Below are 461373 nucleotides of genomic sequence, written 5' to 3' on the forward strand. Positions count from 1 at the left end.
AAGGGAGATGGGTTTTTCTATTTTCTGTATTCCTGTGAAATTTTCCAGCACAAGTTCAATGGACTGAATCTTGTCTGTCGGAAGCACATCGAATTTAAGTTCAAATTCAGGACTAGTCGCCTTCATTCCCAGGCTTTTCACTTCTGTTCCATTCACATAGAGCTTTGTTTCGTCTGAGAATCTCGGAGATCCCTCTAATTCATAATGCCCTTTCACGATGGTGGAAGATGGCGAAGCTGTAATGGAGTCATAGTGAATCTTCCCCTGATCAACAGGAATGGTTTCAGAAAGGTCCTCTTTGATTATACTCTTCATCGCTTTATTCGCATCAAAGTCGAAGGAGATGGGATAGGATACTCGTTCCCCATTATCCAGCCACTCATTGAATGTCAAGGTTAATGTTCTGGAGAATGGACTAACAGGCTCGAACCGGTGTACTCCGACAAACTGAGATTTGTCTTTGCCAGGATTGCCGCCGCCTCCTTGCGAATTGGAATCAGTCAAGAACCCTTTCAAATTACTGAAGTGGTAGCGGATGAAATCTTTGTCCGTATATTCGGTTCCTTCGGGTCGATCGATAGTGTAATACAAGGTAAATACATTATCGTCGGCGATAACGCCATTAATGGTAAAGACCGTGCCGTCTTTAAACGTTGTGCTTTTGTTTACCTGCTGCCCGTATCCTTGCTCTGTTAATTCAGAAAAACTAAGAGAGTTCAAACTGGCTCCATTAAACAGCTTACTTCCGTAATAAGCGAAGGCAGGGTATTCATATAAACCAACCATCATAATGAGCGCGGCAACAGCCGATGCAACCCATGCCGCCGCTTTATTCGTATTTCTTTTTTTGGCGGGAACACGCTGAAGTGCATCCCGAAGCCTTCCTTCAAGTTCTGACGGAGCCTGGACCCTTTTATACTCCTGTAATTTCTCCTCGATCGTTTTCATAACGATTCCCTCCAATCATGACTTTTAGTTTGTGTAGTCCTTGCGAGATTCTTGATTTGACTGTTCCTAGAGGCACACCGGTCATGTCCGCAATCGTCTGATACGGAAGATCATGAACATATCTAAGTTCGATCGCTTCCCGCTGCGGAGCATTCAGATGGGATAGCAGTACCTGCATATCCAACTCCGACTCTGTATGGTGATACGGATTATCGTCAGTGAATGCAACAAGGGAATGTTCTTGCTCGTCTTCCAGCGGGGAAAATCGCCCCTTTTTGCGGAGTAATGTTTTGCACCGATTGACGAGAATGGTTTTGCTCCAGCTGTAAAATGCCTCGCTTTTTTGCAATTGTTCAATATTTTCGTACAGCGTGACAATCATGTCTTCCATGGCATCCATCGCATCATGCTCGTTTCCCATGTAGGCATAGGCAAGACGATAATAAGCGTCCCGATCGGCCATGATTAGTTGTAATAAAGCTTCTTTGTTGTCTTTTTTTGCTTGTTTGACAAGATCGCTTACTTTCATGTTCTCTCCCCTTTTCATAAATAAGAGATCCCAAAGGTGATAAAAGTTCATTTTGTACGAAAAAAACTTTATCCCCCTATTATGGGGAAGAAGATAACGTTCCGGTAACTGATTCATTTCAAGATTACATTCCCCTCCGAAATTGCCCATATACCCTTAATCGTGACACTTTTCATGTGTGAAACTAACTCACAATTTCCTCGTAAAGGGTTAAAAGAAAATTATTCCCTGGAGAGGTGTGCTTATGAAATTTCTGGTCTGGCTTCTTAAAGCGATTTTCGTCCTGCCGGCCGTCCTTGTGATGGAGCTTATTTTCGGTCATCAGGGTACGCTTTTTCTCAAAGAAATAGCCAAAAAAGAGGATACGGGCGGGGAAATGTACAGCAAAATCGAAAAACGTTGAGCACGAAAGCCCGCACCCCCCACTTAAAAAGCATAAAAAAGAAACCGTCCGACCGGCGGTCTCTTTTTTGCTGTTTGGCGTGAGTTCGTGGCGTACTCCGGAGCAAATTAGTATAGAACATGCTCTAAAAGATGAATGATATGATTCGCCGATAAGGAGAGCCCCCTAGCGGAAGCACAAAGAGACACCGCCATACTCGGCTGTGCCTCCACCTATCTTTATATGCCTTTTTAACAATCGTCTACGGCTGATAACCGTCTCCGGTTCGCTTTGCTGCAACTCCGCTTGGGAGAACCGCCTGGCTTGCCGCAGCAGAGCTGTAGCGGGATTTTACGGAAGCGCAAGCTTCCCCATCACGGTCGGACGCGCCGCCCCCGTTGCGGAGGGCAAATTGTTGGGGATACGGTGCAGGAAATCATTGCCGAGCAGCGCGAATATGACGGCTTCCTTGGCGTCGTCATTCACACCGAGCGCGCCCGAGGTCGTTACATGCTGGTCCGGCAGTAATTCCGCGAGCATCGACAGCAGCGTCCGGTTGTGGGCGCCTCCGCCGGAAACGATGACCTCGTCCACGCGGCAGCGCGGAAACACGAACCGCCGGCAGCCTTCGGCAATCGTGCGGGCCGTGAACGCCGTGGCCGTCGCCACGATGTCCGCGTCCGCCAGTCCGAGGGCTTTCGCCCGTGCGATAAAATCGGCCGCGTACGCTTTGCCGAACACTTCGCGGCCGGTTGATTTGGGCGGCTTCACCCGGAAGTACGGATGCGTCACGGCGTCTGCGACAAGCCCTTCATCCGTACGTCCCTGCGCCGCCCACGAGCCGCTTTCGTCATAGGAATGCCGGCCGCCCGACAGCTGATAGACCACCTGGTCGATCACCATGTTGCCCGGCCCCGTGTCGAAAGCGAACACATCGGACGGCCCCGCCTGAGGGGGCAGGACCGTGCAGTTGCCGATGCCGCCTATATTCTGAAGCAGGCGGCCTTTCGTTTCATGGCGGAACAGGATGAGATCGCCATAAGGCACCAGCGGCGCGCCCTGTCCGCCGACCGCCATGTCGGCCGGACGGAAGTCGCCGACGACAGGAACGCCCGTCCGCTTGGCAAGGACGGACAGGTCGCCGAGCTGGAGCGTCGAGCGGACGAGGTACGGATCGGCGGCATCCCCCTCGGGGATGTGCCAGACCGTCTGTCCGTGAGAGGCGATGAAGCCGATGCGGTCCATGGTCAGGCCCGCTTCGCGCACCGCCTCCAGCGCCGCTTCCGCCATCCGCTCGGCAAGGAAAACGTTCATTCCGCAGACGAGCGCAACGTCCGAGCGGGCGACGGAACAAAGATCTTTCAGCTTTTCCCGCAGCGCGTCGTCGTAGGGCCTGCTGTGGAAATGCAGCAGCTCCAGCCGGGTATCCGGCCCGCTTCCGTTTATCCGCACAACCGCGGCATCGATCCCGTCCAGCGAGGTCCCGGACATCAGCCCGATTGCGGTTACTTCCTCTTCCTTTACGCCGAGTATCATGTATACCCCTCCCAAGTGTCGTCTCCGTGCATCCGAACAACTATATGGAACCGGCCGCACGGGTTCCAGTTGGCTTCATTATAGAGGGGTAGAAATATTTTTTCAATGTAATTATATTTTATAAACTTTTATTTCATCATTCCGCCCAGATGGCTTGTCCAGCTTCTTAACATGACTCAGCCACTGAGGCGCTTCTTTTTACCGTTTTCTGTCTCCTCACTTCGACTTTTTCCGGAAAAACACGTCCGCCTTCTCGCGGATAGAGAGTGCAGGTGTAAACACCCACTCCTCCTCGGCGTCCGGAGCCGCTTGTTCCTGCCGCCCTGTGCTGTCCCCGGCTTTGTTCCATTTACGGTTCATCACCCAGGTAACCAATCCGATAGCGCCGATAAAACCCAGACTGACATAGAAGCCCGGGCGGCTGCCCTGGTGCGCCAGCGTCCCGCTGACGGCAAGCAAAATAAGGGCGATGCCCGCGATCCGTTTCGCTTGTCCCAGCGCCTTCAGACGAAGCAGTTTTCCCGCCGTGATCAGAATAAACAGCCAGTTATATAGGAGCAGCAGTCCTGCGGCGGTTGTAATGTATTCGTACACGCCCTCGGGCATAAGCAGCGCCAGAAGGATCGAAGCCGCCATCCCGCTGGCCGTTAGACCGAGCGCCGGGAGCGGGAGATTTTTTTTCCACCGGCGGGCGAAAAGTTTAGGGGCATCCTTATCTTCCGCTAACGTTACGAGCATGGTGGTCACCGCGAAAAGCGAGGCCGTCATCGTGGAAAACCCGGCGATAATAAGCACCCCGTTGAAAACGTGCGGGATAAACGGCAGCCGGTAATCGCTCAGCGCCAGCACAAACGGGCTTTCTTTCGTATGGAAAACGCTCCAGGGAAGGAGCGTAACCGCTAGTCCGATCGACAGGACATACACCACGGCGAGCAGCAGCAGCATGATTTTCCCCGCCTTCGGCGCTTCTTCCGGCCTCTGCAGCCTGAGGGCCATCAGCCCCATGATTTCGATGCCGCCGAATGCATAGAAAGCGAAAATAAGCGATGACCAGAGGCCTGTCGCCCCCGCGGGAAACAGCGTCGATGCTTCCGCCGGAAAGCCCGGCGCCCGGCTTCCGCGAATAATGCCGCACAGGGCCAGCGCCGCAATGACGAGAAACATCACGATGGCGGAAATTTTGATCACGGCAAATAAATTTTCCATCCGTTCGAATCCTTTTGTGCCCAGCATAATAATCCCAAGCCCGAGCACGCCGTATCCCGTCGCAAATATCCACATGGGAACGGCCGGAAACCAGAAACGGGAAAACAGGGACAAAGCCGTCAGCTGACTTCCCATGATGAGCAGCTCCGAGCTCCAGTACACCCACCCGCTGCTGAATCCGGCCCAGCGGCCGTAAGCTTTTTTGGCGTAAGAACGGAAAGAGCCTTTGACGGGGTCCGCAGCGGTCATTCTCGCCAGCACGTCGAACACCATGTAGGTTCCGAATGCGGCCAGCACGAACGAGATCAGCACGGCGGGACCGCCGATCGTAATCGCCAGACTGGACCCGAGGAAATAGCCGGTTCCGATCGTAAACGCCACTCCCAGCAGAGAGAGCTGCCACCATTTCAGCTTCTTTTCGTTTTCTCCGGCCGTTTCCTTTTTTTCCAAGGGAAGTCTCTCCTTTGTAGTTGAGCCATGAAGTTCTTTTAAAAAGAGTTCCCCCGGGGCAACATTTGTATGCCGATAGGAGACTTCCGGTTGAACGTCATGCGAAGCCACACGGCGTCGGGTGCTGCGTGCGCGGTATGAAGAAATGTAAGGTTGGCTAAGGCGAAGCGAAAGCCGGTACAAAACCGACCGAAAACGCATGCGGATGCCTCGTTTCATTTTCAATCCGTGTGAATCCCGCGTAAACGCCGAGTCCCTGGTGAACTGCCGGTTTCGTCGGCCTAATACCGATGCTGCGTCGCGATTGACCCGGTGGGGGTGCAGCAAAAAAACAACCGCCTGCATGTTAGCAGACGGCTTTTGAATATTTTTATAGGTTCCTTTTGTAGGTTCCTTTTGTAGGTTTTGTTGGAACGTTCGTAGTAGGGTTCCGTTAATTTAAGCAGATTCATTGTGTTTATCATTGGTATTCTGGCCTTATTCGCAGGCGACTCGGGTCTTAGCGGCTCGTCGTTTACCGGGTGATGGGGTTTACCGGTTTGCCTTTCGCCAAGTAAACGGTTACCCAGCAGGATACGGCAGCAGTCAGGGAAATAACGACGCCCATCAGGAGCCCGACAAACTGCATGAAAGGATCTTGTTCCGGAGAGGAAGGCGGTAGCAGGAAGATTTGGAGCAGAAGATAGACGGTGAGCACCCAGTAAAAAGCGCTTCCGATCCCGCCGATGATCCGCTTCTCTTTTTTCGTGCCCTCTCGCGAAACGCTCATCTGGATCCAGATCATAAAGCTGATAAACACGCCGGCGCCCGCAAACAAAAACAGGGAAAACGCGACGTTCATCATGATGGTGAGCACTACAAGCGCCGTCATGACGAGGAAAATAACCATGTTCACGATAAATAAAAAACCTCCGTACGCGTAAGGGGATTCCAGTCTCGCCGAAGCGGCCATTCTGGTAAACCACGGAATCGGACGGAACGTAATCCTTCTGACAAGGATGATTTGGATAAGGACAAGAACCAGACCGAACATTAAAAGAACAGTCACTTCCAAACACTCTCCCTTTCAACTCTGCATGTTTTCCTGATTATAGCAAAGGCGGGTACGATGCAACAAGACTAGGCTGCTTTTGCCGGTTTTCGGCGGCTTGATTTCCATTGACAATAATAGTTGTTTACCATATAGTTGTTAAGACAATCATTTTAGCGCGGAGGGATCAGATGACCACGGAACCCATCTTATATAAGAACGGATTGAACGATTCCTTGGGCTTTTTGCTGGGCGTGGCTTACCGGAAGATGTCCAATTTCCTGTCGCAGCGGCTGAAAGAGTACGACATCACACCCGAACAATGGTCGGTGCTTTACCGGATCTACGAGCGGGATGGTCTCATCCAGAAGGATATCGCCGCCAGGGCGGGCAAAGACAAGCCGACGACGACACGTATTTTGGATTCGCTGGAGGCGAAGCAATTTATAAGGAAGCAGGTCGGTCAGGGCGACCGGCGTTCTTTTCATATTTATATGACGGACAAAGGCCGCACCCTGATCGAGGAAACGATTTCCATTGAGCGGCAGACCATCCGGGATGCCGCCGCGGGCTTGTCTCAGGAGCAGTACGACCAGCTCATTACTTTTTTGCACGGGATTATCGACAACCTTACTTTGACATCAGAAAGCGAATAGGAGTGTCTGCATCATGTCTAAACATCCAGAACAGCTGGAACTGCTTCACCATCCGGATGCGGGGAAAAGTGAACCGCTCTGGACGAAATCGTTTATTATGCTTACGTTTTGCTATTTTCTTCTGTTTCTCTGCCTGCAAATGCTGCTGTCGCCCTTCCCCACCTACGCGAAGGACCGGTTTCATTCGGGCGATTTCACGTTGAGCCTCTTAACCAGTCTCTTCGCCATTTCGGCGATTATCACCCGGTTCGTAACGGCCGCCTTGATGCGCCGTGTACACCGTAACACGCTGCTGTTCTGCGGTGTGGCATTCGCCGCCGTATCGACGGCGGCTTATTCGTTTGCCGGCTCCATGAGCGCGCTGCTGGCGCTGCGCGTCTGCTTCGGCATCGGCTTCGGGATGGCCAGCACGGTGATGCCGACGCTGGTATCCCAGATCATCCCCCGCCGCAGAATCGGCGAAGGAGTCGGGTACTTCGGGCTGTCGAGCAGCCTGGCGATGTCCATCGGGCCGACCATCGGCCTCGCGATGATCGGCAGCTACGGCTTCGGCCCGCTGACCGCCATGGGCACGGCGGCGGCCGCCCTGATCGTGCCTCTGCTGCTCGGATCGCGGAGCATTCCGCCCCGGCCGGCGGCAGCGGCGGCTTCGCCTACCGGCAAAACGGCAGGCGGTCAGGCGGCAGGCTCCTCCGGCGGAGCCGCGAAGCGCGGGAGCTTCAACAAGAAGCTGCTGCTGCCGGCCCTGCTCAACGCGCTGCTGTCGGTGACGTACGGCGGCCTGCTCAGCTTCATCGCCTTGTACGGCAAAGAAGTGCATCTGGAGCAGATCGGGCTGTTCTTCCTGTTCAACGCGATTACCGTTCTCGTTGTCCGCCCGATCTCCGGACGCTTGTTCGACAGCAAGGGCCACGCCGCGATTCTCATTCCCGGGGCCCTGATTCTGATCGCGAGCCTGCTCGTTCTGTCCGTGGCGGCAACGATGCCCGTGCTGATCGTCTCGGCCCTGCTCTACGGTCTCGGCTTCGGCGCTCTTCAGCCGACGACCCAGGCTTGGATGCTCCGCGAAACTCCGCCGGAGCATCACGGGACGACGAACAGCCTGTTCTACAACTCCATCGATTTCGGAGTCGCTGTCGGCTCCATGCTGCTCGGTCTCGTCGCCTCCGGCAGCAGCTATGCGGTGATGTACCGTTATGCCGCCGGAGTGATGGTGCTGTTCCTAATTGTGTACGGCGTCTATCTGTTGACGCGCCGCCGGAATTCCGGCTCATCCGCCGTTCCGGCAGTGACGGAGATGGAAATTTCCTCTTGAGGCGCTTTTATCGGAACGAGGCATACGCCCGGCTTCCTTTGTAGTCCCGGCACGGAATCACCTGCTTGCATGCGGTGAATTCCGTGCCTTTTTTGGCTGCGCAGCCTGCGCTTGATTCTGTCTTGGACGCACGGTCGGCGGCGGCTAACATGCTTGCTCGCGTCTAGCCCGTAGCCCCTTCCCGCTGCTGCCCGGCCGGCCCCGGCACCCCGAGTGAGAGCATAAGCGCTAATTTATAAAAAGCTTTCCAGCGGATAGACGAATAGGTTACCGCACTGATCGGCGGATCGAAGCTATGATTGTACACGGCGTAATCTTTCACATAGTCGTCCTTCATGTACCGTTCTTCGATCAGCAGCCTTTCTTTCGGGTGAAGACGGCTTACCGCCATCTCGATTCTTTCGCAGTAGCGGCGCCGGCGTTCCGGCTCTTCCACGTTATAAATCGCTATGCTCGCGGTCTGATCGCTTGTGACGTTCGTCGGCCCGTGAAATTTTTCCGTATAGCTCGAAGTAATCGTCGCCGTTCTTTCTTCGAAGGTAATCGTTTTATACATCCGGTATTTGAGCAGCGCTCCCTCAACGGCTGTTTTCGTCTTTTTCCGGTCAAGTTCCGGCATCTCGATACTCGTTTTCATAGGCGGTAAGCCCTCCTTCATTGAATAAATCTCCTCTTGCGGCAAGCCTCAAGGATTGTCGTTGGGGCTTTCTTTTTCTTATCTTAAGTATATTACAATATAACGTTATTTCATAATATGGTAATAGTTTGATTATGTAATGCGAACATGCGTTCTCTTTAAAAAGCTCTTGTTTTCTTGACTATTCTTAGTTTTTTAACTACTATTACAGTATTCTGGAATAGATAGAGGGTGAATCTCATGACACTTGTCGATACTATAAAAGGATTAATGAAAGAGCAGGGACTTACCCAGTACAAACTCGCTCAGAGGGCCGGAATTCCGCATTCCACGATGAGCACTTTACTGAACGGCAGCATTAAAAATCCGTCTGCGGATATGGTCGCCCGGATTGCCGAAGTTTTACAGGTCACGACGGATTATTTGCTCGGTCTTTCGGATCTTCCATCCTACGAGAGTTCCCCTGACGAAACGGAAAGAAAAGAAACCCGCGGCCAATCCAAAAACTCCGACCCGCATCGTAACGAGAAGGAGTTTGTCGACAAAATCGAACTGTCGGATGAAGAATTGCTGAACCATTTCAGTCTGGAACTTGACGGTCGGGAGCTTTCAAAGTCGGAGACGAAGAACATAATCGCTTTTGTCCGCACGCTGCGCCAGAATAAGTAGCGACCTTAATCAAGGTTTTCAGCTCGATGCCAAGTATGACCGCCAATGATTTCAGGTCTACTTTCACGGGTGCGATAAGTTGTCACCTCCAAGATGATGGTAGAGATCCGTATGAGATGTACATTTATTATACCACAAAATGCTTCTAAATAGGAACGTAAGTTCGTATTTTATGTGCACAAAACCATTTTTCCCCTATCATCTAGACTCCTCTCAGCTTTCTATCCCTTCCATCCCTCGTTTTTTGATCTTTAACTAACCCGACTTATTCTCAAAATATCCTGCAAAACATCCAAAAAACAAAAAAAGCCCTCCCAACCGGATTCGGTTGAAAGGGGTATCGGTATCATCAAACGCTTCCTGCTTTATTATATGAAGCCGGCGCCGTGTCGAATTCTTTCATGTCCATTGCTTTATCCGCCTTATTTTGAGCGGGGTTGTACTCCATCCAGGCTTTCTGAATAGCCGCGAGAAGCTTGTCCGGCGTTACGTTCAGTCCTCTTGTTTGAAGTTCGTTGGCGGCATATGCGATGGCCGCGTTCATTTTCTCCTGCCCTTTTAAGAGCAGGCCCTGCGTTTCCGCAAAAGCCATCGCTTCCGATGCCACTTTCATGATGATTTCCTGCTGGGCGGCATTCGTGCGGGCTTGAATCCAGGCGATTAGGGATGTTTTAGCCGCGTGAATCAGTACGGTCAAGACACCTGCCAAGGCCGTGGCGAGCGCCAGAATGACCGGTGTCAGCAAATCCGTCAGCTGCTGTGCCATAGGTGAATTCCTCCTTTAAGAGCGTAGTTGAACCTATCAAAACCGTCACACCATGTCCGCCGAAAACTCCCCGCGGATGATAAAACCGATCGGGGGTCCACCGTCATGTGATACCGGGCACCGTGCGCCGTATTTCGGGTCCATGGGTTAGCCCCCTTATGTGAAGGCATTTCAACGTGTGGAATATGCGGAAAAGGCGGAAGGGATGCCGAAAGTTTGCTCCGGTTCACTGCTCGTGACCGATCAGCCTCGCAGTTTATCGGCCATCCGCCGGATAAGCAGGGCCGTATACTCGGTGTCCGGCGTCTTTCCTGTGATCATTACGTTGTTCCAGTATGCGGGTGAATCGATCACTCCGTGTTCGTGAAGCTTGGCGATTGCCGCTTCCAGCGTTCTGGAAGAATCGGGCTGCGCCTGTGGCCGAGATTTATCCGGAGACACGGATAAAGGTCCCAGCGAAAAAGCCTCGGCCAGACCTTCCGCCGTCGATGCGGCCAGTTGATCCAAAAACGCCTCGTTTTTCAAAAGCGAGGCATCCGCTGCCCGGTCGATAAACCCGTATTCGAGCAAAACCGCCGGCATGACGGTCTGACGAAGCACCGCAAGATCACCGGACTTCCGGCCGCGGTCCTGCAGCCCGTATTTGGCAAAAGCCGCCGCCACCTTGGCGTGAACCACGGAGCGGAGGGTTTCCGTCCGGGAACTTGCGGCTGTCCCGCTGTACACGTGGGATTCAAACCCCGTGCCTCCCCCCGCGTTGATGTGGACGGAAACGAAATAATCGGCTTGGAGCCGGTTGGCGAACGCGCATCTTGCTTTCAGATCGGCGGACTTATCCGTATCGAAAGCCGTATCATCCGTACGTGTCATGCGGACATCCGCCAACCCTTGAAGTTTGTTCGCGATCCGGGACGCGATTTTCAGCGTGAGTTCTTTTTCCATTAGTCCGCTGCCGATTGCGCCCGGGTCGTTCATCCCGTGTCCGGGATCCAGGACGATTACAGGTTTTTTCATCGGTCATGACCTCCTTATAAAATAGAAAAAGCCCTCAGCCGTTAAGCCGAGAGCGTTGTGCGGGCAATCAGAACGGGATGAAGCTGAACAAATACGCGATCACGGCCGCAATCGTTACCGCAATCACATACTTTGAGAAGCTCATCCAGGCCAGCTGTGCGCTCGTCCGTTCTTTCTGTCCTTCCAGACGTTCAGAGCTGCCGTCCCGCGTTACCTGCTGGAGCAGTTCGGCGTTGTCTCTGGTCATCTGCTGAAACACGTTGAACATTCTCGTTTCAAAACCGTCGAATCTCGTCAGCACCTGACCGACCAGGGTCTCTGTCCTGGCCTGGCCCGCATACAGCTGCCGGATATCGGCTTCGTTTTTTTGCTCGCATCTCTTCAGCTCTTCAATGTCAGCACGGAATTGCTGGCTTTCCATGTTCAGCCTTGCGAGATGCTCGCCGAAGTTTTCAGGGGCGATGGCCATCGTTATCGTCACCTCCCGTCATAGGCAGGCTGTTTACCTGCCGGTTTGGTGTTCGGGATTGGTTTGGGCGGAATCCTCTCGAGTCGGAACAACTGCCTGGATCATAGCCCGAGTTTCCTCATACTCCTGCCGATTGATCCAGCCGTTTTCCAAGGCTTCCTCCAGCAGCTCCGCACCGTATGTCGCCGCAAAATATCGCTGCACCGGTTCACGGTATTCCTCCCGAATGCCTTTAAAACCATCCCGCTTCGTAAAGCGATCGGTACCGTAGACGTAAATACTACGGCAGTAGGTGTTGCGTAAGAAATCATGAGTAATCATTGGTCTCTCCCCCTAGGTCTAAGTCGTTATAGATTCCATAAGATCTTGGAAATCCGCATTTATTTTTGCCTGTTGCTCTTTCAGCCTGGTCTGCTCGTTTATCGAATACTCGATATAGGCTTGAAAATCGGCGTTCTGCCGTGCGATTTCTTTTCGAAGTTTTTCGTTTTCAAGGGCCAATTCCTCCAGAGTCGGAGGTTTCGGTGGCTCCGGCTTGCTGCCGATCACTAGAGCAGCCCCTCGCCGGCCTTCAGCATCCGCCGTTACCTCGTAACAAGGCTCACCGGACAGCGTAACAGAAGAAACGCCCCCGGTAACCGAGAGCGTTTGCTTTTTGCCGTTTATGGTTAGCTCTACGTCTGCATTTTCCGATGCCGGCTCTCCAAGATAGTCGTATATGCCGACTGTTAGAGTTACGGTATCTCGTGCAGACTCCGGCTGCTTGTCGGTGGATAGGCGGAGGTGGGTTAGCAAGTCATAGTAGGATTCGCCGTATGGTTCGACAGTGTAGACGATGCTGCCGTCGATGCGATATTGCCTCATTGAAAAACGCCTCCTGCAAAGTCAACATCCATGTTTATGCTTGATGTTGAGGTATTTGTCAACTCAATGACTATCGAAGATTTAGCAAAAATAGGTTGAGAGATAATAGCTGTAGATCCTTGTAACGCATTGCTATTCGGAAAGTCGCTGACCCTGCCATATGAGGAATTGGAGCTGTTATAGCCAATATTCCCGGAAGACGGCCTTAATGTCGGTTGATATACGGCTAAGCTACTATCGGAGTTATAACTAACATCATTGTTTTGAAAAATACCGTTCACATAATTAATAACTAATGTTGAATCATAGTATAAAGAACCGTCTACAAATACCCTTAACCTTCCAAGTCCACCGGATAACGCTGCAATCCTTGATAAATAGCATTTTCCGGTAAGATGCATTGCATTTAAGGTCTGATTACCGGTAAGCACTATCGTTTGTCTTTTTACAATCGGTTTATACTGCTCCATTCCCCCGCTCACCGCCTTCCAAGTTGATCCATCGAGGTATTCCAATGTTCCGTTATTCATCCTTAAACGCGATTCATCCCAGATTGGAAAACCGTCTTTCGTTAGTTTACCTCCAGCTCCAGGATTGAATTGAATGTCCCCGGTAGGATACTCATTAACGAATTGAATGGTTTTGGATCCGGCCGCTGGAAAGCCCAGATACATTTTACGCCCTTTATAGATTCCCTCAGGATACATGGTTAAATACGAATGGGTACGACCAATGAGGTCCACGATAGACGCATCATCAAAGAATCGAGTCTTGCCCATATTACCACCGTTTTTTGACATGGCGTCTCGCTCCAGGATACTAACCCGCGTTTCCACATCAGACTGAGCAGTTGTTGTCCTATCAACTGCCGTCTTCAGATTAGCTGCTGTATTTGCTTTCATGCTTCCGACAGGGGCCGTAAGAGCATGTTGGTCTAACGCTAAGTAGGTGATTTCAAAAATAGAGGATGCGTCGTAGTCAGTAAACCAAACGTAAGCCCGTTGTTTTCCATACGCCGATTCATTATTATCTATTTTCCACGTACCGTCTTTAATTCTGTTTCGATAGATACTTTTAATTTTCGAAACACGTGTCGATGTTTGTGAACCTTCGGCACGCGGAATTTTTGCTGGATCAACTGCAAGGTAAACCCAACCAAAACCAACGTCACCTCGCGGATTTGCCCGCTCGCGTACAATCATTCCAGTCCCCGTTTCAATTTGGTTGAGGCCTTCATGCAATGTTATGGCACCTTCTGGAATAATTTCCGTTTCGCATGGTTGTGACAGCTGATAGGTTAGACGATAAGATGTGTGATTCTTCCATTTGGTTGTGGGTAAAACAGAAGTTTCAGCCCCTCCCTCTGTATTTAAAATCGGTTCCCAGCTTTTCGAACCTTGGTTGTTATAAAGCTCCGTTTTTTGGGTCGACGAATTCCAATAGTACATTCTCCAGCCGTGGAAATAAGCCTTAATCTCATCTGGAGATGGCGTGTAGTTGTCCCCCCAGCCGCTATCTGCATTCGAGACTGTAATATATAGCTGATCAGTTCCTTCAAATGTAAAACAGTCTGGACCCGCCACAAGATTTCCGACATTTAAAACTCTACCATCAAATTTCGTTAATCCTGCTTTCCAGTGATCAACATAATTTGGAATACTTCCTGTAGCCATAAATCTTTTTAGTCCTGGAGCAGCGATATTAAAGCTCCAGAACCGACCGCCATCTAGCACTATCTCTCTGTAACGAGAAATTTTCCAATACTTTCCTTCCCTCTGAATGATCTCGTCGCTTATACTTCCGTCCGAATTTGAAGCTAGCTTGACATCCGGAAAATACAAATAATTATCTTCTCGCGGTTTAAATTGACTAACGAAAGTCCCGATATTCACCATTACATCGAAATAGGTTACCGTTCCCGAAATCGGATTTAAATTGATATCAACAGCTTTTAACACCACTTCAATATAAGCTGTTTTTAGAGGGGAAGTGTTACTTCCTCTAAGAACGCCGGTTAAGCGATTTTTGTCCCTATCCGTAAAATAGTAGTAAGCAGTAGCATTCGAAGGAGATGTTTGTGCTGAAACAGTGTATGCTTGTCCTTCCATTACCGGAGCATAGAATCGGGCATAAATGTTCTGATTGGGATTATGAGAAATATCTGCCGTATAAGGGCCTTTAAAAATGACTTCAGCAGCCGATGCATTTCCCCGTTCCCATTCGTTAGACGAAGGTGCCAAATTCTCTCCTGTTTTAATGATATACGGGTTGGTAGTATGTTGAATGCTTTCTACATACGGATATTTCGCCGCAATCTGATCTGGAAGTATGGTGTTATTGACGACTGCATCATATTCGGTTTTAGTTGCCTCGTATATACGAACGGAATCAATTCTAAACTTCCCAGGATTATCAGCCCAGAAGTAAAGATTTTTTTGAGTACCAGCAGTGGAAGAAATCAGAGCAAACGTATAAGTAGCCCAGCTGTCACTGATTATTCTTCGGAATATATTACCTTGTGAACCAAATAATTCCGAATGGATGGATAGAGATTTCTCTCCCACCGCCTTAAGATCTGCAATAACTATATATCTTTGTCCATTTGTTAAAGGAAGATTTTCAGCTCGCAAATGGTTTCCGACACCGCCTTGACCGGTCGAGGTGACTTCAATGCTGCTTTTTCCCGTGGTACAATCCCCATTTAAAGCCATGCTGTGGTTGCCAGCCAACGTCCAGCCACTCGTGGATTCAAAGCCACCCAATTTCCCCATCAAATTCACAAGCGTACGTCCCTTCAAACTTTCCAGCTTGAAGCGGGACGTCCTCTCGGAGCTAACGACCTGTAATCCGTTCTCCAAAGTAAAGGACTTGGAAGGTACGCTCTCCAGATGAGACTCCGCATAGTCTTTCAAACGCTTCTCCGACTCGGCCAAATCATTCTGGGAGGCGAATACCAAAGATTTATCGATCTCCGCCGTCACATTCGCCGCATTGCCTACAACCACGATGGCGTCAATGGACTTTTCGATGATGTCCGCCCCGCCAACGGGCGGAATGTATTCCGCATTGGCACCGGCATTGCCGTAACAGTACAGAATTTCACCCTCGTCCGGGTCCTGGGCATAGATGCCGATTTCCCGGAAATAAAAGCCGGTTGTCACGTCCTGGTTGGACAGAACGGCTCCGATGACCGCACGACCCTGCGTCTGAATTTTCAGCTTGGAAATCGCCAAAGATTTCTTTTCGCCGATCAGTTTCGTCAAAGCCGGGATGGACTGCCCGCCGAGCTGCCCGTCCCCTACTCCCATCCGGGTATAGTTCAGCGTTACGCCCGTCTGGGCTTTTGCCTGCAAATTACGCCCTTTATTCGTCAATACAAATCCGCCAAAGGCTCCCATTATCCCACCTGCCTAATTGTCATTTTTTCGCCCATATGAAAAACGCCCCCGACATACAGAGGCATTTCTTCCGTCTGGGATAAAATCACACGCTCGAGGCGGGCGCTGAGCCGTTTAACGGACTCGACCGCCCGGTAAAATTCGCGCGCTCTTTCCTGCGTCACTTCCGGGTTGTTCGTGATGACCCGAAAACGGAAAGGCTGACCGCCGTATTCAAACCATTCCTCGACCTTCCCTTCGCCGAAAAGCGCGGCGACCAGCTCTTCCACCGCGGAAGGCGTCCCTTTGCGTTTGTGCCAGCGGAAAGCGTTCCGGACGAGCTCGCGCTTTTGCTCCAGAGGAAGCTCCGGCTCGTAGAAATCGACGTGAAATTGCCACGCCAGCTCGTCCGCTTCTTCTTCGGTCAGCTTGTCCAGACGGTCGTAGTACGTCAAACGTCCGATGTCTTCGCTAAGCTGCCGCAGCTGCCCGTCCAAGGAGAGAGCCGCCGCCCTTACGGTCTCGTCTCTCTTCAAATTCGGCGGCAAAATGTCCAGCAGGCTTGCGTTTTTGAGCTCAATCATCGGCAAGTCCTCCGTATACGATGTTCACCTTGCCGTCCTGAGCGACCTTAAGGGCGGAAAGCTCCGTGTACGCCGGGCTGGCGACATTCACGCGCAGCGCTCCCGCCGCCATCACCCGCCCGATCAGCTCGGAAGGGTTAATGTCCCGGCCGAGCCTGGATTTCTGCCAGAGCCGGTACCCCTCGACCGCTCCCGCGACTGCCGCTTGAATCGCGGCCGAATCGGCGGCCCGGCTGCGGCTGACCCAATAGGTCAGGTCGATGTCGTAAGTCACCGTTTCCGGAGCCCGTACGGTGACATGATCGGTCAAAGGCCTGACCCGCCGGTCGTTGACGGCCTCTTTTACCGCATCCAGAATATCGGCCGTCGGCAGTTCGCCTCCACGCAGAAGCGGCAGCACGACAATCTCGCCTTCGGACGGAGACTCAACCCCCACATCCACGATGGCGGAGTTCGCCGATTTCGCCCAGTATTCGTACGCGCCTTCCGGCCCCGCCGTCGAAAACGATTCCGGAGCCGTACGGATCCGTTCGCGGTACGCGTCGTCCGACTCGGTCTCGGAACCTCCCGAAGATTCCGTCGTATTCCGCACGCTGCCGACAAACGGAATCGGGTCTACGAGGACGTTCAAAATCCCCGGCTCAAACCCGTTGCCCGCCGTTCCCGGCACCGCGCATTGGGCGGATGCGGATGCCTTCAGCTGTCCCGGAGCAATTTCGACGACTTCTGTCGTCACGAAATAAAGGGCTCCGCCGCCGCCCTGGGGCCCGATCCGTGTCCCTTTCGGAATCAGCGTAGCCGAATTGAGCGGCATGGACAGCCTAAACTCCACAGTCGTAACGGCAGGCGCCGCTTGAAGCCGCTTCGTTTCGGTCATTTCACCCATATGATCGAGCAGAGTTCCCCTCGCATAACGCAGCAGATTTTGCCTCGCCGTCTGGTTGATCAGCACGCGCTGATGCACGATCATATTCGCCAGCGACATCAAAAAAAGGCGTTCGGGGTCCGCCGGAAACAGCTTACGGCCCGTAATCGCCTCATGTACGGCCAAAATTTCCTGAATCGTTTCCGCCGCATCTTCCTGTATAAACTGAAAAGCGCCTTCGTTCAAAACCCATCACCCCTCTCTCAACCTAAAGCGGACGACAGGGATAAGCCTGCCTGCGCTCCCGCTCGTTTCATCTTCGTAAAAACGGATCTCTTCCACCAGAGCCCTCGGCTCCTGTTCCAGAATCGCGGTCATCAGGCTGCCGCCCATTCGGGCTTTCGCAACGGGCATCGGTTCGTCAAGTTCTCCGAACGGAATCCCCATATTCCTGGAAAAAGGAGCCGAGCCGGCAGGCAGGCTCAGAATCGTCCTCAAGTTCTGGATGACCTCTTCCGCTTCGCTCATGGGGCCGAAATAAAACCCGCCGGGTTCTCGCATATCAACGGTATAGTCTTTTTTCATACATATTCCTCCAAAGAAACGGAAGCCGACGCGAGCAAAATATTGCCCCGGTTATCGACTTTATCCCAAGACTGCTCCAGAGACGTAATGACCCAGAGTGCAACGCCCAGCCCCTTGCCGCCTATAGTGAGAGACATCGCTTTGCCGGAACGCTCGGTTTCTACCAGCTTGTCCAGCTCCTTGCGCGGGTTAATCCCGTACCGTAGGTCGAACCGCATCGTAAAAGAGATCGTGTCCAAACCCGGACCGATCCACTGCGTTCTGGCTTTTTTGCCGAGAATTTCGTGTTTGGCCCAGCGGCTTGAGCTGCTTCTTTTAAAATCGTCGAAAGTCCGTATCGTGTCGGCCGTCGCAATAAACACGATATCGCCCAATGTGCCGATCATAGCGTCTCACCGCCTCTCGTTAAAGTTCCGGTCACGACCAGGTCGCCTTCGATTTTCACACTGCCGCCAGGTTTAACATGGAGCACACCCGACTGGCGATCGTAATAGACGCTGCTGCCGTCTTCAAACCACACGCCCCGCTGCGACGGAACACCGGGAGGCCTTTTACCGGCCGTAAAAAAAGTCCCCAGGCAGAAACCCGCCTGAAGACCGCTGCCCGAAAAGGCGCAAAGCACATTCTCGCCGACCGCCGGCAGGCTGTTGCCGCGCGCCCATCCTCCCATGGGTGAGACGACCGGCAGATCGGCCGTAACGTAATGATTCCGGTCCGGAAAAGTGACCCGCACGGTCCCCTCTGAAGCCTGGACGCTGGATACGATGCCGGCCCGGACTACAGGATATTCTGAAGCCATCTCACCACCCCAGTACTTTTCGGATTTCAATATCGGTCGTGTAGCCGCCGCTGCCCACTTTGTGGCTGGCACTCTCGATCAAGTATTTGCCGTCGAACCGGTTCCATCCCTGAAGAAGAAGGGTGACCCCGGAAGCCATGCGGACATCCCCGGATAAGGAGAGGCTCGCTTTTCCGGCTTCTTTGTTCTTCTCGCGCAAGCTTTTGGCCGCAAGACGCATAGCCGCCGCCTCGGAATCAACCTGTTCGTTGATTTTCAAAACGGGTCCTTCCGCCGGGGCGCCTGGAGGCACGTACATCGCCTGATAAGTCGTGTTTTTCGCGGAATCCGAATAGGTGACCTCGCAGGCCCGGTAAGCGGTATAAGCGGTGCTCCAGCCGAACTTGTGACTCGCAACGGCGTCTTCTCCGCGGACGAGGGTCAGCGCCGGATCCTTTTTCTCATACTCCGCTTCATCGAACAAGACGAGCTGGCCTTCGGATACTTTTACCGCAATTCCTTCTTTCATGGCCTGTTCGTTCAAAAAGCCTAAATCAGACTGATCGGTCTGTTCCAGCCTCTCATAGGAAGGATCGACGTCAGCCGAATAGAACAGTGTCAGTCCGGCAGCTCGTGCCACATCGCCTGCCAGCGTGCGCAGGGTGACGTTTTCCCACGCCTTCGTGCGCTTCTCCTGACGGATGCCGGAATCGACGGGCAGTGAAACCGCCTTGATGCTTACGGTGTCCGGCGGACCGCCGAAATCAAAGGAGTCGACTTCAAACGTCCCGCAGGGAAGCTGTTGTTCCTCCTCCGGGTAATTCCAGCCAAAAGTCCTGATTTCGGCCTTGATCGTATCGCCGGCTGAGGGCGACCAAGGACCCTGCCAATTTTGCAGCCTGTCTTCAAGCGAAAGCTGAATATCGTCGAGCGATCCCGGCGCCGCATCGTTATACGTAAAATCCACAAGAGAATCCGCCAAGGATTGGGTGATATCTTTCCCGTTGTACTCGACGACCAGCTCCGCCCTTCTTGCGTCCAATACGTCCTTCATACGGGATCCCTCCTTTTCCAAGGTGGGAGCGTATCCGACGACTGGGCCGGTTTAGGCGGAATTTCAAGTGTGATGCCGGCCGGAAAAACGACGATTTCCGCATGTTTCTCGTTAAAATTCAAGAGGAGCGGCATAAACCGCTCGCTCCCGTAAAACTGATAAGAGAGCCCATCCCAGGTATCTCCTTGAATCGTGGTGTAAATCATACAAAGCTCACCCGCGCTTTTTGACGTAAGTAGGTGTTGAATTCTCTTTCAAAATCCCGTCTCGTTCTCTGCTCCATCTGCTGAACAGCGGCCTGGTCGGCATTTCCGTAGAAGTTATAGGACGGGTTAAAAACAAAGGCTCCATTCCCCGACGAGGCGCTGACTGCAGGGGAAACGCCCAGCATCCGGCCGGCGGCCGCATACAATCCTCGGCTGCGGTCGGAATTGTTGATCGGAATGATAACCTCGCGGTCTCCTCCTTCGCCGATCCAGGCGATTGTCGGACTGCTTACCACGCCGCCCTTTGCAAATCCGCCTATAGGTGTTATTGGAGTAATATTAGCGCTGAATGTCTTGCCTCCCGCCCAAGGAGACCATTCCGGAATCTCGATCTTAATATTATTGATGGCTTTGATCACTTCATTTACCATACCGATAACGCCATTGATCGGAACCGCGACCACATTCCCAATGGTGGAGAAGATCCCTTTTAACATGTCCATAAGTCCCTGCCAAGCGGCGGACCAATTACCCGAGAATACATTCGTGATAAAATCGGTGGCTCCGGTCAAGGTTTGAATCACGCTGTCCACGATGGAACCGAAGCTGTTCATTACGGTGCTGACTCCGCCTTGGATCATTGTGAACACGAATTGCACGGCACTGAAGATATTGTCCAGCACCGGCTTAATAATGGTGAACAACGTACTGAAAGCCTGAATAATCGCGTTGCCCAACCCGTAAATAGCCGGCAGCATATCCGACACGGCTTTAGTCAGGACAGGGAATACCTGCACGCTCAAGAATGTGAAGATTTGAGAGATAATCGGCCATATCTTGCCCATTAAATAAGCTCCTACGGGTAAAAGAGCCGCCATTGCGGAAGTAAAGAGGGTGTAAAAAACGACACCGACCTTCATGATAACCGGCAAGATCTGCTGCACAATGCTTCCGATCGATAGAAAAATACTCTGAATATACGGAATAAAACTTTGCCATGTGCCGATAAACAAGTCTTTCATGCCGGATACCTTATCAAAAACAGAGGCAATGCTCTGCACAATCATCACCGCATCACTGTCCCTGAGTCCGAGCATCTTGGCGTAATCGAATGCCACACCCATCATCTTCCCGTCAAAACCGTTCTGGAACAAATAAGCTACATTGTCGGCCACACCCGTAATAGCAGGACCCACCGTGGAAGCGATGCTTCCGAATACGTTTTTGACGATAGGGCCGACTTTCATGATGACCTCGCTGAGCTTTTCCAGCAGCGGAATCGCCATATCCGCAAGGGGAAACAGGAAATCGGCGGTCAATTGTCTTCCCAGTCCCTTGAATGCATCGCCGATGGTGTTATATTTGACCGAAGCCATCTCGTTCATGGTGTCTTTGGTCATATCGAATTCGCTGCGCGTGCTGCCCATGGCCGTCAATACATCGTCACCGAGATCCTTGAACGATTCCCCGAACAACTGAACACCGAGTTTGCTTTTTAGTATGGGGTCCTGTACGTTCCCGAGTGCTTGAGCCACCTGTTTAAAAGCGGCTTGCGCTTCAGGCCCTCCTGCTGCAAAGGTTTTGGTCATTTGCCCCGCATTGAGGCCAAGTGCCGCAAAAGCGTTCCTGCTTTCTTCTCCGCCTTCTTTTGTTTTCTCGCTGAACGCTTTGACTGAATCCCCGATAGCCCCCAAATCAAGAGAACCTGATTTCAAGCCCGCACCGAACGTATCAAACATCTGGCTGGCGGAAAAACCGATCTCTTTAAAGGAAGAACCGTACTTGTCGGCCGATTCCAGCAGTTCATCCGTTCCCAGCCCCTTCTGGGAGCCCTGGGCGAACAAGTTATAGGCTTCCTTGCCGGAAATACCGAATTCCTTCATTACCGACTTTGCCGATTTGGCGGAGTCTTTAACGTCGGTTTTAAACACGTCGCTGAAAATCATAGCGTTGCGAGTCGTTTCCTCCAGCGCCGCCCCCTGTTCCCCGGTGAGCTGCTTAACCTCGGTCAAGGTACCGACCACGTCGCCCCAGCCTTCGCCCAAGTTTTGCTTGTACAAGGATGTCGCGGAACTTTTGATTTGGGCCATTTCCGCTTCTCCGGCGCCCGTGGAGGCTTGGGCCTGGTTTAAAGCCGACTTGTATTCATCGATTTTACCGACCACGTTCACGACGACATCGGCCACTTGCCCGAAGACGTTAAAGCCTTTTTTGAAGGCTTCAAGCGCTTTTTGTGCGCCGCCGATCGCCTGCTCGGTCTGCGCCACATCCTGCCGAATGGGCTCGGTCAGATTAGCCGGCATCGCAACCTGGTTCATACTCTTCAGCTCGTTCTTTAATTCGACAACGAGCTTGATAGTTTGCAGGATGTCTCCGATCATATCGAAATCCAATTTAGACATAAAAGAACCGATGGGGGATTTGCCTTTGGAAGCTGCATTGCTTGAAGGAACCGCATTAACCGGCACAATACTTGAATTGGCGACAACCAGCGCCGTCGAAGACGCCCCCGAATTTCCGTTTGAAGAACCTGAACTTCCTCCGGAACCTTTTGAAGCTTTGATCACTTGTATAGAGCCGGATTTTTGTTTTGCCATCTAGTCTCACCCCCTTTTTGCGAGTACCTCTTGGATCGGCTCCGTCCACTCCAGCAGCTCCGCTACCGGAAGACTGAGCCAGTAAGGAATGGGCGTCTTGGTGGCAACCGAGAAGGAGGCCACCAGCTTGCGCAGGGTGCGTCCTCCTTCTCTGCCCATCCCTAGCCCAGCAAAAAATTTTGCGACCGGACAAGAATTTTGGAGAAATCTTTGCCGGGAAGCGCCTTGATCAGATCTAAGGGGACTTTGGCCGCGCGGGCGGCTACCAAGGCCTGATAAGCCTGAGAAATTTGCTTCACCGGCACGACTTCGTTCCCGGAGGACATCGCGTTCATTTGTCCCTCGCAAGAGAGCAGGTCTCCGCCCGTCAAGCTGTCGAAATCGAGCAGCAGCTCGGTATATTCGGTTCCCTCAAAAGTAAACGGCCGACTGAGCTTATAGACACGCTCATCGACCGTTTCGGTTTGACCTGCCTCTGCGGCTGGAGTTTTGGTTTTATTTTCGGACATGGATTAATTTCTCCCTTCAGGTATCGGATAAATTTGAATTAAAGTGCGAGGTCCGCGCGGACGGATGCGAGCTGATCTTTGCCGTTCACGACAAAAATGTAGTTGAATTTGTCCACTTCCAGCATGACTTTGCCGCCGACGGACACTTTCAGGTAAACGACTTCAAACTCGGTGGAGCCTTCCATCGCCGCACCGACTTCGAGACTGCCCAGCGTACCTGTTTTAGGGAAAGCCCGGACCGTAATCTTGGCGCCTTCGGTTGCGTAAATACCGGTCGCCGTATTATAGGATTGCTGGGAAGCGCGGAAATCTAGCGCATGCGCTTCGGGAGCAAGCAGCTCCAAAGCGGCCGGGTCCATCGTATTCCAGGTCAACGAACAGGTCATGGGACCGAATTGGCCGATCGTCGGGCTCTCGACTTCACCCGCGATGCCCGCACCTTTTACGGATTCCGAAAGATATTCGAGGCTGGGCAGTTCAACGGTCGCTACCCCCAGAAATTGACTGCCGTTCTTGTATACCGTATACCCTACAATTTTATCGCGTACTTGTTTAGCCATGTTGAAATTCCTCCTTAGGATTGGATAGCGCCGAGATACTGCGCGTCATATTCGATTTTGAACTGGATTTCCTGAGCCGGGCTCGGCGGTGTAACGAAAATGTGGAATTTCAGCTTGCCGTTCATCAGATCGGCTGCCGGATTCTCTTCTTTGATAAATTCCACCCGGCCACCGAGGATATAACCGCTCGCCTGAAGACCGTTCATCCAGATATTCAAAGAATCCGTCACCGATTCAACGAGACGTTTGTTGGCAGGGTCGTCGACATGCTTCCAGTACGTCAGGATGACCGAGTTCTGAATCCAGTCGAACATGCGGCGGACCGGAATAAACGCATTCTGCGGGTCCGTAATTTCCGGGAAAGCGGCCGTGCGGTTGCCCCAAGTCTTCCAGCCTCCGACAAAGTTCAGCGCGGTGAAGATGCCTTGATTGTTCAAATATTCGGCTTCATCCGGTCCAAGTGGAAGCTCGGTACCGTTGTCAAGCACCGTTCCGTCGGCTTGCAGCAGCTTGTTGGACGGCGAGCGATGCGGCACGCCGTCGCTCTCCAGATCGGTCCGGCACATGACGCCGGCGAGGTGCGTGGAGAAGCGGTACGTGCGGCCGTCCTTGGTCACGTTCGGATAAGCGGCGATTTGTCGCTCGCTGGCAAACCCGTTTTCTTTCTTGAAAACGGCAAGGTCGGTGAATGGGCGGTCGGCAGGCAGATCGGTCAGCACCATCGCTTTGAAATGGCCGTTGATGCTTTCCGCTTTAGCGGCCAACACGGAAGCGACTTGCGGGTCGTGAGAGAATCCCGGTGCGAGCACAAGCGTCGGAACGAGCTGGAAACGCGGGAAAACCTGCTTGATCAGATCCAGCCCGGTCACTTCGCCCGTTGCCGCGTCCGTACCGCCGATCAGATCGGTTGCCGTCACTTTGGAGCGGTCCAGCTTGTCGTAGCCGACTTTCAGCGCGGTTGCGGCGGGGCTAATAGCGCCGCCTTTCACAACGGAGAGCATCAGGCGGCCCGTTTTATCAAAAGCCAGCGTATAGTCTTTCTCCTTGCTGTAAGTCGTCACGCCGTCCGCGGATTGAACCGTTACGCTGGAAGGCAAAATACCCTCCGCACTCAGTACGGCCATTCCCGCTGTCACAACCGCTTCGGACGGAGCGGCGGACGTTTTGTGCGCGGCCGGATCGAGAACGTTGATCAGCACAACCGGCGCCTGCTTGTACAAGCGGAAATGCGAGTACATGAATTCGCTAAGCGTGTAAGACTCCCAGTCCTCCGAGTAGCCGAAAGCATCTACTGCCTCGTCCCAGCTTTTGCAAAGGACCGGCGTATTCACCGGCGCTGCGGCCAGTTTGGACAGATGAACGGGCGCCGTACCGAATACGACCGGAATGGTCGCCTGCGGGGATACAGGGGTCATGACCGAGAAAGGCACCTCGCTTGTATAAATACCGTGACGTTCTGACATAGTTAATAATCTCCCTTCGAATGTTGACAAGTTGGTTTAAGTAGAACTCTTAATCCTTACTTCTTACTCCTTAAAATCTGAAGCTGCTGCGGCTATTTTCCGGCTCTACAAATTGTCGTAGATCAGATCTTCGCGTACGGGCGAAGGCACGTTCCATTCGGTCACCATTTCGGCCGTCCACTGAGGGTAGGCCTGCGTATTGGCGAGCTTCCATTTCAGCGGCCGCTGAAGCTCGAACATCCCGCCGATGATTTCCTTCTTAAGAACGGCCTGGCGTACTTTCTCGATCAGATTCAGTACGTCCGCATAACCGAACGGATCGGTCGAGGAGGTTCCGAAATGAAGCCGGACCTTGACGGAGCCTTCCTCATTCCCGTCCGCCCCTTCCAGCGCCCTGAGCAGGACAAAAGGAAACAAGCCCTCCGGCAGCAATTCAGCAGGTTCGTCCGGCTTGGCCGGCGGAAATCTCTCGGCTCCGGGAAGCCAGCCGACATGGACTCTCACGGGACGTTCGCCCGCTCCGGTGTCCCGCACCGATTGCTCCACGAAGCTTTTGAGCGTCTGGAGCAGCATGTTCGTACTCACCGGGCTTCACCTCCGCGGATACAGCTTTTGGCGTTCTCCGGCCGATGCGGCCGCCTCCGTTTAAAACGGTTTGTTTTCGTATTCCCCGCCTCCTTTCCATCATAAAAAAACCGTCGTCACCGGCTGAGCGGTTACGGGCGGATTTTCGTGTCAGGCAACCGAGAGAGCTTTCGGATGATCCGGCGAAATAAAAAAGCAGCCGGGCTATAAAAGCCGAAGGCTGCTGATTGGAATGTTTTCCGGTGTTCGTGTGTCTCTCTCGATTTCCTATGTTATAAATATACCTGACCCTGAAGCAACTAACACATGATTTTCGCATAAAAAACAAACAACAAAAGCATAGCTTTTTTAAAGTAATTTTATCGGGCAAGCGCCTCTCCTTTCCCGCTGCCGCCCGACCGCCCAAAACGGACAGCCGCCACGCGGGCTGCCCCGGCAAATCATACCTGCACGGGATCGCCCGCCCAGCCGAAGCTCTCGAACCAGAGGCTCTCCTGCCGGTTCAAAAGCGCCTCGCGCACATAGGGCACCATCTCGGCGGGAAGCGCGTCTTCCGGGAACCAGCGGAGCTCTTCGCACTTATGGGGCTCCATGTTGCCGATCTCGCCCTGCCAGCTGCGCGCCCTCAGGAAAAAGTCGATCCACTCCGAATTCGTGTTTTTGCGGTGCATAATACCGGTGATTTCCAGATCCCCGGGCCGGATATCAATCCCCGCCTCTTCCTTCGCTTCCCGCACGGCGGCGGCTTTCACTTCTTCTCCGCCGTCGATTCTTCCGGCTACGACACTCCACTTCCCGTCCGCGAACCCCGTATTTTTTCTCTTTAATAGAAGCGTTTCCCCATTACGGGACAGAAAAACATGAACGGAACCGTAAAATATAGGTGTTCTCATTTTAAACCTCCAAGGAATTGAACATTAAGCAAAACTTTTCTGAAACATATTTCGTTTCATATTATGAAAAACAGTTTAGTAGTAAGTGGATCTTTGCCGATTGACCTGCAAACTCCTAATTTTTGACTTTAAATTTAAAAAAACAAACGCTTTTCCACTTAAATTTCAAACATTCTGTGGCGGAGGTTGATCGTTTCCAAAAAAAAATTGAAAAATCTATCGTTTTTTTAAGTTTCCTTTAATATTCGTAATTTATACTATTTTCAAAGATTGATCTATCTTACAGGAGGTAGAAATCACATGAAAACCATTATCGTATTTAACAATCAAAAAATACCCGTCTTTTATACAGAAGCGAGCAAAAAAGCATTAAGCTTATTGAAAATTGCCCTGGAAGCGAAGTGGAACAACGGAAAACGCGCTGTAAAGACGTGTCTGGAGAACCTTATCTCCATCGAAATCGAGGGAACGGAAGCGATTCTGCACTCCCGCCGCGAAAGCGATACGCTTGCCTTGTCTCTTTATTAAAACTCAATCGCGAATAGCTGAGCCGGTCTCTTACATACGGCCCCGCGAAAAAGATCCCGTCCGGGATCTTTTTTGTTGTTTCCCTGCTCGGCCAATTTTTCACCCGCTTAACGCTTTTCGTTAATCGCTTCATTGCGGAGCGCCTGTTCGAAATCGGCGATGGTCTTTTTAAGCAGCGGTCCTTTATGGCCCGAAAGCAGCCGTTTATTTTCCTTCTTCAACACCGCCAAAATAAGCTCTTTCTGATCCCGGCTGAGCAGCATGATCCCAACCTCCCTTTCCCCGGCAAATCTTTTGTACGCCCGCCGTCAGGCTTGCAGCCTTCTCTTCCCTTTTAACGAGAGTCCCACTATTTTATCATGTTCGCTGGTCGGCGGGATAGACCCGGAAACTTTGCAAGACTTCTGTCATATTTTCCGCGCTAGTTTGATATAGATACAATATCACGGATGACAAGCTATGTGAGCTGAGCCGAGCATGATACCTTTCCTAAGGAGGCAGTGTGAAATGAACGAACTGACCCTGACAGTCCGACCCAAAATCCAGCGGTTCCTGAACGGAACGAAGCGGCTTTTCATCGACGGAGAATTCGTCGATTCCGTTTACGGGAGCACCTTCACGACCCCGAACCCGGCAACGGGCGATATATTGGCGGTCGTGAGCGAAGCGACCGAAGAAGATATCGATCTGGCCGTTAAAGCCGCCAGACGCGCTTTCGACGAAGGCCCCTGGCCCGGGTTAAGCGCCGCGGAACGGAGCCGGCTTATTTACCGGCTGGCCGATCTCGTCGAAGACAACCTGGAGGAGCTTGCCCAGCTCGAAACGCTCGACAACGGCAAGCCTATCGCGGAGACGCGTGCCGCCGATCTGCCGCTGGCCGTCGAACATCTCCGCTACTTCGCCGGCTGGTCCACGAAAATCGTCGGCCAGACGATCCCCGTCAGCGGCGGGTACTTCAACTACACGCGGCATGAGCCGGTCGGAGTGGTCGGGCAGATTATCCCGTGGAACTTCCCCCTGCTCATGGCAATGTGGAAGCTCGGCGCCGCGCTGGCTTCCGGCTGCACCGTCGTGCTCAAGCCGGCCGAACAGACGCCGCTCTCGGCCCTCTATCTCGCCGGACTGATCCAGGAAGCGGGCTTCCCGCCGGGCGTGGTCAACATCGTGCCGGGCTTCGGCGAAACGGCGGGCCAGGCGCTCGTAGGCCACCCGCAGGTCGACAAGATCGCCTTCACCGGCTCCACGGAAGTCGGCCGCTCGATCATGCGGCAGGCCGCCGACCGCCTGAAGCGGGTGACGCTGGAGCTGGGGGGCAAATCCCCGAACATCATCCTCCCCGATGCCGATTTGTCCCGGGCCATTCCGGGGGCGCTTTCGGGGATTATGTTCAACCAGGGGCAGGTCTGCTGCGCGGGCTCCCGCCTGTTCATCCAGAAGAAGATGTTCGACAACGTCGTCGCCGACCTGGTGCTGTATTCCCGCAAGCTCAAGCAGGGCGCGGGCCTCAGCCCCGACACCCAGATCGGGCCGCTTGTGTCGGAAGAGCAGCAGAACCGGGTGCTCGGCTATATCGAGCGCGGCCTGGAGGAAGGCGCCGAGCTGCTGACGGGAGGAACGAATCCGTTCGAGGAAGGCTATTTCGTGGCGCCGACGGTTTTTGCCGGCGTTCAGGACAGTATGACCATCGCCAAAGAGGAAATATTCGGGCCCGTCGTCACGGCTCTGCCTTTCGAGGATCTGGACGATGTGATCGCCCGCGCCAACGATACGGATTACGGACTGGCCGCCGGGCTGTGGACGGAAAACGTCAAAAATGCCCACTACATAGCGGGCAAGCTCCGGGCGGGCACCGTCTGGGTCAACTGCTACAACGTATTCGACGCGGCTTCTCCGTTCGGCGGCTACAAGCAGTCCGGCATCGGACGCGAGATGGGTTCCTATGCGCTGAACAATTACTGCGAAGTCAAAAGCGTCTGGATCAATATGAACTGAACCGGATTTTACGGCCCATCCGAACCAAGCTCTGTCCCCATGCGGGATAGAGCTTTTTTCAAATAAGAGCGGCAGGGTTAATGATCGAAATATCCGATTGATTCTATCAAAACTTTCGTATTTTCCGATTTTATCTTTCCTTGTATGCTGGAGTAAGAAATCAGTCCAAACGACGGAGGTATTCCCATGAAAGAAATTGCCGCAAGAATTCACGACAGGACGTATGAGATTGCATCGCTATTGGAGGCGGCGGACGAGTCGCTGCTCGTCAGACGCCCCGGACCGGACAAATGGTCCGTTAACGAAATTCTCGGTCACCTTTGCGACTCGGCTCTGAACAATCTGCCGCGTTTTATCGTCACCCGGTATGCCGGGCAGCCTGCCGTGTTCCAGCCCTACAAACAAAACGAGTGGGTAGCGGTTCAGGATTACCGGCACACTCCTTCTAAGGAAATTATCGTCTTGTGGGGGAGCCTGAACCGCCAGATTGCACGGGTCGTCGCATCCGTTACCCCCGAACAAGGCAATCTGCTCTGCAAAATCGGAGAGAACGAGCCCGTTACTCTCCGCTGGCTCATCGAAGATTATGAAGAACATATGGAGCATCACCTTGGGCAGATTCTCCGGTTGAAAGGGCAGTTCGAAGAACAAGCCTGACCGCCTTCGGCCGGATATCCCGCTGGGTTTTTGCACCGCGCACAGCTCCTAGTACGCAGTGTTTCGCTGCGTGACGCAGTCAGTCGACCACAACTACGGTCAAGCCACGCCACTCCGTACACCGTACTGCGATACTTTGGGGAGAAAGCTGCCATACTAACACAATAACGGTAGCTTCCTTAAGTGTTTCTGGTTATAATGATTCAAGCGAAACGGATACGGATTTACATACCCGGCGTTTCGAGGGTGGGCCGAGGGATACTTCAGAAAGAAGGATGAATGTTGGTACGTTTTCTCGATCGCCGGTTCGGGCTTAACGCCCACGGAACGACCGTGCGCCGCGAGCTCATGGCCGGATTGGTGTCATTCGTGACCAGCGTCTATATTATTATTGTCAATTCCGCGATTCTTGCGGATGCCGGAATTCCTGTCCAAGCGGGGATGATCGCCACCATCGCCACTTCGTTCGTCGGCTGCTGGCTGATCGGCTGGTGGAGCAACACGCCGCTCGTTATCGTGCCGGGCATGGGAATTAACGCCCTATTCACGTACACCATCGTGCATACGATGGGACTATCGTGGCAGGAAGCGCTTGCGGCCGTCTTCGTCTCGGGGCTTCTCTTCTGTCTGGTCGCCTTCACGGGGCTGGCCGGAAGGATCTCCCAATCGGTCCCGCATACGCTGAAAGAAGCCATCGGGGTCGGAATCGGGCTGTTCCTTACGTTTATCGGCCTGCAAAAAAGCGGGATCGTCGTGCCGAGCGCCTCGACGTTTATCGCGCTGGGCGATCTCGGCAGTCCCGAAGCGGTCGTCACCCTGCTGACGCTCGCCCTCATGGCCGTGCTTTACGTCCGCGGGGTGAACGGCAGCTTCCTTATCGCCATCGTGTTCGGAACCGCCGTCGCCTGGCTGCTCGGCCTGGTCAACCCGGCTGCGGAAGGCCCCGGTTTCGGGCTTCGCGATGCCGCCGCCGTCTTCGGCGCGCTTTCCTTCGGGGGCCTGTGGTCGCTTCCGTTCTGGATCGCAGCCTTCTCGATGGCGATGGTCATCGTCTTCGAGAATCTGGGCCTGATCCACAGCCAGACGGCCAGCTTCGGGCGCCCGGACACCTACCGCCGCGCGTTTCAAGCCGCGGCGGTGTCGAACGCAGCCGCCGGACTGCTCGGCTCGAGTCCGACCGTATCTGCGGTCGAAGGCTCGGCCGGCATCGCTTCCGGCGGACGCACGGGTCTGACCGCCGTGTTCACCGGCGTGCTGTTTCTCGGCTCCTACTTTGCGGTGCCGCTGCTTCAGGCCATTCCGGACAGCGCGATCGCGCCCGTGCTGATTATCCTCGGCTCGCTTATGCTCGGCAGCATTAAAGCGATCCCTTTCGAGGATTTCAGCGAAGCGTTTCCCGCTTTTCTCGTGATCGCGCTGATCCCGCTGACTTACAGCATCGTCGACGGAATCGCGTTCGGCTTTATCGCTTACCCGGTCGTGAAGCTTGCGGCCGGTAAAGGCCGCCAGGTTTCCGCGACCCTGTACGTCATTGCCCTGCTCTTTCTCCTGTACGAAGTTTTGCAGGTTATGAACAAGTAACGATTCCGCGGGCAAATCCGGTTTGCCCGGGTTTATCGGCCTCGCGCATTTCTTTTGGACGCCACAAAAAAACGCCTGTCCGCACTTCCTTCTCGGGAAGACGGGCAGGCGAATTTTTTAACCGGAGCCGTACGGTTACGAACTCCATCCCGAAGCCATAACGATGAACGTAACGAGGGCCGCCAGGCCGACTACGAGGTAGACGGTCCCCTGGACTTTCTTTTTCTGAAAAAACCGCATGATGCTCATGCTGACCATCGACCCGATAAAAAGGATCAGCAGCAGGCTCGTTACGAACATGCCGGTTGTTAACGCATCCAAAGAAGTTGTTGCCACGACGTTTTCCACCTCGATAAAATTGGTTTTCCGGTATCCTGTAAAGATCCTTCCTCGATTATAACCGGAAACAAGGCGAAAACGGTACATTCTTTCTACATTTCTATGAACAAAAAGAAAGGCGGGTGCCCGGATGATTTTGCATAAAGGCGAGGTGCTGTTCCGGCAGGGGGAAGAAGGCCCCTTGTTCCGCATCCGGAGCGGTCTATTTAAAGTCGTTCGCCTTCAGGAGAACGGGGAACAGTTTCTGTTCAACATTCTGAACCCCGGCGAGCTGATTCCGCACCATTCCCTGCTTACGCCCAAAGAATACCACGGCACCGCGATTGCCCTGATTACAAGCGAAGTCGAGGTCATTCCGGCCGCGCAGTGGTACGCCGGGCTTGAGGAGAATCCTCCTTCGCTACCGGGATGTCGCTCTTGTGCTGCAGGACAAGCTGAGGGCGATGCAGCAGCGCATCGACCAGCTTACCGCGCTCACTCCCGCCCGCAAAATCGAGCTGCTCGGGCAGTGGTTCGCCCGCTATGTCGGGGACATTCCGCTGGGCGATGTGCTGACCCAGGAAGAGATCGGGCAGCTCGTCGGCCTGCGGCGCGAAACGGTCAACCGGCTTCTACGGAAGCGGCGATAAGCGTCAAGAAAACGGGTCCGCCGTCATGGCAGACCCGTTTTTTTATTGCAGGGAAAGGGACGGCCCGAAAAATTCATAGTGGACCGATTCCGGCCGGACACCCAGCTTCTGCAAATACCCGATCATGTCGCGCATAAACGAAACGGGGCCGCAAATATAATAGTCGGCATGTCCGCCGGATTCCGCCGTTATTTCCTTCAGCTTCTCCGCCGTCAGCCGGCCTTCCGAATGAAAGGCGCCCGCGGCTTTGTCTTCTTCCGTCGGCTGCGTGTAGCAGATATGCGTGCGCAAACAGGTTTCATCCGCCGCCGCAATCATCGCATCCTTCATGGCGTGCAGGACGCCGTCGGCCGCGCTGTGGATGAACGCAACGGACCGCTCCGGCTGCTCGGTCCGAGTCGTTCTCAGCATGCTCATCAGCGGAGTCAAGCCTACTCCAGCGGACAGGAGCACAACCGGCGTATCCGCGGAACGGTTAAGCGTAAAATCGCCGGCGGGAGCGGAAAGCAGAAGGGTGTCGCCTTCCCGCACGGCTTCGTGCAGATAAGTCGACGCGACTCCCGGCTCGCGGGTATCCGTGCCCGCCTCCTTCTTCACCGAGATCCGGTAATACGGCTGTCCCGGACGGTCCGACAAGCTGTACTGCCGGTTCACGATATGTGCGCGCCCGGGTATCTTCATCTGCACGGTCACATACTGACCCGGCTCGAACGCCGCCAGCGCTCCCCCGTCCTCCGGCACCAGGTAAAACGACGTGATGTTCCCGCTTTCCGGCGTTTTCTTCCGCACCGTAAACTTGCGGAATCCCGCCCAGCCTCCCGGCTGATGGAGCGCCTCATCCGCCATTTCTTTCTCCACGCCGATAAAAGCCGCGGCGATCACGGAGTACGCCTCTTCCCAAGCGCCAAGAATTTCCGGCGTCGCCGCGTCGCCCAACACCTCGGAGATCGCCGCGAGCAAATTCTCGCCGACAATCGGATACTGCTCCGGCGTCACGCCCAGACTTACGTGCTTGTGGGCAATCCCCTTGACGGCCGGCATGATTTCATGAAGCCGGTCGATATGAACGGCGGCCGCATACACCGCGTTGGCCAGAGCCGTCTGCTGCCGCCCCTGCTTCTGGTTGCCGTGGTTGAACAGATTCAGCAGCTCCGGGCGGCTTTCGAACAGCTTTTCGTAAAAACGGGTCGTAATGGCTTTTCCGTGCACTTCCAGAACCGGTACGGTGGACTTGATAATTGCGATCGTTTCGGGTTTCAACATGATTAATCTCCCTTCGTCTTCGTTCTTGTTCTCAGTATAAAAAATCACACCCCTTCCCCGGGTGATTCCAATCACACCGCTTATTGCGGCTTTGTGAACACTCTAGCATCTCTCCCTTCGGTTTTTTTCGTCATAGAGTCGGTTTTCCCCTCATAGAATGAAGTATCATCTGCAAGGAGGATTCTTTACTCATGAACAAAAAGCACATCGCCGCTCTGGCCGCACTCGCCTTTACAGCCGCCTTGCTCGTGATTTTGACCGGCTCTCTGACGGGCCGGAAATCGCTTCTTGCCCAATCGCCTGACGCTGCTGCGGGTTCCCCGGCCGCTTCGATTACTCAAGCGGAGAAACAGGCATTATCCGCCCCCAGGCAGCTCCGGGCCGTCTGGATCGCCACGGCCTGGAACATCGACTGGCCGTCGAGCCAGGGACTGTCCGCAGCCAAACAGCAGCAGGAGTTCACCGCCATGCTGGACGAAGCCAAAAATGTGGGAATGAACGCCGTCATCGTACAGGTCAGGCCCAATGCGGACTCTCTCTATCCTTCCGAGTACGGTCCCTGGTCCGATGTCCTGACGGGCAGGCAGGGCCAGTCTCCGGGGTATGATCCTCTCGCCTTTATGGTCGAGGAAGCGCATAAGCGCAACCTGGAATTCCACGCCTGGTTCAACCCTTACCGCATCGGCAAAACCAAAGACGCCGCGAAGCTTGCCGCCGATCACCCGGCTTTGAGGCATCCCGACTGGGTCGCGGCTTACGCGGGCACCCAGTATTACAACCCCGGTATACCGGAGGTCAGGGATTTTGTCGTGGCCGGCATTACCGAAGTCGTCCGGAAGTATGATATCGACGCCGTTCATCTCGACGATTATTTTTATCCGTATCCCGAAAAGGGCAAAGATTTTCCCGACGATTTCGCTTACCAGAAATATGGTAAATCGGAGTTCGGCTCCAAGCCCAATTGGCGCAGGGATAACGTTAACCGGCTCGTTGAAGCCATTCATGCCGCAATCAAAAAGGAAAAGCCCTACGTCAAATTCGGCATTTCTCCGTTCGGCGTATGGCGCAACCAGAATGCGGACCCGACCGGGTCGGAAACGACGGCGGGCACCACGAATTACGATACCCTTTTTGCGGATACGAGAGCGTGGATCAACGCCGGCTGGGTCGACTATATCGCCCCGCAGCTGTATTGGAACTTCGGCTTCAAGCCGGCCGCCTACGATAAGCTGGCCGAATGGTGGATCAAAGAAACCGAGGGCAAGCCGGTCCAGCTGTACATCGGGCACGCCCCTTTCAAAATCGGCCAGCAGGACCCGCCGGGCTGGCAAAACCCCGACGAGCTGCCGGATCAGCTCAAGTTCAACGCCCGCAGCGCCGGCAAAATCAGCGGCAGCATCCTGTTCAGCCTCAAGGATATCCGCCGCAATCCGCTCGGATTCCGCGACCGGCTGAACACGGAGCTGTATGCCAGCCCGGCGCTGGTGCCGCCTATGCCTTGGCTGGGGAGCGCGGCGCCTCAGCCGCCGAAGGCTCTCTCCGCCGAGAACACGGCGGACGGTGTGCGGCTGGACTGGCGCGACGGCGGCGGGAACCCGGCCTACTACGCCGTCTACCGCGCCGAAGGCAGCGGCTCCGAGGCCCCACGCCTGATCGGCACCGTCCGCAGCGGCGGAAGCGGGTCCCAGACGTTCACCGACCGCGCCGCCCCGGCCGGGAAGCCCCTGCGTTACGTCGTGACCGCGCTGGACCGGCTGCATAACGAAAGCACGACGAGCCGGACCGCCTCCGCCGATGTGCCGGGCAGGTTCGCGAAGACGAAGTAACACGAATACCCTCCATCCGCTTATCCGGGATGGAGGGTATTTTTATGGGCGGATCAGGTCGGGAACGGCAAGTAAGGCTTATCCGTCCCGTGCCCGGCCTGTTCTGCGCGTGCGGTAAATCGTCTACGTGCCGGTTGATCCCAGCGTTGATCCCAGCACCTGTCCGGCGGGAACGTGGTACCGGCAAATGCCGTCGATGTTGTCCTGCAGGACGCCTCCGCAGCTTTCGATCACACGGCGCGACGGCGCGTTATCTTCATTGCAGGTCAGCAGCGCCTCACGTATGCCCTTGCCGGCCGCTTCCCGGAGCAGGAGCTGCAGCAGCAACTTCGCGTAGCCTTTGCCCCGTTCCGAAGGGCGGATAACATAGCCGATATGGCCGCCCCGCTTTTTCAGCTGGCCGTTCAGTGCGTGCCGCATTTTCCCGTAGCCGACGGGCCTGCCGTCCGCATAAAGCCAATAAACCGTTTGAGGGACGAGCCCTTCCGGCAGCTGCTTGGCCCGCGCCATGTTATAATTTTTGACAAGCAGATTATGGAACTCGTCCCGGGTTTCGCTGTAAAAGCTGTTCACGAACCCGTTCGCTCCCAAGCCGATTTCACGCGTCATTTCAAAAATGTCCGAGCCTTCCTCCAAGTTCAGTTCGCGCAGTTCTTCAGTCATACGGGCAGCTCCTTTACTCCTTTTGAAAAATATACGGGATTTCGAGAAAGAAAAAAAGCCCCCTTTTATAGAAGGAGACTTTCGGACCATAATTGGATGCGTCAGTTGAACCAGGCGCGCCGTACAAAAGAGACACCTCAATCCGGGAGGAGTAAGGTAGGTCAAGCAAACTAGGAACAGGAGATGTTGATGCAGGGTTCTTATTCCAAGGAAAAGGCAAGAACATCTATCCTTAAAATAAATAAAGCCGCATTTTACGCGGATATCTAAACCTATATGATCTTGTCCCCGGACAGATGCGAGCGATCTGCAGCTGCTGGTCCTTATCCAACTATCGCTTTCCTTTAGCGTAATAAGTGGTGACAAAAAGATTCAAGAGGATATTTCTTTTCAGCCAAAAGGTTTTCGGCAATGTGTTCGATCACTTTTCTATTCCGAAGCTGATACAACTCAGGAATTAATAAATCGGAGATTTCTATCCATTTGGAATCAATAATCCCAGTCTCCTCCAATTGAAGAGTTCCCCCGACAATTTCACCTATAAAATGAAATAAAATTACTTGATGATTAGAACTGCCGAAAAAATTATAAACACCTGTGGCTTCGGTTAATCTCACATCATAGCCGGTTTCTTCCTTTGCTTCTCTAACGGCCGCATCAAGAATTCCTTCTCCATACTCTAATCTACCAGAGGGAAAGTTCCATAGGTTTTTGGCATACTCTTTATTTTCTTTAATCATTAAAACCTTATTTTCTCGAATGATAGAGACACTAGCCACTAATACAATTTTCGTTTCCAATATGCCGGTCCCCTTGTCGCAAGATAATTATTGACATAAAGCCAGCAGTAAGTAATGCGCTTCGTGCATAATCGGCAATGTATTCATTTTTGTCCTCCGACACTACTTTTTGGCACCTTCAATCTATTACTTAACACCTTACATATTTACGTTTGAAACCAAGTTGGCCTTTATTTACTGCCTTTTGAATATTTTCGGAGGCATCTAGAAACTTACTTTTGGTTTTGTCCCGTTTGACTTCTACTGGGCCTACCGCCTTTGCGGTCTCAACCGCCTTATCATGGAGAGGCAGATAGGATACCCCCACCGTGTAAATAAAATTGTTCATCGCATATTTAGCTCTTTCGGGAGAATCATGAATCGTATTTTTCACAATTTCAAGCATATCGGCAAGCTTATTTTCGGAAAATTCCCCGTCATGGCGATTCCCCAAAAGCCAGCAGTAACAACTCCAGCCCGCTGACATTCTCAACTCTTGTCCGCTTGCGATCCATTTATCCGCAACTTCTTGTGCAATATCTGTTTCTGCCAAGGTTACGGCCACCACATAATCAGACAGCATATAAAAATACGCGGCATCTATCCAACGCTCAAAATCCGCAGCAGTCATTGCTTTCGGGTCCGCTATTACGCCGGCAAAGTACATGGCGTCATAATTCCCGGTGTTGTATAGCTCCTCGGCCAGAGGCTGATTTTTTTTAATTGTCTTAGCCATGGGCTTCATTGCGCCTGTAGCCACACCAAAGAGCGGTTCGTGCGCGCCATTGGAAACGTAAATTTTCTTGGTTCGTTCCTTGCCGAGAGTTTCAAGTTCCCGCATAACCATTTCCAAATTCATTGTTTATCACTTCCTCTGTTTCGCAGGATTTCGTCACGTTTATTACAGCCAATACCCGATACAGATGATCTGCTGTATGGTCCCGTTTTTAGAACTTTCACTACTTATTATACAGGCGATCGTTCGCTGTCACAAAGAACATGGACCAAGAGAACAAAGCACAACAATGAACAAAATAAATTGAGGCTGAAGCTGGCGAACAAAAAAACACCGCAGTCTAGGAGGACTGCGGTGCCCGAGTATTCCAAAGAAGTTAAAGCTCCACTACCTGGGTCGCAATATTGCTGCAAAATTCTCGGTCATGCTCCACAAAAAGAAGGGTTGGCTTGTGTTCGAGCAGCAATTCTTCAATTTGCATTCGCGATATCACGTCGATAAAATTAAGCGGCTCATCCCAGATATGCAAGTGAACGTGCTCGCACAGACTTTTGGCGATCAGCACCTTCTTCTTCTGCCCGCCGCTATAAGACGAAATGTCCTTCTCGAACTGAACCCGAGCGAAATCCAGTTTTCTCAAGATCGATTTAAACAGGCTCTCCTCTATGCCGTTTTCGCGTGCGTAGTCGGATAAGCTGCCCCGCAGATGCGCGGTATCCTGCGATACATAGGATATTTTCAGTTGGCTCCCTTTCCGGAAAGTGCCGGTATAGTCGATATCTTCGCCGAGAATCAGCTTCAGAATACTTGATTTTCCGGAGCCGTTTTTACCCGAAAGCGCTATCCGCTCTCCCTGCTCCACCGTAAAGCTGATATCGCTGCAAACCGTCTTATCCCCGTATTGAATCGACACGTGTTCAAGCTCGGCGAGCTGGTTCTTGTGATAAACAAGCTGGGAAATCTTCAAGCTTTCGGAGCTTTCGATATTTTTCAAGAGATGCGAACGATCTTCAATCGCGGACTGTTGCCTTTGCTCGATGGTTTTGGATCGTTTCATCATTTTGGCGGCTTTGTGGCCGACGTATCCTTTGTCTACCTTGGAACCGGAATTTCGTGTGCCGTTTTTCGTCTTCTCCACTTCGTGCGACCAGCCGCTTGTCCGTTTGGCCGCTTCCGATAAGCGCTTGATGTCTTTTTTCAGCTTTTCGTTCTCCGCAAGCTCAAATTCGTCCTGCATTTCTTTGTTTCTCCACCAGTCCGAAAAGTTGCCTTTCTGGATTTCGATGTTCGTTTTGTTGATGGACAAAATGTGATCGACGCAGTGATCGAGAAAAGCTCTGTCGTGAGAGACCAGGATATATCCGCTTTTGCTCCTCAGATAGCTGCTGACCAGTTTCCGCGCTTCCATGTCCAGATGGTTGGTCGGTTCGTCAATGAGCAGAAAGCTGTTCTCCTTAAGAAACAAAGCGGCCAGCATCACTTTCGTCTGCTCCCCGTTCGACAACGAGTCAAAGGGCCGGTCCAGCACATCCTCCGTAACCTTCAGCAGAGAAAGCTCGCGCAATAGTTCCCAATGAACATAATCCGGAAAAATGTCGCGGATCACATCCAGCGTCAGATTTTCCTTGTCATCCACCGGATAAGGAAAATATTCAAACTGGACCTGTGCGGAAATCGTTCCGCTGTACTCATACTTGCCCTGCAGCAGGTTCAGAAACGTGGTTTTCCCCCGGCCGTTCCTCCCTGTAAAACCCAATTTCCAATCGGTATCGATCTGAAAGCTTACCTCTTCGAATATGTTATCGTAACTGCCGTCATAAGCGAAAGTCAGGTTAGAGACTCTAATCAATGACATGATTGAATCCTCCTCCTTTGAATAAAAAAATGAGCTGCAAGAAAGTTATACCTTTCCCGCAGCTCAAATATTAAATCAAATCCAACCCGCGACGGGGTCAGACCTGAATATCCGATTTGAGTGAAAAGGATGTGTAACTTTCTTGCAGATAATAAATAAAACAAGCGAAATACTTCGCTCTTTGTTTTATCATTACGCGCGCAAGAAAGTGTACATTATCCTCTTCAACTCCTTTAGTAAATTATTGACATCGTAGCATACTCACTTTACATTTGCAACCCGCTTCTCAGGCCTATTAGTGTGCTTTCGATAAGAGAACCTTCGGTTCCCTGCCGTTTGAACGGGGTGAGGCGAGACCGGAATTCTAAGAGGACAAGGAACTCTCCTCCGGAGCGTTGTCCGCCCGGAACCGGGCGGCGATGAGCTTTTCTTGCAGCAGCAGCCCCGCGTACAGCCCTCCCATAATAAGCAGCATCCCAAGCGGCCCTTTCTGCAAGGCCGTCTGCCAGCCGTCGTAATAAGCGAAGACACCGGTTAACATACTTAGGCCGAGCACACCCGCGAACATTTTCTGTTTGCGGGATTCTTTCCGGGGAACAAACAATAGCTTTTCACGAAGCCGGATATTCATCCCCGCTAGAGAGACCAGCACAGAATAGATCGCTTGGACCGGGTGGGGCGAGTCGAAGAAAATGAATTGGTACACGAAATAAAAAGGGACTCCGAACGTACCCAGGAAGATGGCGTTATAAGCCAGCCTGATTTTCAGCGGAACCATTCAGCTCTCCTTCGTTTCCGGCGGAAGCTCCGCCGTATCGGGTTTGGATGCCATATACGTATCGAGAGCTTTGTTCGCTTTGAGGGCGAGCCTGATTAACACGATCAGCAGAACGATCCCTACCTCCATTGCCGTTTGTTATATTTTACCACCCCTTAATCTTTCTTCACAGCTCTTTATTCGCCTTATTGTCGTAAAGCTCCAATATCCCTCTCGTTACCTCGACTAATCCCGAACGCAGCTCCTCCGGCGCAAGAACATAAACGCTGCTGCCGTAACCGAGCAGGATGCCTATAGCCGATTCCAACGTATTGAATTCCGTGTCCGCTTCCACCCAGCCGTTATCGGCTTCGCTTGGATGCCGTACTTTTGCAAACCGTTCTCTGGAAAAACGGTGAAGCTCCGTCTCCCTGATCTTAATTTTTGCGGGATACCGCGGAAGCTTTGCCGCAAACTCTTTCAGGGACTGTTCCCAGTACTCGGCAAGATCGAATGACGCTGGCCTGGTGAAATGTTCCTCCGAAAGCTCCGCGTCAAGCAGCCGGGAAATTCTGTAGGTTCTCATCTCTCCCTCTGCTTCGGCAACCGCATACCAGATGCTGCCTTTGGCGACGAGGCCGAGCGGATGGATGAGCCTCTCCGCGATCCGGTCGTCGCGCCGGTAGCGGATGCGCAGCTTCCTCTCCTCCCACACCGCTTCCTGTACGAGCGGAAGATGGGGAAGCTGCTCGGCCGAGCGGTGCCAGCCTGCGCCGTCGATGTGGATGCGCTGCCGGACGCGCTCCGTTTCCTGCCGCAGGGACGCAGGCGAAGCTGCCAGCAGCTTCTGGAAGGCGCTGTCGTATTCGCCGCTCATGCCGAGGTCCGACAGCAGGGCGGAAGTGTTCGCGATCAGAAGCGTCGCGATTTCCTCCGCTTTCATGCCGGTCAGCCGGGTGCGGTATCCTTCCGTCAGGGACCATCCGCCGCCCGAACCCCGCTCGGCATAAACCGGGATGCCCGCCGCGCTCAAAGCCTCCATGTCCCGGAAAATGGTCCGTTCCGACACCTCAAGCTTCTCGGCGAGTTCGCGGGACGACATTTTCCCCTTGTTTTGCAGCAATAATAAAAGAGACAGCAATCGGTCGGCTCTCATCGTTATTCCTCTTTTCTTCCCTGTTCGGCATCCCCGGCCGCTTTCTTTCCTCACGGTTTTGCGCGGTTTTACTTGGCCCGGTATTGCTTGGCCGTTTTCCCGAACGGGAGTTCCGAACAGCGCGGGGCTTTTCTTTTAATTAATTTACTATACCAATTATGACAAGGGTTGTCATATATCCCCTCTTATACTGGGTACAGGATGCGGGCGGCTAATCGATCCGCTGCCTGCATAGACACAGCAATGCGCTGGTATTTGAGACACAAAAGGAGAGATCGCGATGAAATCGAAATCACTGGAAGGTACGATCGCCGTAGTGGCAGGAGCGACGCGCGGCGTCGGACGAGGCATTGCAGCCATGCTCGGGGAGGCGGGAGCGACCGTGTACTGCACGGGCCGCAGTGTCCGGGGAAACCTCTCCAACATGGGCCGCAGCGAAACGATTGAGGAAACGGCGGAGCTTGTGACCGCTAAAGGAGGGCGGGGAATCGCCGTCCGCACGGATCACACGGCAGAAGAAGAGGTGAAGGCGCTCTTCGAGCAGGTAAAAATGGAGCAGAACGGCAGGCTTGACCTCCTAGTGAACGATGTGTGGGGCGGAGACCCTTTGACCGAGTGGGGGAAAACGTTCTGGGAGCATTCATTGCGGGACGGACTTCTCATTCAGGAGCGTGCGGTTCATTCGCATATGCTCACCAGCTATTACGGAGCCCCTTTGCTGGCGTCCCGCAAGCAGGGCATGATTCTCGAAATCACCGACGGTTTCGATTACCGCTACCGGGGGAACCTGTATTACAGTCTGGCCAAAATTTCCGCCATTCATCTGGCGGAGGCGATGGCCGCGGATCTGCGGCCGCACGGAGTAACGGCCGCAGCCGTCACACCGGGTTTTCTCCGCTCGGAAGCGATGCTGGATCATTTCGGCGTAAAGGAAGAAAACTGGAGAGACGCCATCGCGCAGGAGCCTCATTACAGCGAGTCCGAAACGCCGTTCTACATCGGACGGGGAATTGCCGCGCTCGCGGCCGATCCGGACAAATTCGCGAAGTCGGGCAAGGTGCTGACGAGCTGGGGTTTGTCCGACGAGTACGGCTTCAGCGATGTCGACGGCAGAAGACCCCATTGGGGCCGGCATGCGGCGGAGCACGGCTTATACGACGAGCGACAGGACGCTTAAGACGCCAAATAAGGCAGCCACGATTCAGGTGGCTGCCTTAAAGTGCTTTATGCGGTTTGAGAGAGGTTCCCGCGCTACTCTTCCTGGAACAAATCGGTAGACAGGTAGCGTTCCCCGGTATCGGGCAGCAGGACGACAATCGTCTTGCCCTTGTTCTCGGGACGCTCCGCCAGCACGGAAGCCGCATGAACGGCCGCTCCGGAAGAAATTCCGACGAGAAGACCTTCGTTTCTCGCAAGCAGACGGGACGCCGCAAGTGCTTCCTCGTTTTTCACGGTCAGAATCTCGTCAACTACGGAGGAATCGAAATTCCCCGGCACGAAGCCCGCGCCGATTCCCTGGATTTTGTGCATGCCTCTTTTCCCTCCGGACAGGACAGGCGAATCCGCCGGCTCCACGGCGACGATGTTCACCGCGGGATTTTTCGCTTTCAGCGCCTGCCCGACCCCGGAAACCGTTCCGCCCGTACCGACTCCGGCGACAAAAATATCGACGGCCCCGTCCGTATCCCGCCAGATTTCTTCGGCGGTCGTCCGGCGGTGTACGTCCGGATTCGCCGGATTCTCGAACTGCTGAGGAACGAAAGCGCCCGGCAGTTCGGCCGCAAGCTCCTCCGCCTTGCGGATCGCGCCCGACATCCCCTCTTCCGCCGGTGTCAGAACAAGCTCCGCGCCAAGCGCCGCAAGCAGTTTCCTGCGCTCGATACTGAAGCTCTCCGGCAGTGTGATGATGAGCTTGTAGCCAAGGGCCGCGGCCGCGAAAGCAAGGCCGACGCCCGTATTGCCGCTCGTCGGCTCGATAATGACGGAATCCGGCCGGAGCAGCCCTTTCTCTTCCGCGTCTTTGATCATCGCGTATCCGATACGGTCCTTTACGCTGCCCGCCGGATTAAAATACTCCAGCTTGGCCAGCAGCCGCGCCTCAACCTGCTGTTTTTTGCCGTAATTCACCAACTCCAGCAGCGGTGTGTTGCCGATCAACTGCGTCAAATTCGTTGCAATGTTTGCCATGTATCTATCCCCCGTTTGAGATGCTTTATCCCTATCATGTTAGTCGGTTATCATTCTACGATACCACCAACGGGGGAAGATGACAAACGGGCGCAGCCCGCCTATTACCGGCCTCCGGCCGCTTCCAGCATCTCGGCGATTGCCGTGAAATTCCGGGAGACGGCGTGCCGGTAAGCCGTAACACCGTCCCCGTCCGGCAGATGGACATCCGCCCCGTGATCCAGCAGCAGACGGATAATCGTCCGGTGAACTTCTCCTCCGTCACCGAGAATGACGGCTTCCAGGAGCGCCGTCCAGCCCAGGCGGTTCACATGATTTACGTCCACTTGGGTCCGGGTGAGCAGCTCCCGCACAATATCCGTATGCCCCCGTTCCGAAGCGGGAATGAGCGCCGTCCCCCCGTACCGGTTGGTGAGGGCGGGATCGGCACCGGCGGATATGGCCAGCCGCAGCAGCTCCATATCCCCTTCGGCGCCGGCATACAAGAACAGGTTATCCGAGCGGTCATTACGAATATTCACATCCGCCCCTGCTTCGAGCAGAACGCGGACGGCTTCCGGGCGCCGGTTGATCGCGGCCGCCATGACCGGAGTATTCCCATGGCTGTCCCGCGCATTCACATCGGCCCCTTCCCCGATCAGCGTCCGGACCTTCTCCGCGTCGCCTTTCGCAGCCGCCTCCAGCAGCTGCGTGTTTTTTTCACCGGGCATTTCCATTTCTCCCATCCCCTCCGTTTCTAGTCCTTGCGATTCTTGATAAACCGGTGTTTGCGCCTTTCCCGGGTCCGGGCTTCCGGCAGTCCGGCATCCGGCCAGCGCCGCGGAGATCAGGACCGGGACGATCAGAACCGGGATGAAGCTATTGACCCGTTTGAGCATCGGCAGCCGCCTCCTTAAACTCTATAGGCAAAAGACCTCCGCAGAGGTCTTTTCGAAGCTTACGTTTAGCTGCTTTTCAAAGCATCGGTATTCAAACTGATCTTGCCCTGCTGGGTTGCCCACGCGCCGGACGCCGTGACAGTGTAAGACTTGCCGGGGCTCAGCTTCGCGCCCGCTGCCAGCTCGAACGTGCCGACCGCTCCTTTGCGGCTCGTCACCTTGTAGACGGCCGTCAGCTTCCTGCCGTCCTCGTCCGTCAGCTCTACGCTGCGGCCGGAGAACAGCTCGTCACGCGGGTCGGCCGCAAGCGTAATGTCGACGGCGGCACCGCTGACGGCTTTGGCGGACGCGATCACGAGCGGCGCCGCGGCGCGGGCGGTGAAAGACGCTTCCGTAACGGTCGCCCAGTCGGCCGTAACGGTGTATTTTACGCCGGGAGTCAGCGTCTGTCCGGCCGGAAGGCGGAACTTCGGCGCCTGTCTGTCGTCCGTGGCCTGCGTATACGGAACATATGCGGCGCGGATCGGCTGTCCGCCCTCCGGCGTGAGGGTAACGGACATATCGCGGAGAGAGGAAATGATGTCGTACGATTTTCCGCCGCTTGCGTTGCGGTCGTTCAGGTACATTTCCAGTCCGCCGCGCGTACCGAAGTACGACTCAACCACATACCCGTAATCGACGACTCCGTCCTTGCGCAGCGATTCCAGCTCGAACGTGTCTGCCGTTACCTGGCGTGCCGCAGCCAGTTTTACCGTATGGGCGGTGCCCGTAAACTTGCCCGCGGCTTTGCCTTTGTACGTCAGGCTGTAAGTTTTGCCCGGCTGCTGAACGGTGACGGGAACGACATACGTGGAGCGGGCCCCGTTCTTAAGCTGCGGAACGTTACGGATCGTCATCCCGTTGTCGAATTGAAAATTCGCTTTCGCTTTGTCCAAATTCACGTCGGCCGCCGTCAAGGGGGAGTCAAACGTGATTTCAAGCGTTGCGGCAGACAGCACCTTGATGTCCGTCACGGCCGCGTGCTCCGAAGGAATATGGGCAATCGCCTGAAATCCGAGACGCGCCGCCTCCCCGCTGCGGACACGCGCATCGGGCTCGTAGTCTGTCAGCCACTGCTGAATGACCAGCGGTTTCTTCTCTGTGAGCTGGGCGATCCGGCTGACGAGCTCCTGCTGGGTCAGCATCAGTCTTCCGCGGTCCGAAACGTGCCCCGCAGCGAAACCGTTACCGTTCATCCCCGGCGCAAGGTTCGTGATCCGCGAATCGACCGGAGACTTGGCGGATTGAGCGGCAGCGGGAGCGGCATTCAAGGGAAGCAGTACCGAAGCGGTTACAGCCGAAACCGTCAGCAGTTGAAGCAAAGTTTTTTTCATAAAAGTTCCTCCTGTAGGATGAGTGATAAGTTCTTGATTTCATCCTACAGAACGAAACTAAACGGCCCGGAAACAAATTCGAAACTTTTTCTAAACAGCTTTTCCCGTCAGCCCGAAAACCGGTACCCGACTCCCCAAATCGTTTCGATATATTCCGGCGCGGAAGGGTCCGCCTCTATTTTCTCGCGGATACGCCGCACATGCACAGTTACCGTCGCGATGTCCCCCATCGAATCCATGCCCCATATTTTTTCGAAAATTTCCTCCTTGCGGAAAACCCGGTTGGGGTGCCGGGCGAGAAACAGCAGGAGATCGAACTCCCTCGCGGGAAGCGGCACTTCCTTCCCCCGGATGTAGACCCGGCGGGATTCCGGTTCAATGGCCAGCTCACGGATGCGGATTTCTCCCGGCGCCGTCTCCTTCAGCCCGACCAGCCGTTCATAACGCGTTAAGTGCGCCTTCACGCGCGCAACCAGCTCGCCCGGACTGAACGGCTTCGTCATGTAATCGTCGGCGCCCATGCCCAGTCCGCGTATTTTATCGAACTCCTCTTTCCGGGCGGATACGATGAGAATGGGAACTTCCATGGCCGTACGGATTTGACGGCATACTTCGAAGCCGTCTTTTCCGGGAAGCATCAGATCCAGGACGATCAGATCGAAGCCTTCCGTAAGCGCCTTGCGCAGCCCGTCGTCCCCCCGGGTTGAAATCTCGACCTGAAATCCGTGCAAATTCAAATAATCCCGGTGCAATTGGGCGATCGTCGCCTCGTCTTCAATGATCAGAATTTTTTTCATCGGTGTGACTTCCTTTCAGCAGCGGGAGCCGGATTACAATGCGCGTTCCTGTCTGCGGATGCCGCGCAGACGCGCCGTCCGAGGCATTCTCCGCGCGGATGCTTCCCCCGTGGTTGTCGACAATCTGTTTGGCGATGGCGAGTCCCAGCCCCTGGCCGCCCGTCTCCCGGTTGCGGGACGTCTCGGCCCGGTAAAACCGGTCAAATACATGAGGCAGTGCCGCAGGATCGATCCCGGGACCGGTGTCGGTTATTTCAAGCACGGCTGCCGCCCCGTCCCGCCGGAGATCGAAAGCGATCGTTTTTGGGGGCCGCTCCATAAACTTGAGGCTGTTTCCGACTACGTTGTTCACGACCCTCTTCATGTGCATGGGGTCTATCCGTACGTGCAAAGGACCCGGAGAATGCCCGCCGGTTTCCAGTCCGACGCCCTCTTTTTCCAGCTCGAAACGCAGTTCATACACCACGTCCGCGACAAAACGCGTCAGATCCACTTCCTGCAGGACAAACGGAACTTTATTGAGATCCAGCCGGGAATATAGAAACAGCTCCTCTATGAGATGATCCATCTCCTCCGCTTTGCTGTAAATGATATCCACGTAACTTTCCAGTTTGTCGGGCGTATCCGCCACCCCGTCCCGGATTCCTTCCACATAGCCGCGTATGGCGGACAAGGGTGTTTTCAAATCGTGCGAGATGTTGGCGATAAGCTCCTTACGGTTGCTTTCGTACTGCTTCTGAAGCTCCTCGGATTCCTGAAGCTTCCCCCTCATTTCCTCGAAAGCTGCTGAAACCTGCCCGATTTCGTCGTCACCCGGTTGAATCCGGAACCGCAAGTCTCCCCGCTGGATACGCGCCGCCGCAGCGCGCAGCAGGTTGAGCGGCCGGATCATCCGCCTGGTGAGGAACAGATAGATGTAGATGTTCGAGCCGACGAGCAGCAGAAACAAAACCGACACGAACAAAGGCAGCAGCTTGCTCATCAGAACGGCGAACGGGCTGACCTCCCGGAACACGAACAGCCTTCCCTGTTCGCCATCCGCAAACCGGAAGTCGTATTTGGCGTAGCCGAAAAAGTTTTTCCCCGTCTGCAAAGTGCTTCTCATGTGCACGTTTTCCGCTTCGTACGGAGGCAGGACGGCTTCGGGTTGGTTTTCCGCCAGAGCCGGTGAAATAAACGCGCTGCCGGACCCTTTGCGGATCAGAAGGGAGGCCTTGGCGACCTTCAGCTGAAAATCGTATTCTTTGTAGATGTCCGGTACAAGCAGTTCCTCCGGCTTCGTTTTGGCAAGATGCTTTAGATCGAGAAAAAGCGTCTCCTGTTCGGGCGTAAGCGGCTTCAACCGGAGATGGACGTTGTAAAAAGAAGATATGCCCCTCACATCGCCCGTTACGGCTGTCGTTACGATAAAAGCGGCCGCCGTGAAAAGCAGCACCGTGGCGACGAGCAGCAATGTGAAAGATGCAAGCAGGCGGGCACGGATGGACATGATTGTTTTTGCCTCCAGATGATTTAAATCGTGAAGATTTCCTACAGTCTACCAAGGAAATTTGCAGGGATCAAAATAAAATTTCTGTTCCAAGAGATCAAGCTCTTCTTGATATAATCAAGTTTCTTTTGATGAAAACGGTTTATTTTCTCGTAAAATTACTAGTTTTATGCTTTTTTATGTAATGATTAGTCGAAAAATAAGCGATTTCAAGTAGACTTCTCCCCCTTTCATCCTTTACTATGGGAGGTACAGGAATATTAGTTATAGGAGACATGCGAATGCAACAAGAAGCTGGGAATTATGATGCGCTGCTGGTCATTCTCTCGATCCTGATGTCCGTGACGACCTCCTGTACCGCGCTGGACATGGCAGACCGTCTGCTGCGCGGCGACCGCTCTTTCCGTAAAATGCTGCTGACCGCTGTCGTTACGGGCTTGGGCGTCTGGTCCATGCACTTCTTGGGCATGCTGGCCTTGAAGCTCCCTTTCGAAGTCCATTATCATCTGCCTCTGCTCGCCGTCTCTTTAATGCTGCCCATTCTCGCGGTTTTCCTGTCGCTGCTAATCCTGGCCCCGGACCGGAAGCTCGGAAAACGATTTTTCACAGCCGGCGGCCTGCTGGCCGGGCTCGCCTTCGTTTCCATGCACTTCTCCGGCATTCTCGCCATGAAAATACCGGCCGTGTATCACCAGGCGCCGGGCAGTCTGATCGTTTCGATCACGCTGGCTCTGCTTGCCTCGTATCTTATGCTCGCACTGGCGATCTATGCGCGCGAGCAGCCTGCTTACAACCTGCTTTCGCCCTGGAAAACCGGGGGAGGCCTGCTGGTCGGTGGCCTCATCGCCGGCATGCATTACACGGCGATGGTAGGGGCTTCTTTTACCCCGTCCGACCGCGAGCTTTCTCTTACAAGCAGCTCGATTATAGGCAATACGCTGCTGACGGTTCTTGTCGGTTGCACGGTCTTCTGCGTGCTTTTCTGGGTTGTGCTCATCCTGTATCGCGACCGGCAGAACGTGCTTACCGCCTCGCGGTTCAACGAGCAGAGATATACCGCTCTGTTCGAGCATAGTCCTGATCTTGTCGTCTGCATGGATCCCGACAAAAAGATGATCGTCAGCGCGAATCCGTCCGTGTTTGCCAACACGGGCTACACGCAAGCGGAGCTTATGGTCATCTCCCTGCACGATCTTCTTTACACTCGTGACGAGAAATCGAAAGTCATGACCGCCCTCGCGGAGGCGGCTCAAGGAAAGCCTTCGAAAATCGAATTGTCCATCCGCACGAAGCAGGGAGCGCGAAAATATCACCGCACCTCGGTTTTTCCTCTCGAATACAACCGGCAGCTTCTCGTCTATTTCGTATCCAAAGATATAACCGACAGGATCGTGGTCGAGCAAGAACTGAGGAAAGCCAAAGATTTGGCTGAAAGCGCTGTCAAAATGAAAAGCGAGTTCCTCGACACGATGAGCCACGAGATCCGGACGCCGCTGACCGGCATTATCGGGATAAACCAGCTGCTGTCGGAGTCCGCGGAGTCCCCGGACGACCGGGAGCTGCTGGCGCTTCAGGCCAAAAGCTCGCAAGCGCTCCTGAGGGTCATCAACGACATTCTGGAGCTGTCCAAAATGGAAGCCGGAGGCATTTCGCTTCATCAGGAGCCGTTTCAGCTGCGTGAGCTTATCCAAGAATGCCTCGATTTCTTTGCGATTATTATCCGGAACAAGGAGCTCGTCATGGACACGTCCATAGACCCCGGCGTACCGGAAACTCTCGTCGGCGATTACGGCCGTATCCGCCAGATTCTCGTAAACTTGATCGGCAACGCCGTTAAATTTACGGATCAGGGCCTTATCTCTCTCGAAGTCCGGCTCTCGGAACGCGGCGATGAAGGCTGCCTCCTCGAATTCGCCGTCAGCGATACCGGTATCGGTATCGACTGCAACAAGCTGGACCGGCTTTTTCAGCCTTTCACCCAGCTGGACGGGGCATCGAACCGTAAATATGAAGGGACGGGCCTGGGGCTCGCCATCTGCCGCAAGCTCGTTACGCTCATGCAGGGCCGGATTTGGGCCGTTCCCGGCCGGAGTGTGGGGACGGAATTCCGGTTTACGATCCGGCTGCGTGAGCTCCGCCATTTTATGGACGACGAAGGAGACGGCCAGGAAGCCGGGTAAACTCTGTCGGGGATGCCCGCCCGCCTAAAAAAGGAAATACCTCCAATCCCGACGGGTTGGAGGTATTTCCTTTTTTATTCCATCAGACCGAGCTTCTCATAGACGCCCGCGGACACGACGCCATCCGCTCTCAGCCCGTGGTCCCGCTGGAACCTCCGCACCGCTTCGGCCGTCGAGGCAAGAAACTTCCCGTTGCAGACTCCGCTGTAATAGCCGGCGCTCTTCAGCCGGTTCTGGATAAGCTGGACATCCGCTCCTATCGCCCCTTGGGCAAGCTTCCTCGGCTCATGGCCGGGATCGCCCAGAACGTGCCCCGCGATGGTCACCTTCGTCCCCACCGGAATCAGGTCGTAAAGCTCCTCCACGTCCCGGTTTCTCATCCGGATGCAGCCGTGGCTTAAATGCCTGCCGATGGAATACGGCTTGTTCGTTCCATGGATGCCGTACGCTCCCCACGGAACATTCAGGCCCAGCCATCGCGGTCCGAAAGAGGGCCCCCAGTTTTTCCCTTTATAAATCACCTGATATTCGCCTACCGGCGTAGGCGTTGACAAGTTTCCGACCGCAACCGGGTATGTCTTGAAATGTTTCTTGTCTTTGAATACGACAAGCTTGTGACGAAGAGGGTACACCTCGATCGAATAAGGTCCCTGGTCCGCAACGATAGGAATAGCGGGTTCCGCTTCGCCTCCCGGAACCGGGTCGCCTGCTGCCGCGGCATTTCCCGGCAGCAGAACATTCAGCAGACATACAGCGGTCAGCGCGATTCCCTTTAACTTCAAAAACGTTTGTCCTTTGTTCATGTTGATCCCCGCGCCCGCATTCATTTTTTTACCGGCTTTTCCTTCCGTCTTCGGTACGCTTCCCCGGACGGCCGGGCTCCGGATATTCGAACTGTGTCAGTTCCCATGGATCGTACAGAGAAGCTCGGGTGAAAGCGAAGCGGCAAATCGCTTTGCGCGGACGTTTCCCCGCTTCTTCGAAAGCAAGTTCAACCGGAAGTTCCAAAACATACTCCTGTTCCGCTTTACGCGCTTCTTCCGGCTTCCATTCCGTCAATCTGCGCACGGATACGAAAGACCGGCTGTCTTTCTTCAGCTCTTCCAGCCGGCCCCGGTTATGCGGGCGGCCGAGAAGATCCAGCATCGCGTCATCGTGCTGGTCCAAAGCCGTGACTACCAGATCGGCCAGCTCCTGAGGCGAAGCCTTCCCGACAAAATCGCTCGCATTACCTGCGGCTCTGTAAGCCATAAACTGGTGAGCGGTATCTTTGGACCGGGATTTATGGGTCGTGCTGCCCGCAAAATGGATGCAGGAATGCCCGCTGAACCCGTTCTCCGGGATGCCGTCTCCCCCATGCGGCATTCCGTTCATGGAAGCGGCATAGCTGTGCCCGTCGTAACGGACGAGAACGGCCCTGCGGTTCCAGCTCCATTTGCCCCCGTAGATGGACTTCATGACCGCCGTATCCTTCTTCGTAAGCGGTTGAACGTCCGCATGCTGGCGCCCCGCTCTTCGCTGAACCCGGAACGAACGTCCGGTTTCCAGATCGAGCACCTCGAATTTGGCCTGACGGGGGACCGCTTTCTGCGCGTCGTTCCAGGAAATGAGCTCTCCGTAATGCTTGCGGCGGAGAACCTTGATTTGCTTCACAAGTTCCCTTCTAAGCGCCTCGCCCGGCCGGATCACTTCGTGCCCCGGTGAATCGTAGAGCTCTCCCATGGCGCTGACCGGGTAGATGCGTTCTCCGCCGCCTTCCCTCACTTTCATAAACGTATCCGTATACGGGAAGGATTCCGCCTTTCTGCGTACGCTTTGGCCGAAAAGTTTACGAACGCTCAACGAAACCCCGGTTTCGCTGCGGTAAACCGCATCAGGCGCCGTCTGAACGGAAAGCACAACGCTCCCGTGGTCTCCGGCCTCTACAGCTTGCCGCATGTATGCCGATTCAGGAAGAAGCAAGATCCCCCCGGCGGCCAGAAGCAAGAAAAAGCTCCGTATCCTGCCCATTTCGTTCTTCACCTCGTTTAGCTTCTTCCGTTTTACCTCTCCGCTGAGCATGGCTTTCCTTCCCGGATAGTTTTCTCCAAAGCTCCGAAATCATGTGAAGCGATGTTCAAATTGTTTGGTCCGTCTGCCGGAACTGCCGGAACCTCAGGATTGTGCCGGATTTGAAAACGACGGAAATTTATATTCTGTGAAAATCCCTTTTTTTTGTTTTACCTCGGACCAATCGGGTAATTAAAAGTCGGAAGCGAGTAAAGTATTATTTTATTTTCTTCTGGCATCTGAAATCGAAGGAGGAAGTTAACTTATGTTCCGTCATCAGAAAGAATTGCAATTCGAGGTAAAAGTAGACCGGCCGGACCCTATGCTGGCCCGTCAAGTGCAGGAAGTATTGGGTGGACAATTCGGTGAAATGACTGTCATGATGCAATATCTCTTCCAAGGTTTTAACTGCCGTGGAGAAGAAAAATATAAAGATATGCTGATGGATATCGGTACGGAGGAGATCGGACACGTCGAAATGCTGTGTTCCCTGATCAGCCAGCTCCTGGACGGCGCTTCTCCGGAAGACCAGGCCGAGGCCGCGAAGGACCCGGCGACGGCGGCCATCATGGGCGGCATTAACCCTCAGCATCTGCTCGTCAGCGGTTTGGGCGGCTTGCCGACTAACTCGCTCGGCGTGCCGTGGAACGGCGGGTATATCGTAGCGAGCGGCAATCTGCTTGCGGACATGCGCTCCAACCTGCATGCGGAAAGCCAGGGCCGCCTCCAGGTGGCACGTTTGTACCACATGACCAAAGACGAAGGCGTACGTGCGACTTTCCGTAAAATGCTTGCCCGGGACCGTTACCATCAATATCAGTGGATGGCCGCGATCAAGGAGCTGGAAGAGAAAAACGGTGTCGTGGTACCGGCTTCCTTCCCGCCGGAAGCGGAGCTCGAATCCCAGCCGGAAGCGTACGAATTCTGGAATTTGTCGGAAGGCACACAGTCCGGAGAAGGGCTTTGGGCAACAGGTTCCGCACCCGACGGAACGGGCGACTTCGTCTATGTGGCGGAGCCGGTTGCGAAAGGACAAGTTCCCGCACCGAAGGTTCCCGCTTCCGAGCTGCATCACGACCTGGACGATTGGGAAAGCTTGAAACAAGCGGTTAAAAAATAAGGAAAAGGCTCTTCTCCTTGGGAGAAGAGCCTTTTATCGTCTATTTCGCGGCTGCATCTCCCGCGTTTAAAGCCGGATCTCCACTACCGCATGAGCTTCGTGTTCGATGCCCGTCACATAGAGTCCGCAAGGCTCGGAAAAACCGCTTTTTCCGGCGGCTTTCTTGCCGTCCAGGCAAGCGGTAAACGGCAGCTTGTACCCGATGCGCAAGGCTCCGGCGGCCGAGGCGGCAACACGTCCCGCGGTCAACAGGCCCCGTTCCCATTCCAAATCCGCCTCATACCCTCCTCGGGCGCGGAGCCCTTTGACGCGGCCGCTCGGCCAGGCCGACGGCAGAGCGGGCAGCAGATCCAGCATCCCTTCCTGAGACTGGAGCAGCATTTCGGCTGCCGCGGACGTTCAGGTCCGTCGCCAGATCCAGCTCCCGGCTTGAGCACGGACGACAACGACCGGACCGCATGGCTGTCGTAGGGCACCTGGTGAATCTTGGAGCGCCGGATCGCGTGCACCGCCACCTGACGGGTCCGTGCGGCCAGGCTCCGCTTCACCCGCTCTCTCTCTTCGGCATCCAACTCGCCGTGCAGCCAGTCGTAGCCCCAGGCGAGCGCTCCCGCCATACGGAAAGCGGCTTCGTCGTTGTAGTCGCGGCCCGAAGGCCCCTCAGGGTCCCAAGAAGCCGCGGCGGGAAATCGTTCCGTTCGGATATTTCCAGCACATAACAATCTTTCTCGAGCCTGGCGGGAATCCATGTGAACCGGGGCGGATTCTCGATCACCTTCGTCTGCGCGTCAGGCCCGTACTGAACCGTCAGCACGCCGCTGCGGGGTTGGTACAAAGATTTGCTCATGTCATCGTTCCCTCCGGTGTTCAGCCATTATGATTCAGTTTAAAATCTTACCTGCTTCCATCGCCCTCTGTATCCAGTATAAAAGTGTTTGCCCCCGGCCTGAATAGAGTCAATTAAGATCGAGTTGTGCTTTTTTACGATTGCGGGTACCCGGGGATTAACGGGAATTCCGGCTCAAAACCGAAATCGGTGCTTGAATAGAGAGTAGAATGCGCCTGTGTAAAAGCGGGCGAAAAATCTAATCGTTATGAGCAGCGCTGTTTAGGCAGAGAGTTTACGGCATGTAACGGTTGCCAGCGGGCCAATCTCCCGTTTTTCGTAGGCACAAGGGCTGTTTCGTCCAAATAATCGCGCATACAACCGTTAGCAAAGAAACCTCCGTTTTGGGGCCGCTTAAGCGCTATGACAACCGTTAGCGTAGCAATATTCCAAACAGGTCGCTCGTTCGAGACTAACACGTCGGTCAAGCACCGATTTCTAGGCTGAGCCGGAAATCCTCCAGCTATCTCTTGTTATTCGCAAGCCGATGTTTTATATTGACATAAGAGTAGGTCAAAAATAAAGAGGTGAACGAACGAGATGACTCCACGCACGAAGGAACAAAACGAAGAGATCCGACTGCGGCGTCTGGCGCAAATCCGGGAAGCCGCTGCCGATGTGTTTCTGAATAAAGGGCCTTTACTGGAAATCCGCGATGTGGCCGCGCAGGCGGGACTCGGCTATGGCACGGTATACCACTATTACAGCAATAAGGGCGATTTGCTCCACGATCTGCTATGGGACGCGCTGGAGCGGGCCGGGGAATGGCTGGAGGCCCCGCAAGAAACCCTGCTGAAGGTTCCAACGGAGGGCCCGCCGGGGGGCCCGCTGGAGGCTCAACTGAAGGCCCAGCTAGAGGTTCCGCGCCCTTCGGCTTCGGGGAAGGTCCCGGCGGACGGGCGTTTCGGCTTGGCTGCCGCGGCGGACACCGGGAACTCGGCTGCCGCGGATTTCCGAAGCGGAAGCGGCGAAACGGCCGCTTCCGCAGAGCTGGGCCCCGCCGCCGCCGGCGTCCGGCTGCTGCAGCTTTGGGCGGAGGACCACGCCCTGTACCTGCTGTATAAGCAGGCCGGTGAAGGCTTTGCTTCGCTGCCTGAAGCGCGCTCGGCCCCGCTCTCGGCCGCCTTTCGCCGGGAGGTGCTCGCGCCGCTGGCCGCGCTGCTGGAAACCGGACTTGCGGCGGACGGGGCAGCCGCTTCCGGCTGCAACGCGGCGGAGCCGCTGGATCGGCTGCAGCGCGCGGAAATGCTGCTGGCCGCCTTGGTCGGCTGCGCCTCGCTTTCGCTTCGCCGCGGAAAGCTGCACGAGGAGGCCAGGGATATCGCCCGTTTTTTAAAATTATAGAATGAATAAGGAGCGACTCAACAAAGATGATTATTTTAAAATCACCTAGGGAAATCGAAGAGATGAAGCCGGCGAGCCAAATTATTGCGGACTGCTACCGCAATGTGTCCAAACTGATCGAGCCTGGGATCACCACCCGGGAAATCAATGACTTTGTTGCCAAACACATCACCAAGCTGGGCGGCAAGCAGTTTACGAAAGGGTACAACGGTTTCCCCGCAGAAACCTGCACTTCGGTCAACGATGTGGTCGCCCACGGCATTCCTTCGAACCGGGCGCTTATGGACGGCGACTTGCTGAAGCTCGACATCGTCGTGGAATACGGCGGATGGTTCGGCGATGCGTGCTGGTGCTATGCGGTGGGCAATATCCGGCCGGAGGCGCAAAAGTTAATGAAGGTAGCTAAGGAATGCTTGGATCTGGGAATCGCTCGGGCTCTCCCCGGGGGCCGGCTCGGCGACATCACGTCCGCGATTCAACAGCATGCGGAGGCAAACGGGTATTCGCTCGTACGCGATCTGCTCGCGCACGGGATCGGGCGGAGCCTGCACGAGGAGCCGAACTACGAGCATATCGGCGTAGCCGGCAAAGGCATTCGGTTAAAGGAAGGCATGGTCTTTACAATTGAACCGATGGTCAACCAAGGTACGTACCGTATCACGATCGACGACGATCAGTGGACGGCGAGAACGGCCGACGGCAAGTTGTCGGCGCAATATGAGCATACGATCGCAATCACGTCGGACGGACCGCTGGTTTTAACGGCCCAGTAAGAATAGAGGCGGACGGACGGGAATGCGTCATTTTAGGAAATAAGCCGCCAAACCGGCCTGCTTGGCCTGACGAAAAGGAACAGGATTGGCGTTGACTTCTTGAAGAAACCATTCAATACGTTGTTTCCATTCTTCCTTGGACTTCACTCGCAGGTGACGAAGCACTTGTTTCGTCATCTTCGGACTTTTGCCCGTTTTACATTAAAAGACCCCTCGCGGGAGGGGTCTTTGGCCTATCAAAATCATGCCGTATTATGGAAACTGCAACTTTTGTGGGTTAAAACGGGAACGCATTGGAATTTCCTCCCACAAGGTATTCTTTTGGTATGGTACTGAAGATATTAGCAAGGTGAGGAGCGGCGTTTTACAAAAACCTTGCCGTTACAGTTAGCTCTGTGATCCTTACCATACATAGTCGGCAGGCGGCTTGTAGGACGATATCCTGGCAGCCGATCTCCATTACGCGACCGGGCATGGCCCGGAAGCGGCCGTATGGTTTACGGCTGCTTTTCCATGTATAAAAACATCTCCTGTCCGTCATAAACGGCATTATTCCGGAATAGACATCTGCGCTCTCTTGCATAATCCGGAAAACTCTTCCCCGTCTAATGCTCCCTGTTCTTGTCAATATCCAGAATGGGCAGCTTGTCGTTCTGCCCGTCCCCGCACTTGCTTAACTGGAGCACATACCGCTCGGAAGTTTCGATTTTTTCGACGGAGGCGCACGTATACGTTTGCTTTTGTTTCGACGAACTGTATACATCCCTGGTGTTGTCTACCGTCCACACAATCTCCGTTCCGTCCGTATGCACATCGTGTATCCACGGGCCGCTGTCAATTGTAGGTGAAATCACCATAAGACGATCTCCTTGTGCCCGGTTAAACCGGTCTACGAGCCCATCCAGCCGTTTCAAATCCCGCTGATCCAGGTTCACAAGAATGTCCGGGTTCGCTTGAACCGCCGCAGGTTGAAACCATTTCGTCTTGACCGCGACAAAAGGCATAAATCCGGCAAAAAATGCCGCCCCCATTAAAACAATCGCTAGCTTTTTGTTCATAGGATTGAACCCCCCGCTTCCCTAACCCGTCAAATCCGATCCCACCTTGATGCGCTCCGCCGGTTTGACCCTTCATTATGTTCCCGCAGGGACCTTAATCCAGCAAAACCGGTCTGCCGGGATTCTCGACCATTTCGAACATGGTAAGCAGCTGAGCCTCCGTGTTTCTCTCCGCCGACAGCTCGGGCAGCTCCTCTTTTCCGAAAAAAGCCGCCTCGCTCGTTTCGAGCCCCCCTTGAATCTGGCCCCCGGTAATGGTGCAGAGCACAAAAAATTTGTACACATGATACGGGGATTCCGGATGATCGTGGAATTTTTTATCGAATACGGCCAGCAGCCTGTCCGCTTTCACTTCCAGCCCGGCCTCCTCTTTCACTTCCTTCACGGCCACCTCCGAAGGCGACAGTCCGATATCCGCCCAGCCCCCCGGCAGCGCCCAAGACCCGTCCAGCTTTTCCCGCACAAGTACGAGCTTACCCTCCCGGAAAACGACTGCGCGGATGTCCACTTTCGGAGTGGCGTACCCTTTTTCGTTCGCGAAAAGGTCCCGGATTTTCTCCTGATGAAGGTCCGTATACTCGCTCATGATCTCCAGGCTCAAATCCCGGAGCATCTCATACCGTTCCAGATCGTACACGTCCTTGCTGTAGGCAAGCCCGATTTGCGAGATGGCCTGTATCTGCTTGGCCCATTCCAGCCATTTGACGCTCATGCTGACGTCCCTCCTTGTTTCGTTGATCTCGCAAAAAAAGACGAGCACCGGGTTATCAGGTGTCGTCTCGCAAGTAAGTCCATTTTAGCATGCCGGTTCTATAAATAAAAATGAACGTTGGGTCCGCTTTACCCGGTTACCGCTGAATTTATTTCCGGCTCTGCCGGCTGTTTGGCGGGTTCTTCGGCATCATTCTCCGGAATCCACCAATCGTCCCAGGTACCGTGAACATGATACCAGGCGATCCCTTCGGGAGAGAGCCACTTTTCGAAAGCTTTGACGGTCTGCGGGGCAAAAAAGCCCTTCATATTGTGGATACGGCTCCAATCCGGGTACTTGTACGTTGCCGAACGCGTGGTCAGCGGAATTTCTTCGTCCGTCGGAATAATGCCGGCAGGCCGCACTTTGAGCGCCAGACCTGGATTGACCCACAACGCTCCGGACTCCGTCCGGATGTGCACCCACTCCAGCTCTCCGTCCTTCCACGTTTCGAATGAGTCATAGCTGCCCGGCGCGACTTCCACGTAATTTTCATCTTCGTAATAAGTCGGCTTCGCGAACCCTTTGCCTCCGGTCGGAAGTTCCGCCTTGCCCGTCGTTTCCCGAACACCCGCCAGCTCGCCCTCGGGTAAAATCCAGCGGTCCCCTTCCGGGAGAGAAACTTTATACCAAGTCGGGCTGCCGTCGCCGAGCGTAGGCGGAAGCTCCCATACGGCCGTCACCGGGTACCTCCCGGGTTTCAGCGTTCCCGTTTTGACTAGCCCCGTGTAAGGCAGCTTGAAGCTGTCCGTATCTCGGAAGAGGTCGACGGTCGTGGAGACCGCTTTTTCCTGAACGGCTTCCTTATAAAAGCTGTCGTAGATCCACTTGTCTCCCAGCCATGTCTGGATGCGGTAAAATTTCACGGTCCGGGGAGGTCCGAAGTCCGCTCCATCCCATTCGATCGTTCCCGTAACATTTACCTGCTGCGGGGAAATGACCGTTCCGCTGGCCGCTTCGTGAAAAGGCTCGTCGTACAGCTCCTGCTTGTCTACCAGAGTGATCGTCGCGGTTTCGGCCTTGTACTTGCCGGGAATGAGCGTTTGCGGATCGGCTTTGATCCATTTCTCCCCCTGCCACGTTTCTATGAGATATCCTTTCTCTTCCGTGTTATCCGCCATGCTCCACTGGCTGTCTCTCTTCGTAATATGGACGGTCTGAAGAGGAGCCAGGCTGCCCGCAGGCTTGGTGAACGCTTCGTCTTCGTACATGGTCGTCTCCCGGATCAGCGTCACGTCCCACGGAACGTTTATTACCATAGCTTTCGCCCGGACTGGAGCCAGAATGGAGGCGGAGCTTGCGAGCAGCAGGAAAGCCGCACCAGACATCAACCACTTTTTCAACGGGTTTTCCTCCTCCTTCAACGGATATTTATCCCGAACGTTTTTAAGAATTTTGAAAATGGCCGGATGCCCCGTGCGCCGCAGCCCGTTCGTTCTTCCCGCACGGAGCGGCTTGAGGCAGCCTTAACCGGCGCTCTTGCGCTCTACGGAACTCGCGACGCATGCGAATCCGCTCCGCCTTTTTCTGTAAAAAAGCACCTGAAACCGCCGGGGCCTCAGATGCTTTCAACAGGATGCGGGAACGGTTTTCGTATCCGGGCAGGGGACCGTTTAAACGGCCTTCAGCAGATAGACCCTGGCTTCAAAAGGACGAAGCTGGAGTTCCGCATCCAGACCGCTCGTCTCGCTTCCTTCCCCAACGGGGTAGTTGGCGATAAGCAGCTCACCGCCGCCTCCGGCCAGAAGCGGGTACGGGCTCGCGAAGGAAGCCGTTTCTCCGGTAAAGTTGAGCATAACGAACAGCCTGTCGTTTCCGAGCGTACGGGTATACGCGTAAATGCGCTCGTCTTCCTCGGCCACGATCTCATAGCTGCCGTACACGATCACCGGATGAATTTTGCGGAGCGCGATCAGCTTCCGGTAATAATGAAAAATAGAGTTCGTGTCGGCGAAGGCCGCTTCCGCGTTAATCTCCGTATAGTTCGGATTAACGTGCAGCCACGGCGTTCCGGTCGTAAAGCCTGCGTTCTCCTCCGGACTCCACTGCATCGGGGTCCGGGCGTTATCCCGCCCCTTGATGCGGATCGCGTTCATGACCTCGTCGTGATTGCCGCCGCCTTCGGTGACGCGCTCCCGGTACATGTTCAGCGTCTCGACGTCCCGGCAATCCTCAATCCCTTTGAAAGGTACGTTCGTCATGCCGAGCTCCTCGCCCTGGTAAATGTAGGGGGTTCCCTCCAGCGTATGAAGGAAAGTCGCCAGCATTTTGGCCGACTCCACGCGGTATTCGCGGTCATTACCGAACCGGGACACCATTCTCGGCTGATCATGGTTGTTCAGGTACAAGCTGTTCCACGCGCGTCCGTGCAGGCCCGTCTGCCAGCGGCCGATCGTCGCTTTCAGATCCTTTAGCTTCCAGGGGCACGGGTCCCATTTGCCGCCCCAGCCGCTGTCCAGCTCCATATGCTCGAACTGGAACACCATGTTCAGCTCGGTGCCGTCCGCATTCGCATAACGGACCGCGTCGTCGGGGGTTACACCGGGTGTTTCGCCGACCGTCATGATGTCGTAACGGGAAAGCACCTTTTCGTTCATTTCCCGCAAAAACTCATGCACCCTCGGGCCGTTCATAAAATAGTCTCCGCCCCATGCATACCGGTCTCCTCCCGCGCTTGGAAGTCCCTCCGTCTTGGAGATCATGTTGATGACGTCCATGCGGAACCCGTCGATTCCCTTGTCCAGCCACCACGTCATCATGTCGTAGATTTCCTCGCGCACCTTGGGGTTCTCCCAGTTTAAATCCGGCTGCTTGCGGCTGAACAAATGAAGGTAGTACTCCCCGGTTTGCTCGTCATACTCCCACGCCGGACCGCTGAAGATGCTCGTCCAGTTGTTCGGCTCCTGTCCGTCGCGGCCGGGCCTCCAAATGTAGTAATCCCGGTAGGGATTCTCTTTGGAGGAACGGGATTCCAGGAACCAGGCATGCTCGTCCGACGAATGGTTTACGACGAGATCCATAATAAGCTTCATGCCCCGGCTGTGCACTTCCGCGAGCAGCTTCTCCCAATCCGCCATCGTTCCGAAATCGTCCATAATCCCGCGGTAATCGCTGATATCGTAACCGTTGTCGTCATTGGGCGATTGATAAACCGGAGACAGCCAGATCACGTCGACGCCGAGCTCCTTCAAGTAATCCAGCTTCGAATTGATGCCCGGAATATCCCCGATTCCGTCTCCGTTGCTGTCTTTAAAACTGCGCGGATAAATCTGGTAGACGACGCTCTCTTTCCACCAGGCTTTGCCTCCGGGGGCCCCGCCGCCGTCGTCTTCTCCCGTCTCGCTGACGGCTGCGGACTTCGGCCCGGAGGAGGTCCGGCCGCTCGCCGCTGCCGGAGCCGCTTCCCTTAGCTGGGCCGCATGAGCCGCAGCCACCCGGAGCTGAGCTTCCTGTTCACCGCGCCGCCGCTCCGCTTCCTGCCAAGCTCTCTGGCGCTCTTTAGACGCGTCCGCCGCCTCCCGGATCAGCTCCTGGTACAGCGACTTGTACTGCAGGGCCGATTTTTTCCAGCTGAAATCGGTCTTCTTGATGTTCGCCATCAGGTTGCGCCAGGCATCCTGGTCATGGAGATAGAAATGCACTGCGCGTCTGACGGTATGCAGCATATCGTGAGCGTTGTACGAGTTGAAGCTGAAGCCCGTGCCTTCGCCGGTAAACTCATTGTAAGGCTGCACCGTATCCTTCAAGCCGCCCGTCTCTCGGACGATCGGCACCGTGCGGTAGCGCATCGCGATGAGCTGACCGATTCCGCAGGGCTCGAAGAGCGACGGCATGAGGAAGAGGTCCGAGCCGGCATATACCTGACGGGCAAGCCCGTCGTCGAAGGCGATGTACGCAGCCAGCTTGTCGGGATGCCGGGCCGCCTCCTCGCGGAACAGCTGCTCGTATTCGTGATCTCCGGTTCCCACGATCACCCATTGGGCATCCAGGGAAAGCAGCTCCGGCAGCACGTGACGGATCAAATCGATCCCCTTCTGCTGCACCAGCCGGGTCACCAGCGATATAACCGGCACGTCGTCGCGGACCGGCAGACCCAGCCGCTGCTGAAGGTGTGTTTTATTCAGCCGCTTTTTGGACAAGGAGTCCCGGTACGTGACAGCCAGATGGGAATCGGTCATCGGATTAAAGAGATCGTAGTCGATCCCGTTGACGATGCCCACGGTCGCCTCGCTGCGGTAGCGCAGCAGGCTGTCCATATGCTCGCCGAAGAACGGCGTGCGGATCTCCTCCGCGTAAGTCGGGCTAACCGCCGTAATCCGGTCGGAATACAGCAGTCCGCCTTTCAGGAAGCTGCCGCCGTCGTACATTTCGAGCTGATCCCCGTTGAAATAGCCGGCGTCCAGGCCGAACAGATCCATCATCGTTTCTTTGGAGAAAAGTCCCTGGTAGCGCAGATTGTGTATCGTAATGACTGTTTTGATATCTTCATAGAACGGATAGTACGGGCTGTACTGCGCTTTCAGCAGTACCGGAATCATGCCGGCCTGCCAGTCGTGGCAGTGGATCACATCGGGCTTGAAGCCGATATGCGGAAGCGAGTCGATTACGGCTCGGCAGTAAAACGCGAATCGTTCGGCATCGTCGCCGTAGCCGTAATGCCCTCTTCTGCGGAAATAAAACTCGTTGTCCACGAAATAAAACGTGACGCCTTCGTGTTCCAGGGTTTGTATGCCGCAGTACTGCGAGCGCCAGCCCAGATTTACGCGGAACGTAACGAGGTTCGCGGTCTCCATCTTTTCTTTGAATACTTCAGGAATCTCGTCATATTTGGGCAGAATGACCCGGACATCCGCCCCGTTGCGTTTAAGTTCCTTGGGCAGGGACCCGATTACATCACCCAGTCCGCCCGTCTTGGCGAAAGGCGCCGCTTCCGAAGCCGCAAACAAAATGTTCATGTACGTCTCCACTCCCGTCTTCTGAATTTCTTCTAAAGTTCTATTTGAAAAAGCCAAACCGGAACCGCTCGGCGGCGTCCGGTTACGGCTTTTGATTGTCGGAATCCGTTTTAGATGACCTTCATTTTAGCCGCGATGAACGGTGCCCGAACATCCCCGGTCAATACACGCCCGCGGCTGATGAACACGTCCTTGTCCAGAATGGCGTTCTCGATCACGACATTTTCTTCAATGGAGCAGTTCTGCAGGATAATGCTGTTTTTCACAACAGCCCCCTTGCTGATTTTTACGCCCCGCGACAAAATGCTGTTATCGACCTTGCCTTCAATGACGCAGCCGTTGGCGATCAAGGAATTGCGCACGTTCGCGTTGGCCTCGTAACGGGCAGGCGGTTCGTCCTTTACCTTGGTGTAGATGAGATCCTTGCGGAAGAACAACTCCCGCAGCACCGACGGGTCCAGCATTTCCATGCTGTGCCGGTAGTAGCCCTGGATCGAATTCACGATCCCAAGATAGCCGTCATGACGGTAACCGACCACATTCAGTTTGTCGACGTTCTTCATGATCCCGTCCCGGACCAGATGATCGTAGCCCTGCGCCAAGCAAGTCTCCACCATGTCCAGAAGGAGCGATTTGCTCATAATATACATTTCCATGGACACGTTATCCGTACGCAGACGTCCGGTCTGGTCCTCTATGACCGTCACTCTGCCGTCCGGACGTACCGCAAGGCGGCGGTAGCTTCCCGAGTATTCCTCTTCCGCCTCTTTATAAATGACGGTAACATCCGCCCTCATATCTTCATGGTAGCGGACGGCGTCTTCGAAATTCATGTTGCATACCATGTGGCTGCGTCCGATGATGACCAATTCTTCCCGGCCCCGGTAAAAATAATCGCGGTGGGAATAGAATTGGAACAAATCTCCGCGCGACATGCCCGCCGGATCGTCCTGGACGGACGGCAGCACGAACAGGCCGCCTCGCTTACGGTCGAGATCCCATTCCTTGCCGGAACCGAGATGATCCATCAGGGAACGGTATTTGTGCTGGGTAAACACCGCCACGTTGCCGATCGAGGAATTCACCATGTTGGATAATACAAAATCGATCAGCCGGTACCGGCCTCCGAACGGAACCGAGGCCGCACAGCGGTGAAGCGTAAGCTCTTCCAGATCGTCCGGCTCGTTCACCAGATTGATAACGCCCATTACATGCTTCATGCTACCCTCATCCTTTCGATTCCGTAGTCGCCCGTATGTGTTCTCCTGCGCCGATCAGCACGATTTCTTCCCCGTCTCCTACGGCCGCCCCGTCATCCACGATCGTATTTTCCCCGATGATCGCTTTGCGGATGGTGACATTATTGCCGATTCTCGCTCCCGGCATGATGACGGAATCCCGGATCACGCTGCCTTCGCCGATATGGACGCCATAGAACAGGACGGAGTGGTCCACATCCCCGAACACGGAGCACCCTTCGTTCACGAGTGAACGGCGTACTTTGGCCCCGCCCGACACAAACTGGGCAGGCTGATAAGGCGTTACGGAGTAGATGCGCCACGATTTATCGTTCAGGTTCAGCTGGGTCGGATCGTCCAGCAGGTCCATGTTCGCTTCCCACAGGCTCTGTATGGTGCCGACATCCTTCCAGTATCCCTGGAACGGGTAAGCTACGAGGTTCGCCCCTGCTTCAAGCATCGCCGGAATAATGTCCTTGCCGAAATCTTTGCTGGAGTCCGGGTTCTCGTTATCCTGAATGAGATATTTTTTCAGCGCTTTCCAGTTGAACATATACACGCCCATGGAAGCGAGATTGCTTTTGGGTTCCTTCGGTTTTTCCGCGAACTCCGTAATTTCGCTGTCTTCATTTACGCTCAGAAGTCCGAAACGCGACGCCTCTTCCCACTTGACCTCGATCACTGCGATCGTGGCGTCCGCCCCCTTCGTTTTGTGGTAAGTGAGCAGCCGGTCGTAATCCATTTTATAGATGTGGTCCCCCGAGATGATCAGCACGTACTCCGGCTCATAGCGGTCGATAAACCCGGTATTGCGGTAAATCGCGTTCGCCGTCCCCTGATACCAGTCTCCGCCGCCCTGCTCCATAAAAGGAGGCAGCACCGTTACGCCTCCGTTTTTACGATCCAGGTCCCAAGCCCCGCCTATACCGATATAAGAGTTAAGCACGAGCGGCTGATACTGGGTAAGCACCCCCACCGTATCGATGCCTGAGTTGGTGCAGTTGCTGAGCGTGAAATCGATAATGCGGTACTTTCCGCCGAAATGAACGGCAGGTTTCGCCAGCTGCTGGGTGAGCACGCCAAGTCGTTTGCCCTCTCCTCCGGCAAGCAGCATGGCAATACATTCTTTACTTCGCATCTTTCGATTTCCCCTTTCGTCGCGAGGTGCGTTCGACTTGTGATCGTTTCAGATAAACTGCGGCCAGCGGCGGTACGCGAAGCGACAAGCTGTAGTCAAAACCGTGCAGCGGAACCGCTTCGCTCGAAAGCGGCTGCCGGTTGGCCTGGCCCGACCCGCCGTATGCCTCGTCATCGCTGTTAAAGATCTCCGCATACGTTCCCGGTCCGGGAACGCCGATCCGGTAATCCGGATGGACGACCGGCGTAAAGTTACACACGACGATGAGATCGTCCTTGGGCTTCTTGCCTTTGCGGATAAAAGCAACGACGCTCTGGCTGGAATCGTCGGGCGAAATCCACTGGAACCCGTCGTGGCCGTGATCGTTCTGCCATAAGGCAGGCTGCTCCAGGTAGAAGCGGTTCAAGGCCCGGACATAGGTCTGCATTTTGCCGTGCAGCTCATAGTCCAGCAAGAACCAGTCCAGATCCTCCAGGTCCTTCCATTCGTCGAACTGGGCGAATTCGCCGCCCATGAACAGAAGTTTTTTCCCCGGATGACCGGACATATAACCGTAAAGCACGCGGGTGTTGGCAAACTTCTGCCAGTAATCTCCCGGCATTTTATGCAGAATGGACCGCTTGCCATGCACGACTTCATCATGCGAAAGCGGCAGTACGAAATTTTCGTTGAACGCGTACATAAACGAGAACGTGATCAGACTATGATGATGTTTCCGGTGTATCGGGTCCAATTTCATATAGTTCAGCATGTCGTTCATCCAGCCCATGTTCCACTTGTAATTAAAGCCCAGCCCGCCCGCATCGACAGGCGCCGTAACTTGAGGCCAATCGGTGGAATCCTCGGCCATCATCAAGGCGTTCGGATAAGAGCCGAAGACGACGGTATTTAATTTCTTCAAAAATTGGATCGCGGACGGATTTTCGTCCCCGCCATGCTCGTTCTTTACCCACATGGACTGCGGCTTGCCGAAATTCAGATACAGCATGCTCGCCACCGCATCGACCCGAATGCCGTCAATGTGATATTTGTCCATCCAGAACATCGCGTTGGAAATAAGGAAGCTGTGAACCTCCGGCTTGTTAAAATCAAAGGCCAGCGTCCCCCATTCCGGCTTTTCGGCCAGATTGGGCGCGTCCGGTTCATAGAGCGGTTGTCCGTCAAACTGGCGCAGGCCGTGGGCATCTTTGCAGAAATGACCCGGCACCCAGTCCATGATGACGCCGATGCCCGCCTGGTGACACCTATCCACGAAATACATAAAGTCTCTCGGTTCGCCGAACCGGCTCGTCACCGAAAAATAGCCCGTCGCCTGGTAGCCCCAGGAACGGTCGAAAGGATGCTCCGCAAGCGGAAGCAGCTCGATATGGGTATACCCCATTTCGAGAACGTAGGCGACAAGTTCGTCCGCCAGCTCCCGGTAGGAGAGGAGCACGTCCTCTTCGCGGCTTTTCTTCTTCCATGTTCCTAGATGAACTTCGTAAATGTTTAAAGGCTGATCGTACGCCGGTTTGCGGGCGCGCTGGCGCCGCCAGTTCTGGTCTCCCCACTTATACCCGTCCAAATTATAAAAGCGGGAAGCGGTTCCCGGGCGCAGCTCCGAATAAACGGCATAAGGATCGGCTTTCAGGATGATCCGGCCGTCCGGTGTGCGGATTTCATATTTGTATAAGGAGCCTTCCGCCAGACCGGGAACCGCAAGCGTCCAGATGCCGCCGGATTCCGGCACGGTCTCCATGCGGTGGTTTTCTCCGTTCCATTCGTTAAAATCGCCGACGACGCGCACTTCACGGGCATGAGGCGCCCAAACGGTAAAGCGTACGGCCGTTGTCTTACCCCTTTTCTCTGCGTGTGCCCCGAATAGGCGATAACTGTGATAAGAAGTTCCTTCATGGAACAAGTAGATGTCTTCGGAGCCGGGGATCTGTTTACCCGCCATATGCTTCAACCCATCCCCCTCTTGTATAGTCATCTTTTTGTACCCGATTCGGCACTCCGTGAAACGAATAGGCGCTTTATCGGGCACACTCCTTATATTGGCTTCCATCAAGGGATGTTGTACAATAGATGCTTAGAAGAAAACGGTGTTAAAAACCGCAAGTTATACCGGCATCCGCCCGCGGACGGATTGCTGTTTTTGCATGAGGAACCGCTGTACATTTTGACGCGAGGAAAGAAGGAAATGAACCGATGTATGTAGCTAATCGCTGGAACGACTATGAACTCCTGGACACCGGCGGAGGAGAAAAACTCGAACGCTGGGGTTCTTATGTATTGCGGCGTCCCGACCCGCAAATTATTTGGCCGCTGACGGCCGAAACGGCAATCTGGAAGCAGGCCGAGGGGCATTACCGGCGCAGCTCTTCCGGAGGCGGCAACTGGGACTTCCGCCAGAACCTGCCGGAACGCTGGACGATCTCGTATGACAACAAACTCCGGTTTCATATTAAACCGACCGGATTCAAGCATACGGGCCTCTTCCCCGAGCAGGCCGCCAACTGGGACTGGATGATGGACAAGATAAGCAATGCCGGCCGTCCCATTAAAGTGCTGAATCTGTTCGCTTACACGGGCGGCGCCACTGTCGCCTGCGCCCACGCGGGCGCTTCGGTCGTCCATGTCGACGCTTCGAAAGGCGTTGTGCAGTGGGCGAAAGAAAACCTCGAGCTGTCCGGCCTTGCAGACCGCCATGTGCGATTCATTACGGACGACGTATTCAAATTCGTCCAGCGCGAGCAGCGCCGCGGCAACAAATACGACGCCATCATCATGGACCCTCCGTCCTACGGACGCGGACCGAACGGGGAAACCTGGAAGCTTGAGGACGATTTGTATCCGTTTATCGAGACGTGCATGACGATCTTATCGGACAACCCGCTGTTCCTGCTCGTCAATTCGTATACGACCGGCATCTCTTCCACGGTGCTCAAAAATATTTTGACCCTGGCGATGCACAAGCGTTACGGCGGACAGATCACCGCAGGCGAAATCGGGCTTCCGATCACCGCAAGCGAGCTGACGCTGCCGTGCGGGATTCTCGGCCGCTGGGAGGCGTAAGCCATGGCGGGACCGAAGCATTCGGCGGACGGGGCGGCGATTCCCGTCCTCTACGAAGACAATCACGTGCTCGTCGTGGAGAAGCCCGTCAATATGCCGACGCAGGAGGACAGCTCGCGCGATCCCGATCTTCTGAGCGTGCTCAAGGAAGACCTGAAGCGCCGGCATCATAAGCCGGGCAACGTCTTCCTCGGGCTCGTGCACCGGCTTGACCGTCCCGTCGGCGGCGTCATGGTGTTCGCCAAAACGTCCAAGGCGGCTTCCCGCCTCTCGGACAGCGTGCGGACACGGACGTTCGACAAGACGTACGCGGCCGTCGTGCGGGGCAGACCCAAGGAGCCGCAGGGCTCCCTGCGGCACTGGCTGCTCAAGGATACGCGGACAAACACCGTATCCGTGGTCAAACCCGGCAAGGACGGCGCCAAAGAGGCGCTCCTTGACTACCGGGTGCTCGGCAGCGCCGAAGGGCTCAGCCTCGTCCTGGTGAAGCTGCACACGGGCAGGCCGCATCAGATCCGGGTACAGCTGGCGGCCATCGGCTGCCCTCTGTACGGGGATCAGCGGTACGGCGCCGGAGCGAACGAACCGGGACAGCAGCTTGCTCTCTGGTCGGCCCGGTTATCCTTCCCGCACCCGACGCAGCAGGAGACGCTCACCTTCCGGTCAGTGCCTCCCGAGCGCCATCCCTGGTTCTTGTGGCAGGAGCTAGTTCGCAACCTTCCCGAGCAGATAAACGAGTAGCTGCTGATTGTGGGAGGAAATGCGGCTGAGATACGCGTCCAGCACTTCCTCACGGATCTGCAGCCCGCGCTCCCACTCGGATTTCCCTTTGTCCGTCGCGTCGACCCATACGACGCGGCGGTCTTTTTCATCCCGGCTCCGGGTAATGAGCCCCGCCCGCTCCATGCGGTCCAGCAGGGTCGTCACGGCCGCCGGCGTCGTAGCCAAATATTCAATAAAATCGGAAGGCTTCATCGTGCCGTTCGCAGCAAGCAACTCCAGCACGTGAAGCTGGCCTTCCGTTATCGTCGGTGCAAGCTGGTCTTCCATATTGGATTTGAGCTCCTTGGAAAGCTTCGTCCACAGTTTCGCAAATTCTACCGAATACAATTGCAATCACTCCTCCGATTCAAGGCTCATCCACTCTTCTATCCAAGTATATCACGTGTCCAATGGCGAAATATAGGTTAATGCCGTTAATACTTTAAGACAATAAGCCGGGCATTTCGCGCCTTTTCGCTAAGTTACGGGCTCTGCCGGCGGAAAAGTTGTCCGAATTGCGAGAACCGACGCCTGCGTCTTTAGCCTCTTTTTTGCGCTTCTCATTTTCCTCTCCGGCGTTTCCGCTCCTTCGCCCGGCATCTTTTTAAAGGATTAAATTCCCACATTTTCCACCCTCCGCTTATGCTCGCCTAACGTTTTGCACAAAATCCCGTCCACCCGCTTCTTCTTTCAGTCCGCATCCCTCTCCTACTTCCACTCCTCTGCACGCTTCTCTTCCCCTGTTCTCTAAAACGCGGCTGTCCCGCACATTTCTGGGCGGATGCACATACACTGTAAGTAAACGGCTGAAGGAGGGATTGCCCGTGCACATAAAAAAAAGCGCGCTGGGAAAGCGCGCACTTGATCTTGGTTTATTGAAGGACCCGGGCTGGCTCGAACGTCTGGACGAACAAGTGCCTCTGTGGGTCGTACTGGAAATCGCTTTTCAGCTCATGGAAACGATGGATCCGCCTACCACCAGCTATGATTGATATTTAATGGGAAATGTGTCACGCGTTCGGCGGACGTTTATCCAGGCTTGCGTTCTTAACAAGGGCGGCAATGCTTCCGCCTTTCGAAACCGGCACAAGCTGCTTTCCAATCGATTTACGGTCATCAAGCGGGGCCTGGTTGGTTTTGAAGACAGTTTTCTCTCCGCTGCTGTTCCAGGCAGCGATTTCGTAGTCCTGTTTGAAATAGAACATGCCGACCAGCTCGCTGCCGTTAGATTTCACGCGCTTGCCTTCCTTAAATTCAAACGTGCCGATCCCTTTGCCTCCGCGTCCCTGCAGCGGGTAATCCACCAGCAGTGTACGTTTGGCATAGCCGAGATCGGAGATTACGAGCACCTCGCCCTCATCTCCGTACACCCAATCCGCCGCAACCACTTCATCGCCTTCCCGCAGCTGAAGCCCGCGGACTCCCGCCGCGGCGCGCCCCATCGGATTGACTTCCTCCTCGCGGAAACGGATGCTCATCCCCTGCTTCGTCGCAAGCATGATATCCTTCGTTCCGTCGCTGAGCTGGACATGCAGGATCTCGTCGCCGGCTCCTACTTTACAAGCGACAATGCCGCTGGAGCGGTTCGTGTAATACTCCTTTAGGTCGGTCCGTTTGACCTGCCCTTTACGGGTAATGAAGACTAGCGATTTGCCTTCTTCGTTAAAATCTTTCACGGGGATCATGTCCACGATCCGGTCATCTTTCGCAATCGGAATAATGTTCACGATAGCGGTGCCGTTATCTTTCCATTTGTACTCCGGAATGAGATGGACGGGAAGCAGGAAATACTGCCCCTTGTTTGTGAAAATGAGCAGGCTTTCGATCGTGTTGACTTCCTTCAGATGGCGGAGATAGTCGCCTTCCTTAAGTCCCGTGTTGTCGACCGTGCCTCCGGATCTAGTATAAGAGAGCAGGCTTGTCCGTTTGATATACCCTTCGTTGGACAGCGTAACGAGAACGTCCTCCGGCGTCACCATCACTTCCAGGTTAACCTTGATTTCCTCAACCTCGTTCTGAATGTCCGACCGGCGCTCAATGCCGTACTTTGTACGGATTTCGTTCATTTCGTCCTTGATTACGCCGAGGAGCTTCTTCGTGCTTCCCAGAATGCCGCGCAGATGATTAATCGTCTTCTGCACGTCTTTCAGTTCTTTTTCCAGCGAAGTAATTTCCAGGTTCGTCAGCCTGTAAAGCTGGAGTACCAGAATCGCATCGGCCTGGCGCTCCGTGAAACCAAACTGGGTGACGAGATTTTTCTGGGCATCGAGACGGTTTTTGGACGCTTTGATGGCCGCGATGACTTCATCCAGAATGTTCAGCGCCTTGACAAGCCCTTCTAGGACATGTGCACGGTCTTCCGCCCTCTCGAGATCGTACTGGGAGCGGAACGTGACAACTTCCTTCTGGTGCTCGATATAGGCCGACAGCATGTCTTTCAAACCGAGCTGCTTCGGCGTCTTGTTCACGATGGCCACCATATTGAAATTATAGGTGACCTGGAGATCGGTCTTTTTCAAGAGATAAGCCAGAATCCCTTGGGCGTCGGCTTCCTTCTTCAGCTCCACAACGATGCGCATGCCGTCTCTTCCGCTCTCGTCGCGGACTTCCGCAATGCCTTCGACTTTTTTCTCCAGACGGATGTTTTCAATGGCGGTAACCAGTCTCGACTTCACGACTTGGTACGGAATTTCCGTCACCACAATCTGCTGCCGGCCCGCTTTGAGGTCCTGAATCTCCGTCTTGGAACGGACGTAAATGCGGCCTTTGCCCGTATTGTACGCGTCCCGGATGCCTTCCTCGCCCATGATGATGCCCCCCGTCGGAAAATCGGGGCCTTTCATATAGCGCATCAGCTCTTCTATGCCGATTTCGGGCGCATCGATCAGCGCCGTGCACGCATCAATCACTTCACGCAGGTTATGCGGCGGAATCTCGGTCGCAAATCCGGACGATATCCCGCTTACGCCGTTAACCAGCAGGTTCGGATAACGGGAAGGAAGAACAACGGGCTCTTTGGTCGTATTGTCAAAATTATCTTTGAAAAGAACGGTCCGCTTCTCGATATCGCGAAGCAGTTCCATCGCAATGGGCGATAGCCTTGCTTCGGTATACCGCATAGCGGCAGCCGGATCATCGTCGATCGAGCCCCAGTTGCCGTGGCCGTCGACGAGCACGTGGCCCATTTTCCAAGGCTGCGCCATCCGCACCATGCCTTCGTAGATGGGACCGTCTCCGTGAGGATGATAGTTACCCATGACATCCCCGACCGTCTTCGCCGACTTCCGGTACGGTTTGTCCGGAGTATTCCCGGAATCGTACATGGCATACAAGATGCGGCGCTGCACGGGCTTCAGTCCGTCACGGACATCGGGAATCGCCCGGTCTTGAATAATATATTTAGAGTAGCGGCCGAACCGGTCCCCTACTACTTCCTCCAGAAACGCGGGTAAAAACTGTTCCAAACTGCTCAACTCGGTTCACCTCTAGACGTTCAGTCACTCTTCGGATTCGGTAAAGTCTACATTTTCGATAATCCATCGTTTGCGCGGATCGACTTTGTCGCCCATCAGCGTCGATACCCGGCGCTCCGCCTTGGCCGCGTCCTCAATCTGCACTTGCAGCAACGTGCGGCTTCCCGGGTCCATCGTCGTTTCCCACAACTGGTTCGGGTTCATTTCTCCCAGTCCTTTATAGCGCTGCAGTTCGATGCCTTTGCCCAGATCCTTATGGAGCGCCTGCAGTTGATCATCGGTCCAAGCGTAGTGGACCGCGCTGTTTTTGCCTGCTTTCTTGGTCACTTTAAAAAGAGGCGGCTGAGCGATAAAGACTTTGCCGTTATCTATTAAAGGTTTCATGTACCGGTAGAAAAACGTCAGTAGCAGCACCTGAATATGGGCGCCGTCCGTGTCGGCATCGGTCATGATAATGATTTTGCCGTAGTTGCTCTCCTCGAGGGCGAATTCGGAGCCTACTCCCGCGCCGATAGTCGCGATGATCGCCCTGTACTCGTCGTTCTTGAGAATATCGGCGAGCTTCGCTTTCTCGGGGTTCAGCGGCTTCCCTTTAAGAGGCAGGATCGCCTGATGCTTCGAATCGCGGCCCTGCTTCGCGGAGCCTCCCGCGGAATCGCCTTCCACGATGAACAACTCGTTGCGGGCGTAATCTTTCGACTGCGCCGGCGTCAGCTTGCCTCCGAGATTGGAGCTTTCGCTGCGGCCTTTCTTGCCGCTGCGCACTTCCTCGCGCGCTTTGCGGGCCGCTTCACGGGCCTTGGCCGACTGGATCGCTTTTTTCAGCATGCTCTGGGCGATTTGCGGGTTTTCCTCCAGGAATACGGCCATTTTCTCCGACACGATAGCGTCTACGGCACTTCTTGCCGATGCGCTGCCGAGCTGGTCTTTCGTCTGGCCGACGAATTCAACCTCGCCCATCTTGATGTTGATTACCGCCATCATGCCTTCCCGCAGGTCGGTTCCGTCGAGATTTTTTTCTTTTTCCTTCAAAATAGCGGTTTTGCGGGCATATTCGTTCATCGCCCGCGTATAGGCGATTTTAAACCCGGTTTCATGGGTCCCGCCGCCGCGTGTCGGAATCGAGTTCACGAACGAAGCGATCGTTTCCGTGTAGCCGTCGTTATACTGGAGCGCGACTTCCACCTCGATGTCGTCCTTCTCGGATGCGAAGTGGATCACGTCGTGCATGACCGATTTGCCCTCGTTGAGGAACTTGACGAACTCGCTCGCTCCGCCGTCGTATTTGAACGTTTCGGCCTGGTCCGTGCGCTCGTCTTTCAGAATGACCTCCAGCCCGGAGTTCAGAAAAGCGATTTCCTGAAGCCGTTCGGCGAGGGTATCGTAGCTGATCGCAATGCCGTTCTGGAAAACGCGGCGGTCCGGCTTGAAGGTAACGCGCGTACCTGTTTTGTTCGTGGTCCCCGTCACCTCCAGTCCGGTTCTCGGTTCCCCTACATGCTCCACGCCCTTCTCGTCGACCCAATATTCGAAACGCTGTTTATGTATCTTGCCGTCTCGAAAGATCGTGACTTCCAGCCACTCGGACAGAGCGTTCGTTACGGAAGCGCCGACGCCGTGAAGGCCGCCGGACTTCTTGTACCCGCCGCCGCCGAATTTTCCTCCGGCATGAAGAATCGTAAATACAACCTGCGGCGTAGGTATGCCGGTCTTGTGCATGCCGGTCGGGATGCCCCGGCCGTTATCCTGTACGGTGACGGATCCGTCTTTATGAAGCGTCACCTCAATTTTGGAACCATGCTTCGCGAGGTGTTCATCGACCGCGTTATCGACGATTTCCCAAACCAGATGATGCAGTCCCGAAGTACTTGTGCTGCCGATGTACATGCCCGGCCTTTTGCGGACAGCCGTCAGCCCCTCCAGTACCTGAATCGCATCGGCATCGTATTCCGCCGGCTGGTTCGGTTGATTCGTCATCATCTCTAGCTGCTCGGTCATCGAAGCGCCTCCTTCTTTCCTTTTTCCATTCCCGAACGGGTTCATACGTTAATTTAAAATATCTTTACGGGTAAATACCCCAAACGAAACAAAAAGTGAGATCACAGCCCAGACCGACAGAACGGCCAGCGAAAACCCGAGGCTCATGCCTTTAATCGGAGGCAGCGCGCCCGTCATGTAATCGGTCAGCTTCAGATTCACCATAAACAAATACTTGGCCGCTTCCCAAGAGGATACCATATTGGTCAGAATCGTGCCGGAAATAAGCACGGCCAGCATAATTCCCATTCCGGCCGCCGTCGAACGGATGAGCACGGATAACATCAGGGAAAGAATGGCGACCACTATGCCGACAAACCAGACAAGTCCGGTTTCCATCAGCAGGTATTTCCACTGGTCGATGGCATGGACCCCGCTAAGATCCACGTCTCCTCCGCTCGCCTTGAAGCCGACAAACACCGGCATGTTCCATCCCCCGTACCCGAAAACAAGCCCGGATATGAGATAACTGAGCGCAGCGGTTGACAAAACGACGAGCGAAACGAACAGGATCAGCGTGATCAACTTGCTCATTAGGATTTTCCATCGCTTTACGGGTCTTGTCAACAACAATTTGATAGTGCCGCCCGAATGCTCGGATGAAATGATATCCGCCGCGATGACCATAATGATGAGCGGAATGAACAGAGAGATGGAGTTATTCAGAAATTCTCTGGTGAAAGTGACACCGTTGGGAGATTGCGGATTAATATCATGATCCAGATAATACTGGGATATTTTTATTTGTGCCCGCCTGAACTCTTTCCATTCCTCCGGAACTCGGGCGGAGCTGAGACTCCGCTGGTAATCCACGATTTTCTGGCGTTCCGAAGCTCTCCAATCCGTCGTGCCGAATTGCTTGATTGTATTCTGGGAGACGCGCATCTGTGCATAAGTAAACATGGGAATGAGAGCGAGCAGGATCAGAATGACCACGAGAAAACGCCGTTTTTTAACCATTTTGATGCTTTCGTTCTGGACTAGCGCCGCCAAGTTACCCAATTTTCTCACCCTCCGTCAGACTCAGGAACAGATCCTCCAGTGTCGGATGTTTCATTTCAATAGCGTAGATCCGGATTCCTGCATCCACCAGACCGCGATTTATTTCGGGAATCCGCTCTTCGCTCAACTGCGTGACAATCGTTCCCGCCCTTTCCCCCGCATGAAGCGAAGATAATGCGGCAGGCTCGTCTTCTTCAGCCGACAGCTCTTCTCGCCGGCCGAGCACCGTGACTCCCTGCTGCCTGCCCAGCCATGCTTGGGCTTCGTCAGCCGGGTCCACGGACCAGAGAACCGTGCTGCCGGACTGTACGATCAGCTCGTCCACTTCCCCGACCGCAATTACCTGCCCTTTGCTGATAATGGCGACACGGTCGCAGAGCTGCTGGATTTCGCTGAGCAGGTGGCTGGATACGAACAGGCTCAGCCCGCCTTTGGCAAGTTTGCGGATAAAAATCCGCATCTCCTTGATTCCTTGCGGGTCCAAGCCATTGGTAGGCTCGTCCAGAATGAGCAGCTTGGGCCTTGCCAGAAGAGCCTGGGCGATCCCGAGACGCTGGCGCATGCCGAGCGAGTAGGTTTTCACCTTATCGTGGATGCGCGCATCCATTCCTACCAGCTCGACGACTTCCCTGATCCTCTCCTCGCCGGCATCGGGGAGCATCCGCGCGAAGTGCTCCAGGTTCTCCCAACCCGTCAAATAGCCGTAAAGTTCAGGATTCTCAACGATACAGCCTACATACTGCATCGCTTCGTTATGCTGCTTCCGGACATCGAAGCCGCAGATCGTCACTACTCCCGAAGACGGCTTAATGAGATCCACGAGCATCCGGATCGTCGTCGTTTTGCCGGAGCCGTTGGGCCCCAGAAATCCGAATATTTCGCCGCCGTACACATCGAATGAAATGCCCTTGATAATTTCCTTGCCGCGGATGCTTTTTCGGACATCCCTCACAGACAGCACCAGTTCCCGGTCACCAGCCACAGTTCACTCCCCCTGTCATTTCAAAATTTGCGCCATCCGGCTTGCTATCCGCTCGTACCCGTCCTGATTCGGATGAAAATGATCCGTAAACAAATATTTGTTCAAATTTTGTTCGAACAAATCGTAAGTGGGCACGAAAACGGCATTCGGAAACTTGTTCGTCAGCGCGAAAGCCCCGTCGTTAAACTTCTGCACGATCAGGGAACCGGCTTTCTTCGGATCGAGATCCAAAAACGGATGATACAGCCCCACGTACATCACTTTCGCATCCGGATTCGCCTTGTTGATATTCGTCAAAATCTTGTCGAGATTGGCAAGAGTTGGCTCGACGCGTTTGGCTGCCGCTTCCGGATTGAAACCCTGGTCATTGTTCGTGAAAATGTCGCTGCCGCCCTGGAAGATATCGTTGCCGCCAATCGTAAGTAAAATAAGATCCGCCTGCTTCAGCGCATCTGTCGTCTTCTTGCCGTCCCATTCCTTAAGCAGCGCATCGGTCGTGGCGCCGGGAATAGCCAGATTATTCAGCACGTAAACGGGTTTGCCTGTCTGTTCCTCCAGCTTTTCCCGGAATCGTCCCACATATCCTTTGCCCGTACCGTCTCCGGTGCCCGCCGTAAGCGAATCGCCCAGGGATACGAGCTGAATTTTATTTTTCCGGTCCAGTTCGTTCACGGCCGGCGTTTCTTTCGGAGCCGCTGTCAACTGCCCCCCGCCGGAACCCGGAGACAGGACATCCTTGACCGCATATCCGAAGCCTCCGGCAAACAGAAGCGTGGAAATCAGGCCGGTCGTTCCGACAACAAACCATAACGTTCGCGATTTCATAGGTATAGAGGCCCCCTCTTCTTGTCCGTTCGTTCCTACTTAAAAGAGTATCCGTTCGTCCGTCTATTTGCAAATGGAGGAGCAGACAGGACAAAGCTGCGCACTGACATGATTTCTCTATTATAGAACACATGTTCCCCGGTTTCAAAGAATATTTCGATCCCTCAAGAACTATGCCTGGAAATGTTTTGAAAAATATGGTAATTTGATAAAGGTTTATTTCGTTTTTTATGTCTGATAGTAAAGGAAGAACCCATTTATGCGTCTCGTAAAAGTACGAAACCGATTGACGGGCTTGTTGATGCTGGCTTTGCTGGCAGGCGGCTGCTCCGCTCCAACTGTTTCGCCACCGTCCGAAAGCCCTTCCCCTTCCCCTTATGCAGCAGGCCCGGAACAATTGATTGTGGAACCGGCCGATCTTTTCGCGGGAGACGCCGCCAAATTCAGCCCTTTCCTCGGCAGCTACGCGGGCAGTGTATTGGTGCGCTACAAAGGGGTCAAAAAGCAGTTGAGTATCTCTTACAAGGTATGGGAAAACGGAAAGGCATCCGAGTCCGTAGTCTCTCGGCTTTCGCTGCCTATGGGGGGCAGTAGTGCGAACCCGCAAAAGGACTACAACGGAGAGTTCATCGTTTCGGTCCGTGAGGTTAAAGACGATAAAGATGAGAGCATCCTGAACTCCTACGCCGTAACGTCCAGCCTTAAGGACTCGGGAGGCTCTTCGACTTCAAGCTTTAACGTACCCGTGAACCGAAAGCTCTTTACCCAGTCCCATATGTTAAGGCTCCATGAAAAAATTACGATTCCCGACTCCACCCCGACTGCCGTCTGGGGATTTGCGGCTTCGAACGCCAATGCCGTCACGGTTACTTCCGGAAAATCGCCGGAAGAAGAAGCATCAAAAGCGCCCTACGCTTTTGTGATGTACCTCGCCCTGGAGTAAGCGCGTCACGCACACGACGGAAAAAGAAAATCACGCCCGTCTGGACGTGATTTTCTTGGCCGGACCCTACCCTAGCCGTTCATCGGAACGTTGCCGGGCGAGGCAGGTTTGCTTTTGCCGGGCTTTAATGCGCGTGCCGCTTTGCGGTAAAGAACGGCGGCCAGCAGCGAGCCTAGCAAAGCGCTCAGGAAGCTGAGCAGCACATATAGATTGTAAGCCGCCATACCGCCCGGCGCGGAAATTTTCAGCTTAAACGCCGTTAGAATCAGCGGGTGCATCAAATAAATGCCGAACGAGTAGGAGCCGAGCGGCAGCAGCCATTTCGCGGCGGCCGGCAGTTTGTCCAGCAGCCATTTGCCCACTCCGAGCAGGACCACAGAGATGGAAGTCGCGTAGAACAGCATGGCGATAACATACCAGGTATTCTCGAACATCCGGTTATCATACCGGTTAAGCAGGAACATCTCCACGTACGTTCCGCCGGACACCAGCATAACGAGCAGGGCCCACGATACGACGCTTTTCATTTTTTGACGGAAGAAATCGTAATACAGTCCTATAAACCCGCCCGTCAGGAAAAAACTGAAATAGGTCGGCGCCAGCGAAGGGTAATGATCGATATCCGCTACCCAATGGTTATAGGAATAGAAGCCCAACTGGATCAAAATACCGAGCGGAACCATCGAAACACGGAACCATTTGTACTTGGCGAGGAACATCAGCACCGGAAAAATCACATAAAACTGCAGGATAATGATCATGAAATAAAGATGATACCCCGTATCCGCCCACTGGATGTCCCCCAGAAACTCCCTCGCGTCCAGCTCTACGGGCTGTCCGGAAATCCACGGGTTGTATATATAATAAAAAAGAGACCAGATCAGATAAGGGACGACAACGCTCCATAGCCGGCGTTTGTAAAATTGGACCGCCGTCTTCACACTCCAGCTTCCCGAATACCGGTAGAACAGGACAAGTCCGCTGATTAGAATGAAGACAGGTACCGCAAATTGACAGGCCCGGTTAAGGGTGAACAAAATGATCTGCGACAAACTTCCCTCGTCCGGAACGACCTGCCCTTCCCACGGATATACGGCCGCTTCGGTTGTCGAGTGGATGAGTACGACGGCCATAATGGCGACAGCACGCACGACGTCCATTTCAAAAATTTTCAGTTTACTCGGTTTTGTAGTTATCTGGCGGTTCAAACAAATCCTCCTTCACTCGTGTTCCATCCAATTAATTACCCTATCACGACTTCCCCCCTTCTGTCGAGAGAGAACGGTTAACATTCTTTCACTCAGGCAGTTTTCGCCGGAATTGCTCGCCCATTCTTGCCCTCAAATCAAAAAGAACTCCCGGAGGAGTTCCCTTGATTCATCTTGATGCGTGCAGGCCCGTTAAATCGCATCCTGCAAAAATTTATATTGAGCCTGAATCAGCCCGTAATAAATGCCCTGATGCCTCATCAGCTCGTCGTGATCGCCGGTTTCCATAATTGTCCCGTGATCGAGAACGATAATCTTATCCGCACCGCGGATCGTGGATAACCGGTGGGCCACCATGAAGGAAGTTCGGCCTTTTAAGAGCGTTTTTAACGCTTCCTGGATACGCAGCTCCGTCTCGGTGTCGATGCTTGCGGTTGCTTCGTCCAGAATGAGGATAGCCGGGTCCGCGAGCAGCGCCCGGGCGAACGAGATCAGCTGCCGCTGCCCCATCGAGAGCGCGTTCCCGCGTTCCTGAACCTCCGTATCGTAGCCGAAGGGCAGCTTCAGGATGAAGTCATGCGCATGAACCGCTTTGGCGGCCGCTTCGACTTCTTCATCCGTCGCGTCGAGCCGCCCGAAACGGATATTGTCGCGGATCGTTCCCGAGAAAATGAACGTATCCTGCAGGACGATTCCAATCTGGGACCGCAGACTTTGCAGCTTAACATCGCGTATATCCTTCCCGTCAATACGGACGCAGCCTTCCGTCGGATCGTAGAAGCGGCAGAGCAGGTTAATGATGGTGCTCTTGCCCGAACCCGTATGACCGACAAGAGCAATGCTTTGTCCCGGCTGAACGTCCACATTGATATGGTTCAGGGCGGTACGGCCTTTCTCATATTCGAATACGATATTCTCGAAGCTGACCTGCCCCCGGATCGGCGGGAGTTCGGCAGCATTTTCTTTCTCGCCGACGGTCGGCTGCTCATCCATAAATTCGAAGATGCGCTCGGCGGAAGCCATGGCCACGAGAAGCTGCGAATACATTTGGACCATCCGGTTGATCGGCTCCCAGAAGTTACCGATGTAGCTCGCGAAAGCAACCAGGAGACCGACCGTAATTTCCTCGGACTGGATCAGGCTCGCTCCGTACCAGAACAAGATAAAATACCCGATCGCGCCCGTAATCTCGATGATCGGCCCGAAGCTCTGGTTCAGCTTGGAAGCCCGGTTCCACGCTTGTTTGTTGTCCTCGTTCATCTGTTCGAAGAAGCGGATATTTTCCTTCTCCTGCGTATATGCCTGCGTGACCCGGATTCCTTGAATACACTCGTTGAGATGGGCGTTCAGGCGGGACTGCTTGATATTAACCGTCTGCCACGAGCGTCTGACCCGTTTGCGCAGCTGGGACGAGACGATAAACATGAGCGGAACCGTAATAATAATCGCGGCTCCCAGTTTGAAGTTGATCGTCAGCAGAATAATCACGATCCCGACAAGCTGGACACAGTCGATCATCATGTTGACGACACCGTTCGTGAACAAATCCTGAAGAGAGTTCACGTAGTTCGTTACACGCACTAGCACCGAGCCCGCCGGCCGCTTATCGAAAAATTCGAAGGACAGCCGCTGAATGTGCCGGAACAGGTCGTGCCTGAGGTCGTAAATCACCCGCTGGCCGATTACACTCGTATACTTGATGCGGTATTTATTCGCCAGCCACTGAATGATATACACCCCGAGCATTAAAGCGACCATGCCGAACAAAAATTTAGCGTCCCCTCCGACATGAAGCGACGAATCGATCGTCGTACTAATGATGAGCGGGATCGACAGCTTCGTTACCGCTCCGACGATCATCATGACGATTACGATCGGAATAATCTGCTTGCTGTAAGGTTTCATGTATACGGCAAGTCGTTTAAACTGCCCCCAGTCAAACGATTTCTCAAGCATCTCGTCGTCTTGGTAGACGAACCGTTCACCGCTCCCGGCTCCTTTGCCGTTCACTTTCTCTTCGGACTGCCGCTGCCGGTTACTCATGGACTGCCGCCCTCCTTTGCTGCGCATCCGCCGCTCCCGCGACATCGGGATGATCCGAATATTGGATGCGGTACGTTTCCAGATAAGGGCCTTCTTGGCGGATCAGCTCCGAGTGAGTCCCTCTTTGTACGACGTGCCCTTTATCCAGCACGATAATTTCGTCGGCGTGTTTGAGCGAAGAAATACGGTGAGCGATAATAAACGTTGTCCTGCCCCGCATCACTTCCTTGAATCCCGCCTGGATTTCCTGTTCCGTCTCCATATCGACCGCACTGGTCGCATCGTCCAGAATAAGAATTTTAGGATCTTTAATCAGAGCGCGAGCGATGGCGATTCTCTGTTTTTGTCCGCCCGAGAGGCCCATTCCCCGCTCACCCACGACCGTGTCGTAGCCAAGGGGCATCTCCATAATAAAATCATGCGCTTTCACAAGCTTGGCGGCGCGGATGATCTCGTCCATCGTCACGTCTTTGCGCCCGTACGCGATGTTGCCCTTGATCGTCGAGGAGAATAGGAACGTTTCCTGGAAAACCGTCGCGATCTGGCTTCGGAGACTTTCCAGCCGGATGTCTTTAATATCCATTCCGTCCAGTGTAATCTGTCCGGTTTTTACGTTGTATGCCCGCATGAGCAGGGAAATAATCGTCGATTTCCCTGACCCCGTACCGCCCAGAAAACCGATGACGGTCCCGGGAGGCGCGTTCAGACTGAGATCATGGACAGCCGCATCCGCATCCGGATAAGCGAAAGTCACCCGGTCAAAGCTTACATGACCTTTTACGGTTTCGGGGTTCAGTTCCACTGCATGCTCCCCATCCTTCACATGAACGTACTGATGGAGAATTTCGAGAATTTTCTCACCCGACGCTTTGGATTGCGTATAGTTGTTAATGTGAAATCCGATTCCCCACATAGGCCCGATGATGTACCAGACGAGGCTGAAAAAAGCGACGAGTTCGCCCACGGACAGCGATCCGAGGATCACCATGTAACCGCCCACACCGAGCAGAATAACGGCACTCAGGTTCGCGATCAGTTCCATCACCGGGAAATACTTGGACCAGATCTCCGAGGTAATGACGTTGTTCGCCCGGTATTCCTCGTTGCGGAGCGTAAATTTCTCGACTTCGTAAGGTTCGCGGGCAAAAGATTTCACCGTCCGCACCCCTGTAATATTTTCCTGCACAGCCGTCGTCATATTGCTCATGGAAGCCCGGAGCGAACGAAAGGCCGGATGGATTTTTCCCTCGAAACGAATGGCCGCAAAAGCCAGAAAAGGCATTGTCAGCATCGTCAGAAGCGTCAGTTTCCAGCTGATCGAGAACATCATAACCATTCCGAAAAGGACCATCAAAAACACGTTCAGAATTTGCGCGAAACCGAAGCCGATGAAATTCCGGATCGCTTCAAGATCGGCCGTAAGACGGGACATCAGATCCCCGGTTCGGGCTTTGTCGTAGTACTGGAAAGACAAGTACTGGAGCTTCTCGTACATCGCTTCCCGCATGTTATACGCGACCCGGTTGCCGAGCCGTCCCCCGCTGAACCCGTGCAGAAACTGGAACAGCGCTTTCACAGCAATCACCCCTACTACGAATAGAGCGAGTACCGGGACCTGATCGTAGCGCTTCACCGCGATAACGTCATCAATGAGATAACGCAGCAGGTTCGGGTACACAAGGCCTAAGGCCGTCGTGCAGATCAAGCAAAAAATAGAAGCGAAAAGCAGCTTCCGTTCGGGCCAATAAAACCGTTTGAGCCCCTTAAAGACTTCCATAGCATCCTCCTGGACATGGGCCAAGTTCACCGAATTTTGAGCAAGGCTTTACCTAGCAAACCTTAATGAATCTTAACACCATCCCCGTAGGGCGGCAACGAGTGGAAAGAGGCTGAATTCCCCTTAACCCTTCATTTGTTCACGATTTAGACACCTGAGAGTTGCTATCCTTGTAAATCATCAAATTTCCCATCAATGAAAGCGGTATCATAACAAACCTAACTAAACCCGGTTTTTCTTTAAACCGTCTTTAAATGCGTGCCCTTACTTCCCCCTTTTGCCGTAAAAAAAGAAAGACCTTCACCCGAAATTCGGTAAAGGTCTATCTCTCTGAAAAATCGTACGATATAGCCGAGGCGGAACGAAGACGACAGAAGCACTCTGACCGCCTAATGCGCATGCCTCAAGGCGATTCGCCTGCTTGCGATACAGCGCGGCCGGAAAAACCCTTCCTGGAGAAGGACAGGACGGCCGTCGCAATCGTTCGCCCCGTAACGCCCGGACCAGCGTATCCGGACAAACCGGCTTCCTCCGTTCTCTAAGAGAGCTGAGCTGAGTCAAGACTCCTTTAAACAGTTGCCTGCCTCAAGGCGAAAGCAGCCAAAGACGCCGGGCTACCCTGTTTCCTGTTACTGTCCGGCTGAAGCTTCTCCGCTCCGCGACGGAATCCATTTGGAGAGCTCGTCGCGCTTCGAAGCCAGAACGCCGACGTCCGTACGCATTTGGAGCGCGTCTCTCATGCCTTCCAGATGCTCGCGGTAGCTCTCAAGATGTCTTTCTTCCAGTACCGCGAACGTTTCCGACAGATGTCCCGCATACAATTCCTTCAGCATCGCTACGGCGCTTTCTACGAACCGAGCGACCGGATCGTTCAGTCTGCCCTCAAGCTCCGCCCTCAGCTTGCTTTTTCCTTCGCCCTCGAAGAAATACTTGGCGTTCTTGAAATGAGCGGCAAGCACTTTGTCCGTTACATCGGGAGCTTCCAGAGGCAGCTTGTTATCCGGCGTGTCGAAAGAAACGGATTCGTACGCTTCGAATTCGTAGCTTTCCAGCAGTTTGCGGAGTCCGGTCCCCCACGATTCGTATGTCCCTTTCGCAAGCTTATTCAGAAACTGCTCGATCCGCAGACTGGTCGCCAGCACTTCCTGCTGTAGATCGAATTCGATCATCCGAAGGAGGTCGCGCCAGCTTTCGCGCAGGGCGGCTTTGGGGTCCCCGCCCCCTTCACGGAAGGAAGCCGGGTTGAAGGAGGCGTTGTACAGCTCGCCGAACCGGTACATCGTCCGCTGCTTCACGTAATAGAGCAGTTCCTGGATTTCCTTGGCCAGTTCGCGATGCACAGGCGCAGGGTCCGTATCCTTCAAGAGACGGATAGCCGCTTCCTCCGCACGCTCCAGCGCCTGTAAACGCGCTTTGCGAGCCTCTTCCCCCTGCTGCGCTCCCTCTATACGCTCCTGGAGAACATGCAGCGCCCGTTCAAGTTCCTGATCGGCGGAGCGCAGCGAAATATCCGTCAGCTCCTCCAGCGTGAAGCGGATAAAGTCCTGTTCGAACGGAACTATGCCGGAAGCCTCCAGCTTCTTGCCGTCCCCGGACAGCTTCCCTTCGGCGGCCAGATGGCTCGACACCGGGTAAATCCTCGGATGACGGATTCCGTGCTGAAGCAGGTTCGTTTCAATGTGACGGACAACGCCCTGCAGCTCTTCCTCGCTTGCGGCCAAGTCCGCGGCATTGACGAGAAAGAACATTTTATCCAGTTCAAAGCTGTCTTTAACCCTTCCGAGCTGCAGCAAAAACTCACGGTCCGCCTGGGAAAAGGCGTGATTATAGTAGGTCACGAACAAAATCGCGTCCGCGTTCTTGATATAGTCGAAGGCGACGCCCGTGTGGCGCGCATTGATCGAATCCGCTCCCGGCGTGTCCACGAACACGATTCCCTGCTCCGTAAGCGGCGTGGAATAATGCAGCTCGATGTACTCGACGAAGCAAGACTTGGATTCTTCCGCCACATAGCCGGCGAATGCATCCTCTCCGACTCTCTGCTGCGTTCCGAGAAGCGGGGCGGCATCGGGCCAGCCTTTGGCCACCGCTTTGAGGAACGTAAAGTGCGGCTTGCCCTTGGCCGTCACGTTTTCGGGCGTAAGCCCCCGGATCGCCGCCAGCGCCTCTTCCATGGCGGACGCCCGGACGCCCAGCACATCCAGGGAGAACAGCACGTCCTGGAGCATCACTTCCGCCGACTTCATCTGCACCTTGGCCGTTCCATGCGGCCAATCGGCAGTAGGCGGCACGATTTTGTTAATCGCCGCCGTCGTCGGATTCGGCGACACGGGCAGTACGCGCTTGCCGATCAGCGCGTTGGTGAAGGACGACTTGCCGGCGCTGAAAGCGCCGAATAAGGCGACGGTGAACGTCTTATGCCGCAGGCGCTCGGCCTTCTCGCGCAGCGAGCGCACAATGGATCTCATCGACGGCATATCGCCGAGGAGATCCGCCGCCGCCGCGAGATCCTGCGCGCGGCGCTCCGCACGCTTCGCGCCGCCGAGCTGCGGCCCGCCCGCGGCCGCCACCGCGGCGCCGGAGGCGGCGTTGCCGCCCGCCGGGGCTGCGCTCGCTCCGACAGCCGGAGCGTTCCGCGGCGCAGCGGCCGTGCCGCCTTCCCCGTCCGCGAGGCTGTCGCGATCCCCCGGCGCGGTATGCGCCGCACGCAGGATCGTCTCCATCTCGGACGTGTGCAGCACGCCGCTTACCGCGGCCTCTTCGCCGCGGTAAGCGGCAAGATCGGGCAGCTCGTACGCTTTCGCGTGCGGCCAGGAGGCCAGCGCTCGCAGAGACTCCTCGCGGGCCGCCTCCTCGCGTTCGAAGCGATTCAGCTCGCGCAGGGCGCCGAGCCGCTCTTCCAGCCGCCGCAGATCGGGCGCCAGCTCGGAATCGAGCCGGACCGAGCAGCTGCCGGCAAGGCCGGCGAGCCGGTCGATCATCGCGAGCGCCGAGCGGCGAGCGGCCGTTTTCAGCTCCGCGGCCGTCTGGCGCATATACGTCATCGTGTATTCGTTTCCGAACACGGCTTCCGTGTTGACCTGCGAAGCGAGCCACGAAGACGTGACGTCCACGCTGAACGCGTCGATATCGGCCAGCAGTTTCTCGTCGGTCATGCCAATGCCGCTGTACGCTCTGCGAAGCGCATCCCTCAGATGCCAGTCCATCTGGGCGTGAACCTGCTCGGCGTAATCCTCGCGGAATACGTCCAGACGCCGCTCCACCTCCGCGGCCGTCTTTGCGGCCGCTCCGAAGAAGCCGACCTTGAAGCCCGGCTTCCGGCTGAGCAAATATTCATGCGCTTTGTCGCGGGTCAGTGCGGGCGTTACATTCGCATTGTCGATGATCGCCGCAATCTCTTTCCTCAGCGAGTCCGTCAGCTGCCCTGGCAGCGACTGCGCTTCGTTTAGGCGGCGGCTCAACTCCTCGTACTCGGCCAGTACTCCGGCCGACTCCTCTTCGTCCACACGCTCGCGCAGAACCGCTTTCTGCGGCTCGCTTTGCTCCCTCAGCCACTGGATATGCTCGCCGATCAGATGATCCGCCGCCGCGTCCACACTCGCTTCTCGAAGCTCCAGCTGCATGCCGATCAATCGGGACAGCAGCCATTTGAGCTTGCCCGACTCGTTGCAGGGATGGTCCGGCTGCTTCATCGTCACGAAGAACATTCCGTCGGGGTAAATGCCCCAACTGCGGAATGCTTCCAGTGCGCTTTCTTTGTACGTGTCGAAAGAAAGCTCCTCTTCCCGGTGTTTATCGATTTGGTTCACAATCAGATAAAGCGGCTTGCCGCGCTCTTTCATCTGTTTCGTGAAGGCCAGGTTTATTTCCGATTGAACATGGTTATAGTCCATGACATAGAAAACCGCATCGGCCAGATGCAACGCCGACTCCGTAGCCATGTGGTGAGCCCCGTCCGTGGAATCGATTCCGGGAGTATCCAGAAGCACGGCGTGCTCCCCGAGAAAAGGCAGCGGATACGAAATACGAACTTCCTCGATATCCGTTCCGTTAACGCAGTAAGCGTCCAGTTCGCTCAGCGGGATCCGACGTATTCTCGCCTCTTCCTCGCCTTCACTCCTCTGAACGACTTCCGCCCCTTCTTCCCCGCTCTCGATGCTTACGATATTCGCGCTCGTCGGAATCGGGCTGGAAGGCAGAAGCCGGTGCCCGCATAACGTATTGATCAATGTGGATTTGCCCGCCGAGAAGTGTCCGCAGAACGCGAGCACGGTTTTCTCGCCACCGAGCTTGTTTTCCAGTTGAATGAGCTTGCGTACCCGCGCGCCGTCGCCGGCCCCCTTCATTTCTTCCCGAAGGCGGTCGAATGCGCGGAGAACCTCGTCCTTTCTTTGCTCCATAAGTACATTCATTGAGTTTCTAATCTCCTTCTAATCTCCCATGCCATTGATATCGGTTTAAGTGTAATCCCGGGTGTTCCGGAAGTCAATTTCTGTTTATACGCAAAAACCCGTCCGTCGCGCACGGAAAACAACGCCGAAATATCGGCGCGTCCCTGGCGGACAGACGGGTAACCTGCTTGGAAGCCCGGTTGGTGCGGAGCTCAGCGGTTTAGGAAACCACTGCGCTTTCTTTTTCTTCCGGAAGGAAGATTTCAAAAACGTCGCCGTGTTGAAGGATGGTAATGTCGCCTTCTTTCACTTTCATGACAACCACTTCCGGTTTCGTTCTCATTTTTTCGAGATAGTTCTCAGGCACTTCGCCGGATTCGCTGACGATAACGCCTTGAATTTCTTTTTCTTCGTTTTCGGAGAGCGGTGTGTTCATGATTGTTTCGTACAAATCGGAAAATAGTTCAAAATCTTTCGTGTAAACAGCTATGCATTTCATTTCTACTCATCCCTCACTACACATTCTTTTTAACTAGTTTTGCTTACTTTCTTGATTTTCATACGTTTTTTTCCTTCCGGGCAGATATCGAGCAGTGGGCAAATATCGCATTTCGGCGATTGCGCCTTGCAGTGGTACCTTCCGAAAAAAATAAGCCGGTGATGCGTCAAGGTCCATTCCTCGCGAGGCACTTTTCGCATCAATTTCTTCTCGACTTCGAGTACGGAATCGTCCTTGCCCGCCAGCCCAAGCCGCTTTGACACCCGCTCCACGTGAGTATCGACGGCGATTGCGGGGACCCCGAAAGCATTGGAGACGACTACGTTAGCCGTTTTACGGCCTACACCGGGCAGTTCAACCAGCTGTTCGTGCGTGGTCGGAATCTGGCCGTCGTAGCGTTCGAGAATGAGTTGACACAGCTTCTGAATGTTCTTCGCCTTGTTGCGGTACAAACCGATGCGTCGGATGTCCTGCTCAAGCTCTTCCAGAGGGACGGCTAAATAATCTTCCGGCGTCTTATATTTTTGAAACAGCGTCTGGGTGACTTTATTCACGGTTTCGTCTGTACACTGGGCGGAAAGAAGCACCGCAATGGTTAACTCAAACGGATTCGAATGGTTTAATTCGCAGTGCGCGTCTGGAAACATTTCACCAATCGTGTCCAAAATGTGCCTTACCTTCTGATTCATGAGTACCTCTTCTTCAATTCCCCGTTTTCCTTTTACAAGTGTAGCGGAATGTTTGTCAGGTTGCAATGGAAGGATGCAAACAAATGCGAACATTTTTCAAAAAGTTTTGGACAAAGAAAAAACCGCCCCCACGGGGAGGACGGTCAGGCAATCCTTACTTTTCCATTTCGATGATTTTGTTATCCACGATGTAAACCGTTACCGTCTCTCCTTTGTTGAAAGAGGAAGCGGTGAGGGTTTCGGTGCCTTTGTGATAGTAGGCGCTGCGGTGGATATTGTAGCGCTCGGTAGAGCCGCCCGCATCGAACTGGATTTGGTTCACCGCGTACTCGTAGCTGTTGAACGTCTTGGTCATCGCAGCGGCTAACTGTACGTTGATTTTTCCGTTCGACTGCTTAATCACTTGCACGCGATCTCCGGTTTTTATCGCATTCAGGCCGATCAGGGTTGTCCCGTTCTTAACCACCGCATCCGTGCCGATGGTGTAAAGCTGGATTTTGCCCGTAGGCTCCTGAATGGTCAGCGTGCCGTTGACGGAATCCACATTCGTCACTTTTCCGCGGGAAGGGGCTACAATCTCCGCTCTTACGACGCTGCCGCCTTTATACGTCACGTACAGATAGTCATCCGGCAAAATGTCCGTGGCTGTCGCCGACGTGCCGTCGCTTTTGACAATCTTGGTGTCTTTCAGGGTAAACGTCAGGCCGTTGTTAAGCTCGTCCACGGCCGTAACCTGCTGGGAGCTGTTTACATACTGAACCTTCACGAGCGTGGAACGGTCGACGACTACTTTCGTTACGCCCGCTTGACTGTAATCGAGAGATGCCGTTACCAGATCCCCGATTTTAAGATCGGTGAGGGTCGCGCCGCTTTTGTTCGGAATTTCTACGGCCGGCGAGTACATTTTGAATGTAAACGACTGTCCGTTGTTCGCACGGATCGACATTTCGTTGGCTACCGTGTTGATTTGCGTGATCGTACCGCTGACGTCAAGGGAAAGCTGAATCGCCGTCACCTTGTTCTTCGATACTTTCAGGTCGACCTTCTTGCCCTCCGTGAAGAGAGAAGCGAAGCCCGGATAGTTTTTAAACGACATCGACGTCCCGCCGTACGTAACGACCGTATTATCCGAGATCGTGTACGCACCCGGCGTTCCGTCCGCATGCTGAACGTTCAGCTGATTGTATTTCGAATCGAAACGGATAAACGTAGCGAACAAAAGATTGGAAATCGAGCGGTTCGTCACGGTGATTTTCACGATCTGGTCGTTCGCGATATCCATCGACAGCTCGTCATTCTCATCCAGGTCATAGAGACTCGGGGAACCTACGCCGTCGATCACCACTTGTACGTTGGCGGATAGTTTGCCGGCGCCGAAGCTGCCGTCCGTCTCCTTGTAGAAGATACCCGTTTTATCCCCGCTCAAGCTGGAGAAAGTACCTTTAACCGTTTTGCTGACACCGGTTCTTGTTTTGATTTTGACCTGCGTGATCTGGCTGTTCTCAATCGTGTAGGAGATGGCGTCTCCCGCTTTGATCGCGGTTTTGTCCACGAGGCGGTTATCCGCATCTACGATCGTCGGATTTTTGGCCAGCGTGTAGGACTCCGATTGTCCGCTCGTCAAGTCCACGACCGCTACGGTGTCTCCGTTCACGCTCTGAACCGTACCTTCGGACGTTTTGTTCACGGGAACTTCACGGACAACGACTTGACTGTATTCCTTGCTTCCCGTGATGGAGTTGCGGCGGAGTTCCAGCTTGCTTCCCACGACGAGCGAAGACAGGCTGATTTCCTGGCCTTTGGCATCAAGCACCAAAGCTCCGCTGCCGATTTCGTACGCTTCGAAATTATCCAGCGTAAGCTTGCGGTCCTTCACGTTAAGCAGCGTACCCTTAATCTTCTCGGAGCGGTCTTCGTCTTTGAGGATCTCGGCATAATAAGCCGTTCCGCTCTGTTGAACAAGGGAAACCTGATACGTGTAAGCGAGCTCCGAAGGCTGGATCGGATTGTCGTTCTTGTTTCCATAGAAAACGGATTCCGGCGCCAATTTGTAAGAAGTGGTTTTCCCCTTCTCGTCGAAAATGCTGATCTTATCCGCGCTGACATGATTCACGTAACCGCGAACGACGCGGGAAGACAAGTTCTTGCTGTGACGCTCGGCACGGCTGAGGAACGTAGCCATCTGGGCGCGGGTGACTTCACCCTTCGGACGGAAAGTTCCGTCTTCAAAGCCGTCTACGATTCCCAGCACGGTAGCCGCGCTAATGTACGGCTTGGCCCAACTGGAAATGTTCTTCAGATCGGTAAAAGCCGGGGTATCGTCCGCAAGACCGTTAGCCGTTTCCTGCTGTCCGATCGCCCGGATCGTCAGCTTCGCCACCCATTCGCGGGAAGCGGGCTTGCTGCCCCAGTTTTTCGAGCCGTCCTTTTCTTCATCCACGGAAATCAGTTTCTTCTCAATGGCGGCGGCTACATATTTCTGGGCGTACGTGTCCACTTTCAGCGGGAGATTGTAAGACGTATTCTCACTGATGCTGGATTCAAGTCCGAGTGTGCGGACGGCCATGATAATAACATCCTGCTGGGAGACGGAAGCTTCCGGACGGTAATTACCTTTCTCGTCGCCTTCCACAATGCCTTCAAGCGCGAGTTTAGTAATATGTCTCAGAGCCCAGTGAGTGTTCACCACGTCGGGAAAATTCTTTTTAAGCTCCGCTGCAAGGGCAGCTTGTGTAGATGCCGAAGTATCGGTCGTCTTGTTGTCCGCATAAGCCGGACTTAAAGAAATGCTGGAGGCGATCAAAGCGCCTGCCAGCAACATTGCGGTTTTATTCGTTTTCATGCTTGCCCGTGTTCTCCTCTCGATTGCACGTTCTCTCTTTATTGGCGTTTAATCGGGTAAGGCAGATCCATATGGCCCATCAGGGATTCCACCTGTCCGCCGTCCTTCGTAATGTAGATAGCTTTCACTTCCGGGAACTGGAACACCGTTTTCTTCAGGGCATCCAGGAAAAACTGTTCCCCACCGGAGCCGAGCTGTGCGCCTTCGCCCAATTTCAGGTCGAGCTTAAGCTCGTCCTTCTCGAACTTAACCGACTGGAACGTCACGTCTTTAAAAAGCGGTACGGCTTGGGTATCGTCGCTTTTCTTCAAAGCTTCCAGGGCCGATTTATACTTGTCCCCTTCGGTTTTATAAGAAATTTTGACGTTCTTCTCTACCAGCTTCGTAAGATCCGGATCGCTGTAATAAGCTTTAATCTCAGTTTGTTTAGCCTCCGGTGTAGGAGATGGTGACGGCTTTACGGAAATAGTCGGTTCAGGTGAAGGGCTGACGGTTTGCACCGGATCCGGTGTGGAACCTCCGTTATTGCTTGCCAGAGGCTGCTGCTTCTGGCCGCAGCCTGAAGCGACCGCCAATATCAGAGAGCCTACCACGATTCCCTGTACCCATAGTTTTTTCTTCATGCTACACCCACTCCTTGCTTATTACGAAATCTTCAAATACTCTTTGATGGCAGCTACGAAAGAGGCCGCGACTTTGTCCTGGAAAGCGGACGTGTACATAAGGGCTTCCTCCTGCGCGTTGGACAGGAATCCGACTTCGGCAAGCGCTGCCGGCATCTTCGTTTCTCTTACGACGTGCAGGTCGCCGGGTTTAACGCCCCTGTCCTTAAACCCGGTTGCTTCAAGCAAATGCTTCTGAACGACGTTCGCGAAGGCTTTGCTGTCCGCACGCTCGTAATAGAAGGTTTCGGTACCGCCGGCTGTCGGAGTCGCCTTATTCGCATGGATCGAAAGGAACAGGTCGGCATCCAGGTTATTGGCAAATTCGGAACGGCCTTTCAGTGTGACAAAAGTGTCCGTGGAACGTGTCATATAGGTCTGGATGTTCGGTTCTTTCTCCAGCAGCTTCGCTACTTTATTCGCTACGGCCAGTACAAAATCCTTTTCTTTCTTATTAGTCAGGGAAACCGCGCCTGAATCGGTTCCGCCGTGACCGGCGTCAATAACGACTTTGTATTTGGTTTTACCCGGTTCCGGAGCTTTCAAAACTCCAACGAGCAGGTTAGCCTGTCCCGCTGCGGCGCTGATCGTAAGATCCGCTTGCGCTTTCATGTCAAGCGTAATTCTTACGGTAGCCGGATCGTTGTCGAAATTCGAAAATCTTACCTTCTCCACCATCGGATGCAGGGAAGGGGCTTCTCCGACATTGTTGACGAGTTTGGCGGCGAGCGAAGCGTCAAGCTCCGTACCCGGCAGATCGATGACGATCCGGTCCGGCGAGGTAAGCTTGAATACATTCGCCTGGGGAGACTTCTTGTCCGTTCCGACAAGAAGCTGATCCTTCGTCAGTTGGATCGTTTTCACAAGCACCTTATCCGATACCTGGCCGGGATTCGGCGTTGGTGTCGGTGTCGGAGTCGGCGTTGTGGGCGGTGTTCCCGCACCGGAGCCTTGTCCGCTCTTCGGGAAGATCTGTACTGTGCTGGTTTCTTGTACCCATTTGAAATCGTAGCCGATTTTCTGTCCGACGAACCTAACGGGAACGAGCACATTGCCCTTCACGTTCATCGGGGCGACCTCAAGTTGTTCAGCCCTGCTTCCGTTGACGACCGGATTGCGGTCCCCGACCGTAAGCTGGATCTTCATGCTGTCACGAACAATAGTCGCGGTCTGCTTCGACTGATCCCAGGTCACCTTGGCGCCGAGTTTCTCGAAAATTTGCCGAATCGGAACCAACACATTACCATCCACGTTGAGCGGGTCCACTTCGGTTGTCAGCGTCTTCCCGTCCAGCACGATTTTAGCGGTTGGGGGGGACGTTGCACCGAAAGCCAATGAGGGCAGGAGCAGAGCGATCATGAGCAGCGTGGCGACAGTGGACCAAAGTTTCATCATACACCTCTTACACTTATTTTTCAGCGTTCGTCTCTTCTCACCGAGTTGCCCGCCTCTTCTCTATTCTACCAAATTATGCTACGGTCGGACAACGAGAGCATAGATTCGACGGCGCCGAACATAGAGTTAGACGCAGGTTTAATGCCAAAAGTTGCACTATTTCGCCTAATAACCTTGTATATCGGCTTTTTTGAGGCAGTTTGATAGATTTAAAGAGATATATTGGAAAAGGGAAAAACGGCGAAAAACCGTTCCCTATGGAAGGGAACGGCTATTGGTAAAGAGTCGGACACGCCGTTTACAGATTCAGTGCAAGGCGTTCTTGATGCTGCGCTTCGTATTCGGAAATTTTATCCGCGTGCTGCAGCGTCAGCCCGATGTCGTCAAGCCCTTGAAGAAGGAATTGGCGGCGGTGCTCGTCAAGATCGAAATCAATTTTCAGACCGTACTCGTCGGTCAGCGTCTTGCTTTCCAAATCGACATTGAGCTTGTAACCCTCGTGCTTCGCCGTGCGCTGGAACAATTCTTCCACCTGTTCTTCGCTCAGCTTAATCGGCAGAATGCCGTTTTTGAAACAGTTGTTGTAGAAAATATCCGCATAAGAAGGTGCGATGACGACTTTGAAGCCGTAATCGAGAATCGCCCATGGCGCGTGTTCACGGGAAGATCCGCAACCGAAGTTAGCGCGCGAAATGAGTACGGAAGCTCCCTGGTAACGCGGCTTATTCAGGTCAAAGGTCGGGATTACTTGGCCGTCCTCGGTGAATCTCCACTCGAAGAACAGAAATTGTCCGAAGCCGGTGCGCTCGATGCGTTTCAAAAATTGTTTAGGGATGATAGCGTCTGTATCTACGTTGACACGGTCAACCGGTCCGACGAGTCCGGTGTGTTGTTTGAATGCTTCCATGAATGATTTCCTCGCTTCCTGTTATCTCGTTCTGGTTACGCTTCCTGCGGCACTTTGTACGTCCAGCCGCGCACGTCCGTGAAGCGGCCTTCGATCGCCGCTGCTGCGGCCATCTCCGGAGAAACAAGGTGCGTTCTGCCTCCGCGGCCCTGACGGCCTTCGAAGTTGCGGTTCGATGTGGACGCGCAGCGCTCGCCCGGGCTGAGAACGTCCGGATTCATGGCGAGGCACATGCTGCACCCCGCATCGCGCCATTCGAAGCCCGCCTCGATAAAGATTTTATCGAGGCCTTCTTTCTCGGCCTGCAGCTTAACGCGGCCCGAACCGGGAACGACGATAGCATTGACGTTCGCATTGACTTTGTAGCCGCTCGCCACGGCCGCTGCACGACGCAGATCCTCGATGCGGCCGTTCGTGCAGGAGCCGATGAATACGCGGTTGACGGTAAGCTCCGTCATCGGTGTTCCGGGCACAAGGCCCATATATTCAAGCGCCTTCTCGGCCGCTTTACGCTCGTTCTCCGTCGCCATTTCCTGCGGGTTAGGCACGCTGTTCGTGACGCCCGTGCCCATGCCCGGGCTCGTGCCCCAGGTAACTTGCGGCACGAGGGAAGCGGCGTCGAAATCAACGACGAGGTCGTAGGACGCGCCTTCGTCCGTAGTCAGCAGCTTCCAGGCTTCGACCGCCTGGTCGAACGCCGCATCCTGCGGAACGTACTGGCGGCCGCGCAGGTATTCGAACGTCGTCTCGTCCGGAGCGATGAGTCCCGCTCTCGCGCCGGCCTCGATCGACATGTTGCAGACGGTCATGCGCTCTTCCATGGACAATTCGCGGATCGCCTCGCCCGTGTATTCGATAACGTAGCCTGTCGCAAAGTCCGTTCCGTACTGGGCAATGATGCCCAGAATAAGATCCTTTGCGGTCACGCCTACGGGCAGGGCGCCGTTCACGCGGACTTCCAGCGTCTTCGGCTTCGCCTGCTGCAGCGTCTGGGTGGCAAGCACGTGCTCGACTTCGCTTGTGCCGATCCCGAACGCCAGGGCGCCGAAAGCACCGTGCGTGGACGTGTGGCTGTCGCCGCAAACGATCGTCTTGCCCGGATGAGTCAAGCCGAGTTCAGGACCCATCACGTGGACAACGCCTTGATCCACATGGTTCAGGTCGAACAGGGTAACGCCGAAATCGCGGCAGTTCTGCGAAAGCGTGTCGATCTGCTGTTTGGAAATCGGGTCTTTGATGTTAAAACGGTCTTTCGTAGGCACGTTGTGGTCCATTGTGGCGAAAGTCAGCTCCGGACGGCGCACCTGGCGTCCGCTTAGACGGAGTCCTTCGAAAGCCTGCGGAGAAGTAACCTCATGCACAAGATGAAGATCGATGTACAGAATGCTCGGTTTTCCTTCTTCCTGGTAAATCACGTGGTTATTCCAAATTTTTTCGAATAATGTTTTTTTGCTCATGTCGCTCACCCCAGATAAAGATTCCGTTAATGAAATTGATAATCTTATGCTATCATTTCTTTCTTCATTGTTCCAAGATATAATAACTATAACCTTCATAGGTAAAACCAATAATTAGAGGAGCCTACATATGGAACTTCGCCAACTGCAATATGCCGTACAAATCGCCCTGGAGCGCAACTTCTCACGGGCGGCCGAAAAGCTTCATATCGCCCAGCCTTCCCTCAGCCAGCAGTTGTCCAAGCTCGAACGCGAAATAGGCGTTCTGCTTTTCCAGCGCAGCACCAACTCCGTAGAGCTGACCCACGCCGGTTCTATTTTTGTAGATAAAGCCCAGGCCATTCTCGATTCGCTCGAGCAGTTGAAGCAGGAGATGGAAGATATCTCCCAGATGAAGAAGGGCAAGCTCGTTGTCGGAAGCATGCCGATCACCGGCTCTACGATCATGCCCTATGTGCTGCCCGTATTCCAGGCCGCCTACCCGGATATCGAGGTCGTTCTCGTCGAGGAGACTTCCGCCAATCTGGAAAAACTGACGACCAGCGGCCAAACGGACATTTCCCTGCTCGCTCTCCCCATGCAGGAAGATTCGCTCGTCTACTCCCACCTTCTGGAGGAAGAAATCGTCATCGCCTTTCCGCCAAGCCATCCTCTTGCCAAGCGGCACATGGAAAAAGGGGAGCCTGTCACAATCTCCGAGCTGGAAAACGAAGCGTTTATCGCCCTCAAAAAAGGCCAGGGGTTCCGTAAAATCAACGTCGCCCTGTGCCAGGAAGCCGGCTTCACCCCCAATATCGTCTTTGAGAGTTCCAACATGGAGACGGTCCAGTCTCTTGTCGCCGCGGGAATGGGCATCGCCTTCGTGCCTTATCTGATCGCCAAAAGAACCCGCAGCGAGCTTTCTCCCGTTCACCTTCCGCTCCGGAATCATCCCTCCCGGACGCTGGTTATCGCCCACAGGCGGGGACGTTACCTGTCGAAGGCGGCGGACGCCTTTATCGAGACGATTCAGACGGTCATGAAGGATCAGGGCAGCTTCGAATAATCGGATAAAAACGGAATTCGTTCAAACTCCATTTGTTTCATCTCGTTCGCTGCCGGGTAGAAAAAAGTACGGCAGAATCAACAAGATAAAGGGGAGTGGAACCATGATAGGCTTCATTATTACCATTATAATGGCCGTAGTCATCGGGATTATCGGCGACGCGATCGTCAGAAGCAATATGCCCGGAGGCATACTGGGATCCATGCTGGCCGGTTTTGTCGGAGCGTGGCTCGGTTCTTTGCTTCTCGGCAGCTGGGGTCCCGAAATCGGCGGCTTCTCTGTCATACCGGCTATTATCGGAGCGGCGTTATTCGTTTTCCTGATCGGCCTTGCCAGCCGCGCTTTTCACCGCACCAATGCTTAACCCGCGGAAACACTTCACACATTTCTATAAATGTATCTTGTGTTTTAAAAAAATCATATTCAGGTAAAGGAGATGGATCATATGTCTAACGAATCCAAAGGTAATGGCGTATTGCTTGGTACTCTGGTAGGTGCAGGTGTAGGCGCGATCACCGCCCTTCTTCTTGCCCCTAAAACAGGCCGTGAAATGAGGGAAGACCTCTCGGTCAAATATTCCGAATGGATGGCGAAAGGTCAAGAACTCGCATCCGACGCCAAAACGAAAGTTGCGGATGTTGCCAGCCGTGTGAACGAACAGACCAGCAATCTGGTTGACCGTTCGAAAGATTTGGTAACCAGCGCAGCGAATTCCACGAACCGCGCTCTCGACAATGTGAAAGACATGAAAGAAGAGCGTACGGACCAAATGCTGAACAGCATGGACCAGTCCAATAAACCGATGAACTAAACCGCTTCGGGAACCACCCATTGGAATTGTTCCGAGCATCGGCAGCCAGCTTCTCTGCGGAGAGCTGGCTGTTTTGGCGAAAGCCGCCCAGGAGCCGTTCAAACTGACTGAAAGAGGTGCATTCCGTATGAGACATTCTTCTCCCACCCGTGAGCGCCGAGTCCCTGGAGAGGTACCGATTCCTTCCCAGGAACCGAGCCGGAAGGAATTGGCGCTGGAACGCCTTGCTACCATCCTGGAACGCTCCGAGTATAAAGATGTGATCGAAAATTATCTTAATCCGCGCAAGCGGATTATAACGAATTTCACTGCCGGCCTGGCCAGAGGCTTGGGGCTGACGATCGGTACGACGGTTGTAGTCGCTCTGCTCGGCTGGATCGTTTCCCAGTTCTTATCCATGCCGATCATCGGAGAGTTTATCGCGAAGCTCGTATCCTACGTGGATATGTATAAATAAAACGAAGACTGCCAAGCCGGCTACCGCGGCTCAGGGCGGTCTTTTATTTACGGCTACATTGTGTAGGCAGCCATCCTGCCTTCCCTTTATACCTAAAAAAACAGCCCGGAAGCAGATGCTCTGCCCCGGACTGTCGTTATTTTTATTACGCAAAGAGTGCATTCACTTGCTCCCTCTGCATTTCTTCGTTCAGAATTTTACTGACCGGAATCGGATGTTTATCCGGCTTTACCAGGAAAGTTTCCTGCAGGTAAAATCCGTTTTCTTTCGCCTTGGCGTAGGTTTCACAAAAATGATCGGCTGCACGGACCGCACGGTAGAATTCTGAATACGTTTCCAAAACATTCCCATTGCCAAGCGGGTTCGTACTAGCACGTATACAAAGCTGATAAGTTGCTCCGTCAACTTCACGAACCAGAATCTCGCTGCCTTCACAGTCGATCGTATATTTGACTGTCATAAGACTCACCGCCTTTATAAGAGTGGGAATTCATTTTAATTGGGTATGGTCATTATTTACCCATGTTTCCCCCTAATTGAAACGATTTCTTCCGACAACCGCCCGTCATCCAAAAGGCCGGATTCGCCCCTAACGGGGCGCGGCCGTTTATTTCAGATTGGAATTTTTGCTTTTCCCCTTGATAATGTCGCCCGTCCAGCCCTTCCAATGCAGCCAGCCAAGGACGATGATCGGCAAAGCCACAATAAGACCGAGAGCCAGATAATAGCCAGACGTCCACTTCAACTCCGGCATATTCTCGAAGTTCATGCCCCAGATCCCCGCCAGCATCGTAGGCGGCGCAAATACGGCCGTAAAGACCGTCAAGGTCTTCGTAATCTCATTCCCCCGGTAGTTCGCGATACTCGTATCCAGAGCCAGCAGAGCCTCTACCTCTTCCGTATACAGCTTCAGCCGCGTCATAATCCTCTCGATTTTGATGCTCGTTCTGCGGTGTTCCAAGCCTTCTTCCATATTCTCGACAAACAACTCTTTGGTCGTCATCATCGTGTCTTTGAGCGGACGCACCCATTTAGTCATATCGAGCAGTTCGTGCCGTCGGTCAAGGATTCGGTCCAGCAGCTTGGAATTGTTTCTTTTTCTCATATGCTCCCCGACCTGGCGCATTCTTTTCTCATAATCCGTCAGAACATGCAGCAGCCGCTCCGCAATATAACCTAAGATAACGAAAAGACCTTCAAGCGCATTCTTGGCATTCAATGTCTGTTCCCGGATCAAGTCCGGATCAAAGGGAGCCAACAGCTCTTCTTCGAAATTGATCGTAACCAGATGATGCTCGTTGACTAGAAAATGAAAGATCGGAGTACCTTCCCGGCATTGGGAGTCAAAATCGTAATAGAAAGCTCCCTCCAGCAGCTCACTTCCTTTATTACGATATAAACGGGCCTCGAACGGTTCCGCTGCGGCCTGTTTCACGAGCGGCTTCAACTCATCGGGCAGCTTATCGATCGCTACATTGAGATCCCCCTCCTTGTCATGCAGGTCGTGCCAAACCCAATTCGATGAAGATTCCAGCTCTTTATCTTCCATGTGTACCCTTCCTTTACCGGTATGATGTCATTAAAAAAGAACACGCTGTAACAACGTGTTCTTTTCTGCAGGTTCCATAGCTGTATGAACGAGTCAAGCTCCTTCACCCGGCTTGTTCTTCTCGAAATATTTGCGCAGCTTATCCAGCGCCCTGCGCTGAATACGGGATACGCTCATTTGAGAAACGCCAAGATCCTGGGCGATGGTTCTTTGCGAATATCCATCCACGTAAGCCAGCATCAGGACTTTTTGCTCCTCAGGCTTGAGGTGGCTCAGCGCCTCCTGCAAATCGAGTTTATTGTCGACATTGAGATACTCATCCACTTGAGTACCCAGTACATCGCCAATTGTCGACCCGTTCTCTTCCGTTGAAAGCGGCATGTCCAAAGATACATAATGATAGCATTCACGTCCGGCCAAAATTTCAATCGTTTCCTCGACAGTCAGACTCAGCTCTTCCGCAATCTCATTCACATTGGGTGATCGCTCCAGCCGCATCGTCAGATGATCGATCGCCTGCTGGATCTGAAATCCTTTTTCTTTAATCCGTCTCGGAACCTGAATATACCAGGACTTGTCACGAAGATAATTCTTCATGTGGCCGATAATGCTCTTCATCATATAAGCATCGAACTGCACACCGTGAGAAGGGTCAAACTGCTTAAACAGCTTCAACAGGGAGATTTGCCCGATTTGGATCAGATCTTCATACAGATCCGGACGGTTGCGGGACATCTTCGCTGCGGCCATTTTCACAGTAGACTCGTATTGAATAAGCAAAGAGGTAGCGATATCATTGCATTCGGTTTCCTGATACTGTCGAATCAGATCATGGATATGCTCCATCTCTTTCCTCTCGGATTGTAATTTCATACCATTTCCTCACTTTTGCTGACCAGCTTCGTTAAAATAACTACAGTCCCATGATCCCCTTTCACCTCTACATCGTCCATCAGGGCTTGCATGAGATATAATCCGAGGCCGCCGCTGCTCACTTCATCGAGTGATTTGTTGTGCAAAGAGTCGGCGGAACCCACTTTCGTGACATGGTCAAAGCTAAGACCCTGATCCTGCACGATAATTTTAATGCCGCCGTCCACCTCTTCGAAATGAACTTCCATTTTGCCGCCCTGGCCCGGCTCGTAAGCGTGAACCACAACGTTGTTGCAAGCCTCCGAAACGGCGACTTTCATATCTTCGATATCTTCATAAGAGAAACCCATCTTGGAGCTGATTCCATAGAGCGTCAAACGGACGAGATCGATGTATTCAGCTTCCGCGGGCAGCGTTAAACTCACAGTACGATTTTTGGATTCCATAGACCCTTTTCTTTCCTTTCTTAGTTCACAGTATTCGCTACAGCCGACAAAAACGGTGTCAACCCCGTAAGGTCAAACAGCTTCTGGACCTTGGGAGGGATATTCTCAACCGCAAAAGGCGCCTTTAAAGCGTGACGGGTTTTAATGATGGTAAGGATAACTCCGATTCCCGTGCTGTCGATGTATGTCAACTCTTTAAGATTGAGAATAAGTTTGCGTCCCACATCTTGCACAAACGGGTCCACGTTTGTATTAAACTCGGAAGCCTTGGAAAGATCCAGCTCCCCGATCAAAGAAATAATGTTATCATCATCTGTAATTTGTCTTTCCATTCGGAATTTGTTTTCTTGCACCATTTATTTGTCCTCCTTAGTCAATAACCCAACATTTATAATCCTGCACATACTACTTACTTTACCCGCCCTAATTCCAAGTGAAACAGCTTTTTTATCTTTCTTGTTTTTGCCAGCCCGCTTCGGGCTATTCTTTGTAAGAAGCCGTCTTACTTGACGGCTACGCTTTTGCTGTTCGTCGTGCGGCTCTGCTTCAATCTCTTCCACATATCGACCGCTACCGGAACCAGAGGCGCGATTCGGTTCACGATGCTTTTCGGAGAGTTCAGCTCTTTCTCCACTTTGTTTCTCATTGTATTCGTTACGGTAGCCGAGGTTTGGCGTACGGAAGTCGTAATCTCGCTTACCACATCCCCGACGTTTTTAATGGTATAAAAGGTTTTGTCGAGCGCATGCAGCTTGTTGCGCACGTCCAGGCTTACCTCATTGGTATGACGAAGCAGTTCGTTTGCTTCCTGGCTTACCACCGTCACCTGCTGCTGAACTTGCTGAATGGTCTGGTTGGTCTGGGCAACGAGATCGGTCACCGACCGGAGTGTCTTCACCAGAAAAACGACGAGCACCACAAAGGCAATCGCGATAACCGCTAAGCTAATTTGCCATATCATAAGCTATCCCCTCCCTTATACGTAAACCTTGCTCATGAACCTGCCGATTCGACCGGCTCATCTCAGTTTTACCACCTGCCGGGCACTTTGAAACACCGGATTTCCCGCTATAATTTGCCTTGTTTCGCCGGGGGTAACTGCGGGTAATGAGCTTGTAGACACGACTATTCAGAGTTAAAGGGAGGAAATAAACATGGCTAAAACATCTACAGCTAAAGAAAAACAAACCGTAACTTTACTTAATAAACAAGTGGCAAACTGGGGTGTCATGTACGTCAAGCTGCATCAGTTCCATTGGTACCTCAAAGGCCCTTCGTTCTTCGTTCTCCATGTAAAATTCGAAGAGCTCTATAAAGAAGCCGATCTTTACCTGGACACAATTGCCGAGCGTATCCTTGGACTTCAGGGAAGCCCGCTTTCCACAACGAAAGAATTCCAGACGAACTCCTCTATCAAAGAAGTTTCTCCGGAGCGCAACGCCGGCCAAATGGTAGAAGAGCTAATCCAGGACTTCCGCACCATTACGGAAGAATCCAAGGAAGCGATCGAAGCCGCCGAGAACGAAGGCGACCACGGTACGGCGGATATGCTGACCGAAATCTGCACCAACCTTGAAAAACACATTTGGATGCTGGAGTCTTACATAAACGATTAAGACTACCGCAATTGATCTGGTGAAAGGAAGGAGGGTTACCCATGGATCAAGACAAGAATGTCGACATTGAGCAGAGGCACATTGAGAAAAGATCGGATTCGAGCGCCGTCGCTTCAACTTTTATCAAATATGCGGCCTATCTCATCATTTTCTTTGGTTTCCTTTACTTCCTCGTTAAATATGTATTCCCTAAATTTTAATAGATCTCCTTCAATCAGCCTTCTTGCAAGGCTGATTTTTTGTGTCTCCTTACACCGGCTCTCTCTTCGCCGTTCAGGTGTCTGATTTACCGTCATGCAGCTGCTGCATCACGTCGGAGCTTCACGAAGCGCGACGCGGGCGTTATAGCTCTCTACCCTCCTTATCAAGAGTAATTATTGGGACATCTTGATAACATTAAGAGTCTTACGCCTACTCCGCGCGGTCTTCAATTGCCTTTAACAGAGGTACCCATAGGAGCATGGTGAGAAACTTAATGGACGACTGCGCGCCTTATCTCCCCTAGCTTCCACTTCTCCCGTTCCTCTCACCGCCAGCCTCTGTATGATCTGGTCCGGCAGCCGGATCGAGCTTGATTCAGTCAGGAAAATCGGCTCCCCTCAGCCGCCTCCCTTTTTTTCTGATGAACAGAGTTTCACTGGATCACCATATAACATATCCGTTTTTTCGCCATCCCGGTCTTTGCTTCCCTTCAAATGGAAACAACAAAAAAACCCGCTTGGCGCGGGCCTGTTTCTGCTGCTTGGATTCCGGTTAGATGAATCCTTATTCCGTAACGCTGGAAAAGAAATGAACCGATTTTAACTGACCGGTGTCGGGGTCTACGAACAATTTTAACGCTTGGTTGTCCTGCGTGTAGACCAAACCGTCCTCGGCCACCCAGTAAGGCTCTCCCAGTGTCTTTTCGAGTGCTTGCAAATTATTCGCGACCTGCTTGCCGTCGATCGTAATCTGCTTATGCTCGGTCGTAACTTCTACATATTCCACCCCGTAATCGCCTACGGCAACGCTGCAATCGGGATACTCAAGAATTTTCGTATCCCCGAAAAATTCATCCTTTCGGATGGATTTCGGCTCTCCCTTCCGCTTCACAATTGTATTCACATCGTCGGATAAAGAGATGCCGTTTACGCGTTCCAGTTTGACGGAGCCGGGCGCCTCTGCAGGCATTTCTTCGGCCGGAACCACCGCCGGCTTTACCGTGACCGTACCGCTGGCGTTAGCCGTCTTGTATCCCGCCAACTCCGTAATGGCGCCTCCAGCGCCAAGAGCCAAAGGAGGGGCTGCCTTAGAAATGAGTCCTTCATCCGCACCTGCGGACGCAGGCACCTCAAGTCCATGAGCGCCGCTGAAAAGCAGCGCACCGCCAAGCAGCGCCATCGTCAATGATTTCTTGTTCATCTGGAGTCCCTCCTAAGACGTATTGGGGTCATGAGCGGCTAAGGGATGATTACAGAGTCCGAAAGTATCCTAAAAACGTAAAATCGAAAGTAAATCCAATCGTACGGTTATTGGCCGGCAGCAGATGCTTCAATCGCTTGATCCGCATAACTGGCATCATAGGCATAAACAAACTGGCTGGGAACCGCCACGACTACAATGCGTCCCCGCGAAATTTCCTCTTCGTAATAAGGAATCGCACTTCCCGCCAGCCCCAGCGAGATGAGCTTAGAACGCATCGCCCTGCCGCTTCCGCGGAAAATAGTCGCCATCGTATAGGCCATTTGCTCTGCGGAGAAGCCGATACGGCTTGTATAACGCGGTCTCAGCATTTCTTCCGTGTCTACCGCTTCATCGGACAGCACGTGAATGCAGTGCGGTTCGCATCCCGCGGTTTGAAGCTGACGAATAACATCGCGGATTTCCTTCTCGCTGTCGACGACAATAATGGAATGGTTCACTTGAATATCCCCCTTAACCGATTCGCTGCTCGAGACGAGGCAGGTAAATTTTCGGAGCTTTGTCGTTAAGCTTGTAAAGGACCTCATGATCTCCGACCACACTAATCGTTTGGGCATCCGTCTTACCTACCGTTACACCGTCGCACAATACGCTTCCCTCGCCGATAATGGCTTTATGGAGCTTTACGTTGTTCCCTATCCGGACATTCGGCATGATCACGCAGTCCGTCAGAACGCTGCCTTTTCCTATGTAAACTCCATGAGAGATTACCGAGTTCTGAACGTGACCGTACACGGCGCAGTTCTCGCTGATTAAGGAACGGTCCACTTTGGCCGTACGGTCGACGTGCGGCTTCACGTTGGAAATCCCGGCCGTATACATCGGCCATTCCAGCTCGCTCATCAGCGGAGAACCGTTCAACAGGTCCATTTGTGCCTGCCACAGGCTGTCGATCGTGCCGACATCTTTCCAATAGCCCTCATAGGAGAAGGAATGAACGCGAACACCTTCCTCGACCATCATCGGGATGACATCCTTACCGAAATCGTGGGAAGAATCCGCAGACATTTCGTCGCGCTCCAGCACTTTCTTCAGGAAATCCCAATTGAATACGTAAATTCCCATCGAAGCCAGATTGCTCTTCGGCTGTGCCGGTTTCTCTTCAAACTCGACAATGCGCCCTTCTTCATCCGTATTCATAATTCCGAAGCGGCTCGCTTCGTCCCAGCCTACCGGCTTAACCGCGATTGTCGCGACCGAACCGAGCTTTTGATGCTGTTCGATCATTTCGCTGTAATCCATTTGATAAATGTGGTCGCCCGAAAGCACCAAAACATAGTCCGGATCGTGCTTTTCGATAAAATGGCGGTTCTGATAAACCGCGTTAGCCGTTCCCGTAAATTCGTTTCCGATTACATGCTCCTGGTTCGAGCAAAGCACTTCGACGCATCCTTTGTCCGTTTCACTGAGCCAAGCTTCGCCTGTTCCGATGTGTTGATGAAGGGATTCCGGTTTGTATTGGGTAACAACACCAATCGTATCGACGCCGGAGTTGCGGCAGTTGCTGAGCGCGTAATCGATCATACGGTAGCGGCCCGCGAAATGAACCGCCGGTTTCGCCGTATTTTGGGTAAGGGCGCCGAGTCGGCGGCCTTCGCCTCCTGCTAGTAGTATTGCTACACTCTGTTTTCTCATCTCTGTCACCTGATCCTTTCGTAGTTGTCTATTTCTTTTTTATTTTTCTATAAGAAAGAGTTCTTGTTTTTATAGTCCAAGTAAAACTTGTCTACCTTTAAATACCCCGTGCGGAGAATTCATAATCAACTTAATTTGATTTGTTCGCTTTTATTTGCACAATTTGTAAGACTATTGCTGTCATGGGGGTCAGCCCGTTGCAGGTCGCTTCTCTCTTATTTACCTCCCGCCTCTATATCTCGGTAATACCAGTTCTTACACCGCCTCCATCCCTTTGAAACCATAAAAAAGACAACAAAAAAAGCCCCGCAAACCGCATTCTGCGCGTGTTTACGAAGCTTTTATCAAGCGCGGAGTTCTTCCGCCTGTATGGTAAAAACAAATTCGGTGCCTTGGCCCTCTTGTGAGTAAACTTCCATTTTGCCGGACATGAGTTCCACAAGATTTTGGCAAATGACAAGCCCTAAGCCGGTTCCTCCGTATTTCCGCGTCATGGAGGAGTCCACCTGTGTAAAAGGCTGGAACAGCCGGTTTCTTTTCTCGGCCGGAATTCCGATTCCCGTATCGCGGACCCGAAATTGAAGAATAATCCGGCTGCCGTTCCGGGTTTTTCCCAGATTCGTCACGTTAACCTTAATGCCGCCCGTCTCGGTGAATTTAACCGCGTTGCCGATCAGATTAATGAGCACCTGACGAAGCTTCAGCTCGTCCCCGATGAGATGGGTCGGAACATTCTCCGCAATTTCCCGCTCCAGTTTGAGATCCTTCTTGCGGCATTCGCCGTAGAACAGATCCATCGTCTCTTCCATGCAGACGTCCAGGTCGAATGGCTCGGTGTTCATCTCCATTTTGGAAGATTCGAGTTTGGTGAAATCGAGAATCTGATTGATAATATGCAGCAGCGCGGCACCGCTCCGGGAAATGGTATCGGCGTATTCCCGCTGTTCATCCGAAAGCTCCGTTTCCAGGAGCAGATCGGTCATCGCCATGACCCCGTTCATGGGCGTGCGGATTTCATGGCTCATCAGCGCAAGAAATTCGGATTTGGCCCGGTTGGCGGATTCCGCCGCTTCTTTAGCCGTCAGTAGTTCCTGTGTCCGCATATTCAGCAGCTCCGACTGGTGCTGGAGCTTTTTCTGAACGAGATACAGGTTCACGAAGCCTTCGATCTTGGCTTTCAGCGTGTGAGGCACGAACGGTTTAACGATATAATCAATGGCACCCACCGAATAAGCCGCGAAAACATGCTCCTTCTCATGGGAAGCCGCTGTAATGAAAATAATCGGGATATCCTTCGATTTCTCCCGCGATTTGATCCAGCGGGCCGTCTCGAAACCGTCCATGCCCGGCATCTGAACGTCCAGGACAATCACGGCGAAATCGTCGTGCAATAAACATCGAAGGGCCTCTTCACCCGAGCCCGCTTTTACCAGATGATAGTTCTCTTCCGCAAGAACGGCTTCAAGCGCCAGCAAATTCTCGGGCTGATCGTCTACCATCAGTATTTTAATCGGTTCATCCAAGTTCACTTCGAGAAACCCCTTCCTCCAACTCGTTTCCTCATCTTATGCAGCGTCACTGCACCTTGCGGTAAATTTTGTCGGCTGTACTGACGGCTTCGTAAGCGGACGCGTGCTTGGTGAAAGTGATCGTTTCTTTATCGCCCAGAATCAGAAAACCGGACAGTCCCAGGCTTTCGTATATGAGTGTATGCACCTGGTTCTGGAGCTGCGTATTGAAATAAATCAATACATTCCGGCACAAAATCACGTGAAACTCGTTAAACGAACGATCCGTAACCAGGTTATGCTGGGCGAAAACTATATTGTCGCGCAGAAAGGAATGAAGCGTAACGGAATCCTTCGAAGCCGTATAATACTTCGAGAAAGCTTCCTTGCCTCCGGACTGCAGGTAGTTTCTCGTATAGTCTTTCATGCTGCGCAGCGGATAGATTCCTTTCTCCGCCTTCTTAAGCACATCCTCGTTTATATCCGTCGCATAAATCCGGGTGCGGTCGTAGAGCCCCTCTTCGTGCAGCAGGATCGCCATGGAGTAGACTTCCTCTCCGGTGGCGCAGCCCGCATGCCAGATGCGAATCGCCGGATACTGGCGGAGCAGGGGAACCACCTTCTGCCGGAAGGTGAGGAACACCTCGGGATCACGAAACATCTCGGTTACGTGGATCACCAGGTCCGACAGCAGCCGTTCCAGACATTCCCGGTCGTGCAGTACTTTCTCCTGCAGGCCGGAGACGGTAGTCAGCTTCTCCGCCAGGAGGCGGTGCCAGATCCTTCGCCGGATGGAGGGGTACGAATAATTGCGGAAATCGTAGCCGTAAATGCGGTAAATCCCCTCCAGCAGCAGGTTGATCTCAATACGTTCGTGCTCGGCCTGCTGACCGGAAAAGGTCGGCAGTTGATCTATGGGTTGAAAATTCGAATCCAATTGTCTCTCTCCTTCTCCTCCGAATCGATCCTGCGGCACGTCTTAGATGTTTCTCATCAGAGGGTTCGCATTTGCTCCTTCTCTTACTTAAACAACCAAACGCGAATTAGAGACATTAACTGATCATTATTTATCGGTTTTGTTATATAATCCGACGCGCCGGCCTGTATGCACTTCTCCCGGTCATCCCGCATGGCCTTCGCGGTCAGGGCGATAATCGGCAGATTATCGAATTGCGGCATGCTGCGGATCTCTTTCATGGCTTGATAACCGTCCATTTCCGGCATCATGATATCCATCAGAACGAGATCAAGGTCCGGTTCCTTTTCGAGAATGGACAAAGCCTGACGCCCGGTCTCCGCAAACAGCACCTTCATATTGTATCCTTCCAGCAGGTTGGATAGCGCAAACACGTTGCGGATATCGTCATCGACGAGAAGTACCTTCTTGCCTGCAAACACCGCTTCGCTGCTGTGAAGACGCTGTAAAATCCGCTTCTTCTCCTCCGGCAGGGTTTCTTCCACCCGGTGCAGGAACAGCGCCGTTTCGTCAAGCAGCCGCTCCGGCGATTTCACGTTCTTGATGATAATGGACTCCGCGTATTTCTTAAGTCTCATCTCGTCTTTCTTATCGTATTCTTTTTCCGTGTAAATAACAATCGGCAGGCGGCGAAGCTCTTCCTCGGCTTTGATCCGCTCCAGCAGATCGAATGCGGACTGATCCGCCAAGCCGATATCGAGAACCATGCAGTCGAAATGCCGCTCTCTGAGCTTCACGATCGCTTCATCCGCCGTTGTCGCCACTTCGATAAGGACATCGTCGTGGCGGATAAGATCGATCAGATTGTTCATCTGGACGGGATCATCCTCTACAAGCAGGAGCTTCCGCAGATTTTGATCGATGAACCCTTCCAGTTCGATAAAGGCCTGCTCCAGCACATCCTTGCTGGAAGGCTTGCGCATATAGGCGATCGCGCCCATAGAGAGCCCCTGGTGCACTTCGTCGACAACCGACATCACGTGTACCGGGATATGCCGGGTCTCGGCATTGTTCTTGAGCTGGACGAGAATCGACCAGCCGTCGACGATCGGCAGCTGGATATCCAGGATGATGCCGTCCGGTTTATACTCTTTCGCCATCTGCAGCCCGATATCCCCCTGCATCGCGACCAGAGCCTTAAATCCGCGGCTGCGGGCCATGTCGACGAGCACGTTCATAAAGTGCACATCGTCTTCCACGATCAGCAGCACTTTATCGTTCTCGGCGATGCTGCCCCGGTCGTCCTCCACCTCGCGCTGGACGGACTTCGGAGCCGGTTTAACCGGTGCGGGCGCAGGCGCCGGAAGCTGCGGCGCTGCGGATGCGCCAGGAAGCGGCAGTGCCTGCTGCTCCTGTCCCGCGGCAGCCGCCTCGGCCGAGCCTCCTACGCGCTCGGAATACTGCCGGTGCGGGATGAACAGCGTGAACGTGCTGCCTTCCCCTTCCCGGCTGCAGATTTCGATCGTACCGCCGAGGAGGCTTGCGAGCTGCTTGGAAATGGACAGCCCGAGTCCCGTTCCGCCGAACTGCCGGCTCGTCGTCCCGTCGGCCTGCTGGAACGCTTCGAAGATAATCTGCTGCTTCTCTTCGGCAATCCCGATTCCCGTATCCTTGACGGAGAAAGCAATTTGCGGCTCTCCCTCCTGAACGGGATAGACATGCAAATGCACGGAACCCTGGGACGTAAATTTAAAAGCATTGGACAGCAGATTCCGCAGAATCTGCTCCAGCCGCATGCTGTCCGTATAAAGCATCCGCGGCACGCCCTTGTCAATCGTAATTTCAAAGCCCAACGATTTCTTCCGGGCGACTTGTTCGAACGAGCGCTGGATCGTTTCCATGATATCCGGCACGAGAACATACTCGTCCTGAACCTCCACTTTCCCGGCTTCTACCTTCGACAGGTCGAGGACATCATTGATCAATTTGAGCAGATCGGAGCCGGAAGAGTGAATCGTCTCCGCGTACTCCACCTGCTTGTCGTACAGGTTGCTGTCTTTATTCTCCGCAAGCATCTGCGAAAGAATGAGCATGCTGTTAAGCGGCGTACGCAGTTCATGCGACATATTGGCCAAAAATTCGGATTTGTACTTCGATGCCATGGCCAGCTCGAACGCCTGCTTCTCCAGCGCTTCCTTCGCTTCCTCGATCTGCCGGTTAGCCAGCTCCGTCTCTTGAACCTGGATCTGGAGCTGCTTCGTTTTGCGGAGCAGTTCTTCGTTACTCTGCTCCAGCTCTTCCTGCTGGGCCTGCAGTAGCTCTTCGGACGCTTTCAGCGCCTTCGTCTGCTCTTCCAGCTTCTCATTGGAGGTGCGCAGCTCTTCCTGCTGGGAAATGAGCTCTTCGGACTGGCTTTGCAGTTCCTCCGTCAATGCCTGCGACATGCGGAGGAGCTCCTCGACCCGTTCGCGGGAACGGATGCGGCCAATGGAGACCGCGAGATTCTCCGTCAACTGCTCCAGCAGATCCAGTTCTTTCTCGCTGAGCATTTTCAGTCCGGCGAATTCAACGACGGCTCCGATTTCTTCCTCGGACATGACCGGCTCGACAACGAGATACTTCGCGTCCAGCTGTCCGAAAGAAGACTGGATAGTCAAATACTTATCCACCTCGTCTTGGACCATAATCCGCCGGCCGTCCGCGGCCGCCTGACCGACAAGACCCTGACCGAGCGCGAACTCGGGAAGAAGATTATCGTCGGGATCTTTGTCAAACGCGTAAGCCGAGGACAGTACCAGCCTCGTCCTCATCCCTTCCCGTTCCAACAGATACACCGCTCCAAACGTGGCGCCGATCATGCGGGAAGCTTCCGAGATAAAGCTGTTCGTCAGGTCGTGCATATTGGTCTGATCCTGCAGCAGCATGCTCATGTTCGCTACATTCGATTTGAGCCATGCCTGGTCTTCGTTCAGCTTATTGAAGGTCCGTTCGTTGTGCATCAGCTCTTCAAGGTCGTCGGCCATCGTATTGAAGACATCGGCAACTTTGCCGAACTCGTCCGTTGTCGTCACCTCTACGCGGTAGCCGGGGTCAAACCGGCCGTTGCCGAACCCTTTGATCATGCCGGTAAGCAGGGCAAGCCCGCGGGACAAGCTGCGCATGATCCAGTACATGATCCCGAGGCCGATCACGAGAGCGGCCACCGTCAGCACAATCGTCATGAGCAGCGTTTTGCTGTTGGAAGCTTTAAATTCGTTAATCCCTTTTTGTACGTTATCGTCCAGATATTGCGTTAAATGATCCACACTATCCGTTACCTGATCCTGATAACTCACGCCGATATCGGTTCTCAGTTTGTTCGCTTCCGCTACCTTGCCGTTCTCGTAAAGCTCGATCGCCTGATTCAGGTAGATCATAAAATTCTCGGTGCTTTTGACCGTCTCATAGGTTAGCTGCTTCTCCACGTCCGAATCGGCCGATTTCTGAAGCGCAGCCACCCCTTCTTTCAGCTTCTCTTTGTAAGTGTTCGCTTTAGCCAGATTTTCTTTGGCGCCCAGTTGATTAGGGTCTGAATTAAGCAGCAGATTCGCCATATATTTGGCGATCGTATTGACGTCCGAACGGGCCGTGTAGGCCATCCGTGTCTTGTTATAGCGGTTGACAAACGCGCTGTCGAGGCTCTCGTCGATATTGCTTATCCGAGTCGTCCCGATTCCCGCCAGCACGAACATCAAGACAAACAAAAGCCCGAAACCCGCCATGAGCTTTGTCGATATTTTCATAAAAGACTTCCCTCTCCCCTTTTATAACTGTCTCTAGTAACCGGCCCCTTCTCAGGGAATATCGATCCAGATCAGACAAATATCATCCATATGATTGTTTTGGACTTCTTCGTCCAGCAGTTCGTCCACTACCGCGTGAAGCCCCATATCCCCTTTTTGCTGAACAGCCGTGATAAGCCGCGTCGGCAGCTCCGTGTCGCCCTCTTCTATTTCCTCGAGAAGTCCGTCGGTGTAAAGCAGAATCCGCGATTTTCCCGTGTAAGTGATCCGGCCGGGCTTGATATCCATTTCCTCGAAAAATCCGACCGCACAGGTTCCGTTCATAAGAGGGACCGCCTCACCGCTGCCGTTCATAAGAAAGCCCGGCGGGTGACCGGCATTTACGTAGTCGATGGTCTTGTTCTTCGTATCTACCAGCATATAAATCGCCGTGAAATAATAGTTCAAATGATTCTGGTCGTTGTGCAGCCGGTTCATATACCGGTTCAGTTCGGCAATTACAAGCTCCGGCGTCACAAATTTGGTAATCGTATCCCGGAGGACCGAGGAGATAAACATGCAGACAAGCGACGAAGAAATGCCGTGTCCCATAATGTCAAGCAGCATAACCCCGTAACGGTCTTCATCGATGGGATACCAGTTGTACAAATCTCCCGCGAGCTCATAAGAGGGGTTATAGTAAGCTTCGATCCGGATTTTCTCCGTTTCGATCGGCAGGCTGAGTACGCTGCTTTGGACGTTCTTCGCCAATTGCAGCTCGGAACGGATCCGATTGTCGTTTTCTTTGTGCCAGTCTTTCTCGTATTTGAGCCTCAGTGCGGATTTAATCCGGGCTACCAGCTCGATTTTGTTGATAGGCTTGGTTACGTAATCGATCGCTCCCGCTTCCAAAGCCTCCGCCAGTTTAATGGAATCTCCCATGGCCGTGATGATAATAATCGGAATGTCTTTCAGTTCCTCGATCTGCTGCAATTTTTTGCAGGCTTCGATCCCGTCGATTTCCGGCATCATCAGGTCCATCAAAATTAAATCGATTTGTAAATCCGAGGAACTCGGATTGTCGATCTTCAGCATTTCAAACAGTTCCATAGCAGAAGAAGCGCGGTGCATATTGGAGTAGCCCGCGCTTTTCAATATTTTTTCGATCACAATAAGATTGACCGGATTATCGTCTACAATCATGATGCTCATTCCATGTTCTCCTTTTATAGTGGAATTCTTCTGTCTGTGATTCCTTGATCTACTTGGGAGTATTTTGTAACCAAAGCCGTCGGCGTCCGTTTGCTTTCCGTACAATCGGGTAAAGCCGAAACGCGTCGGTCTGGGGGGAATAAATCTACTACCGCACACTTTGTCTCCCGTCGGTATCGCCAGAAATGGCCGTGCGCCTGAAAACAAAGGTAGCTGCACATCTATCCTATTATATAAAATATCCTATTTAAAAGTAACCCCGAAAACGGCTCTTGAATCAGGAAAGATTTGATAGTTCATATGCAGGCGAATTTGTCAATAGCTTTGTTTCAACGAAAAGGGGCGCGGTTAATAAGAGTCATGAACGACAGGCAAACAACCTGAACCACGAAGTCGCCGCGGCAAAAGCGAGAAGACAAGAAAGCTGCGGCTTAAACGATAAGGAGGAGAATGAACATGGAAACCAAAGTGAGACTTGCCGCTAACGAAGAACAAGCCCTGCGCGAAGTAAAAAATTTGCAGGCGGAAGGCTTTAACCTGGATGAAATTTACGTCATGACGCACGATAACGACCGTACCGAAGGCGTGGCGGAAATGACGAACACGAATGAAGTCGGTGTAGCGGAAGAAGGCCTAATGACGGCCGCCGCCAACTTGTTCCGTTCGAAAGGCGATAAGCTCCGCGCCAAAATGGAATCGCTCGGCCTGAGCTCTTCCGAAGCGGATACCTATGAGAAAGAGCTTGACCGCGGAAAAATCCTTGTGATCGCTTATGCGGACCGCGACGATGACGGCTATCCTCTCGACGGACGTCTTCGCGAAGATGAAACGACGCTCCCGCCTACGGGCATTTACATGAGCGGCCGCGATAACCAGAACAGCAATCTGTTCTGATCAAGGCATGCGGAATGCGGCCGCAAACCATACCGTACAGCCGTTAACGACTTGCACACGACCATACCAATAAAAATGACTATCGCTTATAAGGAGGGTTTCTTATGTTAAAATGGGCTATGATTTTTCTGATCATCGCAATCGTAGCGGGTATTTTCGGATTCTTCGGAATCGTCAGCGCCGCTGCCGGTATCGCCAAAGTTCTGTTCTTCCTGTTCCTCATCCTGTTTGTCATCACGCTGATAACAGGCCGAAGATCTTCCGTCTGACACCGGATTTCAGCTTTTATCCGACAACCGTCTCCCTTTAAAAGGGAACGATAAAAACGCAGTCCTTCTTCTTGAAGGACTGCGTTTTTTGGCGTTCGCTTTATTCGTATACGGCTGGACGGCGGTCGGCGAATACGGGAATTTTACCGCGTACGGAGGCCACTTCGGCCAAATCGACTTCGGCGAAAATGATTTCTTCTTCTTCCCCGCCCTCGGCCAGCACCTGCCCCCAAGGATCTATCACCATGGAATGTCCGAAGAATGAGGTTCCCTTGCTTTCTCCTACCCGGTTGCAGGAAACGACGATCATCTGATTCTCGATGGCGCGCGCCATCAGCAGCGTACGCCAGTGATGGAGACGCGGATGCGGCCACTCGGCGGGCACGAAGAGCATCTGCGCCCCGTCCAGAGCGAGCTTGCGGGTAAGTTCGGGGAACCGGATGTCGTAACAGATTACGGCTGCGGCCGGAATTCCATCCAAATCGAAACTGCCCCTTTGACTGCCGGCGGCAAGGCTCAAATGCTCGTCCATCAGCTGGAACAGATGAATCTTGGAATATTCGAGAATCTCTTCCCCGTTCCGGTTAAAACCGTAGACGGTGTTTTTAACTTCCTCGCCCTTCTTCTCCGCTACGGAGCCTCCGATAATATGCACCCCTTGCTCTTTGGCAAAAGAGCCGAGCATCTCCCGGGTTATGCGGCCCTCCGGATCGGCAAGTTCATGAATCCGGTCCAGGGCATAACCCGTGTTCCACATTTCGGGCAGTACGATAATGTCCGGTTTTTGCGCGCCGCCGACCGCTTCCAGAAGAAGCTGCTCTGCTTTTCGCCGGTTTACTTCCGGCTCTCCGATTGTAATATCCATTTGAATAAGCGCGAGACGGACTTTGTTCGGAAACGATTGCTGGTTATCCATTCTGGCACCTCCTAGTTTAATCTGCCGGGTACGTCAGTCTGCTTTTATGATAGAGGATCGACTCCTATAGATCAATTCTTTTCTTCCTATCCTACTTGGGGCAAAAAGGCGACCGCACTCTCTTTTGTCAACCATCGGAAGGAAAATACTGGTCCCGCGGCGAAATTCATGTTCAACCATCTAATCAAGTAGCGATAAGGAGAGATACCTATGAATTCGTCCCGACCTCTCAGCAGAAGAAAGCTGCTCGCCGCACTCGGCGCGGCTGGAGCCGTTATGGCTGCCGGTTCGCTTCCTTCCGCCGTCAAAGCGCGTGGAGCGGAAACGCTTATCCATAACGTAAAAGAATACGGCGCCCTGGGGCAGGGCTCCTACGGGGACACGGACTCCGCCGGAATTCAGAGCGCCGTTCACGCGGCCGCCCAGACCGGCGGCATTGTCTACATACCCGCGGGCCGGTATATCCTGACCAAGCCGGTGCAGCTGAAAAGCGGCGTCCGGGTTATGGGAGCGGGCATCGGTCAGACAATCCTGACGGCCGCCGCCGGCTGCGCCTTCACCTCCCTGCCGCCCGCATCGGATATCGAAATCGGCGGTCTTTCCTTCCACGGCGGCAGTGCGCCCGGGGCTGTCGCTTCGCCTGTCGAAGACAGCATCATCTCTCTGCTTCAAGCGAGCCATGTCAGCATCACGGACTGCCGCTTTTTCACCTTGTCCAGTCCGGTTATGCTCCGAAACTGCCGCGCGTGCCGGGTGGAACACTGCGACTTCGAGCTTATTCTGGGCAATATACCGGGTAAACTCCATTACGGCACCGGTATATACTGCAGCGGAGGCGAAGGCCACACCTTTTTCCGCAACACCTTCAAGAGCGTAACGAATGCAGCCATATATCTGGACGGAGGATGTTCCCGGACGGTCATCCAATCGAATGACGTAACTTACATCGACCAATATGCCTTCCTCGTCCAATCGGATCAGGCAGCCGAACCCGCCGCGCGGAATGATATTATTTACAACCGGATCACCAATCCGGCGGCCGGTAAATCGGGGATAACCGCCATCCTGCTGAAACGCAATGTCTCCGGCTGTGCCGTTTCCCACAATGAAATCGCCAGCCTCGACGGGGACGGCATCCGCTTGGAAGGCGACCAGGAGTCCGGCAAGCTCCAGCCCGCGGACCATACCCTTCAGGGCAATGTACTGAAAGGAATCAGCGGAAACGGCGTCGTGCTCAGCAACGCGGTACGCACTTCCGTACAGGACGGGACGTTCCGCAATCTGGGCGCAAGCGGCATCCACATCGAATCGAGAGGGGAGACCGGCTCCCGCGAAAACGCGGCGAGCGGCAATTTGTTCAGCGGCTGCAAAACGGCCGGCATCCGGATTTCCGGCAAGAAAAGCACCGGCAGCCTGCTCTTCGGCAACGGAGGAACCGGCAACGGGCAGAACGTTCTCGACGAAGGGAGCGGAACCGTTAAAGAGGGCTTTTAAACGGACAATTCCGAGTGGTATACATCCTTTTGAAATCATGATAAAGTAGGGGTAAATTTAGGATCATACCGGGTCTATCCCTAACGGATCAGCATGATGGAGGCAGTAAAATCATGAACGACAACCTACAAACCGGCCGTTCCCCGCAGCCGGATCACAGCCAGTCCCCTTTAAAGAACGCGCCTGTAAGGCCTTTGCAAATCGAAGCGGCAAGCCGCATGGCAAGCCTGCCTTCGCAATTTTTTGCGGGACTTGTCAAAAAAGCGAATGCCCAAATCGCTCAGGGGCACGATGTCATCAATCTCGGGCAAGGCAACCCGGATCGGCCTACCCCTTCCCATATCGTAAAATCTCTTCAGGAATCCGCGGAGAACCCGCTGTACCACAAGTATCCGCCCTTCAGCGGTTACGGCTTCCTGAAAGAAGCGATTGCCGCACGCTACCGGGAGGATTACGGCGTCACCCTGGACCCTGAGACGGAAGTGGCGATCCTGTTCGGCGGCAAGACCGGTCTCGTGGAAATCAGCCAATGCCTGCTGAATCCGGGAGACGTCTGCCTCGTGCCGGACCCGGGCTATCCCGATTACTGGTCGGGTGTAGCGCTCGCCGGAGCCGAAATGGCCTTCATGCCTTTGCGTGAAGACAACGCCTTCCTGCCGGATTACGGCTCATTGTCCGAGAACGACGTACGCCGGGCCAAGCTTATGTTCATCAACTATCCGAACAATCCGACCGCTTCTACGGCTTCCGAAGCCTTCTACGACGAAACGATCGCATTCGCCGCGAAGAACGGGATTGTCGTGGCCAGCGATTTCGCTTACGGCGCGATCGGGTTCGACGGCGGCAGGCCCGTCAGCTTCCTCGAACGGCCGGGCGCCAAGGAAGTCGGCGTAGAGTTTTATACGCTTTCCAAAACGTACAACATGGCCGGTTGGCGGGTCGGGTTTGCGCTCGGCAACCCGGATATTATCCGCATCATCAATCTCATGCAGGATCATATGTACGTCTCCCTCTTCGGCGGGATACAAGCCGCTGCCGCCACCGCTTTGACGGCTCCCCAGGACTGCGTGCGCGAGCTGAGAGACGTCTACGAGAGCCGCCGCAATACGCTTTTCGGCGCTCTGAACGAAATCGGGTGGGAAGCCAAGCCTTCACAGGGGTCCTTCTTCGCCTGGCTTCCCGTGCCCCGTAAATACAGTTCGGCTGAATTTGCCGATCTGCTGCTGAATGAAGCCAAAGTCGTCGTGGCGCCCGGCATCGGGTTCGGCACCCACGGGGAAGGCTATGTCCGGCTCGGACTCCTTACAGGCGAGGAACGCCTGCAAGAAGCCGTCCGGCGCATCGGCAAACTGCATCTGTTCGACAAGTAATCCGCCGAAGCGGATCGGGCTCTCCTTCCGGAGAGCCCTTCTTTACAACCGGCGGCACGCGTGCTATCCTAGTAAGAAAACATCGAACGTTGTGATGGGAATAGTAAGGATAACCCGCTTTGCTTCAGAGAAAAGCTCCCCGGCTGAAAGAGCTTTGCAGCAGTTTTCCCGAACCCGCCCCGGAACGGTCAGCGACGAGCTGAACAGTCCCCTGCTGTTATCAGGGACAGAGATGGATGCGCATCTCGATTGGACCTTGTTTAGGTATGGCCCCTGTTCTCAAATGGTGCCGGCAGGTCCGCTCAGACTTCGCATCAACCGAAGGTGGTACCGCGGAAGCCCAGGCTTTCGTCCTTACGAGGACGAGAGTCTTTTTTGCATTCTTCCGCTCAGCTTTCCCTGCCATCCGGCCCACGCCCGCGTTTTTTGAAGACATTTAAGCAAGGCCGGAACCAATCGTATACTACACGGTCGTACAGACCGTTTTCTTAAGGAAGTGAACATATGCAGCAGCGAATCGTTGTGAAAATAGGAAGCAGCTCGCTTACCTCGGATGCCGGAGGATTAAACCCGGCTCCTATCGCCTATTTTGCCGCCGAACTCGCCCGGCTTCAACAAAACGGCTTCGAAGTCGTACTCGTCACATCGGGAGCCGTGGCGGCAGGCTTCTCTTTCCTCGGCTACAAAACGAGGCCGAAACTGCTTCACGAGAAGCAGGCGGCCGCTTCCGTCGGTCAGGCGCTGCTCATGCGCGCATATCAGGAAGCTTTTCACCAATACGGGATCGGCGCTGCCCAGATCCTGCTCACACGGGACGATTTCACCAGCCGCAAACGGGTTTCCAACGCGACCGCAACGATGGAAGAGCTGCTCCGCCGCGGCTTTATTCCGATTATCAACGAAAACGACACCGTGTCGGTCGATGAGATCAAATTCGGAGATAACGATACGTTGTCAGCTCTCGTAGCCAATCTGCTTAAAGCGGGGCAGCTGATCGTCATTACGGATACAGACGGCTTGTACACGGAAGATCCCCGCAAAAACAAAGACGCGCGCCGAATCGAGCGTGTCGATGAAATCAGCGATGAGCTTTACCGGATCGCAGGCGGGTCCGGCAGCTCCGTAGGCACCGGCGGCATGCGCTCCAAAATCGAAGCGGCCCGCATCGCCATGCGCGGGGGTATTCCCGTCTTCGTCGGACGCGCCACGGAACCGCATGATCTGAGGCTGGCCGCGGAGGGGAACGGACGGGGAACGTATTTCTCCGCCGCCGACCATACGCTGTCCATCAAAAAGCAGTGGGTCGGGTTTCACTCCGTTCCCCAGGGAAAAGTAACCGTCGATCAAGGCGCGGAGAACGCTCTCCTGTCCGGCGGCAAAAGCCTGCTGCCTGCCGGCGTGACCGCCGTCGAAGGCGACTTTCACCCCGGCGATGTAATCGAGGTGTGCGGCGAAGACGGCTCCGTGATCGGACGCGGCGTCGCCAATTACGTGGCCTGGCAGCTTCAGGCCGTAATGGGTCTGGGCACCGGGGAAATCCAGCGGAGAGTCGAGGTTCCCCGCATCGAGGTCATTCACCGGGACGAGTGGGTCACTCTCCAAGCTTACCGCGCTTCGCAAAATACGTGACACCTGCGGCGGCCCCGCGCCTTTATCCAAACGGCTGCCGTAAGGCGGAAAAATCCCGGAACGCCGGATTACAGATTTCGGCTCCGTTATTTTTATTGAAAAATGAAATCCAATTCGATTAGCCAAGGAGTGAGCCCCATGAGTGAAGTCAGACAAAAAGCAACCATCGCGAAAGAAGCTTCTTCCCGTCTCGGCAACTTAACCACCGGTCAGAAGAATACCGCCCTCTTAAGAATGGCTGAGGCCCTGGTCGCCGAACAAGACTCCATTATCGCAGCCAACGCCGAGGATCTGAAGCGGGGCGCCGATACCGGCCTCGGCACTTCCCTGCTGGACCGGCTGGCCCTCACGCCCGAGCGGATCGAAAGCATGGCCGAAGGGCTCCGTCAGATCATCGAGCTTCCCGATCCTATCGGCGATCAGCTCGAATCCTTTGCCCGGCCCAACGGCCTGCGCGTCGAGAAAATCCGCGTGCCGCTCGGTGTAATCGGCATTATTTACGAAGCCCGCCCGAATGTGACCGTCGACGCCGCCGGACTTTGCCTGAAAACGGGAAATGCGGTCGTTTTGCGCGGCGGCTCTTCAGCGCTGCGCTCCAATGAACGGATCGTTGAAGTGCTGCAAGCCGCACTGGCAGGCACGGACGTTCCTCCGGGCGCCCTGCAGCTTATTTCCGATCCCGACCGGGCCTCGGTTGATGAAATGCTGAAGCTGAACGGACTGCTTGACGTGCTGATTCCCCGCGGCGGAGCTTCCCTCATTCAAAACGTGGTCAAGAACGCGACAGTGCCCGTTATTGAAACCGGAGCCGGGATCTGCCACACGTTCGTTGACGAATCGGCAAAACCCGAGATGGCCGAGAAGATTGCCATCAACGCGAAAGTGCAGCGCCCCTCCGTCTGCAATTCGATGGAAACGCTGCTCGTACACCGCATCCACGCGGAGAAACATCTGTCCGACTTGGCCGGAAAGCTGTCCGCTCTGGGTGTCGAGCTCTACGGCTGCCCGAGGTCCCGCGAGCTTGCCCCGCAAATCAAAACGGCGGCCGACGAGGCTTGGGATACCGAATACAACGACTATGTCCTGAATGTCAAAGTCGTTGATTCCCTGGACGAGGCTCTCGCTCATATCCGTCGTCACGGAACCATGCACTCCGAGTGTATCGTGACGGAGAATGAAGCTCACGCTTCCCGCTTCTTGCAGGAAGTCGATGCGGCGGCCGTTTATCACAACGCCTCCACCCGCTTCACGGACGGTTTCGAATTCGGCTTCGGCGCGGAAATCGGCATCAGCACGCAAAAACTTCATGCGAGAGGCCCGATGGGACTTCCCGCGTTGACTTCCACCAAATACAGAATTTATGGCGACGGCCAAATCCGGGAATAATTCCTTGAATAAAGAGATCCGTTCCGTGAGGGAACGGGTCTTCCATAAACAGGAGAGTGAGACTTGTGAACAGCATAATTCATACTAAACGCATCGCATTTGTCGGTGCAGGTTCCATGGCTGAGGCTGTTTTACGCGGCCTCATCGAAAGGGGAATCACGGCGCCCGGGCAAGTTTTTGCATCTAACCGGCAAAATGAAGAACGGCTGCAAGAGCTTAGAGAGCAGTACGGCATCGAAGCCAGCTGTGACCCGGCGATCAAAAGAGAACGTATCTCGTCCGCCGACATCGTCGTGCTCTGCATGAAGCCCAAAGACGTGGAAGCTTCGTTCGACGAGCTTAAACCGATGCTTAACGGCAGCCAGCTGCTCGTGTCCGTCATCGCCGGGCTGACGATCCGCAAAATCGAAATTTTGCTGGATACCAAAATGCCGGTCGTACGGACCATGCCTAACACTTCGTCGACTATCGGCCTTGGCGCAACCGGCATGAGCTTCTCCGAAAGCGTGTCCGAGGAGCAGCAGGAGCTCGCGACGAAAATGTTCGAAGCCGTCGGAATGGTGACGGCCGTTCCCGAAGATTACCTTGAAATCGTAACCGGACTTTCCGGAAGCGGTCCCGCTTATGTATACTATTTTATGGAGGCCTTAATTCAGGCGGGCATCGCGGGCGGACTCGAAGAGAACGAAGCGCGCCGGCTCACCATGCAGACACTGCTCGGAGCCGTTCACATGGTGGAACGTACGGGAGAAGAGCCTGCGGAGCTCAGACGCAAAGTGACTTCCCCGAACGGTTCGACCTTGGCCGCTCTGCAGACGCTGGACCGCTACAAATTCCCGGAAGCCGTAGCCGCCGCTGTTTTCAGCTCCGCAAAACGCGCAAAGGAAATGGGCGCCGAGATTGCTCCCCATATCCGTTAAGCCGTTCTGCCTCCTATTCTTTTCTTAAGCAGGTGATATGTTGTGAGTTCCTACTGTTTGGCGACTTACCGCTGTTATGACGATACAGCCGATTTTAACAAAAAAGCGCAGGGAATCGCGGTCGGTCTGACCGTCGGAAGCTGGACCGATCTGCCGGAAGCCCGTAAAGCGCAGATGCAGAAGCATCTGGGTCATGTGGTCTCCGTCGACGTCCGAGAAGCCGGGGAAGCTTCGGCCGAATCCAGGCGTTACGCGGATATCCGGATCGCTTATCCGGATGTGAATTTCAGCCGGGATCTTCCGGCTCTGCTTGTCACCGTTTTCGGCAAGCTGTCCATGGACGGGAAAATCAAACTGACCGATCTGTCCTTTTCGGAGTCTTTTCTTTCGGCTTTTGCCGGCCCCAAGTTCGGTCTTCAAGGCGTAAGGGAGCTGCTCGGCGTACACGACCGGCCGCTTCTGATGAGCATTTTCAAATCCGTCATCGGCCAGGATCTAGAGGGGCTCGGGGAACAGTTCTACGCGCAGGCGGCAGGCGGCGTCGATCTTGTTAAAGACGACGAGATCTTGTTCGAGAATCCGCTTACCCCTATCGAGAAAAGGGTAGCCGTCTGCATGGAAGCCGCACGCCGCGCATACGACGTGACGGGACAGAAGCTGCTCTACGCGACGAATCTGACCGGCCCGACGTTCAAGCTGGCCGATCAGGCGAAGAAAGCGATCGATGCCGGTGCCAACGCGCTTCTGTTCAATGTGCTCGCTTACGGATTCGATACGCTGTGCGAGCTCAGCGCCGACCCGGACATCTCCGTGCCGATTATGGCGCATCCCGCTATGGCCGGTGCGTTCTATCCTTCCGCGGAGTACGGCATCTCCGCATCCCTGCTGCTCGGCAAGCTCATGCGGGTAGCCGGGGCCGATCTGGTCTTGTTCCCTTCCCCTTACGGCTCCGTCGTGATGCCGCGTGAAGAGAACCTGGCGATCAAACAGGTCCTGCTGACGGAAAACTTGGAGCAGGACTATCTTTATCGGCATTCCGCGGCGGAAGGCCCTGAACATCAGCCGTCCGCTTCCGCTTCCGCAAACGTAGGCGCAGCGCTTAAAACAAGCTTCCCTGTCCCTTCGGCCGGAATCCATCCCGGACTTGTCCCCCTCATCCTGCGTGATTTCGGCACGGATGTCGTGGTTAACGCCGGCGGCGGGATTCATGGCCATCCCATGGGCGCCATTGCCGGCGGACAAGCCTTCCGGCAGGCGATCCAGGCAACGCTGGAACAGAAACCGCTTCAGGAAGCCGCTCAGCAGCATCCGGAATTGAAAGCCGCAATCGAAGCCTGGGGGGTTAAATCTTGAGTACCCGACAAAAGATCGTGTTCTGTGATTTCGACGGCACGATTACTGTTAGCGACAACATTGTAGCGATTATGAAACATTTCGATCCGCCCGGCTGGGAAGCGATCGTGAAGCGTCTCGTGGAAGAAAGGGCGATCTCCGTCAAACACGCGGTCGGTGAAATGTTCCGGCTGCTCCCTTCTTCCCGTCAGCATGAAGTGATCGAATTTGCCATCTCGAATGCGGTCATCCGCGAAGGTTTCGCCGATTTCGTTGCCTATTGCAGGCAACACGGCATCAAACTGCTCGTGACAAGCGGCGGAATCGACTTTTTCGTCTATCCGCTCCTGGAATCTTTCGATATTCCCCGTGATCATATTTACTGCAATGGAAGTTCATTCGAAGGCGAGACTATCGAAATTTTGTGGCCGCACGCCTGTGACGAGCACTGCGGAGCGGACTGCGGAATGTGCAAAACGTCGATTATCCGCTCGTATCCCGCTGACGACTACGAACGCATCCTGATCGGAGACAGCGTAACGGATTTTCAGGGAGCCAAGCTGGTAGAGAACGTTTATGCCCGCTCACACCTGATCGAGCTTTGCGAGGAACTAAAGCTCCCTTATGTCCCTTTCGAAACATTCCACGATATTATCCGTGACCTGGAGGCGAAGATACAAGCATGACCGAATTGACCTTGGAGCAAAAACAGCACGCGTACGACGAGCTTCGCGAGATCAAAGCAAACCTTGCGGCCCGCGGCTGGTTCCCGGCTACCAGCGGAAATCTTTCCGCGCGCGTCGGCGAGTTCACCCCGGAGAACTTCACGTTTGCCGTGACATCCAGCGGGAAGGACAAGTCTCTGCAATCACCGGAAGACTTCCTTCTCGTCAATGAAAAGGGAACACCCGTCGAAGCGACCCGGTTGAAACCTTCCGCCGAAACCCTGATCCACTGTGAAATTTACAAGTATACGGGAGCAGGCGCCATTTTACATGTGCATACCATGTTTAACAACCTGGCCTCCGAACTGTACGGCGAGGAAGGTTTTATCCCGGTAGAAGGTATTGAAATCATCAAAGCGCTCAACATTTGGGAAGAGGATGCCACAATCCGCATTCCCGTTCTGCCGAACTACGCCGACATTCCTAGAATCGCCGAGCTGGTGCAGGGCGCCATTGTTCCGCGCATTCCGGGGATCGTGCTGCGCAAGCACGGAATTTACGCCTGGGGCGCAAACGTGGCTGAAGCCAAGCGGCATCTGGAGGCATTCGAATTCATGTTCGAATACGTATACCGCTCGCACCTTCTAAAGAAATAAGACGTGATTTCCGGCAGAGAGGGGCTTTCTCCTGGTATGCCGAACGCGTCTGTTGTTTCTTAAACAAACGGGATAATGTATTTTCCCTAACAACATGCAAAAACCCCCGAAGGGATCTCTTGAGAGAATCCAATCGGGGGCTTCTTTTTAGCGGGCTGCTTCAAGTGAAGCGGCGCGGACTAGCGGTTGCCTCGGAATTTTTGTGTAAATTCTTTCGCCTGCTCCACTGTCGTAATCCGGTTCCGGCTCCATTCCAGCAAAATGCGGTCCACATAGCGGAAATGGACTTTGCCCGCGAAAACGGCTTCTTTGAGAGCGGCCAGCACAAGCTCTTCCTTGTAGCCGTCACGGTCCAGCCAGCTCGTTATCGTTTCAAGCTCCATTGGAGTCAGCGGCCGGGCAAATTCCGCTTCGAAGATCGAATAGACGTCCTTTTCCCGTCCAGGCTGGGCTTCGGACTTCTGGGCCTCCGCTTGTCTGGCCGCTTTTTGAAGGAGATCCTCCGCATAGCAGCTCGCGATTTTTTCGTACATCGGCCTCAAATTGTACCGCTCGTACTGGATATCCGACACGCTGTCGATTTCCTGCTCAATCCGGAGCACACCGCTGTTCACAAGCTTTTGAATCGCTTCGATCACTTGATCCTGCGGGGCTGTCATCCGGTCTTGAATCTCATCGTGCGTCGGGAAATCTTTCTTTTCATTTTCCTGGAAAGCCAGGATATGAATAAGCAGCATGACTTCAAGTTCGGACAGCTTCATCCGGTGATAATACCTCAAAAGCAGATGTGGAACGGCCACGGTTCCTGCTGTCATTCCTGCAAGGAGAGCCCGCTCTACCCGCTTGCGATCGTTATCGTTCGGTTTCAAATCCATCCTCCTCTTTCTAGCTCGGCCGGTGTGACCGGCCACCCCGTACGTAAAGGCTGCATGCCTTCCGTACTACGGGTACAGACGGTAAAGCAGACGCGGGAACGGAATCGTCTCACGCACATGCTCCAGACCGCAGATCCAGGCGACGGTACGCTCCAGACCGAGTCCGAATCCGGAATGCGGAACCGTGCCGTATTTGCGCAGATCCATATACCACTGGTACGCTTCGGAAGACAGCTCGTGTTCCTTGAAGCGCTCTTCCATCAGCTCGGGATCGTCGATCCGCTGGCTTCCCCCGATAATTTCGCCGTATCCTTCAGGCGCGATCATATCGGCGCAGAGCACGACTTCCGGACGGTTCGGGTCCGGTTTCATGTAGAAGGCTTTAATGCCCGTCGGATAGTGCGTAATGAAGACCGGCTTCTCGTACTTCTCGGCGATAGCCGTTTCATGAGGTGCGCCGAAGTCTTCCCCCCAAGGGAATTCATGGCCCGTGTCCTGCAGGAACTGAACCGCTTCATCGTAGGTGATGCGAGGGAACGGAGCCTGGATTTTCTCCAGCTTGGAGATATCGCGGCCCAGCGTTTCAAGCTCGCTGCGGCAGTTTTTCAGAACGGTTTGGACCACATGGGAAACGAACTGTTCCTGCACGCGAAGGCTCTCTTCGTGATCGACAAACGCCATTTCAGGCTCGATCATCCAGAACTCGATCAGGTGACGGCGCGTTTTGGACTTCTCCGCACGGAAAGTCGGCCCGAAGGAATACACTTTCCCCAGCGCCATAGCGGCGGCTTCCATGTAAAGCTGACCGCTTTGGGTCAAATAAGCGTCTTCATCGAAATATTTCGTATGAAATAAATTCGTCGTCCCCTCGCAGGAGGATGGCGTCAAAATCGGCGGGTCGACAAGCTGAAAGCCCTTGTCATCGAAAAACTGCTGAATCGCACGGATAATCTCCGCGCGGATAACGAGAATGGCACGCTGACGCGGAGCACGCAGCCACAGGTGGCGGTGATCCATCAGGAAATCGACGCCGTGTTCCTTCGGCGTAATCGGATAATCCTGGGTAATCTGAATAATTTCCACGCCTTCAACCGTCAGTTCATACCCGCTCTTGCTGCGCGGTTCTTCGCGAACCGAGCCCGTCACATAAAGCGAGCTTTCCTGGGTTAATTTCGAAGCGGCTTCCCAGACGTCTTCGCTCACTTCGCTTTTTACGACAACCGCCTGAATAAAGCCGGTTCCGTCACGCAGCTGCAAAAATTGAATTTTGCCGCTCTTGCGCTTGTTGTGCAGCCAACATCCGATTCTTACGGATTCGCCGACATGGTCCTTGACTTCATGAATCGTACTCACACTGCTCATCTAACGTCTTCCTCCTTGGGTTGACATGGAAAGACGGCTCTATGGCCGTCTTCTCCCATCCACCTATTGTACTATAAACCAGTGGTAAAAAAAATCATTTTACCGCTTCGCTTCCTGCAGCCGGTTCACCAGTTCAAACGTGTCCCGCGCGATCATCCACTCTTCGTTCGTCGGAATGACCAGCACCTCTACCTTCGAATCGTCGGTCGAGATACGCTTCTCGATTCCCCACCCGTTAATGTTGCGCTCGGAGTCGAGTTCAAGACCGAGATACGACAATCCCTCACATACCGCTTTGCGCAAAATAACGGAGTTTTCGCCTACGCCGGCGGTAAAAATCAATACGTCGATGCCGTTCATCGCCGCCGCATAAGAGCCGATAAATTTACGCAGCCTGTACGTATACATATCGAAGGCAAGCTTCGCGTTTTTATCGCCACTGTCCATCGCTTCCGTAATTTCACGCATATCGCTGCTCAATCCGGAAATAGCCTGCAGTCCGCTGTGCTTGTTCAGCATGGAGTTCACTTCATTGAGGGACAAGTCCTCTTTGCCCATCGCAAACGTGACGACAGCCGGATCGAGATCACCGCTCCGCGTTCCCATCATCAAGCCTTCAAGCGGGGTAAGCCCCATGCTCGTATCCACGGATTTGCCGCCCTGGATAGCCGTGCAGCTTGCACCGTTCCCGATATGGGCGGACACGATTTTAAGCTCTTCCAGCGGACGGTCCAAGAACCGGGCGGCACGCTCGCTCACATATTGGTGAGAGGTGCCGTGGAAGCCGTAGCGCCGGACTTTATGTTTGCTGTACCAGATTTTCGGGATCGCGTACATATAAGCTTGAGACGGCATCGTCTGGTGGAAAGCCGTATCGAAAACGACGACCTGAGGTACATCGCCCATATTCGCCTCTACGGCGTTAATACCCAGCATATGGGCGGGGTTATGAAGCGGCGCCAGATCAAACAGACGCTTGATCTCCTTCTTCACTTCTTCCGTAACGACAACCGAGGAAGAAAACGCTTCCCCGCCATGTACGATGCGGTGACCCACCGCATCGATTTCATGCACCGATTGTAAAACCCCGTGCTCTTTATGAACGAGCTTATCCAGCACTTTTTTGATGGCCGTCGTATGCTCGAGAATTTCGCTGACCTCACGGACCTCGGTCTTCCCTTCCGGCTCGTGGGTAAGAATAGCCGAATCCAGCCCGATCCGCTCTACGCGGCCTTTAGCCAGTACGGTCTCATCCTTCATGTTGTACAGCTGATATTTGACCGATGAGCTTCCTGCATTAATGACGAGAATATTCACATTCTGTCACCATCCTTATCGTACCGGAAAAATCCTTCCCCGGTTTTAACGCCCAAATGTCCGGCATGCACCATCTGTTTCAGCAGGAAAGAGGGCCGGTATTTCAATTCGCCGAATTCACGGAACATCCGGTCCAGTGCGGCCAGCACCGAGTCCAGTCCGAAGCGGTCCGCCATCTCGAGAGGTCCGTGCCGGAACTCGTAGCCTTTGCGCATCGCCAGATCGATATCTTCCGCAGAAGCCACACGCTCCGCGAGCGTATGAACCGCTTCGTTAATGAGCAGGCAGATAAGCCGGGACGTGACAAATCCGGGCGACTCATACACCTTGATCGCCGTTTTCTGGATCACATCTTCAACGAAGCGACGTGTCAGCATATACGTGTCTTCCGAGGTTTTCAGACCGCGGATAATTTCTACAAGGTCGATTTTAGCAACCGGATGTATAAAATGAAGACCGATCACCCGCTCCGGATGCTTAGTCGAAGCGCCCAATTCCGTAAGACTGAGTGTGGAGGTATTGGAAGCCAGAATGAGATCCGGGCCGCAAATTTCGTCCAGCTTCCGGAACAAGCTCTTCTTAAGATCCAGATCCTCGGAAATCGTCTCAATCACCATATGGCAGGAAGGAAGCTCTGTCAGATCCGTCGTTTTATGAATGCGAGAAAGAATCAGCTTCTTTTCCGCACCCGTAATAGCCCATTTCTCCAGCTGTTTATCCAAACTCAGCTCGATCATGGCCCAGGAATGTTCCATTCTTTCAATATCTTTCTCAACCAGGACAACCTCCAGGCCTTTAGCCGCCAACATCTCGGCTATCCCCTGCCCCATCGTTCCTCCACCGATAACACCTATCTTTTTATATTGCATCCCTATTCTCCTCTTCGTCCGTTAATCTAGGGGTGTCGATTTTTATATCTCTTTTCAAGTCCATCATACACCGTTTTCATGCCTTTTTCATTAGTATACACAAAACTTTCAAAAGCAACTGAGCGATTTCGACAACTTTCGCAAGTTGTGAAAAAGGACACAGACAATCACGCTTCATTATACGGGTTCTTACCCGTTAAGAAATAGTGGAAATCTAGAAATTTCAGTGGTTAAGCAAATGAAAAAACACCTCCGCATACGAATATAGCGGACGTGTTTTTAGAGTACAAAATGAATATATGTTTACATAAACAGATGTTTTTGCACCATTTATTCATCACTGATATGAAAAATTCTTTGACACTCTTCGGCTATCGACCGGTCGTGGGTGACCATCACAATCGTTTTTCCCTGTTGATGCAAATTATGAAACAATGCCATGATAGATGCTTCCGTTTTTTCGTCTAACGAACCCGTAGGTTCATCGGCTAAAATGACATCTGCATCGTTAACTATTGCCCGGGCAATGGCCGTTCTCTGACATTGTCCTCCCGAACATTCGGAAGGATAACGGTTTCTTAGTTCAAAGATCCCTACAGACTTCAATACCTGGTTAACTTTCTCCGTCATAAAAGCTTTGGACATTTTATTGTATTTTAAAGGCAGCATAACATTCTCGAAAATGCTCCGGTCCTGTAGAAGCGCGAAGTGCTGTACGATAAACCCGATATGATTTCGCCTAAAGCGGCTCAGCTCCGCTTCCTTTTTTCCGCTTATATTCTCTCCTTTAAAACAATACTCGCCGCTGTCCAGGGATGTTAGCCCTCCCATAACGTTCAACAGCGTCGATTTTCCCGATCCGCTTCTACCCATGATAGCCACCATCTCACCATATTTGATCTCAAGGGATAAATGGTGAAGCGCTCGGACGGCCGCTTCTCCGCTTCCGTAAGTTTTGCAGGCATCTTTAAGTTGAATGTCAGGCATCAATCCTTCCTCCTTAGCATCGTGTCTACATTTAAACGTCTTAAATGAAGCAGGGGCTGAATACTACTAGTCAGCAGCAATATCAGGCTTAAACCTATCCAAATTGGACTGTAACCGATCTTGTCGCCAAACAAGAGAAGTGTAATCAAAAAAGCCAAAAGATGAGCAGCCGCAAAAATGAGGAGGTTTTCCAATAAAACAAACCCTGTAATATGCCGCATACTCCCTCCGCACAACAAGTGAACACCATATTGGCTCCGGTTACGACTGATCTTGCTGGACATGATCACCGAAAGCGTCAACACGGCGAAGCCCGCCATCAGCAGACCAATTGTCAACATATGTCCGATATTTTCTCCCGCGGTAAATTTTAATAATTTTAGTTCCCAGGGAGAAGAATTCCATATTTCGAAATCAAACATCTGATATTGTTGCCTCAAATCTTCAAAAAAAGCTGCAAAGTTTGCCAATGTGTATCCATTTTCTAACTGAACCGTGCCGCTTAATTTAGTTAAATTACTGATTTTTTGAAAAGAATAATCTTCTTCCGTAACCGGCGGTTCGCTGACCACAACGGATGGCAATACAATATATCGATCCAAATAAAGCAGGTCTCCTTGTCCTCTTGCAGGCATAGCGGAGTTCTTTTCCAAAAAACCGACTATTTCCATCGTAAAGTTTTTAAAATAATGCTGAATTTGAAGGCGATCCCCTACTTTATAAACATCTTGATATTCGTACCCCAAGATAGCAGGCAGAATTCCTTGGTTTGACAAAGTAAAATCTTTTTTATCAAAAGGCCTGCCCAGACTTACACGAAAAGCAAACTCCTTCCATGTAGCTTCATTGATTGAAACCGCTTTAACAAAAGCATAATTCATTCCTTGTGAGTAATAAGGAGCTGCTGGATCTCCATCTTCATAACCGTAATTAAATTTCTCTTTTCCTTTAAAATCAGCAAGATAAATAGGCTGCATGATACGTTCTAGGAATGTAAATTCTTTCTGATGAGTAAGGTCTTGATAGAAGCCTTTAAAGTCTTCAAGCACTCCTTCTCTATTAAGAAAATTCTTTTCATTTTCGCCTTTCAACTTATCCGTCAATTCAAATCTTGGTTTCTCTTGCAATTGCGCTGCATAATGTTGTTCGCTTTTTTTCATAATAGCCATGTTCGCGAATATGGCATTCAGGACTATGAAAGCAATTGTAAATTGGATTACGATAAGAATACTGAAAAACTTCCAATTTTTTAAGCTTTTTAACGTTTCGGAGAATATCATCGTTGGACCCCTCTTACAGCTCGGTCCGTTGATCGTTTCATCATTAAGGTCAAGGGTATTAAGCAGACCGCAATCCCAATCAAGATCGTACTTCCATATTGAGCTAGCAAATCTGCCGGAGAGTAAGAAGATTGCGAGAGTACAAAAATGCCGACAATGCTGCCCCCTGCATAAGATAATACGGAAATAGCCAAATAACGCTTGAAAGAATCCCAAAATATTAATCGTGTCGGAAAACCGCACAATTTTTGTATAGCTATCATCTGTTTCCTTTGTTCTACCCAATAGATAGTTAGAGCCGAAGCACACGTTATAAAACTTAAAACTACAAGAGAATCAATCATTTTAAAGATAGGCTCATTCTGAAAAAAACGCCCAAGTCCTTCACTAGGCACATCTACCTTATTAACACTGCCTCCACTTTGTTCCGAAAAGCGCTGAATGTTTTGAAAGGTATCTTCCAGATTCTTATTGCCATCCAGAATCCATATCCCTTTGGTGTCTGCTTGGGCATTATCCGTTTGTAAAAAAACCATGCGGTCCAATTTACTGGGCTTCTCCATCCCGGTAACCCCGATTATCTCGTAAGAGATTCCGTTAAACTTATACGGTTCTTTTTCTCCCATTGTCTTATGAATATCTCCACCCACGATCGCAATATTTTTACCGGACTTGTTTTTACTATCAAAGGAATGACCTTCGATCATAGGAAAAGGATTTATCGTTCCTTTAAACAAAATCTCCTTTGTTACAGGATCGATTTTTTTGTAAAGGATATCTCCTTGCTTTAACGTATTTTGCAAAGAGGTTTTATCTACGGAGCTTAATCTTTCAAATCTAAAAAATATGGCATCGTCACTGACATAGTTTTGACTAATTTTTTCAACAAGCTTGTACTTGTCCAAATACGAAACGACCATACTCGTAAAAAAACCAATGCAAACAAAAACAAGAAATAACAAAACAGACGATGAATTCGTTCTAGGCATTCGGTTCTCATCCTTCACTGAAAAATATGCTTATTTAATCGCTTCATAATAAAAACTATATGCTTCCTAGCATTTTCCATATTTAAGATCATAAGATGTACTTTATCATTATTAGTAATTATTCTCAAATTTGTCGAGTGGTGCTTCTAAAAAAATAAAAAACCAGCCTAGCTATAAAAGCCTAGACTGGTTCTCGTTTGTATGCGGTTATTCGTAGGCTTAAGCCAATACCGGCTCCAAATGCCTCTTGCTTCCTTCAAGCAGATCCCGGAACTGCTGCCCGGAAATGACCTCTTCCTTAAGCAGAATATCCAGCGATTGCTCGAACACGATCCGGTGCTTCGTCAGAAGCTCTTTTGTACGGGCCATCAACTCATCGAGGATGGCATTGTTCACTTCCAGCAGCTTCTGCTGCGGAACCATTTTCAGATCGACGATGCCGAGAGACGTCAGGCCCGAAGAAATCATCGTGCGGACCATGTCGATGGACTTCTCGAAGTCGTTGCTCGACCCCGTGCTCCGGCCGCCGTAAATAATCTCTTCCGCAGCCGCACCGGCCAGCGCGATCATAATCTGATCTTCGATCGCTTCCTTGGAATACAGATACTGGTCCTGCGGCGGATTATGGCGCACATAACCGAGCGCTTTGCCGCGAGGCCGCAGGGAAACCTGGGCTACGGAATCCGGACGCACCAGCTCTGCGATAATGGCATGACCGAGTTCGTGATAGGCAACCCGGATCTTCTCTTCCTGGGTCGCTTCACGGTCCGTCTGTTCGCCCATCATTACTTTATCGATGGCGTTGAGCAGATCTTTCTGCATGACGTTATCCTGCTGGCCGCGCAAGGCGTAAATGGCCGCTTCGTTCAGCACGCTTTCAAGCTGCGCTCCGGAAAATCCGAAGGTCTGCTCCGCGATTTTCTCCAGATCCGCCGCTTCGTCCAGCGGTTTGTTCTGGGCATGAATCTTAAGAATGGACAGACGTCCCTTCTTGTCCGGCAGCTCGACGTCGATATGACGGTCAAACCGTCCCGGACGGAGCAGAGCCGGGTCCAGCATTTCTTTACGGTTGGTCGCCGCAATGATAAGAATGCGTGGCGTCGTATTTGTATGAATGCCGTCCATTTCGGTCAGGAGCTGGTTCAGCGTCTGGTCGTACTCGCGCTGCTGTCCGCCGTCGCGCTTGCCCCCGATCACGTCGATTTCATCGATAAAAATAACGGCGTTTTGTTTATTTTCCTTCTGGGCTTTCGTTCTGGCTTCCTGAAACAGGGTACGGATCCGCGAAGCCCCTACGCCGACATACATCTCCACGAATTCACTGCCGGAAGCGGCAATGTAGACGGAATTCGTATGGTGTGCGGCCGCTTTGGCCATCAGCGTTTTCCCTGTTCCCGGAGGACCGGTCAGCAGGATGCCTTTCAGAGGGCGGATACCGAGCTTCTTCGTTTCTTCCTGTTTCACGAGAAAATCAAGCGCTTCGACAAGTTCTTTCTTGGCGCGTTCCTGGCCGCCGATCTGATCGAAGCTGAGGTAGGAAGGCTGGCGTGATTTGCCGCGCGTACCGGCTCCCGCGCCGATTCCGATGCCGGAACCTCCGCGGCTTTTCATCATATAAAGAACGGCTGTAATGAGGGCGGCCGTAAACAGCAAAGGGATAATGTTAACTTTAATAAAGGCAAGAAAAATGAAAAGTACCGGAGCAGCGCCAATCGCTATCTCTTTTCCGTATTTGCTCATTTAAACACCCCAACTTTTTCGGCATTTCGCGGCAGCACCACGTATTTGTGCTGATCCCCTTTTTGCAGATGCACGTACACGTTCTGCTCATCCATTTCGGTTTTCACGACCAAATTGCTGTCTTTGTCCGTTTTGTGCTTTTCCAGTGCCGTAGGTATATCGGCATAGTGGCGGGTTTCCATCGCTTGGGCGACGTCGAACAACGCTTGCGCCCACCATTTATCGAGATCCGGAGATTCTTTTGTGTTGACCGACAGTTTCACGTCACGGGAACCGATTGTCGAGGCTCCTTCTTTTGTAATGCGGCCGTACACTTCTCTTAAGCTGGTGTCAGGTTTGAGGGACAGACGGATCGAAACTTCTTTATCATTATATGTGACCTGGGATTGCTCAACCCCCGGTGTTTCTTTCACGATATTGCCTAGCGGTTTTCCGATGGCGTAGGTCTGATAAGCGAACCAGCCGCCAAAAAGGAAAAAAGCGGTGATGACGACACTTAACAGGACGGGCAAGAGACGTATTTTACGCAACTTACGTCCCCCTTTCTATATCATTCGTATTTAGCAAATGCTATACGAATAGTATATCATAGTCCGTAACCCCTGGGCAAAAAAAACGATGGAGTCTTTGACAAATTAACGAAATAAGTGAAATAAGCGAAAAGCCCACCCTATTGTAGGCTGAGCTTAAACGTATCTTCGAGTGCACCCGTCTTTAAATTGTAGTAATCGTAGTACGCACGGTCCTGCTCGTCTTTATAAAAGACTTCCCAGACATACTTTCCCTTGAATTCGCCGGCGTTTACACGCAGAATATCCAGCTTGGGGTTTTTCTTCGCCATAATTCCCCGTACGGCTTCTTCCGTGATGTTCTCGGCCGTCATTTCCGTATGAATCTCGTCGATGGCCAGACCGGTCCCTTCCTGCTTGAACGGTACCCAGACGATCAGCCCGTTGCCGAGCTTGTCCTCCCCGTATACGACTTCATAGGAGCGGGCTCCATGAAAAGCCTCCACCCGGTTAGCCTTGGTCATCGTCGTCTTCTCGTAAGCCGCCTGTACGGCCTGAGAGTTTGTTTCCCAGTAGTTCGCCTGCACGTTTACGTAAAAACGGTTAATGCCGAACCCCGTAGTCAGCACGACAAACAGCCCGATCCAAATGGCTTTTTTAAGCATTCCGTTCTCTCCTCCCTCCTGCTGAAGACTAGCTGCTCGTCAAACGGGCAAAGCACGATTCGAATTCCCGTTTAATCTTCTCTTCGTCAAGTGTCAGGCATTCGCGGCCGCGTACGATCCAGCTGCCGTCCACGCACACGTCTGCCACATCATGGGCGGATGCCGAATAGACGATGTGGGAAACATAATCCGTACGAGGCAGAAAATGAGGCTGGTCGATATCAAGCGCGACAAAATCGGCCTTCATGCCCGGCTGGAGCGTACCGATATCGTCAAGCCAGATAGAGCGCGCGCCCATCGATGTGCCCATGCTTAAAGCGGCGGCAGCCGGAACGGCGGTCGGATCGCCGGATACGCCTTTGTGGATCAGGGCGGCAAGCCGCATTTCCTCGAACATGTCGAGGTTGTTGTTGCTGGCCGCTCCATCCGTGCCTAGAGACACGTTTATGCCGGCTTTGAGCAGCTCAGGCACGCGGGCGACACCGCTCGCAAGCTTTAAGTTGCTCCCCGGATTGTGGGAAACCCCGACGTTGTATTTGGCAAGGACGGCGATCTCTTCGTCCGTCAGATGAACGCCGTGCGCAACCAGTGTCGGTCGCGTGAAAACGCCCAGTTTTTCCAGATGCTCGACAGGCCGTGCGCCGTACTGCTCCGCGTTGGCTTCCACTTCTTTTAACGTCTCGGACATATGGGTATGAATAGGCAGGTCCAAATCATGTGCGGCCTGAACAAAACGTTCGATGTACTCCGGAGGGCACGTGTAAGGAGCGTGCGGAGCCATCATCGTCGTAATGCGGCCGTTCGCGGCACCGTTCCAGTCCTTGGCGAAAGCGATCGCTTCCCGAAGCTTGGCTTCCTGAACGTCGGCCGGACACAGTCCGATGACACCGCGGGTCAGTCGCGCACGCATACCCGAGTCGGATGCGGCCTGGGCCACTTCATTCATATGGTCGTACATGTCGACAAATGTCGTCGTGCCGCCCTTGATCATTTCCAGGATGGCCAGAAGCGTTCCGTAGCGCACGTCCTGCGCCGTGAATTTGCCTTCCATCGGCCACATTTTCTCCTCCAGCCATACCTGGAGGGCTAGATCGTCTCCGTAGCCTCGCAGCAATGTCATCGCCGCATGGCCGTGCGTATTGACGAGTCCGGGCATGTAGAGCTTGCGGTCCCCGCGAATGACTTCGTCATATGTTTCCAGCGGATGCGGCGCATCCTTTCCTATATATGTAAGCTTATTTCCTTCCATAACCATACAGCCTTCGATTACGGGCGCGGCCGCGTCTCCTGTTACGAACAAACCGTTTATGATAATCGTTTTTTTCATGGGATAGCCCTCATTCCGTATAAAGTGCCGAAATCGGCAGTTATTCTTATCTTTTCAATGTACAACGTCACTTGTTTAAAATCAAGCCGAGCAAACAATCGAAAAAACGCTCAACCAGTGATTGCTTTCTGGGGAAATGTTATGATATTTTTAAGTTTGTGAGTTTAAGCTACAAAATTCTACATACATTAAACTTAACTTCACGGAATCTTTACAATCGAATCACTAGGAGGAACCGTAATGGCATCGCTTTTTAGCAGTAAAAGAGGAGACGTCGATTTTTTAAACCTGCTCATACGGGCGGCAGAAAACACACTCCATGCATCCCAGATGTTCAGAAACGCGATGATGGGAGATAAAATTCCGGAAAACTTTTTCCAGATGATCAAAGACATCGAGAGCAAAGGCGATCAGATCACCCACGAAATCTTTAAAGAGCTGAACAAAGTCTTTATCACTCCGCTAGACCGTGAAGATATTATGGAGCTGGCTTCCAAGCTCGACGACGTACTGGACGGCATTGAAGCGACCGCAGCACGTTTTGATTATCTCAACATCAGCCAGACGGACAAGGTTATGCAGGAATTCTCCGCCGTTATCGTGTCCAGCTGCCAACATATGCTCGATGCCTTCAAGCTTCTTTCCAAAAAGAAGTACATGCAGATCCCTCAACATACGGTTGAAATCAATGCGCTTGAAAACGAAGCCGACCGCCTGATGCGTGAAGGCATCCGTGAAATTTTCATCACCAAACGCGATCCTTACGAAGATTTCAAGCTTAAAGAACTTTATGAACGTCTCGAACAGACCACCGATGCATGTGAAGACGTTGCCAACATCTTGGAAAGCGTCGTGCTGCGCTACTCGTAGGCCCAGCAGTTTAGGAGGATTTCATGACGACAACAGTTCTTATTACCTTGATTGCGATCGTATTTCTGGCCCTTGCCTTTGACTTTATTAACGGTTTCCATGATACGGCGAACGCGGTAGCGACTTCGATTTCTACGCGTGCGATGAGTCCGAAAGTAGCCATTATATCCGCCGCCTGTCTGAATTTCGTCGGTGCCCTGTATTCTTCGGAGGTAGCCAAGACGATCGGCAGCGGGATCGCGGACCCGTCCAAGATCAACAACGGCGAATTTATCGTCATTGCGGCCCTGCTTTCCGCGATTATCTGGAACCTTGCAACCTGGTATTATGCCATTCCTTCCTCTTCCTCCCATACGCTCATCGGATCCATTGTCGGAGCCGTGCTGGCCGGGGCGGGAGCCGACTTCGTCAAATGGGGCGGTCTGGGCAAGATCGTGCTGATCCTGGTGCTTTCGCCGATTGTCGCATTTGCGGCCGGTTATATCATCATGACGATCATCAAGTACCTGGTCATCCTGACGGGCAACAAATCCCGTTCGAAGCTGAACCGCGTATTCAAGTTCTTCCAGATTTTGTCCGCCTGGCTGCTCTCTTTCTCCCACGGGGGAAATGATGCCCAAAAAGCGATGGGGATTATCGTATTCGGACTCGTCGCTGCAGGAGCCCAGACTACCATGGACGTGCCGCTATGGGTAAAAATCGCGGCTGCGACCGCAATGGGTCTCGGTACCTCGATCGGAGGCTGGAAAATCATCAAAACGATTTCCAAAAACTTGATCAAAATCGAGCCGATCAACGGGTTCGCCTCGGATTTGACATCTTCCATCGTCATTCAGACTTCTACGCATATGGGGATGCCGCTTTCGACCACTCACGTGATTTCCTCCGCGATCATCGGTTCGGGTTCCGTACTCCGGTTTCATGAGGTGAAATGGGGTACCGTAACACGCATGATCATCACGTGGATCATTACGATTCCGATCAGCATCATTCTGTCTTATGTGCTTTACACCGTGTTGTTTAAGTTTTTCGTATAACATGCAAATTTAATAGCGAGTTCCATTAAAAAACCGCCATACGGCCTTAACGGCCCATATAGCGGTTTTTCTGGTTTTCAAGACCCCGAACCCTCACTTGTTTATTCAGGAAGGTAATAGGCCAAGCTCTGGAGCTCTGCCGTAAAGTCCGCATGATGTACGCGGATTTCCTCGGGTACTTTCAGAATGGACGGCGCGAAGTTCAGAATCGCTTCGATACCCGCCTTTACGAATTGGTTGGCGACATTCTGCGCCTCCGGCGCCGGTACGGTTATGATGCCGATTCGAATGCTGGAATCCCGGATAACATCGGCCAGACGCTCCATGGGCAGAACGCTCATGTTATTGATGACCTGGCCGATCTTGTCCGGCGACGAATCGAAAATCGCCGTTATTTTCATCTGATCGCGCAAGTAGATGTTATAGTTGCACAGCGCCCGCCCCAGGTTACCGGCTCCCACGAGGGCAACCGGTATTTGGCGGTCAAGCTTCAGAATTTGCCGGATCTTCTCGATAAGATAGGTCACATCGTAGCCGATCCCCTTCTTACCGAATTCACCGAAGTAAGCCAAATCTTTGCGGATTTGGGCCGGGTTAAGATTCAGCTTCTGCCCCAGATCCTGGGACGAAACCGTCAATACGTTTTTCTTCGACAGTTCATTAAGAAAACGCAGATAGATCGGCAGCCGTTTGACGACCGCCTCGGATATTTTAAGTGACTTCAAGCGAGTTCTCTCCCATCCATTCCTGAATTCTCGGTACGATGCGCTCTACAGGCATATGCTCAATCTTCGGTCCCGGCAGGGAGTAGAGAAAATGCTTCCCGTACTGCGTCTCGATGACACGCGTATCGTAAATCAGTACAATCCCTTTGTCCGAAGCCCTGCGTACAAGCCGGCCGAAGCCCTGCTTGAATCGGATGACGGCCTGAGGCACCGACAGCTTCATGAACGGGTTCTGATTCCGTTTTTTCAGGTTTTCGCTCTTCGCTTCGACCAGCGGATGATTCGGTGGCTGGAAAGGCAGCCGTACGATCGCCAGGCAAGTCAAGGCTTCCCCGGGAATGTCCACCCCTTCCCAGAACGAACTCGTGCCCAGCAGCACGCATGCTTTATGCTCTTGGAAGAGCCGGGTCAGCTTGCTGCGGTTGCCGGTGTCCACCCCTTGACCGAGCACATGAATGCCGTGCGGGCGGAGATTTTCCTTCAGAACCGCGTGGGCAAGCTTCAGCATCCGGTTGGAAGTGAACAACACGAGCATCCTACCTTGCGTAGCCACGGCCACTTCGGAAAGGGATTCCGTGAGCGCTTTGAGGAATTCCTCTTCGCCGCTGCGGCCCCGGATCATCGGAAAGTCCCGCGGTATGCAGACAAGAGCCTGCTGGCGGTATTGGAACGGCGACGGAAGCTGAACGGTTTTCAGCTTCGGATTCTCCTCTTCTTCGGCCGGCAGTTTCAATCCCAGCTGATCCGCCGAATACTGGAACGATTTATTGACCGACAAGGTGGCCGAAGTGAGAATAACGCTCTCTTTGTTGTCAAAGAAATGTTCGCGGATAAGCGGACTTACGTCCATCGGCACGGAGATCAGGTTGATCGAACGGCTTTTGTTGTATGTCCCCGCTTCTACCCAGTAAACGAAGTTATCGTCCGTCATCTTCATAAAGAAGCGGAGCGTCTCCTTCGCTGCCTGCAGTTCCTTGGCCACGCCGCCGAGATCGGTTACGAAGCTCTGGACGTCGTATTCTTCCTGAACTTCTTTCAAATCCTGCACGAGCGAATCCACGGATTTGTACACCTCTTGAATATGCTGTTCCAGAATCTCCTCGAGATCCGTGAAATCGCTCCAGTTCGGCGGGAGCGATTCTTTCTTCAGGCGCATCACCAGGGAACCGGGGTCGATTTGGCCGGGTTCGGAATTCGTCTGGAGCAGCTCGTAAAACTTTTCACAGAGTAAATCCCAAGCTTCCTTGATGAGCAGGGTTTTCGGGAAAAGGTTGTCGATTCCGTTCATCCAGGTAGCCGCCCGGTAATCGTCGTCATACCGTTGAAGCTTCGTGCGGAGCGCCGGCAGCTGCCCGTTCCGGCTGTCCTTGAACAGCCAGAGAAGCTGATTCGTCAGCCCCAGGTAGTGAAGCTCCTTGCCCAGATGCTTGCTTGCCACTTCTTCGAAATGGTGGGCCTCGTCCAGAACGAGATGCTTATAAGCCGGCAGCACCCGGTTCTCGGCCTTCATATCGGTAAACAGCAGCGAGTGGTTCGTTATGACAACGTCCGAATTGTTGGCGTCATGACGCGCGCGGTGATAAAAGCATTTTTTGAACCACGGGCAGTGCCGGTTCTGACACGACTCCGCATCGCTGGAAACGGTATGCCAGAAAGCGGCCCCTTTGTTCCCGAAATGCAGCTCCTCCTCGTCACCGGTCTGCGTCTGGCTCAGCCAGACGACCATCTGGGCGGCCGTAATGGCGTCCTCTTTGCCCGTTTCGAACTCCTGCATCGAAATGCGGTTCTCGAACTTGCGAAGGCACAAGTAGTGGCTTCGTCCTTTGAGGACCGACGCTTTAAAATTTACCGGGAAAATGTCGTGAAGCAGCGGAATATCCCGTTCCCGTAGCTGCTCCTGCAGATTGATCGTGTGCGTGCTGACGACCACCTTCTCGTCATGCTTGATCCCATAATAAAGGGACGGGATCAAGTAGCCGAGCGATTTGCCCGTGCCCGTACCGGCTTCGATCATAAGATGCCGGTCGTTCTGGAATGCTTCCTCAATTTCGTGAATCATGATTTCTTGGGCTTCGCGGCTTTCGAAATGCTCGAACTTCGCTTTCAGCGCTTCTTTGAGCTGCTCGTAAACGTCTTCAAAAGAGTCGCTCAGTTCCAGCACATCGTTCTCGTCGCGTACCGGGTCTTCGTCCCCCCAGTCCTGCACGTTCAGCGCGAACTGGCGGTAATACTGGTGAATCGATTGGTCTAAGGGGGTCTGCTGTTCCTTGAACCGGGCGATTTCCGACATAAACCAGCCGAGGTCGCTCGTCTCGGCCGGCAGGATTTGAGCCAGCCGCTGAACCGTCAATAAAGGCAGGGACAGAAGCCTGTCCAGGCTCATCGTCCAGATCTCCGCCGTAACGTCCGCATCGCTGTCGGCCTGATGGGGCCGCTCATGTTCGATGCCGAAGGCTGAAGCGACCATGCCGAGCTGGTAAGTCGGAAGAGAAGGAAACACGATTCTCAGCATGTCTATCGTATCCAGGACGCGCCCGGCAAAATCGGGATAGCCCGTTTTGCGCAGAGCCCGCTGTAAAAAACCGAGATCGAACGAAGCATGATGGGCCACGAGAACACAGTCAAAAAGCAGCGGATACATCTCCGCCATAATATCGTCGACCTTAGGAGCATGCTCCACCATCTCGTCGGTGATGCCCGTAAGCTCCGTAATCGAAGAAGGTATACTGATCCCCGGATTTACCAGGGAAGTATACCTGTCGGTTACTTCCATATCATCTATAATAACGAGACCGACTTGAATAATATCGTCAGTCGGGCCCGTTCCAGTCGTTTCAAAATCCAACACCGCAAATTTCATAAGTTCAAGCCTTCTTCCTTTCTCCAGCTTCTATCCTAAGCATACCACATTTAGAGGTCCAGAGGGGAAGTTAGTTTGCCGATTCCGCAAATAAGGAGATCATCCGTTCTTATTCTTTTCATTCGTTCGATGCGGAAAAAAGCTCCAGGCAGTCCGGATCGGCATGGTAAGCTTTTTTAAAATATTCAAGCGCCTGTTCCAGATTCCGGTTCTGAAATTGAATACAGCCCATCGCGTTGTAAGAGATGGCTTTCATCTGCTTATTTTCGGTAAGTGCCAGAAGAAGGGTGAAGTGCCGGGCGGCTTCCTCGTTATCTCCCTGGCGCAGATAACCCATGGCGAGATAAGCCCTCGCAAGTAAAAAGTCCGGTTCGCGCGCGAGCAGAGCCTCGAATTCCCGGGTCGCCTGCTCGTACATAAGCAGCATATAAAACCCCTGTCCGCGGATAAACTCCACCGCTTCCTTCCCCTCGGCCGGATGAGGCTGAGCCACTTCGGCAGACTGCGGCACATCCGGCAGCTGATTCGAATCGCTGGCTGAGGCTGAAGAGGACGGGACGGACGCGTTTCCGACGGACAGGGTTTTTCCAAGCTTCTCCTCAAAGAGGAGCCAGTGCTCGATACAATCGTCACTAATGGCCTTCAGGGCCCCAAGCTCGTCTTCAAGCTCCGCTTTTAACGCACCTTTTGCATTCGGCAACTGAAGCAAAATTTCATCCAACACTTCATTCATCGTGGCGAACAAATGTTTGAACACTGTGCATCCCCCACCTTCGGCTTTGCTGTCGTACACTCATTCTGCGTTGCCGGAGGGCTTTTCATACAGGTTCTTTAAGGGTGCCAGACGTTACAGTACAGTTGCATGCATTTCCTCTTTTAGCAGCTGGGCCACTTTATTGTTTTCTCCCATGATGGCAACAGTCGGCTTATGGCGCCGCGCCTCTTCTTCCGTCATCATCGCGTAAGAAATGATGATAACGGTATCGCCTGTCTGCACGAGCCGGGCCGCGGCACCGTTAAGGCAGATGACCCCCGTTCCGCGCGGACCCGGTATAATGTACGTTTCCAGGCGGGCCCCATTGTTGTTGTTGACGATCTGAACCTTCTCGTTTGGCAGCATGTCGACCTGATCCAGCAGATCTTCGTCGATCGTAATGCTTCCGATATAATTAAGATTCGCCTCGGTCACCGTCGCACGGTGAATTTTGGCCTTCATCATTGTTCTGAACATGCGATCACTTCCCCAGGGTTAAAATAGTGTTGTCGATAAGCCGGGTGGCGCCGAATTTGACCGCCAGCGCGACGATGAGCTGTACGGGTACACCGGCTTCCACCGCTTCCGGCTGTTCCAGCTGCGGGTACGTCAAAACCTCTACGTAATCGATATCGGCGAGAGGAGCTTCTTCGATGACGGCCTTTACGGCGCTGCGGAGGTCTTCCGGCCGGAAAGCGGCATGCTCCCGCGCCCAAGCTTCCGCCGCTTTCAGGGAACGGCTCAGAACAAGCGCCTGTCGACGTTCTTCCTCACTCAGGAATACGTTCCGGGAACTCATGGCAAGTCCGTCTTCCTCGCGTAAAATCGGGCAGGCCACAATGTCCACGTTCATGTTGAGGTCCTGCACCATCTGAGAAACGACGGCAACTTGCTGCGCATCCTTAAGTCCGAAGAAAGCTTTATCGGGCTGAACGATATTGAGCAGCTTGGCAACGACCGTGGTCACCCCGTCGAAATGCACGGGACGCGAAGCTCCGCAGAGTACCGAAGTGATGCCCGACACGGAAACGGTCGTTTTGACCGGTCCCGGATACATTTCTTCGACCTGAGGCAGAAAAACGATGTCCACCCCGGCTTCTTCCGCCAGCTTCAGGTCCCGCTCCGTATCCCGCGGGTAACGATCCAGATCTTCGGTAGGACCGAACTGAAGAGGGTTGACGAATATGCTGAGCACGACGATTTCGCTCGCTTCGCGGGCCCCTTTAATTAGACTCAAATGCCCATCGTGAAGATAACCCATCGTAGGCACAAAACCGACCGGGGCTTTAAGGGCCGCCCCGATCCCGGATTTTTTCTGTTCCAGCGTACTGCGCAGCAAGGCTATGCTTTGAATAACTTCCAACGTCTCTCTCTCCTTCAGAACTTAGAGGTAGGATAACCGTTTATTTCACGGCCGTTCCGTACAAATACTGGAGAACTTCGTTGTCTCCTTTAAAGCTGTGCTGCTCGGCCGGAAATTTGCGGCCCTTCACTTCCGCCACATACTGCCCGATCCCTTCGCGGATGGCCAGGCCGACCTGCGCGTAAGCTTTAACGAATTTTTTGGCCGGAGCGTCCGGCTCGTAGCCTAACATATCGTGAAAAACGAGAACCTGGCCGTCACAGGAAGCTCCTGCACCGATACCGATTGTCGGGATGGACAGTTTGCTTGTGATCCATTCCGCCAGTTCTTCCGTTACCAATTCCAGAACGATCGCGATTGCGCCTGCTTCTTCGAGCGCTTTAGCGTCTTCCATCAGTTTGCGGGCCTGCTCGGAATTTTTGCCCTGTACGCGGTAACCGCCCAGCACGTGAACCGACTGGGGCGTCAATCCGAGGTGGCCCACGACGGGTACTCCCGCCTGGGTCAACGCTTTAACCGCATGGGCGATTTCGGCGCCGCCTTCCATTTTCACCCCTTTGGAAAGCCCCTCGCGCATAATCCTTCCCGCGTTCTGAAGCGTCGTATCCAGGCTTCCGTGATACGTCATAAACGGCAGATCCGTTACGACAAAGGCCGATTTGACGGCACGCGTTACCGTTTTGGCATGATAAATCATTTCGTCCAGCGTGACGGGCAGAGTGGATTCGTGACCCTGAATAACATTTCCCAGGGAATCTCCCACAAGAATCATATCCACTCCCGCTTCGTCAGCCAATTTGGCCGTCAAGTAATCGTAGGCCGTCACCATCGAAATCGGTTCCTTGCTCGCTTTCATTTTTTGCAGCTTGACAGTCGTCATCGGTTTGCGCTCTTGCGCCATGTCAATCCCACGCTTTCTTTTTTAAATGTGGAAAAAATAAAACCGTGATTTCCGTCTAAGCCTTGACCGGGTTCTAAGCATCAAAAAAACCCTTCAGCAAACAGACTGAAAGGGCGCATAGTCAAAGAATCGTGAATCGTATGATCCTTCTGTCTCGGTCCTTCAGGCTCAGAGCAGAATCAGAAAACACACAAACGTACTTTATGCAATTGTCTAAAGCGTTAACCGTATAAGTGCAGTTCCGTAGATACCGCCTTACGGTGACAGTATATCAAAAACCCGGTCTTTTGAACAGACGGTTTAGCGTAATTCGACATCGCCGCTGTAAATTTTAACTTTGCGGCCGTCGTCCGCGATCACGGTCAGCGCCCCGCTGTCATCGAGCGAATCCGCCCGGCCCTCCACCGTTCCCTGGCTCGTTTTGACCCGGATGGGACAATTCAGCGAGACGCTCATGGCTTCCCACATGATCCGGATCGGAGCGAATCCGTTTTCCAGATACAGATCGTACAGCTGCTCCAGCTCATTCAGAAAAGCCGCAATCATCGCTTCCCGCTTAACGGGCGAACCCGATTCAAGTGCAAGGGAAGTGGCCACCGGTTTGAGATCGTCGGGGAAGTCGGCTCCGTTCAGGTTCGCCGTGATGCCGACACCGATTATGACGTATTTCAGCCGCTCGTCTTCCCCGCTCATCTCCAGCAGAATCCCGCTTACCTTGCGGCCCTTCACGAGAAGATCGTTGGGCCATTTGATGCCGATTTCGACGCCGCATTCCTTGCGGATGGCCCGGCAAAGAGCTACCGCGGTAAGCAGCGTAAGCTGGGGAACGAAGTAAACCGGCACACGCGGCTTTAAGATCAGGCTCATCCAGATGCCCTTCCCTTTCGGCGAATGCCAGTGCCTGCCCATCCGGCCGCGGCCGGAGGTCTGCTCTTCGGCAAAGACCAGCGTCCCTTCCTCGGCCCCTTCCGCGACGAGCCTATGCGCTTCGTTCATAGTGGAGTCTACCGCTTCGCGGACTTCGATCTGCCTGCCCATAAAGCGCGTCTGCAAGGCTTCTTCTATATGAGCTTTCCGGAGCTTGTCAGGCTCTTCCGTCAGACGGTAGCCTTTACGGGTGACGGCTTCGAACTGAAACCCGTCCTGCCGGAGGCTTTCGATATGCTTCCAGACGGCTGTCCGGCTGCAGCCCAGCTCCCGGCTGATTTGCTCGCCGGACAAATATACGCCCGGATTGCTCCGGAACAAGTCTACAATTCGCTCGCGTACCGCCATGAGTCACTCATCTCGCATTTCTGTAGGACGGAAAGCTTCCGTCATTAAAATTTCTGTGGTGTTTTCCAGTTGCCCCAAGGCAACCCTCTCCAGAAGCATATTCAGCGTTTCGCCTATCCAGGGTCCCGCTTTTTGTCCGCTTTGCGCCATCAGGTCGCTTCCGCCGACGGCGAGATCTTTGACGCCATAGACCGGCATCGCGCGGATCCATGGTTCACCGTTTTCCAGGAAAACGGCAGCTTCCTCCGTCATGAAGCGGAAAAGTTCTTCCAGACATGCTTCACCGGCGGCTGTATGTATGTCTTCGTCCGTCGGGAGACCCCCGGAAGCTTCGTACGGACCGGAAGCTCGGTCTGGCACCGCCTGACCAGGCTGCCCGGGATTCATGGATGGCGGAGCGTCTTGCTCCCTTCGCCCGGCTCCCGCGCGTGAAGCTTCAAGGCAGTCTGACTCACCTGGAGTCACTGCCAAGCCGGATTGCGCCGAATTTCCGGGCAGCGTCCCATATTGCCCCGGACGCCCAGTACCCGCGGGTGAAGCCGCTCCCGCGCCGGCCTGCTGCTGCCACGCTGTGCGCAGCAGCCCGGCCGCGCGCAGCCAGCCGCGCGCCGCCTCCTTGCCGTGAGCAAGCACGGCAAGCTTGAACCGCGCGGCTGCGCGCTCCTCCGTGGACGCCTGCGCCTCCGGCCGCGGACCCACCGCCGCAGCTTCAGCGTCACCGCGCTGGAGCTGCGCATGCACGGCGAGGACGCGCGTCAGACGCGCGATGTCCTCGCCGGGGAACGTCAGCGCGCGCAGCTCCGCTCTGACGGCTTCCGGCTGCTGCGAGCCGATCAGCAGCAGCAGAACCGCCCATCTGTCCTCCTCCGCTGGGATAGAGGACAGATGGGCGATAACCGCCTGCGCATGGGGATGCCCCCATGCGGCGAAGGGCAGCGCGAGCGGAGTCTTGGCGTGCCGCCACAGACCGCTCGCGAGGAGCAGACCCGCGGCGCGGGCCGGGTCCGCGCCGCCCACCATGCGCTGGAGCTCCGCGCGTACGCGCTCCATCGCGATGTGCCGCAGCAGCGGGGCCTGCCGCAGCAGTGCCAGCCACGTGGCCTCTTCGATGACGAGGCCGTATTCGGCTGCGAAGCGGATGCAGCGCAGCATCCGCAAGGCATCCTCCCCGAATCGCTCGGCCGCCTCTCCCACGCATCTCAGAACGCCTCTATCCATATCGCTTCGGCCGCCGAACGGATCGATCAGGTTTCCTTCGGCATCCATGGCCATCGCGTTCATGGTAAAGTCGCGTCGTTTCAAATCTTCTTCCAAATCCGTAATATATTCGACTTCCGCCGGCCTGCGGAACCCCTCGTATTCCGTTTCCTTCCGGAAAGTAGTGACTTCAAAACTGTAAGCCCCCGTCAGAACGGTTACGGTACCGTGCTGGAGTCCCGTAGGCACCGTCTTGGAGAAGGCTTCCATCACCTCTTCGGGTTTGGCCGAAGTCGCGATGTCCACGTCCTTTACGGGCCTCTCCAGGACAAAATCCCTCACGAACCCGCCGACAAAATAAGCTTCATGCTGACGGGAGCGCAGCCTCTCGAGCACTCTGCGCCCTTCTTCAATCATGGTCCGGTTCTTCTCTTCCATCGTATATACTCTTCCTTCCGTTACCGGATCGCGCTTATCTTTCCGCGCAAGCTTGATTATCCACCCGGTGCGACGGAGGCAGTTCTCTTCCCAGAACCCGGTAATAGATTTCCTCGTACTGCATCGTAATCCAGTCGTTGCAGAAGGTCGTGCGGGCACGATTCAGACATGCGGCCGACATTTTTTCGTATTCCTGCGGATCGCTAAGCAGCTCCACCGCGTAGTCCGCCATCTTCTCCGTGTCGCCGATTTCCGCAAGAAAGCCGGTCTCGCCGTGCGTCACCAGCTCGGGAATTCCGCCTGCTATCGAACCGACAGTCGGTACTCCGCAAGCCATCGCTTCCAGAGCGACAAGTCCGAAGCTTTCTTTTTCCGAAGGCAGAAGCATAACGTCCCCCAGAGAAATAAGCTGCGCGACATCATCCTGTTTGCCGCAAAAGTTGACCCGGTCGCTAAGGCCCAGCTCTTTCACGTACGATATCACTTTGGACAGCTCCGGACCTTCTCCTACAAAAAGAAGACGGCTCGGGATTTTTTCACTGACGCGCTTGAAAATATCGACCACGTCCGTAACCCTTTTGACCGGCCGGAAATTCGAAATATGCAGTAAAATTTTCTCGTCGTCCCGGGCGAACTCTTTACGAAGCGACTTCACGTCCCGCGGGTAATACACCCGTTTGTCCACGAAGTTGTAGGTCAGATCAATATCACGGGAAATATCGAGCGTTTCTCTCGTTTCCGCGATCAGATCGTTGGAAACGGCGGTAACCGCATCGCTTTCGTTAATGGCGTACCGGATCAGGTCGCTGATGGACTGATCTTGGGCGAGTACCGTGATATCCGTCCCGTGAAGGGTCGTAACGACCTTCAAATCCGGTCCCACCATCTGCTTGGCCAGCAGCGCGCAAACGGCATGGGGGATCGCGTAATGCACATGCAGCAGATCCAGCTTCTGCATCTGCACGACCTGCGCAAGCTTACTTGCGAGGGACAAATCGTAAGGAGGGTAGCGGAATACGTAATAATCGCTGACCTCAACCTCGTGATAGTAAATGTTCCGGTGAAATTTACCCAGCCTGAACGGCATACTGTGCGTAATAAAATGGACCTCGTGGCCTTTTTCCGCGAGCAGCTTGCCAAGCTCCGTCGCAACCACTCCGGAACCTCCCAGGGTAGGGTAGCACGTGATTCCGATTTTGAGCTTATCCTTCATGCTCAGGTTCCTTTCTTGGACAGAAAATATTGAAGTGCCACGGGCAGCTTGGACATAAATCCTTCCGCATAAGCCATCATCCGCTTCTGTCCGAGCAGCGCGTCTCTTGCTTCCACGCGTTCCACGTAATTCTGGTTCAGGGGGGTCAGCACAATGTCCTCTCCGACCTGAGGAGGCGAGAATTGGGAACGGTAAGCTTGCAACACTTCTTTCTTGCCGGGATAGGCGTCCGAGACATCCACTACGATGTCCGGATCAATGGTATCGTTTATAAAATAAAAGAATAGGCTCTCGACTTGAAAAGCTTCCGTTTCAGGCATATACCGTCTAAGTTTGGCATTGAAAACCGCTTCCTGCACCAGATGCGAGCAGGCGATATGATCGGGATGCCGGTCTTCCCAATACGGGGCAAAGACAATTCTCGGCTTTCTCAGCCGGATTTCCTTCGTAATCGCGTCAATCTGATCCTTGGTTCCGGCCGATAAGCCTCGGTCGGGAAGTCCGAGATTGGAGCGGAGCACAATTCCCATCGCTTCCGCCGCTTTGTTCGCTTCCTCCAGCCGGTTTTCTGGCGTTCCGTTCGATGACATTTCGGACCGGGTCAGATCGCACAAGCCCACCGTATAACCCGCTCTTGTATGCTTCAGGATCGTACCGGCCATTCCGATCTCCGCATCATCCGCGTGCGCTCCGAATATGAGGATATCTACCGTCTGCATTACGCTTCACCCGGCTTGTACTTGTGGACTAGCTCCCGCCAGGCGAAATCCCCTCTGTCCAGAGCGCGGACAAGAAGCTCCGCGGTAGCGATATTCGTTGCCACGGGGATCCCCATTACATCGGACAAGCGGAGCAGAGCAATGATATCGGGTTCATGAGGCTGAGCCATCAAAGGATCCCGCAGGAAAATAATCAGATCCATCTCGTTTTGAGCTACCATGGCACCGATCTGCTGATCCCCGCCAAGGGGGCCTGACATAAACCGGTGGATCGTCAGACTTGTATTTTCCATAATTCTTTGTCCCGTGGTACCGGTTGCGAATAGCTGGTTCCCTTCGAACACCTTTTCATAGGCGGTCACGAAATTGACCATCTCGTCTTTTTTGCGGTCGTGGGCGATTAAGGCAATATTTAAGCTCACTAGTTAACTCTCCCTTCCCTGCCTTCAGGGGGCCTGCTGATATGTATGGTTCGTAGAGAAGCATGAAAATGAGTAGAAGGTAATTTAGAAAGTCCGATTAAAGGAATGAAGAACAATCAGTCGATAAAATGTTCGAACCCGTAGATCATGCCTTCATAGGTCATGACTTTATGCACGGCCGTATTCACGCCTGGCATATAAGCCGCGCGCTCATAGGAATCATGCCGGATTTTGAGCGACTCTCCGTACGCCCCCATAATAACTTCCTGCTGGGCAAAAACACCCGGAAGCCGGACGCTGTGGATGCGGAAGCCGTTATAATAAGCGCCGCGCGCTCCTTCAAGCTGTTCCTCTTCTTTGGGGTTTCCTTGCCGAAACTCTTCCCGGTTCTGAGAGATAAGTTCGGCTGTTTTCACGGAAGTACCCGATGGAGCGTCAAGCTTCTGGTCCCCGTGATATTCGATGATTTCCAGGTGCGGGAAATATTTGGCCGCCTGTGTAGCGAATTTCATCATCAGAATAGCGCCGATGGAGAAATTGGGGGCGATCAGTCCGCCGATTTTTTTATCCTTGCATTGTTTGTCCAACTCTTCGATATCCTGGGTCGTAAAACCCGTCGTTCCGATTACCGGTCTAACGCCATGACGAATAGCAAGCGCCGTATTGGCGACAGCGCTCTGAGGTCCGGTGAAGTCTACCAGAACGTCCGCTTTGCCTTCAACCAAAGCCAATTCCAGATCGTTGGACATTTTAACTCCGCAATCCGGAAGACCTACCAAAGATGCGGCGTCTACCGGACCGGAGGACCGGTCAACGGCAGCCACCAGCTTCAAAGAGGAATCTCCGAGTACCATTTTTACCACTTCACGGCCCATCCGTCCGCTTGCTCCGGCAACCGCTACTTTAATTACTTCCTGAGTCATCACATATACCGCCTTTCTTATCTTGTGCAGTGTTTAAGGTTTCAAATACTGGCGCAGTTTCCTGCGGTACTCAACCAGCAGCGCCGCCGCTGCCTTATTCAGCGGTTCAAGGCGAATGGCCTCTTCGGCCGCGTGTACGGCCAGGTCCAAGTCGTCTACGCCAGCGTAAGCAGCGGCAAGCTTCAAGCAGGCCTCTGCACTCAGCGGATCCAGGGCAGCCGCCTGCTTCAGCAGAACGATCGCGTTTTTAAGCTGCTCCCTATCCCGGCTTTGGTCCAGACACTTGTCCGCTTCCGCAATCAGTGCTTTGGCTTGCAGCGTAGTCAGATGATACTGATAAGCTTCGCTTTCCGGTTCCAGATCATAAGCGTCGACCGCATGATCGATCGCTTTCGCGAGCTTTCCGCTCCTGGCATACGTAATCGAAAGCTTATAATGGTAAGAAGCGTTACCTGGTTCCGATAAAACCGCCTTTTCGAACCATGCGATCGCTTCTTCGAAATCATTGTTCAGAATAGCCTCGTAGGCCTTCTGAATTTCCTGTTCCCCATCCATCCGTCCATCCTCCTTCCGCCCGCAGAAGAGCCGGGGATGGTACAGCATATGAGGATTAGTCGGAATCGGTGTTTATTTTCGTCCACCTGTCCGCATCCCGGGTGTTGAATTTCTTCATCACTTTATCGTGCGCTTCCGTTAAGTCAATGCCCAAAGAATTGGCGAAACAGATAGTGATAAACAAAATGTCACCGAGCTCCAGCTCAATCGAGTTTTCTTCTTCAGATGCTTTTTTAGGCTTTTCCCCGAACTGGTGATTGACTTCCCTGGCCAATTCCCCGACTTCCTCGGACATTCTGGCCAGCATGGCAAGAGGGCTGAAATAGCCTTCTTTAAACTGCGATATGTATGTATCCACTTCCTGCTGCAGATCCTTCATTGAACGTTCCGCCATAAAAGGGCCTCTCTTTCTTTCCAGCCTAACTTAAATCTTACCAACATCTTATTATAGACTCGTTTTTATTGCAATTTTCGATTTGCGGACAACACTTTCCTTGTATGACATTTAGGGTAGAGGGAAAACCAAAGATAAGCAGGAAACGAAGTCAACCAGGAAGGCGGGAATCAGATGAAACGGCTTTACAGTTTTTCACTCTGCATTGTGATGTTTTTGACCGTTTGCGGCACCTGCATCGCGCAGTCCGCTGACCGGGTCATCCATGAAGAACCCGGGACGCTCGGTTATCCCGATAATAAGCCCTCATCCTATGGAACTCAGCGGATCAAATCCGGCATCAGCGGATCCACCGGAACGGCCGATCCGGCAGAGTATTCAAACGGCGGCGTAGGCACTAGCCTGCCCCAGCCTCCCCGAGACCCGATTCCTAAACCGGGCGATTACCCTCCGTCGAAGAAGTATAACGTCAATCTGATGCAGTTCGATTCCAAAGTATCCGAATCCGCAAGGAGAGACGATCCTCACTGGGACTGGCTGGGCTTCATCGGTATGCTCGGTTTAGCCGGATTTGTCGGCAAATACCGCAAAAAAGATTTTTATTAACTCTTTTCTCCCCGTGCAAAAAAACAGGCCAAGGAAAGAAATCCGGCCTGTTTTTCCATATGATCCGGCAGGGAAACTATCCCCTCTTGGGGACCCGGATGACAACGGCCCCGAATTTCATTACAATAGGATTGGTGATTAGTGGCAAGTCAGGGAAGGAGGAGAAAACATTGGCAATGGCTTTAAAAGATAAGACAATGCCGTATTTGAAGCAGTTCTTGCCGATCGCATTCGGGACCGCCATCTTTTCGTTCGGAGTTCATTATTTTGTTATTCCCAATGAGCTAATGGAAGGCGGGCTCACGGGCATTTCGCTGCTTCTGCACTATATTTTCCTGCTACCGCCTTCCGCGACGACGCTCGTTCTGAATGTGCCTCTCTTTTATTTGGGATGGAGACACTTCGGCTCTAAAGCTATGGTCTACACGATTTTCGGCTCTCTTTCGTCTTCGTTTTTCTTATGGGTGATGGAAATCATGATCGGAAAAGGATGGATAATCCCTTTTGCCACCAAGCAGGATTATTTGCTTGCCGCGTTATATGCGGGCTTTACGATAGGCTTGGGACTCGGAATCGTGTTCCGTTTTGGAGGAACGACCGGGGGATCGGATATTCTTGCCCAACTGGGAAACAAGTGGAAGGGATGGAGCGTCGGGCAGGTCATCCTGCTGATCGACCTCATCGTTATCGGCACGTCTTTACTCTACATACCGAAGGAAAAAGTACTCTACTCCCTGGTCAGCGTATTTATCGGCTCCAAAATGATCGATTACATCACGGAAGGCTCGCATTCCGCCAAAGCATTTACGATCATTACCAATGAAGCGGAAAAAGTGTCTCAGATGATCCAAAAGGAATTGGACCGGGGCGTCACTCTTTTTCCGGCAAAAGGGGCTTTCTCCCGTCAAGAGAAAGAAGTGGTGTACTGCGTGGTCTACCGGCAGGAAATGCGGCGGCTCAAGGAACTGGTCAAATCCATCGACCCCACCGCATTCATTATTATCAATGAAGTGCACGAAGTATTGGGAGAAGGCTTCAAGGTTGACTAGAAGCCTTCTCTTTTTTTATGCCGGACGGTATCGTACCCGGGCTTTAAGCGGAACATCCGCCAGCCGGCAAACAGCAGGACGCCGATAATGAACGCGCCGACGCCAAGCGACCAGAATAGGGGTTCCTGCGTGTCGGGCAGCGGGAGGAAAGCTTCACGGTCGGAGCGGCCGAATATCGCGTCGATTGTCTTGCCGAACTCTCCCGAAGCTTGAAGCAAATTCGCTTTATCGAGAGTCGGAGCGGCCAATCCCTTTCGCATGAACACGAGCAAGGAATCCAGCTTCTCCACTTCCGCAGGAGCACGGGTGATAAGCAGCGCCGGACGAATGGTCGACATATGCCGGTACAGCTTGTTGTAGTCCAGTAGAGCTTCAAGCTTTTTCCGGGCCGCCACATTCGTCTCGATCCGTTTCAAGTCATCTTTGATCAGCTTGTAGTACTGAAGCCACATGGGCTGTCCCCGGTGGGTCAGCGCGTCGGCGGCCAGTCTAATTTTGGCGGCGGCAAAGCGCCCTTCATCTTGGGAAAAGGAAACAGAGGCATAGGTTTTCTTCGCCTCCGCAATCGTTTCCGTCAGTGCATGCAAACCTTCTATCGTAATCGAACCGTCATACGTCAGCTTAGTCGCAAGTTCTCCGAGCTGTTCGAGTTCGATTCTGGCTTCCGTCGTTTTCCCCTGTTCCGACAGCTTGTACAGCTGCTCCGCGGCTTCATTCAAAGATTCAGCCGTCTTCATTTGAACCGGAGTCATCGATGCCGCGGGAACCGCTTCTTTCGGGACCGGTGCACAACCAACCGCCGCCGAAGTGAAGATTGCCCATGCTCCGAGCAATCCGATGATCCGCCTGCAAGAACTAAACAACATGTGGACATCCCTCCTACCACATCATATGGAGGGACGTCCGCATTTAGACCTTGCGGTGCCGGTGTTTTTGATAAGGCAAATAGACAAGTGCCGCAAGAATGCCCGCTGCGCTTAATCCGATGGTAAACCACTGGATCGTATCCAGATGAGGCATCAGCACCTCGGAGAGTCTGGGGAAGATTCCCTTCGTATAGTCCATCCAATCGTTCGCAAACACCCAGACAGCCACCAGGAACACGGCGGGAACCGAGTAAGTCATCACCGTTGCGAATAAAAGCACCTCAATCGCCATACCCAAATGAGAAAGAGTAAGCATCCAATCCTGCCAGGCGACCGGGTCTCCCAGCGCATATCCGGACCAGATCATGGCTACGGCCCAGATGCCGTATTTAAAAGAGGTCACAAGCCCGAACGCTTCAATAAACCCGCGAAGCAGCGAACGTTTGCCCAAACCGACTCCGTTCGTCCGCTCATCTCTTAACAGATACAGCAGGGTCAGCGTAAAAAACAGGCTTGCCGTCGGGCTGTCCGGAACAAAGGGTAGGTACCAGGCAGGCTCGAACTCATACGTATCTATTAACTGATATTTATACCAGTAGTAGCCGTATACGGTTCCTAAAGCATTAATCCAAAACAGCAGCCATAGCATAGGCCGGCTTCTCAAGAGAGTAAGCGCCTGATGCAGGGTGGCGTTATTTCTCATCGTTCTGCTCCCCTCGGAAATCCGGCTAACGGATCTCCTACATCCATTTGGTTTTACAAAAAAACCTGACCGTCTGCGTACGGTCAGGTTCTTAGACATGCTTATTGGGCTTTCTTTTGTTTAGCAAGCCAGTCAGCCAGTTTGTCCAAATCGGCATCGGTTAACCCTTTGGCGATATTGTCTTTATACTGAGGCTGCATAGCCCCCTGGCCGTTCTTGATGATGTTCATGATCTGTTCCTTATCATGCTTGTCGCCCACACCGCGAAGTGCCGGGATTCCGTTGTTCGGCATCCCTTTCAGGTCGGCGACATGACAAGATACGCAAGTCGCTTTCTTATAAATCTCCATTGCCGGATCATCTGCCGCCACGACGCCAGCCGCTTTCTGCTGCTGTCCGCCACCGCCGGAAGCGGCGCCGCCAGCTGCTTTCTTCTCTTTCATTTCTTCTTCACGCTTGATGTGCTCCGGAATCGTGTTAGTCGCTTTCAATTCCAGCTGGTAATGATGCCAGGAGGTATACGTCAAGTATGCGGAAGCGATTAACGTCAGAAGCGCCAGAGAAGAAGCGATCGGGCGTCTGTAGAACCGGCGCTCTTTCCCTGTATCCAGGAACGGTGCCAGAAGAAGTCCGCCGAACATCAGTCCCGGTACGATCAGCGTACCGAAAACGACGTACTGATCCGATGTATACGGATATTTCAGCAGTTGGTACATAAACAGGAAGTACCAGTCCGGAATCGGAATAAAGGATGTGTTCTTAGGATCAGCCGGGTAGCCGAGCGGCGCCGGTTCTGAAATAACCAGACACAATACACCGACCAGAAATACAACGGCAACCATCCATTCTTTCAATAGAAAGTTCGGAATGAACGCTTCGGATTTCCCCGGATAAGACGAATAATCCGGAGGTACGGTGTTTTTTACTGTTTTCTTAACACGAGAATCGCCTACATAGACGACTTTCTCGCCATCTTTTTGTCCGTGAGCCACTTAAGTACCCTCCTTTCATTTTATAGCGGTCCGGAAATCCCCTGCCTGCGAATCATCAAGAAGTGTCCGGCCAATAATGCGAGGAGAGCTGCAGGTAGGAAGAACACGTGAAGTGCGAAGAATCTCGTCAGCGTCTGCGCACCTACAATATCTCCACCCTGCAGGAACGTTTGAACATATTGACCCAAGAATGGAATCGATGCCGCGATCTTGATCCCTACTTGCGTAGCATAGTAGGCTTTGTTATCCCAAGGCAGCAGGTAGCCGGTGAAACCAAGACCAAGCATAACAAAGAAGATCAGCATGCCAACGACCCAGTTCATTTCACGAGGCGCTTTGTACGAACCCGTGAAGAAAACGCGGAGCGTATGTAACAGCATCATGACGATAACAAGGGATGCTCCCCAGTGGTGCATACCGCGCACGATAACGCCGAATGCTACCTGGTGCTGCAAATAGTCAACGCTTGCATAAGCGTTGATAATGTCCGGTGTATAATACATCGTCAGGAACATACCGGACAAGATTTGAATTACAGTGACAAAGAACGTCAGACCGCCGAAACAATAAACGAAAGCGGAAAAATGGTGAGCCGGGTTGACGTGTTCGGGAACCTCGTGATCGGCTACGTCCCTCCAGATCGGCGTGATATCTAGACGTTCGTCGATCCAGTTGTACATATTTTTAAACATCTGATCGTTACGCCCTCCTTATTTCGCCCTTGTGTTAGCGTGCAGCTGTCCCAGATAGACGAATCCTTTATCGATTTTTACGTCGTATTCGTCCAGCGGAGCTGGAGCTACCGCAAGGTTTTTGCCGTCAGCGGTGTAATGCGCGCCGTGGCATGGGCAAAAATACTGGTTTTTGTACTCCGGATTGTTGTTCCAGTTAACCGTACAACCCAAGTGCTTGCATGTCGGGTTCAAGGCGAAAATTTTGCCGTCTTGACCCTTGGTGATCCATGCGGTCAGTTCCACATCGCTCTCGTACCAGCCGTCCACCTGATGAACCTGAAACGTGAATGATTTGGGCTCATTCGTAATTTTGGCTTCCTCAACTACTTTGATCCAATCCGAAGCCTTCTTCGGCTGAAGCACCGGATCCACCGCGAATCTCAGCATTGGAGCTACCATACCGGCCGCCATGAAAGCAGTGGTACCGCCGAGCGTGTACGAAAGAAACTGGCGGCGGGACATTTGACGCCGTACTACTGGCTTCTTGCCATGGTGCTCATTCGAATTGTTGCGTTCACTCATTTCGCGTGCTACCCCCCTAAGCCATTCAATTTGTCGCATGACAAATCGAACCTATATCACGTGTCGTTCGACATTATCTTACACTTCATAGACTAGGACATTACTAATAATATCCTACGACCTTTGGGGCGTCAAGGATGTAGCCGCAAGGTCAAGGGAGTGCCTTCTCGGGTTGTGTTGTGATTTTAACAAAATTGTCACATTTTCCCCCGGGAAACACGCCATCCTTTTTATCTTTACCAAATTTTCGAATTCTAACGAATCTCTTCTGTTTTTTTTGAAAGCCACAGCTGCTCGATCCGTTCCCCTATCGCTTTCTTCGCTTCCTGTCCGGGATACTTCAGCGCCTCGGTGGAAATGTACACGATCAGATCCGCATTATGCAGCTGCCAGGCCCCGATCTCCGGATGAGCGGTCACCACGACGACATAAGCGAAACCGACCTTCCTTAACTGCCCGCAGGTCCTTTCCACGTATTCGCGATCCGTATCCTCCGAGGTGCAGTAATGGAGGGCCGGGTACGTGACGACTCTTCCTTTGTAGGGTATCTCCAGCACGTCCAGTACGTCCCTGAGGCTTTCCAAGGCGTCTCCCGCTTCCCAAGGCTGTTCCGCGCCGCCCAGCCCCGTAACGGGAAGCAGACAGGTGTCCAGATACGGCTGCAGATCCGTCCAGTCTTTTTCCGTAATTTCGCTAAACTTCATCCTTCTCTCCCCTTCCGGTCAATAGAGCTACTTTACCATACCGGGACAAACGGTGGGTACCCTTTTTATCCCGTGAAAATCAAAAAACCCCCTCCTTCCGCAGCAACGCATCCGCTTGGATGGTCCGCAAGAAAGAGAGGATAATGACGGGACATGCTCGGTTGCGGCAGTCCTGTTTTTTAATAAGTTTTGCGACAACACCGGCAGCCTAGCCGGGGGATTGGATGGATTTGAGTTCGGCGGTAAGCGCTAGAAATGTAGCTTCATCACCCTCGGCTAGAGCGCTGTCAATCTGTTGATAGAGATGATTTTCTTTATATTTCCGCATGGCGTCGTCCATTACCAATTCAGCGATCAGACCCAGCAGCGCTTCATTTGAAACATTCATTCTTCCCATAGGGATCTACCTCCAGGTATCGTCCGCACCATACAGAGCAGCGATAGGATTGTATTACTTCCCTGGTTCCATCCGGTACTCTCTTCCCTTGCTTACATAGTTATCCGTCGTGCGTTTCATCCGTTCGAGATCCTGAGGCGTTAATTCCCGCACAACTTTTGCCGGAGTTCCCAGCGACAGCGTATAAGCCGGAAGAATCGTACCTTCAGTAACGAGAGAACCTGCCCCTACTAAAGCATATTCACCGATCTCGGCGCCGTTTAGTACGATCGCCCCCATTCCGATTAATGTGCCCCTGCCTATACGGCAGCCGTGTATGAGGGCACCATGGCCGACGGAAACGTCGTCTTCTAAGATCAGCGGCTGGTCCGTGTTGACATGACCGATGCATCCGTCTTGAATATTGCACCGGTTCCCGATCCGGATCGGAGCCAAATCTCCTCTCAGGACGGCATTGAACCAGATGGTGGAATCTTCACCGACAGAAACATCTCCGATAATCTGTGCGCCCGGGGCGATGTAGACCGAAGACGCGATAGCGGGAAATAAGCCTTTAAAAGGATGCAGCATAGCGACACTCGCTCCTCTGGATTTTTTTCTTATCATAGATGCCTGGAGGAGATGCCGTCAACGTGGCGGCCGATTAAGGGCAGCCGTCAATCAACGGGCGCTATTCTTTTAAATCGATTTTGTCTTCCGCGGCAATTTGGTTGCCGGCAATCGTTTTGCCGCCCAGAGGGGTGATGCGGACCACGGCTCCGGCATGCTCTTCTTCCCCGACGGCAAGCAGTCCCAGATGCATCATCATGGCGATAATCCGCTGTTCGAAAATCGATTCCGGCGTATCGTAGTAAAACGGCCGGATCAACGGACACAGCACCTCCGCCAGCGACGCGGTCGTCACCCAGTTGTCGGCCAGCCGGGCCGTCCATTGAACGATCGACTGGAGGTTGTAGACAGGGCCTTTGTAGAGCCGGAGCCAAAAGCGGTACAGTTCGTCCTGGCCCGGCTTTATTCCGGCTTCCGTCATTTCCGCGCCTTTCTCCGTCAGGAGCAGCAGCCCGCCCCGTTCCTGGAGAAGCCCCTGGAAGAAGCAGTAGTCGTAGATCAGCGAGAACCGGTTCGGATATTCCTTGAATTTGCGTCCGTAACCGAATCTCCATGCCGTCTTGCCTACAAGTTCTTCCTTGACCGCCATGCCGCCCAGTATCTGGGACAGCTGCCGCTTGTACATGACGTCTTCATGGGTCAGCAGCACTTCTTGGTCCCTGATATGCCGCATAAGCTGAAGCACATCGTCAGCCATCAGGGTATGTTCCTCACGATAGACGGCAGGATCGTTCGTATAGGTAAGGCGGCTTTTGTAATTGCGGGTCAGCACATCGCCGAAACGCCGCTTTAAATCATGGGGCACTTGAAAAAGATACCTGGTCTGCTGGGAATAACCGTGAAACAGCCAGCCATGCTTTTTGAATTTCGAAATCGTGTCTCGCGGGTTGGAATTTTCCTTCTCTTCCTTCAAAAACTTGGCCTGCTGCACGCGGGCAACGAGCTCTTCCAGACTCAACAGCCCCCGCTCTTCAAACAACAGGGTGTTTAAAAACCGGATATCTTCCATTGTCAGCGCGTCTACCCGCTCTTCGAAAATGTCCCTGCGGCTGACCATAGTCAAGATAGACTGGATCAGCTCGTTCTTGGAATGCATGTTGCACTCGCAGGCATACGTATCCGCTATCCGGTTTAAATCGTGGATATCCGCGTAGCTGAGCATATCGGCCAGATTCAAGTCCGCCACCTCCTTTCACGATTCCTGTCCGTCTTTCATGACCGCAATCCTTCTAGTTAGCCGTATACTTGTTGGTACTACTCAGTATGGGAATAATTCCCTTAATTAAACCTTTCGCGCAAAAAAAAAGCACATCCGCCTTCCGGCAGACATGCTTTTCCAGTTTCCGTCGCTCACACGATCAAATGCTCCGTACAATTATAAAGCGTGCATTCCCATACCTCGGTACCCTGGCGGACAACCGTTAAGGACGCGTTCGTGAGAGGGTCGCCCGGACGCTCCAGTTGCATCGTCTCTAACGCTCGTCCGATAAATGCTCCGTGGCTGACGATGAGCATCCGGCCGCGGGGGTAGTTCACGCATAAATCCGCATAGAACGAAAGCCAGCGGCTGCGAACCTGCTCGTCCGTCTCGCCGCCAAGCTCCAGCTGGAGCCAGTCGGGTCCCCAGCGGTCGAGCCGTTCCTGGAGCGTCGTGCCCTCTACCTGGCCGAAGCCTTTCTCCCTGAGCCTCCTGTCCGTTCCGGCAATCGGAATGCCCGATCGTTCGCTGATCAGCTGCGCGCTTTCCTTCGCGCGTTTCAAATCACTGCTGATGATGCCGTCCCACGCTTCTCCGCGCAGCCGTGTGCCCAGCCGCCTTGCCTGTTCTCTTCCCTCTTCGGTGAGCTCCGTGTCGAGTGCTCCCTGTATTTTTCCCAACAGGTTCCATTCGGTGCTGCCATGCCGGATTAACCCGATTGTGGTCAATATAATCTCCTCCATAAACAAACCAGCTCCATGAGAGCTGGCGGGTACTTTCCTAAGTGATCGTTTATCGTTTGCCGCGTCCGATCCAGGCATGGAACAGGAAGCTTACAAACAAGCCGATCAGCGATAACGCGATGAAATGATGAACGTAAGGCGGTAAAACAAACGTGCTCCTACTGGGCATAACCGGTGAAACATTCAGGCCGGCAACGGCCTGCTTCATCGTGCGGCCGTTCATAGCCGAGGCCGATTCCATTCCCGGCGATCCGGCATAGGCATGCTCATACGCCGAGCTTAGCCCCTTCCCCAGGAAAGCGGGAGACGAGTTCAGTGATAGGCACAGCAGTACGCCTACGAAAAGCAGCAGGCAGAAGGAAACCGCCAAACGGCCCGCGCTGCGAAATCTGCGCGCGCGTCCGGAGCTTGCCGCGGCCCCCGCCTCTGCGGGATAACGCCACGGCTCGTAAGCGCCGATCCGCTGCATGACCGAATCCGCGATAGATACACGCGGGACAGGCGTATCGGTACGCAGCGATAGGCGGATCAGGTCCCGGCACTCCTGCCACGCGCTGAACTGGTCCGAGCAGCGCTTGCAGCTGTCCGAATGTACCCGGACAGCCTGGCGCCTCAGCTCGTTGTCCGTGCCCTCTATGTATTCAAGCAGCCATTCCTGAACATCCTCACATTTCATCTCCGCGTCATCCCCTCGCATTCTTCCAGCCAATTATCGGTGTTGTAATAGGGCTCCAGCTGCAGCTTTACACTGGCTCTGGCCCGAAACAACAGAGATTTGACCGAACTGACGGTTTGTCCCAAAATGGATGCGATCTCCTGATAATCCAGCTGATCGTATTCCCGCAGGATCAGAGCCGATCTCTGCTTCTCCGGCAGACTATTGATCGCAATCCGGACCATGGAGACTTTCTCCTTCCGTATCACGGTCTGTTCGGGAAGCGATTCAAACGAAGTTTGAGGGGTATGTCCGCAATTGTCCAGCGATATTTTAACGATTTTGTGTTTGCGCATTTCACTCAGCACGGTGTTTCGTGCGATCGTATACAACCAGGTAGAGAAGGAAGCTTCCGCTTCACGGAACGAACTCAGGCTCCGGTAAGCTTTGTAAAAAGTTTCGTTGCACAAATCCTCAGCCATCAGCTCCAATTGGGCGCTTTTGAGCATATGATAAATAAAAACGAAAATTTTGCGCTCATAGCGGTGCATCAGCTCGTTGTATTTCCCTACATTTCCATCCTTAACCTCACGAATCAACTGGGTATCCGTCATTACGTGCACCCCTCCTGCACAGTACGTTCGGGTTCCCCGCTTCCGTTTACATGCTTATACCGGGCGGGAACCAAAAAGTTGCGCGGTCTGCGGGCTAACTTCCATCAATCGAAGCACAACATGATATCACTATAACAAATATTGTATAGAGCTGTAAAATTTTCTCCGGGTTCGCTCCAATACCGAAAAAAGACAAAAAAAAACCACCTCAGCGAGGCGGCTGCACAATGTGCGATTATCGGATAGGAGTGGAGAGAAACCATACTGTACTTTTATTATATGAATCCGTTTACAAAAAGTCAATGCTTTTTTGAAAACGTTTACGAAAAAGTTTTTGAGGGCCGTCAGCCTCCATTAAAAAAAGCCTCTCCCCGCATACGCCCGTATAAAGGCATCTATGCATATCGGGAAAGAGACTTCATTGTTTCGCACAAGCAAACGACCTAAACGTGGATGGAAAATTGCTCGCTGAGCAGGGCCGATGCTCTGTCCGCGGTTTCCTGGTCCCGGAAAGACAGACGGAGTACGCCCGGCACGTCGAGACGGCTCTCGATGATCTGCAGGTTGCTCAGGTTGAGCCGATGCTTGCCGAGCAGCGTTGCGATCTGCCCGATCATTCCCGGATGGTCCGGAATATCCGCGTAAATATCGTACAGCGGCGTAAGCATTCCTTTCCGGCGGTCCGGCACCTGCTTGCGGAATGTCCCGGCTACCTCAAACTGCTTCTGGATGCCTTCGCCGTCTTCCTTCTCGAGAAGCTCGCGGAACACCGAGATCTGCCGATCCCAGTCGTCCAGAAGCTTCAGCAGAACGCTGCGGTTGTTGATGAGGATATCCCGCCATATAAAAGGATCGCTGGAAGCGATGCGCGTAATATCGCGGAAACCTCCGGCCGCCAGGTTTTTGTATAGCTCATTGGATTCGTTGTACGTCCGGATCTGGTTAACGAGCGCGACTGCAATCATGTGCGGCAGGTGGGAGATGGCTCCCACGATATCGTCGTGTTCGCGAGCGTCCGCTCGGATAATCTGGGCTTGCGTATATGCAAGGAGCCCGGCCAAACGCTCTACTTCAGCAACCGGCGTGTCTGAACCCGGTGTCAGAACGTAGAATGCATTCTCGAACAAATGCGAAGAGGCGGCTTCCATTCCGGAACGTTCCGAACCGGCCATAGGATGACCGCCGATGAAATAAGCGTCCTTAAAGCGCAGCTTCTCCGCACACTGTACGACGGACAACTTGGTGCTGCCCACATCCGTTATAAGGCAGCCTTTTTTTAAGGAGAACTGCTTTAACCGTTCGAGATACGATTCCAGCGCCCCAACGGGCACACACAGAAAAATGATATCGGCGGCTTCGGCCGCCGCCTGCATCGAGGTCGTCCCTTCGTCCACGATACGTCTTTTCACCATATTTTCCACCGAGGTCGGGTTATTGGAATGCCCAATCACCGTAATGTCCGGTTTGCCTTTGAAGCATAGAGCGAGCGAGCCGCCAATGAGCCCGACGCCGAAAATTGAGATTGTCGTCATGTTTGATAACCTTTTCCTATACGTATTATGATTCTTGGACAGCCCCGTGAAGCACAAGCTCGAGAGCACGAACGAATGCTTCGTTCTGTTCTCTGCTGCCCACCGTTACTCTCAGCATGTTCGGGAAATCGAGCTTTTCCCCGCTGCGGACGATGATGCCGTGACGAAGAAGCTCGTCAAATACCGGACCGGAAGGACGGCCGATATCCACCAGGATAAAATTGCCGTGGGCCGGATACGAGAAAAGGCCGAGTCTTTGGAACTCGCCGAGGAGATACGCGACCCCTTCCCGGTTGAGCCTGCGACACTGCTCCACAAAACCCTGGTCCCGGATAGCCGCAGCCGCAGCCGCTTGAGCCAAACGGGTCGTATTGAACGGCTCCCGCACCTGATTGATCGTGCGAATCACATCCGGATGTCCGATTCCGTAACCGATCCGCAGGGAAGCAAGCCCGTAAATTTTCGAGAACGTCCGAAGGATCACGATATTGGGAAATCTGTTCAGCAGATCCAGACTGTCCGGATACGCCTCATCGGTCGTATATTCGTAATAAGCCTCGTCGAGAGCCACCATGACATCGGAAGGAACTTTGTTCATAAAAGCTTCCAGCTCCTGTCCGGTCACAATCGTTCCGGTCGGGTTGTTCGGGTTGCAGATCCAGACGATCTTCGTCCGTTCATTGACACGGCGGAGCATTTCGTCCAGATCGTGTTTGCCGTCTTTTAAAGGAACCTCAACCGAAACCGCGCCTTCGATCTCCGCGTTATGTTTGTACTGGGGAAACGTATGGGTCGCCATGATCGTCTCATCCCCGGGTACGAGATAAGCTCTGGCGATCATAAGGATCACATCATCCGATCCCGCCCCGAAAATAAGCTGGTCCGCGTTAACGCCGTAGTGACCGGCAACGGCACGCGTCACCTCCGCTCCCGCCCCGTCCGGATACAAGGTCAAGTGGTCCAGGTCAGCCAGAATCGCTTCTTTGGCTTTAGACGAAAATCCGAACGGATTTTCGTTGGAGGCCAGCTTGATCACATGAGTCAAGCCAAGCTCCTTTTTCACTTCGTCGATCGGTTTGCCCGGCTGGTAAACCGGCAGTTTCGTTACCTGTTGTTTGGGTCGCATGTCTATCACCTCAGCCTGTCTCTATCTGCATTCGTCTCGTGCTTTACTCGTTAACTTTGGGTTTGAAAAGACGCGCCTTTCAAGTCTCTGACAAATTCACCGATTTGCCTCAGCGCATCTTGTTTCGTGCTTTCGTCCTGGAGACGGTGTTCCTGTTCGCCGATCCGGCGGACGATGGCGCTGCCCACAACGACCGCGTCACACGTTTTCTCGAAGCGCTCGACCTGCTCGCGGTTCGAAATGCCGAAGCCGATTGCGATCGGCAAATCCGTGGCCGCTTTTACCGAAGCCAGGAAATCGTCTACACCCGCATGAAATTCGGAGCGTACACCGGTTACTCCCATGGAGGACACGCAGTAGACAAAGCCCGAAGCCCGGCCGACGATTTTCTGCACACGCTCGTTGGAAGTCGGCGCAATCAGCGGAATCAGATGAATGCCGTGCCGCTCCGCGAGCTGCTTGGCTTCCGAGTCTTCCTCCATCGGCAAGTCCGGAATAATAACGCCGCTGATATCACTTTCCTTCATGAGTTCAAAAACGCGCTCCAGTCCGATGCGAAGGAGCGGATTGTAGTAAGTAAACAAGATCATGGGCAGCTCGGAGCCCTCGCTGCGCGCCTGCTTGGCGATTTCGATTACCTTCAGCACGGTAATCCCGCTCTTCAGGGCACGTCCTGAAGACTCCTGAATGACGGGGCCGTCCGCGAGCGGATCGGAGTACGGGACGCCGAGTTCCAAAAGGTCCGCGCCGGATTTCTCCAGTTCACGGATAATATCCAGGGTAACGTCCGCTGTAGGATCCCCTACCGTAATAAAAGGAATGAGTGCGTTCTTGCCGGCGGATCTCAGCTCCGCAAATTTACGATCAATGCGATTCATGATCTGCACCTCCGAGATAACCCATGATAGCTTCCACGTCTTTATCTCCGCGGCCCGACAAACAAATGACAAGAAGCTCGTCCGGGGACATAGTCGGAGCCGTTTTTATCGCCTGCGCGACCGCATGCGCGCTTTCCAGTGCCGGAATGATACCTTCCGTCTTACAGAGCAGCTGCAGAGCGTCGAGCGCCTCGGCGTCGGTGATCGGCACGTATTCTGCCCGCTTCAAATCTTTCAGGTAAGCGTGCTCGGGTCCTACGCCGGGATAATCAAGGCCGGCCGAAATGGAATGAGCCGGAATCACTTGGCCGAATTCGTCCTGGAGCACGTAACTGAGCGATCCCTGGAACACGCCGGGGCTTCCTTTCGACATCGTCGCCGCATGCTCTTCGGTGTCCACGCCGCGTCCGGCCGCTTCCGTCGCGATCAGACGCACGCTTTCATCGCCGACAAACGGATAAAACATCCCCATCGCGTTGCTGCCTCCGCCGACACAAGCGATAACCGTGTCGGGCAGTCTTCCTTCGAGTTCCAGAATCTGCGAGCGCGTCTCGTCTCCGATTACGCGCTGGAAATCGCGGACAATCATCGGATATGGATGCGGACCGGTTACGGATCCGAGGATATAATACGTATCGTGCACGTTGCTGACCCAGTAGCGGAGCGTCTCGTTGCACGCGTCCTTGAGCGTACGGGTGCCGGACAGCACAGGAACGACTTCCGTTCCGAGCAGACGCATCCGGAATACGTTCAACTGCTGGCGTTTCATATCTTCTTCGCCCATAAATACCTTGCATTCCAGGCCAAGCAGTGCCGCAACGGTAGCCGTAGCGACGCCATGCTGCCCCGCGCCGGTTTCGGCGATGACTTTCTTCTTGCCCATCCGCTTGGCCAGAAGCGCCTGCCCGATCGTATTGTTGATTTTGTGCGCGCCCGTGTGGTTAAGATCTTCACGCTTCAAATAGATTTTGGCTCCGCCAAGCTTCTCGGTCAGCCGTTGCGCGTGATAAAGCCGTGTGGGTCTGCCGGAATAATCATGCAGCAGCGTTTCAACCTCTTTTATAAATTCGGGATCCTGTGAATATTTACGGTAAGCTTCTTCCAGCTCGATCAGTGCGTTCATTAAAGTTTCAGGTACATATTTCCCCCCGAAACGTCCGAATCTCCCATGTTCATCTGGTACTGCTGCTGCCATTATCCTGTCACCCTTTCCACAAAAGCTGCAATCTTGGCGATATCTTTAACACCGTCCGTCTCGACTCCGCTCGAAACGTCGACTCCGTCGATTTCATATTGTTCAATGAGGCCGCCGACATTGTCGGGATTTAACCCTCCCGCTACAATCAGGGGAATACCCGCGGATAAGGCCCATTTACGGGCTGCGGGTATACAATCCCACGAGAATGTGCGCCCCGAACCTCCGCCGTAAACCGGATCGAACGTATCGATCAATACGGCATCCACTGCATCGCGATAAGGGTCCAACCGCTGTATCCAGCCGCTCACCCCGTCCTTTATATCCGAAAAAGAGCTCTCGTTGACAGGAGGCTCTTCGTTTTTAATCGAGGATACTTTCCAAAGCTCCACGCCAAATTGTTCTTTGATGCTTCTGCACGTTTCCGGCGCCTCTTCCCCGTGAAACTGGATAATATCCAGTTTGGCGACGGACAAAACATCCGCGAGCTCATCCCGGGTGGGATTGACAAACACCCCGACCGTCTTGGGAACGCGGTGCCCCTGCCGAGCACGTTCATGCAGAAACGAAATCATCTCGGAAGCTCGCTCCGGTGTGATTCGTCTTCTGCTGGGTGCAAAAACAAACCCGATCTGGCTAATCGGGAAATGTACGATTGATTTTAACACTTCAACGCTTTGAAGTCCACAAATTTTTACGTCCGGTCTTTTTGAAACCGATCCCATTTTCTTCACTCCCCGGCAGCCAAAAAGCCTGTTTAGCCGCCATTACTCCACTCGCTTACGAAGGAAACTTCTTCGGCAGTCCATTCCTTAGCACTAAAAATTCCGGGTAAGACTGCGTTCGCCCATCAAGTCATGGACGGCTTGGCCGACATCCGGCTGTCTCATAAAATGCTCCCCGATCAGCACGGCCCGTGCGCCGGCTTTACGGACGAACTCCAGATCGTCCCGGGAAGAAATTCCGCTCTCGCTGACTAGAATCCGGTCGTCCGGCACGATCGCCGCCAGTTCTTCCGTCGTCTTGATATCGGTCACGAACGTTTTCAGATTCCGGTTGTTAATGCCGACTAGAGTCGCGTCCTGCTCCAGGACCGTTTCCAGCTCCCGGCGGTCGTGAACTTCCACGAGAACGTCGAGCCCGACATCCTGCGCGAGCTGCTTGAGTTCCTTCAGCTCGGAAGGCTTGAGGATGGCCGCAATCAGCAGAACGGCATCCGCTCCGATGACTCTCGCTTCCAGAACCTGCAGCGGGTCGACGGTAAAATCTTTGCGGAGCAGCGGTACGTTTACCGCTTCCCGGACGGCGCTTAAGTAATCGTTGGCGCCTTGGAAGTAATCTTTGTCCGTCAGCACCGAAATGCAGTCCGTCCCGGCTTCGGCATAGGCCGAAGCCAACCGGACGGGATCGAAATCGGCACGGATGAGTCCTTTGGAAGGGGAAGCCTTCTTCACTTCCGCAATGAGTCCCGTCGGACGATTTCTTCCGTCCCGCAGGGCACGTTCGAATCCTCTGCACGCCTGCAGGCCGGAAATGCGACGTTCCAGCTCGGAAGAGCTCACCTGTCCGCGAAGCTCTTCAACTTCTCTGCGCTTGGTTGTTACGATTTTATCAAGAAACATAGCTCAGATCTCCTGTATAGTGGGCTAATTGCTGTAATTTTTCCATAGCTTTGCCGCTGTCAATGACATCGGCCGCCACCTTGACGCCTTCTTGAAGCGTACCGGCAATTCCGGTCACGTAGAAGCAGGCGCCCGCATTGGCAAGCACGATTTCGCGATGCGCGCCTGTGGCGCCGGTGAAAATCGTGCGGATGATCTCCGCATTCTCCGCCGCGTTACCTCCCTGAATGTCTTGCAGGGAGTAAGTTTGCAGGCCAAGATCGTCCGGTGTAACGGCGTACGTGTTCACCGTTCCATTTTTCAATTCCGTCACCTGGGTAGGTGCGGAAATGCTGATTTCGTCCAAACCGTCGTAGCTGGAAACCACGACCGCCCGTTTAAGGCCGAGCGCTCCCAGCACTTCGGCGACCAGCTCCGTCTTGCCGCGCTCGAACACTCCGAGCACCTGACGGTCGGCGCCAGCCGGATTGGTCAGCGGGCCCAGCAGGTTAAACACCGTCCGGACTCCCAGCTCACGTCGCGGACCCGCAGCGTGCTTCATCGACTGGTGATACCGCTGGGCGTACATGAAGCAAATGCCGATCTGATCGAGGCACTGCGCCGCCTGATCGCCGTCGAGCTCGATGTTCACTCCGAGCGCCTCCAGCACATCCGCGCTGCCGCTGCTGCTGGACATCGCACGATTGCCGTGCTTGGCGACCCGGATCCCCCCGGCTGCCGCCACGATAGCGGAGGCGGTCGAGATGTTGAACGTTCCCGCTCCGTCGCCTCCGGTTCCGCAAGTATCCAGCAGATTATCCTGGATGGTCTGCACCGAGGTCGCTTTAAGCCTCATCGCTTCGGCAAAGCCCGTCACCTCTTCGATTGTTTCTCCCTTAATCCTCATCGCGGTCATCACACTGCCGATTTGGGCGGGGGTTGCTTCCCCGTCCATAACCGACAGCATGACCTCCCTCGCTTCATCGCGGGATAAATTTCCGCCTCCAATGAGTGTCGAAATCGCCCGCTGAATGGTACCATTCGCCGCCATCTGACCGTCCTCCTTCTTCGAAATGGATTTTAACCTGCCGTTTATGGCCGTTCATCTGCCGTAAGTTCCGTCCTATGGTTCCGGCCGTTTCCGGCCTTCCCTTCCGCCTAAAGAGCCGGGACGTGAGCATAGTAATCGAGGTTCGGATTATCCGCCGCCCGCTTGAACATCGCTTCCGCGGTACGGATCGCTGTCATCATCCCCCGCGCCTTGTTCACCGTCTCCTCGTACTCTTTCACCGGATCGGAGTCGAAAACAACACCCGCTCCGGCCTGGATGTAAGCTTTGCCGTTCTTGAAAACGATGGTCCGGATCGTAATGGCCGAATCCATATTCCCCGAGAAACCAAGGTAGCCGATAGCACCGGCGTAGGTGCCTCTTCTTTCATTTTCAAATTCGGCGATTATCTCCATCGCTCTCAGCTTCGGCGCCCCGGACACCGTGCCTGCCGGCAGACAGGACAGGAAGGCATCGAAGAAGTCCTTTTCTTTGTTCATCGTCCCCGACACGTTCGACACGATGTGCATCACGTGCGAGTAGCGCTCGATCTGCATAAAGCTGTCGCAGGACACCGTACCGTACTCGGCAACCCGGCCCACATCGTTGCGCACAAGGTCCACCAGCATCAGATGCTCCGCACGTTCCTTCTGGTCCGCGAGCAGATCCTGCTCAAGCTCAAGATCGTGTTCGGGCGTTCTGCCTCTCGGTCGTGTACCCGCAATGGCTCTTGTGTCCACTCTCTCGTCCTCCACGCGCACCAGCATTTCGGGAGAGGTTCCCACGATGACTTCATCGTCCATTTTCAAATAGTACATGTAAGGAGAAGGATTCAATGTACGGAGTACCCGGTAAACCTGCAGCGGAGAGACATCCGTATCCGTTTCGAAACGCTGGGACAGCACCACCTGAAAGATGTCACCGGCCTTAATATATTCCTGGGCCGCTTTCACATTTGACACATACTGTTCTTTACTCAGATTGGAACGGAAGCCGCTCAGATCCGCAGTCGTTTCCACTTCGCTATGGGTCATCATGGTCGAAGGGAGCGGCTTTTTGAGCTTTTGTATCGTCGCGTCCAGCTTCTGACAGGTTTGCCGGTAAGCTTCCGCTATTGTTTCCTCGCTGGCTCCGTCGGGAATGTGCACGTTTGCGATCACGTTCATCTGCTGTTTGAAGTGATCGAAGGCAATGACCTGGTCGCAAAACATGAACTGGATATCATCCATCTGAATATCGTCGACGCGGTGTTTGGGAAGGTTCTCATAATACTGGAGAAGATCGTATCCGAAAAATCCGACCGCTCCGCCCGTGAATCTAGGCAGTCCTTCAATCGAAGGGCTCCGGAATAACGCAAGCTGACTTTTCAGAGCCTCGAGCGGTTTTTCGTCCGTCGTGACGGTTCTTCCCTGCGTCTCCAGATGAGTCTTGCCGTCGCGTGCCCTTATAAGGAGAAACGGGTCTGTACCGATGAACGAATACCGGGCCCACTTAATGCCGCCCTCTACGCTTTCAAGCAGGAACGCGCGTTTCTCGTCGGCAACATGCTGAAATACTCGGATCGGTGTCTCCGTATCCGCCAGCAGGCAGCGTACAATCGGTATCAGATTGTATTCTTTTCCCAGACGGATCACTTCTTGAAGCTCGGTATTCATTCTTGTTTTCCCCTTTCTACGGGCAGCATTTGAAAAAATAAAAAACCTCTACGCATCCGTAGAGGTTTGGTTGAGTTCATTTGATTGGTAAGAGTGCAGGAATTCAAGGCGCACCGTCTAGAGCCGTAAAGGTTCGTTAAAAGAACCGGCTGTAAGACTACAGTTCTCCGCTCTGCAGAAAAAAACTACAGAACTCCCCTTGCTATCAAAGGGACGGAACGGTTAATATCGTCCTTTCGCAACTCATGCGAAATGCTAACGATCGTTATGCGCTGTCTATGCTCAACTCTACTCTTCTCATCTGATCTCATCTAAGCTCTACTCATCTATAATGACTATACTACCCGGATTAGGGATTTGTCAATTTTACAATATCCGGACGCAGAACCTGCGCGCCTTTTAAATAAACGTGCCGCATCTCATCCTGCCGTTTCGTCGTATTGGCCAGCACCATAAGCCGGATACATTTCGGAAGACTGTTGTCTACATCGATTTCGATGGAGCACATAAGCGGCACGAGATCCCAGCCCGGCATCTGGCGGATGGCTCTCGCCGGGAACGTCGCGGTCAGCTCTTTGGTGACCGTAATAAAGACTGAGGAGATTTCATCGGGTTTCACGTCGTTCTCGCGGACAATTTTTTCCAAAAGCTCCAGCGTAGCCGCCAGAATTTGTCCTTCTTCGTTGCTTTCCACGGTTGTTGCGCCGCGGATTCCTCTAACGAACATGGTTATGCCTCCCGCTTAAGTTGTTCCACGACTTCTTCCACCCATTCGCGGCGGACGTCGCTTCGGATTTCCACCTGCCCGACAGCCGTAGGTATAATGAACGTCATGGTGCCTTCCTTGAACTTCTTGTCGTGCATCAATGCGCTCATAATCCGGGCCGTGTCGTACTGCTCCGGCAGACGGACCGGCAGCCCGAAGCTTTGCAGGATGCGCTTGGTCACCGTGTAGATGTCCTCGGAATATCCGAGCTTCACGGCAAGCCGCGCCGAACCGACCATCCCGATGGAGATGGCTTCGCCGTGCAGGAGCTCGTTGTAGCCGGCGACCGCCTCTAAAGCATGGCCGATCGTGTGGCCGAGGTTCAAAATCGCCCGGAGGCCGTTCTCGCGCTCATCCTGCGATACAACCAGAGACTTAACCTTGCAGCCCTGGTAAAGCCCGTACTGCAGAGCTTCCGGATCCAGGGAAAGCAGCTTCTCCCGGTTGTTTTCCAGCCACGTCACAAAATCGGCGTCCCAGATCAGACCGTGCTTGATCATTTCCGACAATCCCGCGGAAATGTCCCGCTGCGGCAGGGTTTGCAACGTACTTACGTCGTACAGCACCATCTCCGGCTGGTGAAAAGCGCCGATGATGTTTTTCGCCAAAGGATGATTGACCGCAACCTTACCCCCGACACTGCTGTCATGAGCCAGAATGGTGGTAGGCATTTGTACAAAGGCGATGCCGCGCATAAAGCTTGCCGCAGCGAAACCGGCGAGGTCTCCGACTACGCCTCCGCCTAGTGCGACGATGGTGGACTTGCGGTCCAGCCCGGCTTCCAGAGCGGCTGTAACGATTTGCTCCAGCATCTGCAAAGATTTCGAGCCCTCGCCCGGCGGCACGATAAAAGAAGACGCCTTGTATCCGCCGGCTGTCAGGCTGTCCATGACGGGCTGAAGATGATGGCGCGCAACCGACTCATCCGTAACGACCAGCAGAGGGGCTCGTTTGCTGATGGCATGTTTGTCGAAATACGCGGCACAGTTCTCCAGCAGCCCTTCTCCCAAGTAGATTGGATACGAGCGCTCGCCGAGATCGACTTTCAGCTCCATCATCTTAGTAGCTCTCCACTTGCTTCAAGTAATTCTCATAATTGCGGCGAATCTCTTCGAGAGAATCTCCGCCGAATTTTTCCATGAACGCCTGCGCGACTTCCCAGGCCACCACGTTCTCCATGATGACGCCGGCAGCCGGCACGGCACAGGTATCGGAGCGCTCCACTTGAGCCGTGAATGCTTCTTTAGAATCGATATCCACGCTCTGAAGCGGTTTGTATAGAGTCGAGATCGGCTTCATGACGCCTCTTACGACAATCGGTTCGCCTGTCGTCATTCCGCCTTCGAAACCGCCTGCGCGGTTGCTCGCCCGGCGGAAGCCCTTCTCGGGATCATATTGAATCTCGTCGTGCACGCTGGAGCCGCGCAGTTTGGCCGCTTCGAATCCGATTCCGATTTCGCAGCCTTTAAACGCCTGGATGGACAGAACCGCCTGAGCGATGCGGCCGTCAAGCTTGCGGTCCCACTGCACGTGGCTGCCCAAGCCGACCGGCGCGCCTTCCACGATAACTTCCACGATGCCGCCAAGCGTATCTCCGTCGGCCTTCGCCGCGTCGATAGCCGCGATCATCGCCGCCTCCGCTTCGGGGTCCGTCACTCGCACGGGAGACTGCTCCGTAATCGCGATGAGCTCGTCGATCGGAAGCTGCGGAGATTTCGCCTCCACTTCGCCGATGCGGACGACATGACTCGCCAGCTTGATGCCGAACGCTTCAAGCAGCTGTCTCGCGACGGCGCCGCAAGCTACGCGCATCGTCGTTTCCCTGGCGCTGGAGCGTTCCAGAATGTTGCGGAGGTCGCGCTGGTTGTATTTCAAACCGCCGTTGAGATCCGCGTGACCCGGACGCGGCCGGTTAACCCGCCGTTTTCCTTCGTCCGTATCCGGCTGCTCTTCTATGTTCATAATGGAAGTCCAGTGCTTCCAATCGTTATTCTCGACTACCAGGGCAATCGGCGCACCTGTCGTTCTGCCGTGGCGCACACCCCCGACAATGCTTGCGGTGTCTTTCTCGATCTGCATCCGGCGTCCGCGTCCGTGGCCTTTCTGCCTTCTATGTAATTGGAAATTCATCGCTTCGAAATCAATCGTTACATTACTCGGAAATCCTTCAATGATCGCAGTCAGCTGCGGACCATGCGTTTCCCCCGCCGTTAAGTATCTCACTACTCTTGCTCCCTTCTAATCCGTACAACTACGGTACCGGCAAACACTTTAGCGCTTTCAAGTGCCTAAGTTTTTCTATCATTATAGTATACCCCTATGCGTTTGACAACCGCACGCACAAAAAACACGCCCTGCGTGCCAGGCGGCATCAAAGCGTGTTTTATCCGGTTTCCATTAGACCTGAGCTTCCGATCGTCAGCCGCCGGCCGATTGCTTCTGCCAGGGACCGGACGGACCGGCCATCTTCGGATCGTTCATCATCCCGAGAATCTGCACGGAATCTATGCCTAGAATCTGCGTGCACTCCTGCATGGTGATAAATCCCCGGCGATAGGCGGCAATAACCTTACGTTTATCCATTTGAGTCCTCCTTGAAAGACAGTACTTCAAGTATCGGCTTCAAAAGGAAAAGTTATACATTCCTAACCCTTTTTCCGGTAAAAAAAGGTATCCGCGGGTTCTAGGTCATACTGGGCCGGAGAAAAAATCTGCTCGGTGGAACCCACGAACAGAATGCCTCCCGGTTTCAACGCATTTGAAAATTTCTGATACAGCCGGTGCTTCGCTTCTTCCGTAAAATAAATGATGACATTGCGGCAGACAATCAGGTCGAAGCCGCTGTCGAAACGGTCCTCCAGCAGGTTCTGCTTCTGGAATTTCACCGCTTTCTTGAGCTCGTCGCTGACATGGAAACCGAGCTGCTCCTGTTTGAAATACGTTTTCACGTAGTGGGGCGGAACGTCTTTGAGCGATCTTTCCACATAAATGCCGCGGCGCGCCTTCTCCAGCGCTCCTTCGTCAATGTCCGTCGCAAGGATGGAGGCATCACGCAAAGCGCCCATGTGGGACAAGATCATAGCCAGCGTATACGGCTCTTCGCCGGTCGAGCAGGCCGCGCTCCATACTTTGAGATTCCGGCTCGCGTTTCTCAGCTCCGGCAAAAATTTCTGTTCCATCACTTCCCAGCGGTTCGGGTTGCGCCAAAATTCGGAGACGTTGATGGTCATCCGGTCCAGAAATTCGTAAAAGAGTTCTTTATCTTTCGACATCGCATCGAAATAAGCCGAGAAGGTATTGTAGCCTTTTTTGATCCGCAGCGTCGTCAAACGCCTTTTCATCTGAGCTTCTTTGTATAAAGCGAGATCTATCGATGTGAAGTCCTTGATTTTGCGGATAAATAACGGAAAATCGTCGTTTTCCAAGTTGTATCCCACCTCTGATGTATTTGTCCAGGTGTTGATATTCCCTATCCCGGGCGAATTCTCCTGCAAAAAAGAAAAAGATATAGGCAAAAATGCCCATATCTTTTTCCCTAGTCTGATTACAGCCAGCGGGATACGTCGCGCTTGTAATCCAAAATTTCTTCCGGCTTGAAGAAATGGTTGATCTCGCGCTCTGCGCTATCGGGTGAATCCGAACCGTGAATCAGGTTTAATCTCGTATGTAAGGCGAAGTCGCCGCGGATCGTTCCGGGAGCCGCTTCCAGCACGTTCGTTTTACCGTTCAGAATGCGGGAAAGCGCAATCACCTGCTCGCCCTGCCATACCATGGCAAATACGGGACCGGAAGTAATAAACTCTACAAGCGGCTCGAAGAAGTCTTTGCCTTTATGCTCGGCATAATGCTCTTCCGCCTGCTCTCTTGTCATCAGCATCAGTTTAGCGGCTACCAGCTGGAAGCCTTTCTGCTCCAGTCTCTTGACGATCTCTCCGATCAGTCCGCGCTGGACGCCGTCCGGTTTTACCATTAGAAAAGTTTTTTCCATGTAATCTGCCTCCAATTGGTAGAAAAGTAATCTCTCTTACTGTAACACCGTTTCAGCGGCACGTACAATGAACAATTGCACACATCCGTAAAATCGTAGCCGGCCGGGCCGAAAAATATAGAATTAGTGCGTGCGGTTGCCGATAAAATGGGCGACCTGGATGAGATCCTGCTTGGCCCGGATATTCGGAAGCGTATCAAGAGCCGCAATGGCTTTAGCGATATAACGGTCGGCAAGCGCGCTGGATTTCTCGATCCCTCCGCTCCCGCGGATCATGTCCAGGACGCGGCTGACGTCCGTCTGCCCGTCCGCTTTCTGGATCCGGTCGATCTCGCTCAGGATCGGGGCCCGCAGCTTCTCCTCCTGCAGGGCGAAAATAACGGGCAGTGTAATGTTGCCCTGTTTGATATCGCTTCCCGGAGGTTTGCCGATCTCCTTCTCGGTACCACACAGATCAAGGATGTCGTCCCGGATCTGAAATGCGAGCCCTACGTTGTAGCCGAAAGAATACAGCCGGTTGGACACGTATTCGTCGGCTCCCGCCACCATAGCTCCGAGCTGGCAGGAAATGGCGATCAGAAGAGCCGTCTTCCGCTTGATGCGGAGAAGATAATCCCTAAGCGTCTGCTCCGTATGGAAGAAGAAACGGATCTGTTCCATTTCACCGATGGACATTTCCACCAGTGCCTTGGACAGGATCATATGGACACGCGGATCCTCCAGTCTGGCAGCAATTTCAAGCCCCTTGGCAAAAATAAAATCCCCGGTATACATCGCAATCCGGTTGTCCCATTTGGACTTTACGGTATCCTGTCCGCGCCGGGTGTCCGCATCGTCGATCACATCGTCGTGAACGAGCGAAGCCGAATGGAAAAGCTCCAGCGGCACCGCTATCATTTTCAGCCGTTCGATATCATAGGTTCCGAATTCTCCGCCCAGCAGGACAAGAACAGGCCGGATTCTTTTGCCCCCGGCCTTTAGCAGATGCATGGATGTTTCCGTCAATAATGCGTGGTCGGTCTGCAGGTTGGCTTCCAGTTCCCGCTCGATGGCGCCCACGTCTTTTTTCTTGCGCACGTATATGTTAAGAATTTTCATTCCGTCACCCGCACCCTCGTATTATCGGACCAGATCTGAATGGAGACCTCTTCCGGTAAAAAACCAAGCTCCCAAGCATAGCGGTAATACAGCTCCAGGCCGCTCCACTGTTCGGGACCGAATTCGTAGCAAAGATTTCTAAAGTAATGTTCCCAGTAAGATTCCGTACCGCCGATTTTGAGGACGGCTTCATTAATTACGCCCGTAAGGTCCTCCAGCGACTTGCGTTTGCTTTCCACAAAACCGTCAAAAATGCGATTAACCAGCTCCGGCGAGCGTTCGATAGTATCTTTACGGACGGCCCATACGGCAAAAGACATCCAATGGCCTGTCCATTCCTTCCATTCTTGCCCCAGGTCGGTTACCATATACCCGCTGTCCTGCCAGCTGGCTTTGATGGCATGGTCGCCGATCAGGAGCGCCGCGTCGTTGTCTTTCATCATATCTTCCAGCACGGGCGGAGCATAACTGTAGGTCGGTTTGCCGCCGTATTTTTTGTTCATAATGATTTTCAGCAGGTTCGTCGTCGTCGCGGACGTTGTCGGAAGCGCGAATCTTCCGTCTTTCAATTGTTCCAGCGGTTTTTTATGAAAAAGCAGCAGTGAATTCACATAGCCGTGAGCACTGACCGACAAATCGGGAAACAGGACGTAATCCCGGTAGTTTTCTCCATACGAAAACGAGGAGATAGCGCTCATATCGATCTCTCCCGCCGCCAAAGCCCGGTTCAAACCAGTCGGGACCTGACTTACGAATTCAACTGAATTTGCCAGCTTCTGCACCGGAAAATGGTAAAACACAGGCCAAGCGTTCGTAAATTCAATTCTCCCGATGCGCAGTTTCTTCTCTGTTGTCGTCATTGCCTTCTCCCCATCTTCTGAACAATTCATGATCCAAATCCATGTTGTCTAGTACCTTCCCCACGAGAAAGGCAACGATGTCTTCCAATGTCTCAGGTCGCTGATAGAAGGCCGGCATGGCCGGAATCAGCTTCACGCCCATTTTGGCAAGGACAAGCATATTCTCCAGATGAATGGCGTGCAGCGGCGTCTCCCTGGGAACCAGAATGAGCCTGCGCCCTTCTTTCAGCATCACGTCGGCTGCCCGCTCCAGAAGGTTGTCCGAGGCGCCGCGGGAAATTCCCGCTAAGGTGCCCATCGAACATGGCATAACCACCATCCCCTCGGTGCGGAACGAGCCGCTTGCTATACCGGCCCCGATGTCCTGGAGCGGATAATACGCGTATGGGCCCGGAAAGCCGCCGAAATGAGCTTCCAGCGTTTCTTTCCGCTTGGTAACCACCCAATCCAGTTCCTCATGTAGCACCCGCCAGCCGGCATCCGTAATGACCAAATGGACGGGAACGCCTCTTTTCAGAAGTTCCTTGACGAGCGTCACTCCGTAAATCGCGCCGCTTGCCCCCGTAATGCCGACGACCCAGCCGCGTTTCTTCATCGGAACGTCTCCACCAGAATATCCACCAGCGTGAAGACGAAAACGACCGTGCTGAGTATTCCGTTCATGGTGAAAAACGCCGTATTCAGCTTAGATAAATCCGTCGGCGAAACCAGGCGGTGTTCGTAAAACAAAATGATGTACGCAATGATAATGCCGACGAGGTACCACCAACTGAGATTCGTCATAAAGAAAAGCGAGATCAGGCCTACGGCGGTCAGCGTATGAAGAACGCGCGCCGTCATCAGCGCCACCGGAATACCGAAGCGGCTCGGATAGGAATGCAGGCCTTCCTCGCGGTCAAATTCCACATCCTGGCAGGCGTAGAGCAGGTCGAAGCCGGCACTCCACATCGCTACGGTAATGAATAGGACAAGCGCGGCCGGCGTGATTCCTCCGGTAATCGCCACCCATCCGCCGAGCGGGGCAAGACCCAGGGTGATGCCGAGAACAAAATGGCAAGCCCACGTAAACCGTTTGGTGTACGAATAAAAGACAAGAAAAAAGGCCGCAACCGGAAGCAGGTAAACGGACAGCAGGTTAAGGTGATAAGCTGACCAGAAAAGCAAAAGGAATGAAAGGATAATAAATACCGTGACTTCCGCGACCGAAATCAGCCCCGCCGGGATCGCCCGGTTCGCCGTCCGCGGGTTTTTCTTGTCGTACTTTTTGTCGATGACCCGGTTCAGGGACATCGCGGCCGTTCGGGCGCCGATCATCGCAAGCGTGATCCACATGATCTGCGTCCACGTCGGCAGGTCTCCCGTTTCCACAACGGCTCCGAGAATAGAACCCATATAGGCAAAAGGAAGGGCGAAAAGGGAATGCTCGAATTTGATCATTTCCAGGAAAATTTTTGTTTTATGAATGAGTTGTCGCATCTGTCTTACTCTCCTGACTCGAATTCCCTTTGACACCTATATGAAGCGCCGCAATACCTCCGGTCAGCGGGTAAGCTTCGACTTTGTGAAGCCCCGTTTGGCGAAAAATTTCGGCAAGCTGTTTATAGTCAGGGAAACTGATTAGCGATTCCGGAAGCCATCTGTACTGCTCGTAAGACTTGGCAATCAATTTGCCGAGCACCGGAAGCACCTTCTGAAAATAAAAATAATACAAAGCTTTAAAAGGCCGCCAAGTCGGCTTGGACAGCTCCAGAGAAACGACAAGCCCGCCCGGTTTCACAACGCGCTGCATTTCACGCAGCACCTGCTCCACGTCCGGCACGTTCCGAAGCGCGAACCCGATGGTGGCGTAATCGAAAGTATTATCGTCGAACGGAAGGCTCATGGCGTTGCCGTGCACAAGGCGGATCCGGCTGTCCAGCCCTTCTTCACGGATCTTGCCCGCGCCGTAATCGAGCATGTTCTGGCTGAAATCCAGCCCGACCATTTGTCCCGTGCCGCTTGCCTTCGCCATGGAGATCGTCCAGTCGCAAGTGCCGCAGCAAATATCGATCGCGGTCGAGCCCGGCTTGACGTTCATTTTGGCCATCGTAAATTTCCGCCAGGCCTTGTGCCTGCGGAAGCTTAGGATACTGTTCATTTTATCGTATTTGGGCGCAATACTTTCAAACACGGAATGAACAAATTGTTCTTTCGTTTTGCCTTGCACGGCTTTCCCCACCTTTATCTCTCTTCCAGTAATCTGGTCTTGGAAATGAAACGAAAAAATGGCTCGCCAATGTGAAACAGTTCACTTGCGAGCTTGTCCGAATCAAGCTGCTTTACTTTCGCTTCCAACTGTTGAAGCTGGGCCGCAAGCAGGTTGTACAATTGGGACGGCACGTTGTATTTGTGGATCAGCGCTTTGAGTTTAGCCGGATCCTGCTCCTCGGCTTCAAGCAGCTTCCGCTCTTCTTTGGTGCCGTTCTGGATAATGTGCCAATAGCCCCAGCTCCCGTGAAAATCCTGAAGAGATTCCGAACGGAAAATTTCCTTGAAAATCACTTCGCAGCGGGTAAACGCTTCGAGAATTTCCGGCCAGGCGCGGCGGTTTACTTCTTCCATCAGTCCGCCGAACGACTTAAACAGATGGGACTTGATATCCACGGACTGCCGCACGTAGTCCTCTGCCGTGACTTTAAGATGCTTCATCGTCACATACAGATTCGTTTTGAGCCGGTTCAGCTCGCAGATGGCCGTGGACAACCGTTTGATAAGTTCGATTTGACCGGCTTGCGACAGCAGGTGGTAAAATCGGGAACTGAAATAATCGCCGGCCAGCACTTTCAGCTGACGGGACCTGGCGGCTTTCTTCTCTTTCACCTCATTAGAAACCGTTACCTCGTCATGCGTATCGAGTCCCATCTGGACAAGCGAAGTGACGAGCGCAAACAATTCGGACGAAGGGTTAAGCCGAGAATCCCTGCTCAAAAAAGCATACAGAAGCTGCGCCCGGAAGTTCGGGAAATCAGGCAGATCCGTATGCTGGCGGATCATGTCATAATCCGTATATTGTTTAGCGATCTCAGGGATCCGATATGGGTTCATACAAAAGCCTCCGTACGTGTGCCAGTTTCATAGATCGTATCTAAGTAATTATAGCATAACCTTTTGAGTGACGCACAAGCAATTATTCTGGAAAGCGCCGCTGCCATTTCTTTGTAAAGGTCAGAAGAAATCTGCGCTGAAGCTCGGCGGCGACCTTCTCTTCGCCGTCGGTTCCCTTCAAGGAGGACAGTGCCTTCGCCTCCGTGCGGGCCGCTTCCATCGCCATGACGAGCTGCGGACCGTTCTCGCCCGGTTTTGCGCCGTATTCCACGATCCGGACGAGCACCCGGCTGATGTTGGAGGTCCGGAGCAGGGACGATTGCGCGATCCGCAGCAGATCGCCGTAAACAACCTTCTTCTCGGCCGTTCCCGGCAGCAGCAGATCGAGCGAGAGAATGGAATGCGTAAGCTCCACCTTGCGCACGCGCAGCTGAAGCGGGAGTCCGTTTACGTAATCGGGCAGATTAGCCTCCGTCAACTCCGGACCGGAAATACTTCTCCAGGCTTCCGATCCTTGACCGCCGTTCTTTCTGTCCAGAAACGGGACGAACGCCATAGTGAGCACAACGGCCGCCGACAGGCCGCCTATCGTCAGCAGACGGGCAATTTTGTTCATCGTACAAGGGCACCTCCTGTCTATATCCCATTGTACAATGAAAAAAAGCAGGCTATGCCTGCCGACGCAAATTATTGTTCGGTTTCGATATTGCCGAACTTCGTCATGATCAGCGCCTTGCCTCGGACCTTCACCGCCGAAGTGTGCTCGGTGAACTGAGCGATCATAACCTCGCCTTTGTCCAGCTTCTCGGTATGATGAAAGCGCGTGTCGTGGCCTCTTGTCAGGCCGATCACATGTACGCCGTTTTCTTTCGCCTTAATAATAAAATAATCTCCCTGTGTCTGATCCATAAATCGGTACCCCCTTCTATCCGTACTTCTTATCCGTATATGGCTTACAATTTATCATGCTTTAAAAAGAAGCCGCCTGTCAACCCTTATTCCGAGCCGGACCGCTTCGGCTTCAGGCGGATGATTTTGTCGTCGTCTCCCGCCGGTTTCCCCCGCCCGTCCCGGTTGTTCGTCAGCAGATACAGAGAACCGTCAGGGCCTTCCGCAACCGAGCGGAGCCGTCCGAAGCTGCCGTCGAAAGCGGCCTCCGCCTTGGTCAGCTTGTAGCCGGGTACGGAAGACAGCGCTCCGGAAGTCGTTGCGCGTTCCGGTTCGAGCGTGAACAGCAGCAGCTTCGTTCCTCTCAGCCCCGCGACGGCGAGCCGTCCCTGCCACGGTCCCTGGCGGATGAACGTCATCCCCGAAGGGGCCCATGTGTCTTGGCCGCTGTGCAGAAGCGGAGGGATAAGCGGTCCGGACGCCTTGGGCGATCCCGTTTCGTCCCCTTCGATCAGAGGCCAGCCGTAGTTTCCCCCGGGGACGATGACGTTCAGCTCGTCGTGAGCCGACTGTCCGTGTTCGGAGCTGAGCAGCGCACCGTTTCGCGGGTCCCACGCCAGACCCTGTGCGTTGCGGTGACCCCAGGAGTACACGGGCGAGCCTGGAAACGGATTGTCGTCCGGAATCGAACCGTCCGGCTTGATCCGCAGAATTTTGCCGCCGAGGCTGTTCTTGTCCTGAGCCAGGGGCGGATCATATTTCTCGCCCGTTGTGACATAAAGCATGTTGTCGGGGCCGAATTCGATCCGTCCGCCGTTATGATTCTCCGCCCCCGGTATGCCATCGAGCAGCACACGGTCTATTAGCGCCTCGTCACCTTGCAGCTTCAGCCGGAGCACCCGGTTTCTCGTCTCTCCTTCCCCGGCGTATGTGTGGTAAACATACAGGTAGGAATTGGCGGCGAAGCCGGGGTCGAGCGCCAAACCGAGCAGCCCGCCCTCCCCGCTGCTGACAAAAGGGTCCTGAAGCTTCAAAAGCGGCTTCTCCTGAAGCTTACCGTCCCGGATCATCCGAAGCTGGCCGGGCCGCTCCGTGAAGAATAGGCGCCCGTCCGGCGCGATAACCAGCTCCCACGGCACATTGAGGCCGGAAGCCGCTACCTCCCGCGAATAGTCCACCGCTTTCTGCTCCGTGAGCTCGGGCACTACGGGAGCGTTCACGGAGCCGTTTTCCGGCGCGTGACCGACCTTAGTCGGCCCGGGCGCCTCCGTGCCGGCAGTGCCGCCCCCCGCGCCCCCTGTGGAAGCCGGCTTCCCTTCACACCCCGACGTCATGACGGCTATCGCCGCCGCTGCCGTAAACAAGGCGCTTTTAACCCGTGTTTGACCGTTCTGCCGCATTTCCGTTCCCCTCCTGCGGATTTGTTGATTCTATCGTAACACAACCGGTCGCCGCTTCCAAAAGAGACCGCCGTCTGGCCAAAGGGAGGAAGGAGCTCTCCCGGCCGCATTAAAAAATGCTTCCGTCAGGATTTGATCCTGAACGAAAGCATTTGGTGTATGTATGGGTTTCATGGTCGGAGTAGCGGGATTTGAACCCACGGCCTCACCCACCCCAAGGGTGCGCGCTACCAGACTGCGCCATACCCCGACGCCGTATCCCTATTATACCGGATAATCATAAGTTGTCAATGCGAAAAAAAGGGCTGACAAAAACTAAACCGCGCGCCCGGAGGCACACGGTCTACACAAAATCCATATGTAAGAGAAGCGATTATTGAATGCCGTCTCTCAGCGCTTTGCCAGGTTTGAAAGCAGGAATTTTGCTTGCAGGGATTTCGATTTCATCGCCTGTTTGCGGGTTGCGTCCTTTACGTGCGGAGCGCTCGCGAACTTCGAAGTTGCCGAAACCAACAAGCTGAACTTTGTCGCCCTGCTGAAGAGCTTCGGAAATTGCATCGAATACAGCGTCAACCGCTTTCGTCGCATCCTTCTTGGAAAGCTCGGAGGTCTCAGATACTTTAGCAATCAGTTCGGATTTATTCATGCCTTTCACCTCCCTCCCAAAATATCTACTGTTTTACTTTCTGTTTTCACCGTTTCGTTAAAAAATATACATGAACCGGGCAAAAGCCCAAGCCCACCAACGAAAAACGAGTACCGAAGAAAACGAAACAAACTTATAGTAATATACGCTAGAGCTTATTTCAAGTCAAAGTCGCTGATTTTGTGGAAAATGCACAAAAAAACAGGGAAATTCTTGGAGAACGTGAAGTTCTCTGAAGAATTTCCCTGCTGGTAAAGGTAAAAAACGAAATGTCAAGCCCGTTATAAAATAATGGCGATGAGCCCCCCGGAGCCTTCGTTGATAATACGTCCGAGTGTCTCCTGGAGCTTGTAGCGGGCATTGTCCGGCATCATGGCAAGCTTCCCCTGAATACCTTCCCGGACGATGGAGTGCAGAGAGCGGCCGAAAATATCGGACTCCCAAATTTTGAGCGGGTTGTCCTCGAAATCCTGCATGAGGTAGCGGACCAGCTCCTCGCTCTGCTTCTCCGTTCCGATAATCGGGGAGAATTCCGACTCCACATCGACACGGATCATATGTATCGAAGGAGCCGTCGCCTTCAGCCTTACACCGAAGCGGGAGCCCTGACGGATAAGCTCCGGCTCATCCAGAGCCATTTCCGCCAGCGTAGGCGGCGCGATACCGTAGCCGGTCGTTTTGACCATTTCCAGCGCTTCGGCGAACTGGTCGTATTCCCTTTTCGCATGGGTGAACTCCTGCATCAACTGAAGCAGGTGATCCTTGCCGCGAATCTCGACGCCGACCACTTCGACCAAAATTTTATCGTACAGTTCATCCGGTGCGTACAGGTCGATCTCGGCCACACCCTGCCCCATATTCATTCCGGCAAGAGCCGCCCGGTCGATGAACTCATATTCGGAGAATTGTCCGACAACCCGCTCCACGTCGCGCAGACGCCGGATGTCCTGAACGGTATCGCGGACGGAATTTTCAAAATGCGTACGCAGCCAGTGTTTCTCCGGCAGCACCATCACCCAGCTCGGCAGGTTTACGTTCACTTCGTGCACCGGGAATTCATACAGAACTTCACGGAGCACGCCGATCATCTCGTCCTCGCCTGCCGTCGCTACGCTCATCGTGACGACCGGAATGTCGTACTTGCTTTGCAGCTCGCTGCGGAGCTCCTGAGCCGGCTCGCTGTTCGGTTTTTGCGAGTTGATGACTACGATGAACGGCTTGCCGACTTCCTTCAGCTCCGCTATGACTCTTTCTTCCGCCAGCACATAAGAGGAACGCGGAATATCTGAAATCGTTCCGTCGGTCGTCACGACGACCCCCAGCGTTGAATGCTCTTGAATGACTTTGCGTGTGCCGATTTCGGCCGCTTCCTGGAACGGAATCGGTTCGTCGAACCACGGCGTCGAAATCATCCGGGGACCGTTCTCGTCCTCGTAGCCTTTGGCGCCTTCCACGGCATAGCCGACGCAGTCGACCAGCCTGACGTTGACGTTCAGTCCTTCCGCTACGGAAATCTGCACGGCGTTATTCGGCACGAACTTCGGTTCGGTCGTCATAATCGTGCGCCCTGCCGCACTCTGCGGGAGCTCATCCGTGGCTCTGATGCGATCGGTTTCACTCTGGATGTTAGGCAGTACAACTGATTCCACGAAGCGTTTGATGAAGGTCGATTTTCCCGTACGGACCGCTCCAACGACCCCCAGGTAAATATCTCCTCCCGTTCGCTCAGCAATGTCCTTAAAGATATCCACTTTCTCCAAGAGAATCCCTCCTACAGGTTGTTAAATGAAGCGAGAGCCACGATACGTTCTTCAGCCGGCCTTCCCTTTGCCATCCGTATGCGACATAACTCGTACATCATTTGGACTTGTAACAAATATATGTGCCGGTCGTCGAAATATGCCTGGCAATAATCTCTGAAAAAATATATGATTCCCGGAACCCGAATATGCGCCGGACGCGAAAAACCCCTTTTCTCCATAGGAAGAAAAGGGGTTCGAAAGCCCGGATACGGCGAATAAAACCGCCTTGCGGACTTATACGGCCGGTTATTTCATGACGGGAACAGGTTTGCTCGTCGCGCTGTCCCATTTGTACTCAAACGACATGACAGGTACGAAATAGGAGTCTTCCACCAACAGGGGAAGAAGGTCCTGACCGTCCTTCAGGGCAGCCTGAAGCTGCTTTTCCCTGATCTTTTGAGCCAGATCGGGTGCATAATCAATCGCAACTTTGCCGGAGTCATGAACAAGGAAATTAATCAGGCTTTGACGGTTGTAGACACTTTTGATTTCAGGCGGTTTCATGCCGATTTTGCCGAAATCCACGTACTTGAAGCCGGGAGAATAGGTTTCTCCGCCCGGAACGGCGCCGTTGTTTTTGCTGATATAATCGTTTACTTTCTTCTGGATGTCAGCCGTGGTCCGGTAGGCTACCAGATCGAAAAGCTTCACTTTTGCCTTCGTGTCGGGGTCGACGAGCACATAAATAAAATCTCCGCCGCTTTCGTAGGCATTGCCCGGAAGGTTGGACAAATAACCGCTGTTTTTCAGCTTTTGAAAATCAATGACGTATTTTTCATAAAGCGGTGTTTCCATATCGCTGTTTTTAATGGGAAAGACGCTTTTCTTGGTATGATATTCGTCGATACTCTGCTGGACTACGGCAATAAACTCGCCCGGGTTAGTCTGGTTTTCTTTGCGCATTTCTTTGGGATACATGCAGCCGCCAAGTAAAGCCAGCGAAAATAAAGCGGCCATCAGTACCGTCAGGCGCCCGGCTAGAGCGCCCTTTACGATAGTCATCATCGGTTCTCCTTTGGTTTCGTTTCTCCGGATCGCTGAGAGGTTCTAAGGCCAGTCATCCTCTTCCTGCTGCTTGGCCAATTGGGCGCGTACAGCGGCTTTCAGCGGGTCTTCGGGGACGGTAACCGTCACATCGCCCGTTATCCGGGCCTGACAGGACAGGCGCAGCCCTTCCTGCAGCTGGCTGCCGAGCTTGAGCCGCTCGTTCTTGCTAGGCTCGGCCAAGCCGCTCTGGTCCTCGGCGTGCACTTTGCACATCAGGCAGGCGGCCTGCCCGCTGCACCGGGTGCGGATGTGCACATTGGCCCGCCGCGCCGCATCCAGCAGGGTGGTATTCAAGCGGACGGAAGCGCTGCGGTTGTCCGGCATAAATGTCACTTTCGGGTTGGTCTGGCTCATTCTCGTCCCTCTCTTTTGTCTAAGGCATTTGCTTATTTACAGGGTGCGGCTCGTTCCCGCTTGCGCTCCGGCTTCCGGTGACGGAGACGGAAGCCGCCGCTGCCGCAAACTGCGATTGCTTCTACAATCCCGGAATAAGTCGCTTGACGACTGACAATGCGGACTCTCCCCAGCTGTTCCGGGAAAGCAGGTCTGTCAGGGCGGCTTCATGCCGGGACGGACAGCTGTTTATCGCCCTTGCGATAGCCTCGTACCGGTCGGGACGTTCGCGCAGGATGTTAAAGAGCAATTCGTGCGCAAGCGGCATTAACGCCAGACTCTCGCCTTCCAATTGCCGCACTTCCGCGTGCTTCTCCCTCAAGTAGGCCGCTTCGACTATGTACTGCGATCCCGCCGCACAAACTTTAAACCCGCCTACGAGCTCCACCTGAATGCCGCCGATGGCGTAATGGCTGAGCAGCGATTCGTAGATGCCCGTACGGTCCAGTTTTTGCTCATCGACGGCATATGGTTCCAGGATACGCGCCGCCGCTGACGCCTGATCCGTATCCACGTACAGATCCAGATCCCGCGGCCGGGCTCCGATCTCCACGCCCTGCAGCGCCAGACCGCAGCTCCCGCCGATCAGCCAGCCGGTTCCGGTGCTGTTGAGAAGACGGGCCGCCTGACCCATGACCCGGACTAGCGACTCCTCCAGTGGAAGGTCCCGACGCATTTCGGGCGCAATCCGCCGATCCTTTGAACGTTCGCTTTTCATGCCGTTCCCCCTAGAAGTAAGGCTTGTGAGTAACGGAAACAGCGCCGGTTTCCTGAATCACGGCCTGACATCCCAGACGGTAGCCAAGATCGATTTCTTCGGGTTCCAAACGGTCAAGTTCCGCTTCCGTAAGCGGTGCGAGCCGTTCACGGCCTTCTTTGACGAAACAGCGGCAGCGTGCGCATGTACCGCGCTTGCATGAATGTCCCCACTCCAGTTTATGTTTGAGAGCCAGTTCAAGTACGGTAAGTCCCGTCTCGCTTTCGACCGTCTTGTCCCCTTTTCTCGTGCGCAGTGTAATCATCTATGTCTCCCCCTTCGTGTAAACGATGATGCTTCATTCCTAGGTTGATTATAGCATTTCGGCCGAAACTTTGTGAATCACGAGTAAGGGGACCGCGGAGTGCCTTTCGGCCTCCTACGGTCCCCCTGCGCTTCTGCTGGCGTTTATCGCTATTTTTTCATGATGAGATCCATCATCTGCTGCATGTTGTTGCTGTCCAGCTTGCTGCTTTTAACCGCATGAACGATATCTTTGACGGTTTCTTCCGGCACGTTAATCCCGACAAGCTGGGAAACCTGCTTAATCAGCTGCCGCAGCTGGGCTTCATCCTGAACGGTTGACGGTTTCACGCCGCTGGCCAGCTTCTGGATATCTTTCTCGGTTACGCTTTTACCCGTTTTTTTCTTAACGGCATTAAGAATGTCTTTCGGATTTTTAGGCACGCTGCCGCCTCCCAACCATATTGTCCGCTATAAGGAACTGGACTTGAATCTATGGTAGTGTATGAAGGCTCGGCAGGAATGGTGTAGGCTACAGAATCCATTTATCCGTCTGATTGGCGACTTCTTCGATCTCATGCGTACGGCCGCGGCCCATCAGATCTTCAACCGCCGCGCGCGGTGCTTTCCCTTCGAACAGAACGTGGTGCAGCTCGTTCGTGATAGGCATTGTGACGCCGTACTCCTGTGCAAGCGCATAGGCGGACTTCGTCGTTTTGACGCCCTCGACGACCATGCCCATCTTATCGAGAACCTGGTCGAGAGGCTCTCCCTGACCCAGCAGATACCCCGCCTTCCAGTTGCGGCTGTGCGTACTAGTACAGGTGACCACGAGGTCGCCGATTCCCGCGAGGCCTGCGAAGGTCATCGGGTTGGCGCCCATCTCCGCCCCGAGGCGCGCGATTTCGGCGAGCCCCCGGGTTAAGAGGGCCGCCTTGGCGTTGTCGCCGAACCGGAGACCGTCGGAGAGACCCGCGCCTAGGGCGATGATATTTTTGAGCGCGCCGCCCACTTCGACTCCCGTGACGTCCGGGTTCGTGTAGACGCGGAAATACGAGTTAATGAACAGATCCTGCGCGGCTTCGGCCGCTTCGACCGTCGGAGATGCCACAACGACAGTCGTCGGGCATTCCCGGATCACTTCTTCCGCATGGCTCGGTCCCGACAGAACGACGATACGGCCCGGGTCGCACTGCGGAAGCTCCTCGGCCAGTACGGTGGTCATCCTTTTCAGCGTGAGCGATTCGAAGCCTTTGGTCGCGTGAATCACGAGCGTATCCGGGCTTAAGAATTCTCTCACTTGGGACGCCACCTCGCGCATTCCTGCCGAAGGTACCACGAATACGACGGCGTCCTTATTTTCTACCGCTTCGCGAATCGATGTAGTGGCGCGGATGCGCGGGGACAGCGCGATGTCCTGCAAATAACGGCTGTTGGTATGTAAGGTATTGATCTCTTCCGCCTGTTCGGCGTTTCTCGTCCAAATCGTTACGTCCAGGTCGTTAGCGGCCAGTACGGAGGCAAGAGCCGTTCCCCAGCTTCCCGCTACCAGTACGGATACGTGTTTAGTCATGGCTGTCTCCCTTCTAAGCCGATTCATCGAGCAGGCTACGCCTTTTTGGAGCCGATCTTATTTTCTCGGCCTTGAACCAGTTTACTGATATTTGTACGGTGCCGCCAAAAAGTAAACACCCCGATTACGATAACGCCCCACAAGATCTCGACCGGTCTTCCCATGCCCCATACGAAAAAAGGTAAAAATGCGGTAAACAGCAGGGAACCGAGTGAAACGTAACGGGTCAGAAAAATGGATGCAATGGCGATAATACCCGCGAAGAGCGCGGGAAGAAAGCATAGGGTAGCCGTTACACCGATGGCGGTAGCTACGCCTTTGCCCCCCCGGAAACCGAAAAATACCGGCCAGTTATGACCGATAATTACGGCGAGCCCGCAAGCGACATGGACCCAGATCAGATCCGGAGCCATCCACTTGCCGATCCAGACAGCCAGAATCGCTTTCACGACATCCAGCGCAAGTACCAGGACAGCCGGTCCTTTGCCAAGCACGCGCAGCGTGTTGGTAGCTCCGGCATTTCCGCTTCCGTGCGCCCGGATGTCAATCCCCTTGACCATTTTCCCAATTATAAAGCTGAAGCTGAGCGAACCCAGCAAATAAGCTGCTACTACGGGAATGATGTAGATCAAACGAACTCTCCCCTATTCGTCGTCGGATTTTCTTCGCGTGAACAAACGGATCGGGGTTCCCTCAAAACCGAAAGCTCCGCGAATTTTGTTTTCAAGATAGCGCTCATATGAGAAGTGCATCATATCCGGCTCATTCACAAAGAAAACAAAGGTCGGCGGCTTAACGGAAACTTGCGTGGCATAGTTAATACGCAGACGCTTGCCCTTGTCAGTCGGAGGAGGATTAAACATGACCGCATCGGAGACCACGTCGTTGAGAACGTGAGTCTGAACGCGCATCGTATGCTGCTCCGCCACCTGGTTGACCATGGGCAGAAGTTTCTGGACACGCTGGGTCGTACGGGCGGACACATACAGAACCGGCGCATACGTCATAAACAGGAAGTGATCGCGGATCTTCTGCGTGAACTGGTGCATGGTCTTGTCGTCCTTCTCCACCACGTCCCATTTGTTGACGACGAATATAGCCGCTTTGCCCGCTTCGTGCGCATAGCCGGCGATATGCTTGTCCTGCTCGATAATCCCTTCTTCGCCGTTGATGACCACAAGCACGACGTCTGCACGCTCAATGGCTTTCATCGCGCGCATGACGCTGTATTTTTCCGTATTCTCATACACTTTACCGCGTTTGCGCATGCCAGCCGTATCGATAATGACATATTTCTGATCGTCAAGCTCGAAAGGCGTATCAATCGCATCCCGGGTCGTACCGGCCTGGTCGCTGACAATGACCCGGTCTTCTCCGAGGATGGCGTTTACAAGCGATGACTTGCCGACGTTCGGACGCCCGATCAGCGCGACCTTGATGACTTCCTCGCCGTATTCTTCATCCGGATGATCCGGGAAATGGGCTGCCGCGGCTTCCAGCATATCGCCGATTCCGATGCCGTGCGCGCCGGAAATCCCGATCGGGTCCCCGAAGCCGAGGCTGTAAAATTCATAAATTTCATCCTGCCGCTGAATGTTGTCCACTTTGTTAACGGCCAGGACAACCGGCTTGCGGGACCGGAAAAGAAGCTGGGCAACCTCCTGGTCCGCCGAGGTAACGCCCGCTTTGGCGTCTACCATGAAAATAATAACGTCCGCTTCTTCAATCGCGAGCTCGGCCTGGACGCGTACGGACTTCATGATCTGGTCTTCGCCTTCGACTTCGATACCGCCGGTGTCGATGACACTGAACTCACGGTCCAGCCATTCGCCGATCCCGTACAATCTGTCTCGGGTCACGCCCGGTTTATCTTCAACGATGGCCAGCCGATCGCCGATTATCCGGTTAAATATCGTCGATTTACCGACGTTCGGACGCCCCACAATCGCTAGAATGGGTCTTGCCATTCGGTTCACTCCTTACTGATGGTCACTCAAATTCTCATTATTGGAAATTTCACATTCTTCATCATAGCAAAAAAGCGCTGGATTGGCTAATGTTTTCAATGAACGCTATCCCTTGTGATCGACAAGGATGAAGGTTCCCGGTTTTATAACATGAGCATTGACATCCAGAATTTTCTCCAAATTAAAAGCGAGCTGCTGGAGTTCCGCTTCATCTTTTGCATAAAAAATGGGAGCCCCGCCATCGACTTTAACGCCTTCCACAACCGCAACCGCCTTTATCGTCGCCACTCTTCACGCCTCCTTGTGAGGTCCGGCCGCCGACTCCGTCGGCATGCGGATGGCGCTTTCCAGCACCGGCACCCGTTTGAGCGCGGCAGCCGCCTTCTGTGCGTCCTTCACTTGGGGAAGGACAAAAATACCGAGCGTCCCCGAGTCCAGATGAAGCTTCGCCATCGGCATCAGAGCGGGTTCTCCGCTGTCCCTGTACACGCCGAGGACCGTGGAAATATCATGCAGAATGGCCTGCCGCTGGCCCAGATTCGCCAGTGTGACGCGGGCGTCGGGATTTTTCGGTACGGCCAGCAGGCCTACCCCCTGCCTCGCGATAAGCTCCCGGTCGCTCTCCAGCCCGACGTTCATGATGTAAATATCGCCTACATACAGATTCGGCCCGTCCAGCCGCACTTCGCTGATCTCAATATCCGAGATGTGGGTCATATTTTTTCCCGTCTTGAAATAAATGGATACTCCGACGGCAACCAGTCCGGCAGCCGCCCCCCAATACCAGGCGAAAACCAGAGTGAACAGCGAAGCCATCATCGAGGTAAAAATCACCAGATAGTTTCGGCCTTCGAAAACCATCGCAATGCCTTCAATGTACGAAACGCCCCGCGGGACAAGCTCCATCTGATCCACCTGCATCAGGCTTTGACGCTCCATATTCCGCACATCGCGGAACTGCTGGGCCGCAACGGTCAAAAACGTGACAGCCGTGTAGTTTTTGTCGAGCAATGCAGGTACCGCCACCGCACCCAGACTGGCTGCAATCACTCCCAGCGAAACATGAATGATTTTGCCGTGAGGATAAGTCGGATATTGACGATAATCCGTTCTTAATAAGTACAGACGCGACGCGATCCCGAAAAACAATCCGACAAATACAGCGACCGTTTCTTTTTGCGACAGCATGTGCGCAATCATTTTCTCCAACCTCGCTTTCGCTGGATCCAGTGCCGGGCGGTTGTCCTGCATCCCGAATAAACCGATTCAAGGAAGACGGTCAGCAACCGCGCCGTAAAAAAGGAGAGCCACCATTTGTCCAGAAACGAGGGGGTCCCGAGATGAACCGGCATCGTGCCGCCGTGCATACAGGCAAAAGAAAAGTCTCCCGCAATCATGGCTACCGTCAGCGAAACATACTGTTCAGCCGCTCCCCGGTGCATTCCCATTACCAAAACCGTAAGGACAACGGCGATATCCCATTCGGGTTTGAGCACAATCATGACGGGATCCACGCTGTAAAGCTCCAGCATCAGCAAATGAACGGCCCCGAGAAGCAGACCGGTCGCGAACAGATGCCCGCCTTCCCAGAGGCTCTTTTTACGGATACCGATCAGAAGAGCCGCACAAAAGGCAACCGGCACGGTGCCGTTGATTAAAGCGCCTCCCACGGAGAAGGTCATCAGAGCGGCGGGCAGCGCGAACATAAAAAAAAGAAGTATGTCACGTCCGGATATACTTCTCATAAAAATTTCCCGCCATCCGCTGAGCAGAAATATGACAGAGATGGCGAGGAGTACGGAAGCAAGATAACCTGGATTCATAGTTTGTCACCCTAGCTCGTTTCGTTACTCCTAGTATGACAAAACATCCCGTTTTTACTCCGCTTCCGTTCTGCAGGCATATTCAGTTAAATCGATCCGGCGGGCTCTGCACCATTCCGCGGTCGATCCCGTGATAATCACGGGACGTGTCCACAGCTGTTCGATGCGTACCGTTCCTAGAGCGGTCATCATCAGAACGATCCCGTGATGCAGCTCGTCGATGTGATCGATTAAAGCTTGCGTACCTTCGCTTCGCAAAACTTTAAGCAGGGCTCCGGCCATGCCGGCCGCCGATGCGCCGAGGGCAAGCACCTTGACGATGTCTTCGCTGGTGCGTATGCCTCCCGTGGCCATGACCCTGCCTCGTTCGTAAACTTGCAGCGCCTCGATCAGAGTCACGCTCGTTTTCATGCCCCAGTCGTTCAGCCAATCGAGGGGCAATTTTCGCCGCGCATTCTCTATCGCGGCGAAATTGGTGCCGCCGGAACCGCCGACATCCAAAATTTGTACGCCTGCCGATTTGAGCAGTCTCGCGTTTTCAAGCGGGATGCCGAAACCGACCTCTTTGACGATCAGAGGCACTCCCGTGCCCTCGGCAATGCGGCTTACGCGTTCCAGCATGCCGTGGAAGCTACGGTCGCCTTCAGGCATGATCAGCTCCTGCATGACGTTCAAATGGATTTGAAGCGCATCCGCGCGAAGCATGTCCACGGCGCGTGCCGCCTGCTCCACTGTCGCTTCACTTCCCAAATTGGCAAAGACGAGCCCGTCCGGATTCATTTGACGGACGATGCGGTAGCTTGATTCCTGCAAAGGGTCCCGCAAAGCGGACATTTGAGAGCCCACGGCCATTGCCAGTCCCCGTTCCCTGGCCGCCACTGCAAGCTCGCGGTTTATTTCTTCGGTTTCGCGTGCTCCGCCGGTCATCGCATTTACGACAATCGGCGAACTCAAATTGAGTTCGCCGATTGTCGTAAAGAGAGCGACAGACTCGGTGGAAGCGTCTGGCAGGCAGTTTGGCACCAGCTTGACATCCGTCAACCCCTGGTTGCCGGACTGACCCGTCTGGAGCGCAAACTGCACGTGATCCATTTTGCGCGAAGAGCGCATTCCGCTTCCTCCTGTTCAAGTCGTCTATTATTTTTTGAATTTGGAGAGCTTGTCGCCGAAGCGCTCGCCGAGCGTCATGGACAGGCCTTGATTGCTCAGGGAAACATTCTCGTTGCCGGCCAGTTCTTTCTGGTGGTTGGAGGATCTTTCCGGTCTGGAAGAGTAGTTGGAAGGCGCGGAAGATGCGGTTTGTGCCGGAGCTTCTTCCGTTTCCTTGATGCTGAGGCTTACGCGCTTCTCAGCCGCGTTAACGTCAAGGACTTTCACCTTAACTTCTTGGCCTTCTTTCAGAACTTCCTGCGGTGTCGCGATGTGACGGTGAGCGATTTGGGAAATATGAACCAGGCCTTCAACGCCCGGAGCGATTTCAACAAACGCGCCGAAACCTGCAAGACGTTTTACTGTACCGGTAATGATTTCGCCTGTTGTGAAAGTTTTCTCGGCTTTTTCCCAAGGACCTTCTTGAGTCGCTTTCAGGCTCAGGCTCACTTTATCTTTCTCCGGATCTACTTTCAGGACCTGCACGCTTACTTTGTCGCCTTCTTTGACGATTTCGGAAGGGTGCTCAACATGGTGCCAAGCCATCTCGGAGATGTGCACCAGGCCGTCGATGCCGCCGATATCCACAAACGCGCCGAATTGAGTCAGGCGCTGTACGGTACCTTCGTATACTTTGCCCACTTCGATTTTGCTGATGATGTCTTTCTTCTGAGCTTCATATTCTTCATCCAGAACGTCTTTCTGGGAAAGGATCACTTTGTTCTTCTCGCGGTCGATTTCTTTCACTCTCAGGCGCAGAGTACGGCCCTTGTAGTCGGAGAAATCTTCGACAAAGCTGCGTTCTACCATGGATGCCGGCACGAAGCCGCGCACGCCGACGTCAACAACGAGACCGCCTTTAACCACTTCGGCCACGACAGCTTCGATGATGACTTTCTCGTCCAGTTTCTGCTGCAGGGTTTCCCATGCTTTTTCACTGTCGACCGAGCGCTTGGAAAGAACCAGCTTTTCTTTATTGTCGTCAATCGTTACGATTTTAAGCTCAATCTCCTGACCCTCTTGAACGGCTTGATCCGCGTTCTCGATTTGGACGGAAGACAGCTCGCGAAGCGGAATCGTGCCGTCGTACTTGTAACCGATATCTACGATTGCTTGATCCTGCTCGACTTTAATGATTTTGCCTTTGACGATGTCGCCTTTCTTTACGGCTGCGACTTGGCTCATCGCTTCTTGAGCTTCTTGGCTTTCGTTCGATTGATTTTCGTTTTTGATTTCTTCTGACATGGGATACCCTCCTCGAAAATAAACACACCGACGGTTAATTTTGTATAGGCATCTGCACGGCGCGGATTGCGCGGCAGGATTTCCTTACAACCGGGTTCGTTTTTAGTTAAGCGACTTCTTTCCGGTGTTCCCGGATCAAAGTCTGAATTTCTTGCATGATGTACTCGGTCACCTGCTCGAGATCGGCCGATCCGGCTTCGCTGAACGGGGTCAAATCAAGCGGTTTCCCGTAAATGACCGTCATTCTGCCGAACACCTTGTAATCTCCGATGATTGCGGTCGGCACAACGGCCGCGCCGGATTTAAGGGCAAACATCGCTGCGCCCTTCTTTCCCACACCGGGATTTTTACGGCTTCCCTCCGGAAAGATGCCAAGTACGTTTCCATCCCGAAGCAAGTTCAGCGTTCCCTTGATCGTTTCTTTGCTGACGCCTCCTCGTTTAACCGGAAAAGCGCCAATTTTACTAATTATTAGACCTAAAACCGGAATTTGAAACAGCTCCGCCTTCGCCATAAAATGAACTTTGCGTTTGAGGCGGATGCCGACAAGCGGAGGATCAAAGTTGCTGATGTGATTGGAACAGAGCAGCACACCGCCGTGCTCGGGGATGTTGTCCTTGCCGATCACGCGAATCCGGAACAGCAGGGAATACACGACATTGCAGACTCCCCGCGCGAAATGGTAAAAGCTCATGTTCTTTCACCGCCCGCTCTCAACCGGCACATCTCCAGGATGCTCTCCACCACTTCGGGAATGGTCAGATCTGTACTGTCCAGCATTACAGCGTCGGCCGCTTGTACAAGGGGAGATACTTCCCTGCCTTCATCCAGCATATCGCGGCGGGCAATGTCCTTTTCCATCTCTTCGAGAGTGGTCGCCATTGCCGTGCCCTGAACTTCTTGAAACCTTCTTTCGGCGCGCTTGCGCACGCTCGCGGTCAGGAACACCTTCACTTCCGCATCGGGAAGCACATGCGTGCCGATATCCCGGCCGTCCATCACGATGCCTTTGGAAGCGGCCATCTGCTTCTGCTTGTCTACCAGAAGCTTCCTCACTTCCGCAATGGCGGCGATTTGTGAAACCTGGTCCGTGACGAGTTTGGTACGGATATCGGAAGATACATCCCGGCCGTCTACAAACACCAGCTGTCCATCCGGTCCCGGTACGAGTTCGATCTTCATGCCGGCAGCGGTTCTTGCGACAGCTTCCGTGTCCAGAGGGTCAACCCCGTCCTGCAGAACCTTCCAGGTGACCGCCCGATACATCGCTCCCGTGTCCACATAGACAAAACCAAGCTCGCCTGCGACCTTGCGGGCTATGGTGCTTTTGCCTGCACCGGCTGGCCCATCTATCGCGATATTAAATTTAGTCAAAACAAAGGCTCCTCCTAACAAAACCTTACGAACAAAAAAGCAGGCGCAGCCTGCTAACGCTGTAAATTATACCATAGGCGGAAGACAGATGCAAAAGTCTGCGGCCTTCCTGAATTTTCCGGAAAGCGACTATTCCTCCTCGTGCCGCACGTACGGCACTCCCTCCAGAGGATCGACCCGGGTGATTTCTTTTCGCACGGCCGGAAATTGGAGAAGGAGCTGGCTGATCAGCAAACCGGCCAACAGTACATATAAACATCTTAAGAGCATCTTCTCGACCCGCTCGGAAAATTCAACAAACAGCCGTTCGTAACGTTCGTAAGTTAATGGGCGTTGCTGCCCGGATCTCCGGATCTTCACTGGCATCCTCCCGCAAACGAGCTTTGTTTGGAATGCAGTGTTTCCCGAATGGGCCGTTTTTATGTAAGTTACTTTTTGCGGAAATCGAATTGTTTCTCGAAGCAGTACTGAATCAGCTTCTGACGGTCGCGGTCCGTAATTTCGCTGAACTGCAGCATGACGATTTTGCGTCCCGTTTCCAGTGTTTTCACCCGTACGACCTCCGCTTTGAAAGGCAGATGCTCCAAGGTTCCGTTCTTGTAATTCACAAGAAGCCAGCAGTTTACCTGAGTGACGTTGTCCGGAAATTCGCTGCCCTTGCAGGTGAAGGAAACCCCGCCCCCTCCGACATCCTCCGTCAACGCTACGATAGGAACGGTGTCGCCAGCCTGTACGGAAATTTCCAGCTCAGCGGGAATCCGCAGAAAGCTTCTGCGCTGGATTTTCGTAATCGAGGCCGGATCGGGCATGGCCAGCGCGACCAGCCGGATTCCTTCTTCCTTGAAGCCGATGACCGAGGTCTGGAAATAATTTTTCACGCCTCCGTCCGTCACAAAAAAGGCGCTTACTTCGTCCCCCGTGTACAGCCGTTTCAAACGGCCCGTCCGCTCGTTCATAGGGGTTTCGATCCACAGACGGTCCGGGAGCACGTCCGAAATTCTCGCTTTGTATTCTTGTTTCGCTTCTTCCTCGTCAATCGTATTGACATGAAGATGCAGCAGCTGGTTGATTTTCATAAGCTGAGCCACGGTAACCTCATCCTTTTTCGGTTAAATCCTGCCTGTTTCTACTTGATTATAGCACGCCTCCACCATTTAGGAAGACACAAAAAAGCGGCCCCGGGATTCCCGAAGCCGCTTGTCTGAACGGATGCCGTCAAGTACCCTGCGTGACAGGCTGCTGCTTGGCCTGCTCGGCGTCTTCCTTGCGGATCGTTTCCACTTTTTCCTCCGTACCGTCTTCGCCGTTGACATAAATCCGGTACGTTTGACCGTTTAGACTGCCGATAAATTCATGGCAGAGCACTTCCTGATTCAAATCGTTGACGATAAGCGCCTTCGTGTGCCGGGTTACTTTCAACTGAGGGCTCAGGTGACTTCTCGCCTCTTCTCTCGAAAGCTTCGGCTCTTGGTCGATATTTTTGTGGTTCCGGTTGGCGAACACGAAATCCGTGCCCTGAAGCCCAAGAATCTGACCGTCGTCCAGAGCGACGTTTACGACGAGCTTCTCCGGATAAATGACGGTATCCTTTTCCTGCTTGGCGAACGTCATATTGCAGATGTTCTGGTGACGGTCGAAGCTGACCGCAGTCATATTTTTATAACCATGACGCTCCAGAAACTGGGCCGCCGCTTCACGCGTTTGCTCGACCTGAAGGCTGGTCGTCTTCACATCGCGGGGATTCATGAAGTAGATCAGCTGCCCGCCTTTTTTCGTAAAGTCCATCGTGATATCGGCACCGTTCTTACCGGGCAGGGAACATGTATACGATTCGTACTCGACCGCGCCGTTGCCGTTTTTGACCACATTAAAAATGGCCGGGTTGTTTACCCCGAGGAATGCCGCCGCTTTCTTGCGGACCTCCTGTTCGTCGATCTCGGGACCGTCCAGCATTTGAGCCGTGTATTTCGACTGAGTTGACATAGTGAAGGGGCCTTCTTTCAAATCGTTGTAGGACCCGACTTTTTTGTCCACCGTTTTGAAACCGTCGATAATCGTATTGTCGTTCGGTTCCTTGTTGGCTCCGAGCGCCAAGTCCACGTCCATCCAGCGCAGGTTATTGGCGATAACCTTCTCCTGGACTCCGCGCAAGTCCCCCGTAATCTCCTTGGAATGCTGATACAGGGTGCTCAGCGTTTTTAATTCGCCGTCGGTCAGAGGCTTTTTCGTCAAGTCCCGCGTCGAAGTCTGGTAACTGAATTTCGAGACGTTGGACAGGAACTCTTCCGTTTTGTTAAAAGGAAGCAGGCCCAGCGGCAGCTGGTTCACTTCGTTTTGCGCCTGGCTCGTCAGCCTCCAGACATTCACCAGACCTTTGCGGTAGGTGTCATTCGAAGTGGAATTGATCGCCAGCGTATTGCCCAGCTCCGTATGTAGCTTCTCGATATGATAGGACAAATCGTGAAAAGCACGCTGATACTGGTTTTCCGCCTTAATGGAGACTTGATTTTTCTGCTTTTGCTGAGAATACCCCCAAACCCCCGTACCGACCAATGCCGCAGCGCAGACTGGAAATAAAACCATACTCATTTTTCTGTACATGCTTGTAAGCTCCTTTCTTAGGCGATATTGCCGTTATTGTCTGCCTTCGAAACGAAGTTTATACAGCAAAAAAAGCCTGCACGCCATGCGCAGACTTTCTTGCTCTTCTTACTTGCATTCGGTTGGATTCATCTTCAATCTTCGGTTTCAACCTCTAAATCGTGCTCGTTGTCACAGATGCAGCGTTTAAAGCCGGTTTCGATTCTGCCTTTGTCGCGGCGTCCTTTCAGGATAAATCGTTCCCCGCACTGTCTGCAACGGATCGTAACTTTCACCCGGTTCACGGTCATGTGTTCACCTTCCGCGCCTTCGCTTGCGCACCAAATAAGTGTTTTCACAACCAGTATGGTCACCGTTATCCGATTTTAAACTCCTCTTCCCCGCGGATGATGCGGAGCGGAGAACGGTCGTTGGCACGGTCCACTTTCCAGAGCGTACGAATCCAGAGAAGCGTCATAAAGGGCAGCATAAACCAGATCCAGTTATTCGCCGCCACCAGCAAAATATAGTCGAACGCTCCGTGCCATAAAATAGGCAGGAACAAAGAGCCGAGCAAATACTTGCGTTCGTGGGAACGCATAAACTTGGCTTTGCCGAGATAATAGCCCATCATAACGCCGAAAAGCGCATGTCCCGAAACGGGAAGAAGGGCGCGCATGAGCAGCGAAGACATGCTGATCCCGTTGGCGAACGCATAGAGGATATTTTCCAGTGTGGCGAAACCAAGGCTGACGGCCACCGCGTAAACGATCCCGTCGTACGGTTCGTCGAACGAATCGTGCCGGTATATCAAATGGTACACGACGAACCATTTCAAAAACTCTTCCAACCCGCCGGAGATAAAGAAAGCAAAGGTAAAATGATTATCCCCGCCGATCTCCTGCATAAACGAATTCTGAAGCACCATAGCCGGAATAACGAGTAAAACTCCGCACAAAAACAGCTTGCCGACCAGGTGGATCGGCTCCGTTTCATAACGGTCCTTCAAATAAAAGTAAGCAAGAAGGGAGATTCCGGGAGCAACCGCCGCCATTAGAACGGAAAACACGTTCATCCCATTTCCCCCTTTCTGATCCGGTGAACGATTCCGTTCTTCTTATACCCAACCGCGGAAACGGGCGGCTTCCGCCATTTTGCGTACGCCGGTCATGTAGGCCGCCAGACGCATATCGATTCCGCGTGTTTTATGAATAGTATAGACATTTTCGAAGCCTTTTTCCATCACTTCTTGAAGTTTGGAATGAACTTCTTCTTCCGTCCAGTAATATCCTTGGTTATTTTGTACCCACTCGAAATAGGACACCACAACGCCGCCGGCACTAGCCAGAACGTCCGGAACGAGCAGCACGCCGCGCTCCGTCAAAATTTTGGTCGCTTCCAGCGTAGTCGGTCCGTTCGCCGCTTCGACCACGATACCCGCTTTAATGCGATGGGCATTCTCTTGCGTGATCTGGTTCTCGATTGCGGCCGGTACCAGAATGTCGCAATCCTGCTCCAGAATCTCGGTGCTCGGCATCACGTTCGGGAATAAGTTCGTCACGGTACCGAAGGAATCGCGGCGGTCGAGCAAATATTCGATGTCGAGTCCGTCCGGATTGTACAAGGCCCCGTTCACATCGGCAATCCCGACCACTTTGGCCCCGGCTTCGTGCATAAACTTGGACAAGTAGCTTCCCGCGTTGCCGAATCCCTGAACGATGACACGGGCGCCTTGAAGCGGAATGCCGCGCTTCTCCAGCGCTTTGTTGATCATGATCGTGACGCCTTTGGCAGTCGCCGTCTCGCGTCCGTGGGAACCCCCCAGCACAATCGGCTTGCCCGTGATGAATCCCGGAGAATCGAACTCGCGGATGCGGCTGTATTCGTCCAGCATCCAGGCCATGATCTGGGAGTTCGTCATGACGTCCGGCGCCGGAATGTCCTTGTTGGGACCTACCAGTTGGCTGATCGCCCTTACGTAACCGCGGCTTAGCACTTCCAGCTCACGGAAAGACATGCTCCGCGGGTCGCAGATGATGCCGCCCTTGCCGCCGCCGTAAGGAAGATCCACGATGCCGCACTTCAAGCTCATCCAGATGGAGAGAGCTTTCACTTCGTCTTCGGTCACGCCGGGATGAAAACGGACTCCGCCCTTCGTAGGACCGACCGCATCGTTATGCTGGGCGCGGTAGCCTGTGAATACCTTGACTTTGCCGTCGTCCATCCGGATCGGAATACGAACCGTCAGCACGCGGAGCGGTTCCTTGAGAAGCTCGTACATTTCGTCGGAATATCCGAGTTTCTTCAGGGCTTCTTCAATAATCGTTTGAGTAGATTCCAGTACGTTCAAGTTTTCGATGTTAGCCATGTTGACCACCTCGTTTATGTATTATAACGCAATGAAAATAAAGCATCCTGCAAAAACAGTTGTTTTTGGAGAATGCTTTATGAAGCAGGTGCCGCCTATATCTTGTCCGGCATGCAGCCACCCGGAGCCGTGCACATTCGGGCAAGGTCGGGAATGGTCCACGCCGGTAGTTGGAGTGTAGGGCATATCATGCGAAATGCCGGCATAATTCCTGGACCGCATTAGCTTCAATTACAGCTTTTCCATACTCTTCGAGTACGGCCTTCGTCACGTTGGTCGCATCTCCGTACTCGGATAGAACGGCGATGAGCGTCTGGAACTTGCCTTCCGGCAGTTCGGTCGGTTCGAACTGAAGGATCCATTTGTTTCTATACGTATAAAGCGCTCCACCATCCGTTAGCATCGGATTGACGACTTTTGAAGCACGAAGCAAATCTTCGAAATCGCGGAAGGCGTATGAAACGATGTCGCTTTGTTCAAGCGTCACTTCCATTTCGTACACTTCTTCGTCATCATGGTCATCCAGCAAATCGGCTTGCAAGGACAAGTCCATGCTGCCCCTGGTCACAATGACGACCATTCCTTGGGCAGGGAGCGCAAAAACTTCTACAGCTAAAGGTCCTGCAGGTTCGAAACCCAGTTCGGAATAGGCCTGATCCATCATGTCGCTGAAAAGATCGTGAACTTTGGGGATTTCCCTCCACATGTCGTCTTTCTGGATGCCCCGTTCCGTCAAATCATCGAATGTAAGGAAAATCCGTATTTTGTCCGGGCTTAAACGTTCGATTTTCATGACAGGATCCTCCTTTCCATGACACCTCTGTTTGAATGGTTATAAACAAAATATGCCGGTTTGAAAACCATGGTGTGTGCGCTTGCGGAAACAAGCACGCTTATGGGTGCCACCTAGTATTAGTATACCATGTTAGAGCCAAAATGTTAGCTATGCGGCAAAAATTTAAAGGCACCTTCTCTGCGGAATGCAGAAGAGGTGCCTTTCGGTCTTTCACGCTCACCGCGAAGCGGTCAGCGCAGCTTTACACTCAGTGAGTCGCCTGGGATGACGCAGCGTTTTTCACGAGTATTTCGTCTACAGCCGCTTTTACCTGCGAATCTTTGGCGATCAGGTTTTCCAGCGCTTCCTTGCCGTCCAAAGAATGAGATCCGCCGGAACCGTGAGAAGAGCTCGAGCTCTGATTCGACTGCTGCTTGGAGCTTTCCTTGCGGCCGGAACCGGAGACAAAATTTTTCGTCTGGCCGATTACATCGTTCAATGAGCTGCCGATCCCGCTGCTTTCCGAACTGAACATCGCGGACCGCATGCTTTTTATCCGCTTGCCGGCATACATGGCCAATGCGGCGCCCGCGACGCTTCCGATAAGGAAACTGCCTAATTTCATCCCGTATCCCTCCAAATTTTTAGAATGTATGAGTCTTGATTAGGTTGCGTCCGATAGGCGGGGGCCATTCGCGCGTTAAGTGGGAATAGGAGGGATTCGGACCGCAGCTAATCAACCGCATCGCAGGACGACAAAAAGCCCGACGAACCTTATGACTAGACGGCTTATATGCGCCGCGCGTCTTCCGGGTTTGTCAGGCATCTGGATTGCGGCCGGTCTTGACTTGTCAAGTTCCGGATGTATATCGGATTCCCCACCAGCCGAGCCCCATGACGAGAAGAATGAACAAAAACAGAAGCAGACGGTAAAACCAGCGTGTAACTTTGGCCCGCTCGGACGGATGTACCGAACTTCTCGGAGGGAGGTAGTGGCTTTCTTCTTCATTTTCATTGACTAAATCGCTTTCTGCGAGTATCGGCTGTTCGTACTCTATCCCCTGTGTCTTGTTGCCTTCCATGCCGGATTACTCCTCCTTGCCGTAACGTAAGATGCAGCCCGAAATAAAATCAATCATAAAATGGGCGAAAATAGCGGTCCACAAGGACCCGGTATGGATAAAAATCCAGCCGATCCCGTAGGAAATGCTAAAAACAAGACCCGTCATCAGCCAATGCTGGAGATAACGGATATGAATGGCCGCAAAAACGATGCTTGTCCAGTATGGACCCAGATAATGCTGAAGGCCCGCGCGGAACAGAATTTCTTCGCATATGGAAACCAGCACGCAAATGAGTGCGATATGCCACAGTGGACGCCTGCCGAAGATTCGCTTGTTCACTCCCCCGTCGTCCGTAACTTCCTCGGGGACATATTTGGACACGATCAGGTCCGCGGCCAGCACTGCCAGTGCGATCCCGCCTCCCCAGAGGACGATGGACCAGCCGGGCGCAAAGCTGAAAAGACTCCCCCAATCCGCTCCTTGAACGAACAGCATGATAACGCCGATCACCAGCAGAATCGCCTGGGTTCCATATAAGTTCATAAGCAGCATCCGGTCATTAAGGTCATCGACCCGGATGTCCGTCTTAATGCGGATATTTTTCAGATCTTTCCATTTCCAGTTCCATTTTCTCATGATGGTCCTTCCCAGGGAATTCCCCTATATGCGGTATTAGTTGTCTATGATGCCGTGTCTCGCTACCATCATCTTCATCCCTATTAACATACCATGAATCTCACATAGAGGAAATCTTGTCCTTCTTAATAGAACGGACAAGTCTCGCAAAAGTTACGCGACGAACAAAAAAAGCGCTCATCCGCAGCGGATGGCGCTTCACATTACTCAGCCGGGCCGTCACACCTCTTCTAAGGCAAGACCGGAACGGCGGCTCCTAATCGTAGGCAAAACCGCGCAGCATCGCCAAAGCCGCCATGCCGCCTTCGACATTGACCAGCTTGTCCGGATCGAAGCCGTTTCTCTCCAGATAACCGCACACCATCTCGCTGCGCACACCGTGCGCGCATACGACATACAGGTCGGCGTCACCGGCCAGTTCGTCCAACCGCTCCGGAATGGTATTCATGGGGATGAGCTCCGGCTCTTCCAGATGGTAGTAGTCCCATTCGTACGGCTCGCGGACATCGACAATTCGAATCCCCTTAAGCGTCTCCGGTTGTTCCAAAAGTTCAAGAAATTTTTCGGGCGCAATATGTTTCATGCAGGCTTCTCCTTTTTTTACATGCGCTTACATGTGGAAAATTTTCGTAATAACTGAAGAATAGCGAATATTTTATCCGAATACAAGAGTAATAGTACGGATTTATCACCCTATTTGGCGTTTCGTTTGTTAAAACGGCGTGAATATTCGGGTAACCCTATTGACACGTTGCCGGGGCCATGTTACATTAAGTGAAACTTACCGACATATACCACGTTAAAGCGTTGACGGAGACACGTATGTATGGACAGCCTTTCAGAGAGCCGATGGTTGGTGGAAATCGGCAGGACGCATGCATACCAAGCACTCCGGAGCATTGAACCGAAGCGAAAGCCGCAGGCTCAATCGGCAGAACCCGTTATCGTTCAGGTCCCGACACGGACCAATAAGGCCTTGCGTGAGAACGCCGGGTGAAGTAGGGTGGCACCGCGAAGATAACTTTCGTCCCTTCATACGGGTTACGTATGAGGTTCGGGAGTTTTTTTATTTCCCAAGAGGAGGCTATATACATGTTTAAAGTACTTGTATCGGATCCGATCAGCGATATGGGGATCCAAATGCTCTACGACGCAAGCGATGTTGAGGTAGACAAGAAACCGGGATTAAGCGAAGACGAGCTTGTTACGATCATCGGCGAATACGACGCCCTTCTCGTGCGCAGCCAGACCAAGGTTACACCGCGCATCATGGAAGCCGCGCCTAAACTGAAAGTAATCGGCCGCGCGGGTGTCGGCGTCGACAACATCGACCTCCAAGCGGCAACCAAGCACGGCATCGTGGTGATCAACGCGCCGGACGGCAACACGATCGCAACCTGCGAGCATACTTTCGCGATGATGATGTCGGTAGCCCGTTCCATTCCGCAAGCCTACAAAAAGACGGTCAGCGGTGAATGGGACCGCAAATCGTTCGTCGGCGTCGAACTCCGAAACAAAACGCTCGGCATCATCGGAATGGGCCGTATCGGAAGCGAAGTAGCCAAACGTGCCAAAGTATTCGGCATGAATGTCATCGGCTACGATCCGTTCCTGACGGAAGACAGAGCGGAGAAAATCGGCGTCAAGCTCGGAACGGTCAACGATATCGCGGCCGCAGCCGACTTCATTACCGTCCATACGCCGCTGACGAATGAAACGCGCCATATCGTAGGGCCGGCTCAATTCGCCATCATGAAAAAAGGCGTCCGGATCATCAACTGCGCACGCGGCGGAATCATTGACGAGAACGCCCTCGTGGCCGCAATCGACAACGGCACTGTAGCCGGAGCCGCGTTTGACGTATTCGAGCAGGAACCTCCTCAGGCGGGCCACCCGTTCCTGAACAATCCGAGCATCATTGTCACGCCGCACTTGGGCGCATCAACCATTGAAGCTCAGGAAAACGTAGCCATCGACGTCTCGGAAGAGCTTCTGCATATTCTGCGCAACGAACCGTTCAAAAATGCCGTGAATATGCCGCCAGTGCCGGCTACCGTAATGAGTAAACTGCAGCCTTACTTCAACCTAGGGGAAAAGCTCGGTCTTATCGCCGGTCAGCTTACCGAAGGACCGGTCAATGAAATCGTCGTCAGTTACTCCGGCGATCTTGCCGACGTGGACACGAATCCGTTGACCCGTTATATCGTCAAAGGCGTTTTCACGCAGCATCTCGAAGGCATCAATCTCGTTAACGCCATGCATATGGCCAAATCCCGTGATATTAACGTCACGACGCAGCAATCGTCCACGACCGGAACATTCACCAACCTGGTGACGATTACCGTTAAATCCAAGCAAGGCGACCGTACGCTGGCGGGTACGCTGCTGGCCGGTTACGGCGAGCGCATCGTGCGCATCGATCAATACCCGGTGGACTTTGCGCCGGAAGGCTCGCTTCTTCTCATCTCGCATAACGACAAACCCGGCATTATCGGCCGCGTAGGTACGCTGCTCGGAAGCAATGACGTGAACATTGCGACCATGCAGGTAGGCCGTACGGTCGTCGGCGGATCGGCGATCATGGTTCTGACCATTGACAAGACCGCTCCGAAAGAAGTTATTGCCGAGTTGGAAAAACAGCCGGAAATCGTCAACGTTCGTCAGCTGGGCATTTAAGCACTTCTCGGCCGATTTATCCCGATCCGGCGCTTGCAGCATACATCAAGGCGCCGGATCCTTCTTATCCGGCCTGCGAAATGTTTCACGAACAACAAGATTTAATTCGTTTTTTCAACAAAAAAGGCGGAAAGCGGCTGAATGACTCAGCAGGCTTTCCGCCTTTTGCATGTAATCGTGCAGAGTTCGGGCCGAAGCTGTCCGGAGATTTTTACGGTCTGCTCCCTCCGCTCCCGTGTCGGCTCTAATATCCCCCTCTTCGTCGTTAGAGACGTTACGGCGGACTAAACGGACCGTGAGTGCCTTAGCACTCTTTGCACGGCAGGACGATGGTAAACGTCGTCCCGTGCCCGAGCTTGCTGCGCATCGTGATCGTTCCCTGATGGGCGTCCACGATGTTCTTGACGATGGCCAGTCCCAATCCCGTGCCGCCGGTCGCTCCCCGTGTCCGAGCTTTGTCCGCTTTATAGAAGCGCTCGAACACGTAAGGGACATCTTCGGCCGGAATCCCCTGGCCTTCGTCCGTCACTTCCAGCTTGCAGCCGGGAGAAGACTTGTACGCGTAAGGCTCCGCCTTAATCGTAATCGTCTTCCCGCCCGGCGTATGCCGGAAGGCGTTGTCGAGCAGGTTGGTCAGCACCTGCTCGAGCCGGTCCTCATCCGCCGTACAAACCAGCTCCCCTTGCGGGAGCTCGAAATTCAGGCGGATGTCCTTCTCCCTCGCCAGGACCGTAAATTTGCGGTGCATCCGTTTCACGAGCCCGCCGATATCGGTCCTGTTGAAGTTCATCTCGAGATGCCCCGCCTCCATGCGGGCCAGATCGAGAAGATCCCGGACGAGGCGGCCCATCCGCAGCGCCTCGTCATAGATGACCTGAGCGAGCTCCTTGCGCTCCTCGGGGGACCCGGCGATGTCGTCGAGCAGCGCCTCGCTGTAGCCCTGCACCATCGACAACGGCGTGCGCAGCTCGTGCGAAACGTTCGCGACGAAGTCCTTGCGAAGCTTGTCGAGCCGGAACTCCTCCGTCACGTCGCGGAGCACGGCGACGGCGCCGCGTACCCCGTCGCGCGAATGCAGCGGCGTCATCGCGACGGACCAGACCTCGTTCTCGACGTGAAGCTTGTCGGTCTGCTCCCGCGCCTCCGTCACCACTTGATGGAACATAGGCTGCAGCGGAGCCGGAATATGACGGTCGAGCGGCAGAGGAAGCGCAGCCGGAACGCCCCCGTTGACGGGCGGCCCGTCCGGGTTCCAGGAGAGTTCTTCCCACTCCTGGATGATTTTGTCCCCCTGCGGGTTCGTCACAATGACTTTGCCGCCGGCATCGAACGTCATGACCGCGTCGGTCATGCTCCGGAGAACGCTGGAGAGGTTCTCTTTTTCATGCCGCAGGGCTTTCACGTTCTCTTGAAGCTCTTCTCCCATCACGTTGAACGATTTGGCGAGCTCCCCGATCTCGTCGGAAGACAGAATCGGAACTTTCGTGCCGTATTCCCCCCTGGAGATTCTTCCAGCCGCATCTTTGAGCTGAAGCAGCGGCCGCGTGATCCGGTAGAACAGGAAGAACGCGAACACGGTCGTCATCAGGAAGCCGATAATCGAAACGATTACGAACAGCCGGAATACGTCCCACTGGGTAGCTTCCAGGGATTTCAGGGATTGATACAGGACGATAGCGCCCTGCGTATCTTTGACCCCTCCGTCCGGCGTGTGATAGAGCGGCACGGCCACGGCGATGTAATCGTTGCGCTGGTTGATTTTACCCTGCTTGTTGTAGGGGATTCGCTTCTCCAGCATCTGGCCGTTCAAGACGGATTTCAGTTCCGCCTCCGAAAAAAAGTCGGCCGCTTTAAACCGGAGAAGCTCCTGGTTCTTGCCCTCCCCCGACGGATTCAATTCTTTCAGATCCATATCCAGCGCAATCATGCGCGCATCCTGAAGTTCCAGGAGCTGATTGGCCATCCTGTAAAACTCTTCGTCCTGCAGATGAAGGGCGGCTCCGTTCGAATAATCGCCCGCAAGCTGTTTCAAATTGTGGACCTGATCCTCGGACTGGGAAAAATATTGTTCCAGCGACTGCACGAGAAACACGCCGAGCGTGATCAGAATAACCGCCACAAGGCCGATAATTGTCAGCCACAGCTTGCCGACTACGCTGCGCAGGCTAAACACGTTACTTCGGCACCTCTAGCTTGTAGCCTACGCCCCAGACCGTCGTAATCATCGCAGCCGCTTCCGGCGATACTTTGTTGAGCTTTTCGCGCAATCTTTTCACATGGGTATCGACCGTACGCAAATCCCCGAAAAATTCGTAATTCCAAACATCTTTAAGCAGCTCTTCCCGCGAAAATACCTTATCCGGCGATACCGCCAGATAATGAAGCAGCTCGTACTCTTTAGGCGTCAGAGCGACTTCCTGGCCGCCTGCCGTTACGCGGTGAGCGTCGTGCTCGATAACCAGGTGCGGAAATACGATATTGTTGCTCGAATTCGCATCCTTGGACAGAAAAGCCGTAGCGGACGAACGCCGCAGGATCGCCTTGACCCGGTAAATCACCTCGCGCGGACTGAACGGTTTCACGACGTAATCGTCGGCACCGACCTCGAACCCGTGAACGCGGTTCGTTTCTTCGCCTTTCGCGGTCAGCATGATCACCGGCGTAGACTTGACTTGGCGGAGACGGGCGCAAACTTCCGTCCCGTCAATCCCCGGCAGCATCAGATCGAGCAGAATCAGATCGAAATCGCGCTCGGTCGCCAGGGTCAGAGCCGTTTCGCCGTCTTCGGCTTCCTCGATGCCGTAACCCTCTTTCTCCAGGTACATCCGGAGCAGACGTCTGATCCGTTCTTCATCGTCTACAACCAGAATATTCAATCTCTGTTCCATGACGTTCACAATCCCTTCCGTCCATAAACGATTGTAGTAAATGATTTGCTAAAATTATACACCCGAATAGGAATGCAGGCCAGCGATGACCAAGTTTACCCCGACCAGCGTAAACATAACCACGATAAAGCCGATTACGGCCAGCCATGCGGATCGTTTGCCCTGCCAGCCGCGGGAAAGACGGAGATGCAGGAATACCGCGTAGAAGAGCCAGACGATCAATGCCCATACTTCCTTCGGGTCCCAGCCCCAGAACCGGCCCCATGCTTTATGAGCCCAGATCATCGCGAAGATGAGGGCGCCGAGCGTAAAAATCGGATAGCCGATCGCGATGGAGCGGTACCCGATCTCGTCAAGGTCCTCCGGGTCCATGCCTTTCATAATAGGTGAAATCGCCTGCCCGATCGGCTTGCGCAGGATCAGTCTGAGCAGCGCATACAGAAGGACGCCGAACAGAACCGTCCAGATCACCGTATTGAACTTCCGGCCGGCATTTTCACCGCTCATCCAGGAAGGCGCCGTGAAGAGCGGCTTGTCCATGCCGAGGAATGTGTCCATTGATTCGAGCGTCGTCTGGTATGGAGCCACGATAGGCGGCAGCACGTAAGTGACGGTCTGGCTTACTTTTTGCTGGGTGCCGTCTTCTTTGGCCAAGATTTGTTCCTTGACGAACTTGGCTTCATAGCCTGCGGCATTGAACGTGAATACGGAAGCGATAAAAGCGATCAGCATAAAAATAATGAGCAGGGTGAATTCCACGCCTCTTTGTTCCTTGCGGTCGGAGGCCGTTTTCCCCTGAAAATTCACCGTCCGGATCAAATACATCAAACCCGCGGCAAAGCCTACAGCGAAGAATGCTTCACCCGCGGCCGCGGTCGTTACGTGGATTTTAAGCCAATAACTTTGCAGCGCCGGAATCAGCGGCTGGACTTCGTTCGGGAAGACGGCCGCGTACGCAATGATGAGCACGACGACCGGCAGAGCAAATACCCCGAGAACCGGGGTACGATAGATGGCGTATACGATAATAAAGGCGATCATGATCATCATACCGAGCATCGTCATAAACTCGAACATGTTGCTGGTCGGAATGTGTCCGCCCCCGTACCAGCGGGTGAAGAAATAAAGAAGCTGGGACACAAGGCCCAAAACGGACAGGCCGTAAGCGGCTCTGCCCCATTTGCGCACATGAACTTCGGGATCCCGGTTGCTCCATGTTTTGCCGGCGATTGAAAGTACAAACACCAGAAAAGCCACACAGTAGATAACAAATGAAACCAGCAGCGCGTTCCCGCTGAAATTTAACCAATTCATGTAGCTTTCCCTCCTTTTTCAAGCGTTTTCTGATCCACGGTAATGCCTGTTTTATCCAGTGCGGCAGCTACTTCCTTGCGGACGCCGAACCAGTTCTTGTTCGTGTGAGCGCCCAGTACGAGCCGTCCGTCGTCGATCCGGAGCCATACTCGGCGGTGCTGCCAGTAGAAGCCCATGATAAGACCGATCATTCCGATCGCGGCCCCGATCCAGATATAAGGGAGCGCACGGTCCGTCCGGATATTCAGGTAAGAGGTATAGGAGGAAAACGTAACGTTTTCCATCGATCCGACAGATAAGTCGAATTTAGCGCCTATTGACCCGTTAATTTCGTCCTGGCGGAACTCCTGCTTGTCTATTTGTCTCGGGAAATAGATGTAAGGCTCGCCGTTTGGAGAAAGCCCCGGCCCCGTAATCTGAAAAATAAATGCAGGCGCTTTCGCTTCATTCGATTTCGTAATAGGCTCCCCTTTGTCGTCCAGGCCGAATTCCGGGAAATATCCCTTCAGCGACAGCTTGTAAGGGCCTGCCTGGTACGTATCCTGAGGATCCTTCATCGGAAGATCGAAGCTTCCGTAAGATTCGCCCGTCTGTTTGTTCGTCAGCGTAGGCTTGACCGAAATAAGCAGCGGCGCTTCCTTATAATCGTATTGAAAAGCGAGAAGGCCTTTGTAATCGAGCGGTTCGTTCACGATAATTTTTTGCCGGTGCACTTCCTGCAGCTCCGGTTTCTTGCCGGGAGTGTCGCAGTCCGCTTTACAGGTGTAGATCACGGCTTCGGTTTCATAAATTTTCGGAACGGCCCGTTCCCTCTTTTTAAACTCTTCGGTCATTTCTTCCGGCTTGTAAAAATCGATGGTGAACTTCTCATTCTTGATATAGAGCGACGTATCGGGAATTTTCTTGATCTCCCCTTCGCGAAGCCCCATATATTCATCCATCTGCCAGCCCGGGAAGCTGCGCATCAGCACGGCCAGCAGAAAAATAATGAGGCCGATATGAAGCACGTAAGGTCCCCAGCGGCTGAACCGGTATTTCTCGGCAAGAAGCGCGGCTCCGTCCGTATGGACGCGGTAATGTTTTTTGCGGAGCTGGCGGGCCATTTGCTCTGTCCATTCTTCTTCGCCGATTCCTTCCGGAACGCGTCCGTCGTAAGAGACCTTCTGGCGCAGCAGGAAGCTGTGATGCTTCTGGATCTTCTGCTTGGAGAGAGCCCGGTACAGCGGAAGAACGCGGTCCAGGCTGCAGATGACGAGCGAGGCCCCGATCATCAGAATAAGCAGCTTAAACCACCAAGATTCGTACGTATGGGATAAGCCCAGCAAATAATACACATGGCCCAGTGTTCCGTATGTATCCTTATAATAAGTGGCAGGGTCTACCTGAATAAAATTGCTTTCCTGCGGATAAATGGTGCCAAGCGAAGAACCGATCAAGGTCAGGACGATAATCGTCACGGCCACCTTCACCGATGAAAAGAAATTCCAGACCCGGTCCAGCCAGGACGGATTTTCCCGCTGGGATCGACGCGCGACCCCATCATATTTCATTTCCAGCGGTTCGTCGGAAAACGCTTCTTCGGTCAGCGGCTTGCCGCACGATTCGCAGAGCAGAGTCCCTACATGGTTCTGGTGCCCGCAATCGCACTTCGTGTTCTGAAACACGCCGCATTCCCCCTCTATGCTGTTGAATGGAAACCTTATTGGCCGCCGCCGGTACCGGCTGTCAGCTTTTTCAGCGTGTCAGCGATAAAAGCCTCGTCCATCTCGCCTTTATGGATCTTCATGACCGTCCCGTCGGGTTTGACGAAGAACGTCGTCGGATATTCCACGACCCCGTACTGTTTCCGTACGTTCTCCTCGTTGTCGAGCAGGATCGGCAGATTCAAATTGTACTGGTCCACGAAGTTCTGAACCGTCACGCGGCTCGTGTCCAGGTTGACCTCCAAGAACTCCACGTTCTTGTCTTTCCAAATGTCGTACTGCTTCTGCAGAGCCGGCATTTCTTTCTTGCAGGGAGGACAGAAGGTTCCCCAGAAATTAATCAGGACACCTTTGCCTTTGTAGTCGGAAAGCTTGTAGGATTTGTTATCGAGTCCGGTGAGTGCAAAGTCCGGCGCTTTGGAGCCCTCGACCGGATATTTTTTATCGTCGGCGGATGTTAAGTTGTTGACGATCGTAAATACACCGATGATAAGAACAATGCCTAAAATGATAATCTGAAGCCATTTTTTGTTCTTTTTCATAGCGAGCACCCTCAAAAATAAGACATAACTATCCTCATTATAACGAAAAAAAAGGCCAAGCTTAGCGGCCTTTTTGAATTTTATGTGACTGCAAGGCCGCATCGCGCAGGCTGTTAATTTCGTCATTGCGCAGGACTCTGTACTTTGCTCTCGGAAGACCGGCAAGCAATAACGGTCCGTATTGTACCCGTCTTAATTTGACCACCGGAAAAGATACGGCATCAAACATTCTTCTCACCTGACGGTTCCGGCCTTCGTAAATCGTAATGGAAATAACGCTCTCATTCTGCTCCGGGCGCACATCGACGTATTCGACCTCGGCGGGAGCGGTCATGCCGTCCTCCAGCTCGATGCCCGCTCTCAATCGGTCGAGAACGGAACCGTGCACAACGCCTTTGACGGTCGCATGGTACGTCTTGGCCACATGATGCCTCGGATGCATCATCAGGTTGGCGAATTCCCCGTCGTTCGTCAGAATCAGCAGACCTTCCGTATCGTAATCAAGACGGCCGACCGGATAGACGCGCTCCTTGATCCCCGGCAGGTAATCGGTTACGACTTTGCGGCCCTTAGGGTCCGCAGCGCTCGTAATAACGCCTTTCGGCTTATTCAGCATCACGTACACTTTCGTCTGCTGCTTAATGGCCCGTCCGTCTACCATTATTATATCCTCAGCGGGATTCACTTTCACGCCAAGCTGCGTGACGACTTCTTCGTTCACGCTCACACGGCCGGCCAGGATCAGCTCCTCGCTTTTCCTGCGGGAAGCTATGCCCGCCTCGGCCAGCACTTTCTGCAATCTCTCCATCCTCAACGTTCACCTCAAAGCTAATGATAACCATCCTTGCGCGAAATCACAAGTTCTCTCCCGGCGAATCCGCAAATGTTTTTCGGGGGATACGGGGCTGGAGCCTCCCTTCCGCCTATCATGGACGGGCGTTGACGGATGCGGGCAGCAACATCGGGAGCTGTATCGGCGGCTTGAGTTGAAAGGTTCTTCTGCTAATCGTTCCCTTAAGCGGAGGAAAATAATCATTTTTTGCCAAAATATAGGCCGGGCCGGACGGTTTCCCCGGAAAACGAAGAAGCCGCCCGATCCGGGCGGTCTTCAGGTAGCGAACACGAGCAGACATATGATGATGGAAGCGATGAAACCCACGACATCGGAAATCAGGCCGACTTTGAGCGCATAGCCGGCTTTGCGGATGCCGATAGCCCCGAAGTACACCGTTATGACGTACAGCGTCGTATCCGTGCTGCCCTGGACCGTTGAAGCGATCCGGCCGACGAGCGAATCCGGACCGAACTGGGCGATGAGATCGGTCGTAAAGGCAAGGGAGCCCGCGCCCGTGATGGGACGCAGGACAACCAGCGGGAGCACCTCCGACGGAACGCCGAGAGCCTGGAACAGCGGCTTCAACCAGCCGAGGGTCAGTTCCAGCGCCCCCGATGCGCGGAACACGCTGATCGCGACCATCATGCCGACGAGATGGGGAATGATTTTGACCGCCGTATCGAAGCCGTCCTTGGCACCGTCCGTGAAAGATTCGTACACGGGCACTTTCCGGTAGGCGGCGTACAGCGGAATGAAGACGATAAGGACCGGGATCGCCCACGCCGAGAGCGCGTTAACCCATTCGTACATCAGCGGCTCATCCTTTCACTGGGGGGCCCGCCGGCAGCCTTCGCCTGTACCAGCGGTCGACGATGATCGCGGCGGCCGTGGATACGATGGTGGCCAGCAGAGTCGTCCCGACGATTTCCGACGGATTCATGGAATTGTAATTCATCCGGATGGCGATCAAGGTCGTCGGAATGAGCGTGATGCTGGCCGTATTCAGGGCCAGCAGCGTACACATGGCAGGGCTGGCCGTATCCTTATGGGGATTCAGCTTCTGCAGCTCCTGCATCGCCTTAATTCCCATCGGAGTAGCGGCATTGCCGAGCCCCAGGATGTTCGCGCTCATGTTGGACATGATGTATCCCAGCGCAGGATGATCCTTCGGAATGCTGGGAAACAAGAAGCGGACGACCGGACGAAGCAGGACCGCCAGCTTGGACAGCAGGCCGGCATCCTCGGCGATCCTCATCATGCCGAGCCAGAAGACCAGCACGCTGATCAGGCCGAAGCAGACCGTCACTCCGCTTTTGGCGCCGTCGAAGGCCGCCTGCGTTACGGCTTCCACGTTGCCCTGGACAGCGGCAACCGCAAAGCCGCTTACGATGAAAAACAACCAGATCCAATTCACCATCGTGTCTTCCTCCTTTCCTGTACTTGCTTACACGCCGGGTGAAAGCATCGCCCGGATGGCTTTGCACAGCGAGAGACTCCATGCGTTCCATGCGCTTACACCCGCATCTGTAGCCTGAAAGCCGAATGCCGCTTTGTCGGCCGCTTTCAGCCTCGGGCTTGCCGGGTCCACCAGCGGCACGGTCCCGATCAGGCGGTCACCCAGCTTAAGCCGGAGAGTCCCTTTTTCGCCGAGACGCGAGTCCAGCGAATCCGGCGGGAACGACTCCGGTTCGGAGGTAACGCGGTCTTTTTCCACGGAGAGCAGCGGGTACGAGAAATCCCTCTCCGCCACATAAGGCGTCCCGTCAACCGCCTGGCCCTTTTGCAACAGAGGAACCAGCGGATAATGCTCAAACCCCCACTGCAGCAGTCTGGTATGGTCCGCCCAGTCATCGCCGTCGTTAAGGGTCACGACGACAAGCTGCTGACCGTTCCGAGTTGCCGATGACACCAGGCACCGCTTGGCCAGCTTCGTATAGCCGGTTTTAACCCCGTCGGCCCCATCGAAAAGACCCAGCATCTTGTTTTTGTTAAACCAGGTGTATTCCCACGATTCGTTCGGGTTCGGCACTTTGATCATCTTCGTCTGGACAATTTCCTGGAAAGTCGGATTTTTCAGGCTGTAAGCCGCCAGCTTCGCCAAATCTTCGGCGCTGGAATAATGATCGGCACTCTCGTCCAGTCCCGACGGGTTCGTGAAGTTCGAGTGATCGAGGCCGATCTGCTCGGCTTTCCGGTTCATCATTACGGCAAAACCTTCCACGCTGCCGCCTACATGCTCGGCTATGGCCGTCGCCGCATCGTTCCCGGAACGGAGCATAAGCCCGTAGAGCATATGCTTCAGGCTCATTTCCTGCCCCGCCTTCAGGTACAAGGATGACCCTTCCTTTCCGGCGGCACGGGTGCTCACTTTGACGATGTCCGTCAGCTTGCTCTCCTCGATGGCCACGATCGCCGTCATGATTTTAGTCAGGCTCGCTATCCTCATCGGCCTGTCTCCCCGCTTCGAGTAAAGCACTCTGCCCGATCTCACGTCGACGAGGGCCGCGGCCTCCGCATTCGTTCCTATCGCCGGGGGTTCCGCCGCCATGGCCGCTGTGCCCAACAAGTTCAGCATGCACAAAAACGCCAGCATACCGGATACCCACATCCGCTTGCTCATATGCCCTTCCTCCCATTGCCCCTCGCATCCGGGTCAAGACTTGTCTTCCCAACAGGGAACTTTGTACAAGTATATGCTTGACCCGTCCGCTTATGACCCGCTTGTCTGAGCGCGGGCGGTTCTTTACAAATTCCCGGAACTCCGGTATACTTCTTTTGGATTGTTTGAGAAACGGCCGAGAACACCAAGCAAGTGAATATGGAGATCACCGGAGGAGCCTGTCATCGCAGGCTCCTTTTTGCGTTTTTTTCCTCCGCTTCCGTTCCGCCGGACACCCGCGCAGCCGTCTAAATCCGCCCGAATGTGCGGATGCGGGAACGCTTGAATACCGCTAACAAAAAGGAGAGATCACCCTATGACTCAAGTCTGGATCGCACTTATCGTTTTTCTGGCGACGTATGCCGTCATTATATCGGAGAAGAAAAACCGCGCCGTCGTCGCCCTGCTCGGGGCCGCCATTATGGTCATCTTCGGTATTGTAGACGTCCACAAGGTGTACACCGAATATATCGAATGGGGAACCATCGCTCTATTGGTGGGCATGATGATTCTTGTCGGTATCACCAACAAGACCGGCGTGTTCCAATACGTAGCCGTACGCGCGGCAAAAATGGCCAAGGGAGATCCGATGCGCATTCTCATCTTCCTCTCCCTTCTGACCGCAATCGGTTCGGCCATGCTCGATAACGTAACGACCGTGCTTCTGGTCGTCCCGGTCACCTTGTCGATCACCCGGATGCTGAACATTAACCCGGTGCCTTTTCTTATTTCGGAAATCATCGCTTCCAATATCGGAGGGACCGCTACTCTGATCGGAGATCCGCCCAATATTATGATCGGGTCGGCTAATCCCCATCTGACGTTTAACGCTTTTCTGAGCAATCTCGCGCCGGTGACCGTTATCATCCTCATCGCAACGCTGGCGATGCTGCGCGTCATCTATAGAAAGCAGCTTAAAACCAGTCCCGAGCACAAAGAAAAACTGATGCAGCTGGACGAAAAAGCCTATATACAAGATCCCGTCCTCATGAAAAAATCGCTGATAATTCTCGGGCTGACCATTATCGGATTCGTGCTTCATTCCGTCATTCATGTGGAAGCGGCTGTCGTAGCCATCACGGGCGCCGTGCTTTTAATGCTTTTCGGATTAAAAGAAAAAGAAGTGGAAGAGGCGTTCGATTCCGTGGAATGGGTCACCATTTTCTTCTTCGCCGGTTTGTTCACCCTGGTCGGAGCCTTGCAGGAAGTCGGCATCATTAAAAGTCTGGCTCTGCAGGTACTGAACGTTACGGGAGGAGACGTGAGGCTCGCCGCTCCGCTTATTTTATGGGGATCGGGGATAGCATCCGCCACTATCGACAACATCCCCTTCGTCGCTACCATGATCCCTCTTATTAAAGATATGGCCGTCAACATGCAGCTGCCTGCCGATTCCATGGAGATCAACACGCTCTGGTGGTCTCTGGCCCTGGGAGCATGTCTTGGAGGCAACGGGACTCTGATCGGCGCTTCCGCCAATGTTATTGTAGCGGGCATTGCCGCTAAAGAAGGCAAAGGATTCAGCTATTTGGAGTTTCTTAAAATCGGAGCTCCCATCACCTTCGTTTCGCTGCTTATTTCGCAGTTGTACCTCTATTTCCGCTACATGATTTTTCTGCCCTGACCAATGAAATCCGTTACCCGACCAAAACGGCAAAAAGCCCGGAATCGGTTTTGTCCGATTCCGGGCTTTTCGCATGGCCGGAGAGAAAGTTACATTTTGATGGTGTCCGCTTCGATATTAATGTTCGAAGTACCCGCACCGCCAAGACCCGAAGCGCTTCCGCCCTGCTTGATCATGGACTGCACACGGTCCACGATTTGCGGAGCGGAGTCGATCAGACGCTCGATCAGATGAGTTTGATTGTCGAGCGGCACAATCTTGACGCCATGCTTGCCTACGACAAGAAATGCGATCGGGGTAATGGAGACACCGCCGCCGCTTCCGCCGCCGAACGGCATTTCCACGGCCGCTTTCTCAAGCCCGCCCCGGCTCCCCACGTCCGGAAGAGTTTCCGTCGTGAACTCGCTGCCGCCTGCCGCGAAACCGAACCCGACTTTACTGATCGGCATAATGACGCTGCCGTCCGGTGTTTCTACCGGATCGCCGACAATGGTGTTCACATCCACCATTTGCTTGATGTTTTCCATGGCTGTTTTCATGAGCCCTTGAATCGGATGATCGGTCAATGAAGTCTCCTCCTTTGGTTCCTTCAAAGCGGTAGTTCCATGCTTGAAGGAGTGTTAGGTCTGCATCCGATAGGTTGCCCCGGGAATGATCTTCGTATGTAAACCGCCCTAAGCCCGCGCCGGTTTTACGTCGCGGCCGGCTCCGGCCTTTTGGCGCGCGTTTCGTCTCCGGAAATGACCTGACGCAGGAGCCGGAACCAGGCGCGCAATCCTCCTGGCGTTCTGATTATCCGGTAGATCAGTCTGCATCCGGAAAGACCGATTGCCGCTGCTTTAGCCTGAATTACACATACAAACTCGATTTGAAAAGCGGTGCGGTTATACTGCGGATTTACAGCCAGTTTCGGAACGGCGGACAGCGGCACATATTTCGTCAGCAGCCCGACAACCGCCGATTTCAAAGTCCACACGGTTCCGGATAGTATAGCGGTCCGTACCGCGTCGCCTGCGCCGACTCCCGTGCTCCATTTCAGCTCTGTGCAGCGAAAGGCGCTCAGGGTCCGTTTAAACCAAGCGTTTAGCCCTTGCGTGTGCCGCAGCAGGTCTTTTCCTTCGCGGTAAAAATCCTGAATATATTCTTTATCGATTCTGCTTTTGCTTTTTTTGGTGATATCCATTTTATTCTGATCGGCTTGATTGATTTTAAACGTAAGTCCGTCAATCAGATTGTTGAACTGAATGGCCGGCACATTAAACCGGTATTTAATCCAGCCGTACAGCGCACGGACCTGAACGTACATTTCGTCATTTTCCCCGACCCGGTTCCAGTAAAACGTAAATTGAACGGAGCTGAGCATGGCCAAGACGGCCGCCAGGACCAAAACAAGCGCAATGGCGATTATTATTCCCCCGATTAACACAGGTACCCTCCTCCCGCAAACCGACCTTCCTAGTATCACCCGCTCCATCCAGATCATTCAAACATTTTGCGAGACCCGGGCACCGGTCCCAATCAAAAAAGCGCCCCGCTTGCATACCGCAAGCCAAGACGCTTTTCTTTTTGCTATTCTTTGTCCGGTACGTCCGGATCTTTAGCAAGCCCTGCCGGAAATTCCGGCACTTCCGAAAATTCCCAATCGCTGGGTTCCGATGACGTAAACTCGTCCCGTTCCGGAACAGAGACGGGCTTCTCACCGTCATTTTCCAAGAGCGTCAAGTGCTCCCCGCTGTCCGCGGACAAACCGGCGTTTTTGGCATTCAGCCCGTTCAGCAGATCCCGTCCCAAATCTTCGAAAGTCAGCTGGTCGGTTTCGTCGACGTTCAATTTGTCAAAAAGAAGCTTCGTCTCTTCCTCCAGATCGAAATCACCGACAAAAGCCGGCGACTCCGGCAGATCGTCGATCGAACTCAAGCCGAAGTATTCCAGGAAAGGCTTCGACGTTCCGTATAAAATCGGCCGTCCGATCGCTTCCGCGCGCCCCGTTTCCACAATGAGCTCCTTCGCCATAAGCGTATGAAGGGCCCGTTCGGATTTGACCCCGCGGATTTCCTCGATCTCCACCCGAGTGATCGGCTGTTTGTATGCGATGATGGACAACGTTTCAAGCGCGGCCTGCGACAAAGAGGAACGGGAAGGAGAATAGGCCAGCCGTTCGAAATAAGGCGCATGCTCCGGAACCGTCGTCATCTGATAGGCACCGGCAACTCGCGTGATCTGGATCCCCCTGCCTCCGCCGCGCAGGTCTTCCTGAAGCTCTTCGACCAGCTCGGTGACGATGTGCGCGTCAATCTCCAGAATATCGGCGAGCTGTTTCTTGTCCAGTCCCTCGTCTCCCGCCACGAAAAGCAGCCCTTCAATAATCGATTTCATCTGTTGAAAGTCCATCCGTCATCTCTCCTTCTTTGGCCTGAATGACGATGTCTTCAAACAGCCGGTGCTGAAAGCACTGAATCTTTTTCATCTTCATCAGTTCCAATACTGCCAAAAACGTGACCACGATTTCCTCGCGGCTGCATTCCTTTTCAAAAAGCTTCGAGAACAGGAGCCGCCCGCCTTTCTTGCGCAGAAGCTCCACCAGATCCACGATCCGGTCCTTCACGGATATTTCGTCCCGCCGGATTTTGGTGACCTGATTGCGGTGCACCATCTTCCGAAGCGTCCGCTGGAAGGCCAGCATCAGGTCATTGACGTCCAGCCCTTTAACGGGATTCTCCTGCACCTGGGGGACGTAGGGCGTCAAGTCCTCGGGCTCGCGGGTAAACACAAGACTCCGCTCCACTTCCTTGTCGCGCAGCAGATCGGCAACCGCTTTGTACTTGCGGTATTCGATCAGCTTCTGCACGAGTTCGGCCCTCGGATCGAAGTCGTCCTCTTCGTAATAATCGAAGTCCAGATCGAGTACGGGAGGTTTCGGCAGCAGCATTTTGCTCTTGATCGCCAGCAGCGTGGCGGCCATGACCAGAAATTCGCTCGTCACTTCCAGCTCCAGCTCGTGCATAGCCTGGACATATTCCATGTACTGCTCCGTTATGTCCTTGATCGGGATATTGTAGATATCGACCTCGGACTTATCGATCAAGTGAAGCAGCAGGTCGAGCGGCCCTTCGAACGCTTCAAGTTTATACAGCATTTTCATGAATCTGCTCTCCCAAAAAAAGATCCCCGTCCTAAGTGGCCGGGGCTCCGAATCGCTTGCTAAGCGCTGTAGGGAGGCGCGAGCTTAAAAACCGCGGTCAGCCCTGCAGCTGCTTCGTAAGATTAGCCATTTCTATCGCGGTAACGGCGGCATCCCAGCCTTTGTTGCCCGCTTTCGTGCCGGCCCGTTCAACCGCCTGTTCGATGGAATCGGTCGTCAGGACTCCGAAAATAACCGGAACACCCGTTTTTAATGAAATGGCGGAAACGCCTTTGGCCACTTCGTTGCAGACATAATCAAAGTGAGGCGTGGAGCCGCGAATAACGGTACCCAGTGTAATGACGGCGTCATATTTACCGGTTTCCGCCAGTTTCTGGGCAATCAGAGGAATTTCGAATGCGCCGGGTACCCAGGCGACTTCGACTTCGGTATCTTCCACTCCGTGGCGCTTTAGCGCGTCGAGCGCTCCGCCCAGCAGCTTGGACGTAATAAATTCATTGAAACGGCCCACAACGATGCCGTATCTCTGTCCTTGTGAAATCAGATGACCTTCATAATTTTTTACCACAATAACCGACTCCTTCTAGTATACAAATTGATGACGCAGATAAAAAGAGATTTTTAGAAAAAAGCATCAGTTTGGATCAAATTGGAGCAAATGACCGAGTTTTTCCTGCTTGGTATGCAGATATCTGGCATTATCTTCATTATGCGGCATTTGGATCGCGACTCTTTCGACGACCTCCAGTCCATAACCTTCCAAACCTTTGATCTTGCGAGGATTGTTCGTAAGCAGGCGAATCTGCCGGATTCCGAGATCTTTCAGAATCTGGGCCCCTACTCCGTAGTCGCGCAGATCGGGAGCGAATCCCAGCTTGACGTTCGCTTCGACCGTATCGAGGCCTTCTTCCTGCAGCACGTAGGCCTTAAGCTTGTTGATCAGTCCGATGCCGCGCCCTTCCTGACGCATATAGAGCAGCACGCCCGCCCCTTCATCGTTAATCTGCTGCAGAGCGGCAGCGAGCTGGGGACCGCAGTCGCAGCGGTGGGAGTGGAACACATCTCCCGTCAGACACTCGGAATGTACGCGTACCAGCGTCGGAACCGAGCCGTCTATCTTCCCTTTGACAAGCGCGACATGCTCCTTCTGATCCAGCTGGTTTGTATACGCGATGGCCTGGAACGTGCCGAAATCCGTCGGCAGCTTCGCCTCCACTTCGCGTTTGACCAGGTTTTCCTTTTCACTCCGGTAATGGATGAGGTCTTTGATCGTAATGATCTTCAGCCCGTGAATGCGGGCAACCTCCATCAGATCGGGGACCCGGGCCATCGTTCCGTCTTCCTTGATCACCTCGCAAATAACCGCCGCGGGATACGAGCCGCTCATGCGGGCCAGGTCGACGGCCGCTTCCGTATGACCCGCGCGGCGCAGGACGCCGCCCTTTTTCGCAATCAGGGGAAATACGTGCCCCGGCCTGCGGAAATGAAGCGGCTTCGCTTCGGGATCAATCAGGGCCCGGATCGTCCGGGAGCGCTCGTGGGCCGATATCCCCGTCGTCGTTTCCGCATGATCGACGGACACTGTAAAAGCCGTCCCGTGATAATCCGTATTGCGGGATACCATGGGAGGCAGGTCCAGTTCCTGCGCCCGTTCTTCCGTGATCGGGGCGCAGACGAGTCCGCGGCCTTCCTTGATCATGAAATTGATGACCTCGGGCGTCGTTTTGTCGGCCAGGGCGATGAAATCGCCTTCGTTCTCGCGGTCCTCGTCGTCCACGACGATAATGACCTTCCCTGCGGCCAGGTCGCTGACCGCTTCTTCGATCGAATGAAACGAATAGGTTTCTCTCTCTGTCATTTTGTTCCCTCCTTCAATAAAATACGGGTCGGCTTACCGTCAGAAAAATCCGTTCTCCGCCAAAAACTTCTCGGTCAGCCCGCCCTGTCCGGCGCGGGAATGTGTCTTCCCCCCCGAACCCGTGCGGAGCAGTTTTTCAATATACTTCCCAAGCACGTCGCATTCGATGTTCACGCTGTCCCCCGGCTGTTTGTCCTGCAGAATCGTCTGGGCCAGGGTATGCGGAATGATCGAGACGGCGAACGTACCGTCGGTCACATCTATAAGCGTAAGCGAGATGCCGTCGATCGTAATGGAGCCGCCCGCGATCATGTAGCGGAGGATAGCATCGTCTTCCGGCTCCAGCCGGTAGACGACCGCATTCTCCTCCGGCGTTCTCGCCCGGATCCGGGCGGTGCCGTCTACGTGGCCCTGCACGAGATGGCCGCCGAAACGGCCGTTCACCGGCATCGCCCGTTCCAGGTTGACGCGTGCTCCCGTCTGAAGCGAGGCCAGGTTCGTTTTGCGGTACGTCTCCGGCATGACATCGACGGAAAAGGTTTCCTTGTCGTAGGCGACGACGGTCAGACAGACGCCGTTGACGGCTATACTGTCGCCGAGCTTTACATCTTCCAGCACCAGGCGTGCGCCGAGGGTCAGGACCATCGCCTGGCCCTGCTTGTGTATGCGGCGCATAACGCCGATTTCTTCGATTAATCCGGTAAACATGATGAACCCTCCTTCTCGGCGTACTGCGGGTAGCCCGTGAGGCAGACGTCTTCGCCGACGGTCTCGACGGTCATCCGCGCCAGCCGGATCGCCTCGCTCATGCGGCCGAATCCGGCGAACGACGCGTTGTCCGGCGCCTCCGGTCCGCCGCCGATCCATTTCGGGGCGAAAAACAGCACCGCCTTGTCCACCAGGCGGTTCTCCAGCATCGCCCCGCTGAGCCGTCCTCCGCCTTCCAGGAGGACGGAAGGCACCTCCCGCTCGCCCAGGAGCCGCATCGCGAGCGGGAGATCGACGTGCGGGCCGCTGCCGCACGCCAGCACTTCGGCGCCAAGGGCTTCAAGCGCTTCGCGCTTGGCCGGATCGGCGCCGGCGGTGGTCAGGATGAGCGTCGGCCGCTCATCCTGCTGCCGCAGCACCCGCGCGGACAGCGGCGTCCGGAGCTGCGAATCGACGACGATTCGCAGCGGGTGGAGCGCCGGCACGGACAGCCGGGTGGTCAGCTCGGGATCATCGGCAAGCACCGTGCCGATGCCCACCATAATCGCGGCGTGGCGGTGCCGCATCGCGTGGACGAGCTCGCGGGCGGGCGCGCCGGTGATCCACTTGCTGTCGCCGGTTTTGGCGGCGATCTTGCCGTCGAGCGTGCTCGCGGATTTCATCGTGACGAAGGGCAGGCGCGTCACGATGAATTTATTGAACGCCTCGTTCAAGGCGTTCGCTTCGTCCGCGAGCAGACCGGCCTCCACGTCGATGCCCCGGCTCCGCAGTCTTGCGATCCCCGAACCCGCCACGAGCGGGTTGGGGTCTACGGCCGCGACGACGACCCGGCGGATGCCGCTCTCGATGAGCCCGTCGCTGCACGGCGGCGTCTTGCCGTAATGGCTGCACGGCTCCAGCGTGACGTAAGCCGTGGCGCCTTCGGCTTCGCGGCCGGCCATCTTCAGCGCGTGCACTTCCGCGTGGCCCTCTCCCCGCTTCAGATGGGCGCCCATGCCGACGATGCGGCCGTCTTTGACGACGACGCAGCCGACGACGGGGTTGATGCCCGTCTGTCCGAGCGCCGCCTGGGCCATTTGCAGCGCCAGGCGCATGTAACTTTCGTCCTGCAAAGGTTGAAGCATGAGCGGTCTCCTTTCCGGGAAGGGAATCGCCTCTTCCCTCTTTTCTGCCTCGGCAGCTTTCCGGCTTGGTTCGTTCTGTGTTTAGTCTCTCCCGCATCGGCCAAAATGTTGAACCTGAAAAAGCCCCTGTCCGTTTCGGACAAGGGCGGTTTTATGGAATAGCAAGAACGCGCGTGAAGCCAGTCTGCGGGTACGGGAAAGTACCTCCCGCCCCCTTAAATGAGGGAACGGATACGAAGTTCTCCGGCAGGTATGCCAAAGAACGTGCTGCTACCACACATTCGGATCTTGCATGCAGAAAGGACGTTATCGGAAATAACGGCACTGGAAAGATGCACGAACTAAAGCCGCGATGGCTTGCCGTCCAGTCTCGCCGCTGTGTCGAACTTCAGAGCACAAATAAGCCGGCCACCCAGGCCGCGTATGTACCTAAAAAAGCCCTTTCTGCGCGAATGCAGGTAAAGCTGCGTATGCAGACTGAATCGTTTCGTTCTCCTTCTCCCATCCAGACTTTAACTGTCGGTCTCGGACTCTCACCAAGTCAGCCGGATTGTCCTGCGTTCGAACGCTTAAAAAAGAGACAAGCCGGGTCACGGACTGAGCTGCAGACCGGATAACCGGTACTGCGGCAACACCGCCGGTAGGGACTTTCACCCCGCCCCGAAGGATTGATTCAATCTTATTCGATTGTTGACTGAATAGTACCATTGTCATTTCCAAATTGCAAGTGTCAAGTTGACTAGTCCGGTCGGAAAACGGTATAAGCAGGGCCGAATCGGGGAAAGGCTGGATAAGTCTGTCATATGGGTGATATGCCGAACAAAAGCGGAACGTGTCTCACACCAAGGAAGGATGCTTATGTGGCCCACATAAATGGAGATTGCAGCGGAAGGACAGAAGGGTATTCAACCCTCCGGATATTCAAGCAAGTGCCCGGTAACCCGGGCGATCATCTTGTACGAAAGGGAAGCCGAAAAATGAAAAGGAACACAGACTTCACCCGAAATGGCCTGAAGCCAGCTAAAAACATGGCGGCTGTCGGCTTCGCAAACCTATATCAAGGCAATTCTGACGCGATCCCCGTTATTGAGCGCGGCCGTGTACTGCAAGAGGGATTGGCAGCCTGCGGATGGGATAAAGCGCGGCTCTGGGACGAACTCGTTAAAGCCGGCGTGGATTCCCTGCTGGATGTTGCGTACGCGGAAATACGCCGCGATGCCCTTATGCTGAAAAGCCCCTGACCAGCCGCTTTCTTACAGCGGTTGTCCAGGGGCTTTTGGATACATTCCTTACACTTCGACGATTTCAACTTTCTCCATCGTGTCGCGGCCTTTGAACGCGTCCACATATTCCATGCCTTTGGTTACTTTGCCGAAAACCGTGTGCTGGCCGTCAAGATGAGGCTGCGGCTGGTAGCAGATGTAGAACTGGCTGCCGCCTGTGTTGCGTCCGGCGTGAGCCATTGCAAGCGTTCCGCGCTCATGTTTGTTCGGGTTGATTTCGCAGTCGATTGTGTATCCGGGACCGCCGGTGCCGGTGCCTTGAGGGCAGCCGCCTTGGGCTACAAAGCCCGGAATAACGCGGTGGAAATTAAGTCCGTTGTAGAAACCGGAATTAGCCAGTTTCTCGAAGTTTGCCACTGTGTTCGGGGCATCCTTTTCAAAGAGGTCGATCAGCACTTCGCCGCCGCCTGCCATCGTGATTTTCGCTTGTTTTGCCATGTGGGACACTCTCCTTTTATGTATCGGTTCCTGCTTGGATTGCGGGGTACATGATTGTGAAAGCAATCTCTTTCATTGTACTCCATATTGGATGGATGTACAAATAAGCGTCACTTTTACGAGTCAGGTTCGTCCGTCCGTTAACGGAAACCGTTCACTATCTTCGCTGCGCTGCAGGACTTTCCAAGCGTATAAAAACAAGCCGGAGGGAGTGCTCCGGCTTGTTTAGCCTTTATCGGGACGTTACGCCCGTCTATGAACGAAAATCAGCGGACCGGCTGAATTTGTTTCATCCGTTCCGGCACGACATCGTTGCGGACCAGATCTTCGTACGTTTCCCGTTTGACCGCCATGTCGGCCATCCCGTCTTTTACGAATACGACGGCGGGTCTGCGAATCCGGTTGTAGTTGCTGGCCATGGAGTAATTGTACGCTCCCGTACTGGCAACGGCTAGTATATCACCCGTCTCGACGAGAGGAAGCTCCACGTCCCAGATCAGCATATCGCCGCTCTCGCAGCACTTGCCCGCGATGGAGACCGTCTCCTGAGACGGTTCCGAAGCCCGGTTCGCCAGCATCGCTTCGTACTGGGACTGGTACAGGGCCGGGCGGGGATTATCCGTCATGCCTCCGTCAACGGAAACATATTTGCGAACGCCGGGAATATCCTTGTTCGTTCCTACGGTGTACAAAGTCGTTCCGGCATCGCCGACGATACTCCGGCCCGGTTCGATCCAGATCTCCGGCATCGGATAAGAAACGGCCTCGAAGCGGGTTTTGACCGCTTCCGCGATCGCTTCGACATAGGTCGACATCGGCAGAGGCGTATCGCCTTCCACATAGCGGATTCCGAAGCCGCCGCCCAGGTTGATGACCGAGAAAACCACGTTCAGCTCATCCCGTACCTGCGAGGCAAACTGGGCCACCTTCTCGGCTGCCACCCGGAAACCTTCGACCTCGAAAATTTGCGATCCGATATGGGAATGAACGCCGAGCAGGAGCAGATGATCCGCCGCGGCGGATTCTTTGACCGCTTCGAAAGCGGCCCCGTTCCCGAGGTCGAATCCGAACTTGGAATCGATCTGGCCGGTGGAAATATATTCGTGCGTATGGGCTTCGACGCCCGGTGTTATTCTCAGCAGAATCGGTACGCGCTTGCCTTTCGAACCTGCAATCGCATCCAGCATGCGGAGCTCCGTGAAGTTATCGACGACGAAACAGCCGATTCCGGCGTCAAGCGCCATTTCGATCTCGGCCGGCGTCTTGTTGTTGCCGTGGAAGTGTATGCGCTCGGGAGGAAAACCCGCCTGAAGGGCCGTAAACAGCTCCCCGTCGGATACGACGTCCAGGGACAGTCCTTCCTCGGCTATGATGCGGCACATCGCCATGACACAGAACGCTTTGCTTGCGTAAGCGACCTGAAATTTTAACCCGGACGCCTGAAAAGCATCGACAAACTCGCGGCAGCGCCTGCGCACGAGCGCCTCATCCACAACATATAACGGTGTTCCATAGCGGGCGGCCAGTTCCGTGGTATCCACACCGCCGACTTCCAAATGGCCTAGAGCGTTAACTCGGCTTGTTCCATGAAGATGCATCGTCCGTTTCCCCTCTTCGTTATCCGTATCCATGACTGCTTCCGTCTTGTTTCTCCATTACATTATTAACTAAAGTAACACAATGTCACTTAGCTGACAATACAACTTTCACGGAAGGGGGCAAGCCGGATAGGACGCGCTGTCATTCGGGCGCAGGCTGACGGGTTCCGTCTTTGGAACGCGTGATGCTGAGCCTTGTTTTGTGCTTCAGAACCGGCAGACGGAACAAGATGTTCAGCAGCCCCATCGCATTGAACGGAAGGAAAGGCCACATGTAGGGAGCCGTATGCGAACGCTGGAGGGACAGGAACGCCAGCCATACCGTAGTTGCGATGACAAAACCCGGAACTTTGAAGAGCGCCACCGAAAACAGCAGGATAAGCCGGACGATCCGGTTGGCTAAACTCAGCTCATAGCTGGGGGTGGCGAACATGCCGATCGTCGCGATTGAAATGTAGAATATAATTTCATTCGTGAACAGCCCCGTTTTAACGGCAATGTCACCGATGAGAATGGCCGCGACCAGCCCCATGGCAACGGACAAAGGCGTCGGCGTATGGACGGAAGCCATCCGCATCAGATCGATCCCGAGTTCGGCCAGAAGAAACTGGATGAGTACCGGGATTTTGCCCGGATTTTGCGGTCCGATAAACTCCAGGCCGGTCGGTTTGAGACCGGGTTCTAGTACCATCAAGTACCAAAGCGGCAGAAGAAACAACGAAGCCAATATCCCCAGAAAACGGACCCAGCGCAGATAGGAACCGATAATCGGAAGCTGCCGATACTCTTCCGCATGCTGGAGATGATGGAAGAACGTCGACGGCATGATCATGACACTCGGCGAAGTGTCGGACATCAAGATAACGTGCCCCTCCAGCAGATGGGCGGACGCCACATCGGGCCTCTCCGTATACCGGACCAGAGGATAGGGGTTCCAGCCTTTCGCTACGATTGCTTCCTCCAGCTGCTTCTCGGCCAGCGGAATTCCGTCAAGATCCACGTTCTTGACTTTGTCACGGATGGCCTCAACCAGCTTCGGATTCGCGATATCGTCGATATAACCGATGCAGATATCGGTGCTGGTCCGCTTCCCCACCTGCATAATTTCGACCCGCAGCTTCGGGTCGCGGACCCTTCTTCTCACAAGTGCCACGTTCGTCATAAGCGTTTCCACGAATCCGTCCCTTGAGCCGCGCACGACTCTTTCGAGGTCAGGCTCTTCTGTCGAACGGACGGGGAAGTTTTTGGCGTCGACGACGAGCGCCGTCTTTTCGCCTTCGATAAAAACGCCGGTCGCCCCGGTCATGACCTGGCCGATGACTTCTTTCATCGTCTGGTACGGCGACACTTGGATGTGCGGAATGAGATATTCTTTGAGGCTCTCGGCCGGATTATTCTCCATCGCGGCGTGGTCCGCGTAACTTAGCCGGTCCAGGACCATGGTGAGCACCTGGTCTTTGGCCAGTCCGTTTACGTAGTAAAAACCGACCCGGATCGAACCGAACACCATCTCGCGCAGCACAAGGTCAAACGATGTTCCCAGGCCCGAACGCTCTTCCAGCATATCCTTGACTTCCTGCATCGAGAGCGGGATCGGGTCGTCTACCGGTTTGGAAGCCTTGCCGTTGGACGGCCCCTTGCCCTTCCGGCCTTGTTTAATCCCCTTTGCCCCGGAAGCCTGCTTCTGCTGCCCGGCGTCCTCGCTGCGTCTGACGTTTGGCGCCTCGCCATGGCCTTCGGAGTTCGGGGGCTGCTTTCCGCCGCCTTGATCCGCAGCCGAGCGCTTCCGGGAGAAAGAAGCTTGAATAGGACCCTTGTTCCCATCCTGCAACAGCTTTTTGATCCCAAAAGCCTCTTCTTCCGGCATGCCGCCGGAATGGTCCTGCTCCTTGCTTCCGCTTTCACGGCCCGGGGATTCTTCCGGGGTCCGCGGTCCGGCCCGGAACCCTTTTCTTGCTTCGGACCCTTTGCCGGATCGGGCAGCGCCGCCGGAATTGTCGTCACGGGTTTCGGATCGTAATCCGGAGGCGGATCCGCCTCCCCCTGATTCACTCCGGAATTCGTCCGGTTCTCCGGCTCCTTGCGCCGGTTCCTGTCTTTCCCGTCCGGACGCTTCATTTTCCGGAGCCTCTTCCGGGGCATTCGCCCGGCTTTGCAACTGATCCTCACGCCCGCTATCCCCGGCGTCTTCGTTCAGCTCCGTGCCCGACAGGTCATTCATCTCCATCTCCGGAGCGGCAAAAACGTTGCCTTCCTCATCGATCTGGAGGGCGGGAGCTTTAGACCTGTCATCTGCGTCGGAGCCGGAGCCGGAACCGTAACCGGAAATTTCCCCTGTCCCCCCGTGCCTGCGGTCTTTATCTTTCACCATCATCTTACCGATCAGCTTTTTCATGCGTACTCCTCCTCAGCCTCAATAAATAAACCATTCGAACAAGGAGCCCAAAACCTTGCCTGCAATCATGGCCGTGAGCAGCCATACCATATAGGACGTCATGCCCACCCGTTTGGCGAGAACCGGGAGGACATTGATGATTTCCGTCAAGGCCGCGGACAGCATGCCTATAAACGCTCCCGCAAACAGCCCGAAAACACCGGTCCACCAGACAGGAGCGGACAGCTTCCAGTTAAAGAAATCCATCAAGGTAAAAACCAGCGAACCGGCAATGACTGCGATCTCGCAGCTGCGGATGCGGTTTTGAGCCCGGCTTACCTGAAGCAGCCGCGGTATGATATCCAGCACGAGCAGGAAAGCCACCATGCCGCTGCCGACCGCGATCCCCCCGGCAAGTCCTGTCACGACCGCGGCAGACCAGCCCAGCAGCGTGATCATGGGGAAGACTCCCGCTTCGAGCGGTTTAAAGACTGATATTCTTCGGCTATCGTATAGCGGTCGATATTTTCCTGATAGGTAAACATCTCAACTTCGAGCGGGCTCGGCTCTTCGTTGAATTTTTTCTTAAAAAAGTGATTAAAAAAAACCGCCATGCCGATTCCGATACCAAGCGAATACGGAATTTGCAGAAACAGCGGATGCTCGGTCTTTTTGCCGGTTACAAGCTCATACACCCGCTGATGCACCTCCAGCATGCTTACGTCCGCATGAAAATTCATAATCGTAAGGCCCGATCCGATAAAAAGCAGAACCCAAACGGCCGCTAGAAACAATAGATTGGGTTTACGAGTACCGGAATCGATCTCCACGAGCGTATGCGGCTCGCCGAAATGTTCGATTTGCAGATTAGGGTGCACGTTTTTGACAGCCGCCACGATGCTGAGCATATCGATCAGAATACGGTTGCCGTCCTTGACTTTCGGGTGGACCAGAACAAGCCCCCGAAGCGTGCTTTCATACGCGGGCTCTACAATCATCTGGGCGACCCTCCCCAAGGTGACCGGTTCCCGTGCGGGTACCCGTATTCTGCGGCGCAAGCGGATATAGAGACAGGCGTCTGCGGTTTGATTCAACCCTCATCCCCCCAAAACATCCTTTTGCCAGTAGTATGCGGCGCATTCGGCAGAATCATCCAAGAAAAGGCTCCCAAACTTTGCCCGCGGCGCATCCTCCGTTTAAATCCCGCATGCATAAAAAAATTCCCGCCGAGGAACATTAGGAACGAACAAGCTTTTCCAACTTCCAAACAGGTGGTGAACACCCATGTCTCGAATTGCTCTTACCCTGATTATCGTAGGCGCGCTGAATTGGCTCCTCGTAGGTATCTTCGAGTGGGATCTGGTATCCGCGATTTTCGGCGGTGAAGTGCACCGCACCTCTTCCGCCTTCAGCCGTATCATTTATACACTGGTCGGATTGGCGGGTATCTACAGCCTTTCGTTCTTCTTCCGGGACGATGCGGCCGTACGTTAACCAGGCATTCTCTCCGGCCCTGCTCCGGAGAGAAATCGGGGACGGGTCCACGAAACGTTACAGCTCCCGGCGGGCGAACGTATCGTGGATTTTTTTTGCGTCCGCTACGGGAAAAAGAAAAAAAGACCAGAACGCTATTGAGCGATCTGGTCTTTTATGGATTGTAAGATTTTTTTCTCCAGCCTGGATACCTGGACCTGTGAAATGCCGAGCCTGCTGGCGACCTCCGACTGCGTCTGATCCCTGAAATACCGGAGATACACGATCAGCCGCTCCCGTTCGTTAAGAGCGCCGATGGCTTCGTTAAGAGCCAGTTTCTCAAACCATTTATCCTGGGTTTCGTCGGCGATCTGGTCCATCAGCGTGATGGGATCCCCATCGTTCTCAAAAACCGTTTCATGGATCGAGGAGAGCGGCTTGCTCGCCTCCTGGGCGAAGACGACTTCCTCCGGCGTAATCCCCAGCGCATCCGCGACCTCCTTGATCGTCGGAAGGCGGTTCATGCCTTTGGAGAGCTCGTCCTTGGTCTTGCGGATTTTGCTGGCCAGTTCTTTAAGCGATCGGCTGACTTTCAGCGTTCCGTCGTCACGGAGAAACCGCTGGATCTCTCCGATAATCATCGGAACCGCATAGGTCGAAAACTTCACATCGTAGGACAAGTCGAACTTGTCCACCGATTTGAGCAGTCCGATGCAGCCGATTTGAAACAAATCCTCGGCTTCGTAGCCGCGGTTCAGAAAACGCTGAACGACGGACCAGACGAGCCGGATGTTGGAGTTAACCAGCCGTTCCCGGGCGAGCGAATCTCCCGATTGGCTGAGTGCGATCAAACGCTTGACTTCACTATCATCCAGGAAACTGTGCGAGGAACCTTTCAAATCGACATCCATCGTATCAAACCCCTAGTTTACCAAAGCTTTTTTGGATTCAATTCTTTTCTTCATCCGGATGCGGGTGCCGGTACCGACTTCGGTAACCACGTCGACCTCATCCATAAAGTTTTCCATAATGGTAAATCCCATTCCGGACCTTTCCAGCTCCGGCTTGGACGTATACAGCGGCTGCTTGGCTTCTTCCAGATCTTCGATTCCCGCTCCGTTGTCTTCCACCGTGATGTAGACCTCATCATCCACAATTTCCGTCACGATCGTTACGACTCCGTCGGGTTTATTATCATAGCCGTGGATAATGCAGTTCGTTACCGCCTCCGAAATGACGGTCTTAATATCCGTCAACTCGTTCATGGTCGGATCGAGCTGGGAGATGAACGAAGCGACGGCGACACGCGCGAAAGCCTCATTCTCGGACTTGCTGGCGAATTGGAGCTTCATGAAATTCGATTCGCTCATAACGCGACCTCCAGACTGGAGATCGCGGATCTCTCGTTGTCTTCAATCGTTACGATCTTGAACATGCCCGACAATTCGAACAAGCGGTAAACTTCCGGAGAGATGTCGCAAACCACCATGCGTCCGCCCTTGCCCGTAATCTGCTTGTAGCGCCCGAGAATGACACCCAAACCCGAGCTGTCCATGAAGGAAAGATCCTTCAGACTCAAAATGAGGTGCTTGGTATCCTGCCGGAAAATGGCATCTTCCATGCGGGTTTTGACCACATCGGCCGTATGGTGATCCAGTTCCCCTTTCAGACGAACGACCAGCGCTTTACTTCTGTGCTCAAATTCGATTTGCAAACTCATGTGCCATGTCACTCCTTCCCACATGACTCACAAGTTCTACAATCCCTTTGGCATTTCCTGCCTGCTGACAAAACTAGAAGAAAAGCGCCAAAAGCTCTTCGGAAGCGGGAAAATACGACTTTATTCTCCGCCGAACAGGCTGCGAGCCGAACGCTTCATAAGCGTCCACCAGCCGGCTTTTTTGACATCGGCGGGAGACTCGATCGGGTATTCGGTCAGCACTTCGTTGTTCTTATACACCACGATTTTGCCGATAGGCTGCCCTTTGGCGATCGGCGGCTTCAGATCCTGGCTGAGCTGGAGCTCGTGGCGGATTCCTTCTTTGCCTTCGCCTTTTTTCATCAGAATGCTGTAAGAACGCGCTGCGGTCAGAGGCACCGAAGCGACATCGCCCTTGCTGATCTTAAGCTCCCCCAGGGCGTCTCCGGCTTTGAAGATCGGGAAATTGCTGTACTGGGCAAACGCGTAGTCGAACAGCTTCGTCACTTCAGCATTGCGGGTTTTCGTGTTCGGTTCTCCGAGCACGACGGCAATCACGCGAAACCCGTCACGGATGGCGGTTGCCGACAAGCAGAACTTCGCTTCGCTCGTATAGCCGGTCTTCAAGCCGTCGGCTCCCGAATAGAAACGGACGAGCTTGTTTGTATTGACGAGCCAGAACGGTTTCGCGGAATCTTTCCGCAGATGGTCCTGGTAGTTGCCGGTAAACTTCGTGATGCCGGTATGTTTGAGAAGTTCCCGCGACATAATCGCGATATCGTGCGCGGAAGTATAATGATTTTCCGTCGGCAGTCCGTTGCAGTTGGAGAAATGGGTGTTGTTCATTCCGAGCTGCTTGGCGCGCTCATTCATCATCGCGACGAAGTTTTCCTCCGAGCCCGCCAGCTTCTCGGCCATCGCTACGGACGCATCGTTGCCCGAAGCCATCGCGATACCTTTGAGCATTTCTTCCACGCTCATCTCTTCGCCCGGCTCCAGGAAAATCTGCGAGCCGCCCATCGAAGCCGCATATTCACTGGTGCTTACCTTATCCGTCATCTTGATTTTTCCGCTGGCTACGGCTTCCATGATGAGAAGCATGGTCATAATTTTCGTGATACTGGCCGGCGGAAGCTTGGTATCCATGTTCTTGTTCACAATAATTTCGCCCGAATCCGCATCCATTAGAACGGCCGATTGCGCATTGGGAGCGAGATCAACCTGCTGAGGCTTCTCCTCCTTGGCCCATACGGCCGGTCCGGCTGCGGACAGCAGCAGACTCAGCGCCAGAACCGCACAGCTCATTTTCTTCCACATCGTCTTCTACCCCTCCTGCTCAACAATTAGACATACGATTCACAAACTGGGTGGCTAGTATGTAAACCGGGAATTTCATTAAGCAGTCTTGACGGAACCGGACAAAAATATTCCAGTGATTCCCTATCCTGACAAAAGACTTCAACAAAAAAAGAGCGGGCTCCTCGGCCGCGCTCTTCATCCGTGACGAATTTTCAGTTTTCGTTCAGCCATACATTCAGCAGAGAGATCAGCTGATTCAAATCTACCGGCTTGGAGATATAGTCGGACGCACCGGCATCGATACATTTATCCCGGTCGTTCTTCATCGCTTTGGCCGTGACGGCAATAAGCGGAAGATCCGCCCACTCTGCGCGTTCCCGAATGCGGGTCATCGCCTCATACCCGTCCATCCCCGGCATCATAATGTCCATCAGCACGACGTCGATATCCGGCGTATGGTCCATCAGCGCCAGACATTCGATCCCGTCGCCTGCCGTCAGCACGCGCATTCCCCTGCTTTCCAGCGCTACGCCGAGCGCCGTGACGTTGCGGGGATCGTCATCCACGATAAGCACGGTTTTGCCGGCGATAATCGTTCCGGTTCGGCCGGCGGCCTCGCGCTTCGGCTTCGCGGGCGCCGGCGGGGCAGACGCCTCCGCTTCCAGTGCGGACGCCGCTTCCATACCAGCCGTATCCGCCCGGTCCAGGCAGCAGATATACAGCGTGAACGTGCTTCCCGCTCCTTCCTCGCTCGCCAGATGGATGCAGCCGTTCAGCAGACCGGCCAGATCGCGGGAAATGGAAAGTCCGAGTCCCGTGCCTCCATACTGCCGGCTTGTCGCTCCGTCCGCCTGCCTGAATGCCTCGAAGACATGTTCCTGCTTGTCCTGCGGGATGCCGATGCCCGTATCGCGGACGGATATCGCCAGTGCCGTCGTCCAGTCGAGGCCCGGCAGCAAGTGATTCTCTTCCTCTTCCTTCGCCCGCCGCAGCGACAGGGTTACCTCGCCGTAATGTGTAAATTTAACCGCATTCGACAGCAGATTCTTGACGATTTGCTCCAGCCGCTGTCCGTCGGTCTGGATGATTTCCGGCAGTCCGGGCTCCATGGTACGTTTGAACGCTACGCCTTTGTCCTCCAACATTTTGCCGAAAAGATGTTCCATTTTGTCGGGCAGCTCCGTTAAATTGAACGGTTCGTAATTCACTTCCAGCTTGCCCGCTTCGACTTTGGAAAGGTCGAGAACGTCGTTGATGAGCGCGAGCAAATCGTTGCCCGCTTTTTGAATCAGCTCCACGTAATCGAGTTCCTCTTCGCTCAGCGTGTTGTTCTGATTTTCGGCGAGGAACTGCGACAGCAGCAGCATACTGTTCAGCGGAGTCCGCAGCTCGTGGGACATATTTGCCAGAAATTCCGATTTGTATTGGGAAGCCAGCTGGACCTGCTCCGCTTTGGCTTGAAGTTCCAGCGACGCCTGCTCAAGCTCCAGCGTTTTTTGTTCCGATACCCGGTACTGGGCTTCGAGTTCTTCGTTCGTGACCTGCATTTCTTCCGTCTGGGTGCGCAGCTCTTCGGACTGGACTTGAAGCTCCTCCGCCATGACTCTGGATTCCTGAAGAAGGCGCTCTACTTCCATGCGGCTTCCCACACTGTTAAGTATGATGCCGAACGAAGTGAGAAGCTCTCTCAATACTTGGCGCTGAGAAGCCGTAAACGGTTCGAAGGAGGCAAATTCCACCACGGCCGTAACCGAACCTTTGAAAGAAGCCGGGGCAATCAGAATATACCGCGGCGCCGCTTCTCCGAGGCCGGAACGGACCGTCACGTAGTTTTCCGGCAGGTGATCGACAGCCAGCATCCGGTTTTCCTCCGCGCACTGTCCGACGAGACCTTCGCCGGGTTTAAACATGCGGGAGCGCTCCCCGTTTCCGCCATCGGACGCGTACGCCGCCACCCGGTGAAGGCCGTACTCCCCATCTACGGTGTGAAGCATGTACACCACGCCGTACGGGGCGTTGAACAGTTCCGCCGCTTTGCGTACGAACATGTCGGACAAAGCCGCCGTGTCCGTAAAACCTTGCAGAGCGGTCGTCAACTCGGCCACCTGCGTTTTCTCCTCGGTTTCCCGCTGCACATTGTCGAGCAGACGGTTCGTCGCATCACCGAGGTCGCGTATTTCATCGCGTGACTTGACCTCGATCCGTTCGGAAAGATCCCCGTCCGACGAAGCCAGATGGTTGATGGCGCGAATCACCTTCCTGATCGTCCCCTGAATCGACCGGGAGATCAGGATCGCGGTCGCGACGGCTACAACGGCCACGCCGAGCATCATGAGGTACAGCGCGCTGCGCATATCCTTGTTCCGCTCGTCCAGATTAGCCACCCGGTCTAGGGTCAATTTGGTTTCCGTACTGCGGAAGGTGTCGATCATGACCCGGATGCGGTCCATATATTTTTTACCGGGGTCCTCCTGAAAATATTGCTGGATTTGCGAAGCGTTTCCGGCTTTTTTCCACGCAATGACAGGCTGTCCCGCTTCCGCGATCCATTTCTCGATAACGGACCGCAATTCCTCCAGCCGTTTCTGCTGGGAAGGATTGTCGGCAACAAGACCGTGAAGCGTATCGTAATCCGCCAGCCAGTTTGCCTGCGCTTTCTCGTAAGGCTCCAGATAACGGTCATCCCCGGTAATGACGTACCCCCGCTGCCCCGTTTCCATGTCGAGAAGCTGCTTCTCAACCTCCGACGTCAAATCATGGACCTGAATGTCGTGTTCCGTGACAAAGTCGATCTCTTTCTGCAAAGATACAATCCGTCCGTTTACGGCAAAAATCGAGGCTGCCAGGCAGATCAAGATAAGCAGATAGCCGGACATAATTTTCCACCGGATACTGAAACGCCGTGCTCGCGCCACTCTTACTCCCCCCTAGTTACTGATGCTTTCCTTTAATTAACGAACCAAAAAGGGCACGGCTGAAAAAGGCCGCATGCTTCCTGACGGGCACGCGACTTGAAGAGGCCTGAATAACCTGACCTTTTGCAGTTCGTAACAAACAGCTTAATTTAACTATTATACTATTGATCGCCGTTATTTGCTAACGGGGTTTACTAGATTTAGCAAAACTTCCCTCCGCTTGGACAAATAAAAAGGAGCCCTCCAGGGCCCCTTTTTAAAACCGAACTACCGCTTATTCGACCACCAGCACCGACTTCATATCGTTGTGGCCTTCGCCGCAAGGCAGGATACACTTAATTTCGTATTTGCCCGGCTTCTCGAAGTTCACTTCCTGGGACTTGTTCGTTCCGTCCAGCTTAACGTCAACGCCTTCACCCGTAATGTCGATGGCGTGCACGCCTTCTTTCAGGATGAGAGAAACTTTGGTCTGGCCTTTCGGAATTTTGTACTCCGCTTGATCGAATTTCCAGTTGGATGCTGCAATTTTGAGAGAAGCGCCGGCTGTTTCTTCCGCGGCTCTTTCCGCTTGTCGGGCATTGATATCTTGAAAGAGGAAACCCACTCCCATAGCACTCGCGCCGATAAATAGTACAAACATGATCCACTTGTACATGAAGATCCCCCCATCGCGTAATTACCTAATTATTGTACCTAAAATAACGGAAATTGCCTAATCCTTTCCTGAGGCAAACTTCGAATAATTTGTGACAATTCCGTGATATTTTGATCCGCAGGCCGTTTCGGACCGTCAGCGGCCCGAAGCAAAGCCGGTTGCGTAAAGCCTACAATTCCTCGATAATACCGAGAACCAGCTGAAGAAACTTCGGCTTGACCTTCTCCGTCGTCTCCATCACTTCCTGGTGGGAAAGCGGCTGGTCCAGGATGCCCGCGGCCATGTTCGAGATGCAGGAGAAACCGAGCACCTCGATGCCGGCGTGGCGGGCGACGATCACTTCCGGCACGGTCGACATGCCGACGGCGTCCGCTCCGAGCGTACGGATCATGCGGATTTCGGCCGGAGTTTCGTAAGTCGGTCCGAGAAGGCCGAGGTAAACCCCTTCGCGCAGCGAGAAATTCTGCTTCTCGGCAACGCTGTGCGCAAGCTTGCCCAGCCTTCTGCTGTAAGCTTCCGACATATCCGGGAAGCGAACTCCGAGCTCGTCGTCGTTAGGACCGATGAGCGGATTGCGGAACATGAAATTGATATGATCCTGAATCACCATCAGATCGCCCACTTCGTAAGACGTATTCACGCCGCCCGCCGCGTTGGTTACGATGAGCGTCTGAACGCCAAGGTCTTTCATGACGCGTACCGGAAATGCGACCGTTTCCGCGCCGTAGCCTTCATATTGATGGAAGCGGCCTTTCATCATGACGACTTGTCTGCCTTTGATCGTGCCGGCCACCAGCTCGCTCGCATGACCTTCCACGGTCGAAACCGGGAAGTGCGGGATATCGCTGTAGTCGATAACGACCGCTTCTTCGATAAGGTCGGCCAGGACGCCGAGTCCGGAGCCGAGAATGAGACCGACGGTCGGACGGAAGCCGAGCTTCTGCTCGATATAGGCCGCCGCTTCGGTGACGCGTTGTTTTTCTGTGCTCATGTAAGAACACTTCCTCTCTTATTGTGTCCGATTATTAGAATTCCTTGACTAAAGTTGTTCATTTGGACAACCCCCTCCGGTTGTCAAATGCGGGTTACAGCCTGGTAATTTTTTATGTAAGGCAAAAAACAGCATGGACATTATCTCATTATTGCCTCCGGGATGCAAAAATACCCAATGCCGCATTGACGCATTAAAGTAATCTTCCGGACCGGCAAAAGGAAAAGCCCCTTAAGGGGCCGGGTAACCGTTTACGTCATTTTCGCTCTCGGATGCGTCCGGTCGTAAACTTCCTTCATCTTCGACTTCGTCACATGCGTATACACCTGGGTAGTGGAAAGGTCGGCATGGCCCAGCATTTCCTGCACCGAGCGCAGATCCGCCCCGTTCTCCAAAAGATGCGTGGCGAAGGAGTGCCTCAAAGTGTGCGGCGTAATGTCCTTGTCCACTTCGGCGTCCGCGGCGTATCGCTTAAGCATTTTCCAGAAGCCCTGGCGGGTCATGCGCGTACCGAGGTGATTCACGAACAAGGCCGTTTCCGGCTTGTGCGCCTTCATCAGCTGCGGCCGCGAGGCGGACACATACTCGTCGACCACTTTGGCGGCCATGCTTCCGAGCGGAATAATCCGCTCTTTGGCCCCGCTTCCGACGCAGCGGACAAATCCGAGGCTCGTGTTGACGTCGCCGACATCCAGGCTGATCAGCTCCGATACCCGGATGCCGGTCGCATACAGCACCTCGAGCATGGCCTTGTCCCGGATGCCGTTGCTCGTGTCAGACTGAGGCGCCGCGAGCAGGCGCTCCATTTCGTCCATGGTCAGCACCTGGGGCAGTTTCTTCTCCTGCTTCGGATTCTCGATATCGCGCGTAGGGTCGAAATCCATCCTGCCGCAGCGGATCATATAACCGTACAAGGAACGGATCGAAACAAGCGTCCGGGACTGGGTCGCCGTAGCCCGCCCGAGCTGCTTGAGACGGGAGATGTAGCTGACCACATGCACCTTGCTCGTCTCGCCCAGCGTCCGGATGTTCTGGTGCTCCAGAAATTCTATATACTGCTGCAGATCCCGAGCATACGATTCGAGCGTATTCCGGGACAAACCTTTCTCATGTTCCAGATAGTCCATGAATACTTCCAGATCTTCTCTCAAGTTTCCTTGCTCCTTCATGGCATTTCTAAGCTAGCCGGTTTTAAGTCTATATACCATTCGTCACAAAACCGATAATTCCTCTTTATTCCCCGTACCAATAAAACAAACGGAGCCTCGCTGCCATACTCTCGCTGCCTTCCGTCTGAACCGCGTGCTGCTGGAACACTTTAACCGACGTGCCGCTGGGATGGCGGTACTTGTCAACCGGTTCGACCCACAACGAAAACAGGGCAAACACCCGGTACAGGACATAAGTCAGCGTAACGAACAAAATGAGAAATTTGGTCCTCTCCAGCCATTTATGTACGGATACGATCATACAACCCGTCCCCCCCCTTTATAACAAGCGTATGATAGGGGAACGCAGGATATGCGGCTCCGCCGCACCTGTGTATATTTCGGCTATAAAAAGAGGGAGCGCCCCGCAGGGGGCCCTCCCGGGCCGTTAAAGAAGCGATTCCGCGCCGTCGATGAAGACTTCCGTCCCCGTAACGTGGCTGGAAAGGTCGGAACCTAGGAAGACCAGCAGGTCCGCCACCTGATCCGCCGTTCCGGGACGGTCCGCCAGCGGCATGCTCGTTTCCGGATATTCCACCGGTATCCGGATTTCCTCCAGCTCCGGCGTACGTTCCGTACTGTCCTCAATGTTCGTGTCGATCGAACCGGGACAAATCACGTTGACGCGGATTTTATAGCGGGCCAGCTCAAGCGCCGCCATTTTGGCGAAGGCCACTTGCCCCGCTTTGGAAGAGCTGTAGGCCGTAAACCCGAAGTTTTTAAAAATCCTGGTTCCGTTGATGGAACTGGTGATCACGATGCTGCCCCCGTTTTCTTTGAGCAGGGGCACTGCATATTTTACGGTCAGAAACGTGCCTTTCAGATTGGTCTGCAAGGTAGCGTCCCATTCCTCCGGCTCCAGATCCTCAATCGGCGCTATTTTGCCGTTAATGCCCGCATTGGCGAGCACGATATCAAGTCGTCCCCACGTGTCCCGCACCTTCCCGAATGCGGCTTGGACCTGCTCCGGGTCGGAAATGTCCGCTTCCGCGACAATCGCTTCCCCGCCCTTGCGCATAATAATTTCCTGGACATCCTCGGCATGCTGCTTGCTGATGTCCACCAGGCAGACCTTGACCCCAAGCTTGGCGAGTCTGAGCGCCGCCGCTTTGCCTATTCCCGAACTCGCTCCCGTGATCAGAGCCGTTTTGCCGGCCAAGCCGTATTCTCCCCTATGTAAGCTACTGGTTTGCTCCATGGTCCGTCCTCCTCTGAAAGCCGATACCCGCAAGGCAGCGGCATATTGATAATGGGTATGTTCCACTGCCTCCTTACCCGTTGGACCGCCCGAAGAAACGAAAGAACGCGTCCGATTTTCATCGGCGAGAAGGTCTGTCAACGGCTGCAGACACGCCAAAAAGCCCGCTGAACCGGCAGCGGACTTTCCAGGGGCCTTACGGACGCATCAAGCAGACAAAAACCTTCCGCGCCTGTTTAAACGAGCGTAGAAGGTTTTGCGCTTGCATGGTGATGGTGATGCTTCGGGTTAGCATCTTTATTTTTCGGCTGATCGGCGCCTTTCTCCAGACATCTGTGGCAGATACCTTGAAAATCGAGGCGGTGATCCAGCACTTTAAAATTATATTCACGGGCGAGCCGTTCTTCCAGCGGTCCCAGCCAATCTTCCATAATTTCGTCCACTGCGCCGCACTGCACGCAGATCAAATGATGATGATGGTGATGAGTGCTGTCGCTGCGAAGATCGTAACGGGCTACGCCATCTCCAAAATTCATTTTCTCAAGCACATGCATATCGCTAAGCAATTCGAGCGTCCGGTACACGGTAGCAAGTCCGATTTCAGGAGCTTTGTCCTTGACGAGCATAAATACGTCCTCGGCGCTAAGGTGATCTTCTTCATTCTCGAGCAGCACTCGAACCGTCGCTTCCCGCTGGGGAGTCAGCTTGTAACCTTGGGATTGCAGCTGCTGCTTGATCTTCTCAATACGTGCTTCCATACTCCTCCCCCTCTTACAACGCGTCTAAACGGCGCGATAGTTTCCCTTTTTTCATTATAGAGGGAGGGAGTCACGAAAGTCAAACGACTATTTAGAATAATTCTAGTTAGTGAGAGCCGCCAGCATCGGCGTAACCCACTTCATCATCGTCGGAGACACGAATGCTTCCAAAAGCGCCGCCCCAAGCATGCAGACGCCCATCGCGAGCGTAACGCCGGAGTAACGCATGAACGGGTGATAGATAGTTCCGCTCCGGCGGACGAGCCTGTTTTTGATAATAAAAAGAGAGAAACTGATGGAAACGACGCTGCAGATCAGAATGGCGGGAACGACAATCAGATTCGGGGGCGCGATGGAAACCAGAGCGAAAGCGATGCCTTTCCAGGATAGCTGCCCGACCATAAAGCCTACGCTGAAGCCGATCAGGACGCCTTTCAGAAAATCCAGCACGAGAATAAGCGGCAGTCCGATAACGGACAGCCCGAGCGTCCAGATGAGCAGAATCCATTTCATATGAAGCGAGAACGCCGCCAGCATCGACTGCTTCCCGTCCACCTGGGCCCCGTCCTGTATCGTCCGGTAGAACGAACTGAGATAGCGCCCCAGCTCCTGCTTCTGTTCGAGAGACAGCGCATTGACCATGACGGCGCCGAACACGACACCCACGACGAAGAGGACCGAGACGAATAGAAAGAGCGTAAACTGTTCTTTGAAATACTGCTTCAAGGTCTGCATAGCCGGCATGATAAGTCCTCCTTGTCCGCTTGTTCACTATAGGCAGTATATGCGGCGGATAACCGGGATAGACCAAGCCGTACGGCAATGTAAAAAAAGCAAAAAAGCCCTCTTGGCTTGAGGGCTTTTGCTTAGGCGATCAGCAACCGGCGGTCATCCGGCAGAAGCGGCTTCATGCGTCGGATGCTGCCTGTCCTACGCCTCCGGCAGAGGCGTATCGGTCGGCTTGCCCGCGGTGCCTTTATAGGTGTCGTCGATCTGCTTGCGGATTTCCAGCGGCGTTTTGCCGTCCTTCTTAAGCGAGATGGCCTTTACCGCGATCTCCATGCAGATGCCGCAGCGCGTCCCGTGATCGTCCCAGACGACGGAACCGTCCGCATTCGTTTCGCGGATGAAGCAGTTCTGGTTGCTCTTGTGACCGGCGCTTTCGCCGCAGCCGCAGTAGCACGGCATGGACTGCAGCAGGTCCGCGTTTTTGCCGGCCAGCTCGTAAACAAGCCGGATTTCTTCGCGCTGCTTGTCCAGAAATTTCGGCAGGGCGGCGGACGAAGCCGTCTTCTCCTGCAAGTCCCCGTTCGCGGCATGATGCGCCGCGCCGTCTCCGTGCGCATCATGCTTGGCTCCGCCGCTTCCGCATGCGGCCGCCAGCATGCTAGCGCACAGAAGGGTGGCCGTAAGCAGGCCCCATTTTTTGTTCATGTTCAGATTCCCCTCTCCCTTTGCGGGAATTAGATCGCTTCTGTTACGGGCCCGTGTTTGTGTTTATCCGTTTGCGCGGGTCCCGTTCGTTCCCTTGTCAGCCGGCTTCGCTTTCGCCGGCGCTTTGACTTTACCGTAAGTGCCTCCGCCGCCAACCTGGAGATCGAGGACGCCCGTCCGGGCCTCCAGGATCATTCCGGCAATGTCGTCTCCCACCGTCTCGGCCAGCTCGCTTCGCGTCGCCCGGTGCAGGATGTTCATCTCGGTGCCGAATCTGGCGAGCAGCCCGTCCAGCTTTCTTTTGCCCAGTCCCGGAATGAATTCCAGCGGTACCTGGTAGTAATAGGGCGGCCGGTAATCCGGCACATACGGCTCCGCGCGGCCCGCAAGCTCCATGATGCGGTCCATAACGCCGCGGACTACTTTGGGACTGCCGCAGTACAGGCACCTTCCAACGGCCGCCTCGCGCTCGTCCAGGATGCTTTCGCAGCTCAGACAGTAGGTGCGGTGATATTTGCCGAGCCGCGGATTCAGGCCGTAGTTCGCGGTAACCGCGCGGCCTCCCTCTCTGCGGAGAGCGAGCACCAGCTCCGCGAACGTAGGCTCCGCCAGCCGCAGCTCGTTGTACTCGCGGCCGATTTTCCCGAGCGAATGGGCATCCGAATTCGTGACGTACGTGAAGCGGTCCAGCTCCGGTAGATAGCCCGCCATCTCGGAATCGGAGCTGAGCCCGAGTTCGACGCCCGCCAGCCCGTCCAGATCCAGCATATGCTCCATGCGGGTCGATCCGCTGCCGTAGATGCTTTTGTGCGGCGTAAAAATGTGCGCGGGAATGAGTATGCCTCCCCGCCCGAGCACTTCGGCCTGAAGCTCCCTGGCCGTGACATACATGCGCTGGGAGCTCAGCTCCACATTTTTCATCCGCGGGCGCATCCACTCCGTGAACTCTTTCATCTGAGCCAGCTTCGGGAGAAAAACGAGCAGATGCACGGGTCCCATACCCGGATCGCGCACCTCGATTTCGCTCCCCAGCAGAACCGTGGTCTGGTGATACCGGATGCCCCCGCCGTCCAGCTCCTTCATTTCGCCGGCAGCCAGATAATGCTCGATCTCTTCCTGTACCGACGGCGAATGGCAGTCGATGATGCCGACGATCTCGATTCCTTTGCGGTCGGACGCCTCGCGGGCAATGTTGTAGAACGTCAAGTTCCGGGCTCCGCTGATCTTGACTGCGGCTCCCTTCTCCGTCCGGCCGATATGAATGTGAAGATCCGCGTAGTACGTCCGCAGCATCAGAACGAGCCCGTCAGCTTGTACGCTTGCCAGGCGTATACGGCCGTAATGGTTTTGGCGTCGCTGATGCTCCCGCGCGCAATCAGCTCTTTCGCCTCCTGGAGGGTGATCGCTTCGCACTCCAGAAATTCGTCCTCGTCCGGCCGCGCTTCCCCGCGGACCAGGTTCTCGGCTACGAACAGATGAAGGATTTCATCGGCAAAGCCCGGAGACGTATAAAAGGAGCAGACCGGACGGACCGACTCCGAACTGTAGCCGGTTTCTTCTTCCAGCTCGCGGATCGCCGCCCGGATCGGCTCTTCGCCGGGATCGAGCTTGCCGGCCGGAATTTCCACCTGGCTTTTTTCCAGCGCCTTGCGGTACTGTTCCACCACGATCATCCGGTCATCGTCCGTTAATGCCAGAACGGCCACCGCACCGGGATGCTTCACGATCTCGCGCGTGGCTACTTCCCCGTTCGGCAGGCGGACATGATCCACCTGCAGCGTAATGATTTTCCCCTCGAAGATGGGTTCGGTTTTTATCGTAACTTCCTCAAATTTCCGATTGTTTCGATCAGCTGACATGTCCCGCTCCTCCCCCGGGTGAACCCCGGAAACGCTTGTTTTCTCCCCTATTATATCAAATAGCTGAAAAAAAACGGCTTTCCCCTGTGTTGAATTATGGCAAAACGGGGAAAGAATGATTAGAGGGTTTTGTGCCTTATTTTAACAGCTGACATAACTCGTCCCTTACTCGCATAGGTTTTAACCTAGACTAATTGCGGAAATGAGGAATGAATCATGAAAAATTATACAGCTTCCGAAAGCCTGCGTCTCGTCGGAAAGGCATGGGAAATTAAACAATATCTTCAGCTCGCCGTTCAGAAAGGCGGACGCGATCTGCCTCTCGTGGTTTTTTTGGGGCAAAAATCAGGATGAACGATCACAGCCTCTTCCTGCAAGCATAAAACGGAACGGTTACGGCCTCCCGAATCGGTTCCCGGCTCCTGGCTCAATCAAATCGTAAATCCCGTACGATTGTAAAGGCGCCGCCGTAGGTTCCGCCTGTTTACGGACGAGCCTCTCCAATTCGCCCGCTACCCGGCTGCGCTCGCTTTCCGTTATATTCATATACGAAACTCCCCCGATCATCGCTGTAGTAGCTTCAAGCGGCAGCGTGACCACGTCGTTTCCGGTAAGAGCGGAAAATGTGCTCGCAAACTGGAAAACGGTGCGGGCCGGTATGTCCATGCGGACATTGCCTCCCATAATTTTAAGAAGGTTATTGATCTTGGCCACATTGCGGTATTGAACCGTCTGGGTAAGCAGCTCGCGCACAACCTGCTGCTGGCGGCGCATTCGGCCGAAATCTCCGTCCGCATCTCCCCGGTACCTGGCATAATTAAGCGTCTGCTGACCGTTCAGCGTCTGACGGCCTTTCTTGAGATACACATGACGATGGGTAATCCGGTCGTCGAAGTCCATATTTTTTTCCACGTCAACAGACAGTCCCCCGAGCGTATCCACGAATTCTTTGACTCCGTTAAAATTAAAAGCCACATAATAATCTACCGGGATGCCGAAAAACGCTTCGACGGTTTTCACGGCCAGATCCGCTCCCCCGTAAGCGTAAGCGTGGGCCAGCTTCTCTTTGCCGTGTCCCTGAATGCGGATCCGGGTATCCCGCGGGATCGAAAGGAGCGTTATTTTCTGGCTTGAAGAATCGGCAACGGCCAGCATGTTTGTGTCCGAACGCCCCTGCTCCACGTTTCCCGAGTCTATTCCCAGCATAAGAAACACATACGTCTCTTTGGCAAGGGTTTCACGGACCGGCGCGGGATTCACCGGGTTCGTTTGCGGTACTCCCGTTTCGGTCCGTTCTTTGTACACCAGATTCCAGCTGTGATAAGCGTTCCACGCGTAATAACCGCCGACCGCGAGCAGAAGGGCAAGCGGCAGCGCAGCCCAGAGCCAGAACCATTTTCTTCTGCGTTCTCGTTTCATCCGTCCCGTTTCGCCCCCGATTCTGCAAGATGTGCAATACCCGTAGTATGGGGAAACCGACGGCAAAAAAAAGATCCCCGCTCCTAACATCTTCTGTAGAAAGCGGGAAACTTTGTGAAACCGAAACTAAGACGCCTTCTCCTCCGTAAGCCGTACGTCCTTGACGATAAAACCGGAAAAACGGAAACCCAAAAAAACAAAACCTCCATCCGGATGGCCGGCAGGGCCTATCGGGATGGAGGTTTTTTGGTTCGGACCGCTTATTTCGCTTGTTCCGTTACTTCGCGGACGATAGCGACGACCGCTTCCGCTGTTTTAACGAGATCGGATACGGCGATATGTTCGTTGGTGGTGTGAATTTCCTTGTAACCTACCGCCAGGTTCACCGTAGGAATTCCCATGCCGTTGAAAATATTCGCGTCGCTTCCTCCGCCGGAGTGGAATGTGCTGGTTTTGCAGCCCATGCCTTCCAGGGCTTTCATGGCCAGCTTCACAACCGGCGATGTTTCGTCGTGCATGAAAGCGGGATACACGATATCCGCTTCGAAATCGCACGTCGTGCCGAAATCGGCCGCCGTGTCTTTGCACGCCTTCTCCATCGCGGCTAGCTGGGCTTCCAGCTTGCTTTGGACGATGCTGCGCGCTTCCGCTTCGAGAAGCACGCGGTCGCAGACCACATTAAGGGGACCGAGGCCGGAGAAACTGCCGATGTTAGCCGTCGTCTCCGAATCGAGACGGCCCAGCTTCATGCGGGATACCGCTTTGCTTGCTACCTGGATGGCCGAAATGCCGTCTTCCGGGTTCACGCCCGCGTGAGCGGATTTGCCGTACATGACGATCTTGATTTCGGCGCGGGCCGGAGCCGCAACGGCGATTTCGCCGATTTCGCCGTTAGAGTCCAGCGCGTAGCCGAACTTCGCCTTCATGACGGACGGGTCCATCGCGCGTGCGCCTTTCAGCCCGGATTCTTCTCCTACCGTGATCACGAACTGGATCGGACCGTGAGCGATATTCTGCTCCTTCAGCACCCGGATAGCTTCGAACATCGCCGCGATACCGGCTTTGTCGTCGCTTCCCAGAATCGTGGTTCCGTCGCTGCGGATAATTCCGTCTTCACCGATTTGCGGCTTGATTCCGTTGCCCGGAGCCACCGTATCCATATGGCTGGTAAAGAAAATGCACGGAGTGGATTCCGGCGCGCCGCTGGCTTCCAGCATACAAATCAGGTTACCGGCGCCGTGGCCGGTTTTCTCGGCCGCGTCATCCGTCTGGATGGAAAGACCGAGTTCCTTGAATTTCGACTGCAGGACGACACTGATCTCCTGCTCGTATTGCGTCACGCTGTCGACCTGTACAAGCTCGATAAATTCTTTTATTAACCGTTCCTGCTGGATCATGGGTTCCCTCCGTTGTTGCGATGGTTTACAATAGAGTCAGCGAAAAGTTTGTCCGAATAGGAGTGATTGGTATGAAACGCAACCGTCTGTTCAAAATCGTCGTGTACATCATGCTCTTCAGCATGGTCGCATCGACCTTGATGGTCTCCCTCAGCTTCCTGACAACCTCATAATACGCCTCAATACAGCTTGGTTTCAAGATTGTAGGCTTCCATATTTTCCTTCACGCGCTGTAAAAAGCGTCCGCAGATAACCCCGTCCAGAATCCGGTGGTCCAGCGACAGGCAGATGTTCACCATCGAACGGACCGCGATCATATCCTGGATCACGACCGGCCTCTTCACGATGGATTCGAAGGTCAGGATGGCCGCCTGCGGATAGTTGATAATCGGCTGCGAAAGGATGGAACCGAAGGAGCCCGTGTTGTTCACGGTAAAAGTGCCCCCCTGCAGGTCGTTTAACGACAGCTTGCCGGTGCGGGCCTTTTTCGTCAGGGTGTCCGCTTCGAGGGCAAGCCCCGCGATATTCATCTGATCCGCTTTCTTAATCACGGGCGTCAGAACGGATTCTTCCGTACCGACCGCAAGCGCGAGGTTGATATCCCGCTTGATGATGATTTTATCGACCGCCCAGACCGAGTTCATGATCGGATAGTCTTTGATGGCGTTGACCACAGCCTTCATAAGAAACGGAAGATAAGTAAGATTGATCCCTTCGCGGCGCATGAATTCTTCTTTGACCTTGCTCCGCAGGGTCACGAGATTCGTTACGTCCACTTCGATCATGGTCCAGGCGTGCGGAATTTCCGATACGCTCTGGCGCATGCGGCTCGCGATCGTGTTGCGGATCGGCGTCACATCGATGAACGTCTCCCCCCGCGAATCGGAATTCGCGTCGAATTCGAGCGGCGTCGGCGGATTCTGCGAAAGGTGAATGCCGCTGCTGCGCACCGGAATTTGCGGCTCGGGTCTGTAAGGGTTAGCAGCCGGCGCTTCCGCAGACGGACGATGGTTCGGAGCGGATGGCGCTTGCTGCGCCGCTGGAGCCGCATGCGTCTGCCCTGCAGCCTGGCTGCCGCCGTTCGGAGCCGCAGGTGCCGTGCCCTGCGCTATGTAGGTTTCGACGTCCTTGCGCGTGATGCGCCCGCCGAAACCCGTGCCCTTGACGCGGCCGAGATCCACGGCGTTCTCCGCGGCAAGACGCTGCACGGCGGGCGAGTACCGGCCGCGCATGCTCTGGTCGGCGCTGTCTTCCGCGAGTGCCGCCGCGAAGTCTCCCTGCGATGCAGGGTCGCCGCTTGCGCCCGCGGAAGCCGCTTCCGCCGTCTCCGGCACTTCCAGGAGGCAGATCGGGTCTCCTACGGCTGCGGTCTCGCCGCTGCCGACGAGGATTTTGACCAGCCGGCCTTCGATCGGGCTGGGCATTTCGACGTTGACTTTGTCCGTGTACAGCTCGCAAAGCACGTCGTACTGCTGGATATAGTCACCGGGCTGCTTCAGCCAGGTACCGACCGTAGCGGAAACGAGACTTTCCGCCAGATGAGGCACCGGCACTTCGGCCAGCCGGAATTTTGATTCGCTCATATCGCGTTCCCCCATTAAAACTGCGCGAGTTCTCTCATCGCGTCCGCTAATTTGTCCGTGTTAAGCAGGAAAAACTTCTCCATCGGCGGGTTCATTCCGACGGCCGGAACATCCGGGCCGCATAACCGGCGGATCGGCGCATCGAGGTCGTACAGCAGCTCTTCGGCCACGATAGCCGCGACTTCGGCCCCGATCCCGCCTGTTTTGTTATCCTCATGGGCAATCAGAACCTTGCCCGTTTTGGCCGCCGCTTCCAGAATCGCCTCGACGTCAAGCGGCTGGATCGTGCGCAGATCGAGCACGTGGGCGCTGATGCCTTCCTTCGCCAGCTCTTCCGCTGCCTGAAGGGCGTAATGCACCGCAATTCCGTACGCGATCACGGTCAAATCCGTGCCTTCGCGCTTCACTTCGGCTTTGCCGATCGGTACGATATAATCGCCCTCCGGCACTTCCGCCGAAAGGGAGAGGTAGCATTTCTTATGCTCAAAATAAAGGACCGGGTCCGGGTCCCGGATAGCCGCCAAAAGCAGCCCTTTGGCGTCGTAAGGATTCGACGGCGCGACCATTTTGAGGCCGGGCGTTCCGAAGAATACCGATTCCGGGCACTGCGAGTGATAAATCGCTCCGCCACCCGCCGCTCCGTAAGGGGCGCGGATGACGATCGGACAGCTCCAGTCGTTGTTGGAACGGTAGCGGATTTTGGCCGCTTCGCTGATGATCTGATTCGTCGCCGGAAAAATAAAGTCCGCGAACTGGATTTCCGCGATAGGTTTCATCCCGTACATCGCGGCTCCGATCGCCGTTCCGACGATAGCCGATTCGGCCAGCGGCGTATCAAGAACGCGGCTTTCGCCGTACAGGTCGCGCAGACCTTTCGTCGCGTTGAGCACGCCGCCTTTGCCGACGTCTTCTCCCAAAACAAATACATTTTCGTCGCGCTGCATTTCGTCCTGCATCGCCGAACGGATTGCTTCCAAATAGGTAATTACTGCCACGTTGCTGCCTCCCTCTGCTCTTGCACTTACGCCTGGGCGTATACGTGCTTCAGCGTATCTTCGCCTGTCGGATAAGGAGCCGCGTCCGCGTAGGCTGTCGCTTCATTGATTTCCTTCTGAATCTCGGCCTGCAGCTCCTGGTCCTTCTCTTCGCTCCAGATGCCGCAGTCGATCAGATATTGACGGAATTTCGGCAGTCCGTCTTTGGCGCGGTTCTCTTCCACTTCTTCCTTCGTGCGGTACAAGAGATCGTTGTCGGACGTGGAGTGCGGAGGAACCCGGTACAAATCCGCTTCGATCAGCGTCGGGCCTTCGCCCCGCAGAGCGCGCTCGCGGGCTTCCTTCACCACGCGGTACACTTCCAGCGGATCGTTGCCGTCCACCTTCACGCCGGGGAAGCCGTAGCCGATCGCCCGGTCGGCGATATTGCCCGCAACCTGCTTGTGGTGCGGAACCGAAATCGCGTACCGGTTATTCTCGCACATGAGAATGACCGGCAGCTTGTGCACGCCGGCGAAGTTGCAGCCTTCGTGGAAGTCTCCCTGATTGCTGGAACCTTCTCCGAAGGTCACGAAGGAGACAAGCTCGTCGCCCTTCATCTTAGCGGCCAGGGCAATCCCGACCGCATGAGGCACCTGCGTCGTAACCGGGCTGGAGCCCGTCACGATCCGGTGCTTGCGGTGTCCGAAGTGGCCCGGCATCTGGCGGCCGCCGCTGTTGGGATCTTCCGCTTTCGCAAATACCGAAAGCATCAGTTCCTTCATGGTCATGCCCACCGAAAGAACAAACGCGTAATCGCGGTAGTACGGCAGGAAATAATCTTTCTCGGCGTCGAGAGCGTATGCCGCTCCGGCCTGAGCCGCTTCCTGGCCTACCCCCGATACGTGAAAGGCAATTTTGCCGGAACGCTGCAGAAGCAGGGACCGCTCGTCGAATTTGCGCGCGAGCAGCATGGATGTATACATTTGAATGACTCTTTCATCGGAAAGTCCTAATTGCTGATGCTTAACGTATTGACCGATGGACATTGGGGCTGCGCCTCCTTTTTGTTACCTGGTCTTAATACTAGACACTATATGCTTATTATAAACGGTATTCTTGTCCAATTCAACGGACATTTGGCACAGACAGCCGTTTTCTACCCTTGGTTAAATGTGGATGGCCCTGCCTTCGGCGGCCAGAACCGCTTCCGCGAACGCCTCCGAAAGCGTCGGATGCGGATGAATCGTACTGCCGATTTCCCACGGGGAAGCTTCCAGAAGCTGAGCCAGTGCGGCTTCGGCGATATAATCCGTGACGTGAGGTCCGATCATGTGAACGCCGAGCAGATCGTTCTTGTCCGCGTCGATCACGACTTTGACAAAGCCGTCGTTCTCCCCGTACACGATGGCTTTGCCGAGCGGCTTGAAGCCGAACTTGCCGGTCTTGATCCGGAAGCCTTTCTCCTTGGCTTCCGCTTCCGTCCAGCCGACGGACGCGATTTCCGGCCGTGTGTAGACACATCTCGGGATGCGGTGCGCCTCGTGTGCGTGCGGCTCCAAGCCGCAGATGTGCTCGACCGCGACGACGCCTTCGTGGCTGGCCGCGTGGGCCAATTGCAGACCGCCGATCACATCGCCGATGGCATAGATGTGCGGGATGTTCGTCTGCATGTGCCCGTTCACGCGGATGAAGCCGCGCTCGAGCTTCACGTCGGTGTTCTCCAGCCCGAACTGTTCCACGTTCGGGGCTCTTCCCACCGATACGAGGATTTTGGCGGCGGCGAGCTCCACGCGCTCGCCCTTCTGCTCGGCGGCGACCGTGACGCCGGAAGCGTCCTTGCGGAGCGTGTCCGCGAGCACGCTTGCGTTCGTGAGCACCTTCACGCCGCGCTTGCGGAGCAGCCGGTCCAGCTCGCGGGAGATTTCCTCGTCCTCTGTCGGCACAAGGCGGGGACCCGCTTCCACAACGGTTACGTCCACGCCGAAATCGTTCATCATCGACGCCCACTCCACGCCGATTACACCCCCGCCGACAATGATCAGGGAATCCGGCAAGGCTTCAAGCGCCAGAGCTTCGTCGCTTGTCAGGATGTGTTCGCCGTCCGGTTCCAGACCGGGCAGGACGCGCGGACGCGATCCCGTGGCGAGGATGAGGTGTTCCGGAACCAGTGTCTCGAAACTGCCATCCGGCATTTCGACGGAAAGCGTTCCGCTTCTCGAAGAGAAAATCGACGGGGCCATAATTCGGCCGATTCCGTTAAAGACGTCGATTTTATTTTTTTTCATAAGATACTGCACGCCCTTGTGAATCTGAGCCACGATCCCGTCTTTACGTGACTGCACACGGGTAAAGTCCAGGGTGACGTCAGGCGCAATGACGCCGAACTCTTCCGCCTGCTTGGTTGTCGCCAGAACCTCCGCACTTCTCAAAAGCGCTTTGCTCGGGATACAGCCGCGGTGCAGACAGGTTCCCCCCAGTTTGTCTTTCTCCACCAACGCCACTTTCTTGCCGAGCTGGGCCGCACGGATAGCGGCGACGTAACCGCCCGTTCCGCCTCCCAAAATTACGATATCGTACGCTTGTCCACTCATTTTTATGATCCTCCTGTTCTTTAACGAAACCTTTGGGTCTTTCATGATTTTTCATGATTATTCATGATTTTTCATGGTCATTCATGCTTTTATGTGTATGAGCCTGTTATGTATGGCAGGGGTGATTCGTCCTCATTGTACAACGTACAAGGGCCTTCCGTAAAAGTCGGCTGCCGGGCAGGCGCGTGCCCCCGTACGGCCGATCCCCGTCCCGTTCATTGTAACCCCTGTACGCCCTTAAAATATAGTAGGCGTCCAAAATAGACAGAACCATCCGGACACGGTATCATGGGAATAAAGGCGCTGAGCCCTCACTTATTCTCTTCTCTGATTTGAAAAGGAGCCGCATTATGAAAGATAAATTAAGCCGTTTTGTCGCGATCATGCTTCTCGTCATTCCCGGCGTTATGGCGACCTACGGTTTTCTGTCCATGAAAGACGCATTTTTTCATCAATTCGAGGCGGAAGGCTATATGCATTGGGGCAAATTCATCCTCGGTTTCATTCTATTCGGTCTCGGCGTCGCCTTTATCGGCGGCTGGACCTTTTTCCGGGACCGCAAGCGCAATTATGTCGCACCGCGATTCAAAGCGAAGCGCAGACGGTAATTTCGGTTCGGCCAGGCTTGTTAGAAGGATTCCTGCCAACTAACAACGGTGGAGGCGGAACACCATCCACAGGTCAAGGCAATACCCCGGCTTCCGGCACACGGTTTGGGCATCGCATGATGCATGACGGAAGGTATCCGCCCGGCAGAAATTCATTCCGCTCCGGCCGTCAGATTGAGGACAGGCACCTGTGCAACCTCCGCTACAGACAAACAGCTCCGCCGCCCGAAAGGTCATCCTTTCGGCAGGGAGCTGTTTTTTTATGCTGCGGAAAAAATCATCATTCGTTAATGAACGACACCTTGAAGAGCCTGCTCCACCCGTGTGACTCCCTGGGACATGGCATGTCCTCCGCCGATTGCGGCCGCGACCGCTACCGTTTCTCTGATTTCCTCGGCGTTCGCCCCTTTGCTCAGCGCTTCCTGGACGTGGTAGAACGTGCACACCTCGTTGTTGGCAAAAAGCCCCATGCCCAGCGCGATCAGCTGCTTGGTTTTCGCGGGAAGCGCACCGTCTTTGAAGCATTCGCCCGTAAACTGGTGATAAGCGTCCGCTACCGACGGAAGCTGTTCCTGCAGCTGTAAAATTCCGGTTTTATAGGCGTCGATCTTGGCGTCCATCGCCCCGCCCGCATGTTTTGCAGAACTCATTATATTCACCCCACTGGCAGATTCCGTTTGATCTCCTGTAGAGTGCCCCAAGCGCCTTGCGCCAATACGAAAAGCAAATAAGGCGGCGTCGGCACCGTTCCGCGCTCCCGTATCCTGACAGCCTGAATACCGGCCGCTGCGCTTTAGCCTTCTTCTTCGTCTTCGGGACGCGCGGGAAACTCCACGATTTCCCAAGAGATTCCGATTTCCCGGTCCGCCCAGCTGCGGATATTGATCTCAACGGCTTGCAGAAGTTCCTCTTCCGTTAAATGATCCACTTTACGATCCTCTATCTGAAGAAAAGCTTCTTTTATGTTCTCGCCGCCTACGGAAAGGTCTATTCTGATTTTCACGCTTCCTTGGCACCTCCATCTAATGTTCGCGGTCTTTGTAGGAATGTAAGCGGCCCGTCAGCTTTCAGGCCCGGCCATCCCGCCTTGCTCGCTTGGAGCGGTATGTATTGGCTCACATCTTCGCTGCCCGTACTATCCATTGTCAATCCGGCGCCCTAAGGAGTATACTGGATAGAGTATTCAAAAGTCTGTAAAGACTTAAAAGGAGGCCCATCCGACATGGCGATCAGCCGAGCACGCAAGCTGCGGGACAAACAAATCCGCGAAGGAAAACTCGATCCCGCAATCAAACGGAAATCGTGGGACGGCGTTCAGCCCGCCACCAAATCCACACCGACTCTGCAGGAGAAGAAAAGAAGAGTCGCGCACAAACATAAACGGAACTCGTTCCCGCATACGGAGGACGGTTCCGTTTATTATTTTACACAGGCTTCTTCATCCGGGAGCACCCACGGCAGAGCAAGCGGGTTATGAGCGTTTAAGTAACGGACAAGCTGCTCCTTCTCGTCCGGCTTGAAGGTATATTTGCACGAAAAACCGTTAAACAGCAGCTCCAGGCTGCGGATGCGTCCTTCCGGCGATGCCAGAATATCCACGACGTAATAAGAATCCGGTTCGTCTTCGAAATGAACGCCGACGGCAAGATTCAGTTCGTTGTCCGCCGAAATCACTTCCGCATAATCAATCTCCAAAGGGCCTCCAACCTTTCTATTGAATACAACGTGCTGAATTTATTATAATATAAAAATCCACTGCCTGTCTTTGTCCGAAGACGCAGGAGTGACTAAGGAGGAAGAAACATGGCATATGATCCGCAGGTTGTCGAAGCAACCAAAGTAAGCGATAACCCGAAAAACGGCTTGTTTGAAGTCGTTGTCGTTCTGAAAGACCGTACACACGGCCGTATTTTCTTCGAACGCAATCTGCAATCCGGAGAAATCAAAGCATCCCGTATTTCTCGGCTGCTGAAGGAGCCTTGCCCGATCTGCCGCAAAGATTTCCTTTGCAACTGCCTGGATCGGTACCTGGACAACATCTCCGGCCAAGCCCTTCAAAAAATCGAATCCTAACCTTCTCCGGAAGGAAGCATAAAAAGCCTGTGGAACGTTCATCCGTTCTGCAGGCTTTTTATATACCGGGCGTTTGAGACGGCTCGGACACGGTGTCCGCCGCAATTCGCGGGAAGGCCGGGGTGTTACCCGAGTATGTCGGCCAGGGCGGCCAGGCAGAGGAATACGAGCAGAAAAACACCCATCGCGGCATAATCGCGAGCCTGCATCCGGAGTGCCCGGCTTCGGGTCCTTCTGCCTCCCGTCCGGCTGTAGCCTCTGATCTCCAAAGCCGTCGAGAACTCGTCGGCCATGCGGATCAGAGAGAACATGAACGGCAGCGCCATAATCCGGAACTCGGCAAGCCCGAGCCCGCTTTTGCCGCTGCGCCCCTGTCCCCTGGCTTTTGCGATACGGCCGAACCGGTTCCACTGCCCGCCGATAAGCGGAATAAACCGGAACATAAGCGAAGCCGTCAGCGCTACGGCCTCCACCGGGAACCTCAGACCCGCAAGAACGGCCAGCCCCTGCTCCACTCCCTGCTTCATCCGCAAATAGCCCACCGTAAGCGGAAAAAGGACGCCCAGGACAAGCACCAGCATCAGGTTTGATAACGCCCGGACCGCCGCAAGCGCCGCCTTGGGGTCGAAGCCTATCGGAACTTCTCCCTGACCGGCCCCGATCGTCAGTCCGGCAATTACGGCCGACAGGCCCGTAAAAATCAGAAATGCGCGCAGAGGCTTCCAGACGGCTCTGAAGGGGACCTGCGACAGCAGAACGGCCGCCGCGGTTAATGCGGCGGACACAGCCAGGCCGATCAGCGACTTTTGCAGCAGGATTCCCGCCGACAAAAGCACATACCCGATCCAGAAGGTTCGGGGATCGAAGCGGCGTCCGACCGGTATGGCGGGCGGATGGAGCGCCTCTGCCGGGGCGGTCGCGCCGCCGGAAGCCGGAGACGACCGGCCATCGGCCGAAGTGCCGGACGGTACGGTCTCCGCGGCAGACGAGTCACCCCCGATAGCCGGGGAGCCGGACGATACGCCGCATTCAAGCGGGCCGGCTGAAACTGCGCCGGCCGGGGCGGTCCCGCTGCCAGGAGCGGAGGCTGGCGGGCTGCCCGCAGACGCGCCAAGGCTGCCGCAAAGCACGGCCTCGCGGGGCGCCCTGCCGGGGCTCACGGGCGCGTGCGCGGAGGCCGCGGCGCTTGGCCGCTTCTCCGACGCGGAAAGACCCGCCGCCGCGTCCGCGCCGTCGTACCCGCGCCGCCCCCCCGCCGCCAGTGCGGCGGCAATCGCCCGCGCCGTCTCCTCCCGCGCGGGAAGCCCTGCCGGCACGTCTACGCCGTGCCGGCGAAGCAGGCTGCCGAGCGCCAGCGCTTCCGGCAGCAGAAGCCCCGCGTCCCCCAGCATAGCGGGACGCGCAGCCAGCTCCGCAGGGGTACAGTCGTGCACGACTGTACCCTGCGAGAGCATCACGATGCGGTCCGCCACAGGCAGGAACGCATCGAGATCGTGCGTCGCGACGAGCGCGCCGCCGCCTGTCCGCCGCGTCCAGCTGCGCAGCGTGCCCGTGAGCCTCGCGGCCGCCTCGTGATCGAGGCCCGCCGTCGGCTCGTCGAGCAGCAGCCAGCGGGGCCGGGACGCGAAGACGGACGCGAGAGCCGCCCTGCGCTGCGTGCCGCCGCTGAGCTCGTGAGGGCGCTCGTCCAGCAGCTCGGGACCGAGGCCGAACAGCTCCAGCGCTTCGGCTATGCGGGCTTCACGCTCCTCCCCGCTCAGCTTGAACGGTCTCAGCGTATAGTGGAACTCCCCCCGGACCGTGGCCGCGAAAAGCTGCTCGTGCGGATGCTGGAAAACAAGCGCCAGCTTCCGCCTTGCCTCCCTGGCGCTTTGTTTGCTGCCCGGCCACAGCTCGGTATCTCCATACCGGATGCCGCCCCCGTCCGGAACGGACAGCCCTCCCAGCATATCCAGCAGCGTCGATTTCCCCGCTCCGCTTCGGCCGACGAGCAGCGTGATCTCCCCGGCAACGGCCGTGAAGGATACGTCCCGGACGGCAAAAGAAGCGTCCGGCCCGCCGACGGTTTTCGAAAGGTTTTTAACGTGCAGGCAGTCCATATCGGTTCAAAACCTCCATCAATTCGTCCGGCGTTACCGGCCGCTCTTCGAGGCCGAGGGCTCCCAGCCTGTGAAGCTCCCTTGCGACCTCTACCGTGTAGGGGAGCTCATATCCCCGCTCCAGACAAGGGGAAGGAGCCGGCATGTTTTCCCGAATTTTGACCCGAGAGCCGTCCACTGACGATGTTCCGTAGAAAAAATCCCGCACACCGCCCGAATAGGCGATCTTCCCTTCGTCCACAACGATAACCTTGTCCGCAAGGGCCAGTTCATCCAGCCTCTGGGTGATCCAGACGACGGTCACGCCCTGCTCATTAAGCTGCGTAAGCGCGCCGAGCACCGTGCTGCGCGAAAAGGAATCCAGCATCGAGGTCACTTCATCCATCAGCAGAACGGAAGCGCCGACAGCCAGCGCTCCCGCCACAGCCGTCAGCTGTTTCTGGCCGCCCGATAAAGCTTCGCAGCTGTCATCCCGCTTATCCGCCAAACCGACGAGTCCCAATACATGACGGGCTGTTTCCGGCATCCGTTCGGGATCTATTCCGGCGTTTTCCATTCCGAAGCATACATCTTCGTACACGGTCTCTCCGATAAGCTGGGTATCCGGATTTTGCAGCACCATGCGCATCCGCTCCCCTGCCGTCCAGCCGGGTTCGATAGAGCCGCCCGCCGCCGGAATGAGCCCGGCCATCACTTTCGCCAGGGTGCTCTTGCCGCTTCCGTTGCGGCCGACGACGGCGAGCCACTCGCCTTTATGCAGCTCTATATTTATTTCGTTCAGAAGTGTTTGATCCGCGGCTGAGACGCCCTCCGCAGGCTCTCCTCTTTTGACGACGGACACTTCGTGCATTCTATAGGGGGATTGCGTATGCCTCTCTTGTTCGTTTTCCATTTCCCGTGCAGATACCTCCAGCCTGTTCACATCCCTATTCACAAAACCGCCCGAGTTGTGCTACAATGCGGATTGTCAACCGAAATACATAATACAAAGTTAACAAATGATTGGAGAAGATGCAATTGAAACGTTCGTCATTCACCGTCCGCGGGATCACGTTCAGCGCCATGTTTGCGGCACTGCTTGTTGCGCTTAGCTTCGTCAACATTCAATTCGGCTTTTCTCAGGTGCCTTTTACACTGGCGAATTTCGCTATTATGCTGGCAGGGGCTCTGCTGGGCGCCCGCTACGGCTTTTTCAGCATCGCACTTGTAGTAGGCTTAACGGCTCTCGGGCTTCCGCTTTTGCACGGAAGAGGAGGATTGGATCTGGTTCTCGGTCCGACAGGCGGGTTTATCTGGGCGTATCCTTTCGCCGCTCTCTTCATCGGTCTCGTCGTTCCGCGTATCAAAGGCAGCGGAGTCACGGCTTTCGTGCTGACTTTCGCGACTCTCTTCGTATTCGGCTCGCTGCTGCTTTACGTTACCGGCGTGCCCTGGATGGCCCATGTCGTCACCAACATGACTCTGACGAAGGCTTTGTCCGTCGGCTGTTTTCCTTATCTCCCCGGCGATGCGGTAAAAGCGTTTATCGGGGCTTTGATCGTCCTTCCGGTCCGGAGAATGTATCCGGTATCCCGTCTGGTCGGTGCGGAGAGCGCCTGGGCTTCCAGATAAGCTGTGCCTAGGCCCCCGTTTCACAGCAAAAGCCGTGTCTGCTTCCGCAGATCCGGCTTTTTTACGTACGCTTCTATTTCTTCGTCGTGTTCTGTTCGAACGTCTTGATCTCTTCTTCGGATACGTTGCCGGCAATAATTCTCTGCTTGGGCATGATGTGCTGATTGCGAGCGATTACATGAGTCCGGACAAAATAAATCCCGTCCTCTTTAAACGTGTTTTTTACGCTATAGACCCCCTTATCCTCGTGGGCTGCAACCACATTTACGGCGGTGTCGACGTTCTTGATATTCCAGATTTCGAACTGGATATCTTCCGCGTCTTTGACGGGTTCTTGTCCCTGCTTGACCTCTACCTTCAGAACGGTTTCCTGGTTCAGCGGCACTTTCTCCGGAGCCATAATGGTCACGGTTAGCCCGTCCGCCGACTCCTGCTTGGTCCCGCCGGAAGTGCTTGCCGTCTGCGAACAGGCCGATAGCGCCAATGAAGCGGCCAGTACGGTTAATGCGAGTATTTTTTTCATAGTAGACGCCTCCGGTTATCCGTTTAGCTTGACGGGCCGCGGTAACCTTCTATTCGAATCCACACGTTCTCACTCTCTTAGAATAGGAGATTTAAGCACGTTAAACAAGCCTTTTTTACAATACCTTACACGTAACGACCTTTATTTCAATAAGCAAAAAAACCTTTGAAAACTAGATGAAAAGTGACTATTTCCTCCCGTTTCCGAAAATCCGGACGGATTCATTTGACACCCGCGCGAAATTGGCTTTAACTGATTTTAAAGGCTGGCGAACCTTCGCGTAAACAGCCGACCTCAAGAGAACGGAGACTATCGACCATGTACGCCCATTTAGAAGACTGCATAGCTGATTTGGAGAAAAACGGACACCTGATCCGCATCAAAGAAGAAGTCGATCCTTACCTGGAAATGGCGGCCATTCATTTAAAAGTCTATGAAGCCGGAGGTCCCGCCCTGCTGTTCGAAAAGGTCAAAGGCTCGAAATTCCAGGCGGTTTCCAACCTGTTCGGCACGCTGGAACGAAGCAAATTTATTTTCAGACATACATGGCAGGACGCCGAAAACATCATCGCCCTTCGAAACGACCCGGTCAAGGCGATTAAGCAGCCGTTCAAAACCGTAGGCAACGCCCTGGCCGCTTTCAAAGCCCTTCCGTTAAAAAAATCCGGCCTCCCCGCGGACTTCAGGGAAATCTCGATTTCCGATCTTCCTCTGATCCGGCACTGGCCCATGGACGGCGGAGCCTTCATCACCCTACCTCAGGTTTATTCGGAGGACCCGGAGAAGCCGGGCATCATGAACTCTAATCTCGGCATGTACCGCGTCCAGCTCACCGGCAACGACTACGAAACGGACAAGGAAATCGGCCTGCACTACCAGATACACCGGGGCATCGGCATTCATCAGGACAAGGCCAACAAGCAGGGCGCTCCTTTAAAAGTAAGCATCTTTGTCGGCGGGCCTCCCGCGCATACACTGTCGGCGGTTATGCCTCTGCCGGAGGGCCTGAGCGAAATGACGTTTGCCGGCCTTCTTGCCGGACGCCGCTTCCGCTACAGCTATACGGACGGCTACTGCATCAGCCACGATGCGGATTTCGTCATTACCGGGGAAATTCATCCCGGCGAAACGAAACCGGAGGGTCCCTTCGGCGACCATCTCGGCTACTACAGCCTGACGCATCCGTTCCCGGTTCTCCGCGTGCACAAAGTGTACGCCCGGGAAAACGCCATCTGGCCGTTTACCGTTGTCGGGCGTCCTCCGCAGGAGGACACCTCGTTCGGCGAGCTCATACACGAATTGACGGGGGATGCGATCAAGCAGGAGATTCCCGGCGTCAAGGAAGTTCATGCCGTCGATGCGGCGGGTGTGCATCCGCTTCTGTTTGCGATCGGCAGCGAACGGTACACGCCCTATCAGCAGGTCAAGCAGCCTGCGGAAATTCTTACGCTGGCCAACCGGGTGCTCGGCACAGGTCAGCTGAGCCTCGCCAAATATTTGTTTATGACGGCGGAAGACAAGCAGCCGCTCGATACCCATAAGGAAAAAGAATTTCTCGCCTATATCCTCGAACGGATCGATCTGAGACGGGACATTCACTTTTATACGAACACCACCATCGATACGCTCGATTATTCGGGTACGGGGCTGAATACGGGAAGCAAGGTGCTTTTTGCCGCTTACGGGGATAAGAAAAGGGACTTGTGTACGGAAGTTCCCGCTGCTCTGACGGAACTTTCTCCGTTCGGAGAGACGCGGCTAGTCATGCCGGGCGTTGTCGCGATGCGGGGACCTGCCTTCGAGACGTACGAGAAGGCTGCGCTGGAGCTGGAGCATCTGTGCGGCGCCATTGCGGGCAAAGGGCCGCTCCCAGGCTGCCCGATGATCGTTTTGTGCGACGACAGCGAGTTCCTGAGCGCGGACTTCGCCAATTTTCTGTGGGCCACGTTTACGCGCAGCAACCCGTCGCACGATATGTACGGCGTTAACAGCGCCTACGAGTATAAGCACTGGACCTGCGACAACGTTATCATCGACGCGCGCGTCAAGCCGCATCAGGCGCCGCCTCTCGTTCCCGACCCCGAGGTCGAGAAGAATATCCGGCGGCTGTTTGCCCCGGGAGCCAGCTTGGCCGGAGTCGTTAAGGGCTGATCGGCAAAAGCAAGCTCAACTGTTCATGCGACCGCAACTGAAAGCCGTTCGGATTTCACACGGCCCTAAGCTGCGTATAAGCTGCAAACAGTGGGGTCAACCGACCGCAGCGACACACCTTTTGTGTGCAACATCACAGGCCCCGAGCCTGTGGTGTTTTTTTATTTTCAGAAGGTAACACAACGGTTTGCTCTAACAGCTCAACCGTGTCCAGCCAGGACAATGCGCGAAAAATAACAGCGGCCAATTTCGGAACTTTTCGGTAGACGCTTCAATTTTTCGGGTTACTTTTGTCGTGCAATTTTTCCTCCGATCGGCTCTAATCTTCGGATTATTTCGATGTTCACGCCATCGCCTTATACGTTCATAGAACCTTTCATTCCACGTCCGTCTCCGTCGTTATCCGGGCTGTCCAAGCATCGAGCAAATGCAGCATATCCCCGATTCCGCGGCTGTTTTCGAGAGGAAAATAAACGGCTGACGTACCCGCCAGCGCCCCGATAATCGGGCGGAACTTTTTGCCGCCGAGCACTTCAATCCGTTTGTAGGTGTAAAGCTCTTTCTCTCTCCACTGCCGTGCCAGTTCCTCCGAAGAGATGATGTCGGCATTCGCGGCTCCGAAAGCCGTATCGTAATTGCCGGGCACCGTATCCACTGGCATCAGAAAACCGTGTTTCGCGGATAAAATAACCCAATCATGGCCGCTGGCTTCCGCGTAAGCCCGCGCTTTCCTGTTCAGGGTCCCGGTGTAAGCGTCTCTCGCCGATGCCGGTCCGTGGGCGGCATCCCGGTCCCATATTTTTCTTTTGCCGGGAGGGATAATGCATAGGGTGTCAGATTGCATAGTCTGGGCTTCTCCATTCAAGTGAGTTCCCTTAAGTGTATCAGAGATCATCTGCCAGCGCTCCCGCAGCCGGATCGGATCAGGCGAATTGACCGTACATAGACAACAGGGCAGAGACGGACGGAATTTACCGTTCGCCATGTTGTACAGAAACGCACAGCGGTCTTCTCGACGCGTGAAGCCGCCTTTGCACGATGCGGCGTCAGAAGGCTATGGGGCATCCACCGCTCAATGTAAACATAAGGCTGCGCCCAAGTTACTAGCCTATTCCCTCGCTCTCTCTCATACGTTAGTAATAAACGAGCGGGAAAGGAGGCGGTTCTATGGCGATCCAGCCAGGCGCACTACTGCCCGGCGATACGGTCGGAATCGTCACCCTGGGCAGTCCGCTGAGCGCCGAAACCATACAGGCACGGATTGCCTATTTGCAGAGCTTGGGACTAAACGTTCTTCTGGGCCGATACGTATACTCCGTAAACGGGTATCTCGCCGGAACGGACCGGGAACGCGCGGAAGATTTTATGTCGGTCTACGCCGATCCCCGCGTTAAAATGATCCTGCCCACAAGAGGCGGCGTAGGCGTTGCGGACATCCTGCCTTACCTGGATTATGCTTTTATCCGGCAAAACCCCAAAATCGTGACGGGCTACAGCGATATTACCGTCCTGCTCAACGCCCTCTATAAGCTGGCGGATCTGATTGCTTTTCACAGTCTGCTGCTCATCGACTTCAGGCCGGACACGCCGCCGTACAATTTCGAGCAATTCTTTACGGCGACATCATCCGTTGCGGCCCCCCGCCCCATCGCGAACCCTCCGGGCGTCCCTTTAATCGGGCGAGTTCCCGGCAACGTCTCCGGCCCCATTATCGGAGGGAATCTCACCTCCCTGGTGGGGTCGCTGGGGACGCCGTTTGAAGTCGATACCACGGGAAAAGTATTGCTCCTGGAAGAAACGCACGAGCCGGTCAACACCGTGTACCGCTATATCGACCAGCTTCGGCTGGCCGGCAAGCTTCAGGCTTGCGCCGGTATCGTCATGGGCGAATGCACCAACTGCCAGACCGCCTACGGCAAGACGTACGAAAATCTGATCAGCGAAGTGATCGTCCCCTTGGGGAAACCGCTGCTGACCAACCTTGCCTCCGGACATGGCTTCTACAAAGCCGCCATCCCGATCGGCGCCAATGTGAATTTGAACGCGTCGGCCGCAACGCTAACGCTGCTGGAGTCGGCTGTAAGGTATTGAACGAAAAAAGCTCACTCTGCCGTAAGGGCGGGAGTGAGCTTTTTGAATTTTGTTTCATAGGATGTACTGCTTTTCGTTAAATTTCATCGTCTCCATTTCGTTGTCTACCGTAAGGGGATATCACCATCGTTCGCATCTACTTGAGACGCTATTCTCTTTTCAATATAAAGTGCTCTTTCGAGTGTGAACTACTTTCTCAAGGATAATACATTCAGAAGAATAACAACCGCTTCCGCACGAGTTGCCGGTGCCAGAGGAGCGAATGTCTGGTTCTCCCGCCCTGTAACGAGGCCTTTGCTTACTGCAGCTGCTACCCACCCCCGTGCCCAGACGGGAATATCGGCTTGGTCAACGAAGGATATTAAATCTGAAGATTCTTCCGCCAAATTCAAAGACTTCGCTGCCATCACCGTAAGCTCTACTCTCGTTATATCCTGTTCAGCACGGAATGTGTTGTCCTGATAACCGGAGATAATTCCCTTTTTAACCGCCTTCGCGATGTCCGGCTTTGCCCAGTGATCTTTTAGATCGTGATCGCTGAACGTAAGCTCGGTCTCTTCATCCAGCTTTAATCCTCTGACGAGCAGGGAGGTGAATTCGGCGCGGGTGATCTCCTTGTTCGGCTGGAATGATCCGTCCGGATACCCTAAAATCAACCCTTTTTTAGCAGCTTCTTGTATTTTTTCTTCCGCCCAATGACCATTCAAATCATTTAAAACAACAGCTTCTGTGTTGTCCGTTGGAATTTCGGGCTGTACAGGGCCTCCATTATCCGTACCGGTACCGTTACCGTTGCCGTTGCCATTACCGTTATCAGTTCCGTTTCCGTTACCATTGCCGTTATCTCCCGGGTTAGGTTTAACGGGACCAGGTTCTTCTGCTGCAGCTTGGACGCTAAAATGAAGAGAACTCGGTGTCACCGTCATTTCGCTTCCCTGTTTATCGGCAAGGATCGCTTGGGCCACCTCAATCTTGCCGCTTACAGCATCCGTTGCTTTTCGGGCTTTAAAGGTAAGCTTCAATAAGTCGGCGTTCCCTTGGATTTCTTGTCCCTCGCCGGCAAGCAAGAGCCGCAGACGTCCGGTGTATTCCGTCTTCGACTTCAGTATGGATACGCCTCTTTGCACAGACTCGGCGGAGACAAACTCCAGCACATGAGCATCATAATCGAGTGTCAAGTCATGGGCATACATATCGCTCACAGCTTTTTTGATCCGGTAGGTAACCACCAGCGGCTCACCCTTAACTACTGACTGATTTCCGATTAATTGAGTATCCGCATTGGCTAGGACGACGGTCAATTTTTGTGCTTCTTCCATATTACCGGCCTTGTCTATCGAACGATATTCGATGTTTTGCACGCCTTTTTCTCGAATAACGACCTGACCTGCTTTGACTGCCATCCATTTCCCGCCATTGATTCGATACTCGCTCCTCAAAACACCCCAACCGTTCGGATCGTCCACCGCGGTAAAGTGTAGGGTCACATCCTTGTAATTTTCTTGATCGGCTCCGCTATTCCCATCTACACGCACGGAGGTTGTAGGCGCTTTCGTGTCTTTAAGCAGCACTTCCAAATAAGCTTGGTATTTTCCTTCTTCACTTTTGCGGCTTCGAATCGTTGAAGCGAGGTTGCTTCCGACCTGCTGCAAAGCAAAGCTTGCCACTTTGTCTCCTTGCTGTTGGGTCATCACGAACGGAGTCACATCGAATTTACGCCATTGTTCCGGTGTTGTGAACGTAGCCACATCAATTTGTTTACCTGGCGCCGGTTTATTCGCAAAAGTTAAGGTTGTTTCTGTCCAGCTATCGTCAGGCACCTCATAAACGCCAATATCCGAGACAGTACCGCTTCCGTCTTTCGTCTCCCCGTATACATTGAGGCTCACAGAATGAATTTCCTGCATAGAGGAAGGCAGCGTAAATTTCAGAAAAACTTTGCGGTCCGTGTTGCCGCTCCCATTTCGAATATTTAAAAATCCTCTTGTTCCGAAATTGTTGTTCGCATCAGTCCCGCCATTGACGAATGTATCTTCCGTGACCGGAATTCGAACCTTTGCGGCCGGGTCAGGTTCATAATCGGTTTCCCCAGGAAGCTCCACTTCCTGATCCGGGTTAATTTTCAATTGAATCGTATGGCTTTTTCCCAAAGAACCTTTAGTATCTACTTCCAGTTGAAGGGTTGGCTGCATCCGTAATACTTTAACGCTAGGATCGCTTGCAAGCACCTGCGAGGCGGCCGCCGCCAGCTCCACTTTCACTTTGGACTGGGATTGCGTCGGGTCTGACACCGAGAGCGTAAGCTCCTCGCCTTTTTCCTTCATCATGAGCGAAACAGGCTGGTAAGCGCGTAAGCGATCCAGCGTCCCCGGTTCCCAAAAGTGAATGCCGGTCAAGCCCAATTTGGTTTCTTGAACCGCCTGGATTTTCGCCGTGTTGCTCAAGATACGCACATCCGGATTTTCACTGTAAGATTGGGTAGCCGCAGCATTTAAAGTTGGCAGCAGTACGTAGGAATAAGATTGATCGGTCGGCTTGGTTCCATGATCAATCGCTAAGCTTGCATAATTACGCGTGATGGTGTCCGTCGGGCCAGTGGGATTAATATCTCTCCACGAACCGCTTCTCGCCTCCCGTAAAGCGCTGACATTTGCCGTTTCGGGAAAATAATAGCCGATATCGGCTCCGGCTGCCGTACCCTGCAAATTGGCCCATTTCACTCCGGTAAGATTTTTGGACCAGCCCAGATCACTCGGCATAATCTCGCCGTTCACAATCAGCTTGTTGTCTCCCGCCGAATTAATCATCCGGTTCTCAACAATCGTTTCTACTTTTCGGTTATCGGAGGTTGTGATCCCCGCTCCCAATGCAACAATCTCGTTATCGAACATAAACCATGATTTTTTTCCCGTTAATTTACTTCCCGGAGGAGCCAAGTCCATTCCTGCCGCACCATACAACTGGTCTATCGATGCTCCGCCGACCCAGCTTTTAGAGGTTACTTTACTGCCTGTCCTTGGCAAGCCGTCCGAGGTTGTTCCCGGCATCCGATAGGAATCCACCGTTGGCCAGAAGGCGTCTCTGAACTGAGCGGCATCGTTATTGTACAAATACGTCATACCGTCGCCCGTGTACCAGCCCTTCGTATGCTCGCCGTTGATTCCTCCCTCATAGTTGGAAATCCGCGAGGACGACATGCTGATCGCATAAGCATATCCCTTCCGCGCATGAACAACACGATCCATCGCCGAAAATTGATGATGTACGATCAAATCTCCGCGAGGCACGACAGACGTGTCCTTCATTAAAGCTTTGAAAAGAACAAGATCCCGAATCGGCATGCCCTCATATTTGTTGGACACGCTCGTATCCGATAAAACCCATTCTTTGACCATGCTTTTGTAACGGGCCGCAAGCTCAGGAGGAGCAAATTGTGACATCCGATTAATGGTCCACGCGGTTCCGCGGGTATTGTTGTTATACCGCGATACCGCCCGCCCGCTGACCATTTCCATCATATGTCCGTCGTAAATGAGCGGCTCGAACGAATTGGTGATCCAATCGTATGTATTCGCCAAGTTTGGATCTTGAATCGGCCAAGGCGAATCATTCAATATCGTCAAAAGCTTAGCCATATCGCCGAGCAGGACGCTTCCGTAACTTCCGGTATACGCAATATTGTTATGCTGAATAAAAGAACCGTCGGAATAAAAACCGTCGCCGCTTGTTACCGGCGGGAACACCGGGCTAATGGAGCTGCGCGCCTGAACGATTTTCGTTTCACTTTTGCCGATAACTCCCCGAATCAGTACAGCCAATGCTTTATCCAAAAGGTTTGCGCCTGTTTCTTTCAATGTGCTGCCCAGCCGTAGGGTGGGATCGGGTATAAACTTGTCAATCGTTCGGGTATAACGGGCAACTTGCTCAGGAGAAAGGTGATCATACATTAAAGTCATGATATCGCCGAGAGACAGCGGTGATCCGATTTCCCAGTCCCACCAGTTATTGTATTTCGCTTTATTCTCATTAAAACGATTCGTATACATCCAATCCAAACCCGCAATAATATCTTGTTTTAGCCGCTCATTTCGGTACAAGTCCGAGCCTTGAGTCGAGTAAGCGATCGCCATGTCTTTCAACCGGTTATAAGAAAGGGTAATATGGCTTGAATCCGCCGTACTTGCATAATCCGCCCACAACGATTTGCGGGCCGGGTCTTTAAGGAGCAGGTCCCAAAAGCCGTTTTTTTGATCGTTGGTTACCTTTTTGGCGTTGGCCTCCACCGCTTTACGGATATCTTCATCGTTCAAATCGATTTGCCGGCCGCCCGTCAAAAACGCAGACCACTTGTCCCTCATGGAATCAATCGGGTCCGGCTGCTGGGCCTGTACGGAAACGGGGTAAGAGGTAAAAATGAGCGCGACTATCGTTAAAGCAATGACTGCATACTGCAAAATGGATTTTTTCATGAAACTAAACACTCCTTTCGTTCATGTAACTGATTTATGGAAAAATCCGCTCCGTGAACCACATCAGGTCACTACGATCGATTTTACGGTCTCCATTCACATCGGCAGCCTTTGCCGTTTCCCAATCCGGGCTGCTCGCATCTTTACCGAAATGTGCGGCCGCCATGGCTAAATCACCGACGGTTATTTTTCCATCGTTCGTAAGATCACCTGGGATGCCTGCTTCTTTTACCGTAATTTCACTTGTCGCCGCAAAAGCACCGTCATCTGTCATCACGGTTACGATCGCCTTCCCCGGCTTCAAAGCTGTCAGAACGGCAAGAGGACCTTGAGCCTCCACCTGCACAACATCTTGGTTGTCTACCCGCCATTGCAGCGATAAACCGCTTACATTTTCAGGCGTCACCTTGGCCGTTAAGACGGCGGTTTGCGTTTTTTCCAGCGTTACGTTCGTTTGGTCCAGCGCCAGGCCCGTCACGCTGTTCCATTTGACTAATGAAATATCATCAAACCACACCGTGCCTGTCCCTGTTTCGAAAAATGGTTCCAGCCGGATATATTTCGCTTCCTCTGGAGCGGATAGAATGACTTCCCGCTTCATCCAGTCCTGGGTTCCCGTTAATTCTTCTGTCGAAGGCCCGGACCCTATCTTTTCATCTTGCGTTTTTCCGTCAAGACCTTTGATGCTTTTAAAAAACTGCGTTCTTACAAATACGCCGATGCCCGAATTGACATCCTTCGTTTTTACCCAAACGCTCAGTTTATACGTTTGTCCACCCGGAATCGGTAAATCTTGAGAAAGACCCGTTCTGCTCAGTGCCAAATGTTCAATCTTGACCGCTTGAGTCCCTGTATGGTAAACATCCCTAGTCACAGAGGCCTTTCCTGTCCCGCTTGCTAACCATAACCCCCAACCAACGGGTTCAGCTCCAGCTTCCCACTTTCCTGCCCCAGACTTTACATTTTCAAATCCCCCATTTGAAACCAAATCCGGCTGCGGTTCGCTTGCATGGACTGCCGCCCCAAATGAAAGCGCATGCATCATGAAGCAAAAAAACAGAATTACAGACATTCTTTTGCTCACCGAAGTCATTTCACTTGCTCCTCTCTCATTTATGAATCAAGAAAAAATTCTTCTCAACAATATCATAGAGAACTATTAAGGAACGTCCTAGTTCATTTTTTTGCTCTATCGTGAACGATTTTGACTTTATTAGGTCGATTTTTTACCTTAGTCTGGCAACTTTTGGAAATTTAATTTCTTCTTGAGATTTTTTCATAATAAAAAAATACCGCTCTTCATTGGATTTTTGAAAACCCAATAAATAACGGTATTGGTTGGTATGCTACATAAAAGTTTATCGGCTTAAAATTGCTGATTCAGATATTTATCGCCAAAATTGTTCCGGTTGTAAATTTCATCCAAAGTCAGCTTTCGTACTACACAAGGCTTCTAACCCTCTCAGCTCACCTTATGCTCAATCCGCAGCTTGTCGGCCACCATCGCGATAAATTCGCTATTGGTCGGCTTCGATTTGCTAATATTCACGGTGTAGCCGAAAATAAACGAGATGCTGTCGATGTTCCCGCGCGTCCAGGCGACTTCAATCGCGTGACGGATGGCGCGTTCGACGCGGCTCGGGGTGGTCTTGTATTTTTCCGCAATGGCGGGGTACAGCGTCTTGGTGATGGCGCCGAGAATTTCGATATTGTTGTACACCATCGTGATCGCTTCGCGCAGATATTGATATCCTTTAATATGCGCAGGTACGCCGATTTCATGTATGATTGTCGTAATGTTGGCGTCCAGATTTTTGCTTTTCGGCATCTGAACGACATTCGCTTTGATGGAACTGGTCGACGTGACAGCCGGCTGGTTGCCCACCAGTTGACGGATGCGGTTCGTCAGAACTTCCATGTCAAACGGCTTCAAAATATAGTAGGAGGCACCAAGCTGCACGGCTTTCTGCGTAATATTCTCCTGACCGAAGGCCGTGAGCATAATGATCCGCGGAGCCGGATTTAAGTTCATTTCGCGAAGCTTCTCGAGTACACCCAGGCCGTCCAGATGAGGCATGATAATATCCAGAATGAGAATATCAGGCACATCCTTCTGCGTTTCCATAAAACGGAGCACTTCGTTTCCGTTATAGGCGATGCCTGCAATCTCCATATCTTCCTGTTCACTGATAAATTCGGAAAGTAAATGTGTAAACTCTCGGTTGTCGTCCGCTAACAAAACTTGAATCTTTTGCAACTTGAAAGCCTCCTTTATTTGTAAAAAAATCGAGGGTTTTCTAATTCCTTGTTTTATCATTTCGACACGCCCAATCAAATTCCTTCTGTCGAAAAATTATTTTCTTTATTTTTGTGAGCCGTTATTTTATAATAGAGTTTTATCTTGGTATTTCAACATTTTTCGACAAATCGTTCGCAAAAAAAAAGAACCAAAGGCTAGCTCGCCTTCAGTCCTTTCGCATCTGATTCGGGCCGGAGCAGAATGCCTGCATCCTGGAGCATCCATTCGATAAAGCAGCCGTACCCGCTGGACGGATCGTTCACAAATACGTGGGTGACCGCGCCGATCATTTTGCCGTTCTGGATAATCGGGCTTCCGCTCATCCCCTGCACGATACCGCCGGTCTTCTCAAGCAGCCGCTTGTCGGTTACTTTGATGACCATCCCCTTGGTTGCGGGGCTTCCCTGCTTGGCTACATGTACAACCTCGATATCGAATTTCTCCACCTTCTGTCCGTTCACGACCGTGTAGATTTGAGCCGGTCCTTCTTTTACCTCTTCCGCGAATGCGACCGGAATCGGCGTACGGGATAAACTATACTCAGGAGCTTCTTCCATTTTGCCGAAAATGCCGAACGGAGTATTTTTCTCAATCGTACCGATCACCTTGCTGTCCCGGAAAATCTGCGCATGCTTCTCGCCGGGCTCGCCGTTCTGGCTTTTGGCAATGGACGTCACGTTGGAATGAACGACCTCTCCGCTGCCGACCACAATCGGGGTCTGAGTGTCCATATCGGTAATCACATGACCCAAGGCGCCGTAAACGTTCTGCTCGGGCGCGTAGAAGGTCAGGGTGCCCACTCCGGCCGCGGAATCGCGAATGTACAGGCCGAGCCGGTACGACTTGTCCACGACGTCATACGCGGGCTTCAGCTTAAGCTCGAAGCGCTGATGGCCTCTTTGAACCGTCAGCTCCAGCGGCTTCTTGCTTTGACCGGCTTTATTGACGAGACCGGATACCTTGGAAACATCCGCAGAGGGGCTACCGTTGATCGCAACAATCAAATCACCGACCTGCACCTTCGCTTCTTCACCCGGCGAGATCTTCTGTTTCTCGGTCACGGCGACCAGATGATGGCCTACAACCAGAATGCCGGCTGACTTGATTTTGACGCCAATGGTTTGCCCGCCGGGGAGGACTTTCAGGTCCGGCACGACATTGACCTTAACGGTTTTGAGAGGAATGGCTCCGAACAGCTTCAGCTTCATCTCGGTGTAGCCCTGCTGGTTGGACTGAAGGGAAATCGGATCTTTCAAATTAACTTGAAATGAGTGCCGGGAGTTCCCGTTAACCTTGACTATTTCGGGGTCTTCCACCGTAAGCATGGCGTTGACCGGCATGGAAAGCCTGAGTTCTTTGGCTTGCCCGCTAAAAAGCCGGAGCTCATCGGGGAAGGAGGCGAAGCTTTGGAAAGGGGCGGATACACTTAGGATACAAACGAAGAAAACGAGCAGGAGACCAATGAATCTTCTACGACGATTCGATTTCACAAGACACCCTCCTTCTGCTTTCTTGCCCTGACGAACCCTCGTCAAATGCGTACCCTTAAGGTATCCTCCCTCCATTCGTTTTATAACTGCAAATGCTTCTAGAGACCTCAGTTAGTTCCTTGACTTTTTTTCGTCTGCCAAAGCAAGCATTTCTTGAGCATGATGCAGGGTCGTTTCCGTCACTTCGACGCCTCCAAGCATCCGAGCAAGCTCTTCGATGCGTCCGCGGCGGTCAAGATCGGTCACGCGGGTAAACGTGCGTTCCCCCTGTACTTCTTTATGAATGTAAAAATGTACGTCGGCCATGCATGCCACCTGCGGTAAATGCGTAATGCTAAAGACCTGGCAGCTGCGTGAAAGCAGCGAAAGCTTCTCCGCAATCGCCTGAGCCGCGCGGCCGCTGACACCCGTATCCACCTCGTCGAAGACGAGTACGGGGATCTGATCCAGCCGGGCGAAAATGCTCTTCATGGCGAGCATGATCCGGGACAGCTCCCCGCCCGATGCGATCTTGCTAAGTCCGCGGAGCGGCTCTCCGGGGTTCGGCGCCATCAGGAACTCGACAAGATCGATTCCGTCCCGGGTGAATTTAACGGGCTCGCCGCCGATTTCCAGCCCTCCGCCGCCCGCAGGAACCGGCGTATGCGACACTTGGACTCGGAACTGCGTACGCTCCATATGCAAGTCGCGGAGTTCCGTTTCGATTTCACCGGCCAGACGGTCCGCGATTTTTTTACGGGAATCGGACAGCTTCCGGGCCGCTTTCGTGAGCTGGACGATTTCACGGTCGAGCTTTTCCTGAAGCTTCTGGATAATCTCGTCTTTGTTCTCAATCGTGGCGAGTTCTCCGCTGATTTTCTCGCTGTACGCCAAAATTTCCGCAATCGTATCGCCGTATTTGCGGCGCAGTGAAGCGATCAAATCGAGGCGGAGCTCGATTTCGTCCAACCGCTCCGGATTGAATTCGATATCGTCGCGGTAATCCCTGAGCTGGTAAGCGGCATCTTCAAGCTGGTAAAACGCGCTTTGCATCTGCTCCAGCAAAGGAGCGATTCCAGCGCTGTCGATGGCCGCCACGTCCTGGATACGGGCGATGGACTTGCCTATGGCGTCCAGCCCGCTGCTCGCGCCGTACAGCGTATCGTAGGAGCCTGCCACGCTCGAATACAGCTTCTCGGCGTTCGCCAGCTTGCTCTTCTCTTCCGCCAGCGTGACATCTTCGCCTTCCTTCAAGGAAGCCGCGGCGATTTCGTCCACTTGGAAGCGGTACAGGTCGATCATCTGCAGGGACTGCTTGCTCGTTTCCTGGAGCGCCTTCAGCTCTTTGCGGAGCTTCGTGTAGCGGTCGTACGATTCGCGGTATGCCGCCAGGTTGGGACCCACCTCTTTATCTCCGTAAGCATCCAGCCAGTGGATGTGTTCGTCCGATTTGAGAAGAGACTGATGCTCATGCTGGCCGTGAATATTCACTAGCCAGCCGCCGACTTCGCGCAGCATCGTCAAATTGACGAGCTGGCCGTTGATCCGGCTGGAGCTTTTGCCGCTTGCCGTGACTTCGCGGCGGATAAGCAGCTGCTCCTCCCCCGCGGCCTCGATACCGAGCTGGGCGAGCGTCGTCCATACGGGGTGGCTTTCGCCGATTTCGAAAACAGCCTCGATCTCGGCCTTCTCGCTCCCGTAGCGGACCAATTCGGAGGAGCCCCGGCCGCCGACAATCAAGCTCAGCGCGTCGATAATGATGGATTTACCGGCCCCGGTCTCACCCGTCAGAACATGAAAGCCGGATTTAAATCCGATGTGAACGTATTCGATAACCGCCAAATTGCGGATAGACAGTTCTGTGAGCATAGGTCCTCCCCTGAATTCGCTGCATGACCGAGTCAGATCAGCGACATAATCTGATTCACGACTTTCTGGCTGACGTCCTTCGTCCGGCAGATGATCAGAATCGTGTCATCCCCGCAAATCGTCCCCATGATTTCATTCCATTCCAAATTATCGATCAAAGCGCAGATCGTATTTGCCGTTCCGGGCATACATTTCATGACAACCAGATTTTCGGTAAAATCGATGTTGATAAAATGATCGCTCAGCGCCCGTTTGAGCCGCTGCATCGGATTGTAGCGCTGATCAGCCGGCATCGAATACTTGTATCTTCCGTCATCAAGCGGGACCTTGATCAGATGCAGTTCTTTGATGTCCCTGGAAACCGTTGCCTGAGTCACGTTGAAACCCGCGGTGCGCAGCGATTCCACCAGCTCGTCCTGAGTTTCGATCTCATGGCCCGTAATGATTTCCCGGATTTTAACGTGGCGTTGCCCTTTCATTCGAACACCTCAATGTGAAACGTAATTTGTTTGATTTTGCGTCCGTTCATGTCCACGTACAGCACTCCGGCCGCTTCCGGCACGAGGAGCGAGTACACCAGCAGCATGTCGCGGATAGCGCTTCCTGTCATCTCGAGGGGCTTGCGTTCGCGCGCCACCTTGACGAGATACAGATTGTCCTCTTTTTCAGCAAAATAGTCGATAAACAGGCGGCTGTACAGCTCTTCCTTCTGATTCAGGGTCATCGAGATCGGGATTTTGGTTTTCCCGCCCACCACGTCAAACCCGGCACCGATCAGAAGTTCGACGACTTCATCGTCTTCCGGAACTTCGTTATAGTCCGTAATGCGGATGGGTTGGAAGGAATCAGCGTAAGGCTCATACAGCCACTTTCGGAAACTTATGCCGGCCCATGCTGCGAGAAGTCCTAAGAGCAAAATTAGGATAAGCGTATCCCCGTGCTGCATACCGGATCACCTCGACGTACCTATTCGCTAAGCGAGGCGGGGAATCCTTTTGAGTGTGACGTCTTTTTCCAAGTGTTTTCATGCGGAAAGCATAGCTTTCGTTCACACCGTACTTCCGTCAATACCGGGTTTCCGGTTTGGCGAACATGGCCTTGGCTTCCGGAACGACTCGGTCGATCAGGGATTGAATCGGTTCCTCCAGCTTTTCCGGATCTTCGGGGTTGCAGGTCCAATACGCAAGGAATTCAATGTTTCCTTCACCGCCGGTAATCGGGGAAAACGTAAGCCCTTTTAAGTAAAAACCGATCTCCTTCGCGAATCCGAGGACACTTTCCAATACGTCCTTATGCACTTCAGAATCCCGGATTACCCCGGATTTGCCGACTTTCTCGCGTCCCGCTTCGAATTGAGGCTTGATGAGGGCAACCGTCTCCCCTTTTACACCCAACATCGTTTTCAGCGGAGGCAGAATGATTTTCAGGGAAATGAAAGAAACATCAATCGTGGAAAAAGACGGGGACGGACCGGTCAGCTCCTCAGGCGTCAAGTAACGGAAATTCGTGCGTTCCATAACCTGGACACGCTCATCATTACGAAGCGACCATTCGAGCTGGTTATAGCCTACATCGATCGCGTATACATAGGAGGCTCCGTTCTGAAGCGCGCAGTCGGTAAAACCGCCGGTAGAAGCCCCGATATCAAGCATCACCGCGTTTTTTACGTCGATGTTAAATTGTTTCAACGCTTTTTCCAGTTTCAAACCTCCGCGGCTTACGTAAGGGTGCACCGCACCCTTTACTTTTAAAGCGGCCGCGCGGCTAATTTTCATTCCCGCCTTATCGACAGGCTCCTCATCAGCAAAAACAAGGCCAGCCATAATGGCGGCCTTGGCTTTTTCCCTGCTTTCAAAATAGCCTTGTTCGACGAGCAGTACATCAATTCGTTCTTTATCTGTCGCCATTCCATAAGCTCCTGTTATCGTTCGTCTTGTGTGCCGGCTGCCGCCGGCACGTGCAGTTGGTTCCCGTGGTTGACCCTCGTCATGTGACGCCAAGCCCTGACCAACGGTTCCACTCGCGGTGTTAGGCATTGAGCCCGGCGGAACGCTGGCGTTTGCGCGGCAGCAGCGTGTGCACCTGCGTAATCAGGTGTTCGGCGGTTAAGCCGACTTCCTGGCGCTGTTCTTTGATGGAACCGTGTTCCACAAAGTAATCCGGCACGCCCATCGTGCGGACACGTACGCCTTCGATGCCCTGCTTCGCGTAAAATTCGAGCACCGCGCTGCCGAAGCCGCCTTGTTCCGATCCTTCTTCCATAGTGATGATCGGCATATGCTCTTTGGCAAGCTGGAGAAGCATGGCCTCATCCAGCGGTTTGATAAACCGGGCGTTGACAACGCGCAGATTAATGCCTTCTTTTCTCAGCATATCCGCGGCTTCCAGAGCAACCTGGTTCATCGGGCCGACGGCCAGAACCGCCATCGTATCTCCTTCGGTCAGCGTCTCCCAGGTGCCGATCGGAATCGGCTGCGGATTCTCGTCCATCGGGACGCCGAGCCCGTTGATGCGGGCGTAACGGACGGCGATCGGCCCCTCGTTATAGTCAATCCCCGTCCGCATCATGCGGCGGAGCTCATTCTCGTCTTTAGGCATCATAAGCACCATATTCGGCAGGCTCCGCAGGAAGGCGATATCGTATACGCCCTGGTGCGTTTCCCCGTCGGGTCCTACAAAGCCCGCGCGGTCAATGGCAAACATGACATTCAGCTTGGGACGGCAAATATCATGCACGACCTGGTCGTAGGCACGCTGGAGGAAAGTCGAGTAAACCGCAAATACCGGTTTCATCCCTTCCGCCGCCATGCCTGCACATAATGTAGCGGCATGCTGTTCGGCGATGCCTACATCAATCATGCGCTTGGGGAAGCGGTCGGCGAACTTCATCAGCCCCGATCCTCCGGGCATGGCCGGCGTGACCGCCACTACGCGCTCGTCCTTCTCGGCAAACTCAATAAGGGTATTGCCGAATACTTCGGTATACATGGGATTGCCCACGGCTTTAAGAAACTGGCCGGACTCGATCTTGTACGGGCTGGCTCCGTGCCATTTGTGGGAATCCATCTCGGCGGGAGAGTACCCTTTGCCCTTGGTCGTAATGACGTGGATGAGCACGGGACCCTCCACTTTCTCGGACTGCTTCAACGTTTCAAGCAGCAGAGGCAGATTATGGCCGTCAACCGGACCGATGTAATTGAAGCCGAGTTCCTCGAACCAGACACCGGAAACAAGCAAATATTTCAGGCTATCCTTGACTTTCTCCGCCGTCTTGGCCAGAGTCCCTCCGATAGCCGGGATTTTCTTAAGGAGACTTTCGACTTCTTCTTTCGCTTTGCGGTAGTGCTTGTCGGACCGGATCTTGCTCAAATAATTGTGGATCGCGCCCACGTTCGGGGCAATGGACATTTCATTGTCGTTCAGAATAACGGTCAGATTCTTCTTCTCGTGGCCGATATGGTTCATCGCTTCAAGCGCCATACCGCCCGTCATGGCTCCGTCGCCGATCACGGCAAAAACACGGAAATCTTCGCCTTTCAGATCCCGGGCCATGGCCATCCCCATCGCCGCCGATAGCGAGGTGCTGCTGTGTCCCGCTTCCCATACATCGTGGTCGCTTTCCGCCCGCTTGATGAAGCCGCACATCCCCTTATACTTGCGCAGGGTATCGAAACGGTCTTTACGCCCGGTTAAAATTTTGTGCACGTACGCCTGATGCCCCACGTCGAAAATAAATTTGTCTCGGGGGCTGTCGTACAGCGTATGCAGCGCGATGGTCAGCTCCACTATGCCCAGATTGGAGGAGAGGTGGCCGCCGGAAGCAGACAGCTTTTCAACGAGAAATTGCCGGATTTCCCCTGCCAGCTGTTCAAGTTCCGCCGTAGACAACCTCTTTAAATCCTCTGGCTGGTTAATATGATCGAGCAGCACATTAATTTCCTCGCTTTCCAAAGGTGAAAATTAGCAAAATTTATGAAATACGTTCATGTGTTCGTGTATTTTATTTCACCATTATACCATAATTTCAACGGTCACGCTTCATCAGGTAATCGGCCAGCTCCAGCAGCCTTTGCGGTTTCGGCAGAACCCCGCCCGCGATGGCCGTTTTGGCTTTGTCCGTCAGCTGAGAGACCCGCCGCTCCGATTCTTCCAGCCCGATGAAAAAGGGATAAGTCACCTTCTGCTGCTTCTCGTCGCTGCCGACGGCTTTGCCCAGCTTCTCCTGCGTGCCGGTCACATCCAGAATATCGTCCTGGATTTGGAACGCCAGCCCGATCGACCGGCCGAAGTCCGTAAGCGCTTCAAGCTGCTTGTCGTCCGCGCCCGCAATCCGTCCGCCCGCGCGGACAGAGAAGATGATAAGATCGCTCGTTTTGTGCTGATGGATATATTCCAGGCCGCTAAGCTCCGTAATACCCTGCTCGCCCTTCATATCGGCCACTTGCCCGCCCACCATTCCCCGGGCTCCGGAATATTCGGCAAGTTCCTCGACGATGTTCAGAACCTGTTCGGCCGGAACACCGTGCCTGCGCGCCTGCGAAGCGCTGTAAAACGCCTGTGTCAACAGAGCGTCTCCCGCAAGGATGGCCATCGCTTCTCCGTAAACTTTATGGTTGGTTAGTTTGCCCCTCCGGTAGTCATCATTATCCATGGCAGGCAAATCATCGTGGATCAGCGAGTACGTATGCACCATTTCAATGGCACAGGCTACCGGCATGGCGGCTTCCTTGCGTCCTCCCAGCGCTTCCGCCGCCGCAAGAACGAGAATAGGCCTGAGCCGCTTGCCTCCCGCGTCGATCGAATACCGGGCGGACTGCCGCAGCACATCCGGAATGTCCCAAAGCCGGGGGAACAGCTCCTGGAGCTCTCCCTCGACTTCTTCCGCATAGGAAGCGATATATTCTTGGATGTTCATGTCTGTGTTCAACGGGATTCCCCTTTATCCTCGATCATATTGGCTCCGAACGGCTTCTTCGAGAGGCCGGCTTCGCTTTCCACGAGCATTTCGATCTTCTTCTCCACCGTTTCAAGCTTCTGGCCGCACAGGTGAGACAGCTTCATGCCTTCCTGGTACAGCTCGATCGCCTGCTCGAGAGGGACATCCCCGCTCTCCAGCTTCGCAACGATCCCTTCCAGCTTGTCCATCGCTTCCTCGAAGCTGATGGCGGTTTCTTCCTGCAGATTACTTTCGTTCCCCATTTGTTTTCTCCTCCATCGCCCAGACGTGGCAATCGAGCCGTCCGTCGGTCAGTTGAACTCGGACCATGTCGCCGATCTGAACCTGCTCGATCGAATTTAATACGCGTTTTTCTTTCTCGTCGTAAACCAGGCTGTACCCCCGCTGCATCACTTTAAGCGGGCTCAGCGCATCCAGGTGGCGCAGCGTGGATACGAGCTGCTGCCTGCGGCCCCTGGCGACGCCCTGCATCGCCAGCGTAAGCGCCCGCTCCGCGCCTTCGACGCGCTTGCGGGCGTAGCGTACCTGCTCCTGCGGGTTGAAGCCCGACAGGGTGCGTTCCAGACGCATGCGGCGGTCGCCGGCCCGGCCGACTAGCTGACGCATGCGGAAAGAAAGCTGCTCGCCCAGCCGGTCCAGCCGCTGGGCCGGATGCTGCAGAAGCTGCCGGTGCGGATTCGTCAGGTAAGGCGAGCGGCGGAGCCGCTCCAGCCGGTCCTGACGGCGCTGCAGCTGCTGCAGCAGACCGCGGTGCAAGCGCTGTCGGAGATGAGCCATCTGCTGCTTCAGCTCCAGATGGTGAGGCACCGCCAGCTCCGCCGCAGCCGTAGGCGTCGCCGCCCTGAGATCGGCGACGAAGTCCGCGATGGTGAAGTCGGTCTCGTGGCCGACGGCCGAGATGACGGGGATCGCGGAGGCGAAGATGCTGCGGGCAACGATTTCTTCGTTGAAGGCCCACAGCTCCTCCAGCGATCCCCCTCCACGGCCGACGATCAGCACGTCGACTTCACCGAGGCTGTTCATCGTCTCGATCGCGCGGACGATGGACGGGGCTGCCTGAGCGCCCTGCACCAGTACCGGATGCAGCAGAATCGGCACGTTCGGGAACCGGCGCTGCAGGGTGATGATGATGTCCCGGACGGCGGCCCCCGTCGGCGAAGTGATCACGCCGACGGCTTTCGGCATCCGGGGAATCGGCTTCTTCCGCTCGGTGCGGAACAAGCCCTCGCTATCGAGCTTCTGCTTGAGCTGCTCGAACGCGAGGTACAAGCCGCCGATTCCGTCGGGCTGCATCTGCGTCACGTAGAACTGGTACTGCCCGTCCCGTTCGTAGACGGAAACGTTCCCCCGGGCGATTACCATCGTACCTTCCTTCGGACGGAAAGGAAGCCGCTGGTTGTACGACGCGAACATAATGCTTTTGAGGCGGCTGTCTTTATCTTTAAGCGTAAAATACATATGACCGCTGGAATGATGCGTAAAGTTGGAAATCTCGCCGCGCACCCAAACGTCTTGGAGGCGGTTATCGCCTTCCAGCTTCATTTTGATATAACGGTTGAGATCCTTAATAGATAATACGGCGCGCTCGCTCATGCGTTACACGCCCGCTTCTGTACCCGTATTGGACGCGCGGCGGGCCGAGCTCAGCGTATTCTTGAGCAGCATCGTAATGGTCATCGGCCCAACGCATCCCGGAACCGGTGTGATGTAACCCGCGATTTCTTTGACGGCATCGAAGTCGACATCTCCGCACAGCTTGCCTTCGGCGTTCCGGTTCATTCCGACGTCGATCACGACCGCACCCGGTTTCACGTGACGGTCCTCGATCACGCCGGCTTTGCCTACCGCGGCAACCAGAATGTCGGCCTGGCGTGTAATATCCTGAAGATTCGGCGTGCGCGAGTGGCAGATCGTAACCGTAGCGTGCTCGCGGAGCAGCAGCATCGCCATCGGTTTGCCGACGATGTTGCTTCTTCCGACGACGACGGCGTGTTTGCCTGCCGGAGATACGCCGATTTTTTTCAAAATTTCCATGACGCCGGCCGGCGTACAAGGAAGCATGCCTTCTTTGCCGATCATCAGGTTGCCCACGTTAACCGGGTGGAAACAATCCACGTCTTTCTCCGGAGTTATCTCGTCCACAACCTGCTCCTCGTTGATGTGGCCGGGAAGCGGAGACTGTACAAGAATACCGTGGAACTCCGGATTCCGGTTGTACTCATGGATCAGCTTGACAAGCTCCTCCTGGGAAGTATCTGCCGGTAAACGGTGCACATGAGACCGGATGCCGACTTGGGCGCAAGCTTTCTCCTTGTTATTGACATAGACATGGGAAGCCTGGTCATCGCCTACGATAATCACCACGAGTCCGGGTGTCGTACCCCGGGTGGAAAGTTCCTCGACTTCCTGCTTGATTTCTTCCCGGATGGAACGGACGATTTCTTTGCCGTTAATCACTTCTGCTGCCATGACGGTTCTCCCCCCTAGTTATCCGTTAATGGTTTTCTTTGTTTTCCTGTTGGGCGTGTTGTTTCCCTATTGTAGCCCGCTATAAGCAGATAGCGCAAAGCTGTCCGGACGACTCCTCAAAAGTCCCGACAACCGTGCGCCCGTTTCTTACTCTTTGCCGCTGCGGATATTTTCTCTCAGTGTATCTACGTCTTTGATCATTTTGCCGAGTACGCCGTTCACGAATTTACCGGAATCGTCCGTACCGAAATGCTTCGCCAGATCGATGGCCTCGTTAACGACGACTTTCGGCGGGACATCTTCCTGAAACAGCATTTCGAATGCGGCCAGGCGCAGCACCTCACGGTCTACGCGGGACAGCCTGTCCATTTTCCAGCCTTTCAGGTAACCGGCCAGAAGCTGGTCGATCCGGTCCCGGTTGCTTAACGTGCCGTCCACGAGCTCACGGATATACTCCGGCATAATTTTTTCCTTATGATCCACCTGGGCCTCGTTATCGTTCTCCGCCTCATGTACGGCAACGTTCACCGCTTCCGCCGCCGAGACCCCGTTCATATCGATCTGATACAAGCTCTGCAAAGCTATTTCTCTGGCTACTCTACGCCTCATTGTATGCCTCCCACATCTTAAACCGCTAGTTCGTTCGTCTACGTCTAGTATACGTCATTTTAAATCCAACCCAAACAAAAAAATCCAAGGAAGAACCCAGGATTTCAGCGAAACATTCTCCATTTTTGCGTAAGAAATTGCCAAAGGTTCTGAAACGGGAGCAAAAGATCCTCTCCCCGGTCTACTTTTTTGCCGATATAATACCCCAGGAACACGATAAATGCAAAAATCAGCATATCCCAGAAGCCGAAAAACAGATAGACCAGGCCCAGAACAAGTCCGGCTCCTCCGCCGGTTATCGTTCCGGGGTGCTCCTGCCACAATTTTCTCCACATGAGAGGACCCACCTCTATTCTACCCGGCTTTTAAACGTTGGGGTATTCTGCACGATATTCGCCACATAGACGGATACGCCGGAGACCGGGATTCCCGTAATCTCTTCCACATGATTCTTGACCGCGGACTGCATTTCCTCCGTAATTTCCGGAATGGAAGTTTCCCCGTCCACTACGGTACGGATGCCGATCTCAAGTCCGGCCTCGCTCACCTTCACACGGGCACGCAGATCGCGAACGCCGCGGCTTCTTCCCGCCGCTTTCAACGACAGATTCTCCACCGTTTCCACCGAAATCCGAATATCCCCGTATTCACTGCGCTGGTCGATAGACGGCGCTTGCGTACGGCTTCTGCGGACAGATATGTAAAAAAAGCGGATGCTGATCAGAAAAATGACGATTCCGGCACCGATCACCCATGCCTTGGATAAGGTAAAACCGCTGTCAAATACATCCTGGAGAAAATAATCGGTCGATCTCATCGGAATGAGCTGAAAAGCTGCGAGTACGGCGATGGCGGATAGGAACATGATCGCGAGGCTGAATAGAAATAACAGGAGTCTGTCCAATAGTTTGACCACAGCAAATGGCTCCTTCCGAAATAAGTGAGGAACCCCCGTCCTTAGCGGTTGGGGGTCAATGTGTAGCCGCTGCTATTTATTATTTTACGCGCAGTGCGGCTGAATCCTCTTCAACCGGCTTCTCGGCCGTCTTGAATTGGACGTCGTGAATGTGAACGTTTACCTCCACGACACTCAGCCCTGTCATCGATTCGATTGCCAATTTCACGTTCTGCTGGATCTTGCCGGCCACTTCGGGAATCCGGTGTCCGAATTCCATCACGATCGACACATCGATCGCCGCCTCGCGTTGACCGACGTTCACCTTGATGCCTTTGGCAAAGTTTTTGCGTCCGAGAAGCTCGGTAATGCCGTTGACAAAACCTCCGCTCATGCCGGCCACGCCTTCTACCTCGACGGTAGCGAGTCCCGCAATGACTTCTATGACTTCCGGAGCGATCTGAATGGTGCCCATATCTGTCTTCTCATAATCCGCTGCAATCATCGTCATCCTATGCACACCTCCTGCACGTTTGGGATAAGCCCACTAATTTAATACTATACCATTCCGGAATTTTTATGACAACGAATCCCGCTTAGGATTCCGGGTCGTTCACGTCGTGCTCTTCCAGGAATTTAATATCGAAATCTCCGCTCAGGAATTTGCGATGATTCAAAAGCTTCAAATGAAAAGGAATCGTCGTATGGACGCCATCGACTTCAAACTCGGCCAAAGCGCGCTTCATCCGGTTCACGGCTTCCTCGCGGGTCGCTCCCCATACGATCAGCTTGGCGATCATGGAATCGTAATGCGGAGGAATCACATAACCCGGGTAAGCCGCACTGTCCACACGGACGCCAATGCCGCCCGGAGGCAGGTAGAAGTTAATGCGTCCCGGCGACGGCATAAAATTACGCTCGGGATCTTCCGCGTTAATCCGGCATTCGATCGACCAGCCGTTGATCTGAATATCTTCCTGCGTAAACGGAAGCGGGTTGCCTTCGGCGGCACGGATCATTTCCTTGATCAGATCGACGCCCGTAACATATTCCGTTACCGGGTGCTCGACCTGGATACGGGTATTCATTTCCATGAAATAGAAGTTACCGTCCGGTCCGAGCAAAAATTCGAGCGTACCCGCGCCGGAATAGTTGACGGCCTTCGCTGCGCGAACGGCCGCTTCCCCCATCGCCTGACGGATTTCCGGCGTCAAGGTCGGGCAAGGCGCCTCTTCGACGAGCTTCTGGCGGCGGCGCTGGACCGAGCAGTCGCGTTCGCCCAGATGGACCGCGTTGCCATGCTTGTCCGCAATGATCTGAATTTCGACGTGCTTCATGCCCGTGAGGTACTTCTCCAGGTAGACGCCGGAGTTGCCGAAGTTCAGCTGAGCCTCCTGCTGGGCCGTCATGATATGCTGGATCAGCATATCTTCGCTCTCGGCGATCCGGATGCCTTTGCCTCCGCCGCCGGCCGTCGCTTTGATAATCAGCGGATAGCCGATGTCACGGCCGAGAGAAATGGCTTCGTCGAGGTCTTCGATCAGTCCGTCGGAGCCGGGAATAACGGGAACGCCCGCTTCCTTCATCGTCTGCTTCGCGACCGCCTTGTCCCCCATTTTGGTAATGGCTTCCGGAGAAGGGCCGATAAACGTGATGTTGCAGCTTTCGCAGATTTCCGCGAAATCCGCATTCTCCGCCAGGAACCCGTAACCCGGGTGAATGGCGTCCGTATCCGTGAGCGTGGCCACGCTCATGATATTTGTAAAATTCAAATAGCTGTCTTTGGAAGGCGTAGGTCCGATGCAGTACGCTTCGTCGGCAAGACGGACGTGAAGAGCGTCCCGGTCCGCTTCCGAATAGACGGCAATCGTCTGAATGCCAAGTTCACGGCAGGCGCGAATGATCCGCACGGCAATTTCACCGCGGTTTGCGATTAAGACTTTCTGAAAACCCATTTTGTTCCCTCCGTTCAATTACTCCGGCTTCACCAAGAACAGAGGCTGGCCGTACTCGACAAGTTGGCCGTTCTCGACCAGGATTTCAACGATTTCGCCTTTTACTTCCGCTTCGATCTCATTCATCAGCTTCATGGCTTCCACGATGCAGACGACCGATTTCTCGTTCACGTTAGAACCTTTCGAAACAAACGGGGCAGATCCCGGAGAGGAAGCCTGGTAGAATGTGCCTACCATAGGCGATACGATTTTATGTAAGGTAGAATCCGATTCCTTCTGTTCATCCGCTTTCGGAGCTTCTGCTGCCACTTGTGCGGGAGCGCTTCCGGGTACCGCTTGAGCAATGGCCGGCGCGTAAGCTTGATGCACGGGAGCCGCCGTAACGACTACGGACTCGGTTTTGTTAGGTTTGCGTATCGTCAAACGCGCACCCTCGTTTTCGATTTCGAGTTCCTGTAGGGACGTCTGGTCCATTAGTTTCATTAATTCTTTAATTTCGCTCAGCTTGAACATCCATGTCACTCCTTCAAAAATGGTGAACCGATGCCGTAATACGACGTATGTATTATATCACAACCGCAAGAAATGGAAAGAGTCCAGTTTGTCCGGACACTTTCCACTCGTGATTAATATGCGGTTTATGCGGCCGGGAAGGCTTTTCTGAAGGCCGTTTATTTCACGTACTGGACCGAAATTTCGGGTCCGACCTTCAATTCTTTCATCACGGTTTCCACGATGGAAACCGCCTGGCTTTTCTCGAGTTTATCCGATTGTACGGTCACTTTCCACTTGCTTCCGTCCTGGGTCAGAACCGCGTTCGGATAGTCTTTGGAGAGAACATCCTCCACATTCGTCACGCGCGTGTTCGTGTCTTCGATCTGCTGAAGCTCCTGCTGCGCTTTGCTCACCGCATCGGAGGACTGATTTTTATCGGTGATGAGCGTCAGCAGCTCTTCGGTCTTCTTGGAGAGGGCGTCCTGGCGGTCAAGCTGTAGCTTCGTCAGGTAGTCACGGCCGGATTTACTGCTGGCCTGCGTCTGCTGGCTGACTTTGGCTTCCGCCGAAGCCGGAGCGGCCGCCGCATCTTTGCCGTCCTTCGAGGCGGTTGCGTTCGTTTTGGAGTCCTGTGCCTTGGCGTCGCCTGCCTTGGCCTCCGCTTTCGCATCGGTTTTCGTGTCGGTTTTCGTGTCGGTTTTGGCATCGGTTTTGGCGTCCGCTGTCGTCTTCGTATCGCCCGCCTTCGCGTCGGCCGCTTTGTCTGCGGAAGCTTTGCCCGCTTCGGCGACGGCCTGCTCCGGTGACACCTGGCTGAGATCGATCTTGACTTCGTCCGCTTTAGGAGCCGTAGAAGCGACGTCCACCTTGCTGACATCTTCGGTAAACAGGTAATAAGCGGACAGCACGACCATCAGGCTCAGCATGGAAACGAGCCATATTGTTTGTCTTTTGGCATTCATGGAATAATTCCTCCTAACGGATTAAATAAGTAATGGGATGGCTCTAAAGCCGCTTTACATTTATGCCGGAATGCGGAGTGCTCCTTGCAAGCCCGCCGCTATTCGGCCGTTTTCCTCGGGAGAATGGAAATCCGGTGAACCGGAACGTCGATGCCCCGGGCGACGGCTTCGATCATCATTTTCTTGACGGTCAGATCTTCGGCCCCTTTGGCGACTACAAGCACGCCGCTCACTTTGGGTTTGATCGTCTTGACGACAAGGGGCTGCTGATCGCCCGACACCTGATAGAGCACGACTTTGCCTTCCTTCGTAACCTGGGAAATATTCCGGTTGGCGCCATTGGTATCTTTTTCCGTCGTCAGCTGCTGATTTTCCTTCGAATCCTTCTCCACGACGATTTCTTCCGTAGATTCGATCGTAATCAGTACTTCCACGTCTCCTACGCCGACTACTTTGCGGAGAATATCGCGGAGCCGGGATTCGTAGGCTTGCTCGTATTCCCGGAAAGGCGTCTTGTCCTTGGCCGCTCCGCCCATAAACGTCTCCTTGCCCGGCTGGTTCGAAGGAGACGCCCGGCTGTCGCCGGCAGGCTCCACTTCTTTGAAATTGAGAAACGAGCTTAAAATCATCAAGGCGGCACCGACCAGACCGAGCAGTACAATCCAAAGAAAGGAATTGGAACGTTTGCCGTCCTCGCCTGTCCCGAACCATTTACTCCTCCACTGCTTCCAAAAGCCCATCCGCTCACCTCACCATCGCTCCCTGCCGCTTCTTCTGGTTTTCCTAAAGCTTCGACTGTTCCTTCGTCCATTGCACCGAAATGTGAGACGGGTCAACCTTCCAGCCAAGCTCCGCCGCCTTGGCGAGCTTCCGCTCGGCTTCCCGCTGCGCCGGGCTCAGCTGCTCTCCGGTCTGGGCGGGAACGGCTCTGCCGCCCGGGCCGCTTGTGCCGCCGATGCGGACGTCCACGGGCGCGACGGGCGCGATCGGCGCGACCGGCGTCATGCCGGCGCCTCCGGCTCCACCTGCGAGGGAGCTGCCGTAGGCGTCCGGTTCCGCAGCCGGAGATTCCGTGTCGTCCAGCGTCAGCTCGACGCTGGCCACCGATGCGGCGCCCTGCCCGTCCACCGCCGTCTTCACCCGGATATCCCGGATGGGATAAGGCGTTTCCTTCTGCAGCGTCTGCCTCATCTCGGCGGCAAGGTTCTCTTCCAGCAGGCGGACCGCTTGTTCCCGGCTGCCCGCCTGGAGCCGGTCCGCCTGCTCCATGACTGCCTGCAGCGATGCCGGCTGGCCGGAAGAACCGGCCCCTGCGGGTGTCTGACGTCCGCCTGCCGCGCCGCCGCCAGGCTGCTGTCCCAGCTGTGCCTCGGCGAGAAGCCTTGCCGGGTCCCAGCTTTTGCGGGTCAACTGCAGCACGGGCGAAAGAAGCGTCAGCAGGATGAACAGGCTCATCGCCGTCCGGACATACCGCTGCATCTTGTTCGTCGGGAGCATCAGCTCGGTGAACGTGGCGAGCAGAATCAGGGCGACGACCGTCTTAAGCCAACCGCCTAGCCAATCCACGGGGCAAGCCCTCCTTCTTAGGCGAGCAAGCCCCCATCCGGCCGCTCCAGGTTGTTTGAGCTTGTTCGCCTATGCTTGTATATATTCGTTCTCATCGCGGGATATACCAATTTTTTTGACGGAAACTTGCGGGTCCTACCAGCCTAGCGCACCATCACGGCGATATTCCCGGCCGTTATCATAATCGTCAGGGCCAGGAAGAACATGAGGCCTACGGCCGATAAGGCGGCGAACACATACACCATGCTCTTGCCGATCGTGGACAAGCAGGCGATGATGGGGCTGTCGCCCAGAGGCTGCATGACCGCCGCACAAATGTGGTAGATCAGGGCCAGCACCAAAATTTTGATCGCCGGGAACGCGCACAGCAGAATCACGATGACGACCCCGGTCAGGCCGACCGCATTCTTCACAAGCAGCGAGGCTCCCAGCACGGTTTCCGTCGCGTCCGAGAACAGCCTGCCCACGATCGGGATAAAATTGCCCGCAATATATTTGGCGGTCCGCAGCGTCACGCCGTCGGTTACGGCTCCCATGCTCCCCTGCACGGAAATGACGCCCAGAAACACGGTCACGAATACCCCGAGTGTGCCGATGGCGATTTTCTGGAGAAGCTTCGCCAGTTGGGTTACTTTATACTTGTCCGTCATGGAACTGACGATGTGAAGAACGGCCGAGAAAAACAGCAGCGGAAACACGAATACGTAGATTACCGTCCCGATGGTATGGATCATAAACACGATCAGGGGATGCAAAATCGCCACCGACGTGATCCCCCCCGATGAAGCGAGCAAGGACAGCAGAAGAGGCATAAGGGCGATCATAAACTGGATCATGGACGAGATCGCGCCGTTGGCGTATTCGATGGCCACCTGAAAACTGTTCACGGCTATGATCAGCAGCACGAGATAAGACACGACGAAGGCGACCTTGCTGACATTGTTGCGTTCAAACGAGCTCTGCAGCGTCTCCAGCAGCATGCTGAATACGGTCAGGATCACAATCGACACGAGAAGCTTCCCGTTGACCACAATCTCGTGAAACAGGTATTTCAGCGCCCCTTTCCACAGATTGGAGAAATCGAACGTTTTGACCCCGGTGATCAGATCGGAAAAGCTCGGGGGCCGGTTATCGGGAAAATAGCCCCCGTATTCTTTCATCAGCTTGTCCCAGAATTTCTCGACGGACTCCGTGTCAAGCTGGTTCGTCTGCTCTTTTACAAGTGTATCGATCGGGTTTGCGGGGTTTAGATTTTGCGCTCCCGTGTGGCTGAGGAAGCTTAAGAATAGTGCGGCGAATAAGACGAGGGTTGTCCACGTCCGGTGCGACAGCTGCTGCGCCATGCTCTCCACTCCCTATCCGGTCCGCTCCCGGCACACGCTTGTCCGGTTGATCAGGTGGCCGGAAACAGTTTAATCACGGTTTCGATAATGACGGTGATGATCGGAATGGCCATGACCATAATGAGAATTTTGCCGGAAAGCTCGATTTTCGAAGCGATTGATTCCTGCCCGGCATCCCTTACGATCTGCGCCCCGAATTCCGCTATGTACGCGATGCCGATGATTTTGAGGATCGTTTTCAAAAACACCATATTGACGCCGGACTGCTGCGCCAGATTATGGAGCACTTCAATGACCGAAGCGATTTTGCCGATCAGAAAAAGAAAAATCAGGATGCCGGTAAACGCCGCCAGCAGGAAAGCGAACATCGGCTTCTGTTCCTTGATAATGAGGATGAGGACGGTGGCGACCAGGCCGAGTCCGACGATTTGAATAATCTCCACGTCATCCCCCCTACTGGAACAAAAAGATGGTTTTGATTTCCTGGAACAAATCATCGAGCAGCCTTACCACCATAAACAGCACGACGACGAAACCGATGACGGTTACCCAATGGGCCATGTCTTCCTTCCCCATCTGCTTCAACACCGTATGGATCATGGCGATAATAATTCCGATCCCGGCGATCTGGAAAATGGCGTTTACATCTACGTTCATGTTCGGCACCCCACTTTAATACATCAAAATAACGATCAGTGCTCCCACTAGGACGCCCAGGCTCTTCCACATCGCTTCGTATCGCTTCTGCTCTTCCGCAGCCGTCGTCTCTTCGGCCTGGAGCTGGAGAACCGACAGGCGCAAATGCTTGGCCTGATCGGTACGGTCGCTGGCCCCGAGCGTCTGCCCGAGCCGGAGGACGACCTGCAGCTCGGCCGGTTTCATCGCGGAGTTCCGCCAGCCGTGCTGCACAGCGTCGCGCCAGATGGCGCTCAGCGTGTCGTCTTGCGGCTCCGACAGGCGGTCCGCCACCTCGCGGAACACGCCCGCCAAAGGCGCCCGCGTCTGCTCGCTCAGCGTGGCGATCGCGTCGGGCAGCGGCGTCGAGCCGTAGACGATTTCCGTCTCCAGCCGCTGAAGCGCCTGGATCACTTCCCGGATCTGCTGCGGCCGTCTCCGGTACCTTCTCGCTTTGGCGAATCCGAAGCCCGCCCCGGCTCCGAGCACGAGCGCGGCTCCCGCAAGTTTGACCCACATCGCTTCATCCCCTTCCGCCCGTTGAAAATAAAATCTCCCAGCCGCTTGGCTTCTCTTCGGCCGGAGCACAGTAAGCGCCGAAGACGGCAAGCTGGCGGCCGTCCCCGTCCAGCACCTGCACGAGGCGCCCGCCCGCGGCCGAGCGGCCGAGAATCACGTAACGGCCGAAAACGCCGCTTTCGAGCAGTTCCCGCAGGGCCGGTCTGCGCTTCACATCGCCCAGGTCCCGCCCGTGAGCCGTGGCGATGATCCGGATGCCCGCATGAAGGGCCTCGCGGATAGCCTCGGCGTCTTCATGACGCCCGATCTCATCCACGATCAGCACCTCGGGGGACATCGAGCGGATCATCATCATCATGCCCTCCGCTTTCGGGCAGGCGTCCAGCACATCGGTGCGCGGCCCGAGGTCGAAGCGCGGCACCCCCCGCTCGGAAGCGGCGATTTCGGAGCGCTCGTCGACGATGCCGACTTTCCAGCCGGCGCGCCTCTGCGGACGGTCCGGCGCGGACGGTCTGCGGGCAGGCTCCCGGCTCCCGGCTTCGAGACCGGCACCGGACGACGAGATCCGGACGCTGCCCGGTCCGTCCGGCAAGCCAGGCCCGCCGCCCGGTTTGCCGCAAGGCCCCGCGCCGGGACCGCCGGCTGCCGGGAGCGGGGTTTCTCCGCTGCTGATCATCCGCGCCAGATCGCGGATCAGCGTCGTTTTCCCCAGCTGGGGAGGCGAAATCAGGAGCGTATGGTGAACCGTGTCCGCCTCCCGGTCAAGGAGATGAGGCAGAACCGGTTTACCGGCTCCGGGGAGTTCCCTCGCGATCCGGATGTTAAACGAGCTGACATCGCGGATATGTTTGACGCTTCCCCCTTCGAGGACGACCCGCCCCGCCAGCCCTACCCGGTGACCTCCCGGAATCGTGATAAAGCCGCGCTTCAGTTCCTCCTCGAAAGAATAGAAGGAGTGGCGGGTCAACAGTTCGAGCAGACTTTTGCACTCTTCGCGGGACGGCCTGTACGCCCGCGAGGCGTCGGCGTCCGTCAGCCCTTCACGCGTAACGAACGCGCAGCGCCGGTCAAACACGATCTCAAGGGGACGGTCCTGGCGGATCCGGATTTCTTCCAGCCCCGCACGCAGGTGCGCCGGCAGCGATTCCAGTATCCCGCGTATGGAAACGGGCAGATGGGCGAATACGGACGCAAGCACAGCCTCACCTCCGGAATTGTCTTGTCCTTTGTCTTTATATGTATGTCCCGGTGCAGTGAATATGTCGGTTTACTTTTTGAGAATGCCGATAAAAATGCAGCTGACGCCGGCCACGACCCAAAGCATCTTGCCGAAGGAAAGTTTTTCCGCAATCCCGACCAGTCCGATAGTAGTCGTCGCCAGAAGAATCAGCGGTCCCGCCATGGCCAGACCCGTATTTACCAGGAGCGCTTTCTCAATCTGGTTAAAACGGATCATAAGCAGCGCCGCAATAATTTCCAGCGATCCCGACAGCAGACGCAAAGACGCCATGCCGAGCACGATTTTGTTAATCACAGCCGTCACCTCTCCTTTTTTTTGCAGCTATTCGATTCACCATATGCGGGCCTGTCTGATTTTAGGCATACGCGGCACCTACCCAGAAGCACCCGCATAAGATGACTACGAAATTTACTCCACCGGAAAGTACTGAGGTGAGGACGTTATGGAAGAGTCTTCTTGCAAAAAGTGGCATCCGACTCTCGCCGATCCGACAGGGTGTCGTCAGAGCAAACCCCGGGCACTCGGGAAAACGATGGTGATGGATAAAGGTCTTGGCCTGAACGCTTACGACGATTTGCTGCAGGCCGCAGGAGAACATGTGGACTATATCAAGCTGGGCTTCGGCACTTCCCCGCTCTATCCGCGGGATCTCCTCCGGCACAAGATCGAACGGGCGAAGGCCTTGGGGATCGACGTCTATCCCGGAGGCACATTTTTGGAGGTGGCGGTTCAAGAAGGACTTATTTCGTCTTATTTCGACACCGTCACGGCTTTAGGCTTCACCTGTGTCGAAATATCGGACGGAACGATTGAGCTGGACCGCAGTCTCCGCAGCGAGCTGATCGTCCGGGGAATCGAGGCCGGGCTTAAGGTAATCACGGAGTACGGCAAAAAATGCTGGGGGTCTTCGGTAGAAACGGAGGCGCTGGTCGCAACGGTAACCGGGGATGTGGAAATGGGCGCGGAGCTGGTTACGATCGAAGCGCGGGAATCGGGGATGGGAGTCGGTATCTTCGACGAGAACGGCGCCTGTAAAGACGAAGAGCTGAACGATGTGCTCCGCTCGGTCCCCAGCCCCGATATTCTTCTCTGGGAGGCTCCGCTCAAAAACCAGCAGATTCACCTGCTAGAGCTGCTGGGTCCGGACATTCACCTGGGCAACGTCGCTCCGGCCGATGCGATCGCCCTGGAGGCGCTGCGCCGCGGCCTGCGTTCCGATACGCTTCACTTCGGAGAAAGGCTCAGAAAAAACGCCCGGAAAGAAGGCGCCAAAGTCCATGCGGATTGACGTCATCCCTTCCCTAAGCGAAGTGCGAAGCGAGCTGCTGGCCGGACGGACCGCTATCGTCATCGACGTGCTCCGGGCGACGACCACGATCGTGGCCGCGCTCGAAAGCGGCAGCTCCGGCGTCCTTGCCGCCGAGTCCGTCCAGCAGGCGGTCATGCTGCGCGGGAAGCGGGATGTGCTCGGCGGGGAACGCCGCTGCCGGCGCATTCCCGGCTTCGACCTCGGCAACTCGCCGCCGGAGTACACGCCCGAAGCCGTTGGCGGCCGCAGGGTCGTGCTGACCACGACCAACGGCACACGGGCGCTGCAGAAGGCGGCTCCGGCGGATAAAATCGTGGCCGCCGCCCTGCTGAACGGCGAGGCGTGCGCCAGGGCCGCCGCCGGGTGGAAGCGCGACATCGCGCTTCTGTGCGCGGGAACGGCCGGCGCGTTCTGCTTCGAGGACGGCCTCTGCGCCGGACTCATCGTCTCCGCGCTGCAGCGGCTCTGCGGGAGCGCCGCAGACGTCTGCGATCTCGGCCGCAGCCTTGCGGCCTGCTACGAGCGGCATGCGGACGATCCCGCCGCGCCGCTGGCGGCCTGCGACAGCGGGCGCAGGCTGGCTTCCATCGGCTGCGAAGCGGACATCGCCTTCGCCGCCCGCGCGAATGTCTCGGACATCGTTCCCCTGCTGAAAGACGACGTCCTCGTCCCCTGGGCGCCGGCCAGGGAGCATCTTCCCCGCTGAACGGGGGCGTTGTCTGGACGCCTGCAAAAGCCTCTTCGTTCTAAAACTTGTCCCCGCTCATACAATAAAGGGAGACTGGTACAAGGGGTTTTCTCATGAACGGAGATCTGCTTCTCGTTATACTGATCATTGTCGGCCTGATCGGACGCTCCCCCATCATTACAACGGCGGCTTGTGTCCTGCTCGTCGTCAAATTGATCAGCCTGGACCGCTACCTGCCCGCCATCGAACGAAGAGGGCTGGAGCTCGGGCTGCTGTTTTTGACGATGGGCGTGCTCGTCCCTTTCGCGAGCGAACGGATTTCGTATAAAGATATCTTGACGGTATTTACGACTTGGCCCGGCATTCTCGCTCTGTCCGGCGGCGCCATCGCCACTTACATGAACGGCAAAGGGCTCGATTTATTGAAAATCGATCCTCAACTGATCGTCGGGCTTGTGATCGGCTCTATTTTCGGCATCATTTTTATGCGGGGCATTCCCGTCGGGCCTTTGATGGCGGCAGGCATTACAGCCGTTTTGCTGAAAATATTCACGTTCGTCGCGGATCGAATCTCCTGAGTTCCGAACGTCCGGATTTTTACAGCCTGTAAATAAAAAAAACGCCGAACTGTCGTCGGACAGTTCAGCGCCTTACCGGCCTCCCGAGGCCGGTTTTATTTTGGTTCTTTTCATACTTCAGCTTATAAGGTCGCGGTTGCGGGACGGCTAACCCGACCCGAACGACGAATTAACGTCTGTCCTGCGGGCCCCCGACGAATACCTGCTCCTGGGCGTCGAGCCCGTAAGCCGTGTGGAGTGCTTGCACCGCTTCCGCCAGCAGCTTGCCGTCGATCACGCAGGAAATTTTGATTTCCGACGTGGACACCATGTTGATGCTGACGCCGATTTTCGAGAGCTCGTCGAACATTTTGGCCGCCACTCCCGGTGTGCTGACCATACCGGCGCCGACGATCGAGATTTTAACGAGATCGCCTTCGGAAGTCACTTCGCGGAAACCGATCTCACCACGAATGCCTTCGATGGTCTGAAGCGCCTTGTCGCGGTCGGAAAGCGAGACGGAGAAGGAGAAATCGGCCAGGCCGTTTAACACGCCGCTTTGTACGATAATATCCACGTCAATCTGCTGCGCCGCCAGGGATGTAAATACTTTGGCCAGCTGGCCCGGTTTGTCCGGTACGCCCAGAATGCTGATTCTTGCGATATTTTTATCGTAGGCGATGCCTCTTACGACAATTCCTTGTTCCATCTCCGCTTCCTCCTTGACATACGTGCCTTCGTTTTGAGTAAAACTCGAACGAACGACAAGAGCCACATTGTAATTTTTGGCATATTCCACTGCACGGGGGTGCAGGACCGCAGCTCCCAGATTGGCAAGCTCCAGCATCTCGTCATACGAGATTTCTTTCAATTTTCGCGCATTTTTGACAACACGGGGGTCGGTTGTGTAGATCCCGTCTACGTCTGTGTAAATTTCGCATAGATCGGCATGAATCGCCGCGGCCAGTGCGACGGCGGTCGTATCGGATCCGCCGCGTCCGAGCGTCGTGATCTCGCCGTCTTCGGTCATGCCCTGGAAGCCTGCCACGATCACGACGTTGTCTTTCTCAAGCGCCGTGTGAATCCGGTGCGGCTGAATGTCGGTGATACGGGCTTTGCCGTGCAGGTCTTCCGTGATCATGCCGCTCTGCCAGCCGGTATAGGAAACGGCGGGTTCGCCCAAGTTTTGGATCGCCATCGATAAAAGCGCGACCGAAACCTGCTCTCCCGTAGTCAGCAGCATATCCATTTCTCTTGCCGGCGGTGCGCCGTCATACAACTGTTTGGACAAATCGATGAGATCGTCCGTCGTGTCGCCCATCGCGGAAACGACCACGACACAGCGGTGTCCTTCTCTTTTGCGGTCCACGATCCGCTTGGCCACGCGTTTCATCCGTTCGGCATCGCCAACGGAGCTGCCGCCGAATTTCATCACAATTAAAGACAACCCTGTTCACTCCCTATGCTTGCAAATGAATAATTGTAGATCATTATAGCATAAACGTTCGGAATTGTGGGAGCGTAAAACTCCACTTTCCGACATTTCCCCTTATCCCTAGAAGAAATGAAGGAAATCCCGTTCCGTTTGTCTGTAAAAAAAGAAAGCCTGCCCGCTCCGTTGTCCGGAAGCAGACACGCTTTCCTTGACGTTCAGCCCAGTACCACCCGGTCGTCGACGAACTTTTCGCCGCGGATTTTTTCGAATTCCCGAAGCAGTTTCTCTACGGTCAGATCCTGTTTCGAAGCCGCCGGGATGTCGAGAATAATCCGGCCTTTGTCCATCATGATCAGCCGGTTGCCGAGCCGGATGGCCTGCTCCATGTTGTGCGTGACCATCAGCGTCGTGAGCTTGGACTCCTCCACGATCTGCTTCGTCAGCCGGGTAATAAGCTCCGCACGCGACGGATCAAGAGCCGCCGTATGCTCATCCAGCAGAAGAATATTCGGCTGTGTGAAGGTCGCCATCAGCAGGCTGAGCGCCTGGCGCTCCCCTCCGGAGAGAAGGCCCACCTTGGCGTTCAACCGGTTTTCCAGGCCGATGCCGAGCCGCTCCAGATGTTCCTTGAACGCGAGTTTCCTCTGCTTGGTCACACCGAGACCGAAGCCTCTTTTGCCCGCACGGGCATGCGCCATGGCAAGGTTTTCCTGGATAGACATGGTCGGTGCCGTGCCTGCCATCGGGTCCTGGAAAACACGGCCGATCCAGCGGCTCCGCTTGTGCTCGGAGAGCGACGTGATGTCTTTGCCCTCGATCCGGACAACGCCGTAATCGGGCTGCATGACGCCGGAAATGACGTTCATGAGGGTCGATTTTCCGGCTCCGTTGCTGCCGATGACCGTGACGAAATCGCCGGGAGCGAGATGCAGCTGAATGTCCGAAAGAGCGACCTTCTCATCCGGAGTGGCCGGATTGAATATTTTCGATGCGCGATCAATGTGAAGCATGTTCCACACCTCCGCTCTTCTCCGCCAGCTCTGCTTTCCGTTTGCGCACTACCGCCCTCTGCTTCAGTGACCCCTGAATCTTCGGCAGCGTTAACGCGATGACGACGATCAGTGCCGTCATCAGCTTCATGTCCGTCGATTCCAGACCGACCTGCAGCGCGAGCGCCACGACGAACCGGTAGATGATGGCGCCGAGAACCACGGCAAGCGTGGCCCGGATGATCGTTTTGGCCCCGAACAGCGCTTCCCCGATAATGACGGAAGCCAGGCCGACAACGATCATGCCTACGCCCATCTGCATGTCCGCAAATCCCGAATACTGGGCGATCAGCGCGCCGGACAACGCTACCAGCCCGTTCGAGAGGGAAACCCCGAGAATAATCGTGTTATCGGTGTTGACGCCGAAGCTGCGGATCATCCGTTTGTTGTCGCCCGTAGCTCGCAGCGCCAGACCAAGCTCCGTATGAAGAAACCAATCCAGCGCCAGCTTGACGGCAACCACGACGATCGGCATGATATACAATATTAATTCCTTGTTCAGCAGAACTTCGCTTCCGAACAACGAAATCGTAGCCTTGCCCATAATTCTCAGATTGATCGAATACAGCGCGATCATCATAAGAATCCCCGAAAGAAGGGCATTAATTTTGCCTTTTGTATGCAGCAGTCCGGTGATAAGACCCGCAACCGCTCCCCCCGCGAATGCGGCGAGTGTGGCGAGCAAAGGCGACACCCCGTGCGTAATCATTACCGCCGCGATGGAAGCTCCTGTCGTAAAGCTTCCGTCCACGGTCAAGTCCGGAAAATCCAGAATCCGGAAGGTAATGTAAACGCCGAGTGCCATAATCGCGTAAAACAGTCCTTGCTCCAGCGATCCCTGCACGACTGTTCCCCAATCGATGGTCATCATGTTCACTCCGTTTCGTGTTCAATCGTAAGGCGGCTTCGAAATCCGAAGCCGCCCGCATTTCTTCTTATTCAAACAGGTTGGCCTTTTCTTTCACTTCCGCTTTCATTGCGTCCGTGACTTCAATGCCCATATTTTTGGCTGCTTTCATGTTGATAGCCAGATCGAGCTTTTTCGGATACCCGACCGGAATGTCCGAAGGCTTTTTGCCGTTTTTCAAAATCTCGACGGCTTGGAGACCTGTCGTATATCCCAAATCGTAGTAGTTGGAGCCGTAGCCCGCAAAACCGCCGGCTTTAACGGAATCGTTCTCGCCTACGAACAGAGGCTTCTTGCCCTGCTCCGCCACCTGGATCACCGCGTTCAAGGCGGAAACGACGGTGTTGTCGAGGGGCACGTAGAGCGCGTCGGCTTTGCCGATCAGCGACTCGGCCGCCTGCTTCACTTCCGAGCTGTTGGAAGGCGATGCCTTCACGACCTTGATGTTGTGTTTGGCGAACGCTTCCGTCGCCTGCTTTATCTGCACCTGGGAGTTCCGCTCCCCTTCGTTCGCCACGATTCCGATCGTCTTGACGTTAGGGAATTGTTTACCCACGAAATCCGTCAGCTGATCGACGGCCTTGGGATCCAGGTCCGAGGTTCCCGTTACGTTGCCGCCCGGCTTCTCGATGCTTTTCACGAGCTTCGCGTCGACGGGATCCGTCACAGCCGTAAACAGGACGGGCGCGTCTTGGACTGTCTGCGCCGCGGCAAGCGCGGACGGAGTGGCGATGCCCAGCACGAGGTCTTTTTTGTCGGCCGCGAATTTCTGGGCAATCGAAGTGTTGTTGTTCATATCGTTCTGCGCATTCTGGTAGTCGATATCGGCCGTCTTCTTGTCTTCATAGCCGTTGTCCTTGAGAGCGGCGATAAACCCTTGGCGGGCGGCGTCCAGAGACGGATGCTCGACGATCTGCATAATGCCGATTTTCACTTTTTTGCCTTCGGGAGCCGTGGAGGCCCCGCCGCCGGTTGATTCCGGTGCCGCCTGTTTGCCGCAGCCCGCGGCGGTGATCAAAGAAGCCGCCAGTAAAAGAGTAACGAACGGTTTCATTTTCATTTTGTTTTCCCCCTAAAATTAACCATCGGTTGAATTAATGTTTTACTGCATGAAAGCATAAAACCTGTAAAGCGTTATTGTTATAATAACCCGCTGGCCTAAAGTCGTCAATGAAAACGTTTCATTCCCGAAACGATATTTTTGCGCCCGTTTCCCGGTGTTCGCCAAAGCGCAAAAAGCCCCCGATTCCTTGGCGGGAATCAGGGGCATATCGAGCCTGTAAACTAAGCGCGGGAGATATATTTGCCTTCGCGCGTATCGATCAGAAGGACGTCGTTTTCGTTGATGAAAAGCGGTACTTGAACGTTCAGGCCGGTTTCCACCTTCGCGCTCTTCGTTGCGCCTTGAGCCGTGTTGCCTTTAACGCCCGGCTCCGTTTCAACCACTTTGAGCTCAACGCTGTTAGGCAGGTTGATTCCGAGGATTTCTCCCTGGTAGCTCATGATGTTGATGTTCATGTTTTCTTTGAGGAAGTTCAGCTCCCATTTCAGCTGCGCTTCTTCCAGGCTGATCTGGTCGTAAGTTTCCGTATCCATGAACGTGTATTCGGAACCGCTCGCATAGAGGTACTGCATTTCGCGGTTTTCGATATGAGCGCGGCCCACGTTCTCGCCTGCGCGGAATGTTTTCTCCACAACGTTGCCGTTGCGTAGGTTCTTCAGCTTGGAGCGTACGAACGCGGCGCCTTTACCCGGTTTTACGTGCTGGAAATCGATAACGGAGAATAAATCATTATCTACTACAATCGTCAAACCTGTTTTGAAATCGTTAACTGAAATCACGTCTCAAGTTCCCTCCTGGAAATAAATCAAATGGTGATAAGCTCTTTCGTGGAATGCGTCAACAGGCGGATGCCGCTTTGCTCGATGACGACGTCATCCTCGATGCGGACTCCGCCGAAGCCCGGAATATAAATTCCCGGTTCCACCGTCACGACCATGCCGGGTTCGAGAACGCCGGCAAAGCCTTTGGCAAGCCGCGGCTGCTCGTGGACTTCCATCCCGAGGCCGTGTCCCGTGCTATGGCCGAAGTTGTCCCCGTATCCGTAGCGGGCAATAATATCGCGGCACAGCGCGTCGCCGTCGCTTCCCGTCATGCCGGGCTTCAAGCTGCCGACACAGTTCAGCTGGGCTTCGAGTACGATGCCGTAAATCTCTTTGTGCCTGTCCGAAGGCTGACCCAGCACGACGGTGCGGGTAATGTCGGAGCAGTAGCCCTTATACAAGGCGCCGAAATCCAGTTTGACGAATTCGTTCGGCTGAAGCACCCGGTCACTCGCCACACCGTGCGGAAGAGCCGATCTTTCGCCGGAAGCGACGATCGTATCGAACGACGAGGATGTGCCTCCGTTCTCCCGGATGAAAATTTCCATCTCCAGCGCGATCTGCTTCTCGGTCACGCCCGTTCTCAATCTCGTTAATATGTAAGAAAAAGTCCGGTCCGCCAGATCTGCGGCTTCCTGCATGATTTGGAGCTCGGACTCGTCTTTGACGATCCTGAGCTTCTCCACGATACCGCCGGTCGGGATCAATTCAACCCCTTGCAAATCGCCAGTATAGCCGGAATAAGCGGAATAAGTCAAGTCATTTTCTTCAAAGCCGAGCTGCTTGATCGACTCCTTGCCGAGAATATCCAGAATGGTCCGGCCGATTTTACCTTTATGGTCGATGACTTCGTAACCCGCGGCTTCTTTGGGAGCCTGTTCCATATACCGGAAATCCGTAATAAGGACGGCTCTTCCGCCGGTTACCAGTACGATGCCCGCACTGCCCGTAAAGCCCGTCAGGTATCTGCGGTTGATGGCGTTCGTAACGAGTACCGCAGGGATTCCCTGCTTCGTCAGCTGCAGCCGGAGACGTTCCAGACGCTTGTCCTGCATAATATCACCTAGCTTCCACAAAATGTTGATGAAGCGCTCTTAACCCGAGCTCGTAGCCGAAAGCCCCGAAGCCCGCAATCTGTCCCACCATCACGGCGGCCAGAACGGAACGGTGCCGGAACTCCTCACGCTTGTGAATGTTCGACAAATGCACCTCCACGGCAGGCAGTCCGACCGATGAAATCGCGTCGCGAATGGCGTAGCTGTAATGGGTAAAAGCCCCGGGATTGATCAGAATCCCGTCCATCGTCCCGTAGGCTTCGTGAATCCAGTCGATCAGCCGGCCCTCGTGATTGGACTGGTGAAAGGTCAGCTGGAGGTCCAGCGTTCCCGCTATTTCCGTCATTGCCGCTTCGATGTCTTTCAATGACATCCTTCCGTAAACGGCCGGCTCCCGTATACCGAGCATATTCAAGTTCGGCCCGTTAAGGACCAGCACTTTATTCACGCTTAGGCGCCTCCTTCATAGCCGGCCGAACGTGCTCCGGCTTCTCGCTTTACCGTAGCCATTTTACCATAAGTTGCTTGGAAAAGGTAGCTGGCTAAGCGGGTTTGCGGCTGTGCTCCTCCGTAAATTCGAAGGCGGTCGAATAGCCGATGAACATCCCCCAAAGAAGAAACAGGCAAAAATCCGTCAGGATCGTGTTCCAGTCGCTGTAATATAGCCAGCCCATCATGCCCGTCCAGGGGCCGATAGCCAGATAGAGCAGGCACCACCACCCGATTCCGTACCCGATTCCCATCCAGGGCCCTTTTACTTTCCCGAATAGGAACATATAGATGAAAGACGCGAGAATCGAGAAAACGATAAAAAACAGCCAACCCACCAGTATCCCCTGCCAGGTGAGGAGAAAATCGTGCCGGTAGAACGGTTCGGCCAGAAAGGCGGGAATGATCCTCGTAAATTTGAAGATGTATTCGATGATTTTAACGGCCCCCCAGATCATCCCCGCGAAAAGCCCCAGATACAGGGCGAAAAAAGCCCGGTTCGTTTTCTTCTCGTCTCCGGCCGCCCCGCCGTTTTGCGAAAACGACTTTCTTTGGCCGCCTGCGGATTTTCCATTGCTTGCCTCGGCTGTTCCCTGCGTATGGTTAACCATGTTCCTTTTCCTCCCGGCTAGTCCATTATCCGTAACTTTACGTCTAACCTAGTATGTACCAATTCCCGCTTCTTAATCGAAATAGAAAGCGGTGGCATTCTGCTGGAAAATTCGCTAAAATAGAGAAGAAACCAGCTATTTAGAGAAGGTGGATAGAACGTGTCACAATCCAATACAAGCATTTACGGCGGACAAGCCGTTATTGAAGGCGTCATGTTTGCCGGCCGGAATGTTCATGTTACCGCGGTCCGCAAGAAAGACCGCACCATCGATTTTCTTGAAGTACCCAAGACCGAAATCGGCTGGGTCAACAAACTGAAGAAAATCCCTCTGCTCCGCGGTATCGTCGGAATTATCGAATCCAGCGCGAAAGGCGCGCAGCACCTCAACTTCTCGGCCGAAAGCTTCGCGGAAGAAGAGGAAGGCGAAAGCAAGGCTCCCGCCAAGGAAGAGAAGGCGGGGTTCAGCCTGTCGATGATTCTGGGGGTAGCCGTAGTCGGCGTCCTGTCCTTCCTGATGGGGAAAGTGATCTTTACTCTCGTTCCGGCTATTCTGGAACAAACGCTGTTCGGGCGTTTTTTCGCGGAGCATCAGATCTGGCACAACATCATCGAAGGACTGATCAAGATCGTTTTGCTCGTGTCCTATATTTACATCATTTCGCTCACGCCGGTCATCAAACGGCTGTTCCAGTATCACGGCGCCGAGCACAAAGTCATTTCGGCATACGAAGCCGGCGTCGAGCTGAACGTCCGTAACGTCCAGCAGTTCAGTACGCTTCATTACCGCTGCGGCAGCAGCTTTATCGTCTTTACCGTCATCATCGGGGTCATCATCTACTCGTTCTTCACCTACGACAATATGATCGACCGCATCGTACAGCGACTGATTCTTCTGCCGGTCATCATCGGCGTCTCTTACGAAGTTCTTCGTTTTACGAACTCGCTTCGTGAAGTGCCGGTTCTCCGTTTCCTCGGTTATCCGGGGCTCTGGCTGCAAAAGCTGACGACCAAAGAGCCTACGGACGATCAGGTGGAAGTCTCGATCGCCTCATTCAACCGGATGCGTGAAGCCGAAAGCCGGCTCACCCAGTCCAAGGCAAGCGCATGAAACGCCGCTGGTCGGCCGCTACCGTCGTCATCGCGGCGCTCGCTCTGATCGGACTTGCCTACAGCTTCAACCAGTTTCTCATTCCCATCCTGGTACTCGGACTGATTTTCGTCGTGTACAAGATGACCCCCCGGAAGGGGCGGGGCACCTCCTACAAAACACGATCCGCGAGCCGCAAGCCGGAACGGCTCTCGGCGTCGGAGCGGAGACGCAAAGCCAAGTTTCGGGTCATTGAAGGCAGCAAGCCTTCCGATCCTCCGGAAGACCCGCCACGATACCACTAAGAAGGCGGAAACAAAAAAAGCGAACCTTTTCGGGTTCGCTTTTTTTGTTGGCCGGATGCGCCGCCGCTCCCCGCGGCCCTAATCTTGTAACGCGATAGGTGCGCTTGCCGTATAGGTCCTTCACCCTTTGGGTTTTACGGACACCTGCAAAAGCAGGGTTACTCCGCTGTAACGGGCATTAATCCGCTCATACCGGCTTACGCAGGACATATTTTTCATAAGCCGACTCATACAGATGCATGGACCACTTGCGGAAATAGTCGTCGGAAGCCCGGTACCCCGCCTCGTACAAGTTTTCGCTGTCCTCCAGGGTCAGATTGAACTGGGTCGAGTTTACGTTGAGCGCAGGTATTTTGATCGTCCGGAAGTAGTTGTTCTCTTCGATGTACCGGGTGTCGTGCGCGTCCATCATCGTCGTGAACAAAGCCTGGAACATGGAGATAACCCCGTTGATTTTATGAATATGTTTCGGTATTTTGCCGACCAGAGAGAAGCCCAGAGTTGGAATGCGGCTCGGCTGCTGTTCCGGCTCGTCGAAAAGCCACAGCGGGAAGTTGCTCAGAATGGCTCCGTCCACAATGTACACAAACTGGTTGCGGAACGGTTCGTCGTGCCGGGTCTGCCGCGCGGGTTTCCGGATTTTCACGGGATCGAAAAAATACGGAATCGAAGAGCTCATTCGGACGGCCCGGGCAATGGAAAAACGGCTGGGATCGATTCCGTACTGGGCGACGTCGTCCGGAAAGACGAGCAGCTTTCCCTGGGAAATATCCGAAGCCACGATTCGCAGCTGGTTTTTGCGCAGATCGCCGAACTTCCGGATTCCTTTGACCTCCAGCTTTTCGCGCACCCAATCCTCCAGGGCGTCTCCGGAATAGAGCCCTTTTTTCCAAATAAGCCTGGCGGCCGACCCCACAATTCCCGTATCGAAAACGGGAGAGCGCTTTAAAAATTTGTGAAACGGGGTTTCGATAATGAGCCGCTTGATTTCTTCCCCCGTATAACCCGCCGCGAGAAAAGCCGCCACGATTGAACCGGATGAGGTTCCCGCCACGTCGTGAAACTCGAATCCGTTATCCAACGCCGAGCTGACCGCCCCTGCAAGCGCGATTCCTTTGACACCGCCGCCTTCGAATACCGCGTTGATTTTCATTCCGCCACCTCCGCACACCTTCCCTAGGTATGTATGCGGCAATGGACGTTCCTAGACGCGATTTTCACAGTAAAAAACGAAAAAACGTCAGCCATCTTAGATCGGCAAACGTTCCTGTCTTATTCGGGGTCCGAGCTGTTGTCCAGCTCTGTCCTTATGTTGCGGAGATCTTCCACCCTGGCTGGGTCCCGGTTCAAATATTCAATCAGCGTTTCGATGCAGGTAATGGAATCCCAGCTCAGATGATGCTCGATTCCTTCTACATCGCGGTAAATATTTTCTTCCTGAACACCGATAATGGTTAAAAATTGTTCCAGCAAGGCATGTCTGTCCACCAGCCGTTTGCCCATTTTTTTGCCTTTTGAAGTTAGAACGAGTCCGCGGTATTTCTCATAAATCAGATATTTATCTTTATCCAGTTTCTGGATCATTTTCGTCACGGAAGAAGGATGCACTTCAAGTCCTTCGGCAATGTCGGACACACGGGCGTAACCTTTCTCGTCGATCAGTTTGTAGATCCGTTCCAAATAATCTTCCATACTGGGCGTCGCCATCCCGAGTTCCCCCTGCTTTTGCTAAAAATTAGTTGCTTATTTGCTTTAGTATAATACCGTTTATTAACTAATAAAGCAAGTTAACGGAGTACGCCGCAGCCATTACCGCGAACTTTTCCCAAGGTTACGAGCGTTGTCCCGGGTGCAGACTATAGCCGAACGGAAGGAATGTTCCGTTACTTCCCGTCTTAAAGGAGCGCGCCATGGCTACTGAACAGATGACCCGCACTAGAAGCACCGCGTTGTTCGTGCCCGAGCTCGTTTATTTCGAACCGGACGCCCTCCTGTATCCCAAGGGCAAACGCATTCTGGAGTGGGCCCAAAGCAAAGGGCTGCCCATCCACATGACGACTTCCCACAACCGGATTACAAATCTGCCGGGCGAAACCGAGCTGGAGAAGTACCGGATCGCGAAGCGGACGCTTGTGGTGGGAATCCGGAAAACGCTGAAGTTCGATACGTCCAAGCCGTCCGCCGAATATGCCATGCCGATTGCGACAGGCTGTATGGGACACTGTCATTACTGCTATCTTCAAACGACCTTGGGCAACAAACCTTATGTACGGGTATACGTCAATACCGACGATATTCTCAAAGCCGCCAAGCAGTATATCGAAGAAAGAGCCCCCGAAATTACGCGGTTCGAAGCGGCCTGCACCTCCGATCCCGTCGGTTTGGAGCATATTACCGGCTCTCTCAAGGAATATATCGAATTTATGGCAAACGAGCCGCTTGGCCGTCTTCGTTTCGTTACGAAATACCACCATGTCGAACCTCTGCTTGATGCGAAGCATAACAAGCATACCCGGTTCCGGTTCAGCGTAAACGCCGATTATGTCATTAAAAACTTCGAGCCGGCCACCTCGGCGTTTCATGAACGCATCGAGGCGGCCGGCAAAGTGGCCCGCGCGGGTTATCCGCTCGGCTTCATCATCGCCCCGATTATTTGGCACGACGGCTGGGAAAAGGGGTATGAGGAGCTGATCGCCAAGCTCCATAACGCTCTGCCCCCGGAAGCGCTCGACGACTTGACATTCGAGCTCATTCAGCACCGTTTCACGAAGACGGCGAAGAACGTGATCGAACGCCGCTATCCCAAATCCAAGCTGGAAATGGACGAGGCGAAGCGCAAGTATAAATGGGGCCGCTACGGCCGCGGCAAGTATGTATATCCCGACGAGCAGGCGACGGCTCTCCGTGAATTTATTACGGAGCAGATTTTCGATAAGTTTCCGAACGCCAAAATCGAATATTTCACCTGATCTCCGGTCTGTCCAAGCTCATGTTTAAAATTGCAGCCATTGGGGCGTTATGTTGTTCAGCCAAATTGTGATTTTGTACATCTGATTGGTGTACAGCAAAATGGCGAATACAATCATGACGCCTCCCCCTATTTTCATAATCGTGGCGGAGTAACGCAAAATCCACTTGGTCGATCCGATGAAAAAGGACAGGACGAAAAAAGGGATCGCAAATCCGAGCGAATAAGCGCTGATCAGCGGAAGCCACGAATCCGGCTCGGCGGCAGCCATCACAAGCATGGACGATAAAATCGGTCCGATGCAAGGCGACCAGCCCGCGGCGAAGCCGATTCCGATCAAGACCGACCCGAGATAGCCCGCAGGTTTCCATTTAAATTGGAGCTTGCGCTCTCTCATCATCCACTTCGGCTGGAAAATTCCGAGCAGAAACAATCCCATCACAAGGATGAGCAGAGCCGCAATTTGTCTGAGCAAATCCCGGTTCGTTACAAAAAACTCCGAAACGGAGCTGGCCGCGAGCCCGAGGCTGTAAAAAATGATTGAAAATCCGAGAATGAATGCAAGCGTATGGGCCATCGTCTGCAGTCTGGCCGCGCCTTTCGTCTGCCCCGACTTCAGCTCACTGACCGAAATTCCGGTGATGTAAGACAAATACGAAGGATACAGCGGCAGACAACACGGCGAGATAAACGAAGCGAACCCGGCCCAGAAAGCGAGCCAAACATTAACATGCTGCATGTGTAAGCATTCCTCCTGCTTCCGGCCGCCGTTATTAAGCGCGGCGGACCGCTTTCCAAACTAACTGAACGATGAGGACGACGATCAGGGAAAGAACGATGGTCGCTCCCGGCGCAAAATCGTACCAAGCCGCCAAGGCCAGCCCCGCGACGACACCGATCTCCGAGATAATGACGGACAGCACAACCGAGTGCCGGAAGCTCTTCGCCGCGAGAAGGCTGCAGGCGACGGGGATCGTGAGGAGCGCGGATACGAGCAACGCGCCCACGATCTTGATCGACACGGAGATGACCAGCGCCGTGAGCATCGTGATCATGATGTTGTACACTTTCAGCGGCAGCCCGCTTACGCCAGCCGCCTCCTCGTCGAAGAACATGAGGAACAATTCCTTGAAATGCAGGGCAACCACGGCGAGCACAAGGATGCACACGCCGAAAACGACCCACAGGTCGCTGGAATCGAGTGTGTAAATGCTGCCGAAGAAATAGCTCATCACATTAATATTATACCCTTTGCCCAGCGTAAACAACAGGGTAGCCAACGCTACCCCGCCGGACATGATAATGGCGATGGACAGCTCCGCATACGTTTTGTACGCCTTGCGCAGCTTCTCGATCGCAAACGATGCCAGAAGCGCAAAAAGGAGCCCCATGCCGATCGGATACACGCCGAGAAGAAAACCAAGCGCCACTCCCGCGATCGAAACATGCGCGAGAGTATCCCCGATCATCGAAAGCCTCCGCAGCACCAGAAAGACACCCATCAGCGGAGCGGTCAGCCCGATCAGGATGCCTCCGATAAGTGCTCTTACAAAAAACGGTTCCGTAAAAATGTCCAAGCTGCTCGCCCCTTACTTCCTCTTAATCCGTTGTCAACAGGCGGCATGCCTTTATTGACTTGTTTGAAGCTCTTTGACGGTAGAATGCGTCAGGTCGGTCTCTTCGCAATTCTCGGGTTCGTGCGTGTGCTTCACGAAAAACTTCAGTCCGCCGCTCTGCGTCTGCGGCTCCGAACCGAGATAGGACCTCATCATTTCCCGGTCGTGGGACACCATGATGAACGTCATGTGGTGATGCTGGTGCATATGGCGGATCATGTTAAAAAATACCGCCTGGCTTTCCGCATCGATCCCCACAGTCGGCTCATCCAGAATGAGCAGTTCGGGATTGTTGGCGATAGCACGCGCAAGAAACACCCTTTGCTGCTGTCCGCCCGACAATTCCCCGATTCTGCGTTTCGCCAGATCTTCGATGCGCATCGCTTCCATCGCATCGTCACACCGGCGCATATCCTCTTTGGTCAGGCGCTTGTACAGCTTCTTTTTCGTGTAAAGCCCCGACATGACCACCTCGCGGACGGTTGCCGGGAACAGCGGATTCAGCGAATTCTTCTGGGGAACGTACCCGATGCGCTCCCAATCCCGGAACTGCCGTATCGGCTGTCCGAACAAGCGGATATCGCCTTCCGTAGGCTTATGCAGGCCGACCAGCATCCGCAAAAGCGTCGTTTTCCCCGCTCCGTTGGAACCGATCAGTCCTACAAAATCTCTTTCGAGAACGTCAAAATTTAAATTCGTTATAACCGGCTTGCTTCCGTATGAGAAGGAGATGCCGCTGAATTCCACGATTTTGTTATGGCAGCCGTCCGGTTTCCATATCTCCATTCCGTTCTTCTGCTCCCTTCGCCGCCGGGCGGCTTTCGCTTCTGTCACTTCGATGACGAGTCCCTTCTATTGTAAAGCTTTCGTCAAATTTTTCAAATTATCTTCCATCACGGAAATATAGTCTTTGCCTTGCTTTACCTGTTCTTCGGTCAACCCTTCCAGCGGATTCAGTACGAGCGTTTCGACATTCGCGTCTTTGGCCAGCGTTTTCGCCAGTTTGTCCGACACCAGTTCTTCAAAGAAGATATATTTAATCCCGTGCTCCCCGATGTACTCTCTCATTTTCTTCATGTCTTGAGCGGTCGGCTCGGCATCCGGGGAAAGGCCCATAATAGCCATCTGAGTCAGCCCGTAGTCATGGCACAAATAGGCGAATGCTTGGTGGGACACGGCAATTTCTTTCTTCGGCAGCCCGGAAAGGCTGTCCTTGTACTGCTTATCCAGAGCGTCCAGTTTGGCCGCGTAAGCCGAATAGTTCGCTTCATAATCGCTCTTGTGCGCCGGATCGGCTTCAACGAGTGCGTTTTTGATGTTCTCGGACATTTTTTTGGCGTTCTTGGGACTCAGCCACGCGTGAGGGTCCGTATCTTTGCCGGCCTCTTCGTTATGGTTGTGTTCGTCCTTGCCGTGATCGTGCCCGTCCGCCTCTTCTCCGGCTTTAAGAAGTTCGACTCCCGCGCTCGCTACGACCGGTTTTACCTTGCTGTCCTTCAAGCTTTTGAGGAAGTCGTCCACCCAGCCTTCAAAACCCGCTCCTTGATAGAGGAACAACTGGGAATCACCGATGTTTTTGATGTCCCGGCCTTTCGGTGTCCAATCATGAGGCTCCACACCCGCCGGTACCAGGTTGATGACATTCACATGAGAGCCCCCGACCTTGACCGCAAAATCGTAAAGCGGGTAAAAGCTCGTCGTGACATTCATTTTATCTTCCGCGACCGCCGACTTCTGGCCGCCTCCGCAGCCTGCCAGCAGCAGAGATATCGCCAGTGTCAACCCTGTAAGTATACGCCGTCTTTTCATAGAAAATAACTCCTCTCGGCAGCCTGTCATAATAATCAAGCTGTGTAAATCGTAATTATTTTTATTTACTTGCTGATTATACGGACCCGGCCCGCCTCCTGTCAATACTAATCATAAACATTACGATTAATTGACAAAATTTTGCCTCTCCCCATGTCAAAACCCGGAAAAACGCGAAAGAATTCCGCATTTTTTCCGGGTCGGGAAAGGGGGTTATTTCACGATGGCGCCGTTCGGCATCGAATCCGGCACACTCGCCAGCGTCAGCCCGTCGCCTTCGGAAGCCGCCAGGATCATCCCCTGCGACTGCACGCCCCGAAGCTTCACCGGCTTCAGGTTCGTCACGCAGATGACCTTGCGTCCGACAAGCTCCTCCGGCTTGTAGTACTTCGCGATGCCGGAGACGACCTGCCGCTGCTCGTAGCCGAGGTCCAGCTGGAGCTGAAGCAGCTTGTCGGCGCCCTTGACGGGCTCCGCCGCCGTTACCTGCGCCACGCGCAGCTCCACCTTCGCGAAATCGTCGATGCCGATTTCGGGCTTCGTTTCCGGCGCGGGCTTGGCATCCGCCGCCGGAAGCGTCCCCGCCGGAGCGGACCCTTCTGCCGCGGATGCAGGCTCGGCTGCGGCTTCACCGGCCGGCGGGTGGCCGCCTGTCATTGCGGCCGCGATGAAGGCGACCTCTTCCGCCATATCCAGGCGCGGGAAGAGCGGGTCGCCTTTGGCCGTTTTGGTGCCGGCAGGCAGAAGGCCGAACGTGTGGGCGCTGTCCCAGGCGGTAAGCGCGCCGGCCTGGATGCCGAGCTGCTCCCAGATCTTCGCAGGCGTGCGGGTCAGGAACGGCTGCAGAAGCACGCTGACGATGCGCTGCGTCTCGAACAGGGCGTACATGACGGAGCCTAGCGTGCCGTGGTTCACGTCGTCTTTGGCCAGTGCCCATGGCTGCGTCTCGTCGATGTATTTGTTGGCGCGTCTGACAAGCGCCCAGATAGCCGCCAGCGCGGTCGAAAACTCCATTTTCTCCATCTGAGCTTCTACGGTTTCCACCGTTTCCTTCGCCGTTGCGATCAGTTCCTTGTCAAAAGCCGTAACTCCCGGCTGGAAGTCCGGAACGACACCGTCGAAATATTTGCCGAGCATCGCCAGGGTCCGGTTAAGCAGATTCCCCAGGTCGTTGGCGAGATCGTAGTTAATCCGCTCGACAAACGCCTCGGGCGTAAAGGTGCCGTCCGATCCGAAAGGCACTTCGCGCAGCAGGTAATAGCGCAGCGCATCGAGGCCGAAATGGTCGATCAGCGTGACCGGATCTACGACGTTGCCTTTGGATTTCGACATTTTGCCGTCCTTCATGAGAAGCCAGCCGTGCGCGAACACTTTTTTCGGCAGAGGCAGATCCAGAGCCATCAGCATAATCGGCCAGTAGATGGTATGGAAGCGGACGATCTCCTTACCCACGAGATGGACGTCTGCCGGCCAGTAGCGTTCATACTTCGACGGATCTTCGCTGCCGTAGCCGAGGGCCGTAATATAATTCGTCAGCGCGTCGATCCAGACGTAGATGACATGCTTGGGGTTGCCCGGCACTTTAATACCCCAGTCGAACGTCGTCCGCGAAACGGCGAGATCTTCCAGCCCCGGCTTGATGAAGTTGTTGATCATTTCGTTCTTGCGGGATTCCGGTTGAATGAACTCCGGGTTTTCCTCGTAATATTGAAGCAGTCTGTCGGCATATTTGCTCATCCGGAAGAAATAGCTTTCCTCTTTCACCCATTCGACCGGGCGGCCGCAGTCCGGGCACTTGCCGTCGACCAGCTTGTTTTCAAGGAAAAAGGATTCGCAAGGCGTACAGTACCAGCCTTCGTAAGTATCCAGGTAAATGTCTCCCTGCTGAGTCAGGCGGTCGAAAATTTTCTGGACGGTGTCCTTATGCCGCTGATCCGTGGTGCGGATAAAATCATCGTAGGAAATATCGAGCCGGCTCCACAAAGATTTGATGCCGTCGACGATTTCGTCCACGAACGCCTGGGGCGTTAGCCCCTTTTCCTTCGCTTTGCGCTCGATTTTCTGGCCGTGCTCATCCGTGCCCGTCAAATACATGACATCATAGCCGCGAAGCCGCTTGTAGCGCGCCATGGCGTCTCCCGCCACCGTCGTATAGGCATGCCCGATATGAAGTTTGTCGCTGGGGTAATAAATCGGTGTCGTTAAATAAAAGGTTTTCCGGTTGTTGTCCATGTTACCCATCCTCTTTCTTCGTAATGTTCTATGAAAACGAGACGCGGAAGCGGAAAATCACAAAAAGCCCCCGTCCAACAAAGGGACGAGAGCTGCGCTCACGCGGTACCACCCAGATTCCTCCGCCTCTTGCGAGGGCGAAGCTCGGCAGCCGCCGGCTGCCCGGCGGCTCCGTCCGTTAACGCCGGACAAGCGATGCCCCCTTACGCCCGGATGCGGAAGGGCAATCCTTCCTCATCCGGGCCGCTCGAAGGCATGTTCTCCTGGACCATACTCCGGGGTTCCGACTGCACCGGCTTTCACCTGACCCGGCTCTCTGCAGCAGCTTCCTCCCGTACTCATCCGTTCATCGAACATGTCTATTCACAAAGCGATGATCGTTCCAGCTTCATTGTTCCCGCGAAAAGGCAGGTTTAACCAACAATATAGCGAATCCCGCAAATTGTGTCAACCGGTATTTCGCCCCTCATTCCGCGGCGGCGGAACCGGATCTACCCCGCCCGGGTGAAAAGGGTGGCAGCGGCAGATCCGCTTGGCCGCCAGCCACGATCCGTATAACGGCCCGTGCCGCTCTATCGCCTCCAGCGCATACTGGGAACAGGTCGGATAGAAACGGCAGGTAGGCGGTTTAAGAGGGGATATATATTTGCGGTAGGCGTGAATGGGTGCCTGGAGCACCTTTTTCATTTCTGGCAATCCTTGCAGTACCCGTAGATTTCAAATTTATGTTTGACCGCCTTGAAATCATCCGGCAATCCCTTGACCTCGTCCATGGGACAGAAAACAAACGGGATCGTTTTCTCGCACTGCAGGCAGATCAGATGATGATGGTGGTCCATCTCCGAACACCGGGCACGGAACTTGATCCCGTCTTCGAAGACAAACTGTTCCAGTACGCCCATGTCGTGCATGATTCTCAAATTGCGGTAGACCGTATCAAAACTGAGGCCGCCGTATGTTTTCCCCATGCTTTCATACACGGCTTTCGGTGTCACATACCCTTCGGACTTGGCGAACAATTCCGCCAGCGTGCGTCTTTGATCGGTTATCCGCATCCCTTGTTCGGACATGGCCTGTATAATTTCTTCGGCTTTCACTGCGGTCCCTCCAAGCTGCATCTTATCTCTTAATAATGCCTTATAAGGACAGCAGCGTCAACAAGCGAGCAGGCCGAAGGTCCCGCTTTTAGGCCGCCGATGCGGATAGCCCGCTACGGTCAATTATACCGGCCTTGCTGCGGCGCTCGCCCGCACACTTCGCTTCGAAAGGCTTGCGGCGGAAATAAAGCTCCGTTTCAAGCCGTTAAGCCGGCATGGCCCGGGAGCCCGCACAGAGAAGTTTAATCCTCGCTCCCCCCGCCGCTTTCTTTCATTTCATCGTCGGCATAATAGATCAGCCTCTCGCCGGGAGCAAACAGCTTAAACTTCTGATGTGGGTACGTATGATGGACATAATCGACAAAATAAGCCGGATTCTCCGTATTGAACGCGAACAGGTCGTAGTGCATGGGCACGATCAGATCCGCTCCGATCCCGACGCCGAGATCCGCGGCTTCCCGGAAATTCATATTGCCCATGAGATTCGCTTCGTACCGTTTGATATCCCGGCCGTTAATCGGCAGGCAGGCAATATCGATCCGGTGCGGACGAAGCGTCTCCAGCAGGCCCGCGTATCCGACCGTATCTCCGGCATGATACAGCGTAACTCCGTTAAGCTCTATGACATAGCCGAGATACCGGTGATTCCCGTTCTCATCCGTTTCGAAGTCTTCGTGCTTGCCGGCCACCGGCGTAATCCGCATATCCCGGAAGTCGATCATCTGCCCCGCCCGGGCTCCGATTACCGCGTCCGGAGCAATCCCGAGCTCTGTCAGCTGCGGAACTACCGGTGCCGGACAGATCCACGACGCTTGCGGGGAAGCGATAGCTATCGCGCGTACGGTGACCGGATCGAGATGGTCGGGATGATCGTGCGTGATCAGGACGAGATCCGCGTGCCCGATGAGCTCCGGGGAAAGAGGCGTTTCGAAGTTGCGCGGCGAATGGCCGAATTCGTCATCTATGTAATTGCTTAAGTACGGATCCACATATCCGATGATTCCCGCCGCTTTAAAAGCTAGGCCCTCCTGACCCAGATGCCAGAGAGCAAGGGCCTTATCCGGAACGAGCGTACGGTCGATTTGTCCGATGATCGGTTCGCCCCGCTTGGTTTTGTCTTTGTTTTTGTCTTTTTTATCTGTCACCTTAAGATCGCTCCTCTTCGCTAGATTGAGAACTCCATCAGGTTTTTTAGCCGTTTTCTCCCGGTCTCAAACAATCTACCGGGTTTTGGCAGGTCGGGAGCGTTTCGGTTTCCGGCAGGAAGTATACTATAATGAGTATGGCTTTATTTCGATAAGCGCATGGAAACATTCCAGGACGGAAGGAGCTGACCCTATTGATTATCGATGTTTTTCAGGATACCGTCTGTCCCTGGTGCCGGATCGGTAAGTCCTATTTGACGGAGGCCCTCGGTTTATGGAAAGGCGAACACGTCTCTGTCCGCTTCAGGGCCTTCCGCCTCGACCCGTCTATCCCGCCTAAGGGCGTCCCCTTTACGGAAGCGATGAACCGGAAGCTGCAGGACCCCGGCGGGGAAAAGCTGCAAGCCGTACTGGACGGCGTCACGCGGGCCGGCCGGCAGGCGGGCGTCCCCTTCCGTTTTGACCGGATTTTGTCGATGCCGGATACCCGCCTCTCTCATCAACTGATCGCCGCCGTGCCGGAGAGCTCCAAATCGCTCGTCCTTGACCGTATTTACCGGGCCTATTTTGAAGAGGGCCTTGACATCGGCGTGGAATCCATACTGCTGCGGATTGCCGGGGAATGCGGTTTAAATCCAGCCGAAACCGCAAAACGGCTACATCACGAAGACGTCGAAAACAGCGTCCGGGCGGATTACGCCCTCGCTAAGCGGCTGAACATTAACGGTGTACCTTTTTTTATCCTCAACAAAAAAATTGGCTTCTCCGGAGCCAGACCTCCCGAGGCTTTGCTTGATATTATGAAGCGCGTAAGCGAGAACCAGGAATAGCGGGATAGGCCGGGCACAGGCAGGATTTCGACTACGACGACGATTTTACCCCGTACCGGCCCCCGGATCGCCTGCACTCTCTTCCAGATCCTCACAAAATGCGGCGGGACCAGACGGCTTTTTGTAAAAATTTGGACTCCCCGGGCATCCGTCCATGACAAACGCCCCCGCCCCTCATAAGATAATTCTGTAAACAAAGCACAACTCAAACTCGGGGAGGCGTTAACATGTCGGGTTACGGAGCAGGCGGAATCGGCGGAGGCTGGTACACGAGCACAGCGGTCATTCTGGTTCTTTATATCTTGCTGGTCATTATTCTCGCAACATTCTAAGAAACTATAAGGGATTCCATTTCCAGTACAATCCCAGCTATAGAAAAAACACAAGAAAACGCCGCGTATCCGCGGCGTTTTCTTGTGTTAGAGTCGATTAAGACACGACCTGCTGAAGCAGCACTTGTTCTTCAGGAGGTTCCTTGCGTACGATCAGCCTTACGATCCGCATATGCTCTACTTCATCAATGATAAACTGAAGCGGACCCAGATGGATGCGCTGGTTTTTCATAGGCGGAATTTCCACCTGGGAATAAATCCAGCCGCCGATCGTATCGTAATGCTCGGTTTCGATTTCCGTACCGAAGTGATCGTTCACTTCCTCGATGAGCATCATGCCGTCGATCGAGTACGTAAATTCGTCTTTCTTCTCCATAATGGGACGTTCATGGTCAAATTCGTCCTGCAGCTCGCCGACGATTTCTTCCAGAATGTCTTCAACCGTTACAAGCCCCGACGTGCCGCCGTATTCGTCAATCAGCAGCGCCACTTCCGTTTTGCGTTTCTGCATCAGCTTGAGCAGCGTACTGATCGGCATCGATTCGGGCACCGTCATGAGCGGTCTTATAATCTTGCGTATATCGTCAAGCTGGTCGCTTGCTTTTAACAAATCCTTGATGTGGACAAAGCCGATAATGTTATCTTTGTCCGGGTCGCAAACCGGATAACGCGTGTAGAGCTCCTGGATGGCCATTTCCTTGTTTTCTTCGAAGGAATGGGCGGCATGCAGGCACACCATTTCCGTACGCGGAATCATAATTTCGCGCGCGTTCGTTTCCGTGAATTCAAAAATATTATCCACCAGGGTGAGTTCCGTATTGTTGATCAGCCCGTTCCGGTGGCTCTCTTTCATCAGCAGCCGGATTTCGTCTTCCGTATGAACCGTATCGTGGTCGCCTTCGGGTTCAATACCGGATTTGCGGAGCAACCAGTTGGAGGTTCCGTTCAGCATCCAGATGAAAGGATACATGATTTTGTAAAAAATCAGGACCGGACCGGCAACCCAAAGAGTCACTTCTTCCGATTTGCGGATCGCATACGTTTTGGGAAATTGCTCCCCGATAATAATGTGAAACGCCGTAATAACCGAGAATGCGATGATAAAAGAAATGGTGTGAATAATAACAGGTGGTACACCAATGTTCACCAATAGCGGTTCAAGTACATACGCCACCGTAGGCTCGCCGATCCAACCAAGCGCCAAAGACGTCAGGGTTATGCCGAGCTGACAGGCGGACAAATACGCATTCATGTTCTGAACGATTTTGCCGGCGAAGCGCGCCTTCACATTCCCTTCCAGGACAAGCGCATCGATACGGCTTGCGCGCACTTTCACCATCGCAAATTCCGCCGCCACAAAAAATCCGTTCAGTAGAACGAGAACCACAATCAGTACAAAATTCAGTAACACTGGTAAAGGGTCACTATCCAATTAATCCCTATCCGCCTCTTGGAAGCAGACAGGTACACCTCCTTTTAAGTTGAAAAATGAAAGATCAAAAAAGGTTTGAGTCCTTCCTACTTTACAGTATAGCGTCTCGCGGTTTTTGAAGTCAAAGCCAGGGATAGCCAGCATAAAGGCGCGAACCGGAGCATCGTCCGGATTGTGACACCCCTTTCGCAATTTTTGAGGATTTACTCCATGCTATTCGCCGCGGCTTGGAATTTATACCATTTTCCGCACTGTTGCAGCCTCCTTTTTCTGCTCCCCGCATAACTTTCATCAGGCATTCCCATATTAAAAAAAGTACGGCATCAAAAAAATTACCGCCGGGAGGAATGCGATTATGCCTGGTATCCGGTTCCGTTCCTGCCTTCTGCTCGTTTGGACCCTCCTGCTTGCAGGCTTGTCCATATTTACGGGACTAGAAGGCGCCGCGTCGGCACACGTGGACGAACCCCCAGCAGTCAGAAAGGCCGCCATCATCATCGACGACCTCGGCAACAACATGAAAGGCACCGATGCGATTCTGGATTTACCTTTTCAAATTACGGCCGCCGTTATGCCGTTTCTCCCTTCCTCGCACAGCGATGCCGAGAAAGCGTTCGGCAAAGGACACGACGTAATCGTCCATCTGCCGATGGAGCCCCTCAGCGGCCGTAAAAGCTGGCTCGGTCCCGGCGTCATTACCACGGATCTGAGCGATGCCGAGGTACGCAAGCGGGTCAACGCCGCCATTGATGATATCCCGCACGCGATCGGAGTGAACAATCATATGGGCTCCAAGGCGACCGCCGATGAACGCGTGATGCGGCTTGTGATGGAGGTGCTGCACGAAAGAGGCCTCTTCTTTCTGGACAGCCATACGAATTACCGGAGCATCGCCTGCCGGGAGGCCAAAAAAGCCGGCGTGCCTTGTTTGGAAAACCATCTTTTTCTGGATGATATCCATACGAAAAGCAAAGTAACCCAGCAGATTCAGCTGATCGGCGCCCATTCCAAAGCGCATCAGCCGTGCATCGCCATCGGCCACGTCGGGGCCAAGGGAGAAATAACGGCCTCGGCCCTGAGGGATACGCTGCCGAAATTGAAGGACACCCTGTCCTTCGTTAAACTCAGCGAGTTATACAAGAAGCCTCCCGCGCCTGAAACGGCTCCGTGAACAAGCTGGAGCGCCGCTCACCCTATTCCCGGATACGGAATGAGTGAAGGCCATCGTCAAGCGGCACCTGCACTCCGCCGAGAAACTGCGTGCGCCGGGAGTAACGCCCCCCCCTCTTGAACAAGAAGCCCTTGATCAGTTTAAGCTGACCAAGGGCTTTTGTTTGTGGAAGCTTATCTTTTTCCGTTCGAGTTCCGATTAATAATTGCTAGGGTCTTCAGGGTTAACCGGAGGCGTGGTTTCGCCGTTTCCGCCTTTGCCGTTATCGTAGGCGTTCACTTCGAACGTAATGATTTTGTCGTAGAGGATGTAATCCTTGCGGTTTTTGAAAGGTCCCTTGTTGTTCTCGTGCTTGTCGATCGCGAACATAACCGGGCCTTTGCCTGCCGCGCGGCCTTCGTACCAGGCGATAAACGCGTTAACCTCGTTCATGGAAAGGTCGTACTCTTTCGCCGTACCGTTGTTAAGTGTGATGACGAGAATGGCGCTGTCACCCGATTCCTCCACCGGAGGAACGACAACGTCTCCCGCTTTAGGAGTAGCGGACGCTTCGTTGGACGGCGCGCTCTCTCCCGCTGCGGCTACCGCCGTCACTACATAGTAGTAAGTCGTGCCGTTGACTACGTTTGTATCGGTGTACGTATATGTCGAGCCCGTAACCGAACCGACAGTTACGTACGGACCGCCTGCGGTTGTGCTGCGTTTAACGTTATAGCTCGTCGCATTGTTCACGCTGTTCCAGGTCAGGGTCACTTTTTTGTCCCCGCCTGTGGCTTTCAGGTTAAGCGGAGCGGCAACCGGCGGCTCGACGCTTTTGCCGAAGACGTTCCATTCACGGAAGTTACCTTCCGTATGTTTAAGAACTACTGAAGTCACGTTTTTCACGGGAGATGGCAAATTTTCAATTTGGTTGTTCAAAGTCGGCATGTAAGATGTGATGAGCTTTTTATCCGCGTCATAAAATTCTATCGTTGAGCCTGGAGCGCCATACACAATGGTAGATTCAATGTTCACGGGAGTCTCAAAAGAATACCAGGCCATTCCCGATACAAGCTGCATGCTGTATACATCATTGTCAGTCATGATACGGCTCGTCCCCGTGGAACTGCCGAAGATTTTACCGAGATTCAGTACTTTACGGTCCAATAATCCGCCTGTGTAGATTGTCGCTTCCGGTTTTATCGATCTTTCTAAAGAAGGAAGACTTTCTCCGGCTGCATTAACGGAAGTGACTACGTAATAATAAGTTATTCCATTCACTACAGACTCATCGGCATAGGATGTTCCCTTAACATTCGCGATCAGAGCATACGGCCCGCCAGGTGAAGAGGATCTTCTCACATTATAGGATTCAGCTCCTGTCGTTTTCCAATCCAAGTCAACTGATTTGTCTCCCGCCTGAATCCAAGTAATCATTGTGGGCTCAGCTTTGTAAATCGCAGTGTTAAAAACGTTCCATTCAAAAACATTCCCGTCCGGACGTTTTAGGACGATAGTCGATACGTGTTCCACAGGTTTAGGAAGAGATTCAACACCGTCGTTCGTTACGGGAGTATATGTATCCAGCAGGTTATTATTCGAGCCGTAAAATTCGACAAACGCCCCTTTACCGTTGACAATAACAGCGCCAATGGTTTGCTCTTTCTCAAATTTGTGCCAGACTAACGGATATTGCATGTAATGCCTAGTTGAAGCATCGCCATCCGTAATTGCTGTTACATCGGCACCTGTCGGTTGCATAAACGTAGGACCCGTCTTTAAAGGAACTTTATCTAACAAGCCTCCTGAATAGGTTCCTGCAGCAGCGGCTTCGTTTTGACTAACAATACAGATAAGAAAAGCCAAAAGAAACGCTAATAAACCCAACTTTTTATTCATTTTCATTTTTCCTCCACTAATAATATGTTTTTAATTAATATAATAATACTATAGACCTATAAAATAAACTATATATTTTTTTAATATAATCTTAATATCCTATAAATTTATTTCTCAGTAATATTATTGAAATAGAATGCTATAACAAAAAGCACTCAAACTAAACTTTATAGTTTGAGTGCTTTTCCGTTTCTTCCACGACGATCTTTAAACCGTAATTATTCCGAATCCGCGGTAATATCCAGAATCACCTTGCCTTTGTTCCGGTTCGCTTCCATCCACTCGTGGGCTTCACGCACACGGCTCCACGGGAAAATCCGGTCCACGACCGGATGAAGGGAACCGTCCGTAAAGCCCGGACCGGCCTGCTGCCAAAACTGCTGGGTCAGCCGGATTTTGTCCTCGCGGCTGCGGCTGCGCAGCGTGGACCCGATGATGGATATCCTTTTCATAAGCAAAGGATTCAAATCAAAGCTTTCCATCGGAACTTCGGAACCGCCCGTCATGCCCACGAGGACGATACATCCGCCTACGGCGGCGCTGGCCAGATGGTCCGTAAAATACGGGGCGCCCACGAGATCAAGGACAATGTCGCTGCCGTGTCCGCCTGTCGCCTCGTTAAGCCAAGGGACGAACGATCCTTCGCGGTAATTCCAGCCGCCTTCCGCGCCAAGCTCCCGGCAAAATTCAAGCTTGTCGCTTGAGCCCGCCGTCACCAGGGCATGCGCCCCGAATTCCCGGGCAAGCTGTATCGCAGCCGACCCGACGCCGCTTGCGCCGGCATGAATGAGCACGTAGTCTCCTTCCGTCATTCCTCCAAGTTTAACGAGGTTCAGATAAGCCGTCAGAAATGCCTCCGGAATAGCCGCTCCTTCCGCATAGCTCAGATTAGCCGGCAGCCGCATCGCCATGCCGGCAGGAACGGCTACCCGCTCGGAATAACCGCCCCCGGGAAGGAGCGCACAGACCCGCTCGCCTTCTCTCCAGCCGGTAACGCCGCTTCCTACTCCTATAACAACGCCTGCCATTTCCAGGCCGAGTATGTCCGATTCCCCGGGAACCGCCGGGTATTTGCCTTCACGCTGCAGCAGATCCGCACGGTTGAGACCCGCCGCCTTCACTTGAATAAGCAGTTCGCCTTCGCCCGCAACGGGGTCCGGCCTTTCCCCGATATACAGCTCTTCCGGTCCGCCATATTGTTTGATCTGTACCGCCTTCATCGGGATCACTCCTCTGGTTGATAAACATCTGCAATAGGTATTAGTATACCACGCGCAGATGGCAATTGCTTGCCCGCCGCCCATCAGCAAAATTGTCCCAACCGAGGTATACTTAAAACATCCGCTTGAATGTATAGACGCCGGGCCGAGATAAACGCAAAGCCATATTTTTTCTTAAAAAGATCCCCTGCAGCCAATCGGCGTCAACCGCGCCCGCCAAAAAAACAGATCAGAAAGCGAGGCTCCGATCATGAATCTTTCCAACCGCTCCAACCGATTTTGCACGCTTTTTCAAATCCGCTATCCCCTTATCCAGGCCGGAATGGCCGGCGGAAGCACGACGCCGGCCCTCGTGGCCGCCGTATCCGAAGCCGGCGGCCTCGGGACGCTCGGCGCCGGCTACATGACGCCGGAGCAGATTGCCGCGGCCGTCCGCGAAATCCGCAGCCGGACGAGCCGCCCTTTTGCCGTGAACCTGTTCATCCTGCCCGAACCCGGGCAAGGCCCTCATGAACAGGAGCAGAGGCAAAAAGCCGACGAAGCTTGGCGGCTGCTCGCTCCCCTGCGGGAGAAAACGGGCACCCGCGAGGAGCGGCCTCCCACCGTGTGGAGCGAATCGTACCGGGAACAGCTCGCCGTCCTCCTGGAGGAGCGGGTCCCGGTATTCAGCTCCACATTCGACGTGCCGGATGCGGCTACTCTCGCGGAATGCGAGCGTCTCGGCATCCGGACGATCGGCACCGCGACGACTGTGCGGGAAGCCGCCACGCTGGAAGAGGCCGGTGTCGACGCGATCGTCGCCCAGGGCAGCGAAGCCGGCGGCCACCGGGGCACGTTTCCGCGCGATATCGACGGCGAGCCGCCTCTCATCGGCACGATGGCTCTCGTGCCGCAGATCGCGGACCGCGTCCGTGTGCCGGTCATCGCCGCCGGCGGCATCATGGACGGCCGCGGCATAGCCGCCGCGCTGGCCCTCGGAGCGGACGCCGTGCAGCTCGGCACCGCGTTCCTCGCCTGCGCAGAGAGCGGGGCCCACGCCGTCCACAAGGAAGCCGTGCTTGCCGCGAGCGACGAGTCCACCGTGCTCACGCGGGCGGTGTCCGGCAAGCATGCCCGCGGCATCCGGACGCCCCTACTGGACGAGCTGCGCCCTTTGGACAGCCGGCTTCCCTCCTATCCCGCGCAGAACGCCCTCACTCAAGGGATCAGACGAAGCGCCGCCAAAGCGGGCAATCCGGCTTATATGGCCATGTGGGCGGGCCAAGCCGCGTCTCTAGCCAAACATAACGGAGCCGCGCAAATCATCGAAGAGCTCGTACGGGAAACCGGCGAGGTACTGAACCGGATGAGCGGACAGAAGCTTTGACGATGAGCCGACGGTCTGGAAGATTTGACAGAACTCTCGCTAAAAGCATCAAAAATGAACCGAAGCCCCGCTCCTTCTAACCACACCGCAAGCTCTCTTTTAAGCGGGGGGATAGCTTCAAGCTTCAAGCTTCAAGCTGTGATTACCGTCATGCGACAACGCTCGCTGGGAGCAGTGAAAAGCTGTACACTCGCCACTCCCCGGGCATCGCGCGCGTTTGCGGCGTCTCAAATCACATGGGGCCCTATCGGCGTCCGTGATCAGAGGATGTCCGGGGATAGATGAAGATCCAATCCCGCAATCACGCCGAAATCGGCTTCCAAGCCGCCTACTCACACAAAAAGCCTGCGCGGAAAAGGAATTTCCCTTCCGTGCAGGCTTTTATCATTTACGGCACAACGCCTTACTTCGTTTTCTTCACCCAATCGGCAATATCCTTGATAACGGAGGCCGGTGTATTGGCCGGTTCATTATACTCGGCGCCGGTCGATTTTTCGTCAACCTCCGCAAATACGTGGTTCAGCTTCGGGTAAAGCTTGTACTCCACGTTCGTACGGTCCTTAAGCACTTCTTTCCATTTGTCCAGATGATAAGCGAGCACCTGGGCATCGTTGTCCCCTTGCAGGATCAGCATCGGCTTGTCCTGTTTTTTAGCGATGTCGGAGGCGGAGTAGTTGCGGAAATCCATCCACCAGTAGGCGTTGCTCAGCGCAAGATCTTTGGGGAGATTGCCCACGGAGTACTGCGGATCTTTGATCAGCTTCAGCTGCTGCTCCCAGAAGGCGACCTGCTGCTCCAGCATGCTGGTATCCAGACCGCGTTCCCGGTTGATTTCCAGCTGGTACTTGGACTGCTCCAGCACGACGTCTTCGATGGAATTGGTCGGTCCGGCCATCACGACGGCACCGGCCAGCTTCACGTCCTTGACTCCGTCGATAACTCGCGGAACGACCATCCCGCCCTGGCTGTGACCCGCTACGAAAATGCGCTGGGGATCGATCCCCTCCGTTTTCGCCAGCTGATTAACCGCGTACACGGCATCCGCTACAGTCTCGTCCTGTACCGTAAAAGTCGGCGTAGCCGATTTGAACGGGTGCTCGCGCGTCACTTTCTCGTAGCGGAGAGTGGCGATTCCCTCGGCGGCCAGGCCGACCGCCATATCCCGGAACAGCTTGGAGCCGCCGATGGACTCGTCACGGTCGTTGGCGCCGGAACCGTGAACAAGGACGACAACCGGATGCGGACCCGTTTTACTCGGCAGTGTGAGCGTGCCCGGAAGAGCGAGTCTGCCTTCGCCGAGCTTCACCTCTTTTTCAACATAAGCGCTGGAATCGTCGTAAGACGGTTTCCGGTAAGTATCCGGAGAATAGTAGGGCGGTATGTATACATCGTCGATACGTTCCTGCTTGTCGAACCGGACTGTCATCTGGAACGGCAGGGTACTCTGCGTTTCGTAGGTCAAATACACATTTTCATGCACGGAGTTGCTTGTCGTTCCGGCCCCAAGCTGCCCGGTTATCGGACCGTACATGTTGGTGTAGTACCGCGATATGTAGGTAAGCTGATTGGCATTGAGGGATTTTTTGAGATCTTCGTTAAAATAAGAAACCGCGCTCTCGTTTTCTCCCTGCAGCCAGTGACTGGCAAAGGCGCTTGCCGCGGCCTTCAAGTCCCCTTTCGGGATGATCAGCTTACCGGTTTGAGGGTCCCAGGAGACAGCCGTGTGCAAAGCCTCCGACAAAAATTTCAGAGGAACGAACGTTTTATCGTCCTTGATTTGGACCGCAGCCCCTAGTTCCACCTCTTTATCGTTGATAAGGGCCGTAGATTTTCCGATCGCAAGCGTAATCGTATCGCTCCCAAGCGACAAGGTTACGGTACGCTCTTCGTTATTCCAGGCCACCTTGGCTCCGGCCGTTTCGCTTACAAGACGCAGAGGAGCGAGAACGGTCGACGCGCTCGTATCGGAAGCGGAGACGGGTCCGGCAGCCGCCGTTTCGGCGGAAACTGTATCTGCGGAAGCCGCAGCCGCGGGTACCGCACCGGCGAGCAGCATGGAAGCAATCACGGCGGATTGCCAGATTGGCAGATGTTTTTTCATGAGGTCACCTCAATTTTGAAATAGTTGGAGAATCTAGCAGCCTCTTTCTAGCGGCCGCCATCTATCAGTATAGCACAATCTTCCAGACGGTCGACGGGACTTAAGTAGGAAGTACGCCAAAAAGGCAGGTCCCGCGGGACCTGCCTTTATTAAGAGAAATTTAGGCGCGGCCAAGGAAGGCGCCCAGCATCCAAACGTGTTTCTGAAGCGATGCCTGCAGCTCCGTCAGCATATCCGCCGTCGGCTCGTCGCCTTCTTCTTCAGCGGCCGTGATGCTTTCCTGAAGGAACCCGACCAGCAGTTCAAAGTCGCCGCGTACGGCTTCGACCATCTGCTCCGCGGTTTCGGAGCCCGCAGCTTCCTGCAGACGGGCCAGCTTTAAAGCCTCGGCGAGTGTCGCGACGGGTTTGCCTTTCAACGCCAGCACCCGCTCCGCGATTTCGTCGATATGCTGAGCCGCTTCGTTGTAAAACTCTTCGAATTTTTCATGAAGCGTAAAGAAATGAGGTCCGTTAACGAACCAATGGAAGTTGCGCAGTTTCATGGAAAGGACCGTCCAGTCGGCGGCCAGATGATTTAATTGGGTAACGGTTTTCACTTGAGTCAAAGTTGTCATCGTTCGTTTCCTCCTTGATAACGCTCTTTTGGGTTTAGTTATTCTTCTTTTGTTGCCGTACATTTAGTTTACCACCTCCCTTATTTAAAATCAATACTTAATTATAATTATTATAAATAAGGGGTGTAAAAAAGGCAGGAGATTGCTCCCGCCCTTTTGACTTATGAAGTTTAATCGTCTTTTTTGGCTAAGGCCGCCTTAAGAGCATCCCCCAGACTCGACCCTAGCTCTTCTTGCTTGCTGTACTGCTTGACGAGCTTTTGCTGCTGATGCTTGGCGACTTTCCCCGTACTTTCGCCCAGCACTTCGACGACATTGCACGGGAGGCACTGGACGTATTTGCCCGCTTTGCCGGTTTTCAGCTCCATCTTCTTATGACACTGCGGGCAGCGCCGGTTGACGAGCTGCTTCTCCGCGGAGCGGCGGTATTCGCACTCGCGGTTTGCGCACACGAGCATTTTGCCCCGTTTGCTTTTCCGCTCCATTAACCGTTCTCCGCATTCGGGACACCGGCTGTTCGTTAGGTTGTGCGGCTTGTATTCCGTCTGACTCGTTCTTACGCCGGTTACAAGCTGCTTGGTCATATCGCGGATTCCGCTGAGGAACGTTTCGGTGCGGCCCCGTCCCCGGGCGATATCTTCAAGCTCCTGCTCCCACTTGGCCGTCAGCTCGGGAGAACGCAGCTCCTCGGCAACCAGCTCGATCAGCTGCGTGCCTTTGCCCGTCGGGTGGAGGAACCCGCCTTCGCGCTCGATCGTATCGGAGCTGACGAGCTTCTCGATAATTTCCGCCCGCGTTGCCGGCGTACCGAGGTGGTGCTTCTCCATCTGCGTCAGGAGCGTCGCCTCCGTATGCCGCTTCGGCGGCTGGGTCCGGTGCGTCCCGACACGGCAGCGGACCGCCCCGGCGCTATCTCCTGCCGACAGCGCGGGAAGCTCTTGCAGATCGGCGCGGTCGGCCCCTTCTCCGCCGTCCTCTTCGTCGCCGTCTCCGGAATCCGCGGCGGTTCCCGGTCCGTACACGCTCCGCCAGCCCGCATCCTTCACGACGCGGCCGGCCACGTGGAACGGCTCGCCGTCCACTTCGACGACCATCGCGGTCGTCTCGTAACGCGCAGCCGGATAGAACAGGGCGAGAAAACGCCGGACGATGAGATCGTAAAGCTTCCTCTCGTCCGCAGACAGAGCGGACAGATTTACGTATTCATCCGTCGGAATGATCGCATGGTGGTCCGACACTTTCGAATCGTCCACAATCCGCTTCGACACGGGCAGCTGGCCCTTCATGAGCGGCTTCGCGAGCGGCGCGTACGGGCCGACGGCAACGGACTGGAGCCGCTCCTTGAGCGTGCCCGTCATATCGCTGGTGAGGTACCGCGAATCCGTCCGCGGGTACGTCACAAGCTTATGCTGCTCGTAGAGCCGCTGGAGCGTCGAGAGCGTATGCTTCGCCGAGAAGCCGAACCGGCGGTTCGCATCGCGCTGGAGCTCCGTCAAGTCGTACGCGAGCGGCTGGGGCTCCGTCTTCTCGGTCTTCTTGACGGAGACGACTTTGCCGCTCTTGCCCGAGACGCGCTGCACGAGCTCGTCGACACGCTCGCGCTCAAAGAGGCGGCTTTCGCCGGAGCGCTGGCGCCACGTCCCGCGGAACGCACCGAAATCCGCCTGAGCGGTCCAATACTCCACGGACCGGAAGTTCCGGATTTCCTTCTCGCGGTCCATGATCATCCCGAGCGTCGGGGTCTGGACGCGTCCGGCCGAAAGCTGCGCGTCGTACTTGCTCGTGAGCGCGCGGGTGATGTTCAGGCCGATCAGCCAATCGGCCTCGGCCCGGCAGACCGCCGACTGGAACAGGCGGTCGTATTGTTTGCCGGGCTTCAGGTTCGCGAAGCCCTCGCGGATCGCCTTGTCGGTCTGCGAGGAGATCCACAGCCGCTGAAACGGCTTGTTCCACCGGATCATTTCCATGATCCAGCGCGCGACAAGCTCGCCTTCGCGGGCGGAGTCCGTCGCGATGATCAGCTCCGCCAAATCTTTGCGTTTCGCCAGATCCGCAATGGCGCGGAACTGGTGCGACGTTTCCTTGAGCACTTTAAGCTTCATGCAGCCCGGAATGATGGGCAGATCTTCCAGGTTCCACTTCTGATAACGGGTATCGTAATCTTCGGGCTCCGCAAGGCCGACGAGATGACCGAGCGCCCAGGTCACCACATGTCCGGGACCTTCGTAATACGATTTATGCTTTTGACCGCATCCGAGCACACGGGCGATTTCTTTTGCCACGCTCGGCTTTTCGGCCAGTACCAGTGATTTGCTCATCGAATTCTCCTTTAATAAACCGGTAACGGGCCGGTATGCCCGATTGCGGGGTTTCCCAGCGCCGTTCCTCTCGTTTCCTTCTTCTATTGTAAAAACGTTTCCGGCGCCGCGTCAACCAAGGATGCCTTCCGCGGCTTTTTACCGGGCCCGTGTAAACGGAAAAAACCCGCCGGGCAGAGGCGGGTCTTTCATCGTGGGCGGATAGAGCGGCAGGACTAAACGGTCTCCGGCAGTTCCTCTCCCGATTCGTGGTCCAGTTGGCTGAAACGCAGCAGCAGCAGGCCGGCCAGCACCGAAACGACGGCACCGGCCGCGAAAGGAAGGCCATGCTGAATGCCGAAGAGCGAAGTGCCCGTAATCGGTCCGGCGATCCGGCCCAGACTGTCCATGGACGAGCTGAGGCCCGTCGTGACCCCTTGACCGTGCCGGGTGCGCTGGGTCAACAGCGAGTTGACGCACGGCCGGATCATGGCGTTGCCGGCGCTGAACACGGTCAGGGCAAGCGTAGCCGTCCAGAAGCCGGCGGAGCCGAGCACGAGCAGGAAGCCGACGGCCGAGGCGAGGAGCCCGCCCAGAATCGCGATTTTTTCCTTCTTTTTCTTGGCAATGACGCGGACGAGTCCACCCTGTACCAGCGCATCGGCAAATCCGCTGAACATAAACATCAAGCCGATCTGCAGCGGCGTGACGCCGAACCGGGCGATCTGGAAGTATTGGAAGGTCGCTTCCAGACCCGCAAGCGAGAAGGTCACGAAGAAGGTCAGCATATACAAATATCCGAGCTTTCCGCGGAGCAAGGACCAGCGGGACGGCTTGTCCCCCCGGTGTTGGTCCCGGTTTTCCGGCAGCGATTCTTTAAGCTTCAGGAAACCGGCGCAGAAAATACCCGCGGACAGAAGCGCCGCCCCCCAGAACGGGAGAGACAAGCTGAACACGCTTAAGGTTCCCCCGATCGCCGGACCGAAAATAAAGCCCAGTCCGATCGACATTCCGACGAAGCCCATGGATTTCGTCCGTTCCTCACGGGTCGTAATATCCGCGACATAAGCCAGCGCGACTCCGCTCAGTGCCCCCGAGCAAACGCCGCCCAAAATGCGGGACAGATAGAGGAGCGGCAGATTCGTTCCCGCCAGCGCCAGCAGGATGAAGGAGATCATAAAGCCGAAAATTCCGGTCAGCAGAACGGGTCTGCGTCCGATCTTATCCGATAGGCCTCCCCATAAAGGAGAAACGAGAAAGGACATGATGGAGTATATGGAGAGAACCCATCCCAGATGCGTCTCTCCTTTCGGTATTCCGTGCAGCAGCTCGGGCAGGACGGGGATAATTAATCCGAATCCGAGATAGACGGTAAACATCAGCAGCATGATGAACACGACACGCTTGTTCATACGATCGGCCCCTTTGGAATTTCTTGTACCTGTGTAAAGATTACGCTTTTTTAACCTGTGCCTTTTTCATCTGCTGGTGCTTTTTCGTGTTTGTAAGTTTGTGGAAAATAAGAATCTGCCACGCGTTGCAGGCAAGCAGGACCAGCGAGACATACAGCAGCGAAGTCAAATCGTTGATGCTGAACGCCGGGAGCATTTCCAGGCAGGTAACCACGATCATAAAGAACAGCGTCGGAATTCTGGCGGAAGCATTGGTCAACTTCACCTTCACCTGCGAAACGATCAAACCCGCCGCCACGATCAGGACCGGAGTGCCTGCATACATCGCCAAGCTTTCCTTTCCTTCCGCATAACCCTGGTAACGAAGAAAAAACAGGTTCGCGATAGCCATGACGATAAAGAACAGTTGAAGACCGGACCAGGCGCCTTTACGGTTGCGGAGGATACCGATCATATAATAATTGGTCATCAGGTACGCGAAATACCCGACCACGCTGATCATACACATGGTAAGTGTCGCCATAATGATCATGGAAAATTCACTTGCGCCGCTCACTGCGACATCCATCGACACAAAGTCCGGGAAAATGGCCTTGCCGATCCCCCAGACGGCAATGCCGAGAACAAGCCCGCCCAACATCGTAGACCAGAACAGAAACAGCATCGGTTTTAACATGATTTCTCTCCTTAACCGGATACACGGACAAAACCGTCCCCCATTTAGGCAGGGACGGTTCTACCGCTTTTTCGTTTACTTAAAATATTCCGTAGCCGAGAAGCACGACGATCACGATCAGAACCGCCCAGACGACAAAAAGGATCTTGGTGGAAGATTCCTTGCCTTGTCCTCTTTTCATGCGTCCGAGAATCATTTCCATAAGACCGATCACAACGATAGCGATAATCCCCTTCACCACGTACTTGACCGGGAAGCCGTAGCCGATCAGCATGCCGATTCCGGAAACCAACATGATCAGGTAGAACAATCTGAGGAGCATAGGAGTAATTTTCTGCCGGTAAAAAATGGCGCTTACCACAAACAGGATGACGATAAACGCCCACGATCCCGCATGCGATTGATGAAAAATGTTTAACAACTTGTCTGACATGTCGATTCCTCCATGTTCGTATATGTATTCCTTGTAGACGCAGCAACGCCCTTATCATATCAAGCCGTCCGAGGGTTTACAAGGTCTGGGAGACAATAACCCATCCAATAAGACACTAGTGTCGGAAAGTGTTCACAAAACTTCGTCCGGAAAAAAGACCCGAAAAAACCCAAGCGAAACCGGCGGGTCGCCTGCTCTGCGCAAGGAACCCGCCGGAACGCGAGGGTCCGGGGTTTTGATAAAAAAATCAGCTCAGACCGACCGGCTTGCCCGCCTGCGCCGACTCGTACGCGGCCAGGCCGACGGCCGCCGCTTTGAGCCCGTCTTCGCCGGTAACCGGCACCGGCTTCCCGCCGAGAAGGGCATCGACGAATCCTCTAATCATGTACTCGTCCATGTTGTCCCCCCAGTAGCTCCACTGGGCCTTGCCTGTGACATCGCTGAAAACCTCGTTCTTCTGCGCGAAGGAATCGATCGAAATGACCCCTTTCGTGCCGGTGATTTCCATCGTTACGTCGCCCCAGGTCGGGAACGTTTTGCTGCGGGACCAGCTCGGATCCAGCACGGCAAAAACGCCGTTCTCGAACCTCACGTGCACCATGCCTGCATCGTCGATATCAAGTTCGTGAAAGCGGGTATCCGCATAGGCGAACACTTCACGGACGTCGCTGCCGAGAAACCAGCGCATCAAATCCATCACATGGACGGTATGGTCGAACACGGCGCCGCCGCCGGAGAGCTTCTTGTCGACGAACCATCCGCCCGGCATGCTGCCGCGATTAGTTCCTTTAATGGCGATAATCTCGCCGATTTCCCCGCGGTCTACGGCTTCCTTAGCCTGCACGACAGCCGGTATGTAGCGGCACGGAAACGCTGTCATCAGCTGCACGCCATGGTCCCGGCACACCGCGATCATCTCTTCCATCTCAGCCGTGGAGATGCCGAGCGGCTTCTCGCACAGGATATGCTTCCCTGCTTTGGCGGAAGCGATCGTAAGTTCCGCATGACGGGAATTCTCGGAACAGATCACGACGGCGTCTATGCCGGTTTTCAGCAGTTCATCCGCCTCGCTGTAGTACGGAATCCCATAGGTGTCCGTTATTTGGGCGACACGGTTCTTGTCCTCGTCGGTAATCCCGGCAATCTCGACCTCCGGCATAGCGTTCAGTGCGTTAAAATAGGAGAACGCATGACTGTGGGCGAAGCTGATCATACCGATTTTGAGCTTTCTCATCCCGTTACGCCTCCTTTCAGCGGCAGCCGGACAGGCTGTCCCGTACGTGCGGATTCGAGGGCGGCCAGCACGATTTCCAGGGCCCGCAGCGCATCTTCCGCCGAAACGAGAGGTGCCTTGTCCTCCCGGATACAGGCCAGGAAATGCTCCAGCTCGTAGTAGTACGGGTCTTGGTAAGACGGGCTTTTCGGTACCTGCACCCCGCGTGCGCCGACCGGCGCCGCACTGCTCCTCAGCAGCTTCAAGGAATCCGTCTCCCGGCTGTTCAGCCGGATAATGCCGGCTTTACCGGCGAATTCGGCAGCTGTCGCGAAAGCGCCCGGATAGCCCCAGTGGCCTTCGAGGTTCGCGATGGCGCCGCCTGCAAACCGCAGGGTCACGAGGGCGTAATCCTGCTCTTCGCTGCGCCGGTTGAGAGCGAATACTTCTTGCACTTCTCCGTAAGCCCACCGGGCAAAGTCGATATCGTGAATCATCATGTCCATGATGACGCCGTGACTTTTGTCAAAATCGTTGTACCAGTCCTTGACGGTTCCCGGATGCGAGCCTACCCGTTTCAAGTGAGCTACCCCGGGTTCCCCGGTTACTCCGGAATCCAGTTTACGTTTGAGATCCGCATATTCCGGGAAGAAACGGACCACATGGCCGATGAACAGACGCACGCCTTTCTTTTGACAGTAGGCGATCATTTCTTCGGCATCTTCCAGCGTCAGCGCAATCGGTTTTTCGCAAATCACATGCTTTCCCAGATCGGCCGCTTTCATGACATATTCCTTGTGCAGGTTGGTCGGCAGAGCAATGCTGACGACGTCGATCTCCGCCTCCGCCATCATGTCCTCGAAAGAAAAGTACGCTTTCGTCTCCACTTGTCCGGCCAATTCCCGGGCCGTTTCCCGGTCGAGATCGCAAACTCCGGTCAATTCGACTCCCGGCAGCCGATGATAGTCCGTTCCGTGAACGGTCCCCATTGTTCCGCAGCCAACTACGGCGACTTTCATGCTTGTTCTCCTCTCCCTGAAGCAAAAATCTGTGCGGTACACACAGCTCCCTACATTATATAGGATAGGAAGCAGCCATATAATGTCTGCAAGTATTAAGAAAAGATTAAGTTTGGAGCTGCCGGAGCCGCACCGCTCATTAGTTAACGCCCGGTCCGTTTCTATCAAAACGGAACAACGATTCTCCGGGATGAGGACGTCCTTATCTCGGGAAACATCCGCCTTTAAAAAACGGCTTCTTACACGCTTGGCGTCACGAAAAAAACCGCCCGACGCAGCATCTGCATCGGACGGTTTTCCGCTTCTACCAGGTTACAAAAGGAATCGAGCCCGGTGTATCCCCGCCCATCATCTGGGCGACCGGTATCGTATACGCGACAAGGATCAGGACGGCGGTGACGCCGAGCCAGAGTCCCCAGCGCTCGAACAGCTTCGGAGTCGGCTCCGATGCGTCGCGTACTTCACCGATCGGGTACTCCGTCTCGCCTTTAGGCGACCGCATAAGCGCGACGACATTATAGATCATCAGGATCACGGCTACGAAAAGAATCATGCCGCCGATCGCCATCGCGACGTGGTACGGCATCCACAGCACCGTGTCGGGATGATTCTCGTACGTCGTGTACGCGGTGCGGCGGGGCGAGCCGAGCAGGCCGACGGTGTGCATGGAGCCCGACATGAAGAACATGCCGACGCACCAGAGAATCGTCTGCCATATTCCCAGCTTGTGCAGCCTTTGCGTCAGCTGCCGGCCCGTGATCGCCGGGATCAGCCAGTAGGTGATCCCGAAGAAAGTAAGGGCCACGCTGGTCGCGACGGTCAGATGAAAGTGCCCCGTTACCCAGAGGGTATTGTGCACGACCTGGTTCATCTGGTTACTGGCATTGACGATGCCGCCCGCTCCCGCCGGGATGAAGATCAGCATACCTATAAACGGAGCGAAGAAGCGGACGTCCTTCCAAGGGAGAAACTTAAACCAGCCGAACAGGCCCTTGGCCCCCTTCTCCCTTCCCGTCGTTTCGAAGGTGGCGAACAGCGAGAACGCCGTCATCAGGGAAGGCACGATGACCATGAAGGTCAGAACAACCTGAAGGAACTTCCAGAACGAGCTGATTCCGGGCTCCGTCAACTGGTGGTGAAACCCTACCGGAATCGAGAACAGCAGGAACAGGATAAACGAAAGCCGGGCAAGCGCGTCGCTGAATATTTTGCCGCCGATCACTTTCGGAATAATCGTATACCAGCAAATATAGGCGGGCAGCAGCCAGAAGTAAACGAGCGGATGACCGAAGTACCAGAACAAGGTGCGGCTCAGTAGTACGTTCACGGTGTCGACCCAGCCGAACGACCAGGGAATCAGCTGGAGCAGAACCTCCGCCGCCACCCCGATGGTCGCGACCTGCCAGAGCAGCATCGTAATGACCGCCATGAAGGAAAACAGCGGGGACAATTGCCCTTTATGAGTCCGCTTCCAGTAGCGGTAATTGATGAAGATGCCGAAGCCGCTCATCCAGCTGCCGACGACAACCATCGTCAAAGCGATGTAGAAATACGGCGATGCTTTAAGGGGAGCATAGAACGTGTACAGCACGGACGCTTTATTGAGCAGGATAAAAACCGTTCCCAGCGCCGTTCCGCCCGCCATCAGGCCGAATCCGAGCCAGGCGAGGCGCCTCGGCAGCGGCAGCAGCTCGCCTCCGAGCGTTTTGGAGATACCCGAATACAGGAACCCGATGATGAAAAAGGTCGTAAAAATGAGCGCCATCAGCACCCCGTGGGCCGTCAGAAGCTGATAATAGCCGATACCGGCGGGCAGTTTGATCATGCCTCCGCGGACCAGGCCCTGAAGCACTCCGGCGATCCCTCCGAGAAGAAGAGCGCCGAAAGCGAATAAAATGTGAGCGAGGACGAGCTTGCTGTCCTTCGGACTAAAAGCGGCGGCGGCTTGCCGCGGCGGCTGCGTTTCGGTTCCGTTCATACATAACGACTTCCTTTCTGCCGGTTGGTTTAGTTAACGACAATCGTCGTTTTCATCCATTCGTGGGCTCCGCCGCAGTATTCGTTGCAGAGCACGAGATAAGAACCCGGCTTGTCGAACTTATACGTAAGATGGTTGACTTCCCCCGGAAGCACCATCATGTTTACATTTGTGCCCGGGATTTCAAACCCGTGGACTACGTCCTTGCTTGTGATCATAAAATGCACGGTCGCTCCCGCGGGAATTTCCATCTTATCCGGCTTGTAACCGAACGCGAAAGCGGTCATAACGGCTTCGTATTCGTTCTCCCCCACTTTCTTCAGGCCCGGCTGATCGAAAGGCGGCGTCAAATCGACCTTCGCCGGATCGATCGTGTGCGCATGGCCGGTCGGCGGGTTCATTCCCATCGCAAACGCGGATACGCCGATCACGGACAGGAAGACGATGAGCATAGAGATACCGAAAACGATCCAGATTTTCTCCAAACGATGAATATGCATGTAATATCCCCTCTTTTTTTTCCGATTCGCGGAACTTTTTGCGTATTTGTCCCGTTAACTTCTTATAAGGTACAGAGCAAATACGCCGAACCAGGTAATCAGAATAAACGCGCCCAAAATCATAACCGATGCGAAAGCGCCTTTCAGCTCCGGTTCCTTCTCGTTCGCCCCGCTTTGCGGAGCGGGCTTAATGTCCTGCTTTTCCTTGGCAGGCGCGAGCTTTGCCATAGCGGCATCCCCCTTTGTCAATGAAGCTTTTCATGGTTTCATCTTACCTTTGGCGTGAGCACCCACATGTGATAATAATCACAAATTCTTTATGAAATTGTAACGATTTTGTTACAAGGTTTTAGGTATCGAGACCTGGTTCTACATGGTATAATGACAGAGCAAATCATATGTAAAATGTTTGTAAATTGAATGAACAGGAGATCTGTGATGCAGAAAGGTATTCATTTTATAGCGCGTCGGCTGCACTTATTCGTTTGGCCCCTGCTGCTCGTTGTCTTCATTGAGTTTTTAAATCGGGGAGGAGTGATGGCCGCCCTATCCTGGGTCAAGCACAGTCCGGGGGAAATGGTGCTGAACTATTTGCTGACCTTCTGCCTGTTCCTTGTTTTTACCGCTTTGACCGGCCGGAGCCGCATCGCGTTCTGGATCGTAGCGGCTTTCATGCTGATCTGTGGTCTAATCAGCGGAATTAAATTCAAAATTCTCGGCGTGCCCCTTCTGCCCTGGGATTTGTTCCTCAGCAGCGAGACGACCGATATCGTCCAATACTTGAACGGTTTGTTCGATAAAACGATCGTAATCGGCATTATCGTGTTCCTTGCGGGCAGCGTCGCCCTGCTCTATTTCGTTCCCTGGACCCATTCCCGCTTCCGCTGGAAAGAGAACATCGTTCTCGGTGTCCTTGGCGTCGCGCTCGCATGCGCCGTCTATTTCGACAAACCGGTTCCGATCAAATCCGCCCTTCATATTTCCACCATTCCCTGGAACCAGGCCGATAACTATCATGTCAACGGGTTTATGCTGTCCACTGTCATGAATATCGAGCAGATCATTATCGATGCTCCACAGGGCTACAGCCAGGCGAATATGGACAATTTCGTGAAGCGGGTCGAACGCCGTACCAACGTGGATCCGAATATAAAACCGAACATTATCGTCATTCTCGGCGAAGCTTTCTGGGATCCTACCCGGATGAAGAACGTAACCTTCAGCGAAGATCCTGTTCCGTTCATCCACCATCTCCAGCAGAACTATTCCAGCGGTTATATGCTGTCGCCCCAGTTCGGCGGCGGAACCGCCAATGTCGAATTCGAGGTGCTCTCGGGGAATTCGATCCGGTTCCTGCCGGAAGGTGCCATCGCCTATAACCAATACATGAACCGACGCGTCGATTCACTGGCCAGCATATTAGCGAGACAAGGGTATCAGACGGCGGCCATTAACCCGTTCCATAACTGGTTTTTCAACAGCCGCAACGTGTACCAGAACTTCGGATTCTCCAAATTCATTTCCCAGGAGTACTTCGAGCCGGAATACAACGGTCCTTATCTGGCCGACAAAGCGGTGATGAACAAAATCATCGAGCAGGTCGACAGCACGTCCGGTCCTGACTTCGTATTCGCGAACACGATGGAGAATCACGCGCCGTTTACGCCGGATAAATTCAAACAGAACACCATTAAAGCGAGCGGCAATTTCCCGGAGGAAACGAAGGGCATGATCGAGACACTCGCCCAGGGCGTTCATAATACGGATGCCGCGCTCAAAATGCTCGTGGAACATTACGAGAAGAAAGGCGAGCCGACGATCATCATGCTGTTCGGCGACCATCTTCCGGCCATGGGAAATAACTTCCAGGCCTACAAAGATACCGGATACTTGAAGGACGATGACGATTCCGCAGCCGTGCTGGATAAAATGTACACCCTGCCGGTCGTCGTCTGGGATAACTATTTGCCGAAGCATCAGGATAAGCTCGACATGAGCGCTTCCTTCCTCGGGCCTTATCTTTTGAATCTGGCGCAGCGCGAAGGAACGCCGTACACGGACTACCTGTTCTCCTTGTCCAAAAAGTTCCCGATGATCCCGCCCCGGAATCATTACGACCGGATGAAGCTGACCGAGCAGGATGTGACGGAGTACCGGATGCTGCAGTATGACGTGCTGTTCGGGGAGCAGTACAGCTTTAACGGCTTCCGCGACAAGATCATCAATCCGAAATACACACTCGGCTTCGGTGAGATGACGATCGACAATGTGTCGCCGCTTCACCAAAGCACGGCCGGAGGCAGCGGCGGAGATTCTTCCGTCGAAATCAGCGGCAAGAACTTTGCTCCGGGGTGTGTCGTCTATTTGAACGACAAGGCCTTAAAGACGACTTACGAGAGCCGCCAATCGCTCTCCGCCATCGTCCCGAAAGATGCCGCCGAACCCGGGAAACCGGTGAACCTGCAGGTAAAAGTGATCGATTCCAAGAACCTGCCGATTCAAACGACACCGGTCAAACAACTGAATGAACTGAAATAACGGCACGATAAAAAAAGACTTGGCCGTGCGCTTCCCGGAGGAAGCGTACGAAGCCAAGTCTTTTTTGGATTCAGATGAAAGGGGTCTAAGAAGGGACGACCCCGCTGAGCACCCGGCATCGGCCGGGAGCGTCCGTGCGGAACTTTTCCACGTTGCCGTTGTCCGCTACGGTGACATAGACCGTTCTGCCGTCCGCACCGCCGAAGGTCAGGTTCGTACAGTTTTTGCCGTGCAGAACGACTTCCTGAAGAATGTTGCCCTGAGGGGAAATCTTCAGGACCGTTCCTTTACCGAAACGGGTGCTGTACAGATTGCCCTGCGAATCGCAGCGCATTCCGTCCAGTCCGAAGTCGGGAAATTCAATGAACAGACGCTTGTTCGAAATCGCACCCGCTTCGGTCAGATCGTATACCCAGATCCGCCGCTGAACGGATTCGTTCACATACAGCCTTTTCCCGTCCGGTGAAACTTCAATCCCGTTGGTTGTCCCCATCCCGCTCTCCAGAAGCGTCGAGTTGCCCGGGGTCACTCTCCAAAGGTTGCCTGTATTATTGCTCCAGTTCGGATCGCTTGCAAAAACAATATCGTTTGCCGAGATCGCAATGTCGTTCGGCTGGTTCATTCCGGGTCCGTGCGCCCAGACCGTAACGGCTTTGGTGGCCATGTCTACTTTCAGCACGTTATGGTTCGTATAATCGGCGACCAGCATCTCTCCGGCTCGCGTAAAACGGATTCCGTTGCCGATACTGCCGTTCGGAAGCTCCACGAACACACTGCTTTGGCCTGCCGGCGTCACTTTGCCGATGGTACCTTCTTTCGCATAATTAACGGCATACAAATTCCCTTGGGCATCGCAGGCGGGACCTTCGATTCCACCCGTAAATCCGTGCGGAGGTGTAAATACACTGCTAGTGAACAATTTCTCCATGTCGATCTCTCCTTTTTTTATCAACTCCACCAATTAAAGGATATATTACCTAGCCGAATCGGCGCTCGGCTTTTTTTCTGAGATCGTGAACCGCCACAACCTTAAACCGCTGACAACTGGCGGATAACCAGTCCTGCAGCCCCGATGGCAAGGGCTTCCTCCCCGAAACTTCCTTTGCTGAATAGCACCTGGTAGTCGGGGTAATAATAAGTTTTCTTTATCGCGGTCTGTGTGGCGGTATAGAAGAATAGATCATTCGTCGAAATAAGCGGTCCTCCGAGCACGACTTTCTCCGGATGCAGCATATTGAGCAGATTGGCCAGCCCGATGCCGAAATAAACGGCGGCCTGCGTGATGACTTCAACCGCCAGTGGGTCCCGGCTGTGGAGAGCCTGCATAATCTCGCGGAAAGTAAGCGCATCCGGACTGCCGAGCGCGGACAGCACACTGGACCGGCCCTGCTTGAGCCGAGCACGTATTTCGCGTTCGACGGCATAAATGGATGCATAGGACTCCAGGGCCCCGTAATTCCCCTCCTGGGACCGGGGGGCGACGCCATCCGTCTGGATGATCATCTGCCCGATCGAGCCTTCCATATCGACGGCCCCGTAAATAATCTTTCCTTCGCTGAGCATGGACGAGCGTAGGCCGACGCCTAGGTGAACATACAGCATATGACGGAAGGAACGTTTCTGCCTGGACCAAGATTCCGCGAGAAGCGCCGTATTTGCTCCGTTATCGAGGAGCACGGGCAGCCCGAGCCGTTCTTCCAGCATATTCCGGACGGGCACGCCGTGCCAGCCGGGCGTCGGGAAATAACGCGGATTCAGGATGACGCCTTCCTCGCGGTTTACCGGGCCTACGGCTCCGACACCCATGCCGAGCACGTGTCCGGGGGGAAAACCTCTGCGCTGCAGCATGGCTTCCGCTTCGTCGGCGACGGACGCCAGCAGCACATCCGGCGTCAGCCCCTCCTTCATTTCCCACGTCTTCGATTCAAGCACCTTCATCTGCATGTCGGTCAGGACGAGACGGGAAAGGGTACGGGATATATCAACTCCGAATGCGCAGCCGTAATCCGCCTGAATTCGGTAAAGAACCGGTCTGCGGCCGCCCGTGGACGGGCCGTGCCCCGATTCGGCGATCAGGCCCTGCGCGCACAGTTCGTCCAGCAGCCGGGTAAGGGTGCTTACGGTCAAGCCGCTTTCTTCCAGCAGCTCGATCTTGGAGACCGTCCCGCCCTGGCGGATCAGCTCGAACAATTCTTTTTGTTTGCGGTTTCCGATGCGCTCGGAAATCGGACTGTTAACCATAAATCGCCACACCCACTAACGCACTAAGCAGAATAACGGACAACGGATGCATCCGGTAACGGGTAAGCCCCAGCAGCGCCAGCAGGAAAATCGCTGCCGAAACGCCGGTCTTCCAGGTCCACCATTCCGTCCGGAAATAGGTAAAGCCAAAGCGCAGAGCCGCCACGACGACCAGCGCGGCCACTACGGGACGCAGCCCGTAAAAGACGGTTTTGACGGTTCGGTGCGTCCGGATGGCATAGAAAAAACGCGCGACCGCCGCGATCAGAACGACCGACGGGAGCACCATCCCCAGCACGGCCGCCGCCGCTCCGGGAAGCCCCATCGTCATTTGGCCGATATAAATCGCGCAGTTCGTCGCCAGCGGCCCCGGCGCCATGCCGGAAATCGCCACGGCTTCCGAAAACTGCTCCGGCGTCAGCCATCCCTGCAGTTCGACCTCATGCTGAATGGCCGGAATCATCGCGAATCCGCCCCCGAACGAGAGAATTCCGATTTTGAGGAACGTCCAGAAAAGGGTGATCAGCATCTTCACTCTCCCCTTTATATGCCTTCGCCGAAATAACATTCGAGCTCAGGATAACGGGGAACGGCCGGGTCAGCGGACCGCTCCCGTCTCCGTTTTTTAGGCTCGAAGCGAACGGCGAAGCCGAAATGTCCTTTTGCCAGCACAAGCACACAGCCGGCGGCGACGCCGAGCAGCATGACGAGCAGAGGGTGGATTCCCGTCAGAAGCAGAGCCGCGATAGAACCTGCGAAGACAAACAGCGAAGCGCCGTCGAATACCGAAGAGCGCAGCAGCTTCAATCCCGCGTAAGCGATCAGAGCCAGAACCGCCATCTGAATGCCTTCCATTGCCGCAATAACTTTAGGATACTGCCTGAACGCGGAAAAGCCAATAGCGAGTATAAGCACCAGCACGAAGGTAGGCAGCATCATGCCGAAAACGGCGGCAAGCATGCCGGGAACGCTTCCGAGCTTGTAACCGATAAAGGCGGCCGCGTTCACGCCCACTCCCCCGGGAGCGACTCCCGAGACCGAAATCACTTCGCCGAATTCTTCCTCGTCCAGCCAGCGGCGGCGCAGCACGATCTCCCGTTCTAGAATGGGCAGCATGGCAAAGCCACCGCCAAAGGAAACGGGCCCAATGCGGGCGAACGAACCGAATAATTGCAGCAGCAGTTTCAAACGGGCAGCGGAAAATTTCAAGAGAATCATCTTCTTTCGTGTCTGAATAAGTGGTTATCTCCATTCTAAACGACTTTCTATCATTTTGAAATAAACTTATGTGTATTTCTATTCATTTAGACGAATTCGTCTTTTCGAAAACCTGATTTACACTTACTTATCATTCATTTTATATAAAAGTTGGGATTTTTAACGTCAATTCCCTCTTTTAATAAACCTAAAATCCGATGCTTATAATAGGACTAAAATTCCAAATTCCGACAAAAACTAAGCTTACCTGCCTATTTTCTTGTTTCACTCCAATTTTACCGGGTAAATAAAGTTAGTTTCTAACAACCCGTACGTCATCCGCTCAATCTCCGCTTCGAGGTGTTGAGACAGATGAATAACATGAAGGAGGTTGTTTTAGTGAACAAACACTTAACGGGAGTTCTCGCTCTTCTGCTTACGCTGGCACTGCTGCCTTTCCAGCATGCATCGGCCAAAGAAGCGGGGCCTTGGACCGATCAGACCCTGATCGCTCATGCGATGGGCGGAATTTCCGGTGAAACTCTCACAAACTCATACGAGGCTTTTCTGATCAATTACGAAAAAGGTCACCGCCTATTCGAAGTCGATCTTAACTTGACATCGGACGGCCATCTCGCGGCACGGCACGACTGGCTCCGTTATTTGTCCGATCGTCTGCAGCCGACCCTTCCCGATCATCTTAAAGACGGACCTGTCACCTTGGCGGAATTCAAACGTCACAAAATTTTGAACAAATATACGCCTCTTGATCTCGATCTGCTGCTTCAACTGCTGGAGCAGTACCCGGATGCTTACATCGTAACCGATACGAAAAGCGAAGACCCGGAAGTCGTTCAGAAACAATTCCAGCTTATCGTTCAACAAGCAAAAGCGGTAAATCCGGCTCTTCTGGAACGCATTGTTCCGGAATTGTACGAAATCGACATGATCAACCAAGTGAAGAAAATCTATGATTTTCCAAACTATTTCTTCTCCATCTACATGACCAGCTATTCCGAAAAAGAAATCATCTCGCTGGTGAAGAAAAACAACATCAAGGCGGTAGCGATGCCGGTCGAACGGGCTACCTCTACGATGATCGGCGGCCTGAGCAAACTAGGTGTTCCCGTCTATGTCCATACGGTGAATGAGTTGAAGGAAGTCAACAAGCTGAAAAAAATCGGCGTGCACGGCTTTTACACCGATTTTCTGACATACCGCGAGGTTTCGCCGGATTCCGCGGCCGCCAAAACACAGACCGCAGTCAAAGCGGCATCGGCTGCGCCGGCGGGTAACCAGACAAACAGCGTGGTACAAGCCGGGGAAAAACCGGCTCCCGGTGCGCCGCCTAAAGAGACGCTTATGCAAAAGCTCGCTTCGCTTGTCATTCAGGTTTTTGAAAAGTAAACGATCAAACGGGTTCGCTCATCCAGCGGCCCGTTTTTTTACGCCCCGAAAACCGGGTCCTGCGGTAAGCTTGCCGCTTTCGATGCCTCCTATCCGCTTCCAGCGGATTCACTTTACCCCGGATATGCAAAGAAACCGGACCACGGGGGTCCGGTTTCTTCCTATAGGAACGGAGCATGCTCCGTTTCTTGCCTATTGATTGGCCTGCTTAGATACGGCGGTCGGCGTCTGAGGGAGCTTCGTCGCGATAGCTGCTGGACCAGCGGTGATATTCGTCCTCCGCGGCATCCTTCGTATGTCCGTAACGCTCTTGAAGCTTGCCTACAAGTTTATCTTTCTCGCCGTTAATAACGTCCATATCGTCGTCCGTGAGTTTACCCCACTGTTTTTGCGCTTCCCCTTTGAGCTGTTTCCATTTCCCTTTGAATACGTTGTTGTCCATGGTATCTCATCTCCTTAGAGGGTTATCGGTTATCTCTACAATGCTTACTTACCCTGCAAGGCGACTGATGAAACCCCGGAGCCCGTACTTCAAGAGGCTGCGCATCAAAAGAGCCGACTCTCTTGGAATCCAAGCAGCTGTCGGCTATCTTTATTACATCACACTTCCTCCCGCCGCGGCAGGGGGAAATTTTTACAAAAAGGGATACAAATGTACACTGAAACAGGACGCTTCGTTGTCACCTTGCGAGAGAGCGTCATTCCGTTCAACGTCCGCCGCGCTCGCCTCCGAGGAGCATACAGCCCCAGGGGGACTAATTGATAGGCCTAGGTGCACTTACAAGCCATTCCCAGGGTTCCATTCGGAATAAAACCGCACCAGATACTGCTCCATGAACTCATGCCGCTCCTCGGCCAGCTGCCTGCCGGTTTCCGTATTCATCAGCTCTTTAAGCTTGAGAAGCTTCTCGTAAAAATGATTGATCGCGGTGCTCTTGCCTTCTCGGTACTGTTCCGCCGTCATTTCAGATCGCGGCTCGAGATGCGGATCATAAATCAGGCTTCCCCGCGCCCCCGCGTAAACGAATGTCCGCGCTATGCCGATGGCTCCGATCGCATCGAGCCGGTCCGCATCCTGGACGATCCTGCCCTCGAGTGTGCTCATCTTTGTGCCTGTGCCGCCCTGAAAAGACAAGGTTCCAATGATGTCCAGGATATGCCGGACCGCTTCGCCGGGCACCTTGTTGTCTGCCAGCCACGCGGCGAGTTTCTCGGTTTCCTTCTTTTTGTCGTCCACCAGCTTCTCGTCAATGAGATCATGCAGTAATGCAGCCATTTCGCATACAAACTCGTCCGCGTTCTCCTTCTTCGCGATAAGCTTGGCCAAACGCGTTACACGATGAATATGCCACCAGTCGTGACCGGTCGGTTCGTCCTTCAGCTTTTCCCCTGCCAATTGATACGCTTTCTCCAAAACAGTCTGTAGTTCCATAGCATACAATCCTTTTTAAATAATAATTGTGGAAAGAACGCCTCGATTTTGCCCCGGTTTGCTTCTATTTGCAGCGGATCTCATCTCCGGACAAAAAAAAGTGTACTCCCCGGAATTGCGAGAGTACCAGAACGTGTGGAGTGTGAAATTGAAGCTGACCCGTACCCTTATTACACCATAAATAGATAAAGTTCATAAGGGATAAATTCGGCGAATAAAGGGCACAATTATCTACTCTTTACTTGGAATTGCTCAATTCTCAGCAAAAATACCGCATACAGTTCCAGCCTGCATGCGGTATTGGTCTTTTTGCATCTATTAAGAAATAGCGCGAAGCAGTTCCTTCACATCTTCAATGCGCGTCAAGCCGGTTGCGGAATCGATAATCGACGTGTACACGTGAGGAATGATGATTTCCGCCCCGTTCTCCGCACAAACTTCCACGACTTTGCCGATGGTATCGATGTCGATGCCGCCGGTCGGTTCGAAAATTTTGATTCCCTGTGCGACGGAAGCTTTCACCATGGCCGCCAGCTCGTCCAAATGCTTCGTTCCGCCTATCGGATAGAACTTAACGGAGTGAACGCCGATTTCAGCGAGCATGGCCGCTGCCGCTTCACAAGAAATCGTGTCGTTTTCAAAAGAAACGCTGGTCGGTCCCGTGGCGATTCTGACTTGACCGGCCGTTCCGCTTGGCGTGATCAGGGCGTTCACGAGCGTATCCTCGCTGCCCACCGCGCGCATAGCTCCGAGCGTGTAGCCCGCAGCCGGGAACACCTGGTTGACGTGAGCCGGTTTCGTGCGGACGGAAACGTCCACAACCTTGCGCCACATCGCCGGATCGCCGGCGCCGAGACCTACCGAAACCGGTACGCCTGCGGCTTGAAACTCTTCTACGGTTTTAACCGCTTCATCCACGGACGGGAAGTTCTTAACCATCAGACCCACATATACGCGGCCTTCCGCAGCTTCCACGATCTGCTTGGCGTTTTCAGCCGTTTTCGCTAATACGTTTAATTTAATCGTCGGTTGTGCCATTTCGTTCTCTCCATCTCCTTTATCTTTAAGGGGGTTTTTAAAGACTAGGCTTGCAGAATTTCTTTGATTCTCTGCGCGATCACGCGCTCCTGGCCTTCCAGTAGAGGACGCGGGTCCACGCTGATAATTCCGAGGTTGGAGTAATGATTGCGCGTGTACACGGCCGGACTGCCGGATTCGAGCTCCTTAATGAGCTCGTAGGCGGTTTTGCCGGCGGCTTTCGCGTCGATGGTGAGCTGCGCGCGGTAAATGGCGCGTCCGGCTTCGTCCTGAGTGATGGCACCCTTCACGCCGGGAACGTCTTTCAGCTCCGCGATGAGCCATTCCATGCGCTCACGCTGCCGCTGGGACTCGTCCGGGCGGTTGTCGTAACGGCGAAGCGCGGTCAGGAGGCCGATGATGCCCTCCTTGCCGATCTTCATCGGACGGCCGACGCCTTTGTACTGCGCCCGGCAGGCGGCCATCAGGTCCGCGCGTCCGCAGATGAAGCCGGACGTCGGGCCTTCCAGGGCTTTGCCGCCGCTGTACACGACGATCTCTACGCCCATCGCGATGTACTTGCGGAAGTCTTCTTCGGCGGCCGCGTCCACGATCAGCGGAATGCCTTTGTCCTTGGCGATGGCCGCCATCGTTTCGATGGACTGCATGCCCTTCTGCACCGCGTGGTGAGACTTCACATACAGCAGGGCGGCGGTTTTGTCCGTAACCGCTTCCGCGATGTGGTCTTTCTCCACGTGGTTAGCCTGGCCGACCTCGACGACTTTGCCGCCGCCGATAGCGATCATCTGCGGAATGGACGCTCCGAAATGGACGGAGTGGCCTTTCTGGATGACGATCTCGTTGCGGAGGCCGTCGGTGAGCGGAATACGCTCGATCAGCGACAGGCTCGTGCCGGCGATAACGGCCGCGACCGAAATCGCGATGCCTCCGGCAGCGCCCGTGGTCGGACAGCCGTCTTCGGCGCCCGTCGCTTCGGCGATGACCTTGCCGGCCTGCACCATCAGCTCGCTGATGTCCACGTAGTCCATTGCCGCCTCGGCAACCGCCGCCGCCACATCTTTGTGGACGGCGCTGGCTCCGAGGGCGGTCATTTTGCCGCTTGCATTGATGACTTGCTTACAACCGTAACGCTCGAAAATACTCATGGTCTCTCTCCTCTATCCTTGATTTGAATCCATGGTATGAACATCTTGTCGTGCAGAGCTATTTGTCGCCAATCTCGCTTATTTCGTTACGATCGGGAAGATCGCGCCGAGGATCATGGCTCCGATAATCGCGCCGCCGGCGATCGGCTTTTTATAATAGTAGAAAATAGCTGCGCCGATAGTTGCGCCGATCCCGACCGGAATGGAAGCCATAACGGCGGAGATGACAATCAGCGGGCCCAGATAACGCCCGGAGGCGTTCCCCGCACCCATCATGACATCCGCTCCGAACGTCGAATTCGAGGCGTTGATCGTAAACTTACGAATCAGGATGATGACTGAACCGACGGCTACGCCAAGTACGGCGCCTGTCAGAAGAGCCAGCGGGAAGTTCGTGAGCGGTGCCGTCATACCGGCGCCGAGCATAAGAGCCGGCACACCGATGCCGATTCCGGTTTGAAGCGAGCCGCCGATGTCGAGGATACCGACCAGAGGGGCCTCGAGAATACGGGCGAACAGGAAGCTTGCGCCGAATGCCGCTGCGGCTCCGTAGCTGCCGCCCTTCAGACCGGCTTCGAGCATGGCGACGATCGCGATATCGTTAAAAGCGCCTACATGATATACATAGTATAAGTGAGTTCCGGCGAAAATCCCAGAAGAAAGACAAGCTACGAACAAAACGAATGCCCACTCGGAGAACCAAAAGCCTTTTTGCAAGTTGTTTTCCATGTTATTTCACCACCGATCCGAAGAATGCGTGCAGGTCGATAAGCCACTGCGGCGTCGTCAGGCTCATGCTCTTAAGAAGAGCCACGTCAAACGCACGGAAGAATCCGCTGAAGATGAACAGCAGGATAACGGCGACGAGCATGGTCTTGGTGATCCGGTTCCAGCCGCTGTCGTCTACGCCCTTGCCGATGAGAATGCCGAGCACGATACCCGGTACGGCGTTGCCCATTACGAGGTGGGAAAAACCGCCGAGCATGGTCGCCCATACGCCCGTCCGTTTGCCCGCATCCATGGCGGCGGTCCAGAATACGATCGGCATGATCGGATTGATCAGCCAGTTTGCCGCCGGGACAAGCACCTTCGTCGCGACGGATTGCAGCGAAGCCGGAATTGCTGCGGCGGTCGAGTTCAGCAGCGCGACCACGACGGCACCGATAATCGCGCCGGCCCAAGCCATTTTACGCGGATCGTGAAGTGTTTCCTCCAGCTTTTTGTTGCGGGAAAGCAGCGCAGCGGCCGACCAGTGCGGAATGATCCGGTGGTCGACGTCCTGGGTCAGGGCGCCTGCGCCCACGACGGATGCCCAGGCGTTGAACAGGAAGCCGAGGCCGAACGAGAAGTGAGCGACGGCGTCGCCTTCGCAGGCGTTCAGCTCGCCGAAGGTGCGGAATGCGCCCATTCCCTGCACGTTAGGTGCGTGGAACATCCGCGCTGCGCCGGCTCCGACCCCGAAACCGACCAGGAGTCCGATAATGATGGACTCAAATACGATTATCAATGTGTTCATGTGTATCCCCCAAAACTTCAGTATACAGGTGGTCTCCAGTTCTCTCTATCCTCACACTAAACAGCTGCCCCGGCAGCTCAGCGCATATGAAGCAGACGCTGATACTTGCTCAGGTTCTCTTTATTTTCTGTAAATTCCACTTCCGAAAGGTTCACATATTTCAGTTTGACCGTTATTCGCAGAGTCACCTCGTAGCGAGTTCTCGTCCGCGGAAATAAGAATCCGAGAAACTTCTCACGGTATTGCGTCAAATGGGCCGAAACGACTTCCACATCCTGAGGCTCGATCTGCAGAAGCACATCTGACGTCTCCTTCGAAATTTGGCTTTTCATGCGGGTCAGAGCTTGTTGAAAAGCTCCCTGCTTGGTTTCCGACATCCCGCTTACGACGAGTGTTAACGGCTTTTCCTGAAACATGGTTTACCTCCCGTTTTTCTTGATATATTCTTCGGTTAAACGGCGGCCGAGCTCTTCGACATCCATGAAACCGAACCCAAGAACTTTTTTACCTTCGCGGATCGCCGTAACGCCCGCATCAATGGAACGCATACCGAATTCCATCGGATATTTATATTTGGTATTCGCCGTAACCGCACCCGCTCCGCCGCTTCCGCAGAAGGAGATGCCGAAATCCGCGTTTTCCTTGTTCATCACGTCGCCGAGCTTCATGTCAGCGCCTACGCCCGGAATCACAATCGCGACGCCGCCCGCAGCCTCTACCCCTTTTGCCACGTTCTGGCCTTTACCGAGACGATCACCGATAACTACTTTCACTTTGTTTTCCATGAACTTTCACTCCTTAAAGATTGGTTTTGGCCGCTTCGAAATGAACAGCAAGGAAGAATACTTCGGCGTCATCCAATTTCCTTTGCGGCGGCATGTTGTAAACCGCGAACAAGCGCTTGCTGAGATCTACTGACTCCGCACTGATCTCTTCGAACATCTCCGGCTCGATTTCCGGCAAATATTCGTCCTGATCGACTCTTCTCAGGAAAGCGAGAAGATGAATGCCGATGATGACGGCTTTCGTATGCGGTATACTAAGGCCGATTTCTTGAGACATCGAACGAAGTTTCGTTAACAGGTCTTTTACCGCTTCGAGCTTTTCGGGAGAAGCTTCCGTTTTTTGCGGAATTTCTTCCAGGACTTCACTTATGTTGTACATGATGTATCGCTCCAGCTCTTAAAGTATATTGCGGCAGCAGCTGCTGGTCGTATTGAACCGTTTTGCCTTCCGAATCCGTAAGGGATACGGGCTCCTGCACAAGCCGGAATACGGTAATATCCGCTTCGGCGCCTTCGCGGAGGGTGCCGATTACGTTTTCGCGCTGAATGGCTTTGGCCGGCGCAACGGTTGACCAGGCTACCACCTGCTCCAGGGAATAGCCCATCGCCAGGAGCTTCGTCATTGTCAGGGCGAGGCTGTAAACCGGCCCGCGCTCCAGATTTTCCAGATACAAGTCCGTGGAGATGGAGTACGGATCAATGCCCAGCTCCTTCGCTTTAACCAACGTATCGAAGCTGAAGCTCGAGCTGCCGTGTCCGACGTCGAACAGGACGCCGCGCTCCAGCGCGCGGACCGCCTGCGGAATCAGGCTGCCGTCCGTGTTCAGGATGCCGCCCGCTTTGCCGTGGAAGGCATGCGTGACGACGTCGCCGGCTTCCAGCAGATCCAGCACGTCTCCGAGTTGAGGCGGAGCGTTGCCGATATGAACCATGACCGGAAGGCCCGCTTCCCTGGCCGTATCCTTGGCAATCTCCAAAGGCCGGATGCCGCTCGTTTTGACGACCGAGCCGCTCATGCGGGCCTTGATGCCGATAATCCGGTCCCGGTTGCGCTCAATGACCGCAAGGACTTCCTTCGGATCCAGCTTGGTCAGATCGGCGAGCTCCGAGCGTCCTTCGACGAGGCCGGGCGCCGAGATATTCAGCCAGGCGTAAACCCGGCTTTTGCTCGGCTCGATGCTTCTGCGGACGAAATCGTCGAAATTGGCGGCTCCCGAGCTGCCGGCATCGACGACGGTCGTTACGCCTTGGTCGATTCCGACCCGGTCGGGGGCTACGCCCATGGCCGGCACGCCTTCATAAATGTGGGTATGAATATCGATGAAACCCGGCGATACGTAACTCCCCGAAGCATCGAGCGTTTGCCCGGCCTCTATGGCAGCCGTACCCGGCTTGAATACACCTGTGATTTTACCTCCGCCGACCGCAACGTCAAATGCACCGGATATTCCTGTGGATGGATCGATTACTGTTCCTCCGTGGATCAACAAATCCGCTTTCATGGTTACGCACTCCTCTCAAAGTACCGTAGAATGGCCATTACTTCGCCTTCCGTCGCGTGGATGCGATGTTCGGAAAGCAGCATTTTCAATTCCTCCGCCAGCTCGCCTTCCGCCCCTTCGGCTGAAGGAGCGGAGCCCGTCTGGATATAAGCCGTATCGAATGCGATGCGGTTCATCATAAAAAGCAGATGAAGCGTCAAGCCTTCGAGTCTCTCTTCATTCAGATACGGAGCGAAACGTGTCCGGATTGCCCGGCTCAGTTCGAAGCCTTTCCAGATGATATCCTGGAATTTCTGCTCCAGATAGGAAAGCTCGGGCCGCTGCAGGCTCGATGACCGGCCCGCCGACGCGCCCTCCGCACCCCCATGTTTCTCCAGGTTTTCAAGCCTAAGCCGGATCGATTTGAAATCGTTCTTATCCGGAATCGGATTGACTACCACAACGGGTACGTCCGCTTCAATCGGGAAAATACTGATAACCAGATCGAAATCGCCGACAACCTGCTTGTCGAACTCCATCACGGAACAGAAAGACGCGACCTGGAGTGTCTTGATTTCGTTTTCGATGACCGTCTTCAAAAGCTTCGACGTCCCCCGGCCGGTTCCGCATACGACCAGTGCCCGATACCGCTGGACTTCCTGCCTGCGTTCGAAAGCGGCTTGAAAGTGAAGAACAATATAAGCGATATCCGAGTCCGAGAGCAGAATGCCGTAAGGGAAAAACACTTCTCCGCAGGCGGATCTCACGGTTTCGAACATGGTCCGGTAAGATCTGAGTATTTCTTGAAGCAGCGGATTCGGTTCCGCGACTCCGTAGCTGTACTTGTTCAATTTGTCCGCGATATGCGCATGCAGATGCTGCATGAGATCCGGATCTTTGCGGAACCGGACGTGAACCGACTCGCTGACGATATCGATGAGTTTCTTCGTTACGGCAAAAGCGTCCGGCAGCTGCGCCCCTTCTTCATCCCTCGCTCTAAGCAGCGGGGGGATCAGGCCGATCGCCGGGAGGCTGATGTAGCGGATGTTCTCCTCGGAGAGGGGAAGCTCCAGCTCCGCAAACAGCCCCGTCAGCTTCTGCCGGAACAAATCCGAGATGCTGAGGTGATAGCCGGCCAGCGTCCGCTGTTCGAAGGCGGCAGGACGTTCGCCGGAATCGGCGGACGGTTGTTCCTCCGCCGGGGGCTGCCTCTGAATGACGATGCAAAGCCGGATAAAAACCCCGATGATCGCATTGTCCGTCAGCAGCAGCTGGGTTTTCTCCCGGATTTCGCGTACCAGGGAGCCCACATCCTCGAACACGCGGTCCAGGTCGCGCACCGGCTGCAGAAACCATTCCAGCAGCTTGCTGAAGTGAAGATGCGGCCTGCGCTCCTGCACGACTCCCTGCACGATCTGGAACATGTCGTTGCCGTCCAGCAGGTCCTGGATCACATGCTCCAGCACGGCCCTTCTTCTCATTTCGGAACCGCTTACCCGGAGTCCGTGCCGGGTGCGGTTCAGCGTCAATCCCGAGCCCGCAAGCAGCTGATCGGCCAAAGCCAAATCCGCCTGAACGGTGTTCCGGCTTACATCGTGCTTGGCGACGAGTTCGCCGATGGTGAGGTAGCCGTCCAGCAGCAGCAGATCGATCAGCATGTGCCTCATCCGTCCCTGCTGGTTCAGGAAGACGTGCTCGCCGACCGCATCCAGTTTCTCCAGCAGATGAATGCGGTCCGTATCGCTGCAGTCGATCCAGATCCCACGGCTCGGCTTCGACAGCAGCTCAATCTGCTCCTGCTGCAGCCAAAGACGGATGGATTCGAGATCGTATTTCACGGTTCGTTCGCTGACTTGAAACTCTTCCGCACATTCCTTGATGCGGAGCGGACTGTGGGAATAGACGATTTTTTTGAGCAGTGCACGAGATCGCGTTGTAAGCGTCATGATATCCCCTCCTGCATATTCATCCTGTTAACGTCTATTGTACCACTACCCGCCCGCCGGTACGGAAGAAAAACAAGGCCTTTCCCGCCGCGGTACTGCATCCGCAGCTTCCTTTGATTTCACTCGTAAGCGAGCGTTCTTTCATTCGGAGGTATTTATAGACTTACCGGTATATCGGGCCGGCCCGCGCAAAAGTTTACAGCCACTCCGCCACGGCCGGAACCCGGCTTATGATGTGCCGGCGAATTTCCTCGGCCGTATCCAGTTCCAGCGCTTCGTCCGCCAGTCGGCTCAGCTCGCTCCGGTTCAGCTTGTGCATAAGCGCCCGAGCCGTAGCGACGGAGCCGCTTCCCATGCTGAACTCATCGAGCCCCATGCCCAGCAGCAGCGGAATCGCGATGACACTGCCCGCCATTTCGCCGCACATGCCGACCCAGCGGCCTTTCTCGTGCGCCGCCCCGATCACGTGGCGGATCAGCCGGAGCACACCGGGATTGAACGGTTCGCTCAAATGCGCGATCGTTTCGTTCATCCGGTCGGCCGCCATCATGTACTGCACAAGATCGTTGGTTCCGATGCTGAAGAAATCGGCTTCGCGCGCCAGCTGATCGGCCGCCATGCCCGCAGCCGGCACCTCGATCATGATGCCTACCTCGATGTCCTGCGCGTACTTGATGCCTTCCGCGTCCAGTCCGGCTTTCGCATCGGCCAGGACCGCGTTCGCCTGGCGGAGCTCTTCGATGTTCGAGATCATGGGATACATGATCTTCACATTGCCGTAAGCGCTCGCCCGGAGTATCGCGCGCAGCTGCGTGAGGAACAGATCTTTCCGGTCCAGGCAGAGGCGGATAGCGCGATAGCCCAGGAACGGGTTCGCTTCCTTCGGCAGGCTCAGGTAAGGAAGTTCTTTATCTCCGCCGATGTCCAGCGTCCGGATAACGACCGGCCGGCCGGCGAACATTTCGGCCACGATCTTGTAGGCCAGAAACTGCTCTTCCTCCGTCGGCATCGTATCGCGCCCCATGTACAGGAACTCCGTCCGGTACAGCCCGATGCCCTCGGCTCCGCCGTCTCTGGCGGCCTGGGCGTCCTGCGGGCTGCCGATGTTGGCGGCAAGCTCGACATGATGCCCGTCCGCGGTTTGGGTCGGGCGTCCGATGTAGGCGCCCAGCCGCGAGCGGCGCTCTTCGTACCGGGCCTGCTTGCCCCGGTACAGCTCCAGCAGCCCGGCATCGGGGTTGATGTGCACGGTGCCTTCGCCCCCGTCCACGATCACGTAGTCGCCGGGCTGTACCCGCGCCGCTTCCGCGCCCATGCCGACGACCGCCGGAATTTCCAGCGAGCGGGCCATGATCGCCGAGTGCGAGGTACGGCCGCCCACCGCCGTAACGAAGCCGGCGATGCGGCTGCGGTCGAGCCGCGCCGTATCCGACGGCGTCAAGTCATGGGCGAAGAGGACGACCGCTTCGCCCCCGCCGCCGATATCGCCGGCGGATTCCCCGCGCAGCAGGCGCTGCAGGCGGCCCGCCACATCGCGGATGTCCGAGGCGCGCTCGCGCATGTAGGCGTCGCTCATGTTCTCGAACAGCTCCACGAGCGCCTTCGCCGCGTCTTCCACGGCCGCTTCGGCGTTCAGCCGCTCCGAGCGGACGGCTTCGGCCGCCGCCCCGACGAAATCGTCGTCTTCGAGCAGCAGCATATGCGTCTCGAAGATTTCGGCGTGAGCCTCGCCCAGTTTGAGAGCGGTTTCTTCTTTGAGGCACCGGAGCTCGTCAAGCGCCTCCCGTGTCTTCTCCTCCAGCCTTGCAACCTCGGCTGCGGTTTCCTCTTCCGCCAGCGTTCTGCGCTGTGCTTTCTCTGCCTGCGGCTGCCATAAATGCGCTTTCCCCATCGCATAGCCGGGAGCGGCCGCGATGCCCTTCACGCTTTCGATTTCTCTCTCCTCTATCATCCGGTCACCTATTCAAGTACGGATTCGAGCATGGTTCCCAGCTCGTTAACCGCTTCTTGTTCTTGCTCGCCGGAAGCTTTGACCGTTACTTTATCGCCGTAACGCATTTCCAGGGAAAGCAGTCCGACGATGCTTTTCGCATTAACGCTCTTGTCTCCCTTGGCAATCGTTATGTCGCATGTAAACGCTTTTGCTTTTTTCATAAGTGCCCCTGCGGGACGCGAGTGAATACCTAACGGATTCTGTACGGAAAACTCTTTCTCCATCTGTGGTATCTCCTTCCGATTTAAAACGGTTTCTGTATGGCTTAAACATTTTGTAAAGGAAAGGTTCCTGTAAGCCCAAGATAACGCAACCGCTTCCAACTGAATAGATCAAACCTTTTGCACCATCCTCGGTGCAAAAAGAAAACCGGATCTGGGAAGATAGTCCCAAATCCGGTTATTCCGGCCTAGTTTTACAGGAATTCAGGCAGAAAAATTAGGCGGCCGAGGCGGATTTCCTTCCTCCCGGAGAGGTTCCGCGCTCTCCCTTTTTTTCCGGCCGTCGGCCATCAGCCTGACCGCTTTCGCCTGTACGACCGGAATTGAAATCAGACTGACGAGCGTGACGCCGATGATGGAAATGTACAGCCAGCCCTCCAGTTTATCCAAGGACATAATGAATACGAGCAGCACAATCCGCATGCCGACCAGCATGCTTTCCCGCCAAATGAGGAAAGCCGCTTTACGGCCCGGAGCATAGTCCTCGATACATTGAAACTGCTGGGCGTTCCAGATCATCGCGAAGAAAAACATGCCGAACGCCGTAAGTACATTCGAGAGGATCAGCAGCGGTTTAAGGGGAAACATCGCGATCACAAATCCGGCCGACAGCAGAAGAACGCCGAGCCAGAGACAGAATTGATCGTTCCATTTGAACTTCCGGTACAGAATGAGCCCGAGGAAGGCGGCCCCCGTGTAGAGCAGATTCAGCAGCGCGATCAGCAGCTTATCCTGGGTAACCGTGAACGTAAAGACGAGCGTAAACAGGTTTTGAAACTGAAGGAATATGCCTCCAGCCAATATCGAAAGGATCAGCCATATGGATTGGCGGTCGCCGAAAACCCGCTTCCACTGAAGCTGCCGCCAGAAGCCGAGCTCGGGCGTCTCCGTCCTGGGTAGGGCGATACGGGGCATGGTGGCCGAGAAAACCAGCATGACGATCAGAAAGACAAACATCAGGACAAACGAGCTTTCATACCCGAACCAGCCGATAAACTGGGCCGAAATAATAGGAATAACCATGGACAGAATCGAAGCGATGAGATTGTTCGCCGCGAAAAAGGAAGCGATTTCAGTTCCTTTCCCGGAAAAAGAAACGCTTAGATTTTGGGCGACCGTATAGAACCCCCACATGAGACCGACCGGAAATCCGATCAGGGCGATCCACAGAATCCGGTTCTCCAGCGTAAGGAACGTCAGCATAATAAATGCGGCCGTACCCCCGAAAGCGGACAAGGCGAGCAGCAGGCGGATCGTGCGGTGGTAGAGCAGCTTCGCTCCGAGAACGAACGAAAATCCCCAGCCGAAAAACATCACCATGTTGAACCAGGAAATTTCAAAAATGCTGGTATTGGCCTGCCAGATATACAGGTTCACAAAAATCCCGATGTAAATAAAAATGATGGACGACACAAAATTCATGATCAGCATTTTTCGTATGTTCGTCGACAACGGATTCACCCTTCCGGCTTAAGCATCCAATCGATCGGGAAAATTTTCCGAATCTCAAGCCCTTTCCGCATTATAAGCATAAGTTGTAAACGCGTCCATAATTAAATTTGTTAAATATACGCGATTATTTTGTATAAAGGGACAACCCCCCAATCCTCTCAATCTTGCGGTTCATAGCATAGAGAGATTTCTAATCGAATCCGGGAGGAATGATCCATGACGACTTTGATCACCGTACTTGCTTTTATTGCCGCCGCAACCGCCGTTTTTTTCATTTTCCGTAAAAAAGAACTGCCGAAAGAACCCCATCAGCCCTGCCAGCTGATCGTGAAATTCAAGCCGGACACCCCGGAAGAACTTATTGCGAAGCTTCACAAAAAACATAAATGCAAGGTGCTGGAACAATGCAGCACGCTCGGTCATCATGTTTTGTTCACGAAGCAGCCCCTTCTCAAAACGATCAAGCGCTATGAAAAACACGAAGTGCTGGAGTATGCCGAATTAAACTATATGTATCAGGCGTTCGAGTCCGCGCCTTCCGGCGGCAAGAAGCAAGGGAAAGGGCAGTCCTCCTCGGATGTGAATGTATTTGCCATCCCTAACGATCCTTACTTCAGCCTCTATCAATACGGTCCGCAAAAAATTTCGGCGCCCTCGGCATGGGATGTGGCGCAAAGCGCCAGTTCGGTCGTTATCGCCGTCCTGGATACGGGAGCCGAGCTGACTCATCCCGATCTGGCCGCCCACCTGGTTCCCGGTTACGATTACGTGGACAACGATTCGAATCCGAGCGACGGCAACGGACACGGTACCCATGTGGCGGGCATTGCGGCCGCCGTTACGAACAACGGGATCGGAATCGCCGGCGTTGCCCCGCTCGCTTCCATTCAGCCTATCCGTGTTCTTGACAACTCCGGCAACGGAACGGTGAGCAATATCTCCAATGCGATCATATACGCCTCCTTCTTCGGCGCCCAGGTCATCAACCTGAGTCTCGGCTCCCCGTACAGCTCGACTACTCTCCAATATGCGCTCGATTACGCTTGGAGCAAAGGCTCGGTCATCGTGGCTTCGGCCGGGAATGACGGAAGCACGACACCCAACTATCCGGCCGCCTATTCGACGGTCATTTCCGTGGCTTCCACGGATTCGGCCGACAACATCTCCTCTTTCTCCAACCGCGGAAGCTGGGTGCAGGTCGCCGCGCCCGGAACGACGATCCTCTCGACGTTCCCCGGCTCCAGCTACGCCTATCTCAGCGGCACATCCATGTCGGCTCCGCACGTATCGGGTGTGGCGGCTCTCCTCGCGGGACAGGGCCGTACGAATGCGCAGATCCGCGACGCGATTCTGTTTAACGCCGATCCGATTTTCGGAACGGGGACGTATTGGGTGTACGGCCGGGTCAACGCAGACCGCGCCGTGCGCTCCTGAGCAGGGCGGGTTGGGAGACATTCGGAGAGGCTGCCAGTTGATTCCGCAGGTGGGGATATTCGGCCGTGAGGTTACAGGACCGGTTAAGGTGAAGGTTACAAAAACCGGTCGGGCCGCCTTGCAGGGAAGCCCGCCGTCTTACGGCGTCCCCCCGCTTCAGAGCTGCAGTAGAGTAAAGCTCCCAGGACGGGGCTTTTTTTATTGTCCGGCCTCTTTATTTCAGCCGTTCTCAGTCCTTCAATTGGAGACGTTCTCCGAAACTTTCGATTTTCTCGGAAATAAATCGCTTACAGCCCGTTTTGTCCGCCGTATGGTCTCATTTCCGCCTATATGGCGCTCCAGCTGCCTTGCCCGCTTTTTCCATTGGCCTTTACAATAAAGAAATGAGTTTATTCCTGAGGAGGTGGTGGCATGGGCAGTCAGAGGCTGCTTCGGAATTATGTGAAAGCGAACCTGGGATTGTATTCGGTCGGGGTCGCCTTTATTATCCTGTCTAACGTGGTGCAATCGTTTTTCCCCCGGGTTCTGGGAGAATTTACGGACGATCTGCAGCTGAAAGTCGCCACATCCCATACGGTTGCCAGCTACGGCATGCAGCTTCTCGGGATCGGTGTGGCCTACGGAGTGCTTTTCGGCATCGGCCAGTATACGAACGCCCGGCTCGGACGCCGGTTCGAATACGCGACGAGGCAAAAGCTGTTCCGTCATTTCTCCACGCTCAGCGAGCATTATTTCTCCAGGCACGGTGTCGGCAAGCTTCTCAGTTACGTCATGAACGACGTGACGGCCGTCCGGGAGTCCATCTCGAACGGTGTCAACCAGACCACCAATGCCATCTTCTTTATTCTCTCCGCTTTTGTCATGATGTCCTTCAGTTCCATTCCATTCGGCTTGATAGCGCTGAGTCTCGCGCCTATGGCTTTTATTCCGTTCATCGTCGTGTTCCTCGGGCCGCGTATCCGCTCCCGGTCTCTTGAAGTGCAGGAATCGCTCGCCACGATGACCGAATCGGCCGAGGAACAGTTCGGCGGCATCCGCGTGACCAAAACGTTCGCGGCCGAAGAAATCGCCTACGAGCGTTTCGGCCGGAACGTCGACGCGATCCGGGAAAAGCAGCTTCGGCTTGTCCGGATGTCGTCTCTTTTCCAGTCCCTTCTCCCCTTGATGGGCTCTTTTTCGATGATCATTGCCATTCTTGCAGGGGGCTATATGACGCTGCATGGCCAAATTACGCTCGGCAGCTTCGTGTCCCTTACCTTCTATCTGAGGATGATGATGACTCCTCTGCAGCAGATCGGCAACGTGATCAATATGATGCAGCGTTCGCGCGCATCGCTGGAGCGGCTCAATCACCTGCTGGCCGTAAAACCGGATATCCGGGAGGAAGCAAAAGCCGAGCAGTTGGAAAACGGGGCGGGAGAGCTGGAAATCCGCGGACTATCCTTCCGCTACCCCGGTTCGGACCGTCAGGCTCTGGAAGCCGTCGACCTGAAAGTCGAGCCGGGCGGGACGCTCGGAATCATCGGGCGCACGGGGAGCGGCAAAACGACGCTCGTCAAGCTGCTCCTGCGCATTTACGATCCGCCCGCGGGCACGATTTATATCGGAGGCCACGATATCCGGCGGGTTACGCTCGACAGCCTGCGCTCGCAGATCGCCTATGTCCCGCAGGACGGCTTTCTGTTCAGCACGACGATCCGGGACAACATCGCCTTCTCGCGGAGGGATGCGGCGGACGACGAAATGCAGCAGGCCGCGCGCGAAGCGCAGATTTACAGCAGCATTACGGAGCTGCCGCGCGGGTTCGAAACGAAACTGGGCGAACGCGGCATCACCTTGTCCGGCGGTCAGCGCCAGAGAGCGAGCCTGGCACGCGGCTTCATGAAGCAGGCGCCCATCCTCATTCTCGATGACAGCGTAAGCGCCGTGGACGCCGTGACCGAAACGAACATCGTCCGCCAAATCCGTGCCGCCCGCCGCGACAAAACAACGCTGATCATCGCGCACCGCATCAGTGCGGTCAAGCACGCGGACGAAATCGTCGTCCTTGATGAAGGCCGCATCGTGCAGCGGGGCACGCACAAGGAGCTGCTCGCCCGTCCGGGCTTGTATGCTTCCCTGTATCAGATTCAGGAGGAGGGGACCCGGCATGCCTGATCCGAAATCACCGGACGCAAACGCTCCGAGGGAGCCGGCTTCCACCGGTCCGGCCGGGCAGAATTCTACGGGGGCCGGGCAAACGGCGGATACCGCAAAAAGCAGCGGAACCCCCGAACCGAAAGAGGGCCCGCGCCCGGGCAGGCTCGACGCACTCAAGGCGACGCTCACGTATGCCAAGCCGCACAAGCTCACGTTCATCGGCATTTTTTTCTGCTCGCTGATCGCCATCATCGCCGAGCTGCTGCAGCCGTATCTGGTCAAAATCGCCATCGACGACCACCTCTTCGGCGGAAGCGGAGCGATGCGGCCCCTCGTGGTCATCGGCCTTTTTTACCTGGGACTATCCGTCGTCAACTTTGCTTTTACCTATGTCCAGAACAACCTGCTCCAGTATGCCGGACAAAGCATCGTCGCCAGTATCCGCAAAAATTTATTCGCTCATATTTCAAAGCTGTCGATGTCTTTCTTCGACCGTTACCCGATCGGAAGTCTAGTCACGCTCGAATCGAGCGATACCGAGACGATCAGCCAGTTTTTCACTCAGGTATTCCTCAGTCTCGTCCGGGACGGGATGACCCTGGTGCTGATCATCATTTTCATGTTTCAGCTGGACGCCACGCTCGCCTGGTACAGCATGCTTCTTCTGCCGGTCATCGCGCTGATCGCCGTCCTTTTCCGTTCCATGCTGCGAAAAGCTTACCAGGAGACGCGGGCGCAGCTGTCCCGTCTCATCGCTTACCTGGCTGAAAATCTCGCCGGGATGAGCCTCATTCAGACGTACAACCAGCAGGATGAGCAGTTCGGACGTTTCAGCGGCCGCAACGGGCAGTACTTGAAAGCCAACTTGAAAGAAATCCGCACAAACGTGCTGTTCAACCGGTCCTTCGATATTTTCGGCAACATATCCGTCGCTCTTCTCGTCTGGCTCGGGGGACTCGCTTTTCTCGGGGGCAGTATCGAGTTCGGTGTGCTTTACGCATTTATTACCTATATCCGCCAGTTTTTTCAGCCGATCAACCAGATTACCCAGCAGTGGAATACACTGCAATCGACCTCCGTTTCGATGGAGCGGCTGTGGAACATTTTATCCACGGAACCCGACGTAAAAGAACCTGCCGGCGAAGATAGAACCGAAGTCGATTGGAGAAAAACAGCCGGAAAAATCGACTACAATCACGTGGATTTTTCTTATGTGGAGGGAACCAAGGTCCTCCGGAATCTGGACCTGCACATTAAACCGGGGGAAATGATCGGGATTGTCGGAACTACAGGCGCGGGCAAAAGCACGCTGATTTCCCTGCTTACCCGCTTCTATGACGTGAATGCCGGAAGCGTCACGATCGACGGCACCGATATCCGGCGCATTCCGCAGGATACGCTTCACCGGATGATCGGGCTCGTCCAGCAGGAGCCGTACCTCTACTCAGGTACGATCCTCGACAACGTGCGGCTGTTCCGGCAGGAAATCAGCCGCGAAGAGGTGACCGCCGCCTGCAGGGCGGTCGGCGCCCATCCGCTCATCGCCCGGCTCAAGGACGGGTATGACACGAAGCTCTCGGAACGCGGCAGCGGCCTCTCGGCCGGCGAGAGACAACTGCTGTCGTTTGCCCGCATTCTCGTGTTCAAACCGAGAATTCTCATTCTCGACGAAGCTACGGCCAACCTCGACTCCCATACGGAGCAGCTCGTGCAAAAGGCGCTTTCCGTCGTCTCCGAAGGCAGGACGGCCCTGCTCATCGCCCATCGGCTGTCCACGATTATGCACGCCGACCGGATCATCGTCATGAAGCACGGCGAGATCGTGGAGGAAGGCACCCACCGGCAGCTGCTCGCCAAGAAAGGCTACTACGAAGAGCTGTACCGCCACTCGCAGGGCATGCAGGCGATCGGGTCCTGACTGTCCGGCCCGTTTGTTAAAAAAAGACCCGCAGCCTCACGTTCGGTTACGAACAAGAGACTGCGGGTCTTTTTGCCGGCGGCTTGCTTACGGCACGGATGCGGGGCAGGATCTGCCCGTACAAGCCGCAGCGCGGCTCGGGGAGCGGGTCATTCGCCGCACAGTGCCATCCACGGCGGAACGGCTGCCGAAGCTTGCCCGGGAGCTGCGGCAACGAGGCTGACCACCGGCGTGGGACGCCACACCGCGCGCGAAAGATGCGATAAGGGGCCGCTCATGACGCATGATCACGATCAACCGCTCGGCGGGAGGTGACCGGCCGCATCGCAATGCCGGGCGGCGCGTCCTTCGCTTACGCCTCCGCCGTTCCCGCGGGCGGAGGCAGCAGTTCGCGCTCCGCCCGGTCGGCCAGCTGCTTCAGCGTGACGTCGTCCATCGGGGGATTGTGCAGTCCGAACCGCACATCCCGGTACAGCCGCTGAAGCGGATGAGTCATCGCCAGGCTGTGCGCGCCCGCGATCCGCATCGACTTGTCGACGACGGTAAGGGCCGTCCGCACGGCGAACGTCTTGACGGCGCTCAAGTCTGCGGCGAATGCCTCCGGATTTGCGGGGGCGCTCTCCCAGCGCTGAGCCACCGCGTAGAGGAAATGCCTCGCCGCGGAAAGCTCCAGCTCGATCTCCCCGATCTGCTGCCGGATATGAGGCAGCTCCAGAATCGGGTGGGGAAGCGAGTTCGGCCGGTAAGCCGCCGCGAAAGAGATCGCTTCCCGCCTCGCCTCAAGAGCGATGCCGAGATAGCACGCGGGAATGTGCAGCAAATACGGATGTGCCGCCGGTCCGGGTCTGCTCGGTTCGCTGCGGGTGTGCTTTACCCTCGCCTCCGGCGGTACAAGCACATCCTCCAGCACCAGGTCGTGACTGGCCGTTCCGCGCATACCGACCATATCCCATGTCGGCTCGATGCGGACGCCTTCCGTCGCGACGGGAAAAACAAACTCGCCGTGACTTCCGTCCGGCTCCAGTGACGCCGTCACAATGACGAGGTCAAGGGCGGGAGCCAGCGTCGTAAACGTCTTGCGTCCGTTGAGGAGGTAGCCGCCCTTTGCTTCCGCCGCCGTTGTAGCCGGACGGCCTCCGCGCGACGGGCTCCCCGTCCCTTTTTCCGTGGCCGCACGGTTAATCAGAAGGTTGCGGGAGGCGATGTCTCTGCACAGCGCCTCGTATTTGTCCTGCCAGGCAGGCTGATTCGCCAGTTCCAGAACGATGCCCAGATGCCAGCCGATACCGAGTGCAGTGGCCGCATCTCCCTGGGCCAGCCTTTCCTGCAGAAGGACAAACTCGTACAGGGATGCACCGGCTCCTCCATATTCGGCCGGGACGGTCAACGAAGGATACCCGGCTTCCTTCAACGCGTCGATAGCCCCGTAGGAGAAGCCGTTCTCCTCATCCGCCCTGGCCGCTTCGTCACGCAAAGTGTCGGCCAGCCGGCCGATCCCCGCGAGACGCTCCCGCTCTTCCGCTGTCCGGGCGAAGCTGAACGGAGATGGATTCATCGGCCGTCCCCCCCGCCTGTCTGCATAATCCGCTCCAGCACCCGCTTCTCGAGCCGGGCGAATTCCGGATTCCCCTGATCCCTCGGCCACGGAGCCGGATTATCGGCATCCAGCGCGATCTTCCCGTCCTCGATCAGAAGAATCCGGTCCGCCAGACGGACCGCTTCGCTCACGTCGTGCGTGACGAGCAGGGTCGTGAAGCCGTGCCGCTGCCAGAGCGTACCGATAAGCTGCTGCATCTCCAACCGGGTCAGCGCATCCAGGGCGCTCAGCGGCTCATCCAGCAGCAGCAGCTTCGGCTGGCGGACAAGCGCCCGCGCCAAGGCGACCCGCTGCTTCTGGCCTCCGGACAGGACGCCCGGCCATTCGCCGGCGCGGTCCGTCAGGCCGACCTGCCCGAGTACGTGCAGGGCGCGCGGGCGCCAGTTCCCGCTTAAACCGATGCCGACGTTGTCCAGCACGGTTTTCCACGGGAGTAGGCGGGCCTCCTGGAACATGACCGTGATATCCCGGCCGATGCCGGATACGGGCTTGCCGTCGATCTCGATCCGGCCCTCGGCAGGTTTCTCAAGCCCCGCCAGCAGTCTGAGCAGCGTGCTTTTTCCGCTGCCGCTTCTGCCTGCAACGGCAATAAACTGGCCCGGACGGATCGTCAGATCCAGCTCGTGAAGCACTTTTTTGCCTCCGAACGATTTATGAACGCCCTGCAGCCGGACTGACGCTCCGAACGGGCGCTCTCCGCTTTGCCCGGCGTCATCGCCCAAAACCGCTCTTCTTTTATCACCTGCCAGGGCTTCCGTATATAAAGCCTCTTCGGCCAACTGACTCCACCCGCTCAATTGCGGCACCTCCGTTTACGTTGTTCTAGGCTTTCCGGTAGCTTACATTCCACTTGAGCACGGTATGCTCCAGCCATTTGGCGATCACATCCGCCAGCTTGCCCAGCAGCGCGTACAGCAGAATACTTAAAATGATGATGTCCGCCTGCATAAACTCGCGGGCATTTTATGCCAAATACCCGATTCCTTTATCCGTTGCGATCGTCTCGGCTACGATCAGCGTCAGCCACATAATTCCGAGCCCGTATCGGATCCCCACAAAAACGGAAGGCAGCGCCCCCGGCAAAATAACATGGCGGAAAAGCTGCCAGGAGGTGAGCCCGTAGACGCCCCCCATTTCTAAATACCCCCGATCGATGGATCTTATTCCGTGAAACGTATTTACGTAGACCGGGAAAAGCACGCCGAGAGAAACCAGGAACACCTTCGCTCCTTCGTCGATTCCCATCCATAATATCACAAGGGGTACCAGCGCAAGGTGCGGAATATTTCGGATCATCTGGATCGACGTATCGAACATCCGGTAGGACGTCACAAACAATCCGTTGGCGGCTCCCAGCAGCAGCCCGATTCCCCCGCCGATGACAAAACCCGCTGCCGCGCGCCCCAGACTGACGCCCAGATGATACGTAAACTGGCCCGAGGACAGAAGCTTCCAACCCGATCTCGCCACCTCAAGGGGAGGCGGGAACAACCGCTGGGAAACGGGCCCGTAGACGGCGGCCACATGCCAGCCCGCCAGAATAAGCGCCGGAAGCAGCCAGGGAAGCAGCGCGGCCGCCCATGTATCTCTTCGTCTCGTATCCGCTTGTTGAACGCTTATCGACATTTCGTCATCTCCCTCAAGTTATGATCCGCCGTCATTTTCCGATTGCCCACGCCTGCTCGGTCGGCATCAGCGGAGCTACATGGATCTTGTCCCCGATCAGTCCGATCCGGTGGAACGTATCGGCCAGTTTTTGCTGCGGCTCGATGATTTCCGGCGACAAATTTTCGACGCCGTACGTTCGTCGATTCACGGCCCGTTCGATTGCCTTTTGGTCGATGCCGAGCGCTTCCGTCAGCTGTTTGACGACTTCCGGCTTGTTCGTATTGGCCCATTTGTCGGAGACGTCTATTTCTTCCAGAATCGTTTTGATCAGCCCCGCATTTCCTTTGGCGAACGCTTCATTGGCGTAATAAAAGGTCCGGTTCGGTGAATAACCCGTTCCGTCCGTCAGCGTCACCGGCGACAGATCGTTCTCCACCGAGGCGAAAAAAGGGTCCCAGGAGCCGAGCGCGTCCACCTGCTTCGTTTCGAACAGAGCTCTCCCTTCGGATGCGTCTTTGACGAACACGAATTTGACATCGTCCAGTTTGAGACCGGCCTTTTCCAGCGCCAGAACAGCGAGGTAATGATGATTCCCGCCCTTCGCCACCGCGATCTTCTTGCCTTTCAAATCCGCGACCGTTTTTACCGGCGAACCCGCATGAACGACGATTCCCATGCCTTCGGGATTGGGAAGATCACAGCCCACGTAGACAAACGGTTTGCCTCCGGCCTGCGCGAATACGCCCGAGCCGTCCGCCGCATGCCCGAAATCGATGCTTCCCGCCGTTAACGCCTCCAGAAGAAAATTTCCGCCCGCAAAAACTTTCCATTCCACGGTGATGTTCTTCTCTTTCAGCCGTTTCTCCAGATTGCCGTGTTCTTTCAAAATATTAAGCGTATTCCCTTTCTGGTAGCCGATTCGGACCACCTTGGATTCTCCCGAAACGGCGGATTTTGCCTCATTCGGCGTTGTTGCCGCGGCCCCTTTGTCCCCGCCCGAAGAACATGCGGACAGAACGGCCGCAGCCGTCAGAATGAGGACCGCCAGCCGTCCCTTTGTACGTGCGAAGCGCTTCAGCCACCCGGATATCGTTGTCATTTTCGTCTCTCTCCCCCTTATGTTCTTCCGCTCCTCCAAAAAAAAAGAAGACGCACTTTCCCCTGAAGGGAAAAAAGCGCGTCTCCGTTCGAACGGTAGACTCTTTCGTTTTAATAATTCCGATTGGTTTAGTATGTTATCGGAGTTTCAAGTAGCTTAGCACACGTTTTTTTGAAGTGTCAACGTCTTTTTTATGACTTCATAGATAAGAAAATTCCGATGTATTTAAGATAATTTACAGTGTAACAGTGTTATGTTACAATCTTTTTCAAGAGGTGTTGAGATGACGCAGGAATTGATTTCGAAAAAAGATCTGCTCGAATTGACCGGTATATCCTACGGCCAGCTTTATCGCTGGAAACGAAAAAACCTTATACCGGAAGCGTGGTTTATTCGAAAATCTACCTTCACGGGGCAGGAAACGTTTTTTCCCAAGAGAGAGATTCTCGTCCGCATCGACAACATTTTGCATAAGAAAGACGATTTGTCGCTGGATGAGCTGGCCGATCGCTTCTCTCCCCGTCCTTCCGACCTGAGCATGACAAAAGAAGAACTTATCCTTCATAACATTGTTTCGAAGGTTGCGCTGGACTATTTCGTCCGGCTCAGCGGAGACGCCGAGGTGTGGACATTCGAGCGTATTTTCGCCGTCTATGTTCTTCACACGCTGCTCGAATCCGGGGAAATCAGCTTGGAGGAAGGAAGCGGCCTTATCCAGCTTATGACAGACCAATACCCGGACATGAGCGACGGCGACGGGGAACTCCTTTTTATCCGCAAAATGGGTGTGTCCACCTGTTTTCTAAAGCAGGGCACCGGAGATATCTATCTGGAAAAGGGTGTGAAAGTGGTGGCGCGCCTGCAGCTTTCCTCATCCGTTGAAGCGTTAAAAACAAAAATTTGGCAGGGGGCCTGACCATGGAAGCACAGCCTATTGTAACGAATGATTTGTCGATCTCGGGATCGGGTTCGGCAGACGGCGGACGTTACCGGAACGCGAGAATTAACGGAAACGGCCGGATAGACGGCGATCTGGAATGCCGGAGCTATAAATCGGCGGGGCACAGCCATGTGTACGGGAGCTTGGCCGCCCGGGAAGTGATCATACGCGGAAGCGGCTCCGTATCCGGAAATGTCCGTTCCGAATTGCTGAGTGTCAGCGGAAACGGGGAATTTCGGGGCGACGTGGCTGCCCGGCAAGTCAAAGTGAACGGATCGGCCGGCATCGGCGGCTCCTTGACCGCAGACACGGCGGTCATTCGCGGTTCCGTACAGATCAACGGAGACTGCGAAGCGGAGAAGTTCGAAGCCTACGGCGGTTTTGATGTCGGCGGCCTGCTGAATGCGGGCACGATTGACATTCGCCTGTTCGGACCGTGCCGGGCCCGAGAAATCGGCGGAGAATCTATCCAGGTGAACAAAAACGGTTTCCTGAACTCGCTGGCTTCTCTTTTCGGTTCCAAACGCACCTCCCTGGAAGCCGGAACCATCGAAGGGGACGTCATCTACCTGGAGTATACATCCGCCTCCGTCGTACGCGGCAGAGACGTGAAGATCGGTCCCGGCTGTGAAATCGGCCGTGTGGAGTACACGAACACCCTGTACGTAGATAACCAGTCGACCGTTGCCGAACGGCAGCAGTTATAAAGCGCAAGAACGATCAAGTCCCGTCCGGCTCTCCATGGTAAGCTGATAGCGGAAAGGAAGCGATACTCGGCTATGGTGCAAGCAGTCGTCTATTCGGAAACGGTCAACCGGACCCTTTCTTACATCGAGGCTCATCTTAAGGAGGAACTGAATCTGGAAATTCTCGCCGAGCGGGCGGCATTTTCCATGTATCATTTTCACCGGATCTTCCAAGCTCAGGTAGGCATGCCTCCCGCCGATTATATCCGCAGGCGCCGGCTGTCCAGCGCGGCATGCAGCCTGCTCGGAACCGAGCGGAGAATCCTCGACATCGCGCTTGAATACCGCTTCGATTCCCAGGAATCGTTTACCCGCTCTTTCAAGCGCATGTTCCTCATGACGCCGGGCCAGTACCGTTCCTATTACCGCAAGCTTACGATGCAGAAGGAGAGTGAAGCCGAAATGGCCGAACAGACGGAACAAATGAACGATTTACAAGGAGAACCCCGGGGCTGGATGCTTACCGGCACCCATTCGGGAGATTTCGAGATGGGCATAGACCGTCTGGTGGTCCACCACGGCAAATCGTCCGGCTATCTGCGTTCGCTTACGGAACGGGCCTGCGGCTTCGGAACCATGATGCAGATGTTCAAGGCGGACGCTTACGCGGGACATCGGCTCCGGCTGAGCGGATTCGTCAAAACCGAGCAGGTGAAAGACTGGTGCGGCCTGTGGCTGCGTATAGACGGCAAGGACCACGACGTGCTCGGGTTTGACAACATGAGCGGCAGACCCATCCGCGGAACGACGGACTGGAGCCTTTACAACGTCGTGCTGGATGTGCCCCAAGAGAGTGTGGCCATCGCGTTCGGCGTCCTGCTGAACGGAAGCGGCCGGGTCTGGATCGACAGCCTCCAGTTCGATACCGTCAGTCTCCAGGTGCCTGTGACGAACCTCGAAGAGATTGCCGCGCTCCCCGACGCTCCGGTCAACCTGAACTTTGAGGAGGAGCCAGGCTTGTAGAGCGTGGCAACGAAAAAAGACGATTCCCGGATGGGAATCGTCTTTTTTAACAAGCACCGGCCGGTACGGCACGATAAACGGCACCGTTACTCGGCAAGCGGACATCGGACAGTCGGAATCGGTTACGTGTGCTCCGCCTGCTGCTGATGCTCTTCATGGATTTTATAGAGCGCCTGAACGAGCGGATCGGCCGGATCGCGGTTCAGCAAGTGAAGCGTCATCAGAAACTGGAGCGGAAGGGCAAACGTATTGTTGCCTTCTTTAATGGACGGGAAGCCCACTTCCAGGACTGGACCGGCTTCCGGATGCATCTCCAGATCGACGTAGATCTGTTCTTCCGGAAATTCGCTTCTTACGCTCTCCGCGCAGTGAGGCACGATATATTTGTCCAGCAGCTCTTTCGCTTCTTCTTCGCTTTGAGGAGCGGCCGGAAGCGGACGATTGTCGGAGCTGCGGATCAAGTCCACGAAGAAGGAAGACATCCATAGACCCGGATTCTCCTTATTCTGGAACGTATGCACAAGCTCGTTAAGGAAAAATCCGCAGGAATAGCTGTTATCGTTTTGACGGACCGTGTAGGCGAACAAAGGACCGAAGACGGGGTGCTGGCCTACCTGTCCTTCCACTTCGTAGTCGGAAAACTGCTCTTTCAATACCTGCTCGGCATGCTTGTACCAGGCAAAAATAATTTCGTTCTGCTGCTGTTGCTCCTGCTGTTCTTTGGCTGCCTGTTCTTCGGGAGACAGCTGCTCTTCTTCTGTCGCTTGAGCTTCGATAGGCTGATCGCCGGATTCGTTAGGTGTGGTCATGTATACTCCTCCTTGCCTCCCATCTTATCATGTTCTGGAGATGATGGGAAAGCGCCGTCTTCTTTTGCCGCTTCGGTTAAAAGCGGCCGTTATTTCACATAAAGCCTTCCGCTCTCTTCCCAGATTTCTCCGGGTTCCAGCCCGAACAAGCCGATTTCCTCCGCCGGCAGCGTACTGTTCGGCGCGTTCACGAGATTCACCTGCGGCTCCGGGCAGAAAAACCCTTCCTCCCCGAAGTGGTTCCAGATCATCCACTGCTTGTAGGACGTACCGACATCGTAAACGAGGGTGACGTTGCGCTTCGTGTCGGTCAGCTCCATGCGGTTGCGCCCGTTCCGGGCCGACACCGTATAATGGTTGTCGAGCGGCTCGTAGAAGGGATAAATCCCTACGTCCCGGAGCTGCTCTTCTTCCCGCGTCAAGGGCTGCTGCCTGCCAGTAGGAAGCATGCGGTCGTTCATTTCCCAGCGCTTGCCGATCGTCAGCTTCACCTTGTAATCCTTCGCCGAAGCATCCGGCGCGAAAGGGGCGTTAACCGACGTGTGAAAAGCAAGCAGACAGGGCATCCGTTCCCCGCCTTCGTTGCGGATAAACAGATGCTGGGCCAAGCCGTCCGCGCTGAGCGAATAACGCAGGCGGATCGTAAAGCGGAACGGCAGAAACTTGTACACCTCATGGGCTTCATCCACCCGGACGGACACGCTTACGAAGCTTTCGCTTTCCGTCGTCCCGTATTCGTCGACTTGCCAGGGAATCTTATGTAGAAACCCGTGCAAATGGTTGCCCGTTGCCTCTTCGTTAATCGGAAACCGGAGCACTTTGTCGTTCCACGGGAACTTGCCGTCTTCGTAACGGTTCGGCGGAAAAAGCACGGGAATGCCGTGGATTCCCGGATTCGCCTTGAAGGATTCCAGCTCTTCCTCAGCCGGTTCGTGCAGAAACCGGTAGCCGTTGTCCGTATCCCGAAAAGCGATAAGGTTGCCTCCGTAATCCGGGAGCATGACGGCTTCATAGGCGCCCCATTCCAGCCGGACGGATTTCATACCCTGATAGTTACTCTCATACGCACGGTTATGTGTCATGCTTCTCTCTCCCCTCGTCAGTTCCGGCGCGGCCTTTTACCAGACTAGTATACCATGAAAACTCTTTCATTCCGCTTCCTCAAAATCGAGAATAAGCTCGATAACTTCCGAACGGCTGGCGATCCGTATGGGTGGGCCCCATGTGCCGAAACCGGACGATACGACAATATGCATCTTATCCTTCAGCATGTAGCCCCAATCCAGCTCGAACAATCTTCCCGTGATCCAGTGATTCGGCGCGAACTGCCCGCGATGCGTGTGACCGCACAGAAGCACGTCCGCTCCGGCAGCGGCTGCCTTGTCAAAATGATAGGGCTGGTGGTCCATGAGAAGAATCGGCTTCGACGGATCCAGCCCGGACAGCAGCCGGTCCACTGCCATACGGCCGCCGGTTTCGAACGACTCCGCCGTCTTGTCTTTGCGTCCCGCGATATAAAAAGCGCCCTCTACGGAGACCGTCTCGTCTTGCAGCACGCGGATACCGATCGACTCCATTTGGCGGATGTGCTCTTCGATATGCCCGCCGTAATATTCGTGGTTTCCCAGCACCGCATACACGCCGTATTTCGCCTGAAGCCGCTTCATGACCTCCGACATTCCGTTGCGGATATACGGTTCGATGCTGTCGTCGATAAGGTCGCCGGGAAGCAGAATAAGATCGGGCTTCATCGCGTCGACCGCCTTAACCAGACGGGTCAAGTGCCGTTTTCCTACAATATTACCCAAGTGAATGTCGGATGCAACGGCTACCCGGAGTTGACGTATACGGCCGGCCCGTTTGCCGACCCGCACCCGGTACGTCCGGACGATGGGCGTCCAGGCATTCCAGTATCCTCTGGCAAGCAGGACAATCAGAATCACGAGCACGACGCTTCCCGTACCTCCGAAATATACGGCGGGCGGAAATCCCGCAAGTTTCAAGAGCCAGGCGGCCAAGTCTCCCAGCGGAAGAAGAATCACGGCAAATTCCAGCACGGCGAAATAATAAGATCCGATGACCTTCAGCAGCCTGCCCGGGGGACCCGGAACTACGGGAGAGCGGCCCAGCATGTAAGCGAGAGCCAGTACCGCCAGCAAAGTCCAGTATATTCCGGCCGGCACGGAAATTCCCCAGAAATCGAGAAAGCGTTCGCCATGCCATCCGATGTAAATAGTAAGCCCCGCATAAACGAGCAGGGCCAAAACAAGCAGAACAAGACGCGATTTCACTAGAGTCCGACTCCTTTATTTAACAGGTTAACAGATGAGATGTCCGCATTATACCACGGGGAGACCGCGCGAAACCAATCCGGCCCCATCCCTTGAACATACCCGTAAAAAAGGAGGTTTTCTCCAGCAAATGAGGAAGATTAAGGCCTCGCCTTGGAACGGCCTGGCATTTCGCGCCATAAAAATACACTCTCTAGAATACACCGGTTGACCCCGAAGGTTCCCGTGCGGTTTCTAAAGAGTGTATTCAGCTAAAACTTTAGGCCCGTTCCGTCTAACGGCCGCCCGCCGGCAGCCGAATCCCCCTATTCGCTCAGCAATCCGAGCGCAGTTCTAGAACGGGATTGCCGCCGACCGACCGCCTCCTTACCGGTCCAGCGATTCCGCCAGCCGCGGCAGCAGCTTGCCGTCCGGATCGCCGTTCAGCTCCCAGAACATGGCTCCGCCGAGACCTTTTTCCTTGATAAATTCGGCTCTGTAGCCGACCGATTCCTCGTCCTCGTAGGAGACGAACTGGCCGGTTTGCTTGTTATAGAGGTAAGGAACCTTGGCGCGGTCGTTCCAGTAGCGCTGGAATCCTTCCGGCTTTTCAGTCCAATCCACGACGTCCCCGCCTTTGCAGGCCTGGTAAAGACCGTTGTTTACGGCTTCGCAGCCGCCCCAGGAACGGCCGTAGAACGGAATGCCCAGCACCAGCTTTTTGGCCGGCAAGCCCGCATTCAGGTGCCCGTTCACAGCCGCTTCCGCATAGAAACGGTGGGCGTTCGGATCCGGATCGGCCGGATCGTAGTACAAGGCGGCGTTGTTGTTGCTCGTCGCCTCCCAGCTTCCGTGCAGGTCGTACGTCATGATGTTCACGAAATCAACAGCCTCGGCCACTTTATCGAGCTCCGTATCCCTCACGTAGTTCGGATTCGCGCCCGATGCGATCGTGAGCAAATAATGACGGCCGTCATCGCGTCCGGCGGCTTCCAGCTTTTCACGGATCGTGTGCAGCAGCAGGGTAAAGTTCGTGCGGTCCTCCGGACGGCGCACATTCGTTTCCAAGCCTCCCGTCACCGGATACTCCCAGTCGAGATCGACTCCGTCGAAGCCGTTCTCCCGGATAAAACGGACGGCGCTGTCGGCGAATTTGGTACGCGAAGCCTCCGTAAAAGCCGCGTCCGAGAATCGGCCCGACCAGGTCCAACCGCCGACACTGACCAGCGTCTGCAAATGAGGATTCGCCTGCTTTAATTTCGCAAGCTCTTTGAAATCGCTTAGAAACTTAGCGCAATCTTCTCCTTTGCACGCTCCGGGATAGGCTTCTTCCTGCTCCTTAGGCGAGCTCAGCGCCACCTCCCCGTCCACGATATTGGCGAACGCGTAGTTGATATGCGTCAGCTTGGACGCGTCGATCTCGGAAGCCTTCAATTTTCCCCAGGAGGTGAAATAGCCGACAACTTTATAAGCAGGGCTGATGATCGCCATCCGTCTGGCCTGATCCCACTCCACCAGGCTCCGCGACGCCTCCGATACGAAACGGAGAGGAACGTACAGCGCGTCTCTTTGCTTGGCGGGAGCGGCCTCAAGCTTAACGGCCTGGTTGTTCACTCGCGCTTCCTTGGAGCCCAGCTTCATCTCGATAAAGACGCCGGTCTTGGACAGCGTAAAAGTCCCGTCCTCTTTCAGGGAACTAAGCTTTAGTTGAAGCTGTTTGGCCAGTTCCCCGGCGGATACGGTCAGGGCATCCCCCTGCAGAACAGGCTTCTGCTGCTGTACGGCGACTCGGCTGCCGTAAGCGATACTGATATCCCCGGCAGAGGACGCGCCCATGGCGGGAACGGCTCCCAGCGCTAGCCCCAGCGTTAATGCGGTCAATAAAGAGGGTTTCCATTTTTTCAAGAACATGACCTCCTATGCATGATGGCGGAAGATTCGGAAAGCGTCCCGCTAGGCGGGAGTCATTAAGCGAAATGTGTAAGCCGGTCTCGCAGGAAGAGTCTTACACCAGGAGTCTTATGTCGAAGGACTAAAAAAAGAGGGCTTAAATCCGGAGTCTTAAAATCATCACGTCCGCCTTTTTAGAAAACGCTTCCAAATCTTTCTATGGCAATAAGATAGCACAGGAAACTTCCATCTGTACAAGGAATTTTTAATACGGTTTTCGGCGCTTTTGGAGAATAATTTTACCAATTGATTTCAAAAATTCGAATACTGCCCGGACGGCTCTTTTCATGCCGATTTTTCTCCCACAAAAAATGCAGCCTTCGGCAATCGCTGCCTTGGCTGCATGCTTTGTACCGGCTCCGCTGTTTAACCGTGTCAGACGCGGAAAAGGCCGTACCCGTCCAGCGGAACCACCGGATTCGTGTCGATAACCAGCCCTCCGCCCCGCCCGTTCCAGGCCACATCGGCCAGCCAGCGGGTAAAAGGAGCCACGTTCATCGTCTCCATTTCTTCCAGGCTGTAAAATCCTGCGGCGTCCACCTCGTAATCGTCCGGTACGGGTTCCCCGCTTACGTAATCCATCGCGAAAGCGATATAAATGTTATGAATGCTTTTCGGCATGTCCCGGAACGCCACTACCTTCTTAACAGAAGCCTCGATGCCCGTCTCCTCCAGCACTTCCCGCGCAATCGTCTCGTGAATCAGCTCAAGCTGTTCGATAAAGCCGCCCGGGTTGGTCCATCTTCCCTTGCCCGGCTCCTGTGCCCTGCGGACGAGCAAAAGCTTATCGTCCCGCATCACGAGAGCCCCCACGCCCGCACTGTAGCTGCCCCAGTGGACAAAGCTGCAGGCCGGACAAGCCCGGCGAAGCGTTCCGTCCATATCCCGCGTTTCAAGCGGAGTTCCGCACGTCATGCAATAATTCGCTTCCATACGAGGTCACCTGTTTCGTTTCAGAATGGACTGCATACGTCATGCAAGGGCCATTATACTCCTTTCGCGGCTTTCGTGAAAGAGCGGACCGGCCGCAAAGCGGACACGGTAAAACAAGCTGCCGGGCCATCGCGGCGGGATTTCTTTTTTCCTGCTGGGAGATGGTATAATGGAATGGTCAGGAATCTAACCGACCTTACAGAACTTTCAAATAAAGGAGCTGGGGAACCATGAGTTTGGAAAACAAGTCATCCGAGCTGGCAACATTTGCAGGCGGCTGCTTCTGGTGCATGGTCAAGCCGTTCGACGAGCAGCCTGGAATTCTCAAGGTCGAATCCGGTTATACGGGCGGTCACCTGGAGAATCCGACGTACGAGCAGGTTTGCTCCGATACGACCGGCCATTACGAAGCGGTCCAGATCACGTTCGACCCTGCCGTGTTCTCCTACGAGCGCCTGCTCCAGGTATTCTGGCAGCAGATCGACCCGACGGACGCGGGCGGCCAATTTAACGACCGCGGACAGTCGTATCAGACCGCTATTTTCTACCATAGCGAGGAACAGAAGGCGGCGGCGGAGAAATCCAAGTCGGATCTGGCCCGCAGCGGGCGGTTCGACAAACCGATCGCCACGGAAATTTTACCGGCCAAGCCGTTTTATCCGGCAGAAGAGTATCACCAAGGGTACTATAAAAAAAATCCGCTGCGCTATAAAGCGTACTCGGTAGGATCAGGGAGGGCGGCATTTTTGAAAAACACTTGGAAAGACCACGCGAAAGATCAGGATCTCAAAAAGCGTCTCACGCCCATGCAGTACGAAGTGACGCAGAACAGCGGCACCGAGCCGCCGTTCCGCAATGAATTCTGGGATCACAAAGAAGAAGGACTGTACGTCGATATCGTATCCGGTGAGCCGCTTTTCAGCTCCCTGGACAAATTCGATTCGTCCTGCGGATGGCCTTCCTTTACGCAGCCGCTGCAGGGCGAGCAAGTAACGGAGCATGTGGATCTGACCCACAATATGGTCCGCACGGAAGTCCGCAGCAAAGAAGCGGATTCCCATCTGGGGCATGTCTTCGAAGACGGCCCGGGCCCGAACGGGCTTCGTTACTGCATCAACTCGGCCGCTCTGCGCTTCGTTCCGAAAAGCAAACTGGAAGAAGAAGGCTACGGCGATTACTTGAAACTATTTACGAAATAAGAACCGGGGCCGGTTCCTCTTTTGGGGACCGGCCTTCATTTAAGCCGCGGGGGCATCCCCGCTTTTTTTATTGAAAGAATTTCTTAACCTTTTTGTAAAAAGATCCTAAGCAACAAATGATACAATGGAACCATTATGACTGACGGCCCGCCGCAACCGGGCAAAACAAAGGATGAAAACGGACATGGACAAGCATATTCTGATCGTCGACGACGACGATAAAATCGCGCAGCTCATCGAAATTTATTTACAAAACGAAGGCTATACCGTCTACAAAGCCGACAACGGCCTGACGGCTCTGGAAATTATGGCGCAGCAGACGGTTCACCTCGTCATTCTCGATATTATGATGCCGGGCATGGACGGCCTTCAAGTTTGCATGAAAATACGCGAAAAGCAAATGACCCCCATCTTGATGATCAGCGCCAAGGACGGGGATCTCGATAAAATTACCGGACTGATGACCGGGGCGGACGATTATGTCGTGAAACCCTTCAATCCGCTGGAACTGATCGCCCGTGTGAAGTCCTTGTTGAGAAGGGCGTATTTCCAGGCACAGGCATCCGTTCCCGCCGAAGAGCATACGACCCGGATCGGTTCCCTGCTCATCGACAAGCAGACGCATACCGTTACGGCCAACGGACGCCTCGTCAAGCTGACTCCGATCGAATTCGGCATTCTGTCCCTGCTGGCGACTCATCCGGGACGTGTTTTCAGCTCGGAAGAAATTTTCGAGAAAATCTGGAAAGAAAAATATTTCGAATCCACGAACTCCGTCACAGTTCATATCAGCCGCCTCCGCGACAAACTGGAGAAGGAGATGGAAGGCGAAAAACTCATCCACACGATATGGGGGGTCGGCTACAAGCTTGAAAACTAATTGGAGCAGAGCCCTGCTGTACAGCCTCGGTTCATCCCTGATCGTGCTGCTACTCATTTTCCTCCTGGGCCGCACGCTTTTCTATTCCTATCTTTCGGAACGGATCAGCCTGGAAAATATTTTGATCTGGATCAACTACCGGATCGGCTACCCGGATGCCTATATCCAGGCGGGGCTGATCATTTTCCTTCTCTTTTTTATTTATTTTTACCGGCTGGAGCAGCGTCACCGGGACAAGCGCACGCTCGCGCAGATTATCGAGAATATGCAGAAAATCACCGACGGCGATTTTAATCACCGCGTTCCGGCGGGGGGCTCCGGCGAGCTCGGTCAGCTTGCCGTTCACGTTAACCGGCTTGTGGACCGCCTGAAGCTCTCCCTGGAGGAAGAACGCCAGGCCGAACAGGCCAAGAATGACCTGATCACCAACGTATCGCACGATCTCCGGACACCGCTCACTTCCATTACCGGTTATCTGGGCCTGGTGGATCAGGACAGGTACCGTGACGAAGTGGAGCTCCGTCACTATATCGGGATGGCGTACGAGGAATCCCAGCGGCTGAACCAGCTCGTTCAGGATTTGTTCGAATACACGCGGCTCCGGAACAAAGAAATGAAGCTGCAGCTCGTTAAGATCGATCTGGTCGAAATGCTGCATCAGATTTTCTCCGCTTTTCAGCTGCAGCTCAAGGAGGCGGACATGGACACGCGGATGACGTTCGAGCAGCCCCGCCTCTATGTGCTTGCGGACGGCAATAAACTGCGCCGGGTGTTCGAAAATCTGATCACCAATGCCATCAAGTACGGGCATGACGGAGCTTATCTCGACGTCACGGGACGGATTGAAGGCAGCGAAATCGTCCTGTCCTTAACCAATTACGGAGAATCGATTCCCGCCCCTGATCTTCCGCGGATTTTCGAGCGGTTCTACCGCGTCGAGAAGTCCCGCACGAAGCATCTCGGGGGCTCCGGAATCGGTCTGGCCATCGCCAAGCAGATTATCGATCTCCACGGCGGAACGATCGAGGCTTACAGCGATCCGGAGGAGACGGTATTCACAGTCCGCCTGCGAACGCTGAATCCCGACAGCCCTCTCCCTTCTTCCGTCCGTTCCGGTTCCTTTTAGACGCGATCTCCCGCGGGGGGATCGCTTTTTTTATCCCCGGAATAACGGCTGTTCGCGGGACTCTCAAAAGCTGTCTAAAATCACAGAGAATCGTAATTATTTCGTAAGGTTTTCTTATCGGTTTATTAAACGTTAGGGTCCAATATAGAAGGAGAGCAGTTACCGCCTCAAACCGGAAAGGAGCACTACCCTATGAAACTAAAATCAACCCTGCTGGGACTCACGGCCGCCGTCGTCGCCTTGACCCTTGTCTCGGATCCCTTACATGTTATCAAACCTCGCGCGGCTTCCGCTTTATCGACGCTGCGCTCAGGTCTTCTGGGCGGAAGCGGCAGCCCTTTAACTTCTTCCGTCGAGGGGGAAGCCGCCGTACTCATGGACGCGGATACCGGCAAGGTCCTTTTCGAGAAGCAAAAGGACTCGCGCCTTTATCCAGCCAGTACCACCAAAATCGTCAGCGCTATGGTCGCCCTCGAGAAAGGCGGCGCCAAGGACCGCATTACGGTCGGCGACGAAATCCGGTTGAAAACGCCGGGTGAAAGCACCGCCGGACTGTGGGAAGGCCAGCGCCTTTCACTGGAAGATCTCATCGCCGCGATGATGCTTCCTTCCGGCAACGACGCGGCCAGAACCGTCGCCCGTTACATAGCGGAGAAGGATAGCGGCCGGAAACTCTCCGCGGAAGAGGGCATCGACTATTTCGCCGGTCTGATGAACGAGAAGGCCGCCGCGGTCGGCGCCAAGCGCTCCCACTTCACGAACCCTCACGGGCTTCATGACCCCAAGCATTACACGACTGCGGGCGATATGGCCTTGCTTGCCCGTGAAGCCATGAAGAACAAAGTGTTCCGCAGCATTGTCGACCAGCCCCGGCATACGGTCGCTTCGGCCGGAAGTAAACAAACCTTCGTCAATCGGAATCAGCTTCTTCAAGAGGGCGGCGCCTACTATTTCAAAGGCGTTAACGGCGTCAAAACTGGCTTCACCGACGAAGCCGGCTATTGTCTCGTCTCATCGGCGGACCTCGACGGGAAGAACTTGATTACCGTCGTACTCCGGTCAAGCTCAGGCGGCGTCTATACCGATACCCATGCGCTGTTAAAGCTTGCCGTGAACAAGGAAACGGCCTAAGCCCGCCGGGTCCAAGCCCGGACTAGGAGCGGGTTAGGCGGCAGCGGTCCGTCCAAAGCGCGCCGCGCTCTATTTGCCGCTGCGGAAAAGTATCGCTTCCGATTTTTTAGGTGAAACGCAAAAATCCCCCGTCTCTATGAAGAGACGAGAGCTCGTAAGATCCCGCGGTATCACTCTAAGTGCCCGGCTGCCACATACCCTATGCGAAAAACCGGACCTCTTTTGACCGATAACGGCGCTCAGCTGGATCTCCCTACTTTCCGTTCAGAAGACCGTTTCCAGGGCCCGCGGCCAATCAGACATCCGTACCGGCTCCCGTCTTTTCCGACTCGCTGCGACTCTCCGTCCGAATGCCAATCCCGTTCATAAACGTCCCTCTTCTTCGTTGTTTGAATAATTAGATGATTTACACCGGAAGAGCTGTGTATGGTCAAGGCGGAATTTTGGTGAATTTTGGTGAGGAGAGTTATAGCAAGGAAAAACTTATACCCGAAAACAGGACGGTACCTAATAGGATACGAACTGTAAAGCCTGTGCTGAAGCACATGTTAACATTTATAAAATGGTCATGATTTTATAAGAAGTAGTCATTCTATAAAGAAATAATTCTTCTTAAATTAAGGTAACAAATACATTATCCATAATTAATTTCTTTTTTTTGATTATAACCATAATAATTACAGATTTTATTTTAAATTCCGCCATTTTAACCGTTTACACTTATACGTTAATGTGTTACCTTGATGATGTAACCTAAATTATGGTAAAGGGTGTGTAATTATGAAGAGTAGAGTTTTGTCAATGTTGTTCCTCTGTTTCGCCTTATTTATCGTTGTTCCTATCTCCGCATCAGCAGCTACGAGTGTGCAGGCTACAGGCCAGGGCCAGCTGAACATTACGGCCAATTTCACAGGGGCTTCCTATGCTGAAGTTTATGTCAGTAACCAAAATGGACAAGCCGTATACGACAAAATCTTCACCTCCGTTGGCGGAAGTGGAACGATCAACGCTTCGATTCCTAACCTTCCATACGGCACTTACAAGATTATTATCGGCGGACAAGCTATATCTGTCTCGAACCTGCATTACGGGTTCCAATAACGCAACCCAAAAAAGCCTCGAAATCGAGGCTTTTTTTTATGCTCTGATACTTCCGATGCATAAGCTCTTTATCCGCGCAGTCGATCTGGACCAGCTTCGCCAAAACTTTTTGAGAAGCTGGATTGACCTATCTTTTTTCTTATTGCACAGGTGCAACAAAATTCTTCCATTGCGATTACCGGCCAAAAGCCAAATCCCACAATTGCTCCATAACAGGGGGATTAAATTCTTGAGGATACAATAAAATCGAAAGAAATAACGTTATCAGGATTGCGACGGTTACCGAAACAGCCCGGTTTACGTATCTTGTTTTTTTAGGAAGCCAATCACAATCACTGTACTGTTTAAAACATAAATAAAGGGCAGATAAACAATTCTGCCAAGCCCCGTGTAAGGAAAGAATTCGATTAACCCTGTAATCAAAAGCATAGAAGGAGTGAGGGCCAAAACACACTGATCCAAAACCGAAAATCTGAATAGAGCAGCCTTGTTCAATCGGGGAACGAATTTATAGAACCTATGATTACAATCGAGGCATTTATTATCATAAGGAGCTACGAACGGAATCAAGGAAATCAGGGCCCCGTAAGAAACCTCTCCCGTGAAAAATATAAAGGTCATAAAAAAGTAAACAGAGAGCAGCAGTCTCGTCAAGATAGAAGAAGTTTGCTTTATTCGGTCGCTGTTACAATTAGGACAATGCTTCACACGAATCTCCACCCTTACCCGCCCACTTAAGTTTCATTAATGAAAAGTAAAGTACAAACAAGCTCATAGGTGTACTATTCTTTTTTTGTCGATTCATTTCCTCTTTTATCCACGTACATAAACCGACCGGATCGCATATTCTTATGGGCGCGCATAAAAAAGAGCTTCCCCGCATAAACGGGAAAGCTCTTTCGGACCTTGCTCAGTGAGCGACGGTATTGTAAGTCATAATCCAGATGGAACCTGCTACGATCGTCGTCAAAATTACGAGACCGAGAATCAAAGTCAACAGGTTATATCGCGGCCCCTTCTCATCCGTCAAGTGCATAAAGAATAGAAGCTGCACGGCGAACTGGAGAACGGCGGTAATGAGCAGGACCAGAATGGCCGCCTTGCCCGTTACCATTTTGTTCAGGATCACGACCAGCGGAATAATCGTCAGTACGATCGACAGAAGGAAACCGATGACGTAAGACTTCAGAGAACCATGCGATTCATGGTGTTCATGATCATGTGCTCCGCCCGAATGGGTCGTATGTTGTGCCATCTTACATCACCCCCATCAAGTAAACGAACGTGAAGACGAAGATCCAGACCACGTCCAGAAAGTGCCAGTACAAGCTGATAATGTTCACTTTGCGGCGTGTTACGGTGTTGATGCCGTGACGGCTTAGCTGAATCATCAGGGCAATCATCCATACCAGACCGACGGATACGTGAAGTCCGTGCGTTCCGACTAGGGTGAAGAATCCGGACAAGAAGCCGCTCGTGGAGATCGTCGCGCCTTCATGAACCATTTTTACAAACTCGGTTACTTCCAGCGTAACAAAGGAAGCGCCCAGCAGCGCCGTTACGGCCAGCCAGCCGATCAGGCCTTTACGGTTGCCTTTGTTCATCGCCAGCACGGCCAGACCGCTTGTAAAGCTGGACGTGAGGAGGATGAACGTCTCCGCGATAATACCCGGCATTTCGAACAGCTCTGCCGGAGTCGGGCCGCCGTTGGTGTTGCCGTGAAGAACGATATACGTAGCGAACAGCGTACCGAACAGGATAACGTCGGTGATCAGGAAGATCCAGAAGCCGAACATCCGCAGCGATTCGAGGTCATGATGGCCATCATCATGGCTGTGGTCGTGCTGGTGAGACATTGCTTTATTGTGACTTTTTGCTTGTGCCAATTAGACCGACCCCCTTGCCGCGGCTTCCGTGCGTTCAATCTCATCCACCGGAATATAGTAATCTGTATCGTAATTGAAGGAATGCGCGAGCATACATACCGCTACTCCGATCAAGCCCGGGATAGCGAAGAACATCCAGCCGAACACGAACCCGAAGCCCGCGATAAACCAGCAAAGCGATTTGATGAACGGAATCGCCGAGTTTTTCGGCATGTGAATCGGTTCAAGCTTCGCCTTAGGCGCCGGTTTCCCACCCTGCTCCAGACGCTGCTTCTCTTCCCAGTAAGGATCCTGCACGCTTGCCGTAGGAATCGTCGCAAAGTTATAAAGCGGAGCCGGCGAAGGAATGGACCATTCCAGCGTACGTCCGTCCCACGGATCGCCTGTTGTGTCGCGCTCCATGAATTTGATGCTGTGTGCGATTTGCCACACTTGGAAAATGAAACCGATCCCCATCAGGAAGCCCCCAATAGTGGAAGTCAGATTCAAGCCGTACCAGCCCGAATCCCAACCATACGTGCTGAGACGCCGTGTCATGCCGTCCAAGCCGAGGAAATACTGCGGCATGAAGCAAACATAGAAACCGATATTCCAAAGCCAGAATGCCCATTTACCGAGCTTCTCATTCAGCTTGAATCCGAAAATCTTCGGCCACCAGTAGTAGAGACCGGCGAAGTATCCGAATGCGACACCGCCGATGAGCACTTGGTGGAAGTGGGCAATCAGGAAGTAACTGTTGTGGAACTGGAAGTCGGCAGGCGCTACGGAGAGCAGCACCCCAGTCATCCCGCCCACGATGAAGCACGGAATAAATCCGATCGTCCATAGCATCGGCGTGTCGAACCTGATTTTACCTCGGTACATAGTGAACAGCCAGTTAAACACCTTCACGCCCGTTGGAATCGCGATAATCATCGTCGTTATGGCAAAGAAGGCATTGACATTGGCCCCCGAACCCATCGTGAAGAAGTGATGCGCCCAGGTAAAGAACGAGAGAACGCTAATAATCATCATGGCGAACACCATGGATTTGTACCCGAACAATTTTTTCTTCGCGAAAGTCGAGACGACTTCGGAGAAAATACCGAATGCAGGCAGGACAACGATGTAAACCTCAGGGTGACCCCACATCCAAATGAGGTTGATGTACATCATCGGGTTGCCCCCGCCGTCCAGCGTGAAGAAGTGCGCCCCCGCAAAGCGATCAAGGAACAGAAGGGCGAGCGTCACGGTCAGAATCGGGAAGGCGAAAATGATCGCGATACAGCTGGAAAGCACGGACCAGGAAAACATCGGCATTTTCATGAGCTTCATGCCCGGTGCGCGCATTTTCAGAATGGTCACGATAAAGTTAATCCCGGTCATCAAGCTCCCGATACCGGAAATTTGAATCCCCCAGATGTAGAAGTTCTGCCCGACCCCCGGACTGTGTGAAAGCTCCGACAGCGGCGGATAGGCCAGCCAGCCCGCATCAGGCGAGCCTCCGATAACGAAAGACATGTTGAACAGCATCGCGCCGAAAAAGAACAGCCAGAAGCTGAGCGCGTTCAGGAACGGGAACGCAACGTCGCGTGCCCCGATTTGAAGCGGCACGGCGATATTGAACAAACCGAACATAAGCGGCATCGCCATAAACAAAATCATGATTACGCCGTGCGTGGTGAAAATTTGGTTATAGTGCTCCGGCTGCAGGAACTCCATATCCGGCATCGCCAGCTGCGTACGCATTAGCAGCGCATCTACGCCGCCGCGGAACAGCATCAGAATCGAAGCGATGATATACATGATGCCGACACGCTTATGGTCGACGGTAGTCAGCCATTCGCGCCACAGCCATGTCCATTTTTTAAAATAAGTAAGTACAAAGATGATGGCGATGGTCGCCAGACCGATACTCACGTCAGCGCCGTAGATCAGCGGATCGCCGGTTACGAAGAACGTGGACGCGAAATCTTTGATTTTATCCAACATGATGGATGTTCCCCCTTTCCTCTCTATTCATGGCCCGTATGAGCGGCAGAAGCTTCCTGCTTCACTGCGCCCGAGCCTTCCGTTGAACTGTTTCCGGCCGCTTTGTCGGAAGTGCCCGACTCGGTACCGGCGGATGGTTTGGCGGGTGCAGGTGCACCGAAGCCTCCATGGTTATGGGACGGGGAGTATCTCGTTACGATCTTCTCAAACAACCCTTCCGGGAATTTGGAGAAGGATTGAACCTCGGATACGCCAGGCTCCGCAAGCTTCTTGTAGCCGTCCAGCGTAAGCTCCGGAGAGCTTCCTTTGATTTCTTTGACCCAGGAATCGAAGTCGGCTTGAGTCGTTGCTTTCGCGACGAATCTCATCTTACCGAAATCTTTACCGCTGAAGTTAGCGCCCGATCCCATATATTCACCAGGCTCGTCGGCCATCAGGTTCAGCTTCATGGCCATCCCGGACATGGTGTAAATTTGTCCGCCAAGCTGCGGAATCCAGAAGGAGTTCATCGGTGCGTCCGAAGTCAGTTCGAAACGGATCGGCACATCTTCCGGAAACTGAACATAGTTAACTGTCGCGATACCTTGCTCCGGATACTTGAAAAGCCATTTCCAGTCCAACGATGTAACTTGGATCGTGATCGGCTTAACCTCTTTCTCGGCCGCAAGCGGTTTGGAAGGCTCCAACGCATGCGTGTAACGGACCGTTACGATACCCAGTGCCAAAATAATCAGAATCGGGATCCCCCACCAAATGGTTTCGAGCTTGGTGCTGTGCTCCCAGTTTGGCGTATATTTCGCCTTTCTGTCCGGCTTGTCACGGTAGCGCCACACGATTACAAAGGTAATCACGAGTACGGGTACGATGATGACCAGGCAGAGCAGAGTCGAAATCACAATCAAATCCATCTGCTGCTGACCGACGGGACCTTTCGGATCCAATACGATCGGACTTTTACAGCCTGCGGAAACGACCGTCATCAAGACCAGCATGAATACTGCGCTAAAACGCCGGAACAAGTTCCCCTTCTTCAATTCTCCTCATCTCCTGACTAACGCCTCCGCCATCAGAAGATGCGGAGATCGTTCGTTCTTTCATGTATGTGATAAACATAACAGAAACGGAATCGAACATCTGCCCTGTTAACAAAGGTGTCATCGAACCGTTGAAATTCCGTAATAGAAAGTTCAACGTTTCGACGTTTTTTTGTAATGAATAGGCAGAAAACCTTGTCAGACCAACGTTTTCACCAAAACTTGGATGAAACTTCTCACCCGTTCGACTCTAATTGTGAACGTAGAATCTGTCCGATTATGTCGATTTCCAGACGCAGCTTAAGCTTCATTACCCGAAACGGCTGTCTTCTAACAACATACCCCGGTTTACTATGCGCTCTTTCTCCCACACGTTCCCACTTGAAGACAATAGAAAAAAGCCCTCCACCCTTTCGGGTCCGGAGGACTTCTCATTCATTCCTGCGTTATTCGGTTACTTCGCCGTTCTCCTGCTGTTCAAATTTACGCTCGTGCACCAGATGAATAGCTGTGCCGATTGTGTAAATGAACACGCTGCCGACCATAAAACCGATGCCGACCATCAACGTCAGGTTCTTGTCGCTAAAGTGGAACACGTTCCACAAGCTCATAATAACGCCGATTACAAGCGCACTCCATGCCATCAGGTTCATAAAAGAAAATAAGCGACCAACTTCGCGTTCGTTTTTTTGTCTCTGCGGTACCGTTAATGTTTTAGTTGTCATTGAGATCACTTCCCTTTCGTGCAGTAAGGGTCTATTTGTGTCTATTATAGCACAATCTTTAAAATTTGTTCAAACAATTTTCAAATTTTGATCAATAATTGGACACTTTTTATTACCCGAAATGAGAAGGAGGTAAACATTAGGTAAACAACCCCCATTATCTCAGCTGCACATTTGCTGCAAAGACTCCTTTCCCCGTTAATCCGCGAATGATCGCAAATTGGCTCTTATGAACTTACGGCAGTTCCTACTTTCGGTGATCGTATGATTGTGCCAGGGGAACATGCCCCCTAACCACCCTTTTATAATTCCAGTTATGAAAAGACGTTATCCGTTCTTCTAAAGACTGACCGTCTGAGACTGTATGAGTTTTTCTCTGTTATTCCGGATGCTCTTCGCTTTCTCTATTTCTTTAAAAAATGCTTCCCTGCCAGCCGTTCAGCTTTGCGGCCGCCTCGACAAAGAAGTAATCGCCGTAGATCAATCCCACGTCGACGTTCTGGCCGGCAGGCTTATTTCCCGTGCCTTCCCGAAGGATCGCTTCGGTCTCGTCACCAAAAGACGCGTACGATCCTGCCAAAGCTGCCATGATCCTAACCGCGGCCCGCTCATACAGCTCTCTTTCAAGAGCAGCCACATGCTTTGCGATTTCAAGCAGACCGGACGCCGCGCAAGCTGCCGCCGACGAATCTCTGGGCTCCCCTTCCGCATTCCCGGTACGGAAATCCCAGTGGGGCACGGCATCCTCCGGCAGGGAAGCCAGAAAATAGTGCGCGACTCTTTTCGCCGCATGCAGGTAACGTATATCGCCGGTGTACCGGTAAACGTTCGCCATCCCGTAAAGAGCCCACGCCTGACCGCGGCTCCATCCCGATTCCGGCGAATGTCCCTGGCCTCCCAGCGCTTCCAGAAAAGCCCCCGTCTCCGGATCAAAGCTGACAATGTGCCTGACCGATCCGTCTTCCCGAATAAAATGTTCCAGCACGGTATCCGCATGAGCCGCCGCTATATGGCGAAAGCGGGGATCCTGGATTTCTTCCGCCGCCCAGAAAAGTAGGGACAGATTCATGCAGGAGTCAATGATGGCCCAGCCGGTTTTGTCCTGATTCCATGCGCGCAGAAAGCGACCGGCCAGATTAAACCGCCCCGCCAGAAAATTCGCCGCCTGAATCCCCCTTCGGCGTGCATCCGCATCTCCCGTAAGCTTGTATTTGATCACGGCAGTCGGAAGAGACTGAAACCCTACATCATGATGAAGGTTCGAGTTGTTTACCATACACTGCTCCAGATTCGCATCCCAGTCCCAGGCTCTCTCCCGGAATGAAGGATCGCCTGTCATTTCATGCATAATCCACAACATACCCGGCCAGAACCCCGATGTCCACCAATCGATCCTCATATCATCGTATATCCCGTCAAAAGCGACATGAGGCGATTTATTCCCCATCTTTTGTGCCATAACGCTTACTTTCTTATACAAACTGCCCCATAATTCTTCCTTATTCACCGTTATCCCTGCCTTTCCGGCAATCCGTCCGGCATTCCACTCCACCGCTGCAGACTCCGTGTATGTCGTTATTCTTCTATCGTAGCAAACACCGTCCGGACTTGTTTTGGGGATATTATGATATAATGTTGTCATATTACGAATTCATCGAGGTCGCTCGCCATGAGACTTGATAATTATGCCGATCTTGGACGGCATCCCGTGCAGCTTTCCCTCTGTCTGAATCGTTCGGAAAGCTTTCGCGATATTTTCCATGCCCATCAGGGAATCGAAATTTTATATGTCCACCGCGGCAAAGGGAGAGTCATGATCGGGCAGGAGCTGTTCGAGATAAAACCCGGCACCCTTCTTTTTTTCAAACCCTTCCAGCTTCATACGATTCGGATGACCATTACCGAACAACAACCTTACATCCGTTCCATGCTTCTGTTCGATCCGGCGGTGTTGCTCCGGTATACCGAGCCTTACCCGTCGTTAAATAGTTTCTTGCTGCATATCTGGAAACATCCTTTCGGTGATCAGTGGGTGGAGGTGACGGATACGGATGCCATGGATAAACTTTTTCATTTTTATAAGGGTGAACCCCAAGCAAACCGGAACACTCCGGCCCAGTCTGAAAAAGTTCTGCTGGATACGCTCTCTCTCCTCCACCGGATTCAAGACCTTTTTGATAAACAATCAGCCGCAGGCAGGGTGGGCTCCGCACTCCGCTTTTCTCCGTCTGTGGTCGCCATCCTCGCATGGATCGAAGCCAACTATGCCTCCGAGTTTCGTTTAACCGATTTGGCCAGGCACGTGCACCTCACTCCCAACCATGTTTCTTACCTATTCCACAGGGAGACCGGGAGCACCTTAACCGGCTATCTGACCGCCAAAAGGCTGCAGCAAGCCTCTTTTCTTCTTAAAACGACGAACTTATCCGTCCGCGAAATCGGCCACCGAATCGGATTTTCTAACTTCTCTTACTTCTGTCAACTGTTCAAAAAGCACAACGGTCTTTCGCCCGCAAAATATCGCATGAGTTAAGCATAAAAAAGGCACGACATCTGAAGACGTTCTGCCTTTTTTGTGCTTAGGCTACTTTATAGTTACAAACCATCAAGACTTACCTAGAACAGAAGCGGTGCTCCGATGTAATGCCATTAGTACAGCTTCCAATAGAATACAAAGCACCGGTAAATTGGTCCACATACAAAAAGAGACCTTTTGAACGGTTACGTTCAAAAGGTCTCTTACGTGCTTGGCAACGTCCTACTCTCCCAGGACCCTTCGGTCCAAGTACCATCGGCGCTGGAAGGCTTAACGGTCGTGTTCGGGATGGGTACGCGTGGTTCCCTTCCGCCATCGTCACCAAACAGGTGTCTATTCAGACACACCAGGGTTGCTCCCTGAAAACTAGCAGCGAAACAAGCAGTCGATCCATCCAAAGATCTTGTGGTGCATACCCAGGGTATGCTTGTGATGCGGCATTTTCCTGTCGGAAAAGCCTAAGCATATGCTTTCGATGTAACCTGTACTGTCGTACAGATTTGTAGGTCAAGCCCTCGACCGATTAGTATTGGTCAGCTCCACACATTGCTGTGCTTCCACCTCCAACCTATCTACCTCGTCGTCTTCAAGGGGTCTTACATACTGGGAAATCTCATCTTGAGGGGGGCTTCACGCTTAGATGCTTTCAGCGCTTATCCCTTCCGTACATAGCTACCCAGCTATGCCTCTGGCGAGACAACTGGTACACCAGCGGTACGTCCATCCCGGTCCTCTCGTACTAAGGACAGCTCCTCTCAAATTTCCTGCGCCCGCGACAGATAGGGACCGAACTGTCTCACGACGTTCTGAACCCAGCTCGCGTACCGCTTTAATGGGCGAACAGCCCAACCCTTGGGACCTACTTCAGCCCCAGGATGCGATGAGCCGACATCGAGGTGCCAAACCTCCCCGTCGATGTGGACTCTTGGGGGAGATAAGCCTGTTATCCCCAGGGTAGCTTTTATCCGTTGAGCGATGGCCCTTCCATGCGGTACCACCGGATCACTAAGCCCGACTTTCGTCCCTGCTCGACCTGTATGTCTCGCAGTCAAGCTCCCTTATGCCTTTGCACTCTTCGAATGATTTCCAACCATTCTGAGGGAACCTTGGGGCGCCTCCGTTACTCTTTAGGAGGCGACCGCCCCAGTCAAACTGCCCACCTGACACGGTCCCTCTACCGGTTCACGGTAGTAGGTTAGAACTCCGATACGATCAGGGTGGTATCCCAACGGCGCCTCCACCCAAGCTGGCGCTCAGGCTTCAAAGGCTCCCACCTATCCTGTACAGATCGTACCAAAGTCCAATATCAAGCTGCAGTAAAGCTCCATGGGGTCTTTCCGTCTTGTCGCGGGTAACCTGCATCTTCACAGGTATTAAAATTTCACCGGATCTCTCGTTGAGACAGCGCCCAAGTCGTTACGCCATTCGTGCGGGTCAGAATTTACCTGACAAGGAATTTCGCTACCTTAGGACCGTTATAGTTACGGCCGCCGTTTACTGGGGCTTCGGTTCACAGCTTCGGGTTACCCCTAACCGCTCCCCTTAACCTTCCAGCACCGGGCAGGCGTCAGCCCATATACTTCGCCTTGCGGCTTCGCATAGACCTGTGTTTTTGCTAAACAGTCGCTTGGGCCTTTTCACTGCGGCCCCCTCGTGCTATTCACACTACCGGGGCACCCCTTCTCCCGAAGTTACGGGGTCATTTTGCCGAGTTCCTTAACGAGAGTTCTTCCGCGCGCCTTAGAATTCTCTTCTCGCCCACCTGTGTCGGTTTGCGGTACGGGCACCTTCGCCTGGCTAGAAGCTTTTCTCGGCAGTGTGAGATCAAGACCTTCGCTACTGTAATTTTCGCTCCCCATCACAGCCCAGCCTTCACGATGTGCGGATTTGCCTACACATCAGCCTCACTGCTTGGACGGACATCCATCAGTCCGCGTCCCTACCCTGCTGCGTCACTCCATTGCTCGTAACGGCTTACGGTGGTACAGGAATTTCAACCTGTTGTCCTTCGACTACGCCTTTCGGCCTCGCCTTAGGTCCCGACTTACCCTGAGCGGACGAACCTTCCTCAGGAACCCTTAGGCTTTCGGCGGATCAGATTCTCACTGATCTTTTCGTTACTCATACCGGCATTCTCACTTCTGTACAGTCCAGCAGTCCTCACGATCTACCTTCACTCCGTACAGAACGCTCCCCTACCCCAAGACATCTTTAGATGTCTAAGTCATAGCTTCGGTGGTGTGTTTAGCCCCGTTACATTTTCGGCGCAGAGTCACTCGACCAGTGAGCTATTACGCACTCTTTAAATGGTGGCTGCTTCTAAGCCAACATCCTGGTTGTCTGTGCAACTCCACATCCTTTCCCACTTAACACACACTTGGGGACCTTAGCTGATGATCTGGGCTGTTTCCCTCTTGACAATGGATCTTAGCACTCACTGTCTGACTCCCGGGGTAATGTCTGTGGCATTCAGAGTTTGACTGGACTTGGTAACCCTTGGCGGGCCCCGCACCCAATCAGTGCTTTACCTCCACGACACATCCCCCGAGGCTAGCCCTAAAGCTATTTCGGGGAGAACCAGCTATCTCCGAGTTCGATTGGAATTTCTCCGCTACCCCCACCTCATCCCCGAATTTTTCAACATTCGTGGGTTCGGGCCTCCAGTGCGTGTTACCGCACCTTCACCCTGGACAGGGGTAGATCACACGGTTTCGGGTCTACGCCTGCATACTATAGTCGCCCTATTCAGACTCGCTTTCGCTGCGGCTCCGCCTTTTCAGCTTAACCTCGCATGCAAACGTAACTCGCCGGTTCATTCTACAAAAGGCACGCCATCACCCATTAACGGGCTCTGACTTCTTGTAGGCACACGGTTTCAGGTTCTTTTTCACTCCCCTCCCGGGGTGCTTTTCACCTTTCCCTCACGGTACTGCTTCACTATCGGTCGCTAGGGAGTATTTAGCCTTGGCAGATGGTCCTGCCGGATTCCGACGGGGTTTCACGTGTCCCGCCGTACTCAGGATCCGTCTAGGCATACGTTCACTTTCGGCTACAGGGCTGTTACCTCTTCTAGCGGACCTTTCCAGATCGCTTCACCTAATGAACTTTTGCCACATTGACGTCCTACAACCCCAAGGAGCAAGCTCCTTGGTTTGGGCTAATCCGCGTTCGCTCGCCGCTACTGACGGAATCACTATTGTTTTCTTTTCCTCCAGGTACTTAGATGTTTCAGTTCCCTGGGTGTGCCTCCAATGCAGCTATGTATTCACTGCATGGTAACTGCGCATTACCACAGCTGGGTTCCCCCATTCGGACATCCCCGGATCAAAGCCTGCTTACGGCTCCCCGAGGCATTTCGTCGTTCGCCACGTCCTTCTTCGGCTCCTAGCGCCTAGGCATCCTCCGTGTGCCCTTATTAGCTTGACCAATGCTTGTTATATCCTGACTCGTGCTATTAAGCTGCGCTTAAAAAATCACTTCTCAGCATATAACTTCGCTTTACATCAAACCATCAAGGTTTTGGATGATTCTAGTTACATGTTTCGCTATCTAGTTTTCAAGGATCAACGTTTGAAAAGAGAAGTAAATTCTCCTTTCAAAACTGACAACGAGTGATTGAAGGTTGAAGGCGATGCCTTCTTGACTGGGTCCGTTTCAGGACCCGAGTCTCCATAGAAAGGAGGTGATCCAGCCGCACCTTCCGATACGGCTACCTTGTTACGACTTCACCCCAATCATCTACCCCACCTTCGGCGGCTGGCCCCTTGCGGTTACCTCACCGACTTCGGGTGTTGTAAACTCTCGTGGTGTGACGGGCGGTGTGTACAAGACCCGGGAACGTATTCACCGCGGCATGCTGATCCGCGATTACTAGCAATTCCGACTTCATGCAGGCGAGTTGCAGCCTGCAATCCGAACTGAGACCGGCTTTTCTAGGATTGGCTCCGGATCGCTCCTTCGCTTCCCGTTGTACCGGCCATTGTAGTACGTGTGTAGCCCAGGTCATAAGGGGCATGATGATTTGACGTCATCCCCGCCTTCCTCCGGTTTGTCACCGGCAGTCAACTTAGAGTGCCCAGCCTTACCTGCTGGCAACTAAGTTCAAGGGTTGCGCTCGTTGCGGGACTTAACCCAACATCTCACGACACGAGCTGACGACAACCATGCACCACCTGTCTCCTCTGTCCCGAAGGAAAGGCTTATCTCTAAGCCGGTCAGAGGGATGTCAAGACCTGGTAAGGTTCTTCGCGTTGCTTCGAATTAAACCACATACTCCACTGCTTGTGCGGGTCCCCGTCAATTCCTTTGAGTTTCACTCTTGCGAGCGTACTCCCCAGGCGGCATGCTTACTGTGTTAACTTCGGCACCAAGGGTATCGAAACCCCTAACACCTAGCATGCATCGTTTACGGCGTGGACTACCAGGGTATCTAATCCTGTTTGCTCCCCACGCTTTCGCGCCTCAGCGTCAGTTACAGGCCAGAAAGTCGCCTTCGCCACTGGTGTTCCTCCACATCTCTACGCATTTCACCGCTACACGTGGAATTCCACTTTCCTCTCCTGCACTCCAGTCTCCCAGTTTCCGGTGCGAACCGAGGTTGAGCCTCGGGATTAAACACCAGACTTAAAAAACCGCCTGCGCGCGCTTTACGCCCAATAATTCCGGACAACGCTTGCCCCCTACGTATTACCGCGGCTGCTGGCACGTAGTTAGCCGGGGCTTTCTTCTCAGGTACCGTCACCCAAAGAGCAGTTACTCTCCTTGGCGTTCTTCCCTGGCAACAGAGCTTTACGATCCGAAAACCTTCATCACTCACGCGGCGTTGCTCCGTCAGACTTGCGTCCATTGCGGAAGATTCCCTACTGCTGCCTCCCGTAGGAGTCTGGGCCGTGTCTCAGTCCCAGTGTGGCCGTTCACCCTCTCAGGTCGGCTACGCATCGTCGCCTTGGTGAGCCGTTACCTCACCAACTAGCTAATGCGCCGCAGGCCCATCCGTAAGCCACAGATTGCTCCGTGTTTCACGATCTCTCCATGCGGAGATACCGGTTATCCGGTCTTAGCTACCGTTTCCGGTAGTTATCCCGATCTTACAGGCAGGTTGCCTACGTGTTACTCACCCGTCCGCCGCTAACCATCCGAGAAGCAAGCTTCTCTTCAAGTCCGCTCGACTTGCATGTATTAGGCACGCCGCCAGCGTTCGTCCTGAGCCAGGATCAAACTCTCCGATAAAGTTGTGCCGGCCGAAGGCCAGCGGTTTATCTCAAGCTGATTAAGCTCAAACATACAAAGCTGACGAGAATTTCTTCTCATTTAATATCTCGATTTCTCGAGACGCTTCAATCACTCGTTGTTCAGTTTTCAAAGGACAATTTGTAAGCTTTTGTAGCTTTCGTCGTTAGCGCTTGTCTCAGTGACAACTTTTATACTATAACACAGTCGCGCTCATTTATGCAAGCTTTTTTTAAATTCTTTTTTCGCGGCGTGTTTTGTTGTTGCCGGCAAGAAGTAACTTTACCAGCATCCGACGCCTTTTGCAACAACCATTTTGTGGAAGAGGGATTTATGCTAACTTAGCGCTTTTGTGTTCCCTTTTCTCATGCAAATATCGCCTTATGAATATGAAAAGGCAAATTCACTAGATCGTTAACAGCGTGTGCATAAAACCATTCCCATGATATAAAATAAGGCTTTCTTAACACCACCTAAATGGCGAAAGAAAGCCTTAAACAACCTATACCCTATTTAAAGACAATGCCAAAAGGAACCACATCCGCAATTTTGTGTTTATAATTTACTCCGTTTATCACATATTTGCCGGATTTGGATTGTAACGACGGATTGATGTCTACCTTCAGGTAGGTTTTACCTTGATAGATTTGAACCGAAGAATTAAATGATTGTCCCTCTATTCCGATAATATTCGCGTTGGAGAAATCCAGATCAAATTGGGTTACGGGAGTTCCGGGGGTACCGTCATCAAGCCCCTCTTTGAACTCAATCAGTATGGAATCAAAGTTTGGATAAGGCTGAGAGAGAGAATACTCGTTTTTCCCCGATGTTTTAAGCACATCGTATACGTCCGATGTTACTGAATTATACGGCTGCAGACTGTATACCGACAGATTTAAAGGCATCTGAACGGTTTGCTCAGCACTCATTGAGGAACAGCCGACTTCATTACATGCTTCAATACTGAACGTATATGTTTCCCCTGCTTTCAATGATTCTAACAAAAGTTGGGTGCCTTCATAATTGGCAACGCTTATAGTTCTATTTTGATAAACGTTGAATGTTACACTCGAGCCAAGCGAATAGGAAGGTGTCCATGAAAGTAAAATTTTGTCTGTAAAATTGACTGGAGTTATTTTTACATTGGTAACAGGAGCTGGCCTCGTGAAAATATTCATGCCCGCTGCCATAAAGGTTTGACCGGGTGCTATGCTGAACTTAGCGGTGTTTGCGATCGAATAACCCGGTTTAGTCGCAGAAAGGATATAGCTGACATTAGGAGTAACATTGGTAAACTTGAAATATCCACGACTGTCCGTTTTCGTTGTTAAGCCAATGCCGCTTAAAGAAACTTCTGCATCTTCCGCGGGTTTGGTCATGCCTTCAGTAACATATCCTTCTATTTCACCTGGTACATTTACGCCGGGTACGGGTACTTTTTGGCCGCTGCCAGGTATGGTGCACCATTCGGCTGAGCATTCATTTGCTGCACTTCCTGTGTAGGTTATACCGGTTGGAGCGTTCTTATAGGTGAGATTATAATTGCTGCCGGCTTTCTGCGAACTTACACTAAGCAGTACCAAGTTCGGATACTGGGGATACTGGGTTGTTTTTAAAACCTGCAGTCCATTAGTAAATTGGTACCAGGAAGCTTCCTGGGCCGCTACAGACGCGTCGAATTCCACAACCAGTAAATCCGGCTTAAGACTTTGAACGGATTTTACTGCAGCGTTCAGCTGTTTGATGGTCATTTTGAAACTTTTAGTCGCTGCAAAAGCATCTTTATAAAGCGTCGCCGTCAGCGTAATCTCTTTGTCTCCCGCTCCCGACGCCGGCCTCTCCAGGTATAAATTCCACGTAGACAATAGCTCCGGATTACTCGATGACCATAAAATAAACGTATTATTGGCCCCGTTTGCAGGCAGAGACGGACGCTGAGTAACATGGTCTGCAGAATCTCCGGGCATATACTCGATCGTCAAAGCATTCACAGCTTCGTTAAGTTCATACACCGGGGCAACGCTCCTATAAAAAGACTCAAGTTTTTCTAAGTCTTTATCCTCTGCACCGTACTGTTTGGCGATTTGAATAGCTTTTTCGGCTTCTTCAGCTCTGGTCAAATAGACGGTAAAATCCGACGCATTTGACGAAGTATCAAGATAAGCCTGAATGGCTTTATTCGCGTTAGCGACCGCCAGATTCCTTACTTCATTTTCTACCGACGAATCCAGCTTAAACATACCGCCACCGCTTAATCTGATTGTGGCAATAGATTCGGCGGCACCGAGTACGGAGACTGCTTGGTTTGAATTCAGTTCTCCCAACAAAGTTGACGTGCCCATATCTATGGCCGTATCAGGCACAGCTACGATTAACTTCGTAATAGATGTCGGCTGATTGTTACCAGCCGTAGGAGACTCGAGGGAAAGTGTCATACCGGAAGAAGCTGCCGTAATTTCGCTGTCGATCTTCCCTTTAAAACTGACCTTCTTGCCGGAAGCATCCAGCTTAATTTTACCGAATCCTCCTTGCACGGAAGAACCCTCTAAAACAGCTTGAGTTGTCACTTCGGTATCGGCTATTTGGGTTCCCTCACCCGCTTCTACTCTCACGGGAAGTCCGTTATTGTTCACTGCGTTTATTTTCAAATTCTTTACGACCGCATTCCGCAGCTTAATGGAGCTTACGCTCCCTGAACGTACTTCCATCTGCTCTGCATCAATATTGTTCAAGCTTACTTCGCCAGTAGGACCCGGGTCCAGAATTAGAGTCTGGACACTTGTTTTACCGTTTGCGGGACCGTATGTGCCGGATGCTTGAACGGTAATAGCCGTTTGCGGTTTCCCGCTTGCAAGCAATTGCTCGACTGTCGGCGTCACGCCGCCGGGAACTCCGCCCCCTCCGAAACCGCCGCCACCCCCGCCAAACATCGGTGAAGTGCCTTCAACGGACTTGCCGCTGGGCTTACCTTTGTAAGTTAATGCGTATTTCGTTCCGGAATTTTGCGATGTTGTGGTGAGCACAACAATGGTTTTACTGCCTGACTTGAAATCCGCCGCTGTAACGAGAAGATCATGATCGAACTTGAAATCTTCCTTGTTCAGCTCCGTCAATGCGGAAGTGAATAAAACTTCGATTGTCGTGCTGCTTTGCGAAACCAAAGACTGGATCTGCTGCTCAGGTTGAGTCACTTCGGGCTTGGAAGCCAGAATTTCTTCGGCTTTGCTTAAATAGGCTTTATGATTTGTTTTGAATTCATAAGCCAGACGGGCTACAGCCTGACGGTCCGAACTGCTTTTCGGTTTGAAGAGAAGCCCTCCCTCACCGTTATCGATCCCGTTGACAAGCCCGATCTCATAAGCCAAAGATACGGACGGCTTAGCCCAGTCGGACGCCTGGTGCAAATCTGTTAGCTTGGTTGTTGGGCTTTTGACTGAAACACTCTCCACGAGCCCGAATGCCCGAACAAAAAAGACAACCAGTTCTTCACGTGTTACTTTGGCATCCGGCGAAAAAGTGCTGTCCGCCGTACCCTGTGTAATGCCAGACGCTACAAGTGTGCCGACATAGCCGCTATACCAGCTCGAAGCGTCTACATCATGGAAAGAAGCTGACTTGGCCGGTTCTTCCTTCAACCCCAGAGCCAGTACAAGAATTTTTGCGAATTCAGCGCGCGTTATGGGATTCTCAGGCTTAAAAGTACCGTCCGGGTATCCCGAAAGGATTCCTCCCGAGATGAGACCCGCTATTTCTTTTTGGGCGTAAGAGCGATCCAGGTCTGTTAACGTTTCTGTGGATGCCGCTTGAACAAAGTTCGGTAACATCATACCCAAAACCAGAACACTTAATGAAAACAAATTCATAAAACGGCGTAATCTTGCGAGCTTCATTTTACGAGTTCCCTCCGTCAGTTCTAATAAGATTGTTGTATACGCCGTTTCTTGCTGTCCGTACTACTTTGGGTCTAAACGCATATAACGAATTTATTATACTAGGTCGATAGTATGAAATATAGAGGGTAAAGAAAATACTGGAAAGTTGTCATATTCGGCGATCTCTACGGCATCTGTCAGCGGAATACGGTTTTGACTGTGTGGGGCAGCACTTCGTTCTTGGTCCGGACTGAAAGCTAGCGTACCGTCTGAAAGCCTGCAGTTCCTTCATAAACGGGAACCTGATGCCCGCAAAACGTATAAACGCCTTCGCCACCATCATGCCCGAGTGAGCAGGCTGCCTTTCCCTCGAAACGCTCGTATCCTGGGACGGCATCCTTGTGAGACTTTTTTGTATCCTTTCGATGAAACCTTGGAGCTAGGATTTCGATCAACGGTACAAACAATCAACGCTATACTAAAACAAACTATGTAAAGATTCCGGGGTAAAAGAACGAATTTCTTTCATCTATCCGGCCTTCATGTATTCTCAAGCTCATGTAGATTATTTAATTTTCTTTGCAGAAGGAGATATGCGTGCACAACTAGAAATTATGCTACCGAGTGAACCGGGTTGTATTTAGTTGGAAATTTTGCAGCAGGTAAAAAAACATGGTGTTTTAAATACGGGAGGGAGTTATTTGAAAAAAGCTGGGTTTGTCGCTTTCACATTTAGCATGGCATTTTTATTGGTTTTATTTTTACCTACAAAAACTTCTGCAGAATCCCCTGAAGTAAAAATTGAGGATTCAGCACTTGAAAAAGTCATTAGAACTGAACTCAATAAAAATGAAGGCCCCATAACGGTTAGGGACATGGAAAAACTCAAAAAAATAGGTCCTGCGGATTGGCAGGGAATTACGACGCTAAATGGCTTAGAATACGCCAAAAATTTGGTAGAAATCAAATTAACACAGAATAAAATTGAAAACATCCATGCTTTAAGCGAATTAACCAAATTGAGAACCATTAACTTGTGGCAAAATCAAATCAGTGACATTCACGCTCTTAGTAATCTCCACTCTTTAGTTGATCTGAATATTAGTCAAAACCATATTTCCGACATAAGTCCTCTTAGAAATCTTAGCAACTTAAAAGTACTTAACCTATCTGAAAATCAGATACAACATATTAATCCTTTAGAGAATCTTGAAAACTTATCCAACTTTGACGCTTATAAGAATCAAATTCAGGATATATCCCCCATGCGCAATTTCAAAAATTTATCTTCTACTAATTTACAAGAAAATAAAATTTCGGATATTTCGCCTTTAAGCAATCTGTCCAAACTTGATTTCGTTGGTCTTAAATACAACGGGGTTAAAGACATTAACCCCCTAAAAAGCTTACCGCATTTGACCGGCCTCGAATTGACTGGAAATCCGGTTCAAGATTTAAGTATCCTTAATCATTTTCCTGAGCTTAATTTGTTAAGTATCGGTTCTCTTCATATTTCCAACATTAACTTTCTAGAAAATCACCCAGATCTGAAATGGCTTCAGCTTGAAAACAATCAAATAACCGATATAAGCAGCCTTCAAAAACTCGCCAGATTACAGGAGGTTGATCTTTCTAATAATCAGATTTCAGATGTTTCTCCCCTGTCTCATGCGAGTAAGCTCGAGTTAGTAAGGCTCAATCAAAATCGGATTTCAGATATTAAACCCATTGTTCAATTACCAAATTTATGGTTGTTATCGCTTAATGGTAACTCCATAACCGATCCGGAATCTTTGGGGGACTTACCTCAATTACGTTCTCTTTATTTAGGATCAAACGGAATTGCTTCGCTTCAGTTTCTAAAGAGCCTGCCTCAACTCGTCTTGCTCTCTCTGGACGGAAACTTAATTAGTGATCTACGTGGAATAGAAGCTCAGAATGGTATCTATCAACTTGATTTAAGCAATAATCAACTTACTGATCTTAGTCCGATTAAATCGCTGAAAATGTTAGATGTCTTGTATCTGGATGGCAATGCTCTTTCGGATATATCCGCACTATCTCATTTAACTCCAAAAAAGATTTCATTGGTCAACAATCAAATCCGGGATATAAGTCCTCTGGATAACCAAACCGATCTTTGGGAAATTTATTTGGCGAATAACCCATTGAATGAAGGATCCGTCAGAAAACTTAAAGTCAGGGCATTAAATGGAGCGGCTGTATCTTACGGTGAGCGGATTTATGTAAAAATCAATGATGAAGTTCAAAATTATGCGGAAGACCAATCTCCGCAAAACATATCCGGTTCTATCTATGTTCCCATGAGAAAAATCTTTGAAGCACTAGGTGCTAATGTTACTTGGGATAGTAACACGGAAACAGTGACGGCTCAAAAATCAGATGTCTCTTTACAATTACAAATCGGCTCGAATAAAGCCATAGTAAACGGCAAAAACATATTCTTGGAATCTCCCATACAGGTCGTGAACGGATCTACTTTTGTACCTGTAAGAATGGTGAGCGAGACATTGGGAGCACAAGTAAAATGGAACTCCGCTACAAAAACAGTGGATATCAGACAATAGTCTAAACAAACAAGAAACATAAAATGATCGGACTATTCCAGAAACAAAGAAAATACGGATACTTGCTAAGAAAAAGCCGAAAGTGTGAGTACTGCTCACCCTCTCGGCTTTTGCTCATTAGACAACCCTGACTATAAAACTTTGGATTATAGATAGTGTACAAAAAAAGGCAAGATTAGGATTTCTTCACCCAATCTTGCCTTTATCTCTTATAAAGTAACCGAAACTTTAAAACACTCTTACGAACAGCGGCTGTATCCGCAGTTCGTGCAGTTTTTACAGCCTTCGCTGTTGACAAGCGAAGCGGAGCCGCAGGACGGGCACAAGTCAAGCGAAGTCAGCCCGGCAGGCGCGGCACCTGCGGAAGGAGCAGCCTGGCTAAGAGCAGCCGGCGCTTCATGCACGACTTCCTTCGTGGCGGTTACGTAGGCCTCGGCCCCCGTTTCGCCGGCCATCGCCTCTTCATGCATCTCAAGCGCTTTGGCGACCGCATCGGCGATGGACTCGACGCGATTGGCGCCGAAGCCGATGGCCCCCGAACCGCCGATGCCTTTGAGATGCTTGATCAGCAGGTTCACTTTGTTCCCGTGATCGCCGTAGCGCAGGAACAAGGAGCAGACGCGGCCGAGCGCTTCCGCCATGGCGAAGACGTCCGAGCCCGCTTTTCCCACATTGAGGAAAATTTCGCTCGGCGAGCCGTTCATGTCGTTGATTGTAATGTACGCCATACCGAACGGCGTGTTGATTTTATAAGTAGCGCCGCGCAAAATTTGCGGACGGCGTTTATATTCTTTATCGAAGACGTTCCCGGAAATCGCATCCGCTTGGACCGGTTCCGCCGCAACCCCCACAGACGGTGCTTCTGCCGGAACTTCAGGCGCAGGAACGGCCGCTTCGGCCTTCTTCTCATCCTTCTTATCTTTGTCCGTTCCCGTGCTGAGCACCTGTACGTCACGGCTGCCGTCGCGGTAGATGGTCACGCCTTTGCATCCCAGATCGAACGCAAGCTCGTACAGCCGCTCGGTTTCTTCGACCGTGAAATCGGCCGGACAGTTGGCCGTCTTGGAGATGGAGCTGTCTACCCAGCGCTGAATAGCGGCTTGAACGCGGATATGGTCCTCGGCGGACAATGTCATGGAGGTCACGAAATAATCCGGCAGTTCCCGATCCTTGTTCGCGTCCTTCCATTCCTGTGCGATCGGCACGTACTGCTTGTCGTAGCCGAGGCGGCTTTGGCGGAAATATTCGAAGGCGAAATAAGGCTCGATACCGGTGGAAGTTCCCACCATCGTTCCCGTGCTTCCCGTCGGTGCCTGCGTAATAACGGTCACGTTGCGCATGCCGTTTTTGCGGACGGATTCCGTCACTTCCGGGTAAACCTCGTGCATGTTTTTCATAAAACCGCTCTGCAGGAATTTCTCGGCGTCGAAATGCTTGAAAGAGCCTTTCTCGCCCGCGATTTCGGAGGAAGCCAGGTAAGCTTCGCGTGCCATAAAGCCGTAGATTTTATCCAGGAATTCGAGAGATTCCGGGCTTCCGTAACGGATGCGAAGCTTGATCATCAGCTCGGCCAGGCCCATCGTTCCAAGTCCGACACGTCGTTCGCCCTGCTGGTTCTCGCGGTTTTCCTCGAAGTGGTATGGCGTCTTGTCGATGACGTTGTCCAGAAAACGCGTGGAGTAACGGACGGTTTTGCCCAGCTCGTCCCATGCGACATCGTCATTCTCCTCGTCATAAAACTTGGAAAGGTTAACGGCCGATAAGTTGCATACACCCCAGGCCGGAAGCCCTTGCTCTCCGCAAGGATTGGTACAGATGATCGGGTTGAAGTACCAGCTGTTGGACATCTGATTGTAGTACTCCATAAATACGACGCCCGGCTCCGCGGAGCGCCATGCGGACTCGATGATCGTATGCCAAACTTCGCGGGCTTTAACCGTGCGGTACACTTTTACGGCTTTTCCGAGCTTTTTCCACTCATTGAGATCGCCGTTCCAAACTTCGTCGTATTCGGGGTCCGTCGTATCCGGGAACACGAGATCCCAGTCCAGATCCTCCTTCACCGCTTTCATAAAGCCGTTGCTCACGCAAACGGAAAGATTCGCGTTCGTAATCTGGCCCATCGTCGATTTAACGGTGATAAAATCAAGCAAATCCGGATGCCAGTCGTTGATCATAAGCATCAGCGCACCTCGACGGCTGCCGCCCTGCTCGATCAGGCCCGTCGTATAGCTGAAGAGGCCTCCCCATGACACGGAACCGCTGGAAGAACCGTTAACGCCTTTGACGATCGCGCGACGCGGGCGAAGAGACGAAAGATTAATACCGACCCCGCCCCCGCGGGACATAATTTCCGTCATCTCGGACAAGGTTGCCATAATACCGCCGCGGCTGTCATGCGGAGACGGGATGACGTAGCAGTTGAAGAGCGTCAGTTCGTCGCTGGCATCCGCGCCTGCGGCAATGCGGCCGCCCGGAACAAGCTTCCAGTCGTCCAGAATATAACGGAATTTTTCCGTCCATTCCTTCTGTTTTTCCGGTGTCGCTTCCACGGAAGCCATTGCCTTGGCCAGGCGGTCCCACAGCTCATCCGGCGTTTTTTCTATATTAAGAGTCAATCTGTCGATGTTCGACTCGATCGTTTCGCCGCTGCGCAGCTTAACGGTCACATTTCGCCCATCTCGCGCGGTGATTTCCCCGACTTCCTTGGCCGGAAATTTCGGGTCGTCCTTGGTCAGGACAAGCACCACGTCTCCGACTTTCGTATTGTTCGTGTCCGCATCTTTTAACGCATAACGATCCAAAAAGATTTTTTCGCTCAAACCTTCCAAACTTTTCCGCTGCATCGTCTTCAAAACGGCAACACCCTCCCAAATCAATGTACCTGCACCCGGGAACCCGCACCACTGCGCGAAATTCGCGGTATGTACGTAAGCACTATATATAGTGTCCTTAAAAGATTATACAACACTAGATATTGTGTTACGAATAAACTTCGAATGAATTCAACGGGATAATAAAATCCATGAGCTTGTTTTCTCGCTTTTTCTTCGCCTTGCTCTTTATTTCGTTCGGGGCACTTTTATAAAAAACGACCGTTTTCGACATTTCGAGCCTGTAAAAGGGTAAGAGCCGCAGTGACCCATGAGTAAATTTTTGTAAAAGTCGCTGTAGCAGATTTTCGCGCATACAGACCATCGGCTCATTTGTGTAAGATATTCTTTCCCCTATATACTATAAACAGATCCGCCGAAAAAAGAAACGAATGTTCGCCAGTTGGGTAATTTTTCGTATTATCCCCTACATACCTTTACTTTCAATGGCTGCGTTCAGACACGCTTGCCAACACAAGCGCTTATTTTGGTACTAGAAAGATAACTTGAAGGAGAACATGCCCTATGATGCTTTTCGGAAATCAACTTGTACCGGACGAAGAAGTCCGCATTTCCCCCCTTGACCGGGGCTATTATTTCGGAGACGGCGTCTACGAGGTGTTCCGCATTTACGACGGCCGGCTATTTGAAGTAGAGAAACATATGGAACGTTTCAACCGCAGTATGGCCGAAGTCCGGATCAACCTTCCTTATCCGCTCGAAGAGCTGGAAAATCTGCTGAACCGGCTCACGGAGGCTGCCGGCATCCCCGAAGGCCTCACTTACGTTCAGATCACCCGCGGCGCCGCTCCGCGTTCTCATCCGTTTCCGGCTGCGGCAGAGCCGGTCGTGACGGGCTGGTGCTCCCCGTTTTCGCGTCCGCTGAAAGATCTGGAAAACGGGATTTCCGCCATCGTCCGGGAGGATATCCGCTGGCACCGGTGCGACATCAAATCGCTGAACCTGCTCCCGAACGTGCTGCTGAAGCAGGAGGCTCTTGACGGCGGGGCGGGCGAAGTTATTTTCAACCGCGGCGGCGTTATCACCGAAGCGAGCGCGTCCAACGTGATGATCGTCAAAGACGGGGTCGTGAAAACTCATCCCGCCGGTCATCATATCCTGCGGGGCGTCACCCGCTCGCTCGTTCTCCGGCTCGCCGAAGGACTGGGCATCGCCGTGCGTGAAGAAGCTTTTCGGGCCGAGGAACTCGCCTCGGCCGATGAAGTCTTCATCACCAGCACCGGCTCCGAAGTTATGCCGGTCGTGCTGGTGGACGGCCGGCCCGTCGGAGACGGCAAGCCCGGTCCCGTTACACGGCGGCTCCAGCAGGCCTTCGAGGCGGCGATTCCGGCCGGAAGCCGCTGATCCGGCGGACAGCAAAAAAGGCCTCCAGACCCGCTTCAGAGCGGGTCTGGAGGCCTTTTTTCACCGCGGCAGCGGAGCCGCCGAAGGGCGGGAACCGGCACGCGGGGGCCACCCGCATCCGGTACGCGCCCGACCCCCGCGGCTCGGCTCCGTTCGCACCCGCACCGTTAACCCGGCGGTGCGAACGAGCCATCTCCGCTGCGCGCGTCCGGTCTTGCGCACCGTGCAAGGCTCCCGGCACGCGGTCGCGGTGTTAGCGTCCCATGACGGCGCTCAGCCACACCCGCATATACGGGAGCAAACCAAGCAGCGGCCGCCATCCTTTCGCCTTTCGCTACCGGTGCTGCCTCATCCATTCCGCCGCATAATCGACAAGCGGACGCTGCGGCATCAAGGCCGTATCAGCCGAGCCTACTTTTCCGCGGATGACCGCCGAGTGCCGGGCTTCGAAATCGGCACCCGCCCGGTCGAAATCGTCCGAATCGATTCCGATATCCGGAAACTCCACCCACTGACGGACCCCGTCTCCATCAAGAACAGGCGCCCCGTTCGTGACTTCCTTCTTCGACGCATACTCCGCGCGGTATTCCGCCAAGTGGATGGACGTGTTGGATCCGTGACCGACGCCCAGCAGCAGCACATGACCGTCCAGCTCGTACAGACGGGCAAGCGGGGAACCCTCTCCGAGCCCGTAAGCCAGGGAATGGCTGCCGGTCAGTTTTTGCGCCTGCGGTCCGATCGCCGCAAACGAGACCTGCGGGTGGCTGCTGCGCATAACCCCCGGGTAAGTTCTGAACGATTCCGGCAAAGCTCCCATAAAAAACGTCCGGGTCTCGTCCGCTTTATAGGCCGGCATCGTGCTTCGGATCACGTCCCACCACTCCTGCGGCACCGGCGGATTGCTCCAAGCCGATGGCTCCGACAAGTCTCCGCTGTGTGTCGGCATCATCAGCGTGCCCTGACTGCCCAATGCGTCCCGGAGAGCAGCTATGACCGCCTGTGTGCCCCCGCAAACCCAACCGAGGGAACTTAGAGAGGAATGAACCAAGAGAGTCATCCCCTCCTTCACACCGAGTCTTCTGAGATCCCCCGCAAGGCTTACCGCCGTATGCGGCCGTTTCCCCGTTCGTTCTATAATCGTCTCGATCGACATGGTACGTTCACCTCACCCTAAATTTATCGCTACCGCTTCAAATTCCATTCGTCGGAACTATACTTTTCACGCGCCAGCTCTTCCGCAAGCTCCAGCTCGTACGGAGTCAACGCTCCGTCTTCAAGCTGGATACCCATGCCTTCGGCTACACCGGCGCGGAATGCGGTTTCCACGTCTTCGAGTGTCACGGGGGCAAGCCCGGCAGTTCGGAGCAGATCGTTAATCGCGACCGCTTTCTGAACAAAGCTCTGCTTCATCCGCTCCGCAATCCGCTCGTTAGAGAATAGCAGCAGGCCGAACAGCTGCTCGACGTCCAGTTCCAGCAAAATGGAGCCGTGCTGAAGCACGACATTCTTCTGCCTAACCTGTGCGCTTCCGGCGACTTTGCGGCCTTCCACGACAAGCTCGTACCACGAAGGGGAATCGAAGCAAGCCGCCGAGCCAAGCGATTCGTATTTCCGCTTCTCTTCTTCGGTTGCCAGATTCACCATCTCGGCCGCCAGCCCCAGCTTCCGGAATCCGAGGAGCAGTCCTTCGCTGAGAACCCGGTAAGCTTCCGTTACGCTCGTCGGGATTCCCGGATAGCGCTCCGAGACGATGATGCTGTATGTAAGCTCGGCATCGTGCAGAACCGCCCTGCCTCCCGTCGGACGGCGTACGAATCCAAGGCCTTGACCGGCGACTTTGTCCAGATCGATCTCCTTCTGCGCTTTCTGAAAATAACCGATGGAGAGAGCCGCCGGCCCCCAGCCGTAAAAACGGACTGTTGGAGGAACCCTGCCTTCGCTGTGCGCGATGAGAATCGCTTCGTCGATCGCCATGTTCTCAGCCGCCGTACGGTTGCCTGTATGCATATAACGCCATGTTGTCATGTTCCTCTTCCCTTCTTATCAAGAACGGCAGGCGCGGAAATCCCGGCCCGCCCGTATCGGTTTTAAGTGCACGTTCATTCCTTTATCATAGCACACGAGCGCTTCCGATAACATTCGATAGAGCTCCCGGCAGGGGCGGCTACGGCGGTAAAAGCCGAAGAAGTCCCGCCAATACGCCGCGTTATGAAACCTCCTTTTTTGGATCATACTAGTTACAAAGTTGCAGATTGCATACGGCTGACCGCTCATAACGGCAGCAGCAAGCGGATGACGGGCAGACAGGTCGGGTAACGGCGCCCTGGATACGGCCCATTTTCGAGAAGGAGGCAGAGCCTAGATGAACAACCAGACAACGGAGCACATCCGCCCCATTCATGAAGGGCTGAGCATGCACACGGATCGGGAATGGTTCCTGGAATGGGAGTCACGTGTCGTCCGCAACGGCCCCTGGGATAATTGGACCTTGTACCAGCTTGCATACGAGGCGGAAAAGTCGAGCCTGATCCACTCCTTCGACGAGCTTCTTTGCCTGAAGCATGTGAACGGAATCGAGCCCATGAGCCATCAGATCGATACGGCCAAAAAAGTGCTGTACGACATGCGCGGGCGGGCTATTCTGGCCGATGAAGTCGGACTCGGCAAAACGATCGAAGCCGGACTTATTTTAAAAGAATATATGATCCGCGGACTTGTACGCAAAGCGCTCATTCTGGTACCCGCTTCGCTTGTCTTGCAGTGGGTTCGGGAGCTGAATCAGAAATTCGGGATCGCGGCGGCCGCCCAGAAAAAATCGTACATGTGGCAGACGACCGACGTGATTGTCGCTTCCATGGACACCGCCAAGCGGGACCCGCACCGGGAGATCGTGCTCGGTCTGGACTACGACATGCTTATCGTGGACGAAGCCCATAAACTCAAAAACAAAAAAACAACGAATTACCAGTTCGTCGGTGAGCTGCGCAAAAAATATTGCCTGCTGCTTACCGCTACGCCCGTACAGAACGATCTTAAAGAACTGTACAATCTGATTAATCTTCTGAAGCCGGGGCAGCTCGGGGCCCAGACGAATTTTCAAGCCAACTTTGTCATGGCCAAAAGAATGCCGAAAAACGAAGGCGTTCTTCAGCAGGAGCTTTCCAAAATTATGATCCGCAACCGGCGCGGCGACGGAAATGTCGAGTTCAAGAAACGGATCGTGAAAAATATCACGCTTACGCTTTCTCCCGAGGAACAGGCGCTTTACGACGGCGTAACGGATTTTATCCGCAGCGAGTATGAACAAAATCAGGGCCAGCCGAGCAATACGCTGGCGCTTGTCACCCTTCAAAGAGAAGTGTGCAGCTCCCGGGACGCCGTTTTTATCACCCTCGTAAACATGTTCAAAAAGACGGAAGAAAACTCTCCGGTCCGGGCCAAAATATGGGAGTTGGTCGAGCGAATCCGCAGCATCCAGGCTAACACGAAAGCCGAAACCGTCCTGAATCTGATCCGGGAGATCAATGACAAAGTAATTATTTTCACCGAATACCGGGCATCCCAGGAATATTTGCTGAACTATTTAAGAGAGAACAAAATCACGGCCGTACCGTACCGCGGTGGAATGAACCGGGGCAAAAAAGATTGGATGATGGACCTCTTCCGCACCCGCGCCCAAGTGCTTGTCGCAACCGAAGCCGGCGGCGAGGGAATTAATCTTCAATTCTGCCATCATATGATCAATTTCGATCTGCCCTGGAATCCCATGCGGGTGGAGCAGCGAATAGGTCGGGTGCACCGGCTGGGCCAGACGGATGACGTAAGAATTTACAATCTCTCTACCCGCAATACGATCGAAGAGCATATTTTGAGCCTGTTGCACGAAAAAATCAATATGTTCGAGCTGGTCATCGGCGAACTCGATTCCATTTTGGAACGGCTGGAGAAAAAATCGACCTCGCTGGAAAGCTCGCTCTTCAAAATGATGATGGAATCGCGTTCCGATGAAGACATGCGCCGGCAGATCGACCGGCTTGGCGATTCGCTGACCGGCATTCGCGAGGAGCTTCAGCCGGAAAACGAAAGGAAAGCCAAAATCGGGTCCATACTCAGCGCCATCGGGCAGAATGTCGGGGTGAACGACGTCCATGAATACCGCCCAGGTTGAACGCTTTGTTATGCGGTTTCTGGAAGCGTACAACTGCCGCATTATCGAAAAAACGAAGCACGCCGTCATCGTGAACCTCTCACCGGAGGCGGATAAAGAACTCACCGGCCGCTCCTACTACTGGAGCTTCGTCGAGCGTACCGGCGTCGAACCCGAAACGATGACCTACCGTTTCGTTTTCGATCCGGAAGGGGACGCGGCAGCCGCGGCGGCGGCTCGCCCCGTACCGGCCGGGACCATGAACGGGCCGCAAGGGGCCGCTGCCGCTCCGCCCGGGGCTCCGCCGCAGGGCGCAGCCGGCCAGGCGGGGGCCTCGGGGCCGCCGGCTTACGCTGCCGCCGCGGGGAGTACGGCCGGGCCGGGCCCTCAGGCTGGCCCGGGGGCTGCTGCCGGTGCCGTCTCCGCGGCCCCCGGCGCTGCGGGCGGCGGGGGCCAGGCGGCGGCCGGAGGCGGCACGGGTCCCGCGGGCAGCAGCGGGACACTGAGCGCGCAGGGCACGCCCGCGGCAGGACCGGGGGCGACTGCCGGCGCCGTCCCGGGAGGCGCCGCTCCCGCGGCCGGAAACGGCGGAAGTCCGCCCGAAGCGATCCGCTCCGCGGACAGCATCCTCGGGCGGTACTTCGGCACGGCCCCCGCTCCGCCGGTCGGCCGCGTCCCCCGCGACGAGGTTACCTTCGGCAGCCGCCGCCTGCAGCAGCTCTTCGCGACGGCCTTGAACAACGGCCGGTTTACCCGGCTGTTCGAGGTTCCGCCGCAAGCCGCCGGCAGTTCTCTGCCGGGACGCTCCGCTCCCCTCACCTACTGCAGCTGGATGAATGTGAACTACAAGGTAGAGTATGCCTGCGATATGAAACGCAGCGAAGTTCATTCCTTGGCCATTCAAATGACGACGGGAGAAATCCGCGAAGAGTTTCATCCCTCCATGCTGACGAGGAAGCTCGCACCGAAACTGCCGGTCAACATTCATCTGCTCGGCGATAATTTGACCCTTTCGCGGGCCGCCTCGATCCTGGAAGATTACCTGGAGCAGAAAATCCGCCGCACCGACCACCGCTGGGCGGACCGAGCCAACCAGGTACTGGCCGAAGAGCATCAGCTCGTCCGCTTGTATTACGAAGGCATGCTCGCGGCAGCCGAACCGGAAGCCCGCGAAGAGCTGGAGATCCGCTATGCGGCCCGGCAGGCGGAGGTAGACTGGCAATACCGGCCGAGAGTGCATGTATCCGTCATCAATTGCGGATTATTTCATTTAAGAGCGGACGAAAGGTGAAGATGCGACGAAAGTCGCTAAAAGTTCCTATGGGCCGGCCTACACGTTTTAACAAACTTTTTGCAAGGATTCCCTTACACTAGATTTATAGAATGAAGGCAGGCAGGTGATCAAATGAACCGCACAGCTGTATGGACGGCAGCGCTGATGGCGCTCGTTGTCTGGCTCGCTGCCGGGCCCCCTTCGTTCTCGCAGGGTGAACAACTCTTCTCTCAAGAAGCTCAAGAGTCCCTTCCCGGCTCGGCAACACGTATGAAGCAGGAAACCGGACGAGCGTCTTTGGATAAGAGGTACACGATCCTGCCCGGAATTAGACCCGCCGAGGTTCTGGCGGATTTTACGGCAAACGAACCGCCGGATACTCCTGGGGCGTCCAACGCCGATACCGTACTGAACGAACACATCGTACGCTGGATCGGCAGTCTTGCCGGCCGGAAAGGTTTTGAGGGCTGGAACCGCGCCAAGTGGACGGTCGCTCCTCTCGGGCCGGGTACCCATGGCTGGATCGTCCTGCTGACGGATAACGGCCGCGAGACAGGCTATCTGATCGTTTCCGCCGCCGAAAACGGCACCCTGCAGCTCATCGAATACGGAACAGGCGAACATCCTCTGTTCAGCACCCGCACGCTGTACCGCACCTTGGTGCAGCACGCCATCATTCCTACATCCATGTCCTATCAAGCTTGGCTGGACTCCGCGGAAACAAGGCTGCGCCGTCTTTATACGGATGCCTTCCATGCGGTTTGGACCGTTCCCGCCGGGAACAATCGTATCCTCGTCGATGCCAAAACCGGCGAAATCCGGACGTTTCAAAATTATTCGCCCGCAAGTGATTCAAGGTTGCTCGGGCTGCATGGCGCAGCCTTTGAACATACACCCGGAACGCCGCTTCAGGTCCTGCCGTCCGATCCTTATGAGGAGATAGCCTGGCTCACCCGAGACGCGCTCCCTATCCGTTCCTATGAAGAATTGACGCCCTACCTTGCGGCCGGCAAGTCCCTGACGTTCGTCTGTGAATGTTTCGGGGGCAGACTTACGCTGCCGCTTCCCGTTACCGGCGCTCTGCGCTGGACCGGCGGTGCCGCTTTTGTGGCCTTCGAGCAGGAAGGCAGACGCTTTGTTCTCCTGGACGAAGCGGTTTCGCTCGGACAGTTTTACCCGACTGACGGTATCTCCTCCTCTTTCCCATAGAAAAGCTTCCCCGGGTCCCGGAACGGTTTACCGTTTCCGCCGTGAACCTGAGGAAGCTTCTTTTTTTGACCAATGATTCACTTTCGGCCTTGCGAGTTCACCATTCAGTCTTTGCTCCGGCGCCTTACGGCCTTTAGGATCATGGAGATGGACATGGGGATCATCCCGAACCAATGGACCGACCAGCTTTCTCTGGTTTCTTTGTGCCTGACGCGCGCTTCCTTTCGTACTTGCCTTGGAGTTTCTATATACTGAACCACTTGTTCCGTTATATATTTCACGAGTTCTTCTCCGCCTTTTGCCATTCGTCAGCCCCTCCTTTCCGCTTTAAGAACGCAATTTCTTTAACATCAGTATTTCCCGGACTACCCTTACGTAAAACCGGCCATGCGCACATTCCCGATTATGACTCTTTCCAATCGCTCCCTCTCCTCCTATAATTAAATATGGAGCGTAAAATCACAGTCCGGTTGGTAGTCCGGATGCATGCTTTAGATTTAAGCCTGATTAAATCTGTTGACATGTCGTAGCCTTCCCCCTCGGGATGTCCGGCGCTCTGTTACTTAAACGGAGGGGAAAAAACATGAAATTAACGGTTTTTTACGACGGGCAGTACTGGATTGGAATAGCGGAGGACGAAAGAAACGGGAGCCTGCACGCAGCCAGGCACATATTCGGAACGGAGCCCCTAGACGGGGAAGTGCTGGACTTTGTTCAGCACGATCTGCTCCGCTTGCTGGAAAGTGTCGGCAAAGGCGTCCGTGCCGCTCCCGCAGTTGAACGGAAAATAAATCCGAAGCGGCTTGCACGGCTCGCTTCCAGGGAGCTAGCGCAGAAGGGCCCCTCCACGATGGCACAGGCAGCCATCCAGGCGGATCTCGAATACCGCAAGAAAGTGCGGACAACGTTATCCAGGGAAGAACGCGAGGCGGACGCGGCCCGCAAGCGCGGGATTGCCCGTCAGAAAGCCAAAGACAAACACCGCGGCCGCTGAAATGCGGCGCACAAAAAAACCGACTGACGCTTCAGGGCGTCAGCCGGTTTTTTGATCATCCTGTAAGTCGGGCTGCATCAATCGCGGCTGATGCCGACAATCGAAGCGATAAAGCGCAGAATGTACAGGAAAAGGTTAATAAAGTCGAGATACAAATTCAATGCGGCGAGCGGCACTTCTTCCGCTGCCACGCCTTCGCGGTATTGAGCGACATCATAGAGCACCCAGCCGCTGAAGATCAGAATGCCGCCGACGGACAAGAGCAGATTCAGCGTCGAACCGAAGTTGACGAACAGGGATAGAACGCCCATCAGCACGAGTCCGATCGTTGCCGCGAACAGGAAGCCCCCCAGGAAACTGAAGTCCTTCTCGGAACGGGCCGCGTACCAAGCAAGTCCCCCGAATATAACGGCTGTAGCCAGAAATGCCCCGGACACGAGGTTGGCACCGATCATCGAACCGTACGACATAATAACCGGGTACATGGTTACGCCCGAGATAGCCGTAAAGGCGTACAGGAACCCGTAGCCGATGTTTTTGCCGCGCATCCGGACTACAATGGCCGCCACGATCATCACGAGCTCGACGACAATAAACAGCGGGATGATCGACGGCGGTACAATCATGGCACCCACCAGCATGCCAACGAACGAGATCAGCAGAGAAAGCGCAAATGTCCGCAAAATGTGAGAAAGCGATCCTTGATGGGAATACGTCATCGTTCTTTCCAAATTACAACACACTCCTTTGTTAATACTACCCATTTTCCACTTATTTATAAATGGTTATACGAAAAAGGTCAGGCATTCGTTTCGTTTTTGAAAAAGGATTTTTAATGAAAAACAAAAAAGCCACCTGCTCCGGTTGACCGGTAGCCAGTGGCTTTCCTGTATTGCTGATGCGGTCGAGAGGACTCGAACCTCCACGGCTGTTACACCACTAGAACCTGAATCTAGCGCGTCTGCCAATTCCGCCACGACCGCGTGCTTTGTAAGAACGAGATTAAATATATCATGCGGCAAAATGTTTGTCAAACATATTTTTAATCTTTTTTTGAGACGCACCAGCTCCATACATTTGACCCAAAATAAGACAAGGATAGCCGTAACGGCTATCCAATTGCCTTATCTGGACTGGACCCGTTCTAATCTTTTACCGGTTCCGAGACCGGAATTCCTTTGTGGAGCAGTTTTTGACCGTATGACGAGCGGAACAACAGGCGTTCCAGTATCGTGACGATACCGCTGCCTGCCCAGTAAAGGACAAGAGCCGCCGGGGCACGCCACATCACCGTCAACGAAACGCTCATGATGACAAGTGGCATTCCCGCCTTGAGTAGTGCCGGCTGCGACGAAGCCGGATCGGGTACGAAGCTGATCAGCATTCCGAGCCATCCTATAATGCCGTATAGCACAGGCAGCGCGTGCGCCGGATCGGGAACGCCCAGCGACTGCATCCATGGGATTAGCATGGAGGTCATCTGCGCGCCGTGCAGAGAAAAATACGGGTAAAGGCTCATGAAAATCGGCAACTGGATCAGTCCCGCCGCTAACGCGAGACCAGGTTTGATGCCATAGCGGGAATACAGCCGGAGCATCTCCTCGCCCAGCTTGCCGGACTGGTTCGCATACTGCTCGCGGAGCTGCCGGATGGCCGGCTGCATACGAATCTGTCTCGCTTGCTGCCGGGCACTAAGCAGATTTACGCGGAATAAAAGGCTGCGCACAAGCAGGGCAAGCAGCAGGACGGCCAGCCCCCAATCATGCGTAAAGGCAGCTAATACGTTCAGAATACGGTCCAGCAAAGAGATAAAGGGTTGTAAAAATGACATAAAGGATTCCTCCCGTTTTTTGATAGCGCTTTACCGACAATAACCTGTATCGCGTTAAACGAGAGGAATCCGGTTCATCGGAATGATGATCGCTCCTGACGGGAACTTTTCGCCGGATTCTGAAAATACCGAACCCGATGAGCCGGATAAGAACCGGCGAACCGCTCTTGTCCGAAGTGACCGGGGGAACGGGAAATTCCATGGCTTTGAGAGGGGTCAGCGAAATCCATTCGCCCAGCCACCAGCACGTAAAACCGAGCGCCAGAAACAGTACCGGTATATCCAAACTCCACTCCATGGCAATCCCCCCTCTCCTTCATGATGATACGTCTGGATTCTTCCGGGGTTTCACAAAAATCCGGGCGGATTCACAGCAAGGCTTTCAAGCTTATTCCATGCTTATTCCAACGTTTTTTCTATCATGATCGCACAAAAAGAAACAGCGCCATCCTGTAGAAAGGAGGCGCTGCGCTGTTAAGAAGAGGCGTACCATACGGACCGCCAAACTGAGGGCAGATGTATAGTGTAAGGAACTGGTGACTACCGTTATGCGGCCGGGAGCTGCATATTGCTGCGTCTCTGCTTACGAGAGCGCCAGGGCCTTCTTGTACGCCAGGCCGGACTTCATGGCGGCTTCATAAACGGACCGGCCGATCATATGGCCGAGGTAAGTGGCCGTTCCGGCGTAGCGGTGGAGCCGGCCTGTCTGCGTGGAGGCGATCAGCACGGCGTCCGTCGTCGTGCCCGTCGCCCCGCTTCCGTCTTCCATCGCTACGCCGAGGTCCTGCAATGCCGCCACCTTCGCCTCGGTGGCGGTAATGACGGCGTTGACCATGGCCTCATCGGTCAACTCGCCCTCCACGGCCACGATAATATTAATCGTGCCGGGAAAAAGCGCCGAAGCCGGAAGCCCGCGCCCGGCACGCGCCTTGTTGGAATAGCCGACGGTGACCCAGGCGCTGACGGCTATTCCGTTATCCGCCGCGGTACCCGTGCCTGCGGCGGCTGAGCGCCCGGCTGCCTCGGTCACATGGGTGCCCTGCCCTGCGTCGGACGTACCGAAAAGGCGATGCGCTGCCCGGCCGGCTTCGGCGGGAGCATCCGGCTTACCGCCGGACGACTGGGAAGGACTGCACGAAGTTTGATCCGCTTTTACAGTATCGGGATCGGGACCGTCCATTCGAAGATGACATTCGCCGAGACCGCTCATATGTACGGAGGTCAGCAGACAGGCTGTTTCCTCCCTGTTCAGACCTGCCGCCTCCAGGAAGCCGTTCATTTCGGCCACCGGATCTCCGCAGGCATACGTTTTGTCTACCTTCCGGTTAATGATCGTCCGGTGATAACCGAAACCTCCGCCCCACGGCGCGGAGCTTAACGTCCTCAGAGGCGACGGAGCTTCAAGCAGCAGATAGCTCCCTATCGCGCCTTCGTTCACGGCTGTGGTAATGGCTGCAGCCGGGCGGCTTACCGTCTGAATGAGCGTTTCTTGAGTATTCAACGGATCAGGCCTCCTCGCCCTCGCTATTTTCCCTTGGCAGCGTATATTCAGCGGGACGGCTCTCCGTATACGGCTGATAAACATACTTTCTGTCCAGCTGCACCAGCTTCCGGCTGCGTTTACGAATGGCCACGGACGACTCGTTCCATGCCACCACGTAGCCTCTTATATCGTTGCGCGGATCCGCATCCCTGACGATTCTAAGCAGGGTGCCGTCAATCCGGTATCGGTCTAACTGCTCGTCGCTGATCATGACAAGCCCTCCTTTTGCTCCAAAACATTTCCTGGGCAATTGTATCTATTGGTTCTTCGGCCCGCTTGCCTGCAAGGCAAAAACCGGCATCCCTTCTAGCATACACAAAACACGGCGGCAAGCCAAGGGACCCGAGGAGCGGACGAATACGGCTGATTCATTTTTTTCGGGCACCGGGTAATAAAATCTGCGGACTGCGGGGTTTTAGAAGCCGGCTAGTTGGGCAATCCTTTTAAGATGAAGGGGTACAACCTGCGGTCAGGCTTATAAGAAGGGAGCGAAGAGCGATGGACGGCAAAAAAACATTTTACGTCAGCGTAGGTTCCAAACAAATCGTCGACGAAGCGGACGAAATTAACTTCGATTTCGAAATTAAGGCAACGGATGAGGAAATCGACAAACTGGCCGAGCTTTTCGAGGTTATAGACGAGTCGGACGAGCAAACGCATTTCCGGGCTCTCCTGCCTTTTAAAGAATATCACAAGGACAAAGAAAACGACGCCTACGACTATGATCTCAAGCAGATCTACCAGACGCTTTACAATCTGGGGACGGAAGAGACCCGCAAACATATCGAAGAAATGAATGTGCTGAATTAAAAAAAGACCTGCCGGGCTTCCCGGCAGGTCTTGCTTATGAGGAACACATCAGCCGACGTGTTCTTTGGAATCCGTATTTTCAAACCAGCAATCCAACACTTTGCTCGACATAACGCGTTTCTTGATATAATCGACCTGCTGAACCGTAAACTGGGACTCCCATGGAACGGAAAGTTCCGTGAAGAATTTGACCACCGTAAGAAGTTCAGACCATGCCACGTATCGTTTATACCAGAAAAATTGAGGGTGTTCAATCATATACGGGTACAAATCATCAAACTCGGTGTGTTTGCAGTCTAGGGCGCGTTCGAAATGGTTCTTCGCTTCGGACAGCTTCTCCAGCAAATATTCGGCTGGAATTTGCTCATTTCCCATAGCGATCCCTCCTCTCCAGTTACCTTCCTCTATTATATCGAATTTACCCCGTCCAGGAAAGTATTGAAGCAGAATGAAAATGTTTTCATAAATAACGGTTAATCGGCGAACACGATGTGTCCTTGTTCAAGAGACTTTATCGTCACGAGGGATTCCGTACGGATTCCCTGCTCCCGGATGGCGCGGCCTCCGGCTTGAAAGGCCTTCTCTACGGCAATCCCGACGCCGACCAGTTCGGCTCCAGCGCGTTCGACGATCCGGATCAGCCCTCTGGCCGCGTCGCCGTTGGCAATAATATCGTCTATGATTAAAATCCGGTCGTTTGCGGTTATATATTGGGAAGAAACCATAATATCCGTCACGATTCCTTTGGTGAAGGACGGTACACGTTCACAATACGTATCCTCGCCCATGGTCACCGACTTTTTACGTCTCGCGAAAATAAACGGGACGCCCAGCTCGCTTGCAACGGCAAAAGAGAGCGGAATTCCGGACGATTCGACAGTCAGCACTTTGGTAGGTGAGCTTTCTACAAAACGCCGGGCGAATTCCCTGCCCATTTCCTTAATCAATGCAGGGTCAACTTGATGATTCAAGATGGCATCCAATTTAACGACTTGGTCGGAAACGACGCTTCCGGCATCTAAGATACGTTGTTTCAACAGTTCCATAGCTTCTCCTCCACCTGTGAATATGTGTTAACGTACCACAAGCTAAACATAGGTTTCAAGTCCCATTTTACGCCTTAGGCCCTTTCTCCCGGAACTTTTCGGCCCTTTTGCGAGTCTGTATAAATAACAGGCATTCAATGCCCCCCTCCTTGCCGGCGGCAAAGCTAGAAAAGACGGCTTAAGCCGTGCACGGCAGATGACGGAGCCGTTTGAACGAACGCCAGTCTCTAATTTCACCCCATCCAGGCTAATATGAAATTTGAACGAATCGTCCCCAGGGCTTATGATAAGAAATGTCGCTTCGCGTCCGAAACCGGAGTGGCAGAAGAAAGGAACGATTGCAATGAAGAACAAACTCCGCAGAGCAGCGATGATCGGTCTTCTGATCTCCGTTCTGCCGGCGGCGGCAGGCTGTGAAGCTGTACATACGTTTTGGGGGAAAGAAACTGCCGGTCCCTCAGCAAATCAGGCAGAATCTAACGGAAACGCGCAGCCTTCGCCTTCCGGTGCAGCCGGGCAAACACCGGCTCCCGATCGTTCGGCCGCCGTTTCTTCCAACGAAAATACGGAAGGGCCGGTCAAATCCAAGCCCGTGGTGACTCCGGAGAACACATACCGGGTCAACAATCCGACCTTGATGGGCGTCACGCTGGGCACGCCTAAAGACGAGGTGCTGAATCTCTTCGGAAAAGCGAAGAACATGTTCGTCATGGACGAGGATCCCCAGTCCGTCACGGTATACGAATACGGGTCCTTCTCCGTCGGCTTCAACGTGTTCGACCGCCTCGAATTCGTCCAGATCCAATCGGCCGATATCGATCCGGGCCTTGGCGGGCTGCGTCTCGGACAAACCGCCGATGATGCCGCGGACGTTCTAGGGAAGCCGAACAACCGTACGGATTACGTGCTGGCCTACAAAGCCCAGAATACCGTATTGAAGCTGGACCTTGATCCCGACAATCAAACGATTCAATCCATCAAATTGTTCCCGGTCAGCTAAACGCCGGCATACGGACAGTTAAAAACCCGCAGCCCTAGGGCTTGCGGGTTTTTAACTGTTCTTTTTTCTTTTTCTGCGGACCAGATAAAAAATAAGAAAACCGACTGCGGCGGCAACCGCGAGCCACATGATGCAGATGCCGAGGTACGTGTGAAAGCCGTGCAGAACCGCTTCAAAATTGGCCCCGATAAAATGTCCGAGCGAAAGAAACGTACAGCACCACAACAGAGCGCCCGATCCGGCAAATAGCAGATAGCGCCAGAGGGAAATCCCGCTGACTCCGGCCAGATAACAGGTGAAATGCCGGAGCCCTGGAACGAAGTACCCGAAAAAGACGGCCCACATGCCGTATTTCTGAAACCACAGCTCCGTACGGGTGATGCGCTCCTGTTTGATGCGGACCCACCTTCCGATTTTGTAAAGGAAGGGCTTGCCGAGCCGAAGTCCGACCGTATAGGAAATCAGCATCCCCGTCATCGTTCCCAGATAGGAGACGATCAGCGAATGCGTAAAATTCAGCGGCCCGGTGTCCATCGTAAGCGAGCCGACAAACGTCATCAGCGTCTCGTCGGGGATCGGCAGGCCGACAATGCCGGCGGCAAGCAAAGCGTAAAGAGCCGTATACCCGTAATTGGAAATCAGCTCAAATATCGTTTCTTTCACTACATAACACTCCTAACGGGGTTGTTCCTGCGCGTTTCTTATGTTGCTGTCATGCCCGTCCGGTCCGAAACATACCTTGTACTAGTACGAAACGTGAAGGGTGAGAACAATGGCTTCTAAAACATGGACGCAAACCGCACAGGTTGCTTTTACGTATGTCGGGACGGTCGTGGGAGCGGGCTTTGCGTCGGGTCAGGAAATCCTGCAGTTTTTTACCCGCTACGGCGCGGCGGCTTCCTTAACCATCGCGCTCGCGAGCGTCTTGTTTGTATGGCTCGGCATCAAAATGATGCTCATGGCGCACGATGTCCGGGCGGAGTCGTATGAAGATTTGAATATCGCTTTATTCGGCCCGAAAATCGGCAGATGGATCTCTCTGTTCACTTTGTTCGTTCTTTTCGGCATCTCTTCGGTCATGCTGGCCGGCGGAGGAACGGTTTTCTCCGAGCACTTGTCTCTGCCTTTCCAGAGCGGACTTCTCGTCACCGCTGTCCTGTCCTATGCCGTAATTACACGCGGCATCGGTGCGATTATGGCGGTGAACACGGTCGTCGTGCCGGTAATGGCCACGTTCAGTCTTATTCTGGTGCTTTACACGAATAAGCTTCCCACTTCGCAGGCATGGCTGACCCTCGGTACCGACCATTCGCCGCTCAGTGTCTGGACCGCGCCCCTGCTCTACGTCGGCTTCAACCTGGCCACCGCCCAAGCGGTTCTCGTTCCGCTCGGCGCCCAGATCAAAGACCGGCGCGTACTGTTCCGGGGCGCACTGCTGGGCGGGATCGGAATCGGTCTTCTGCTGTTCGCCGCGCACTATGCGCTGAGCGCACAGATGCCGGGAATCCGCCAGTTCGGCATTCCGATGGCCCGGATTATGGACGGGATGGGAACCGTCATCCCTTTTGTGTATCTGCTTGTCATCTATGGTGAAATCTTTACGACCTATCTTTCCAATACATATGGGCTGACTCTTCAGCTGCAGCAGCGGACGGGCCTCGGCCGCAGAACCGTTCTTCTCCTGCTTATCGCGCTCAGTTATATCGTCAGCCTGATCGGTTTTAAGCCTCTTCTGTCGGCGCTTTATCCGTTATTCGGCCTTGTCAGTTCGGTGTGGCTGGCCGTGATGATGTGGAGAAACCGCTCCGCCTGAGGAACGCCACGCCCGCACCGTCAAAAGCAGACGGTTAAAGCTCATCAGCATACCCAGAAATACAAATAAAAATCCGCAAAGCAAATAACCGATGTGATAATCGGGAAAAGCTTTCGCATCGCGCAGCACCGCAACCAGATCGGCAAGAAGCATGACGATTCCGATCGCCATGAGGGCAAACTGCGCATAATCAAGCGGGGTAATCCGCTGCAAAAATTTGGCCGCATGCTGTTCGGGAGCGGCGCCCCGCATGTCCCGTTTCCACATCCGGTGAAGGATCCAGGCGGTATATGCGGAAGCGGCGGTTACAAGAAGCCCGAAAAGGGCTGTAAAAACAGCCAAAATTGTAAACAGTTGAATTGAAATCCTCTCCCTTGCGCAAGGCTGTCAGCCGAATGTTAAGAGCCTGGACACGACCCAGAGGGTACACGCCGCTGCCGCGGCAGGCAGTACCCAGGTTATCGTTGTCGCCGCCCGCCGACCGGGCAGCGGAGTTGACCGCCACAGCAGCTCCATAAGGCGGCTGCTCTCCCCGGAAAAGGGTGCCGCTTTCTCTTCCGGGTTCGTCCGAACCGCAGGGTCTGACGGGTCTGGGGCCCGATTCGCGCTTTCTCCGGAAACAGCCGCAGGAGAAGGATTGCTCGGATGTTCTATATACTCAGACGATTCTGCGGCCTCCATCCCTTCAACCTGCCGGGATCGGGAGTACGCACGTTCGGCACTGGTCTTCGCTTTTTCTCGTTCCGATGAAGATTTTTTCGATTTGACAGGCTCCCGCTTCGGTGCCGGAAGCTTCTCGGCCTGCGCGGGGGCCTTCGCTATTGCCGTGCGGATACGGCCTTTGCGGCGTCCGACCTGATAGGTAATTTCCCGGTCTCCGGGTTTTGCCGGTTTTTTCTCAGACAAATGTCTGTCCCCCCAGTTCCTGTAGAACCTCTTCTGTCCCCGGTCTTCTATTAGACGACTGCCGAGCCGGACAAGTTGTGCTTTACAGCCAAAAAAAAGACCTTTCCGTCCTATTCGACATAGGGAAAGGTCTTTCCTGTTTTTTACATGCAAAAATAATGACTTTATACCTAGATAAACCCAAAAAGGCTTATACGATCCCGGCCGCACGGTTTGCGGCGAATGCCGCGCTGCCGATTACGCCGCCGTCGTCGATAAGGGTGCCGGGGTGGATGGTGAGACGCTCCCAGTATCCTTTGTAAACCGACTTCTGCAGTTCTTCGCGCATAGGCTTGAACAGCCGCTCGCCGGCCAGAGAGGCTCCGCCGCCGATAATCAGCGCGTCCGGGCTGTACATGGTTACGGCATACGAAAGCCCGCGGCCCAGCAGCTTGCCCGTATGGTTCATGACTTCGATCGCCAGCCGGTCGCCTTCGTCATACGCGCGGGAAACATCCGCAGCCGTAACGGAAGCCGCTTCTTCTCCGGGGAACCACTGGCCCAGGATGCTCTCGCGTCCTGCCGCAAGCGCTTCCTTGACCTGGCGGACGATCCCCGTCGCGGATGCGATCGTTTCGAGGCAGCCGACAAGTCCGCAGCCGCAAGGCGTCGTTTCCGCATCGTCGACGCGGATATGGCCGACTTCGCCGGCCATGAAGCCGCCGCCGTAATACAGCTGGCCGTTATTGACCAGTCCGGCCGACATGCCGGTCCCGAGCGTAATCCCGAGCACATGCTCGTACCCGCGGCCCGGTCCCTTCATGGCTTCGCCGTAGACGTACATACGGACGTCGTTGTCGATGAAAACCGGTACGCCCAGTCTTGCTCCGAGCTGGTCGGATACCGGCACCTCTTTCCAGCGGAGGTTGCTGGCGAACACGCACACTCCGCGAACCGGGTCGATAAAGCCCGGCGTTCCGATTCCGACCGCTTTCAGCTGCCCGGGCGCAATATTCTGCTCCCGTAGCAGCGTTTCCACCATGACCGCTATCTTTTCCAGCACATAGTCGCTGCCTTTGGCCGCTTCCGTAGGCTGTTTGCTTTTGAACAGGACATTGAATTCCTCGTCCAACAACCCGCATACAATATTCGTTCCTCCGAGATCCACGCCGACGAAAAAGCTCATTCCCGTCCGTCCTTTCCCTTATGCGTTCGCATACAAAGTGGTAATGCCGTGCTGCTCAAGAACCTTCTCCATGTCGGGTTCCAACCTCGCGTCTGTCACACACACGTTTACGTCCGCAAGCGGAGCTATGGAGAACAAGGAGGCTTTCCCCACCTTGGTATGGTCAAACACTGCTATCGTATGCTGGGTGCGGCTAATCAACAGACGGGCGGTCTGGGCTTCGAGCTCGGAAAACGTCGTGATGCCTTTGTCCGCGGAAACGCCGTCCACTCCGAGAAAGAGCTTCTCGATGTTGAGATGCTCGATCGTCTTCTCGGCCAGCGGCCCGCTGAGCTCGAAGCTCTTGCTGCGCATGACGCCGCCGACGACGACCACCTGCAGGCCTTCGCTGTCCGCGAGTTCCATGGCGATATTCACGGCATTGGTCACCACCGTAATCCCCTGGCGCTGCTTCAGTTCGCGGGCGATGAGGAAGGTTGTGGTGCCGCCCGTCAGGCAGACGCTGTCCCCTTCCTCGATAAGGCCGGCCGCCCTGCGGGCGATCGCTTCCTTCTCCAGCCAGAGCTGCTGCTTCTTCTCGGCGAACGAGGTTTCGCGGACAGCCGTGAGGCCTTCGAACAGCGCCCCGCCGATGGTGCGGACAACCTCGCCTTTCTTCTCAAGAAGGTCCAAATCGCGTCTTGCCGTCGCTTCCGAACATTGAAAATGCTCGATGATCTCCCCAATGGTAATGCGCCCTTGCTGCTTGAGGATCGTCATAATCTGCTGGCGCCTGAGATCTCCTTTGGAAGGAGTCGTGTCATTCATTTCAACTTTCACTCCGTCACAAGGTTAAATTTCGACGAACTGGGTCAGGTTGCGAGGATCGTCCGGATTCAGCCCGCGCTTCATCGCGTTGTAATAGCCGTTGTACTGGACAGCGGGCAAGTACAATACGCTTCGCGCTTCATCGCTGAGCGCGGCTCCGCCGAGTTCCAGAACCAGATCCGCAAACTCCGTGTCTTCCCCGCGCTCCGCGGTCAGAAGCAGGATCGTCGCCCCGTATTCCTTCAGCTCTCTGGCTACTTTCAGCTCATAATCCCGAGCGGACTGCGAAAGCAGGAAGCAGACAAGCGTACCCGAGTCGACGATGGATTTGGGACCGTGTCTGAACTCAAGCGTGCCGTACGCTTCCGTCCACGTATACGTCATTTCCTTCAGCTTGAGGCAGGCTTCCAGCGCCAAACCGCCGAGTGCGCCGAGTCCGAGATAGACCGTTTTGTTGAAGTTGTGCGCCGACACCCATTCTTTGATGCTCGTATCCGAGGCTTTGACCAGTTCTTCGTCTAATTCTAACACAGTTTTAAGCTCTTGTAAGTATGCCTCGCCGCCTGCCGCCATAGCGATTGCGGCCTGCATCATAAAGGTCATGGAGCTGAGCGATTTGCTCATCACTGTGCTCTTCTCTTTGCCGAGCGGAGAAAGCAGGCATTCCGTCATCGCGAACAATTTGCTCGTCTCGTGGCAGGTGATGCCGCACGTATCGATATGAGGTGCATTTTTGACGGAATCAAGCGCAAGAAGTACCTCGTGGGATTCACCCGAACGCGACACGCCTACAATCAGAAGCTTCTTCCCTCTCGGTAGAGTGGCGTCGCGCAGCAGGAAAATATCGGAGGAGGGCTGTGCGGATGCGCTGCGCCCGGTCCATTTGCGGAACGTAGCCGCCATTGTTATCGACTGGTAGTAGGACGACCCCGATCCGATAAAGACGACTTCCTCGTATTGTTCGTTTCCTATATAACGGTTCACCCAGTCGGACTGCTTCTGGAGCTGGTCCCATGCGGCCTGCAGAGCGGTCGGCTGGGCACTGATTTCGGTATACGTTAATTGGCCGTGAACGTTTGACATCTTCTAATTTCCTCCCTTATAATCAACTTAATGACATTATAAATCATTATTTTGATCGTTTCAATCATTTTATACGAGGGGGTTTTTCAAATGGCTCATTTGATTTCTTCTACACACCTGCTTCAAGCGGCTCGTCAGAACGGTTACGGCATCACGGCCTTTAACGTGCATACGCTGGAAATGCTGCAAGCCGTCGTCGAGGCGGCCGAGGAGCTTCAGGCTCCGCTGATTCTGCAAACTACCGTCGGAACCGTGAAACATCTGGGACCCGACTATATCGTTGCGGCCGCAGCCGCTGCCGCCAAACGGTCTTCCGTCCCGATCGCGCTTCATCTCGATCATTGCACGGATTACGAGCTTATCGTACAATGCATCCGGGAAGGCTATACATCGGTCATGATTGACGCTTCCATGCATCCGTTCGAAGAGAACGTCCGGCAGACGCAGGAAGTCGTGAAAGTCGCCCGGGCGGCCGGCGTTAACGTGGAAGCGGAACTCGGCAAAGTCGGCGGCGTCGAAGACGATATCGTCGTAGCCGACGAGGATGCGCTCCTCGCCGATCCGGACGAATGCGTCCGCTTCGTGGAGCTTACCGGCGTGCCGACCCTCGCCCCGGCCATCGGAACGGCTCACGGCATTTACAAGGGCGAACCGAAAATCGCTTTCGGCAAGCTGGAAGAAATCTACCGCAAAGTGAGCCTCCCCCTTGTTCTGCACGGCGGGTCCGGCATTCCGGAAGAGCAGGTCAAACGCTGCGTATCGCTCGGCATGGCCAAGATGAATGTCGCCACGGAGCTGCGCATCGCCTTCTCCGATGCCATCAAGAAAGTGTTCCAAGCGAACCCGGATGAAAACGACCCGCGCAAATATATGGTTCCGGCCAAAGCGGCTGTCAAAGAGCTGGCCCAAGCGAAAATGCGGCTTACCGGCTGCGTCGGCCGCGCCAAAGATTTCATTTAATTTCAGTCAAGACAGGAGAACCCGGATGATTACCACCGTGACCCTCAATGCGGCAATCGACAAAACCTACCGCGTAAACAGCTTCGAAATGGACCGGGTTTCCCGCGTAACGGACATGATCGCCGTACCCGGCGGCAAAGGGATCAATGTCGCCAGGGTGGCCAGTCTGCTCGGCGAACCCGTTACGGCCACCGGCTTTGTGGCGGGCTTCAACGGACAGTTTATCCGCAGCGGTCTGGACACGGAGGGCATTCCCCATGACTTCACGGAAGTCCCGGGAGAATCCCGCCTCTGCCTGACCGTTCTGGATGCGGACAACGGCACGCAGACGGAGCTGCTGGAGCCCGGACCCGCCATCGCGGAAAGCTCCCTTCAGTCCCTGAAGGAGAAGGTGAAGGCGCTCGCGGGCAGATCCACGCATGTGTGCTTCTCCGGCAGCCTGCCCCTCGGCTGTCCACCTTCGCTCTATGCGGAGCTGATCACGCTCGCAAGAGAAGCCGGCGCCGAGGCCGTCCTGGACGCGAGCGGCGACGCTCTGGCTGCCGGGCTCGAAGCGAGGCCTCTGCTCATTAAGCCCAATGAGCATGAAATCGTGCGCCTGCTCGGCAGGCCCGCTTCCTCCGACGACGATCTGGCCGCCTGCATCCGGGAATTGATGCGGCGCGGAATCCCGCACGTCGTCGTCTCGCTCGGCGCGCGCGGAGCCCTCGCGGGCAGCAGCGGCCGCGTACGGCGGATCGGCATCCCGGCGATCCGGGCCGTGAACCCGGTCGGCAGCGGCGACGCGATGGTGGCCGGCATGGTCACGGCTTTTCGCCAAGGCCGGAGCGACGCCGATGCGGCCCGCTTCGGCGCGGCATGCGGAAGCGCCAACGCTTTGCAGATGCAGGCGGGGGTCGTCACCGCTGAAGATGTCGAGCGGATCTTCCGGTCCGTTACCGTGACGGATTACTGACACGGGCCGGATCGAAGAAAAGACGACGGGAGACCGAGTCTTCTCGCTTGGCGCCGGAACACACGGCACCGTCGCCCTCACAAAAAAACAGGCATGTTCTCTTGAAACGCGGAGAACATGCCTGTTTTTACGTTTTGTCCCGGTCGCTGCCGGAGAGTCCGCACGGTGCTTGTGAAACGATTCGCGGCGTCGCAGCATGCGAGCTTCCCCGGAGGCCATGACCTGCTGCTAGAGGCGATCACCGACCGAACCGGCCATCCTCATGTATCGGCAGCTTACGGATACCGTCACATTTTCACTCCTTTGCCCCTGGTAATTTGCCGGTAAACTGGGAAGTCTACCCTTATAGCTCTAGCACGGATGGAGGGACATCATGACCGATCAGAACGACAGCCGCAAGCCCGACGGCCGATCCACACTCCCGGCGGCGCCCACACTGAACGCCGACCAATGGGACATACTGCTTCCCGCCGATACGGACGGGGTTATTCAGCTTTTCCAGGAGCTGCTGCCGACCGATGAATTCCAGTGGATTCTTACGGACAACGGCAGTTCCGGCTGTATGTTTATGAGTACCGCGATCGACAAAAGTCTTTTTCAAGACGACGTCGCCCCCCGCCTTAGCCGGTGGGAATCGCAGCCGGACGACTGGCCGACTCTCTTCCCGACCGGTACCCATATCCGCAAGGTATCGGATACTTTGAACCGCATGCTGCAGGGAGACGTCATTCTGCTGCATAACCGGCTGCCGCACAGCGCGATCTCGTTTCCGGCGCCTTTTCAAAAAGGACGCGCCATAGAACCTCCCAAAATCGAACGGGTGATCCTTGGCCCGCAGGAATCGTTCGTCGAGGACATCGACGTCAACCTCGGACTGCTGCGCAGACGGCTCCGGGACCCCAACCTGATCGTCCATTATTACGAGGTCGGAGAACGTTCCAAAACGACCGTAGCCGTCGTATATCTGAACGATGTCGCCCAGCAGAAGTGGGTAGACGAAATCGAAAGCAAAATTGAAGTCATCCAGACGGATTCCATCGTGCTGATGAAAGAATTAATGGAATTTATAAGCGGCCCCAATCTGACTCCCTTTCCCTTATATGAGAAAAGCGAGCTGCCTGCGCGTTCGGCCCTTAACCTCCTAAAAGGAAGAATCGGGGTCCTTATGGACGGGTCTCCCTTTATCTCCTTCCTGCCGAATACCGTGCTCACCGGCTTTATCGGCGGGGAAGCGGTCATGCACGGCTCTCTTATTCCGACATTTGTCCGGCTTGTCCGGATTCTGGCTTTCGTCATCGCGATTTACGCGCCTGCCGTTTATCTCGCTCTGGTTACGGTAGATTCGTCCATTCTACCGACCGTATTCGCCATCTCCATCGCCCAGGATCAGGCCGGAATCCCTTACACCAGCCTGTTTGAAACACTGATGATGATGATTGTAATGGACGTGCTGAACGAGGGGATGACTTACGTCCCCGGGAATGTCGGCTCCGCCTTAAATGTGGTCGGAAGCCTGATTATCGGCCAGGCCGCGGCCCAGGCGGGATTGACCAGCAAATTTATGATTATCGTCGCATCCATCTCCGCCGTAGGTGCCTACATCGCTTCGTATCAAATTTCTTACGCGGCACGCTTGTGGAAATACCCGTTTATTTTGGCGGCGGGACTGTTCGGCTTCTATGGGATCACCGTGTGTTCCGTTCTGCTGCTGGGGCATCTCGCCTCTACCAAGTCGCTCGGCCTTGCGTACACCTCCCCATTCAGCCCATTCAGCCTTAAAGCGATCCGGATGCAATTCTTCCGGCCAGCCGCGCAGAAATTGAAGGAACGGGACCCCGTCTTTAAACCGGCGGACAAACACAGCCAGAGAGGAGATTCGTCATGACCAAGCCGGGCATTTCGGGACTTCAGTGGTTCGTTATTTTGGCGGTCGCCTCGATTGCGATGGGCCCGCTGAGATTTCCGGCCTACTTGTCCCAGCAAATGGATCAGCACGGATGGGTGCTGCTTCTGCTTGCGCTTGCTATTTCCTTGTGGAACACCTATGTCGCAGTCCGCTTAACAAGACGGCATCCCGGACTGGAGATCGCGGAATGGTCCCGGCTGTATCTGGGCAAATTTTTGTCCGCCGTTTATGCCGGCTGCATCGCGATTTACTTTTTCATTTGGGGATACCTGACTTTCGGCGAACACTGGCTTCTGGTTTCGTACCTGCAGCTGAAATATACGCCCGTGTACACGATCGTGCTACTCGTTATGCCCGTCGTGCTGTATATGGTATGGAAAGGGACAGAAGCTTGGGCGCGGCTCTTTCTTCTGCTCGGCTTTGTCATGGTTGTCTGGCTGCTCAGCATCAATTTGCCCCAGCTGCGCAACATCAACGTCACGAACCTGCTGCCGATCGGCAACCTCGGCCTGCCGAACTTGTTCGGAAAAAATATCCTCACGATTTTCTACTTGTTCAAAGGCTTCGCCGTCCTTTATTTTCTGTATCCTCTCATCCAATCGGATAAAAATCTGCTTCGGCTTTCGGCAGCCGCAACCGTTACGGCCGGAGCCGAAGTCATGCTCTCCTATCTGCTGCCCATTATGGTCTTCGGTTACGAGACCGCCAAAACCTTTACTTTCCCGTACCAGGAGTCGATGGAAACCGTGCCTTTTCTCCTGCTTCCTTTTGAAAAGTTGAGCTTTCTGGCGCCTCTGTTTTTCGTGCTGGTGAACATTATGATTCTGATCGTCTGCGTCACCTGCTGCTCTCAGTCGCTTTGCAGGCTTTTTAACACCCGGCGGTTCAAACGGATGTATGTGATCGTCACGGTCCTCATGTCACTCGCCTTTCTGAGGACCCTGACCGTTAACGAAGTCGATCAGCTGGTTTACATCACCGCCCTCGTATTCGGTGTTATCTTCGTCCTGATCCCCAATTACATGTGGATCGTCACTCTTTTCAGGAAGGAGAAGACGGGATGAGAACATGGATGGTTCTTCTCATGCTTGCAACCGGAACTGCAGCGCTTTCGGGATGCTTGAGTATTTCGGAGATCCGGGAACAGTCCTTTATCGTAGGGATGGGGATCGACCGTGCGGAGAATGGAGAGCTTGAAATCAGCATGATGGAAATCGACATGGACGGAATGAAAAGCGGAGGAAACGAAAGCAGCCCCGGCGGCAAAGCGCCCAAATATATCATCCGCAACGCGACCGGTTCGAATATTCCCGACTGCCTGAGGCAGATCCGGACACGACTGCAAAAAGAGCTGTCCCTCGATAAAGTCAGTTTTATCATGTTCAGCGACAAAATCGCCAGGGAAGGCATCTATCCCTACATGGATTTTCTGGTGAGGTCGCCTAACATCGACCAGACGGTGCATATGTTTGTCACCACCGATAAAGTGAGCGAACTTTTCCGGAAAGATAACGGAGGACTGACCAACTTTTCCACCAAAGGCTACGCGTTTGTGCCGACCTTCCTCGCCAGCCGGCTCTGGCAGGTAAACAAAGCGGTTATGAGTCCTCTGCAGAGTACCCATCTTAACCGCTTCAACTATGAGAATAAGGAATTGAACTTCGTGGGAGAAAGCTTTCTTCGCAAAGACCGGCTCGTTTATCACTTGAACGGAATCGAATCCAGAGAATTTAATATCTTGGTGAACCGGCAGGGAAAAGAAGTTATTCTACATGCCGACGCCGAGAAACGCAACGCCCTGCAAATCAAAGAAGTCAAAAGAAAGACAGAGGTAAGACGGGACCGGGTAACCTTCACCTATTCGATTCAGGCCACCATTCTGGAAAGCAAGGAACAGAATCCGTACCGTCATGCGGGCGAAATCGAAAAGGAAGGCAGCCGGCTGTGGGAGAAAAATTTCACAAAACTGCTCGTCGGCACCAAAAAACAGGGGTTGGATATTCTCGGGATCGGCGAACAATTCCGGATGAGAGGCTGGGATACGGCACACTGGGAAGAACAAATAAAAAAACTGGATGTCAGGGTCCTCGTTCATCTCAAAATCCTTTCTCCGGAAGGCAAGAGAGAATAGAACATTTTCTTGTAAGGACCTGTGCAATAAACGCCCAAAGACCCTTCCTTTAATAAGGAGGGTCTTTGAACGGTTTATTAAACATGGAGCACACCCGCTGCGGGAGAAATCCCTGTTACCGCATCTCTTACATGCTCGTGACAAGTAAAAAGCAGAACCTGCCGCTTTCCGCCGAGCTGCCCGATAATCCGGAGCGCCCCTTCCATCCGCTCTTTGTCGAAATTGACGAATATATCGTCAAAAACGAGCGGCAACGAAGCTCCGCCGGTAAATTCTTCAACGAGCGCGAATCTCATCGACAAGTAAAGCTGCTCCGCGGTTCCGCGGCTCAGTCTCGATGAGTCCACCTGGCGTCCGTCCGACCGGACGGCATAAAGCCGCTGCTGCCCGAACGGCGCGACCACCTGCGTAAACCGGCCGCCCGTCATGGCCGCAAAGCAGGCCGAAGCGCGGCGGAGCACGCCCGGCTGGCGTTCGCGTTCACAGCGCTCGCGCGTCCGCTTCACGAGCAGGGCGGCCATCGCGAGCACCGCGTATTTGCCGCCGAGCTCGCGCACCTCGGCGAGCTGCTCTTCGGTGCGCTGGAGAAGTTCGCCGCGCTCGCTCCCGCCTTCGAGCTTCTCCAGCTCGCCGGCCAGACGGCCGCGCCTGTCGCGCAAGCGGTTCGCCTCGGCCTCCAGGCCGCTCAGGCTGCCCGCGAGTTCCTCCTCGCGCGAGGCGAGGCTCCCCTCGTCGGCGCCGGACAGCGCCGTGTCGAGCCGCTCCCGCCGAGCGACGCCGGCATGCGCATCCAGCGCGCCGGAGAGAAGCCTCGCTTCGGCCGCGAGCCGGGCAAGGCGCTCCTGGAGAGCCGCCTGCCGGAGAAGCTCCTCTTCGCCTTCGGCCTGCGCCTCGCTCAGAAGCGCTTGCAGACGCTCCGCCGCTCGACGCGCCTTCTGTGCGGCAGCCGTCTCCCGGCGCCGGGCCTCCGCGGCTTCGGCCGCAAGGCGCCCGCGCCTTGCGAGCAGATCCTGCTGCTCCGCAAGCCGCTCGGCGCGGCGCCGGAGCCCCAGCAGCGGGTCCGCCGCTTCGGCTTCGCCCAGCAGCCGGACCGTCCGCGCTTCGAACGCGGCGGAAGAGGCCTGCAGAGCGGCCAGCTTGGACTCGCAGCCGGCGAGGCGCTGCAGCAGGTCATGCCCGCGGGAGATAAGCTGCAGCGATTCCAGCGCCGCTTCGGGAGACAGGTGCGGCCTCAGCTTGCGTTCGCGAAGCCAGGCGCTCCAGCGCTCCTGACCGGACGCGGCGCGTTCTTCCAGCGAACGCATCCGGGAGGAAACCGCCGCCTGCTGCTTCTCCAGCGACTGGATGCTCTGCTTCAGTTCTTCAAGCTTGGCCCGCCGGCGCTCCAATTCGGAGCGGTGCTGCGCCCACAAATCGGTGCCGGTCAGCCAGCTTTCCAGCTCCCGGTCCAGCCAGCCCAGCGTCTCCGGCCAAGACGGCAGAGGCATGCGCCCCAGAGCGGAAGCTTCATCGGAAGAGCCGTTCGCGCGGGCGGCGGCCGCTTCACGGCTTCCCGCTCCGCGACTGCTCAGAAGAAGCGCCAGATTCTGCTGAAGCCGCTGCCGGAGAGCCCCTTTGTCTGCCTCCAGCCGGGCATCCTCGCCGTCTGACCGGTTGTCCGCTTCGCCCGGTTGTGCGGCAGCGGACAACCAATCGCCGGTGGAGGCTCTTCCCCGGCGGGCACGCCCTCTCCCCTCCGCGCGGGGTTCCTGCGTCAGGAGATCCCGGCTGCGGTTGTTCCCTCGGGCTCTATCCGGAGAGCCGAATATCAGCCAGGCCGTGCCCGCAGCCAGCACGACAAATACGGCCGCAGCCGCAGCCGTCTGACCGCCTAAGAGCAGCGCCGCCGGCAGAAGAACCGCGATCGCTCCCGCGGCGTAAGCGGTCCTTTTCCTTGTGCGGTCGGAGTCGCTCCGCCTTTGGACCGACCAGGCTTCGAATTCCTCCTGCCTGCGGCGTTCTTCCTCCCGGAGTCTGTCTCTCTGTTCTTCCTCGCTCTGCAGCAGTCTCCACTGCGCGTAATCGGAAGATAACCGGCGAAGCAGACCCGATTCGGCGGCTGTCCGCGCACCCGGCGCATCTTCCCGGAGCCCCGACAGCGTCAGCCATTCGCTCCATTCGAGCTGGCGCTCGGCAAGCTCGCTCTGCTGTTCCTCCAGACGGCCAAATACCCGGCTAAGCTCGCTGTCCAGCAGCGCCCTCTCTCCGTCCCATTTCGCGAAGGAATCCCGTGCTTCCCGGATCTGCTCTTTCATGCCGACCGAAACGGGGAAATCGGCCAGATCCTGCCGCGTCCACTGCTCGTCGAGCTGCCGCAAAAGAGCCGCCAGCGCTTCGTTCAGCTGAGCTTTCTCCGTCTCCGCGGAGGCCGCCGCAAGCTGCCCGCTGCGGTACGTCCCCGCTTCCTCTTCAAGGGCGGCGAGTTCGGCCGCGCCTTCGAGCAGCTCTTCGCGGACGGGCAGGGCTTCGGCCTCCCGCAGAAGCGCGGCGCTCTCTTCCTCGTATCGACGCCGCTCATTCTCGAATTCGTCCCGTTCCTGCCGGATGGCTTCATAACGCGCGGCGGCATGCAGCGGAAACCCGGGAATTTCCCGGATATCCGCCATTTCCGCCTGAATCCGCCGCAGCTTCAGCCACGGCTCGAAGGCCTTCCCGCAGCGCCGGGTCCATTCCAGCTCGGCGGCCGTCTCCGTCCGGGCGGCGTCCAGCCCGTTCAGCCGGTCTCCGAGCCGCTTCCACTCCGCCGTCGCTTCTTCGTACCGGCTGATCTCGTCGGCGGAACGGTTCCGGCTGGAGCGGAGTTCTTCGTACGCCCGGATGCTGCGGTTCAGCTCCTGGGTCCGTCCCCTTGGCCGGAACAAAGCATCCGCCCTTGCGGCAAGCTTGCGCTCCGCTTCCACTACGGCGCTTCCGCTCACGCCGAAGCCCGCTCCGTAGAGGTAGCCGCCGATGTCGTCCCCCTGCAGGGTCCGCAGTTCCTGAAGCTCGCCCAGCCCGAAGGCGAACAAGCTCCGGAAAAGCTCCGCGGACAGTCCTCCGAGCAGATGACGGAGCAGTTCCTCGCCGCCTTCCGCGCCGCCTTCGAGCGTTACTTTAACGGAGCCGGCCGCGGGCGGACGTCCGGGACCGCCGTGATCCGCGTAGCGTTCGATCAGGACGGTCCGGCCCTGCTTGTCCTCCAGCAGCAGCGCGCCGCCGTGCGCCCCCCCGCCATCGGGCTCATACCTGTCGGCGGCCTGCGCCCGCGTCGGGAATCCGAACAGGACGGCGCGGATAAAACCGAGCAGGGTACTTTTGCCCGCCTCATTGGGGCCGTACAGCACGGTAACGGGCGATTCGAACCGGTAAGTCCGGTTGTGCAGAGAACCGAATCCTCGGACTCTTATTTCACGGATGATCATTTGCTCCGCCTCCCGTCCGGCATCAGCTGATCGACGGCGAGTTCACGCGCCGCCTCCAGCCAATATCCCGCGTCTTCGAGAAACCCGTCCGCTCCTCCGAACAGCCTGGAAGCTCCGTTCTGGGCAAGGAGGGAACCGAGCGCCTCATCGGCGAATTCTCGCAGCTTTCCTTCATCCGCAGCCAGCTCTTCCGCCAGCCGGAGGAGGTCGCCTATGAAGCTTTCCTCCCGGAGAAGCAGTTCAAAGTCGATATCCTGCCCCGTCCGGGATTCTATGGATTCGATCCAGACGAACGGAATGTCCGCTCCCGTATTGTGAGAGACTTCGCCGGAGAGGGACGCCTCTCTATAAGAGTCAGGAGCCTCATCCTTGCTGTCTCTTGAACGCGGCGCTTCCGTATGGCCGCTGCCCGCTCCGAAACCGCCTTTGCCGCCGCCGTATCCGGCGGCCGAACGTCCCGCCAGAGCCAGCAGCTCGCTCTCGCGCAGCTCACGGAGCAGGTCGGAAAGGGCACTCCCTGCCTGCAGCTTCAAATGAAGCGGTCCCCGGCCTTCCAGGAAGATCCGGGCGACGGTCGGCCTTCCTTCCGCTTTCTCCCTTAGCCGGGCCAGCAGATCCTGCAAGCTTTCCTGCAGTTCCTGCTCCGTGCCGATGCCCGCGATCGAAAGAGTCTCCTGCTGCCAGCGCACCCCGTCCAGGGCGTGAAAATCCAGAGCGGGATTCCCGTTCTCATCCACGGCCACGATGTAGCACCCGCGCGGGCCGCACTCCCGTATGCTCCTGCCTTGTATATTGCCCGGGTACACGGCGGCGGGCTTCTGATCCAAGACGATTTCCCTTGTATGTATGTGGCCTAGTGCCCAATAGTCGATCCCCCGCCCCATAAGATCCGATTTGCTGCAAGGGGCATAGTTGTCGTATCCCGGGTGCCCGTCGACATTCGTGTGAAGCAGAGCCACTTGGAAAACCGATGCGTCCCCGCCGCGGAAACGCAGGGCGAGGTTCTCCGTTACGGCGGCGGACGCGTAAGAGATGCCGTGAACTTCGGCGATAAGCCCCCGGTCTTCCTTCACGATCCGAACTGTCTCGACCTTGTCCGCCGGATACACGCGGGCTCCCGCCGGCCATTCCAGGTCCGCTCCCCGGCCGTCCAGCGGATCGTGATTGCCGTGGATAATCAGGGCGGGGATTCCCGCCCGGTCCAGCTCGGCAAGAGCGCTGCGGAAGCGCAGCTGAGCCCGAAGGGAGCGGTCGCCGGCGTCGTAGATATCGCCGCTGAAAACAGCGAAATCGACCTTTTCCCGGACCGCCAGCCGGACGAGCCGGCTTAACGCTCCGAAGGTCGATTCCCGGATTACATCCCGGATCCGCTCGGGAACCGAGTTCATCCCTTTGAACGGGCTGTCGAGGTGAAGGTCGGCGGCATGCAGAAATTTCAGCGCCTTCATCCGCACACCCCCTTCGTTTGGCCTAAAGCGAAACTCTTCATTTCCCGTACCTCTCGTACACTCCGCGCAGCTGCCGAATAACCCTGTTGAGCGAATACGATTTCTTCGCTTTCTCCGAAGCCGCACGGGCCAGCTGATACCGGTAGGTCGGATCGACCACGACCTTCTCCAGCGCCTGGCTGAGCGCCGGCGCATCTCCAGGCTCGACCAGCAGCCCGTTGCGCCCGTTCTCGATCTGCTCCGCAACCCCTCCGACATTCGTGCCTACCAGTGCCAAAAGGCAGAGAGCCGCCTCCGCAAATACGGAGCCGAACGCCTCGGCTTTCGAAGGGAGGACGAAAATATCGAAGAAAGGCATAAATTCTTCCGGGTGCAGCATGTACCCGTAAAAAATAATCTCCTCATATAAGTTCAGCTCCTTCGCCAATTCCTCGAGTTCTGTCCGGGAAGGGCCGTCGCCGATAATATGCAGGACGAAAGGATGTCCCCGTTCTTTGAGCATCGCGCAGGCCTGAAGCAGCGTTTCGAGCCCTTTCGCCGGAACCAGGCGGCACACCGTAATAAGCTGGGCCACTTCGTTCTCGTGGGAAATCGGCCGGAAGCGCTTCTCGTCGTAGCCGTTCGGAATGACCCCGATCCGGTCGGGGTCCTGAATAAATTCGCTTATATATCCTTTGAAAGAATTCGAAACCGTTAAAATTTGGTCCAGCCGCGCTTCCATTTCGCCGTAAATCGACGTCAGAAAACGCTGCTCGGGACCGCCTTCCTCTATCTTTCCGTTCAGCAGAAGCTCTCCCTCGTAGCTGGAGTGAACGGTTACGATGACCGTCGTATCGGGAAATACTTCCTTGATAGCGAGCGCGGCAATCGGGTGATGGGCGTGAATCAGATCGTAGCTCTTACGGATACGAAGCTTCGTCCACCACACGTAGTCTTTGTAGGTTTGGATATATTTGTCCACGATCGGGTTCCCGGCGTAACGGGTCCAATCGAACGTATTGAAGGTAACGGGCTCGGTTCCCTTGCCCCTGACCCTTCTGGGAAGGGAAAATAGTTCCATGTCCCAGCCTCTTTTATTAAACTTTTCGGTAATATACGGGACCATGGAAGAAACTCCGCCCGGCTGCTCCGGCGGGAAGAATAACGCTTGCAAAATGTTCATCGGTGCACACTCCTGATCCTCCGTCCGCTTGCGCGGCGCAAATCCGGCTTACAGCATCATACGCTCAGCCTCTTCTTATTGTACCTTCTGCCCGTCTAATAGAAAAGAGAACACGTCCCTGCGGGTGGGGACGGCTTTTCAGTCTGCCGGTACTTTTCCGAAAAAAGTTGTTCTTGTCCCCGCCCTATTTTGCTATAATGAAATCGCCTGAAAATGCGAACGTACATTTGAGTCCGGCCCCCGCAAAAGGGAACGGATAACCTCGGAGGAATGTTGAACTTGTGGAACGATCCGATTGAAACATGGGGTCCGGAGACGGCCAGCTCCATGATGCTAGTCATTCTTACCCTGATGATTTTCATCTCGGGAAGGCTTTACTATACACGCAGAAAAAAAGGCTATTTCTCGATGACCGTCTCGCTCATCCTCATGCTCGTCCATAACCTTCTCCGGCTTTACTGGCAGGCCTCGGACCAATTGCAGGGCATGTCGGGCTTCGCGGACGATCTGCTTCAGGCCGTCACCTTCGTCCTGATCAATCTGGGCGTTTATCAGCTGTATAATCCGACGCGGCGGCGTCATTATTTATATTTTTACGGCTTGATCGCGGTCGCTTTGGGCGTTTCCGCTTTTCATTTTTACCCGCCGTCCGGAGGAAGTCCCGAGCAGGCTGCGCTGCTGGCCGACTTGCCGCTGGAGCTGTACATGTTCGTGCTGATCTTTTTATGCGCTTACACCATTACGCCTCTGATCGGACAACAAGGTAAATTCCAGGCCGTGATGACGCTGTATTTCGCCAGACAAACGGCACATATGGTCAATCTGTACCTGTTTCAAGGGGAGCAGAAATGGCTGATGCTGGCGGAATGGTTTATTCCGGTCATCTATGCGACGATTCTTTTCTTCCTGCTGTTCGACCGGGTAGTCGAGCTCATGCAGGCGATTTACCAGTCCTCGATCACCGACGGCCTGACCAAAGTGTATAACCGCAAATACTTCGATAAAAGAGTTTCGCAGTATATCCGGCTGAATATGAACGTTTCGGTCCTGTTCAGCGACATAGACAATTTCAAAAAGCTCAACGATACCAAGGGCCATCACATGGGAGACGAGATGCTCAAGCAAGTAGCGAGCATCATGCGCCAGGAAGCGGACGAGAGCGGTATCGTGGGGCGTTACGGCGGCGAGGAGCTGGTCGTTCTGCTGACCGATCCCGATGTCAAACCCGCCGAGCTCGCGGAGAGAATACGCAAGCGCATCGAAGAAGAAACCATCGTCACCGTCAGCATGGGATTCAGCACTTACAAGAAAGGCCTCACGGGAGACAAGCTGATCAAACAAGCGGACGAAGCGATGTACAAGGCCAAAACAACCGGGAAGAACAAGGTCGTCAAATTCGGCGCTTGACTTATCCCCTGCCCGGTCTTCCGGCAGCAATGACTACACAGCGGGGATTACAAAAAAGGCGCGGCCTCTGGCAGGACCGCACCTTTTCCTCACTGAATGTGAAACAGCTCCTCGACCTGCTTTCCGAGAACGATGCTCAGACGCTTCGCGGCCCCGGGACCGACCGACTTCATCGACCGCTCCAGCAAGCTGATGTATGCGTGGCTTAATCCCGTCTGTCTGGCAAGCTCCCGCTGGGTCAGTCCCAGCGTCATTCTTCTGCGGATAAATTCTTCCGATTTGGCGATAATCCTCATAAAAAATCATAGCCCCCATTTCCTAATTAATTCCATGGTAGCATTATAATTTACTATTGTAAACATAAATATTTACTATAGTTGACGATAGCTCTTCTTTCTTTTACACCCGATTGAAAAACCTCATTTTCCCTGCTATGATAAGCATGTTAACTAATGTTTACCAAGAAATGCGGGTGCTGCGATGTATTTCTATGACAAGCTCAAAGATCTCCGCAAGCTGAAAGGGTATACGATCCGTGAACTGGCTGACCGTTCCGGCGTATCGGCCGCTTACATTTCCCAGCTTGAGAACGGCAACCGCAATATCCCGTCTCCGGATGTGCTGATGAAGCTGTCCGAAGGCTTGAATATTCCTTACGCCGAACTGATGAAAATCGCCGGATATCTCGACGAACCGGAGAGCGGCGGGGACAAGCCCAAGGCTCCGGTCAATTTGCGCCGGTTTCTTCATGACAACGATCTCATCTTCGACGGCACGGAATTGACGGAACAGGACAAAGAATGGATCGAGCGCGTCCTCAGCGCCCTGTTCTGGAAAGAACGGAACAGCCGCAACGAATAAGAACGGCCGGCCGCCCTCCTGCAATCCTGCCTTACATAAGCAATCGGAACAACCCGCGGGAGCTAAGTCTCCCTGCGGGTTGTTATTCTTGCCTGTTAATCTTTTTTTGGCCGTGCGGTCAAAGTTCCCCTTTGAAAAACCACATATTCCCTGCTATGATAAACATGTTAACTAATGTTTACCAAGAAATGCGGGTGCTGTAATGTATTTCTATGACAAGCTCAAAGATCTCCGCAAGCTGAAAGGCTATACGATCCGCGAACTGGCTGACCGTTCCGGCGTATCGGCCGCTTACATTTCCCAGCTTGAGAACGGCAACCGCAATATCCCGTCTCCGGATGTGCTGATGAAGCTGTCCGAAGGCTTGAATATTCCTTACGCCGAACTGATGAAAATCGCCGGATATTTAGACGAACCGGAGAGCGGCGGGGACAAGCCCAAGGCTCCGGTCAACCTGCGCCGCTTTCTTCATGATAACGAACTTATCTTCGACGGCATCGAACTGACCGAGCAGGACAAAGAATGGGTCGAGCGCATGCTCAGCGCCCTCTTCTGGAAAGAACGGAAGAGCCGCAACGAATAAGAACGCCGGCACCCTGTAATCCTGCCTTACATAAGCAATCGGAACAACCCGCGGGAGCTGAATCATCCCTGCGGGTTGTTTCTTGATGTATGTTAATCCGGGCCGGCTATGCGATTGAATTCGGTTTGGCCAAATGGCCGAGGTTTCCCTGTATCTCCTGAATCCGTTCATTCTCCTGCCGCAGCTTCTCCTCGATACGTTCCGTCAAATGAGCGATCTGTTCTGCAACACTGTCCGGCACTTCCACTTCGGGCAGCGACTTGATAATATACAGCAGACACTGCAGCGTATCTTCCATTACTTCTTTTTTGCGGCTTGCGATTACGACCTCCGCCAGAAAGATAAGGTGCGTCAGTTCATTTTGCAGGACACTCATTCAAGTTCCACTTCCTTCCACTTCCGATTATGACTGAAATTGTCGAATGTGAAAAGTTGCTCTTGACAGTTTTAACTGTAATATTTATTATACTAGATATATCGTAACTTATTTAGTTACAGTTCAGTCCACCCAGACGGCATCCGTTATGCCCGGATAACCGTCCTTCTGCCAGCGGGCCTGACCGAGTTCTCCCTTTTCTGCCGAACGGCCGGCGGCCCGCTTTTTTTTTACATCTCGGCCGAATTCGTTTGGCCTGAAAAAATTAACTACGCGGAACGAGCGGAAACCAGTCATGTTTTCCGCAAAACCGCACACATTACCTATAACCTTTGCGAACGCCAAAAGGAGGATATTTATGACCCAGCAGCTTTTTGCCGAAACTCTGAAAGTCATTGCGGAGCGCCACTCCGTAAAATCGTACGACCCGGATTTTGTATTCCCCGAGGAGCATAAGGAGATTATCCTGAACGCGGCTAACCAGGCGCCGTCCTCCTGGAATCTGCAGCACTGGAAATTTCTCGTGATCGACGATCCGGCCGCCAAGCAGCGTCTGCTCCCCATCGCCAACAACCAGAAGCAGGTGGCGGAAAGCTCCTTCGTGGTCGCCGTTCTGGGCGACCTGCAGGCGAACCTGAACGCCGAAACGATTTATGGCGCTGCCGTAGAGAGCGGGTTCTTGACGCCGGAAATCAAAGACACGCTCGTGTCGCAAATTAACGGCGCCTATGCAAGCGGCGGCAGCATCCCTCGGGATGAAGCGATCCGCAACGCCTCGTTCGCGTCCATGCAGCTTATGCTCGCGGCGAAAGCGCTCGGCTACGACACGTGCCCGATGGGCGGATTCAATCCCGCCGCGTTCGTGCAGGAGTTTAACGTTCCCGAGCGTTACATTCCCACTCTGCTCATCTCCGTCGGCAAAGCGGCGAAACCGGCTTATGCGTCCGGGCGCTTCCCGCTGGAGCAGGTTGTCGTCAAAAATTCGTTCTGACCTGTTTACCGGCAGCACGAACCGTTTAAAGACACACAGATCCAAACACTCGCTTGATCCCATTAGAGGCGGGCCGCGTTGCCTACAGCTTTTCGCATCACGCTTAACGCGCCGGTCGTCTGCCCTTAAAATTTCACACACGGAGGGATTCCTATGTCTTTGCTAAACGTATCCGATCAAACTTTCCAGGAAACGCTGGATAACAACAACCTCGTACTCGTCGATTTTTGGGCGCCATGGTGCGGTCCCTGCAAAATGCAGAGCCCTATTCTGGACCAGCTGACGGAAGAAGCCGGCGAAGCCGTAACGATCGCGAAAATCAACGTCGACGACAACCCGGAAACAGCCTCGAAGTTCGGCGTGATGAGCATTCCTACCTTGAAGCTGTTCAAAAACGGCAGCGAAGTCAAAACGATGGTAGGCGTTCAATCGCTTCAGACGCTGAAAGAACTGGTTAATCAAAACCAGTAATTATCCGGCATCTTCCCTGCCCCTTTCCCCCAAAGCCCGGCACAATGCAAAAAGAGCGGTCCTTTTCGTCATCCGGCGAATTGGACCGCTCTTTTTTACGGAAAAAACGCGGAGCTCCGGCTCCGCCTTATCGCGCTATTGAATCGTAACATTTTCGAACAACAGTTCATCGATCAGCTTGTTGCGGTAAAGCATGGACAGATGCAGCGAATCATAATCCTGCTCCTTATCCAGCTCCTCCATCAGCAGCCGGGCAATTTCCTGCCGCTGGCGGGAATCGTCGGTTTGGCGGAAGTCGATAAAGCCGGTCAGCTGATCCTCGCTTACGTCAATAGTGGCCGTTCCGATCGGAATACCGCCGTATTCCTGCTCGTAGATCTCATAGGTCAGCGTATCCCCGTCATCCCTTGCCAGAATGACCGAGTATTCCTCTTCACCGCTGTCCAGTTCGCTCAGCTCATCCGCCTCTTCCAGCGAGATTTCGATCGAATCCACAATTTCCCCGTCAAAACGGCTGTGGAACAAAAAGTTCTCCGTCTCTTCTTCCTGAAAATCGGCGACAATCAGGTTCGATGCGAGCTCCATCTCTTCCTCAAGCGGGTCGAATACCCAGTCGAGCATACATACGGCTTCGCTGCCGTAGATCCGGCATGACGCTTCCGCCACCAGGCGGGAACCCGGATCGAAAAGCTGGTACTCCACCCGCCCGCGCGAATCTTCCAGAAGCACCAGCTCGTAATCCGGTTCCGCGTCGTAAGCGTCCTCTTCCATGGAGATGTCATCGAGATCCTCTTCCTCGTAGTCTCCGTATACGGATTCGTCACCGACCCACTCCGTCGTCGTTTCATCGTCCGCATAGTCCACCGTCGGGGATTCGTCCGGAAGCAGCGGAGTTCCGATGATATGGTCATAGCTGCCATACGTCAGCACAACGTCGCATTCCCGGATGTTCATCGCATCGACCAGCCATTGGATATGGTTGCGCACGAAGGCGTCCACTTCTCTTTTGCCGGCAGGGGATAGTACGGCATCCTCAAGCTGAATGCCCCCGGTCATCCGGTCCCCTTCGCGGTACACCAAACTGATAATTCCGGCAAAACGGCCGTCCACCAAGATTTCCGTCACTTCTCCGCCCGCCGTTTTCAGGTCGGGTCTTAGTACTAGCTGGGCCATTTGCTCTGCCTCCCTTATCGGTATTTCCGGACGATGCAGCAAATTCTGGCGAGGCCAAAAATGCTTACCCGGAAGATTCTGCTCCTAGCGTACCCGGATCCCCGGGAATATATGTGACAACCGGGAGGCGGGCCCATAGCAAAAAAGCTTACCCGGAGTCTACTTATGCAGACTTCGGGTAAGCTTTTTAAATTCAACAGGAAGAAGCATCCTCCGTTCAATCCGTCAGGACTGCCGGGACGGCTCCGGTTCTGTCGCCTGCTCCGGCTCCTCTTCGACCTTGAACCGTTTCGGCAGAAGCAGCGTGAGCACGATGCCGATGGCCGCCAGAACGAGCAGGGACCAGAAAATGCGGCTGAGACTGAACGCGAACAGCTCGCGGATGCCCGCCATCGTTTCCGGCGAGAATGCGGAACGTCCGTGGGCGTCCAGCGCTTTATTGAGGTCGATGCCTCCGACCTGATCGGGATGAGCCTGCTGATACGTATGCAGCGAGGTGTTGTACAGCATCCCGAACACCGCGATCCCAAGCGTCTGGCCGAGCGTACGGATGAACGTATGCGAGGACATCGCGGCTCCGCGCAGCTTCCAGCCTACGGCGGACTGCATCGTGATCGTGTACGCCGTGAAGGCGAAACCGAAGCCGATCCCGAACAGCGCCGTGTACACTTCGAGCGCCCACCCTGGGGTTGCGGCCGTCATTAGAGCCAAGGCGACGGAACCCGCCGTAATTCCGCCCACGCCGATGAGGACGGCGGATCTTACGCCGAGGCGGACAAAGCCTCTTCCCGCCAGGGCTGCGCCGACCGTCCAGCAGATGGACAGCGGAATCAGCGCGAAGCCCGAGCCGGTCGCACCGCCGCCGTTCACGCTCTGCACCCAGAGCGGCAGATAGATCGTGACCGCCACGAGGATGGCGCTGAGAATGAAGCCCGACGAGTTGATGAGCGTAAGAAGCCGGTCCTTGAACAGGTCAAGCGGCAGCATCGGCTCCGGTGATCTTTTTTCGACGGCGATAAAAATAAACAGGAAGACGACGGAAACGACCAGCAGACCGAGAATGACCGGCGAACCCCAGGCATACTGGACCCCGCCGCTCAGCAGGGCATAGATCAGAGCCGTCATGCTGATCGTGAACGTCACAATGCCCGGATAATCGATCGGCCGCTTCGTTTTCTCCAGATTTTCGTGCAGATAGGCGGAAATCAACAGCATGGAGATAATGCCGAACGGAATGTTAAAATAGAAAATCCATCTCCACGACACATAATCGACCATCAGACCGCCGGCCAGAGGCCCGAGAATGCCCGAAAGCCCCCAGATGCCGCTGATCCAGCCTTGGATTTTCGCGCGTTCTTCGAACGAGTAAATGTCTCCGACGATAATCATCGTAACGGGAAGAATGGCGCCGGCGCCGATCCCCTGGACCGCCCGGAAGAAGATCATCATTTCCATGGATTGCGCGATTCCGCACAAGGTCGAGCCGATCAGGAACAAACCGGTTCCGATCATAAAAATTTTCTTGCGTCCGTACAAATCGGACAACTTGCCGAATATCGGGGTAGAAACCGCTGTGGTGAGCAGGTAAATGGATATGACCCAACTCATCAAGTCCAGACCGCCCAAATCGCCGACGATGCGGGGAATGGCGGTCGATACGATCGTGCCTTCGATGGAAGACAGGAAGGTTACGACCATGATCGCCAGCAGGACTTTTGTTTTGTCGGTGTTACCGGACCGAGCCATTGGCAGCACCGCCTTTTCTTTTTTTAGGGAACCGCACGGGATCTTCGTTCAATTCGCTCAATCCCGGCGGACCGTATGCAAAACGTGTGTTTCCAGCGCTTGCGCCACGCCGTCTTCATTGTTGGAGGCGGTTATTCGGTCCGCCTGCTCCAGAACGCCTGCCGGAGAGTTGGCCATCGCGATTCCGAGACCCGCGAAGGAGATCATCTCCAGGTCGTTGAAGTAGTTGCCGATGGCAAGCACCTCGTCCGGACGGACGTCGAGATTTGCGCATAAGCTGCGCAACGCGTTGCCCTTCGTGGCATCGGCGTGCATCACGTCGATAAAATGATCCCCGCTGCGGATCATGCGGAGATCGCCGTACAGCCGGGAAAGCGACCAGTCCCGCTCCACCGTGTCCATGACGGCCGGGTCCGCGCTGTAAAGCGTAAACTTGACGAGCGGGACCGTCAAGGCCGTAACATCCGCAACGAGATGCGGAGTGACGAAAAACTTCTTGTACATCGCCTGTTCGACCTCGGTTAGACGCTCCAGGTACATATCAAAAGGGGCGCACACGTCGAAGTGCACCTCATGCTCGCGGCAGTATGCGATCATAGCGGCGATTTGGCTCACCCGGAACGCATACTGATGAATCAGTTCCAGTCCGGGAGACTGAACCGTAGCGCCGCCGTTGTGCGTAATGACCGTTCCCTCCAGTCCCAGTTCCTCCAGAACCGGAATGGCGCTTGCGGGCCCGCGGCCCGTGCAGAGCACGATAGAGCTCCCCTGCTCGTGCACACGGCGTACGGTTTCCCGGGTCCGTTCGGTAAGGAGATAATCGTCGTTCAGAAGCGTGCCGTCAACATCCAGGGCGATCAGTTTGTAAGTCATGGGGCAGGTCTCCTTTCCACTCCGTTATGATCTGGTTTTGTCTCTCTTGCCCTATGCACTGTCTTGTGCATTGGCTTGTGCATTGCCTTGCGTACGCTGCCTTAGCTTCGTCTCACTTATGTAGATCGTTGTCGACACCGGGCTCGGAATCCAAGGAAGGATTGCCCTGGAGCAGCTCCAGTTCCTCCCGGGTCAGTTCGCGGTATTCGCCCAATCCCAGATCCGGGTCCAGTTGGAGCGGTCCCATCGAGATGCGCTTCAAATAAACGACCCGCTTGCCGACCGCCTGGAACATCCGTTTCACCTGGTGAAACTTTCCTTCTTGAATGGTCAGCTCAATCTCCGAGCGTGGCGGATCGGCGGTTGTATCGCATGTCAGAACGCGAAGCTGCGCCGGCATCGTCACGTATCCGTCATCCAGCTCGACGCCCGCCTCAAACGCCTGTTTGTCGGCTTCTCCGGCCAGGCCTTCCACCTTGGCGTAGTACGTCTTCGGCACATGCTTGCGCGGAGAAAGCAGATTGTGGGCCAGCTTGCCGTCGTTCGTAAGCAGCAGAAGCCCTTCCGTATCTTTATCCAGCCTGCCGACGGGAAATACGTCAAAGGGCGCATAAGCCTCGCCGAGCAGATCCACGACCGTGCGGTCCCGGTTGTCTTCCGTAGCGGAAACGACGCCCTGCGGCTTATTCAGAAGAAGGTAGACGAATTCCCGGTAAACGATCTTTTCTCCGCTTACGGTGATCTCGTCCTGCTCCGGGTCCACCTGCATCCCGCTGTCTTTGACCCGGATGCCGTTCACTTCGATAAAGCCGTTTTTGACCGTCTTTTTCAAATCGGAGCGTGAACCGTAACCGAGATTGCCGAGCACCTTATCGAGCCGTTGTGTTTTTCTTTTAATCGCGCTTCCGCCTCCTTCCGGCCCATATTTTGAGGGAGCCTGCCTCTATTTCCTGCTTTTCCGCCCTATGAATAAAAGCCCTCTTGCCTCCGAGAATCCGGGGCCAGGGCATGTTAAGTGAACTGCCTTTTATGCGAATCGGGGTATTCGGTCGAAGCGTTTGTGTAGAGCATACCGGGCGGAATTTAGTGCGGCTCCCCGTATTATAGACTATTCCGTGCCTGCTTGCACCTTCGGTCTGACAAAAAAACAGGCAATCTTTCACGATTTTCTCAGTTTTTCACGAAGAACAAGCAGGATTTGCGCTCTTTCGTCTCGAAATTATTCTAGCTAAACAAGTAACCACTTAAGGAGTGAATTATGAAAAAATTAGCGATTTACTTAGGCATTATCGTTGTCCTATTTGCCGCGATCTTCGTGGTCACGAAATCTTCCAACAAGGGCAATGACGAAGCGGCCAACAAGCTTTACGGCGTATCCGCTTCCAAGCTGAAACCGGCCACGCAGAAACTGCTCGAAGACCCGAACTACCAGAACCTGATCAAACCCGAAGAGCTGGACAAACGCATCGCGAACAAAGAAAGCTTCTTCCTGTACTACTACGGCGCCGATTGTCCGCACTGTAAAGTAACGACGCCCGTCCTTGTTCCCTTGCAAAAAGAGCTTGGCATCGACGTGAAACAGTTTAACCTGCTCGAATTCCAGGACGGCTGGAAAAAATACAACATTGAATTCACGCCTACACTCGTATACTACAAAGACGGCGTAGAGGTAGAACGCATGGTCGGCGGCGTGCCGGAAAACGGCGGTACCGAAGGCAATACGCCTGCGAAGTTCAAAGAATTTTTCCTCAAGCATAACGGCAAATAAACCAAGAAGCAGCGGAGCTTATCCGCTGCTTCTTTGGTTTATTCCCGCTCCCCCTGACGCGGGTCAAAAATCTTTCTTTTTCATGATTCCGAGTGAAATCAGATAAGAAACGAGAAATGCCGCCGCTCCCGCCGCCGCGATAACCGCGACCGCCGCCGGGGAAGGAAGCCCCCATTTGTCCGTTGCTCCTACAATGAAGCCCAGCATGGAAGTCGACGTGAACAGCAGAATCATCATGATAACGCTGATAACCTGCAGGTACTTGTCACCCAGCCAGTAATGCAGCGGAAGGTAGATCGCCGCATACACGAGCAGCATGACGCCGAGAAGCCCGGAGGTTCCCCAGGAGAAGGCGGATGCGCCCCCCATTCCTCGCAGCATCGACGTTACCGTGCTTACGATAAAACCGATCCCCGCTCCCAGCACACCGAACAGGAGCACACTCACATACCTGGCTCGCACGATGTCCGAACGCCTCACGGGAAGGCTGCCCAGCAGGATAAAATTACGGTTCTTCACGTCATGATTCGCGGAAATAAATAAGAGCATGATAGAGGGAACAAGCTGGACCAATACACCGCCCATCCCGGAGTTGGAAAAAGAGACGGCAAAGAAAACCACATAGACGGTCATCCACAAGAGCTCTTTTCTCATCACGCGAAAATCTTTGCTAAGCAGTGCCACCATGGCTGTACCCTCCTTTGACTGTGTAGACCATAATATCTTCCAGAGTCGCGGGCTCGATGACCGCATAGCCTCCGAACAGCTTCTCGGCCTGCGGCCGGTTGTAAACAAGGCCTTCGAAGCCTACGGACGTTTCCCGGACGGAAACGAACTGCTTGCGGATATCCGCATCCAGAAGCTCGGTCCCGCCTTTGACGATCGCGTACCGTTCCTGAACGTTATCCTTGCTCTCGCTGAAAACGAGCTTTCCCCGGTTCATGAAGGCGATGTAATCCGCGACGCGGTCCAAGTCCGTCGTAATATGGGTGGAGAACAGAATCGTATGCTGTTCATCCTGCATCAGATCCGCCAATAGATCGAGCAGTTCGCGCCGGAAGACGGGATCGAGTCCTGCCGTCGGTTCGTCCATCACCAGAAGCTTTGCCCCATGGGAAAGAGCCGCGGCCAGACCGAACTTCATCTTCATGCCTTTGGATAAGTCCGAAATTTTCTTCCCGGCCGGAAGCTCGAACCGCTCCAGATAAGTTTGAAACTGCTTCTCGTTCCAATTCCGGTAAAAAGAAGCGAGCAGCTTTCCGGTCTGGCGGACGGTCAAATGCTCGTAGAAATGACTTTCGTCCGACACGAAACCGATCCTTTCCTTGATCTCCTTCTCTCGTACCGGCATCTCCATTCCTTCAATGAAGACACGTCCCTGCTCCGGAATAGCGAGATGGAGCAAAATCTTGATCAGGGTGCTTTTACCCGCACCGTTAGGACCGATCAGTCCTGTAATGTATCCTTTCGGAACCGCAAAGGACAGGTCTTGAATGCTGAAGTTTGAATAGGCTTTGGAAATATGCTTAAATTCCACGGCGTTCATCGAATATCTTCCTCCTCTTCATACAGCGCTTTGACGGTTTCGACCGTTTCATCCACGGTTATTCCGAGCTGCCTGGCTTCCCGGACGGCTTCCGACAATTTCGCTTCAAACTGCTTTAGCTGCTGTTCCCGGATATATTCCCGATTCAGACCGGACACGAAGGAGCCTTTGCCGACAACCGAGTCGATCAGTCCTTCCTTCTCCAGCTCCTCGTAAGCTCTCTTGGTCGTGATCACGCTAATTTGCAGATCTTTGGCCAGCTGCCGGATCGACGGCAGGCTTTGTCCCGGAAGCAGCTCCCCCTGCAGAATTTGCCGCTGAATCTGCTGTCGAATCTGCTCGTAGATCGGCTCGCCTGAACTCTGCGAAAGAATAATTTTCATAGTTCACCCGCTTCGCGTTAGCTTTGTCCATATTGTATATGTATACTATATACACTATATACAATATTGTCAATCCGATTTTGCCCACCTCAACAAATCCTGTAGATTGGAGGAAAAAAACAGCTTACAACCATTCTGAAGTGGCCGGGCTTCCCCCTACACTTATTGATGAGTGCCTGCGGTTTATGAAGCGGCTAGGCATTTCATTCGGCGCCAGTTGAATTCCTGATCCAACTAAAAAGGGCGGAACCCAGTATGGGAGCAGCCCTTTTTATTGTTCAAGTCCAAAGTATTGGTTGTAGGAAGAAAGTGTGATCGTATTTCCCGTCGAACTCGGGGTGCTGAACGCGCAATTCCAGCGGCTTCTTTGAACCTGTACAGCCTCCATCGATCCGAGTTGCTATTGATCGAATCTGGATTGAATTTTTATTTCACCCATGTTATATTTCATGTGTGTAATATTAATGACAAGGGGGGTCCTTTATGCACCCTATTTCAAATGTCGAATTCATGCTGCTGCAAATGATCGCTGAATGTCGCCAAGCTTCGGGGTACGATATTAAGAAGTTAGTCGATCAACGAGGCTATCGGGAATGGGCGAACATTGGCACGACTTCGATCTACGTAGGACTGAGGAAACTGAGCGATAAAGGATGGATCGCATCCGAAGAAACAGACTTAAAATCAGGCAAGGGACCCATTCCGACCTGGTTTGTCCTCACCGAAGCCGGTATGGCCAAGCTGAAAGATGAAATCCTTAACAGTCTTTCGTCAACACGGGAGCGCGACAACCGCTTCGATCTCGGTCTGGCCGCTATGCCTCTTATCGGGAAAGACGCGGCCATAGCTGCATTGCGGAAACGATTGGATTTTCTTCGGGAGGCTTTAAAAGACATAAGGCAAAAATTCCAATCCCAGGGCGGCGTTCGATTGCCGCTGAATGTAAGGATGCTGTTCTTGCATCCGATAAGCCTAATCGAGAGTGAGCAAGCGTTCGTTGCCAATCTAATTAACGAATTGTCGGAGGAGGCGAGGCAATATGATGACAATCATTAAAGGTTTCGTTCCTTATCAAGGCGAACATTGCGAAACGACCGCCATGGGCAATTTAATGCAATTTGCGGGAATCCGGATATCGGAACCCATGCTGTTCGGACTCGGACAAGGGCTCGGATTCATTTATTGGGACTCGAAGGGGATGGGGTTTCCATTCATCGGAGGAAGAGTGAAAGTGGATGAGTTGACGACTAACCTCGCCGATCGACTGGGTTTGACCGTCAGAGTTCAAGAAACGTCATCCGTCGACAAAGCGTGGAGGAACGTACAGAGCTCCATTGAACGCGGAATTCCGGTCGGGCTGAAATTGGATTCCTATTACTTGGACTATTTCACGAACAAAGTGCACTTTGCCGGTCACTATGCAGCCATATACGGAATGGATGACGAATACGCCTACATGGCTGATACCAGACAACAGGGCGGACTGGTGAAGACGCGTCTGACAAACTTGGCCGCGGCCAGAAATGCCAAGGGGCCCATGAGTTCCCGGAATCGTTCTTTTACGCTTGAGCCGATCGACGCCTTACCGCCTCTCATTCCTGCTATACACGCAGCTTTGACCAAGAATGCGCATGACTATCTGAATCCGCCCATTCGCAATATCGGGAATAAAGGCATTGTAAAAATGAGCCATGAGATCCTGCAGTGGCCTTCCCGCAGTAACAATTTTGAACATGATTTATGCCTCACCGCATTGCTGATGGAGCGTGCGGGAACCGGCGGCGCTTTGTTTCGGAATCTCTATCGGGATTTCTTGAAAGAATGCCTCGAGCGGTTTGAAAATCCGAAAATCGAACAAGCCCACCTTTTGTTTACTGAGATCGCTCCAATGTGGGTCAGTGTCTCTGCATCAATCGACCGTGCGGGAAGAACAGGTAACCACCAAGAGCTGCGGCAAGCGTCCAATCTCTTGCTCGAGATTGCGGATAAAGAACGTGCAGCCATGGAGTTATTGTTATGAAAGCGATTTGCATGCCGCCAGCCCGTTTGTGTTATCAGACTATAAAAACACTTTTCTCATAGGTTACCGGTTCAAGGTACTTGCGATAAAATCATGACTGCCCGTTGGGGACGGGTAGTCATGATTTCGAGCGTTTCACGCCCTCAACTGGCTAAAGCCTAAATAAAACGGAGCAGCTCCGGACTTTTCTTTCACATGTGGCGCCAACGTTTCCGGAATCAACTCTAGGCTTATATTGATTCCGAACCTTGGACGCACCGCCGTCAGCTCCCACGAGTACATCTGTATCAACATACTCCCCATTGTCAAACCATGCTCTAATTTGTCCGTTTTCCCACCGCCTTCTCCCGGGGCTTCAGCGGTCTCCATATCGTCCCAGCTCCTCCATAAGAAGCCGGACTCCCCTCCGGATTTGTTCGTCCCCGGCTTGGGAGACATTCAGCTTCAAATAATTGTCCCGGGGAAAGCCCGGCAGATAGTGCTTGTCGATCGGTTCGATCACCACCGATTTTTTACGCAGCCGCCTAGCCAGCTCCGGCTGGGATACAGACGGGCTCAGCACAAGGTGGGTATGGACGGGAGAGAGCTCTCCGCTTTCCGCAGCCCCTTGTACTGCGCCGCCGGCAAGCGGCCCATGCTCCGCAAGCATTTGCCGGAGAAGCAGCGACCTGGCCGCGTAGGCGGCTTTGATTTTATGCTTGTGCCGCTCGAACATCCCGCTTTTCAGGTAAATCTCCAGCGCGCCTTGGGAAATCATCGAGCTGTCAATGTCGGCGATGCGCTTATACCGGCTGAAGAGGTCCACAAGACTGCCGGGAATAACCGCAATACCGATACGAAGGCCGGGGAACATGATTTTGGAGAAACTTTTCAAATATATCACGCGCTCCCCCTCATCGTAAGCATGGACCGGATCGGCTTTCCCGTCCGGCTCCAAGTCGGCCAGATAGTCGTCTTCCACCACGTAGACATCGTACTTGCGGGCAAGGGCCGCGATTTTCTTTTTCACCTCCGTGGGGTAAGAGCAACCGAGCGGGGCATGAAACCTCGGGATCGTATAAAAGAACTTGATCGGCTCCGTGCGGAATATCCGCTCCAGTTCGTCCAGATCGATCCCTTCCCGCGAACGCCGGATTCCCATGGCCGGGACCCCGTGAGTCACGAGCTGTTCGATAAACAGGTGGTATCCGGGCTGCTCGATCAGCACCTTCGTTTTCCCGTTCGGAAAAGGAAGCGCGGCCAGAATGGCCAGCGCCTGCTGCACCCCGGACACGACAAACAGGCTGCCGACGCGCGTAAACACCTGATAATCCGCAAGCAGCTTCTGCATCATCGCGAGCAGTGCGGGCAGTCCTTGAGGAGTGCCGTACACAAACAAATCGTTTTTGTACGTGTCGATCGCTTTGTTCATACAATGCTGGAAATCCAGATAGGGAAAGAAAGCCGGGTCCGGGGCGGATGCGGCAAAGTCGATGACATCCGGCGAGTCCGGGGCGGTATCCGGCGACGATTGGACGACATAATACCCGCTCTTGGCGATGGAATAGACCAGGTGCTTGCTCTCCAATTCCTCCAGTGCACGGATAACGGTGCTTTTGTTGACCCCGTAACTTTCCGACAATTGCCGGATGGAGGGCAGTTTGCCGCCCTCTTTATAGCGGCGGTCCGCGATCTGCCGCTCCAGATCGGTTAAAATCCCTTCATATTTGTGCATGAATTCACCTCTCCGGCCAATCTGTACCGGTACAGTTAACGTTTTCTCCTATTGTAGCACAGGCACCCATCCCCTTAAAATCTAGGCAAGGACCTTAATAAACCGCTTTGCATGCAGGCTCAAAGGAATAGATCGCCATGATAGCAGCACCTCTTACCAAAGCTTATCTATCCGCCGTACTATACGCTTTGATCATCGGCTTCTCGTTCATATTCGTGAAAACCGCCCTCGTTTCCGCAGGGCCGTTCGACCTCCTGGCGCACAGGTTTACGATTTCCCTGGCCGCGCTGCTCGTCTTCCTCGCCCTCGGCAGAACCCGGCTGAACATCCGGAAGCGGGATTATTTAGCCATCCTGCCGATGGCCGTGCTGTATCCCGTTCTGTTTTTTGCTTTCCAGACCTTCGGCCTGGTACAGGCGTCGGCTTCCGAGGCGGGAATCATTCAAGCCGCAGCCCCCGTTTTCACTATGATGCTCGCTTCGGTTGTGCTGAAGGAACGGACCGGCCTGCGGCAAAATCTGTTCATCGCCCTCTCTGTGGCAGGCGGTGTTTATATTTTCGCCATGAAGGGACTGGACTTTCGTACGATGAACGGAGCCGGGCTGTTCCTGATCCTGCTCTCCGCTCTTTCCTCCGCCGGATACAGCGTACTCGCGAGAAAATTAAGCCGGAACTATACGCCGCTCGACTTGACGTTTGTTTCGCTGCTATTCGGCTTCATCGCGTTTAACGGATTTGCGGTCATCCGCCGCACCGTCCAAGGCACGCTTCCACTCTATTTCGAACCTTTCGGCGACCTTTCGTTCACCGTCTCGGTCCTTTTTCTGGGCGTGCTGTCCTCCCTTGCGAGTTCATTTCTGTCCAATTACGCCCTTTCCAAAATGGAGGCTTTCAAAATCAGCATTTTCAGCCAGCTGGCGACGATCGTTACCATGGCGGCCGGCGTCATCATTCTGCATGAGAAACTGGCCTATTTCCATTTGATCGGAGCAACCCTGATGATCGCCGGAGTGGTCGGCGTATGCCTGCCGGCGTCTCCCCGCAAAACTTCCCGGCAGCCGGAACGGAGGCTGGATGCGTGAAGGGAATTTTGAGCGGCAAAAAGCCGCCGCGTTTGACAATCTATCACCGCGTCCAGCTTCGGGTATGCGCGCCCGCTCAACTATAATGCCTGACGCCTACTTCCGCAGGCAAAACAAAAAGGCCGTGACACTCACGGCCTTTTTATCGTTGCCCTATTCCCGGCTGTCCGCTTCCCGCACCGGCTGCGGGGCGCCTAACCATCGCCCAAGTCACGGCCTCAAAGAGAGGCGCGCATATGAATGCCGGCCAGACGCTTCCCGTCCGGCCCCGTCTTCTCCGACACGTCAAAAGGACGAAAACCCAGCTTCGCGTAAAGAAGCAGCGCGGGCGTATTCGTATTGTGACAGACGAGATTCAGAAACGGGACACCGAGCTCCCGCTTCGCCCTGTTCATCATCGTCCGGATCAGATAAGAGGATGCCCCTTTTCCCCGGTACTCGGGCGCCACTATCACGTTTCCGAGCCAGCATTCCTTCTCCCGTACGCAGTCGTACAAATTGGCGTAAGCGGCAATTTCCCCGCCTTCGGCCGTTATAACGGTCGGGCACAGCCGTGTTTTCAGCGTTTCGCGAATCTGCTCCGGCGTCAGCGGATATTCGCCTTTCGGATACATGTAAAAGAGCTCGCCCGCATGCTGCGGCAGCCCGCAAATCACGTCCAAATCGTCCGGCGATAAAGGCCTGCTTTGATAATCCGCCATTCCTGCCACTCCCCCGTCTTATGTACCGTATTGTACAGGCGAATACCCTGTCCCCGTCCGCTTGTCCCTGCTCCTGCTTGCCAAAAAAACCGGCCGGGCCTTATGCCTGCCGGTTTCTTCCTTCGCTCCGATTAAGATTCGGTCCGTATGATAAACTCGACCCGGTTGCCGAACGGGTCCCTGTATTCAAAAGCACGCTGTAATTATCCCGATTCTTCCTCGTCCGCTGCCCGCTCGCTTTGAATTTGCCGGACCCGTCCCGCCAGGTCCTCATCCACGATGCGAATTTCCAGCGGATAAGGCTCGAAAGGCCGCGCCCCGTTATTCCGCAGCTTGACCAGATACGCCTCCGCATCCAGCAGCAGCAGAGCCACGTCTATTCCGAGCAGCCTGTCCGGGTACCCCTGCAGCTTCGCGATCCCCGATTCCATCAATTTAACGGCTCCCGATACGTTAGCGTTAAGATGATGATACAGCCCGACGGCAATCTGCAGCAGCCCCTGGTAAAACGGCTTCCGGCCTTCTTCCAGCCAGAGGGTCTCCATCACTTCATGGCATTCGTAATAGTCCCGGTTTACATTGAACTCGTATACAAAAGCGAGGTACAGAGGATCGTAAGGACGCAAATCAGCGCGCCCCTTTTTTCGCCCGTTTGATGGCTTCCTGGATTTCCTCCTGGAGCTCGCGCATGGCCCGTGTATCGTCCTTTTCGAAAATTTCGTTGAAGCGCATCTGGAACTGGACGGCTTCCCGGACGCGATGATAGAAATACAACACCTGGATGCAGTTCAGAATGACGGTAACCAGATTCGAATTGTCTTCGAACAGCTTCTGCGCTTCCACGATTTCCCCGCGGATATTGGACATTTCCTGATCCAGCAGGTAAGCGGCTTCCGCCGCCCGGCTCAGCCTCGTGCGGACCTCCTCCGGCAGCATGCTTTCCTTGTATTTATAATTCAGGGAATGCTCGATAGTCGCCCAGAAATTCATCGCCAGCGTACGCAGCTGAATTTCGCCGAGCACCTTTTTCATTCCCAGAGAAGTCTGCACCGGGTATTCGATAATGATATGAAAGCTGCGGTAGCCGCTTTCCTTCTTGTTGGCGATATAATCTTTCTCGTAGAGCACTTTCATATCCTTACGCTGATGGATCAGCTCGCGCAATGTTTCGATATCTTCAACGAACTGACACATGATGCGGATGCCCGCAATATCTTCGATACCGGTTTCGAGATCGTCCATCGATACGTTCAGTTTCTTGGCTTTATCCAAAATGCTCGAGATTTTTTTGACACGCCCGGTCACGAATTCGATCGGAGAATATTCCTCGCGGTTTTTGAGTTCCGCCCGAAGCGTTTTAAATTTAATTTTGAGCTCCTCTACGGTCTGTTCATAAGGAAACAGAAATTTTTTCCAATCTCTTCCATCCATAAGAACTGCCTCCACTTCCGGTCAAAGTCGACGTTGATCTGCCCCGATCGCCTCGGAAATATGGGTAAAGCCGTCTTTTTTAAGCAGGGTCGACAAACCTTCATTCAATTTCTTCAAAAGGCCCGGGCCTTCGTATATAAGTGCCGTATACACCTCGACGAGGCTCGCTCCCGCCCGGATTTTGTCATAGGCATCCTGCGCGGTGAAAATTCCGCCGGACCCGATAATCGGGATACGTCCTTCCGTCATTCGGTACACGCGCGAAATAAGCTCGGTCGAACGGGATGTCAGCGGACGTCCGCTCAGGCCCCCTGCCTGATCCCGGTTGGGATGACTTAATCCGTCGCGTCCAAGCGTCGTATTCGAAACGATAATCCCGGAAACCCCGCTTCCGCCGATGACGGCAATCGTATTTTCCAGCTCGGTGTCGGTCAGGTCGGGCGCAATTTTGACGAGAACCGGCTTGGCCGCGCCGCCGGTCCGCTCGTGCTGATTCTTCATCTCGCCCACGACCGCATGAAGCAATCTCTGCAAATCATTGCCATGCTGCAAATTACGCAGATCGGGGGTATTCGGTGAAGAGATATTGACCACGAAAAAATCGCCGTGCCCGTACAAAGTCCGGATGCAGGAGCGGTAATCTTCTTCCGCCTGCTCGTTGGGCGTCGTTTTGTTCTTGCCGATGTTGACGGCCACGGGGATCGGACGGCTGCCGAGGCGGCTTAAATTTTGCGCCATCGCTTCAGCGCCGACGTTGTTGAAGCCCATCCGGTTGATCAGGGCTTCATCCTCCGGAAGCCGGAAAAGCCGCGGCTTGTCGTTGCCGCTCTGCGGTTTGGGGGTAACGGTCCCCACTTCCATAAAACCGAAACCCATCCGCGAGAAACCTTCCACCGCCTGGGCGTTCTTATCCAGTCCGGCGGCAAGTCCCACCGGATTCGGGAACGCGATTCCCCAGAGCGTGCTATGAAGGTCGGGGGCATGACCGAATCCCCATGCGGCGCCGATTACGGACGACATTCCGGGGATCTTGGCAGCCGTTTTAAGTCCGTTAATCGTCAAATGGTGCGCCTTCTCCGCATCCATGCGAAACAGGACCGGCTTAGCGATTTTCTTGTATACCATGCAGTTGACACTCCGTTCCTCAGTACTCTCATCTGTCAGTTTATCGCGTTCCACGCGAGAATGCAAAGATTTTTATCCGTACAGAGCCCCGTGATCGGGACGTATAATCCCCTTTAATCCACATTAAACACGAACGAAATATATTATAACAAATAAATCGTTCGTCTTATCATGAAATCCGTATAAATGTTTGCTTATTTTGACCGGTTCTTGCGACAGAACCTATTACGATAAACCGGATCGTTTTAATCAGTTTTAAAAAAGCGGATTAAACGGCAGGCCTTCGTTTCGTAACGCGTCAGACGGAAAGGTCTCCGAGCAACAGTAAAAAGAGCGCCAGCCCCGCACATAGCAGGGAAGGCGCTCTCGCATCCCGTCCTTAACGGACGGGGATTTAATCCAGCCAGCGGTATACTTTACCGGGATTAGTCTCCTGCACCTCCGAAGGAAGCTTAAAAGCTCCCTTCGGGCCGAATCCGGTCCCCGATGCGCCGCTGCCGCCGCCGGACCCGTCACCGACGAGCCCCGCGGGGAGAAGCCCGCTTCCTATGGTGACCTTCGTGCCTTTCGGAGCCATGTCGAACAGCTCCTCCACGTCTTCCTGCCTCATCCGGATACAGCCCAGCGATTCGTCCTTGCCGATCGAGGACGGGTGTCTGGTCCCGTGGATCGCATAGTCCGTATCGGAGAGCGTCATCCCGCGCGTGCCGAACTCTCCTTTCGTCCGTCCCTTGGGATTGCGGACTTTCTCGGATACGGCGAATTCGCCGAGCGGCGTCCGAGCGCCTCCGAGACCGACCTCGTAGCTCCGCACGACGGTCCGTCCGCTCACCAGCGCCAGCCGATGCAGCTTGGTGTCGATGAGGATCGCCAGCGGCTCGCTGAGCGCCTCCTCCGCGGCCGCGGAAGCGGCGGACGGCTTGGCGCCGGGGGCCGTGTCCGCGCCGCCTGTCCCAGCTGCGGCGGCCTGCCCGTTCGCGCCCGCTGCGGCCGCCTCCCGTACAAGCGGGAACGCTTCCCGCATGTACGGCGTCAATCCCGGCATCACGTTGTCGGGATACGGCCGCAGCAGCTCCTCCGGACGCTCCGGCAGCTTCCCGCTTGCCGCGCGGTAAGCCTCCACCGCCGATCGGAGCACGAGGAGCTGCTCCTGGCGCTGCCGCCAGGCTCCCGCCGGCACCGCGAAGCGGCCCGGGTCGTCCGGGCGGCAGTTGCAGGCGGCGGCGTCGAAATAGGCGATAGACGCCGCTTCGCCGGGCCCGCCGCTTGCGACCGACAGGAGCGGCTTCAGCGGCCTATGCCAGGCAATCCAGCCGCCGCCCGGTCCGTCCGCGCCCTGTGCGGACAGGAGGACGGCTTCGCCGCCTGCCGGCCTGTCGCGCAGCAGCATCCGTTCGAGCGCTCCGCTCGCGGACGTCTGCTTCTCCGCCGCCAGGTAGACGCGTAGCTCCCCGTCCGCAGCCGGGAGCTGCGCCGATGCGGCGGCGCTTCCGCCGGGGCGCCCGTCTCCCGCGTCCGGTCCCGCCGGCGCGGGCAGCAGCGCGATCAGCGCCAGCAGGGCGGCCGTAAGCGCGGCTTTCCTGCGGCGGCTCCGCTTAGCCGCCGTCTTCAGCTCCTGCGGCCAGGGGACGGAGGAATCGAGCGCCGACCAGTCGACGGTTATTTTCCGTTTCTCGAACGCTTCATAGATTTCGCCGGACTGCGCGTAGCAGTAAGCGGCTTTCCCCCGGTCTCCCCGGGCCGCATACTCCCTGCCGAGCAAATACCACGCCATCCGCTGGTCCGGATGATCCCGGACATATTCCTTCAGATAAACCCGGTCTTCAATGGGATTGTGCCGCAAAAATCGGGCCAGTTTCTCGTCCGGTTTTTCTGTGCTCACTTTTTTCACCGCCTGCTTCAAGGATTACCGGTGTTTCTTTTCCTTTTATCGGCAGGAGAGGCTGCTCTGTTGAATTTCGTTCAAATTCTGTCTGTTTTTCTCTCTTATTTTCTTTTATCCGCGTTCATCCGAGTTAATCCGACAATAATAGACAAATAAAGCCCTGTTTCCGATAGGGAAACAAGGCTTTATTTGTATAAAGAAAGAAATCTTACATATTGAAAGGAGTATCGGCCACTTTGATCGAGTCGGTCGGGCAGCCGTCTTGCGCATCCTGGAGATCGTCGTACAGATCTTCCGGAATTTCGGTCACGCCGTGGTTACCGTCGTTTTCGTAAATCACTTCCGCAATACCCTCATCGTCGTAGTCGTAAATATCTGGAGCAGTTGCGCCGCAAGCTCCGCACGCAATGCAGGTGTCTTTTTCCACCCATGTATACTTAGCCATATATGAATTCCTCCTCTAATAGTCCTCCATTGTCCACTATAATATAAAGTATTCGAAAGTTCAACGGAAAGTACAAGTGAAAAGCCAGCCGCCGCGCGGTATCCGGCTCTTCCCCTTTAAGATTTCATTCTTGGGCGGATGTTATTCGGCTCCCATTATTTATAACGGGAATGAATCTCCGTCCGGATCTTTCTGCAGGGAAGTTCCCCTCCGTTTGCGGTTGCGTATAAGCGCCGACGGATTGTCTCCGATCATCCCCGCGGTAAGCACCGCATCTTCACCGAATTTATCCCGGAGCGCATCCATTATTTCGCTCAGCTTGTCCTTCTTCGGCTGCTGCTCGTAACTGAACAGATCGAGCTGAATCGCGGCCTCCTCCTTCGGCGTCAGGTTCTGGCCCGTGATGCCGAGGAGGCGGATCGGCTTTTCCGGCTCCCAGTGCCGCTCGAACAGCTCGCATGCGGCCTTGTACAGATCCTCGTGATGGTCGGTCGGCACGGGCAGCGTCACATTCCGCGTGATCGTCTTCATATCGGGGTCCCGGATCGTAATCTGTACGGTCGAAGCCATCAGCTTCTGATGTCTGAGCCGGCGTCCGACCTGATCGGCCAGATTCAAGAAGACGCGGAACACTTCCTTGCGGTCCGTGTAATTGTAAGGAAGCGTCGTCGTGTGGCCCACCGACTTGTTCGGCTCGCGCTCCGGGTTAACCTCCGAACGAGAGATGCCGTTGGCGGCCTGCTTAAGAGCGGGGCCGCTTATGCCGAACGACTTGCGGAGAAGCCCCTCGTCGGCGGCCGCCAGTTGGCCGATGGTATGAATCTGCAGCTTCTGCAGCTTCTCGGCCGTTTTTCTGCCGATGCCGTACAATTCTCCGCAGGGTCTGTCCCAGAGGACCTTCGGCACATCCCGCAGACGAAGCACGAACAATCCGTTGGGCTTTTTCATATCCGAAGCCATCTTGGCCAGAAGCTTGTTGGGCGCCACGCCGACCGAACAGGGCAGACCCAGCTCTTCGCGTATCCGGGTCTGAATCTCCTCCGCGATCTGAAGCGGGGTTCCGAACTGCTTGGAACCCGTTATGTCCACATAACATTCATCAATGGACATGGTCTCGACCATCGGCGAATAATCATAGACTATACGGCGGAAGCCGCGGGAAAACT

Annotated in this window: 447 protein-coding genes, 2 tRNA genes, 3 rRNA genes, 5 pseudogenes, 1 riboswitch and 1 other annotated feature (2 of these 459 cut by a window edge); of the genes and pseudogenes, 98 read left to right on the forward strand and 359 right to left on the reverse strand. The window is 54.2% G+C overall.

The window, feature by feature from the left end; all coding sequences use genetic code 11:
- Together ACI48J_RS16605 and ACI48J_RS16610 are read right to left on the reverse strand one after the other, a co-directional pair.
- Positions 1-948, reverse strand: partial view of a DUF4179 domain-containing protein gene (locus ACI48J_RS16605; RefSeq protein ID WP_405079335.1) — the 5' portion only. Its footprint begins 321 nt before the window's first position; 948 of the gene's 1269 nt are visible here — the first part of the coding sequence; its start codon is at positions 946-948; the stop codon falls past the left edge of the window.
- A complete protein-coding gene (locus ACI48J_RS16610) occupies positions 914-1477 on the reverse strand; it encodes an RNA polymerase sigma factor (RefSeq protein WP_405079337.1) in 564 nt (187 codons plus the stop codon). Before ACI48J_RS16610 ends, ACI48J_RS16605 begins: the two co-directional genes overlap by 35 nt.
- Before the next feature lie 244 nt (positions 1478-1721).
- Between ACI48J_RS16610 and ACI48J_RS16615 the strand changes: the two genes are divergently transcribed.
- Positions 1722-1880: a hypothetical protein gene (locus ACI48J_RS16615; RefSeq protein WP_405079339.1), complete on the forward strand. Its 159-nt coding sequence runs from the start codon at positions 1722-1724 to the stop codon at positions 1878-1880.
- A 330-nt stretch (positions 1881-2210) separates the two neighbouring features.
- Here the strand turns inward: ACI48J_RS16615 and ACI48J_RS16620 are convergent, their stop codons facing one another.
- The 3 genes from ACI48J_RS16620 to ACI48J_RS16630 form a co-directional block, all read right to left on the reverse strand.
- Positions 2211-3395 carry an anhydro-N-acetylmuramic acid kinase gene (locus tag ACI48J_RS16620; RefSeq protein ID WP_405079340.1) on the reverse strand — a complete coding sequence of 395 codons (1185 nt, stop codon included), beginning with the start codon at positions 3393-3395 and terminating at the stop codon, positions 2211-2213.
- A gap of 216 nt (positions 3396-3611) precedes the next feature.
- Complete coding sequence (locus ACI48J_RS16625) at positions 3612-5051, reverse strand: amino acid permease (protein WP_405079341.1); 1440 nt, start codon at positions 5049-5051, stop codon at positions 3612-3614.
- A gap of 514 nt (positions 5052-5565) precedes the next feature.
- Positions 5566-6099: a hypothetical protein gene (locus tag ACI48J_RS16630; RefSeq protein ID WP_405079343.1), complete on the reverse strand. Its 534-nt coding sequence runs from the start codon at positions 6097-6099 to the stop codon at positions 5566-5568.
- Between the two features lie 173 nt (positions 6100-6272).
- On the opposite strand from ACI48J_RS16630, the gene ACI48J_RS16635 reads away from it, so the two are divergent.
- On the forward strand, positions 6273-6737 hold the full coding sequence (locus ACI48J_RS16635; RefSeq protein WP_326055734.1) for a MarR family transcriptional regulator: 465 nt from the start codon (positions 6273-6275) through the stop codon (positions 6735-6737).
- A 13-nt stretch (positions 6738-6750) separates the two neighbouring features.
- Positions 6751-8052 carry an MFS transporter gene (locus ACI48J_RS16640; RefSeq protein ID WP_405079344.1) on the forward strand — a complete coding sequence of 434 codons (1302 nt, stop codon included), beginning with the start codon at positions 6751-6753 and terminating at the stop codon, positions 8050-8052.
- A gap of 163 nt (positions 8053-8215) precedes the next feature.
- Here ACI48J_RS16640 and ACI48J_RS16645 read toward each other — a convergent pair whose 3' ends face one another.
- Positions 8216-8689: an ArpU family phage packaging/lysis transcriptional regulator gene (locus tag ACI48J_RS16645; protein ID WP_218229926.1), complete on the reverse strand. Its 474-nt coding sequence runs from the start codon at positions 8687-8689 to the stop codon at positions 8216-8218.
- A gap of 240 nt (positions 8690-8929) precedes the next feature.
- Between ACI48J_RS16645 and ACI48J_RS16650 the strand changes: the two genes are divergently transcribed.
- Positions 8930-9358, forward strand: a complete 429-nt coding sequence (locus ACI48J_RS16650) for a helix-turn-helix transcriptional regulator (protein WP_326055737.1) — start codon at positions 8930-8932, stop codon at positions 9356-9358.
- Positions 9359-9707: 349 nt separating this feature from the next.
- Here ACI48J_RS16650 and ACI48J_RS16655 read toward each other — a convergent pair whose 3' ends face one another.
- The 20 genes from ACI48J_RS16655 to ACI48J_RS16750 form a co-directional block, all read right to left on the reverse strand.
- Positions 9708-10124 (reverse strand): phage holin, LLH family, encoded by a 417-nt coding sequence (locus ACI48J_RS16655; protein ID WP_405079345.1) that lies wholly within the window; start codon positions 10122-10124, stop codon positions 9708-9710.
- Between the two features lie 243 nt (positions 10125-10367).
- On the reverse strand, positions 10368-11138 hold the full coding sequence (locus ACI48J_RS16660; RefSeq protein WP_405079346.1) for an N-acetylmuramoyl-L-alanine amidase: 771 nt from the start codon (positions 11136-11138) through the stop codon (positions 10368-10370).
- Positions 11139-11205: 67 nt separating this feature from the next.
- Positions 11206-11607: a hypothetical protein gene (locus ACI48J_RS16665; protein WP_326055742.1), complete on the reverse strand. Its 402-nt coding sequence runs from the start codon at positions 11605-11607 to the stop codon at positions 11206-11208.
- A gap of 33 nt (positions 11608-11640) precedes the next feature.
- On the reverse strand, positions 11641-11928 hold the full coding sequence (locus ACI48J_RS16670; protein WP_405079348.1) for a hypothetical protein: 288 nt from the start codon (positions 11926-11928) through the stop codon (positions 11641-11643).
- A gap of 18 nt (positions 11929-11946) precedes the next feature.
- Positions 11947-12471, reverse strand: a complete 525-nt coding sequence (locus ACI48J_RS16675; RefSeq protein WP_405079349.1) for a hypothetical protein — start codon at positions 12469-12471, stop codon at positions 11947-11949.
- Positions 12468-15869 carry a phage tail protein gene (locus ACI48J_RS16680; protein WP_405079350.1) on the reverse strand — a complete coding sequence of 1134 codons (3402 nt, stop codon included), beginning with the start codon at positions 15867-15869 and terminating at the stop codon, positions 12468-12470. The genes ACI48J_RS16675 and ACI48J_RS16680 overlap by 4 nt, the downstream gene beginning before the upstream one ends.
- Entirely contained in the window at positions 15869-16432 is a 564-nt protein-coding gene (locus tag ACI48J_RS16685) for a phage tail protein I (RefSeq protein ID WP_405079352.1), read from the reverse strand. The genes ACI48J_RS16680 and ACI48J_RS16685 overlap by 1 nt, the downstream gene beginning before the upstream one ends.
- Positions 16425-17543, reverse strand: coding sequence for a baseplate J/gp47 family protein (locus ACI48J_RS16690; RefSeq protein WP_405079353.1), 1119 nt, complete (start codon positions 17541-17543; stop codon positions 16425-16427). Before ACI48J_RS16690 ends, ACI48J_RS16685 begins: the two co-directional genes overlap by 8 nt.
- Before the next feature lie 6 nt (positions 17544-17549).
- The gene (locus ACI48J_RS16695; protein WP_405079355.1) at positions 17550-17882 is read right to left on the reverse strand and encodes a lysozyme; all 333 of its coding nucleotides are present in this window, start codon (positions 17880-17882) and stop codon (positions 17550-17552) included.
- Positions 17879-18268, reverse strand: coding sequence for a phage tail protein (locus ACI48J_RS16700; RefSeq protein ID WP_405079356.1), 390 nt, complete (start codon positions 18266-18268; stop codon positions 17879-17881). The genes ACI48J_RS16695 and ACI48J_RS16700 overlap by 4 nt, the downstream gene beginning before the upstream one ends.
- Positions 18265-18681: a phage baseplate assembly protein V gene (locus ACI48J_RS16705; protein ID WP_405079358.1), complete on the reverse strand. Its 417-nt coding sequence runs from the start codon at positions 18679-18681 to the stop codon at positions 18265-18267. The genes ACI48J_RS16700 and ACI48J_RS16705 overlap by 4 nt, the downstream gene beginning before the upstream one ends.
- 1 nt (position 18682) lies before the next feature.
- A complete protein-coding gene (locus ACI48J_RS16710) occupies positions 18683-19714 on the reverse strand; it encodes a phage late control D family protein (RefSeq protein WP_405079359.1) in 1032 nt (343 codons plus the stop codon).
- Positions 19711-19920, reverse strand: a complete 210-nt coding sequence (locus tag ACI48J_RS16715) for a tail protein X (protein WP_405079360.1) — start codon at positions 19918-19920, stop codon at positions 19711-19713. Before ACI48J_RS16715 ends, ACI48J_RS16710 begins: the two co-directional genes overlap by 4 nt.
- On the reverse strand, positions 19917-22517 hold the full coding sequence (locus ACI48J_RS16720) for a hypothetical protein (protein ID WP_405079362.1): 2601 nt from the start codon (positions 22515-22517) through the stop codon (positions 19917-19919). Before ACI48J_RS16720 ends, ACI48J_RS16715 begins: the two co-directional genes overlap by 4 nt.
- A 6-nt stretch (positions 22518-22523) precedes the next feature.
- On the reverse strand, positions 22524-22676 hold the full coding sequence (locus tag ACI48J_RS16725) for a hypothetical protein (RefSeq protein ID WP_317955962.1): 153 nt from the start codon (positions 22674-22676) through the stop codon (positions 22524-22526).
- Positions 22677-22678: 2 nt separating this feature from the next.
- Positions 22679-23026, reverse strand: a complete 348-nt coding sequence (locus tag ACI48J_RS16730) for a phage tail assembly protein (protein WP_405079364.1) — start codon at positions 23024-23026, stop codon at positions 22679-22681.
- A gap of 38 nt (positions 23027-23064) precedes the next feature.
- Positions 23065-23586 (reverse strand): phage major tail tube protein, encoded by a 522-nt coding sequence (locus tag ACI48J_RS16735; protein ID WP_042228246.1) that lies wholly within the window; start codon positions 23584-23586, stop codon positions 23065-23067.
- 14 nt (positions 23587-23600) lie between these two features.
- Positions 23601-25049, reverse strand: a complete 1449-nt coding sequence (locus ACI48J_RS16740; RefSeq protein ID WP_405079366.1) for a phage tail sheath family protein — start codon at positions 25047-25049, stop codon at positions 23601-23603.
- Positions 25050-25154: 105 nt separating this feature from the next.
- Positions 25155-25634, reverse strand: coding sequence for a hypothetical protein (locus ACI48J_RS16745; RefSeq protein ID WP_405079367.1), 480 nt, complete (start codon positions 25632-25634; stop codon positions 25155-25157).
- A 440-nt stretch (positions 25635-26074) separates the two neighbouring features.
- The gene (locus ACI48J_RS16750) at positions 26075-26527 is read right to left on the reverse strand and encodes an NUDIX domain-containing protein (protein ID WP_009675642.1); all 453 of its coding nucleotides are present in this window, start codon (positions 26525-26527) and stop codon (positions 26075-26077) included.
- Between the two features lie 300 nt (positions 26528-26827).
- Here ACI48J_RS16750 and ACI48J_RS16755 point away from each other — a divergent pair, with 300 nt between their 5' ends.
- On the forward strand, positions 26828-27055 hold the full coding sequence (locus tag ACI48J_RS16755; RefSeq protein WP_009675610.1) for a hypothetical protein: 228 nt from the start codon (positions 26828-26830) through the stop codon (positions 27053-27055).
- Positions 27056-27162: 107 nt separating this feature from the next.
- Here ACI48J_RS16755 and ACI48J_RS16760 read toward each other — a convergent pair whose 3' ends face one another.
- Positions 27163-27318, reverse strand: a complete 156-nt coding sequence (locus tag ACI48J_RS16760) for a hypothetical protein (RefSeq protein ID WP_326055761.1) — start codon at positions 27316-27318, stop codon at positions 27163-27165.
- 244 nt (positions 27319-27562) lie between these two features.
- Here ACI48J_RS16760 and ACI48J_RS16765 point away from each other — a divergent pair, with 244 nt between their 5' ends.
- The 3 genes from ACI48J_RS16765 (at position 27563) to ACI48J_RS16775 (ending at position 31285) form a co-directional block, all read left to right on the forward strand.
- Entirely contained in the window at positions 27563-29047 is a 1485-nt protein-coding gene (locus tag ACI48J_RS16765) for an aldehyde dehydrogenase family protein (protein WP_326055762.1), read from the forward strand.
- Positions 29048-29233: 186 nt separating this feature from the next.
- The gene (locus ACI48J_RS16770; RefSeq protein WP_405079369.1) at positions 29234-29704 is read left to right on the forward strand and encodes a DinB family protein; all 471 of its coding nucleotides are present in this window, start codon (positions 29234-29236) and stop codon (positions 29702-29704) included.
- Positions 29705-29986: 282 nt separating this feature from the next.
- The gene (locus tag ACI48J_RS16775; protein ID WP_405083245.1) at positions 29987-31285 is read left to right on the forward strand and encodes an NCS2 family permease; all 1299 of its coding nucleotides are present in this window, start codon (positions 29987-29989) and stop codon (positions 31283-31285) included.
- 135 nt (positions 31286-31420) lie between these two features.
- Here the strand turns inward: ACI48J_RS16775 and ACI48J_RS16780 are convergent, their stop codons facing one another.
- Positions 31421-31621, reverse strand: a complete 201-nt coding sequence (locus tag ACI48J_RS16780; RefSeq protein ID WP_009675561.1) for a hypothetical protein — start codon at positions 31619-31621, stop codon at positions 31421-31423.
- A gap of 133 nt (positions 31622-31754) precedes the next feature.
- Here ACI48J_RS16780 and ACI48J_RS16785 point away from each other — a divergent pair.
- Positions 31755-32253: pseudogene (locus ACI48J_RS16785) on the forward strand (Crp/Fnr family transcriptional regulator).
- Positions 32254-32295: 42 nt separating this feature from the next.
- Here the strand turns inward: ACI48J_RS16785 and hmpA are convergent.
- Positions 32296-33516: an NO-inducible flavohemoprotein gene (gene hmpA, locus ACI48J_RS16790; RefSeq protein ID WP_405079370.1), complete on the reverse strand. Its 1221-nt coding sequence runs from the start codon at positions 33514-33516 to the stop codon at positions 32296-32298.
- Positions 33517-33707: 191 nt separating this feature from the next.
- Between hmpA and ACI48J_RS16795 the strand changes: the two genes are divergently transcribed.
- Positions 33708-35342 (forward strand): glycoside hydrolase family 10 protein, encoded by a 1635-nt coding sequence (locus ACI48J_RS16795; RefSeq protein WP_405079372.1) that lies wholly within the window; start codon positions 33708-33710, stop codon positions 35340-35342.
- A gap of 123 nt (positions 35343-35465) precedes the next feature.
- Here ACI48J_RS16795 and ACI48J_RS16800 read toward each other — a convergent pair whose 3' ends face one another.
- From ACI48J_RS16800 to ACI48J_RS16830, 7 genes are all read right to left on the reverse strand, one after another.
- On the reverse strand, positions 35466-36005 hold the full coding sequence (locus tag ACI48J_RS16800; protein ID WP_405079373.1) for a GNAT family N-acetyltransferase: 540 nt from the start codon (positions 36003-36005) through the stop codon (positions 35466-35468).
- 344 nt (positions 36006-36349) lie between these two features.
- Positions 36350-36805: an NUDIX hydrolase gene (locus ACI48J_RS16805; protein ID WP_405079374.1), complete on the reverse strand. Its 456-nt coding sequence runs from the start codon at positions 36803-36805 to the stop codon at positions 36350-36352.
- Positions 36806-36935: 130 nt separating this feature from the next.
- Positions 36936-37643: a DNA alkylation repair protein gene (locus ACI48J_RS16810; protein ID WP_405079376.1), complete on the reverse strand. Its 708-nt coding sequence runs from the start codon at positions 37641-37643 to the stop codon at positions 36936-36938.
- Positions 37644-37896: 253 nt separating this feature from the next.
- Entirely contained in the window at positions 37897-39375 is a 1479-nt protein-coding gene (locus ACI48J_RS16815; RefSeq protein WP_405079377.1) for an Lsa family ABC-F type ribosomal protection protein, read from the reverse strand.
- 364 nt (positions 39376-39739) lie between these two features.
- Positions 39740-40153 (reverse strand): hypothetical protein, encoded by a 414-nt coding sequence (locus ACI48J_RS16820; protein ID WP_405079378.1) that lies wholly within the window; start codon positions 40151-40153, stop codon positions 39740-39742.
- Positions 40154-40282, reverse strand: coding sequence for a hypothetical protein (locus ACI48J_RS16825; protein ID WP_405079380.1), 129 nt, complete (start codon positions 40280-40282; stop codon positions 40154-40156).
- Between the two features lie 37 nt (positions 40283-40319).
- Positions 40320-41288: a helix-turn-helix transcriptional regulator gene (locus tag ACI48J_RS16830; protein WP_405079382.1), complete on the reverse strand. Its 969-nt coding sequence runs from the start codon at positions 41286-41288 to the stop codon at positions 40320-40322.
- Between the two features lie 280 nt (positions 41289-41568).
- On the opposite strand from ACI48J_RS16830, the gene ACI48J_RS16835 reads away from it, so the two are divergent.
- Positions 41569-42465 (forward strand): SDR family oxidoreductase, encoded by an 897-nt coding sequence (locus tag ACI48J_RS16835; protein WP_326055781.1) that lies wholly within the window; start codon positions 41569-41571, stop codon positions 42463-42465.
- Positions 42466-42539: 74 nt separating this feature from the next.
- On the opposite strand, the gene cysK is transcribed toward ACI48J_RS16835, so the two are convergent.
- The 5 genes from cysK to ACI48J_RS16860 all read right to left on the reverse strand — a co-directional run bounded on the left by cysK (position 42540) and on the right by ACI48J_RS16860 (position 48012).
- Positions 42540-43475: a cysteine synthase A gene (gene cysK, locus ACI48J_RS16840; RefSeq protein WP_405079383.1), complete on the reverse strand. Its 936-nt coding sequence runs from the start codon at positions 43473-43475 to the stop codon at positions 42540-42542.
- Positions 43476-43579: 104 nt separating this feature from the next.
- Positions 43580-44353: an ankyrin repeat domain-containing protein gene (locus ACI48J_RS16845; RefSeq protein WP_405079385.1), complete on the reverse strand. Its 774-nt coding sequence runs from the start codon at positions 44351-44353 to the stop codon at positions 43580-43582.
- A gap of 65 nt (positions 44354-44418) precedes the next feature.
- Positions 44419-45726, reverse strand: a complete 1308-nt coding sequence (locus ACI48J_RS16850) for a hypothetical protein (protein ID WP_405079387.1) — start codon at positions 45724-45726, stop codon at positions 44419-44421.
- A 107-nt stretch (positions 45727-45833) separates the two neighbouring features.
- Positions 45834-46523 (reverse strand): response regulator transcription factor, encoded by a 690-nt coding sequence (locus ACI48J_RS16855; RefSeq protein WP_405079389.1) that lies wholly within the window; start codon positions 46521-46523, stop codon positions 45834-45836.
- Entirely contained in the window at positions 46501-48012 is a 1512-nt protein-coding gene (locus tag ACI48J_RS16860) for a sensor histidine kinase (protein WP_405079390.1), read from the reverse strand. Before ACI48J_RS16860 ends, ACI48J_RS16855 begins: the two co-directional genes overlap by 23 nt.
- A gap of 281 nt (positions 48013-48293) precedes the next feature.
- Here ACI48J_RS16860 and ACI48J_RS16865 point away from each other — a divergent pair, with 281 nt between their 5' ends.
- Positions 48294-50192, forward strand: a complete 1899-nt coding sequence (locus ACI48J_RS16865) for an MHYT domain-containing protein (RefSeq protein ID WP_405079392.1) — start codon at positions 48294-48296, stop codon at positions 50190-50192.
- Positions 50193-50266: 74 nt separating this feature from the next.
- Here ACI48J_RS16865 and ACI48J_RS16870 read toward each other — a convergent pair whose 3' ends face one another.
- Complete coding sequence (locus ACI48J_RS16870) at positions 50267-51019, reverse strand: L,D-transpeptidase family protein (RefSeq protein ID WP_405079394.1); 753 nt, start codon at positions 51017-51019, stop codon at positions 50267-50269.
- Positions 51020-51023: 4 nt separating this feature from the next.
- Positions 51024-52253: a hypothetical protein gene (locus ACI48J_RS16875; RefSeq protein ID WP_405079395.1), complete on the reverse strand. Its 1230-nt coding sequence runs from the start codon at positions 52251-52253 to the stop codon at positions 51024-51026.
- 253 nt (positions 52254-52506) lie between these two features.
- Between ACI48J_RS16875 and ACI48J_RS16880 the strand changes: the two genes are divergently transcribed.
- Complete coding sequence (locus ACI48J_RS16880; protein WP_326054316.1) at positions 52507-53361, forward strand: manganese catalase family protein; 855 nt, start codon at positions 52507-52509, stop codon at positions 53359-53361.
- A gap of 66 nt (positions 53362-53427) precedes the next feature.
- Here ACI48J_RS16880 and ACI48J_RS16885 read toward each other — a convergent pair whose 3' ends face one another.
- Together ACI48J_RS16885 and ACI48J_RS16890 are read right to left on the reverse strand one after the other, a co-directional pair.
- Entirely contained in the window at positions 53428-53742 is a 315-nt protein-coding gene (locus tag ACI48J_RS16885) for a glycoside hydrolase family 95-like protein (RefSeq protein WP_405079397.1), read from the reverse strand.
- A 44-nt stretch (positions 53743-53786) separates the two neighbouring features.
- Positions 53787-54208 (reverse strand): annotated as a pseudogene (locus ACI48J_RS16890) (alginate lyase); the annotation flags it as partial.
- Positions 54209-54787: 579 nt separating this feature from the next.
- On the opposite strand from ACI48J_RS16890, the gene ACI48J_RS16895 reads away from it, so the two are divergent.
- On the forward strand, positions 54788-55591 hold the full coding sequence (locus tag ACI48J_RS16895) for a TetR/AcrR family transcriptional regulator (protein ID WP_405079399.1): 804 nt from the start codon (positions 54788-54790) through the stop codon (positions 55589-55591).
- Positions 55592-55617: 26 nt separating this feature from the next.
- On the forward strand, positions 55618-56364 hold the full coding sequence (gene map / locus ACI48J_RS16900; protein WP_405079400.1) for a type I methionyl aminopeptidase: 747 nt from the start codon (positions 55618-55620) through the stop codon (positions 56362-56364).
- A gap of 27 nt (positions 56365-56391) precedes the next feature.
- Here map and ACI48J_RS16905 read toward each other — a convergent pair whose 3' ends face one another.
- The 9 genes and pseudogenes from ACI48J_RS16905 to glgB all read right to left on the reverse strand — a co-directional run bounded on the left by ACI48J_RS16905 (position 56392) and on the right by glgB (position 67443).
- Positions 56392-56541 carry a hypothetical protein gene (locus tag ACI48J_RS16905; protein WP_405079401.1) on the reverse strand — a complete coding sequence of 50 codons (150 nt, stop codon included), beginning with the start codon at positions 56539-56541 and terminating at the stop codon, positions 56392-56394.
- A 428-nt stretch (positions 56542-56969) separates the two neighbouring features.
- Entirely contained in the window at positions 56970-57422 is a 453-nt protein-coding gene (locus ACI48J_RS16910; protein ID WP_405079402.1) for a hypothetical protein, read from the reverse strand.
- Positions 57423-57516: 94 nt separating this feature from the next.
- Entirely contained in the window at positions 57517-58134 is a 618-nt protein-coding gene (locus tag ACI48J_RS16915; RefSeq protein WP_405079403.1) for an NUDIX hydrolase, read from the reverse strand.
- A gap of 128 nt (positions 58135-58262) precedes the next feature.
- Positions 58263-59516, reverse strand: coding sequence for a hypothetical protein (locus ACI48J_RS16920; protein ID WP_405079405.1), 1254 nt, complete (start codon positions 59514-59516; stop codon positions 58263-58265).
- Positions 59517-59786: 270 nt separating this feature from the next.
- A complete protein-coding gene (locus tag ACI48J_RS16925) occupies positions 59787-61442 on the reverse strand; it encodes an alpha-glucosidase (RefSeq protein WP_405083246.1) in 1656 nt (551 codons plus the stop codon).
- 312 nt (positions 61443-61754) lie between these two features.
- A pseudogene (glgA, locus tag ACI48J_RS16930) lies at positions 61755-63128 on the reverse strand (glycogen synthase GlgA); the annotation flags it as partial.
- A gap of 110 nt (positions 63129-63238) precedes the next feature.
- A complete protein-coding gene (glgD, locus tag ACI48J_RS16935) occupies positions 63239-64348 on the reverse strand; it encodes a glucose-1-phosphate adenylyltransferase subunit GlgD (RefSeq protein ID WP_326054935.1) in 1110 nt (369 codons plus the stop codon).
- A 7-nt stretch (positions 64349-64355) separates the two neighbouring features.
- The gene (locus ACI48J_RS16940) at positions 64356-65504 is read right to left on the reverse strand and encodes a glucose-1-phosphate adenylyltransferase (protein WP_405079407.1); all 1149 of its coding nucleotides are present in this window, start codon (positions 65502-65504) and stop codon (positions 64356-64358) included.
- Positions 65494-67443 carry a 1,4-alpha-glucan branching protein GlgB gene (gene glgB / locus ACI48J_RS16945; protein ID WP_405083247.1) on the reverse strand — a complete coding sequence of 650 codons (1950 nt, stop codon included), beginning with the start codon at positions 67441-67443 and terminating at the stop codon, positions 65494-65496. Before glgB ends, ACI48J_RS16940 begins: the two co-directional genes overlap by 11 nt.
- A 251-nt stretch (positions 67444-67694) precedes the next feature.
- On the opposite strand from glgB, the gene ACI48J_RS16950 reads away from it, so the two are divergent.
- Together ACI48J_RS16950 and ACI48J_RS16955 are read left to right on the forward strand one after the other, a co-directional pair.
- Positions 67695-68561: a class I SAM-dependent methyltransferase gene (locus ACI48J_RS16950; RefSeq protein ID WP_405079409.1), complete on the forward strand. Its 867-nt coding sequence runs from the start codon at positions 67695-67697 to the stop codon at positions 68559-68561.
- A 3-nt stretch (positions 68562-68564) separates the two neighbouring features.
- Positions 68565-69302, forward strand: a complete 738-nt coding sequence (locus ACI48J_RS16955) for an RNA pseudouridine synthase (protein ID WP_326054930.1) — start codon at positions 68565-68567, stop codon at positions 69300-69302.
- On the opposite strand, the gene ACI48J_RS16960 is transcribed toward ACI48J_RS16955, so the two are convergent.
- Positions 69267-69671: a MarR family winged helix-turn-helix transcriptional regulator gene (locus tag ACI48J_RS16960; RefSeq protein ID WP_405079410.1), complete on the reverse strand. Its 405-nt coding sequence runs from the start codon at positions 69669-69671 to the stop codon at positions 69267-69269. The genes ACI48J_RS16955 and ACI48J_RS16960 overlap by 36 nt on opposite strands.
- A 476-nt stretch (positions 69672-70147) precedes the next feature.
- On the opposite strand from ACI48J_RS16960, the gene ACI48J_RS16965 reads away from it, so the two are divergent.
- Positions 70148-70315, forward strand: a complete 168-nt coding sequence (locus ACI48J_RS16965) for a hypothetical protein (RefSeq protein WP_405079411.1) — start codon at positions 70148-70150, stop codon at positions 70313-70315.
- Positions 70316-70333: 18 nt separating this feature from the next.
- On the opposite strand, the gene gyrA is transcribed toward ACI48J_RS16965, so the two are convergent.
- Genes gyrA through ACI48J_RS16990 form a run of 5 tightly spaced genes read right to left on the reverse strand, consistent with a single transcriptional unit; the run spans position 70334 to position 77642 of the window.
- Positions 70334-72796: a DNA gyrase subunit A gene (gene gyrA / locus ACI48J_RS16970; protein ID WP_326054926.1), complete on the reverse strand. Its 2463-nt coding sequence runs from the start codon at positions 72794-72796 to the stop codon at positions 70334-70336.
- A gap of 24 nt (positions 72797-72820) precedes the next feature.
- Entirely contained in the window at positions 72821-74794 is a 1974-nt protein-coding gene (gene parE, locus ACI48J_RS16975) for a DNA topoisomerase IV subunit B (protein WP_326054925.1), read from the reverse strand.
- Between the two features lie 48 nt (positions 74795-74842).
- Positions 74843-75835, reverse strand: coding sequence for an ABC transporter permease (locus tag ACI48J_RS16980; RefSeq protein WP_326054924.1), 993 nt, complete (start codon positions 75833-75835; stop codon positions 74843-74845).
- Positions 75828-76817, reverse strand: coding sequence for an ABC transporter ATP-binding protein (locus tag ACI48J_RS16985; RefSeq protein WP_405079413.1), 990 nt, complete (start codon positions 76815-76817; stop codon positions 75828-75830). The genes ACI48J_RS16980 and ACI48J_RS16985 overlap by 8 nt, the downstream gene beginning before the upstream one ends.
- A gap of 15 nt (positions 76818-76832) precedes the next feature.
- Complete coding sequence (locus tag ACI48J_RS16990) at positions 76833-77642, reverse strand: GDSL-type esterase/lipase family protein (RefSeq protein WP_326054922.1); 810 nt, start codon at positions 77640-77642, stop codon at positions 76833-76835.
- 259 nt (positions 77643-77901) lie between these two features.
- Between ACI48J_RS16990 and ACI48J_RS16995 the strand changes: the two genes are divergently transcribed.
- Positions 77902-78585 carry a hypothetical protein gene (locus ACI48J_RS16995; protein ID WP_405079415.1) on the forward strand — a complete coding sequence of 228 codons (684 nt, stop codon included), beginning with the start codon at positions 77902-77904 and terminating at the stop codon, positions 78583-78585.
- A gap of 71 nt (positions 78586-78656) precedes the next feature.
- Here the strand turns inward: ACI48J_RS16995 and ACI48J_RS17000 are convergent, their stop codons facing one another.
- The 11 genes from ACI48J_RS17000 to leuC all read right to left on the reverse strand — a co-directional run bounded on the left by ACI48J_RS17000 (position 78657) and on the right by leuC (position 96455).
- Positions 78657-79793 (reverse strand): acyltransferase, encoded by a 1137-nt coding sequence (locus ACI48J_RS17000; protein WP_326054919.1) that lies wholly within the window; start codon positions 79791-79793, stop codon positions 78657-78659.
- Between the two features lie 192 nt (positions 79794-79985).
- Positions 79986-81836 (reverse strand): ABC transporter ATP-binding protein, encoded by a 1851-nt coding sequence (locus ACI48J_RS17005; protein ID WP_326054917.1) that lies wholly within the window; start codon positions 81834-81836, stop codon positions 79986-79988.
- Entirely contained in the window at positions 81829-83613 is a 1785-nt protein-coding gene (locus tag ACI48J_RS17010) for an ABC transporter ATP-binding protein (protein ID WP_405079417.1), read from the reverse strand. The genes ACI48J_RS17005 and ACI48J_RS17010 overlap by 8 nt, the downstream gene beginning before the upstream one ends.
- A 629-nt stretch (positions 83614-84242) precedes the next feature.
- Positions 84243-88025, reverse strand: a complete 3783-nt coding sequence (locus ACI48J_RS17015) for a dynamin family protein (protein WP_405079419.1) — start codon at positions 88023-88025, stop codon at positions 84243-84245.
- Positions 88026-88224: 199 nt separating this feature from the next.
- A complete protein-coding gene (locus ACI48J_RS17020) occupies positions 88225-88503 on the reverse strand; it encodes a hypothetical protein (protein WP_009675599.1) in 279 nt (92 codons plus the stop codon).
- Between the two features lie 29 nt (positions 88504-88532).
- The gene (nth, locus tag ACI48J_RS17025) at positions 88533-89192 is read right to left on the reverse strand and encodes an endonuclease III (RefSeq protein WP_042228337.1); all 660 of its coding nucleotides are present in this window, start codon (positions 89190-89192) and stop codon (positions 88533-88535) included.
- A gap of 154 nt (positions 89193-89346) precedes the next feature.
- Positions 89347-92034, reverse strand: a complete 2688-nt coding sequence (locus tag ACI48J_RS17030; RefSeq protein WP_405079421.1) for an S-layer homology domain-containing protein — start codon at positions 92032-92034, stop codon at positions 89347-89349.
- A gap of 38 nt (positions 92035-92072) precedes the next feature.
- On the reverse strand, positions 92073-92657 hold the full coding sequence (locus ACI48J_RS17035; protein ID WP_405079423.1) for a GerMN domain-containing protein: 585 nt from the start codon (positions 92655-92657) through the stop codon (positions 92073-92075).
- Between the two features lie 21 nt (positions 92658-92678).
- A complete protein-coding gene (locus tag ACI48J_RS17040) occupies positions 92679-94091 on the reverse strand; it encodes an N-acetylmuramoyl-L-alanine amidase (RefSeq protein WP_405079425.1) in 1413 nt (470 codons plus the stop codon).
- 298 nt (positions 94092-94389) lie between these two features.
- Positions 94390-94998: a 3-isopropylmalate dehydratase small subunit gene (gene leuD, locus ACI48J_RS17045; RefSeq protein ID WP_326053222.1), complete on the reverse strand. Its 609-nt coding sequence runs from the start codon at positions 94996-94998 to the stop codon at positions 94390-94392.
- Between the two features lie 35 nt (positions 94999-95033).
- Positions 95034-96455, reverse strand: coding sequence for a 3-isopropylmalate dehydratase large subunit (leuC, locus tag ACI48J_RS17050; protein WP_405079426.1), 1422 nt, complete (start codon positions 96453-96455; stop codon positions 95034-95036).
- Positions 96456-96585: 130 nt separating this feature from the next.
- Here leuC and ACI48J_RS17055 point away from each other — a divergent pair, with 130 nt between their 5' ends.
- From ACI48J_RS17055 to ACI48J_RS17070, 4 genes are all read left to right on the forward strand, one after another.
- Entirely contained in the window at positions 96586-97500 is a 915-nt protein-coding gene (locus ACI48J_RS17055; protein ID WP_405079428.1) for a LysR family transcriptional regulator, read from the forward strand.
- Between the two features lie 103 nt (positions 97501-97603).
- Positions 97604-97864 (forward strand): GlsB/YeaQ/YmgE family stress response membrane protein, encoded by a 261-nt coding sequence (locus tag ACI48J_RS17060; protein WP_009675502.1) that lies wholly within the window; start codon positions 97604-97606, stop codon positions 97862-97864.
- Positions 97865-97945: 81 nt separating this feature from the next.
- Complete coding sequence (locus ACI48J_RS17065) at positions 97946-98311, forward strand: YtxH domain-containing protein (protein ID WP_405079430.1); 366 nt, start codon at positions 97946-97948, stop codon at positions 98309-98311.
- A gap of 127 nt (positions 98312-98438) precedes the next feature.
- Positions 98439-98768, forward strand: coding sequence for a DUF5665 domain-containing protein (locus tag ACI48J_RS17070; protein WP_326053215.1), 330 nt, complete (start codon positions 98439-98441; stop codon positions 98766-98768).
- A 145-nt stretch (positions 98769-98913) separates the two neighbouring features.
- Here the strand turns inward: ACI48J_RS17070 and ACI48J_RS17075 are convergent, their stop codons facing one another.
- The 6 genes from ACI48J_RS17075 to ACI48J_RS17100 form a co-directional block, all read right to left on the reverse strand.
- The gene (locus ACI48J_RS17075) at positions 98914-99228 is read right to left on the reverse strand and encodes a hypothetical protein (protein WP_217556338.1); all 315 of its coding nucleotides are present in this window, start codon (positions 99226-99228) and stop codon (positions 98914-98916) included.
- Positions 99229-99375: 147 nt separating this feature from the next.
- On the reverse strand, positions 99376-100317 hold the full coding sequence (locus tag ACI48J_RS17080) for a magnesium transporter CorA family protein (RefSeq protein ID WP_405079432.1): 942 nt from the start codon (positions 100315-100317) through the stop codon (positions 99376-99378).
- A gap of 93 nt (positions 100318-100410) precedes the next feature.
- On the reverse strand, positions 100411-101190 hold the full coding sequence (locus ACI48J_RS17085; RefSeq protein ID WP_103995048.1) for a sigma-70 family RNA polymerase sigma factor: 780 nt from the start codon (positions 101188-101190) through the stop codon (positions 100411-100413).
- Complete coding sequence (gene rsbW, locus ACI48J_RS17090) at positions 101187-101636, reverse strand: anti-sigma B factor RsbW (RefSeq protein WP_218229859.1); 450 nt, start codon at positions 101634-101636, stop codon at positions 101187-101189. The genes ACI48J_RS17085 and rsbW overlap by 4 nt, the downstream gene beginning before the upstream one ends.
- Before the next feature lie 20 nt (positions 101637-101656).
- The gene (locus ACI48J_RS17095; RefSeq protein ID WP_405079434.1) at positions 101657-101992 is read right to left on the reverse strand and encodes an STAS domain-containing protein; all 336 of its coding nucleotides are present in this window, start codon (positions 101990-101992) and stop codon (positions 101657-101659) included.
- A gap of 146 nt (positions 101993-102138) precedes the next feature.
- Entirely contained in the window at positions 102139-102597 is a 459-nt protein-coding gene (locus ACI48J_RS17100; protein WP_009675468.1) for a DUF948 domain-containing protein, read from the reverse strand.
- Positions 102598-102790: 193 nt separating this feature from the next.
- Between ACI48J_RS17100 and ACI48J_RS17105 the strand changes: the two genes are divergently transcribed.
- Positions 102791-103252 carry a Dps family protein gene (locus tag ACI48J_RS17105; protein ID WP_326053210.1) on the forward strand — a complete coding sequence of 154 codons (462 nt, stop codon included), beginning with the start codon at positions 102791-102793 and terminating at the stop codon, positions 103250-103252.
- A gap of 41 nt (positions 103253-103293) precedes the next feature.
- On the forward strand, positions 103294-103452 hold the full coding sequence (locus ACI48J_RS17110; protein WP_009675476.1) for a hypothetical protein: 159 nt from the start codon (positions 103294-103296) through the stop codon (positions 103450-103452).
- A gap of 565 nt (positions 103453-104017) precedes the next feature.
- On the opposite strand, the gene ACI48J_RS17115 is transcribed toward ACI48J_RS17110, so the two are convergent.
- The 7 genes from ACI48J_RS17115 to ACI48J_RS17145 form a co-directional block, all read right to left on the reverse strand.
- Positions 104018-104653: a hypothetical protein gene (locus ACI48J_RS17115; RefSeq protein ID WP_405079436.1), complete on the reverse strand. Its 636-nt coding sequence runs from the start codon at positions 104651-104653 to the stop codon at positions 104018-104020.
- Positions 104654-104760: 107 nt separating this feature from the next.
- Positions 104761-105153 (reverse strand): general stress protein, encoded by a 393-nt coding sequence (locus tag ACI48J_RS17120; protein ID WP_326053208.1) that lies wholly within the window; start codon positions 105151-105153, stop codon positions 104761-104763.
- A 13-nt stretch (positions 105154-105166) separates the two neighbouring features.
- Positions 105167-106348: a glucose-1-phosphate adenylyltransferase gene (locus ACI48J_RS17125; RefSeq protein ID WP_405079438.1), complete on the reverse strand. Its 1182-nt coding sequence runs from the start codon at positions 106346-106348 to the stop codon at positions 105167-105169.
- Between the two features lie 344 nt (positions 106349-106692).
- Positions 106693-107877 carry an ATP-binding protein gene (locus ACI48J_RS17130; RefSeq protein WP_405079440.1) on the reverse strand — a complete coding sequence of 395 codons (1185 nt, stop codon included), beginning with the start codon at positions 107875-107877 and terminating at the stop codon, positions 106693-106695.
- A gap of 46 nt (positions 107878-107923) precedes the next feature.
- Positions 107924-108793 (reverse strand): protein-glutamate O-methyltransferase CheR, encoded by an 870-nt coding sequence (locus ACI48J_RS17135; protein ID WP_326053205.1) that lies wholly within the window; start codon positions 108791-108793, stop codon positions 107924-107926.
- Between the two features lie 83 nt (positions 108794-108876).
- The gene (locus ACI48J_RS17140; RefSeq protein ID WP_405079442.1) at positions 108877-112554 is read right to left on the reverse strand and encodes a response regulator; all 3678 of its coding nucleotides are present in this window, start codon (positions 112552-112554) and stop codon (positions 108877-108879) included.
- Positions 112555-112605: 51 nt separating this feature from the next.
- Complete coding sequence (locus ACI48J_RS17145; RefSeq protein ID WP_405079443.1) at positions 112606-113745, reverse strand: SpoIIE family protein phosphatase; 1140 nt, start codon at positions 113743-113745, stop codon at positions 112606-112608.
- 456 nt (positions 113746-114201) lie between these two features.
- Here ACI48J_RS17145 and ACI48J_RS17150 point away from each other — a divergent pair, with 456 nt between their 5' ends.
- Both ACI48J_RS17150 and ACI48J_RS17155 read left to right on the forward strand, forming a co-directional pair.
- Positions 114202-114639 carry a general stress protein gene (locus tag ACI48J_RS17150; protein ID WP_405079445.1) on the forward strand — a complete coding sequence of 146 codons (438 nt, stop codon included), beginning with the start codon at positions 114202-114204 and terminating at the stop codon, positions 114637-114639.
- A gap of 104 nt (positions 114640-114743) precedes the next feature.
- Complete coding sequence (locus tag ACI48J_RS17155) at positions 114744-114908, forward strand: DUF1328 domain-containing protein (RefSeq protein ID WP_042228371.1); 165 nt, start codon at positions 114744-114746, stop codon at positions 114906-114908.
- 100 nt (positions 114909-115008) lie between these two features.
- On the opposite strand, the gene ACI48J_RS17160 is transcribed toward ACI48J_RS17155, so the two are convergent.
- Complete coding sequence (locus ACI48J_RS17160) at positions 115009-115824, reverse strand: carbon-nitrogen family hydrolase (RefSeq protein WP_405079446.1); 816 nt, start codon at positions 115822-115824, stop codon at positions 115009-115011.
- Between the two features lie 210 nt (positions 115825-116034).
- On the opposite strand from ACI48J_RS17160, the gene ACI48J_RS17165 reads away from it, so the two are divergent.
- From ACI48J_RS17165 to mtnB, 8 genes are all read left to right on the forward strand, one after another.
- Positions 116035-117318, forward strand: coding sequence for a glycosyl hydrolase family 28-related protein (locus ACI48J_RS17165; RefSeq protein ID WP_405079447.1), 1284 nt, complete (start codon positions 116035-116037; stop codon positions 117316-117318).
- A 113-nt stretch (positions 117319-117431) separates the two neighbouring features.
- Positions 117432-118688 carry a pyridoxal phosphate-dependent aminotransferase gene (locus ACI48J_RS17170; RefSeq protein WP_326053194.1) on the forward strand — a complete coding sequence of 419 codons (1257 nt, stop codon included), beginning with the start codon at positions 117432-117434 and terminating at the stop codon, positions 118686-118688.
- A 504-nt stretch (positions 118689-119192) separates the two neighbouring features.
- Positions 119193-120317, forward strand: coding sequence for a glutamate 5-kinase (proB, locus tag ACI48J_RS17175; RefSeq protein ID WP_405079448.1), 1125 nt, complete (start codon positions 119193-119195; stop codon positions 120315-120317).
- Positions 120318-120455: 138 nt separating this feature from the next.
- A complete protein-coding gene (locus ACI48J_RS17180; protein WP_405079449.1) occupies positions 120456-121703 on the forward strand; it encodes a glutamate-5-semialdehyde dehydrogenase in 1248 nt (415 codons plus the stop codon).
- 65 nt (positions 121704-121768) lie between these two features.
- On the forward strand, positions 121769-122623 hold the full coding sequence (gene proC, locus ACI48J_RS17185; protein ID WP_326053190.1) for a pyrroline-5-carboxylate reductase: 855 nt from the start codon (positions 121769-121771) through the stop codon (positions 122621-122623).
- Between the two features lie 42 nt (positions 122624-122665).
- Positions 122666-123976, forward strand: coding sequence for a 2,3-diketo-5-methylthiopentyl-1-phosphate enolase (locus ACI48J_RS17190; RefSeq protein WP_405079451.1), 1311 nt, complete (start codon positions 122666-122668; stop codon positions 123974-123976).
- Entirely contained in the window at positions 123973-124641 is a 669-nt protein-coding gene (locus tag ACI48J_RS17195) for a 2-hydroxy-3-keto-5-methylthiopentenyl-1-phosphate phosphatase (protein WP_405079453.1), read from the forward strand. Before ACI48J_RS17190 ends, ACI48J_RS17195 begins: the two co-directional genes overlap by 4 nt.
- Positions 124638-125276, forward strand: coding sequence for a methylthioribulose 1-phosphate dehydratase (gene mtnB / locus ACI48J_RS17200; RefSeq protein ID WP_405079454.1), 639 nt, complete (start codon positions 124638-124640; stop codon positions 125274-125276). Before ACI48J_RS17195 ends, mtnB begins: the two co-directional genes overlap by 4 nt.
- Before the next feature lie 179 nt (positions 125277-125455).
- On the opposite strand, the gene ACI48J_RS17205 is transcribed toward mtnB, so the two are convergent.
- The 11 genes from ACI48J_RS17205 to ACI48J_RS17255 form a co-directional block, all read right to left on the reverse strand.
- Positions 125456-126145, reverse strand: coding sequence for a DnaD domain-containing protein (locus ACI48J_RS17205; protein ID WP_405079455.1), 690 nt, complete (start codon positions 126143-126145; stop codon positions 125456-125458).
- A gap of 72 nt (positions 126146-126217) precedes the next feature.
- On the reverse strand, positions 126218-127513 hold the full coding sequence (asnS, locus tag ACI48J_RS17210) for an asparagine--tRNA ligase (protein WP_009675554.1): 1296 nt from the start codon (positions 127511-127513) through the stop codon (positions 126218-126220).
- A 99-nt stretch (positions 127514-127612) separates the two neighbouring features.
- Entirely contained in the window at positions 127613-128830 is a 1218-nt protein-coding gene (locus ACI48J_RS17215; protein ID WP_405079457.1) for an acetate/propionate family kinase, read from the reverse strand.
- Positions 128827-129699, reverse strand: a complete 873-nt coding sequence (locus ACI48J_RS17220) for a 3-hydroxyacyl-CoA dehydrogenase NAD-binding domain-containing protein (RefSeq protein ID WP_326056683.1) — start codon at positions 129697-129699, stop codon at positions 128827-128829. The genes ACI48J_RS17215 and ACI48J_RS17220 overlap by 4 nt, the downstream gene beginning before the upstream one ends.
- Positions 129700-130029: 330 nt before the next feature.
- Positions 130030-130686 (reverse strand): ABC transporter ATP-binding protein, encoded by a 657-nt coding sequence (locus tag ACI48J_RS17225; RefSeq protein WP_405079458.1) that lies wholly within the window; start codon positions 130684-130686, stop codon positions 130030-130032.
- A complete protein-coding gene (locus ACI48J_RS17230) occupies positions 130686-131966 on the reverse strand; it encodes a hypothetical protein (protein WP_405079460.1) in 1281 nt (426 codons plus the stop codon). The genes ACI48J_RS17225 and ACI48J_RS17230 overlap by 1 nt, the downstream gene beginning before the upstream one ends.
- Positions 131963-132955 (reverse strand): FtsX-like permease family protein, encoded by a 993-nt coding sequence (locus ACI48J_RS17235; protein WP_405079461.1) that lies wholly within the window; start codon positions 132953-132955, stop codon positions 131963-131965. Before ACI48J_RS17235 ends, ACI48J_RS17230 begins: the two co-directional genes overlap by 4 nt.
- 219 nt (positions 132956-133174) lie before the next feature.
- Positions 133175-134695, reverse strand: a complete 1521-nt coding sequence (locus tag ACI48J_RS17240) for an AAA family ATPase (protein WP_326056685.1) — start codon at positions 134693-134695, stop codon at positions 133175-133177.
- A complete protein-coding gene (locus tag ACI48J_RS17245; RefSeq protein WP_218229841.1) occupies positions 134692-135225 on the reverse strand; it encodes a hypothetical protein in 534 nt (177 codons plus the stop codon). Before ACI48J_RS17245 ends, ACI48J_RS17240 begins: the two co-directional genes overlap by 4 nt.
- 140 nt (positions 135226-135365) lie before the next feature.
- Entirely contained in the window at positions 135366-135869 is a 504-nt protein-coding gene (locus ACI48J_RS17250; protein WP_405079462.1) for a DUF5590 domain-containing protein, read from the reverse strand.
- A 28-nt stretch (positions 135870-135897) separates the two neighbouring features.
- Positions 135898-137196 carry an amidohydrolase gene (locus ACI48J_RS17255; protein WP_405079463.1) on the reverse strand — a complete coding sequence of 433 codons (1299 nt, stop codon included), beginning with the start codon at positions 137194-137196 and terminating at the stop codon, positions 135898-135900.
- Between the two features lie 240 nt (positions 137197-137436).
- On the opposite strand from ACI48J_RS17255, the gene ACI48J_RS17260 reads away from it, so the two are divergent.
- Complete coding sequence (locus ACI48J_RS17260) at positions 137437-138066, forward strand: DUF47 domain-containing protein (protein WP_009675522.1); 630 nt, start codon at positions 137437-137439, stop codon at positions 138064-138066.
- A gap of 23 nt (positions 138067-138089) precedes the next feature.
- Positions 138090-139103, forward strand: coding sequence for an inorganic phosphate transporter (locus ACI48J_RS17265; protein ID WP_326057297.1), 1014 nt, complete (start codon positions 138090-138092; stop codon positions 139101-139103).
- A 101-nt stretch (positions 139104-139204) separates the two neighbouring features.
- Here the strand turns inward: ACI48J_RS17265 and ACI48J_RS17270 are convergent, their stop codons facing one another.
- The 14 genes from ACI48J_RS17270 to ACI48J_RS17335 form a co-directional block, all read right to left on the reverse strand.
- On the reverse strand, positions 139205-139828 hold the full coding sequence (locus ACI48J_RS17270) for a redox-sensing transcriptional repressor Rex (RefSeq protein ID WP_326057300.1): 624 nt from the start codon (positions 139826-139828) through the stop codon (positions 139205-139207).
- Positions 139815-142688: an ATP-dependent DNA helicase DinG gene (gene dinG / locus ACI48J_RS17275; protein ID WP_405079464.1), complete on the reverse strand. Its 2874-nt coding sequence runs from the start codon at positions 142686-142688 to the stop codon at positions 139815-139817. The genes ACI48J_RS17270 and dinG overlap by 14 nt, the downstream gene beginning before the upstream one ends.
- 118 nt (positions 142689-142806) lie before the next feature.
- A complete protein-coding gene (locus ACI48J_RS17280; protein ID WP_326057302.1) occupies positions 142807-143445 on the reverse strand; it encodes a tetratricopeptide repeat protein in 639 nt (212 codons plus the stop codon).
- A 90-nt stretch (positions 143446-143535) separates the two neighbouring features.
- Positions 143536-143919 (reverse strand): aspartate 1-decarboxylase, encoded by a 384-nt coding sequence (gene panD, locus ACI48J_RS17285; RefSeq protein WP_009675514.1) that lies wholly within the window; start codon positions 143917-143919, stop codon positions 143536-143538.
- A gap of 4 nt (positions 143920-143923) precedes the next feature.
- Positions 143924-144805, reverse strand: coding sequence for a pantoate--beta-alanine ligase (panC, locus tag ACI48J_RS17290; RefSeq protein ID WP_405079465.1), 882 nt, complete (start codon positions 144803-144805; stop codon positions 143924-143926).
- Positions 144806-144845: 40 nt separating this feature from the next.
- On the reverse strand, positions 144846-145706 hold the full coding sequence (gene panB, locus ACI48J_RS17295; RefSeq protein ID WP_326057308.1) for a 3-methyl-2-oxobutanoate hydroxymethyltransferase: 861 nt from the start codon (positions 145704-145706) through the stop codon (positions 144846-144848).
- 300 nt (positions 145707-146006) lie between these two features.
- Positions 146007-146981 (reverse strand): biotin--[acetyl-CoA-carboxylase] ligase, encoded by a 975-nt coding sequence (locus ACI48J_RS17300; protein WP_405079466.1) that lies wholly within the window; start codon positions 146979-146981, stop codon positions 146007-146009.
- 3 nt (positions 146982-146984) lie between these two features.
- Positions 146985-148616: a CCA tRNA nucleotidyltransferase gene (locus tag ACI48J_RS17305; RefSeq protein WP_405079468.1), complete on the reverse strand. Its 1632-nt coding sequence runs from the start codon at positions 148614-148616 to the stop codon at positions 146985-146987.
- A 34-nt stretch (positions 148617-148650) separates the two neighbouring features.
- The gene (gene bshA / locus ACI48J_RS17310) at positions 148651-149829 is read right to left on the reverse strand and encodes an N-acetyl-alpha-D-glucosaminyl L-malate synthase BshA (RefSeq protein WP_405079470.1); all 1179 of its coding nucleotides are present in this window, start codon (positions 149827-149829) and stop codon (positions 148651-148653) included.
- Between the two features lie 2 nt (positions 149830-149831).
- Complete coding sequence (bshB1, locus tag ACI48J_RS17315; RefSeq protein ID WP_405079472.1) at positions 149832-150548, reverse strand: bacillithiol biosynthesis deacetylase BshB1; 717 nt, start codon at positions 150546-150548, stop codon at positions 149832-149834.
- Positions 150548-150970 carry a methylglyoxal synthase gene (locus ACI48J_RS17320; protein WP_326051982.1) on the reverse strand — a complete coding sequence of 141 codons (423 nt, stop codon included), beginning with the start codon at positions 150968-150970 and terminating at the stop codon, positions 150548-150550. Before ACI48J_RS17320 ends, bshB1 begins: the two co-directional genes overlap by 1 nt.
- A gap of 116 nt (positions 150971-151086) precedes the next feature.
- Entirely contained in the window at positions 151087-151893 is an 807-nt protein-coding gene (gene dapB, locus ACI48J_RS17325) for a 4-hydroxy-tetrahydrodipicolinate reductase (protein ID WP_326051981.1), read from the reverse strand.
- 33 nt (positions 151894-151926) lie between these two features.
- Positions 151927-152448 (reverse strand): hypothetical protein, encoded by a 522-nt coding sequence (locus ACI48J_RS17330; RefSeq protein ID WP_405079474.1) that lies wholly within the window; start codon positions 152446-152448, stop codon positions 151927-151929.
- Positions 152449-152503: 55 nt separating this feature from the next.
- Positions 152504-152842 (reverse strand): nucleotide pyrophosphohydrolase, encoded by a 339-nt coding sequence (locus ACI48J_RS17335; protein WP_218229830.1) that lies wholly within the window; start codon positions 152840-152842, stop codon positions 152504-152506.
- A gap of 174 nt (positions 152843-153016) precedes the next feature.
- Between ACI48J_RS17335 and ACI48J_RS17340 the strand changes: the two genes are divergently transcribed.
- The gene (locus tag ACI48J_RS17340) at positions 153017-153448 is read left to right on the forward strand and encodes a WGxxGxxG-CTERM domain-containing protein (RefSeq protein ID WP_326051977.1); all 432 of its coding nucleotides are present in this window, start codon (positions 153017-153019) and stop codon (positions 153446-153448) included.
- A 176-nt stretch (positions 153449-153624) separates the two neighbouring features.
- Positions 153625-154497: a YitT family protein gene (locus ACI48J_RS17345; protein WP_326051993.1), complete on the forward strand. Its 873-nt coding sequence runs from the start codon at positions 153625-153627 to the stop codon at positions 154495-154497.
- Here the strand turns inward: ACI48J_RS17345 and ACI48J_RS17350 are convergent.
- The 64 genes from ACI48J_RS17350 to ACI48J_RS17665 all read right to left on the reverse strand — a co-directional run bounded on the left by ACI48J_RS17350 (position 154494) and on the right by ACI48J_RS17665 (position 206378).
- Positions 154494-155363: a sporulation protein YpjB gene (locus ACI48J_RS17350; RefSeq protein ID WP_405079475.1), complete on the reverse strand. Its 870-nt coding sequence runs from the start codon at positions 155361-155363 to the stop codon at positions 154494-154496. The genes ACI48J_RS17345 and ACI48J_RS17350 overlap by 4 nt on opposite strands.
- Positions 155364-155406: 43 nt before the next feature.
- Complete coding sequence (locus tag ACI48J_RS17355; protein ID WP_405079477.1) at positions 155407-156066, reverse strand: DUF1405 domain-containing protein; 660 nt, start codon at positions 156064-156066, stop codon at positions 155407-155409.
- Between the two features lie 101 nt (positions 156067-156167).
- Complete coding sequence (locus ACI48J_RS17360; protein ID WP_405079479.1) at positions 156168-157058, reverse strand: c-type cytochrome; 891 nt, start codon at positions 157056-157058, stop codon at positions 156168-156170.
- A 20-nt stretch (positions 157059-157078) separates the two neighbouring features.
- On the reverse strand, positions 157079-157750 hold the full coding sequence (gene qcrB / locus ACI48J_RS17365) for a menaquinol-cytochrome c reductase cytochrome b subunit (protein ID WP_009675629.1): 672 nt from the start codon (positions 157748-157750) through the stop codon (positions 157079-157081).
- An 18-nt stretch (positions 157751-157768) separates the two neighbouring features.
- Positions 157769-158314: a ubiquinol-cytochrome c reductase iron-sulfur subunit gene (locus tag ACI48J_RS17370; protein ID WP_326051971.1), complete on the reverse strand. Its 546-nt coding sequence runs from the start codon at positions 158312-158314 to the stop codon at positions 157769-157771.
- Positions 158315-158568: 254 nt separating this feature from the next.
- Complete coding sequence (locus ACI48J_RS17375) at positions 158569-159018, reverse strand: DUF2487 family protein (protein WP_405079480.1); 450 nt, start codon at positions 159016-159018, stop codon at positions 158569-158571.
- Positions 159019-159226: 208 nt separating this feature from the next.
- Positions 159227-159415: an IDEAL domain-containing protein gene (locus ACI48J_RS17380; RefSeq protein ID WP_009675494.1), complete on the reverse strand. Its 189-nt coding sequence runs from the start codon at positions 159413-159415 to the stop codon at positions 159227-159229.
- Between the two features lie 54 nt (positions 159416-159469).
- Positions 159470-159985 carry a gamma carbonic anhydrase family protein gene (locus ACI48J_RS17385; protein WP_405079482.1) on the reverse strand — a complete coding sequence of 172 codons (516 nt, stop codon included), beginning with the start codon at positions 159983-159985 and terminating at the stop codon, positions 159470-159472.
- A 100-nt stretch (positions 159986-160085) separates the two neighbouring features.
- Positions 160086-161201 (reverse strand): hypothetical protein, encoded by a 1116-nt coding sequence (locus tag ACI48J_RS17390; RefSeq protein WP_405079483.1) that lies wholly within the window; start codon positions 161199-161201, stop codon positions 160086-160088.
- A gap of 173 nt (positions 161202-161374) precedes the next feature.
- On the reverse strand, positions 161375-161965 hold the full coding sequence (locus ACI48J_RS17395; protein ID WP_405079484.1) for a histidine phosphatase family protein: 591 nt from the start codon (positions 161963-161965) through the stop codon (positions 161375-161377).
- A gap of 49 nt (positions 161966-162014) precedes the next feature.
- Positions 162015-162641 carry an anti-sigma factor family protein gene (locus ACI48J_RS17400; protein WP_405079485.1) on the reverse strand — a complete coding sequence of 209 codons (627 nt, stop codon included), beginning with the start codon at positions 162639-162641 and terminating at the stop codon, positions 162015-162017.
- A complete protein-coding gene (locus ACI48J_RS17405) occupies positions 162638-163234 on the reverse strand; it encodes a sigma-70 family RNA polymerase sigma factor (RefSeq protein WP_326051965.1) in 597 nt (198 codons plus the stop codon). The genes ACI48J_RS17400 and ACI48J_RS17405 overlap by 4 nt, the downstream gene beginning before the upstream one ends.
- A 443-nt stretch (positions 163235-163677) precedes the next feature.
- On the reverse strand, positions 163678-164766 hold the full coding sequence (locus tag ACI48J_RS17410; RefSeq protein ID WP_405079487.1) for a prephenate dehydrogenase: 1089 nt from the start codon (positions 164764-164766) through the stop codon (positions 163678-163680).
- Positions 164767-164791: 25 nt separating this feature from the next.
- Positions 164792-165892, reverse strand: coding sequence for a histidinol-phosphate transaminase (gene hisC, locus ACI48J_RS17415; RefSeq protein ID WP_405079489.1), 1101 nt, complete (start codon positions 165890-165892; stop codon positions 164792-164794).
- Positions 165893-165942: 50 nt separating this feature from the next.
- Complete coding sequence (trpA, locus tag ACI48J_RS17420; protein ID WP_405079490.1) at positions 165943-166770, reverse strand: tryptophan synthase subunit alpha; 828 nt, start codon at positions 166768-166770, stop codon at positions 165943-165945.
- The gene (gene trpB / locus ACI48J_RS17425) at positions 166757-167965 is read right to left on the reverse strand and encodes a tryptophan synthase subunit beta (RefSeq protein WP_326051959.1); all 1209 of its coding nucleotides are present in this window, start codon (positions 167963-167965) and stop codon (positions 166757-166759) included. Before trpB ends, trpA begins: the two co-directional genes overlap by 14 nt.
- The gene (locus ACI48J_RS17430) at positions 167965-168690 is read right to left on the reverse strand and encodes a phosphoribosylanthranilate isomerase (RefSeq protein ID WP_326051958.1); all 726 of its coding nucleotides are present in this window, start codon (positions 168688-168690) and stop codon (positions 167965-167967) included. Before ACI48J_RS17430 ends, trpB begins: the two co-directional genes overlap by 1 nt.
- A 93-nt stretch (positions 168691-168783) precedes the next feature.
- Complete coding sequence (gene trpC, locus ACI48J_RS17435) at positions 168784-169587, reverse strand: indole-3-glycerol phosphate synthase TrpC (protein ID WP_326051957.1); 804 nt, start codon at positions 169585-169587, stop codon at positions 168784-168786.
- Positions 169577-170617 carry an anthranilate phosphoribosyltransferase gene (trpD, locus tag ACI48J_RS17440; protein WP_405079491.1) on the reverse strand — a complete coding sequence of 347 codons (1041 nt, stop codon included), beginning with the start codon at positions 170615-170617 and terminating at the stop codon, positions 169577-169579. Before trpD ends, trpC begins: the two co-directional genes overlap by 11 nt.
- A 107-nt stretch (positions 170618-170724) precedes the next feature.
- Positions 170725-172269: an anthranilate synthase component I gene (gene trpE, locus ACI48J_RS17445; protein WP_405079492.1), complete on the reverse strand. Its 1545-nt coding sequence runs from the start codon at positions 172267-172269 to the stop codon at positions 170725-170727.
- A gap of 349 nt (positions 172270-172618) precedes the next feature.
- The gene (aroH, locus tag ACI48J_RS17450; RefSeq protein WP_009672004.1) at positions 172619-172996 is read right to left on the reverse strand and encodes a chorismate mutase; all 378 of its coding nucleotides are present in this window, start codon (positions 172994-172996) and stop codon (positions 172619-172621) included.
- A 2-nt stretch (positions 172997-172998) separates the two neighbouring features.
- On the reverse strand, positions 172999-174093 hold the full coding sequence (gene aroB, locus ACI48J_RS17455; protein WP_405079494.1) for a 3-dehydroquinate synthase: 1095 nt from the start codon (positions 174091-174093) through the stop codon (positions 172999-173001).
- 1 nt (position 174094) lies between these two features.
- Positions 174095-175258: a chorismate synthase gene (aroC, locus tag ACI48J_RS17460; RefSeq protein ID WP_326051951.1), complete on the reverse strand. Its 1164-nt coding sequence runs from the start codon at positions 175256-175258 to the stop codon at positions 174095-174097.
- A 195-nt stretch (positions 175259-175453) separates the two neighbouring features.
- On the reverse strand, positions 175454-175618 hold the full coding sequence (locus ACI48J_RS17465; RefSeq protein ID WP_326051950.1) for a hypothetical protein: 165 nt from the start codon (positions 175616-175618) through the stop codon (positions 175454-175456).
- 62 nt (positions 175619-175680) lie between these two features.
- Complete coding sequence (locus ACI48J_RS17470; RefSeq protein WP_326051949.1) at positions 175681-176460, reverse strand: protein-glutamate O-methyltransferase CheR; 780 nt, start codon at positions 176458-176460, stop codon at positions 175681-175683.
- Positions 176461-176579: 119 nt separating this feature from the next.
- Positions 176580-177023, reverse strand: coding sequence for a nucleoside-diphosphate kinase (ndk, locus tag ACI48J_RS17475; RefSeq protein WP_405079496.1), 444 nt, complete (start codon positions 177021-177023; stop codon positions 176580-176582).
- 123 nt (positions 177024-177146) lie between these two features.
- Positions 177147-178121, reverse strand: a complete 975-nt coding sequence (locus ACI48J_RS17480) for a polyprenyl synthetase family protein (protein WP_326051947.1) — start codon at positions 178119-178121, stop codon at positions 177147-177149.
- On the reverse strand, positions 178118-178981 hold the full coding sequence (locus tag ACI48J_RS17485) for a menaquinone biosynthesis protein (protein ID WP_405079497.1): 864 nt from the start codon (positions 178979-178981) through the stop codon (positions 178118-178120). The genes ACI48J_RS17480 and ACI48J_RS17485 overlap by 4 nt, the downstream gene beginning before the upstream one ends.
- Positions 178941-179576, reverse strand: coding sequence for a flavin prenyltransferase UbiX (locus ACI48J_RS17490; RefSeq protein ID WP_326051945.1), 636 nt, complete (start codon positions 179574-179576; stop codon positions 178941-178943). The genes ACI48J_RS17485 and ACI48J_RS17490 overlap by 41 nt, the downstream gene beginning before the upstream one ends.
- Complete coding sequence (locus ACI48J_RS17495; RefSeq protein ID WP_405079499.1) at positions 179573-180457, reverse strand: UbiA-like polyprenyltransferase; 885 nt, start codon at positions 180455-180457, stop codon at positions 179573-179575. Before ACI48J_RS17495 ends, ACI48J_RS17490 begins: the two co-directional genes overlap by 4 nt.
- Complete coding sequence (locus ACI48J_RS17500) at positions 180438-181187, reverse strand: demethylmenaquinone methyltransferase (protein ID WP_326051991.1); 750 nt, start codon at positions 181185-181187, stop codon at positions 180438-180440. The genes ACI48J_RS17495 and ACI48J_RS17500 overlap by 20 nt, the downstream gene beginning before the upstream one ends.
- Before the next feature lie 14 nt (positions 181188-181201).
- Complete coding sequence (locus ACI48J_RS17505; RefSeq protein ID WP_405079500.1) at positions 181202-182065, reverse strand: heptaprenyl diphosphate synthase component 1; 864 nt, start codon at positions 182063-182065, stop codon at positions 181202-181204.
- 82 nt (positions 182066-182147) lie between these two features.
- Positions 182148-182681, reverse strand: a complete 534-nt coding sequence (locus ACI48J_RS17510) for a hypothetical protein (RefSeq protein ID WP_405079502.1) — start codon at positions 182679-182681, stop codon at positions 182148-182150.
- 71 nt (positions 182682-182752) lie between these two features.
- Entirely contained in the window at positions 182753-182974 is a 222-nt protein-coding gene (mtrB, locus tag ACI48J_RS17515) for a trp RNA-binding attenuation protein MtrB (protein WP_009672001.1), read from the reverse strand.
- 86 nt (positions 182975-183060) lie between these two features.
- Complete coding sequence (locus tag ACI48J_RS17520) at positions 183061-184353, reverse strand: PQQ-dependent sugar dehydrogenase (protein WP_405079504.1); 1293 nt, start codon at positions 184351-184353, stop codon at positions 183061-183063.
- Between the two features lie 173 nt (positions 184354-184526).
- A tRNA-Pro gene (locus ACI48J_RS17525) sits at positions 184527-184603 on the reverse strand.
- Between the two features lie 123 nt (positions 184604-184726).
- Positions 184727-184999 (reverse strand): HU family DNA-binding protein, encoded by a 273-nt coding sequence (locus ACI48J_RS17530; protein ID WP_009671985.1) that lies wholly within the window; start codon positions 184997-184999, stop codon positions 184727-184729.
- A 281-nt stretch (positions 185000-185280) separates the two neighbouring features.
- Positions 185281-186759, reverse strand: a complete 1479-nt coding sequence (gene spoIVA / locus ACI48J_RS17535) for a stage IV sporulation protein A (RefSeq protein WP_009672005.1) — start codon at positions 186757-186759, stop codon at positions 185281-185283.
- Positions 186760-187047: 288 nt separating this feature from the next.
- Complete coding sequence (locus ACI48J_RS17540) at positions 187048-187806, reverse strand: hypothetical protein (RefSeq protein WP_405079506.1); 759 nt, start codon at positions 187804-187806, stop codon at positions 187048-187050.
- 42 nt (positions 187807-187848) lie between these two features.
- Positions 187849-188202, reverse strand: coding sequence for a 2Fe-2S iron-sulfur cluster-binding protein (locus ACI48J_RS17545; protein ID WP_405079507.1), 354 nt, complete (start codon positions 188200-188202; stop codon positions 187849-187851).
- Between the two features lie 121 nt (positions 188203-188323).
- Positions 188324-188959 carry a nucleotidyltransferase domain-containing protein gene (locus tag ACI48J_RS17550; protein ID WP_405079509.1) on the reverse strand — a complete coding sequence of 212 codons (636 nt, stop codon included), beginning with the start codon at positions 188957-188959 and terminating at the stop codon, positions 188324-188326.
- Between the two features lie 10 nt (positions 188960-188969).
- Complete coding sequence (locus ACI48J_RS17555) at positions 188970-189263, reverse strand: 2Fe-2S iron-sulfur cluster-binding protein (protein ID WP_405079511.1); 294 nt, start codon at positions 189261-189263, stop codon at positions 188970-188972.
- 149 nt (positions 189264-189412) lie between these two features.
- The gene (locus ACI48J_RS17560) at positions 189413-189685 is read right to left on the reverse strand and encodes a stage VI sporulation protein F (protein WP_326051936.1); all 273 of its coding nucleotides are present in this window, start codon (positions 189683-189685) and stop codon (positions 189413-189415) included.
- An 88-nt stretch (positions 189686-189773) separates the two neighbouring features.
- Positions 189774-190814 carry an NAD(P)H-dependent glycerol-3-phosphate dehydrogenase gene (locus ACI48J_RS17565; RefSeq protein WP_405079512.1) on the reverse strand — a complete coding sequence of 347 codons (1041 nt, stop codon included), beginning with the start codon at positions 190812-190814 and terminating at the stop codon, positions 189774-189776.
- Between the two features lie 35 nt (positions 190815-190849).
- A complete protein-coding gene (plsY, locus tag ACI48J_RS17570) occupies positions 190850-191446 on the reverse strand; it encodes a glycerol-3-phosphate 1-O-acyltransferase PlsY (RefSeq protein ID WP_326051934.1) in 597 nt (198 codons plus the stop codon).
- Between the two features lie 12 nt (positions 191447-191458).
- Positions 191459-192781 (reverse strand): ribosome biogenesis GTPase Der, encoded by a 1323-nt coding sequence (der, locus tag ACI48J_RS17575; protein WP_009671990.1) that lies wholly within the window; start codon positions 192779-192781, stop codon positions 191459-191461.
- Between the two features lie 105 nt (positions 192782-192886).
- Positions 192887-193069 (reverse strand): capping complex subunit for YIEGIA, encoded by a 183-nt coding sequence (locus ACI48J_RS17580; protein ID WP_326051929.1) that lies wholly within the window; start codon positions 193067-193069, stop codon positions 192887-192889.
- Positions 193070-193072: 3 nt separating this feature from the next.
- A complete protein-coding gene (locus ACI48J_RS17585; protein ID WP_405079513.1) occupies positions 193073-193981 on the reverse strand; it encodes a YIEGIA family protein in 909 nt (302 codons plus the stop codon).
- Complete coding sequence (locus ACI48J_RS17590; protein WP_405079514.1) at positions 193978-194604, reverse strand: hypothetical protein; 627 nt, start codon at positions 194602-194604, stop codon at positions 193978-193980. The genes ACI48J_RS17585 and ACI48J_RS17590 overlap by 4 nt, the downstream gene beginning before the upstream one ends.
- A gap of 54 nt (positions 194605-194658) precedes the next feature.
- Entirely contained in the window at positions 194659-195714 is a 1056-nt protein-coding gene (fni, locus tag ACI48J_RS17595) for a type 2 isopentenyl-diphosphate Delta-isomerase (protein WP_405079515.1), read from the reverse strand.
- 27 nt (positions 195715-195741) lie between these two features.
- Entirely contained in the window at positions 195742-196998 is a 1257-nt protein-coding gene (rpsA, locus tag ACI48J_RS17600) for a 30S ribosomal protein S1 (protein WP_405079516.1), read from the reverse strand.
- A gap of 106 nt (positions 196999-197104) precedes the next feature.
- Positions 197105-197692, reverse strand: a complete 588-nt coding sequence (locus ACI48J_RS17605) for a lysophospholipid acyltransferase family protein (RefSeq protein ID WP_326051923.1) — start codon at positions 197690-197692, stop codon at positions 197105-197107.
- Positions 197689-198372: a (d)CMP kinase gene (gene cmk / locus ACI48J_RS17610; RefSeq protein ID WP_326051921.1), complete on the reverse strand. Its 684-nt coding sequence runs from the start codon at positions 198370-198372 to the stop codon at positions 197689-197691. Before cmk ends, ACI48J_RS17605 begins: the two co-directional genes overlap by 4 nt.
- A 129-nt stretch (positions 198373-198501) precedes the next feature.
- On the reverse strand, positions 198502-198732 hold the full coding sequence (locus ACI48J_RS17615) for a hypothetical protein (RefSeq protein ID WP_405079517.1): 231 nt from the start codon (positions 198730-198732) through the stop codon (positions 198502-198504).
- A gap of 68 nt (positions 198733-198800) precedes the next feature.
- Complete coding sequence (locus tag ACI48J_RS17620) at positions 198801-199460, reverse strand: flagellar brake domain-containing protein (RefSeq protein WP_326051919.1); 660 nt, start codon at positions 199458-199460, stop codon at positions 198801-198803.
- A 127-nt stretch (positions 199461-199587) separates the two neighbouring features.
- Complete coding sequence (gene ypeB / locus ACI48J_RS17625) at positions 199588-200973, reverse strand: germination protein YpeB (protein ID WP_405079519.1); 1386 nt, start codon at positions 200971-200973, stop codon at positions 199588-199590.
- A 134-nt stretch (positions 200974-201107) separates the two neighbouring features.
- Positions 201108-201311, reverse strand: coding sequence for a hypothetical protein (locus tag ACI48J_RS17630; protein ID WP_148498308.1), 204 nt, complete (start codon positions 201309-201311; stop codon positions 201108-201110).
- Positions 201312-201328: 17 nt separating this feature from the next.
- Positions 201329-202027, reverse strand: a complete 699-nt coding sequence (gene prsW / locus ACI48J_RS17635) for a glutamic-type intramembrane protease PrsW (RefSeq protein WP_326051917.1) — start codon at positions 202025-202027, stop codon at positions 201329-201331.
- 42 nt (positions 202028-202069) lie between these two features.
- On the reverse strand, positions 202070-203320 hold the full coding sequence (locus ACI48J_RS17640) for a Glu/Leu/Phe/Val dehydrogenase (RefSeq protein ID WP_103995139.1): 1251 nt from the start codon (positions 203318-203320) through the stop codon (positions 202070-202072).
- Positions 203321-203507: 187 nt separating this feature from the next.
- Positions 203508-204113, reverse strand: a complete 606-nt coding sequence (locus ACI48J_RS17645) for a genetic competence negative regulator (protein WP_405079521.1) — start codon at positions 204111-204113, stop codon at positions 203508-203510.
- 250 nt (positions 204114-204363) lie between these two features.
- Positions 204364-204720: a hypothetical protein gene (locus ACI48J_RS17650; RefSeq protein ID WP_405079522.1), complete on the reverse strand. Its 357-nt coding sequence runs from the start codon at positions 204718-204720 to the stop codon at positions 204364-204366.
- A 226-nt stretch (positions 204721-204946) separates the two neighbouring features.
- Positions 204947-205177 carry a hypothetical protein gene (locus ACI48J_RS17655; protein WP_326051914.1) on the reverse strand — a complete coding sequence of 77 codons (231 nt, stop codon included), beginning with the start codon at positions 205175-205177 and terminating at the stop codon, positions 204947-204949.
- A 6-nt stretch (positions 205178-205183) separates the two neighbouring features.
- A complete protein-coding gene (locus tag ACI48J_RS17660; RefSeq protein WP_405079523.1) occupies positions 205184-205795 on the reverse strand; it encodes a CPBP family intramembrane glutamic endopeptidase in 612 nt (203 codons plus the stop codon).
- A 256-nt stretch (positions 205796-206051) separates the two neighbouring features.
- Positions 206052-206378: a rhodanese-like domain-containing protein gene (locus ACI48J_RS17665; RefSeq protein ID WP_405079524.1), complete on the reverse strand. Its 327-nt coding sequence runs from the start codon at positions 206376-206378 to the stop codon at positions 206052-206054.
- Positions 206379-206593: 215 nt separating this feature from the next.
- Positions 206594-206830, forward strand: a binding site (T-box leader).
- A gap of 57 nt (positions 206831-206887) precedes the next feature.
- Here ACI48J_RS17665 and serA point away from each other — a divergent pair.
- The gene (serA, locus tag ACI48J_RS17670) at positions 206888-208471 is read left to right on the forward strand and encodes a phosphoglycerate dehydrogenase (protein ID WP_326051910.1); all 1584 of its coding nucleotides are present in this window, start codon (positions 206888-206890) and stop codon (positions 208469-208471) included.
- A 304-nt stretch (positions 208472-208775) separates the two neighbouring features.
- Here the strand turns inward: serA and ACI48J_RS17675 are convergent, their stop codons facing one another.
- The 9 genes from ACI48J_RS17675 to ACI48J_RS17715 form a co-directional block, all read right to left on the reverse strand.
- Positions 208776-210644 (reverse strand): ATP-binding protein, encoded by a 1869-nt coding sequence (locus ACI48J_RS17675; RefSeq protein WP_405079525.1) that lies wholly within the window; start codon positions 210642-210644, stop codon positions 208776-208778.
- A gap of 1 nt (position 210645) precedes the next feature.
- Positions 210646-211359 carry a response regulator transcription factor gene (locus ACI48J_RS17680; protein ID WP_016423993.1) on the reverse strand — a complete coding sequence of 238 codons (714 nt, stop codon included), beginning with the start codon at positions 211357-211359 and terminating at the stop codon, positions 210646-210648.
- Between the two features lie 54 nt (positions 211360-211413).
- Complete coding sequence (gene ccsB, locus ACI48J_RS17685; protein WP_326051908.1) at positions 211414-212673, reverse strand: c-type cytochrome biogenesis protein CcsB; 1260 nt, start codon at positions 212671-212673, stop codon at positions 211414-211416.
- Positions 212670-214337: a cytochrome c biogenesis protein ResB gene (locus ACI48J_RS17690; protein ID WP_326051907.1), complete on the reverse strand. Its 1668-nt coding sequence runs from the start codon at positions 214335-214337 to the stop codon at positions 212670-212672. Before ACI48J_RS17690 ends, ccsB begins: the two co-directional genes overlap by 4 nt.
- Before the next feature lie 35 nt (positions 214338-214372).
- Positions 214373-214918 carry a thiol-disulfide oxidoreductase ResA gene (gene resA / locus ACI48J_RS17695; protein WP_326051906.1) on the reverse strand — a complete coding sequence of 182 codons (546 nt, stop codon included), beginning with the start codon at positions 214916-214918 and terminating at the stop codon, positions 214373-214375.
- Between the two features lie 61 nt (positions 214919-214979).
- Positions 214980-215726: a pseudouridine synthase gene (locus ACI48J_RS17700; RefSeq protein WP_326051905.1), complete on the reverse strand. Its 747-nt coding sequence runs from the start codon at positions 215724-215726 to the stop codon at positions 214980-214982.
- Between the two features lie 300 nt (positions 215727-216026).
- Positions 216027-216563 (reverse strand): spore maturation protein, encoded by a 537-nt coding sequence (locus ACI48J_RS17705; RefSeq protein WP_405079526.1) that lies wholly within the window; start codon positions 216561-216563, stop codon positions 216027-216029.
- 7 nt (positions 216564-216570) lie between these two features.
- Positions 216571-217170 (reverse strand): nucleoside recognition domain-containing protein, encoded by a 600-nt coding sequence (locus tag ACI48J_RS17710; RefSeq protein WP_405079527.1) that lies wholly within the window; start codon positions 217168-217170, stop codon positions 216571-216573.
- A 27-nt stretch (positions 217171-217197) separates the two neighbouring features.
- Positions 217198-218373: a D-alanyl-D-alanine carboxypeptidase family protein gene (locus ACI48J_RS17715; RefSeq protein ID WP_405079529.1), complete on the reverse strand. Its 1176-nt coding sequence runs from the start codon at positions 218371-218373 to the stop codon at positions 217198-217200.
- A gap of 355 nt (positions 218374-218728) precedes the next feature.
- Here ACI48J_RS17715 and ACI48J_RS17720 point away from each other — a divergent pair, with 355 nt between their 5' ends.
- A complete protein-coding gene (locus ACI48J_RS17720) occupies positions 218729-220036 on the forward strand; it encodes an ArsB/NhaD family transporter (protein ID WP_405079530.1) in 1308 nt (435 codons plus the stop codon).
- Positions 220037-220125: 89 nt separating this feature from the next.
- Here the strand turns inward: ACI48J_RS17720 and ytfJ are convergent, their stop codons facing one another.
- From ytfJ to ribD, 8 genes and pseudogenes are all read right to left on the reverse strand, one after another.
- Complete coding sequence (gene ytfJ / locus ACI48J_RS17725; RefSeq protein ID WP_009674430.1) at positions 220126-220602, reverse strand: GerW family sporulation protein; 477 nt, start codon at positions 220600-220602, stop codon at positions 220126-220128.
- A gap of 125 nt (positions 220603-220727) precedes the next feature.
- Positions 220728-221462, reverse strand: coding sequence for a DUF2953 domain-containing protein (locus ACI48J_RS17730; protein ID WP_405079531.1), 735 nt, complete (start codon positions 221460-221462; stop codon positions 220728-220730).
- A gap of 362 nt (positions 221463-221824) precedes the next feature.
- Positions 221825-222427, reverse strand: a pseudogene (gene scpB / locus ACI48J_RS17735) (SMC-Scp complex subunit ScpB); the annotation flags it as partial.
- Positions 222396-223178, reverse strand: a complete 783-nt coding sequence (locus tag ACI48J_RS17740) for a segregation and condensation protein A (RefSeq protein ID WP_405079532.1) — start codon at positions 223176-223178, stop codon at positions 222396-222398. The pseudogene scpB and the gene ACI48J_RS17740, both read right to left, overlap by 32 nt.
- Positions 223179-223275: 97 nt before the next feature.
- Positions 223276-223746, reverse strand: a complete 471-nt coding sequence (gene ribE / locus ACI48J_RS17745) for a 6,7-dimethyl-8-ribityllumazine synthase (RefSeq protein WP_009674421.1) — start codon at positions 223744-223746, stop codon at positions 223276-223278.
- A gap of 66 nt (positions 223747-223812) precedes the next feature.
- Positions 223813-225036 (reverse strand): bifunctional 3,4-dihydroxy-2-butanone-4-phosphate synthase/GTP cyclohydrolase II, encoded by a 1224-nt coding sequence (locus tag ACI48J_RS17750; protein WP_326051897.1) that lies wholly within the window; start codon positions 225034-225036, stop codon positions 223813-223815.
- Positions 225037-225075: 39 nt separating this feature from the next.
- On the reverse strand, positions 225076-225744 hold the full coding sequence (gene ribE / locus ACI48J_RS17755) for a riboflavin synthase (RefSeq protein ID WP_405079533.1): 669 nt from the start codon (positions 225742-225744) through the stop codon (positions 225076-225078).
- The gene (ribD, locus tag ACI48J_RS17760; protein ID WP_405079534.1) at positions 225729-226868 is read right to left on the reverse strand and encodes a bifunctional diaminohydroxyphosphoribosylaminopyrimidine deaminase/5-amino-6-(5-phosphoribosylamino)uracil reductase RibD; all 1140 of its coding nucleotides are present in this window, start codon (positions 226866-226868) and stop codon (positions 225729-225731) included. The genes ribE (ACI48J_RS17755) and ribD overlap by 16 nt, the downstream gene beginning before the upstream one ends.
- Before the next feature lie 489 nt (positions 226869-227357).
- Positions 227358-227540: riboswitch (FMN riboswitch) on the reverse strand.
- Between the two features lie 305 nt (positions 227541-227845).
- Between ribD and ACI48J_RS17765 the strand changes: the two genes are divergently transcribed.
- Positions 227846-228109 (forward strand): hypothetical protein, encoded by a 264-nt coding sequence (locus tag ACI48J_RS17765; RefSeq protein WP_405079535.1) that lies wholly within the window; start codon positions 227846-227848, stop codon positions 228107-228109.
- A 48-nt stretch (positions 228110-228157) separates the two neighbouring features.
- Here the strand turns inward: ACI48J_RS17765 and ACI48J_RS17770 are convergent, their stop codons facing one another.
- From ACI48J_RS17770 to ACI48J_RS17790, 5 genes are all read right to left on the reverse strand, one after another.
- Positions 228158-228589 carry a peptidylprolyl isomerase gene (locus ACI48J_RS17770; RefSeq protein WP_009674443.1) on the reverse strand — a complete coding sequence of 144 codons (432 nt, stop codon included), beginning with the start codon at positions 228587-228589 and terminating at the stop codon, positions 228158-228160.
- Between the two features lie 266 nt (positions 228590-228855).
- Positions 228856-230187 carry a diaminopimelate decarboxylase gene (gene lysA / locus ACI48J_RS17775; protein ID WP_326051989.1) on the reverse strand — a complete coding sequence of 444 codons (1332 nt, stop codon included), beginning with the start codon at positions 230185-230187 and terminating at the stop codon, positions 228856-228858.
- A gap of 142 nt (positions 230188-230329) precedes the next feature.
- Positions 230330-232582, reverse strand: a complete 2253-nt coding sequence (locus ACI48J_RS17780) for a spore germination protein (protein WP_405079536.1) — start codon at positions 232580-232582, stop codon at positions 230330-230332.
- An 18-nt stretch (positions 232583-232600) separates the two neighbouring features.
- Entirely contained in the window at positions 232601-233020 is a 420-nt protein-coding gene (locus ACI48J_RS17785) for a stage V sporulation protein AB (RefSeq protein WP_326051892.1), read from the reverse strand.
- Positions 233017-233655: a stage V sporulation protein AA gene (locus ACI48J_RS17790; protein WP_405079537.1), complete on the reverse strand. Its 639-nt coding sequence runs from the start codon at positions 233653-233655 to the stop codon at positions 233017-233019. Before ACI48J_RS17790 ends, ACI48J_RS17785 begins: the two co-directional genes overlap by 4 nt.
- Before the next feature lie 190 nt (positions 233656-233845).
- On the opposite strand from ACI48J_RS17790, the gene ACI48J_RS17795 reads away from it, so the two are divergent.
- Positions 233846-234055: a DUF378 domain-containing protein gene (locus ACI48J_RS17795; RefSeq protein ID WP_217556213.1), complete on the forward strand. Its 210-nt coding sequence runs from the start codon at positions 233846-233848 to the stop codon at positions 234053-234055.
- Between the two features lie 134 nt (positions 234056-234189).
- Here the strand turns inward: ACI48J_RS17795 and sigF are convergent, their stop codons facing one another.
- From sigF to ACI48J_RS17870, 15 genes are all read right to left on the reverse strand, one after another.
- Positions 234190-234945: an RNA polymerase sporulation sigma factor SigF gene (sigF, locus tag ACI48J_RS17800; RefSeq protein ID WP_009674438.1), complete on the reverse strand. Its 756-nt coding sequence runs from the start codon at positions 234943-234945 to the stop codon at positions 234190-234192.
- A 12-nt stretch (positions 234946-234957) separates the two neighbouring features.
- Positions 234958-235404 (reverse strand): anti-sigma F factor, encoded by a 447-nt coding sequence (gene spoIIAB, locus ACI48J_RS17805; RefSeq protein WP_009674418.1) that lies wholly within the window; start codon positions 235402-235404, stop codon positions 234958-234960.
- The gene (gene spoIIAA, locus ACI48J_RS17810; RefSeq protein WP_009674398.1) at positions 235401-235754 is read right to left on the reverse strand and encodes an anti-sigma F factor antagonist; all 354 of its coding nucleotides are present in this window, start codon (positions 235752-235754) and stop codon (positions 235401-235403) included. The genes spoIIAB and spoIIAA overlap by 4 nt, the downstream gene beginning before the upstream one ends.
- Positions 235755-235874: 120 nt before the next feature.
- The gene (locus ACI48J_RS17815) at positions 235875-237050 is read right to left on the reverse strand and encodes a D-alanyl-D-alanine carboxypeptidase family protein (protein ID WP_405079538.1); all 1176 of its coding nucleotides are present in this window, start codon (positions 237048-237050) and stop codon (positions 235875-235877) included.
- 194 nt (positions 237051-237244) lie between these two features.
- Complete coding sequence (locus ACI48J_RS17820; RefSeq protein ID WP_405079539.1) at positions 237245-239947, reverse strand: CHASE3 domain-containing protein; 2703 nt, start codon at positions 239945-239947, stop codon at positions 237245-237247.
- Positions 239948-240221: 274 nt separating this feature from the next.
- Positions 240222-240602, reverse strand: a complete 381-nt coding sequence (locus tag ACI48J_RS17825; protein ID WP_009674411.1) for a hypothetical protein — start codon at positions 240600-240602, stop codon at positions 240222-240224.
- A 169-nt stretch (positions 240603-240771) separates the two neighbouring features.
- Entirely contained in the window at positions 240772-241593 is an 822-nt protein-coding gene (locus tag ACI48J_RS17830; protein ID WP_405079541.1) for a purine-nucleoside phosphorylase, read from the reverse strand.
- A gap of 251 nt (positions 241594-241844) precedes the next feature.
- The gene (xerD, locus tag ACI48J_RS17835; RefSeq protein WP_405079542.1) at positions 241845-242744 is read right to left on the reverse strand and encodes a site-specific tyrosine recombinase XerD; all 900 of its coding nucleotides are present in this window, start codon (positions 242742-242744) and stop codon (positions 241845-241847) included.
- 82 nt (positions 242745-242826) lie between these two features.
- On the reverse strand, positions 242827-243063 hold the full coding sequence (locus tag ACI48J_RS17840; RefSeq protein ID WP_326051886.1) for a DUF4227 family protein: 237 nt from the start codon (positions 243061-243063) through the stop codon (positions 242827-242829).
- A gap of 126 nt (positions 243064-243189) precedes the next feature.
- Positions 243190-243999 carry an SDR family oxidoreductase gene (locus tag ACI48J_RS17845; RefSeq protein ID WP_405079543.1) on the reverse strand — a complete coding sequence of 270 codons (810 nt, stop codon included), beginning with the start codon at positions 243997-243999 and terminating at the stop codon, positions 243190-243192.
- 236 nt (positions 244000-244235) lie between these two features.
- Complete coding sequence (locus ACI48J_RS17850; RefSeq protein ID WP_009674384.1) at positions 244236-244757, reverse strand: Fur family transcriptional regulator; 522 nt, start codon at positions 244755-244757, stop codon at positions 244236-244238.
- A gap of 102 nt (positions 244758-244859) precedes the next feature.
- The gene (gene spoIIM, locus ACI48J_RS17855; protein ID WP_405079545.1) at positions 244860-245501 is read right to left on the reverse strand and encodes a stage II sporulation protein M; all 642 of its coding nucleotides are present in this window, start codon (positions 245499-245501) and stop codon (positions 244860-244862) included.
- A gap of 186 nt (positions 245502-245687) precedes the next feature.
- A complete protein-coding gene (locus ACI48J_RS17860; protein WP_405079546.1) occupies positions 245688-246191 on the reverse strand; it encodes a PCYCGC motif-containing (lipo)protein in 504 nt (167 codons plus the stop codon).
- 63 nt (positions 246192-246254) lie between these two features.
- Entirely contained in the window at positions 246255-247484 is a 1230-nt protein-coding gene (locus ACI48J_RS17865) for an endonuclease Q family protein (protein WP_405079548.1), read from the reverse strand.
- The gene (locus ACI48J_RS17870; protein ID WP_405079549.1) at positions 247484-248050 is read right to left on the reverse strand and encodes an NUDIX hydrolase; all 567 of its coding nucleotides are present in this window, start codon (positions 248048-248050) and stop codon (positions 247484-247486) included. The genes ACI48J_RS17865 and ACI48J_RS17870 overlap by 1 nt, the downstream gene beginning before the upstream one ends.
- A 216-nt stretch (positions 248051-248266) precedes the next feature.
- Between ACI48J_RS17870 and mciZ the strand changes: the two genes are divergently transcribed.
- Complete coding sequence (gene mciZ, locus ACI48J_RS17875) at positions 248267-248404, forward strand: Z-ring formation inhibitor MciZ (protein WP_326051878.1); 138 nt, start codon at positions 248267-248269, stop codon at positions 248402-248404.
- Between the two features lie 39 nt (positions 248405-248443).
- On the opposite strand, the gene ACI48J_RS17880 is transcribed toward mciZ, so the two are convergent.
- Both ACI48J_RS17880 and ACI48J_RS17885 read right to left on the reverse strand, forming a co-directional pair.
- On the reverse strand, positions 248444-249469 hold the full coding sequence (locus tag ACI48J_RS17880; protein WP_405079550.1) for an LCP family protein: 1026 nt from the start codon (positions 249467-249469) through the stop codon (positions 248444-248446).
- A gap of 260 nt (positions 249470-249729) precedes the next feature.
- Positions 249730-250866 carry a M20/M25/M40 family metallo-hydrolase gene (locus tag ACI48J_RS17885; protein WP_405079552.1) on the reverse strand — a complete coding sequence of 379 codons (1137 nt, stop codon included), beginning with the start codon at positions 250864-250866 and terminating at the stop codon, positions 249730-249732.
- 71 nt (positions 250867-250937) lie between these two features.
- Here ACI48J_RS17885 and prli42 point away from each other — a divergent pair, with 71 nt between their 5' ends.
- On the forward strand, positions 250938-251039 hold the full coding sequence (gene prli42, locus ACI48J_RS17890; RefSeq protein ID WP_016423989.1) for a stressosome-associated protein Prli42: 102 nt from the start codon (positions 250938-250940) through the stop codon (positions 251037-251039).
- 6 nt (positions 251040-251045) lie between these two features.
- Here prli42 and ACI48J_RS17895 read toward each other — a convergent pair whose 3' ends face one another.
- The 4 genes from ACI48J_RS17895 to lpdA all read right to left on the reverse strand — a co-directional run bounded on the left by ACI48J_RS17895 (position 251046) and on the right by lpdA (position 256017).
- On the reverse strand, positions 251046-252449 hold the full coding sequence (locus ACI48J_RS17895; protein WP_405079553.1) for a dihydrolipoamide acetyltransferase family protein: 1404 nt from the start codon (positions 252447-252449) through the stop codon (positions 251046-251048).
- Between the two features lie 14 nt (positions 252450-252463).
- Complete coding sequence (locus ACI48J_RS17900; protein WP_016423987.1) at positions 252464-253444, reverse strand: alpha-ketoacid dehydrogenase subunit beta; 981 nt, start codon at positions 253442-253444, stop codon at positions 252464-252466.
- A 26-nt stretch (positions 253445-253470) separates the two neighbouring features.
- Positions 253471-254472 carry a thiamine pyrophosphate-dependent dehydrogenase E1 component subunit alpha gene (locus ACI48J_RS17905; RefSeq protein ID WP_326051871.1) on the reverse strand — a complete coding sequence of 334 codons (1002 nt, stop codon included), beginning with the start codon at positions 254470-254472 and terminating at the stop codon, positions 253471-253473.
- Between the two features lie 120 nt (positions 254473-254592).
- Entirely contained in the window at positions 254593-256017 is a 1425-nt protein-coding gene (gene lpdA / locus ACI48J_RS17910; RefSeq protein WP_326051870.1) for a dihydrolipoyl dehydrogenase, read from the reverse strand.
- Positions 256018-256367: 350 nt separating this feature from the next.
- Here lpdA and ACI48J_RS17915 point away from each other — a divergent pair, with 350 nt between their 5' ends.
- Complete coding sequence (locus ACI48J_RS17915; protein WP_326051869.1) at positions 256368-256625, forward strand: DUF2627 domain-containing protein; 258 nt, start codon at positions 256368-256370, stop codon at positions 256623-256625.
- Positions 256626-256912: 287 nt separating this feature from the next.
- Here ACI48J_RS17915 and ACI48J_RS17920 read toward each other — a convergent pair whose 3' ends face one another.
- Together ACI48J_RS17920 and ACI48J_RS17925 are read right to left on the reverse strand one after the other, a co-directional pair.
- Complete coding sequence (locus tag ACI48J_RS17920) at positions 256913-257275, reverse strand: carboxymuconolactone decarboxylase family protein (protein WP_405079554.1); 363 nt, start codon at positions 257273-257275, stop codon at positions 256913-256915.
- 143 nt (positions 257276-257418) lie between these two features.
- Positions 257419-257628 carry a hypothetical protein gene (locus tag ACI48J_RS17925; RefSeq protein WP_405079555.1) on the reverse strand — a complete coding sequence of 70 codons (210 nt, stop codon included), beginning with the start codon at positions 257626-257628 and terminating at the stop codon, positions 257419-257421.
- 219 nt (positions 257629-257847) lie between these two features.
- On the opposite strand from ACI48J_RS17925, the gene ACI48J_RS17930 reads away from it, so the two are divergent.
- Positions 257848-258102, forward strand: coding sequence for a hypothetical protein (locus tag ACI48J_RS17930; protein WP_405079556.1), 255 nt, complete (start codon positions 257848-257850; stop codon positions 258100-258102).
- Here the strand turns inward: ACI48J_RS17930 and ACI48J_RS17935 are convergent.
- The gene (locus tag ACI48J_RS17935; RefSeq protein WP_405079558.1) at positions 258045-258320 is read right to left on the reverse strand and encodes a hypothetical protein; all 276 of its coding nucleotides are present in this window, start codon (positions 258318-258320) and stop codon (positions 258045-258047) included. The two genes, ACI48J_RS17930 and ACI48J_RS17935, sit on opposite strands and share 58 nt — an antisense overlap.
- 108 nt (positions 258321-258428) lie before the next feature.
- Here ACI48J_RS17935 and ACI48J_RS17940 point away from each other — a divergent pair, with 108 nt between their 5' ends.
- The gene (locus ACI48J_RS17940; RefSeq protein WP_009674880.1) at positions 258429-258698 is read left to right on the forward strand and encodes a hypothetical protein; all 270 of its coding nucleotides are present in this window, start codon (positions 258429-258431) and stop codon (positions 258696-258698) included.
- A gap of 125 nt (positions 258699-258823) precedes the next feature.
- Here the strand turns inward: ACI48J_RS17940 and ACI48J_RS17945 are convergent, their stop codons facing one another.
- Both ACI48J_RS17945 and ACI48J_RS17950 read right to left on the reverse strand, forming a co-directional pair.
- Positions 258824-260797, reverse strand: coding sequence for an ATP-binding cassette domain-containing protein (locus tag ACI48J_RS17945; protein ID WP_405079559.1), 1974 nt, complete (start codon positions 260795-260797; stop codon positions 258824-258826).
- Positions 260778-261689 carry an ATP-binding cassette domain-containing protein gene (locus ACI48J_RS17950; protein ID WP_405079560.1) on the reverse strand — a complete coding sequence of 304 codons (912 nt, stop codon included), beginning with the start codon at positions 261687-261689 and terminating at the stop codon, positions 260778-260780. Before ACI48J_RS17950 ends, ACI48J_RS17945 begins: the two co-directional genes overlap by 20 nt.
- Before the next feature lie 119 nt (positions 261690-261808).
- On the opposite strand from ACI48J_RS17950, the gene ACI48J_RS17955 reads away from it, so the two are divergent.
- Entirely contained in the window at positions 261809-262408 is a 600-nt protein-coding gene (locus ACI48J_RS17955) for a biotin transporter BioY (protein ID WP_405079561.1), read from the forward strand.
- A 73-nt stretch (positions 262409-262481) separates the two neighbouring features.
- Here ACI48J_RS17955 and ACI48J_RS17960 read toward each other — a convergent pair whose 3' ends face one another.
- Complete coding sequence (locus ACI48J_RS17960) at positions 262482-262931, reverse strand: FixH family protein (RefSeq protein ID WP_405079563.1); 450 nt, start codon at positions 262929-262931, stop codon at positions 262482-262484.
- A gap of 318 nt (positions 262932-263249) precedes the next feature.
- Between ACI48J_RS17960 and ACI48J_RS17965 the strand changes: the two genes are divergently transcribed.
- Positions 263250-265082 carry a UbiD family decarboxylase gene (locus ACI48J_RS17965; protein ID WP_405079564.1) on the forward strand — a complete coding sequence of 611 codons (1833 nt, stop codon included), beginning with the start codon at positions 263250-263252 and terminating at the stop codon, positions 265080-265082.
- 376 nt (positions 265083-265458) lie between these two features.
- On the opposite strand, the gene ACI48J_RS17970 is transcribed toward ACI48J_RS17965, so the two are convergent.
- Entirely contained in the window at positions 265459-265977 is a 519-nt protein-coding gene (locus tag ACI48J_RS17970; protein WP_405079566.1) for a DUF6884 domain-containing protein, read from the reverse strand.
- Positions 265978-266249: 272 nt separating this feature from the next.
- Here ACI48J_RS17970 and ACI48J_RS17975 point away from each other — a divergent pair, with 272 nt between their 5' ends.
- The gene (locus tag ACI48J_RS17975) at positions 266250-267173 is read left to right on the forward strand and encodes an LD-carboxypeptidase (RefSeq protein ID WP_405079568.1); all 924 of its coding nucleotides are present in this window, start codon (positions 266250-266252) and stop codon (positions 267171-267173) included.
- 188 nt (positions 267174-267361) lie between these two features.
- Here ACI48J_RS17975 and ACI48J_RS17980 read toward each other — a convergent pair whose 3' ends face one another.
- The 28 genes from ACI48J_RS17980 to ACI48J_RS18115 all read right to left on the reverse strand — a co-directional run bounded on the left by ACI48J_RS17980 (position 267362) and on the right by ACI48J_RS18115 (position 295258).
- A complete protein-coding gene (locus ACI48J_RS17980) occupies positions 267362-271642 on the reverse strand; it encodes a polysaccharide lyase family 8 super-sandwich domain-containing protein (protein WP_405079570.1) in 4281 nt (1426 codons plus the stop codon).
- Positions 271643-271676: 34 nt separating this feature from the next.
- On the reverse strand, positions 271677-272735 hold the full coding sequence (locus tag ACI48J_RS17985) for an Ig-like domain-containing protein (RefSeq protein WP_405079571.1): 1059 nt from the start codon (positions 272733-272735) through the stop codon (positions 271677-271679).
- Positions 272736-273104: 369 nt separating this feature from the next.
- Complete coding sequence (gene spo0A, locus ACI48J_RS17990; RefSeq protein ID WP_009674877.1) at positions 273105-273899, reverse strand: sporulation transcription factor Spo0A; 795 nt, start codon at positions 273897-273899, stop codon at positions 273105-273107.
- Positions 273900-274096: 197 nt separating this feature from the next.
- Complete coding sequence (gene spoIVB / locus ACI48J_RS17995) at positions 274097-275431, reverse strand: SpoIVB peptidase (RefSeq protein ID WP_326056725.1); 1335 nt, start codon at positions 275429-275431, stop codon at positions 274097-274099.
- A 111-nt stretch (positions 275432-275542) separates the two neighbouring features.
- Positions 275543-277279, reverse strand: coding sequence for a DNA repair protein RecN (gene recN, locus ACI48J_RS18000; protein WP_405079572.1), 1737 nt, complete (start codon positions 277277-277279; stop codon positions 275543-275545).
- A gap of 32 nt (positions 277280-277311) precedes the next feature.
- The gene (ahrC, locus tag ACI48J_RS18005; protein ID WP_009674923.1) at positions 277312-277758 is read right to left on the reverse strand and encodes a transcriptional regulator AhrC/ArgR; all 447 of its coding nucleotides are present in this window, start codon (positions 277756-277758) and stop codon (positions 277312-277314) included.
- Positions 277755-278225: a hypothetical protein gene (locus tag ACI48J_RS18010; protein WP_326056718.1), complete on the reverse strand. Its 471-nt coding sequence runs from the start codon at positions 278223-278225 to the stop codon at positions 277755-277757. Before ACI48J_RS18010 ends, ahrC begins: the two co-directional genes overlap by 4 nt.
- Before the next feature lie 118 nt (positions 278226-278343).
- Positions 278344-279186 carry a TlyA family RNA methyltransferase gene (locus ACI48J_RS18015; protein ID WP_405079574.1) on the reverse strand — a complete coding sequence of 281 codons (843 nt, stop codon included), beginning with the start codon at positions 279184-279186 and terminating at the stop codon, positions 278344-278346.
- A 121-nt stretch (positions 279187-279307) separates the two neighbouring features.
- A complete protein-coding gene (gene dxs / locus ACI48J_RS18020; protein WP_405079575.1) occupies positions 279308-281209 on the reverse strand; it encodes a 1-deoxy-D-xylulose-5-phosphate synthase in 1902 nt (633 codons plus the stop codon).
- A gap of 94 nt (positions 281210-281303) precedes the next feature.
- Positions 281304-282194 carry a polyprenyl synthetase family protein gene (locus ACI48J_RS18025; protein WP_405083248.1) on the reverse strand — a complete coding sequence of 297 codons (891 nt, stop codon included), beginning with the start codon at positions 282192-282194 and terminating at the stop codon, positions 281304-281306.
- An 8-nt stretch (positions 282195-282202) separates the two neighbouring features.
- Positions 282203-282478, reverse strand: a complete 276-nt coding sequence (xseB, locus tag ACI48J_RS18030; RefSeq protein WP_217556168.1) for an exodeoxyribonuclease VII small subunit — start codon at positions 282476-282478, stop codon at positions 282203-282205.
- Positions 282462-283829, reverse strand: a complete 1368-nt coding sequence (xseA, locus tag ACI48J_RS18035; protein WP_326056713.1) for an exodeoxyribonuclease VII large subunit — start codon at positions 283827-283829, stop codon at positions 282462-282464. The genes xseB and xseA overlap by 17 nt, the downstream gene beginning before the upstream one ends.
- Positions 283830-283832: 3 nt before the next feature.
- The gene (gene folD, locus ACI48J_RS18040; protein WP_326056710.1) at positions 283833-284705 is read right to left on the reverse strand and encodes a bifunctional methylenetetrahydrofolate dehydrogenase/methenyltetrahydrofolate cyclohydrolase FolD; all 873 of its coding nucleotides are present in this window, start codon (positions 284703-284705) and stop codon (positions 283833-283835) included.
- Positions 284706-284852: 147 nt separating this feature from the next.
- Positions 284853-285314 carry a transcription antitermination factor NusB gene (gene nusB, locus ACI48J_RS18045; RefSeq protein WP_326056709.1) on the reverse strand — a complete coding sequence of 154 codons (462 nt, stop codon included), beginning with the start codon at positions 285312-285314 and terminating at the stop codon, positions 284853-284855.
- Positions 285315-285418: 104 nt separating this feature from the next.
- Positions 285419-285649: a DUF2273 domain-containing protein gene (locus tag ACI48J_RS18050; RefSeq protein ID WP_405079576.1), complete on the reverse strand. Its 231-nt coding sequence runs from the start codon at positions 285647-285649 to the stop codon at positions 285419-285421.
- A gap of 14 nt (positions 285650-285663) precedes the next feature.
- Positions 285664-286230 (reverse strand): alkaline shock response membrane anchor protein AmaP, encoded by a 567-nt coding sequence (gene amaP, locus ACI48J_RS18055; RefSeq protein WP_326056707.1) that lies wholly within the window; start codon positions 286228-286230, stop codon positions 285664-285666.
- Between the two features lie 79 nt (positions 286231-286309).
- Complete coding sequence (locus ACI48J_RS18060) at positions 286310-286720, reverse strand: Asp23/Gls24 family envelope stress response protein (protein WP_009674927.1); 411 nt, start codon at positions 286718-286720, stop codon at positions 286310-286312.
- An 85-nt stretch (positions 286721-286805) separates the two neighbouring features.
- Complete coding sequence (gene accC / locus ACI48J_RS18065; RefSeq protein ID WP_009674890.1) at positions 286806-288164, reverse strand: acetyl-CoA carboxylase biotin carboxylase subunit; 1359 nt, start codon at positions 288162-288164, stop codon at positions 286806-286808.
- Positions 288165-288182: 18 nt separating this feature from the next.
- Positions 288183-288677, reverse strand: coding sequence for an acetyl-CoA carboxylase biotin carboxyl carrier protein (gene accB, locus ACI48J_RS18070; RefSeq protein ID WP_326056703.1), 495 nt, complete (start codon positions 288675-288677; stop codon positions 288183-288185).
- A gap of 158 nt (positions 288678-288835) precedes the next feature.
- Positions 288836-289621 (reverse strand): SpoIIIAH-like family protein, encoded by a 786-nt coding sequence (locus tag ACI48J_RS18075; protein ID WP_405079578.1) that lies wholly within the window; start codon positions 289619-289621, stop codon positions 288836-288838.
- Positions 289622-289719: 98 nt separating this feature from the next.
- On the reverse strand, positions 289720-290361 hold the full coding sequence (spoIIIAG, locus tag ACI48J_RS18080) for a stage III sporulation protein AG (RefSeq protein WP_326056700.1): 642 nt from the start codon (positions 290359-290361) through the stop codon (positions 289720-289722).
- 43 nt (positions 290362-290404) lie between these two features.
- Positions 290405-291187, reverse strand: coding sequence for a stage III sporulation protein AF (locus tag ACI48J_RS18085; RefSeq protein ID WP_405079579.1), 783 nt, complete (start codon positions 291185-291187; stop codon positions 290405-290407).
- Positions 291188-291330: 143 nt separating this feature from the next.
- A complete protein-coding gene (spoIIIAE, locus tag ACI48J_RS18090) occupies positions 291331-292530 on the reverse strand; it encodes a stage III sporulation protein AE (RefSeq protein WP_326056327.1) in 1200 nt (399 codons plus the stop codon).
- A gap of 50 nt (positions 292531-292580) precedes the next feature.
- Positions 292581-292973 (reverse strand): stage III sporulation protein AD, encoded by a 393-nt coding sequence (gene spoIIIAD / locus ACI48J_RS18095; protein ID WP_326056325.1) that lies wholly within the window; start codon positions 292971-292973, stop codon positions 292581-292583.
- 10 nt (positions 292974-292983) lie between these two features.
- A complete protein-coding gene (gene spoIIIAC / locus ACI48J_RS18100; RefSeq protein ID WP_326056323.1) occupies positions 292984-293187 on the reverse strand; it encodes a stage III sporulation protein AC in 204 nt (67 codons plus the stop codon).
- A gap of 15 nt (positions 293188-293202) precedes the next feature.
- Positions 293203-293724, reverse strand: a complete 522-nt coding sequence (gene spoIIIAB / locus ACI48J_RS18105) for a stage III sporulation protein SpoIIIAB (RefSeq protein WP_218229758.1) — start codon at positions 293722-293724, stop codon at positions 293203-293205.
- Between the two features lie 4 nt (positions 293725-293728).
- Positions 293729-294922 (reverse strand): stage III sporulation protein AA, encoded by a 1194-nt coding sequence (locus ACI48J_RS18110; RefSeq protein WP_405079581.1) that lies wholly within the window; start codon positions 294920-294922, stop codon positions 293729-293731.
- A gap of 69 nt (positions 294923-294991) precedes the next feature.
- The gene (locus ACI48J_RS18115; protein WP_326057358.1) at positions 294992-295258 is read right to left on the reverse strand and encodes a YqhV family protein; all 267 of its coding nucleotides are present in this window, start codon (positions 295256-295258) and stop codon (positions 294992-294994) included.
- Positions 295259-295406: 148 nt separating this feature from the next.
- On the opposite strand from ACI48J_RS18115, the gene ACI48J_RS18120 reads away from it, so the two are divergent.
- The 3 genes from ACI48J_RS18120 (at position 295407) to ACI48J_RS18130 (ending at position 297539) form a co-directional block, all read left to right on the forward strand.
- Positions 295407-296252, forward strand: coding sequence for a phosphosulfolactate synthase (locus tag ACI48J_RS18120; protein ID WP_405079582.1), 846 nt, complete (start codon positions 295407-295409; stop codon positions 296250-296252).
- Positions 296242-296979 (forward strand): 2-phosphosulfolactate phosphatase, encoded by a 738-nt coding sequence (locus tag ACI48J_RS18125; RefSeq protein ID WP_405079583.1) that lies wholly within the window; start codon positions 296242-296244, stop codon positions 296977-296979. The genes ACI48J_RS18120 and ACI48J_RS18125 overlap by 11 nt, the downstream gene beginning before the upstream one ends.
- A gap of 95 nt (positions 296980-297074) precedes the next feature.
- Positions 297075-297539, forward strand: coding sequence for a DUF441 domain-containing protein (locus tag ACI48J_RS18130; RefSeq protein WP_009674889.1), 465 nt, complete (start codon positions 297075-297077; stop codon positions 297537-297539).
- A 169-nt stretch (positions 297540-297708) separates the two neighbouring features.
- Here ACI48J_RS18130 and ACI48J_RS18135 read toward each other — a convergent pair whose 3' ends face one another.
- From ACI48J_RS18135 to ACI48J_RS18170, 8 genes are all read right to left on the reverse strand, one after another.
- The gene (locus ACI48J_RS18135) at positions 297709-298965 is read right to left on the reverse strand and encodes an aspartate kinase (protein WP_405079585.1); all 1257 of its coding nucleotides are present in this window, start codon (positions 298963-298965) and stop codon (positions 297709-297711) included.
- A 203-nt stretch (positions 298966-299168) separates the two neighbouring features.
- Positions 299169-299963: an ABC transporter ATP-binding protein gene (locus ACI48J_RS18140; RefSeq protein ID WP_369995321.1), complete on the reverse strand. Its 795-nt coding sequence runs from the start codon at positions 299961-299963 to the stop codon at positions 299169-299171.
- Positions 299950-300873: an ABC transporter permease gene (locus ACI48J_RS18145; RefSeq protein WP_405079587.1), complete on the reverse strand. Its 924-nt coding sequence runs from the start codon at positions 300871-300873 to the stop codon at positions 299950-299952. The genes ACI48J_RS18140 and ACI48J_RS18145 overlap by 14 nt, the downstream gene beginning before the upstream one ends.
- A gap of 64 nt (positions 300874-300937) precedes the next feature.
- The gene (locus ACI48J_RS18150) at positions 300938-301969 is read right to left on the reverse strand and encodes an ABC transporter substrate-binding protein (protein WP_405079589.1); all 1032 of its coding nucleotides are present in this window, start codon (positions 301967-301969) and stop codon (positions 300938-300940) included.
- A gap of 224 nt (positions 301970-302193) precedes the next feature.
- Positions 302194-302751 carry an elongation factor P gene (efp, locus tag ACI48J_RS18155; protein WP_326051146.1) on the reverse strand — a complete coding sequence of 186 codons (558 nt, stop codon included), beginning with the start codon at positions 302749-302751 and terminating at the stop codon, positions 302194-302196.
- 26 nt (positions 302752-302777) lie between these two features.
- Positions 302778-303848, reverse strand: coding sequence for a Xaa-Pro peptidase family protein (locus ACI48J_RS18160; RefSeq protein ID WP_326051145.1), 1071 nt, complete (start codon positions 303846-303848; stop codon positions 302778-302780).
- Between the two features lie 4 nt (positions 303849-303852).
- Positions 303853-304296 (reverse strand): type II 3-dehydroquinate dehydratase, encoded by a 444-nt coding sequence (gene aroQ, locus ACI48J_RS18165; protein WP_326051144.1) that lies wholly within the window; start codon positions 304294-304296, stop codon positions 303853-303855.
- A gap of 94 nt (positions 304297-304390) precedes the next feature.
- Complete coding sequence (locus ACI48J_RS18170) at positions 304391-304948, reverse strand: YqhR family membrane protein (protein ID WP_326051143.1); 558 nt, start codon at positions 304946-304948, stop codon at positions 304391-304393.
- A 159-nt stretch (positions 304949-305107) separates the two neighbouring features.
- Here ACI48J_RS18170 and ACI48J_RS18175 point away from each other — a divergent pair, with 159 nt between their 5' ends.
- Positions 305108-306058: a DUF1385 domain-containing protein gene (locus ACI48J_RS18175; protein WP_405079590.1), complete on the forward strand. Its 951-nt coding sequence runs from the start codon at positions 305108-305110 to the stop codon at positions 306056-306058.
- A complete protein-coding gene (locus ACI48J_RS18180; RefSeq protein ID WP_405083293.1) occupies positions 306055-306342 on the forward strand; it encodes a hypothetical protein in 288 nt (95 codons plus the stop codon). The genes ACI48J_RS18175 and ACI48J_RS18180 overlap by 4 nt, the downstream gene beginning before the upstream one ends.
- A 187-nt stretch (positions 306343-306529) precedes the next feature.
- Here the strand turns inward: ACI48J_RS18180 and ACI48J_RS18185 are convergent, their stop codons facing one another.
- On the reverse strand, positions 306530-307495 hold the full coding sequence (locus ACI48J_RS18185; RefSeq protein WP_326051139.1) for a patatin-like phospholipase family protein: 966 nt from the start codon (positions 307493-307495) through the stop codon (positions 306530-306532).
- A gap of 119 nt (positions 307496-307614) precedes the next feature.
- Positions 307615-308049: a transcriptional regulator MntR gene (mntR, locus tag ACI48J_RS18190; protein ID WP_326051137.1), complete on the reverse strand. Its 435-nt coding sequence runs from the start codon at positions 308047-308049 to the stop codon at positions 307615-307617.
- A gap of 203 nt (positions 308050-308252) precedes the next feature.
- Here mntR and splB point away from each other — a divergent pair, with 203 nt between their 5' ends.
- Positions 308253-309311, forward strand: coding sequence for a spore photoproduct lyase (splB, locus tag ACI48J_RS18195; RefSeq protein WP_405079591.1), 1059 nt, complete (start codon positions 308253-308255; stop codon positions 309309-309311).
- Between the two features lie 24 nt (positions 309312-309335).
- Here splB and ACI48J_RS18200 read toward each other — a convergent pair whose 3' ends face one another.
- The 8 genes from ACI48J_RS18200 to ACI48J_RS18235 form a co-directional block, all read right to left on the reverse strand.
- Positions 309336-310049, reverse strand: a complete 714-nt coding sequence (locus ACI48J_RS18200) for a cytochrome c biogenesis CcdA family protein (protein WP_009674913.1) — start codon at positions 310047-310049, stop codon at positions 309336-309338.
- A gap of 34 nt (positions 310050-310083) precedes the next feature.
- On the reverse strand, positions 310084-310887 hold the full coding sequence (locus tag ACI48J_RS18205; protein WP_326051134.1) for a metal ABC transporter permease: 804 nt from the start codon (positions 310885-310887) through the stop codon (positions 310084-310086).
- A gap of 51 nt (positions 310888-310938) precedes the next feature.
- On the reverse strand, positions 310939-311712 hold the full coding sequence (locus ACI48J_RS18210; RefSeq protein WP_326051133.1) for a metal ABC transporter ATP-binding protein: 774 nt from the start codon (positions 311710-311712) through the stop codon (positions 310939-310941).
- 66 nt (positions 311713-311778) lie between these two features.
- Positions 311779-312735, reverse strand: coding sequence for a metal ABC transporter substrate-binding protein (locus ACI48J_RS18215; RefSeq protein ID WP_405079592.1), 957 nt, complete (start codon positions 312733-312735; stop codon positions 311779-311781).
- 213 nt (positions 312736-312948) lie between these two features.
- Positions 312949-314967 (reverse strand): methionine--tRNA ligase, encoded by a 2019-nt coding sequence (gene metG, locus ACI48J_RS18220; RefSeq protein ID WP_405079593.1) that lies wholly within the window; start codon positions 314965-314967, stop codon positions 312949-312951.
- A 447-nt stretch (positions 314968-315414) separates the two neighbouring features.
- Positions 315415-315654, reverse strand: coding sequence for a membrane protein insertion efficiency factor YidD (yidD, locus tag ACI48J_RS18225; RefSeq protein WP_326051128.1), 240 nt, complete (start codon positions 315652-315654; stop codon positions 315415-315417).
- A complete protein-coding gene (locus tag ACI48J_RS18230) occupies positions 315651-316064 on the reverse strand; it encodes a Fur family transcriptional regulator (RefSeq protein WP_326051127.1) in 414 nt (137 codons plus the stop codon). The genes yidD and ACI48J_RS18230 overlap by 4 nt, the downstream gene beginning before the upstream one ends.
- 242 nt (positions 316065-316306) lie before the next feature.
- On the reverse strand, positions 316307-317209 hold the full coding sequence (locus ACI48J_RS18235) for an MBL fold metallo-hydrolase (protein WP_405079594.1): 903 nt from the start codon (positions 317207-317209) through the stop codon (positions 316307-316309).
- A 194-nt stretch (positions 317210-317403) separates the two neighbouring features.
- Between ACI48J_RS18235 and ACI48J_RS18240 the strand changes: the two genes are divergently transcribed.
- Both ACI48J_RS18240 and ACI48J_RS18245 read left to right on the forward strand, forming a co-directional pair.
- On the forward strand, positions 317404-318039 hold the full coding sequence (locus ACI48J_RS18240) for a DsbA family protein (protein ID WP_405079595.1): 636 nt from the start codon (positions 317404-317406) through the stop codon (positions 318037-318039).
- A 227-nt stretch (positions 318040-318266) separates the two neighbouring features.
- Complete coding sequence (locus ACI48J_RS18245) at positions 318267-318371, forward strand: sporulation protein YjcZ (RefSeq protein ID WP_326051124.1); 105 nt, start codon at positions 318267-318269, stop codon at positions 318369-318371.
- A 97-nt stretch (positions 318372-318468) separates the two neighbouring features.
- Here the strand turns inward: ACI48J_RS18245 and ACI48J_RS18250 are convergent, their stop codons facing one another.
- The gene (locus ACI48J_RS18250; RefSeq protein WP_405079596.1) at positions 318469-319803 is read right to left on the reverse strand and encodes a hemolysin family protein; all 1335 of its coding nucleotides are present in this window, start codon (positions 319801-319803) and stop codon (positions 318469-318471) included.
- Positions 319804-320158: 355 nt separating this feature from the next.
- On the opposite strand from ACI48J_RS18250, the gene ACI48J_RS18255 reads away from it, so the two are divergent.
- The gene (locus ACI48J_RS18255; protein WP_405079597.1) at positions 320159-320974 is read left to right on the forward strand and encodes a divergent polysaccharide deacetylase family protein; all 816 of its coding nucleotides are present in this window, start codon (positions 320159-320161) and stop codon (positions 320972-320974) included.
- Positions 320975-321172: 198 nt separating this feature from the next.
- Here ACI48J_RS18255 and ACI48J_RS18260 read toward each other — a convergent pair whose 3' ends face one another.
- Both ACI48J_RS18260 and ACI48J_RS18265 read right to left on the reverse strand, forming a co-directional pair.
- Positions 321173-322057, reverse strand: a complete 885-nt coding sequence (locus tag ACI48J_RS18260; protein WP_405079598.1) for a fibronectin type III domain-containing protein — start codon at positions 322055-322057, stop codon at positions 321173-321175.
- A 1013-nt stretch (positions 322058-323070) separates the two neighbouring features.
- On the reverse strand, positions 323071-324072 hold the full coding sequence (locus ACI48J_RS18265) for an NAD(P)H-quinone oxidoreductase (RefSeq protein ID WP_405079599.1): 1002 nt from the start codon (positions 324070-324072) through the stop codon (positions 323071-323073).
- Between the two features lie 250 nt (positions 324073-324322).
- Here ACI48J_RS18265 and ACI48J_RS18270 point away from each other — a divergent pair, with 250 nt between their 5' ends.
- On the forward strand, positions 324323-325438 hold the full coding sequence (locus tag ACI48J_RS18270; RefSeq protein ID WP_405079600.1) for an NAD(P)H-dependent flavin oxidoreductase: 1116 nt from the start codon (positions 324323-324325) through the stop codon (positions 325436-325438).
- A gap of 403 nt (positions 325439-325841) precedes the next feature.
- On the opposite strand, the gene ACI48J_RS18275 is transcribed toward ACI48J_RS18270, so the two are convergent.
- The 11 genes from ACI48J_RS18275 to ACI48J_RS18325 form a co-directional block, all read right to left on the reverse strand.
- Positions 325842-327539 (reverse strand): alpha/beta fold hydrolase, encoded by a 1698-nt coding sequence (locus tag ACI48J_RS18275; protein ID WP_405079602.1) that lies wholly within the window; start codon positions 327537-327539, stop codon positions 325842-325844.
- Between the two features lie 160 nt (positions 327540-327699).
- Complete coding sequence (locus tag ACI48J_RS18280; RefSeq protein WP_326053236.1) at positions 327700-328155, reverse strand: Dps family protein; 456 nt, start codon at positions 328153-328155, stop codon at positions 327700-327702.
- A gap of 170 nt (positions 328156-328325) precedes the next feature.
- Positions 328326-330473: a DNA topoisomerase III gene (locus tag ACI48J_RS18285; protein WP_405079603.1), complete on the reverse strand. Its 2148-nt coding sequence runs from the start codon at positions 330471-330473 to the stop codon at positions 328326-328328.
- A 215-nt stretch (positions 330474-330688) separates the two neighbouring features.
- A complete protein-coding gene (locus ACI48J_RS18290) occupies positions 330689-331864 on the reverse strand; it encodes an MFS transporter (protein ID WP_405079604.1) in 1176 nt (391 codons plus the stop codon).
- 40 nt (positions 331865-331904) lie between these two features.
- A complete protein-coding gene (locus ACI48J_RS18295; RefSeq protein WP_326053240.1) occupies positions 331905-332540 on the reverse strand; it encodes a KinB-signaling pathway activation protein in 636 nt (211 codons plus the stop codon).
- Positions 332541-332619: 79 nt separating this feature from the next.
- On the reverse strand, positions 332620-332973 hold the full coding sequence (locus ACI48J_RS18300) for a DUF1516 family protein (protein WP_405079606.1): 354 nt from the start codon (positions 332971-332973) through the stop codon (positions 332620-332622).
- Positions 332974-333220: 247 nt separating this feature from the next.
- Entirely contained in the window at positions 333221-334207 is a 987-nt protein-coding gene (locus ACI48J_RS18305; RefSeq protein WP_405079607.1) for a Gfo/Idh/MocA family protein, read from the reverse strand.
- Positions 334204-335205 (reverse strand): Gfo/Idh/MocA family protein, encoded by a 1002-nt coding sequence (locus ACI48J_RS18310; RefSeq protein ID WP_405079608.1) that lies wholly within the window; start codon positions 335203-335205, stop codon positions 334204-334206. Before ACI48J_RS18310 ends, ACI48J_RS18305 begins: the two co-directional genes overlap by 4 nt.
- Positions 335206-335509: 304 nt before the next feature.
- A complete protein-coding gene (locus tag ACI48J_RS18315; RefSeq protein WP_405079610.1) occupies positions 335510-337183 on the reverse strand; it encodes a b(o/a)3-type cytochrome-c oxidase subunit 1 in 1674 nt (557 codons plus the stop codon).
- Positions 337184-337212: 29 nt separating this feature from the next.
- Positions 337213-337683, reverse strand: coding sequence for a cytochrome c oxidase subunit II (locus ACI48J_RS18320; protein ID WP_009677258.1), 471 nt, complete (start codon positions 337681-337683; stop codon positions 337213-337215).
- 54 nt (positions 337684-337737) lie between these two features.
- Entirely contained in the window at positions 337738-337911 is a 174-nt protein-coding gene (locus ACI48J_RS18325) for a cytochrome c oxidase subunit 2A (RefSeq protein ID WP_009677255.1), read from the reverse strand.
- A gap of 210 nt (positions 337912-338121) precedes the next feature.
- Here ACI48J_RS18325 and ACI48J_RS18330 point away from each other — a divergent pair, with 210 nt between their 5' ends.
- Entirely contained in the window at positions 338122-340221 is a 2100-nt protein-coding gene (locus tag ACI48J_RS18330; RefSeq protein ID WP_405079611.1) for a sulfatase-like hydrolase/transferase, read from the forward strand.
- An 85-nt stretch (positions 340222-340306) separates the two neighbouring features.
- On the opposite strand, the gene ACI48J_RS18335 is transcribed toward ACI48J_RS18330, so the two are convergent.
- The 4 genes from ACI48J_RS18335 to ACI48J_RS18350 all read right to left on the reverse strand — a co-directional run bounded on the left by ACI48J_RS18335 (position 340307) and on the right by ACI48J_RS18350 (position 343680).
- Positions 340307-341149 carry an SMP-30/gluconolactonase/LRE family protein gene (locus tag ACI48J_RS18335; RefSeq protein WP_405079612.1) on the reverse strand — a complete coding sequence of 281 codons (843 nt, stop codon included), beginning with the start codon at positions 341147-341149 and terminating at the stop codon, positions 340307-340309.
- 101 nt (positions 341150-341250) lie between these two features.
- Positions 341251-342462, reverse strand: a complete 1212-nt coding sequence (locus tag ACI48J_RS18340) for an ROK family protein (protein WP_405079613.1) — start codon at positions 342460-342462, stop codon at positions 341251-341253.
- Positions 342455-342991: a chromate transporter gene (locus ACI48J_RS18345; protein WP_326053251.1), complete on the reverse strand. Its 537-nt coding sequence runs from the start codon at positions 342989-342991 to the stop codon at positions 342455-342457. The genes ACI48J_RS18340 and ACI48J_RS18345 overlap by 8 nt, the downstream gene beginning before the upstream one ends.
- Positions 342992-343005: 14 nt before the next feature.
- Complete coding sequence (locus ACI48J_RS18350) at positions 343006-343680, reverse strand: chromate transporter (RefSeq protein ID WP_405079615.1); 675 nt, start codon at positions 343678-343680, stop codon at positions 343006-343008.
- A 378-nt stretch (positions 343681-344058) separates the two neighbouring features.
- On the opposite strand from ACI48J_RS18350, the gene ACI48J_RS18355 reads away from it, so the two are divergent.
- Positions 344059-345066, forward strand: coding sequence for a phosphatidylinositol-specific phospholipase C/glycerophosphodiester phosphodiesterase family protein (locus ACI48J_RS18355; RefSeq protein ID WP_405079616.1), 1008 nt, complete (start codon positions 344059-344061; stop codon positions 345064-345066).
- 208 nt (positions 345067-345274) lie between these two features.
- Here ACI48J_RS18355 and ACI48J_RS18360 read toward each other — a convergent pair whose 3' ends face one another.
- The 14 genes from ACI48J_RS18360 to ACI48J_RS18425 form a co-directional block, all read right to left on the reverse strand.
- Entirely contained in the window at positions 345275-345508 is a 234-nt protein-coding gene (locus ACI48J_RS18360) for a CsbD family protein (RefSeq protein ID WP_326053254.1), read from the reverse strand.
- Between the two features lie 336 nt (positions 345509-345844).
- On the reverse strand, positions 345845-346498 hold the full coding sequence (locus ACI48J_RS18365; protein WP_326053256.1) for an HD domain-containing protein: 654 nt from the start codon (positions 346496-346498) through the stop codon (positions 345845-345847).
- 318 nt (positions 346499-346816) lie between these two features.
- Entirely contained in the window at positions 346817-347536 is a 720-nt protein-coding gene (locus tag ACI48J_RS18370) for a KDGP aldolase (RefSeq protein ID WP_405079617.1), read from the reverse strand.
- 44 nt (positions 347537-347580) lie between these two features.
- Entirely contained in the window at positions 347581-348681 is a 1101-nt protein-coding gene (locus ACI48J_RS18375) for a DgaE family pyridoxal phosphate-dependent ammonia lyase (protein WP_405079618.1), read from the reverse strand.
- Between the two features lie 78 nt (positions 348682-348759).
- On the reverse strand, positions 348760-349410 hold the full coding sequence (locus tag ACI48J_RS18380; RefSeq protein WP_326053260.1) for a DUF4310 family protein: 651 nt from the start codon (positions 349408-349410) through the stop codon (positions 348760-348762).
- A gap of 1 nt (position 349411) precedes the next feature.
- Positions 349412-350197, reverse strand: coding sequence for a DUF4311 domain-containing protein (locus ACI48J_RS18385; protein ID WP_326053261.1), 786 nt, complete (start codon positions 350195-350197; stop codon positions 349412-349414).
- Between the two features lie 77 nt (positions 350198-350274).
- Positions 350275-350613, reverse strand: coding sequence for a DUF4312 family protein (locus ACI48J_RS18390; RefSeq protein ID WP_042228729.1), 339 nt, complete (start codon positions 350611-350613; stop codon positions 350275-350277).
- Between the two features lie 3 nt (positions 350614-350616).
- Entirely contained in the window at positions 350617-350982 is a 366-nt protein-coding gene (locus ACI48J_RS18395) for a glycine-rich SFCGS family protein (RefSeq protein ID WP_042228730.1), read from the reverse strand.
- A gap of 13 nt (positions 350983-350995) precedes the next feature.
- Positions 350996-351361: a PRD domain-containing protein gene (locus ACI48J_RS18400; protein ID WP_405079620.1), complete on the reverse strand. Its 366-nt coding sequence runs from the start codon at positions 351359-351361 to the stop codon at positions 350996-350998.
- Positions 351345-352484, reverse strand: a complete 1140-nt coding sequence (locus tag ACI48J_RS18405; protein WP_405079621.1) for an amidohydrolase/deacetylase family metallohydrolase — start codon at positions 352482-352484, stop codon at positions 351345-351347. Before ACI48J_RS18405 ends, ACI48J_RS18400 begins: the two co-directional genes overlap by 17 nt.
- A gap of 2 nt (positions 352485-352486) precedes the next feature.
- On the reverse strand, positions 352487-354409 hold the full coding sequence (locus ACI48J_RS18410; RefSeq protein WP_405079623.1) for a BglG family transcription antiterminator: 1923 nt from the start codon (positions 354407-354409) through the stop codon (positions 352487-352489).
- Positions 354410-354605: 196 nt separating this feature from the next.
- Complete coding sequence (gene ptsP, locus ACI48J_RS18415; RefSeq protein WP_405079624.1) at positions 354606-356360, reverse strand: phosphoenolpyruvate--protein phosphotransferase; 1755 nt, start codon at positions 356358-356360, stop codon at positions 354606-354608.
- An 8-nt stretch (positions 356361-356368) separates the two neighbouring features.
- Positions 356369-356626, reverse strand: a complete 258-nt coding sequence (locus ACI48J_RS18420; RefSeq protein ID WP_326053268.1) for an HPr family phosphocarrier protein — start codon at positions 356624-356626, stop codon at positions 356369-356371.
- A gap of 201 nt (positions 356627-356827) precedes the next feature.
- Positions 356828-358075, reverse strand: coding sequence for an MFS transporter (locus tag ACI48J_RS18425; protein ID WP_405079625.1), 1248 nt, complete (start codon positions 358073-358075; stop codon positions 356828-356830).
- Positions 358076-358291: 216 nt separating this feature from the next.
- Between ACI48J_RS18425 and ACI48J_RS18430 the strand changes: the two genes are divergently transcribed.
- From ACI48J_RS18430 to ACI48J_RS18440, 3 genes are all read left to right on the forward strand, one after another.
- Positions 358292-359509 carry a S8 family peptidase gene (locus tag ACI48J_RS18430; protein WP_405079626.1) on the forward strand — a complete coding sequence of 406 codons (1218 nt, stop codon included), beginning with the start codon at positions 358292-358294 and terminating at the stop codon, positions 359507-359509.
- Positions 359510-359920: 411 nt separating this feature from the next.
- A complete protein-coding gene (locus ACI48J_RS18435; RefSeq protein WP_405079627.1) occupies positions 359921-361666 on the forward strand; it encodes an ABC transporter ATP-binding protein in 1746 nt (581 codons plus the stop codon).
- A complete protein-coding gene (locus ACI48J_RS18440; RefSeq protein WP_405079628.1) occupies positions 361659-363566 on the forward strand; it encodes an ABC transporter ATP-binding protein in 1908 nt (635 codons plus the stop codon). Before ACI48J_RS18435 ends, ACI48J_RS18440 begins: the two co-directional genes overlap by 8 nt.
- Positions 363567-363918: 352 nt before the next feature.
- On the opposite strand, the gene ACI48J_RS18445 is transcribed toward ACI48J_RS18440, so the two are convergent.
- The 4 genes and pseudogenes from ACI48J_RS18445 to ACI48J_RS18460 all read right to left on the reverse strand — a co-directional run bounded on the left by ACI48J_RS18445 (position 363919) and on the right by ACI48J_RS18460 (position 367870).
- Complete coding sequence (locus tag ACI48J_RS18445; protein ID WP_405079630.1) at positions 363919-365121, reverse strand: acyl-CoA dehydrogenase family protein; 1203 nt, start codon at positions 365119-365121, stop codon at positions 363919-363921.
- On the reverse strand, positions 365118-365960 hold the full coding sequence (locus tag ACI48J_RS18450) for an ATP-binding cassette domain-containing protein (protein WP_405079631.1): 843 nt from the start codon (positions 365958-365960) through the stop codon (positions 365118-365120). The genes ACI48J_RS18445 and ACI48J_RS18450 overlap by 4 nt, the downstream gene beginning before the upstream one ends.
- Positions 365961-365985: 25 nt before the next feature.
- A pseudogene (locus ACI48J_RS18455) lies at positions 365986-366789 on the reverse strand (ABC transporter permease subunit).
- A gap of 31 nt (positions 366790-366820) precedes the next feature.
- Entirely contained in the window at positions 366821-367870 is a 1050-nt protein-coding gene (locus tag ACI48J_RS18460; protein WP_326056752.1) for a sulfonate ABC transporter substrate-binding protein, read from the reverse strand.
- Between the two features lie 283 nt (positions 367871-368153).
- Between ACI48J_RS18460 and ACI48J_RS18465 the strand changes: the two genes are divergently transcribed.
- From ACI48J_RS18465 to ACI48J_RS18475, 3 genes are all read left to right on the forward strand, one after another.
- A complete protein-coding gene (locus tag ACI48J_RS18465) occupies positions 368154-368786 on the forward strand; it encodes a YhbD family protein (RefSeq protein WP_405079632.1) in 633 nt (210 codons plus the stop codon).
- Between the two features lie 2 nt (positions 368787-368788).
- Positions 368789-369517 carry a polymer-forming cytoskeletal protein gene (locus ACI48J_RS18470; protein ID WP_405079634.1) on the forward strand — a complete coding sequence of 243 codons (729 nt, stop codon included), beginning with the start codon at positions 368789-368791 and terminating at the stop codon, positions 369515-369517.
- Positions 369518-369589: 72 nt separating this feature from the next.
- Positions 369590-370519, forward strand: a complete 930-nt coding sequence (locus ACI48J_RS18475; RefSeq protein ID WP_405079635.1) for a helix-turn-helix domain-containing protein — start codon at positions 369590-369592, stop codon at positions 370517-370519.
- A 122-nt stretch (positions 370520-370641) separates the two neighbouring features.
- On the opposite strand, the gene ACI48J_RS18480 is transcribed toward ACI48J_RS18475, so the two are convergent.
- The 5 genes from ACI48J_RS18480 to ACI48J_RS18500 form a co-directional block, all read right to left on the reverse strand.
- Positions 370642-371328 (reverse strand): hypothetical protein, encoded by a 687-nt coding sequence (locus tag ACI48J_RS18480; RefSeq protein ID WP_218229709.1) that lies wholly within the window; start codon positions 371326-371328, stop codon positions 370642-370644.
- An 89-nt stretch (positions 371329-371417) separates the two neighbouring features.
- Positions 371418-372410 (reverse strand): aldose 1-epimerase, encoded by a 993-nt coding sequence (locus ACI48J_RS18485; RefSeq protein ID WP_405079637.1) that lies wholly within the window; start codon positions 372408-372410, stop codon positions 371418-371420.
- Between the two features lie 66 nt (positions 372411-372476).
- Entirely contained in the window at positions 372477-373619 is a 1143-nt protein-coding gene (locus ACI48J_RS18490; RefSeq protein WP_405079639.1) for a metallophosphoesterase, read from the reverse strand.
- Between the two features lie 366 nt (positions 373620-373985).
- Entirely contained in the window at positions 373986-375509 is a 1524-nt protein-coding gene (locus ACI48J_RS18495) for a glycosyl hydrolase family 18 protein (protein ID WP_405079641.1), read from the reverse strand.
- Between the two features lie 414 nt (positions 375510-375923).
- On the reverse strand, positions 375924-376481 hold the full coding sequence (locus ACI48J_RS18500; protein WP_326056769.1) for an NUDIX hydrolase: 558 nt from the start codon (positions 376479-376481) through the stop codon (positions 375924-375926).
- A gap of 230 nt (positions 376482-376711) precedes the next feature.
- On the opposite strand from ACI48J_RS18500, the gene msrA reads away from it, so the two are divergent.
- The 5 genes from msrA (at position 376712) to ACI48J_RS18525 (ending at position 381918) form a co-directional block, all read left to right on the forward strand.
- Positions 376712-377680, forward strand: coding sequence for a peptide-methionine (S)-S-oxide reductase MsrA (msrA, locus tag ACI48J_RS18505; RefSeq protein WP_405079642.1), 969 nt, complete (start codon positions 376712-376714; stop codon positions 377678-377680).
- 184 nt (positions 377681-377864) lie between these two features.
- Positions 377865-378560, forward strand: coding sequence for a response regulator transcription factor (locus tag ACI48J_RS18510; RefSeq protein WP_405079644.1), 696 nt, complete (start codon positions 377865-377867; stop codon positions 378558-378560).
- Entirely contained in the window at positions 378550-379686 is a 1137-nt protein-coding gene (locus ACI48J_RS18515) for a sensor histidine kinase (protein WP_405079645.1), read from the forward strand. Before ACI48J_RS18510 ends, ACI48J_RS18515 begins: the two co-directional genes overlap by 11 nt.
- 192 nt (positions 379687-379878) lie before the next feature.
- The gene (locus tag ACI48J_RS18520; protein WP_405079646.1) at positions 379879-380817 is read left to right on the forward strand and encodes a D-alanyl-D-alanine carboxypeptidase family protein; all 939 of its coding nucleotides are present in this window, start codon (positions 379879-379881) and stop codon (positions 380815-380817) included.
- Between the two features lie 780 nt (positions 380818-381597).
- Complete coding sequence (locus ACI48J_RS18525; RefSeq protein WP_326056777.1) at positions 381598-381918, forward strand: hypothetical protein; 321 nt, start codon at positions 381598-381600, stop codon at positions 381916-381918.
- Positions 381919-382828: 910 nt separating this feature from the next.
- Here ACI48J_RS18525 and cyoD read toward each other — a convergent pair.
- The 6 genes from cyoD to ACI48J_RS18555 form a co-directional block, all read right to left on the reverse strand.
- On the reverse strand, positions 382829-383173 hold the full coding sequence (gene cyoD / locus ACI48J_RS18530) for a cytochrome o ubiquinol oxidase subunit IV (RefSeq protein WP_009677253.1): 345 nt from the start codon (positions 383171-383173) through the stop codon (positions 382829-382831).
- Position 383174: 1 nt separating this feature from the next.
- On the reverse strand, positions 383175-383774 hold the full coding sequence (gene cyoC, locus ACI48J_RS18535; protein ID WP_405083249.1) for a cytochrome o ubiquinol oxidase subunit III: 600 nt from the start codon (positions 383772-383774) through the stop codon (positions 383175-383177).
- Between the two features lie 30 nt (positions 383775-383804).
- Positions 383805-385775: a cbb3-type cytochrome c oxidase subunit I gene (locus ACI48J_RS18540; protein ID WP_326056783.1), complete on the reverse strand. Its 1971-nt coding sequence runs from the start codon at positions 385773-385775 to the stop codon at positions 383805-383807.
- Positions 385776-385798: 23 nt separating this feature from the next.
- Complete coding sequence (gene cyoA, locus ACI48J_RS18545) at positions 385799-386767, reverse strand: ubiquinol oxidase subunit II (protein ID WP_405083250.1); 969 nt, start codon at positions 386765-386767, stop codon at positions 385799-385801.
- A gap of 488 nt (positions 386768-387255) precedes the next feature.
- Positions 387256-387534, reverse strand: a complete 279-nt coding sequence (locus ACI48J_RS18550; RefSeq protein ID WP_103995309.1) for a hypothetical protein — start codon at positions 387532-387534, stop codon at positions 387256-387258.
- Between the two features lie 412 nt (positions 387535-387946).
- Positions 387947-389086 carry a glycoside hydrolase family 88 protein gene (locus tag ACI48J_RS18555; protein WP_405079648.1) on the reverse strand — a complete coding sequence of 380 codons (1140 nt, stop codon included), beginning with the start codon at positions 389084-389086 and terminating at the stop codon, positions 387947-387949.
- 117 nt (positions 389087-389203) lie between these two features.
- Between ACI48J_RS18555 and ACI48J_RS18560 the strand changes: the two genes are divergently transcribed.
- Positions 389204-390067, forward strand: coding sequence for a helix-turn-helix domain-containing protein (locus ACI48J_RS18560; protein WP_405079649.1), 864 nt, complete (start codon positions 389204-389206; stop codon positions 390065-390067).
- A 212-nt stretch (positions 390068-390279) separates the two neighbouring features.
- Here the strand turns inward: ACI48J_RS18560 and rrf are convergent.
- From rrf to ACI48J_RS18580, 4 genes are all read right to left on the reverse strand, one after another.
- A 5S ribosomal RNA gene (gene rrf, locus ACI48J_RS18565) occupies positions 390280-390396 on the reverse strand.
- Positions 390397-390573: 177 nt separating this feature from the next.
- Positions 390574-393496 (reverse strand): 23S ribosomal RNA (locus tag ACI48J_RS18570).
- Between the two features lie 249 nt (positions 393497-393745).
- Positions 393746-395299 (reverse strand): 16S ribosomal RNA (locus ACI48J_RS18575).
- The 16S, 23S and 5S rRNA genes sit together here, the layout of an rRNA operon.
- 509 nt (positions 395300-395808) lie before the next feature.
- Positions 395809-399189: an S-layer homology domain-containing protein gene (locus ACI48J_RS18580; RefSeq protein WP_405079650.1), complete on the reverse strand. Its 3381-nt coding sequence runs from the start codon at positions 399187-399189 to the stop codon at positions 395809-395811.
- Positions 399190-399815: 626 nt separating this feature from the next.
- Here ACI48J_RS18580 and ACI48J_RS18585 point away from each other — a divergent pair.
- Complete coding sequence (locus ACI48J_RS18585; protein ID WP_405079652.1) at positions 399816-401759, forward strand: leucine-rich repeat domain-containing protein; 1944 nt, start codon at positions 399816-399818, stop codon at positions 401757-401759.
- A 239-nt stretch (positions 401760-401998) separates the two neighbouring features.
- Here ACI48J_RS18585 and ACI48J_RS18590 read toward each other — a convergent pair whose 3' ends face one another.
- Positions 401999-404614: an adenosylcobalamin-dependent ribonucleoside-diphosphate reductase gene (locus ACI48J_RS18590; RefSeq protein ID WP_405079654.1), complete on the reverse strand. Its 2616-nt coding sequence runs from the start codon at positions 404612-404614 to the stop codon at positions 401999-402001.
- Positions 404615-405157: 543 nt separating this feature from the next.
- Here ACI48J_RS18590 and dat point away from each other — a divergent pair.
- Complete coding sequence (dat, locus tag ACI48J_RS18595) at positions 405158-405997, forward strand: D-amino-acid transaminase (protein ID WP_405079656.1); 840 nt, start codon at positions 405158-405160, stop codon at positions 405995-405997.
- Positions 405998-406331: 334 nt separating this feature from the next.
- On the opposite strand, the gene ACI48J_RS18600 is transcribed toward dat, so the two are convergent.
- Positions 406332-407150: an aminoglycoside N(3)-acetyltransferase gene (locus ACI48J_RS18600; protein ID WP_405079658.1), complete on the reverse strand. Its 819-nt coding sequence runs from the start codon at positions 407148-407150 to the stop codon at positions 406332-406334.
- Positions 407151-407179: 29 nt separating this feature from the next.
- The gene (locus ACI48J_RS18605; RefSeq protein WP_326055330.1) at positions 407180-408022 is read right to left on the reverse strand and encodes a biotin/lipoate A/B protein ligase family protein; all 843 of its coding nucleotides are present in this window, start codon (positions 408020-408022) and stop codon (positions 407180-407182) included.
- A gap of 337 nt (positions 408023-408359) precedes the next feature.
- Here ACI48J_RS18605 and ACI48J_RS18610 point away from each other — a divergent pair, with 337 nt between their 5' ends.
- The 3 genes from ACI48J_RS18610 to ACI48J_RS18620 all read left to right on the forward strand — a co-directional run bounded on the left by ACI48J_RS18610 (position 408360) and on the right by ACI48J_RS18620 (position 412626).
- Positions 408360-410165, forward strand: a complete 1806-nt coding sequence (locus ACI48J_RS18610) for a DEAD/DEAH box helicase (protein ID WP_405079660.1) — start codon at positions 408360-408362, stop codon at positions 410163-410165.
- On the forward strand, positions 410146-411435 hold the full coding sequence (locus ACI48J_RS18615; protein ID WP_405079662.1) for a YqhG family protein: 1290 nt from the start codon (positions 410146-410148) through the stop codon (positions 411433-411435). Before ACI48J_RS18610 ends, ACI48J_RS18615 begins: the two co-directional genes overlap by 20 nt.
- A 114-nt stretch (positions 411436-411549) precedes the next feature.
- Positions 411550-412626 carry a hypothetical protein gene (locus ACI48J_RS18620; RefSeq protein ID WP_405079664.1) on the forward strand — a complete coding sequence of 359 codons (1077 nt, stop codon included), beginning with the start codon at positions 411550-411552 and terminating at the stop codon, positions 412624-412626.
- Between the two features lie 104 nt (positions 412627-412730).
- On the opposite strand, the gene ACI48J_RS18625 is transcribed toward ACI48J_RS18620, so the two are convergent.
- A complete protein-coding gene (locus tag ACI48J_RS18625) occupies positions 412731-412931 on the reverse strand; it encodes a YqzE family protein (RefSeq protein WP_405079666.1) in 201 nt (66 codons plus the stop codon).
- Between the two features lie 278 nt (positions 412932-413209).
- On the opposite strand from ACI48J_RS18625, the gene ACI48J_RS18630 reads away from it, so the two are divergent.
- Positions 413210-413620 carry a YjdF family protein gene (locus tag ACI48J_RS18630; RefSeq protein WP_405079667.1) on the forward strand — a complete coding sequence of 137 codons (411 nt, stop codon included), beginning with the start codon at positions 413210-413212 and terminating at the stop codon, positions 413618-413620.
- Between the two features lie 77 nt (positions 413621-413697).
- Here ACI48J_RS18630 and ACI48J_RS18635 read toward each other — a convergent pair whose 3' ends face one another.
- The 6 genes from ACI48J_RS18635 to ACI48J_RS18660 form a co-directional block, all read right to left on the reverse strand.
- A complete protein-coding gene (locus tag ACI48J_RS18635) occupies positions 413698-414351 on the reverse strand; it encodes a Bax inhibitor-1/YccA family protein (protein WP_326055478.1) in 654 nt (217 codons plus the stop codon).
- 168 nt (positions 414352-414519) lie between these two features.
- Positions 414520-414603 (reverse strand) — tRNA-Leu (locus ACI48J_RS18640).
- Positions 414604-414764: 161 nt separating this feature from the next.
- Entirely contained in the window at positions 414765-415451 is a 687-nt protein-coding gene (locus ACI48J_RS18645; protein WP_405079668.1) for a YidC/Oxa1 family membrane protein insertase, read from the reverse strand.
- Entirely contained in the window at positions 415381-415749 is a 369-nt protein-coding gene (locus tag ACI48J_RS18650) for a hypothetical protein (RefSeq protein ID WP_405079670.1), read from the reverse strand. Before ACI48J_RS18650 ends, ACI48J_RS18645 begins: the two co-directional genes overlap by 71 nt.
- 285 nt (positions 415750-416034) lie before the next feature.
- Entirely contained in the window at positions 416035-416952 is a 918-nt protein-coding gene (locus ACI48J_RS18655) for an adenosylcobinamide amidohydrolase (RefSeq protein ID WP_405079672.1), read from the reverse strand.
- A gap of 4 nt (positions 416953-416956) precedes the next feature.
- Positions 416957-417205 (reverse strand): hypothetical protein, encoded by a 249-nt coding sequence (locus ACI48J_RS18660; protein ID WP_326055471.1) that lies wholly within the window; start codon positions 417203-417205, stop codon positions 416957-416959.
- A 287-nt stretch (positions 417206-417492) separates the two neighbouring features.
- Here ACI48J_RS18660 and ACI48J_RS18665 point away from each other — a divergent pair, with 287 nt between their 5' ends.
- The gene (locus tag ACI48J_RS18665) at positions 417493-417804 is read left to right on the forward strand and encodes a hypothetical protein (protein ID WP_009674764.1); all 312 of its coding nucleotides are present in this window, start codon (positions 417493-417495) and stop codon (positions 417802-417804) included.
- 48 nt (positions 417805-417852) lie between these two features.
- On the opposite strand, the gene ACI48J_RS18670 is transcribed toward ACI48J_RS18665, so the two are convergent.
- Both ACI48J_RS18670 and ACI48J_RS18675 read right to left on the reverse strand, forming a co-directional pair.
- Positions 417853-418179: a hypothetical protein gene (locus tag ACI48J_RS18670; protein ID WP_009674785.1), complete on the reverse strand. Its 327-nt coding sequence runs from the start codon at positions 418177-418179 to the stop codon at positions 417853-417855.
- A 98-nt stretch (positions 418180-418277) separates the two neighbouring features.
- Entirely contained in the window at positions 418278-418850 is a 573-nt protein-coding gene (locus tag ACI48J_RS18675) for a xanthine phosphoribosyltransferase (RefSeq protein ID WP_405079674.1), read from the reverse strand.
- A 343-nt stretch (positions 418851-419193) separates the two neighbouring features.
- Between ACI48J_RS18675 and ACI48J_RS18680 the strand changes: the two genes are divergently transcribed.
- Positions 419194-419850 carry a hypothetical protein gene (locus tag ACI48J_RS18680; protein ID WP_405079676.1) on the forward strand — a complete coding sequence of 219 codons (657 nt, stop codon included), beginning with the start codon at positions 419194-419196 and terminating at the stop codon, positions 419848-419850.
- Between the two features lie 51 nt (positions 419851-419901).
- Here the strand turns inward: ACI48J_RS18680 and ACI48J_RS18685 are convergent, their stop codons facing one another.
- On the reverse strand, positions 419902-420513 hold the full coding sequence (locus ACI48J_RS18685; protein WP_326055465.1) for a DedA family protein: 612 nt from the start codon (positions 420511-420513) through the stop codon (positions 419902-419904).
- Positions 420514-420622: 109 nt separating this feature from the next.
- Between ACI48J_RS18685 and ACI48J_RS18690 the strand changes: the two genes are divergently transcribed.
- Positions 420623-421663, forward strand: a complete 1041-nt coding sequence (locus tag ACI48J_RS18690; RefSeq protein WP_405079678.1) for a hypothetical protein — start codon at positions 420623-420625, stop codon at positions 421661-421663.
- Here ACI48J_RS18690 and ACI48J_RS18695 read toward each other — a convergent pair.
- The 5 genes from ACI48J_RS18695 to ACI48J_RS18715 form a co-directional block, all read right to left on the reverse strand.
- Positions 421601-421930: a hypothetical protein gene (locus ACI48J_RS18695; protein WP_405079680.1), complete on the reverse strand. Its 330-nt coding sequence runs from the start codon at positions 421928-421930 to the stop codon at positions 421601-421603. The genes ACI48J_RS18690 and ACI48J_RS18695 overlap by 63 nt on opposite strands.
- 120 nt (positions 421931-422050) lie before the next feature.
- Entirely contained in the window at positions 422051-422569 is a 519-nt protein-coding gene (locus ACI48J_RS18700; protein WP_405079682.1) for a hypothetical protein, read from the reverse strand.
- Positions 422570-422759: 190 nt separating this feature from the next.
- Positions 422760-423734, reverse strand: coding sequence for an ROK family protein (locus ACI48J_RS18705; RefSeq protein ID WP_405079684.1), 975 nt, complete (start codon positions 423732-423734; stop codon positions 422760-422762).
- An 18-nt stretch (positions 423735-423752) separates the two neighbouring features.
- Positions 423753-424541 (reverse strand): DeoR/GlpR family DNA-binding transcription regulator, encoded by a 789-nt coding sequence (locus tag ACI48J_RS18710; protein WP_009674761.1) that lies wholly within the window; start codon positions 424539-424541, stop codon positions 423753-423755.
- Positions 424542-424565: 24 nt separating this feature from the next.
- A complete protein-coding gene (locus tag ACI48J_RS18715; RefSeq protein ID WP_405079686.1) occupies positions 424566-425624 on the reverse strand; it encodes an SIS domain-containing protein in 1059 nt (352 codons plus the stop codon).
- A gap of 90 nt (positions 425625-425714) precedes the next feature.
- On the opposite strand from ACI48J_RS18715, the gene fba reads away from it, so the two are divergent.
- From fba to ACI48J_RS18740, 5 genes are all read left to right on the forward strand, one after another.
- On the forward strand, positions 425715-426584 hold the full coding sequence (gene fba, locus ACI48J_RS18720; RefSeq protein WP_009674758.1) for a class II fructose-1,6-bisphosphate aldolase: 870 nt from the start codon (positions 425715-425717) through the stop codon (positions 426582-426584).
- A gap of 25 nt (positions 426585-426609) precedes the next feature.
- Entirely contained in the window at positions 426610-427539 is a 930-nt protein-coding gene (gene pfkB, locus ACI48J_RS18725) for a 1-phosphofructokinase (RefSeq protein WP_405079687.1), read from the forward strand.
- Between the two features lie 373 nt (positions 427540-427912).
- The gene (locus ACI48J_RS18730; RefSeq protein ID WP_405079689.1) at positions 427913-429424 is read left to right on the forward strand and encodes a spore germination protein; all 1512 of its coding nucleotides are present in this window, start codon (positions 427913-427915) and stop codon (positions 429422-429424) included.
- Positions 429421-430509, forward strand: a complete 1089-nt coding sequence (locus tag ACI48J_RS18735; RefSeq protein WP_405079691.1) for a GerAB/ArcD/ProY family transporter — start codon at positions 429421-429423, stop codon at positions 430507-430509. The genes ACI48J_RS18730 and ACI48J_RS18735 overlap by 4 nt, the downstream gene beginning before the upstream one ends.
- A complete protein-coding gene (locus tag ACI48J_RS18740) occupies positions 430506-431576 on the forward strand; it encodes a Ger(x)C family spore germination C-terminal domain-containing protein (RefSeq protein WP_405079693.1) in 1071 nt (356 codons plus the stop codon). The genes ACI48J_RS18735 and ACI48J_RS18740 overlap by 4 nt, the downstream gene beginning before the upstream one ends.
- A 77-nt stretch (positions 431577-431653) precedes the next feature.
- On the opposite strand, the gene ACI48J_RS18745 is transcribed toward ACI48J_RS18740, so the two are convergent.
- From ACI48J_RS18745 to ACI48J_RS18755, 3 genes are read right to left on the reverse strand one after another with little or no spacing between them, the layout of a single operon-like run.
- Positions 431654-435016, reverse strand: a complete 3363-nt coding sequence (locus tag ACI48J_RS18745; protein WP_405079695.1) for an AAA family ATPase — start codon at positions 435014-435016, stop codon at positions 431654-431656.
- The gene (locus tag ACI48J_RS18750; protein WP_405079696.1) at positions 435013-436464 is read right to left on the reverse strand and encodes an exonuclease SbcCD subunit D; all 1452 of its coding nucleotides are present in this window, start codon (positions 436462-436464) and stop codon (positions 435013-435015) included. The genes ACI48J_RS18745 and ACI48J_RS18750 overlap by 4 nt, the downstream gene beginning before the upstream one ends.
- Before the next feature lie 37 nt (positions 436465-436501).
- Positions 436502-437626, reverse strand: a complete 1125-nt coding sequence (locus ACI48J_RS18755; protein ID WP_326054304.1) for a glycosyltransferase family 4 protein — start codon at positions 437624-437626, stop codon at positions 436502-436504.
- A 270-nt stretch (positions 437627-437896) separates the two neighbouring features.
- On the opposite strand from ACI48J_RS18755, the gene ACI48J_RS18760 reads away from it, so the two are divergent.
- Positions 437897-439033, forward strand: a complete 1137-nt coding sequence (locus ACI48J_RS18760; RefSeq protein WP_326054303.1) for a GGDEF domain-containing protein — start codon at positions 437897-437899, stop codon at positions 439031-439033.
- 89 nt (positions 439034-439122) lie between these two features.
- On the opposite strand, the gene ACI48J_RS18765 is transcribed toward ACI48J_RS18760, so the two are convergent.
- Positions 439123-439329 carry a helix-turn-helix domain-containing protein gene (locus ACI48J_RS18765; RefSeq protein WP_009674753.1) on the reverse strand — a complete coding sequence of 69 codons (207 nt, stop codon included), beginning with the start codon at positions 439327-439329 and terminating at the stop codon, positions 439123-439125.
- 184 nt (positions 439330-439513) lie between these two features.
- Between ACI48J_RS18765 and ACI48J_RS18770 the strand changes: the two genes are divergently transcribed.
- Together ACI48J_RS18770 and ACI48J_RS18775 are read left to right on the forward strand one after the other, a co-directional pair.
- Complete coding sequence (locus tag ACI48J_RS18770) at positions 439514-439894, forward strand: helix-turn-helix transcriptional regulator (RefSeq protein WP_326054302.1); 381 nt, start codon at positions 439514-439516, stop codon at positions 439892-439894.
- 202 nt (positions 439895-440096) lie between these two features.
- Entirely contained in the window at positions 440097-440477 is a 381-nt protein-coding gene (locus tag ACI48J_RS18775) for a helix-turn-helix transcriptional regulator (protein ID WP_326054301.1), read from the forward strand.
- A 106-nt stretch (positions 440478-440583) separates the two neighbouring features.
- Here ACI48J_RS18775 and ACI48J_RS18780 read toward each other — a convergent pair whose 3' ends face one another.
- A complete protein-coding gene (locus tag ACI48J_RS18780) occupies positions 440584-440853 on the reverse strand; it encodes a hypothetical protein (RefSeq protein WP_326054300.1) in 270 nt (89 codons plus the stop codon).
- Positions 440854-441211: 358 nt separating this feature from the next.
- Between ACI48J_RS18780 and ACI48J_RS18785 the strand changes: the two genes are divergently transcribed.
- Positions 441212-441844 (forward strand): nitroreductase family protein, encoded by a 633-nt coding sequence (locus ACI48J_RS18785; protein WP_405079698.1) that lies wholly within the window; start codon positions 441212-441214, stop codon positions 441842-441844.
- A gap of 153 nt (positions 441845-441997) precedes the next feature.
- The gene (gene trxA / locus ACI48J_RS18790; RefSeq protein WP_326054297.1) at positions 441998-442315 is read left to right on the forward strand and encodes a thioredoxin; all 318 of its coding nucleotides are present in this window, start codon (positions 441998-442000) and stop codon (positions 442313-442315) included.
- A gap of 135 nt (positions 442316-442450) precedes the next feature.
- Here the strand turns inward: trxA and ACI48J_RS18795 are convergent, their stop codons facing one another.
- The 4 genes from ACI48J_RS18795 to ACI48J_RS18810 form a co-directional block, all read right to left on the reverse strand.
- Positions 442451-443488 carry a hypothetical protein gene (locus tag ACI48J_RS18795; RefSeq protein ID WP_405079700.1) on the reverse strand — a complete coding sequence of 346 codons (1038 nt, stop codon included), beginning with the start codon at positions 443486-443488 and terminating at the stop codon, positions 442451-442453.
- Positions 443489-443713: 225 nt separating this feature from the next.
- Entirely contained in the window at positions 443714-445234 is a 1521-nt protein-coding gene (locus tag ACI48J_RS18800) for an MDR family MFS transporter (RefSeq protein ID WP_405079702.1), read from the reverse strand.
- 57 nt (positions 445235-445291) lie between these two features.
- Complete coding sequence (locus ACI48J_RS18805) at positions 445292-446107, reverse strand: Cof-type HAD-IIB family hydrolase (protein ID WP_405079704.1); 816 nt, start codon at positions 446105-446107, stop codon at positions 445292-445294.
- A gap of 112 nt (positions 446108-446219) precedes the next feature.
- Positions 446220-446975, reverse strand: a complete 756-nt coding sequence (locus ACI48J_RS18810; protein ID WP_405079706.1) for a pseudouridine synthase — start codon at positions 446973-446975, stop codon at positions 446220-446222.
- Positions 446976-447365: 390 nt separating this feature from the next.
- On the opposite strand from ACI48J_RS18810, the gene ACI48J_RS18815 reads away from it, so the two are divergent.
- Positions 447366-447875: a thioredoxin family protein gene (locus tag ACI48J_RS18815; protein WP_218229563.1), complete on the forward strand. Its 510-nt coding sequence runs from the start codon at positions 447366-447368 to the stop codon at positions 447873-447875.
- 63 nt (positions 447876-447938) lie between these two features.
- Here ACI48J_RS18815 and ACI48J_RS18820 read toward each other — a convergent pair whose 3' ends face one another.
- Genes ACI48J_RS18820 through ACI48J_RS18830 form a run of 3 tightly spaced genes read right to left on the reverse strand, consistent with a single transcriptional unit; the run spans position 447939 to position 449804 of the window.
- Positions 447939-448562: an ABC-2 transporter permease gene (locus ACI48J_RS18820; protein ID WP_326054290.1), complete on the reverse strand. Its 624-nt coding sequence runs from the start codon at positions 448560-448562 to the stop codon at positions 447939-447941.
- Positions 448546-449421 carry an ABC transporter ATP-binding protein gene (locus ACI48J_RS18825; protein WP_405079708.1) on the reverse strand — a complete coding sequence of 292 codons (876 nt, stop codon included), beginning with the start codon at positions 449419-449421 and terminating at the stop codon, positions 448546-448548. The genes ACI48J_RS18820 and ACI48J_RS18825 overlap by 17 nt, the downstream gene beginning before the upstream one ends.
- On the reverse strand, positions 449418-449804 hold the full coding sequence (locus ACI48J_RS18830; protein WP_326054288.1) for a GntR family transcriptional regulator: 387 nt from the start codon (positions 449802-449804) through the stop codon (positions 449418-449420). The genes ACI48J_RS18825 and ACI48J_RS18830 overlap by 4 nt, the downstream gene beginning before the upstream one ends.
- Before the next feature lie 483 nt (positions 449805-450287).
- Between ACI48J_RS18830 and ACI48J_RS18835 the strand changes: the two genes are divergently transcribed.
- Together ACI48J_RS18835 and ACI48J_RS18840 are read left to right on the forward strand one after the other, a co-directional pair.
- Positions 450288-450860 (forward strand): PadR family transcriptional regulator, encoded by a 573-nt coding sequence (locus ACI48J_RS18835; RefSeq protein ID WP_405079710.1) that lies wholly within the window; start codon positions 450288-450290, stop codon positions 450858-450860.
- Positions 450844-451824 carry a BtrH N-terminal domain-containing protein gene (locus tag ACI48J_RS18840; RefSeq protein ID WP_405079712.1) on the forward strand — a complete coding sequence of 327 codons (981 nt, stop codon included), beginning with the start codon at positions 450844-450846 and terminating at the stop codon, positions 451822-451824. The genes ACI48J_RS18835 and ACI48J_RS18840 overlap by 17 nt, the downstream gene beginning before the upstream one ends.
- 355 nt (positions 451825-452179) lie before the next feature.
- On the opposite strand, the gene ACI48J_RS18845 is transcribed toward ACI48J_RS18840, so the two are convergent.
- Positions 452180-453538 carry a PLP-dependent aminotransferase family protein gene (locus ACI48J_RS18845; protein ID WP_405079713.1) on the reverse strand — a complete coding sequence of 453 codons (1359 nt, stop codon included), beginning with the start codon at positions 453536-453538 and terminating at the stop codon, positions 452180-452182.
- Between the two features lie 137 nt (positions 453539-453675).
- On the opposite strand from ACI48J_RS18845, the gene ACI48J_RS18850 reads away from it, so the two are divergent.
- Positions 453676-454620 carry a DMT family transporter gene (locus ACI48J_RS18850; protein ID WP_405079715.1) on the forward strand — a complete coding sequence of 315 codons (945 nt, stop codon included), beginning with the start codon at positions 453676-453678 and terminating at the stop codon, positions 454618-454620.
- Between the two features lie 218 nt (positions 454621-454838).
- Here ACI48J_RS18850 and ACI48J_RS18855 read toward each other — a convergent pair whose 3' ends face one another.
- From ACI48J_RS18855 to ACI48J_RS18885, 7 genes are all read right to left on the reverse strand, one after another.
- The gene (locus tag ACI48J_RS18855; protein WP_405079717.1) at positions 454839-455321 is read right to left on the reverse strand and encodes a GNAT family N-acetyltransferase; all 483 of its coding nucleotides are present in this window, start codon (positions 455319-455321) and stop codon (positions 454839-454841) included.
- A gap of 203 nt (positions 455322-455524) precedes the next feature.
- The gene (locus ACI48J_RS18860; RefSeq protein WP_405079719.1) at positions 455525-455947 is read right to left on the reverse strand and encodes a DUF309 domain-containing protein; all 423 of its coding nucleotides are present in this window, start codon (positions 455945-455947) and stop codon (positions 455525-455527) included.
- A gap of 1 nt (position 455948) precedes the next feature.
- Positions 455949-456752 (reverse strand): GTP pyrophosphokinase family protein, encoded by an 804-nt coding sequence (locus tag ACI48J_RS18865; protein ID WP_405079721.1) that lies wholly within the window; start codon positions 456750-456752, stop codon positions 455949-455951.
- Positions 456753-456773: 21 nt separating this feature from the next.
- Positions 456774-457877 (reverse strand): quinone-dependent dihydroorotate dehydrogenase, encoded by a 1104-nt coding sequence (locus ACI48J_RS18870; RefSeq protein ID WP_326054279.1) that lies wholly within the window; start codon positions 457875-457877, stop codon positions 456774-456776.
- Positions 457878-458271: 394 nt separating this feature from the next.
- A complete protein-coding gene (locus tag ACI48J_RS18875; RefSeq protein WP_405079723.1) occupies positions 458272-459759 on the reverse strand; it encodes a L,D-transpeptidase in 1488 nt (495 codons plus the stop codon).
- Between the two features lie 211 nt (positions 459760-459970).
- Positions 459971-460207: a ferredoxin gene (locus ACI48J_RS18880; protein WP_009674781.1), complete on the reverse strand. Its 237-nt coding sequence runs from the start codon at positions 460205-460207 to the stop codon at positions 459971-459973.
- 159 nt (positions 460208-460366) lie between these two features.
- Positions 460367-461373, reverse strand: partial view of a DNA polymerase IV gene (locus tag ACI48J_RS18885; RefSeq protein WP_326056347.1) — the 3' portion only. 274 nt of this gene lie beyond the right edge of the window; the window shows 1007 of its 1281 coding nt (coding positions 275-1281); its start codon lies beyond the right edge, outside the window; it ends in the stop codon at positions 460367-460369.

Source organism: Paenibacillus chitinolyticus, assembly GCF_045038035.1.
Lineage (GTDB): Bacteria > Bacillota > Bacilli > Paenibacillales > NBRC-103111 > Paenibacillus_F > Paenibacillus_F chitinolyticus_A.

What these genes read in the sequence shown, in the direction of transcription:
- ypeB (WP_405079519.1), bottom strand. Translation starts at nt 200,973, where the DNA reads ATGTACAGAAAAATGAGTATGGTTTTATTTCCAGTCTGCGCTGCGGCA.
- ACI48J_RS17375 (WP_405079480.1), bottom strand. Translation starts at nt 159,018, where the DNA reads ATGAAGTTTAGCGAAATTACGGAAAAAGACTGGACGGATCTGCAGCCG.
- ACI48J_RS18280 (WP_326053236.1), bottom strand. Translation starts at nt 328,155, where the DNA reads ATGACAACTTTGACTCAAGTGAAAACCGTTACCCAATTAAATCATCTG.
- ACI48J_RS17650 (WP_405079522.1), bottom strand. Translation starts at nt 204,720, where the DNA reads ATGAAATTAGGCAGTTTCCTTATCGGAAGCGTCGCGGGCGCCGCATTG.
- ACI48J_RS18630 (WP_405079667.1), top strand. Translation starts at nt 413,210, where the DNA reads ATGAAATTAACGGTTTTTTACGACGGGCAGTACTGGATTGGAATAGCG.
- dapB (WP_326051981.1), bottom strand. Translation starts at nt 151,893, where the DNA reads ATGACTCAGGAAGTAATTAAAGTAGCGGTTGCCGGAGCAAGCGGACGG.
- ACI48J_RS17915 (WP_326051869.1), top strand. Translation starts at nt 256,368, where the DNA reads ATGAAAGATAAATTAAGCCGTTTTGTCGCGATCATGCTTCTCGTCATT.
- trxA (WP_326054297.1), top strand. Translation starts at nt 441,998, where the DNA reads ATGTCTTTGCTAAACGTATCCGATCAAACTTTCCAGGAAACGCTGGAT.
- ACI48J_RS17250 (WP_405079462.1), bottom strand. Translation starts at nt 135,869, where the DNA reads ATGCTTAAAAAAGCCATTTGGATCGGGCTGTTTGTCGTGCTGACTACG.
- ACI48J_RS17140 (WP_405079442.1), bottom strand. Translation starts at nt 112,554, where the DNA reads ATGAAAATATCGACAAAGCTCATGGCGGGTTTCGGGCTTTTGTTTGTC.
- ACI48J_RS17330 (WP_405079474.1), bottom strand. Translation starts at nt 152,448, where the DNA reads ATGGATGGGGAACAGGAAATTCAGAAGGCCTACGAGGCTATTCTGAAC.
- ACI48J_RS17565 (WP_405079512.1), bottom strand. Translation starts at nt 190,814, where the DNA reads ATGACTAAACACGTATCCGTACTGGTAGCGGGAAGCTGGGGAACGGCT.
- ACI48J_RS16635 (WP_326055734.1), top strand. Translation starts at nt 6,273, where the DNA reads ATGACCACGGAACCCATCTTATATAAGAACGGATTGAACGATTCCTTG.
- ACI48J_RS18690 (WP_405079678.1), top strand. Translation starts at nt 420,623, where the DNA reads ATGGCTTCTAAAACATGGACGCAAACCGCACAGGTTGCTTTTACGTAT.
- ACI48J_RS16755 (WP_009675610.1), top strand. Translation starts at nt 26,828, where the DNA reads ATGAAAACCATTATCGTATTTAACAATCAAAAAATACCCGTCTTTTAT.
- ACI48J_RS18025 (WP_405083248.1), bottom strand. Translation starts at nt 282,194, where the DNA reads ATGAACATCCAAGAATATATCGCTTCCTATGCGGAAGAAGTCGAGGGA.
- ACI48J_RS16655 (WP_405079345.1), bottom strand. Translation starts at nt 10,124, where the DNA reads ATGGCACAGCAGCTGACGGATTTGCTGACACCGGTCATTCTGGCGCTC.
- ACI48J_RS17355 (WP_405079477.1), bottom strand. Translation starts at nt 156,066, where the DNA reads ATGAGAAATAACGCCACCCTGCATCAGGCGCTTACTCTCTTGAGAAGC.
- ACI48J_RS17965 (WP_405079564.1), top strand. Translation starts at nt 263,250, where the DNA reads ATGTACGCCCATTTAGAAGACTGCATAGCTGATTTGGAGAAAAACGGA.
- fni (WP_405079515.1), bottom strand. Translation starts at nt 195,714, where the DNA reads ATGCGCTCTTCGCGCAAAATGGATCACGTGCAGTTTGCGCTCCAGACG.
- ACI48J_RS18125 (WP_405079583.1), top strand. Translation starts at nt 296,242, where the DNA reads ATGCGGATTGACGTCATCCCTTCCCTAAGCGAAGTGCGAAGCGAGCTG.
- map (WP_405079400.1), top strand. Translation starts at nt 55,618, where the DNA reads ATGATTATTTTAAAATCACCTAGGGAAATCGAAGAGATGAAGCCGGCG.
- ACI48J_RS18170 (WP_326051143.1), bottom strand. Translation starts at nt 304,948, where the DNA reads ATGGTTAACCATACGCAGGGAACAGCCGAGGCAAGCAATGGAAAATCC.
- ACI48J_RS18600 (WP_405079658.1), bottom strand. Translation starts at nt 407,150, where the DNA reads ATGTCGATCGAGACGATTATAGAACGAACGGGGAAACGGCCGCATACG.
- fba (WP_009674758.1), top strand. Translation starts at nt 425,715, where the DNA reads ATGGCTCATTTGATTTCTTCTACACACCTGCTTCAAGCGGCTCGTCAG.
- ACI48J_RS18255 (WP_405079597.1), top strand. Translation starts at nt 320,159, where the DNA reads ATGCCTGGTATCCGGTTCCGTTCCTGCCTTCTGCTCGTTTGGACCCTC.
- ACI48J_RS17955 (WP_405079561.1), top strand. Translation starts at nt 261,809, where the DNA reads ATGCAATTGAAACGTTCGTCATTCACCGTCCGCGGGATCACGTTCAGC.
- ACI48J_RS16825 (WP_405079380.1), bottom strand. Translation starts at nt 40,282, where the DNA reads ATGGAGGTAGGGATCGTTCTGCTGATCGTGTTAATCAGGCTCGCCCTC.
- ACI48J_RS16955 (WP_326054930.1), top strand. Translation starts at nt 68,565, where the DNA reads ATGGCGGGACCGAAGCATTCGGCGGACGGGGCGGCGATTCCCGTCCTC.
- ACI48J_RS16845 (WP_405079385.1), bottom strand. Translation starts at nt 44,353, where the DNA reads ATGCTCAAACGGGTCAATAGCTTCATCCCGGTTCTGATCGTCCCGGTC.
- ACI48J_RS17100 (WP_009675468.1), bottom strand. Translation starts at nt 102,597, where the DNA reads ATGATATGGCAAATTAGCTTAGCGGTTATCGCGATTGCCTTTGTGGTG.
- metG (WP_405079593.1), bottom strand. Translation starts at nt 314,967, where the DNA reads ATGGACAACAACCGGAAAACCTTTTATTTAACGACACCGATTTATTAC.
- ACI48J_RS17405 (WP_326051965.1), bottom strand. Translation starts at nt 163,234, where the DNA reads ATGACGGATACCCAGTTGATTCGTGAGGTTAAGGATGGAAATGTAGGG.
- ACI48J_RS16870 (WP_405079394.1), bottom strand. Translation starts at nt 51,019, where the DNA reads ATGAATGCGGGCGCGGGGATCAACATGAACAAAGGACAAACGTTTTTG.
- ACI48J_RS17845 (WP_405079543.1), bottom strand. Translation starts at nt 243,999, where the DNA reads ATGGAGCAAACCAGTAGCTTACATAGGGGAGAATACGGCTTGGCCGGC.
- ACI48J_RS17825 (WP_009674411.1), bottom strand. Translation starts at nt 240,602, where the DNA reads ATGTACAAGTGGATCATGTTTGTACTATTTATCGGCGCGAGTGCTATG.
- ACI48J_RS18765 (WP_009674753.1), bottom strand. Translation starts at nt 439,329, where the DNA reads ATGAGGATTATCGCCAAATCGGAAGAATTTATCCGCAGAAGAATGACG.
- ACI48J_RS17770 (WP_009674443.1), bottom strand. Translation starts at nt 228,589, where the DNA reads ATGGCAAAACAAGCGAAAATCACGATGGCAGGCGGCGGCGAAGTGCTG.
- ACI48J_RS18150 (WP_405079589.1), bottom strand. Translation starts at nt 301,969, where the DNA reads ATGAAAATGAAACCGTTCGTTACTCTTTTACTGGCGGCTTCTTTGATC.
- ACI48J_RS18850 (WP_405079715.1), top strand. Translation starts at nt 453,676, where the DNA reads ATGATAGCAGCACCTCTTACCAAAGCTTATCTATCCGCCGTACTATAC.
- ACI48J_RS17235 (WP_405079461.1), bottom strand. Translation starts at nt 132,955, where the DNA reads ATGCCTAGAACGAATTCATCGTCTGTTTTGTTATTTCTTGTTTTTGTT.
- recN (WP_405079572.1), bottom strand. Translation starts at nt 277,279, where the DNA reads ATGCTCACAGAACTGTCTATCCGCAATTTGGCGGTTATCGAATACGTT.
- ACI48J_RS18325 (WP_009677255.1), bottom strand. Translation starts at nt 337,911, where the DNA reads ATGGCAAAGCTCGCGCCTGCCAAGGAAAAGCAGGACATTAAGCCCGCT.
- ACI48J_RS18580 (WP_405079650.1), bottom strand. Translation starts at nt 399,189, where the DNA reads ATGAAGCTCGCAAGATTACGCCGTTTTATGAATTTGTTTTCATTAAGT.
- spoIIIAE (WP_326056327.1), bottom strand. Translation starts at nt 292,530, where the DNA reads ATGGCGCAGCAGCTGTCGCACCGGACGTGGACAACCCTCGTCTTATTC.
- ACI48J_RS17485 (WP_405079497.1), bottom strand. Translation starts at nt 178,981, where the DNA reads ATGACGACAACAGAGAAGAAACTGCGCATCGGGAGAATTGAATTTACG.
- ACI48J_RS18560 (WP_405079649.1), top strand. Translation starts at nt 389,204, where the DNA reads ATGAGACTTGATAATTATGCCGATCTTGGACGGCATCCCGTGCAGCTT.
- ACI48J_RS16820 (WP_405079378.1), bottom strand. Translation starts at nt 40,153, where the DNA reads ATGGTTCCGCTGAAAATCAGGCTGGCTTATAACGCCATCTTCCTGGGT.
- ACI48J_RS16810 (WP_405079376.1), bottom strand. Translation starts at nt 37,643, where the DNA reads ATGAATTTGGAAATGGTTATGCGGGAACTTGAAACTCTCGGCAAGGAA.
- yidD (WP_326051128.1), bottom strand. Translation starts at nt 315,654, where the DNA reads ATGAAAAAGGTGCTCCAGGCACCCATTCACGCCTACCGCAAATATATA.
- ACI48J_RS18780 (WP_326054300.1), bottom strand. Translation starts at nt 440,853, where the DNA reads ATGAGTGTCCTGCAAAATGAACTGACGCACCTTATCTTTCTGGCGGAG.
- ACI48J_RS17655 (WP_326051914.1), bottom strand. Translation starts at nt 205,177, where the DNA reads ATGGAAGGCAACAAGACACAGGGGATAGAGTACGAACAGCCGATACTC.
- ACI48J_RS18265 (WP_405079599.1), bottom strand. Translation starts at nt 324,072, where the DNA reads ATGAAGGCGGTACAGATCAAACAATATGGCGGACCGGAAGAGCTGTAT.
- cyoD (WP_009677253.1), bottom strand. Translation starts at nt 383,173, where the DNA reads ATGGCACAACATACGACCCATTCGGGCGGAGCACATGATCATGAACAC.
- ACI48J_RS18880 (WP_009674781.1), bottom strand. Translation starts at nt 460,207, where the DNA reads ATGGCTAAGTATACATGGGTGGAAAAAGACACCTGCATTGCGTGCGGA.
- ACI48J_RS18870 (WP_326054279.1), bottom strand. Translation starts at nt 457,877, where the DNA reads ATGGTATACAAGAAAATCGCTAAGCCGGTCCTGTTTCGCATGGATGCG.
- ACI48J_RS16865 (WP_405079392.1), top strand. Translation starts at nt 48,294, where the DNA reads ATGCAACAAGAAGCTGGGAATTATGATGCGCTGCTGGTCATTCTCTCG.
- glgB (WP_405083247.1), bottom strand. Translation starts at nt 67,443, where the DNA reads ATGGCGGGTAAACAGATCCCCGGCTCCGAAGACATCTACTTGTTCCAT.
- ACI48J_RS17395 (WP_405079484.1), bottom strand. Translation starts at nt 161,965, where the DNA reads ATGGAGGAGATTATATTGACCACAATCGGGTTAATCCGGCATGGCAGC.
- ribD (WP_405079534.1), bottom strand. Translation starts at nt 226,868, where the DNA reads ATGCTTCAACCTTTGCAGGACGAAAGTTACATGCGCCTGGCGCTGCAA.
- ACI48J_RS17970 (WP_405079566.1), bottom strand. Translation starts at nt 265,977, where the DNA reads ATGATCTCTGATACACTTAAGGGAACTCACTTGAATGGAGAAGCCCAG.
- ACI48J_RS17680 (WP_016423993.1), bottom strand. Translation starts at nt 211,359, where the DNA reads ATGGAACAGAGATTGAATATTCTGGTTGTAGACGATGAAGAACGGATC.
- ACI48J_RS18735 (WP_405079691.1), top strand. Translation starts at nt 429,421, where the DNA reads ATGACCAAGCCGGGCATTTCGGGACTTCAGTGGTTCGTTATTTTGGCG.
- ACI48J_RS17645 (WP_405079521.1), bottom strand. Translation starts at nt 204,113, where the DNA reads ATGAAAATCGAACGTTTAAGCCCGGACAAAATACGGATTTTCCTTACA.
- ACI48J_RS17015 (WP_405079419.1), bottom strand. Translation starts at nt 88,025, where the DNA reads ATGAATGTACTTATGGAGCAAAGAAAGGACGAGGTTCTCCGCGCATTC.
- ACI48J_RS18855 (WP_405079717.1), bottom strand. Translation starts at nt 455,321, where the DNA reads ATGGCGGATTATCAAAGCAGGCCTTTATCGCCGGACGATTTGGACGTG.
- ACI48J_RS17815 (WP_405079538.1), bottom strand. Translation starts at nt 237,050, where the DNA reads ATGTGGAAGAAAATGAGCTGTGCGGTTCTGGCGCTGAGTCTGCTGCTG.
- ACI48J_RS17740 (WP_405079532.1), bottom strand. Translation starts at nt 223,178, where the DNA reads ATGAAAATGCTGTATAAACTTGAAGCGTTCGAAGGGCCGCTCGACCTG.
- xseB (WP_217556168.1), bottom strand. Translation starts at nt 282,478, where the DNA reads ATGGGGAACGAAAGTAATCTGCAGGAAGAAACCGCCATCAGCTTCGAG.
- ACI48J_RS18740 (WP_405079693.1), top strand. Translation starts at nt 430,506, where the DNA reads ATGAGAACATGGATGGTTCTTCTCATGCTTGCAACCGGAACTGCAGCG.
- aroB (WP_405079494.1), bottom strand. Translation starts at nt 174,093, where the DNA reads ATGATGGAGCTGAAAGTCGATCTCGGCGAGCGCTCGTATCCAATCTAC.
- ACI48J_RS16835 (WP_326055781.1), top strand. Translation starts at nt 41,569, where the DNA reads ATGAAATCGAAATCACTGGAAGGTACGATCGCCGTAGTGGCAGGAGCG.
- accC (WP_009674890.1), bottom strand. Translation starts at nt 288,164, where the DNA reads ATGGGTTTTCAGAAAGTCTTAATCGCAAACCGCGGTGAAATTGCCGTG.
- ACI48J_RS18540 (WP_326056783.1), bottom strand. Translation starts at nt 385,775, where the DNA reads ATGTTGGATAAAATCAAAGATTTCGCGTCCACGTTCTTCGTAACCGGC.
- ACI48J_RS17885 (WP_405079552.1), bottom strand. Translation starts at nt 250,866, where the DNA reads ATGATCCAGCAGGAACGGTTAATAAAAGAATTTATCGAGCTTGTACAG.
- ndk (WP_405079496.1), bottom strand. Translation starts at nt 177,023, where the DNA reads ATGGAAAAAACTTTTCTAATGGTAAAACCGGACGGCGTCCAGCGCGGA.
- ACI48J_RS17170 (WP_326053194.1), top strand. Translation starts at nt 117,432, where the DNA reads ATGAACGACAACCTACAAACCGGCCGTTCCCCGCAGCCGGATCACAGC.
- ACI48J_RS16720 (WP_405079362.1), bottom strand. Translation starts at nt 22,517, where the DNA reads ATGGCAAAACAAAAATCCGGCTCTATACAAGTGATCAAAGCTTCAAAA.
- ACI48J_RS17870 (WP_405079549.1), bottom strand. Translation starts at nt 248,050, where the DNA reads ATGTCAGCTGATCGAAACAATCGGAAATTTGAGGAAGTTACGATAAAA.
- ACI48J_RS17465 (WP_326051950.1), bottom strand. Translation starts at nt 175,618, where the DNA reads ATGGATAAACGTAAGGTTATTGCCGCCTATCGCCGGGGATTTATCACC.
- ACI48J_RS18400 (WP_405079620.1), bottom strand. Translation starts at nt 351,361, where the DNA reads ATGTACAACATAAGTGAAGTCCTGGAAGAAATTCCGCAAAAAACGGAA.
- ACI48J_RS18430 (WP_405079626.1), top strand. Translation starts at nt 358,292, where the DNA reads ATGACGACTTTGATCACCGTACTTGCTTTTATTGCCGCCGCAACCGCC.
- ACI48J_RS16640 (WP_405079344.1), top strand. Translation starts at nt 6,751, where the DNA reads ATGTCTAAACATCCAGAACAGCTGGAACTGCTTCACCATCCGGATGCG.
- ACI48J_RS18160 (WP_326051145.1), bottom strand. Translation starts at nt 303,848, where the DNA reads ATGCAGGACAAGCGTCTGGAACGTCTCCGGCTGCAGCTGACGAAGCAG.
- ACI48J_RS17380 (WP_009675494.1), bottom strand. Translation starts at nt 159,415, where the DNA reads ATGGGAAGAATGAATGTTTCAAATGAAGCGCTGCTGGGTCTGATCGCT.
- pfkB (WP_405079687.1), top strand. Translation starts at nt 426,610, where the DNA reads ATGATTACCACCGTGACCCTCAATGCGGCAATCGACAAAACCTACCGC.
- ACI48J_RS16610 (WP_405079337.1), bottom strand. Translation starts at nt 1,477, where the DNA reads ATGAAAGTAAGCGATCTTGTCAAACAAGCAAAAAAAGACAACAAAGAA.
- ACI48J_RS17495 (WP_405079499.1), bottom strand. Translation starts at nt 180,457, where the DNA reads ATGCGACAACTCATTCATAAAACAAAAATTTTCCTGGAAATGATCAAA.
- rsbW (WP_218229859.1), bottom strand. Translation starts at nt 101,636, where the DNA reads ATGGAATCCAAAAATCGTACTGTGAGTTTAACGCTGCCCGCGGAAGCT.
- trpB (WP_326051959.1), bottom strand. Translation starts at nt 167,965, where the DNA reads ATGGCAGCAGCAGTACCAGATGAACATGGGAGATTCGGACGTTTCGGG.
- ACI48J_RS18060 (WP_009674927.1), bottom strand. Translation starts at nt 286,720, where the DNA reads ATGACGATGATTGCAGCGGATTATGAGAAGACAGATATGGGCACCATT.
- ACI48J_RS16860 (WP_405079390.1), bottom strand. Translation starts at nt 48,012, where the DNA reads ATGTCCATCCGTGCCCGCCTGCTTGCATCTTTCACATTGCTGCTCGTC.
- ACI48J_RS17960 (WP_405079563.1), bottom strand. Translation starts at nt 262,931, where the DNA reads ATGAAAAAAATACTCGCATTAACCGTACTGGCCGCTTCATTGGCGCTA.
- spoIIAA (WP_009674398.1), bottom strand. Translation starts at nt 235,754, where the DNA reads ATGAGTTTGCAAATCGAATTTGAGCACAGAAGTAAAGCGCTGGTCGTT.
- ACI48J_RS18445 (WP_405079630.1), bottom strand. Translation starts at nt 365,121, where the DNA reads ATGAATCCATCTCCGTTCAGCTTCGCCCGGACAGCGGAAGAGCGGGAG.
- spoIIM (WP_405079545.1), bottom strand. Translation starts at nt 245,501, where the DNA reads ATGCCGGCTATGCAGACCTTGAAGCAGTATTTCAAAGAACAGTTTACG.
- trpE (WP_405079492.1), bottom strand. Translation starts at nt 172,269, where the DNA reads ATGAATACCGAGCTTCAAGAAGTGATCCGTCTGGGAAAAGAATACAAT.
- ACI48J_RS17895 (WP_405079553.1), bottom strand. Translation starts at nt 252,449, where the DNA reads ATGAGCGAATCAAAATTCCGGCTGGCCGAAGTGCCGGTGCCTCATCTG.
- ACI48J_RS17030 (WP_405079421.1), bottom strand. Translation starts at nt 92,034, where the DNA reads ATGAAAACGAATAAAACCGCAATGTTGCTGGCAGGCGCTTTGATCGCC.
- ACI48J_RS18210 (WP_326051133.1), bottom strand. Translation starts at nt 311,712, where the DNA reads ATGGAGATATGGAAACCGGACGGCTGCCATAACAAAATCGTGGAATTC.
- trpD (WP_405079491.1), bottom strand. Translation starts at nt 170,617, where the DNA reads ATGGCGGCGAATGGTACCATTCAGCGGGCGATTTCGACACTCATTGGA.
- ACI48J_RS17345 (WP_326051993.1), top strand. Translation starts at nt 153,625, where the DNA reads ATGGCTTTAAAAGATAAGACAATGCCGTATTTGAAGCAGTTCTTGCCG.
- ACI48J_RS18335 (WP_405079612.1), bottom strand. Translation starts at nt 341,149, where the DNA reads ATGGAGAAATTGTTCACTAGCAGTGTATTTACACCTCCGCACGGATTT.
- der (WP_009671990.1), bottom strand. Translation starts at nt 192,781, where the DNA reads ATGGCAAGACCCATTCTAGCGATTGTGGGGCGTCCGAACGTCGGTAAA.
- ACI48J_RS18610 (WP_405079660.1), top strand. Translation starts at nt 408,360, where the DNA reads ATGAACAACCAGACAACGGAGCACATCCGCCCCATTCATGAAGGGCTG.
- ACI48J_RS16800 (WP_405079373.1), bottom strand. Translation starts at nt 36,005, where the DNA reads ATGACTGAAGAACTGCGCGAACTGAACTTGGAGGAAGGCTCGGACATT.
- ACI48J_RS16815 (WP_405079377.1), bottom strand. Translation starts at nt 39,375, where the DNA reads ATGTCATTGATTAGAGTCTCTAACCTGACTTTCGCTTATGACGGCAGT.
- ACI48J_RS17985 (WP_405079571.1), bottom strand. Translation starts at nt 272,735, where the DNA reads ATGACTTCGGTGAGCAAAAGAATGTCTGTAATTCTGTTTTTTTGCTTC.
- ACI48J_RS16725 (WP_317955962.1), bottom strand. Translation starts at nt 22,676, where the DNA reads ATGGGCAGAGAAGGAGGACGCACCCTGCGCAAGCTGGTGGCCTCCTTC.
- ACI48J_RS18395 (WP_042228730.1), bottom strand. Translation starts at nt 350,982, where the DNA reads ATGGAAAACAAAGTGAAAGTAGTTATCGGTGATCGTCTCGGTAAAGGC.
- mntR (WP_326051137.1), bottom strand. Translation starts at nt 308,049, where the DNA reads ATGGCGACGCCCAGTATGGAAGATTATTTGGAACGGATCTACAAACTG.
- ACI48J_RS18510 (WP_405079644.1), top strand. Translation starts at nt 377,865, where the DNA reads ATGGACAAGCATATTCTGATCGTCGACGACGACGATAAAATCGCGCAG.
- ACI48J_RS16730 (WP_405079364.1), bottom strand. Translation starts at nt 23,026, where the DNA reads ATGTCCGAAAATAAAACCAAAACTCCAGCCGCAGAGGCAGGTCAAACC.
- hisC (WP_405079489.1), bottom strand. Translation starts at nt 165,892, where the DNA reads ATGCGACCCAAACAACAGGTAACGAAACTGCCGGTTTACCAGCCGGGC.
- ahrC (WP_009674923.1), bottom strand. Translation starts at nt 277,758, where the DNA reads ATGAAAGGGCAACGCCACGTTAAAATCCGGGAAATCATTACGGGCCAT.
- ACI48J_RS18745 (WP_405079695.1), bottom strand. Translation starts at nt 435,016, where the DNA reads ATGATCATCCGTGAAATAAGAGTCCGAGGATTCGGTTCTCTGCACAAC.
- ACI48J_RS18285 (WP_405079603.1), bottom strand. Translation starts at nt 330,473, where the DNA reads ATGAGCAAATCACTGGTACTGGCCGAAAAGCCGAGCGTGGCAAAAGAA.
- xseA (WP_326056713.1), bottom strand. Translation starts at nt 283,829, where the DNA reads ATGAGCGAGCGCGCCGTATTATCTATTAAGGATCTCAACCGTTATATC.
- mtrB (WP_009672001.1), bottom strand. Translation starts at nt 182,974, where the DNA reads ATGGATCAGACACAGGGAGATTATTTTATTATTAAGGCGAAAGAAAAC.
- ACI48J_RS17125 (WP_405079438.1), bottom strand. Translation starts at nt 106,348, where the DNA reads ATGAGAAAACAGAGTGTAGCAATACTACTAGCAGGAGGCGAAGGCCGC.
- ACI48J_RS16740 (WP_405079366.1), bottom strand. Translation starts at nt 25,049, where the DNA reads ATGTCAGAACGTCACGGTATTTATACAAGCGAGGTGCCTTTCTCGGTC.
- ACI48J_RS18665 (WP_009674764.1), top strand. Translation starts at nt 417,493, where the DNA reads ATGGACGGCAAAAAAACATTTTACGTCAGCGTAGGTTCCAAACAAATC.
- ACI48J_RS16880 (WP_326054316.1), top strand. Translation starts at nt 52,507, where the DNA reads ATGTTCCGTCATCAGAAAGAATTGCAATTCGAGGTAAAAGTAGACCGG.
- ACI48J_RS16650 (WP_326055737.1), top strand. Translation starts at nt 8,930, where the DNA reads ATGACACTTGTCGATACTATAAAAGGATTAATGAAAGAGCAGGGACTT.
- ACI48J_RS17115 (WP_405079436.1), bottom strand. Translation starts at nt 104,653, where the DNA reads ATGAACAAGAAATCATTGACGATGGCGCTGCTTGGCGGTGCGCTGCTT.
- resA (WP_326051906.1), bottom strand. Translation starts at nt 214,918, where the DNA reads ATGAAAAAGAACAAAAAATGGCTTCAGATTATCATTTTAGGCATTGTT.
- leuC (WP_405079426.1), bottom strand. Translation starts at nt 96,455, where the DNA reads ATGAGCAAAAAAACATTATTCGAAAAAATTTGGAATAACCACGTGATT.
- ACI48J_RS16990 (WP_326054922.1), bottom strand. Translation starts at nt 77,642, where the DNA reads ATGAAATCGCGAACGTTATGGTTTGTTGTCGGAACGACCGGCCTGATT.
- serA (WP_326051910.1), top strand. Translation starts at nt 206,888, where the DNA reads ATGTTTAAAGTACTTGTATCGGATCCGATCAGCGATATGGGGATCCAA.
- ACI48J_RS18835 (WP_405079710.1), top strand. Translation starts at nt 450,288, where the DNA reads ATGCACCCTATTTCAAATGTCGAATTCATGCTGCTGCAAATGATCGCT.
- asnS (WP_009675554.1), bottom strand. Translation starts at nt 127,513, where the DNA reads ATGAGCAGTGTGAGTACGATTCATGAAGTCAAGGACCATGTCGGCGAA.
- ACI48J_RS16905 (WP_405079401.1), bottom strand. Translation starts at nt 56,541, where the DNA reads ATGACGAAACAAGTGCTTCGTCACCTGCGAGTGAAGTCCAAGGAAGAA.
- ACI48J_RS18805 (WP_405079704.1), bottom strand. Translation starts at nt 446,107, where the DNA reads ATGACTTACAAACTGATCGCCCTGGATGTTGACGGCACGCTTCTGAAC.
- ACI48J_RS17335 (WP_218229830.1), bottom strand. Translation starts at nt 152,842, where the DNA reads ATGGCGGAACGTTCAATGAAGGATCTGCAGCAGGAAGTGGATACATAC.
- ACI48J_RS17590 (WP_405079514.1), bottom strand. Translation starts at nt 194,604, where the DNA reads ATGAATCCAGGTTATCTTGCTTCCGTACTCCTCGCCATCTCTGTCATA.
- ACI48J_RS18670 (WP_009674785.1), bottom strand. Translation starts at nt 418,179, where the DNA reads ATGGGAAATGAGCAAATTCCAGCCGAATATTTGCTGGAGAAGCTGTCC.
- ACI48J_RS18260 (WP_405079598.1), bottom strand. Translation starts at nt 322,057, where the DNA reads ATGACTGACAATGATGTATACAGCATGCAGCTTGTATCGGGAATGGCC.
- ACI48J_RS17905 (WP_326051871.1), bottom strand. Translation starts at nt 254,472, where the DNA reads ATGTCCATCGGTCAATACGTTAAGCATCAGCAATTAGGACTTTCCGAT.
- qcrB (WP_009675629.1), bottom strand. Translation starts at nt 157,750, where the DNA reads ATGTTTAAAAATATGTACAACTGGATCGACGAACGTCTAGATATCACG.
- spoIIIAB (WP_218229758.1), bottom strand. Translation starts at nt 293,724, where the DNA reads ATGTGGGTCAAACTTGCGGGAGCCGCGCTCGTGCTCGGAGCCGGGGCG.
- panD (WP_009675514.1), bottom strand. Translation starts at nt 143,919, where the DNA reads ATGTTCAGAACAATGATGAAGGCCAAAATTCACCGTGCGACGGTGACC.
- ACI48J_RS18770 (WP_326054302.1), top strand. Translation starts at nt 439,514, where the DNA reads ATGTATTTCTATGACAAGCTCAAAGATCTCCGCAAGCTGAAAGGGTAT.
- ACI48J_RS18830 (WP_326054288.1), bottom strand. Translation starts at nt 449,804, where the DNA reads ATGAAAATTATTCTTTCGCAGAGTTCAGGCGAGCCGATCTACGAGCAG.
- ACI48J_RS18075 (WP_405079578.1), bottom strand. Translation starts at nt 289,621, where the DNA reads ATGAATGCCAAAAGACAAACAATATGGCTCGTTTCCATGCTGAGCCTG.
- ACI48J_RS18470 (WP_405079634.1), top strand. Translation starts at nt 368,789, where the DNA reads ATGGAAGCACAGCCTATTGTAACGAATGATTTGTCGATCTCGGGATCG.
- ACI48J_RS17150 (WP_405079445.1), top strand. Translation starts at nt 114,202, where the DNA reads ATGGAAACCAAAGTGAGACTTGCCGCTAACGAAGAACAAGCCCTGCGC.
- ACI48J_RS18840 (WP_405079712.1), top strand. Translation starts at nt 450,844, where the DNA reads ATGATGACAATCATTAAAGGTTTCGTTCCTTATCAAGGCGAACATTGC.
- ACI48J_RS18130 (WP_009674889.1), top strand. Translation starts at nt 297,075, where the DNA reads ATGAACGGAGATCTGCTTCTCGTTATACTGATCATTGTCGGCCTGATC.
- ACI48J_RS16830 (WP_405079382.1), bottom strand. Translation starts at nt 41,288, where the DNA reads ATGAGAGCCGACCGATTGCTGTCTCTTTTATTATTGCTGCAAAACAAG.
- folD (WP_326056710.1), bottom strand. Translation starts at nt 284,705, where the DNA reads ATGGCAGCAGAAGTGATTAACGGCAAAGAAATCGTCCGTTCCATCCGG.
- ACI48J_RS16645 (WP_218229926.1), bottom strand. Translation starts at nt 8,689, where the DNA reads ATGAAAACGAGTATCGAGATGCCGGAACTTGACCGGAAAAAGACGAAA.
- ACI48J_RS16915 (WP_405079403.1), bottom strand. Translation starts at nt 58,134, where the DNA reads ATGAGCGTCAAATGGCTGGAATGGGCCAAGCAGATACAGGCCATCTCG.
- ACI48J_RS17550 (WP_405079509.1), bottom strand. Translation starts at nt 188,959, where the DNA reads ATGAAAAGCGAACGTTCAAAGGATCGGCGGATTGCGCCCGAAATGCGT.
- ACI48J_RS17040 (WP_405079425.1), bottom strand. Translation starts at nt 94,091, where the DNA reads ATGATGAAACTTTGGTCCACTGTCGCCACGCTGCTCATGATCGCTCTG.
- ACI48J_RS18500 (WP_326056769.1), bottom strand. Translation starts at nt 376,481, where the DNA reads ATGGAAGCGAATTATTGCATGACGTGCGGAACTCCGCTTGAAACGCGG.
- ACI48J_RS16995 (WP_405079415.1), top strand. Translation starts at nt 77,902, where the DNA reads ATGCGTCTCGTAAAAGTACGAAACCGATTGACGGGCTTGTTGATGCTG.
- ACI48J_RS17545 (WP_405079507.1), bottom strand. Translation starts at nt 188,202, where the DNA reads ATGAGCCAGACCAACCCGAAAGTGACATTTATGCCGGACAACCGCAGC.
- ACI48J_RS17165 (WP_405079447.1), top strand. Translation starts at nt 116,035, where the DNA reads ATGAATTCGTCCCGACCTCTCAGCAGAAGAAAGCTGCTCGCCGCACTC.
- ACI48J_RS16795 (WP_405079372.1), top strand. Translation starts at nt 33,708, where the DNA reads ATGAACAAAAAGCACATCGCCGCTCTGGCCGCACTCGCCTTTACAGCC.
- ACI48J_RS18660 (WP_326055471.1), bottom strand. Translation starts at nt 417,205, where the DNA reads ATGATCAGCGACGAGCAGTTAGACCGATACCGGATTGACGGCACCCTG.
- ACI48J_RS18520 (WP_405079646.1), top strand. Translation starts at nt 379,879, where the DNA reads ATGAAACTAAAATCAACCCTGCTGGGACTCACGGCCGCCGTCGTCGCC.
- ACI48J_RS16695 (WP_405079355.1), bottom strand. Translation starts at nt 17,882, where the DNA reads ATGAAAAAAGACTATACCGTTGATATGCGAGAACCCGGCGGGTTTTAT.
- ACI48J_RS16885 (WP_405079397.1), bottom strand. Translation starts at nt 53,742, where the DNA reads ATGCTGCTCCAGTCTCAGGAAGGGATGCTGGATCTGCTGCCCGCTCTG.
- ACI48J_RS18785 (WP_405079698.1), top strand. Translation starts at nt 441,212, where the DNA reads ATGACCCAGCAGCTTTTTGCCGAAACTCTGAAAGTCATTGCGGAGCGC.
- ACI48J_RS16855 (WP_405079389.1), bottom strand. Translation starts at nt 46,523, where the DNA reads ATGAAAAAAATTCTGATCATTGAAGACGAGGCGACGATCGCCCAATTG.
- ACI48J_RS18525 (WP_326056777.1), top strand. Translation starts at nt 381,598, where the DNA reads ATGAAGAGTAGAGTTTTGTCAATGTTGTTCCTCTGTTTCGCCTTATTT.
- ACI48J_RS16765 (WP_326055762.1), top strand. Translation starts at nt 27,563, where the DNA reads ATGAACGAACTGACCCTGACAGTCCGACCCAAAATCCAGCGGTTCCTG.
- ACI48J_RS17510 (WP_405079502.1), bottom strand. Translation starts at nt 182,681, where the DNA reads ATGAACAAAATTGCCCGTCTGCTGACGATAGGCGGCCTGTCGGCGGCC.
- ACI48J_RS17605 (WP_326051923.1), bottom strand. Translation starts at nt 197,692, where the DNA reads ATGAGCTTTTACCATTTCGCGCGGGGAGTCTGCAATGTCGTGTATTCC.
- ACI48J_RS16670 (WP_405079348.1), bottom strand. Translation starts at nt 11,928, where the DNA reads ATGATTACTCATGATTTCTTACGCAACACCTACTGCCGTAGTATTTAC.
- ACI48J_RS17780 (WP_405079536.1), bottom strand. Translation starts at nt 232,582, where the DNA reads ATGAAAAAGCTGATCGGTAAGATGATGGTGAAAGATAAAGACCGCAGG.
- ACI48J_RS18345 (WP_326053251.1), bottom strand. Translation starts at nt 342,991, where the DNA reads ATGCTGATCACCCTTTTCTGGACGTTCCTCAAAATCGGAATTCTCTCG.
- ACI48J_RS17105 (WP_326053210.1), top strand. Translation starts at nt 102,791, where the DNA reads ATGGCTAAAACATCTACAGCTAAAGAAAAACAAACCGTAACTTTACTT.
- ACI48J_RS18475 (WP_405079635.1), top strand. Translation starts at nt 369,590, where the DNA reads ATGGTGCAAGCAGTCGTCTATTCGGAAACGGTCAACCGGACCCTTTCT.
- ACI48J_RS18375 (WP_405079618.1), bottom strand. Translation starts at nt 348,681, where the DNA reads ATGAGTATTTTCGAGCGTTACGGTTGTAAGCAAGTCATCAATGCAAGC.
- ACI48J_RS17180 (WP_405079449.1), top strand. Translation starts at nt 120,456, where the DNA reads ATGAGTGAAGTCAGACAAAAAGCAACCATCGCGAAAGAAGCTTCTTCC.
- ACI48J_RS18605 (WP_326055330.1), bottom strand. Translation starts at nt 408,022, where the DNA reads ATGACAACATGGCGTTATATGCATACAGGCAACCGTACGGCGGCTGAG.
- ACI48J_RS17490 (WP_326051945.1), bottom strand. Translation starts at nt 179,576, where the DNA reads ATGAAGAAACGCGGCTGGGTCGTCGGCATTACGGGGGCAAGCGGCGCG.
- ACI48J_RS18715 (WP_405079686.1), bottom strand. Translation starts at nt 425,624, where the DNA reads ATGTCAAACGTTCACGGCCAATTAACGTATACCGAAATCAGTGCCCAG.
- bshA (WP_405079470.1), bottom strand. Translation starts at nt 149,829, where the DNA reads ATGAAGGATAAGCTCAAAATCGGAATCACGTGCTACCCTACCCTGGGA.
- ACI48J_RS17340 (WP_326051977.1), top strand. Translation starts at nt 153,017, where the DNA reads ATGAAACGGCTTTACAGTTTTTCACTCTGCATTGTGATGTTTTTGACC.
- ACI48J_RS18695 (WP_405079680.1), bottom strand. Translation starts at nt 421,930, where the DNA reads ATGTGGAAACGGGACATGCGGGGCGCCGCTCCCGAACAGCATGCGGCC.
- msrA (WP_405079642.1), top strand. Translation starts at nt 376,712, where the DNA reads ATGAGTTTGGAAAACAAGTCATCCGAGCTGGCAACATTTGCAGGCGGC.
- splB (WP_405079591.1), top strand. Translation starts at nt 308,253, where the DNA reads ATGGCTACTGAACAGATGACCCGCACTAGAAGCACCGCGTTGTTCGTG.
- aroH (WP_009672004.1), bottom strand. Translation starts at nt 172,996, where the DNA reads ATGTTCGTTAGAGGAATCCGCGGCGCAACAACCGTGGAAAGCAACGAA.
- ACI48J_RS16910 (WP_405079402.1), bottom strand. Translation starts at nt 57,422, where the DNA reads ATGAACAAAAAGCTAGCGATTGTTTTAATGGGGGCGGCATTTTTTGCC.
- ACI48J_RS16715 (WP_405079360.1), bottom strand. Translation starts at nt 19,920, where the DNA reads ATGATTTACACCACGATTCAAGGAGATACCTGGGATGGGCTCTCTTAT.
- ACI48J_RS18845 (WP_405079713.1), bottom strand. Translation starts at nt 453,538, where the DNA reads ATGCACAAATATGAAGGGATTTTAACCGATCTGGAGCGGCAGATCGCG.
- ACI48J_RS18145 (WP_405079587.1), bottom strand. Translation starts at nt 300,873, where the DNA reads ATGATGACCATCGATTGGGGAACAGTCGTGCAGGGATCGCTGGAGCAA.
- ACI48J_RS17830 (WP_405079541.1), bottom strand. Translation starts at nt 241,593, where the DNA reads ATGAGCACAGAAAAACAACGCGTCACCGAAGCGGCGGCCTATATCGAG.
- ACI48J_RS18390 (WP_042228729.1), bottom strand. Translation starts at nt 350,613, where the DNA reads ATGTTTCAGGAAAAGCCGTTAACACTCGTCGTAAGCGGGATGTCGGAA.
- ACI48J_RS18245 (WP_326051124.1), top strand. Translation starts at nt 318,267, where the DNA reads ATGTCGGGTTACGGAGCAGGCGGAATCGGCGGAGGCTGGTACACGAGC.
- ACI48J_RS18360 (WP_326053254.1), bottom strand. Translation starts at nt 345,508, where the DNA reads ATGGACAACAACGTATTCAAAGGGAAATGGAAACAGCTCAAAGGGGAA.
- ACI48J_RS17640 (WP_103995139.1), bottom strand. Translation starts at nt 203,320, where the DNA reads ATGGCTAACATCGAAAACTTGAACGTACTGGAATCTACTCAAACGATT.
- ACI48J_RS18465 (WP_405079632.1), top strand. Translation starts at nt 368,154, where the DNA reads ATGACGCAGGAATTGATTTCGAAAAAAGATCTGCTCGAATTGACCGGT.
- ACI48J_RS16620 (WP_405079340.1), bottom strand. Translation starts at nt 3,395, where the DNA reads ATGATACTCGGCGTAAAGGAAGAGGAAGTAACCGCAATCGGGCTGATG.
- ACI48J_RS18290 (WP_405079604.1), bottom strand. Translation starts at nt 331,864, where the DNA reads ATGAACAAGCGTGTCGTGTTCATCATGCTGCTGATGTTTACCGTCTAT.
- cyoC (WP_405083249.1), bottom strand. Translation starts at nt 383,774, where the DNA reads ATGTCTCACCAGCACGACCACAGCCATGATGATGGCCATCATGACCTC.
- ACI48J_RS18140 (WP_369995321.1), bottom strand. Translation starts at nt 299,963, where the DNA reads ATGCTTCACATTGATCGCGCATCGAAAATATTCAATCCGGCCACTCCG.
- ACI48J_RS18350 (WP_405079615.1), bottom strand. Translation starts at nt 343,680, where the DNA reads ATGATTCTCTTGAAATTTTCCGCTGCCCGTTTGAAACTGCTGCTGCAA.
- cyoA (WP_405083250.1), bottom strand. Translation starts at nt 386,767, where the DNA reads ATGCTGGTCTTGATGACGGTCGTTTCCGCAGGCTGTAAAAGTCCGATC.
- ACI48J_RS17430 (WP_326051958.1), bottom strand. Translation starts at nt 168,690, where the DNA reads ATGGGATCGGTTTCAAAAAGACCGGACGTAAAAATTTGTGGACTTCAA.
- ACI48J_RS17070 (WP_326053215.1), top strand. Translation starts at nt 98,439, where the DNA reads ATGAGACATTCTTCTCCCACCCGTGAGCGCCGAGTCCCTGGAGAGGTA.
- ACI48J_RS17945 (WP_405079559.1), bottom strand. Translation starts at nt 260,797, where the DNA reads ATGGACTGCCTGCACGTTAAAAACCTTTCGAAAACCGTCGGCGGGCCG.
- ACI48J_RS16875 (WP_405079395.1), bottom strand. Translation starts at nt 52,253, where the DNA reads ATGCTCAGCGGAGAGGTAAAACGGAAGAAGCTAAACGAGGTGAAGAAC.
- ACI48J_RS18460 (WP_326056752.1), bottom strand. Translation starts at nt 367,870, where the DNA reads ATGACAACGATATCCGGGTGGCTGAAGCGCTTCGCACGTACAAAGGGA.
- ACI48J_RS18865 (WP_405079721.1), bottom strand. Translation starts at nt 456,752, where the DNA reads ATGGATGGAAGAGATTGGAAAAAATTTCTGTTTCCTTATGAACAGACC.
- ACI48J_RS17010 (WP_405079417.1), bottom strand. Translation starts at nt 83,613, where the DNA reads ATGGAAGTCTTTAAGGGGCTCAAACGGTTTTATTGGCCCGAACGGAAG.
- ACI48J_RS16705 (WP_405079358.1), bottom strand. Translation starts at nt 18,681, where the DNA reads ATGGCTTCAGAATATCCTGTAGTCCGGGCCGGCATCGTATCCAGCGTC.
- ACI48J_RS17230 (WP_405079460.1), bottom strand. Translation starts at nt 131,966, where the DNA reads ATGATATTCTCCGAAACGTTAAAAAGCTTAAAAAATTGGAAGTTTTTC.
- ACI48J_RS18615 (WP_405079662.1), top strand. Translation starts at nt 410,146, where the DNA reads ATGAATACCGCCCAGGTTGAACGCTTTGTTATGCGGTTTCTGGAAGCG.
- ACI48J_RS18010 (WP_326056718.1), bottom strand. Translation starts at nt 278,225, where the DNA reads ATGCAGCACGGGGATACGCTTATCCTAATTTTGCTCTTAGGACTTCTC.
- ACI48J_RS18410 (WP_405079623.1), bottom strand. Translation starts at nt 354,409, where the DNA reads ATGACGCTTACAACGCGATCTCGTGCACTGCTCAAAAAAATCGTCTAT.
- ACI48J_RS18120 (WP_405079582.1), top strand. Translation starts at nt 295,407, where the DNA reads ATGGAAGAGTCTTCTTGCAAAAAGTGGCATCCGACTCTCGCCGATCCG.
- ACI48J_RS17410 (WP_405079487.1), bottom strand. Translation starts at nt 164,766, where the DNA reads ATGACGACAATCTCAATTTTCGGCGTCGGGCTCATTGGCGGCTCGCTC.
- ACI48J_RS17060 (WP_009675502.1), top strand. Translation starts at nt 97,604, where the DNA reads ATGATAGGCTTCATTATTACCATTATAATGGCCGTAGTCATCGGGATT.
- ACI48J_RS18310 (WP_405079608.1), bottom strand. Translation starts at nt 335,205, where the DNA reads ATGAAAGTCGCCGTAGTTGGCTGCGGAACAATGGGGACCGTTCACGGA.
- ACI48J_RS17505 (WP_405079500.1), bottom strand. Translation starts at nt 182,065, where the DNA reads ATGAACCCATATCGGATCCCTGAGATCGCTAAACAATATACGGATTAT.
- ACI48J_RS17265 (WP_326057297.1), top strand. Translation starts at nt 138,090, where the DNA reads ATGACGACAACAGTTCTTATTACCTTGATTGCGATCGTATTTCTGGCC.
- mciZ (WP_326051878.1), top strand. Translation starts at nt 248,267, where the DNA reads ATGAAAAATTATACAGCTTCCGAAAGCCTGCGTCTCGTCGGAAAGGCA.
- ACI48J_RS17850 (WP_009674384.1), bottom strand. Translation starts at nt 244,757, where the DNA reads ATGGAAGCACGTATTGAGAAGATCAAGCAGCAGCTGCAATCCCAAGGT.
- ACI48J_RS18365 (WP_326053256.1), bottom strand. Translation starts at nt 346,498, where the DNA reads ATGGAACTACAGACTGTTTTGGAGAAAGCGTATCAATTGGCAGGGGAA.
- nusB (WP_326056709.1), bottom strand. Translation starts at nt 285,314, where the DNA reads ATGAGGCGTAGAGTAGCCAGAGAAATAGCTTTGCAGAGCTTGTATCAG.
- ACI48J_RS16685 (WP_405079352.1), bottom strand. Translation starts at nt 16,432, where the DNA reads ATGATTGAGCTCAAAAACGCAAGCCTGCTGGACATTTTGCCGCCGAAT.
- ACI48J_RS16760 (WP_326055761.1), bottom strand. Translation starts at nt 27,318, where the DNA reads ATGCTGCTCAGCCGGGATCAGAAAGAGCTTATTTTGGCGGTGTTGAAG.
- ACI48J_RS17160 (WP_405079446.1), bottom strand. Translation starts at nt 115,824, where the DNA reads ATGGATAACCAGCAATCGTTTCCGAACAAAGTCCGTCTCGCGCTTATT.
- ACI48J_RS17300 (WP_405079466.1), bottom strand. Translation starts at nt 146,981, where the DNA reads ATGGCGGTACGCGAGCGAATTGTAGACTTGTTCCGGAGCAATCCGGGC.
- ACI48J_RS18015 (WP_405079574.1), bottom strand. Translation starts at nt 279,186, where the DNA reads ATGGCGACAGATAAAGAACGAATTGATGTACTGCTCGTCGAACAAGGC.
- panB (WP_326057308.1), bottom strand. Translation starts at nt 145,706, where the DNA reads ATGGCGCAAGAGCGCAAACCGATGACGACTGTCAAGCTGCAAAAAATG.
- sigF (WP_009674438.1), bottom strand. Translation starts at nt 234,945, where the DNA reads ATGGATGTCGATTTGAAAGGTTCCTCGCACAGTTTCCTGGATGATAGT.
- ACI48J_RS17785 (WP_326051892.1), bottom strand. Translation starts at nt 233,020, where the DNA reads ATGATCACGCTGCTGGGCTGGTCTGCCGCGGTCGTGACAGGACTTGCC.
- ACI48J_RS17220 (WP_326056683.1), bottom strand. Translation starts at nt 129,699, where the DNA reads ATGCAATATAAAAAGATAGGTGTTATCGGTGGAGGAACGATGGGGCAG.
- ACI48J_RS18675 (WP_405079674.1), bottom strand. Translation starts at nt 418,850, where the DNA reads ATGGAACTGTTGAAACAACGTATCTTAGATGCCGGAAGCGTCGTTTCC.
- ACI48J_RS18815 (WP_218229563.1), top strand. Translation starts at nt 447,366, where the DNA reads ATGAAAAAATTAGCGATTTACTTAGGCATTATCGTTGTCCTATTTGCC.
- ACI48J_RS17530 (WP_009671985.1), bottom strand. Translation starts at nt 184,999, where the DNA reads ATGAATAAATCCGAACTGATTGCTAAAGTATCTGAGACCTCCGAGCTT.
- ACI48J_RS18495 (WP_405079641.1), bottom strand. Translation starts at nt 375,509, where the DNA reads ATGTTCTTGAAAAAATGGAAACCCTCTTTATTGACCGCATTAACGCTG.
- ACI48J_RS18730 (WP_405079689.1), top strand. Translation starts at nt 427,913, where the DNA reads ATGACCGATCAGAACGACAGCCGCAAGCCCGACGGCCGATCCACACTC.
- ACI48J_RS18420 (WP_326053268.1), bottom strand. Translation starts at nt 356,626, where the DNA reads ATGGAGAAAGAGTTTTCCGTACAGAATCCGTTAGGTATTCACTCGCGT.
- ACI48J_RS18380 (WP_326053260.1), bottom strand. Translation starts at nt 349,410, where the DNA reads ATGGAAAACAACTTGCAAAAAGGCTTTTGGTTCTCCGAGTGGGCATTC.
- ACI48J_RS18480 (WP_218229709.1), bottom strand. Translation starts at nt 371,328, where the DNA reads ATGACCACACCTAACGAATCCGGCGATCAGCCTATCGAAGCTCAAGCG.
- ACI48J_RS18305 (WP_405079607.1), bottom strand. Translation starts at nt 334,207, where the DNA reads ATGAGAAAGCTCAAAATCGGTATGATCAGCTTCGCCCACAGTCATGCG.
- ACI48J_RS16940 (WP_405079407.1), bottom strand. Translation starts at nt 65,504, where the DNA reads ATGCGAAGTAAAGAATGTATTGCCATGCTGCTTGCCGGAGGAGAGGGC.
- ACI48J_RS17035 (WP_405079423.1), bottom strand. Translation starts at nt 92,657, where the DNA reads ATGAAGAAAAAACTATGGGTACAGGGAATCGTGGTAGGCTCTCTGATA.
- cysK (WP_405079383.1), bottom strand. Translation starts at nt 43,475, where the DNA reads ATGGCAAACATTGCAACGAATTTGACGCAGTTGATCGGCAACACACCG.
- ACI48J_RS17080 (WP_405079432.1), bottom strand. Translation starts at nt 100,317, where the DNA reads ATGGAAGATAAAGAGCTGGAATCTTCATCGAATTGGGTTTGGCACGAC.
- ACI48J_RS17940 (WP_009674880.1), top strand. Translation starts at nt 258,429, where the DNA reads ATGGCATATGATCCGCAGGTTGTCGAAGCAACCAAAGTAAGCGATAAC.
- ACI48J_RS17950 (WP_405079560.1), bottom strand. Translation starts at nt 261,689, where the DNA reads ATGGAAAACGAACAAGAGAGGCATACGCAATCCCCCTATAGAATGCAC.
- ACI48J_RS17930 (WP_405079556.1), top strand. Translation starts at nt 257,848, where the DNA reads ATGGCGATCAGCCGAGCACGCAAGCTGCGGGACAAACAAATCCGCGAA.
- spoIIIAC (WP_326056323.1), bottom strand. Translation starts at nt 293,187, where the DNA reads ATGAACGTAGATGTAAACGCCATTTTCCAGATCGCCGGGATCGGAATT.
- ACI48J_RS16750 (WP_009675642.1), bottom strand. Translation starts at nt 26,527, where the DNA reads ATGAGAACACCTATATTTTACGGTTCCGTTCATGTTTTTCTGTCCCGT.
- ACI48J_RS18710 (WP_009674761.1), bottom strand. Translation starts at nt 424,541, where the DNA reads ATGAATGACACGACTCCTTCCAAAGGAGATCTCAGGCGCCAGCAGATT.
- bshB1 (WP_405079472.1), bottom strand. Translation starts at nt 150,548, where the DNA reads ATGCAGACGGTAGATATCCTCATATTCGGAGCGCACGCGGATGATGCG.
- ACI48J_RS16735 (WP_042228246.1), bottom strand. Translation starts at nt 23,586, where the DNA reads ATGGCTAAACAAGTACGCGATAAAATTGTAGGGTATACGGTATACAAG.
- ACI48J_RS18825 (WP_405079708.1), bottom strand. Translation starts at nt 449,421, where the DNA reads ATGAACGCCGTGGAATTTAAGCATATTTCCAAAGCCTATTCAAACTTC.
- ACI48J_RS17110 (WP_009675476.1), top strand. Translation starts at nt 103,294, where the DNA reads ATGGATCAAGACAAGAATGTCGACATTGAGCAGAGGCACATTGAGAAA.
- ACI48J_RS17700 (WP_326051905.1), bottom strand. Translation starts at nt 215,726, where the DNA reads ATGGAGAGATTGCAGAAAGTGCTGGCCGAGGCGGGCATAGCTTCCCGC.
- ACI48J_RS17095 (WP_405079434.1), bottom strand. Translation starts at nt 101,992, where the DNA reads ATGGTGCAAGAAAACAAATTCCGAATGGAAAGACAAATTACAGATGAT.
- ptsP (WP_405079624.1), bottom strand. Translation starts at nt 356,360, where the DNA reads ATGATAGAGGAGAGAGAAATCGAAAGCGTGAAGGGCATCGCGGCCGCT.
- ACI48J_RS18200 (WP_009674913.1), bottom strand. Translation starts at nt 310,049, where the DNA reads ATGCAGCATGTTAATGTTTGGCTCGCTTTCTGGGCCGGGTTCGCTTCG.
- ACI48J_RS18705 (WP_405079684.1), bottom strand. Translation starts at nt 423,734, where the DNA reads ATGAGCTTTTTCGTCGGCGTGGATCTCGGAGGAACGAATATTGTATGC.
- ACI48J_RS17155 (WP_042228371.1), top strand. Translation starts at nt 114,744, where the DNA reads ATGTTAAAATGGGCTATGATTTTTCTGATCATCGCAATCGTAGCGGGT.
- ACI48J_RS18215 (WP_405079592.1), bottom strand. Translation starts at nt 312,735, where the DNA reads ATGAAAAGACGGCGTATACTTACAGGGTTGACACTGGCGATATCTCTG.
- nth (WP_042228337.1), bottom strand. Translation starts at nt 89,192, where the DNA reads ATGAATCAGAAGGTAAGGCACATTTTGGACACGATTGGTGAAATGTTT.
- ccsB (WP_326051908.1), bottom strand. Translation starts at nt 212,673, where the DNA reads ATGAATTGGTTAAATTTCAGCGGGAACGCGCTGCTGGTTTCATTTGTT.
- ACI48J_RS18315 (WP_405079610.1), bottom strand. Translation starts at nt 337,183, where the DNA reads ATGAACGGAACCGAAACGCAGCCGCCGCGGCAAGCCGCCGCCGCTTTT.
- ACI48J_RS17860 (WP_405079546.1), bottom strand. Translation starts at nt 246,191, where the DNA reads ATGAACAAAAAATGGGGCCTGCTTACGGCCACCCTTCTGTGCGCTAGC.
- ACI48J_RS18680 (WP_405079676.1), top strand. Translation starts at nt 419,194, where the DNA reads ATGAAGAACAAACTCCGCAGAGCAGCGATGATCGGTCTTCTGATCTCC.
- dat (WP_405079656.1), top strand. Translation starts at nt 405,158, where the DNA reads ATGATGCTTTTCGGAAATCAACTTGTACCGGACGAAGAAGTCCGCATT.
- spoIIIAG (WP_326056700.1), bottom strand. Translation starts at nt 290,361, where the DNA reads ATGGGCTTTTGGAAGCAGTGGAGGAGTAAATGGTTCGGGACAGGCGAG.
- ACI48J_RS17255 (WP_405079463.1), bottom strand. Translation starts at nt 137,196, where the DNA reads ATGAAAAAAACGATTATCATAAACGGTTTGTTCGTAACAGGAGACGCG.
- accB (WP_326056703.1), bottom strand. Translation starts at nt 288,677, where the DNA reads ATGTTCAAGCTGAGCGAAATTAAAGAATTAATGAAACTAATGGACCAG.
- ACI48J_RS18050 (WP_405079576.1), bottom strand. Translation starts at nt 285,649, where the DNA reads ATGTGGAGAAAATTGTGGCAGGAGCACCCCGGAACGATAACCGGCGGA.
- ACI48J_RS17385 (WP_405079482.1), bottom strand. Translation starts at nt 159,985, where the DNA reads ATGCTGCATCCTTTTAAAGGCTTATTTCCCGCTATCGCGTCTTCGGTC.
- ACI48J_RS17350 (WP_405079475.1), bottom strand. Translation starts at nt 155,363, where the DNA reads ATGTTGTTTAGTTCTTGCAGGCGGATCATCGGATTGCTCGGAGCATGG.
- prli42 (WP_016423989.1), top strand. Translation starts at nt 250,938, where the DNA reads ATGAAACGCAACCGTCTGTTCAAAATCGTCGTGTACATCATGCTCTTC.
- proB (WP_405079448.1), top strand. Translation starts at nt 119,193, where the DNA reads ATGCAGCAGCGAATCGTTGTGAAAATAGGAAGCAGCTCGCTTACCTCG.
- ACI48J_RS18760 (WP_326054303.1), top strand. Translation starts at nt 437,897, where the DNA reads ATGTTGAACTTGTGGAACGATCCGATTGAAACATGGGGTCCGGAGACG.
- lysA (WP_326051989.1), bottom strand. Translation starts at nt 230,187, where the DNA reads ATGCATCTTCATGGAACAAGCCGAGTTAACGCTCTAGGCCATTTGGAA.
- hmpA (WP_405079370.1), bottom strand. Translation starts at nt 33,516, where the DNA reads ATGTTGAAACCCGAAACGATCGCAATTATCAAGTCCACCGTACCGGTT.
- ACI48J_RS18385 (WP_326053261.1), bottom strand. Translation starts at nt 350,197, where the DNA reads ATGAACACATTGATAATCGTATTTGAGTCCATCATTATCGGACTCCTG.
- ACI48J_RS16710 (WP_405079359.1), bottom strand. Translation starts at nt 19,714, where the DNA reads ATGAAGGACGTATTGGACGCAAGAAGGGCGGAGCTGGTCGTCGAGTAC.
- ACI48J_RS18800 (WP_405079702.1), bottom strand. Translation starts at nt 445,234, where the DNA reads ATGGCTCGGTCCGGTAACACCGACAAAACAAAAGTCCTGCTGGCGATC.
- ACI48J_RS17765 (WP_405079535.1), top strand. Translation starts at nt 227,846, where the DNA reads ATGAAAAGGAACACAGACTTCACCCGAAATGGCCTGAAGCCAGCTAAA.
- lpdA (WP_326051870.1), bottom strand. Translation starts at nt 256,017, where the DNA reads ATGAGTGGACAAGCGTACGATATCGTAATTTTGGGAGGCGGAACGGGC.
- ACI48J_RS17075 (WP_217556338.1), bottom strand. Translation starts at nt 99,228, where the DNA reads ATGACAGTCAAATATACGATCGACTGTGAAGGCAGCGAGATTCTGGTT.
- ACI48J_RS17225 (WP_405079458.1), bottom strand. Translation starts at nt 130,686, where the DNA reads ATGCCTGACATTCAACTTAAAGATGCCTGCAAAACTTACGGAAGCGGA.
- ACI48J_RS17145 (WP_405079443.1), bottom strand. Translation starts at nt 113,745, where the DNA reads ATGAGCATCATGATTGTAGACGATAATCCGGTCAATCTTATTGTGATC.
- ACI48J_RS16700 (WP_405079356.1), bottom strand. Translation starts at nt 18,268, where the DNA reads ATGATCGGCACATTGGGCGATATCGTGTTTATTGCGACGGCCGACACG.
- ACI48J_RS16950 (WP_405079409.1), top strand. Translation starts at nt 67,695, where the DNA reads ATGTATGTAGCTAATCGCTGGAACGACTATGAACTCCTGGACACCGGC.
- ACI48J_RS16770 (WP_405079369.1), top strand. Translation starts at nt 29,234, where the DNA reads ATGAAAGAAATTGCCGCAAGAATTCACGACAGGACGTATGAGATTGCA.
- ACI48J_RS17020 (WP_009675599.1), bottom strand. Translation starts at nt 88,503, where the DNA reads ATGAAATGCATAGCTGTTTACACGAAAGATTTTGAACTATTTTCCGAT.
- ACI48J_RS18775 (WP_326054301.1), top strand. Translation starts at nt 440,097, where the DNA reads ATGTATTTCTATGACAAGCTCAAAGATCTCCGCAAGCTGAAAGGCTAT.
- ACI48J_RS18370 (WP_405079617.1), bottom strand. Translation starts at nt 347,536, where the DNA reads ATGGCACAACCGACGATTAAATTAAACGTATTAGCGAAAACGGCTGAA.
- trpA (WP_405079490.1), bottom strand. Translation starts at nt 166,770, where the DNA reads ATGAATCGCATTGATCGTAAATTTGCGGAGCTGAGATCCGCCGGCAAG.
- ACI48J_RS17085 (WP_103995048.1), bottom strand. Translation starts at nt 101,190, where the DNA reads ATGAAATTACAATCCGAGAGGAAAGAGATGGAGCATATCCATGATCTG.
- dinG (WP_405079464.1), bottom strand. Translation starts at nt 142,688, where the DNA reads ATGAAATTTGCGGTGTTGGATTTTGAAACGACTGGAACGGGCCCGACT.
- ACI48J_RS18180 (WP_405083293.1), top strand. Translation starts at nt 306,055, where the DNA reads ATGAAACGCCGCTGGTCGGCCGCTACCGTCGTCATCGCGGCGCTCGCT.
- ACI48J_RS16660 (WP_405079346.1), bottom strand. Translation starts at nt 11,138, where the DNA reads ATGAAAAAACCTGTAATCGTCCTGGATCCCGGACACGGGATGAACGAC.
- ACI48J_RS18330 (WP_405079611.1), top strand. Translation starts at nt 338,122, where the DNA reads ATGCAGAAAGGTATTCATTTTATAGCGCGTCGGCTGCACTTATTCGTT.
- ACI48J_RS18320 (WP_009677258.1), bottom strand. Translation starts at nt 337,683, where the DNA reads ATGCATATTCATCGTTTGGAGAAAATCTGGATCGTTTTCGGTATCTCT.
- ACI48J_RS17750 (WP_326051897.1), bottom strand. Translation starts at nt 225,036, where the DNA reads ATGACAGAGAGAGAAACCTATTCGTTTCATTCGATCGAAGAAGCGGTC.
- ACI48J_RS17975 (WP_405079568.1), top strand. Translation starts at nt 266,250, where the DNA reads ATGGCGATCCAGCCAGGCGCACTACTGCCCGGCGATACGGTCGGAATC.
- ACI48J_RS17795 (WP_217556213.1), top strand. Translation starts at nt 233,846, where the DNA reads ATGTCTCGAATTGCTCTTACCCTGATTATCGTAGGCGCGCTGAATTGG.
- ACI48J_RS16850 (WP_405079387.1), bottom strand. Translation starts at nt 45,726, where the DNA reads ATGAAAAAAACTTTGCTTCAACTGCTGACGGTTTCGGCTGTAACCGCT.
- ACI48J_RS17540 (WP_405079506.1), bottom strand. Translation starts at nt 187,806, where the DNA reads ATGATGACTATCGTAAAGGGCGCTCTAGCCGGGCGCCTGACGGTACTG.
- ACI48J_RS17520 (WP_405079504.1), bottom strand. Translation starts at nt 184,353, where the DNA reads ATGCGGCAGAACGGTCAAACACGGGTTAAAAGCGCCTTGTTTACGGCA.
- ACI48J_RS17660 (WP_405079523.1), bottom strand. Translation starts at nt 205,795, where the DNA reads ATGAGAAAATGGAACTGGAAATGGAAAGATCTGAAAAATATCCGCATT.
- ACI48J_RS18645 (WP_405079668.1), bottom strand. Translation starts at nt 415,451, where the DNA reads ATGTCATTTTTACAACCCTTTATCTCTTTGCTGGACCGTATTCTGAAC.
- ACI48J_RS18270 (WP_405079600.1), top strand. Translation starts at nt 324,323, where the DNA reads ATGAATCTTTCCAACCGCTCCAACCGATTTTGCACGCTTTTTCAAATC.
- ACI48J_RS17370 (WP_326051971.1), bottom strand. Translation starts at nt 158,314, where the DNA reads ATGAGTGAACGCAACAATTCGAATGAGCACCATGGCAAGAAGCCAGTA.
- prsW (WP_326051917.1), bottom strand. Translation starts at nt 202,027, where the DNA reads ATGAACGTGTTTTCCGTTCTAATGGCGGCGGTTGCTCCCGGAATCTCC.
- ACI48J_RS17715 (WP_405079529.1), bottom strand. Translation starts at nt 218,373, where the DNA reads ATGAGCAAGCGGATGTGGGTATCCGGTATGCTGGCGTTTTTGTGCATG.
- ACI48J_RS18440 (WP_405079628.1), top strand. Translation starts at nt 361,659, where the DNA reads ATGCCTGATCCGAAATCACCGGACGCAAACGCTCCGAGGGAGCCGGCT.
- ACI48J_RS18650 (WP_405079670.1), bottom strand. Translation starts at nt 415,749, where the DNA reads ATGGAGTGGAGTTTGGATATACCGGTACTGTTTCTGGCGCTCGGTTTT.
- ACI48J_RS16895 (WP_405079399.1), top strand. Translation starts at nt 54,788, where the DNA reads ATGACTCCACGCACGAAGGAACAAAACGAAGAGATCCGACTGCGGCGT.
- ACI48J_RS18820 (WP_326054290.1), bottom strand. Translation starts at nt 448,562, where the DNA reads ATGGTGGCACTGCTTAGCAAAGATTTTCGCGTGATGAGAAAAGAGCTC.
- ACI48J_RS16665 (WP_326055742.1), bottom strand. Translation starts at nt 11,607, where the DNA reads ATGGCCATCGCCCCTGAAAACTTCGGCGAGCATCTCGCAAGGCTGAAC.
- ACI48J_RS17710 (WP_405079527.1), bottom strand. Translation starts at nt 217,170, where the DNA reads ATGGTGAATTGGATCTGGTTGTTTTTCATCGTAAGCGGCTTTGCGGTT.
- ACI48J_RS18750 (WP_405079696.1), bottom strand. Translation starts at nt 436,464, where the DNA reads ATGAAGGCGCTGAAATTTCTGCATGCCGCCGACCTTCACCTCGACAGC.
- ACI48J_RS18405 (WP_405079621.1), bottom strand. Translation starts at nt 352,484, where the DNA reads ATGAAAGCGGATTTGTTGATCCACGGAGGAACAGTAATCGATCCATCC.
- spoIIAB (WP_009674418.1), bottom strand. Translation starts at nt 235,404, where the DNA reads ATGAGCGAATCGAATTTCATGAAGCTCCAATTCGCCAGCAAGTCCGAG.
- ACI48J_RS18485 (WP_405079637.1), bottom strand. Translation starts at nt 372,410, where the DNA reads ATGACACATAACCGTGCGTATGAGAGTAACTATCAGGGTATGAAATCC.
- trpC (WP_326051957.1), bottom strand. Translation starts at nt 169,587, where the DNA reads ATGTTTCTTGATAAAATCGTAACAACCAAGCGCAGAGAAGTTGAAGAG.
- ACI48J_RS18435 (WP_405079627.1), top strand. Translation starts at nt 359,921, where the DNA reads ATGGGCAGTCAGAGGCTGCTTCGGAATTATGTGAAAGCGAACCTGGGA.
- ACI48J_RS17705 (WP_405079526.1), bottom strand. Translation starts at nt 216,563, where the DNA reads ATGTACGAATGGGTTAACGCGCTCTCGGCGTGGGCGATCCCGGTCCTT.
- ACI48J_RS18550 (WP_103995309.1), bottom strand. Translation starts at nt 387,534, where the DNA reads ATGACAACTAAAACATTAACGGTACCGCAGAGACAAAAAAACGAACGC.
- ACI48J_RS17585 (WP_405079513.1), bottom strand. Translation starts at nt 193,981, where the DNA reads ATGATTGCGCACATGCTGTCGCAAAAAGAAACGGTCGCTGTATTTGTC.
- ACI48J_RS18295 (WP_326053240.1), bottom strand. Translation starts at nt 332,540, where the DNA reads ATGTTAAAACCGATGCTGTTTCTGTTCTGGTCTACGATGTTGGGCGGG.
- ACI48J_RS16680 (WP_405079350.1), bottom strand. Translation starts at nt 15,869, where the DNA reads ATGGGAGCCTTTGGCGGATTTGTATTGACGAATAAAGGGCGTAATTTG.
- ACI48J_RS17665 (WP_405079524.1), bottom strand. Translation starts at nt 206,378, where the DNA reads ATGAAACATATTGCGCCCGAAAAATTTCTTGAACTTTTGGAACAACCG.
- ACI48J_RS17260 (WP_009675522.1), top strand. Translation starts at nt 137,437, where the DNA reads ATGGCATCGCTTTTTAGCAGTAAAAGAGGAGACGTCGATTTTTTAAAC.
- parE (WP_326054925.1), bottom strand. Translation starts at nt 74,794, where the DNA reads ATGACCGAGCAGCTAGAGATGATGACGAATCAACCGAACCAGCCGGCG.
- ACI48J_RS17840 (WP_326051886.1), bottom strand. Translation starts at nt 243,063, where the DNA reads ATGATCGTATCCGTACATAAATGGCTGGAGAGGACCAAATTTCTCATT.
- ACI48J_RS17305 (WP_405079468.1), bottom strand. Translation starts at nt 148,616, where the DNA reads ATGGAAGAGAAGAACCGGACCATGATTGAAGAAGGGCGCAGAGTGCTC.
- ACI48J_RS17720 (WP_405079530.1), top strand. Translation starts at nt 218,729, where the DNA reads ATGACTCAAGTCTGGATCGCACTTATCGTTTTTCTGGCGACGTATGCC.
- ACI48J_RS17880 (WP_405079550.1), bottom strand. Translation starts at nt 249,469, where the DNA reads ATGAAACGAGAACGCAGAAGAAAATGGTTCTGGCTCTGGGCTGCGCTG.
- ACI48J_RS17055 (WP_405079428.1), top strand. Translation starts at nt 96,586, where the DNA reads ATGGAACTTCGCCAACTGCAATATGCCGTACAAATCGCCCTGGAGCGC.
- ACI48J_RS18625 (WP_405079666.1), bottom strand. Translation starts at nt 412,931, where the DNA reads ATGGCAAAAGGCGGAGAAGAACTCGTGAAATATATAACGGAACAAGTG.
- ACI48J_RS16675 (WP_405079349.1), bottom strand. Translation starts at nt 12,471, where the DNA reads ATGAGGCAATATCGCATCGACGGCAGCATCGTCTACACTGTCGAACCA.
- ACI48J_RS18620 (WP_405079664.1), top strand. Translation starts at nt 411,550, where the DNA reads ATGAACCGCACAGCTGTATGGACGGCAGCGCTGATGGCGCTCGTTGTC.
- ACI48J_RS17400 (WP_405079485.1), bottom strand. Translation starts at nt 162,641, where the DNA reads ATGAAATGTGAGGATGTTCAGGAATGGCTGCTTGAATACATAGAGGGC.
- ACI48J_RS18795 (WP_405079700.1), bottom strand. Translation starts at nt 443,488, where the DNA reads ATGGCCCAGCTAGTACTAAGACCCGACCTGAAAACGGCGGGCGGAGAA.
- ACI48J_RS17980 (WP_405079570.1), bottom strand. Translation starts at nt 271,642, where the DNA reads ATGAAAAAATCCATTTTGCAGTATGCAGTCATTGCTTTAACGATAGTC.
- ACI48J_RS18300 (WP_405079606.1), bottom strand. Translation starts at nt 332,973, where the DNA reads ATGTCAGACAAGTTGTTAAACATTTTTCATCAATCGCATGCGGGATCG.
- ACI48J_RS17065 (WP_405079430.1), top strand. Translation starts at nt 97,946, where the DNA reads ATGTCTAACGAATCCAAAGGTAATGGCGTATTGCTTGGTACTCTGGTA.
- ACI48J_RS17920 (WP_405079554.1), bottom strand. Translation starts at nt 257,275, where the DNA reads ATGAGTTCTGCAAAACATGCGGGCGGGGCGATGGACGCCAAGATCGAC.
- ACI48J_RS17480 (WP_326051947.1), bottom strand. Translation starts at nt 178,121, where the DNA reads ATGAAAATTCTTAACATATACGTGCGCAAGAAAAAAGACGTGGGCGCC.
- ACI48J_RS17005 (WP_326054917.1), bottom strand. Translation starts at nt 81,836, where the DNA reads ATGAGTAACCGGCAGCGGCAGTCCGAAGAGAAAGTGAACGGCAAAGGA.
- ACI48J_RS17240 (WP_326056685.1), bottom strand. Translation starts at nt 134,695, where the DNA reads ATGAGCAAATACGGAAAAGAGATAGCGATTGGCGCTGCTCCGGTACTT.
- ACI48J_RS18755 (WP_326054304.1), bottom strand. Translation starts at nt 437,626, where the DNA reads ATGAACATTTTGCAAGCGTTATTCTTCCCGCCGGAGCAGCCGGGCGGA.
- ribE (WP_405079533.1), bottom strand. Translation starts at nt 225,744, where the DNA reads ATGTTTACCGGATTAATCGAAGAAATCGGCGTTATGCGCCGCATACAC.
- ACI48J_RS18275 (WP_405079602.1), bottom strand. Translation starts at nt 327,539, where the DNA reads ATGAAAAAACATCTGCCAATCTGGCAATCCGCCGTGATTGCTTCCATG.
- leuD (WP_326053222.1), bottom strand. Translation starts at nt 94,998, where the DNA reads ATGGAAGCATTCAAACAACACACCGGACTCGTCGGACCGGTTGACCGT.
- mtnB (WP_405079454.1), top strand. Translation starts at nt 124,638, where the DNA reads ATGACCGAATTGACCTTGGAGCAAAAACAGCACGCGTACGACGAGCTT.
- ACI48J_RS16615 (WP_405079339.1), top strand. Translation starts at nt 1,722, where the DNA reads ATGAAATTTCTGGTCTGGCTTCTTAAAGCGATTTTCGTCCTGCCGGCC.
- glgD (WP_326054935.1), bottom strand. Translation starts at nt 64,348, where the DNA reads ATGAAGCATGTAATGGGCGTTATCAATCTGGTGAACGAGCCGGACGAT.
- ACI48J_RS17865 (WP_405079548.1), bottom strand. Translation starts at nt 247,484, where the DNA reads ATGCTGCGGACGTACTACGCGGATCTTCACATTCATATCGGCCGGACG.
- ACI48J_RS18185 (WP_326051139.1), bottom strand. Translation starts at nt 307,495, where the DNA reads ATGAAAATCAACGCGGTATTCGAAGGCGGCGGTGTCAAAGGAATCGCG.
- rpsA (WP_405079516.1), bottom strand. Translation starts at nt 196,998, where the DNA reads ATGTCAGAAGAAATCAAAAACGAAAATCAATCGAACGAAAGCCAAGAA.
- ACI48J_RS17555 (WP_405079511.1), bottom strand. Translation starts at nt 189,263, where the DNA reads ATGATTACACTGCGCACGAGAAAAGGGGACAAGACGGTCGAAAGCGAG.
- ACI48J_RS18340 (WP_405079613.1), bottom strand. Translation starts at nt 342,462, where the DNA reads ATGGTTAACAGTCCGATTTCCGAGCGCATCGGAAACCGCAAACAAAAA.